This window comes from Leifsonia sp. SIMBA_070 (genome assembly GCF_046534635.1).
Lineage (GTDB): Bacteria > Actinomycetota > Actinomycetes > Actinomycetales > Microbacteriaceae > Leifsonia.
Window position 1 is genome coordinate 1 of the sequence record NZ_JAWRYK010000002.1, and the last position, 449,625, is coordinate 449,625.

At 69.3% G+C, this 449,625-nt stretch carries 456 protein-coding genes, 4 tRNA genes, 3 rRNA genes and 1 pseudogene (1 of these 464 only partly in view); 175 read left to right on the top strand and 289 right to left on the bottom strand.

Going from position 1 to position 449,625, the window contains the following annotated elements:
* The first annotated feature begins 179 nt into the window (after positions 1–179).
* Entirely contained in the window at positions 180–2,855 is a 2,676-nt protein-coding gene (locus SB754_RS15655; RefSeq protein ID WP_410783337.1) for an AAA family ATPase, read from the top strand.
* 10 nt (positions 2,856–2,865) lie between these two features.
* Here the strand turns inward: SB754_RS15655 and SB754_RS15660 are convergent, their stop codons facing one another.
* The 22 genes from SB754_RS15660 to SB754_RS15765 all read right to left on the bottom strand — a co-directional run bounded on the left by SB754_RS15660 (position 2,866) and on the right by SB754_RS15765 (position 23,457).
* On the bottom strand, positions 2,866–3,267 hold the full coding sequence (locus tag SB754_RS15660; protein WP_410783338.1) for a hypothetical protein: 402 nt from the start codon (positions 3,265–3,267) through the stop codon (positions 2,866–2,868).
* 186 nt (positions 3,268–3,453) lie between these two features.
* Positions 3,454–4,878, bottom strand: a complete 1,425-nt coding sequence (locus SB754_RS15665; RefSeq protein ID WP_410783339.1) for a ThiF family adenylyltransferase — start codon at positions 4,876–4,878, stop codon at positions 3,454–3,456.
* Positions 4,875–5,276 carry a hypothetical protein gene (locus tag SB754_RS15670; RefSeq protein ID WP_410783340.1) on the bottom strand — a complete coding sequence of 134 codons (402 nt, stop codon included), beginning with the start codon at positions 5,274–5,276 and terminating at the stop codon, positions 4,875–4,877. Before SB754_RS15670 ends, SB754_RS15665 begins: the two co-directional genes overlap by 4 nt.
* Entirely contained in the window at positions 5,273–5,917 is a 645-nt protein-coding gene (locus SB754_RS15675) for a multiubiquitin domain-containing protein (RefSeq protein ID WP_410783341.1), read from the bottom strand. Before SB754_RS15675 ends, SB754_RS15670 begins: the two co-directional genes overlap by 4 nt.
* 85 nt (positions 5,918–6,002) lie before the next feature.
* On the bottom strand, positions 6,003–7,037 hold the full coding sequence (locus SB754_RS15680) for an ImmA/IrrE family metallo-endopeptidase (RefSeq protein WP_410783342.1): 1,035 nt from the start codon (positions 7,035–7,037) through the stop codon (positions 6,003–6,005).
* Between the two features lie 2 nt (positions 7,038–7,039).
* Positions 7,040–7,948, bottom strand: coding sequence for a hypothetical protein (locus SB754_RS15685; protein WP_410783343.1), 909 nt, complete (start codon positions 7,946–7,948; stop codon positions 7,040–7,042).
* Positions 7,938–8,909 (bottom strand): hypothetical protein, encoded by a 972-nt coding sequence (locus SB754_RS15690; RefSeq protein WP_410783344.1) that lies wholly within the window; start codon positions 8,907–8,909, stop codon positions 7,938–7,940. The genes SB754_RS15685 and SB754_RS15690 overlap by 11 nt, the downstream gene beginning before the upstream one ends.
* Positions 8,910–8,923: 14 nt before the next feature.
* On the bottom strand, positions 8,924–11,080 hold the full coding sequence (locus SB754_RS15695) for a S8 family peptidase (RefSeq protein ID WP_410783345.1): 2,157 nt from the start codon (positions 11,078–11,080) through the stop codon (positions 8,924–8,926).
* Between the two features lie 215 nt (positions 11,081–11,295).
* Complete coding sequence (locus SB754_RS15700) at positions 11,296–12,423, bottom strand: AAA family ATPase (protein ID WP_410783346.1); 1,128 nt, start codon at positions 12,421–12,423, stop codon at positions 11,296–11,298.
* A 60-nt stretch (positions 12,424–12,483) separates the two neighbouring features.
* Complete coding sequence (locus tag SB754_RS15705) at positions 12,484–12,924, bottom strand: single-stranded DNA-binding protein (protein ID WP_410783347.1); 441 nt, start codon at positions 12,922–12,924, stop codon at positions 12,484–12,486.
* A gap of 114 nt (positions 12,925–13,038) precedes the next feature.
* Positions 13,039–13,509 (bottom strand): hypothetical protein, encoded by a 471-nt coding sequence (locus SB754_RS15710; protein WP_410783348.1) that lies wholly within the window; start codon positions 13,507–13,509, stop codon positions 13,039–13,041.
* Complete coding sequence (locus SB754_RS15715; RefSeq protein ID WP_410783349.1) at positions 13,506–13,910, bottom strand: hypothetical protein; 405 nt, start codon at positions 13,908–13,910, stop codon at positions 13,506–13,508. The genes SB754_RS15710 and SB754_RS15715 overlap by 4 nt, the downstream gene beginning before the upstream one ends.
* On the bottom strand, positions 13,910–15,715 hold the full coding sequence (locus tag SB754_RS15720; protein ID WP_410783350.1) for a type IV secretory system conjugative DNA transfer family protein: 1,806 nt from the start codon (positions 15,713–15,715) through the stop codon (positions 13,910–13,912). Before SB754_RS15720 ends, SB754_RS15715 begins: the two co-directional genes overlap by 1 nt.
* Positions 15,712–17,160, bottom strand: coding sequence for an ATP-binding protein (locus SB754_RS15725; protein ID WP_410783351.1), 1,449 nt, complete (start codon positions 17,158–17,160; stop codon positions 15,712–15,714). Before SB754_RS15725 ends, SB754_RS15720 begins: the two co-directional genes overlap by 4 nt.
* A gap of 1 nt (position 17,161) precedes the next feature.
* A complete protein-coding gene (locus tag SB754_RS15730) occupies positions 17,162–18,697 on the bottom strand; it encodes a PrgI family protein (protein ID WP_410783352.1) in 1,536 nt (511 codons plus the stop codon).
* A gap of 3 nt (positions 18,698–18,700) precedes the next feature.
* Positions 18,701–19,741, bottom strand: coding sequence for a hypothetical protein (locus tag SB754_RS15735; protein WP_410783353.1), 1,041 nt, complete (start codon positions 19,739–19,741; stop codon positions 18,701–18,703).
* Positions 19,742–19,746: 5 nt separating this feature from the next.
* Positions 19,747–20,070 carry a hypothetical protein gene (locus SB754_RS15740; RefSeq protein ID WP_410783354.1) on the bottom strand — a complete coding sequence of 108 codons (324 nt, stop codon included), beginning with the start codon at positions 20,068–20,070 and terminating at the stop codon, positions 19,747–19,749.
* The gene (locus tag SB754_RS15745) at positions 20,067–20,222 is read right to left on the bottom strand and encodes a hypothetical protein (RefSeq protein ID WP_410783355.1); all 156 of its coding nucleotides are present in this window, start codon (positions 20,220–20,222) and stop codon (positions 20,067–20,069) included. Before SB754_RS15745 ends, SB754_RS15740 begins: the two co-directional genes overlap by 4 nt.
* A 5-nt stretch (positions 20,223–20,227) precedes the next feature.
* On the bottom strand, positions 20,228–20,887 hold the full coding sequence (locus SB754_RS15750) for a hypothetical protein (RefSeq protein ID WP_410783356.1): 660 nt from the start codon (positions 20,885–20,887) through the stop codon (positions 20,228–20,230).
* Positions 20,888–20,974: 87 nt separating this feature from the next.
* Complete coding sequence (locus tag SB754_RS15755) at positions 20,975–22,075, bottom strand: hypothetical protein (RefSeq protein ID WP_410783357.1); 1,101 nt, start codon at positions 22,073–22,075, stop codon at positions 20,975–20,977.
* Positions 22,072–22,815 carry a hypothetical protein gene (locus SB754_RS15760; RefSeq protein ID WP_410783358.1) on the bottom strand — a complete coding sequence of 248 codons (744 nt, stop codon included), beginning with the start codon at positions 22,813–22,815 and terminating at the stop codon, positions 22,072–22,074. The genes SB754_RS15755 and SB754_RS15760 overlap by 4 nt, the downstream gene beginning before the upstream one ends.
* Before the next feature lie 474 nt (positions 22,816–23,289).
* Positions 23,290–23,457, bottom strand: a complete 168-nt coding sequence (locus tag SB754_RS15765; protein ID WP_410783359.1) for a helix-turn-helix transcriptional regulator — start codon at positions 23,455–23,457, stop codon at positions 23,290–23,292.
* Between the two features lie 132 nt (positions 23,458–23,589).
* Between SB754_RS15765 and SB754_RS15770 the strand changes: the two genes are divergently transcribed.
* Positions 23,590–24,171, top strand: a complete 582-nt coding sequence (locus tag SB754_RS15770; RefSeq protein ID WP_410783360.1) for a helix-turn-helix domain-containing protein — start codon at positions 23,590–23,592, stop codon at positions 24,169–24,171.
* 12 nt (positions 24,172–24,183) lie between these two features.
* A complete protein-coding gene (locus SB754_RS15775) occupies positions 24,184–25,287 on the top strand; it encodes a tyrosine-type recombinase/integrase (protein ID WP_410783361.1) in 1,104 nt (367 codons plus the stop codon).
* Between the two features lie 3 nt (positions 25,288–25,290).
* On the opposite strand, the gene SB754_RS15780 is transcribed toward SB754_RS15775, so the two are convergent.
* The 5 genes from SB754_RS15780 to serS all read right to left on the bottom strand — a co-directional run bounded on the left by SB754_RS15780 (position 25,291) and on the right by serS (position 29,335).
* Positions 25,291–25,497 (bottom strand): hypothetical protein, encoded by a 207-nt coding sequence (locus tag SB754_RS15780; protein ID WP_410783362.1) that lies wholly within the window; start codon positions 25,495–25,497, stop codon positions 25,291–25,293.
* Between the two features lie 223 nt (positions 25,498–25,720).
* Positions 25,721–25,805: transfer RNA gene (locus SB754_RS15785), tRNA-Ser, on the bottom strand.
* A 37-nt stretch (positions 25,806–25,842) separates the two neighbouring features.
* Entirely contained in the window at positions 25,843–27,144 is a 1,302-nt protein-coding gene (locus tag SB754_RS15790) for an LCP family protein (RefSeq protein ID WP_410783363.1), read from the bottom strand.
* A 125-nt stretch (positions 27,145–27,269) separates the two neighbouring features.
* Entirely contained in the window at positions 27,270–28,073 is an 804-nt protein-coding gene (locus SB754_RS15795; RefSeq protein WP_410783364.1) for an HAD family hydrolase, read from the bottom strand.
* Positions 28,070–29,335, bottom strand: a complete 1,266-nt coding sequence (gene serS / locus SB754_RS15800) for a serine--tRNA ligase (protein ID WP_410783365.1) — start codon at positions 29,333–29,335, stop codon at positions 28,070–28,072. The genes SB754_RS15795 and serS overlap by 4 nt, the downstream gene beginning before the upstream one ends.
* 70 nt (positions 29,336–29,405) lie before the next feature.
* On the opposite strand from serS, the gene SB754_RS15805 reads away from it, so the two are divergent.
* A complete protein-coding gene (locus SB754_RS15805) occupies positions 29,406–30,380 on the top strand; it encodes a diacylglycerol/lipid kinase family protein (RefSeq protein ID WP_410783366.1) in 975 nt (324 codons plus the stop codon).
* Here the strand turns inward: SB754_RS15805 and SB754_RS15810 are convergent.
* Positions 30,377–31,009, bottom strand: coding sequence for a hypothetical protein (locus SB754_RS15810; RefSeq protein WP_410783367.1), 633 nt, complete (start codon positions 31,007–31,009; stop codon positions 30,377–30,379). The two genes, SB754_RS15805 and SB754_RS15810, sit on opposite strands and share 4 nt — an antisense overlap.
* Before the next feature lie 29 nt (positions 31,010–31,038).
* Entirely contained in the window at positions 31,039–32,040 is a 1,002-nt protein-coding gene (pheA, locus tag SB754_RS15815; protein ID WP_410783368.1) for a prephenate dehydratase, read from the bottom strand.
* Between the two features lie 144 nt (positions 32,041–32,184).
* Between pheA and pgm the strand changes: the two genes are divergently transcribed.
* Entirely contained in the window at positions 32,185–33,804 is a 1,620-nt protein-coding gene (pgm, locus tag SB754_RS15820) for a phosphoglucomutase (alpha-D-glucose-1,6-bisphosphate-dependent) (protein ID WP_410783369.1), read from the top strand.
* Between the two features lie 203 nt (positions 33,805–34,007).
* Here the strand turns inward: pgm and SB754_RS15825 are convergent, their stop codons facing one another.
* Both SB754_RS15825 and SB754_RS15830 read right to left on the bottom strand, forming a co-directional pair.
* Positions 34,008–34,835: a M15 family metallopeptidase gene (locus tag SB754_RS15825; protein ID WP_410783370.1), complete on the bottom strand. Its 828-nt coding sequence runs from the start codon at positions 34,833–34,835 to the stop codon at positions 34,008–34,010.
* A 58-nt stretch (positions 34,836–34,893) separates the two neighbouring features.
* Entirely contained in the window at positions 34,894–35,793 is a 900-nt protein-coding gene (locus SB754_RS15830) for an amidase domain-containing protein (RefSeq protein ID WP_410783371.1), read from the bottom strand.
* Between the two features lie 320 nt (positions 35,794–36,113).
* Here SB754_RS15830 and SB754_RS15835 point away from each other — a divergent pair, with 320 nt between their 5' ends.
* The 7 genes from SB754_RS15835 to SB754_RS15865 all read left to right on the top strand — a co-directional run bounded on the left by SB754_RS15835 (position 36,114) and on the right by SB754_RS15865 (position 44,973).
* A complete protein-coding gene (locus tag SB754_RS15835; RefSeq protein WP_410783372.1) occupies positions 36,114–38,282 on the top strand; it encodes an MDR family MFS transporter in 2,169 nt (722 codons plus the stop codon).
* 225 nt (positions 38,283–38,507) lie between these two features.
* Complete coding sequence (locus tag SB754_RS15840; RefSeq protein ID WP_410783373.1) at positions 38,508–39,833, top strand: ABC transporter substrate-binding protein; 1,326 nt, start codon at positions 38,508–38,510, stop codon at positions 39,831–39,833.
* Positions 39,834–39,900: 67 nt separating this feature from the next.
* Positions 39,901–40,980: a carbohydrate ABC transporter permease gene (locus SB754_RS15845; RefSeq protein ID WP_410783374.1), complete on the top strand. Its 1,080-nt coding sequence runs from the start codon at positions 39,901–39,903 to the stop codon at positions 40,978–40,980.
* On the top strand, positions 40,977–41,876 hold the full coding sequence (locus SB754_RS15850) for a carbohydrate ABC transporter permease (protein WP_410783375.1): 900 nt from the start codon (positions 40,977–40,979) through the stop codon (positions 41,874–41,876). The genes SB754_RS15845 and SB754_RS15850 overlap by 4 nt, the downstream gene beginning before the upstream one ends.
* A 2-nt stretch (positions 41,877–41,878) precedes the next feature.
* Complete coding sequence (locus SB754_RS15855) at positions 41,879–43,330, top strand: GH1 family beta-glucosidase (RefSeq protein WP_410783376.1); 1,452 nt, start codon at positions 41,879–41,881, stop codon at positions 43,328–43,330.
* A 27-nt stretch (positions 43,331–43,357) separates the two neighbouring features.
* The gene (locus SB754_RS15860; protein WP_410783377.1) at positions 43,358–44,380 is read left to right on the top strand and encodes a LacI family DNA-binding transcriptional regulator; all 1,023 of its coding nucleotides are present in this window, start codon (positions 43,358–43,360) and stop codon (positions 44,378–44,380) included.
* Positions 44,381–44,580: 200 nt separating this feature from the next.
* The gene (locus SB754_RS15865; RefSeq protein ID WP_410783378.1) at positions 44,581–44,973 is read left to right on the top strand and encodes an SRPBCC family protein; all 393 of its coding nucleotides are present in this window, start codon (positions 44,581–44,583) and stop codon (positions 44,971–44,973) included.
* Positions 44,974–45,071: 98 nt separating this feature from the next.
* Here SB754_RS15865 and SB754_RS15870 read toward each other — a convergent pair whose 3' ends face one another.
* Positions 45,072–45,896 carry a phosphatase PAP2 family protein gene (locus tag SB754_RS15870; RefSeq protein WP_410783379.1) on the bottom strand — a complete coding sequence of 275 codons (825 nt, stop codon included), beginning with the start codon at positions 45,894–45,896 and terminating at the stop codon, positions 45,072–45,074.
* Positions 45,897–45,965: 69 nt separating this feature from the next.
* On the bottom strand, positions 45,966–46,853 hold the full coding sequence (locus tag SB754_RS15875) for a DNA-methyltransferase (RefSeq protein ID WP_410783380.1): 888 nt from the start codon (positions 46,851–46,853) through the stop codon (positions 45,966–45,968).
* Between the two features lie 31 nt (positions 46,854–46,884).
* Between SB754_RS15875 and SB754_RS15880 the strand changes: the two genes are divergently transcribed.
* Positions 46,885–47,766, top strand: a complete 882-nt coding sequence (locus tag SB754_RS15880; protein ID WP_410783381.1) for a hypothetical protein — start codon at positions 46,885–46,887, stop codon at positions 47,764–47,766.
* A gap of 146 nt (positions 47,767–47,912) precedes the next feature.
* Here the strand turns inward: SB754_RS15880 and SB754_RS15885 are convergent, their stop codons facing one another.
* A complete protein-coding gene (locus SB754_RS15885; protein ID WP_410783382.1) occupies positions 47,913–48,389 on the bottom strand; it encodes an ATP-dependent zinc protease in 477 nt (158 codons plus the stop codon).
* A 26-nt stretch (positions 48,390–48,415) separates the two neighbouring features.
* Here SB754_RS15885 and rimK point away from each other — a divergent pair, with 26 nt between their 5' ends.
* Complete coding sequence (rimK, locus tag SB754_RS15890) at positions 48,416–49,615, top strand: 30S ribosomal protein S6--L-glutamate ligase (RefSeq protein ID WP_410783383.1); 1,200 nt, start codon at positions 48,416–48,418, stop codon at positions 49,613–49,615.
* On the opposite strand, the gene tal is transcribed toward rimK, so the two are convergent.
* Entirely contained in the window at positions 49,602–50,708 is a 1,107-nt protein-coding gene (tal, locus tag SB754_RS15895; RefSeq protein WP_410783384.1) for a transaldolase, read from the bottom strand. The two genes, rimK and tal, sit on opposite strands and share 14 nt — an antisense overlap.
* 26 nt (positions 50,709–50,734) lie before the next feature.
* Entirely contained in the window at positions 50,735–51,355 is a 621-nt protein-coding gene (gene folE, locus SB754_RS15900; protein ID WP_410783385.1) for a GTP cyclohydrolase I, read from the bottom strand.
* A gap of 85 nt (positions 51,356–51,440) precedes the next feature.
* Here folE and SB754_RS15905 point away from each other — a divergent pair, with 85 nt between their 5' ends.
* Positions 51,441–52,109 (top strand): helix-turn-helix transcriptional regulator, encoded by a 669-nt coding sequence (locus SB754_RS15905; RefSeq protein WP_410783386.1) that lies wholly within the window; start codon positions 51,441–51,443, stop codon positions 52,107–52,109.
* Positions 52,110–52,224: 115 nt separating this feature from the next.
* On the opposite strand, the gene SB754_RS15910 is transcribed toward SB754_RS15905, so the two are convergent.
* Complete coding sequence (locus SB754_RS15910; RefSeq protein WP_410783387.1) at positions 52,225–53,181, bottom strand: PrsW family intramembrane metalloprotease; 957 nt, start codon at positions 53,179–53,181, stop codon at positions 52,225–52,227.
* A 132-nt stretch (positions 53,182–53,313) separates the two neighbouring features.
* Here SB754_RS15910 and SB754_RS15915 point away from each other — a divergent pair, with 132 nt between their 5' ends.
* Positions 53,314–54,420: a glycosyltransferase gene (locus SB754_RS15915; protein ID WP_410783388.1), complete on the top strand. Its 1,107-nt coding sequence runs from the start codon at positions 53,314–53,316 to the stop codon at positions 54,418–54,420.
* A gap of 78 nt (positions 54,421–54,498) precedes the next feature.
* On the opposite strand, the gene SB754_RS15920 is transcribed toward SB754_RS15915, so the two are convergent.
* On the bottom strand, positions 54,499–55,062 hold the full coding sequence (locus SB754_RS15920) for a TetR family transcriptional regulator (protein ID WP_410783389.1): 564 nt from the start codon (positions 55,060–55,062) through the stop codon (positions 54,499–54,501).
* A gap of 97 nt (positions 55,063–55,159) precedes the next feature.
* Between SB754_RS15920 and SB754_RS15925 the strand changes: the two genes are divergently transcribed.
* A complete protein-coding gene (locus SB754_RS15925) occupies positions 55,160–56,065 on the top strand; it encodes an SDR family oxidoreductase (RefSeq protein ID WP_410783390.1) in 906 nt (301 codons plus the stop codon).
* Between the two features lie 13 nt (positions 56,066–56,078).
* On the opposite strand, the gene SB754_RS15930 is transcribed toward SB754_RS15925, so the two are convergent.
* The 5 genes from SB754_RS15930 to SB754_RS15950 form a co-directional block, all read right to left on the bottom strand.
* Positions 56,079–57,512, bottom strand: coding sequence for a glutamate decarboxylase (locus tag SB754_RS15930; protein WP_410783391.1), 1,434 nt, complete (start codon positions 57,510–57,512; stop codon positions 56,079–56,081).
* A gap of 144 nt (positions 57,513–57,656) precedes the next feature.
* On the bottom strand, positions 57,657–58,100 hold the full coding sequence (locus tag SB754_RS15935; RefSeq protein WP_410783392.1) for an META domain-containing protein: 444 nt from the start codon (positions 58,098–58,100) through the stop codon (positions 57,657–57,659).
* Between the two features lie 69 nt (positions 58,101–58,169).
* Positions 58,170–58,856: an esterase/lipase family protein gene (locus SB754_RS15940; RefSeq protein ID WP_410783393.1), complete on the bottom strand. Its 687-nt coding sequence runs from the start codon at positions 58,854–58,856 to the stop codon at positions 58,170–58,172.
* Complete coding sequence (locus tag SB754_RS15945; RefSeq protein WP_410783394.1) at positions 58,853–59,671, bottom strand: alpha/beta fold hydrolase; 819 nt, start codon at positions 59,669–59,671, stop codon at positions 58,853–58,855. Before SB754_RS15945 ends, SB754_RS15940 begins: the two co-directional genes overlap by 4 nt.
* A gap of 35 nt (positions 59,672–59,706) precedes the next feature.
* The gene (locus tag SB754_RS15950) at positions 59,707–60,921 is read right to left on the bottom strand and encodes an alcohol dehydrogenase catalytic domain-containing protein (RefSeq protein WP_410783395.1); all 1,215 of its coding nucleotides are present in this window, start codon (positions 60,919–60,921) and stop codon (positions 59,707–59,709) included.
* 147 nt (positions 60,922–61,068) lie between these two features.
* Between SB754_RS15950 and SB754_RS15955 the strand changes: the two genes are divergently transcribed.
* From SB754_RS15955 to SB754_RS15970, 4 genes are all read left to right on the top strand, one after another.
* Entirely contained in the window at positions 61,069–61,470 is a 402-nt protein-coding gene (locus SB754_RS15955) for a ChaB family protein (protein WP_410783396.1), read from the top strand.
* A 3-nt stretch (positions 61,471–61,473) separates the two neighbouring features.
* A complete protein-coding gene (locus tag SB754_RS15960; protein ID WP_410783397.1) occupies positions 61,474–61,647 on the top strand; it encodes a hypothetical protein in 174 nt (57 codons plus the stop codon).
* 93 nt (positions 61,648–61,740) lie between these two features.
* The gene (locus tag SB754_RS15965; protein ID WP_410783398.1) at positions 61,741–62,682 is read left to right on the top strand and encodes a helix-turn-helix transcriptional regulator; all 942 of its coding nucleotides are present in this window, start codon (positions 61,741–61,743) and stop codon (positions 62,680–62,682) included.
* Positions 62,683–62,737: 55 nt separating this feature from the next.
* Entirely contained in the window at positions 62,738–64,210 is a 1,473-nt protein-coding gene (locus tag SB754_RS15970) for an aminotransferase class I/II-fold pyridoxal phosphate-dependent enzyme (protein ID WP_410783399.1), read from the top strand.
* 3 nt (positions 64,211–64,213) lie between these two features.
* Here the strand turns inward: SB754_RS15970 and SB754_RS15975 are convergent, their stop codons facing one another.
* The 8 genes from SB754_RS15975 to SB754_RS16010 all read right to left on the bottom strand — a co-directional run bounded on the left by SB754_RS15975 (position 64,214) and on the right by SB754_RS16010 (position 73,020).
* Positions 64,214–65,095, bottom strand: coding sequence for a manganese catalase family protein (locus SB754_RS15975; RefSeq protein ID WP_410783400.1), 882 nt, complete (start codon positions 65,093–65,095; stop codon positions 64,214–64,216).
* Positions 65,096–65,295: 200 nt separating this feature from the next.
* Positions 65,296–66,465 carry an MFS transporter gene (locus tag SB754_RS15980; RefSeq protein WP_410783401.1) on the bottom strand — a complete coding sequence of 390 codons (1,170 nt, stop codon included), beginning with the start codon at positions 66,463–66,465 and terminating at the stop codon, positions 65,296–65,298.
* A 4-nt stretch (positions 66,466–66,469) separates the two neighbouring features.
* On the bottom strand, positions 66,470–67,306 hold the full coding sequence (locus tag SB754_RS15985; protein WP_410783402.1) for a carbohydrate ABC transporter permease: 837 nt from the start codon (positions 67,304–67,306) through the stop codon (positions 66,470–66,472).
* A complete protein-coding gene (locus SB754_RS15990; RefSeq protein WP_410783403.1) occupies positions 67,300–68,298 on the bottom strand; it encodes a carbohydrate ABC transporter permease in 999 nt (332 codons plus the stop codon). Before SB754_RS15990 ends, SB754_RS15985 begins: the two co-directional genes overlap by 7 nt.
* Positions 68,295–69,617 (bottom strand): ABC transporter substrate-binding protein, encoded by a 1,323-nt coding sequence (locus SB754_RS15995; RefSeq protein ID WP_410783404.1) that lies wholly within the window; start codon positions 69,615–69,617, stop codon positions 68,295–68,297. The genes SB754_RS15990 and SB754_RS15995 overlap by 4 nt, the downstream gene beginning before the upstream one ends.
* A gap of 341 nt (positions 69,618–69,958) precedes the next feature.
* On the bottom strand, positions 69,959–71,050 hold the full coding sequence (locus SB754_RS16000) for a LacI family DNA-binding transcriptional regulator (RefSeq protein ID WP_410783405.1): 1,092 nt from the start codon (positions 71,048–71,050) through the stop codon (positions 69,959–69,961).
* 34 nt (positions 71,051–71,084) lie between these two features.
* Complete coding sequence (locus SB754_RS16005; RefSeq protein WP_410783406.1) at positions 71,085–72,008, bottom strand: PfkB family carbohydrate kinase; 924 nt, start codon at positions 72,006–72,008, stop codon at positions 71,085–71,087.
* A 10-nt stretch (positions 72,009–72,018) separates the two neighbouring features.
* Positions 72,019–73,020: an SIS domain-containing protein gene (locus SB754_RS16010; RefSeq protein WP_410783407.1), complete on the bottom strand. Its 1,002-nt coding sequence runs from the start codon at positions 73,018–73,020 to the stop codon at positions 72,019–72,021.
* A 530-nt stretch (positions 73,021–73,550) separates the two neighbouring features.
* Here SB754_RS16010 and SB754_RS16015 point away from each other — a divergent pair.
* A complete protein-coding gene (locus tag SB754_RS16015; RefSeq protein WP_410783408.1) occupies positions 73,551–74,447 on the top strand; it encodes an SDR family oxidoreductase in 897 nt (298 codons plus the stop codon).
* Positions 74,448–74,525: 78 nt separating this feature from the next.
* Here SB754_RS16015 and SB754_RS16020 read toward each other — a convergent pair whose 3' ends face one another.
* The 20 genes from SB754_RS16020 to SB754_RS16115 form a co-directional block, all read right to left on the bottom strand.
* Positions 74,526–75,698: a molybdopterin molybdotransferase MoeA gene (locus SB754_RS16020; protein WP_410783409.1), complete on the bottom strand. Its 1,173-nt coding sequence runs from the start codon at positions 75,696–75,698 to the stop codon at positions 74,526–74,528.
* Complete coding sequence (locus SB754_RS16025; protein WP_410783410.1) at positions 75,695–75,928, bottom strand: DUF6457 domain-containing protein; 234 nt, start codon at positions 75,926–75,928, stop codon at positions 75,695–75,697. Before SB754_RS16025 ends, SB754_RS16020 begins: the two co-directional genes overlap by 4 nt.
* Entirely contained in the window at positions 75,915–76,523 is a 609-nt protein-coding gene (locus SB754_RS16030) for a molybdenum cofactor guanylyltransferase (protein WP_410783411.1), read from the bottom strand. Before SB754_RS16030 ends, SB754_RS16025 begins: the two co-directional genes overlap by 14 nt.
* A complete protein-coding gene (locus SB754_RS16035) occupies positions 76,520–77,056 on the bottom strand; it encodes an HPP family protein (protein ID WP_410783412.1) in 537 nt (178 codons plus the stop codon). Before SB754_RS16035 ends, SB754_RS16030 begins: the two co-directional genes overlap by 4 nt.
* 10 nt (positions 77,057–77,066) lie before the next feature.
* The gene (locus SB754_RS16040) at positions 77,067–77,528 is read right to left on the bottom strand and encodes a hypothetical protein (RefSeq protein ID WP_410783413.1); all 462 of its coding nucleotides are present in this window, start codon (positions 77,526–77,528) and stop codon (positions 77,067–77,069) included.
* Positions 77,525–79,933 (bottom strand): molybdopterin oxidoreductase family protein, encoded by a 2,409-nt coding sequence (locus SB754_RS16045; RefSeq protein ID WP_410783414.1) that lies wholly within the window; start codon positions 79,931–79,933, stop codon positions 77,525–77,527. Before SB754_RS16045 ends, SB754_RS16040 begins: the two co-directional genes overlap by 4 nt.
* Before the next feature lie 417 nt (positions 79,934–80,350).
* Positions 80,351–80,860 carry a DUF6328 family protein gene (locus SB754_RS16050; RefSeq protein ID WP_410783415.1) on the bottom strand — a complete coding sequence of 170 codons (510 nt, stop codon included), beginning with the start codon at positions 80,858–80,860 and terminating at the stop codon, positions 80,351–80,353.
* Positions 80,857–81,351, bottom strand: a complete 495-nt coding sequence (locus SB754_RS16055; protein WP_410783416.1) for a CinA family protein — start codon at positions 81,349–81,351, stop codon at positions 80,857–80,859. The genes SB754_RS16050 and SB754_RS16055 overlap by 4 nt, the downstream gene beginning before the upstream one ends.
* 220 nt (positions 81,352–81,571) lie before the next feature.
* Entirely contained in the window at positions 81,572–81,778 is a 207-nt protein-coding gene (locus tag SB754_RS16060; RefSeq protein WP_410783417.1) for a CDGSH iron-sulfur domain-containing protein, read from the bottom strand.
* Positions 81,775–82,821 (bottom strand): iron-containing redox enzyme family protein, encoded by a 1,047-nt coding sequence (locus SB754_RS16065; protein WP_410783418.1) that lies wholly within the window; start codon positions 82,819–82,821, stop codon positions 81,775–81,777. The genes SB754_RS16060 and SB754_RS16065 overlap by 4 nt, the downstream gene beginning before the upstream one ends.
* 31 nt (positions 82,822–82,852) lie before the next feature.
* Positions 82,853–83,842 (bottom strand): glycosyltransferase, encoded by a 990-nt coding sequence (locus SB754_RS16070; protein ID WP_410783419.1) that lies wholly within the window; start codon positions 83,840–83,842, stop codon positions 82,853–82,855.
* Entirely contained in the window at positions 83,839–85,083 is a 1,245-nt protein-coding gene (locus tag SB754_RS16075) for a cytochrome P450 (RefSeq protein ID WP_410783420.1), read from the bottom strand. Before SB754_RS16075 ends, SB754_RS16070 begins: the two co-directional genes overlap by 4 nt.
* A 12-nt stretch (positions 85,084–85,095) precedes the next feature.
* A complete protein-coding gene (locus SB754_RS16080) occupies positions 85,096–85,590 on the bottom strand; it encodes a DUF4383 domain-containing protein (protein WP_410783421.1) in 495 nt (164 codons plus the stop codon).
* Between the two features lie 78 nt (positions 85,591–85,668).
* The gene (locus tag SB754_RS16085; RefSeq protein ID WP_410783422.1) at positions 85,669–86,013 is read right to left on the bottom strand and encodes a PRC-barrel domain-containing protein; all 345 of its coding nucleotides are present in this window, start codon (positions 86,011–86,013) and stop codon (positions 85,669–85,671) included.
* Positions 86,000–86,404: a hypothetical protein gene (locus tag SB754_RS16090; RefSeq protein ID WP_410783423.1), complete on the bottom strand. Its 405-nt coding sequence runs from the start codon at positions 86,402–86,404 to the stop codon at positions 86,000–86,002. Before SB754_RS16090 ends, SB754_RS16085 begins: the two co-directional genes overlap by 14 nt.
* On the bottom strand, positions 86,401–87,633 hold the full coding sequence (locus SB754_RS16095; protein WP_410783424.1) for an NRAMP family divalent metal transporter: 1,233 nt from the start codon (positions 87,631–87,633) through the stop codon (positions 86,401–86,403). Before SB754_RS16095 ends, SB754_RS16090 begins: the two co-directional genes overlap by 4 nt.
* Complete coding sequence (locus SB754_RS16100) at positions 87,630–88,127, bottom strand: hypothetical protein (protein ID WP_410783425.1); 498 nt, start codon at positions 88,125–88,127, stop codon at positions 87,630–87,632. The genes SB754_RS16095 and SB754_RS16100 overlap by 4 nt, the downstream gene beginning before the upstream one ends.
* 85 nt (positions 88,128–88,212) lie before the next feature.
* On the bottom strand, positions 88,213–88,527 hold the full coding sequence (locus SB754_RS16105) for a hypothetical protein (protein WP_410783426.1): 315 nt from the start codon (positions 88,525–88,527) through the stop codon (positions 88,213–88,215).
* 31 nt (positions 88,528–88,558) lie between these two features.
* A complete protein-coding gene (locus tag SB754_RS16110; RefSeq protein WP_410783427.1) occupies positions 88,559–89,035 on the bottom strand; it encodes a hypothetical protein in 477 nt (158 codons plus the stop codon).
* The gene (locus SB754_RS16115) at positions 89,032–91,644 is read right to left on the bottom strand and encodes a PAS domain S-box protein (protein ID WP_410783428.1); all 2,613 of its coding nucleotides are present in this window, start codon (positions 91,642–91,644) and stop codon (positions 89,032–89,034) included. The genes SB754_RS16110 and SB754_RS16115 overlap by 4 nt, the downstream gene beginning before the upstream one ends.
* 73 nt (positions 91,645–91,717) lie before the next feature.
* Here SB754_RS16115 and SB754_RS16120 point away from each other — a divergent pair, with 73 nt between their 5' ends.
* Together SB754_RS16120 and SB754_RS16125 are read left to right on the top strand one after the other, a co-directional pair.
* Positions 91,718–92,101: a response regulator transcription factor gene (locus SB754_RS16120; protein ID WP_410783429.1), complete on the top strand. Its 384-nt coding sequence runs from the start codon at positions 91,718–91,720 to the stop codon at positions 92,099–92,101.
* A gap of 17 nt (positions 92,102–92,118) precedes the next feature.
* On the top strand, positions 92,119–92,766 hold the full coding sequence (locus SB754_RS16125; RefSeq protein WP_410783430.1) for a response regulator: 648 nt from the start codon (positions 92,119–92,121) through the stop codon (positions 92,764–92,766).
* Positions 92,767–92,797: 31 nt separating this feature from the next.
* Here the strand turns inward: SB754_RS16125 and SB754_RS16130 are convergent, their stop codons facing one another.
* Positions 92,798–93,016, bottom strand: coding sequence for a hypothetical protein (locus SB754_RS16130; protein WP_410783431.1), 219 nt, complete (start codon positions 93,014–93,016; stop codon positions 92,798–92,800).
* Between the two features lie 247 nt (positions 93,017–93,263).
* Between SB754_RS16130 and SB754_RS16135 the strand changes: the two genes are divergently transcribed.
* The 3 genes from SB754_RS16135 to SB754_RS16145 all read left to right on the top strand — a co-directional run bounded on the left by SB754_RS16135 (position 93,264) and on the right by SB754_RS16145 (position 97,438).
* A complete protein-coding gene (locus SB754_RS16135; RefSeq protein WP_410783432.1) occupies positions 93,264–94,439 on the top strand; it encodes an imelysin family protein in 1,176 nt (391 codons plus the stop codon).
* Complete coding sequence (gene efeB / locus SB754_RS16140; protein ID WP_410783433.1) at positions 94,436–95,677, top strand: iron uptake transporter deferrochelatase/peroxidase subunit; 1,242 nt, start codon at positions 94,436–94,438, stop codon at positions 95,675–95,677. Before SB754_RS16135 ends, efeB begins: the two co-directional genes overlap by 4 nt.
* A 72-nt stretch (positions 95,678–95,749) precedes the next feature.
* Complete coding sequence (locus SB754_RS16145; protein ID WP_410783434.1) at positions 95,750–97,438, top strand: phospholipase C; 1,689 nt, start codon at positions 95,750–95,752, stop codon at positions 97,436–97,438.
* A gap of 117 nt (positions 97,439–97,555) precedes the next feature.
* Here the strand turns inward: SB754_RS16145 and SB754_RS16150 are convergent, their stop codons facing one another.
* Together SB754_RS16150 and SB754_RS16155 are read right to left on the bottom strand one after the other, a co-directional pair.
* Positions 97,556–98,806 (bottom strand): alpha/beta hydrolase family protein, encoded by a 1,251-nt coding sequence (locus tag SB754_RS16150; RefSeq protein WP_410783435.1) that lies wholly within the window; start codon positions 98,804–98,806, stop codon positions 97,556–97,558.
* A gap of 120 nt (positions 98,807–98,926) precedes the next feature.
* Positions 98,927–99,331, bottom strand: coding sequence for an NUDIX hydrolase (locus SB754_RS16155; protein WP_410783436.1), 405 nt, complete (start codon positions 99,329–99,331; stop codon positions 98,927–98,929).
* A gap of 89 nt (positions 99,332–99,420) precedes the next feature.
* Here SB754_RS16155 and SB754_RS16160 point away from each other — a divergent pair, with 89 nt between their 5' ends.
* Entirely contained in the window at positions 99,421–100,344 is a 924-nt protein-coding gene (locus SB754_RS16160; RefSeq protein WP_410783437.1) for a 5'-3' exonuclease H3TH domain-containing protein, read from the top strand.
* 21 nt (positions 100,345–100,365) lie between these two features.
* On the opposite strand, the gene SB754_RS16165 is transcribed toward SB754_RS16160, so the two are convergent.
* Together SB754_RS16165 and SB754_RS16170 are read right to left on the bottom strand one after the other, a co-directional pair.
* Entirely contained in the window at positions 100,366–101,568 is a 1,203-nt protein-coding gene (locus SB754_RS16165) for a GDSL-type esterase/lipase family protein (RefSeq protein ID WP_410783438.1), read from the bottom strand.
* Between the two features lie 80 nt (positions 101,569–101,648).
* On the bottom strand, positions 101,649–102,578 hold the full coding sequence (locus SB754_RS16170; protein WP_410783439.1) for an aldo/keto reductase family oxidoreductase: 930 nt from the start codon (positions 102,576–102,578) through the stop codon (positions 101,649–101,651).
* A gap of 85 nt (positions 102,579–102,663) precedes the next feature.
* Between SB754_RS16170 and SB754_RS16175 the strand changes: the two genes are divergently transcribed.
* Both SB754_RS16175 and SB754_RS16180 read left to right on the top strand, forming a co-directional pair.
* Positions 102,664–102,936 carry a TetR family transcriptional regulator gene (locus SB754_RS16175; RefSeq protein ID WP_410783440.1) on the top strand — a complete coding sequence of 91 codons (273 nt, stop codon included), beginning with the start codon at positions 102,664–102,666 and terminating at the stop codon, positions 102,934–102,936.
* A 9-nt stretch (positions 102,937–102,945) separates the two neighbouring features.
* Positions 102,946–103,479 (top strand): hypothetical protein, encoded by a 534-nt coding sequence (locus SB754_RS16180; protein WP_410783441.1) that lies wholly within the window; start codon positions 102,946–102,948, stop codon positions 103,477–103,479.
* Between the two features lie 15 nt (positions 103,480–103,494).
* On the opposite strand, the gene SB754_RS16185 is transcribed toward SB754_RS16180, so the two are convergent.
* Positions 103,495–103,797 carry a hypothetical protein gene (locus SB754_RS16185; RefSeq protein WP_410783442.1) on the bottom strand — a complete coding sequence of 101 codons (303 nt, stop codon included), beginning with the start codon at positions 103,795–103,797 and terminating at the stop codon, positions 103,495–103,497.
* Positions 103,798–103,891: 94 nt separating this feature from the next.
* Here SB754_RS16185 and SB754_RS16190 point away from each other — a divergent pair, with 94 nt between their 5' ends.
* Positions 103,892–104,428 carry a TOPRIM nucleotidyl transferase/hydrolase domain-containing protein gene (locus tag SB754_RS16190; RefSeq protein WP_410783443.1) on the top strand — a complete coding sequence of 179 codons (537 nt, stop codon included), beginning with the start codon at positions 103,892–103,894 and terminating at the stop codon, positions 104,426–104,428.
* A 9-nt stretch (positions 104,429–104,437) separates the two neighbouring features.
* Positions 104,438–104,941: a tetratricopeptide repeat protein gene (locus SB754_RS16195; RefSeq protein WP_410783444.1), complete on the top strand. Its 504-nt coding sequence runs from the start codon at positions 104,438–104,440 to the stop codon at positions 104,939–104,941.
* A 174-nt stretch (positions 104,942–105,115) separates the two neighbouring features.
* On the opposite strand, the gene SB754_RS16200 is transcribed toward SB754_RS16195, so the two are convergent.
* The 4 genes and pseudogenes from SB754_RS16200 to SB754_RS16215 all read right to left on the bottom strand — a co-directional run bounded on the left by SB754_RS16200 (position 105,116) and on the right by SB754_RS16215 (position 108,414).
* Positions 105,116–106,039, bottom strand: a complete 924-nt coding sequence (locus tag SB754_RS16200) for an AEC family transporter (protein ID WP_410783445.1) — start codon at positions 106,037–106,039, stop codon at positions 105,116–105,118.
* Positions 106,040–106,083: 44 nt separating this feature from the next.
* Positions 106,084–106,896 (bottom strand): TspO/MBR family protein, encoded by an 813-nt coding sequence (locus SB754_RS16205; RefSeq protein WP_410783446.1) that lies wholly within the window; start codon positions 106,894–106,896, stop codon positions 106,084–106,086.
* A 63-nt stretch (positions 106,897–106,959) separates the two neighbouring features.
* Complete coding sequence (locus SB754_RS16210; protein ID WP_410783447.1) at positions 106,960–107,748, bottom strand: putative protein N(5)-glutamine methyltransferase; 789 nt, start codon at positions 107,746–107,748, stop codon at positions 106,960–106,962.
* A 55-nt stretch (positions 107,749–107,803) separates the two neighbouring features.
* Positions 107,804–108,414, bottom strand: a pseudogene (locus SB754_RS16215) (flavodoxin family protein).
* Between the two features lie 87 nt (positions 108,415–108,501).
* Between SB754_RS16215 and SB754_RS16220 the strand changes: the two are divergent.
* The 5 genes from SB754_RS16220 to SB754_RS16240 all read left to right on the top strand — a co-directional run bounded on the left by SB754_RS16220 (position 108,502) and on the right by SB754_RS16240 (position 112,582).
* A complete protein-coding gene (locus tag SB754_RS16220; RefSeq protein ID WP_410783448.1) occupies positions 108,502–108,840 on the top strand; it encodes a hypothetical protein in 339 nt (112 codons plus the stop codon).
* 82 nt (positions 108,841–108,922) lie between these two features.
* Positions 108,923–109,204, top strand: a complete 282-nt coding sequence (locus SB754_RS16225; protein WP_410783449.1) for a hypothetical protein — start codon at positions 108,923–108,925, stop codon at positions 109,202–109,204.
* 77 nt (positions 109,205–109,281) lie between these two features.
* Entirely contained in the window at positions 109,282–110,871 is a 1,590-nt protein-coding gene (locus SB754_RS16230; protein ID WP_410783450.1) for an FAD-dependent oxidoreductase, read from the top strand.
* A gap of 66 nt (positions 110,872–110,937) precedes the next feature.
* Positions 110,938–111,594: a hypothetical protein gene (locus tag SB754_RS16235; RefSeq protein ID WP_410783451.1), complete on the top strand. Its 657-nt coding sequence runs from the start codon at positions 110,938–110,940 to the stop codon at positions 111,592–111,594.
* A 100-nt stretch (positions 111,595–111,694) separates the two neighbouring features.
* Complete coding sequence (locus tag SB754_RS16240) at positions 111,695–112,582, top strand: hypothetical protein (protein ID WP_410783452.1); 888 nt, start codon at positions 111,695–111,697, stop codon at positions 112,580–112,582.
* A 56-nt stretch (positions 112,583–112,638) separates the two neighbouring features.
* Here SB754_RS16240 and SB754_RS16245 read toward each other — a convergent pair whose 3' ends face one another.
* From SB754_RS16245 to SB754_RS16285, 9 genes are all read right to left on the bottom strand, one after another.
* On the bottom strand, positions 112,639–113,604 hold the full coding sequence (locus SB754_RS16245; RefSeq protein WP_410783453.1) for a glycosyltransferase: 966 nt from the start codon (positions 113,602–113,604) through the stop codon (positions 112,639–112,641).
* Positions 113,601–114,242: a hypothetical protein gene (locus SB754_RS16250; protein ID WP_410783454.1), complete on the bottom strand. Its 642-nt coding sequence runs from the start codon at positions 114,240–114,242 to the stop codon at positions 113,601–113,603. The genes SB754_RS16245 and SB754_RS16250 overlap by 4 nt, the downstream gene beginning before the upstream one ends.
* A 10-nt stretch (positions 114,243–114,252) precedes the next feature.
* Positions 114,253–114,702, bottom strand: a complete 450-nt coding sequence (locus tag SB754_RS16255) for a DUF6098 family protein (RefSeq protein WP_410783455.1) — start codon at positions 114,700–114,702, stop codon at positions 114,253–114,255.
* A complete protein-coding gene (locus SB754_RS16260) occupies positions 114,683–115,174 on the bottom strand; it encodes a hypothetical protein (RefSeq protein ID WP_410783456.1) in 492 nt (163 codons plus the stop codon). Before SB754_RS16260 ends, SB754_RS16255 begins: the two co-directional genes overlap by 20 nt.
* 84 nt (positions 115,175–115,258) lie before the next feature.
* Entirely contained in the window at positions 115,259–115,576 is a 318-nt protein-coding gene (locus SB754_RS16265; RefSeq protein WP_410783457.1) for a hypothetical protein, read from the bottom strand.
* Between the two features lie 84 nt (positions 115,577–115,660).
* Positions 115,661–117,214, bottom strand: a complete 1,554-nt coding sequence (locus SB754_RS16270) for an FAD-dependent oxidoreductase (RefSeq protein WP_410783458.1) — start codon at positions 117,212–117,214, stop codon at positions 115,661–115,663.
* A complete protein-coding gene (locus tag SB754_RS16275) occupies positions 117,211–118,500 on the bottom strand; it encodes a 6-phospho-beta-glucosidase (protein WP_410783459.1) in 1,290 nt (429 codons plus the stop codon). Before SB754_RS16275 ends, SB754_RS16270 begins: the two co-directional genes overlap by 4 nt.
* Complete coding sequence (locus tag SB754_RS16280; protein ID WP_410783460.1) at positions 118,497–119,504, bottom strand: BadF/BadG/BcrA/BcrD ATPase family protein; 1,008 nt, start codon at positions 119,502–119,504, stop codon at positions 118,497–118,499. Before SB754_RS16280 ends, SB754_RS16275 begins: the two co-directional genes overlap by 4 nt.
* 149 nt (positions 119,505–119,653) lie before the next feature.
* On the bottom strand, positions 119,654–120,688 hold the full coding sequence (locus SB754_RS16285; protein ID WP_410783461.1) for a LacI family DNA-binding transcriptional regulator: 1,035 nt from the start codon (positions 120,686–120,688) through the stop codon (positions 119,654–119,656).
* Positions 120,689–121,060: 372 nt separating this feature from the next.
* Between SB754_RS16285 and SB754_RS16290 the strand changes: the two genes are divergently transcribed.
* The 3 genes from SB754_RS16290 to SB754_RS16300 all read left to right on the top strand — a co-directional run bounded on the left by SB754_RS16290 (position 121,061) and on the right by SB754_RS16300 (position 124,497).
* Positions 121,061–122,029, top strand: coding sequence for a carbohydrate ABC transporter permease (locus SB754_RS16290; RefSeq protein WP_410783953.1), 969 nt, complete (start codon positions 121,061–121,063; stop codon positions 122,027–122,029).
* On the top strand, positions 122,029–123,015 hold the full coding sequence (locus SB754_RS16295) for a carbohydrate ABC transporter permease (RefSeq protein ID WP_410783462.1): 987 nt from the start codon (positions 122,029–122,031) through the stop codon (positions 123,013–123,015). The genes SB754_RS16290 and SB754_RS16295 overlap by 1 nt, the downstream gene beginning before the upstream one ends.
* Before the next feature lie 132 nt (positions 123,016–123,147).
* Positions 123,148–124,497: an MFS transporter gene (locus SB754_RS16300; protein ID WP_410783463.1), complete on the top strand. Its 1,350-nt coding sequence runs from the start codon at positions 123,148–123,150 to the stop codon at positions 124,495–124,497.
* Positions 124,498–124,788: 291 nt separating this feature from the next.
* Here SB754_RS16300 and SB754_RS16305 read toward each other — a convergent pair whose 3' ends face one another.
* A complete protein-coding gene (locus SB754_RS16305) occupies positions 124,789–126,159 on the bottom strand; it encodes an ABC transporter substrate-binding protein (protein WP_410783464.1) in 1,371 nt (456 codons plus the stop codon).
* Between the two features lie 265 nt (positions 126,160–126,424).
* Here SB754_RS16305 and SB754_RS16310 point away from each other — a divergent pair, with 265 nt between their 5' ends.
* Genes SB754_RS16310 through SB754_RS16320 form a run of 3 tightly spaced genes read left to right on the top strand, consistent with a single transcriptional unit; the run spans position 126,425 to position 131,159 of the window.
* On the top strand, positions 126,425–128,782 hold the full coding sequence (locus SB754_RS16310) for a hypothetical protein (RefSeq protein ID WP_410783465.1): 2,358 nt from the start codon (positions 126,425–126,427) through the stop codon (positions 128,780–128,782).
* Between the two features lie 50 nt (positions 128,783–128,832).
* The gene (locus SB754_RS16315; protein WP_410783466.1) at positions 128,833–129,606 is read left to right on the top strand and encodes an ABC transporter ATP-binding protein; all 774 of its coding nucleotides are present in this window, start codon (positions 128,833–128,835) and stop codon (positions 129,604–129,606) included.
* Entirely contained in the window at positions 129,588–131,159 is a 1,572-nt protein-coding gene (locus SB754_RS16320; protein WP_410783467.1) for a transporter, read from the top strand. Before SB754_RS16315 ends, SB754_RS16320 begins: the two co-directional genes overlap by 19 nt.
* Before the next feature lie 47 nt (positions 131,160–131,206).
* On the opposite strand, the gene SB754_RS16325 is transcribed toward SB754_RS16320, so the two are convergent.
* The 11 genes from SB754_RS16325 to SB754_RS16375 all read right to left on the bottom strand — a co-directional run bounded on the left by SB754_RS16325 (position 131,207) and on the right by SB754_RS16375 (position 146,849).
* On the bottom strand, positions 131,207–133,060 hold the full coding sequence (locus SB754_RS16325) for a hypothetical protein (RefSeq protein WP_410783468.1): 1,854 nt from the start codon (positions 133,058–133,060) through the stop codon (positions 131,207–131,209).
* Positions 133,057–135,711: an alpha-mannosidase gene (locus SB754_RS16330; protein WP_410783469.1), complete on the bottom strand. Its 2,655-nt coding sequence runs from the start codon at positions 135,709–135,711 to the stop codon at positions 133,057–133,059. Before SB754_RS16330 ends, SB754_RS16325 begins: the two co-directional genes overlap by 4 nt.
* Positions 135,708–136,292 (bottom strand): SIS domain-containing protein, encoded by a 585-nt coding sequence (locus SB754_RS16335; protein WP_410783470.1) that lies wholly within the window; start codon positions 136,290–136,292, stop codon positions 135,708–135,710. Before SB754_RS16335 ends, SB754_RS16330 begins: the two co-directional genes overlap by 4 nt.
* Complete coding sequence (locus SB754_RS16340) at positions 136,285–137,289, bottom strand: ROK family protein (RefSeq protein ID WP_410783471.1); 1,005 nt, start codon at positions 137,287–137,289, stop codon at positions 136,285–136,287. The genes SB754_RS16335 and SB754_RS16340 overlap by 8 nt, the downstream gene beginning before the upstream one ends.
* A gap of 243 nt (positions 137,290–137,532) precedes the next feature.
* Positions 137,533–138,294: an alpha/beta fold hydrolase gene (locus tag SB754_RS16345; RefSeq protein WP_410783472.1), complete on the bottom strand. Its 762-nt coding sequence runs from the start codon at positions 138,292–138,294 to the stop codon at positions 137,533–137,535.
* Between the two features lie 9 nt (positions 138,295–138,303).
* Complete coding sequence (locus SB754_RS16350; RefSeq protein ID WP_410783473.1) at positions 138,304–140,226, bottom strand: MBL fold metallo-hydrolase; 1,923 nt, start codon at positions 140,224–140,226, stop codon at positions 138,304–138,306.
* Positions 140,223–142,121 carry a hypothetical protein gene (locus SB754_RS16355; RefSeq protein WP_410783474.1) on the bottom strand — a complete coding sequence of 633 codons (1,899 nt, stop codon included), beginning with the start codon at positions 142,119–142,121 and terminating at the stop codon, positions 140,223–140,225. The genes SB754_RS16350 and SB754_RS16355 overlap by 4 nt, the downstream gene beginning before the upstream one ends.
* 12 nt (positions 142,122–142,133) lie before the next feature.
* Entirely contained in the window at positions 142,134–143,606 is a 1,473-nt protein-coding gene (gene gtfA, locus SB754_RS16360) for a sucrose phosphorylase (protein ID WP_410783475.1), read from the bottom strand.
* A complete protein-coding gene (locus SB754_RS16365; protein WP_410783476.1) occupies positions 143,603–144,463 on the bottom strand; it encodes an aspartate/glutamate racemase family protein in 861 nt (286 codons plus the stop codon). Before SB754_RS16365 ends, gtfA begins: the two co-directional genes overlap by 4 nt.
* Positions 144,445–145,347 (bottom strand): hypothetical protein, encoded by a 903-nt coding sequence (locus tag SB754_RS16370; protein ID WP_410783477.1) that lies wholly within the window; start codon positions 145,345–145,347, stop codon positions 144,445–144,447. The genes SB754_RS16365 and SB754_RS16370 overlap by 19 nt, the downstream gene beginning before the upstream one ends.
* On the bottom strand, positions 145,344–146,849 hold the full coding sequence (locus SB754_RS16375) for an FGGY-family carbohydrate kinase (RefSeq protein WP_410783478.1): 1,506 nt from the start codon (positions 146,847–146,849) through the stop codon (positions 145,344–145,346). Before SB754_RS16375 ends, SB754_RS16370 begins: the two co-directional genes overlap by 4 nt.
* Before the next feature lie 86 nt (positions 146,850–146,935).
* On the opposite strand from SB754_RS16375, the gene SB754_RS16380 reads away from it, so the two are divergent.
* The 6 genes from SB754_RS16380 (at position 146,936) to SB754_RS16405 (ending at position 155,371) form a co-directional block, all read left to right on the top strand.
* A complete protein-coding gene (locus tag SB754_RS16380; RefSeq protein WP_410783479.1) occupies positions 146,936–147,724 on the top strand; it encodes a DeoR/GlpR family DNA-binding transcription regulator in 789 nt (262 codons plus the stop codon).
* Positions 147,724–149,040 carry a 3-oxo-tetronate kinase gene (otnK, locus tag SB754_RS16385; protein WP_410783954.1) on the top strand — a complete coding sequence of 439 codons (1,317 nt, stop codon included), beginning with the start codon at positions 147,724–147,726 and terminating at the stop codon, positions 149,038–149,040. Before SB754_RS16380 ends, otnK begins: the two co-directional genes overlap by 1 nt.
* Positions 149,037–149,675: a class II aldolase/adducin family protein gene (locus SB754_RS16390; RefSeq protein ID WP_410783480.1), complete on the top strand. Its 639-nt coding sequence runs from the start codon at positions 149,037–149,039 to the stop codon at positions 149,673–149,675. The genes otnK and SB754_RS16390 overlap by 4 nt, the downstream gene beginning before the upstream one ends.
* A gap of 92 nt (positions 149,676–149,767) precedes the next feature.
* Positions 149,768–151,819 (top strand): ABC transporter ATP-binding protein, encoded by a 2,052-nt coding sequence (locus SB754_RS16395; RefSeq protein ID WP_410783481.1) that lies wholly within the window; start codon positions 149,768–149,770, stop codon positions 151,817–151,819.
* Positions 151,800–153,542: an ABC transporter ATP-binding protein gene (locus SB754_RS16400; RefSeq protein WP_410783482.1), complete on the top strand. Its 1,743-nt coding sequence runs from the start codon at positions 151,800–151,802 to the stop codon at positions 153,540–153,542. Before SB754_RS16395 ends, SB754_RS16400 begins: the two co-directional genes overlap by 20 nt.
* Positions 153,539–155,371, top strand: coding sequence for a protein O-GlcNAcase (locus SB754_RS16405; RefSeq protein WP_410783483.1), 1,833 nt, complete (start codon positions 153,539–153,541; stop codon positions 155,369–155,371). Before SB754_RS16400 ends, SB754_RS16405 begins: the two co-directional genes overlap by 4 nt.
* 21 nt (positions 155,372–155,392) lie before the next feature.
* Here SB754_RS16405 and SB754_RS16410 read toward each other — a convergent pair whose 3' ends face one another.
* A complete protein-coding gene (locus SB754_RS16410) occupies positions 155,393–156,625 on the bottom strand; it encodes an ATP-binding protein (protein ID WP_410783484.1) in 1,233 nt (410 codons plus the stop codon).
* An 82-nt stretch (positions 156,626–156,707) separates the two neighbouring features.
* Here SB754_RS16410 and SB754_RS16415 point away from each other — a divergent pair, with 82 nt between their 5' ends.
* A complete protein-coding gene (locus SB754_RS16415) occupies positions 156,708–158,309 on the top strand; it encodes a stealth family protein (RefSeq protein WP_410783485.1) in 1,602 nt (533 codons plus the stop codon).
* An 87-nt stretch (positions 158,310–158,396) separates the two neighbouring features.
* Here the strand turns inward: SB754_RS16415 and SB754_RS16420 are convergent, their stop codons facing one another.
* Entirely contained in the window at positions 158,397–159,299 is a 903-nt protein-coding gene (locus SB754_RS16420; protein WP_410783486.1) for a phosphodiesterase, read from the bottom strand.
* Between the two features lie 67 nt (positions 159,300–159,366).
* The gene (locus tag SB754_RS16425; RefSeq protein WP_410783487.1) at positions 159,367–162,000 is read right to left on the bottom strand and encodes a glycosyl hydrolase 2 galactose-binding domain-containing protein; all 2,634 of its coding nucleotides are present in this window, start codon (positions 161,998–162,000) and stop codon (positions 159,367–159,369) included.
* Between the two features lie 129 nt (positions 162,001–162,129).
* Between SB754_RS16425 and SB754_RS16430 the strand changes: the two genes are divergently transcribed.
* The 4 genes from SB754_RS16430 to SB754_RS16445 all read left to right on the top strand — a co-directional run bounded on the left by SB754_RS16430 (position 162,130) and on the right by SB754_RS16445 (position 165,305).
* Positions 162,130–163,134 (top strand): Gfo/Idh/MocA family protein, encoded by a 1,005-nt coding sequence (locus tag SB754_RS16430; RefSeq protein ID WP_410783488.1) that lies wholly within the window; start codon positions 162,130–162,132, stop codon positions 163,132–163,134.
* Between the two features lie 57 nt (positions 163,135–163,191).
* A complete protein-coding gene (locus SB754_RS16435) occupies positions 163,192–164,229 on the top strand; it encodes a Gfo/Idh/MocA family protein (RefSeq protein WP_410783489.1) in 1,038 nt (345 codons plus the stop codon).
* Between the two features lie 74 nt (positions 164,230–164,303).
* Complete coding sequence (locus tag SB754_RS16440; RefSeq protein WP_410783490.1) at positions 164,304–164,552, top strand: hypothetical protein; 249 nt, start codon at positions 164,304–164,306, stop codon at positions 164,550–164,552.
* Between the two features lie 57 nt (positions 164,553–164,609).
* Positions 164,610–165,305 carry a hypothetical protein gene (locus tag SB754_RS16445; protein WP_410783491.1) on the top strand — a complete coding sequence of 232 codons (696 nt, stop codon included), beginning with the start codon at positions 164,610–164,612 and terminating at the stop codon, positions 165,303–165,305.
* Positions 165,306–165,325: 20 nt separating this feature from the next.
* Here the strand turns inward: SB754_RS16445 and SB754_RS16450 are convergent, their stop codons facing one another.
* The 6 genes from SB754_RS16450 to SB754_RS16475 all read right to left on the bottom strand — a co-directional run bounded on the left by SB754_RS16450 (position 165,326) and on the right by SB754_RS16475 (position 173,078).
* The gene (locus tag SB754_RS16450) at positions 165,326–165,682 is read right to left on the bottom strand and encodes a DUF4190 domain-containing protein (RefSeq protein ID WP_410783492.1); all 357 of its coding nucleotides are present in this window, start codon (positions 165,680–165,682) and stop codon (positions 165,326–165,328) included.
* A complete protein-coding gene (gene lepB, locus SB754_RS16455) occupies positions 165,670–166,986 on the bottom strand; it encodes a signal peptidase I (protein WP_410783493.1) in 1,317 nt (438 codons plus the stop codon). Before lepB ends, SB754_RS16450 begins: the two co-directional genes overlap by 13 nt.
* 122 nt (positions 166,987–167,108) lie before the next feature.
* On the bottom strand, positions 167,109–167,546 hold the full coding sequence (locus SB754_RS16460; RefSeq protein WP_410783494.1) for a hypothetical protein: 438 nt from the start codon (positions 167,544–167,546) through the stop codon (positions 167,109–167,111).
* Between the two features lie 38 nt (positions 167,547–167,584).
* On the bottom strand, positions 167,585–168,499 hold the full coding sequence (locus SB754_RS16465; protein WP_410783495.1) for a L,D-transpeptidase: 915 nt from the start codon (positions 168,497–168,499) through the stop codon (positions 167,585–167,587).
* 92 nt (positions 168,500–168,591) lie between these two features.
* Complete coding sequence (locus SB754_RS16470) at positions 168,592–171,834, bottom strand: hypothetical protein (protein ID WP_410783496.1); 3,243 nt, start codon at positions 171,832–171,834, stop codon at positions 168,592–168,594.
* A gap of 425 nt (positions 171,835–172,259) precedes the next feature.
* Entirely contained in the window at positions 172,260–173,078 is an 819-nt protein-coding gene (locus tag SB754_RS16475) for an SDR family oxidoreductase (protein WP_410783497.1), read from the bottom strand.
* Between the two features lie 56 nt (positions 173,079–173,134).
* Here SB754_RS16475 and SB754_RS16480 point away from each other — a divergent pair, with 56 nt between their 5' ends.
* The 3 genes from SB754_RS16480 to SB754_RS16490 all read left to right on the top strand — a co-directional run bounded on the left by SB754_RS16480 (position 173,135) and on the right by SB754_RS16490 (position 174,471).
* The gene (locus SB754_RS16480) at positions 173,135–173,803 is read left to right on the top strand and encodes an HAD family hydrolase (RefSeq protein WP_410783498.1); all 669 of its coding nucleotides are present in this window, start codon (positions 173,135–173,137) and stop codon (positions 173,801–173,803) included.
* 64 nt (positions 173,804–173,867) lie between these two features.
* Positions 173,868–174,167 (top strand): hypothetical protein, encoded by a 300-nt coding sequence (locus SB754_RS16485; RefSeq protein ID WP_410783499.1) that lies wholly within the window; start codon positions 173,868–173,870, stop codon positions 174,165–174,167.
* Between the two features lie 109 nt (positions 174,168–174,276).
* The gene (locus SB754_RS16490; RefSeq protein ID WP_410783500.1) at positions 174,277–174,471 is read left to right on the top strand and encodes a hypothetical protein; all 195 of its coding nucleotides are present in this window, start codon (positions 174,277–174,279) and stop codon (positions 174,469–174,471) included.
* A gap of 112 nt (positions 174,472–174,583) precedes the next feature.
* Here the strand turns inward: SB754_RS16490 and SB754_RS16495 are convergent, their stop codons facing one another.
* The 4 genes from SB754_RS16495 to SB754_RS16510 all read right to left on the bottom strand — a co-directional run bounded on the left by SB754_RS16495 (position 174,584) and on the right by SB754_RS16510 (position 178,610).
* Positions 174,584–174,982: a hypothetical protein gene (locus SB754_RS16495; RefSeq protein ID WP_410783501.1), complete on the bottom strand. Its 399-nt coding sequence runs from the start codon at positions 174,980–174,982 to the stop codon at positions 174,584–174,586.
* A gap of 21 nt (positions 174,983–175,003) precedes the next feature.
* The gene (locus SB754_RS16500; protein WP_410783502.1) at positions 175,004–175,216 is read right to left on the bottom strand and encodes a hypothetical protein; all 213 of its coding nucleotides are present in this window, start codon (positions 175,214–175,216) and stop codon (positions 175,004–175,006) included.
* 114 nt (positions 175,217–175,330) lie between these two features.
* Complete coding sequence (locus SB754_RS16505) at positions 175,331–175,735, bottom strand: RidA family protein (RefSeq protein ID WP_410783503.1); 405 nt, start codon at positions 175,733–175,735, stop codon at positions 175,331–175,333.
* 4 nt (positions 175,736–175,739) lie between these two features.
* Positions 175,740–178,610 (bottom strand): hypothetical protein, encoded by a 2,871-nt coding sequence (locus SB754_RS16510; protein WP_410783504.1) that lies wholly within the window; start codon positions 178,608–178,610, stop codon positions 175,740–175,742.
* A gap of 125 nt (positions 178,611–178,735) precedes the next feature.
* Here SB754_RS16510 and SB754_RS16515 point away from each other — a divergent pair, with 125 nt between their 5' ends.
* Entirely contained in the window at positions 178,736–178,960 is a 225-nt protein-coding gene (locus SB754_RS16515; protein ID WP_410783505.1) for a hypothetical protein, read from the top strand.
* A gap of 33 nt (positions 178,961–178,993) precedes the next feature.
* Here the strand turns inward: SB754_RS16515 and SB754_RS16520 are convergent, their stop codons facing one another.
* Genes SB754_RS16520 through SB754_RS16540 form a run of 5 tightly spaced genes read right to left on the bottom strand, consistent with a single transcriptional unit; the run spans position 178,994 to position 183,237 of the window.
* The gene (locus tag SB754_RS16520) at positions 178,994–179,182 is read right to left on the bottom strand and encodes a hypothetical protein (protein WP_410783506.1); all 189 of its coding nucleotides are present in this window, start codon (positions 179,180–179,182) and stop codon (positions 178,994–178,996) included.
* 16 nt (positions 179,183–179,198) lie between these two features.
* Positions 179,199–179,828: a TMEM175 family protein gene (locus tag SB754_RS16525; RefSeq protein ID WP_410783507.1), complete on the bottom strand. Its 630-nt coding sequence runs from the start codon at positions 179,826–179,828 to the stop codon at positions 179,199–179,201.
* 21 nt (positions 179,829–179,849) lie between these two features.
* Positions 179,850–180,473, bottom strand: coding sequence for a response regulator (locus SB754_RS16530; RefSeq protein WP_410783508.1), 624 nt, complete (start codon positions 180,471–180,473; stop codon positions 179,850–179,852).
* A complete protein-coding gene (locus SB754_RS16535; RefSeq protein ID WP_410783509.1) occupies positions 180,470–181,663 on the bottom strand; it encodes a sensor histidine kinase in 1,194 nt (397 codons plus the stop codon). Before SB754_RS16535 ends, SB754_RS16530 begins: the two co-directional genes overlap by 4 nt.
* A 2-nt stretch (positions 181,664–181,665) precedes the next feature.
* Positions 181,666–183,237, bottom strand: a complete 1,572-nt coding sequence (locus SB754_RS16540; RefSeq protein ID WP_410783510.1) for an MFS transporter — start codon at positions 183,235–183,237, stop codon at positions 181,666–181,668.
* Positions 183,238–183,390: 153 nt separating this feature from the next.
* Here SB754_RS16540 and SB754_RS16545 point away from each other — a divergent pair, with 153 nt between their 5' ends.
* Both SB754_RS16545 and SB754_RS16550 read left to right on the top strand, forming a co-directional pair.
* Positions 183,391–183,666 carry a hypothetical protein gene (locus tag SB754_RS16545; protein ID WP_410783511.1) on the top strand — a complete coding sequence of 92 codons (276 nt, stop codon included), beginning with the start codon at positions 183,391–183,393 and terminating at the stop codon, positions 183,664–183,666.
* Positions 183,667–183,674: 8 nt separating this feature from the next.
* Positions 183,675–184,007 carry a ribbon-helix-helix domain-containing protein gene (locus tag SB754_RS16550; RefSeq protein WP_410783512.1) on the top strand — a complete coding sequence of 111 codons (333 nt, stop codon included), beginning with the start codon at positions 183,675–183,677 and terminating at the stop codon, positions 184,005–184,007.
* Positions 184,008–184,032: 25 nt separating this feature from the next.
* Here the strand turns inward: SB754_RS16550 and SB754_RS16555 are convergent, their stop codons facing one another.
* Positions 184,033–184,737, bottom strand: a complete 705-nt coding sequence (locus SB754_RS16555) for a TetR/AcrR family transcriptional regulator C-terminal domain-containing protein (RefSeq protein WP_410783513.1) — start codon at positions 184,735–184,737, stop codon at positions 184,033–184,035.
* 35 nt (positions 184,738–184,772) lie between these two features.
* Here SB754_RS16555 and SB754_RS16560 point away from each other — a divergent pair, with 35 nt between their 5' ends.
* Positions 184,773–185,546 carry a DUF4386 domain-containing protein gene (locus SB754_RS16560; protein WP_410783514.1) on the top strand — a complete coding sequence of 258 codons (774 nt, stop codon included), beginning with the start codon at positions 184,773–184,775 and terminating at the stop codon, positions 185,544–185,546.
* On the opposite strand, the gene SB754_RS16565 is transcribed toward SB754_RS16560, so the two are convergent.
* Genes SB754_RS16565 through fliO form a run of 9 tightly spaced genes read right to left on the bottom strand, consistent with a single transcriptional unit; the run spans position 185,530 to position 192,583 of the window.
* Entirely contained in the window at positions 185,530–186,105 is a 576-nt protein-coding gene (locus tag SB754_RS16565) for an isochorismatase family cysteine hydrolase (RefSeq protein ID WP_410783515.1), read from the bottom strand. The genes SB754_RS16560 and SB754_RS16565 overlap by 17 nt on opposite strands.
* A 35-nt stretch (positions 186,106–186,140) precedes the next feature.
* Entirely contained in the window at positions 186,141–186,377 is a 237-nt protein-coding gene (csrA, locus tag SB754_RS16570) for a carbon storage regulator CsrA (protein ID WP_410783516.1), read from the bottom strand.
* 9 nt (positions 186,378–186,386) lie between these two features.
* The gene (locus tag SB754_RS16575; protein WP_410783517.1) at positions 186,387–187,088 is read right to left on the bottom strand and encodes a hypothetical protein; all 702 of its coding nucleotides are present in this window, start codon (positions 187,086–187,088) and stop codon (positions 186,387–186,389) included.
* Positions 187,066–189,123 carry a flagellar biosynthesis protein FlhA gene (locus SB754_RS16580; RefSeq protein WP_410783518.1) on the bottom strand — a complete coding sequence of 686 codons (2,058 nt, stop codon included), beginning with the start codon at positions 189,121–189,123 and terminating at the stop codon, positions 187,066–187,068. Before SB754_RS16580 ends, SB754_RS16575 begins: the two co-directional genes overlap by 23 nt.
* On the bottom strand, positions 189,120–190,214 hold the full coding sequence (locus SB754_RS16585) for a flagellar biosynthesis protein FlhB (protein ID WP_410783519.1): 1,095 nt from the start codon (positions 190,212–190,214) through the stop codon (positions 189,120–189,122). The genes SB754_RS16580 and SB754_RS16585 overlap by 4 nt, the downstream gene beginning before the upstream one ends.
* Complete coding sequence (locus SB754_RS16590) at positions 190,211–190,972, bottom strand: flagellar biosynthetic protein FliR (protein ID WP_410783520.1); 762 nt, start codon at positions 190,970–190,972, stop codon at positions 190,211–190,213. The genes SB754_RS16585 and SB754_RS16590 overlap by 4 nt, the downstream gene beginning before the upstream one ends.
* Complete coding sequence (fliQ, locus tag SB754_RS16595; RefSeq protein WP_410783521.1) at positions 190,972–191,247, bottom strand: flagellar biosynthesis protein FliQ; 276 nt, start codon at positions 191,245–191,247, stop codon at positions 190,972–190,974. The genes SB754_RS16590 and fliQ overlap by 1 nt, the downstream gene beginning before the upstream one ends.
* Complete coding sequence (gene fliP / locus SB754_RS16600; RefSeq protein ID WP_410783522.1) at positions 191,244–192,116, bottom strand: flagellar type III secretion system pore protein FliP; 873 nt, start codon at positions 192,114–192,116, stop codon at positions 191,244–191,246. Before fliP ends, fliQ begins: the two co-directional genes overlap by 4 nt.
* On the bottom strand, positions 192,077–192,583 hold the full coding sequence (gene fliO / locus SB754_RS16605; protein WP_410783523.1) for a flagellar biosynthetic protein FliO: 507 nt from the start codon (positions 192,581–192,583) through the stop codon (positions 192,077–192,079). The genes fliP and fliO overlap by 40 nt, the downstream gene beginning before the upstream one ends.
* A gap of 162 nt (positions 192,584–192,745) precedes the next feature.
* Between fliO and SB754_RS16610 the strand changes: the two genes are divergently transcribed.
* Positions 192,746–193,966: a hypothetical protein gene (locus SB754_RS16610; RefSeq protein WP_410783524.1), complete on the top strand. Its 1,221-nt coding sequence runs from the start codon at positions 192,746–192,748 to the stop codon at positions 193,964–193,966.
* A 1-nt stretch (position 193,967) separates the two neighbouring features.
* Here SB754_RS16610 and fliN read toward each other — a convergent pair whose 3' ends face one another.
* Together fliN and SB754_RS16620 are read right to left on the bottom strand one after the other, a co-directional pair.
* Positions 193,968–194,681 (bottom strand): flagellar motor switch protein FliN, encoded by a 714-nt coding sequence (fliN, locus tag SB754_RS16615; protein ID WP_410783525.1) that lies wholly within the window; start codon positions 194,679–194,681, stop codon positions 193,968–193,970.
* A gap of 3 nt (positions 194,682–194,684) precedes the next feature.
* Positions 194,685–195,569, bottom strand: a complete 885-nt coding sequence (locus SB754_RS16620) for a flagellar motor switch protein FliM (protein ID WP_410783526.1) — start codon at positions 195,567–195,569, stop codon at positions 194,685–194,687.
* Between the two features lie 148 nt (positions 195,570–195,717).
* Between SB754_RS16620 and SB754_RS16625 the strand changes: the two genes are divergently transcribed.
* Genes SB754_RS16625 through SB754_RS16635 form a run of 3 tightly spaced genes read left to right on the top strand, consistent with a single transcriptional unit; the run spans position 195,718 to position 197,697 of the window.
* Positions 195,718–196,041, top strand: coding sequence for a flagellar FlbD family protein (locus tag SB754_RS16625; RefSeq protein WP_410783527.1), 324 nt, complete (start codon positions 195,718–195,720; stop codon positions 196,039–196,041).
* Entirely contained in the window at positions 196,041–196,856 is an 816-nt protein-coding gene (locus tag SB754_RS16630; protein ID WP_410783528.1) for a motility protein A, read from the top strand. Before SB754_RS16625 ends, SB754_RS16630 begins: the two co-directional genes overlap by 1 nt.
* A 1-nt stretch (position 196,857) precedes the next feature.
* Positions 196,858–197,697: a flagellar motor protein MotB gene (locus SB754_RS16635; RefSeq protein ID WP_410783529.1), complete on the top strand. Its 840-nt coding sequence runs from the start codon at positions 196,858–196,860 to the stop codon at positions 197,695–197,697.
* A gap of 96 nt (positions 197,698–197,793) precedes the next feature.
* Here the strand turns inward: SB754_RS16635 and SB754_RS16640 are convergent, their stop codons facing one another.
* From SB754_RS16640 to SB754_RS16740, 21 genes are all read right to left on the bottom strand, one after another.
* The gene (locus SB754_RS16640) at positions 197,794–199,299 is read right to left on the bottom strand and encodes an alpha-N-arabinofuranosidase (protein ID WP_410783530.1); all 1,506 of its coding nucleotides are present in this window, start codon (positions 199,297–199,299) and stop codon (positions 197,794–197,796) included.
* 112 nt (positions 199,300–199,411) lie between these two features.
* Positions 199,412–200,425: a LacI family DNA-binding transcriptional regulator gene (locus SB754_RS16645; RefSeq protein WP_410783531.1), complete on the bottom strand. Its 1,014-nt coding sequence runs from the start codon at positions 200,423–200,425 to the stop codon at positions 199,412–199,414.
* 243 nt (positions 200,426–200,668) lie between these two features.
* Positions 200,669–201,418: an ABC transporter permease gene (locus SB754_RS16650; RefSeq protein WP_410783532.1), complete on the bottom strand. Its 750-nt coding sequence runs from the start codon at positions 201,416–201,418 to the stop codon at positions 200,669–200,671.
* 59 nt (positions 201,419–201,477) lie between these two features.
* Complete coding sequence (locus SB754_RS16655; RefSeq protein WP_410783533.1) at positions 201,478–201,882, bottom strand: hypothetical protein; 405 nt, start codon at positions 201,880–201,882, stop codon at positions 201,478–201,480.
* Between the two features lie 185 nt (positions 201,883–202,067).
* Positions 202,068–203,240: a flagellar hook protein FlgE gene (locus SB754_RS16660; RefSeq protein ID WP_410783534.1), complete on the bottom strand. Its 1,173-nt coding sequence runs from the start codon at positions 203,238–203,240 to the stop codon at positions 202,068–202,070.
* Between the two features lie 36 nt (positions 203,241–203,276).
* Positions 203,277–203,753, bottom strand: a complete 477-nt coding sequence (locus SB754_RS16665) for a flagellar hook assembly protein FlgD (protein WP_410783535.1) — start codon at positions 203,751–203,753, stop codon at positions 203,277–203,279.
* Between the two features lie 12 nt (positions 203,754–203,765).
* Positions 203,766–205,325 carry a flagellar hook-length control protein FliK gene (locus tag SB754_RS16670; protein WP_410783536.1) on the bottom strand — a complete coding sequence of 520 codons (1,560 nt, stop codon included), beginning with the start codon at positions 205,323–205,325 and terminating at the stop codon, positions 203,766–203,768.
* Positions 205,322–206,035 carry a C40 family peptidase gene (locus tag SB754_RS16675; protein ID WP_410783537.1) on the bottom strand — a complete coding sequence of 238 codons (714 nt, stop codon included), beginning with the start codon at positions 206,033–206,035 and terminating at the stop codon, positions 205,322–205,324. Before SB754_RS16675 ends, SB754_RS16670 begins: the two co-directional genes overlap by 4 nt.
* Positions 206,032–206,466, bottom strand: coding sequence for a hypothetical protein (locus SB754_RS16680; RefSeq protein ID WP_410783538.1), 435 nt, complete (start codon positions 206,464–206,466; stop codon positions 206,032–206,034). The genes SB754_RS16675 and SB754_RS16680 overlap by 4 nt, the downstream gene beginning before the upstream one ends.
* Positions 206,466–207,779 (bottom strand): FliI/YscN family ATPase, encoded by a 1,314-nt coding sequence (locus tag SB754_RS16685; RefSeq protein WP_410783539.1) that lies wholly within the window; start codon positions 207,777–207,779, stop codon positions 206,466–206,468. The genes SB754_RS16680 and SB754_RS16685 overlap by 1 nt, the downstream gene beginning before the upstream one ends.
* A complete protein-coding gene (locus SB754_RS16690; RefSeq protein ID WP_410783540.1) occupies positions 207,776–208,390 on the bottom strand; it encodes a FliH/SctL family protein in 615 nt (204 codons plus the stop codon). Before SB754_RS16690 ends, SB754_RS16685 begins: the two co-directional genes overlap by 4 nt.
* Positions 208,380–209,390, bottom strand: a complete 1,011-nt coding sequence (gene fliG / locus SB754_RS16695) for a flagellar motor switch protein FliG (RefSeq protein WP_410783541.1) — start codon at positions 209,388–209,390, stop codon at positions 208,380–208,382. Before fliG ends, SB754_RS16690 begins: the two co-directional genes overlap by 11 nt.
* Complete coding sequence (gene fliF / locus SB754_RS16700) at positions 209,387–210,988, bottom strand: flagellar basal-body MS-ring/collar protein FliF (RefSeq protein ID WP_410783542.1); 1,602 nt, start codon at positions 210,986–210,988, stop codon at positions 209,387–209,389. The genes fliG and fliF overlap by 4 nt, the downstream gene beginning before the upstream one ends.
* Positions 210,988–211,293: a flagellar hook-basal body complex protein FliE gene (gene fliE, locus SB754_RS16705; protein ID WP_410783543.1), complete on the bottom strand. Its 306-nt coding sequence runs from the start codon at positions 211,291–211,293 to the stop codon at positions 210,988–210,990. Before fliE ends, fliF begins: the two co-directional genes overlap by 1 nt.
* A complete protein-coding gene (locus SB754_RS16710) occupies positions 211,293–211,685 on the bottom strand; it encodes a flagellar basal body rod protein FlgC (RefSeq protein ID WP_410783544.1) in 393 nt (130 codons plus the stop codon). The genes fliE and SB754_RS16710 overlap by 1 nt, the downstream gene beginning before the upstream one ends.
* A gap of 10 nt (positions 211,686–211,695) precedes the next feature.
* Positions 211,696–212,037: a flagellar basal body rod protein FlgB gene (flgB, locus tag SB754_RS16715; RefSeq protein WP_410783545.1), complete on the bottom strand. Its 342-nt coding sequence runs from the start codon at positions 212,035–212,037 to the stop codon at positions 211,696–211,698.
* A 358-nt stretch (positions 212,038–212,395) separates the two neighbouring features.
* Positions 212,396–212,743 carry a hypothetical protein gene (locus SB754_RS16720; protein WP_410783546.1) on the bottom strand — a complete coding sequence of 116 codons (348 nt, stop codon included), beginning with the start codon at positions 212,741–212,743 and terminating at the stop codon, positions 212,396–212,398.
* The gene (gene fliS / locus SB754_RS16725; protein WP_410783547.1) at positions 212,733–213,167 is read right to left on the bottom strand and encodes a flagellar export chaperone FliS; all 435 of its coding nucleotides are present in this window, start codon (positions 213,165–213,167) and stop codon (positions 212,733–212,735) included. The genes SB754_RS16720 and fliS overlap by 11 nt, the downstream gene beginning before the upstream one ends.
* Positions 213,164–214,546, bottom strand: coding sequence for a flagellar filament capping protein FliD (gene fliD, locus SB754_RS16730; RefSeq protein ID WP_410783548.1), 1,383 nt, complete (start codon positions 214,544–214,546; stop codon positions 213,164–213,166). Before fliD ends, fliS begins: the two co-directional genes overlap by 4 nt.
* Before the next feature lie 97 nt (positions 214,547–214,643).
* Positions 214,644–215,480: a flagellin gene (locus SB754_RS16735; RefSeq protein ID WP_410783549.1), complete on the bottom strand. Its 837-nt coding sequence runs from the start codon at positions 215,478–215,480 to the stop codon at positions 214,644–214,646.
* A 95-nt stretch (positions 215,481–215,575) separates the two neighbouring features.
* Positions 215,576–216,388: a sigma-70 family RNA polymerase sigma factor gene (locus SB754_RS16740; RefSeq protein WP_410783550.1), complete on the bottom strand. Its 813-nt coding sequence runs from the start codon at positions 216,386–216,388 to the stop codon at positions 215,576–215,578.
* 392 nt (positions 216,389–216,780) lie between these two features.
* Between SB754_RS16740 and flgN the strand changes: the two genes are divergently transcribed.
* From flgN to fliW, 4 genes are read left to right on the top strand one after another with little or no spacing between them, the layout of a single operon-like run.
* Positions 216,781–217,272 (top strand): flagellar export chaperone FlgN, encoded by a 492-nt coding sequence (gene flgN, locus SB754_RS16745; RefSeq protein ID WP_410783955.1) that lies wholly within the window; start codon positions 216,781–216,783, stop codon positions 217,270–217,272.
* A 4-nt stretch (positions 217,273–217,276) separates the two neighbouring features.
* Positions 217,277–218,701, top strand: a complete 1,425-nt coding sequence (gene flgK / locus SB754_RS16750) for a flagellar hook-associated protein FlgK (protein WP_410783551.1) — start codon at positions 217,277–217,279, stop codon at positions 218,699–218,701.
* Positions 218,702–218,703: 2 nt separating this feature from the next.
* Entirely contained in the window at positions 218,704–219,588 is an 885-nt protein-coding gene (gene flgL / locus SB754_RS16755) for a flagellar hook-associated protein FlgL (protein WP_410783552.1), read from the top strand.
* Positions 219,585–219,968 (top strand): flagellar assembly protein FliW, encoded by a 384-nt coding sequence (fliW, locus tag SB754_RS16760; RefSeq protein WP_410783553.1) that lies wholly within the window; start codon positions 219,585–219,587, stop codon positions 219,966–219,968. Before flgL ends, fliW begins: the two co-directional genes overlap by 4 nt.
* A 6-nt stretch (positions 219,969–219,974) precedes the next feature.
* On the opposite strand, the gene SB754_RS16765 is transcribed toward fliW, so the two are convergent.
* Entirely contained in the window at positions 219,975–221,246 is a 1,272-nt protein-coding gene (locus SB754_RS16765) for a serine hydrolase domain-containing protein (RefSeq protein ID WP_410783554.1), read from the bottom strand.
* A gap of 164 nt (positions 221,247–221,410) precedes the next feature.
* Here SB754_RS16765 and SB754_RS16770 point away from each other — a divergent pair, with 164 nt between their 5' ends.
* Both SB754_RS16770 and SB754_RS16775 read left to right on the top strand, forming a co-directional pair.
* A complete protein-coding gene (locus tag SB754_RS16770; protein WP_410783555.1) occupies positions 221,411–221,824 on the top strand; it encodes a DUF4383 domain-containing protein in 414 nt (137 codons plus the stop codon).
* 29 nt (positions 221,825–221,853) lie between these two features.
* Complete coding sequence (locus SB754_RS16775) at positions 221,854–222,399, top strand: hypothetical protein (RefSeq protein ID WP_410783556.1); 546 nt, start codon at positions 221,854–221,856, stop codon at positions 222,397–222,399.
* A gap of 37 nt (positions 222,400–222,436) precedes the next feature.
* On the opposite strand, the gene SB754_RS16780 is transcribed toward SB754_RS16775, so the two are convergent.
* Together SB754_RS16780 and SB754_RS16785 are read right to left on the bottom strand one after the other, a co-directional pair.
* Entirely contained in the window at positions 222,437–222,790 is a 354-nt protein-coding gene (locus SB754_RS16780; RefSeq protein ID WP_410783558.1) for an FHA domain-containing protein, read from the bottom strand.
* Between the two features lie 40 nt (positions 222,791–222,830).
* The gene (locus SB754_RS16785) at positions 222,831–224,144 is read right to left on the bottom strand and encodes an ATP-dependent RecD-like DNA helicase (protein WP_410783559.1); all 1,314 of its coding nucleotides are present in this window, start codon (positions 224,142–224,144) and stop codon (positions 222,831–222,833) included.
* A gap of 93 nt (positions 224,145–224,237) precedes the next feature.
* Between SB754_RS16785 and SB754_RS16790 the strand changes: the two genes are divergently transcribed.
* The gene (locus tag SB754_RS16790) at positions 224,238–225,284 is read left to right on the top strand and encodes a hypothetical protein (RefSeq protein WP_410783560.1); all 1,047 of its coding nucleotides are present in this window, start codon (positions 224,238–224,240) and stop codon (positions 225,282–225,284) included.
* 9 nt (positions 225,285–225,293) lie between these two features.
* On the opposite strand, the gene SB754_RS16795 is transcribed toward SB754_RS16790, so the two are convergent.
* The 16 genes from SB754_RS16795 to SB754_RS16870 all read right to left on the bottom strand — a co-directional run bounded on the left by SB754_RS16795 (position 225,294) and on the right by SB754_RS16870 (position 241,510).
* Positions 225,294–227,204, bottom strand: a complete 1,911-nt coding sequence (locus tag SB754_RS16795) for a cytochrome c oxidase assembly protein (protein WP_410783956.1) — start codon at positions 227,202–227,204, stop codon at positions 225,294–225,296.
* A gap of 214 nt (positions 227,205–227,418) precedes the next feature.
* On the bottom strand, positions 227,419–227,703 hold the full coding sequence (locus tag SB754_RS16800) for an HU family DNA-binding protein (RefSeq protein ID WP_410783561.1): 285 nt from the start codon (positions 227,701–227,703) through the stop codon (positions 227,419–227,421).
* 212 nt (positions 227,704–227,915) lie between these two features.
* Complete coding sequence (gene rpsN / locus SB754_RS16805) at positions 227,916–228,221, bottom strand: 30S ribosomal protein S14 (protein WP_310132587.1); 306 nt, start codon at positions 228,219–228,221, stop codon at positions 227,916–227,918.
* Between the two features lie 2 nt (positions 228,222–228,223).
* Positions 228,224–228,391 carry a 50S ribosomal protein L33 gene (gene rpmG, locus SB754_RS16810; protein WP_285114818.1) on the bottom strand — a complete coding sequence of 56 codons (168 nt, stop codon included), beginning with the start codon at positions 228,389–228,391 and terminating at the stop codon, positions 228,224–228,226.
* Positions 228,391–228,627 (bottom strand): 50S ribosomal protein L28, encoded by a 237-nt coding sequence (gene rpmB, locus SB754_RS16815; RefSeq protein ID WP_018188988.1) that lies wholly within the window; start codon positions 228,625–228,627, stop codon positions 228,391–228,393. The genes rpmG and rpmB overlap by 1 nt, the downstream gene beginning before the upstream one ends.
* 518 nt (positions 228,628–229,145) lie before the next feature.
* Complete coding sequence (locus tag SB754_RS16820) at positions 229,146–229,547, bottom strand: Fur family transcriptional regulator (protein ID WP_410783562.1); 402 nt, start codon at positions 229,545–229,547, stop codon at positions 229,146–229,148.
* A 6-nt stretch (positions 229,548–229,553) separates the two neighbouring features.
* A complete protein-coding gene (locus SB754_RS16825; RefSeq protein ID WP_410783563.1) occupies positions 229,554–230,441 on the bottom strand; it encodes a metal ABC transporter permease in 888 nt (295 codons plus the stop codon).
* Entirely contained in the window at positions 230,438–231,298 is an 861-nt protein-coding gene (locus SB754_RS16830) for a metal ABC transporter ATP-binding protein (protein ID WP_410783564.1), read from the bottom strand. The genes SB754_RS16825 and SB754_RS16830 overlap by 4 nt, the downstream gene beginning before the upstream one ends.
* Positions 231,295–232,197 carry a metal ABC transporter solute-binding protein, Zn/Mn family gene (locus tag SB754_RS16835; RefSeq protein ID WP_410783565.1) on the bottom strand — a complete coding sequence of 301 codons (903 nt, stop codon included), beginning with the start codon at positions 232,195–232,197 and terminating at the stop codon, positions 231,295–231,297. The genes SB754_RS16830 and SB754_RS16835 overlap by 4 nt, the downstream gene beginning before the upstream one ends.
* A gap of 96 nt (positions 232,198–232,293) precedes the next feature.
* Complete coding sequence (locus tag SB754_RS16840) at positions 232,294–233,484, bottom strand: MFS transporter (protein WP_410783566.1); 1,191 nt, start codon at positions 233,482–233,484, stop codon at positions 232,294–232,296.
* 8 nt (positions 233,485–233,492) lie between these two features.
* Entirely contained in the window at positions 233,493–235,130 is a 1,638-nt protein-coding gene (locus tag SB754_RS16845) for a YcaO-like family protein (RefSeq protein ID WP_410783567.1), read from the bottom strand.
* A gap of 254 nt (positions 235,131–235,384) precedes the next feature.
* On the bottom strand, positions 235,385–236,806 hold the full coding sequence (locus SB754_RS16850) for a dihydrolipoamide acetyltransferase family protein (protein ID WP_410783568.1): 1,422 nt from the start codon (positions 236,804–236,806) through the stop codon (positions 235,385–235,387).
* 46 nt (positions 236,807–236,852) lie between these two features.
* Positions 236,853–237,812: an alpha-ketoacid dehydrogenase subunit beta gene (locus SB754_RS16855; protein WP_410783957.1), complete on the bottom strand. Its 960-nt coding sequence runs from the start codon at positions 237,810–237,812 to the stop codon at positions 236,853–236,855.
* 368 nt (positions 237,813–238,180) lie between these two features.
* The gene (gene pdhA / locus SB754_RS16860; protein WP_410783569.1) at positions 238,181–239,320 is read right to left on the bottom strand and encodes a pyruvate dehydrogenase (acetyl-transferring) E1 component subunit alpha; all 1,140 of its coding nucleotides are present in this window, start codon (positions 239,318–239,320) and stop codon (positions 238,181–238,183) included.
* Positions 239,321–239,324: 4 nt separating this feature from the next.
* A complete protein-coding gene (locus SB754_RS16865) occupies positions 239,325–240,434 on the bottom strand; it encodes a pyridoxal phosphate-dependent aminotransferase (protein WP_410783570.1) in 1,110 nt (369 codons plus the stop codon).
* 38 nt (positions 240,435–240,472) lie between these two features.
* Positions 240,473–241,510, bottom strand: coding sequence for a Fic family protein (locus SB754_RS16870; protein WP_410783571.1), 1,038 nt, complete (start codon positions 241,508–241,510; stop codon positions 240,473–240,475).
* Positions 241,511–241,869: 359 nt separating this feature from the next.
* Here SB754_RS16870 and SB754_RS16875 point away from each other — a divergent pair, with 359 nt between their 5' ends.
* Both SB754_RS16875 and purB read left to right on the top strand, forming a co-directional pair.
* On the top strand, positions 241,870–242,256 hold the full coding sequence (locus SB754_RS16875) for a phage holin family protein (protein WP_410783572.1): 387 nt from the start codon (positions 241,870–241,872) through the stop codon (positions 242,254–242,256).
* 69 nt (positions 242,257–242,325) lie between these two features.
* Positions 242,326–243,705 (top strand): adenylosuccinate lyase, encoded by a 1,380-nt coding sequence (purB, locus tag SB754_RS16880; RefSeq protein ID WP_410783573.1) that lies wholly within the window; start codon positions 242,326–242,328, stop codon positions 243,703–243,705.
* A gap of 57 nt (positions 243,706–243,762) precedes the next feature.
* On the opposite strand, the gene SB754_RS16885 is transcribed toward purB, so the two are convergent.
* The 4 genes from SB754_RS16885 to SB754_RS16900 all read right to left on the bottom strand — a co-directional run bounded on the left by SB754_RS16885 (position 243,763) and on the right by SB754_RS16900 (position 246,279).
* Positions 243,763–244,065, bottom strand: a complete 303-nt coding sequence (locus SB754_RS16885; RefSeq protein ID WP_410783574.1) for a hypothetical protein — start codon at positions 244,063–244,065, stop codon at positions 243,763–243,765.
* Positions 244,066–244,091: 26 nt separating this feature from the next.
* On the bottom strand, positions 244,092–244,694 hold the full coding sequence (locus SB754_RS16890) for an HdeD family acid-resistance protein (RefSeq protein ID WP_410783575.1): 603 nt from the start codon (positions 244,692–244,694) through the stop codon (positions 244,092–244,094).
* A gap of 77 nt (positions 244,695–244,771) precedes the next feature.
* The gene (locus SB754_RS16895; RefSeq protein ID WP_410783576.1) at positions 244,772–245,281 is read right to left on the bottom strand and encodes a hypothetical protein; all 510 of its coding nucleotides are present in this window, start codon (positions 245,279–245,281) and stop codon (positions 244,772–244,774) included.
* Positions 245,282–245,385: 104 nt separating this feature from the next.
* Positions 245,386–246,279, bottom strand: a complete 894-nt coding sequence (locus tag SB754_RS16900) for an alpha/beta fold hydrolase (protein ID WP_410783577.1) — start codon at positions 246,277–246,279, stop codon at positions 245,386–245,388.
* Between the two features lie 150 nt (positions 246,280–246,429).
* On the opposite strand from SB754_RS16900, the gene SB754_RS16905 reads away from it, so the two are divergent.
* Both SB754_RS16905 and SB754_RS16910 read left to right on the top strand, forming a co-directional pair.
* Complete coding sequence (locus tag SB754_RS16905; RefSeq protein ID WP_410783958.1) at positions 246,430–247,065, top strand: AAA family ATPase; 636 nt, start codon at positions 246,430–246,432, stop codon at positions 247,063–247,065.
* 56 nt (positions 247,066–247,121) lie between these two features.
* Positions 247,122–247,691, top strand: coding sequence for a hypothetical protein (locus tag SB754_RS16910; RefSeq protein WP_410783578.1), 570 nt, complete (start codon positions 247,122–247,124; stop codon positions 247,689–247,691).
* A gap of 203 nt (positions 247,692–247,894) precedes the next feature.
* Here the strand turns inward: SB754_RS16910 and SB754_RS16915 are convergent, their stop codons facing one another.
* Positions 247,895–248,536: a class I SAM-dependent methyltransferase gene (locus SB754_RS16915; RefSeq protein ID WP_410783579.1), complete on the bottom strand. Its 642-nt coding sequence runs from the start codon at positions 248,534–248,536 to the stop codon at positions 247,895–247,897.
* 11 nt (positions 248,537–248,547) lie between these two features.
* On the opposite strand from SB754_RS16915, the gene SB754_RS16920 reads away from it, so the two are divergent.
* Positions 248,548–248,973, top strand: a complete 426-nt coding sequence (locus tag SB754_RS16920) for a hypothetical protein (protein WP_410783580.1) — start codon at positions 248,548–248,550, stop codon at positions 248,971–248,973.
* A 63-nt stretch (positions 248,974–249,036) separates the two neighbouring features.
* The gene (locus SB754_RS16925) at positions 249,037–249,345 is read left to right on the top strand and encodes a hypothetical protein (RefSeq protein ID WP_410783581.1); all 309 of its coding nucleotides are present in this window, start codon (positions 249,037–249,039) and stop codon (positions 249,343–249,345) included.
* A gap of 364 nt (positions 249,346–249,709) precedes the next feature.
* Here SB754_RS16925 and dnaB read toward each other — a convergent pair whose 3' ends face one another.
* The 9 genes from dnaB to SB754_RS16970 all read right to left on the bottom strand — a co-directional run bounded on the left by dnaB (position 249,710) and on the right by SB754_RS16970 (position 257,988).
* Positions 249,710–251,083 carry a replicative DNA helicase gene (dnaB, locus tag SB754_RS16930; RefSeq protein WP_410783582.1) on the bottom strand — a complete coding sequence of 458 codons (1,374 nt, stop codon included), beginning with the start codon at positions 251,081–251,083 and terminating at the stop codon, positions 249,710–249,712.
* Positions 251,084–251,554: 471 nt separating this feature from the next.
* A complete protein-coding gene (gene rplI / locus SB754_RS16935) occupies positions 251,555–252,007 on the bottom strand; it encodes a 50S ribosomal protein L9 (RefSeq protein WP_410783583.1) in 453 nt (150 codons plus the stop codon).
* An 11-nt stretch (positions 252,008–252,018) separates the two neighbouring features.
* Entirely contained in the window at positions 252,019–252,282 is a 264-nt protein-coding gene (rpsR, locus tag SB754_RS16940; protein ID WP_018189012.1) for a 30S ribosomal protein S18, read from the bottom strand.
* Between the two features lie 80 nt (positions 252,283–252,362).
* Positions 252,363–252,875, bottom strand: a complete 513-nt coding sequence (locus SB754_RS16945; RefSeq protein ID WP_410783584.1) for a single-stranded DNA-binding protein — start codon at positions 252,873–252,875, stop codon at positions 252,363–252,365.
* A gap of 4 nt (positions 252,876–252,879) precedes the next feature.
* Positions 252,880–253,251, bottom strand: coding sequence for a 30S ribosomal protein S6 (gene rpsF, locus SB754_RS16950; RefSeq protein ID WP_018189014.1), 372 nt, complete (start codon positions 253,249–253,251; stop codon positions 252,880–252,882).
* A gap of 244 nt (positions 253,252–253,495) precedes the next feature.
* Positions 253,496–254,833 carry an ABC transporter substrate-binding protein gene (locus tag SB754_RS16955; RefSeq protein WP_410783585.1) on the bottom strand — a complete coding sequence of 446 codons (1,338 nt, stop codon included), beginning with the start codon at positions 254,831–254,833 and terminating at the stop codon, positions 253,496–253,498.
* Between the two features lie 11 nt (positions 254,834–254,844).
* Positions 254,845–255,678: a carbohydrate ABC transporter permease gene (locus SB754_RS16960; RefSeq protein WP_410783586.1), complete on the bottom strand. Its 834-nt coding sequence runs from the start codon at positions 255,676–255,678 to the stop codon at positions 254,845–254,847.
* The gene (locus tag SB754_RS16965; RefSeq protein WP_410783959.1) at positions 255,665–256,579 is read right to left on the bottom strand and encodes a carbohydrate ABC transporter permease; all 915 of its coding nucleotides are present in this window, start codon (positions 256,577–256,579) and stop codon (positions 255,665–255,667) included. The genes SB754_RS16960 and SB754_RS16965 overlap by 14 nt, the downstream gene beginning before the upstream one ends.
* Positions 256,564–257,988, bottom strand: coding sequence for a CCA tRNA nucleotidyltransferase (locus SB754_RS16970; RefSeq protein WP_410783960.1), 1,425 nt, complete (start codon positions 257,986–257,988; stop codon positions 256,564–256,566). The genes SB754_RS16965 and SB754_RS16970 overlap by 16 nt, the downstream gene beginning before the upstream one ends.
* Positions 257,989–258,082: 94 nt before the next feature.
* Between SB754_RS16970 and SB754_RS16975 the strand changes: the two genes are divergently transcribed.
* The 6 genes from SB754_RS16975 (at position 258,083) to SB754_RS17000 (ending at position 265,851) form a co-directional block, all read left to right on the top strand.
* Positions 258,083–260,362 carry a DUF6049 family protein gene (locus SB754_RS16975; RefSeq protein ID WP_410783587.1) on the top strand — a complete coding sequence of 760 codons (2,280 nt, stop codon included), beginning with the start codon at positions 258,083–258,085 and terminating at the stop codon, positions 260,360–260,362.
* Positions 260,355–261,971 carry a murein biosynthesis integral membrane protein MurJ gene (gene murJ / locus SB754_RS16980; RefSeq protein WP_410783588.1) on the top strand — a complete coding sequence of 539 codons (1,617 nt, stop codon included), beginning with the start codon at positions 260,355–260,357 and terminating at the stop codon, positions 261,969–261,971. The genes SB754_RS16975 and murJ overlap by 8 nt, the downstream gene beginning before the upstream one ends.
* Positions 261,972–262,044: 73 nt before the next feature.
* Entirely contained in the window at positions 262,045–263,031 is a 987-nt protein-coding gene (gene trxB, locus SB754_RS16985; protein WP_410783589.1) for a thioredoxin-disulfide reductase, read from the top strand.
* A 14-nt stretch (positions 263,032–263,045) separates the two neighbouring features.
* Positions 263,046–263,372 (top strand): thioredoxin, encoded by a 327-nt coding sequence (trxA, locus tag SB754_RS16990; RefSeq protein ID WP_020076187.1) that lies wholly within the window; start codon positions 263,046–263,048, stop codon positions 263,370–263,372.
* Positions 263,373–263,509: 137 nt separating this feature from the next.
* Complete coding sequence (locus tag SB754_RS16995) at positions 263,510–264,835, top strand: PLP-dependent aminotransferase family protein (protein WP_410783590.1); 1,326 nt, start codon at positions 263,510–263,512, stop codon at positions 264,833–264,835.
* Positions 264,836–264,894: 59 nt separating this feature from the next.
* Entirely contained in the window at positions 264,895–265,851 is a 957-nt protein-coding gene (locus tag SB754_RS17000; RefSeq protein WP_410783591.1) for a D-alanine--D-alanine ligase, read from the top strand.
* A 38-nt stretch (positions 265,852–265,889) separates the two neighbouring features.
* Here the strand turns inward: SB754_RS17000 and SB754_RS17005 are convergent, their stop codons facing one another.
* From SB754_RS17005 to rpmH, 10 genes are all read right to left on the bottom strand, one after another.
* Positions 265,890–266,861, bottom strand: coding sequence for a ParB/RepB/Spo0J family partition protein (locus SB754_RS17005; protein ID WP_410783592.1), 972 nt, complete (start codon positions 266,859–266,861; stop codon positions 265,890–265,892).
* Complete coding sequence (locus tag SB754_RS17010; RefSeq protein ID WP_410783961.1) at positions 266,861–267,757, bottom strand: ParA family protein; 897 nt, start codon at positions 267,755–267,757, stop codon at positions 266,861–266,863. The genes SB754_RS17005 and SB754_RS17010 overlap by 1 nt, the downstream gene beginning before the upstream one ends.
* A gap of 835 nt (positions 267,758–268,592) precedes the next feature.
* A complete protein-coding gene (locus SB754_RS17015) occupies positions 268,593–268,880 on the bottom strand; it encodes a hypothetical protein (RefSeq protein ID WP_410783593.1) in 288 nt (95 codons plus the stop codon).
* Entirely contained in the window at positions 268,877–269,194 is a 318-nt protein-coding gene (locus SB754_RS17020) for a DUF4326 domain-containing protein (protein WP_410783594.1), read from the bottom strand. The genes SB754_RS17015 and SB754_RS17020 overlap by 4 nt, the downstream gene beginning before the upstream one ends.
* A gap of 776 nt (positions 269,195–269,970) precedes the next feature.
* Complete coding sequence (gene rsmG / locus SB754_RS17025; RefSeq protein WP_410783595.1) at positions 269,971–270,597, bottom strand: 16S rRNA (guanine(527)-N(7))-methyltransferase RsmG; 627 nt, start codon at positions 270,595–270,597, stop codon at positions 269,971–269,973.
* A 14-nt stretch (positions 270,598–270,611) separates the two neighbouring features.
* Positions 270,612–271,181, bottom strand: coding sequence for a protein jag (locus tag SB754_RS17030; RefSeq protein ID WP_410783596.1), 570 nt, complete (start codon positions 271,179–271,181; stop codon positions 270,612–270,614).
* 17 nt (positions 271,182–271,198) lie between these two features.
* Positions 271,199–272,164, bottom strand: a complete 966-nt coding sequence (gene yidC, locus SB754_RS17035; protein ID WP_410783597.1) for a membrane protein insertase YidC — start codon at positions 272,162–272,164, stop codon at positions 271,199–271,201.
* Between the two features lie 9 nt (positions 272,165–272,173).
* On the bottom strand, positions 272,174–272,500 hold the full coding sequence (gene yidD, locus SB754_RS17040; protein WP_410783598.1) for a membrane protein insertion efficiency factor YidD: 327 nt from the start codon (positions 272,498–272,500) through the stop codon (positions 272,174–272,176).
* A complete protein-coding gene (gene rnpA, locus SB754_RS17045) occupies positions 272,497–272,895 on the bottom strand; it encodes a ribonuclease P protein component (RefSeq protein ID WP_410783599.1) in 399 nt (132 codons plus the stop codon). The genes yidD and rnpA overlap by 4 nt, the downstream gene beginning before the upstream one ends.
* Positions 272,896–272,919: 24 nt before the next feature.
* Positions 272,920–273,057, bottom strand: a complete 138-nt coding sequence (rpmH, locus tag SB754_RS17050; RefSeq protein ID WP_018189031.1) for a 50S ribosomal protein L34 — start codon at positions 273,055–273,057, stop codon at positions 272,920–272,922.
* Between the two features lie 447 nt (positions 273,058–273,504).
* On the opposite strand from rpmH, the gene dnaA reads away from it, so the two are divergent.
* The 10 genes from dnaA to SB754_RS17100 all read left to right on the top strand — a co-directional run bounded on the left by dnaA (position 273,505) and on the right by SB754_RS17100 (position 284,431).
* Positions 273,505–274,938, top strand: a complete 1,434-nt coding sequence (gene dnaA, locus SB754_RS17055; RefSeq protein WP_410783600.1) for a chromosomal replication initiator protein DnaA — start codon at positions 273,505–273,507, stop codon at positions 274,936–274,938.
* A 411-nt stretch (positions 274,939–275,349) separates the two neighbouring features.
* The gene (dnaN, locus tag SB754_RS17060; RefSeq protein WP_410783601.1) at positions 275,350–276,495 is read left to right on the top strand and encodes a DNA polymerase III subunit beta; all 1,146 of its coding nucleotides are present in this window, start codon (positions 275,350–275,352) and stop codon (positions 276,493–276,495) included.
* 39 nt (positions 276,496–276,534) lie between these two features.
* Complete coding sequence (gene gnd / locus SB754_RS17065; RefSeq protein ID WP_410783602.1) at positions 276,535–277,422, top strand: phosphogluconate dehydrogenase (NAD(+)-dependent, decarboxylating); 888 nt, start codon at positions 276,535–276,537, stop codon at positions 277,420–277,422.
* A gap of 22 nt (positions 277,423–277,444) precedes the next feature.
* On the top strand, positions 277,445–278,614 hold the full coding sequence (recF, locus tag SB754_RS17070) for a DNA replication/repair protein RecF (protein WP_410783603.1): 1,170 nt from the start codon (positions 277,445–277,447) through the stop codon (positions 278,612–278,614).
* Positions 278,607–279,095, top strand: a complete 489-nt coding sequence (locus SB754_RS17075) for a DUF721 domain-containing protein (RefSeq protein ID WP_410783604.1) — start codon at positions 278,607–278,609, stop codon at positions 279,093–279,095. The genes recF and SB754_RS17075 overlap by 8 nt, the downstream gene beginning before the upstream one ends.
* Before the next feature lie 123 nt (positions 279,096–279,218).
* The gene (gyrB, locus tag SB754_RS17080; RefSeq protein WP_410783605.1) at positions 279,219–281,219 is read left to right on the top strand and encodes a DNA topoisomerase (ATP-hydrolyzing) subunit B; all 2,001 of its coding nucleotides are present in this window, start codon (positions 279,219–279,221) and stop codon (positions 281,217–281,219) included.
* 48 nt (positions 281,220–281,267) lie between these two features.
* Positions 281,268–283,817, top strand: coding sequence for a DNA gyrase subunit A (gyrA, locus tag SB754_RS17085; RefSeq protein ID WP_410783606.1), 2,550 nt, complete (start codon positions 281,268–281,270; stop codon positions 283,815–283,817).
* Positions 283,807–284,220: a DUF3566 domain-containing protein gene (locus SB754_RS17090; protein WP_374008873.1), complete on the top strand. Its 414-nt coding sequence runs from the start codon at positions 283,807–283,809 to the stop codon at positions 284,218–284,220. The genes gyrA and SB754_RS17090 overlap by 11 nt, the downstream gene beginning before the upstream one ends.
* 50 nt (positions 284,221–284,270) lie before the next feature.
* Positions 284,271–284,347: transfer RNA gene (locus SB754_RS17095), tRNA-Ile, on the top strand.
* A gap of 11 nt (positions 284,348–284,358) precedes the next feature.
* Positions 284,359–284,431: transfer RNA gene (locus SB754_RS17100), tRNA-Ala, on the top strand.
* Between the two features lie 2 nt (positions 284,432–284,433).
* Here the strand turns inward: SB754_RS17100 and SB754_RS17105 are convergent.
* Positions 284,434–284,898, bottom strand: a complete 465-nt coding sequence (locus SB754_RS17105; protein ID WP_410783607.1) for an Lrp/AsnC family transcriptional regulator — start codon at positions 284,896–284,898, stop codon at positions 284,434–284,436.
* 92 nt (positions 284,899–284,990) lie between these two features.
* Here SB754_RS17105 and SB754_RS17110 point away from each other — a divergent pair, with 92 nt between their 5' ends.
* Entirely contained in the window at positions 284,991–285,425 is a 435-nt protein-coding gene (locus SB754_RS17110; RefSeq protein WP_410783608.1) for a rhodanese-like domain-containing protein, read from the top strand.
* 89 nt (positions 285,426–285,514) lie between these two features.
* Here the strand turns inward: SB754_RS17110 and SB754_RS17115 are convergent, their stop codons facing one another.
* A complete protein-coding gene (locus SB754_RS17115) occupies positions 285,515–286,390 on the bottom strand; it encodes an Fpg/Nei family DNA glycosylase (RefSeq protein ID WP_410783609.1) in 876 nt (291 codons plus the stop codon).
* A 49-nt stretch (positions 286,391–286,439) separates the two neighbouring features.
* Here SB754_RS17115 and SB754_RS17120 point away from each other — a divergent pair, with 49 nt between their 5' ends.
* Positions 286,440–286,865 carry an NUDIX hydrolase gene (locus tag SB754_RS17120; protein ID WP_410783610.1) on the top strand — a complete coding sequence of 142 codons (426 nt, stop codon included), beginning with the start codon at positions 286,440–286,442 and terminating at the stop codon, positions 286,863–286,865.
* On the opposite strand, the gene SB754_RS17125 is transcribed toward SB754_RS17120, so the two are convergent.
* Positions 286,862–287,056, bottom strand: a complete 195-nt coding sequence (locus tag SB754_RS17125; RefSeq protein ID WP_410783611.1) for a PspC domain-containing protein — start codon at positions 287,054–287,056, stop codon at positions 286,862–286,864. The two genes, SB754_RS17120 and SB754_RS17125, sit on opposite strands and share 4 nt — an antisense overlap.
* Positions 287,057–287,123: 67 nt before the next feature.
* On the bottom strand, positions 287,124–287,687 hold the full coding sequence (locus SB754_RS17130) for a hypothetical protein (protein ID WP_410783612.1): 564 nt from the start codon (positions 287,685–287,687) through the stop codon (positions 287,124–287,126).
* Between the two features lie 122 nt (positions 287,688–287,809).
* Between SB754_RS17130 and SB754_RS17135 the strand changes: the two genes are divergently transcribed.
* Together SB754_RS17135 and SB754_RS17140 are read left to right on the top strand one after the other, a co-directional pair.
* Positions 287,810–288,349, top strand: a complete 540-nt coding sequence (locus SB754_RS17135; RefSeq protein WP_410783613.1) for a peptidylprolyl isomerase — start codon at positions 287,810–287,812, stop codon at positions 288,347–288,349.
* Between the two features lie 23 nt (positions 288,350–288,372).
* A complete protein-coding gene (locus SB754_RS17140) occupies positions 288,373–289,227 on the top strand; it encodes a rhomboid family intramembrane serine protease (protein ID WP_410783614.1) in 855 nt (284 codons plus the stop codon).
* A gap of 206 nt (positions 289,228–289,433) precedes the next feature.
* Here the strand turns inward: SB754_RS17140 and SB754_RS17145 are convergent, their stop codons facing one another.
* Positions 289,434–289,694: a cell division protein CrgA gene (locus tag SB754_RS17145; protein WP_410783615.1), complete on the bottom strand. Its 261-nt coding sequence runs from the start codon at positions 289,692–289,694 to the stop codon at positions 289,434–289,436.
* Positions 289,695–289,803: 109 nt separating this feature from the next.
* Between SB754_RS17145 and SB754_RS17150 the strand changes: the two genes are divergently transcribed.
* Genes SB754_RS17150 through SB754_RS17160 form a run of 3 tightly spaced genes read left to right on the top strand, consistent with a single transcriptional unit; the run spans position 289,804 to position 291,370 of the window.
* Positions 289,804–290,574, top strand: a complete 771-nt coding sequence (locus SB754_RS17150; protein ID WP_410783616.1) for a class E sortase — start codon at positions 289,804–289,806, stop codon at positions 290,572–290,574.
* Between the two features lie 2 nt (positions 290,575–290,576).
* Positions 290,577–290,735, top strand: coding sequence for a hypothetical protein (locus SB754_RS17155; protein WP_410783617.1), 159 nt, complete (start codon positions 290,577–290,579; stop codon positions 290,733–290,735).
* On the top strand, positions 290,732–291,370 hold the full coding sequence (locus SB754_RS17160) for an anthranilate synthase component II (protein ID WP_410783618.1): 639 nt from the start codon (positions 290,732–290,734) through the stop codon (positions 291,368–291,370). The genes SB754_RS17155 and SB754_RS17160 overlap by 4 nt, the downstream gene beginning before the upstream one ends.
* 44 nt (positions 291,371–291,414) lie before the next feature.
* Here SB754_RS17160 and pknB read toward each other — a convergent pair whose 3' ends face one another.
* The 7 genes from pknB to SB754_RS17195 form a co-directional block, all read right to left on the bottom strand.
* A complete protein-coding gene (gene pknB, locus SB754_RS17165) occupies positions 291,415–293,109 on the bottom strand; it encodes a Stk1 family PASTA domain-containing Ser/Thr kinase (RefSeq protein ID WP_410783619.1) in 1,695 nt (564 codons plus the stop codon).
* 78 nt (positions 293,110–293,187) lie between these two features.
* Complete coding sequence (locus SB754_RS17170; protein ID WP_410783620.1) at positions 293,188–294,927, bottom strand: serine/threonine protein kinase; 1,740 nt, start codon at positions 294,925–294,927, stop codon at positions 293,188–293,190.
* Entirely contained in the window at positions 294,924–296,378 is a 1,455-nt protein-coding gene (locus tag SB754_RS17175; protein WP_410783621.1) for a peptidoglycan D,D-transpeptidase FtsI family protein, read from the bottom strand. The genes SB754_RS17170 and SB754_RS17175 overlap by 4 nt, the downstream gene beginning before the upstream one ends.
* 1 nt (position 296,379) lies before the next feature.
* Positions 296,380–297,786: an FtsW/RodA/SpoVE family cell cycle protein gene (locus SB754_RS17180; RefSeq protein ID WP_410783622.1), complete on the bottom strand. Its 1,407-nt coding sequence runs from the start codon at positions 297,784–297,786 to the stop codon at positions 296,380–296,382.
* Complete coding sequence (locus tag SB754_RS17185; RefSeq protein WP_410783623.1) at positions 297,770–299,020, bottom strand: PP2C family protein-serine/threonine phosphatase; 1,251 nt, start codon at positions 299,018–299,020, stop codon at positions 297,770–297,772. The genes SB754_RS17180 and SB754_RS17185 overlap by 17 nt, the downstream gene beginning before the upstream one ends.
* A gap of 3 nt (positions 299,021–299,023) precedes the next feature.
* Entirely contained in the window at positions 299,024–299,626 is a 603-nt protein-coding gene (locus tag SB754_RS17190; RefSeq protein WP_410783624.1) for an FHA domain-containing protein, read from the bottom strand.
* Positions 299,623–300,360 carry an FhaA domain-containing protein gene (locus SB754_RS17195; RefSeq protein ID WP_410783625.1) on the bottom strand — a complete coding sequence of 246 codons (738 nt, stop codon included), beginning with the start codon at positions 300,358–300,360 and terminating at the stop codon, positions 299,623–299,625. Before SB754_RS17195 ends, SB754_RS17190 begins: the two co-directional genes overlap by 4 nt.
* Before the next feature lie 142 nt (positions 300,361–300,502).
* Here SB754_RS17195 and SB754_RS17200 point away from each other — a divergent pair.
* A tRNA-Leu gene (locus SB754_RS17200) sits at positions 300,503–300,586 on the top strand.
* A 176-nt stretch (positions 300,587–300,762) separates the two neighbouring features.
* On the opposite strand, the gene SB754_RS17205 is transcribed toward SB754_RS17200, so the two are convergent.
* The 3 genes from SB754_RS17205 to SB754_RS17215 all read right to left on the bottom strand — a co-directional run bounded on the left by SB754_RS17205 (position 300,763) and on the right by SB754_RS17215 (position 303,181).
* Positions 300,763–301,674 (bottom strand): nucleotidyl transferase AbiEii/AbiGii toxin family protein, encoded by a 912-nt coding sequence (locus SB754_RS17205; protein ID WP_410783626.1) that lies wholly within the window; start codon positions 301,672–301,674, stop codon positions 300,763–300,765.
* Positions 301,664–302,662 (bottom strand): type IV toxin-antitoxin system AbiEi family antitoxin domain-containing protein, encoded by a 999-nt coding sequence (locus SB754_RS17210; protein WP_410783627.1) that lies wholly within the window; start codon positions 302,660–302,662, stop codon positions 301,664–301,666. Before SB754_RS17210 ends, SB754_RS17205 begins: the two co-directional genes overlap by 11 nt.
* 312 nt (positions 302,663–302,974) lie before the next feature.
* Complete coding sequence (locus SB754_RS17215; protein WP_410783962.1) at positions 302,975–303,181, bottom strand: hypothetical protein; 207 nt, start codon at positions 303,179–303,181, stop codon at positions 302,975–302,977.
* Positions 303,182–303,279: 98 nt separating this feature from the next.
* On the opposite strand from SB754_RS17215, the gene SB754_RS17220 reads away from it, so the two are divergent.
* Positions 303,280–305,550, top strand: a complete 2,271-nt coding sequence (locus tag SB754_RS17220) for an FUSC family protein (protein ID WP_410783628.1) — start codon at positions 303,280–303,282, stop codon at positions 305,548–305,550.
* A gap of 20 nt (positions 305,551–305,570) precedes the next feature.
* Here the strand turns inward: SB754_RS17220 and SB754_RS17225 are convergent, their stop codons facing one another.
* Positions 305,571–306,149 carry a hypothetical protein gene (locus SB754_RS17225; RefSeq protein WP_410783629.1) on the bottom strand — a complete coding sequence of 193 codons (579 nt, stop codon included), beginning with the start codon at positions 306,147–306,149 and terminating at the stop codon, positions 305,571–305,573.
* 136 nt (positions 306,150–306,285) lie between these two features.
* On the opposite strand from SB754_RS17225, the gene SB754_RS17230 reads away from it, so the two are divergent.
* Positions 306,286–306,894, top strand: coding sequence for an RNA polymerase sigma factor (locus SB754_RS17230; RefSeq protein WP_410783630.1), 609 nt, complete (start codon positions 306,286–306,288; stop codon positions 306,892–306,894).
* Positions 306,891–307,397 carry a hypothetical protein gene (locus tag SB754_RS17235; RefSeq protein ID WP_410783631.1) on the top strand — a complete coding sequence of 169 codons (507 nt, stop codon included), beginning with the start codon at positions 306,891–306,893 and terminating at the stop codon, positions 307,395–307,397. The genes SB754_RS17230 and SB754_RS17235 overlap by 4 nt, the downstream gene beginning before the upstream one ends.
* Positions 307,398–307,643: 246 nt before the next feature.
* Here the strand turns inward: SB754_RS17235 and SB754_RS17240 are convergent, their stop codons facing one another.
* The 5 genes from SB754_RS17240 to SB754_RS17260 are packed head-to-tail and all read right to left on the bottom strand — an operon-like array spanning position 307,644 to position 312,214.
* Positions 307,644–308,858: a sensor histidine kinase gene (locus tag SB754_RS17240; RefSeq protein ID WP_410783632.1), complete on the bottom strand. Its 1,215-nt coding sequence runs from the start codon at positions 308,856–308,858 to the stop codon at positions 307,644–307,646.
* The gene (locus SB754_RS17245) at positions 308,855–309,520 is read right to left on the bottom strand and encodes a response regulator transcription factor (protein ID WP_410783633.1); all 666 of its coding nucleotides are present in this window, start codon (positions 309,518–309,520) and stop codon (positions 308,855–308,857) included. Before SB754_RS17245 ends, SB754_RS17240 begins: the two co-directional genes overlap by 4 nt.
* Positions 309,521–309,561: 41 nt before the next feature.
* Complete coding sequence (locus SB754_RS17250) at positions 309,562–310,314, bottom strand: FAD:protein FMN transferase (protein WP_410783634.1); 753 nt, start codon at positions 310,312–310,314, stop codon at positions 309,562–309,564.
* Positions 310,311–310,832, bottom strand: coding sequence for an FMN-binding protein (locus tag SB754_RS17255; RefSeq protein WP_410783635.1), 522 nt, complete (start codon positions 310,830–310,832; stop codon positions 310,311–310,313). The genes SB754_RS17250 and SB754_RS17255 overlap by 4 nt, the downstream gene beginning before the upstream one ends.
* Entirely contained in the window at positions 310,829–312,214 is a 1,386-nt protein-coding gene (locus SB754_RS17260) for a ferric reductase-like transmembrane domain-containing protein (RefSeq protein ID WP_410783636.1), read from the bottom strand. Before SB754_RS17260 ends, SB754_RS17255 begins: the two co-directional genes overlap by 4 nt.
* Positions 312,215–312,376: 162 nt before the next feature.
* Between SB754_RS17260 and SB754_RS17265 the strand changes: the two genes are divergently transcribed.
* From SB754_RS17265 to SB754_RS17275, 3 genes are read left to right on the top strand one after another with little or no spacing between them, the layout of a single operon-like run.
* Entirely contained in the window at positions 312,377–313,033 is a 657-nt protein-coding gene (locus tag SB754_RS17265; protein ID WP_410783637.1) for a hypothetical protein, read from the top strand.
* A gap of 35 nt (positions 313,034–313,068) precedes the next feature.
* The gene (locus SB754_RS17270; RefSeq protein ID WP_410783638.1) at positions 313,069–313,848 is read left to right on the top strand and encodes an EAL domain-containing protein; all 780 of its coding nucleotides are present in this window, start codon (positions 313,069–313,071) and stop codon (positions 313,846–313,848) included.
* Positions 313,849–313,901: 53 nt separating this feature from the next.
* The gene (locus SB754_RS17275; RefSeq protein ID WP_410783639.1) at positions 313,902–315,221 is read left to right on the top strand and encodes a diguanylate cyclase domain-containing protein; all 1,320 of its coding nucleotides are present in this window, start codon (positions 313,902–313,904) and stop codon (positions 315,219–315,221) included.
* A 129-nt stretch (positions 315,222–315,350) separates the two neighbouring features.
* Here SB754_RS17275 and SB754_RS17280 read toward each other — a convergent pair whose 3' ends face one another.
* The 3 genes from SB754_RS17280 to SB754_RS17290 are packed head-to-tail and all read right to left on the bottom strand — an operon-like array spanning position 315,351 to position 317,202.
* Positions 315,351–315,929 (bottom strand): DUF3618 domain-containing protein, encoded by a 579-nt coding sequence (locus SB754_RS17280; protein ID WP_410783640.1) that lies wholly within the window; start codon positions 315,927–315,929, stop codon positions 315,351–315,353.
* Complete coding sequence (locus tag SB754_RS17285; RefSeq protein WP_410783641.1) at positions 315,926–316,342, bottom strand: phage holin family protein; 417 nt, start codon at positions 316,340–316,342, stop codon at positions 315,926–315,928. The genes SB754_RS17280 and SB754_RS17285 overlap by 4 nt, the downstream gene beginning before the upstream one ends.
* On the bottom strand, positions 316,339–317,202 hold the full coding sequence (locus tag SB754_RS17290; RefSeq protein ID WP_410783642.1) for a hypothetical protein: 864 nt from the start codon (positions 317,200–317,202) through the stop codon (positions 316,339–316,341). The genes SB754_RS17285 and SB754_RS17290 overlap by 4 nt, the downstream gene beginning before the upstream one ends.
* A gap of 157 nt (positions 317,203–317,359) precedes the next feature.
* On the opposite strand from SB754_RS17290, the gene SB754_RS17295 reads away from it, so the two are divergent.
* Positions 317,360–318,292 carry a hypothetical protein gene (locus SB754_RS17295; protein WP_410783643.1) on the top strand — a complete coding sequence of 311 codons (933 nt, stop codon included), beginning with the start codon at positions 317,360–317,362 and terminating at the stop codon, positions 318,290–318,292.
* Positions 318,293–318,310: 18 nt separating this feature from the next.
* Here the strand turns inward: SB754_RS17295 and SB754_RS17300 are convergent, their stop codons facing one another.
* The 8 genes from SB754_RS17300 to SB754_RS17335 form a co-directional block, all read right to left on the bottom strand.
* Entirely contained in the window at positions 318,311–320,239 is a 1,929-nt protein-coding gene (locus SB754_RS17300) for a PKD domain-containing protein (protein WP_410783644.1), read from the bottom strand.
* Positions 320,240–320,329: 90 nt separating this feature from the next.
* Positions 320,330–320,887, bottom strand: a complete 558-nt coding sequence (locus tag SB754_RS17305) for a dihydrofolate reductase family protein (RefSeq protein ID WP_410783645.1) — start codon at positions 320,885–320,887, stop codon at positions 320,330–320,332.
* 50 nt (positions 320,888–320,937) lie between these two features.
* Positions 320,938–321,195, bottom strand: a complete 258-nt coding sequence (locus SB754_RS17310) for a hypothetical protein (RefSeq protein ID WP_410783646.1) — start codon at positions 321,193–321,195, stop codon at positions 320,938–320,940.
* A gap of 134 nt (positions 321,196–321,329) precedes the next feature.
* Positions 321,330–321,728, bottom strand: coding sequence for a MerR family transcriptional regulator (locus SB754_RS17315; protein ID WP_410783647.1), 399 nt, complete (start codon positions 321,726–321,728; stop codon positions 321,330–321,332).
* Between the two features lie 56 nt (positions 321,729–321,784).
* Entirely contained in the window at positions 321,785–322,222 is a 438-nt protein-coding gene (locus SB754_RS17320; protein WP_410783648.1) for a MarR family winged helix-turn-helix transcriptional regulator, read from the bottom strand.
* Positions 322,223–322,244: 22 nt separating this feature from the next.
* Positions 322,245–322,487, bottom strand: coding sequence for a DUF6458 family protein (locus tag SB754_RS17325; protein WP_410783649.1), 243 nt, complete (start codon positions 322,485–322,487; stop codon positions 322,245–322,247).
* Between the two features lie 103 nt (positions 322,488–322,590).
* Complete coding sequence (locus tag SB754_RS17330; RefSeq protein WP_410783650.1) at positions 322,591–323,406, bottom strand: shikimate 5-dehydrogenase; 816 nt, start codon at positions 323,404–323,406, stop codon at positions 322,591–322,593.
* Between the two features lie 76 nt (positions 323,407–323,482).
* Positions 323,483–323,878 (bottom strand): NYN domain-containing protein, encoded by a 396-nt coding sequence (locus tag SB754_RS17335; protein WP_410783651.1) that lies wholly within the window; start codon positions 323,876–323,878, stop codon positions 323,483–323,485.
* Positions 323,879–324,103: 225 nt separating this feature from the next.
* On the opposite strand from SB754_RS17335, the gene SB754_RS17340 reads away from it, so the two are divergent.
* From SB754_RS17340 to SB754_RS17355, 4 genes are all read left to right on the top strand, one after another.
* On the top strand, positions 324,104–325,294 hold the full coding sequence (locus SB754_RS17340; protein WP_410783652.1) for an ROK family transcriptional regulator: 1,191 nt from the start codon (positions 324,104–324,106) through the stop codon (positions 325,292–325,294).
* A 96-nt stretch (positions 325,295–325,390) separates the two neighbouring features.
* Positions 325,391–326,938, top strand: a complete 1,548-nt coding sequence (gene mmsA, locus SB754_RS17345; protein ID WP_410783653.1) for a multiple monosaccharide ABC transporter ATP-binding protein — start codon at positions 325,391–325,393, stop codon at positions 326,936–326,938.
* Positions 326,939–326,940: 2 nt separating this feature from the next.
* Complete coding sequence (gene mmsB, locus SB754_RS17350) at positions 326,941–328,284, top strand: multiple monosaccharide ABC transporter permease (RefSeq protein ID WP_410783654.1); 1,344 nt, start codon at positions 326,941–326,943, stop codon at positions 328,282–328,284.
* A gap of 56 nt (positions 328,285–328,340) precedes the next feature.
* The gene (locus SB754_RS17355) at positions 328,341–329,435 is read left to right on the top strand and encodes a substrate-binding domain-containing protein (RefSeq protein WP_410783655.1); all 1,095 of its coding nucleotides are present in this window, start codon (positions 328,341–328,343) and stop codon (positions 329,433–329,435) included.
* A 117-nt stretch (positions 329,436–329,552) separates the two neighbouring features.
* Here the strand turns inward: SB754_RS17355 and SB754_RS17360 are convergent, their stop codons facing one another.
* The 4 genes from SB754_RS17360 to SB754_RS17375 form a co-directional block, all read right to left on the bottom strand.
* Positions 329,553–329,972: a hypothetical protein gene (locus tag SB754_RS17360; RefSeq protein ID WP_410783656.1), complete on the bottom strand. Its 420-nt coding sequence runs from the start codon at positions 329,970–329,972 to the stop codon at positions 329,553–329,555.
* A gap of 330 nt (positions 329,973–330,302) precedes the next feature.
* A complete protein-coding gene (locus tag SB754_RS17365; RefSeq protein ID WP_410783657.1) occupies positions 330,303–330,608 on the bottom strand; it encodes an AzlD domain-containing protein in 306 nt (101 codons plus the stop codon).
* The gene (locus tag SB754_RS17370) at positions 330,605–331,345 is read right to left on the bottom strand and encodes an AzlC family ABC transporter permease (protein ID WP_410783658.1); all 741 of its coding nucleotides are present in this window, start codon (positions 331,343–331,345) and stop codon (positions 330,605–330,607) included. The genes SB754_RS17365 and SB754_RS17370 overlap by 4 nt, the downstream gene beginning before the upstream one ends.
* Before the next feature lie 31 nt (positions 331,346–331,376).
* Positions 331,377–331,922, bottom strand: coding sequence for a TetR/AcrR family transcriptional regulator (locus SB754_RS17375; protein ID WP_410783659.1), 546 nt, complete (start codon positions 331,920–331,922; stop codon positions 331,377–331,379).
* A gap of 89 nt (positions 331,923–332,011) precedes the next feature.
* On the opposite strand from SB754_RS17375, the gene SB754_RS17380 reads away from it, so the two are divergent.
* A complete protein-coding gene (locus SB754_RS17380) occupies positions 332,012–333,268 on the top strand; it encodes an MFS transporter (protein WP_410783660.1) in 1,257 nt (418 codons plus the stop codon).
* On the opposite strand, the gene SB754_RS17385 is transcribed toward SB754_RS17380, so the two are convergent.
* Together SB754_RS17385 and SB754_RS17390 are read right to left on the bottom strand one after the other, a co-directional pair.
* A complete protein-coding gene (locus SB754_RS17385; protein ID WP_410783661.1) occupies positions 333,252–334,271 on the bottom strand; it encodes an NADPH:quinone reductase in 1,020 nt (339 codons plus the stop codon). The two genes, SB754_RS17380 and SB754_RS17385, sit on opposite strands and share 17 nt — an antisense overlap.
* A 46-nt stretch (positions 334,272–334,317) precedes the next feature.
* On the bottom strand, positions 334,318–335,505 hold the full coding sequence (locus SB754_RS17390; protein ID WP_410783662.1) for a MarP family serine protease: 1,188 nt from the start codon (positions 335,503–335,505) through the stop codon (positions 334,318–334,320).
* Positions 335,506–335,641: 136 nt separating this feature from the next.
* On the opposite strand from SB754_RS17390, the gene SB754_RS17395 reads away from it, so the two are divergent.
* The gene (locus SB754_RS17395) at positions 335,642–335,788 is read left to right on the top strand and encodes a hypothetical protein (RefSeq protein ID WP_410783663.1); all 147 of its coding nucleotides are present in this window, start codon (positions 335,642–335,644) and stop codon (positions 335,786–335,788) included.
* 71 nt (positions 335,789–335,859) lie between these two features.
* Here SB754_RS17395 and SB754_RS17400 read toward each other — a convergent pair whose 3' ends face one another.
* From SB754_RS17400 to SB754_RS17415, 4 genes are all read right to left on the bottom strand, one after another.
* Positions 335,860–336,006: a hypothetical protein gene (locus tag SB754_RS17400; protein ID WP_410783664.1), complete on the bottom strand. Its 147-nt coding sequence runs from the start codon at positions 336,004–336,006 to the stop codon at positions 335,860–335,862.
* Positions 336,007–336,059: 53 nt separating this feature from the next.
* Positions 336,060–336,770, bottom strand: a complete 711-nt coding sequence (locus SB754_RS17405; protein WP_410783665.1) for a copper resistance CopC family protein — start codon at positions 336,768–336,770, stop codon at positions 336,060–336,062.
* Positions 336,767–337,504: a YcnI family protein gene (locus SB754_RS17410; protein WP_410783666.1), complete on the bottom strand. Its 738-nt coding sequence runs from the start codon at positions 337,502–337,504 to the stop codon at positions 336,767–336,769. Before SB754_RS17410 ends, SB754_RS17405 begins: the two co-directional genes overlap by 4 nt.
* 73 nt (positions 337,505–337,577) lie before the next feature.
* Positions 337,578–338,225 carry a hypothetical protein gene (locus SB754_RS17415; protein WP_410783667.1) on the bottom strand — a complete coding sequence of 216 codons (648 nt, stop codon included), beginning with the start codon at positions 338,223–338,225 and terminating at the stop codon, positions 337,578–337,580.
* A gap of 132 nt (positions 338,226–338,357) precedes the next feature.
* On the opposite strand from SB754_RS17415, the gene SB754_RS17420 reads away from it, so the two are divergent.
* The 3 genes from SB754_RS17420 to SB754_RS17430 all read left to right on the top strand — a co-directional run bounded on the left by SB754_RS17420 (position 338,358) and on the right by SB754_RS17430 (position 342,018).
* Complete coding sequence (locus SB754_RS17420) at positions 338,358–339,017, top strand: response regulator (RefSeq protein WP_410783668.1); 660 nt, start codon at positions 338,358–338,360, stop codon at positions 339,015–339,017.
* A 4-nt stretch (positions 339,018–339,021) separates the two neighbouring features.
* The gene (locus tag SB754_RS17425; RefSeq protein WP_410783669.1) at positions 339,022–340,701 is read left to right on the top strand and encodes a hypothetical protein; all 1,680 of its coding nucleotides are present in this window, start codon (positions 339,022–339,024) and stop codon (positions 340,699–340,701) included.
* Positions 340,702–340,992: 291 nt separating this feature from the next.
* On the top strand, positions 340,993–342,018 hold the full coding sequence (locus SB754_RS17430; protein WP_410783670.1) for a hypothetical protein: 1,026 nt from the start codon (positions 340,993–340,995) through the stop codon (positions 342,016–342,018).
* A gap of 30 nt (positions 342,019–342,048) precedes the next feature.
* On the opposite strand, the gene SB754_RS17435 is transcribed toward SB754_RS17430, so the two are convergent.
* Genes SB754_RS17435 through SB754_RS17450 form a run of 4 tightly spaced genes read right to left on the bottom strand, consistent with a single transcriptional unit; the run spans position 342,049 to position 344,486 of the window.
* Complete coding sequence (locus SB754_RS17435) at positions 342,049–342,705, bottom strand: NUDIX domain-containing protein (protein ID WP_410783671.1); 657 nt, start codon at positions 342,703–342,705, stop codon at positions 342,049–342,051.
* 29 nt (positions 342,706–342,734) lie between these two features.
* Positions 342,735–343,793 (bottom strand): YihY/virulence factor BrkB family protein, encoded by a 1,059-nt coding sequence (locus tag SB754_RS17440; RefSeq protein WP_410783672.1) that lies wholly within the window; start codon positions 343,791–343,793, stop codon positions 342,735–342,737.
* A complete protein-coding gene (locus tag SB754_RS17445) occupies positions 343,783–344,061 on the bottom strand; it encodes a hypothetical protein (RefSeq protein ID WP_410783673.1) in 279 nt (92 codons plus the stop codon). Before SB754_RS17445 ends, SB754_RS17440 begins: the two co-directional genes overlap by 11 nt.
* Entirely contained in the window at positions 344,058–344,486 is a 429-nt protein-coding gene (locus tag SB754_RS17450; RefSeq protein WP_410783674.1) for a phage holin family protein, read from the bottom strand. Before SB754_RS17450 ends, SB754_RS17445 begins: the two co-directional genes overlap by 4 nt.
* Positions 344,487–344,571: 85 nt before the next feature.
* Between SB754_RS17450 and SB754_RS17455 the strand changes: the two genes are divergently transcribed.
* The 3 genes from SB754_RS17455 to crcB are packed head-to-tail and all read left to right on the top strand — an operon-like array spanning position 344,572 to position 345,916.
* Positions 344,572–345,096 (top strand): universal stress protein, encoded by a 525-nt coding sequence (locus tag SB754_RS17455; protein WP_410783675.1) that lies wholly within the window; start codon positions 344,572–344,574, stop codon positions 345,094–345,096.
* The gene (locus tag SB754_RS17460) at positions 345,096–345,542 is read left to right on the top strand and encodes a fluoride efflux transporter FluC (protein WP_410783676.1); all 447 of its coding nucleotides are present in this window, start codon (positions 345,096–345,098) and stop codon (positions 345,540–345,542) included. The genes SB754_RS17455 and SB754_RS17460 overlap by 1 nt, the downstream gene beginning before the upstream one ends.
* On the top strand, positions 345,539–345,916 hold the full coding sequence (gene crcB, locus SB754_RS17465) for a fluoride efflux transporter CrcB (RefSeq protein WP_410783677.1): 378 nt from the start codon (positions 345,539–345,541) through the stop codon (positions 345,914–345,916). The genes SB754_RS17460 and crcB overlap by 4 nt, the downstream gene beginning before the upstream one ends.
* A 12-nt stretch (positions 345,917–345,928) precedes the next feature.
* Here crcB and SB754_RS17470 read toward each other — a convergent pair whose 3' ends face one another.
* Positions 345,929–346,291 (bottom strand): nuclear transport factor 2 family protein, encoded by a 363-nt coding sequence (locus SB754_RS17470; protein WP_410783678.1) that lies wholly within the window; start codon positions 346,289–346,291, stop codon positions 345,929–345,931.
* A gap of 46 nt (positions 346,292–346,337) precedes the next feature.
* Here SB754_RS17470 and SB754_RS17475 point away from each other — a divergent pair, with 46 nt between their 5' ends.
* Positions 346,338–346,841, top strand: coding sequence for a hypothetical protein (locus SB754_RS17475; RefSeq protein WP_410783679.1), 504 nt, complete (start codon positions 346,338–346,340; stop codon positions 346,839–346,841).
* Positions 346,842–346,862: 21 nt separating this feature from the next.
* Here the strand turns inward: SB754_RS17475 and SB754_RS17480 are convergent, their stop codons facing one another.
* On the bottom strand, positions 346,863–347,315 hold the full coding sequence (locus tag SB754_RS17480) for a MarR family winged helix-turn-helix transcriptional regulator (protein ID WP_410783680.1): 453 nt from the start codon (positions 347,313–347,315) through the stop codon (positions 346,863–346,865).
* Positions 347,316–347,450: 135 nt separating this feature from the next.
* Here SB754_RS17480 and SB754_RS17485 point away from each other — a divergent pair, with 135 nt between their 5' ends.
* The 3 genes from SB754_RS17485 (at position 347,451) to SB754_RS17495 (ending at position 350,989) form a co-directional block, all read left to right on the top strand.
* Positions 347,451–348,656 (top strand): MFS transporter, encoded by a 1,206-nt coding sequence (locus tag SB754_RS17485; protein ID WP_410783681.1) that lies wholly within the window; start codon positions 347,451–347,453, stop codon positions 348,654–348,656.
* A gap of 47 nt (positions 348,657–348,703) precedes the next feature.
* Entirely contained in the window at positions 348,704–349,675 is a 972-nt protein-coding gene (locus tag SB754_RS17490; protein ID WP_410783682.1) for a hypothetical protein, read from the top strand.
* Between the two features lie 93 nt (positions 349,676–349,768).
* Positions 349,769–350,989, top strand: a complete 1,221-nt coding sequence (locus SB754_RS17495; RefSeq protein WP_410783683.1) for a hypothetical protein — start codon at positions 349,769–349,771, stop codon at positions 350,987–350,989.
* 123 nt (positions 350,990–351,112) lie between these two features.
* Here SB754_RS17495 and SB754_RS17500 read toward each other — a convergent pair whose 3' ends face one another.
* From SB754_RS17500 to SB754_RS17545, 10 genes are all read right to left on the bottom strand, one after another.
* A complete protein-coding gene (locus SB754_RS17500; protein WP_410783684.1) occupies positions 351,113–351,442 on the bottom strand; it encodes a ParB family protein in 330 nt (109 codons plus the stop codon).
* A gap of 144 nt (positions 351,443–351,586) precedes the next feature.
* Complete coding sequence (locus tag SB754_RS17505; protein WP_410783685.1) at positions 351,587–352,627, bottom strand: NAD(P)/FAD-dependent oxidoreductase; 1,041 nt, start codon at positions 352,625–352,627, stop codon at positions 351,587–351,589.
* Complete coding sequence (locus SB754_RS17510) at positions 352,624–353,160, bottom strand: isoprenylcysteine carboxyl methyltransferase family protein (protein WP_410783686.1); 537 nt, start codon at positions 353,158–353,160, stop codon at positions 352,624–352,626. The genes SB754_RS17505 and SB754_RS17510 overlap by 4 nt, the downstream gene beginning before the upstream one ends.
* A 48-nt stretch (positions 353,161–353,208) precedes the next feature.
* Positions 353,209–354,327 (bottom strand): type III polyketide synthase, encoded by a 1,119-nt coding sequence (locus tag SB754_RS17515; protein WP_410783687.1) that lies wholly within the window; start codon positions 354,325–354,327, stop codon positions 353,209–353,211.
* 74 nt (positions 354,328–354,401) lie between these two features.
* A complete protein-coding gene (locus SB754_RS17520; protein WP_410783688.1) occupies positions 354,402–355,574 on the bottom strand; it encodes a mannitol-1-phosphate 5-dehydrogenase in 1,173 nt (390 codons plus the stop codon).
* Positions 355,575–355,584: 10 nt separating this feature from the next.
* Positions 355,585–356,022 carry a PTS sugar transporter subunit IIA gene (locus SB754_RS17525; RefSeq protein ID WP_410783689.1) on the bottom strand — a complete coding sequence of 146 codons (438 nt, stop codon included), beginning with the start codon at positions 356,020–356,022 and terminating at the stop codon, positions 355,585–355,587.
* Positions 356,019–357,647 (bottom strand): PTS mannitol transporter subunit IICB, encoded by a 1,629-nt coding sequence (locus SB754_RS17530; protein ID WP_410783690.1) that lies wholly within the window; start codon positions 357,645–357,647, stop codon positions 356,019–356,021. The genes SB754_RS17525 and SB754_RS17530 overlap by 4 nt, the downstream gene beginning before the upstream one ends.
* On the bottom strand, positions 357,644–359,368 hold the full coding sequence (gene ptsP / locus SB754_RS17535) for a phosphoenolpyruvate--protein phosphotransferase (protein ID WP_410783691.1): 1,725 nt from the start codon (positions 359,366–359,368) through the stop codon (positions 357,644–357,646). Before ptsP ends, SB754_RS17530 begins: the two co-directional genes overlap by 4 nt.
* 2 nt (positions 359,369–359,370) lie before the next feature.
* On the bottom strand, positions 359,371–359,637 hold the full coding sequence (locus tag SB754_RS17540) for an HPr family phosphocarrier protein (RefSeq protein ID WP_410783692.1): 267 nt from the start codon (positions 359,635–359,637) through the stop codon (positions 359,371–359,373).
* A gap of 48 nt (positions 359,638–359,685) precedes the next feature.
* The gene (locus SB754_RS17545; protein ID WP_410783693.1) at positions 359,686–359,994 is read right to left on the bottom strand and encodes a PTS sugar transporter subunit IIB; all 309 of its coding nucleotides are present in this window, start codon (positions 359,992–359,994) and stop codon (positions 359,686–359,688) included.
* A gap of 211 nt (positions 359,995–360,205) precedes the next feature.
* On the opposite strand from SB754_RS17545, the gene SB754_RS17550 reads away from it, so the two are divergent.
* Positions 360,206–362,110, top strand: a complete 1,905-nt coding sequence (locus SB754_RS17550) for a BglG family transcription antiterminator (protein WP_410783963.1) — start codon at positions 360,206–360,208, stop codon at positions 362,108–362,110.
* Between the two features lie 115 nt (positions 362,111–362,225).
* Here SB754_RS17550 and SB754_RS17555 read toward each other — a convergent pair whose 3' ends face one another.
* The 4 genes from SB754_RS17555 to nucS all read right to left on the bottom strand — a co-directional run bounded on the left by SB754_RS17555 (position 362,226) and on the right by nucS (position 364,584).
* On the bottom strand, positions 362,226–362,669 hold the full coding sequence (locus SB754_RS17555; RefSeq protein WP_410783694.1) for a hypothetical protein: 444 nt from the start codon (positions 362,667–362,669) through the stop codon (positions 362,226–362,228).
* Positions 362,670–362,748: 79 nt separating this feature from the next.
* Positions 362,749–363,426: an HAD hydrolase-like protein gene (locus SB754_RS17560; protein ID WP_410783695.1), complete on the bottom strand. Its 678-nt coding sequence runs from the start codon at positions 363,424–363,426 to the stop codon at positions 362,749–362,751.
* Positions 363,427–363,463: 37 nt separating this feature from the next.
* Positions 363,464–363,889, bottom strand: a complete 426-nt coding sequence (locus SB754_RS17565; RefSeq protein ID WP_410783696.1) for an SseB family protein — start codon at positions 363,887–363,889, stop codon at positions 363,464–363,466.
* Entirely contained in the window at positions 363,889–364,584 is a 696-nt protein-coding gene (nucS, locus tag SB754_RS17570; protein WP_410783697.1) for an endonuclease NucS, read from the bottom strand. Before nucS ends, SB754_RS17565 begins: the two co-directional genes overlap by 1 nt.
* Before the next feature lie 59 nt (positions 364,585–364,643).
* Here nucS and SB754_RS17575 point away from each other — a divergent pair, with 59 nt between their 5' ends.
* A complete protein-coding gene (locus SB754_RS17575; protein WP_410783698.1) occupies positions 364,644–365,690 on the top strand; it encodes a lactonase family protein in 1,047 nt (348 codons plus the stop codon).
* 7 nt (positions 365,691–365,697) lie between these two features.
* On the opposite strand, the gene SB754_RS17580 is transcribed toward SB754_RS17575, so the two are convergent.
* Positions 365,698–366,963 (bottom strand): MFS transporter, encoded by a 1,266-nt coding sequence (locus SB754_RS17580; protein WP_410783699.1) that lies wholly within the window; start codon positions 366,961–366,963, stop codon positions 365,698–365,700.
* Positions 366,964–367,032: 69 nt separating this feature from the next.
* Between SB754_RS17580 and SB754_RS17585 the strand changes: the two genes are divergently transcribed.
* Both SB754_RS17585 and SB754_RS17590 read left to right on the top strand, forming a co-directional pair.
* The gene (locus SB754_RS17585) at positions 367,033–368,100 is read left to right on the top strand and encodes a LacI family DNA-binding transcriptional regulator (protein WP_410783700.1); all 1,068 of its coding nucleotides are present in this window, start codon (positions 367,033–367,035) and stop codon (positions 368,098–368,100) included.
* A gap of 58 nt (positions 368,101–368,158) precedes the next feature.
* Complete coding sequence (locus SB754_RS17590; RefSeq protein WP_410783701.1) at positions 368,159–369,367, top strand: amidohydrolase; 1,209 nt, start codon at positions 368,159–368,161, stop codon at positions 369,365–369,367.
* Positions 369,368–369,410: 43 nt separating this feature from the next.
* On the opposite strand, the gene SB754_RS17595 is transcribed toward SB754_RS17590, so the two are convergent.
* The gene (locus SB754_RS17595) at positions 369,411–370,751 is read right to left on the bottom strand and encodes an MATE family efflux transporter (protein ID WP_410783702.1); all 1,341 of its coding nucleotides are present in this window, start codon (positions 370,749–370,751) and stop codon (positions 369,411–369,413) included.
* Positions 370,752–370,824: 73 nt separating this feature from the next.
* On the opposite strand from SB754_RS17595, the gene SB754_RS17600 reads away from it, so the two are divergent.
* From SB754_RS17600 to SB754_RS17620, 5 genes are all read left to right on the top strand, one after another.
* Positions 370,825–371,445, top strand: coding sequence for a hypothetical protein (locus SB754_RS17600; RefSeq protein WP_410783703.1), 621 nt, complete (start codon positions 370,825–370,827; stop codon positions 371,443–371,445).
* Between the two features lie 101 nt (positions 371,446–371,546).
* Entirely contained in the window at positions 371,547–372,224 is a 678-nt protein-coding gene (locus SB754_RS17605; RefSeq protein ID WP_410783704.1) for a hypothetical protein, read from the top strand.
* 56 nt (positions 372,225–372,280) lie between these two features.
* Positions 372,281–373,234, top strand: a complete 954-nt coding sequence (locus SB754_RS17610; RefSeq protein ID WP_410783705.1) for an ATP-binding cassette domain-containing protein — start codon at positions 372,281–372,283, stop codon at positions 373,232–373,234.
* Positions 373,231–374,925 carry an ABC transporter permease gene (locus tag SB754_RS17615; RefSeq protein ID WP_410783706.1) on the top strand — a complete coding sequence of 565 codons (1,695 nt, stop codon included), beginning with the start codon at positions 373,231–373,233 and terminating at the stop codon, positions 374,923–374,925. Before SB754_RS17610 ends, SB754_RS17615 begins: the two co-directional genes overlap by 4 nt.
* 29 nt (positions 374,926–374,954) lie before the next feature.
* Positions 374,955–375,428, top strand: coding sequence for a GbsR/MarR family transcriptional regulator (locus tag SB754_RS17620; protein WP_410783707.1), 474 nt, complete (start codon positions 374,955–374,957; stop codon positions 375,426–375,428).
* A gap of 30 nt (positions 375,429–375,458) precedes the next feature.
* On the opposite strand, the gene SB754_RS17625 is transcribed toward SB754_RS17620, so the two are convergent.
* The 3 genes from SB754_RS17625 to SB754_RS17635 all read right to left on the bottom strand — a co-directional run bounded on the left by SB754_RS17625 (position 375,459) and on the right by SB754_RS17635 (position 378,985).
* A complete protein-coding gene (locus tag SB754_RS17625; protein ID WP_410783708.1) occupies positions 375,459–376,367 on the bottom strand; it encodes a serine hydrolase in 909 nt (302 codons plus the stop codon).
* Between the two features lie 178 nt (positions 376,368–376,545).
* Positions 376,546–378,567, bottom strand: coding sequence for a M13 family metallopeptidase (locus tag SB754_RS17630; protein WP_410783709.1), 2,022 nt, complete (start codon positions 378,565–378,567; stop codon positions 376,546–376,548).
* Between the two features lie 16 nt (positions 378,568–378,583).
* Positions 378,584–378,985: a hypothetical protein gene (locus SB754_RS17635; protein ID WP_410783710.1), complete on the bottom strand. Its 402-nt coding sequence runs from the start codon at positions 378,983–378,985 to the stop codon at positions 378,584–378,586.
* A gap of 130 nt (positions 378,986–379,115) precedes the next feature.
* Here SB754_RS17635 and SB754_RS17640 point away from each other — a divergent pair, with 130 nt between their 5' ends.
* A complete protein-coding gene (locus SB754_RS17640) occupies positions 379,116–380,210 on the top strand; it encodes a PrsW family glutamic-type intramembrane protease (RefSeq protein ID WP_410783711.1) in 1,095 nt (364 codons plus the stop codon).
* 57 nt (positions 380,211–380,267) lie between these two features.
* Positions 380,268–380,651, top strand: a complete 384-nt coding sequence (locus SB754_RS17645; protein ID WP_410783712.1) for a DUF805 domain-containing protein — start codon at positions 380,268–380,270, stop codon at positions 380,649–380,651.
* Positions 380,652–380,751: 100 nt separating this feature from the next.
* On the opposite strand, the gene SB754_RS17650 is transcribed toward SB754_RS17645, so the two are convergent.
* The 3 genes from SB754_RS17650 to SB754_RS17660 all read right to left on the bottom strand — a co-directional run bounded on the left by SB754_RS17650 (position 380,752) and on the right by SB754_RS17660 (position 384,294).
* Positions 380,752–382,140: a glycine--tRNA ligase gene (locus SB754_RS17650; protein WP_410783713.1), complete on the bottom strand. Its 1,389-nt coding sequence runs from the start codon at positions 382,138–382,140 to the stop codon at positions 380,752–380,754.
* A gap of 188 nt (positions 382,141–382,328) precedes the next feature.
* On the bottom strand, positions 382,329–382,952 hold the full coding sequence (locus SB754_RS17655) for a GNAT family N-acetyltransferase (protein ID WP_410783714.1): 624 nt from the start codon (positions 382,950–382,952) through the stop codon (positions 382,329–382,331).
* Between the two features lie 31 nt (positions 382,953–382,983).
* Entirely contained in the window at positions 382,984–384,294 is a 1,311-nt protein-coding gene (locus SB754_RS17660; protein ID WP_410783715.1) for a glutamyl-tRNA reductase, read from the bottom strand.
* Positions 384,295–384,392: 98 nt separating this feature from the next.
* Here SB754_RS17660 and hemE point away from each other — a divergent pair, with 98 nt between their 5' ends.
* The 11 genes from hemE (at position 384,393) to hemL (ending at position 394,251) form a co-directional block, all read left to right on the top strand.
* Positions 384,393–385,544 (top strand): uroporphyrinogen decarboxylase, encoded by a 1,152-nt coding sequence (hemE, locus tag SB754_RS17665; RefSeq protein ID WP_410783716.1) that lies wholly within the window; start codon positions 384,393–384,395, stop codon positions 385,542–385,544.
* Entirely contained in the window at positions 385,541–387,100 is a 1,560-nt protein-coding gene (gene hemG, locus SB754_RS17670) for a protoporphyrinogen oxidase (RefSeq protein ID WP_410783717.1), read from the top strand. Before hemE ends, hemG begins: the two co-directional genes overlap by 4 nt.
* Before the next feature lie 16 nt (positions 387,101–387,116).
* Positions 387,117–387,437, top strand: coding sequence for a hypothetical protein (locus tag SB754_RS17675; RefSeq protein WP_410783718.1), 321 nt, complete (start codon positions 387,117–387,119; stop codon positions 387,435–387,437).
* 37 nt (positions 387,438–387,474) lie between these two features.
* Entirely contained in the window at positions 387,475–387,894 is a 420-nt protein-coding gene (locus tag SB754_RS17680; RefSeq protein WP_410783719.1) for a phage holin family protein, read from the top strand.
* The gene (locus SB754_RS17685; RefSeq protein WP_410783720.1) at positions 387,884–388,099 is read left to right on the top strand and encodes a DUF3618 domain-containing protein; all 216 of its coding nucleotides are present in this window, start codon (positions 387,884–387,886) and stop codon (positions 388,097–388,099) included. The genes SB754_RS17680 and SB754_RS17685 overlap by 11 nt, the downstream gene beginning before the upstream one ends.
* A gap of 49 nt (positions 388,100–388,148) precedes the next feature.
* On the top strand, positions 388,149–388,880 hold the full coding sequence (gene hemQ / locus SB754_RS17690; RefSeq protein WP_410783721.1) for a hydrogen peroxide-dependent heme synthase: 732 nt from the start codon (positions 388,149–388,151) through the stop codon (positions 388,878–388,880).
* Positions 388,881–388,933: 53 nt separating this feature from the next.
* The gene (locus SB754_RS17695; RefSeq protein ID WP_410783964.1) at positions 388,934–390,088 is read left to right on the top strand and encodes a ferrochelatase; all 1,155 of its coding nucleotides are present in this window, start codon (positions 388,934–388,936) and stop codon (positions 390,086–390,088) included.
* Entirely contained in the window at positions 390,085–391,086 is a 1,002-nt protein-coding gene (hemC, locus tag SB754_RS17700) for a hydroxymethylbilane synthase (protein WP_410783722.1), read from the top strand. Before SB754_RS17695 ends, hemC begins: the two co-directional genes overlap by 4 nt.
* Positions 391,083–391,889: a uroporphyrinogen-III synthase gene (locus SB754_RS17705; protein ID WP_410783723.1), complete on the top strand. Its 807-nt coding sequence runs from the start codon at positions 391,083–391,085 to the stop codon at positions 391,887–391,889. Before hemC ends, SB754_RS17705 begins: the two co-directional genes overlap by 4 nt.
* Before the next feature lie 110 nt (positions 391,890–391,999).
* Complete coding sequence (hemB, locus tag SB754_RS17710; protein ID WP_410783965.1) at positions 392,000–392,926, top strand: porphobilinogen synthase; 927 nt, start codon at positions 392,000–392,002, stop codon at positions 392,924–392,926.
* Positions 392,914–394,251 (top strand): glutamate-1-semialdehyde 2,1-aminomutase, encoded by a 1,338-nt coding sequence (gene hemL / locus SB754_RS17715; protein WP_410783724.1) that lies wholly within the window; start codon positions 392,914–392,916, stop codon positions 394,249–394,251. Before hemB ends, hemL begins: the two co-directional genes overlap by 13 nt.
* A 107-nt stretch (positions 394,252–394,358) precedes the next feature.
* Here hemL and SB754_RS17720 read toward each other — a convergent pair whose 3' ends face one another.
* The 5 genes from SB754_RS17720 to SB754_RS17740 form a co-directional block, all read right to left on the bottom strand.
* Positions 394,359–394,595, bottom strand: a complete 237-nt coding sequence (locus SB754_RS17720; protein ID WP_121263242.1) for a hypothetical protein — start codon at positions 394,593–394,595, stop codon at positions 394,359–394,361.
* A 44-nt stretch (positions 394,596–394,639) separates the two neighbouring features.
* Entirely contained in the window at positions 394,640–395,905 is a 1,266-nt protein-coding gene (locus SB754_RS17725; RefSeq protein WP_410783725.1) for a sugar ABC transporter permease, read from the bottom strand.
* Positions 395,902–396,732, bottom strand: coding sequence for an ATP-binding cassette domain-containing protein (locus tag SB754_RS17730; protein WP_410783966.1), 831 nt, complete (start codon positions 396,730–396,732; stop codon positions 395,902–395,904). The genes SB754_RS17725 and SB754_RS17730 overlap by 4 nt, the downstream gene beginning before the upstream one ends.
* Before the next feature lie 143 nt (positions 396,733–396,875).
* On the bottom strand, positions 396,876–397,991 hold the full coding sequence (locus SB754_RS17735) for a sugar ABC transporter substrate-binding protein (RefSeq protein WP_410783726.1): 1,116 nt from the start codon (positions 397,989–397,991) through the stop codon (positions 396,876–396,878).
* Between the two features lie 138 nt (positions 397,992–398,129).
* The gene (locus SB754_RS17740) at positions 398,130–399,311 is read right to left on the bottom strand and encodes an ROK family protein (protein WP_410783727.1); all 1,182 of its coding nucleotides are present in this window, start codon (positions 399,309–399,311) and stop codon (positions 398,130–398,132) included.
* 107 nt (positions 399,312–399,418) lie between these two features.
* Between SB754_RS17740 and SB754_RS17745 the strand changes: the two genes are divergently transcribed.
* Together SB754_RS17745 and SB754_RS17750 are read left to right on the top strand one after the other, a co-directional pair.
* The gene (locus SB754_RS17745; protein WP_410783728.1) at positions 399,419–399,805 is read left to right on the top strand and encodes a hypothetical protein; all 387 of its coding nucleotides are present in this window, start codon (positions 399,419–399,421) and stop codon (positions 399,803–399,805) included.
* A 32-nt stretch (positions 399,806–399,837) separates the two neighbouring features.
* Entirely contained in the window at positions 399,838–401,094 is a 1,257-nt protein-coding gene (locus SB754_RS17750; RefSeq protein ID WP_410783729.1) for an FAD-dependent oxidoreductase, read from the top strand.
* 4 nt (positions 401,095–401,098) lie between these two features.
* Here SB754_RS17750 and SB754_RS17755 read toward each other — a convergent pair whose 3' ends face one another.
* From SB754_RS17755 to SB754_RS17765, 3 genes are all read right to left on the bottom strand, one after another.
* The gene (locus SB754_RS17755) at positions 401,099–401,497 is read right to left on the bottom strand and encodes a DUF1304 domain-containing protein (protein WP_410783730.1); all 399 of its coding nucleotides are present in this window, start codon (positions 401,495–401,497) and stop codon (positions 401,099–401,101) included.
* A gap of 39 nt (positions 401,498–401,536) precedes the next feature.
* Entirely contained in the window at positions 401,537–402,559 is a 1,023-nt protein-coding gene (locus tag SB754_RS17760) for an MDR family oxidoreductase (protein WP_410783731.1), read from the bottom strand.
* 62 nt (positions 402,560–402,621) lie between these two features.
* Entirely contained in the window at positions 402,622–403,398 is a 777-nt protein-coding gene (locus SB754_RS17765; protein WP_410783732.1) for an isocitrate lyase/phosphoenolpyruvate mutase family protein, read from the bottom strand.
* Between the two features lie 46 nt (positions 403,399–403,444).
* Here SB754_RS17765 and SB754_RS17770 point away from each other — a divergent pair, with 46 nt between their 5' ends.
* Positions 403,445–404,869, top strand: coding sequence for an LssY C-terminal domain-containing protein (locus SB754_RS17770; protein ID WP_410783733.1), 1,425 nt, complete (start codon positions 403,445–403,447; stop codon positions 404,867–404,869).
* 50 nt (positions 404,870–404,919) lie between these two features.
* On the opposite strand, the gene SB754_RS17775 is transcribed toward SB754_RS17770, so the two are convergent.
* Positions 404,920–406,515, bottom strand: coding sequence for a cation:proton antiporter (locus SB754_RS17775; RefSeq protein WP_410783734.1), 1,596 nt, complete (start codon positions 406,513–406,515; stop codon positions 404,920–404,922).
* A 94-nt stretch (positions 406,516–406,609) separates the two neighbouring features.
* A complete protein-coding gene (locus SB754_RS17780; protein ID WP_410783735.1) occupies positions 406,610–407,497 on the bottom strand; it encodes a rhodanese-related sulfurtransferase in 888 nt (295 codons plus the stop codon).
* 149 nt (positions 407,498–407,646) lie between these two features.
* Between SB754_RS17780 and SB754_RS17785 the strand changes: the two genes are divergently transcribed.
* Positions 407,647–408,420, top strand: coding sequence for a polyprenol monophosphomannose synthase (locus tag SB754_RS17785; protein WP_410783736.1), 774 nt, complete (start codon positions 407,647–407,649; stop codon positions 408,418–408,420).
* A 9-nt stretch (positions 408,421–408,429) separates the two neighbouring features.
* Positions 408,430–408,960: a YbhB/YbcL family Raf kinase inhibitor-like protein gene (locus SB754_RS17790; protein WP_410783737.1), complete on the top strand. Its 531-nt coding sequence runs from the start codon at positions 408,430–408,432 to the stop codon at positions 408,958–408,960.
* A 12-nt stretch (positions 408,961–408,972) separates the two neighbouring features.
* On the opposite strand, the gene SB754_RS17795 is transcribed toward SB754_RS17790, so the two are convergent.
* Complete coding sequence (locus tag SB754_RS17795) at positions 408,973–409,611, bottom strand: LysE family translocator (protein WP_410783738.1); 639 nt, start codon at positions 409,609–409,611, stop codon at positions 408,973–408,975.
* Between the two features lie 31 nt (positions 409,612–409,642).
* Between SB754_RS17795 and SB754_RS17800 the strand changes: the two genes are divergently transcribed.
* Genes SB754_RS17800 through SB754_RS17810 form a run of 3 tightly spaced genes read left to right on the top strand, consistent with a single transcriptional unit; the run spans position 409,643 to position 413,302 of the window.
* Positions 409,643–411,214, top strand: a complete 1,572-nt coding sequence (locus tag SB754_RS17800) for an MmgE/PrpD family protein (protein WP_410783739.1) — start codon at positions 409,643–409,645, stop codon at positions 411,212–411,214.
* Positions 411,215–412,114, top strand: a complete 900-nt coding sequence (gene prpB, locus SB754_RS17805) for a methylisocitrate lyase (protein ID WP_410783740.1) — start codon at positions 411,215–411,217, stop codon at positions 412,112–412,114. It begins immediately after the preceding gene.
* Between the two features lie 60 nt (positions 412,115–412,174).
* Complete coding sequence (locus SB754_RS17810; RefSeq protein ID WP_410783741.1) at positions 412,175–413,302, top strand: bifunctional 2-methylcitrate synthase/citrate synthase; 1,128 nt, start codon at positions 412,175–412,177, stop codon at positions 413,300–413,302.
* A gap of 29 nt (positions 413,303–413,331) precedes the next feature.
* Here SB754_RS17810 and SB754_RS17815 read toward each other — a convergent pair whose 3' ends face one another.
* Positions 413,332–414,516, bottom strand: coding sequence for an acetyl-CoA C-acetyltransferase (locus tag SB754_RS17815; protein ID WP_410783742.1), 1,185 nt, complete (start codon positions 414,514–414,516; stop codon positions 413,332–413,334).
* Between the two features lie 64 nt (positions 414,517–414,580).
* On the opposite strand from SB754_RS17815, the gene aspS reads away from it, so the two are divergent.
* Positions 414,581–415,909: an aspartate--tRNA(Asn) ligase gene (aspS, locus tag SB754_RS17820; RefSeq protein ID WP_410783743.1), complete on the top strand. Its 1,329-nt coding sequence runs from the start codon at positions 414,581–414,583 to the stop codon at positions 415,907–415,909.
* On the opposite strand, the gene SB754_RS17825 is transcribed toward aspS, so the two are convergent.
* Entirely contained in the window at positions 415,839–416,600 is a 762-nt protein-coding gene (locus tag SB754_RS17825; protein WP_410783744.1) for a JAB domain-containing protein, read from the bottom strand. The genes aspS and SB754_RS17825 overlap by 71 nt on opposite strands.
* 154 nt (positions 416,601–416,754) lie before the next feature.
* On the opposite strand from SB754_RS17825, the gene SB754_RS17830 reads away from it, so the two are divergent.
* The 8 genes from SB754_RS17830 (at position 416,755) to rrf (ending at position 427,524) form a co-directional block, all read left to right on the top strand.
* A complete protein-coding gene (locus SB754_RS17830) occupies positions 416,755–417,474 on the top strand; it encodes a histidine phosphatase family protein (RefSeq protein ID WP_410783745.1) in 720 nt (239 codons plus the stop codon).
* 32 nt (positions 417,475–417,506) lie between these two features.
* A complete protein-coding gene (locus SB754_RS17835) occupies positions 417,507–418,088 on the top strand; it encodes a TlpA disulfide reductase family protein (protein WP_410783746.1) in 582 nt (193 codons plus the stop codon).
* Between the two features lies 1 nt (position 418,089).
* The gene (locus SB754_RS17840; RefSeq protein ID WP_410783747.1) at positions 418,090–418,830 is read left to right on the top strand and encodes a cytochrome c biogenesis CcdA family protein; all 741 of its coding nucleotides are present in this window, start codon (positions 418,090–418,092) and stop codon (positions 418,828–418,830) included.
* Positions 418,814–420,442, top strand: coding sequence for a cytochrome c biogenesis protein ResB (locus SB754_RS17845; protein ID WP_410783748.1), 1,629 nt, complete (start codon positions 418,814–418,816; stop codon positions 420,440–420,442). The genes SB754_RS17840 and SB754_RS17845 overlap by 17 nt, the downstream gene beginning before the upstream one ends.
* Positions 420,443–420,451: 9 nt before the next feature.
* Positions 420,452–421,519 (top strand): c-type cytochrome biogenesis protein CcsB, encoded by a 1,068-nt coding sequence (gene ccsB, locus SB754_RS17850; protein WP_410783749.1) that lies wholly within the window; start codon positions 420,452–420,454, stop codon positions 421,517–421,519.
* Between the two features lie 692 nt (positions 421,520–422,211).
* Positions 422,212–423,735 (top strand): 16S ribosomal RNA (locus SB754_RS17855).
* A 424-nt stretch (positions 423,736–424,159) separates the two neighbouring features.
* Positions 424,160–427,274: ribosomal RNA gene (locus SB754_RS17860) — 23S ribosomal RNA — on the top strand.
* A 133-nt stretch (positions 427,275–427,407) separates the two neighbouring features.
* Positions 427,408–427,524 (top strand): 5S ribosomal RNA (gene rrf, locus SB754_RS17865).
* Together the 16S, 23S and 5S rRNA genes form the textbook arrangement of a ribosomal RNA operon.
* 211 nt (positions 427,525–427,735) lie before the next feature.
* Here the strand turns inward: rrf and SB754_RS17870 are convergent.
* Complete coding sequence (locus SB754_RS17870; protein ID WP_410783750.1) at positions 427,736–428,431, bottom strand: hypothetical protein; 696 nt, start codon at positions 428,429–428,431, stop codon at positions 427,736–427,738.
* Here SB754_RS17870 and SB754_RS17875 point away from each other — a divergent pair.
* Positions 428,417–429,232, top strand: coding sequence for a hypothetical protein (locus SB754_RS17875; RefSeq protein WP_410783751.1), 816 nt, complete (start codon positions 428,417–428,419; stop codon positions 429,230–429,232). The genes SB754_RS17870 and SB754_RS17875 overlap by 15 nt on opposite strands.
* Positions 429,207–430,226 carry an HAD-IIA family hydrolase gene (locus SB754_RS17880; RefSeq protein ID WP_410783752.1) on the top strand — a complete coding sequence of 340 codons (1,020 nt, stop codon included), beginning with the start codon at positions 429,207–429,209 and terminating at the stop codon, positions 430,224–430,226. The genes SB754_RS17875 and SB754_RS17880 overlap by 26 nt, the downstream gene beginning before the upstream one ends.
* A 35-nt stretch (positions 430,227–430,261) precedes the next feature.
* Here SB754_RS17880 and SB754_RS17885 read toward each other — a convergent pair whose 3' ends face one another.
* Complete coding sequence (locus tag SB754_RS17885) at positions 430,262–431,254, bottom strand: o-succinylbenzoate synthase (protein ID WP_410783753.1); 993 nt, start codon at positions 431,252–431,254, stop codon at positions 430,262–430,264.
* A 56-nt stretch (positions 431,255–431,310) separates the two neighbouring features.
* Here SB754_RS17885 and SB754_RS17890 point away from each other — a divergent pair, with 56 nt between their 5' ends.
* The 3 genes from SB754_RS17890 to SB754_RS17900 are packed head-to-tail and all read left to right on the top strand — an operon-like array spanning position 431,311 to position 434,405.
* Positions 431,311–432,222, top strand: a complete 912-nt coding sequence (locus tag SB754_RS17890) for a 1,4-dihydroxy-2-naphthoyl-CoA synthase (RefSeq protein WP_410783754.1) — start codon at positions 431,311–431,313, stop codon at positions 432,220–432,222.
* Between the two features lie 12 nt (positions 432,223–432,234).
* Entirely contained in the window at positions 432,235–433,395 is a 1,161-nt protein-coding gene (locus SB754_RS17895; RefSeq protein WP_410783755.1) for an AMP-binding protein, read from the top strand.
* Between the two features lie 26 nt (positions 433,396–433,421).
* On the top strand, positions 433,422–434,405 hold the full coding sequence (locus SB754_RS17900; protein WP_410783756.1) for a 1,4-dihydroxy-2-naphthoate polyprenyltransferase: 984 nt from the start codon (positions 433,422–433,424) through the stop codon (positions 434,403–434,405).
* Here SB754_RS17900 and SB754_RS17905 read toward each other — a convergent pair.
* Positions 434,393–434,701, bottom strand: coding sequence for a DUF4229 domain-containing protein (locus tag SB754_RS17905; protein ID WP_410783757.1), 309 nt, complete (start codon positions 434,699–434,701; stop codon positions 434,393–434,395). The two genes, SB754_RS17900 and SB754_RS17905, sit on opposite strands and share 13 nt — an antisense overlap.
* Positions 434,702–434,743: 42 nt before the next feature.
* Between SB754_RS17905 and SB754_RS17910 the strand changes: the two genes are divergently transcribed.
* The 3 genes from SB754_RS17910 to SB754_RS17920 all read left to right on the top strand — a co-directional run bounded on the left by SB754_RS17910 (position 434,744) and on the right by SB754_RS17920 (position 437,564).
* Positions 434,744–435,100, top strand: a complete 357-nt coding sequence (locus SB754_RS17910; protein WP_410783758.1) for a PLD nuclease N-terminal domain-containing protein — start codon at positions 434,744–434,746, stop codon at positions 435,098–435,100.
* The gene (menD, locus tag SB754_RS17915; RefSeq protein ID WP_410783967.1) at positions 435,093–436,901 is read left to right on the top strand and encodes a 2-succinyl-5-enolpyruvyl-6-hydroxy-3-cyclohexene-1-carboxylic-acid synthase; all 1,809 of its coding nucleotides are present in this window, start codon (positions 435,093–435,095) and stop codon (positions 436,899–436,901) included. The genes SB754_RS17910 and menD overlap by 8 nt, the downstream gene beginning before the upstream one ends.
* Before the next feature lie 102 nt (positions 436,902–437,003).
* Complete coding sequence (locus SB754_RS17920; protein WP_410783968.1) at positions 437,004–437,564, top strand: acyl-CoA thioesterase; 561 nt, start codon at positions 437,004–437,006, stop codon at positions 437,562–437,564.
* 18 nt (positions 437,565–437,582) lie between these two features.
* Here SB754_RS17920 and SB754_RS17925 read toward each other — a convergent pair whose 3' ends face one another.
* Positions 437,583–438,953: an FAD-binding oxidoreductase gene (locus SB754_RS17925; protein ID WP_410783759.1), complete on the bottom strand. Its 1,371-nt coding sequence runs from the start codon at positions 438,951–438,953 to the stop codon at positions 437,583–437,585.
* Positions 438,954–439,044: 91 nt separating this feature from the next.
* Here SB754_RS17925 and SB754_RS17930 point away from each other — a divergent pair, with 91 nt between their 5' ends.
* Entirely contained in the window at positions 439,045–440,010 is a 966-nt protein-coding gene (locus SB754_RS17930) for a DNA-3-methyladenine glycosylase family protein (RefSeq protein WP_410783760.1), read from the top strand.
* Here SB754_RS17930 and SB754_RS17935 read toward each other — a convergent pair.
* A complete protein-coding gene (locus SB754_RS17935) occupies positions 440,007–440,558 on the bottom strand; it encodes an SRPBCC domain-containing protein (RefSeq protein WP_410783761.1) in 552 nt (183 codons plus the stop codon). The genes SB754_RS17930 and SB754_RS17935 overlap by 4 nt on opposite strands.
* A gap of 85 nt (positions 440,559–440,643) precedes the next feature.
* On the bottom strand, positions 440,644–442,233 hold the full coding sequence (locus SB754_RS17940) for a phytoene desaturase family protein (protein WP_410783762.1): 1,590 nt from the start codon (positions 442,231–442,233) through the stop codon (positions 440,644–440,646).
* An 80-nt stretch (positions 442,234–442,313) separates the two neighbouring features.
* On the opposite strand from SB754_RS17940, the gene SB754_RS17945 reads away from it, so the two are divergent.
* Positions 442,314–445,970, top strand: coding sequence for a proline dehydrogenase family protein (locus SB754_RS17945; RefSeq protein ID WP_410783763.1), 3,657 nt, complete (start codon positions 442,314–442,316; stop codon positions 445,968–445,970).
* Positions 445,971–445,980: 10 nt separating this feature from the next.
* Positions 445,981–446,814, top strand: a complete 834-nt coding sequence (locus SB754_RS17950; protein ID WP_410783764.1) for an aldo/keto reductase — start codon at positions 445,981–445,983, stop codon at positions 446,812–446,814.
* A 48-nt stretch (positions 446,815–446,862) separates the two neighbouring features.
* On the opposite strand, the gene SB754_RS17955 is transcribed toward SB754_RS17950, so the two are convergent.
* The 4 genes from SB754_RS17955 to SB754_RS17970 all read right to left on the bottom strand — a co-directional run.
* Positions 446,863–448,287 (bottom strand): sensor histidine kinase, encoded by a 1,425-nt coding sequence (locus SB754_RS17955; protein WP_410783765.1) that lies wholly within the window; start codon positions 448,285–448,287, stop codon positions 446,863–446,865.
* Positions 448,284–449,015, bottom strand: coding sequence for a response regulator transcription factor (locus SB754_RS17960; RefSeq protein WP_410783766.1), 732 nt, complete (start codon positions 449,013–449,015; stop codon positions 448,284–448,286). Before SB754_RS17960 ends, SB754_RS17955 begins: the two co-directional genes overlap by 4 nt.
* Positions 449,016–449,103: 88 nt before the next feature.
* Positions 449,104–449,529: an SRPBCC family protein gene (locus SB754_RS17965; RefSeq protein ID WP_410783767.1), complete on the bottom strand. Its 426-nt coding sequence runs from the start codon at positions 449,527–449,529 to the stop codon at positions 449,104–449,106.
* Positions 449,530–449,579: 50 nt separating this feature from the next.
* A protein-coding gene (locus tag SB754_RS17970) for an Lrp/AsnC family transcriptional regulator (protein ID WP_410783768.1) crosses the window boundary here: on the bottom strand, positions 449,580–449,625 show its final stretch. 392 nt of this gene lie beyond the right edge of the window; 46 of the gene's 438 nt are visible here — the last part of the coding sequence; the start codon falls outside the window, past its right edge — the gene reads right to left on this strand; the stop codon is at positions 449,580–449,582.

The window sequence follows — 449,625 nt, forward strand, 5'->3', positions numbered from 1 at the left end:
GACACCGACCGCTTCCGATGTCCTGAGACACTTTCGCTTCCGATGTCCTGAGACATCACACTTCGAGATGTGCGCGCACCGTGCGCGCCAAAATGAGCGCGCAACCGGAACGTGTAAATGTGAGAGGTGGAGTGGCGCGCTGGAAGCGCGGGCAAGCTGCCCAAGGAGTCAAGCAGGCGGTGCACTACGCCTTCGGCGGCGTCTGCGACGCGACCCTGACAGCTAAGACCGCCGACGGCGCACTCGCCGCTGTCGGCTACGCGGACGCGGTCATGACCCGGTACATCGTGGAGCACGGTGCGATCCGTGACGACCTGCTCACTCGCTCCCAGTTGAAGGATTGGGTCGACGGACTCGACCCACTGACCGGCGAGCGTCGAGGCCGAGACCTCGAATCTCCTGTCGCAGATCTGATCTTGGATGCGACGATCAACGCACCGAAGTCGTTCTCGATCGCCGCCATGCTCGACCCGGAGTTGGCCGACGCCTACGAAGACCTCCAGGACCGACTCCGGGACCGGATCATCAAGCTGTGGCAGACCGAGCTCAACGCCCGCCGCGGCAAGCAGGGCGCGATCCGTGAGGACCTTGCCCGGATCGAGGTCGTGGAGTTGCGTCACGAACGGTCGCGGTCGCTGGACCCGCACAAGCACCGCCACCTCTGGCTCAACGTCAGAGTAAAGGGCCTCGATGGCAAGTGGTCGAACGTCGACACCCGGGTTGTTCTGCGCTTCCAGAACATAGTCAACGCTGAAGGCGACCTCGCGTCCCGAACCGACCCGGCATGGATCGCGGCGTTGGCGGCAAAAGGGTTCACGCTGAACGCAGATGGGGAGATCGTACAGCTGCAGCATCTGGTGCGGCCGCTGTCTAAGCGGTCCGCGCAGATCGAAGCGAACAAGGCCGCACACCTCCGTCAGTGGAAGGAGCAGCATCCGGACGAGGAGCCCTCTCCTAACGTGTTGAACCAAGTCGATCAGTGGGCTTGGGCAGCCGGGCGGCCCAACAAGCCGAGCCAACTCAATGAGAACGAGTGGGCGTCCATTGTGATGGCCGAACTCCTGAACGCTGATCCGGAGCTTGGCCAGCCACGGAGCGAGGTGGTGGCACGGTCGGTGGCCATCGAGGATCTCGACCTCGAGCTCCTCGCAGCGAAGGCGATCGTGGATGCGGACGCCCGCTCGGCGGGAACGGGAGCGCGATTCAGCGATATGGACGTTCGCGCGGGAGCGATCCGAGCTCTCGCCGCATCTGGCGTAGTGACCGATCGGACACAGCTCGCCGCCGTGATCGACAAGGTGACTTCCTTCGCGATGCGGACGTACACAGTCACGCTCTTGTCGGAAACGAATATCCCTGAGCACATTAAGAGGCGAATGGCGACTTCGACCGCAACGCTGAAAGCCACCATCGCCCAACGAACGGAGTCCCTTGCGTCACCGGGCAAACTCGTTGCCGTTGCCGAAATCACGGCTGTTGCCGATGCGATCGAACCAGCGCAAACACTCGACCAAGGACAGCTGGAAGGAGCCTCCTCGATTGCGGGTACTGACCGAATCGTCGCAGTCGCTGGAGCCGCGGGCACAGGTAAAACGACAATGCTCAAGGTGGCCGGTGCTGCGCTACGTCGCCGAGGTCGAAACATGATCATCGTTGCTCCGACCAAAAAGGCCTCGGCCGTGGCGGGTCGTGAAACCGAGAGCGCTTCGTCATCATTGCACCAGCTACTCCACGACTACGGATGGCGGTGGACCAACAACCGCGCTGGCGCCACCGAGTGGTCGTGCCTCCAAATCGGAGACACTGACCCAACCACAGGAGCCCAGTATGTGGGTCCCCGTATCGGGATTCGATCTGGCGACCGCATTGTCGTCGACGAGGCCGGCATGCTCGACATGGAGGCCGCTAGTGCTCTGCTCGACATTGTTGGTCGGACGGGGGCGAGTGTTGCCCTTGTCGGCGATCAGTACCAGGCTCTCCCAGTTGGGCACTCGGGCGCTATGGCGTTGTTCTGGCGGAGAGCCACTCGCCAAGTCGAGCTTCTAACAGTCCATCGGTTCAAAGATCCGGCGTGGGCCGATCTGAGTCTGAAGTTGCGCAGGTCCGAGGGCCGCGATCAGGCGGAGGCGGCCGCAAACGAACTGGTTCGTGCGGGCCATGTCGTCCTTGCTAACTCGGAGTTGGAGGCTCGGGATGTAATGGTCGGAGCTTGGTTCGACGCCGCTCGCAACCGTAAGACCATCGCCTTAGTCACGGCCACTCATGCCGAAGCTCAGGCGATAAGTGAGGAGATCCAGAGTCGACGGGCCGCAAACGGGACCGTCGACACACGGGAGGCAGTGTCTGGACAGACTGGCCAGCAGATCTTCGTCGGCGACGTCGTCCAGACCCGTCGGAACGACACCGCGACCGACGTCCAGAACCGCCAAAACTGGGTGGTAAAGGGCGTCACGGCGCAGTATGTGATGCTCGCCTCGGCGAGCGACTCGACGGATCTCCGGAAGATCACTCATCAATACGCGGAGTCGCATCTTCACTTGGCGTACGCCACGACGGTCTATGGGGTGCAGGGCGAGACGACAGACTTGTCGTTCGTGGGACCCGGTGTGGACGCGGCAGGCTTTTACGTCGGCCTCACACGGGGCAAGGAGAACAATATGGCTGTTGTCGTTGCTCCGACCAAGGCGGCCGCCAAGTCTCAACTCGTAGAGACGATGCAACGGCAGGTCATTGAGGAAACCATCGACAAATCGCGCTTTGCTGCTCGCACGGAACTTAGCCGTGCTGCTCTACCTGAGACTGGCCCGATTCAGGCAAAATCCCCCAAGTATTCGCGAGGACCAGCTGTTCGTTGAGCGGGCGTGCCTAGCCGACGACAAGTCCGCTCGCTCGTAGCCGACGACCGACGAAATTCGCACCATCGAGGTCGCCATTGCGTGCATCAAAGCGCAGAAGTGCAACTCCGAGTTGGTCCGCCCGATCTTGTGCGGTCGGAAGCACTCCCCCAGGAACGAAAATCACGGGGCGCCGCCGGTCCTCAGCGGCCACGTTGGCGACCCTTTCCACCATCTCGACATCCAAATTTCGTTGTCGATTGTCTACCCACGCAAGAAAGTGGGCGCTGTAGAGATCACAGACACGACCTTCATCTCCGAGCGCCACGACGGTGTCTGTTGCGCCCAGGAAGGCCATCCACTGTCGACACAGTTCGATGGCCTCGGTGCGCGAGGCTCCCCACGGCATTGGTGCTGGCGGTATGGCGTCCACGGCACCAGTCTGCCCGAATCCCCAGACTCTGATCTATCCCCGTCGCTACTCAGCGGCGACGTGGTGCCTCCCTCTCGCCGACCCCCTCCGGTGCCGGCCGTAGCTAGGGAAACCCGACACCCGGACCTCGGCGGATGGCTAGGGAAGGTGATCGGCGCCTGCAATCCTTATGCGGCTGACTCATCGTCATGATGGCTTCGTAGGCAGCTGTGCTCGGTCCCCAAGGGCGAAGCGGTTCGGACCGCAATGGGGGCACCCAGTTGATTTTGCGGGCTCGTGCTCAATGACCTCATCGGTGAGCGGGTGGTAGGAGACCCAATGATCTGCACTCGCTCCCGATTGCGTGAGTCCTCCAATAGTCATGAGCCAGTCATCGACCGCGCGTGACGCAGCGACAGCGTTGAGGGTGATCACACTGGGCGCGTGAATGTCGTCATCCTCGATGTAGCGCTGGCGGCGTCGCTGGACATCACTGGTGGCTTCTTCCGTAAGTTTCCATGCAGGGATCAGACCGTTGCACTGCAAGCATCCGCTGCCAGGAATGCTCATCCGGGAGACGGAGAAGATGTCCGCAATCTGGCCGTCGATGACCGAGACCTTCGAGCCGACTTGGGTGTTCGGTATGAGGTACTGATGAGTGACCGAGTTGACCAATCGACGAGCGAGCGCCGAGTCGGCCGCAAGGAAGATGTGGTCACAGTCGGTCAGAAGTGCGGCAACGTCCGTTTCGACAACCGAGCGCGCCACGGTCGTAATTTGCACCTTCCGGGATGCTTGACGCGCAACTCGGGCGGCAACCTTCACCTTCTGCGTCGCGAAACGGGCACCAAGCGCTCGCACCCACCGTGGGCGCGATTCGTCTTGGAGAAGGGGCACTACGTCTGAGCGACGCGCGCCGACAACGCGGGGTAGGTTGGTCGGATCGAGCCGATCCGGGTCGATGTAAAGGAGTTCGCCCACACCGAGTCGGGCGAGGTATTCCCCGATGAGGGAGCCGATGCCGCCGAGCCCCACAACAGCAACCTTGGAGCTGGCGAGGATCGCCTGCCCGCGATCGCCAAAAATACGGGCTTGGCGGTCGTAGGTGGGGTCTGCCACCTTGGCCGGCACAGGCTCTCGAGTGAGGGAGAGCTGGGGTCGTCCCACGACGCGAAGACTGGCGGAGTGGCGCTTTCCGTCGCTGGTCCAGATATCGCCGGCCACAGCATTGGATGCGAACACAAGGGCTCCGACGGGTACGCCGGCGTTGATGTCCAAGAGCGCTGGATATCCGCGCTCGTGCGATCCCATGTCTGTTCCCGAGAAATCGACGCTATCGATTCCGCCGTGATTGTGAACCGCGATATAGGCGAGGCTCTCTCGCGCACACGTGTCGATGTTGTCGGCGACGAACTCGGCGGTCAGTTTCCGATATCCGCGGATTCCTGCGACGTAGTCGATGCCATCCAAGGCGAGCACGACGTCGCGGACTAGGAGCCGGGTGCCGCGAGGGCTGCTCGCGATCCCGCATCGCAGGATCGCGCCGTGCTCGTCCCCGTCACCGGGGAACAGGTGGCCGCGCAAGTGGCCCCACTGTTCCCCGGTGATTACGACCGACCAGTCGCTGTTCACTGTTCGCTCAGCCACTTGAGTACCTTCAGAACTTTGGTCGCTGCGGTATCGATCGCGGGGTTGAGTCGATTGCTGCGTCGCGACAGCTGCGTTCCTGGCCGATTATGAGGTCCCCAGGTAACCGCCTGGAAGCCCTCGCCATGAGAGCCGCCATCTTTGCGATGCAGGTCGGGTCGCACGAACAGCGGGTACACATCGGCTTCCGGGTACGGGAAGGTGATCTGGAAGGCGATCCATGACGTCTCCTGCGCATATGCCGGCCCGAGCGGAACGGGGTCGATTGTGACCCATGCTCCGCCCGTGCCGTCGTCTTCGGACGTCACGACGGCGTCGCCAAACGTTTGGCGGAGCTCTTCGATCGCTTCGCCGACAGTCGCGGTAGTTGTCGTCGTGCTCACGAGTTGTCGTCCCCGTCGTTCGCGCGGAACTCGTCCTCGTTGTGAACACGGATGCTTTCGTCGTCGCCGATCGGCTTGAACTTCGCGCCGGCCTTGCGAGACAGAAGGAAGTCGATCTTGATGGGCACGCCCTGGGCGATCGCGCTCTCCTTGATCGACAGCCCGGTCTGCGAGGCCCCGCGGACGGTTACCGGACGGCGGTTGACCGTAACGTGAATGTCCTTCTGGGGAAGGAGCTTGGTGAAGAAGCGGTCACCGTTCGCGATCTCGACCAGTTCACCGGTTGCGATGGGGTCGTCGAGGTCATCAGGGATGTCCTTCCAGATCCCGTGGTCCTCCGGTACCGGAGGTGTGGGCAGAGCGCGCAGCTCGGTCACGGTGAGCACGGCAGTGCGTACCTCATACGGTGTCTTGTCGATGTAGATGGTGCGCGACCGGTCGGTGAAGAACCGCATATCGTGCTTGATCGCTACCTGCTCAGTCGGCTCGATGGAATGGTCCTGCGCGTCGGCGACGTCGAGCCACAGGTTCCCCGCGGGCGGGGTGACGAGGGTGCGCAGCTCAGCGCCGGTTAGGTGCCGCTTGTGCACGTCGATCGGTTCGCCGTCGATGTAGATTCGGTTGTTGTCCTGGGGGCCCATGGGGGCTCCTCTCTGCTGTGTGGCGGGCCGGTTTGCCCGCTCAGTAGCTAGAGACGGGACAGTTCCCGAATCGTCCGCGAGACCATCAGCTCGCGCAGTCCAGACAAACGTCCGAGCCGGGGGCGAAGTGGTTGTTGTGCTTCTGGAGGAAGCACTCAGTGCATGTCTTCTCGGCCTTTGCGGTGCACCCACAGTGGCCGGCTGGACAGCGGGGCTGCCCACAGGCGCGACAGATGAACCCGATGACGAAGCTTTGCTGACAGTGTTCGCATTGGTCCCAACGGTCCTTCGTGTACTGGGCGGTACCGTCCCGAGGCGGAGACATTGATAGCCAGGGCGCGCGATAGGCGACCATAATCACGAAGAGCCTGTCTCCGGCCCACGCTGCCTGCCCATAGAGCCGCTCGGATGAGTGACCGTCGCGGTACCAGATCTGTCCGTCATCGCGGACGATAGTGCGGTCGGCATGTCCCATTTCAAGAGCTGCTCTAACAAGTGGGTTCTCGGTCTGATCGCTGTAGCGCGCAGGAGGATAGAGTCCCCCGCGGGCGGCGGCGAAGGTCACGTTGCCCGCGTCGTTCAGAACGATGACAGCGCCCGGTGATTGGAGGCTGTTCGCGAGCCGCACGCAAATAGCCGCTCGCGACGCATTTGACGCTTCGAACAGGTCCGTCGCCGCGCCCACTGTTGGCCCTCGACTAGAAATATGTCCATCTACAAGGTCGTCGGGCAACAGCACCTGGGCCGCGAACGCGTCACAGCAGGCGTCCTCAAACGCCTCTGGTTCGCGGTGCTCGACAACCCTGGTTCCCAGTTCGATGTCAGTCTTCTGGATGTGGTGGCCGAGTTCGTGCAGAAGCGTGAACTGTTGACGACGGCGAGACATCGACTCCGTCACGACCAGTGTCGGCGGCTCCCATCGGTACCCACCAGCGACCGAGCAGTTCAACTGCGAGTCCGGAGGAACAAATTCGGGCACCCGCAGAACGGCGAGATCGCCGCGCTGCTGCAATGCCATGAAAGCGTCGAGCGTGAGATCCTCCAGCGACCCACCTCGCGACTCCCATACCCTGATCATCGCCTCTACCTGGGCGGGTGTGTCATCGAAGGTGCTGCGCATGGTTATCGGCTGCCAGTCGCGAGAACTGTCTGAAGGCGCTGCCTCCAACGCTCCCTCCCCTGGCCTGTTTCCCGGGCCGCGAGCTGATATACCTCGTAGCCCAAGCGCGTTCGGGCGCGGTCTTCGTCGCCGTCGGTGGCTCGAGCACGGATCCGATCACGCCACCGAGGTTCCTGCAACTCACGCTGAAGGTCAGCCGGCAGCGGCACAACGGTATCGAGGATCTGCTCGACGGGGATTTCTGTGGTAGAGGAGAGGCGGTCGGCTTCGTCAAGGGTTAGTGGCTCTTTCCCTAGACGGATCGCCATGGCGCGCGGCTGCGGCACCTGCAGGCTGCTCATGATGGTTTCCAGTGGGATCTGCAGCTGGTGTGTCGGAACCGACGCGGCAGCTTCTTGCAATTTTGGTGCGGTCTGGAGCACATCGATCGCGTCGAAGAGATCCGCGAGGGCGTGGGCGTTGCCGGAACCAAGCGCAGATGTTACCCGCCCTCGGCGTACACCTCTTGCCCCGGTTTCTCCGGTCATGGCCTCGTCAACAACTCGGCGTAACGGCTTTGGTAGCGTTGCGATCGTCGTTCCGAGCGCCGCGAAAGGGATAGATGTTCGGCTGCTTGGCCAGATTGTGATGGGTCCATGAAGCGGACTGGCGACGTCTTCAATAACGATGGCCGCGTCGTTCTCAACGCCGGGTTCAAGGGTGGCCGGTATGGCGAGCACCTGAGCGGCGTCGTCGTCGACCTGGTCAATCACCACGGCGACGATGGCGTCTTGCCAGTACGCTTGACGCAGTTGCCCGGGCACGACATCCTCGGTTGATTCAGTGCTTCGGAGCAGGCCATTTCGCCGTTTGGGGCCAATCGGGAATCGTTCGGAGATTGCGAGCCACCGCTCGGAGGCGTCAGACGACATTGGAGTCCTCCATATTTATACTGTCTTGTGACGGGACAGCGGACGAACTGTCCAGCACGAGACGCAGCAGTGCCGCAAGCACCTCTCGGCTTCGGGTGCTATCGCCTGCCAGTTCCGTGAGTCGAGCTCGGAGCTTCTGGATGATGTTGTAGGCGCTGGTCCTGCCTATTCCGAGTTCCTTCGCGAGCGCCGCTGCGTCTATGCCGAGACGGATTGCAGCGCGCTCGTGGTCAGTCAATTGCAGCAGGAGGAGTTGGGCGAGGCGCTCGTCACGAAGCTTCGTGTCGGTGACAGCGGCACTGTCGCGCGCGGGTGTTGTGTCTTCAAAGATGTCCCAGTATGCGTCGACCGTCGCTTCGAGCGCCTCTCCTGTCTCCAGCAGCGAGGGAAACCGGTCCGCGCAGATGCGGGTGAGGTCGCTGATGTGCAACCTGCCCGCCGCGGTGAGCAGCATTCGAAGCATCTCTTCGAGCTGTCCCGCACGGCCCAACCTCACAGGACCATCACTGGCCGCTGGCAGGATCTCAACTGGAGCACTAGCCGCGATGGAGTGGAGTTCGCCATCGGTCACCGGGCAGTCGATGTCGTCGCCATCGGCAAGGTACCAGTAGTGAGCCACGGTCGACGGATTGAAGAGGGGGCTGCGCTCGAGCCGCTTCTCCAGCCGGTTTCGCAGTGCCCCCCAGGGCTGCTTACGCGCCCGATCGATAAGCCAACGTTCAACCCACTTGTGGGTCTCCCGCCGTGCGGCCCTATCATCCGGAAGAGTGGTGACGACATTGACGTATCCAGCACCTTTTTCTTCGAAGAAGCTGTTGACGAAGTCATCGATCGTATCGGTATCCCGCAGGGTTGGGAATCGGCGTAGCTGCTTCCTGAAGACGCCACGCATCATCTCGAGCGCGGCGAGACCGAGGGTTCCGCGGGCGAGCGCTTCGTCCCGAATAGCAGTTGTGCTCATGTTCGCCTGCTGCGCTAGTACCAAGAGTTCTGGCGACCGCCACGCAGTCGAACTCGGCCGGCAACGCGCTGGACGGGACGCAGGGCCGCAAACTGTGCTGCCACATCGTCATAGAGTGTGCCCGTAGCAGCGGGATCGGACACCGAAACGATGATCGCGAACGGTACCTCGGTGGGCGATCCGTCGAGGGCGCCAGCCCGGCGTGCGACGTATCGCACTTCTAGCCGGGCATCGTCGACCTCACCGGCAGCGAAGCTCACCCGGTGGTGTCGGAGCGTCTCCCATTTGCCTGAATCGCGGAGGTCTGACTCGTTCAGGCTTGCGGAGCCAGTGAGAGTCTTGGTCACCGGTTCCTGTCCGCTCGTCCACCCGGAAGTAAGCAACGCTCGTGCCTCGGCTGAAGTCAGATCGGCAATCCTCGCCTTTTCTGACGATCCTTGGGACGGCGAGAATCGGAACATGTTGCGGTTCGGCCGCAGTGTGAGTTCCAGAGACGCGGAGGTGTACTCGGTGGGCTGAGTAGGTTCCACGGGGGAGGCATAGGCGAGCGTAATCGACATCTTTGCCTCGCTCGAGAATGAGCGCGGCAGCGGGAGCTGATAGCCGAGAATGTCGCCTCGTGCGATCTGATCGACGAATAGAACATGGACTTGATCAGGTCCGCAGTCCAGCGCGTCCGCGAAGGAAAGCGGGAGACGCCCAAAACCCAGCTCATCCTGGCGGGCCTTATAGGCCCGGTGACGTTCGGCAAAGTGAGCAGCGAACGCACGAAGCACACTGCTATTGACTCGGGGAAGCCGCGTTGCGAGATCTGCGAGCGCGTGCGTGACGACCGGTGCCGAGAAACTAGTTCCGCTGGCTTCCAGGAAACTCCCGTCGGCGCGCAGCACGTCGAACATGCGGTCATCCACCCCGCCGAACTGAACGCCCAGGGGCTGGATACGGTTTCCTGGTCGCCCGGGTCCCATCGACGAGTAGGGCGCTCGCGCCCAGGGACGGTCGGGAGCAGGCGCATCGCATGCTCCAACGGACACGGCGTTGGCCATGTCCGCCGGGACTTGTACTCGATGCAAGCCGGTCTCCGGGTGCTGGTTTCCATCGTTGCCGGCTGCGACAACGAAGACGATGTCACGCTCCCACGCAAGCTGATCCAACTCGGCAGTCCAACGGTTCGGCTCCATGTCATCTTCAACCGCGAGCGTTGGCCCGAGGCTGAGATTCACGAGTTTATGTTTGCCCTCGGCCAGGGTCTCCTTTATCCGATCGAGGATCCAGTATCCGTCGAGGTCACCCGCATCGTACGGAGGGGGCATGACGCGGAAGCTCTCGACGGGCAACGGTGGTTGCTGTGCCTGCCCGCCGGCCGCCAGCAGCCCGTAGAGCACGGCCCCCGTAACGCCAGTCCCGTGATCGAGATCGTCTGCGTCGGCAACTTCCGGGGTCAAATCGAGAACTGGGATCGGAAACAGGCCCGAGTCGTCACTGTGATGCACCCCACCGTCGAACACGGCCACGGTGGTCACATCGGCCAGCGCGCCATGAGTCGCGGGCGGGATCACACGGCTCCCGCTTCGAAGCCCGAATCGTGGGCGTGGTCGTATTGCAGGCATCGGCCGTAGCACCCGCAACGGGTTGAACCGCGCAAGCTCTGGGGCTTCTGTGAGCGACGCACGGATCGGCATAAATGTAAGGCCGCCTACCTGGCGAAGGAACTCGGTATGCACGCTGCCTCCGCGCGATTCCACCAAGGTGATCCACCGCTCCAAAGCGTCATCGTCGACGGGGACGGGCTCGCCAGACCGCACCGCGCGTGGATGGAGCACGGCCTCCCATACCGATGACTCATCTCCAGTCGTGTCATCCCCGAGGTCTGATCGCAGAACGGTGCTGAGTGCGGGCGACGCGAACTCCTCGAGGCGTCGAATCTGCTCGAACGCCTGGCGGGCGCTGCGGCCAGAGCCGTGGGTGTCGACTAGCTCTTCCAAACGATCCAGCGCTGCGTCGTCCACTGCAAGTATCAGACGTCGCGTGCCGCTTTGCTTCACCTTCGACGAGGTTCGAAGGGTGCCCGTGTCGGCACGGGAACCCACGGGCACGGCGCCAATGAATCCGAGGAGCGCTTCAGGGTAATAGGAAGGGGCGATGTAGTTCGGTAGGAGCTTGGCCTCCACATAGACGCGGTCCGACGCGCGGAGGTAATCCGGGAGCTCCGCAATTTCCGCCCGTGCAGAACGTATCTGAGGAAGGAGCCATTCGCGGGCTTGCTCCGGGGTGAAAGGCTCATACTTCGGTCCTCCCCCGGATGGAGCTGGCTCCACCTCAAGTCGAAGTGCTTCCCCATTGAACAGCAACCGGCGGGCAACGCTGCCCACCCCCCCAATATCTGTCACTCCGTCTCCTTCGCTTGCCGGATGCCCGTGGCAACCGTCGGATGGCTGACGCCTGCAAGCGCCGCAATCCTTCGATTAGACATGCCCAAACGATCATGAGCGTGACGCCACACTGAGTTCCGCAACTCGCTAGTCGGAAACTGCTCAATCAGCTCACTCACCACCACATGCTCCAAGCCAGCATCGTGCAGAACCGACTTCCGGCGGCACAGCTCCCAGAAGCGCATGATCACCGAATGACTCCACCCTTCCCACATCGCTGCCGCCAAATCGATCACCTCGCCAGATACCTCGCCCTGACCTGCGTTACGTAGCAGAGCAAGCCTCTCCGCATGCCCGGGAAGCGGGAACCTCAAGACGCGATCAAAACGACGATCAATCGCTTCATCAAGCAACTGAGGGTGGTTTGTCGCTCCGATCAACAAGCTGGTCTCCGGCCACCGATCAAGTTCAACAAGGATTACGTTGACGATCCGCTTGAGCTCGCCAATGTCAGTGTCATCATCACGACGCTTCGCAACGGCATCGAATTCGTCCAAGAACAGCACGCATCGTCCCGACTTCGCGAACTCCAAAACTGACTTGATGTTCCGCCCCGAGCTCCCCAGATAACTAGACACAACCGATGCCAGATCTAGTGTCACGAGCGGCAATCCAAGCTGCTGCGCTACCCATCGGCTGGCAAGCGTTTTTCCTACCCCCGGCGCACCAGTGAACAGGACTGTCCGGCTCGCTGAGACCCCTGCCCGGGCCAACTCATCTGCACGCTCACGCTCAGCCACAACTTCTTGTAGTTGCATCGCGAGCCGCTCGTCAGCAACGAACTCGTCGGCAACCGGGATCGCATCAACGTTGACCAGCGGGTGGAGCCCCTCAGCATCGGTCGGGATCGCTCCGCTGTCGAATCGAAGGCCATTCGACGGGCTCGCCTGGGCGAGGGCTTCGTGCACCGCAATCCGAAACGCCCCCGCGTCGGAAACTGAAGGCGGAACTGCCCGAATTAGACGACCAGCGAGCTGACGAACCCCGGCAGCATGACCGCGCGCTCCGACACGAACCAAGTCGATCAGCGCGCGCTCGAGACCACCTGCCTCTTGGTAAATCGGTGCCTTGCTTTCAGCCATGTTTACCACCTTAGATGCCAAAGGGGTCGACCGTATCGGTCGACCCCTTTGGCATCGTTCCTAGACGACGGTCAGTGCCGCACTCGTGGGGGCCGCGACGCTTGGCCCGGTAGCGGTTGCATCCGGGCCGTGAGCTTTTGGGGTACGGCGAGCGACCTCCGCGGTGGTGTAGCGGAGAGAGGGGCCGACGCCGTCGGCGACGACTTCGGTGGCGGCTCGGGGTTCGCCAGTGGCCTGGTCGGTCCAGTGGCGGAACTCGAGGTTCCCGTTGACGATGACGGTGTCGCCTTTCGCGAGGCTGGCGCGGACGTTCTCGGCGGTGCGGCCGAAGACTGTGGTGCGGTGATACTGGGTGTCGCCGTCGACCCATTTGCCGTCTTCGAGCTTGCGGTCGGTGACGGCGACGGTGAACTTGGCGAACTTAGTGCCGTTCTGTGATTCGCCGTAGTCGGGGTCGCCGACTAGGTTGCCTTCGATGCTGACCGGGACTCGTGTGCTCATCGTTCTGTTCCTTTCGTTTCGGCGGCCGCTTGTCGGGTCGCATTTTCACTCTCACGTTCCGGATCGAGCCCAGAAGATGCGCGCAGACGGCGCGCAAAGCCGGTACGGCGCGGGCTACGGTCGAGCGTGACTTTCGTCGATCCAGTGAGCCCATTCGGTCGGGCTCGCGTCGTCGACGGCCTGTGGGAGTTCGGTGTGGCCGTTGTGGCATTCGCCGTTGTACCAAGTCGCCAGGCGTGGGATGGCGACGGCGAGGCGTTCGTGCCAGCCAATGGGTCCGTAGCCGGCGTCGAGGCTGTCGTAGGAGACGAGCCAGGCCGTGTGGAGCGCGGAGAGTTCTTCAACGAGAGCACCGTGTTTGTACCAGCAGGGTGGGATCTTCCGTGCGGGGAGGTTGTACCGGTGGGTGAACCAGGTCACCCAGTCCCGCAGCTCGGTCCAGACCTTGGGGGCGTCGATGTCTTCGAGGGTGCGCCAGTTGATCACGTGGATACCGAGCATCCCCGGCGACTGCCGCGGAGCTTGGTCTTCCCACCTCTCGGAGATGGAGGCAACCAGATCATCGAGGGGGATGTCATCGGTCACTGCTGATCCAGAGCTGTTTCGATGTATCGGCCGATCTTGGCCTGCAACCGCGCGATGGCTTGGATGGAGGCGGTGCGGCGGGAGACGAACCCGGAGAGGGCGCGGTCGCGTTCGATGAGCTGGTGGACGTATTCGTGGCAGCGTGGATGCAGCGCGGTCAGGTCTTCGTGGCGTTCGTGTGCCGTCCAGCCGTATGGAGTTTGGGTGACGCCGCGATAGTCGAGGTGGTGCAGTTCGAGGCTGTGTGCACTGCCAGCGCCAAGGCAAAGGGCGCAGCGCACCTTGCCATGAAGCCGTTCTTCGTCGATGAACCACCGGTCGCGGCGGGCGAACCAGGCGGGCGAGTGAAGATAGCGGGCTCGATAGGAATTTTCCCGGTTGGGTCGGCGACGGTTGGACATCAGTTCTCCTCCCCCGTTGATCCCCGGCGATTGAGCGCGGCTTGATACTGTTCGGCGAACACGACCTGCTGGTCGGCCTCGGTGAGCTTCTTGCCCGTGCTCACCTGGCGGGCGTCGCCGCGATCGGTCCATCCGCGAAGGTTGAGCAGGATCCCGCGTCGGTTTCGGTAGGCGAGGAGCCCGACGGTTTCGGGCATGCGGCGGATCTCGTCGATAGTCATGACCGGGACCTTCTCGTTCTGCACATTGATCGAGGATCCGTTGTCGTTGTACGAGTGGCCGGTGTTGCGGACCCGGCGCAGTCCCAGGAGAGACTCGATGTCACGCAGGTGGTCGACATCGGATGCGCCGCCCAGGAGGAGCTTGGCGGTCGCAGCCGACCAGATCGTGTCGGCCTCCGACCGCGACCAAGCGGTCTCCGCCTGGGATAGCGCCTGGAGGACGACGACTGTGGAGATGCCGATGCCGCCTCCGTCGGCCATGATCCTCGGTAGTGCTGGCCAGGAGAACATGTTGGCGATCTCATCCAGGATCAGGGCGAGCGGGAGGTCGAGGCGGGAGCCGGGCGAGGCGAGGGCTTTGCGACGTGCGGTTTCGACGATGTCGTCGAGGATGGCGCCGAGGAATCCGCCGACGGAGCCGGCGCCGGCGCCGGTGCCAACGAGGTAGAGGCTGTTGCTTCCGGCCAGGAAGGCGTCGAGGTCGAACTGCTCCCCCGGTCCCGGCGTCATCGCCTTCCGAATCGCAGGAATGGACAGCGGCCGGAGGGCGCCGAAGACACCGAACCACGAGTTGGCCAAGAGCTTCTCGTCACCGTTGATGATCGCGTCCAAGTCTTCCGACCAACCTGGCGTTCCCTGGTTGGCCAGCACGCTGACCGCTTCGTGCGCGAGTCGCGGGTTGGATCCCCATCGGGCAAGTGCGTCGGTGCCGCGGCCGGAGACGGCTGCGGCATGGAGGAGCCGGGACAAGACGGAGGAAGACACCTGGGCCCATTCCTGGTTGGACTTTGATGCGCCAAGAGCGGTGCCGGCGATGATCGCCTGCCCTCGCTGATCTGCCACGAGGGGGTCATCACAGCCGGTGACGGGCGAGATCCGTAGGGCGGAGCGGACGCCGGTGAGTTCCTGCGGGTCGTACACCGTCACGTCACCGACACGGGCCCGCTCCCGCATCGTTGCAGAGAGGTTGTCATTGCGGGTCGAGGTGGTGATCAGGGGGCCGTCCCAGTCGAGGATGGCGTTGATGATGAATCTGTAACCCTTGCCAGAGCGGGGTGCGCCTTCGACCACGATCGAGTCCTCGATCGATACGTAGACGTCCTGCCCGTGTGCATGACCGACTCTCCAGCCGACCGCCGACGGTGTCGGATTCGATACGGACGGGCGGAGGGTCTTGGCTCTCCGGAGGGCGGTGCGGGCGGAGGTGTGCTTGCGGACTTCGCCGGGCTTGGCGAGCCCGTCACGGCCGCGTAGCTCATGGATGAAATGCCGATCGGACTGGCGATAACGAAGCCACCAGATCACAATCAACGCTGCCACACCGAGAAGGAGGAAGACCGCGAGAAGGTCGAGGATCCGGACCAGCGTCACCGGCGCCGTGCACCCAGGTACCAGCGCGAACCCGGTAGGGTCGCCGCTCATCGCGAGCTGCAGGCCGGCAAACACGCTGGACGGTTGCCCTCCCCCGCCGCAGGTCGCGGAGGTTGCCGCGCTGGCGACAGCGGTCGTCAGCGCACCAGCGATGACAACCGCGAAGAGGCTGTAGAGCGCAATCTGCGTCCACGAGGAGCCGTGAGATCTCATGCTCGTTCGCCTCCGAGGGCGTCGGTGCGGAAGATGTCGAGTTCGTAGTCGGTGCAGATGTTGCGGACCTTCGCGACCCGGTCCTGCCCGATCTGCCAAAGCCCTTCGCCTTTGTGGAGCTTTCGCACGAGGTCAGCCTGAGTGTCGTTCCAGCCAAGAATCTCCCGCGACCGTGCGATCTCGCCTGAGTGCTGCGCGTACGAGATCCGCGTCTCGCAGTCCGCAAGAAGCCCGAGCGCGCGGGAGTGGAGCGCGCTGTTGCGGTCACCCAGCGCATCCAAATCAGCGACTCTATGGAGCAGATACCAGTTCGACGTCCCCAGGTGCCGGGCGACCTTCTCGTCTTCGACCCGGTCGGCGAGGCCGTCGCCGCCGGAGACGTCGTTGAGGAGCTCGACCGCGGCCTCTTCGTGGATGATTACCCGGGCCTGCCGGTTGGCACCCAAGCTCGAGCGGCGGATCCAGTTCGCCGTCGCGAGCCGCGCGAGGGCCTGCGCCTCCGGAGACGCGCCCTTCAGCGCCGAGGTGTCGACGACCATCATCGGGGCGTCCGCGTCGAATCGGACGGTGGAGGGACCGTCGAAGAATCCAGTCAGGTCACCGGACACCATCCGACGCAACGAGTGAGCGAGTCGGTGGCCGGCATCCGCGACCTCGACCGGCACAGTGTTGTCTGGGTCGACGAGCCGCTCGTAGACGTGGGTAATTGTGACGGTCGACTGGCCGCGCAGCGCGTCGAGGGCTATATCGAGGGCGGTGTGCTCGACCGGTTCTAGGTTCCCGCCTTCGCGGAGCCGGCGGATGATCGTCTTCACCGTGGCGCGTCGGTACTGGAGGACGTTCTGGTTCCAGTCCTCATCCGAGAACGCCACATCCCGCGGGCCTTCGTCGAGGAGGTTGATCCGTGCGGCCTTGCCGGGGCCGACGCTGATGGAGGTGCCGCCGACGTAGGCGGCGACGCGCACCCATTCCCCGTTAGGGTCGTGCGGTACAGCGATCTTCCGCCCCAACCGGGCCAGCCGTGAGGACCACGACTTGGCCAGCATCGACTTGCCGGTCCCTTTCACCCCAAGAATGGCAACGGAGTGAGATCGGACGGCTTCGGCGGAGTATGCGTCCCAGGGGTCGAAACAGAACGGGGCCCGGGAGAGCAGGTTCTCGCCGATGTACGCGCCGGTGAGGATGTCCCCGGTCTCGGCCAGGAATGGGTACGCACCGCCGAGGACCTTCGAGCTGCAGCGGTGTGCCGGTGGGTTGGCGCGGAGTGGGCCACGCAGGTTGCGCGGCGCCATCCACCCCCACGCCGGCATCTTCGACGACGGCAGCTCAGTCAACTGAAGCTTCCACGACGAGGCCTTGTCGGCGGTCCGTGTTTCGGGGTGACGGCCGTTTGCCCCCGGTTTCTGATCTGCGGGGATGCGGCCGATGACGGCGTTCCGCTTCATGTCATTCCCCTTCCAATGGCACGGGCAGCGCTCCAGTAACGAACCCGGCGGCCTGCTGTCCCGACAGTGAAGCCAGCACCAGTCGCGCTGGGTGCGAGGCTTGTTCGATGTCAGTGCGTGCCTTGGCGAGCGCGTCTTTGGACTCGGCGGAGACCGTGACAAACCCGCGGTACTGGACGTCGCCGAAGCCGTCGACGAGGTCGTGCTCGCGCACCGCAAGATCCTCTTCCTCCCTGAGGTGAGTGAGCGGGATCCGGGAGGACAGTTTCATCCGGATGGTCGCTGCGGTCTCCATGTCGGACTGGGCACGATTCAGCTGGGCCAGGGCCTTGTGCGTGGCCACCGGGCGAACCTGCAACGTGATCACCCGGGTCGCATCCCCCGCATAGAGGAGCGGTTCGAGGAACCCAGTGCGAACGTCTGTGCGGGGCCATTCTGCCACCCAGAACGTCTGGTGCCAGGACTCGTCCACGCGCATCACGTCCCAGCCTTCATCGATCCCCATCACCGGTGGTACGAGCTGCGACCCGTTGGCGGCGTCTTGCTCGCGTCTGGTCGCCGCCGAGATCGGGTCAGCGGAAAGGGCGAGGAGTTCGTCCAGGTCATCGGAGGTCAACCATCCGGCAGGGGTGAGCGGTGCGTGCTCCATCGATGCCTCCATTCCCGCGACGCGCTCCTTGAGCACGGCGCCCAGGCCGGTTAGGCCTTTGCCTGCATCGCGGATCGCGCCGTTGAGGACGCCGGTGTCGAAGGTGAGGGTGACGAAGTTCGTGAACCCCATGGACCGCTTCGACGCGGCCTGGGTCAGCGCCCAGTATTGCTGCCGCAGCTCGGCGCTGACATGAGGGTCGTGCTCGCTCTCGCGGGCGACGAGATAGTCGCGCAGTTCGTTGGAGGATGCGCGGTCGACTCGGATGCGGATGGTGGTCTCGCGAACACCCGGTAGCGTCTCCAAGGAACTGAGCCACTCCACGAATCCGTCGTATGCGGCCTCCTGTGCGCCTTTGTCTCGAAGCGCCCACGCCCGGGATCCAACCTTAACGGTGACCGAGGCGAGACGGCCTCGGGCGTTGTAGACGAACGCGCCCGCGCCGGGGATTTGCACGACTTGTACGTCGCCGAGCGCACCTGGGAGAAGGAACTTGGAAGTGACCACAGGTGTCACCGCAGCGACCTGGGCGTGGCCGACGTTGAGCGAGGCGACGCTGACGCGCAGCCACACATCGCGCCGGAACCTCGTCTGCCCGAGAACGCTGCGGTATACGTACCGGGCTGCCTGGGCAACGATCACCAGGACGGGTTCGCGTCGGTAGGTGGCGAGGGCAAAGAAGACCACGATCGCGATGATCGGTAGCATCACCCAGATCGCGCCGGTGTCGACGAAGAGGGTGCCGAGGAGGATCGCGACGGCGCCTCCGATCACGACCAACTGGAGGAAGGTCAGTCCGAGGAAGATTCCCCGCCGCTCACGCGCGGCAAAGCGGACACGGGGTGCTCCTTCCTCGGTGAGGAGTTGGTCTGCGGTGAACGTGGTCATGAGTTATCTCCCAACCTTGATGACCCGCGCGGCCGAGCGAACCGGGGCGGCAGCGGTGTTGACACGCGAGAACTGGTCGCGGACCGAGAACCGGTGATGGAGAGCGGTCCCAACTTCGGCACCGGCGAAAGACACGAGCTTGGTCGCCCACAACGGGGAGAACGACGCGGCGATCACCGCTCCGGCAGCGACGAGGATGACGCCGATGCTGAGGCTGGCCTTGGTTAGCTCGACGGCGAGCAGGACGACACCAGCGGCGAGCGGTTTGGCGATCAGAAGCCCGACGGACAGGTTCAGCCAGCGTTGGGCCCAGGCGGTGAGTTTCGGTTGGCCGATCATCATCAACCCGACTGGCGCCATCGCCGCCAGGGCGAGGAGTCCGAACTCGCGGATGGACATGGCGATGAACAGGAACAGGGAGGCGATCATCGTCAGCCCCACCACCAGCAGCGCCATCACGTACTCGCCAACCGCACCCGGACCCTGCGCGCCTTGGGTAGCCATGCCGAAGATGATGCCGTCTTGCGAGAACTGCATCGTCTTCATAACGGCCCCGTGCATCTGCTTTGGCGCATCGAACAGTCCCACCACCCGAAGCAGGCTTTGGCTCAGGTCACCGCCCTGCACGGCGGTCGTGAGCGCGCGTGTGATGTCGTCGGTTATCCCGGAGGCCTTCTGCATCCCCCACACACAGATTGCGGAGAACGGGATGGCGAGTGCGGCACCGGCGGCGGTGCGGCCGATCCTGCCCCAGTCCTGCAGGATAATCGCGATCCCAATCTGGACCAGCGCGACGATCAGGACAACCGGTGCCGTGACGGCGATCCAGAACAGGAACTGCGAGTGGGCGATGTTCCAGCTGCCCTGATCGATATTGGTGTTGAAGGATCCGGCGATCATGGTGGCGATGAAGTCGCCGAGGTTCCGGATCGTGGACCCCATGAACTGTGCGAGCGTTTGGGAGGCTTGGCAGCCGAAGTCGGCGACGAAGCATCCATAGTTCGGCGAGAACGGGTCCGGCGGAGCAGCAGCTATGGCGAACATTGCGATCACGCCACGTGCAGGGACTGGCCCCAGTTGATCAGTCCGGCGATGCTTCCGGCGATCGCGACGCCCGCGACGCAGCTGAGAATGCCGACGATGCCTGCCTTCTGGACGCGTCCATTGCTGGAGATGTGACCGACCACGATGAACGCTGCTGCGATCAGGCCGCCGATGATGCCGAGGATCAGCACGATGGCGAACACGACGTTCGCGATCGACTGGAGCGCGCCGACGCCGGGGCCGGAGAAGTCTGGGCTGGGGTTGGGGACCTCGGCCGCGGTGATCGTGCGGGAGTGGACGGTGACGATGGCTTCGTTGAGTGCGTTCATGATTCGGTGTTCCTTTCCGTGAGGTCGGTCGACGGTTCGGGTTCGTTCGTCTCGCGCATGCGCCGGGCCGCCAGATAGCCGGAGGCGGCGATGCCGAGCAGAGCGACGCAGATGATGCCGAGAAGGCCGAGAAGGTTGATGAGGAGGTTCATGGCGATCACTCCCCGCTCGCGTTGTTCGCTCGAGTGGCGGAGGCGGGGAGCGGGACGGTGAGGATGTTGGCCTTGCTCTCCGAGGGAATGTTGACGGTCAGCTCGAGCTGGTCGACGCCGGGCGGGAGGTAGTAGGCGGCCGCGAAGGAGCGGCCCTTCTCGTTCGGGATGGTCCAACCGCTTTGGCCGTGGAAGAGCCCACTCGGGAGCCACGACACCCCTGCCGCTTTGGCTGCTGCGGGTCCGTCGGCGGTGTCGAGGACGGCCGGTTCCGGTCGGCCGTCGAACTGAGTTCCCTTCAGGGTCGTCCCGGTCACGACCTGGAAGTCCTGGTTGCCCTGCGAGGGGATCCACTTGCCCGTCAGAGTGACCTTCAGCAGCAGGACCGGTGTACCGACTGGGAAGAGCTCCTGCGGGGAGTCCGGGAGGGTGCATTTGCAGCCGTGCTTGGCCTTGAACGTCGTGCCCGGGTAGACGTCCACCCAGACGCTGCTGACGATGCCCGACGCGGCGGGCATGACGTCTTTGGCCGCCGTCGGCGTGGGTGTCGGCTTGGCCGGCGCGACGGTCGTGAACGACGGATTCCTCGTGGGCGCGGTGGCGGCGCAGCCGACGAGGGCCAGGCAAGGCAGGAGCGCAGTGAGTGCGATCAGCTTCTTGTTCATCTTGATTCACCTCGGTTTCGTGTGCGCCGCTCACTTACACGTTCCGGCTCAGGATGGTTTTTGGCGCGCATCGGGGAGTTGCAGTGGTCAGGGCACCTGGATGTGCTGGTGGTTGCAGGTGTCGGGGAAGGCGGTCGTGAAGTTCAGGAGGACTCCGAGCGATACCTGGGCACGGGATCGGCAGTCGCTCTGACCGATCGATGACCCGTGTGGGGCGTAGGGATCCAGCGTGCGAATCAGCTGGGTGGAGAGGTCGTCGGCGCCGGTTAGCGACCGCCGATTGATGGCGTAGAAGTCGACGGCTTTGCCCTTCCAGTGCGCTGACTTGGTGCCGGCGCCGGGTGTCATGCCAGTGCATCTCCGGTTGAGGTCGCTAACGCCGACCTGCTGGAAGGACTGGACCGCGACGACGATCAGCTGGAGCACATGCGAATCGATAGCGCAGTCGGGGGTGGACGTCCCGTCGGCCATGTTCACGATCTGCTGCTGGTAGCGCGGCTCGAGGAAGTTGAGCTTCTTCGCCTGGATTGCGGCAACCAGCACGGCTGCTGCAGCGCGAGCGTCTGCTGGTATCTGGCAGGTACCCGCGCTTGCACCGGTCAGAGCGGCGAGGACCTGCTGGGCTGGAGTCCAGAACCGTGCGTAGCGGTTCGGATCGGAGTTGACCTGGACCGCATGCGCGACCAGGGTCGGTGCCAAGGTCTGCCAGTCCGGGACGCGCAGCATCCGCGCGTAGAACGCCGCGGCCGCGGTCGCGGGGTCCATCCGCTCCCCTGGGGTGCCATAATTTGCGCCCTGCTGGAACACACCGATCGTGGTGTTGTCGACCGCGTCCCCGTGGTCAAGGTTTCGCAGGCCGGACTCGCCGATCGCTACCATTAGGGCGAGCGTCTGCCCATGGACAGGGATGCTTATCTGCTGGCCGACCGTGATGATCGTCGCGGCGATCTCTAACTGGTCTGGGCCATAGCCGTCGACCGTGCGGGCGGCCTCGACAGACGGTGCTGACCCTCCGCACATTCCCCCACCGCCGAACCCGTTGGCACCCATTGCGAGCACCAATGTGACTGGGACGGCCACCAGGGTGACGGGCACGATGAGGACGATGATGGCGGCGATGATCAGCAGGTTCCGTGTCGTCTTCGGATGCGTCACCGCGTGCGCCGACACCGCGCCGGCACTGATCATGCCGCCACCTCCTGCTCCAGCACCGCTCGGGCGATCATCAGCAATCGTTTTGCGGTCGCGATCCGCGCTCGCGCGGAGCCGGGATGAATGTGGAGGGTGGCGGCGATCGTCTCGGCGTCATCCTCGATCATCTCGGCGACCTCTCGAGCACCACCGATCTCCGGCACACACGACACGATCACAGACCCGGTCAGCGGGAGGCCGGCGTCTGCCGCGGCTAGGGCGGCCAGAACGGTGTGCGCGGTTTGGCACACCCGATCACGGACTGTACGAAGACCCCGCTTGGACAGCTGGTGGGCAAACGCGACGCGGTCGGCATCACCATCCGACAGGCTCAGGTCGCTCATCACGTGCCAATCGGATGGGCCAACGAAGTCAGCCACCAGCACCATCCACCTGTGGGCGTCATAGCGCCGGATTAGAGCATCCAACGGGTCGACATCCCGCGGGGACTCAATGTCCTCCCGCACCTCTTCCGTCGCTACGTACTTGCGTTCGAGCTCCCGAAGCACGACGTGGCGGGTGATGCCGAATACGAACGCATTCGGGGTCCCCAACTTCGGGTCGTAGGCGGAGCATCGGTGCCAGACCGACTCGCGGATGATCTGCAGAACGGCGTCGACTTCGTTCGGGCGGCCCCGCAAACGGAATCGTACGAATGAACGCATGGTGTCGACTTCACGGATCAGCTCCGTGAGACGGGCATCTGCCCGGCTGGCGACTTGGGTTCCTTCAGCCACGAGATCACAACCTTCCTTGTATGGAGGTGGCTACTGCGAAGGACCGGGTTCGAGCCAAGGCGGCTCGTCAGAAATGCGCTCCTCAGCGCGCTTGGGCGCGCAGGAGCCCTCGTTGACAGAGAGGTTGGATAGGCCGAGGCGCGCCGAGGATGTGGGCTTGGGGCGGCGCGCCCGGATTTTGATGCTGGAGTGGCGACTTCGACTCTGAAGTGCGCAAGTCTCAGCCACGATGCGTCACCGCCGTCCTGGCTCGAATCGCGAGTCGGGAACTACGGCAATTGGGGTAAGAATCAGCCGCTCCATTTGGTGCCGCACGCTACCCCCGAATGGGGGACGCATTCGAACGGCACGCCGGGGTGAACGACTTGTTCTACTGACAGCCGTCACATTGCAGGTCATCCATCGGGTCCACGGGCACGAGGTACCCGTCAACGAAGTCCTGAATAGCCCCCGGGGTAGACGGGTTCGGCTCGTTTATGCGTACACCCCGGTTCTCGTCTGGGCGCTCTCCTCCAGCCATGCCAACACCTCCGCTCGTTTGTAGAGAACGGTGCGCGGTGTCGGCTTGTAGAAGCGCGGCCCCTTGCCGTGATACCGCAGCTGGGCGAGTGCTGCGATGGACAGCCCAGTGAGCTCAACCACGTCAGCTGGCTGAATGAATTCCCCTGTCATCTCATTTCCTCCGTTTCGACAACCTAGGAGTTCTTAAATTGTTGGATAGACAGTAGCGCGCAGCTTCTAGTTTGACAAGATTAAAGGCGCTATTCTGTCGAAATGGCAGATTTTCGGACAGAGATTGGCATTGGTGCTCGCATCAAGCTGGCTCGAAGGGAACGCGGATTTCGCTCGACCCGGGAGTTGGCCGATGCCATCCCTGGAGGCAATATCACTCAGGCGGTTCTGGAGAACATCGAGTCCGGGAGAAAGGCAGACATCAGCGTGACCCAGCTCCTGAACATCGCACGGGGACTGAACGTGCCGGTCAGCATGCTGCTCGCGCCCATCGGGGCGCCGGAGTCGAACCTCGACCTCCCCAACCTCAGTGACGACTTCGCGGAGATGACCGCAGCGGAATTCGATTGTTGGCTCTCGGCCACTCCGCTGAGTTCATATCAACCGAGACTCGCCTCCGAGCGATCTGACATCGCCACGTTGAACACTCTCCGTGAGCTCGGGACGCTGCGTCGCGAGATTGACCGCGTTCGCCTTGTTCGCGATGTCCGTAAGGGTTCGGGCGACGCGGACCTCGCGTCTGACACCGATATCGAGAGCCGCCTCGAATCGGTTGAACGCGAGGCCGCTCGACTCACTGCACTTCTCACGTCGTCCGGCATCGCAGCAGTGGGAGCACCTTAGAGGGAGAGCGAAATGGGCAGCGTTCTGTCGTATGAAGCTTCGGGCGGTAGACGCTATCGCGTCATGTACCGAACCCCGGATCACCGCCAGACAACGAAACGTGGATTCAAGACCAAGCGCGAAGCAGAGCTCTACCTCGCCACGGTCGAGACCAACAAGGCACGTGGCGAGTACATCGACGCGAGTGCTGCTCGGGTCACTATCGCCTCGCTCGGCACAGAATGGCTCGCAAACCAGACGCACCTCAAACCCTCGTCACTCCGGCCCCTCGAGATCGCATGGCGCCTTCAAGTCGAGCCCCGCTGGGGAAAGGTCCCAGTCGGTGACGTGAGGCACTCGGATGTCCAGACGTGGGTGACCTCGCTGAGCGCCGGCAAGTCGGCGACAACCGTCCTGCGAGCCTTCGGCGTCCTCGCCGGCATTCTCGACGTCGCGGTCAAAGACCGTCGCGTGACCGTCAACGTCGCGCGAGGCTCACGCCTGCCGCGCAAGGTCGCCCGCGCGCACAGGTACCTTAGCCACCAACAAGTTCATGATCTCGCGACCGCCAGCGGCAAGCACGAAGTTCTGGTGCTCCTGCTCGCCTATACCGGCCTTCGCTGGGGCGAAGTGATCGCCCTACGCGTGCGCGACGTCGACTTCACTCGCCGCCGGCTAGCAATCTCGGAGAACGCTGTCGAGGTGGGAGCGGAGACCATCGTCGGGACCCCGAAGAACCACAAGCGCAGGTCGGTGCCGTTTCCGTCCTTCCTCGGTGATGCCATTGAGGAGGCAGCAAAAGGGAAAGAGCCGAGCGAGCTGCTCTTCTCGGGCCGATTCGGCGAGCACGTGAAGCGCGCAACGCGAGGCCAGAGAACGTGGTTCAAGAGCGCGCTTGATCGCGCAGGACTCGAGCCGATGACCGTCCACGACCTTCGGCATACCGCCGCCAGCTTGGCAGTCAGCGCGGGCGCCAACGTGAAGGCCGTGCAGCGAATGCTCGGGCACGCTTCCGCAGCGATGACGCTCGATGTCTACGCAGACCTCTTTGACGACGACCTCGACGCGGTCGCTGAAGCGCTAGACAAGGCAGCACGACGGTCCGTGGATCGCGGGGCGCACCTCGCAGAGCGTTGACTATCAGTGATGACTAGACCAGTACGCACCGCCGACGTATCTCGCTAGTCTGCTCAACCCTTTCATGCCGGCACTGACAACGAGCACGGCAAGGACCACTGCGAACCACGGGTGGGTGATCACGTCCGCGACGATAGCGTTCCAAATCATGACGATCGCCTCCCAGCGGGCAGCGCGCCATGTCGCGAGGAGCCAGCCGACATCGATCATGGGCCGATTGAACCAGGAACCGGCGACAAACCGAGCCGGGCCTGCGCCCGCGCCCGCGCCCGCGCGACGGTGATTCAGCGGCGCAGAAATCACACAGATAGGTCTTGAGCGAGCGGCCACTCGCAGCGTTTGTTGTCATTCTGTTGTCAAACGAGCAAATATCAGCCGAACAGCAAAGCCCTGATCCCAGTGAATCACCGGGATCGGGGCCCGTTTCGCAAAGCGGAGGGCGTGGGATTCGAACCCACGAGACATTTCTGCCCACCAGTTTTCAAGACTGGCTCCATCGGCCTCTCGGACAGCCCTCCCGGCGCCGGCCACAACCGGCGTCGCCCGATTCTAACGTCAGTCCTGGAACGGCTTGGAGCAGGTGTACTGCGCCGCGGTCTGACCGTGCACGTCGGACGGTAGCTGCACAGCACCGTCACCGGCGGCCGGAGTCCCGGTACCCGGGGCCTGCGTCGCCGGGGCCTGCGTGGCCGGAGCCTGCGTCGCCGGGGCCTGCGTGGCCGGGGCCTGCGTGGCCGGAGCCTGCGTGGCCGGAGCGTTGGGGTCGGCCTCGGAGCCCACGCCGGTGTCACCGGTGAGGTTGACGGGCTGGTCGTTCTGCAGCGCGCTCATGAGCTGCTGCGCGGCATCCTTGGTCGGCGAGACGCCGTCGCCGTCGTAGTGGTTCGGGTACTGCACGAAGACGACCTTGCTGATGTCGATGTTCTTCAGTGCGAGGGCCATCGAGACGATCGTGGTCGGGTTGTTCAGGCTCTCGGAGAGAGTGATGTTGCTGGTCGCGGCCTTGGCGATGCCGTACAGCTTGACCGGGTTGTTCAGCACGTCGGCGCTCTTGATCGTGCGCACCAGCGACGAGAGGAACACCTGCTGGTTGCTGATCCGTCCGAGGTCCGAACCGTCGCCGACGCCGTGGCGGGTGCGTAGGAACGCGAGAGCCTGCGTGCCCTGAAGCACGTTCTGCCCTGCCTTCACGTCGAGGCCGGTGTACGGGTCGGTGATGTCGCCCGCGACGCAGACGGGGACCCCGCCGACGGCGTTCGACATCTCGATCACTCCGTCGAACTGGATCACACCGGCGTACGGGATGTCGAGCCCGGTCAGCTTCTCGACCGTCAGCACCGTGCAGGCCAGCCCGCCGTAGCTGAGGGAGTTGTTGATCTTCTGGCGGCTCATCGAGTCGAAGCTGCCGCCCTTGGGGTCGGGGCAGGAGGGGATGGCGACGTACATGTCGCGCGGGAAGCTGACGACGGTCGCGTTCTTGTGGTCGGCCGAGACGTGCAGCAGCATCGTGACGTCGTTGAGGTTCTCGCCGCGGTCGCCGTACGCGGCGTTGCCGCCACCGGAGTCGCTTCCGGCGAGGAGCACGTTGAATGCGCCGTCCATCGCGCCGATCCCGGGAGTCACCTCATTGCCCTTGGCGTCGACCAGCTTGACGGACTTCTTGACGCTCGCCACGACATCCACGGCCGCGTAGGCCGCCAGCGAGACACCGGTCACACCGACGACGGCGACGATCGCGACGACGATCTTGAGGAGAGCTTTGAGCGGATGGTGCTGCTTCAGCCGGCCATGACGGACCGCTGGTCCTGCAGCCTTCTCTTGCGCTCGCGCTTGCGCGCGGGTGGGCATCTCGCTCATTCACATCCTTTCGATGTGGCCGTCTTCCGATGTAGCCGTCTTCTGGGCCGTGTTCACGTTCACAGGCGTGCACCGGACGCCGGGCACACCATCCACGAGCATGACACGTCAGGCTGGAAATGCTCTCAGAGCGCGCCGAGCACCTCGGCGAGGCCGTCCTCCACGACGGGTGCGGTGGTGCGCGTCGCCACAGCCTTGACCTCGTCGGGCGCCTGGCCCATGGCGACGGCCAGGCCCTCCGCACCCGCCCAGTGGAGCAGCTCGATGTCGTTGCGGCCGTCGCCGACGGCGACGACGCGCGAGCGCGGGATGTCGAGCGCACGCCGCACCCTCTCCATTGCGGTCGCCTTGCTGACACCGTCGGGCGAGATGTCGAGCCACGCCGTCCAGCCGATCGAGTAGCTGACACGCTGGAGGCCCATCCGGTCGACGATGGACAGGAACTCCTCCGTATCGTGCTCCGGCGAGATGACGACGACGCGGGTCGCGGGATGCTGCAGGAGCTCGTCGAAGGAGACCTGCTCGGCGTTGACCAGTTCCCAGTCGGTCATCCCCTCGGTGTAGCGGCGGAATCCGCTCGGGTCCTCCACCATGAAGCTGCCGCTCGGGAGGTGCGGGCGGATGGTCTCGAGCACCTCGGTCGGGTCGAACACCTCCACGAACTCGCGCCGGTACCCGCCCTCGCTGCCGCCGTCGCGCTTCATGGTCAGGGCGCCGTTGGAGCAGACGACGAACTCGCTGGTCAGCCCGAACTCCTCGTGGATGGCGCGTGCGGTCTCCCAGCTGCGCCCGGTGGCGAGCATGACCTCGTGGCCGGCATCCCGGACGCGGGCGACGGCCTCGCGCACGGCGTCGCCGACGGTCTCGTCCTCGTGGATGAGGGTGCCGTCGACGTCGAGCGCGATCAGCAGGCGGGACGCGTCGCTCACCGAGCCGTCGGCTCCAGCAGTTCCAGCCCGCCGAGGAAGGGGCGGAGCGCCTCCGGCACTCGCACCGATCCGTCTGCCTGCTGGTGCGTTTCGAGGATCGCGACCAGCCACCGCGTGGTCGCGAGGGTGCCGTTCAGCGTCGCGACCGGCGCGGTCTTGCCGCTCTCGGTGCGGAAGCGCGTGTCGAGCCGCCGGGCCTGGAACGTCGTGCAGTTTGAGGTGGAGGTGAGCTCGCGGTAACGGCCCTGGGTCGGGATCCACGCCTCCACGTCGTACTTGCGGGCGGCGCTGGAGCCGAGGTCGCCGGCTGCGGTGTCGATCACGCGGTAGCTGAGGCCCAGCTCCTGCATCATCTCCTCCTGCCAGCCGAGCAGACGCTCGTGCTCGGCCTCCGCCTCCTCGGGTCGGGTGTAGACGAACATCTCGAGCTTGTCGAACTGGTGCACGCGGATGATCCCGCGTGTGTCCTTGCCGGCCGAGCCGGCCTCCCGGCGGTAGCAGGTCGACCAGCCCGCGTACCGCAGCGGCTCGTCGACGTCGATGATCTCGTCCGCGTGGTAGCCGGCGAGCGCGACCTCGCTCGTACCGGTCAGATAGAGGTCGTCGTTCTCGAGGTGGTAGACCTCGTCGGCGTGAGCGCCGAGGAAGCCGGTGCCCTGCATGATCTCCGGCTTCACCAGCGTCGGAGTGATCATGGGGATGAACCCGTTCTGGACGGCCTTGTCGAGGCCCATGTTCATCAGGGCGAGCTCGAGGCGGGCGCCGATGCCGCGCAGATACGAGAAGCGGGCGCCGGCGACCTTCGCGCCGCGCGCCATGTCGATCGCGCCGAGCAGCTCGCCGAGCTCGAGGTGGTCGCGCGGCTCGAAGTCGAACGAGGGGATGTCGCCGACGGTCTTGATGACGACGTAGTCGTCCTCGCCGCCCGCGGGCACGCCATCCACGATGGGGTTGCCGATGCTGCGGATGAGCCGGTCGAAGCGGGAATCCGCCTCGTTCGCCGCCTGCTGCGCCTCCTTGACGCGGCCGGCCAGCTGCTGCGCCTGCGCGACGAGCTCTTTCTTCTGCTCCTTCGGCGCCTGCGCCACGGTCTTGCCGAAGGCGTTCTGCTCCGCCCGCAGCTCCTCGAACGCCGTGATGGCCGCGCGCCGCTCGATGTCGGCCTGGATGGCCTCGTCGACGAGCTGCACGGAGTCGCCGCGCGCCTCCTGCGAGCGGCGGACGACATCGGGGTTCTCGCGGAGGAGCACGGGATCGATCACCTGACCAGCTTATCGACGGATGCCGAACAGGTAGCGTGAGCAGGGTGAACGGACGGGACGGGGGCAGAGGATGATCGCTGCCGTCGTCTACAACCCCGTCCGCGTCGACGTTCCCCGGGTGATGGCGGCCGTCGAGGCCGCGGCCACCTCGGCGCACCCGGACGGCGTCGAACTGCTCTGGCTGGAGACGACGCCGGAGGACGGCGGCCAGGCACAGGCCCTCGACGCCCTCGAGCGCGGCGCTTCCCTCGTCCTCGCCGCCGGTGGCGACGGCACGGTTCGCGCGGTCGCCGAGGCGCTCCGTGGGCGGGACGCCACCCTCGGCGTCGTCCCGGGAGGCACCGGCAACCTGCTGGCCCGCAACCTCGGCCTCCCCTTCGCCAACGTGGAGGCTGCAAGCGCCATCGCCTTCGCCGGGGACACCCGCAGGATCGACATCGGGGTCGCCACCGCGCGGCGGCCGGACGGCTCGGAGACCGAGCACGCCTTCCTGGTCATGGCCGGCGTCGGCATCGACGCGACGGTGATCGCGAGCGCACGCCCGGAGCTGAAGCGCCGGTTCGGCTGGCTGGCGTACGTGGACGCGGCCTTCCGCGCGCTGCCCGCATCGACGAAGGTGCGCATCCGGTTCCGGCTCGACCGCGGGCATGAGAGGTCGGCCCACGTCAGCACCATCCTGATCGCCAACTGCGGCGCGCTGCCCGGGAACATGGAGCTCATCCCCGACGGCGCCATCGACGACGGCCTGCTGGATGTCGCCATCCTGCAACCCGCGACCGTGTTCGGCTGGCTCGCGATCTGGCGGAAGGTCACCTGGGAGAACCGGGTGCTCCGCAAGACCAGCCTCGGGCGGCGGTTCATCCGGTTCACCGACCGCGCGGTGCGGACGCGGCTCAGCTACCTGCGTGGCGCGTCCGTGCAGTTGGAGGTCGACGCGCCTGAGCCGTTCGAGCTCGACGGCGACGCGTTCGGCGACATCCTGGGCCTCGACCTGTCGGTCGACGAGCTCGGGCTCCGGGTGAAGGCGCCGGCCGCAGCCGGTTAGAGCTCCTCGTCGAGCGGCACGGCCTCCCTGCTGCGCCTCCCCGCCAGGGCGGTCAGGAACAGCAGGCCGACGAGCGTGAGGAGGCCGACCGTGATCAGGGGGCCGGCGAGCATCCAGCCGAGCTGCGCGAACACCAGCGATCCCACATCGCTCGACGGGGTGGGCCCGTTGTACGAGGAGGTGATGGAGATCGTGTAGAGCGTGATGCCGAGCACGATCAGGCCGGGGCCGACGATCCACAGGGCCAGGATGAGGGGGTTGCGGCGCGGGCTCATGTCCAGTCCGGCGAGCCGCCCGGGGGAGGCGACGATCACCTGCGAGGTGAGGTTCTCGGCCTCCAGAGGCCGCGGCACCTCGACGGTCAGCGCCTCCGAGGCGTCCGGCAGCGCCAGCGCCGCCTCGTAGTCGTCGCGGCCCGCGTGCCGGGAGGCGGAGTCGGAGCCTGTGCCGGGCCGGTCGTCGGCCGGCAGTACGGACGAGGGGCGGCGGTAGCCGGAGTCCGGAGAGTCCGCCCGGACCCGCACCCGTGACCGTTCGCCCGGCTGGGGCTGGTAACCCCGCTGGAAGGACGGGTCGTAGCGCGGGTCGAACCCGCCTCCACGTGTGTCGTCACTCTCCTCGGCGACCATGGTGACCTCCCGACGTCCTGTCCCGCAGCCTACGCCGACGCGGCCGCGGCGGGACCTGCCTCCGCGTCGTCGTCGACGAGCGAGGCGAGCCACTCCCGCGCCTCGGTGAAGACGTCGTCGCGGTACCGCTGGTCGAACTCCACCGGTGCCTTGTCAGCCCGCGGGTACGACCCGAGGAACATGACGGACGGGCTGAACCGGCGGAGGCCCAGCAGCGCGTCGGCGACCCGCTCGTCGCGGATGTGGCCGTCGGCGTCGATGACGAAACGGTAGCGGCCCAGCGCATCCCCGACGGGCCGCGACTCGATGAGGCTCAGGTTGACGCCACGCGTCGAGAACTGCTCCAGGAGGTCGAGAAGGCTTCCGGGGCGATCGTCCGGGAGCTCGGCGATCAGGCTCGTCTTGTCGGCGCCGGTCGGTTCGGGAACGCCGCGGGTGGTGCTGACCAGCACGAACCGGGTGACCGCGTTGGCGTTGTCGCCGATGTTCTCGGCGAGCACGACGACGTCATGGTGGTCGACGATCCCGGGGGGCGCGACGGCGGCGTCGGCGGCGCTGCCCTCGAACAGCGACGCGGCGGCGGCCACGTTGCTCGAGGCGGGGATGTGGCCGTGCTCGGGCAGGTGGCGGTCCAGCCACTGGTGGCACTGCGCGTAGGCGACGGGGTGCGCGTTCACGGTGCGCACCTCGGCGAGGGTCGTGCCGGGCCGGGCGACGAGGACGAAGTTCACGGGGACCAGGTACTCGCCGACGATGCGGAGACCCGGGATGGTCGCCAGGGCATCCTGAGCGACCGAGACCCCACCCTCGATGGAGTTCTCGATCGCGATCATTGCGGCCACGCTGCGGCCCTCGACCACGTCGGCGAGCGCCTCCCCGAGGTTGTTGACCGCGCGCCACGTCTTGCCCCGCGCCTCCGGGACCTGCTTGAGTGCGGCCTCGGTGAACGTGCCCGACGGCCCCAGGAAGCTGTACACGTCGTCGAGGGAGGCGGGCAGCTCGGCAGGGGCGTCGTCGGGGGCGGAGGACATGCCGCCCAGCCTACCGACCCGCCCGCGCTCTGCTTTTGCCGTCGAGTGGTGAGTGGATGCTCCAATTCGGGGCGAGTAGCGACATCTGCTCACTACTCGGTGGATGGCCTCCCGGTGGCCGCTTCGCCGTGGAAGAGTAGGGCCATGGACGAACGAGCCGGTACCCCCGCCCAGCCTTCCGACCTGATCGACGTCGACGCCCTGCGGCGCGCGTATTACGAGCTGAAGCCGGATGTGAGCATCCCGGAGCAGCGCGTGGTCTTCGGGACGTCCGGTCACCGCGGCTCCTCGCTCAACACGGCGTTCAACGAGGACCACATCGCCGCCACGACGCAGGCGATCGTGGAGTACCGGAACAGCCAGGGCGTCACCGGGCCGCTGTTCATCGGGGCGGACACGCACCTGCTGAGCGAGTTCGCCACCACCACCGCGCTCGCGGTCCTCGTCGCCAACGAGGTGCGGGTCCTCGTCGACGAGTTCGACGATTGGGTTCCCACGCCCGCGGTGTCGCACGCCATCATCCGGTACAACCGGCAGGGCCATGACGACCAGGCGGACGGGATCGTCGTCACCCCGAGCCACAACCCGCCCTCGGACGGCGGCTTCAAGTACAACCCCCCGCACGGCGGCCCGGCCGACACCGACGCGACCAGCTGGATCGCGAAGCGGGCCAACGAGATCATCGCCAACGGGATGACCGAGGTGCGGATGGCGGAGCCGTCCGGTGTCGAGACGTACGACTTCCGCGGGCACTACGTCGACGACCTCGAGAACATCATCGACGTGAAGGCGATCAAGGACAGCGGCATCCGTATCGGCGCCGATCCGCTGGGCGGCGCGAGCGTGCACTACTGGGAGGCCATCGGCGAGCGCTACGGCCTCGACCTCACCGTGGTGAACCCGGACGTCGACCCGACCTGGAGCTTCATGACGCTCGACTGGGACGGCAAGATCCGGATGGACCCGTCCAGCCCCTCCGCGATGGCGTCGGTGGTGGCGCGCCGGGCCGACTTCGACATCCTCACCGGCAACGACGCGGACTCCGACCGGCACGGCATCGTCACGCCGGACGGCGGCCTGATGAACCCGAACCACTACCTCGCGGTCGCGATCGACTACCTGTTCCGCACCCGCACGCAGTGGCGTCAGGATGCGGCGGTCGGCAAGACCCTCGTGTCGTCGTCGATCATCGACCGGGTCGCGGAGTCACTGGGTCGGCGGCTGTGGGAGGTCCCGGTCGGGTTCAAGTGGTTCGTGCCTGGGCTCATCGACGGGACCGTCGGCTTCGGCGGCGAGGAGAGCGCGGGGGCGTCGTTCCTCCGCTTCGACGGGACGGCCTGGACGACCGACAAGGACGGCATCCTGCTCGCCCTGCTCGCCAGCGAGATCCGCGCGGTGACCGGCAAGTCGCCCTCGGAGCTGTACCGGGAGCTCACCGAGCGCTTCGGCGACCCGGTGTACCAGCGGGTGGATGCCCCGGCCTCCCCCGAGCAGAAGGCCGCGCTGGCGAAGCTCGACGGCGACGCCATCACCGCAACGGAGCTGGCCGGCGAGCCGATCACCGCCAAGCTGAGCCGCGCGCCCGGCAACGACGCGCCCCTCGGCGGGGTGAAGGTGCAGACCGAGCAGGCGTGGTTCGCCGCGCGCCCCTCCGGAACCGAGAACGTCTACAAGATCTACGCCGAGTCGTTCGTCGGAGAGGACGACCTCCGCGAGGTGCAGGAGGAGGCGAAGCGGATCGTCGGCGACGCCCTCGGCGGCTGACGGCGCCGACCACCTCGCGCCCTCCGCACGATCGTGCTCACGATTCGTGACGAATCGGGGGAACTGGGCGCTCTGAGGGCACATTCGTCACGAATCGGGGCAAGTGGCCCCACAGCCGCAGCACGATTCGTCACGAATCGGGGGAATTGGGCGCGCTGAGGGCACATTCGTCACGAATCGCTCAGAAGGGGACGTAAGCCGCCTCAGTAGGAGGGGCCGCCGGGGATGGCGAAGAACTCCTCGAGCGTGGTGACGCCGGTCGCGTGCAGTTGGGCGGCGAGAGGCGTGCCGATATAGCGGAAGTGCCACGGCTCGAAGGTGAACCCGGTCACGGCGACCTTGTCGGCCGGATAGCGCAGGATGAAGCCGAAGCGCCAGGCGTTCGCGGCCAGCCAGCGGCCCTGCGGGGTCTCGCCGAAGCAGGCGTCGAGCGAGCACTGGGCGGGAACGGCGCTGATGTCGACGGCGAGGCCGGTCTGGTGCTCGCTGTGGCCCGGGCGGGCGGTGTCCGTGTCGGCGTACGCCTGGCCGTTGCGTGCGACGTCGTCGTCGTAGACGCCGGTCTGCGACTCGAACGACCGGTAGGCGCTCTGCACCGAGAAGTCCAAGCCCGCCTCGGCCTTGCCCGCCTGGAACATCGCGACGAGCGCAGCAGCGGTCTCCTGCCGCATCGGCTGGTGGTTGACATAGCGCACGTCGGGATAGGTGAGATCGGCCGGTACGTAGGTGATCGGGTCCAGCGCGCGGGGCTTGTTGACAACGACCCACGTGCTGGCCGGGTCAACGGTCGACTGCGCCGCCTTGTCGAACCCGACGACGGCGGGCGTCGCCGGGATGGACGGGGTCGGCGTCGGCCGCGGGGGCCGGGAGGTGGGCGACGAGCGATGCGGCGTGTGCCGGTGCCCGCCCGCCGCGGCCGACACGGGACCGGTCGCGCATCCGCTCAGCACCAGCGCAGCGAGAAGTGTGCCGCCGACGAGGGCAGCCCTCGTCGCTCGAGACCGCTTCGCGCGGTCGCCCCCCTGACTCACGCGATGAGCCTAGCTCAGGCGCTCGCCTCCCGCGCTCTGCGGCCAGGAGGCGTGTCGATCACTTGGACAGGCTCCAGAAGTGGCCGATGCCACCCGGGTGGTCGACCGTGATCGCCTGGTCGAGGTCGCGATAGTCGCTGTCCTCGTTGTGGCCGACCATCTTGATCTTGATCTGCCCGTTCACGTTCTGCACGGCGGAGACGATCTGGACGTGGTCGAGCGAGTCGTTGTCGTTCCAGTCGAACATGACGATGTCGCCGACCTTGATCTTGTCGCGCTGGTCGAAGGAGTACTCGGTCAGGCCGAGCTGCGCCGCGTTCTCACGGAAGTAGTCGTCCATCGCCGGGACGTAGCCCCACGCCGGGCTCCAGCTGGCTGCCGCGTCGTGGTTGTACCAGTCGGCGTTCATCTGCCAGCCGCGAGCGATCAGCGTCTGGCTGACGAAGTTCGCGCAGTCGCCGCCGACGGGGTTGAGGTCGCCGTACTGGGCGGTGTTGTAGTTCTTCCAGTAGGTGAGCGCGTAGGCGAGCTGCTTGTCCACAGGGGTCTGCACCTGGTAGTCGTAGGAGCTCGCCGCCGTGCTCACCGGCTTTCCGCTCTTGTCCGTCACCGTGACCGGCACGCTCCCGGCCTGGAAGTTCGCGGCGGCGGGGACGCTCACGACGACCTTGTCGTCGGTCGTCTTCGTGACGGTGGCAGGCTGGCCGCCGATCTGAACCGCGGCCACCTTCTCGAGGTTCGTCCCGGTGAGCGTCACCGTTCCACCCGACACGCTTCCGGCGGCGGGCTGGATGGATGAGACGACCGAGGACGAGGGGGACGGAGAGGGAGCGGCCGCCTGCGCGACGGCCTTGGTGACCGGGGACGGCTCTCCGGCGCAGGCGGTGAAAGCGAGCGCAGCCGTCGCGGCGACGGCGGTGAGCGCGAGGATGCGGCGGGGGAGGCTGAGAGAACTCATACGTCCTTTGGAGCGGATTCGAAGGGGGTCGGGATGAAGCAGTTCAACGGTACGCTCGGAACTTTTGCGTCACCTGGAAGGGGGCCAGTGTCGTTCGTTTTCCGCGCTTTCCGGGCCCGATGATCCGCCGCTGTCGCGCGCGTGTCAGCCGACTGTTCGCCCTGGGCGAAAAGCGCGGCCGCGGAGGTCGCCCGACCGCGTTGTGGACATGGTGACGCGGGGTGTAACTTTGCAGTCTCCGCAAAATTCTCTTTGCCCCACACCGGTGTGACGCTCCGCGAGCCGGGCGTCCCCGCACCCGACTCTCGACACGGAGACAGATGTCCAGTCAGACCAGCGCGGCGACAGCCGCACCGAAACCGATCATGTCGCATCGCGAGATCCTTCTCGTGATCGTCGGCCTCATGGCCGGCATGTTCCTGTCCGCCCTCGACCAGACCATCGTCGGTACGGCCATCCGCACGATCGGCGACGACCTCCACGGCCTCAGCGAACAGGCCTGGGTCACCACCGGCTACCTGATCGTCTCGACGATCTCGACGCCGATCTACGGCAAGCTCTCCGACATCTTCGGCCGCCGGCCGCTGTTCGTCTTCGCGATCGTCATCTTCATCATCGGCTCGATCCTGGCCTCGTTCTCGACCTCGATGGTCGAGCTCGCGGCATTCCGCGCCATCCAGGGCCTCGGCGCCGGTGGCCTGATGTCGATGCCGCTGGCGATCATGGGCGACATGCTCGCTCCACGCGAGCGCGCCAAGTACCAGGGCTACTTCCTCGCCGTCTTCGGCATCTCCAGCCTGATCGGCCCGCTCATCGGCGGCCTGTTCGCCGGCGCCGACCAGATCCTCTGGATCACCGGCTGGCGCTGGGTGTTCCTGATCAACGTGCCGATCGGCCTCGCGGCGCTCGCGATGGTGCTGCGGTTCCTGCATCTGCCGAAACGCGCTCGCGGGTCGGCCCGGATCGACTGGTGGGGTGCGGCCGGCGTGATCGTCGCGCTGGTCCCGCTGCTCCTCGTCGCCGAGCAGGGCCGCACCTGGGGCTGGGACAGCCCGGCCTCCATCGCCTGCTACGTCATCGGCGGACTGGGCATCATCGCGTTCATCATCATCGAGATCCTGATGAAGGACGACGCGCTCATCCCGATCAAGCTGTTCCGCTCGAACACCTTCTCGATGGCGACCATCATCGGCGTCTTCGTCGGCTTCGGCATGTTCGGCGCCATGCTGACGCTGCCGCTGTACCTGCAGCTGGTGCTCGGCTCCACGCCGACGGAGTCCGGTCTGCAGCTCCTCCCGATGATCCTCGGGCTCATGGTCTCGTCGATCGTCTCCGGTCAGATCATCGCCCGCACCGGCCACTACCGGCAGTTCCCGATCATCGGTACGGCCATGCTGGCCGGCGGCTTCTTCTACCTGACCTTCATCAAGTACGACGACTCCTACTGGTTCATCGCGGGTGCCATGCTCCTCATCGGTCTCGGCCTCGGCCAGCTGATGCAGACGCTGACCATCGCGAGCCAGAACTCCGTCGGCCTGCGGGACATGGGTGTCGCGACCAGCGCCTCCACGTTCTTCCGTCAGATCGGTGGAACGCTCGGCACCGCCGTGCTGCTGTCGCTGCTGTTCACGGTCTTCCCGACGAACATCCAGAGCGCGCTGACGGACAAGCCGACGCTGACCAGCGCGATGGATGCCGCCCTCACCCCCTCGGTCGCCAGCGCGCCCGAGAACAAGCAGATCATGGACAAGATCTACACGCCGATCACCAGCAAGGCGACCGACGCGACGCAGAAGCAGATCCAGGGGCAGGTGACGGCCGGTCTCGACCAGGCCACACAGGCGGTCGACGCCCAGGTCGCCGCCGGCACGATCCCGCCGCAGGCCCAGCCGCAGGCGGAGGCCGCCGCCCAGCAGGCGGCGCTGACGAAGATCCAGGCCGGACTGGCGGAGCAGGCGCCGTACGCCAAGGTCGCCGGCGATGGCACCGTGACGCTCGACTTCTCCGACCCGACCGCGCGCTCGGCGTACGTCGACCAGCTCGTGCCGGTCCTGCAGACGCAGCTCGAGAAGTCGAACGCCTCTGGGGGCGGCACAGACGTCAACGACACGTCGTTCCTGAACTCGGCCGATCCGCGACTGTCGAAGCCGTTCCTGGTGGCCTTCAACGCCTCTGCGGTGACGGTGTACTGGGTGGCCATGATCGTGGTGCTGATCGCGTTCGTGCTGTCGCTGTTCTTCAAGACCCCGCCGCTGCGGGCGAAGTCGGCACTGCAGGAGGCCGCGGACGACAAGGCGGCAGCCGACGCGGCGGAGATCGCGGAGCGCGAGCCGGTCGGCGCGTACGCGTCGCTGTCCGAGGACGACGACGAGGAGTACGACGTCGGCGTGCTGGCGAACCGTGCTGCGACCGAGTTCGGTGCGCTGGTCGAGCCCGGCGCGGACACCGCATCCACGCGGGCCCAGCGCCCGCGGCCGGCGGTCGATTGACCCATCCCGCTGAAGCGGCCGTCACCTTCGGGTGGCGGCCGCTTTCGCGTTTTGGGTGCTCTCGCGGAAACTCAGGGATGAGAGCGCGACCACGCAGGACTTGACACAAGGCTGGAAGACGTTCTAGATTCTCCTGCAACGCGTGAGAGCGCTCTCACATCACCCGAATGAGAGCGCTCCCACGCGCACCAAGCGCACCACCAGACACGCACAAAGGAGTGACCCGTGAAGCTTTCACGACGCACGAGGATCGCCGCGGCCGTCGCCGGCGCAGCATCCATCGCCCTCATCGCAGCCGGCTGCTCGTCCAACGGCAGCGGCAGCGGATCCAGCTCGGACCCCGTCACGCTGACCGTCACGACGTTCGGCACGATGGGTTTCGACAAGCTCTACTCGCAGTACGAGAAAGAGCACCCCAACATCACCATCAAGGCCACCAACATCGACACCGGTGACAACGCGCTCACCGACTGGCAGACGAAGGAGGCGGCCGGCAGCGGCCTCCCTGATGTCCAGGCCGTCGAAGAGGGCTGGCTGAGCAAGGTCATGCAGGTCTCCGACCAGTTCAACGACCTGAAGGACTACGGCGCCAACGACATCAAGGATCGCTGGGTCGACTGGAAGCTGAAGCAGGCAACCGACAAGAGCGGGCGCATCATCGGCTACGGCACCGACATCGGCCCGGAGGGCCTCTGCTATAACGGCAAGCTCCTCGCCGCGGCCGGGCTGCCCAGCGATCGCGAGTCCGTCGCCAAGCTGTTCGGCGGCGACAACGCCAGCTGGGACGACTTCTTCACGGTCGGCGAGCAGTACCACGCCGCCACCGGCAAGCCGTTCTACGACCAGTCCGGCTTCATCTGGAACGCCATGGTGAACCAGCAGAAGGAGGGCTACTACACCACCGACGGCAAGCTCAACATCGAGAACAACAGCGACCTGAAGGCGCTGTGGTCGAAGCTCGCCTCGGGCGCGGCGGCCGGGCTCTCCTCCAACCAGACCCAGTGGGACTGGGGCAAGGGCAAGGCGTTCACCGACGGATCCTTCGCCACGTTCGTCTGCCCGGGCTGGATGCTCGGCGTCGTCCAGGGCCAGGTCAAGGCCGGAGGCGGCGACGCCACCACCGGCTGGGACTTCGCCAACGTGTTCCCCGGCGGCGCGGCCAACTGGGGCGGCTCGTTCCTGACCGTCCCGAAGCAGTCCAAGCACCCGAAGGAGGCGGCGGCCCTCGCCGCCTGGCTGACCACTGCCAAGTCGCAGACCCAGACCTTCCAGGCGGCCGGCACCTTCCCGTCGGTGACGGCGGCGCAGACCGACCCGGGGGTCACCGGCCAGAGCGACCTGACGAAGTTCTTCAACAACGCACCCATCGGCCAAATCCTCGGTGAGCGCGCGAAGGGTGTCGTCGCCCAGTACAAGGGACCGGACGATTCGGTCATCCAGTCGCAGGTGTTCGGACCCTCCGTGCAGCAGCTCGACTCCGGCAAGGCGAACGGCGACGAGGCGTGGAGCAACGCCATGAAGCTGCTCAACCAGCTGGTCGTCAACAAGTAACCCGAAACCGACTCCGGGCCCCCGCCGCTCACCAGGCGGCGGGGGCCCGCACCACGGGAGAACCGCAATGACCACCACCGCCACCCGGGACGACGCTCCCGCCGCCGCAGCGCCGACGCGCAGGCGAGCCGGCCGGGGCGACCTGACCGCCCGCCAGCGGCTCAGCCGCTTCGACGTGAAAGCGTCGCCCTACTTCTACGTTGCGCCGTTCTTCGTGCTCTTCGCGCTCGTCGGACTGTTCCCGCTCGTCTACACCTTCGTCGTCTCGCTCAACAACTGGAACCTGCTCACCGGGCCGGGCGAGTGGGTCGGCTTCAAGAACTACGCGGTGGAGCTCAGCGACCCGTTCTTCTGGAACTCGCTGTTCAACACGCTCAGCATCTTCCTGCTGTCCGCCATCCCGCAGCTGATCGCCGCCGTGTTCATCGCGGCGATGCTCGACCAGAACATCCGCGCCAAGACGTTCTGGCGGATGAGCGTGCTGCTCCCCTACATCGTCACCCCGGTCGCGGTGACCCTCATCTTCTCGAGCGCCTTCGACGAGAAGTACGGACTGATCAACAACATCCTGCAGTCCTTCGGGCTGCACCCGGTGATGTGGAAGACCGAGACCTTCCCGTCGCACGTCGCCATCGCGACCATGGTCAACTGGCGGTGGACGGGCTACAACGCTCTCATCCTGCTTGCCGCCATGCAGGCGGTCCCGCGCGACATCCACGAGTCGGCAGCCCTCGACGGCGCCGGGTCGTTCCGCCGCTTCTTCTCGATCACGCTGCCGAGCATCCGCCCGACCATGATCTTCGTGATCATCACGGCCACCATCGGCGGACTGCAGATCTTCACCGAGCCGAAGCTCTTCAACCCCTCGAGCGCCGTTCCCGGCGGACCGCAGCGGCAGTACCAGACGACCGTGCTCTACCTGTGGGACATGGCGTTCAACCGGCAGAACTTCGGCAAGGCGTCCGCGATCGCCTGGCTGCTGTTCCTGCTCATCGTGATCTTCGGCGTGCTCAACTTCTTGATCTCGCGCCGGATCGCCTCCACCGAGACCCGTCTGCACCGCAAACGGACAGCCCGACGACTGCAGGCCTCGCGCGCCGAAGGCTCGCGCATCCTGGCCGCAGCGAGCGAGGAGAAGAACCTGTGACCGCCACCGCCCGTGAGAGCCGGCCCGTCCGCGTCGCCGCCTCCTCGCCTGCTCCCGCACGCAAGCGCCGGCCGCTCGGCATCGACCGCCGGCCGGGGTTCCTGACCTACGGGATCCTGCTCGCCATCTTCGTCGGCGGCGCCTACCCGCTGTGGTGGTCGTTCGTCGCGGGCTCCAGCGACAGCACCGTATTGACGGCGACCTGGCCGCCCTTCCTGCCCGGAGGGCAGTTCTGGACGAACATCGAGCAGGTGCTGGGCACCGTGCCGTTCTGGCAGGCGCTCGGCAACTCGATCATCGTCTCGACGGTGATCACGGCCTCCGTCGTCGCGTTCTCGACGCTCGCCGGCTACGCGTTCGCGAAACTGCGGTTCCGCGGCCGGGAGGGCCTGATGGTCTTCGTCGTCGCGACGCTGGCCGTCCCGACGCAGCTCGGCATCATCCCGCTGTTCATGGTGATGAAGCAGTTCGGCTGGACGGGGACGCTCGGAGCAGTCATCGTGCCGACCCTCGTGACCGCCTTCGGTGTGTTCTTCATGCGCCAGTACCTGATCGACGTCATCCCCGATGAGCTCATCGAGGCCGCGCGAGTGGATGGGGCGACCATGATCCGCACGTTCTGGCACGTCGGCGTTCCTGCCGCGCGCCCGGCGATGGCCATCCTCGGCCTCTTCACCTTCATGACCGCATGGACGGACTACCTCTGGCCGCTGCTCGTCGCGCCGCAGAATCCCACCCTGCAGGTGGCGCTCAGCCAGCTGCAGTCCGCGAAGTACGTCGACTACTCGATCGTGCTCGCCGGAGCCGTGCTCGCCACCATCCCTCTATTGATCCTCTTCGTGCTGGCCGGCCGCCAGCTGGTCTCCGGCATCATGGCCGGCGCCGTGAAAGGCTGAGAATGAACCGCACCTGGCCCGACGGCTTCCTCTGGGGGTCGGCCACCGCCGCAGCGCAGATCGAGGGCGCCGCCCACGAGGACGGCAAGGAGGACTCGATCTGGGACGCCTTCGCACGGGTCCCCGGCGCGATCGCGCGGGGCGACACCCCGGAGGTGGCGGTGGACCACTACCACCGGATGCCGCAGGACGTGGCGCTGATGGCCTCCCTCGGGCTGCAGTCGTACCGCTTCTCGACGTCATGGGCGCGGGTGAAGCCGGGAGACCGATCGGTCAATGCGGCAGGGCTGGCGTTCTACGACCGGTTGGTCGACGAGCTGCTCGGCGCCGGCATCCTCCCCTGGCTGACGCTGTACCACTGGGACCTGCCGCAGGCGCTGGAGGAGAAGGGCGGATGGGCGTCCCGCGACACCGCCTACCGGTTCCGCGACTACGCGGTCGCCGTCTACGACGCGCTGGGCGACCGGGTCGACCACTGGACGACCTTCAACGAGCCGCTGTGCTCGTCGCTGATCGGGTACGCGGGCGGCGAGCACGCGCCCGGCCGGCAGGAGCCGCGGGCCGGGCTCGCCGCCCTCCACCACCAGCACCTGGCGCACGGGCTCGCCGCCACGGCGATCCGGTCGCGCGCCGCGGAGCACGGAACCGGATCGGAGCTTCGGCTGGGCATCACTCTCAACCTGACGACGGCCGTGCCGGCCGATCCGGCCGATCCGGCCGACCTCGAAGCCGCACGCCGCATCGACGGACTGTGGAACCGGATGTACCTGGAGCCTCTGCTTCTCGGCGCCTACCCGGCGGATGTGCTCCAGGATGTGCGCGAGCACCGGTTCGAGGAGCTGGTGCACGACGGCGACCTCGTCGCCATCTCACAGCCGCTCGACTTCCTCGGCGTGAACCACTACCACGACGACAACGTCAGCGGTCATCCCGTCGGCCCCGACCAGCCGGCCGCCGTCGTGCCGACCGCACGGCCGACGTCGTCGCCGTTCGTGGGCAGCGAGTACGTCACGTTCCCGACGCGCCACCTGCCGACCACGGCGATGGGGTGGGAGGTCAACCCGAACGGCCTCCACGACCTGCTGGTGCGGCTCACCGAGAAGTACCCGGCCCTCCCTCCGCTGTACATCACGGAGAACGGCGCCGCGTACGACGACGTGGTGACGGAGGACGGGCAGGTGCACGATGCCGACCGCGAGGCGTACATCCTCAGCCACATCGAGGCGGTCGGCCGGGCCATCGACGACGGCGCGGACGTCCGGGGGTACTTCGTGTGGTCGCTGCTCGACAACTTCGAGTGGGCGTGGGGGTACGGCAAGCGGTTCGGCATCGTGCGGGTCGACTACGAGACGCAGGAGCGGACGGTGAAGGACTCGGGGCGGGCCTTCTCGCGTATCATCGCCGAGGCCAGGAGCGGAGAGGTCATGGAGGAGGCCGCCGCGTCGCACGTCTAGCATGGACGAAAGCGACGAGGAGACCCGATGACGACGGAGCAGATCCCCGGCCGGGTGGTCCCCACCCTGGAGGCCGTCGCGGCGCGCGCCGGCGTGTCCCGGGCGACCGTGTCGCGCGTGGTCAACGGCTCCCCGAAGGTGACGGCCGAGGTGGTGGCGGCCGTCGAGCGCGCGATCGCCGACCTCAACTACGTCCCCAACCGGGCCGCACGGTCGCTGGCGTCCCGGCGCACCCAGGTCCTCGCGCTGGTGGTGCCCGAGTCGACGGCCAAAGTGTTCGCCGACCCGTTCTTCGCCTCCATCGTGCAGGGCGTCGCGCTGAGCCTCGCCGACACCGAATACACGCTCAACATGGTGATCTCGTCGGAGACCAACCCCGACAAGACCCGGCGCTACCTGATGGGCGGCAATGTGGACGGCGCGCTCGTCGTGTCGCACCACTCCGGCGACCACTCCTACGCGCAGCTCGGGACGACCCTCCCGCTCGTCTTCGGCGGGCGGCCGGTCAGCGAGAGCGAGCACGCGTCGTACTACGTGGACGTCGACAACGTGGCCGGGGCGCGGGTCGCCGCGGAGCACCTGATCGAGCGGGGGCGGCGCAACATCGCGCTCATCACCGGGCCGCAGGACATGCCCGCGGGCCTCGACCGCCACGACGGCTGGAAGCAGGCGATGGAGGCGGCAGGGCTCGACTCCTCGCACGTCGCGTACGGCGACTTCTCGCCGGCATCCGGGATGGAGGCCATGCGGCGGCTCCTCGCCGACGGCCGGCCGATCGACGGCCTGTTCGCCGCGAACGACCAGATGGCGGCCGGAGCGTACTCGGCCATCCACGAAGCAGGACTCAACATCCCGGGCGACATCGCCGTGGTCGGCTACGACGACGACAGCTTCGGCCTCATGTCGACGCCGCCGCTGACGACGGTGCACCAGCCGTCGATCGGGCTCGGCGAGACGATGGCGCGCGTCCTGGTGCGGCTGCTCGCGGGCGAGCCCGTCGAGCGGGTCACCCTGCTGCCGACGGAACTCGTGGTCCGCCAGAGCTCCTGACGCTGCGCCGCCCCTCCGCGTCTCCGCGTCTCCGCGTCTCCGCGTGCGTCTCCGCCCACCGTCGAGTCCGCACTTTCTGCACGCTGCGCCGGCGTGTCGCGTGCAATAAGTGCGGACTCGACGGTGGGCGGTGGGCGGAGGCGCGGGATCGGGACGAGGGCGGCGCTTGCGCCCGGGATGCGCGGGGGTACCGTCGCGGCATGCCCACCTACACCGCCACACGCCCCCTCGACGGCGACGCCGACCTGTACTTCGACTACATCTCCGACCCGGAGAACCTCCCGGCCTACTTCCCGCGCATGACGTCCGCCCACGAGCTGCCCGACGGCAAGGTGGAGACCACAGCGCACGTCGACGCGGACCAGGACGGGTCCGACGAGACGGTCACCTCGGAGGCCGAGTTCGACGTGGACCGCGCCGCCCGCGAAGTGACCTGGTCTGCGCCCGGCCCGCACGACTACCACGGCTCGCTGCGCATCACCGATGACGGCGTGGAGCTCACCATCCACACCACGCAGGACTTCGACGGCATGCAGCAGGCGCTCGACGGCTCCCTCGCGAAGATCGCGGAGAACCTGCGCGCCGACGCCTGACCGCCTCCCTCCCCTCTCCTCCGCTGAAGTGCACCTTCCTGCGGCCGACACGCCGCGCCGGTACGCAACGACGTGCACCTCGGCGAGCCGAGCGGACCTCAGGCCAGGCGGCGGTACAGGCGGTTGCCGAGGGCCGCCAGCACGAAGCCCGTGGCCACGATCGCGGCCACCCCGCCCGCGTAGGCGACGAGCAGGTGCTCCGTCCCCGCCTCGGTGGAGAAATAGGTCACCACAAGGGCCACGATCGAGCCCACCAGGCACACCGCGCCCACCCAGACCAGGGGCCACAGCCTGCTGCGGACCGGCGGCTCGGCGCCGGGCACGTGCAACCAGGACAGCACGATGCCGGCCAGGCATCCCCAGAACGCGACGACAAGCATGCCCGCGACGACGTCGCTCGGGCGGTGCCACTGCTCCACGAGAGTGGACGCGCCCGCCGCGATCGCGAAGACCGACCCCACCACCGCCGCGAGGGGACGGAACTTCGGGGCGGCGAGCAGGAAGACCACCAGCGCGGCCGACGCGGCGACCGCGGTATGACCGGAGGGGAGCGAGTTCGAGAGCCCCACATCCACGCCCTTCTCTGGCCGCGACAGGATGGTGTACTTCAGCACCTGCGTGCTGACGTTCGCGCCGACGGCGGCGCCGACGGCCACCCCGAACACCAGCCAGTTGCGCCTCACCAGCACGATGGCGACGGCGATCACCGCCCCGATCACCACCGAGGCGACGGGAAGCGCGTTGAGGAACGTGTGCGCGAACTCGATCACGGCGCCCTTCCAGGCGTCCGCCCCCGCGAAGGCGCGCTCGTCGATGATCTGCCCGATGTAGCTGCGGACGAAGATCAGGTACACGGCGGCGAACAAGGCCGCAGAGACGAGAGCACCCCAGAGGAAGGGGAGGGCGCGCAGGCTCGATCGCATAGTGCATCCACCCTTCCACACCCGACTAGGAGAATTCCGGACGAACGCCGAGCGTGGGGAGAACGGGTGTCAGTCGAGGAAGCGGACCTGCGGATCGCACCCGGCCAGACGCTCCCGCATCACCGCGATTGCGGCCGGATTGCTGTCGACCAGGAGGAACCGGCGCCCGAGCGACGCGGCCACCGCCCCGGTGGTTCCGCTGCCGGCGAAGAAATCGAGGACCCAGTCCCCTTCGCCGCTGGACGCCTGGACGATGCGCCGCAGCACGCCCTCCGGCTTCTGCGTCGGGTACCCGGTCTTCTCGCGCCCGGTCGGCGACACGATCGTGTGCCACCAGACGTCGGTCGGGAGCTTGCCGAGCTGCGCCTTCTCGGGCGTGACGAGCCCGGGCGCCATGTACGGCTCCCGCTCGACCGCGGCGGAGTCGAAGTGATACGCGGACGGATCCTTCACGTACACGAGGATCGTGTCGTGTTTCGCAGGCCACCGGTTCTTCGGCTTCGCGCCGTAGTCGTACGCCCAGATGATCTCGTTGAGGAACGACTCGCGGCCGAACAGCGCATCCAGCAGCACCTTGGCGTAGTGCGACTCCCGGTAGTCGAGGTGGAGGTACAGCGTCCCATCGTCGGCCAGCACGCGCCAGGCCTCGATGAGCCGCGGCTCCAGGAAGCCCCAGTAGTCTTCGAAACGGTCGTCGTAGCTGAGGAGGTCGCCCTTGATCCGCTCGTAGCTGCGGCCCTTGAACCCGATCACGCTGCCCGCTCCGCCCTCCGAGCGCACCGAGGTGAGCGTCTGCCGGGCCTGCGGGCGCCCGGTGTTGAAGGGAGGGTCCAGGTAGATCAGCCGGAACGACGCGTCCGGCAGGGCGGCCAGGACCTCGAGGTTGTCGCCGTGCGCCACCGTGCTCGGTGCGTCGGGATGCCACAGCGGCCTTGCTGACTGGGCGGGCTGCGACATGCGTCCATTCTCGCAGCGGAGAGAATGGACCGTGCACAATCTCGGCCTCCTCTTCGATGTCGACGGGCCCATCGCCAGCCCCGTCACCCGTACCATCGCCATCCGCAGCATCGTCACCGACCTGGTGTCGATGGCGGCGGCGGGCGTCCCGATCGCCTTCATCACCGGGCGCTCGGGCGACTTCATCCGTCATCAGGTGGTGACTCCGCTCCGCGACGCAGGTCTCGCCGACGCACTCGAGCAGCACGGCGCCCGGATGTTCGGCGTGTTCGAGAAGGGCGGCGCCTGGGCGCCGATCACCGGCGACGGGATGGGCGAGGTCACCGTCGACGAGACCGTGGCGTTCGGCCCGGAGGCGGTGGACGCCATCCGCCGCCTGGTGCGCGACCGGTTCGCCGACACGATGTTCTTCGACGAGACCAAGCGGGCGATGATCTCGGTCGAGCAGCGCACCGATGTGGATGCCGAGACGTACCAGGAGGCGCAGGCGCGGTTCCAGGACGAGGCGTTCGCGGTGCTGACCGGGCTCGGCGTCGGGCTGCGGTACGGATCGCGGGTGGCGCCGGACGCATCCGGGCACGTGCCGTTCCGCATCGACCCGACGATCATCTCCACCGACATCGAGTCCGTGCTGCTCGACAAGGACCGCGGGGCGCAGCGCGCCTTCGACTACTTCGCGGCTCGGGGACCGCTGCCCCGCCGCTGGCGGTCGATCGGCGACTCGCGCAGCGACTACAAGATGGCCGACTTCGTCCACGACGCCGGTTACGAGGTCGCCCACGTGGATGTCCGACCCGCCGACGGCGTGCTGCAGAAGCCGTACGAAGTGATCACGATCGGCGACGCCATCCACGACGACGCGGGCGCCGAGTTCCTCGCCCACTGGCGGAGGGAGCTGGGGCTCGGCGAGTGAGCGCCGGCTCGCGGCCGATCTCCTGAATAGAGGACCGGCTGCGCGGCGACTGCCCCTCCAGGTCACGTCTGCGGCGGGGCGAGCAGCAGCACAGGTGACAAGGAGCGGCACTCGCTCCACCGCCGGTCCGCGTCGCGGGGGCGGATTCAGCCGAGCTCGCGGCCGCGGTTGCGGCGGCGCACCTCGCGCGGCGCCCGCCCGCCGAGGAACGACCGCGCCGGGTCGACCACGAAGCCCTGGCGCAGCGCCTCCCGGCCGACCAGCATCCGGAACCCCATCTGGTCGCGGTTCGTGAGCGTCGTCTCGGCCCGGACCGGCCGGCCGCCGACGACCACGTCGAGCAGGACGACGATCCGCTCCTCCGTGTGGCCCGACGAGCTGCGCACCACGCGGCGGTCGTGCACCGGGCACTCGGCCGTGACCGCATCCCGGTCGGAGTCCTGCCACGGCTGCACCCGGAACCGCACCCGGTCGCCCGGCAGCTCCTCGATGTCGAACGCGTGCAGGGAGGAGCTGCGCGCGCCGGTGTCGACCTTCACCTTGATCCACGCCACGCCGATCCCCGGCAGGCTCGCCCACTCACGCCAGCCGACCGCGTCGGTGGTTGGATGGTGTTCGGCCATTCCCCCATCTTCGCAGGAGCACCCCCGTGAAACTCGCCATCCTCTCGCGCGCCCCGCACGCGTACTCGACGCAGCGGCTGCGGTCGGCGGCCGAGAACCGCGGCCACACGGTCAAGGTGCTGAACACCCTTCGCTTCGCGATCGACCTCTCCGGCGAGGAGCCCGACCTGCAGTACCGGGGGCGGCTGCTCTCCGACTACGACGCCATCCTGCCCCGCATCGGCAACTCGATCACCTACTACGGCACCGCCGTCGTGCGGCAGTTCGAGCAGATGGACGTCTACACGCCGAACACCGCGAACGGGATCACCAACTCCCGGGACAAGCTGCGCGCCACGCAGATCCTGTCCCGCCACAACATCGGCATGCCGCGGACCGCTTTCGTGAACAGCCGGGCGGACGTGCGGATGGCGATCGAGCGCGTCGGCGGGGCCCCGGTGGTCATCAAGCTGCTGGAGGGGACGCAGGGCATCGGCGTCATCCTCGCGCCGGAGGCGAAGATCGCCGAGTCCATCATCGAGACGCTGCACTCGACCAAGCAGAACGTGCTCATCCAGAGCTTCGTCGCCGAGAGCCGGGGCCGCGACATCCGCGCGCTCGTCGTCGGCGACCGGGTGGTCGCGGCGATGCGCCGGGTGGCGAGCGGCGACGAGTTCCGCTCCAACGTGCACCGCGGCGGGACGGTCGAGAAGGTCGCGCTCACTCCCGAGTTCGAGGAGGCCGCCGTGCGGTCGGCGCAGATCATGGGTCTGCGGGTGGCCGGTGTCGACATGCTGGAGGGCAAGGACGGCCCGCTGGTGATGGAGGTCAACTCCTCCCCCGGGCTGGAGGGCATCGAGCGTGCGACCGGGCTGGATGTGGCGGGCGCAATCATCGACTTCATCGACAATCAGGTGGGCTTCCCCGAGATCGACGTGCGGCAGCGCCTCACGGTCTCGACCGGCTACGGCGTGGCCGAGCTGCTCGTGCACTCCAACGCCGACCTGGTCGGCAAGTCGCTGCGCGACTCGGGCCTCGGCGAGCGCGACATCACCGTGCTGACGCTGCACCGCGGCGCGGCGGTCATCCCCAACCCGCGCAGCAACGTGGTGCTGGAAGCCGGCGACCGCCTGCTGTGCTTCGGCCGCCTGGAGGAGATGCGGTCGATGATCCCCGACCGCCGCAAGCGCCGCGCGAAGGTCCGGAAGCTGCCCAAGGAGGCCCAGGAGGCGCTCACCGAGGAGTGAGCACGCGGGCCAGCTCCCCGGCGAGGCCGGTCCACGCGTCGGTGAACTTCGCGATGCCCTCGTCTTCGAGCGTGTCGACGACGTCGTCGTAGTCGACGCCCAGCCGGGCCAGTGTGTCGAGGACCGCCTGCGACTCGCCGTACCGTCCGCGCACGGTGTCCTCCGGTGAGGTCTGCCCATGATCGGCGACCGCGGCCAGCGTGCCCTTGGTCATGGTGTTCACGACGCCGCGGGTCACCAGCCCGTCGACGTAGAGGGTGTCCGGATAGGCCGGGTTCTTCGTCGACGTCGAGGCCCAGAGCGGGCGCTGCGGAAGGACCCCGGCGGCGGCCAGCGCGTGCCACTCGTCGGTGGCGAGCATCCGCTCGTACGCCTGGAAGGCCAGCCGCGCGTTCGCCAGGGCCGATCGGCCGCGCAGCGCCAGCGCCTCCGGCGTGCCGATCCGCTCCAGCCGGCCGTCGACCTCCGCATCGACCCGTGACACGAAGAAGGACGCCACCGAGGCGATTCTCGCGACGTCGACGCCCGCGTCGAGCGCCTGCCGCATCCCGTCGAGGTGGGCCCGCATGACCTGCATGTACCGGGTGAGTGAGAAGATCAGGGTCACGTTGACGCTGATGCCCTCGGCGAGGCAGGCGGTGATCGCCGAGAGGCCCTCGATCGTAGCCGGGATCTTGATGAACAGGTTGGGCCGGTCGACCATCCACCAGAGGGAGCGCGCCTCCGCGGTCATCGCGACGGCGTCATGGGCGAGGCGCGCATCCACTTCGAGGGAGACGCGGCCGTCGGCGCCACCGCTCGTCTCGAAGCAGGGACGGAGCACGTCGCAGGCGGCCCGCACGTCGTGGGCGGTCAGCTCGCGCAGCGCCTCACCGACCTCGGCGCCGCGTGCGGACAGGTCGTCAAGCTGCGCCTGGTACTCCTCCCGCCGCCCGATCGCCGCCGCGAAGATGCTGGGGTTGGTGGTGACCCCGCTCACGTAGCGGGAGTCGACCAGGGCGGCGAGGCGCCCGGACCGGAGCAGCTCGCGGCTGAGGTCGTCCAGCCAGAGGGAGACGCCGGCATCGGCCAGCGCGGACAGCGGATCGGACATGATCGGACCCTTCTCGTGAATCCCGCTCAGGAGGCGACGCCGGTGATCGCCAGGAACTCGGCCCGGGACCGGGCGTCGTCACGGAGCCGGCCCAGCAGCGTCGACGTGACCGTGCTGGAGCCCACGGCGTTGGCGCCGCGCAGCGTCATGCACGAGTGCTCGGCCGCGATGACCACGCCGACGGCGAGCGGCTGGAGCTGCGCCTGCAGCCAGTCGGCCACCTGCTTGGTGAGCCGCTCCTGGGTCTGCGGGCGGCACGCGAACAGCTCGACCACCCTGGCGAGTTTGGAGAGCCCCAGGATCCGCTCACCGGGAAGATACGCGACCCACGCGCGACCGGTGAAGGGCAGGAGGTGGTGCTCGCACAGCGACCGGACCGGGATGTCGCGGGCGACCACCAGCTCGTCGTACCCCTCGTCGTTCGGAAAGGTCGTCAGGTCGAACGGCCGCGGCGTCATCATCTCGGCCCAGGCGCGCGCCATCCGCCCCGGGGTGTCGCGGAGGTGGTCGGAGGCGAGCGACATCCCGAGCGCTTCGAGGAAGGAGGCGGCGGCTTCTTCTGCGGCTTCCAGGTCGACGGGCCGTGCGGCCGAGACGACCCGCAGGTCGGGCCGATGCGCTGTGCGCGAGAGCGATGACGTGGTCACGATCCAGCCTCCTGCCGTCCGTCTCTTCTCAGAGTGCGTCGACTCCCCCTTTTTGTCAAGATCCATTGTTGTTAGAGTGGGGACCATGGAGGACGACAGCCGCGACGACGCGTTGGACAGCATCAGCGCTCTCTCCGATCCGGCGCGCCGGCGCCTCTACGACTACGTCTCCTCCCGCGACACGCCGGTGGGCCGCGAGGAGGCCGCGACGGCGACCGGGATGAGCCGCACCCTCGCCGCCTACCACCTCGACCGGCTGGCGGAGGCCGGGCTGCTCGAGACGGGCTACTCCCGCGAGCCAGGACGGCAGGGCCCCGGCGCCGGCCGGCCGGCGAAGCGATACGTCCGGAGCGAGCGCGAGACGACGGTGTCGGTCCCCGAGCGCGACTACCGCCTCCTCGCCGGCCTCCTGACCGATGCGGTCGCAGTGGATGACAGCGGACGGCTCCTCGCGTCTCTCACGGCTGCCGCGGAGGAGCGCGGTCGGGCGGGCTCGGCGCCCACGGTGCCGCTCGTGCAGGAGCTGCGCGACCGCGGGTACGAACCCGCAGACGGCACCCAGGGCGCCGACGCGGGCATCACCCTGCGCAACTGTCCCTTCCACCGGCTGGCACGGCAGCATCCGGACGTCGTCTGCGGCATCAACCACGCCCTGATCCGCGGCGTCCTCGAAGGACGTGACGACGATCCGGACCGCGCGGAGCTTGTGCCCCCGGACGGACGGTGCTGCGTGTTCATCCGCCCGGCGCCGTGATGTGCACGGAAGCGGGCCGCCGAGCGGTGAGGATTCGCCGAAGTGCACCTCGTTGCGTCGGCACACGGCGTGTCGCCCGCAACTACGTGCACTTCGAGGAAGAGGTGGGGAGCGGCTACGGGACGGGCGCGGGCGGGGGCGGCTGGTCCGCGAGGCGGCGGCGCTCGGCGTGGCGGTAGTGGCGGAGGATGAGCCAGAGAGTCGCGATGCCGGCGGCGGCCACCACGATCAGGACCACGATGTAGAGGATGCCCGCTAGCGCCGTGACCGCCGACGCGGTCTGCTGCGTCAGGCCGCCGGACGTGGTCAGCTCCTGCAGGGCGCGGCCGTTCGCGATCAGCGCGATCACGGCTGCGAGGTCACTCGCCGAGTCCCAGAGGCCGTGGAGCACGGCGACACCGAGGTACGTCACGACGATCCAGATCGAGAAGCGGAACCGGTCCCTCCCGCGCGCGGCCCCGAACAGGACGGCGCCGAGGACGGCCGTCCACAGCACGTGGCCGACCGGGGCGAGGATGGCGCGCAGCACCTCCGTCTGCAGCAGCGAAACGAGGTCGATGCCGCGGGAGGTGATGGCCGCGTTGAACGCGTAGCCGGCGGACTCGAACGCGGCGAACCCGGCGCCGACCGTCGCTCCGAGCAGGGCGCCCTGCGTCGCGGTCTTCGGCACCACCCGCCAGCCGATGATGACCAGGAGGACGGCCTTCACGAACTCCTCGATCAGGCCGACCAGGAGGTACATCAGCCACGACTGGTGGAGGTCGACCTCCAGCAGGGAGGCGCCGAGCACGCCGAAGATGCCACCGACGAAGAAGGCGAGCACCAGCTGCAGAGAGCTGATGCTGCCGGTCACCCGCTCGATGGCGAACAGCACGACGCAGAACGGCACCAGGAAGCTGCCGATCAGGATCAACGTCGGGATGAGGTTCGTGTTCTGCGTGGCGACCGTGACCACGATGGTCAGGATCCACACGACGAAGCCGGTCAGCAGCGTCTTCCACCACCAGCCGTGATGGTGGTGCGGATGCGGGGCCGCCCCAGCCTGCGCGTCGACCCAGGTCTCCGAAGCCATGGTCAGCCCTCCGTCCGATTGCATGTGCGGGCCATCATCCCACCGGGCAGCCGGAGGGCAACGGGTGGACGGGGCGGCGAGGACGAAGGGACGGTGTGCCGAGATAGGCGTCACGCCGCTAGGCTCGGCGAAATGCGCATTCTCTGTAGCTTCGTCGGCGGCGCAGGGCACTTCCTCCCCCAGCTACCCCTGCTCAGGGCGCTAGCGCAGAACGGGCACGAACTCGTCCTGCGCGGACGCGAGTCCGCGACGAGGTCGGCGCCCTCCGGGTTGTTCGCGCACATCGTCGCGGAGCCTGATCGCCGGGCACAGACCCGCGCCGGCATCGCGCCGCTCTCAGCTGTCGACCGGGAGGCGGAGATCGCCGTCGTGGAGCGCCACTTCGCCGGCGACGCCGCCTGGCGGTCAGCAGACGCGCTATCGGCGCTCCTCGCCGACTTCGACCTCGTGATCTGCGACGAGCTCGACTTCGGCGCAATCGCGGCCGGGCAACGGGCCGGCGTTCCGGTGATCGTGGTCGCGGTGATCGCGTCGGGCGCTCTGGTCCGGACCGAGCGCATCCGGTCGGCCCTCGATAGGCTCGCGGGCCATGTCGGGCTCGACGAGGCCGTGCGTCCGCGCGGCGATGCCTTCGTGGTTCCGTTCGCTCCCTGCCTGCGCGACCCCGCGCATCCTGCCCCAGCAGACGCGCTTTGGATGCGTCCGGACGGCGATGCCGCCGAGAAGCCGGACGGCTCCCTCGTGGCGACGCTCGGCACCGAGTTCAACACCGAATCAGGCGACCTGTTCGACAGGATGCTCGCGGCTCTGGCTGGACTGGAACGGCCCAGCACTGTCGCGGTCGGCCGAGACCTGGACCCCTCCCGCTTCGGGCCGCAGCCTCCACACCTCCAGGTCGTCCGCTACGCGGACTTCGCATCCTTGCTGCCGCGCGCCTCGGTCGTGATGCACCATGGAGGCAGCGGGATGCTGGTCGGATCGGCCCTGCACGGCACACCGCAGGTGCTGCTTCCGATGGGTGCGGATCAGCCGTTCAACGGCGACCGCGTCGAAGCGCTCGGCGTGGGCGCAGCGCTCGACGTCCTCTCGGCGACCACTGAGGACATCCGGGGCGCCGTGGAGGCTGTCGCTGCCGACCCCCACGCCCGGTCGTGCGCCGCGGCGCTGCGCGACGAGCTGCTGGCGCTCCCCGAGCCAGGGGAGGTCGCGGCCGAAGCGCTCACCCGGGTGCGCGGCTGACAGCAGCGCTGAGGACTGTGCGCGCGATTTCTCGCTGACGAGCCGGTGGAAGCTGTTGCGACTCTGCCGCCCTGGCCGTCAGGAGAGCGCGCGGAAGCGCTCGACGCCCTCCTGGACCAAGGCTTGCAGGTCGAGCGGCTCGTCGGCCAGCACCCAGCGCTCGAACGCGAGGTGGAACGCGGACGACGCCGCTTCCGCCGCCACGGCCGCCTCGGCCGGATCGGCACCGCGCGCCTGCAGCGCCTGGGCGGCGGCCGCTCTCCCCCTGGCGAGTTTCAGCAGTTCGCGCTCCAGGAGGCTGGGGTTGGCCGCGATGACGGCGGCGCGGCGGCGGGGGAAGGTCGGGTCCGGCTGGTTCTGCAGGTAGCCGGCCGCCGCCACGTACCCTGCGGCCGCAGCCGAGAGCGGTGAAGCGTCGGAGGGCGCGGCGGCGATGGCGGTGAGCACGGCCTCCTGGAACAGGTCCGAACCGGCGAAGAGCACCTCGCGCTTGTCGGCGAAGTAGCGGAAGAAGGTGCGCTCGGTGACCCCGGCCCGCTCGGCGATATCGGCGACGGTGGTCTGCTCGAACCCCGGGTCGGCGTACAGCTCGATCGCGGCGCCGACCAGTCGCTCGCGTGCTCCCGGCTCCCATCGTCCCATGAACCCAGTGTAGTGATGACAGACGCTGACATGGATGCTACGCTGACGTCAGTCACTGACGTCAGTCTCTGACATGACGAATCGGAAGGAGCGCATCATGCGCGTATTCATCACTGGAGGCTCGGGATGGATCGGCTCGGCCGTCGTCCCCGAGCTGATCTCCGCGGGGCACGAGGTCGTCGGCCTCGCCCGCTCGGAGCGCTCGGCCGCCGCCCTGCGCGAGGCCGGCGCGGAGGCCGTCGCGGGAGACATCGACAGCCTCGACGTACTGCGTGAGAACGCGGCCGCCTCCGACGCCGTCATCCATCTGGCCTTCAAGCACGACTTCGACAACTTCGCCGCCGCCGGGACCACCGAGCGCGCGGCGATGGAAACCTTCATCGACGCGCTGGACGGCAGCGGGAAGCCGCTCCTCTTCGCGTCGGGCGTCGCCCTCCTCGCGCCCGGCCGGGTGGCCACCGAGAACGACGCCTCGCCGTTCAGCGGGCCCACCGCGCCGCGCGGGGGTGTTGAGCCACTGGCGCTCGGGTCGGCGGAGCGGGGCATCAAGCCGATCGCTCTGCGGTTCTCGCCGACGGTGCACGGCGACGGCGACCACGGCTTCACCGCGGTGCTGGTCGATATCGCCCGACGCACGGGCGTGGCGGGCTACACGGGCGACGGCTCCAGCCGGTGGCCGGCCGTCCACCGCAGCGACGCCGCCCGGCTCGTGGCGCTCGCGCTCGCGAACCCGGACGCCGCGAGCGTCGTCCACGCGGTCGGCGAGGAGGGGATCCCTGCGCGGGAGATGGCGGAGGCGATCGGCCGGGGAGCCGGTGTTCCCGTGGCCGCGATCGACGCCGCCGACGTGGAGTCGCACTTCGGCTGGATCGGCGCCTTCTTCGGCCTCGACATCCCGGCCTCCAGCGCGCTCACCCGCGCACGGCTCGGCTGGGAGCCGACCGGCCCCACCCTGCTCGAGGATCTGGCCGCCGGCCACTACTTCGAGCGGGCGGCGGCCTGATCCTCTCGCCTGGTCAGTGCGTGAAGAAGGTGGCCTGACCCTCCACCGGCATCGGCGTCTCGAGGCGGTCGAGGTAATCGACCGCCTCGCGGATGTCGACGACGAGCGACTCGGCGAGACTGTGGCTGAGGCCGTTGCGCACGACGATCCGCTGGACGGTCAGATCCGAGAGGTCGTCCGGCATCGGGTAGGCGGGGATGAGCCACCCCTTCAGCCGGAGCCGCTCGGACAAGTGGTAGAGGTTCCACTTGTCGGTGTGGCCCTTCCTGAGCTGCCAGGCGAAGACGGGGATGTCGGATCCGTCGTTCCACAGCTCGAACGCCGGGATCTTCCCGATCTCGCCGGAGAGGTACAGCGCCACATCCTGGGTCACCTTCTGGACGCGGTAGTAGCCGTCCCATCCGAGCCGCAGGAACAGGTAGTACTGCAGCAGCACTTGCGCGCCTGGGCGCGAGAAGTTGAGCGCGAAGGTGGGCATGTGCCCGCCGAGGTAGGTGACGTCGAAGACGAGGTCGGCGGGGAGGTCCTCGACGCTCCGCCACACCACCCAGCCGAGACCGGGGTACACCAGCCCGTACTTGTGCGCGGAGGTGCTGATGGAGACGACCCTGTCGACCCGGAAGTCCCAGGCCAGGTCCTTCTGCAGGAACGGCGCGATCATGCCGCCCGACGCACCGTCGACGTGGATCTTGATGTCGAGCCCGGTGTCGGCCTGGATGCGGTCGAGCGCCTCGGCGATCTGCGCGACCGGCTCGTACATGCCGGTGTAGGTGACGCCCATGATGGCGACGACGCCGATCGTGTTCTCGTCGACGTACTTCCCCAGGTCGTGACCGTCGAGCACCTTGTGCTCGTCGCTGATGGGCACGTAGCGGGCTTCGACATCCCAGTAGTTGCAGAACTTCTCCCAGCACACCTGGACCGCGCTCGACATGATCAGGTTGGGCTTGTCGGTGGGCTTCCCCGCCGCCCGTCGCGCCTGCTGCCAGCGGCGCTTCAGGGCGAGACCCCCGAGCATGCAGGCCTCGGACGATCCGATGGTGGAGGTCCCGAGCGCCTTCTCCGGGTCCGGCGCACTCCACAGGCCGGCGATCATCTTCCAGCAGCGCGTCTCGATCGCGGCGGTCTGCGGGTACTCGTCCTTGTCGATCATGTTCTTGTCGGCGGACTCGGCGTAGAGCCGAGCCGCGTAGTCGTCCATCCAGGTACCCACGAAGGTGGCCAGGTTGAGGCGCGCGTTGCCGTCGAGCATCGACTCGTCGTGCACGATCTGGTACGCGGTCTCGGGCAGCGACTCGCTGTCCGGGATGCGGTCGATCGGCACGTCAGTGCTCTCACCCGGCCGGGCGAAGATCGGGTTGAGCTGCGTGCGGTCCGTGGTTCCGGTGAAGGCCGTCGACGGCGGCTTCGTGGCCGCAGCCTCCTTCGTGGGTTCTGTGACTGTCATGAACGTCGCTCCTCCGACGGCACGTGAACCGGCTCGCGCGCGACGGCTCGCGGGTTCGCCACCGCGCGGGCCGTGCCCGGACCCGGCGTGGCAGGGCACATCCTATGCACGCCGCGCGCGCCCGCAACAGACCCCGGAAACCGGTCAGGAACCGGAGCGTTTCAGAGTGCCGATGGTGCTCCCGCCCTGGTCGACGACGGTCATGGTGCTGCCCTTCACGGTGCCCGTCGCGGCCTTGCTGAGCCAGGTGTCCACGCCCTCGCACGCCATCATCGTGGAGGCGATGGTCCCGAACGTGATCTGGTCGCCGTCGATCTGCCCCTGCCCGTTGAGCTGGTTGCAGCCGTCCGAGCCGGCGAAGGTGCCGTCGTTCTGGATGTCGAGGTTCGGCTGCCCCGACGATGTCGAACCCCAGCGGCCGGTGATCGCGGCGCCGCTCGGCGTGCCCGCGCAGCCGGCCAGCAGCAGGGCGGTGGCGGCGAGGAGGGCGGCGGCGGCGCGGAGGCGGCGAGGGCCGTAGGTGCGGCGGGGGCGAGGGTCGCGGGCGTCGCGGGGGCGAGCGTCACGGGTGCGGGTGTCGAGCAGCATGGTTCCTCCCGGCCGATCGTCCGGCTCTTGGCGGAAAGGTAGCGCCCGGCGCCCGGTCGGCGACAGTCCTCATTCGTCGCCGGCGAGCACCTCGTCCACGATGGCCAGCACCTCGGGCCGGGCGAGGATGCGGAAGTGGCCGCCGACGTCGAGCTCGATGTTGCGCGCGCCCTCGAGCCGGCTCCCACCGGGGACGTGCGGGTCGAACCATCCCCAGACCGAGACGATCTGCGCGTTGACCGCCCGGCTGAGCGCGAGACGAAGGAGCCCGGGCGTGTTCGGCGCCAGCGCCCGGATGCTGGGCACCGGGATGAATCGGGCGAGCGACGAGCCGGCGTACGGGGTCGCCACTGTCACGGCCGTCCGGATGCGCGGACCGGAGTCGGGCATCCCCATCAGGTACTTGGCGACGAGGCCGCCCTTGCTGTGCGCGACGATCACGACGCCGGTGAGGTCGTGCTCCTCCAGGTGCCGGTTCACCAGCGCCGCAGCTTCGGGCACCGAGATGCGGTTGCGTCCGAGGGCGGCGACCACGTGCACGGGGTGACCGGCGGTGTGGATGTGCTCCGCCAGCGGTCGCAGGAAGCGCCAGGTCTCGAGGATGCCGGGCAGGATCACCACGGGTGCGCGATGTCCCGCCCCGGCGACGAGGGTGTCGGGGGTGCTTCGGTCGAGGGCCGCCCGCAGCTGGTGGCGGCCGGCGTACAGGTAGTCGAGGACCACCACTCCGGTGCGGCGCAGCAGACCGCGTCTCACGTGCGGACCCGGGCGAGATCCCTCAGCAGGGAGGCCGTGCGCCAGGGCGCGCCGTGCATCACCAGGTGGGCGACCGACGGGACGGTGACCGCACGACCGCCGGAACGCTCCGCCAGCTCTCGCACCCAGTCGTCCCGGGCGATGGGGTCGCGTGCGCCGCGGACGACGAGGACCGGGACGTCGGCCGCCGCCGCCTCCAGCTCGCGCTCCGTCCGGTACTCGAGCATCGCCGGGAGGGTCGCCACGTACCAGCGGAGGCCGCAGTGCAGGTAGTCGCCGAAGACGATCCGGTTTCCGCGCGGGTCCTCACGAAGTGTGTCGATGCCGAGCAGCACCCCTGCCCTGACGGCGTTGCGGTCGTCGGGCGCCATGACAGGACCGAGCAGCGCGAGGCCGCGGACGAGGTCGGGTCGGCGAGCGGCGAGGCACACGGCGATCTGGGTTCCCATGGAGTGGCCGACGATGACCGCGTCCGCGATGCCCAGCCCGTCCATCGCCTGTGCCACCGATTCCGCGAAGTCCTCGATGGAGAGCGGACGGCTCGGCCGGTGTGGCTTCGCCTTCCCGAACCCGGGCAGGTCGACCGCGACGACCCGGCCCTCCTCGGCGAGCGCGGGGACGAGCCGTTCGAAGTACCGCGAGCTGACCCCGATGCCGTGCACGAGGACGAACACCGGCGCCGATTCGCGCGACTCGCCGAGCAGCCCGCTGCGGATCGGCCCGCCGTGCATCGTCCCGGTGCGGATCGGCCCGGTGTCTACGGTCACCACGGAGCGGGGCGGGAGCCGGGGCGCGGTCGGATGATCGTCGGTCACGCTGCCACGCTACCCGCGCCCGCAGGCGCGGTGGATCACGCGGCCGGGTCGAGGATCGTCTTCAGCCACCCCTCCTCCCGCCGGTCGAAGCTGCTGTAGGCCTCCAGGGCATCGACCGCCCCGACCTCCTGCGTGATGAAGCCGGTTGGGTCGAACAGCCCGGTCGTCACGAGGTCGATCAGCGGCGGGGTGACCGCGCGGTGGTTGCAGTTGCCCATCCTCACGGTCAGGTTCTTGTTCATCGCCGCGCCGATCGGGTACTGGGTGAGCTGCGGCGAGTAGACGCCGATGATGCCGATCCGGCCGGCCTTCGCCACCGACTCGACCGCCCACTGCGAGACGAGGGTGGGCGCGTCGCCCGGCACCCACTGGTCTCCCTGCACGTTCGTCTCGGGCGCCACCTGCTGTCGCGCCTGGTCGAACGCGTCTGCCTGCTGCGCGGCCTCCTCGGCCGCTGGTCCGCTCTTCGGCCGCTGGGCGTCGACCCCGACCGCGTCGATCACCGCGTCGACACCGGCTCCGTGCGTCAGCTCCTGGATGACCTCGACCGGCGACTCGGCGTTGAAGTCGATCACCTCGGCGTTCTGCGCGAGGGACTGGGCGAGCCGGGTCTGGATGCCGTCGACGGAGATCACGCGCTCGGCGCCCTGACGGAATGCGGACGCGATCGCCAGCTGCCCGACGATCCCGGCCCCGAAGACCGCCACCGTGTCTCCCCGCTTGACGCCCGCGAGCTCGGCGCCGAACCAGGAGGTGGGGAAGATGTCGGACAGCAGGATCGCCTGCTCGTCGCTGAGAGCCTCCGTCAACGGGATCAGCGTGTGCTGCGCCCAGGGGATGCGGGCGTACTGCGCCTGCAACCCGTCGATGGCACCGGTCGTCTCGGGCCCGCCGAAGAACGAGGTTCCCGCCGCCGGCCCGTTCGGGTTGGCCAGATCGCATTGCGCACTGTTGCCGGCACGGCACTGGGCGCAGATCCCGCACGAGATGGTGGAGCACACGATCACCCGATCGCCGGGGGAGAAGCCCCGCACTTGGTCGCCCACCTCCTCCACCACGCCGATCGCCTCGTGCCCGAGCACCGTACCGGGCTTCATCCCGGACATCGTGCCGCGGATCAGGTGCAGGTCGGTGCCGCAGATGGCGCTGGTCGTGATGCGCACGATCGCATCCGTCGGCTCCTGGATGGTCGGGTCGGGCACGTCATCGAGCCGGATGTCGCCGACTCCGTGCCACACGATCGCCTTCATGAATGTCTCCTCCCGGTCATTGCCTCAGACTGCCGCGACGGTACGCGGCGGGGGTGGGGGAACCGGAACCGGTTGAAAACTGGAAGGAGAGGCGTACCTGTGGAGAGGTACTGGCACCGACCGCAGCGGAAGGAGTACCACAGAATCATGCCCGCCTCACAGGAGCTCCCCTCCACTCTGGAGCGCTCGGAGAAGCACGCGCAGGCCCTCTGGTCGAAAGCCCACGACTCGGCGGTGAAGGAGTACGGCGAGGGCGAGCGCGCCCACCGCACGGCCTTCGCCGCACTCAAGAACGAGTACGAGAAGATCGGCGACCACTGGGAGCGCAAGGACGAGAACGGCCCGTCCGACGCCAAGGCGAAGGGCGGCCGCGACACCAAGGCGAAGACCCAGGAGGGCGTCGACGCCAACGCCTCCAAATCGCACCTGCTCGACGTGGCGAAGCGCTTGGACATCTCCGGCCGCACCCGCATGAACAAGGACGAGCTGGTGGACGAGATCAAGAAGGCGAACCGTCGCGAGACGGCGGCGAAGCGGAAGAAGGACTGACCCATGGGCGACGTGCTGGCATTCATCGGCTGCTTCCTCCTCCTGCTGGTGGGGATGTTCCTGCTGGGGATCGCCAGCACGCTCACCGGATGGCAGGGGCTCACGTTCTTCGGGGGGATCGTCTGCATCGCCCTGTCGTTCGGGATCCCGGTCGGGGTGCTCGGCCACACCGACTGACACGTCTCCCGCTCCTGCCACGGGCCGCACGCACGTTCGCCGGCTCCCGTCAATACCTTCCGGCCGCCGTTTCCCGCCCGCTAGCGTGAGACCATGGCCGAGCTCACCCGGCTGCACAGCCGGACGACCGACCCGGCTGAGGCAGATGCTCTTCTTGCCGCCACCGGCGGCCGTTTCGCGTTCGCCTCAGAGCCGGACGCCGGCTTCGTGTTCGAGGTGGAGCAGGCCACGGAATCGGCCTTCTCGGTCGCCCACTACTCCATCGGCGGCGAATGGGAGACGTCCGGAGACTTCGACGATCTGGTGATCGTCAACGTGACCGAAGGGTCATACCGCTGGGAGATCGACGGGCAGCGTGGGAACGCCACGGGGGAGCCGTTCCTTATCCGGCCGGGGCACGACTTCACCTGCCAGTCCGAGGGCAGCGACATGGTGAGCATCTTCCTCGCGCCCGAGATTCTCCGCGATGTGGCTCGGACCACCTTCGGCGACGACGACCTCTCGGTGGTGTTCGAGCGCCCTCAGGCGGTCAGCCCCCGGCACTCGGAGTACATGCTGAACGCCGCCACAGTCGCCGCCGAGTATATGGAGTCTGGAACGTTCCGGCATCCTCTGGTGCGCGCCAGCCTCTTCCACACCCTCGCCGTCGCCGCCCTCGAGTGCTTCCCGCTGAACAGGGACACCCGCGAGCGCGACCTGTCCGCCGCCGATGAGCTCGCTCGCTACCGCCTGGCTGTGCGGTTCATCGAGGATCATGCGTCCCTGCCCATCACCCTCGGCGACGTGGCCGAGGCGTCCGGCGCGACGCTCGCCCAGCTCCACGCCGCCTTCCACCGGCACGCGGGCACCAGCGTCCGCGGCTACCTCACCCGGGTGCGACTGTCGGCGGCGCACACCGACCTCCTCGTCTCGGACCCGGCCTCCACCGACCTCGCCGACCTCGCCGCGCGCTGGGGCTTCGCCGACGCCGACCGCTTCACCCGCCGCTACCGCGACGCGTACGGCGACTCCCCCGACTCCGTGCTCGCAGGCTGAGCGGCGGGCTGACAAGGCCTCCCGTCCGCGCGCTCTGCGGTGTACGTACTGAGGCATGGACCACAACGAAGCCCCTGTCCTCGACGCGCTCGCCGACTACCACCGGCTCGACCGCTACGGGTTCACCCCGCCCGGTCACCGGCAGGGCAAGGGCGCGGACGAACGGGTGAACGCCGTACTCGGCGGGGCCCTCCGGGAGGATGTGCTCGCCACCGCCGGACTCGACGACCGGAAGTCCTCCAACGGCTACCTGTCGAAGGCCGAGGAGCTGATGGCGGACGCCGTGGGCGCCGACCGGGCCTTCTTCTCCACCTGCGGCAGTTCCCTCTCGGTCAAAGCCTGCATCCTCGCCGTCACCCGCGGCGAGGGCGAACTGATCATCGGCCGCGACGCGCACAAGTCCGTCGTCGCCGGGCTCGTCCTCTCCGGGTTGCAGCCCCGCTGGGTGCCCACGCGCTACGACGAGGAGCAGCACATCGCCCACCCGCCGGGGCCGGACGACTACGAGCGGATGTGGGACCGCTACCCCGACGCCTCCGCCGCACTCGTCACCAGCCCGACGCCGTACGGCACCTGCGCCGACATGCAGGCGATCGTGGAGATCTGCCACTCCCGCGGCAAGCCGGTGATCGTCGACGAGGCCTGGGGCGCGCACCTGCCGTTCCACAACGACCTCCCCACCTGGGCCATGGATGCGGGCGCGGACCTCTGCGTGGTCAGCGTCCACAAGATGGGCATCGGGTTCGAGCAGGGGTCGGTCTACCACCTGCAGGGATCGCTGGTCGATCCGGTCAGGCTGGCGCAGTGCGCGGACGTGCTGGCCACCACCAGCTCGAACGTGCTGCTGTACGCCGCGATCGACGGCTGGCGCCGGCAGATGGTGCAGCACGGCACCCAGCTGCTCGGCGATGCGCTCGCGCTCACCGCCCGCACGCGCGACGCCATCGAGCGCATCGACGGTCTGCACGTGCTGAAGGACGAGTTCCTGCACGAGGAGGCCTCGCACGACCTCGACCCGATGCACGTCATCATCGACGTGAGCGGGCTCGGCGTCTCCGGGTATCAGGTGGCCGACTGGCTGCGCGCAGAGCACCGCCTCGACATCGGCATCAACGACCATCGCCGGATCGAGGCGACGATCTCCATCGCGGACGACGAGCAGACCACCGGGCGCCTCCTGGATGCGCTCGGCCAGCTTCCGGAGGCCGCGCAGACGATGCCAGAGCCCTCACCGGTCTCGCTGCCCTCCGGCGAGGAGTTGCAGCCGGTCGTCAAGGCGCTGCCGCGCGACGCCTTCTTCGGCCCGGTCGAGACGGTGCCGGCCGTGGAGGCCGTCGGGCGGATCGCCGCCGAGCAGGTGACGCCCTACCCGCCGGGAATCCCGGCGCTCCTCCCCGGTGAGCTGATCAACCAGGCGGTCGTCGACTACCTGGTGTCCGGGGTGAAGGCGGGGATGGTCATCCCCGATGCGGCAGACCCGAGCCTCGAGACGTTCCGAGTGACTCAGAGCCTGCCGCCCCAGGCGTGACGCTCACTCCTTGTTGAGCTTGTCCTGCACCGTCCCTGCGACCTTCTCGACGGTGTTGGGCAACTCCGTGGTGCCGTAGAACCGCGAGTCCGGGTGCGTGGGCGGCGGCATGGGGACCGTCGTCTGCGGCCCGTCGAGGTAGGCGAACTCGCCCTTGCCGTCCGGGGTCGGGCCGCTCGCCCAGCTCCCCTCTGCGGCGGTCGCGCCGTCGGAGAAGTTGATGTACTGGTAGGCCACGTCGCGGTCCTCCTTGCTGAGCGGGAAGTTGCTGGGCACCGGGAGGTCCTCTGCAGCTTCGGCGCGCAGCTCGGCGGCCGCGGCGATCCACTGGTTCTGGTGCATCGTGTCGCGGGCGAGCAGGAACGAGAGCAGATCCCGCACGCCCGCGTCGTCGGTCATGTGGTATAGCCGCGCGACCTGGAGCCGGCCCTGCATCTCGGCGTTCGCGTTGGCAGTGAAGTCGGCGAGGAGGTTGCCGCTGGCGGTGATGAAACTGCCCTGCCACGGGTTGCCGTTGCTGTCGACCGGGCGGGCGCCCGCGCCGGCGACGATGGCATGCTGCACGTCCGTGCCGCCCACGACCGCAGCGACGACCGGGTCGTCCTGCACGGCATCCTCGGTGATCCCGAGCGGCGACTTCTCCAGCAGCTGCGCGATCATCACGGCGAGCATCTCGACGTGGCCGAACTCCTCCGCTCCGATACCGAACAGCAGGTCGCGGTACTTGCCCGGGATGTGTGCGTTCCAGGCCTGGAAGCCGTACTGCATAGCGACGGTGATCTCGCCGTACTGGCCGCCGAGCACCTCCTGCAGCTTGCGGGCGTAGACGGCGTCCGGCTTGTCCGGCTTGGCGGTGTGCTGCATCTCCTGACGGTGGAAGAACATACGTGCGTCCCCTTTCTGGTGGTTTCCTCCAGGGGTACGCGCGGAACCGACGGGTCCCAGCCGTTGACAGGTCGGCGGCCGCGGCGATTAATGGGCGTCGTGCTGTGGCCGGGCGTGGTGGCTCGCGGGGCGAGTGCGGCCTCCCGTAGCGACTGCTGCTGCGCGCGCAGCCGCACTCGTGACGGGAGGGCGCAGTCGCGTCACGCGGGCTTGCCCTGGTCGCCGGCGCGGGGACGGAGGCCGGGCAGGATCGGGAGCAGCGCGGCGACGACGGAGGCCGCGGTCGCTGCCACGAACGGACCGGCGGGACCGAGGGCGTCGCCGAGCACACCGGCCACCGCCGTGCCGGTCGCGCCTCCGACCAGGCCCGCTGTGTTCAGCCAGCCGAACGCCTCCGGGGTGGACGACTCCGGCAGCGCGCCCGAGACCATCGCGTAGAGCGCGGCGAGGGAGGGCGCGAAGCCGAGACCCGACAGGAAGAGCACCCCGTACAGCAGAGGGATGCCCGGGACGAGCCCTGCCGCGGCGGTCGCCAGCGCGACTCCGCCGAGCACGGCGGAGAGGCCGCGCGGTCCGATGCGGCGGTGGCCGAAGGCGATGCCGCCGATGAGCGAACCGAGGCTCGAGACGGAGATGGCCAGCCCGGCGAGCACTCCCTGGCCGTCGAAGCGGGCGACCAGGGCGATCTCCAGGGCCGCGAAGGAGGCGATCAGCGCGAAGCTCGCCGCCGCCGCCAGCCGCACCGACCGCGTCAGCAGCACGGTGCCCGGCCGGGATTCGCTGCGCGGCAGCCGCACGCCGGCGATGTGCGGTGTGAGCAGGAACCAGACGGTGCCGCCGACGGTCACGGCCGCCGCCAGCACGAGCGGCGCCTGCGTCGACACGGCGCCGCTCAGGAGGGTCGCGACCACGGGGCCGGTGATCCAGATCAGCTCCTGAGCGGAGGTGTCGAGGGCGAACAGCGCGGGCACGGCCCGTCGCGGCACCAGGCGCGGATAGAGCGCCCGCACCACCGGCATCAGCGGAGGGACGGAGGCGCCGATCACCAGCCCGAGCGCGAGCAGGAGCAGCGGCTGCGGCGGACCGAACGCGAGCAGCAGCATCCCGGTCGCATTCAGCAGGGCGGCGGTCAGCACCGGCGGCCGGATGCCGAGCACGCCGACCGACCGGCTCACCAGCGGCATGGCGACGGCCTCGCCGACGCTCACACAGGCGACGACGAGACCCGACAGCGCATACGACCCGGTCGCCTGCCGCACGTGCAGCAGGACGGCCAGCGACAGCATCCCGAGCGGGAAGCGCGCCACCAACTGCGAGACCGTGACCCGCAGGACGCCGGGGACGCGGACGAGCTCCAGGTACGTCCGCACCCCGCTACTTGCCCACGCCGCCGGCGAGACCGCGCACGAAGTAGCGCTGGCACACGAAGAACAGGATCACCATCGGCAGCGCCGCCATCACCATCCCGGCGAAGACGACCGGGTACTGGGTGCCGTTCTTCGACATCATGTCGGCGAGGCCCACCGGGAGCGTCTGGACGCCCGTCCCGCTGGTGAAGATCATCGCGAACAGGTACTCGTTCCAGTTCTGCAGCACGTTCAGCACCATGGTCGTCGCCACGATCGGCATGCTCATCGGCAGGATGATGCGCCAGAACGTCGCGGCGCGGGAGGCGCCGTCGATGGACGCGGCCTCATCCACCTCGCGCGGCAGGTCGAGCATGTACGCGCGCATCAGGAACACGGTGAACGGGATCCGGAACGCCGTGTACAGAATGAGGAGGCCGAAGAAGGTGTCGTACAGGCCCCACGCCTGGAACAGCTTCACCAGAGGGATGAGCGCGACGGTCGGCGCGAGCATCAGCCCGGCGAGCACGACGACGGTGAAGGTGCGGTTCAGCGGGATGTTCACGCGGGTCAGCCCGTAGGCCGCCCAGGCGCTGATCAGCTCGGTGATCAGCGTGGCGATCACGGTCAGCGAGACGCTGGTGAGGACGAAGTCGCCGACACCCTGGTTCCACGCCTTGCCGAAGTTCTGCCACAGCCACTGCGTCGGCAGCGCGAACGGGTTGCCGAACAGCTCGGCGTTCGTCTTCAGGGCGTTGGTCACCATCCACAGCAACGGATAGAGGACGAGGACGGCCAGGGCGACGAGCAGCGCCCAGACGAGGGCGGCGCGGACTCCGCGTCCGAGACGGGCGAGGGCTACCATTCCACTCTCCTCTTGCGCGAGTAGGCGAGCTGCGCCGCGGCGAGCAGCAGCGTGATGACGAAGATGGCGACGCCGATGGCCGCCGCGGACCCGAAGTCGTTGGTCACGAAACCGGCGTGGTACAGCCAGGTGCCCAGCACCTGGCTCGAATTGTTGGGGCCGCCGCTCGTCATCACCATGACCTCGTTGAACACCTGGAAGGCGCCCGAGATCGTGACGATCATCATCAGACCGGTCATCTCGCGGACCAGCGGGAGCGACACCTGGAAGAACCTCCGGATCGGGCCGACCCCATCCAGGTTCGCCGCCTCGTACAGCTCCTGCGGGATGCGCTGCAGCGCCACCGAGAACAGCAGCACGCTGTAGCCGAAGCCCTGCCACTGGCTCATCGCGATGATCGCGAAGATCGCGGTGCCCTCGTGGCCCAGCCAGGCCTGCGAGAACTGGCCCAGCCCGACATTGTCGAGGAACACGTTCAGCATGCCGGTCTGCGGCTGGTAGATGAAGTAGAACAGGAGGCCGGCGACGGTCAGCGAGATCGCCGACGGAATGAAGTAGATCGCGCGGAACGCCTTGCGCCAGCGGTCGCTGCGCACGCTCTCCACGATCGCGGCGAGAACGAGGGCTCCGAAGACCTGGAACACGATCGAGAGTGCGGCGTACCAGGTGTTGTTGCCGAGGGCGCGCCAGAAGATCGGGTCCTGCGCGAGCTGGGTGTAGTTGTCCACGCCGACGAACGTCTGCTCGCCCGAGTAGATGTTCCACTTCAGGAAGCTGAAGACGATGTTCTGGATCAGCGGCCAGTAGACGAAGACCGCCAGGACGGCCAGCGCGGGGATGAGCCAGACCACTCCGCGCCACCGTGCGGAGCCGCGGCTCGCGGACCGCGGGGATGCGCCCCCGGGCGTGGGGGCCGTGCGGCCACGGCCCGGCCTCGTGCTGGGGACGGACCGCGGCCACGCGGTGGCCTGAGGGGCCTGGGTGGTGGTCATTTCGCCTTCTCGGACGCCTGTCGTACGGCCTTCAGAGCGGCCTCGGGGGTGAGGCTGCCGGAGACGAGGCCCTCCGAGACGGAGACCCACGCGTCGCCGACGGCCGGCACGTTGGCCATGTCGAGCCAGACGACGGTGGACTTCGCGTCGTTCACGAGCTTCGTGCCCTCGGCGACAGCTGGGGTGGCGATCTGGTCGGTCACCACATCCTTCACGGCGCTCGGCTGCCCGTACGGCGGCGAGGAGAGCGTGGTCGCGTTCTTCTTGTTCATCACGAACTTCATGAAGTCGAGCGCGAGGGCCGCGTTCTTGCTCTTCTTGTTGATCATGTAGCCCTCCGGGGCGGCCTCCAGCGTCGACGTGTCGCCCTTCGCGCCGTCGGCGGCGGGCAGCGGGAAGATGCCGAAGCCGTCCTTGGCCAGCTGGCTGTCCTTGGTGTTCACCGAGTCGAACTCGATGAGTTCCTGGTAGTACATCGCTGCCTTGCCGGTCGCCTGCTGCTGCTGGGCAGTGGTGTACGTGACGCCGTTGGAGTTGGAGGCGTCGCCGGTGCACTGCGTCACCAGCTGCTGGAACTGCTTCATGCCCTTCAGGTAGCCGTCGTCGGTGTACGTCGCGGTCTTCGGGAGCAGATCGGCCTGGAGGGTCTTCTGCGGCACGTCGTACGCGAACAGCTGCCCGAGGTAGTGGAGGCCCGGCCAGCCGTCCTTGTTGCCGAAGGCGATGGGGACGTAGCCGGCGGTCTTGATCGTGGAGCAGTCCGAGATCAGCTCGTCCAGCGTCTTCGGGACGTCGAGGCCGAGGTCCGCGAAGATCTTCTTGTTGTAGCCCATGAACTTGCCGTCGACGTACTGCGGGATTCCGTAGTACTTGCCGTCGTACTTGAAGGCGTTCAGGGAGCCCTCGCCGAAGGTGTCGCCCCAGGTGGTGCCCGGCTTGATCACCGAGCTGAGGTCGACGGCCAGGCCGTTGGCTGCGAAGTTCTCGCCCCAGTTGCCGGCGTAGCTGAAGTAGATGTCGGGGAGGGACTGCGACCCGATCAGGACCTTCTCCTTGTCCTTGATCGCGTTGTCGTCGGTCTCCTGCGCGAGCGTGATCTTCACGCCAGGGTGGAGCTTCTGGTAGTCCTTCACCAGGCCCTCGAAGTACGAGCCGAGCGGATCGCCCGCGGCGGCGGTGAGGATGCTGATGCTGCCGTTGTAGTCCGGCTTCGCGGTGATGTCGGCGGAGGCTCCCCCGCCGGACGAGCATGCGGTCAGAGCAAGCGCCATGACGCCCGCTGCCGCTGCCGTGATGGCCTTGGTCTTCTTCACGCTCATCTCCCGTCGTGCGGGTCGTGCGGTCGGGGTGTCCGCTGACCCGTCTTTGGATCGGTCCTGGTCGCTCCTGCGGCCGGTTGCGATGACTATACGTGATTTTGGTACCGGTATCAACACTGTCCAATTGCTCCCGTTCGCGGCGTACCCCTCCCACCTGCCCTCCCCCTTCCTCGTCGAGGTGCACCTTGATGCGCACTTGCACGGCGTGTCGGCCGCAACAAGGTGCACCTCGAGAAGGCCTGCGTTCGCCGAGTGGTGAGTCGATGCTCCTATTTCCGGCGAGTGGTGACTGGATGTCGCTACTCGCGGGAACGGAGGTGAGGGGGCGGAGCGGGGGCGGGTCAGCGGGCGCGGGGCGGGGCGACGGAGTCGCGCTCGATGAAGTCGGCCTCCAGGACGTGGGTGGCGACGGGGGCGTCGCTGCCGGCGACGCGGGCGAGCAGGCATTCGGCCGTCAGCTCGCCGAGCTGGTGCATCGGCTGCGCGACGACGGACATAGGCGGCGTCATCACGCTCGCCCACGAGCTGTCGTCGAACCCGATGAGGGAGACGTCGTCCGGGCAGCGGAGGCCGCGCTGCCGCATCGCGCGCAGCGAGCCGGTGAGCGCGTCGGTCTCGGTGGCGAAGATCGCGGTGGGCGGGTCGCTGAGAGACAGCATCCCGAGCACCGCCCGCGTCGCCTGCGACTCGTTCTTGAGCACGTGTGTGACCAGCGACGTGTCGAAGGGGATCCCGGCGAGCTCCAGCGCGTCCAGGTAGCCGAGCAGGCGCTCGCCGTCCGACCAGAGGGCGTGGTCGAGGATGCGGCGCAGGTCGTCCGCGTCGGCCGCCGGCTCGTTGGTCACCGGCCCCCAGACGAACCCGATCCGCCGGTGGCCCTTGTCGATCAGCGACAGGACGGCCTGCCGCGACGACTCCCGGTTGTTGATCACGACCGCGTCCGCATCCACCGTGTCGACCAGGCGGTCGAGCAGCACCAGCGGGATCTCCCGCTTGGCGACGATGTCGAGGTGCGGGAGGTGCGCGGTGCGCCCCGCGGCCGGCGCGAGGGCGATGCCGTCGACCTGCTTGTCGACGAGCACCTCGATCGCCGCCTCCTCCAGACGCAGGTCCTCGTCCGTGCTCAGCACCAGCACGTCGTAGTCGGCCTTCCGGGCGGCGTCGGTGATGCCGCGGAGCACGCCCGCGAAGAACGGGTTGCCGACGTCGGCGAGCACGACGCCGAGCGTCCGCGTCTCGCCCGTCGTCATGCTGCGCGCGATCGTGTTCGGCCGGTAGCCGAGCTCCTTGGCGACGGCGAGGATGCGATCCCGCGTCTTGGGGCTGACCGAACCGTAGCCGCCGAGGGTGCGGGCGACCGTCGCGCGACCGACACCGGCCGCCGCCGCGACCTCGGAGATCGAGGGAGCGCGGTGATCCCGTTCCGTGGACATCGCCACCCCTTCCTGATCCGGGGCGGCCTGCGCCCTATCCCGCGTCGCCTGCCCTGACCGGCGGGAGCGAGCCGACCGTCCGCGCCGTCTCGTCGACCGAGCGGCCGTGACCGAACGCACCGTCGACCGTGCACTGCTTCGCGGCGAACTGCGCCGCGCGCCGCATCGACCGGTGCAACGCTGCGCCGCCCGCCCGCGCATTCCTGCGCCAGCCGGACCGGAGCAATTCAACCACGAACGCGCTCACGTACGCGTCGCCGCAGCCCATCGTGTCGACGAACGGACCGGGCACCGGCGCCGCGTCCGAGTAGTAGTAGGCGTCGCCGTCGAACAGCACCGCGCCTCCCTCACCCAGCGTGCCGAGCACCAGGGAGGGGCCATGCGAGGCGATCCGCCGCAGCTCCGCCCAGGTGTCCGTGCGCGACGACTCCCCCAGGGAGACGAGGGCCAGATCGATCCAGGGGCCGACCCGGTCGAGGTACTCGGACGTGCGGAACTCCGGCTCGGACGAGAAGTCGTACGACCGCAGGCTCCGCGTCGCGGCCAGTTTCGGCAGCTCCGGGATGACGCCCGAGTACGCGCTCGAGTGGATGAGCGAGAAGCCGGACGCGTAGCGCACGTCCTCCTCGCCCAGCTTCACCGGGTCACTGAGCGTGACGCCTCCCTCGTTCCAGCCGAGGAAGCGGCGCTCGCCGTCGACCGTCTCGATCTCGGTCACCCCGTTGGGGCCCTGGCGCACCGAGGACCGCGAGGTGTCGACCCCGCAGTCCTCGATGGCCTGTCGCACGAAGCGCCCCCGCTCATCGTCGCCGAAGACCCCCAGGTAGGCGGCCTCCGCGCCGAGCTGCCGGGCGAACACCGCCACGTTGACGGCGTTCCCTCCCGGGTACTCGACGCCGCGGTCGACGAACCGGTCGACGATGTTGTCCCCGAGACCGAGGACGCGCACCGTGCTCATCGGTGGCCGCTCAGTACGCCACGACGCGGTAGTAGCGGCGCAGGTCGAGGGAGTGGTCGCGCACCTGGGCGAGGTGCTTGCTGAAACGGTCGACGACGGCATCCACGACGATCGGGGCCAGGAGGCCGCGGAACTCGTCGCTCACGCCCGGGAGGACGTAGTCCTTGGTGTCGATGACGGTCACGTCGTCGCTGTACTCCTTCGAGAAGGAGATGACGCGGTCGGTGAGAGGCCGGGTCTCGTCCTCGCCGGCGAACACGATGATGCTGGTGTCCTTCTCGATGAGTTCGAGCGAGCCGTGGAAGAACTCCGCCGCGTGGACGCGCGTCGTCTTCAGCCACTGCATCTCCTCGAGGATGCACATCGAGTACAGGTAGGTGAAGCCCCACAGCTGACCGGATCCGGTCAGGAAGTGGTAGTCGTTGTCGGCGTGCTTCTTCGCGAAGGCTTCGCCGATCGGGTCCGCCTGCTCGGTGACCGCGATCAGGGCCTCCGGAATCGCCTCCAGGTCTTTGACCAGGCGGTCGTAGCCGTCGAACTCGCCGCGCAGAGACAGGAACTTGGCCGCGAAGGTGAGGAACTGCACGTCGAACGGCCACGCCTTGGGGGCGGACAACAGCACCTCGTCGACCGCGTTCGCGATCGGGCTATCGGCCTGGCCGGTGAAGCCGACCGTGAGGGCGCCCTTCTCGCGGGCGAACTCGACGCAGTCGACGATGTCCTCGGTGGTGCCGGAGACGGAGGCGAAGATCGCGACCGAGTCGGGGCCGAACTGCGGGTCAGGAGCGAGGATGAACTCCTTGCCGATGACGGCGCGCACCGGGAACGCGGAGTGCGTCTGGAAGAAGCGCTCGTACGGAAGCGCGGCGGCGTAGGTGCCGCCTGCACCGATGAAGTAGATGTTCTTCCAGCGGCCGGCGCTGACGCGCTCTGCCAGCTCTTCGATCTGCGGCCGAAGCGCGACGGTGCTCCGAACCTGCTCCAGGAATTCCTCTTCATTGAAGCCCAGCATGTGTCTCCCTCCACCGATCCACTTTTTGGTACCGGTATCAACTCGTCTCAATGCTGGCACACCCCCGCCCGCCACGCAACCTCCGCCCCCCTCCGGCCCTCCTCCCCTCCGGTCCCGTCCCGTCCCGTCCCGTCCCGTCCCGTCCCATCCCGTCCCATCCCATCCCGTCCCATCCCGTCCCGTTCCCCTCTTGGCATCGAGTGGTGAGTCGATGTCCCTATTGCGAGCGAGTGGTGACTAGATGTCACTACTCGGCGATCGGAGGGACGGAGCCCCCTCCCATCCCGTCCCATCCCATCCCGCTCCCCTCTTGGCATCGAGAGGTGAGTCGATGTCCCTATTGCGAGCGAGTGGTGACTAGATGTCACTACTCGGCGACCGGAGGGACGGGAGGGACGGGAGGGACGGGACGGAGCGCGGAGGGACGGAGCGCGGAGGGACGGAGCGCGGGAGGGACGGGAGCCATTACGCCTGGATGCGGGACGGTGCAGCCCCCTGGACGCGCGCGCGAGGGGTGGTTGCGTGGCGGTATGCCAGAGAACCAGTTCACTTTCGACAACCCCGCCGACCGGTACCCGGTCATCCACCCCGACGAGACGCAGGTTCCCGAGCCCGGACTGGAGAGCGACCTGCAGCCCGACGCGGACCTCGGCGAGGACAGCTACGTCGGCACCGGCCGCCTCACCGGCCGGAAAGCGATCGTGACCGGCGGCGACTCGGGGATCGGCGCAGCCACCGCGATCGCGTTCGCCCGCGAGGGCGCCGACGTGGCGATCGTCTACCTGCCAGAGGAGGAGGAGGACGCCCAGCGCATCGCCGGCCTGATCCGGGATGCCGGACGCACCGCCGTCACCATCCCCGGCGACCTGAAGGAGCGCGCGTTCAGCGACGAGGTCGTGCAGCGCGCCCTGGACGAGCTGGGCGGGATCGACATCCTCGTCAACAACGCCGGCAAGCAGATCGCCATGGAGAGCCTCACCGACATCCCGGACGATCAGTTCGACCACACGATGAAGACGAACGTCTACGCGATGTTCTGGCTGACCCGGGCGGCCCTCCCTCACCTTCCGGTGGGCGCGACGATCATCAACACCACGTCCATCCAGGCGTACCAGCCGAGCGAGACGCTGGTCGACTACGCGACGACGAAGGCCGCGATCAACGCGTTCACGAAGGCGCTGGCGCAGCAGCTCGCCCCGAAGGGGATCCGCGTGAACGCGGTCGCGCCCGGCCCGATCTGGACACCGTTGCAGGTGAGCAAGGGCCAGCCGCCGGAGGCGATCCCGGAGTTCGGCCAGCAGACCCCGCTCGGCCGCCCCGGCCAGCCTGCGGAGCTCGCCCCGGCGTACGTCTTCCTGGCGTCCCCCGAGTCGAGCTACGTCATCGGCGAGACGCTCTCCGTCACGGGCGGCATGCCGACCCCGTGACCGTGGCTCCGGGCCGATCGCTCCTGGTCCCGGCACCCCGCGGCGTCCGACCGCCCGCGGCGCGCCGGGATCAGGCGCTCACGCCCAGGGCAGCCGCAGGAGGTCGCATCCGCTTCCGCTGACGATCGCCAGGTGCGTGGCGGTGGCGATCCCACGGAGCATGCCGGACCGCTGGTGAGGGACGGCCGCCGGCACACCCTCCACGAGGGTGCAGGCGAGTGCCCGGGGACGCGCGTCGTCCTCGATGACCGGCGTGGCGGCTCTCGGCGCTGCGCTCGGCGCTGCGCTCGGCGAAAAGTCCGGGGCAGGCCGCCCCAACCGTCCGCTCAGCAGCGGCCAGCCGAGAACCAGGAGCGCGACGACCGCCGCGAGTGGATTTCCCGGCAGCGAGAGCACGTGCCGCCCGTCGGGCAGCCGTGCGAGCAGCACGGATCCGCCCGGGCGTAGGTCCATCCCGTCGACCAGGACGTCGGCTCCGATCCGCTGCAGCGCCTCCCGCAGCGGATCCGCCGAGCCGTGCGCGGTTCCGCCGGACGTGATCACCGTCTCGGTGCGGGCGCGCCCGATGGCTGCCGCCACCTCCCCGGGCCGGTCGAGGGCCCATGCCGTGGTGGCGCAGCGGGCCCCGAGGGAGGCCAGCAGCGACGGCATCATCGGGGACAGGCTGTCGGTGATCCGGCCGGGGAGTGGGTCGGGCCCGGCGAGCTCGTCGCCGATCGCCACGAACGTGACCAGCGGAGGCGACGAGACATCGACCTCCCGCACTCCGGCCGCGCTGAGCAGCCCGAGCGCGGGTGGCGACAGTACGGCGCCCGCGCGCAGCAGCACGTCGCCGGGTTCCGCCTCCTCGCCCGCACGGCGGATGTCGCGCCCGGCCCGCGGCGGAACCGCCGCCTCGATCACGCTGCCGTCACCGGGTGCGCGCACTGCGTCCTCCGCACGAACCACCGTCAGCGTTCCGGGCGGGACAGGCGCCCCGGTGGCGACCGGCCGGGCCTCGCCCGGGGAGAGCGGCAGCGACGGCGGCATGCTCCCCGCGAGCACGGGCTCGCCCGGCCGCCACGGTCCGTCGCCGGCGACCGCCCAGCCGTCCATCGCGGAGTTGTCGAACGGCGGCAGGGGTTGCGCGCAGCGGACGTCCGCCGCCAGGACCAGGCCGGACGCCCGCCCGACGGGGACCGTGAGCACCCGGGTCGGGACCTCACCGCCGAGCCGGTGGGCCTGGGCGCGAGCGTCGCGCCAGGCGGTCACGACCGCTTCTCGATCGCGGCGTTCAGGGCGGCCAGGGCCTCCGCCAGCGGCTGACCCCGGCCGACGGCCATCCCGGCGATGAAGGTGGTCAGCGGAGCGGCTGGACGCGCGATCCCGTGAGCGGCGTCGCGGGCGAGGTCGAGGACGGCCGCGATGTCCCCGGGCTGGAGGCCGACACCGACGGCCTCCGCTGCTTCGGCCGCCCAGTCGTCGAGTTCAGACGGTTCCATGGATGAGCTCCTCCTCGGGAAGGGATGCGGGGTCGGGTGAGAACACCGTGGCGAGATCGGCCGGGGTGTCGATGTCGGCGGACGCGCGACCGGGCGCCTCATGACGCGCGCTGATCACTCCCAGCAGTGCCGACACCGGCAGGCCATCCACACCGCCGGGCGCGGACCGCAACTCCTCCGACCGGGCTCTCAGCACTGCGAGCGGCGCACGCGCGAGCAGCCACTGCGTGCGCCCGCTCTCGTCCACCAGCACCCCGTCGTCGATCCCCTCGAGCGCCGCGACGGCGGCGACGGGGTCCGCCAGGTCCGCGGGCAGGATGAGCACCGGCGCGTCCGGAGACGACACGGACACCGCATCCAGCCCCGCCACCACGGCGGCGCACGGACCGCCCCAGCGCGGATACTCGGAGACGGTCACGAGACCATCGTCCACGATCTCCGCCGCCGTCACCAGCACGACCTGTCCGAGATCGCGAACGGCGTCCAGCGTCCGCTCCAGCAGCGTCCGCTCGCCGACCCTGTGCTTCAGCTTGTCCGAGCCGAATCGCGAGGACCGGCCGCCGGCCACCACCACGATCGCCGCGGCCCGCGTCACTGCACCGCCCCTGGCGGCCGTTCGCCGAACGCCCAGTTGATGCCCCAGGCCACGACGATCGTGAAGGCGATCGCAGCCGCCATGGACAGGATCCCGAGCGGCGTTGCGATGACGCCGAGGCTGACGATCAACGTCGTGGCGCCGGCGGGTGGATGCTGCAGCTTCAGCGCGTGGAGCACGAACGCGGTGATCGCCACGGACAGCGCTCCGGCGAGGACGTATCCGAGCGAGAGCCCCGCGGACGGAGCGGACGGCTTGCCGTTCATTCCGAACAGGAACAGACAGGCGACGCCGGCGACGATCGCGACGGCGTGCCCGACGGCCGCGTTCATCGGCCTCGACGACGGATGCTCCGGCGCTCCGAAGATGAGCATGACGGTCGGACCCAGGCTCGGGAACAGCCATGGCGAGCTGAGCACCAGCCCGATGGCGCCGGAGGCCGCGAGCACCACGAGGGAGAGGACCGCGGTGTAGGCGGCGGCCCCTGCCGCGCCGGCCCGCTCGGAGACCCGGGAGAGGAGGGAGGGCTTCATCCGTCGCACCTCAGCTCGCGGCGATCAGCGCCTGCGGCGCCGACTGCTTCATCCGGGTCATCAGCCACCTCAACTGCACCGATGTCTCGTGCTCGCACCCGGCGATGATGGTCAGGAGGTCGGCGTCGCGCAACGCCTGCGCGGCCTGCTTCACCATCGTCCAGGTCACATCCGTGAGGCTGGCGAGCAGGTAGAGGTCCTGGAGGTCGCGGAGCAGCCCAAGAGGACCGGAGCGGGCCTCCTCGATCGCGTCCGCCTGCAGCCGCTCCGGCTCGTCGTCGGTCGTGCTCCCACCGTAGCGGTCGATGACCGGGTCGAGCTTCTTCCGGTGGTCGTCGCACTGCTTCGCGAGCGTCAAGCAGAGGAAGTGCACGTCCGGCTCGTCGCCATGCGCGTCGGCGACCTTGCGGAACGAGTCCGCCAGCGTGGACTCCGACTCGGCCAGAAGGGTGAGGTAGACCGGCAGCTTCATGACGTGACTCCTCCCCTGCCGGCGCCGCTTTCTGCGCCGCTGTCGTCCGCACCGGCCAGTCGCTGCACCTGAACGGCGGCCGATTTGAACACCGGCTGCTTGGACACCGGGTCCCACTCCGTCGCCGTCAGCTCGTTCGCTGCGGTCGGATGGCGCTCTTCCGCTCCGGGGGGCGCATCCCAGTACCCGTAGTGGAACGGCGCGAACACGCTCCCGGCCCGCGCCTGTCCCAGCCGCGCGGGGGCGACCAGCCGCCCGCGGCGGGAGACGACCTCCACCAGGTCGCCCTCGGCGATGCCGCGCGCACGGGCATCCTCCTCCGCCAGCTCCACCCACACATGCGGGGCGGCGCCGACGAGCTCCGGGCTCCGTCCGGTCTTCGTGCGCGTGTGGAAGTGGTAGACGCTGCGCCCGGTGGTCAGCTGCAGCGGGTAGTCGCCGTCCGGCGGCTCGTGCGGGCCAGAGTAGGGCGCCGACTTGAGCAGGGCGCGACCGTCCGGTCGGAGTGCCGTGAAGGCCTCCGCGCCCACGGTGGCCCCGGTGAGCAGGTCGTGCCCGTAGCTCTCGCAGTAGGCCGGGTGCGACGGGAAGTCACCGTCGGCGTACAGCCGGTCGGTGCTCGCCGTCTCGCCCTCGCGACGCGGCCAGCGGATGCCGGACTGCCCGCGCAGGTCGTCGTACGAGATGCCGGTGTAGTCGCACGGCCGCCCGCGCGAGCAGTCCTGCCAGGCACGGTAGACGTCCTCCGGGCCCTCCCACTCGACGAGCGGGGAACCGTCCGAGCGCCGGAAGTCCATCCGCTTCGCGTACTCGAGGAAGATGTCGAGGTCGGCGCGCGCCTCCCCGGGCGGCTCGACCGCCTTCTCGGACAGGTGGACGGTGCGGTCGGCATTCGTGAACGTCCCGGTCTTCTCGCCCCAGCCGGCCGCGGGCAGCACCACGTCAGCGAGCTCGGCCGTCTCTGTCAGGTAGAGGTCCTGCACGACCAGGAACAGGTCCGGCTTGGCGAGGATCTCGCGGATGCGCGGCAGTTGCGGCAGCGACACCGCCGGGTTGGTGGCGGAGATCCAGAGGAACGGGATGGACCCCTGCTCGACGTAGCGGAACAACTGCATCGCGTGGGTCGGCGGCGCCCAGTGCGGGATCACCAGCGGGTCGACGCCCCACAGCTCTGCGAGCTGCTTCACGTGCTCCTCGTTCTCCCAGTTGCGGAACCCTGGCAGGTCACCGTCCGCGCCGCACTCGCGGTTGTTCTGCGCGGTGGGCTGCCCGTTCATCTGCAGGATGCCCGCGCCCGGTCGGCCGATCATCCCGCGCAGCAGGTGGAGGTTGTTGACCTGGCACGCCGACGCGGTCGCCTGCGGCGCTTGGTAGAAGCCCTGCAGCACGGTCGAGAGCACGCGCGGCGACTCGGCGAAGATGCGGGCGGCGCGGCGGATGTCGTCGGCGGAGACCCCGCAGACCTCCGCAGCGCGTTCGGGCGCCCACTGCTCGACCTGACCTTTCAGCTCGTCGAGGCCGAGGGTGTGGGCAGCGACGTAGTCGTCGTCGACCCAGCCGTTCTCGAGCAGCTCGCGCTCCAGGCTCATCAGGAGGGCGAGATTGGTCCCGGGGTGGATGGCCAGGTGCAGCTCCGCCTTCTCTGCCGTCGCGGTGCGGCGCGGGTCGACGACCACCAGGCGCGGCGGATTCGGACCGGCGAGGCGATCCAGGACGCGCGACCACGTCACCGTCTGCGTCGCGGCCAGGTTGTGGCCCCAGAGGAACATCGCGTCGCACTCGTCGATGTCCTCGAAGCATCCGGGCTGACCGTCTGCGCCGAAGCTCTCCTTCATGGAGGCCGCGGCGGTGGCGGTGCAGAGGCGGGTGTTGCCGTCCATGTGCGGGGTGCCGATGCCGGCCTTGCCGATCACGGCGAGCGTGTAGTACTCCTCGAGGAAGAGCTGCCCAGACGTGTAGAAGCCGTGGCTGAGCGGGCCGACCTCCTCGAGCAACTGCCGGCTGCGGTCCACGATAGCGGCCATCGCCTCGTCCCAGGACGCCGGCACCAGCTCGCCATCGCGGCGGATGAGCGGATGCGTCAGGCGGTCGCGCCCGCGCATCCCCTCCCAGCTGGCGTAGAGGCCCTTCGGCCCGAGCCTGCCGTGGTTGACGGGGTCGTCGGTGCGGCCGCGGATGCCGACCATCCGCCCGTCCTTGACCGCGATGTCGCACCCGCAGCCGTTGCTGCACAGCACGCAGGCGCTCTGCACCCAGCGGTCCACGTCCGCCTCGGTGAGGCCCTCCTGGAGCATCAGATCGGCGCGGTCGGGCCACTGGCCGCCGCGCTCGAACGGGGTGCGGGGACCCCACACGTCCTCGATCCGGGAGCGATCCCCGGCGGACACCGTCGTTGGCTGATCCATGGGGAACACTGTCGGCTCGTGCGGGCGTTGACTCAAGCCCTTGCGCGGTCGCAGGTGTTGGCGTGGGGGGTCTCAGGGGGGCGTGCTCCTGTTTTCAGGAGGTCGGGGGGCTCCCGTTTCAGGAGGTCGGGAGCTCCTGTTTTCAGGAGATTCGGGTTCCTGTTTTCAGGAGATTCGGGTTCCTGTTTTCAGGAGATTCGGGTTCCTGTTTTCAGGAAAATGACCGCCTCCACCCTCCGTGGGTCCTGAATAAAGGGCCCACGAGCACGTGAACGCCGCTTCTTCCTGAGAAAAGGAACCCGAATCTCCTGAAAACAGGAACACGAATCTCCTGAAAACAGGAACGCGAATCTCCTGAGAACAGGACCCACACGACGGCCGGATCTCCTGAGAAAAGGAGCCCGCACCGAGGCGTGCTCAGCCCCGCTCGCCGACCCGCGACCGGTGCTGCGCCCGGATCACCAGTGGCAGCACCACCCAGATCACGAGCAGCAGCACGAACACGCAGCCTGCCGCGATCGCCCCCGCCGGCGGCGCGAGCAGGAAGTCCACGATGAACAGCACGATCCCGGTGAACAGCAGGGAGGCCGCGGCCAGGCAGACGATGAGGATCTTGCTGCCGAGGCCGACGAGTTCCGGTTTCGCCCTCTGGCGGAACAGCAGCCGGTGGAGGGCGACGGGCGCCAGAGCGAGCAGCGTCACGATCACCGCGAGGAACACGAGCACCAGGTACACCGCCACGTCGAACGGCGGGAGTTTCTGGAACCGCTGCTGGAACGGCAGCGTCAGCAGGAATGCGGCGAGGATCTGCGTCCCGGTCTGGAAGACGCGGAACTCCTGCAGCAGCTCGTTCCAGTTGCGGTCCGCGCGCTGCGTCGGTGACTCGTTGCGACCGTCGGTGGGGTCGACGTCCTGTCCTTCGCTCACCAGCTCGTCGCCTCCCGGTCCAACGTCTCCAGGTCGCGCACCAGCGCGTCCAGCGCCGCCTCGACGGTCCGGTTGACGACCTCCTCCGGCTCGCCGTCGAGGTGAAGCTCGGCGACCTCCACCTCCCCGGGACGCCCGTGTGCCAGGTAGACCGTACCGGCCGGCTTGCCCTCCTGCTCTCCCGGGCCGCCGGCGCCGGTGACGGCGGCGACGACGTCGGCGCTCAGCAGGCGCCCCACCCCGTCGGCCATCTGCCGGGCGCACGGCTCGGTGATCACGGGCCCCGGCGTGACGCCGAGCACCTCGAACTTGACGTGCTCGGAGTACGCGACGACGCCCCCGGCGAACCAGGAACCGGCCTGCGGGGAGGCGCCGAGCGCCGAGGCGATGGCGCCGCTGGTGAGCGATTCGGCCACCGCGACGGTGACACCGGCGGACGATGCGAGGTCGGCGACCCGTTCGCCCAGCTCGCTGATGCTCTCCGTCGTCATGCAGGAACCCTACCCGGCGTCGCTGTCGCCCTCGTCGCCTTCGGCCTGCGACGGCTTGTCGACGATCTGCTGCTCCGCCGCGGTGTTCTCGTCGTGGCGGTCGCCCTCTGTCTTGTCAGGGTCGGACATGGTGTCTCCTTCTTCTCGTGGTCGGTACTGCTCGTGGTCGGTACTGCTCGTGGTCGATTCGGCTCGTCGGCTCGGCTCGCCGCCGGTACCTCTACGGGTCGGTGCGGAAGTGCACCGCTTTGTGGCTGCCGTCGCAGAACGGCTTGATCGTCGAGACCCCGCAGCGGCACAGCGCGACCGTGCGGCGGTGCTGCTCGATCGGCGTCCCGTCCGGGGTGGTCAGTTCGACGTGGCCGCGGACCAGCAGCGGCCCGTCGGGGCAGGCGACGATCACCGGCTCCTCGTCGTGGGCACTCATACGGCCACCGCCACCGGCCGGCGCAGCGAACTGCGGCCGGCCTCGAAGCTCTCCAGCATGTGCTGCCCGGCGAGACCATCCACGTAGAGGCAGGCTGCGGCGCCGAAGACGATGTCCGGCAGGAGGTCGGGATGCTGCTCCGCGAGCCCACCCGCGAGGTCGCGGCCGGCGATCTGCTCGTGCACGGCGTCCGCTTCCACGTGCTCGTCGTAGTACCAGGTGACGTCCTCGCCGTGCCCCAGCCTCCTGAACCCGTTGCCGTAGAACCGGTTCGGAATGGACGACGTCATCTCGAACGCCGCCAGATGGCCGGTGATCGCGCCGCGCAGGCTCCGGTTCAGGCCGAACATCGACATCATCGTGAACGAGGCCAGTGTGATCGCAGGCACCTTGTCGACGTAGGCGCCGTACCTGTCGTCCAGGCCGAGCTCCCGCATGGTCTGCGCGAAGATCTCGGCGTGGATGCGCTCCGGCCGCCCTCCTCCGTACTCGTCCGCCTGCACCTCGACCAGCGCCGCCTTCGGCCGGCCGGTCAGGCGCGGGATGGCCCAGGAGTGCGGGTCCGCCTCCTTGCGCGTGTAGATGGAGCGGTGGATGACGAACTCGACGGCCTGCTCCTCGGTCGCCTTCTTCGCCAGGAAACGGGACAGGCTGGGTCCGCCGTCCTCGGACGTGAGGTCGAAGAGGTAGGCGGCGACCGCGTCAGCGTTCGGCTCCGGCAGGTCGCCGACGGGGACGCGCTGGCGCAGCTGCCGCTCGTAGACGCGCTCGATGGTGCGCCGGGCGCGCAGGAGCTCGGGGTTCCACTCCCACTCGTCGTCGGCGTCGACGGTGTCGCCGTAGTGGAGGCCGTACAGCACGAAGAGCGTCAGCTGGAGGTCCTCGTCGGTGAGGAGGTCCGGGCCGGCTTCCAGCGCCTCGGCGGTGAGGCGGGAGAAGCGGTCGAGCTGGGCCGAGGGGCCGGAGGGGTCGGACGGGTCCGTCTGCAGCGCCTCGAGCAGCGCCTCGCTCACCGGCCCCCGCGGGGTGATGCGTGGTGTCATACCCCGAGAGAACCTGCGGAGCGCCCAGTGGTCAAGTGGTTGCCCCTGCGTCGCTTCGGTGCCTCGGATGCTCTCCGGTGCGCCGCCGCAGCTCGCGGAGGGGGGTCGCCGCGCGCAGTAGGCGGCCGTCCGAGTACCGGACCCCGCCGCGTAGACGGGCGCCCAGGGCCAGCCAGACGCACACCGCACGCTCCGCCAGCCACAGCGGCGCCCAGAGGGAGGCCGTCGCCGGGAACAGCCGTCGCCCTCCCGCCCGGCGGCGCCCGGCCTCGGCGAGCGCCACGACTCCCGCCACTCCGAGCAGGAGGCGCCGGGGACGCCGCAGCGACGCGAGTGCCAGCGGGAGGACGGACAGCTCGGCCAGCAGCCGCGCCGGCTGGGCGAAGTCGTCGTAGGCCTGCCGCACCCGTTGCCCGAGGAAGTGCCGGAGGGCGGGCGGACGCCGGGCGACGCCGATGCGATCCGCCGCGATCACCCCTCCCCCGACCGCCTGGACAGTGCGGATGAGCTCCAGGTTCTCGAACAGCACGTCGCCGTCGTACCCTCCGGCGTCGAGCAGCACGCGACGCCGGAGGGCGAGCGTTCCGGGGTAGTCGTGTCCGAGGGCACGGTTCAGGAGGCTGCGCCCGGTGTCCCAGCGGGCGTGCCACGGAGCCGGGGAGAAGACGTTCTGGGGCCGGACCAGGTCGGCCGCGTCCAGCATGCCCACCACGGCCCGGAGCGCGCCCTCGTCGTAGCGCACATCGTCGTCGGCGATCACGACGACCTCGTGCCGCGCGGCGTGGAGCCCGGTCATGACGCCGGCCACCTTGCCGTTCCGGCCGGGGCGCGGGGCTACCGGCAGATGGCGGACCCCCGCCGGGAGGGCGCGGGCGTGCCGCGCGAAGAGCTCGGGCGAGGACCCGTCGACGACGGTGACGTCGATCAGGTCGCGCAGGCCGGTGAGATAGCCGACCAGCTCGTCGAGCCCCGCGTCGTCCGGCCAGCGCAGCGGCAGGACGTACTCCGCGTCCAGCGTCATGCGGCTTCCCGCTCGGCCACACGGAGCCGGTTCACGACCAGTCCGCTCTTCGGCCGGGCGGGGAAGGTGCGCAGGCTGATCCGGAGGTCCTGCTCGGGCACGTCGTAGGAGAGCTCACGGGACAGCAGCCGGGTGCCGACCTCGATCAGGTCGACGGTGACCGGCTCGCCCGGGCAGCGGTGGTCCTCGTGGTAGCGGCCGCCTCCCTGCGGGATCAGCGTGTTGGGCTCGACCACCAGGCCCTCGAAACGCTGGGGGAGGAACCGGTCCGGCTGGTCCCAGATCGCAGGATGGTGGGTTGTCGCGTAGAGGTCGAGCAGCACCCAGTCGTCGCGGCGGACGCGCTCACCCTGCCACATCGCCTCACGGGTCGCCCGTCCGCCGATGACGGGGAAGAAGGGGTAGAACCGGCGCACCTCCTGGGCGAACCAGTGCGCGGCGACGTCGTTCCCGGCAGCCAGGTCGTCGCGCCAGCCGGGATGCCGGTGCAGCGCGAGGGCGGCGAACGTCAGGTAGCGGCCGACGGCGACGGTCGGACGCAGGAGGTTGAGCAGTTCGACCGCGGCGACCTGCGGCGGGAGGGTGGCCATGGCGCCCCGGCTGTCCGGCTCGGTATAGGCCGAGACGACATCGAGCGCCGAGCCGCGCGGTGCTCCCGGGCGTTCGCGCTCCTGGATCACGGTCTCCGCGAGAAGCCGCTCGGCGCGGGCCCGACGTGCGCGGACCGCCCAGTTCTCCGGCCCGACCGTGCCGGCCGCATCCACCATCTGGGCGAGCACCCCGCTACCGCGCAGCTCCGCGGCGACCGGGGAGGGCAGACCTGCCCAGGCGGTCACCGCCCGGGTGAGGACCTCGTGGAAGAAGTCCAGGAGCACGACCTCACGGTCTCCGACGGCGGCGGCGCACCGCCGCAGCTCCTCGCGGAAGGTGAGGACGAGCGCCTCCCCCGACTCCCCGCGCAGCAGCTCGAGGAAGAGGTCCTTGCGACGCCGGTGTGCCTCCCCTTCGAGCGATTGCACGCTGCCGACATCCTGCAGCAGGGTCAGCACCGACCGCGGCATGGCGCCGTCGCGGCGGAACCGGCCTCCCTCGTAGAAGAACCGGGCGGCCTCGGCGCCGCGCATCACCAGCACGGGGCGGCCGAGCAGCCGGGTGCGGAAGTGATCGCGCCCGGCCGCCCGGAAGCCGCGCGTGCCGAACAGGTAGCCGTCGCGCGCGAACCGGAGGGTGCTGTCCCCCATCGTCCCCGGGCCTCAGACCCGGGTGGCAGGCCGGTCGACGCCCGCGCCGCGGGGGCTCAGGAAGACGCCGAGGAGGATCATCACGACGGCGAGGATCAGGTGCAGCCAGTTGTCGGCCGAGTTCAGCGGCACGAAGTTGGCCGGGTGGTCGCCGCTGAAGAACAGGCCGTAGATCCAGATCACCGCGTACACGATGCCGCCGATGATGAGGTAGTTCCGCGACCCGATCCGTGAGCGCGCGAAGGCGAGTCCGGCGACGCCGTAGAGCAGGTGCACGATGTTGTGCAGCACGGAGACCTGGAACACTCCCAGCAGCAGCGCCATCGAGCCGTGCCCGGCGAACGCCATCTGGTCGTAGTTCGTCGTCAGCCCGGGGATGAAGCCCGCGAGGCCCACGACGAGGAACACGATGCCGAAGATGAGGGACGCCTTCTGCACGGCGGTTCCGGCGTAGCGACGGTCGTCCCGGTCGGCGAAGCTCCGGTCGGAGGGGTTTGCGGTGGTCATGGTGTGACTCCCTTCACGTGGATGCGAAGCACGCAACCATCGCCTCCCGCGGACCACGAGCCCTTGACATTTCTCGGATCACACCTCTGATGCACTCAGCCGGGGCGAGTACAGGGTCGCGCCGGCTCGCAGGTGGATCACGGCGTCCGTCATGGAGGCGAGATCGCTCCAGAGAACGAGGACGGAGCCCCTGGCCCGCCAGCGCAGGAACCGTGCGATGGGGGCGGGAGCGTCCACACCCGTGCGCTCGTAGCCGGCGAACGAGGTGCGCGAGTGCGGGCTGACCACCAGCCCGTACAGCCGTGCGGCCGCGAGGAGGCCGTCGGGTGGTCCGTCGAGGACGAAGCGGAGGTCGACGACCTTGCCGAGTCGCTCCCCGTCGGAGGAGATCACTGTGAGGCCGACCACGTCACTCAGGATCATGGCGGCCCCCAGGGATGCGGCCGATCACGTGGTCACGGAACCACCGCTCCGTCCAGCTGGCGTCGAGAGAGCCGGCGTCGACGCCGAGGGTGACGACCGTGCCCGGATCGGCTACCACCTTCCACGGGATCCGGATGAACCGCGACTGCGGTAGCCGACCCCCGAAGATGCTCGTCAGGAGGATCGGCCCCGTCAGCAGGTTCGCGACGATCGGCGGGCGATCCGGGTCCAGGTGGGCCGGGTCGTCCGGCGTGGTCAGCTCGATGTCGTCGATGGTGCTGACCGGGACTCCCTTCGGGTCGAGGATCTGGCGGTTCATCAGGTCGAGGCCGGCATCCAGGACCCGGCCGGCCACCTTCGGTGGCGCGGGCAGCTCGCGTCGCTGCTTCATGCTCCCGCTCCCGTCACGATCATCAGGGGGATGGCGGCGATCGACGCCACCAGGATGATGCCTAAGAAGATGAGCCCGAAGAAGTTGGTCGCCTTTCCGTTCACGCGTTTCCCCATGTATTTGGGGTCGTTGGCGATGATGAGGATGGGAAGGTAGGTGAGCGGCAGCGCTATCGCCGAGAACACCACCGAGAACTCCGTCACCTGCACCGGGTCGACCCCCGTGAACAGGATGCCGATCGCCACCACCAGAGACAGGATCATCACGAGGTGGAAGCGGGAGGCGGAGGCGGGACGCCGGAACTTGCCCCACGGCCAGCCGAAGAACTGCGCGAGCGTGTAACCGCTCGACAGGGTGACCTCCAAGGCGGCGCCGAACGTCGCCGCGACGAAGCCGAGGATGGCGACGATCAGCCCGATCTTTCCCAGCGCCTGCGCGACGGGGAGCGCGGTCTCGAACAGCGACTGCACCGCGATGCCCTTCGGCAGCAGGACGACCGCGGCGCAGGCCGCGATCGACAGGGACAGGGTGGCGCCGAGCGGGAAGCCGACGAGGACGTTGACCCGCGACTGGGCGAGGTCCTTGGGCTTCCACTTCTCCTCGATGGCACCGGAGGAGAAGAAGAACACCTCGTACGGCGTCATCGCAGCCCCGAACAGGGCGACCGCGTAGTACCAGTACGTCGCCGGCGACTCGTCGGTGTGCGGGGAGGGCTGAAGCAGCAGCTGCGAACCCAGCGACGACCAGTCGGGGTGCAGGAAGAACAGAGCGACCGCGAAGACCACCAGTGCCAGACCGAGCAGTCCCGTGACGTTCTCGAGGATGGAGAACTTGACCCGCCAGATCACGATCCACACGGCGAACGCGGCCACCACGAACCACAGGGCGGGCGAGATGCTGGAGGCCAGCTGCAGCGACAACGCGATGCCGCCGACCTCCGCCGTCAGGGTGAGCAGGTTGATGAGGAACGACGCGGAGAGGTTCGCCATCGCCATCCGCGCCCCGAGCCGCTCCCGGATGATCTCGAAGGTCGCGCGGCCGCTCACGGCGGCGACCCGGCCGGACATCTGGGCGAACAGGCAGATGCCGACCGTGCCGAGGATGAGCACCCAGGCCAGGGTGAGACCGAACCGGGATCCGACCACACTGCTGGTGACCAGGTCGCCGATATCGACGAACCCACCGATGGCGGTGAGGACGCCGAGGGCGACGGCCGCGATCGCCTTCACTCGCCCTCCAACCGCTTGGAGGCGGCGTCGAGCCGCTGCGCAAGGGCGTCGAGCCGGCGTCGCTGCGGCTCCAGGGCGGCTCTGCCGTCGTGACCGGCGGCGACCGCGCGCTGGGCGGAGGACACAGCGTCCTCGGCGGCGCGGATGTCGCCCAGCACGCGGTCACGGCTGCGGCCGATGCCTCCGAGTGCCGTCATGCTGCTGACGCTCTGCGCCTCCTGCGCGAGGTTGTCGGAGGAGGCGCTCAGGCCGGTGTCGAGCACGGTTCCGAGCATGCGCCCGTTCTGCTGGAGGCCGAGGACCAGCCCCGCCGAGCGTGCGCTCGCCGCCGCAGTGCCCGCCGACTGCGACAGGCTGCCGCGTGCGGCGTCATCCGCCGAGCACCCGGTCAGGGCGGCACCGGCCACGACGCCGACGAGGAGCAGCGCCGCGCAGCGCGAGGCCGGGTTTCCGTGGATCACGCCCGCGACTGTACGCGCGCTGCGTTCCGTCATCCATCGAGTGGTGAGCAGATGTCGCTACTCGGCGTGAATTCCCGCATCTACTCACCACTCGGCGAGGAGTAGTCGCGGGAGGCGGCTACTCGTGGGGAGTGGGGGCAGGGGCTGAGGCTGGAGCGTCGGGGCGGAAGCCGGCGGTCGCCTCCTCGTACGTGGTGTGGCGGCGGGCCGGATGCGAGTCGGCCGGCGGCGGGACGTCGGTCTTGGCGAGAGCGTGCAGCACGAGCTGCTCGACCAAGGTGGCCGCGGTCGTCTCCCGCGACCGCGCGATCCGGACGAGGGCGGCGTATTCGCGTTCCCCCAGGCGGATGGTGAGGGGCATCCCGGCCGGGGCGCGGCCCGGCCCGTGAACGGACGCCGGCTCCAGCGAATCGCCTCCATGAGATTCCGTCATGTCTGAAGCCTTGCACATGGGAGCGCTCTCGTCAGGTACTTTCTTTGTTCGCGGAGCGCACAGACCGTGTTCCGCGCCGTTGCACCGCCTCAGGCGGCCCGGGATGATCGAACCGTCGCGCGCCTGGCGCTGCCCCGTCCCCCCGGTCCACGGCGGTGCCGCCGCGACACTCATCGGCGGGATCCTGGTCTTCGGGTGGCCAGGATCCCGCCGCCAAAAGCTCCAGGCCCTCCTCCAGCCGACTCACCACCTCCGGCTGCGGCACGACGCCTGCGCCGAGCGTGAGCGCCATCGCCGACGAGGCGGCCGCCCCGATGATGCGATGGACGCGGTCCTCGCGCGCCCGTTCCCCGAGGGACGCTTGAGCCGCCTCCGCGCAGGCCGACAGGCGGGCCGCCAGCCGCTCCTTCTCATCGCCGGGAGGCTCCGCGGGCGCAGAGAGGACGACGACCGCCTCGCGAAGGATCGGTTCCAGCACCTCCCGCAGTACCGCGTCGGGATCGCTCATCGAGCCTCCACCCCCGGCTCGGCGCCGTCGCCCGTCCGCCGCCCGGCCAGCGCGGCGTCGAGCGTCGCGAGCAGCGCAGCCGGGGTGAACGGTTTGGCGAGGAAGTGTGCGCCGTTCCGCTCCACCGCCGCGCGGGGACCGGGGCCCGGGAGCATGCCGCTCATCAGCACGACGGCCGCCTGCGGCTGCTCGGCGGCGAGACGGCGGGCGATGGCATCCCCCTGCACGCCGGGCATCATGACGTCGGTGAGGACCGCGTCGAACCGCCGGCCCTGGCTGAGCAGCGCGAGCGCCTCCTGCCCCTGCGCGACCTCGGTGACGAAGCCCCGCTGGTCCAGCGTCTGCCGGACCAGCTCGCAGATCGCGACCTCGTCGTCGACGACGAGCACGCGCCTCCCCCGGCCGGTACCGGGCACCGGAGGATTCTCCCGCCGCGGCCAGTCCGCAGCCGGGACGGACGGCAGGCCGAAGCCGATCGTCGTACCGCCTCCTGGCGTGCTGCGGACCTCCAGCTCGCCGCCGTGCGCCTTGACGATCGCGGCGGAGGTGGGCAGGCCGAGGCCGGTCCCGGTCTCCTTCGTGGTGAAGAACGGCTCCAGGATGCGGCCGACGGTGACCTCGTCCATCCCGCAACCGGAGTCGGCCACCTCGAGCCGGACCTGCGGCCCGCTCTCCAGCGCCCGGATGGTGAGGACGCCGCCGTCGGGCATCGCGTCGCGAGCGTTCGTCACCAGGTTGACCAGCACCTGGAACAGCTCGGTGTCGTCCCCCGACACCGCCGGCAGCCGCTCAGGCGACTCCACCCGCAGGTCGATGGCCGCCGGGAGGGTCTCCCGGCAGAACCGCGACAGCTCGCGCAGCAGCGCCACCACGTCCACGGGCGCGCGGTGGCCCTGCGAGCCGCGCGCGAACGACAGCACCTGCCGGATCATCGCGGCGCCGCGCTGGGCCGCCGCATCCAGAGCGTCCAGCATGTCGCGCCGGCGCGGGTCCGTCTCGTCCTGGCGCAGCAGCTGCACGGACATGAGGATCGGCGTCAGCACGTTGTTGAGGTCGTGGGCGATCCCCCCAGCGAGGGTCCCCAGGCTCTCCAGGCGCTGCGTCCGGATCCGCTGCTCCTGCTCACGGCGGTGCTGGGTGATGTCCGAGTTCACCGCGAAGACGGTCACCTGCCCGTCCGCGCCGCGCGACAGCTGCCAGCGGCAGTCCGCCACCAGCACAGATCCGTCGGCACGGCGCTGCCTCAGCTCGCCCACCCAGTAGCCGTCGCGCAGCAGTGCGGCCGCCGCGGCGTCGAACTCCCGGGGGTCGTCGTAGACGAGGTCGCGCACCGATCGCCCGACCGCCTCCGCTGCCGGGATGCCGTAGATCGTCTCCGCTCCGCCGTTCCAGTAGCGGACCACACCCTCCAGGTCGCGCACGACGATCGCATCCCGGGCAGCGTCGAGCAGCGCCGCCTGCGACTCCACCTGCCGGGTGTACTCGTCGAGCTTCTCGCGCGCCCTCTGGTCCTCCGTGACATCGCGCACGATGATCGCGATGCCCTCCTCGGTGGGATGCGCATCCACCTCGAACCAGCAGCCCCAGTCCGCTGCGAACGCACGGGCGCTGCCCGCGGTCCCACGGTCCATCGCGTCCCGGTAGATCGGCTCGAAGGGGCTGCCCAGCGTGCTGGGGAACATCTCCCACAGCGTGTGATCGCGCAGCCGGCCCTCGTCGGTGCCCGCCAGCTGGAGGGCCCACGAGTTGGCGAACGTGAACCGCCAGTCGCGATCGACGAACCCGATGGCGTCGTGCACCTGGTCGAGGGAGTCGCGCAGCAGGCGCGCCATGGCGCGCTGCTCCTCGCGGTGCCGGACCAGCGCCGTCTCGTCATGGAAGGCGCCGTGGACCCGGACGATGCGGCCGCGATCGTCGCGCTCGGCCTCGCCGACCAGGTGGACGTGCATCCGCCGGCCCTCGACCGCCATGGTCGCGTGGAGGTCGAGCGGGTCGCCGTGCACGATGGTCCGCTCGAACGCCTTCCAGACCGCGCGCCGGTCCTGCGCCTCGAACAGGTCGAGGGCCTCCGCATCGACCGGGACACGGCCGGGCTGCATGCCGAGCAGACGGAACAGCTCCTCGCTCCACTCGATGCGGCCCGTCTCCACATCGACGAACCAGCCGGCGAAGCCGGCGATCCGCGCGGCCATCCGCACCAGGGCCTCGTTGCCCGCCGCGGCGGCTGCGGCCCGCTCGACGTCGCCGATGTCACGGGCGATGGCCAGGACCGCTGCGACCTCGCCGTCGTCGCCGCGCAGCGGGATGATCGTGACGTCGAGCGGGCGGATCGTGCCGGAGGGAGTGACGATGCGGGTGACGTAGCGGCGGTTCCTGCCTGCCAGCGCCTCCCGGAACCGCGCCATGGTGGATTCGACCGCATCCGGATGCAGCAGCCGCTCGAAGGGCATCCCCTCCAACCGCTCGACCGGGTAGCCGGTCAGCTCGGCGAGCGCGCTGTTGCTCTCCACGAACGTCCCGGAGACGTCGACGACGCACACGCCATCGGGATGACCGTGGAAGAGCGCGTCGAGGCCGTTCAGGCGCAGCGCTTCGGACGGCGTGGTCATCGCCGGGGCCGCGGGCGCATCTGGTGGGGCATGCAGGGATTGTAGGCAGAGTCGACGGCCTACACTGACCGCCATGGACACAGACGTGCCGGGCTTCAGCATCCTCGTCGTCGACGACGACCCGCTGATCCGGCTGACCGTGCACGCCGCCCTGGAGAGTCGCGGCTACCGGGTGTCCGCGGCGGCGGACCCCCGGGACGCCGCGAGCCAAGGCGATCCGGACGCCGTGCTGCTGGACGCGATCATCCCCGGATGTTCGCTCAGCGAATCCCTGCAGCTCGTCGGTGGCCGGAGGGACGGGAGCCCGCGACCGATACTGGTGATGAGCGGCTCCCTGACCCGACCGGCTGAGCTCGCCGGAACCGGGATCGGCTACCTGACCAAGCCCTTCCCTCTCACTGCGCTCCTCGATGCCGTCGAGGGGCTCGTGGCGTCCACCTCTGGGACGGTGACATAAGGGGCAGGAGCCGAACGATGACCGACACTTCCGCACGAACGCGCACCCTCAGAGCCGTGGTGGCCGACGACGACGTCTTCACGGCGTCGATGGTCGCGTCCGCCCTGCGCTCGACGGGCATCGAGGCCACGCAGGCGACCACCGCCGACGAGGCCTGGACCACCATCCTGGAGGTCGAGCCGAACGCCATCGTCACCGACCTCGACTTCGGCGGAGGAGGCACCGGCGCCGAACTCCTGTGGCGGGTGCACCGCGAACTCCCCTGGGTGGGCCTCGTGGTGCTGACGTCGCACCTGTCGCCGGAGCTCGCTGTCGGGGACGACGCGCTCCCTCCCTCGGCGGTGTACCTGGTGAAATCGCAGGTGAAGGACGTCGACGTCCTCGTCCGCGCCGTCGACGCGGCGATCGTCGGGGGCGAGCACCGGTCGGAGGAGCCGGCGGGCGACGTGCGCACCGTCACCCGATCGCAGGCCGAGGTGCTGCGGCTGGTTGCGTCCGGCGCCTCCACCCGGCGGATCGCGGCCGAGCGCGGCACCAGCGTGCGGGCGGTCGAGACGATACTCGGCAGGCTCTACACGGCTCTCGGCGTGGATGCGGACGAGCAGGCGAACCCGCGGGTGACCGCAGCCCGCATGTGGCAGCAGGGCCGCGTGCGCATCCGCTGACGGGGACGCCGGATCGCCGTGGCTCAGGCGGTCAGCCGCCGGAGAGGAAGCGGAGGATGCGGCGCACGACGCTCTCGCTCTGCAGCACCTGCTGCTCGACCGGCTCCGCCTCCGGGTTGTCGGCGAATCCGGAGTACCCGCACGCCTCGCAGACGAGCAGGTCGCTGTGCACGGCGAGGCCCGCGCCGTAGTACGGGTTCCGCACCAGGCGCGCGACACCCCGGCACTGCGGGCAGCACGCCTCGCGCATGAGCGGCCCCCTTCCAACCTGTCCATTTTGCGCCCCGGCAGGCAGAAGGCGTGCGCCCCCTGTTCGCGGCGCGAATAGTCGATTGCGAGCGCGCAAAGGACGGCCGTTGTCCCCCGCCCGGGGGCAGGACGGTGACCGTCCGGTGAACTCCGCGTGAAGCCCGGACTGCGGCGTCCGGCGCGCTCCTAGGATCGCTCACGCCGGGCGGTCGCCCGGGACCATTCCCCCCTCCTGGAGGCATCCGCCAGTGTCGACCCGCGCCCGGCTGACCGCGTTCTTCGCGGCACTCGCCGCGCTGGTCGTCGTCGCGTCGGTGCTCGCCATCGTGCTGCGGCCGGTCGCCGCGTCGCCTGCAGGCCCGAGCGCCTTCGAGATCACGGCGGGCCTGGACGACTGCGGCCGGGGATGGGGCGATGGCGCGCAGGCCGACGGCGGCGAGCAGACCTTCACCGTGACGAACACCACCGTCGCCGGCGTCGAGGTCTACCTGCAGTCCGTGGACAGCAAGCGCGTGTACCTCGACCTGGAGAGCCTGGGATCGGGCGCCCATGCGACGGTCCGGGTCACGCTCGGCGCGGGCCGCTACCGGTTCGTCTGCCTCCCCGCCGACGCGGACCCGGCACGCGGCCCCACCGTGGCGGTCGGCACGGCGCCGCCCGGGTCGCACCTGTCCCCGGGCATCGTCCCTGTGACGCGCAACGACCTCATACCGGCGGCCAAGACGTACGCCGCGTGGGTGTCGGCGCGGATACCGGTTCTGCGCACGCAGGTCTCCGCGGTCGCGGCCGACGCCGAGGAGGGCGACTTATCGGCGGCGCGACGCGACTGGCTGACCGCCCACACCACCTATGAGACGCTCGGCGCCGCCTACGGTGCGTTCGGCGACCTCGGCGACCAGCTGGACGGACTCCCGCGCCACGGCCTGACCGGGTTCCACCTCGTCGAATCGCAGCTGTGGAGCGGAGCGGCGGCCTCCACCGTCGCCACCTCAGCGCAGAGCCTCGGGGCGCTCGTCGACAGGCTGCAGACGCAGTTCGCCGGCGCCCAGCTCGACCCGGGCGAGATCGCCCTGCGCGCCCACGAGATCGTCGAGGACGCGATTCAGGATGTGCTCACCGGCGCCGCGGACGCCGGATCGGGCACGGAACTGGCGAGCGTCGACGCGGACCTGACCGGAGCGGCCGCCGCGCTGGCGCCCCTGCACGACGTGCTCGCCGGACGCTACGACGCGCTGGCCGACACCGAGCAGGCGATCAGCGATGCGCAGCGCCTGGTCGAGACGCACCGCGCGGCGGACGGGACGTGGGCGGCGCCGGGCGCGCTCGACCGGACCGCGCGGGAGCGGGTGGACGCCGCCCTCGACCGGGCGGTCGAACTGCTGGCGCCGGTCGCGGCGATCTGCGACCCGAGGAGGGACTCATGAGCGGGATGGGACGACGCGGCTTCCTGGCGGGGGCCGCGGGAACGGCAGCCACGGCGGTCGCCGCCGGCGGGGTCGCTGCCGGCGGGGTCGCTGCCGGCAGCACTGGTGCCGCAACCGCCACCCCCGCCAGGCGTCCCGCGGCCGTCCCGTTCCACGGCATCCACCAGCAGGGCATCCTCACGCCGCCGCAGCGCGCATCCGCGTTCGTCGCCCTCGACGTCACCGCCGCCTCCCGGGTCGAGCTCGCGGACCTCCTCAAGACCGTCACAGAGCGCGCCCGCTTCCTCACCACGGGCGGGACGCCGCCCGACCCCGGGCTCACCGCCCCGCCACGCGACTCCGGCGTTCTCGGGCCGACCGTGGTCCCCGACACGCTCACCGTCACCGTGTCGGCCGGCGCGTCGCTCTTCGACGACCGGTTCGGGCTCGCGAGTGCGAAGCCGGCCCGCCTGCGCCTCATGGACGAGTTCCCCGACGACGCCCTGCGCCGCGAAGTCTGCGACGGCGACCTCCTGCTGCAGGTCTGCGCGGCCGACCGGGATGCGGTCACCCACGCCGTCCGCGAGATCGCCCGCGCCACCCGCGGCGGAATGCAGGTCCGCTGGCGGCAGGACGGCTTCGTCTCGCCTCCCCGGCCCAGCGGGACCCCGCGCAACCTCATGGGCTTCAAGGACGGCACCAGCAACCCGGACGCGGGGAACGCCGCCGAGATGTCGCGCCTGGTGTGGGCGAAGGCGGGCGGAGACGAACCCGCCTGGGTCGCCGGCGGCAGCTACCACGTCGTCCGCGTCATCCGCATGCTGGTCGAGTTCTGGGACCGGGTCAACCTCCACGAGCAGGAGAACATGATCGGCCGGAGGCGCGACACCGGCGCGCCCCTGACGGCCTCCGCGGAGTTCGACGACCCGCACTTCGAGAACGACCCGACCGGCGACGTCATCCAGCTGGATGCGCACATCCGCCTCGCCAACCCGCGGACGACGGACACGGCCGACCAGCGCCTCCTGCGCCGCGCCTACAACTACGACGGCGGACTCGACGTGAACGGGAACCTCGACATGGGGCTGATCTTCGTCGCCTTCAACCAGGACCTGGACCGGCAGTTCGTCGCCGTACAGAAACGGCTCACCGGCGAGCCGCTCACCGACTACATCCAGCCGTACGGCGGCGGGTACTACTTCGCGCTCCCCGGAGCCCGCGACTCCTCCGACTGGCTCGGGCGCACCATGCTCGCGTGATCCCCCCCCCGCCATCCGGAGGCCACCCGTCACGACCGTGCCGGGACACTGAAAGAGAAGGAAGAAGGAATCGTGTTCAGACCTTCACGTCTGCGCCGCTCCCCGATGGCCCTCGCCGGCGTCGCGCTCGCCGGCGCGGCCGCCCTCGCCGGCGCCGGCATCCTCGCCGGAGCCCCGGCCGTCGCCAACCCGGGCGGTCAGCATGCCGACCACTCGGACCAGACCATCACCCCGATCAAGCACCTCGTCGTGATCTTCGACGAGAACATCTCGTTCGACCACTACTTCGGCACCTACCCGAACGCGGCGAACACCGACGGGACGACCTTCCAGGCCGCCAAGAACACCCCGAAGGCCGACACTCTGGCGAGCTCCGGCACGCTCACCCAGAACCCCAACCTGTACGCGCCGCAGCGACTCAGCCCGTCGCAGGCGGTCACCTGCGACCAGAACCACAGCTACGCGGCCGAGCAGGCGGCGGTCGACGGCGGGAAGATGGACCAGTTCGTCCAGAAGACCGAGTCCGACACCTGCACCGGCGCCTACGGCGCCCCCGGACTGGTGATGGACTACTACGACGGCAATACCGTCACCGGCCTCTGGAACTACGCGCAGAACTACGCCATGAGCGACAACGACTGGGACACGGTCTTCGGGCCGTCCACCCCGGGCGCGCTCAACCTGATCTCCGGCCAGACCCACGGAGGAACGGCGTACGACCCGAAGACGGGCGCGGCGCTCACCACGTCGACCGCCGTCCAGTCGGCGAACGCGCAGGGTGTCGGCACCGTGATCGGCGACCCCGACCCGGCGTACGACGACTGCTCCGACAACGACCACACCGCCTCCTCGGCGGTCGTCGGGATGTCGGGCCGCAACATCGGCGACCTGCTCAACAACCGTGGCGTCACCTGGGGCTGGTTCCAGGGAGGCTTCACGCCGACCACCGCATGGAACGGCCAGGCCGGCTCCTACGCGAAGTGCGACGCGACCACCGCGAACATCGCCGGCGCGACCCCGAAGGACTACTCGCCGCACCACTCGCCGTTCCAGTACTACAAGTCCACGTCGAACCCGCACCACCTCGCGCCGACCTCGGTGAAGGCGATCGGTCACACCGACCAGGCGAACCACCAGTACGACCTCACCTCGTTCGACGCGGCGCTCAAGGCGAACAACCTCCCCGCCGTCTCCTTCCTGAAGGCACCGGAGGCGCAGGACGGCCACGCCGGCTACTCCGACCCGATCGACGAGCAGAAGTTCCTCGTCAACGAGATCAACGCCCTCCAGAAGTCGGACAGCTGGTCGAGCACCGCGGTCGTGGTGACCTACGACGACTCGGACGGCTGGTACGACCACGTCGCCCCGAAGATCGCCAACGGGTCGAACGACACCGCGGTCGACACGACGGAGTGCAGCAGCGTGAAGCGCGAAGCGGGCGGCTACGCCGACCGCTGCGGGCCCAGCCAGCGGCTCCCGCTCCTGGTCATCTCGCCCTGGGCCGCCCAGAACAAGGTCGACCACACGCCGATCGAACAGACCAGCGTGCTCCGCTTCATCGAGAACAACTGGCTGACCGGCCGCATCGGGGACGCGTCGTTCGACGCGCGCGCCGGATCGCTCGGCGGGCTGTTCGACTGGTGGCACCCGCAGCAGCGGGAGGTGCTGCTCGACCCGACCTCCGGCGCTGTGAGCTCGGTCGTCTCCACCAGGCCGCACTGGCCGGCCCCGCCGCGCGGCGGCTGGACCGCCCAGCCGTAACCCCCGCACGAAAGGGGCGGTCCGCTGCGCGGGCCGCCCCTTCCTGCATCTACTGGTCCCGACATGCCGTTACGGCGTCGGTCGTAACGGCATGTCGGGACGAGTGGATGCTCGAGGTCAGCGCACCGAGTCGCGGAGCCGCTCGTCGAGCCAGTCGAACATGCGCTGTTCGGTCAGCGAGCGGGCGAGCGGCTGCACGTGGAAGTCTGCACCCTCCGCTTCGGTGAACGGCAGCAGCGTGGACACGTCCGGGGTCAGCGCAGCCAGCCGCTCCGACTGGCCCGGCCAGAACTGCTCGTGCTCGGGGCTCGTGATGAGCAGCGGCGTCGAGATCCGCCCTGCGACATCCTCCGCGGTGTACTGCAGCACGGCGCGCATGGTCTCGGCGTACCCCGTGGTGCCGTACGGCCGCGCGCGGAACGCCCACGTGTACGACAGCTCGTGCGAGAACTTCATCCCCATCGCCATATCGCGGTCGAACTTCTCGTCCTGTGCCTCATCGAGGAGCTTGCGCATGTTCGCGGGGAGGTGCTCGGTCCAGGAGGTCGACACGTCGACGACCCCGGGGTCCACCACGGCCGCGGCGAACCGGTGCTCGAAGGCGAGCGCGCGCGGCACCCAGTAGCCCGCCTGGCTGATGCCGTAGACGGCGACGCGATCGGCATCCACCCCGGGCTGCGCGAGGACGAAGTCGAGGACCGGCGTGAGCACGGCCTCCCAGTCGGGACGGAACGGCACACCCCGCTCGAACAGCATCGACTGCTGGCCCGGGCCGTCGAAGACGAGGGCGTCGTAGCCCCGGCGCAGCGCCCCGGACACTGCGGCGGACCACAGGCTGGTCAGGGCGCCGTCGCTGCCGTTCGCGACGACCAGCATCGGGCGGGAGGCGCTGCTCGCGCCGGTTGCGCCGGTCTCGCCGGCCGCGCTCGCCGCGTGGAACAGGTAACCGGGCATCGTGGTGTCGCCGTACGGGATGTCGACCCGGTCGATCCGCACATCCACGAGATCCACCCAGCGGTCCCAGGCCGCTCGGTGGGCGCGGAAGGTGGGAAGGAGGTCGTCGTCCGACGGCAGCGACGCGACGGCGTTCACCGCGGTCGCGTAATACGAGGCCGCCCGGAGGAAGGCGGCAGCCGCGCTGACCGCGTGGCCGGCCGCGGCCGAGGCCTCACCCTGCGCGGCGACGCGGCTTCCCAGCTCCCGCCAGGCGTGGAACCAGCCCTCGTGATCCTTGTCGCCGACACCGTGCACGGCGGCAAGGACCTCGCCGATGTCGGCGGCCCCGCTGTACGCCTGGCCGATCGTGGTGCGGATCTCGAAGTCGAAGTCGGGGTTGCCGGAGAAGGTGAACTCGTGCGTGCGCGCCATAGCCGACAGCCTGGCCTGCGGATGCGGCTCTCGCCAGGCCCTCGATCGGGTGGGAGCGCGCCGGGCCGGCAGCAGAGCCGGCAGCAGAGCCGGCAGCTGAGCCGGCAGCAGGGCCGGCGGTCAGTCGATCAGGCCGAGCTCGACCAGACGGTGGAGAACGTCCACGCCCGCCGGCGGGCAGCGGCCGGCGTCTGCGCTGGTCGTCCAGTGCACGGCCCCGACTTCTCCGGACGGGACGGGCTCGTCGCCGGTCCGCGCCAGGAACACCCGCATGTGCACCTGGCGCCCCTCGGGCTCGCCGTGCGCCTGCGTGCGGACCTCGAACAGTTCCTCGAGGTGGTCCGGATCGAGCCGCAGTGCGACCTCCTCGAAGGCTTCCCGTGCGGCCGCCTCCGCCGACGTCTCGCCGGGGTCCACCTTGCCTCCGGGCATGTAGTAGACGTCGCGCCCGCGGGCGGTCACCATCAGGACGGTCCGGTTCCGCACCACGGCGACAGCGGAGACGATGAGCGGTGTGGAGGTCACCCGTCCACGCTACCCGGGCGCGCCTGAACACGCGGGTCGGCGCCCGCCGGCCATTCCCGCCGACGGCGCGGCATGACAGGATCGGGTGCGTGACCGGCCGAACGATGCTGCTCGACAGCGCCTCCCTCTACTTCCGCGGCTTCTACGGAGTGCCCGACACGGTGAAGGCCCCCGACGGCTCCCCCGTCAACGCGGTGCGCGGGTTCCTCGACGTCGTCGCGAAGCTCCTCACCGACTACGGGCCCGACGAGCTGGTGGCGTGCTGGGACGACGACTGGCGGCCCCGCTGGCGGGTCGACCTCATCCCGAGCTACAAGGCGCACCGGGTCGCCCGGCTCGTTCCCGGCGGTGTGGATGTGGAGGAGACCCCAGAAGCGCTCGTCGCCCAGGTGCCGCTGATCCGCGAGGTGCTGGACATCCTCGGCATCGCCATCGTCGGAGCCACCGAGCACGAAGCGGACGACGTCATCGGCACCCTCGCTACCCGGACGACCAGGCCCGTGGACGTGGTCACCGGCGACAGGGACCTGTTCCAGCTGGTCGACGACGAGCGGGACGTGCGCGTGATCTATACCGCGCGCGGCATGAGCAATCTCGAGGTCGTCACGGGCGCCGTGATCGAGAGCAAGTACGGCGTGCGCGGGGACCGGTACGCCGACTTCGCAGCGATGCGGGGCGACACATCGGACGGGCTCCCCGGCGTCGCCGGGATCGGCGAGAAGACCGCCGCAGTCCTGCTCGCCGAGTACGGCGACCTCGCCGGCATCGTCGCCGCAGCGGAAGATGCCGGAAGCGGCATGAAGCCGGCGGCCCGGGCCCGGTTCGCCGCCGCACGCGACTATCTGGCCGTGGCCCCGCGCGTCGTGGAAGTCGTCCGCGACCTCCCGTTGCCCCCGGTGGAGGCTCGCATCGCCGCGCCCGATGACGAGCAACGGGAGGCGCTCACCGCGCTGTCGGAGCGGTGGGGTCTCGGCGGCTCGCTGGACCGCCTCCTGGCGGCGCTGACGCGCTGACGCTTGTGCGGACGCGGACCGTCAGTCCTTCGGCGCCCACCGCCACAGCTCGCGTTGGGCGAGCATGGCGAGTTCGCGGAGGACGTCCAGGTCGGCTTCGCCGTCCTCCTTCCCGCGCGGCGAGCGACTGAAGACGCATAGCGCGCCGATCCGGGTCCCGTCCGGAGCTTCCACCGGATAGCCGGCGTAGTAGCGCAGCCCGGCTGGGCCGTTCACCAGCGCGTTCCCGGCGAAGCGTTCATCGGCCGCGGCATTCGGCACGACCAGGCCGTCCGTGGTCTGGATGGTGTGGATGCACGCCGACTGCTCGATCGGGATCGGTCCGATGTCGGTGCCCGCAGAGGCGAGCGGCCACTGGTTCTCATCGTCCAGGACGGTGAACATGGCGATCTCGGTGCCGAGCGTCCGCCTGGCCGTGCCGACGATCCCATCCAGGCGCGCATCGCCACCGCGCCTGCTCAGCTTGAGCCGCTCGATCGCCTGAACCCGGTCGGCGCCGTCGGTGGGCGGGGTGGCACGCTGGGCGGCGCGCTCCTGAAGTGCGGGGGCCAGAGCGTCGACGATCTGCCGCGACCAGTGCAGGTAGCGCGCCGCCGCCCGGTGCTCGCCCGATTCGCCCCGGGGAGTCGCCTCGAGCCCGACGTAGAGGGAGCCCGTCTCCCGGCATACCGTGCGGGCGATCGCGTTGAGCCGGTCGGCGTACATCTGAGCCACGTCGCCCTGCGGCGAGTCGTAAGAACGGATGGACCGGATCGACTGGGCCCCGAGCCAGACGACGGTACGCGGACCGCACGCCTGCGCGTGCTGCACAACGCGGCCCAGGCGCTCCCCCCACGCCCGTGAACTCTTCATCCGGAGCGCATCGGCGACCGCACCGCTCAGCACGACCGCGTCGTACCGCTCGAACTCCGCGCCGTCGAGCAACCGGCGCAGACGGTCGACGCCCGCGGACGGATGCGGCACGACGTCGACGACGGCCCCGCGGCCGGTGGCCGCTGCGAGCGCACGCGCGATCGCCCCGGGCAGGGCGAGGTCGTGGCTGCCGACGCCCCAGCCGACGACGGGGCCGGAACCCACCAGGAGGACGCGGAGGGTGCGGCGCCCTGCGGCGAACGCCTGGGCGCTCCCGGTCGGGTGGACGAACCGGGAGCGGACGGCTGCGACATGCGCGTGCCAGGCGAGCATCCCCAGGCGCTGAGGGAGCGACAGCCGTTCGTCGTCCACCTTCCGACCGTATCCCCGCCGCCGCGGCCCCCCAAACCGCGGCGCCGCCCGGCGTTCGCTGAGGGATACCCCCGACCTGGTTACGGCAGCGTGTGCCCCGCAGACGTGAACAGGCGGTACCACTCCTGGCGGGTGAGAGGGATCTCGGAGCCGGCCGCCGAGTCGCGCACGCGATGCTCGTTCGTCGTGCCCAGGACGACCTGCATACCGGCCGGGTGGCGGGTGATCCAGGCCACCGCGATCGCGGTCGGCGTGACGTCGTACTTCTCGGCCAGCTCGTCGATGGCGTCGTTGAGCTCGGCGTAGTTCTCCCGGTCGCCCAGGAACACTCCATCGAAGAAGCCCTTCTGGAACGGCGACCAGGCCTGAAGCACGATGTCGTGCAGGCGGGCGTAGTCGAGGATGCCGTTGTCGCGCGAGATCGACTGGTCGAGCCCCGCCATGTTGGCCGCGACGCCCTGCGCGATCAGCGGTGCGTGCGTGATGCTGAGCTGCACCTGGTTCGCGATGAGCGGCTGCGACACGCTGCGCTGGAGCAGCTCGATCTGGCCGGGCGTCTGGTTGGAGACGGCGAACGCGCGCACCTTGCCTGCGCTCTGCAGTTCGTCGAAGGCGAGGGCGACCTCCTCCGGCTCCACCAGCGTGTCCGGGCGGTGCAGCAGCAGGATGTCGAGGTAGTCGGTCCGCAGCGCCTCCAGCGACTCGTCGACCGAGCGGAGGATGTGCTCTCGCGAGAAGTCGAAGTAGCCGTCGCGGATGCCCACCTTCGACTGGATCACGACCTGGTCCCGCTCGGCAGCCGGGATCGCGCCGGCGTCGCCGAACCGGCGCTCGCAGCCGTGACGCTCGGTGCCGTAGATGTCTGCGTGGTCGAACATTGTGATGCCCTCATCGCGGGCGGTGCGGACGAGCGTGCGGATCTGCTCGGCGTCGAGGGAGGAGATGCGCATGAGGCCGAGCACGATGTTGGACGCGGCGATGTCTGTTCGGGGGAAGGTGAAAGTCTTCATGCCTTCCATCTAACCCCCCGTCAACCCCCTGTGCCGCGCGGATTTCCGCGCCTACTGTTCGGGAGGCTAGAGAAGGAGCACTTCGATGACCATGACGCCCGACTTCCGTGTCGCTGTTGACGATTTCGCGCAGGAGACGGGCCTCCGCCGTCGTCCCCCCGTGATCTCGGGGTACATCGTGCACGCGCTGGGCCGCGACTTCCGCGTCACCGACGAGATGGCCCGCATCTTCCTCAACCAGGTGGAGCGCGTGGCTGCAACCGACGCCTCCGCGCTCGTCGTGCTCCGCCACGAGGAGGGCGTGGAGCTGCTGCTGGTCACCGACGACAACTCGTTCTCCATCCGCACCGCCTCGTAGGCTCGTCCCGTGGAGGACGGGACGGACGAACGCGCAATCGCAGGGATCCGCGCGGCCCTGCTCGATGCAGTGTCCGTCTTGCGCTCCTCCGAGGCTCGTCAGGAGGCCCTCGCCGAGTACGTACCGGCCCGCCGCACGCTCCTCATCCACCGGGAACCGGTGCTGCGCCGCATCGGCAGCGTCTGGCGGCTGGGGGTGTTCCTGCTCGACGCGACGGGCGGCCTCCGTGCGACGGGCACTCTGGTGCGCGCGACGCCGCCGGGCCGGCCGCAGTACCAGTCGCGCTCCGCAGAGGACCGGCGATCGCTGCGCGCCGCCGCACAGCGCGGGCGCTTCCGCGACGGGGAGACGGTCGACTTCGATGCTCCTCTGATCGACCTCGGCGCGTCGTCGCTGCGGACGAGCACCGGGCCGCTGTTCCTCCAGGACGGCCGGGCGCTGGTCCGCTGGAGCGCGGCGGCCGCCGACGCGGACGCGCGCGACTTCGCCGGCTACCTGTCGGAGCGGGTGGACCTGCTGGCCCACCCGCCCGAAGGGACCTGACGCGGACGGCAGGACTCAGACGGCCGGGGAGGCGGATGCCGAGCCGGAGCCCGACCCCGAGTCGCCCTTGCCGGTGACCTGGTCGATCTTGCTCGACGCCTTGTCGGTCACCTTGCTGACGGTCTCGCTGACCTTGTCCCCCACGTCCGACGCTGCGCGCCCGGCGAAATCCTTCACGTCGCCTTTCACGTTCTGCACGGTGTCCGACTGCGCGAATCCACGCCACTTGCGGCGCATGTCCTCGTACGCGCCACGACCGGCGCGGGACCCGATGATGAAACCGACGGCGACTCCTGCGGCAAAGGTGATGATCTTCATGCGCTGCACGGTACGCGCCGGTGCGCCGACGTGACAGTGTCTGCATCGCACTCTTCCCGCGCCTCCGCCCCGCGTCTGCGTGCACAATGTCAGCGTGAGCAGGCAGAGGAGCGAGGTCGCCACCGCCATCCTGGTCGAAGGCGCCAGCGACCGCGCCGCCGTGCTCGCCGCCGCTCGCCTGCTCGGAGTCGACCTTGCGGCGCGGGGCGTTCAGGTCGTGCCGATGGGCGGGGCGATGAGCGTGCGCCGTTTCGTCGCCGAGCTCGGCGCCGAGGGCGCGGGGCTCCGGCTCAGGGGGCTCTGCGATGCCGGAGAGGTCCGGTTCTTCGAGCAGGCCGGGCTCCCGACGGATGCCGTCTTCGTGTGCCGACCCGACCTGGAGGCCGAGCTTCTCCGCGCGCTCGGCCCGCGGCGCACCGAGGCGGTGCTGCAGCAGGAGGGCGACCTCCGGCTGTTCCGCATGTTCCAGCGGCAGCCGGCGCAGCGGGAGCGGACCCTCGACCAGCAGCTGCACCGCTTCCTCGGCACGACGTCCGGCCGCAAGGAGCAGTACGGTGCAGCACTGACCTCCGCTCTCCGCGCCGACGAGCTGCCCGCGCCCCTGCGGGACGTCGTGCAGCCTCCCACCTAGGCTGGGTGGATGCCCCAGCAGACCGACCCCGTCCTCCTCGACCACCTGGCCGCCCTGTTCGCAGCCAGGGACCGTGACGACATGGCGCCGACCATCGGCGCCCTGCTGGAGGTGCTCGCCGAGCATCCCGACGACCCGCACGTGCTCTACGAGGTGGGCGGTGCGTACGACACCGCCGGCGAGGAGGAGACCGCGGCCGGCTACTACGAGCGCGCGCTGGATGCGGGGCTCGCGGGCGACACGCTCCGGCGCTGCCTGCTCCAGTACGGGAGCACCCTCCGCAACCTCGGCCGGTTCGACGAGTCGCTTGCCGCGCTCGACCGCGCGCTGACACTCTTCCCCTCTTCGGAGTCGGTCCGCGTCTGGCACGCGCTCTCGCTGCACGCCGCCGGCCGCAGCGACGCCGCCGTCGCCGAGCTCATGGAGGTCGCCGCGGACCACATCCGCAGCCCTGACCTGCTCCGCTACGAGGCCGCCCTCCGCGGCAACGCCGCCTACCTCCGCTCCCTCTGACGCGCCCCGCCCTCCGCCCTCCACCCTCCGCCCTCCGCCCTCCGCCCTCCGCCCTCCGCCGAGTACACGAAAACTGCACGCGACACGCCGCCCCAGCGTGCAAAAAGTGCGGACTCGACGGTGGGGCGGGAGGCGGGGGCGGGGGCGGGGGCGGGAGGCGACTGGACGGGGGGGTCAGGGAGCGAGGAGGGCGGCGATGAGGAGGAGGGACGGGACGGCGAAGATCGTCGTCAGGAGGACGACGTCGCGGGCCACAGCCATGCCGCGCTCGTACCGGGCGGCGAAGTTGTAGACGTTCTGCGCGGTCGGCAGCGCGGCGAGCGCCACAGCGGCGAACAGCGACTGCCCCCCGAGACCGAAGACGAACCGCGCGACGACGAACGCGACGAGCGGCATCACCGCCGACTTGAGCACGACAGCCGCCACGATCGGCCCGCGTCCCGTCCCGGCCTGCAGCGGCCGCGCGCCGACCAGCGACATCCCGAACGCCATCAGCACGAGCGGGACCGCCGCTCCGCCGAGCAGCTCGAACGGCCGGTAGACCGCGTCCGGGAGCGTCACCCCGCTCACGTCGACGAGGATGCCGAGCACCGACGCGATGATCATCGGGTTGCGTATCGGCTGCGTGAGGATCGACCGCACCGAGACCGCGCCGCGGCTCGTGGTGTCGAGCACTGTCAGGGCGATCGGCGCGAAGACGATGAGCTGCAGCAGGAGGACCGGGGCGACGAAGGAGGCGCTCCCGAGCACGTACACGGCGACGGGCAGTCCGATGTTGTTGGCGTTGACGTATCCCGAGCCGAGCGCACCGATCGTGGTCTCCGGCGCCGGTGTCCGGAAGAACGCGCGCGACAGCACGACGAAGACGCCGGCGCAGACGACGGCCGCGATGGCCGCCACCACCAGCTGGGTCGAGAACACCACGTGGAGATCGGCCCGGGCGAGCGTGACGAACAGGAGGGCGGGGTTCGTCACGAAGAACGCGATCCGGTTGAGCACGAACGGCGCCGTCGAACCCCCGATCCTGAGCCGGCCGGCGACGTAGCCGACCAGGATCACGAAGGCGATGATCCCGAACCCGGTCAGCACACCGCCCATCCCGTAAGCGTACGGGAGGGACGGGAGGCCGGCGTGCGGCGCGGCTACCGGCGGCGGGCCGGCGCGCGCACCACGCGCACGGCGAGCGCGACGAGCAGGATGAGGGCTGCCGCCGCGAAGGCGGTGATCGCGACCGGAGCGGACAGCAGCGCGCCGGTCAGCCGGGAGACGCCGATCCAGGCGAGCCCCCAGGCGGAGGCGACCGCCGGGGCGAAACGCCCACGGTCCCCGAACGCGAGGGCGCATCCGATGACGGCGAAGAGCGCGAGGATCGCGATGGCCCAGCCGTGCGGATTGCCGCCGAAACCGTCGAAGCCGATCGCCTGCAGCCAGGATGCGACATTCGCCGCGGTCGCCACCATGACCCAGCCGAGGTAGAGACCCATCACCCCGTCGAGGAGCACCGCGTCGGCGGTCGACTCCGCGGGGTGTCGCCGGAGCACGACGAACGCGGCGATCAGCACGGCCAGCAGCGCCACGATCGCCACGACCGAGAACCCGAGCCTGCCGGCCTGCACCGACAGGATCCACGCCGCGTTCAGCAGCAGGGAGGCGAGAACCCAGAACCCGGCGCGCCGCTGGCGTTCGCGCGCCGCCTGCGACGGCAGCGCCTGCCAGATCGCGTACGCGACCAGGCCCGCATAGATCACCGACCAGATGGCGAAGGCGGGGCCGGCCGGTGCCAGGAGGGTGGCGTCCGCGCTCAGTGCGCCTCCGGCCACCTTGGGGATGGGCGTCCCGCCCGCGGCGCCGGATCCGACGAACGCTCCCACCAGGGCCACGACGGCGCCGGCGATGACGAGGGACTGCCGGACGCGGTCGACCGGCATGGGCCGCGCGGCGGCGAGCGTGCTCATGACACGCACGGTAGTCCCGACCCGCGCCGGGGTGAAGGGTGGGAGCCGAAGGCGGGAGGCGGTTCAGCGGGAGGCGGTCGCCAGCACCACGGTGGCGCCCTGGTCCTCGTCGGCTTCGATGCTCGCGACGAGCCCCGCCGCGGCGAAGAGCCCGGCCGACACCTCCGCCTGCTCCTCCCCCGCCTCGATGAGCAGCGTCCCCCCGGGTGCGAGCCATTCTGCGGCCTCAGCGGCGATGCGGCGGTGGACGTCCAGGCCGTCCGAGCCTCCATCGAGTGCCGTGCCGGGCTCGTGGTCCCGCGCCTCGGGCGGCATGAGGGCGATCGCGTCCGTCGGGACGTAGGGCGCGTTGACGGCCAGCACATCCACCCGGCCCCGTAGTCCGACCGGCAGAGCGGAAAAGAGGTCGCCCTCGAACACCCGCTCAGGCGGGAGGTTGCGCCGGGCGCAGCGGACCGCCGCCGGATCGACGTCCGACGCGTACAGGTCCGCACTCGGCACAGCGTCCTGCACGACTGCACCGATCGCTCCCGCCCCGCAGCACAGATCGACGACCACCGCGGAGCCGCCCGCGGACGCCGCGCTACCGGCCAGCTCCGCAGCCCGCCGCGCCAGCATCTCGGTGCGGCGGCGCGGGACGAAGACGCCCGGCTCGATCGCGATCCTGAGCCCGCAGAACTCGACCCAGCCCAGCAGCGGTTCGAGCGGTTCGCCGGCGATTCGCCGCGCTAGGAGTTCTTCGAGTTCGGCGGGCGAGCCGGCTGCGTCGATCAGGAGGCGCGCCTCGTCTTCGGCGAAAACGCATCCCGCCGCGCGCAGGCGCGCGACCACCGCGGCATCGGGTTCAGGCATCCGGCCATGCTAGCGGCAGCGGACTCCGCCCCGCCGCACTGCCCCGCCGCGCCGTTCAGTACGGGCGGGCCGCCAGCAGCCGAGCCAGGTGGGCGGCGTTGTTGGCGACGGTCGCGTTGGTGCCGGCGACGGTCTCCGGCGTCTCCTCCAGCTCTTTGTAGTCGGTGCCGCCCATCGCTTCGCCGTTCCAGTAGGTCGAGCCCTGCGAGGGGATGCTGAAGCCGACGTCGTTGAGACTCTGGAAGAGATCGGCGATGATCGCGTGGGCTCCGTCCTCGTTGCCGACGACGCCGACGATCGCGACCTTGCCCTCCACCAGCGGACGGCCGTCGTCGTCGGTCTCCGACAGTTCGGCGTCCAGCCGTTCCACCGCCCGCTGGGCGATGGACGACATGTGCCCGACCCAGGTCGGGGTGACGACCACGAGGATGTCCGACGCGAGGATCTGCTCCCGGATCTTCGGCCACTCGTCCCCTCGCCCTCGTCGGCTTGGACGCCGGGTTTGATGTCGTAGTCGACGAGGCGGACGGCGGTGCCCGTCACATCGTGGGTCGCCAGTTCGTCCAACAACTGGCGGGCGAGGAGCTGGCTGCTCGACTCGCTCGGTGACGGCTTCAGCGTGCAGACGAGTGCGAGCGCGGTCAGGGGACGTGTGTCATCGGTCATGCCGGGGAGTGAACGCGCCGTCCGAAGCAAGCACAAGTCGTTCCCTGCCGACCTTGACCTGACGCCCAGGTGATGTACTGATGGGTCATGAAGCGCATCCACTATGCCAACGGCTCGCTCCTCACCGGGGATGACATCGCCGACGTCCTGGTGCGCTTCGCCGCGGCACTGGCGCATCGCCAGGACGCGGCCGAAGTGCATGCCCCCGCCATCGTCGACGACGGTCACGCGGGCGAAGTCCTGCTGCTGCTCGGGCCGGCCAGCCAGATGCTCGCCGAGGACGAGGAGTTCGCCGGCGCCGAGCTGCACGACGAGCCGTTCGTGGCGGAGTTCGAGAGCAGGATCGCCGCGCTCGGACCGCAGCGGGCGGCGTATGTGGAGCACGGGACCGACGACATGCCGGATCTCGACTACGACCTGCTCTGATCGGCTCGAATACCTCACCGGGCTGGTGCAACCGAATTCGCCGCGTACTATCGGGCGAGTAACCGACGACCGGGAGAGGGTAATGCAGGTGTTCCACGTCTACATTGACGACCTGAGGTTCACCTTCGTCGACCGCGCGCCGGTGGAGGAGCTCAAGAGCAAGGTCGTCGAGGCGAGCAGGAACGACGGCGACTTCGTCTCCATCTCGCAGTCCAGCCGACCACCGAGCGAGATCTTCGTCACCAGCCAGACCAAGGTGCGGATCGAGACCGCCACGATCCCCCGCGACCCCGTCGCGACCGGTTCGGCCGTCGGGGAGGACGACGACGACGCGTTCTGGTTCGACTTCGACTCGCTCGCCTGACGATCCCTGAGGAACCTGACGATCCCGGAGGAAGTCAACCGCTTCCCCGCGGGGCGCGGGCGGAGGATGCTCGTGTCATGCCGACGACGTCCCTCTGGCTCGAAACCTCACCGCCGATCGCGACCGACACCTTCGAGTGGGACGGTCACTACGACACCATCGTCGTCGGCGCCGGCCTCACCGGCCTCGCCACGGCCCTGATGCTGGCCCGCGTCGGGATGCGCGTGCTCGTCCTCGAGGCGCGCACCGTCGGCGCCGTCACCACCGGCAACACGACCGGGAAGGTGAGCCTGTTGCAGGGCACGACATTGTCCTCGATCCGCCGCCACTCCTCCGACACGGTGCTGTGCGCCTACGTCGACGGAAACACCGCCGGACAGGGATGGCTGCTCGACTTCCTCGAGGAGCAGCGCGTCCCCTTCGAGGTCCGCGACGCCGTCACCTACGCGACCACCCTCGACGGGCTGGACAAGCTGGATGCGGAGCTCGCCGCCGCGCGCGTGGCCGGGCTCGACGCCACCGAGGAGCGCAGCACCGAACTGCCCTTCCCCGTCGAGGGAGCGCTGACCCTGGGCGGCCAGGCGCAGATCCACCCGCTGAAGGCGCTGGCGGCGCTGGCGGCCGAACTCCGCCGGCTGGGCGGGCGCATCGTGGAGGGTGAGCGGGTCACCGACGTCTCCGCCTCCAAACCGGTGGTCGTCACGAGCACCTCTGGTACCTCGCGTGCCGATCACGTCGTGCTCGCGACGGGGACGCCCATCCTCGACCGCGGCCTCTACTTCGCGAAGGTGGAGCCCAGCCGCTCCTACGTCACCGCGTATCGGGTGCCGGGAGAAATCCCCCAGGGGATGTACCTGTCGGCCGACTCGCCGACGCGCTCGCTGCGGACCGCCGTGTCGGCGGACGGCGACCAACTGCTCCTCGTCGGCGGGAACGGCCATCCCGCCGGCCGCGCCGACTCTCCCGCCGAGAAGCTCGCCGACCTCTCCGCCTGGGCCGAACGCACCTTCCCGGGGGCGGTGCGCACGCACTGGTGGGCGGCCCAGGACTACCGTTCGGCCAACCGCGTGCCCTTCGTCGGCTGGCTGCCCCGCGGGCGCGGGCGCGTCTACCTGGCGACGGGCTACGACAAGTGGGGGATGACGAACGCGGTCGCGTCCGCGCTCAGCCTCACCGCCGACCTGACCGGCGAGACCCTGGAGTGGGCGCGGGTGCTGCATCACCGTGTCACCCGCCCGGTGGACATCGCATCCGGCGTCGCCATGAACGCGGGGGTCGGGAAGGCCGCGGTGTCGGAGTGGACGTCGGCGGAGACCGCACCGGAGCTCGGCGACACGCCGGTCGGGGAGGGCACCGGCACAGTCGGCCGGCGTGGGCGCACACCCGTCGCGGTCTCGACGGTCGACGGGACGACCTGCGCCCTGACCGCCGTGTGCAGCCACCTCGGCGGCGTCGTGCGCTGGAACGACGCGGAGCTCTCGTGGGACTGCCCGCTGCACGGCTCGCGCTTCGCGCCGGACGGCACGGTGCTGGAGGGACCGGCCACGCAGCCGCTGTCGCCGGCGCCTCCCGCGAAGGCGGACGAGGGCGCGGCAGGGCACCGCGGCGGGGCCACGGACGACGCTGCGGGGGCCGGGTCCGCCGGCTCCGACACCCCCTCCGCGTAGCGCTCAGGTGCGTGGCCCGGCGGAACACACTAGTCAGTTCCTCCGGCGCGGGAGTAGGGTCGCGCCATGACGAATCCTGACGACGAGAGCACGCCCCGTCCTGCCGGTCCCGCCGGAGCGGGCGAGCCGACGACCCCGCCGCCGCCCGCCGAGACCCCCTCCTCCACCGGACAGGCCTCCACCGGGCAGGGCTTCCCGGCCGCCCCGCCGCCGCCTCCCGCATTCCCCGCTGCGAGCGGAGCGCCCTACGGCGCGCCGGTCGCCGCACCCACGGAGCCTCCGCGCAATGTCAACATCGCCTTCTGGCTGTTCGTGGCCGGCGCCGTGCTCAGCGTCATCAGCGGCATCATCACGATCGTCAGCATCCAGGGGCAGCGCGCCCAGTTCCTCGACGCGGTGCGCAACTCCAAGCAGAGCGGATCCGTCGATGCGCAGAGCGTGGCGGACGCGGTGATCGCGGGCGCGACGGTCTGGGCCATCGTCACGCTGATCTTCTGGGCGGTCACCCTGGTGCTGTTCGCCTTCTTCATGCGGCGAGGCGCCAACTGGGCCCGCATCGTGCTGACCGTGCTCGCCGTGCTGTCGCTGCTGAACATCATCAACGGGTTCGGCACCGGCTTCCTGGAGTTCGCCCTCGCCGTCGTCGGCGTCGTGCTGATCTGGCTGCGGTCGTCGACCGAGTACTTCGCCGCCGTGAAGGCCTCCAAGGCGCCGCGCGCCTGACGCCCCGCTCGATCCTGCGGCCCGTGGACTCCGGTCCACGGGCCGCAGTCATGTGCCGACCGTGCACCCGGCGACCATGCACCGCGCGTACACTCGCGGCATGGACCTGCGGGATGTCGCCGGCGAGCTGTACGCCGCCGCGCCGGGCGACTTCATCGCGAAACGCAACGCCGCCGCCGCGCAGGCCGACCGTCCGACCGCCAAGGAGATCAAGGCGCTGCGGAAGCCCTCGGCGGCCGCGGCCGCGGTGAACGCCCTGGTCCACGACCACGCGGATCTGGTCGCCGATGTCCTCGACATCGGGTCCAGGATGCGCGACGCCTTCGCCGCCCGCGACCGCGCCGAGATCCGCTCCCTCACGCAGGAGCGCCAGCGCCTGCTGCAACGGGCGACCGAAGGACTCGACCTCAGCCCCGCCGTGCAGCGCGAAGTGGAGGAGACGCTGCAGGCCGCCGTCATCGACCCGGCGGCCGCGGCGGCGGTGCGGAGCGGGATGCTGATCCGCGGCCTCGAGGCGACCGGCTTGGAACAGGTCGACGTCTCCGATGCGGTCGCCCTCCCGGTCGAGATCGAGGACTTTCCCGCACCGTCCTCGCGGCGCATGCGCGCGGGCGGCCGGCAGGACCGCGACTCCGCCGCCGACGGCGGCGGCGACCCAGCCGAGCAGGGCGAACAGGCAGAACCGGCTGAGCCGCAAGAGTCGCCCAGCGGGCGGCGCGAACGCCAGCGCCGCATCCGTGCCGCGGAGAAGGTGGTCGAGCGTGCCCGCGCCGACGCCGACGACATCGACGACGAGCTGGACGAGACGGTCGACCGTCGGAGCGATCTGGAGGGTGAGCGCGAGCAGCTGCAGCGACGCCTGCAGCGCATCATGGACGACCTCACCGAGACGCGGGGCGCCGAGCGCGAGCTGCGGACCCGGCTCTCCGACGCCCAGCGCGCGGTCCGGGAGGCCGAGAAGGCCCTGCGCGACGCGCGCGACGACTGACCCGTCCGGTGACCAGCCCATCCGACCCCCCGGCGAGCGGCCGCATGTCGGAGCGGTCAGCCGACCCAGCGCGCGAGCAGCTCGTCCCAGTCGGCCTGGAAGCGTCCCAGTCCGAACCGCTCCAGGGCCCACTCGCGTGCGCGGCCGCCGACCTCCGCTCCCCGGCTCGGGTCGTCGACGAACGCTCGCACGGCATCGTGCAGCTCGGTCAGGTCGGTCGAGATGACCCCCACTCCCGGCACCACCGCGCGCCGCGCATCCGTCGCATCCAGCGCCACCACCGGCACGCCGGCCGTCATCGACTCGAGCAGCGACAGTCCGAGGGAGGTCCACCGGTTCGGGTGCACGTACACGCGGCGGCGCCCCACCTCCGTGAACAGCTGGGGCGCGGGGAGGTCGCCGGCCGCAGCGACCCGGTCCGGCCCGACGCCGAGCGCCATCGCGAGGCCGTCGACCTGCATCCCGAACACGTCGACCGGCGCCACGCGGGCGAACCCGCCGAGCAGGTCGGAGCCTGTCACGCGCCAGCGCCGCACCGGCTCGTTGATCACCGCCGCGGCGCGCGGCAGCTCGCCCGTGAAGAAGCTGCCGTAGTCGACGACGCCGTGCTCGATGACCGCCGTGCGGGTGGATCCGGTGTCCCAGTAGAGCGCATTGAAGTGCGTCACATGGGCGATCAGCACGTCGTCGCGGTCGGCCAGCGGATGGCGCGAGTTCGGCACGCCCTCCTTGGGAGTGTTGTGCTCGACGAAGACCACCGGCACGTCGGCGCCCGGCTTCCGGCCGGTCAACTGCTCCACCAGGTCGAACTCCTCCAAGCGCTGCAGGACGACCGCATCGAACGGCGTCGATGCCATGTCATCCCGCGGCACATCGACGACGTTCGACGGCCAGTCGCGCGCGCCGACGCCGCCCTCGCCCGCCTCGTCCAGCGGCAGGAGGTACGTGTGCCGCCCGCGCAAGAAGGCGTCGCTCCACCCGCCGTGGACCTGCCAGACGAGCAGCCGCAGAGCGCGGCTCACAGCTGGGCTCCGGGACCGTGGTGGCCCCGCAGCTCCAACGGCCCGGTCTCGGGGGCCGGCCCGTCCTGGTCCTGCCCGACGGCCACGCCCGCGTGGGTGTGACCGGCCACACCGTGCGCGGCGGTGTGCGGCTCCTTCTGCGGGCAGAGCTTGCCGCAATACGGGCAGATGTAGCCGTCGCCGACACTGGCCTCGCCGTCGAGACGATAGTCGAGCACGTCCCCGTCGGACTCCAGCACGAACTCGACGTACGCCGGACGCTGCAAGGACGGGATGGGCACCCGCATCCGCTCGAACGGAGTGGCGTCGTCGTCGAGCGGCACCCAGAGCTTGTCCGGCTCCGGACCGAAGATCGAGCCCGCCTTGTCCACCCGGGCGGGGCGGTGGTCATTCCGAACGTGCAGGATGTGACCGGCACGGATCATGTCCCGCGGGAGGGCCTGGTACGACTCCGGGACGCCGTAGGCGATCGTTCCGCGCCGCAGCCGGGCGAAGCCCTCCGCGGTGTCGTCGCCCATCACCACGAACGGCGGCGCCTCCGGCCGCCGCAGCACGATCGCTGTGCCGCCGGACGGCGTGTCCGAGATGAGCTGCAGGATGGCCGAGGCGTCGACGCGCGAACCGGTCGCGGCTTCCATGCCGGGGGCCTCAGGCATGCGCCACCGAAACCAGCTCGGCTTCGCGGCGGCCGAGTTCCGCGTCGAAGCGGGCGCCCCAGACCCCGTCCGCCTGCTCGATCAGGCACTCGGCCAGGCGCCCCACCACCTCGACATCGGTGACCAGGACCTCGCCGTCGGGGCCGCGCCCTGCCTCGGTTCCGCGCAGCAGCCAGGCGAACCGCTCCGGCCGGAGTGCGTCCTTCGGGCTGTGGCGCGGGGCGGGGAGGCGACTGATCTGCCGCGCCACCCACTCCCCGCGGGGCAGCGTCCACCAGGCCTCGGCGTCGAGCGGATGCGCCGCGAGGCCGGGGAGCGGCAGTCCGGACTCGGCGTCGACCGAACCGCGCTCGAGGTCGGTCGCATAGCCGGCCGAGTAGCGGACGTACAGGCCGGCACCCTCGTCGAGCAGTCGCTCGACCTCAGAGAGCTGATAGAGCATGGGTTCCTCCGGTCGGGACGGTGTCGCGGGCGCCGGCGACGCGGTAGCGGCACTCCATCCGGGTGCGTGAGACGAGCTCGTACTCGTGCCAGGACGGCTGATCGAGCGACGGGATCGGGATGCGGACATGATCCGGTGCCTCACCGTCGTCGTCGAGCGGGACGAAGACGATCACGTCGGACGCACCGAAGACCGACGCCGAGCAGGCGAATCGCGCCTGGGCGTAACGGTCGTTCGTCACGACGACGGCCGGGTCGGACTCGACGGGGAAGTCCTCGCGCGGCTGCTCCCGGTACGGCTCGCTGAGACCGTGGACGCCAGGCCCGCGGCGCATGCGCACGAAGAGGTCGCGTCCGCCGAAGACGTCCAGGCGGAGGGAGGACGGAACCGGGCCGTCCGCGAGAACGGCCACCGGGGTCCGTGCGCGACGCGGGAGCATCATCAGCACCGCCGTCGCAGTCATATCGCCCATGCAAGCAAAAGTAGGTCGCAGCGCCGCCAAAAGCAGGGGATTGACGAACGGTCCGAACAGTGCGTGGGCAGGTGGGTGCGCGGTTTACGAAGGGATGTGGTGGCCGATCTCATCCTCGGACATGATGACCATTCCGCCGGTGCGCTGGGAGGTGTGCATGAGGGCCTCGAGCCACTGCGGGTTGATCGCCGGGGGCCGGCTGCCGCTGAACTGGAAGGCGAGCGGAACCTCGCGACTGATCCACAGCGAGACGCGCCCCGAACCCTGCTCGACCGGGACGTCCCAGTTCAGCAGGAAGCTCTCGTGGCGGCGGAGTTTGGCGACGATGGCGAGCTTGACGTGACTGAGCACGCGGTCGTCGAGGTCATACTCCTGTCCGGCGCCGTAGACGAGTTTTCCCATAACCACATAGTGCCTTATCGCTGCACCGAAATCCTGTCGTGTCAGGGGGATTGACACCGATCCCAACCCGTGGTCATGCCAAGGTCACTCCGGGCGAAGGCGCTGTCCGCCCGCCACCAGCCGTTCGGCCAGGAGGTCGAGGGAGACGTCGTGCACCGCCCTGCCGCGACCGGCGGCGAGCGCTGCGGCGACGCCGGCCGCCTGGCCGATCATCATGTACTGGGGCTCCATCCGCACCGAGGCGAACGCGACCGCCGACGCCGACAGGCAGACCGGTACGAGCAGGTTGGCCGCATCCTGCCTCCGGGGAAGCAGGGAGGCGTACGGGATGCCGTACAGCGGCACGGGCACGGACAGATAGCCCTCGGTGAAGACCGTGCCGATCGGGTCGGGATGCTCGTACACCCACCTCCACACGCGCTGCACCTCGCGGACGTCGATATGGTACGAACCGAGGGCGATCGTATCCGCCGGGATGGACCCGGCCATCAGGTCGTGCTCGGTCAGCACCTGCTGGCCGACCATCCGTCGCGCCTCGCGGACGTAGAGCTGGTGGGGCAGGTGACCGGTGTCGGCGAACTCGCCGCGCGGGAGGCCCCTGCGGGACAGCTCTCGGCGGATCGCGGACGGCACGTCGGGGTCGTGCGACAGGAAGTACAGGAATCCGCGGGTGTGCGACAGGTGGTGCTGCCGGAGCTCCTCCCTCCGCTCCGGCGACGCATCGGGGTACTCCCACGCCGACCCGTCCAGGACGCTGAGCGACACCGGGCCGAGGGAGTTGCCGTCCGACATCCCACCGGGGAGGTTCGGCTCCAGCCCGAGCATGCGGCCGGCGGTGCGCTCCACCCCTTCACGCCGGTCGCGGGCGAACAGCCGACGCCCCAGCTCCCAGTACTCGTCGTCGTAGTCGTCCGGCCGTTCGAACGGGATGCGGTCGGAGGCCGTGGTCAGGCACACCCGGTAGCCGTACGACATGACGCCGCCGTCACCCTCGCCCAGTGCGGCGAGCGGGCGGTCGTGCAGCTGCGCGAGGATCGCCCCCTCCGTTCGCCCGGTCGGATCGGCGACGAACGGGGACACCCACGGCGGCATGTTGTGCATCCCCGGGAGGAACTCCTGCCGCCCGGCGAATCGCTCCCCGTGCAGCGAGCGGTCCTCGCGGCCGACCCGGTATGGAACGCCGGCGGCGGCCAGCAGGTCGCCCTCGTAACTCGCGTCGATGAAGACCGCGGCCTCCACCCGGCCGGCGCCGGCAACGTCGAGCGTGCGGAGCTCGCGGCCGTCGGGCCCCTCCGCGGTCTCGACGCCGGTCAGCCGGGCGTCGAACTCGACCTCGACGCCGGCGACCTCCAGCCAGCGGCGGAAAATGGCCTCGGCGACGTGCGGCTCCGGACCGGCGTAGTGCCCGGGTGCCCTGCCGTAGTGCTCGGCGATGTCCGCGCGCAGCCGCGCCGCTGCGCCACCCAGCGCCCGGACGTCGCCGACGTCGGTGTAGCCGAGACCGCCCGACGTCATCCCGCCCAGATGCCGGCCCGGCTCGAGCAGGAGGACGTGCGCTCCTGCCTCGCCCGCCGCGACGGCCGCCGCGACGCCCGCAGACGTCGCACCGTACACGACGACGTCCGCCGAGCGGGTCATGCGCCCGCGCCCTCGGCGGCCCCCGCTGCCGCGAACTGCGGCAGCAGGGCGCCGCCGCTCTCGAACAGGCCGCGCTCCAGCGCCGTGACCAGGTCCCACTGCCCCACGAGTGGATGCGCGAGCAGCGCCATGCGCACCAGGCGGCGATCGCCCGTCACTGCAGCGCGGGCGGCCAGGCGCTCGTAGGCGCTGACGTGCTGGATGACCCCGAGCAGCTCCGGCGCCACCGGAGCCTGCGGCAGCGGGGTCGCGCCCGACGAATCCACCCGGCAGAGCGTCTCCACCACGTCGTCGTCGGCGAGGCCGGTGATCAGCCCGTTGTTGCGCACGTTGACGACGTGGTTGTCCCCGGTGCCGGCGACCAGCGACGCGAGGAGGGCGGTGGCCGCCTCGCTGTAGAACGCGCCGCCGCGCGCCTCCAGCTGCGGGGGCTTCGTGTCGACGGCAGGGTCCGCGTAGAGCGCGAGGAGTTCGCGTTCGACATCGGCCACGACGGTGGCGCGCGGCGTGCTGCCATTCAGCTCGGCGACGGTCTTGTCGTGGGCGTAGTAGTACTTCAGGTAGTAGGAGGGAAGGACGCCGAGATCGCGGATGAGCTCGCCCGGTACGCCCCCGCGCCTCCCCAGCTCGTCCGAGCGCTCCTCGATCATCCGCGGAAGCACGTCCTCGCCGTCCACGCGGATGTGCCGCACCCACGACAGGTGGTTGAGCCCCACCGGGTCCACCTCGACGCGGTGCGGCTCGACGCCGTGCTCGCGAGCGATCCAGCGCTGGACGCCGATCGCGAAGTTGCAGAGGCCGATCGCCTTATGCCCGTCGTCGAGGAGGGCGCGCGTGTTGATGCCGACCGGGTTGGTGAAATCGACGATCCAGGCGTCCGGGTTCGCCCGCTCCCGGGCCTCCCGGGCGATGTCGAGCACGACCGGCACGGTGCGGAGCGCCTTGGCGAGCCCGCCCGCCCCCGTCGTCTCCTGCCCGACGCAACCGCACGCCAGCGGGAACAGCTCGTCCTGCAGGCGCGCCTGCTGGCCGCCGACCCGCAGCTGGATCAGCACAGCGTCCGCGCCGTCGATCGCCGCCGTGCGGTCGGTCGTCAGCGTGACCGGGACGTCGGCGCCCTGACGCGCCAGCATCCTCCGCACCATCCCGCCCACGATCTCGAGACGGGGTCCGTCGACGTCCATGAGCCACAGCTCGTCGACCGTGAGACGTTCGCGCTCGTTCCACAGCCCCGAGACGAGCTCGGGCGTGTAAGTGGAGCCTGCGCCGATGACCGTGACCTTCATCGCGGATCCTTTCGTCGGGTGTCGGGTGAGGGGTCGGCGGGGCGCTCATCACGCTCTCGGAGAGCACGGACGAGGCCGTCGACGGGGCGGAAGGCGAGAGGCTGCGGGTCGAAGCCGCGATCGCGGAGACCGGCGGAGACCGCACCGCGGAAGCCGGAGTCGGCGAACAGCCCGCCGGCCAGCACAGCGGGCGCTCCCGACGGGACGGCCCCGTCACTCCCCCACGCGGCGCGGGTCACGACATCGGCGAGAAGCAGCGCCTCCTCTGCCGCACGGGCGACCAGCCGGCCCGCCACGGCGTCTCCGTCGAGAGCAGCGCGCGCGACGACAGCGGCGAGGGCGCCGACCTGTCTCATCGTCACGGCCCCGTCGCGAATGGCCCGGGCGAGCGTCACGGTGTCGGGCATCCCGGTCTCGGCCAGCACACGGCCCAGGAGGGACGTCGCCGGACCTCGGCCGTCCTCGGCCCGTGCCGCCGCACGCACCGCCTCCCGGCCGAGGTCGTCGCCGCCGCCCCCGTCGCCGCTCACCCAGCCGAGCGCCGGGACCGTCGCGAGGCCGCGCGGTCCTCGCGCGACGGCGTTCAATCCCGCACCGCAGACGATCGCGAGCGCGTCCCCGAGGCCGCCGCCGGCCTCCAGGACAGCGACGGCGTCGCCGACCACCTCGATCTCCGCGCGGGGGAACAGCCCGGCGAGCGCCGCGCGGTGACCCGTCTCGTCTCCGGGGAAGTCGACGCCGGCGATCGCTGCCGACACCTGCTGCGCCTCGGCAGGGTCGGCTCCCGCCTCGGCCAGTGCACTGCTGACGGCGGTGACCACGGCCTCCGGTCCGGCTCCGCTGCCTGCCGCGATGACGCGCGCCCGCTCCGTCAGCCCCTCTGGGGTGCGCGCGAGGACCACGACCTCGGTCTTCGAGTTGCCGCCGTCGATCGCCACGGCCAACGCCGGGCGGGCAGGGGGTTCGGTGAGTGCGGTCAGCGTCTTTCCTTTCGCCGCGCCCATCCTGCCGCAATTATGGGATCGTTTCCACCCTCCGTGCGCTCCCTGTCGTCGAGCGGTGAGTAGATGTCCGAATCCGCGACGAGTAGCGGCATCGTGTCACCACTCGGCGGAGAGGAGGCGAGACGGCGGAACAGCCGAACGAGACGCGGCTAGAGCGCGCGCGGGGCGGCGGTCGAGCCGCGCGGGAGGACCTGCGCCTCGAGGACGACCGTCTCGGGGTCGGACCCCGGATCCTTCAGGCGTCCCAGCAGGCGGTCGAGGGCCGTCTCGCCGAGCGAGACCGCATCCTGCGCCACCGCCGTGATGCCGGGGCTCACCATGCTCATCCACTCCGAGTCGTCGAACGAGACCACACTCAGATCCTCCGGGATGCGCAACCCCAGGTCGTTCGTCGCCCGCCAGACTCCTTCGGCGAGCAGGTTGTTCGCGGCGAAGATGGCGGTCGGATGGTCGCGCCGGGCCAGGATGTCGATGGCCGACTTGCGGGCCCCGTCCGCATCCCAGCCGGTCGAGATGACCAGTGAGGGATCCGCGGCGATCCCCGAGCCCTTCAGCGAGGTCCGGTAGCCGGCCGCGCGCTCGCCACCCGTGGTCCAGGTCGTCTCGTCGATGAACAGCGCGATGCGGCGGTGCCCGAGATCGATGAGATGATCCGTCATCCGCTTGGCGACACCCGCGTTGTCGATGATCACCGCATCGCAGCGGCCCGCCGAGAACTGACGGTCCGCCTCGATGACCGGTATGTGCTGGCGCATCAGGTACTCCGACACGTCGCCGGACAGCGGCGTGACGATCACGCCGGCGACGCGGGTGGCGACGAACGCGCGCGCCGCATCCATCTCGGCCTCAGTGGAACCCTGGTCGTCGACCAGCATCATCGTGTAGCCCTCGCGGCGCGCCCGCGCGGCGATGCCCGCCGCGAGGTCGGCATAGAAGGCATTGCGCAGGTCGGAGACCAGCACGCCGATCGTGCGACTGTCCTGCTTGCGCAGGCTGCGCGCCATGGCGTGCGGCACGTACCCCAGGGACTCGGCGGCGGCCACGACCCGCTCCCGGACGCCCGCGGCGACGTATCCCTCGCCGCTCAGGGCGCGCGAGGTCGTCGACTGAGACACGCCGGCCGCCAGCGCGACATCCTTCAACGTCGCGCGGCGCGGAGCCCCCTCCGCGTCGTTCTCGATCATGGACACCCTTCTCGCGGGCGCCGGAGCGCCGGACGCCCGGCGAAGTCCACCCTAACGGTCGAGGCGGCGGCGCGCGCCACCCACTGCTGGGGCCTGCACGACCGGTGACTGCGCGGCCGCTCGGGTGTACCGTGCGTGCAAAACAGGCAGTTCCCCCGCCGGCACCGCCCACATAGCCGCGACGCACCGGGCATCCACGAGGCGCTCCCCGCCCGGGAAAGGCCCGAGTTCGGTTGCAGGCCCGCGCCCGAGGACCTATAGTCGCTGCTATGTGGTAACGATGCCACACCGCGCCGAAGGAGGCGGGGGACGGATCGAAAGGGTGGCGATGAGGATCACCGAGCTCGATGACGCGACAGAGGGAGGCCGATGATGGCCGTCCTCACCGACGCGTCACGCAGCAACACCCCGACGGGTGACCGCAAGCCGGAGAAGAAGCGGGCGAAGAAGTACAACAAGCGCGAGGCGATCGCGGGATACCTCTTCATCAGCCCCTGGATCATCGGCTTCCTGGTGTTCACCCTCGGCGCGATGCTGTACAGCCTGTTCATCTCGTTCAGCAACTACAACCTGGCCACGAACAGCGCCAGCCCGGCAGGGTTCGACAACTACTCCGAACTGTTCGACGACCCCAAGGTCGCGCTGTCGCTCGGCAACACGCTGTTCTACGCGGTCATGGCCGTGCCGCTCGAGATCATCTTCGCGCTGCTGCTGGCCCTCCTGCTGAACTGGGTGGGACGGGGCGCAGGCGCCTTCCGCACCATCTACTACCTGCCCAAGATGACGCCGGCGGTGGCCACGGCCTCCATCTTCCTGCTGCTGCTCAACGGCAACACGGGTGCGATCAACCGCTTCCTCGCCGTGTTCGGAATCGAAGGCCCGCAGTGGCTCATCGACCCGAACTGGGTGAAGCCCTCCATCGTCCTGATGACGCTGTGGGGTGTCAGCGGCACGATGGTGATCTTCCTCGCGGCGCTCAAGAACGTCCCGCAAGACCTCTACGAGGTCGCGTCGCTCGACGGAGCCGGCCCGATCCGCAAGTTCTTCACCATCACGATCCCGATGATCTCGCCGGCCATCTTCTTCAACGTGGTCGTCCTCACCATCGCGGCCCTTCAAGTGTTCGACCAGGCGTATCTGCTGTTCTGGCGCGACCAGACCAACGCTTCGCCCGACTCGTCGCTGTTCTACGGCGTCTACCTCTTCCAGCAGGCCTTCCGCCAATTCAACTTCGGATTCGCGGCGGCCATGGCCTGGCTGCTCTTCGTGATCATCCTGCTCATCACGCTGGTGCAGGTGAAGGTCAGCAACCGGCTCGTCTACTACGAAGGAGACAAGTGATGTCCTCCGCGACCCAGTCCGCTGACCGGGCGACCGCAGCCGCTGCCGCCGTCGCCTCCGAGATCGGCAAGACGAGTCCCGACGGCGGCCGCACCCCGACGAAGGGCAACCGCGACAACCCCGTCAAGGGCCGGTGGTACAAGCCGAAGTCGATCATCGGCAAGACCCTGCTGTGGATCGTCGCCCTCGGATTCACGCTGCTGTTCCTCTACCCCTTCGCCTGGCTCCTCGCGGCGAGCCTCAAGCCCCGCGAGGAGGTCTTCGACAACTCCCTCTGGCCGAAGACGTTCACGCCGCAGAACTACGTCGAGGTCTGGAACCAGCTCCCGCTGCTCTCCTGGATCGGCAACAGCGTGGTCATCGCGGTTCTGGCGGCCGGCCTCGTCGCGATCTCGAGCTCGATCGTCGCCTTCGGGTTCGCGTACTTCAAGTTCCCGGGCCGCACCCTCCTGTTCGGCCTGGTGCTGGCGACGATGATGCTGCCGGGCGCGGTGACGATGGTGCCGCAGTACCTGATCTGGAAGAACCTCGGCCTGGTCGGGACCTGGATACCGATGTTCGGGATGAACCTGTTCGGCTCAGCGTTCTACATCTTCCTGCAGAGGCAGTTCTTCATGGGGCTCCCGCGGGAGCTGTTCGAGGCGGCCCGTCTCGACGGCGCCAGCTACTGGAAGCTGTTCACCCGCATCGCGATGCCGCTCAGCGTCCCGTCGTTCATCATCATCTTCCTGTTCGAGTTCCAGGCCAGCTGGAACAACCTCCAGGCAGCGCTGATCTACCTGAACGCGGGAGGTGTGGACGGCTTCACCGTCCCCCTCGGCATCTCGTACGCCATGACCACGTTCAGTCCGACCAACGGCGGGCACGGCGACTACCAGTACGTGATGGTCGCCGCGCTGATCGTCACGCTGCCGATGCTGCTGCTCTTCGGATTCGGCCAGCGCTACTTCATCGAGGGCGTCGCAACGCAGGGCCGCAAAGGCTGACCCTCACCCCGGATGCCGGGCGCGGTTGGACATCGTCCGCCGCGCCCGGTAACGTTTAACCCCCCTAGCGACGATTTTCGGATCGAGCCGGCGGGTGGGAGGACCACCTGTTCCGGATTCGAAAGGCCCGTCGTGACATCCACATCTCCCTCTCCTTCGCTGTACGCGTCCCGCGACTTCCGTCTGCTGCTCGCAGGTCAGACGACAAGCCAGTTGGGCGCGCAGGTCTCCGCTGTCGCCCTGCCTCTGCTCGCGGTGGTCGCGCTGCATGCCACCCCGTTCGAGGTCGGTCTGCTGGGCGCCGCCTCCACCATCGCATTCGCCGTGCTCGGCCTCCCTGCAGGCGCCTGGGTGGACCGGGTACGCCGTCGGCCGCTGCTCGTGGCCGCGGACGTAGCTCGGGCCCTGCTGCTGGCGACCATCCCGCTCGCGGCGCTCCTCGGCCTGCTGTCGATGGGGCAACTGCTGCTCGTCTCGCTGCTGGCGGGCGTGGCGCGGGTGTTCTTCGATGTCGGCTACCGGAGCTACCTGCCCGCCGTCATCGGCCGGGATCGTGTGCTCGCCGGCAACTCGTCGCTGGAATTCGTGCGAGCGTCCGGACAGGTGGCCGGTCCGGCACTCGGCGGGGTGCTCGTGTCGCTCATGGGGGCGGCGTCCGTCCTGCTCGTTCAGGCGGGAACGTTCGCGGTGTCCGCGCTGTGCCTACTCGGGATCCGCGCACACGAGGACGCCCCCGGCCGCTCCGGCGCGGGCGGCACGCGTGCCCCGGGTGCCGCTCCGGGTGGCGTGTCGGGCGCGGCAGCTGCGTCCGCCAGGGGCGCCGCTGCGACTGCCGGCGGCCGTCGGATGCGCGCGGACATCGCGGAGGGCCTGACGTTCGTGTTCCGCTCGCGGGTGCTGCGTGCGACCGCGCTGGCGAGCGCCCTGAGCAATTTCTCGTTCGCCATCGCGTCGGCGGTGAACATGGTGTTCCTGTCACGCACGCTCGGCCTCTCGCCGGCCATGATCGGCATCGTGATCGCGGTCGGGTCGGTGACGGTCATGATCGGGGCCGGCTTCACGACCCGGCTGGCGCGTGCCGTCGGCCCGGTCCGCATCGTCTGGCTGTCCCTGGCCGTGACGGCCCCGCTGTCGCTCCTTGGCGCCTTCGCTCAGCCGGGATGGTGGACGCTGCTCATCGTCCTCGGCATCGCCGCCGGCGAGTTCGGGCAGATCGTCTACGCCATCACCCAGGTCAGCGTGCGGCAGCAGGTGTGCCCGGACCGCATCCTCGGGCGCGTGAACGCCACCATGCAGGTCGTCGTGATGGGGCTCTTCCCGCTCGGCGCCATCCTCGGCGGGTTGCTCGGGGACGCGATCGGTCCGCGCTGGACCCTCATCGTAGCCGGCGCCCTGCTGCTGGCCTGTCCCGTGGTCCTCTGGACCGCCCTCCGCGGCGCCCGAGACGTCGCCGACCTCCCCGAGGCCCCCCTCTCCGCCTAGTCCCGCTCCCTCCCGCTTCGCCCCCCGTTCCCTCCGCCCTTTTCGTCGAGGTGCACGTTGTTGCGGTCGACACGCCGCGTGAGTGCGCAACAAGGTGCACATCGACGAGCGCGGGCATCGAGTGGTGAGTGGATGCTGGAATCCGGGACGAGTGGCGACATGTGCTCACCACTCGACGGGACGAGGGAAGTGGGCGGCCCCGGAGAGAGCCGAGCGCGAAGGCGGGCGGCGGAACGGCGGGGACGCAGAAGGGGCGGCCTCCGGGAGGAGGCCGCCCCTGGGTGCGAGCGGTTACTTGCTGCTCTTGGTGGCCTGCTGGTAGGCCTTCATGGCGGACGCCTGGGCGTCCTTCAGGGCCTGGCTGGCCGACTTGTTGCCGAGCAGGTACGACTGGATCGCGTTCTGCAGCTCCGTCTGGATCTGCTGACCGGCCGGCGACGCACCGAACGACTTGCCGCTGCCGACCACGTCGTAGAACGTCGAGATCGCCTTGTCGAAGCCCGCGTTGCCGGACGGCTTCACGTACTTCTGGCGCAGCGTCTTGTCGGCCTCCGGCGAACCGGTGAAGAGGCCGGTGTTGATCGCGCCCGGCGTCTTGTCGATGGTCTTCTGACGGGCGGCGCCTGCAGCCTCCCAGGCCTGCTCGCTGGTCAGGGCGAGCGCCCAGGCGCACGCGGCGTCCTTGTTCTTGGCGCCGGTCGGGATGACGAACGACGTGCCGGAGGCGACGGCGAACGGCTTGCCATCGCTGTCCTTGAACGGCACCGCTCCGATATCGACCTTGTCGACGAACGGGGTCAGCACGTTGACGTACCACTGGGCGTTGACCTCAGCGCCGACCTGGTCCTTCACGTACTGGTTGTTCTCGCCGAAGAAGTCGAAGGAGTCGGTGAAGCTCTTCATCTTCGCGTAGCCGCCCTGGGCGTCTGCGATCTGCTTGAGCACCGTCAGCGCCTTCTCGTTCTTCGAGTCGTCGAGGGTGGGCTTGCCATCGGAGCCGATGATCTGGCCGCCGAAGCCGAGGATCCACAGTCCGGCCTGGCCGCTGGCCTGCGGGTCGAAGCCGAGCGTCGTCGGGTTGCCGCCCGATGCCTTGTACATCTTCTTGACGGCTGCGACCAGGGCGTCCGGCTTGGAGGTGTCGATGTCGGCGTCGGTCACGCCGGCCGCCTTCATGACGCGCTCGTTGGTGATGATCGCCGGCGGCTGGTAGAACTGCGGCACTGCGTAGACCTTGCCGCCGTAGGTGATGTCGTCGAGGACCGAGCCGTAGAAGCTCTTCTTCGGGTCGACGTTGTTCACCGAGTAGCACTGGTCGAGCGGCTGGATCAGGCCCTGCGCCGCGTAGGTCGCAACGAACTGGCGGTCCATCTGCACGACGTCGGGCACGTTGCCGCCCGCGACGCGGGTGGTGAATTTCTGCGCATCGAACGGCGTCTGGTCGATCTTGATGGTGACGTTCTTGAGCTGGTCTTTGGCGTAGGCGATGCGGGAGGTGCCGACCTCGTCGGCGTTGTCGAAGCCCCAGGCGTTCAGGCTGCCTTTGGCGTCTTTCGAGAAGTTCCCGCCGGACGAGCTGCCGCCGCTGGAGCTGCACCCGGCGAGGAGCGCCACCGACGCGGTGAGTGCCACAGCGGCGAGGGCGGTGTGCCTCTTGTTCATCTGATTTCCCTTCAGTGGTGTCGCGGCGGGCGTCCTCGCCCGTGCGAAGAGGTACGGGATTCGATACTGCCGGGGTTCGAAGGCGACAGTATGGAAACCTTCCCACATCGAACGCTAATGCAGCCGCCCGGCTCTTCACAAGGGGAGCAGGGACAACGAACGGGTTTTCGTTACTTGATTGTTTCTTACGCTTGAACGAGCCGCTTCTCAAGTCCTAGGGTCGTATGGCAACGATTCCAGAGATCGACCCCGGAGGAAGGCACCGATGCCCCGCATCCGCCGCGTACTGCTGCTCGGACACACCCACCACGACGTCGGCTACACGAACAGCCCCCGGATCATCGACGGGATGCACGCGAGGATCGTGCGCGAAGTGCTCCGCCTGGCCGCGGAGGACACCGCGGCGCCAGGCGCGCCCGACCGCTTCCGGTGGACGTTCGAGGTCGCCCGCCCCGTGCTGAACTTCCTCCGCTCCGCCTTGCCGGAGGAGATCGCGCAGTTCCGTGCCCTCACGGCCGACGGCACGATCGCGGTCACCGGCGGGTACCTGAACATGACGCAGCTCCCCGACCTCGCCGAGTTCGAGGCGGCGTACCGGTCGCTCCACGCCATCCGCGAGGCCGGCCTCCCGATCCGCACCGAGCAGCACGGCGACGTGAACGGCATCGCCTGGGGCGCCGCCGACGCGATGCTGGACGCCGGGATCGAGCGGCTGGTCATGGCGCTGAACCCCGACCACGGCCGCGCGCCGCTGGAGCAGCCGAGCGCGTTCTGGTGGGAGGCGCCCTCCGGCCGCCGGGTGTTCACCCTGCTGTCGACGCACTACGGTTTCGGGGAGGAGTGGGGGATCGTCGACGGGGATGTGGAGCTCGCCGAGCAGCGCATCCTCGAGTTCGTCGAGCGCTTGGATGCCCGGACGGACTACCCGTTCGACACCGCCATCGTGCACGCGGGCAACGACAACCGCTGGCCGACCGCACTCTTCACCCGGATCGTCCGGCACTGGAACGAGCGCCATCCCGACCGCCCGACGGAGACCGCGACGATCGACACCGCGATGGATGCGCTGGCCGCGCAGGCAGAGGCGCTGGCCGCAGACGCGCCGGACGGACTGCCCGTCCTCCGCGGCGAGTGGGCGGACTGGTGGTCGCACGGCCACGGTTCGACCGCCCGCGAAGTCGCGGTCTACCGGGAGGCGCGGCGCTTCGCCCGGTCGGCACGTGCGGCGTTCGGGCTGGCTGCCCGACGCGGCGAGGGCGACCCGGCGCTCGCGACGGTCCTCGGCTACCGCCGCGGACCCGTCCGCTTGCGCGGCGAGGCCGAGCTGGCCGAGGCGTTCGAGCGCGTGGATGAGGAGCTGCTGCTCTTCGGCGAGCACACGTGGGGCTCGTGGGAGACCTATTCGAAGCCGCACTCGCACTTCAGCCACTCGCACGGGAACGCCAAGGCCGGCTTCGCCTACGGCGCCTGGGACCTCGCGCGCGACCTCAACGTCGAGGAGCTCCACCGGCTGGCGGCCTCCGGCTGGGACCCCGCTGCCGACCTCGTTCCCGTCGAGGGTGTGCTGGTCGCCAACCTCGACGACCGCCCACGGCGCGAACCCGTCGAGGCGGAAGTGGATGGTTCACGCCGAGTGACCATCGTCGCTGAGGTGCCTGCACGCTCCGTCGTCGTACTGCCCGCACCCGCGCCGCTCCCGTCGCCGCGGGAGGGCACGACCGTGGAGGCCGGGCGCTTCCGCGCGGCGGTCGATCCGAACCGCGGAGGGGTGGTCTCGTTGGTCGACCTGACCACCGGCCGAGAGCTGATCGACACGACCGCCGCCCACGGGCTGGGCGCCATCGTGTCCGAGTACGTGACCGAGGCGGGACGGTCGCACGCGATGTTCGGCAACCCGAAGAACTTCAACCCGTCGTTCCCCGGCCCGGAGTTCGAGCAGCGCCACGGACGAGCGGACGCTCTGCCGGGGGTGACAGAGACGGAGACATTCGCTCGCATCCACTGGGTGTCGGAACTGCCGGGTGAGCTGTCCGCGACGCACACGCTCACCCTCTATCGCGACCTCGCCGACATCGACCTCGACGTCCGAATCGCCAAGCCGGAGAAGTTCGGCCCGGAGAGCATCTTCGTCACGTTCCCGTTCGCTGTAGCAGCGCCGCAGTTCCTGCTCGAGACGGCGGGCGCGGTGTTCGCCGCCGACACGGAGCAGCTTCCCGACACATCGAAGGACTGGTACTCGATCCAGCACGCGGTCGGCGTGAGAAACGATGCCGCCGATGCCGCCATCCTGTGGGGCACGGTGGATGCGCCGCTCGTGCAGCTCGGCGGCTTCCACACCGGCGAGTGGGCGAGGACTCTGGATGCTCCCTCCGGTCACATCAACAGCTGGGTGATGAACAACCTCCATTTCACGAACTTCCAGGCCAGGCAGGAGTTCACCGGCACCCTCCACTACCGATTCCGGCCGGCAGTCGCGGCGGAACTGAGGGAGGCGGTCGCCCGCTACGGCGCCGACCTCGCGCTGCCCTTGCAGGCCCGCGCCTACGCCGGACCGCTCGGCCGCGAGCGCAGTCGAACGGTAGGACCAGGGGCGCACGGCGTGCCGCATCCCCGTCGCCGTTAGGGTGGACCACGGGCGGCTCGACGGACGAGCGACCCAGATGACGTGAGGGGGTGCGCGTGGCGGCGGATGACGGGCTCGCGATCAGGATCCGGGGACTGCACAGGCGGTTCGGCGACAAGATCGCAGTGGACGGGATCGATCTGGACGTGCCGTCCGGCAGCTTCTACGGCCTCGTCGGCCCGAATGGCGCGGGCAAGACGACGACGCTCGGCATGGCGACCGGCCTGCTGCGCCCGGACGCCGGGGAGGTGCTCATCCACGGCGTCGACATGTGGAGGCAGCCCCTGGTCGCGAAGGCGATGATCGGCGTGCTCTCCGACGGCGTCCGGCTGTTCGACCGCCTCACCGGCCAGCAGCTCGTCGAGTACGCGGGCCTCCTCAGCGGCATGGATCGGCCGACTGCGCAGCAGCGCACGGCCGACCTCCTGCAGCTGCTCGATCTGCAGACCGCCGGGGGGACCCTGGTGGTCGACTACTCGGCCGGCATGACCAAGAAGATCGCACTGGCGGCCGCGATGGTGCACGCCCCGCGGGTGCTCGTGCTGGACGAGCCGTTCGAGTCGGTCGACCCGGTCTCCGCAGCGAACATCCGCGAAATCCTGCGGACCTACGTGCAGGGCGGAGGGACCGTCGTCGTATCGTCCCACGTGATGGACCTGGTGGAGCGGATGTGCGACCACGTCGCCGTCATCACGGCCGGACGCGTCGTCGCCGCCGGTTCGGTGGACGACGTGCGCGCCGGATCCACGCTGGAGGACCGTTTCGTCGAGCTCGTGGGCGGCCGCCGGGTCGGGGAGGGGCCGGAGTGGTTGCGACACTCGTAAGGCTGCGGCTGCTCGTCCTGCGCAACTCCTTCAAGCGCAGCACCAGCCAGCTCGTCGCCGTGATCATCGGCGCGCTGTACGGCGCGTTCGGCCTGATCGTCGTGCTCGGCGCCCTGGTGGCGCTGTCGTTCGCACCGGTCGAGGTGGCGACGACCGCGGTCGTCCTCGCCGGCTCGGCCGCAGTCCTCGGATGGGCGGTCTTCCCCCTGCTGCTGTCGGGGGTCGAGCAGACCCTCGATCCCGGTCACCTCGCCGTCTACCCCATCGCGCTCCGGCCGCTGATGATCGGGATGCTGCTGAGCGGCGCGGTCGGCGTCGCCGGTGCTGCCACCACCATCGCGTCGCTCGGAACCGCCCTGCCGTGGCTGCGTTCGCCCGGTGTCGCGCTGATCGGCCTCGTCACCGGGGTGCTCGGCGCCGCGACGTGCATCGTGGTGTCGCGAGCGGTGACCTCCGTCGCGAGCGGGCTCGCCTCCGGGCGCCGGTTCCGGGAGGCGAGCGGCCTGCTCATCCTGGTGCCGCTCATCCTCGCCGGGCCGATCGTCATCGGCATCACGAGCGGCCTGCGCCGCTCGGCGGATGCACTACCCGCCGTCGCCGCCGGCCTCGGCTGGTCCCCGCTCGGCGCCGTGTGGGCTGTCCCGGGCGCCGTCGCTGCGGGCGACCCGCTCGGCGCGCTGCTGCGGCTGCTCATCGCCGTGGCGACGTTCGTGGTGCTGTGGGCGGTGTGGCGCTGGGGTCTCGCACGATCGCTCGTGACTCCGGCCCGCGCCTCCTCCCGCACTCGGGCTCCCGGCAAGACCGGGCTGTTCGGGGTGCTGCCGGGCACCGCCGCGGGTGCGATCGCCGCGCGGTGCCTGACCTACTGGTTCCGGGACCCGCGCTACCTCCGGCAGCTGCTGGTGATCCCGCTCCTCCCGGCGGTGATGTGGTTCTACTCCGGGATCAACCACTCCCTCGGCTACCTGTTCGCCGCGGGGCCGGTCGTCGCGTTCGCGCTGGGCATCGGGATGATCGCGGACGTCTCCTACGACTCGACCGCGTTCGCCCTCCACGTCTCCAAGGCGGTGCCCGGACGCGCGGACCGCTGGGGCCGCGCCTCCGCTCTGCTGAGCTTCGCCGTGCCCGCCGTCGTGATCATCGTGCTCGGATCCGCCGCGGTCGAGGCGGATTGGCTCCCCGCGCCGGGCCTGCTCGGCCTCTCGCTCGGGATGCTGCTGAGCGGCGTCGCCGTCTGCTCGGTGACCTCGGCGCGGTTCGTCTTCCCCGTGCCGGAGCCGGGCGACAACCCGTTCCGCTCGCGGCCGGGCGCGAACATCTCGCTGATGGGCCCGACCTTCGCGGCGTGGGGTGTGATCGCCGTGCTGTCCCTCCCCGAGATCGTGCTCTTCGTCGTTTCCCTGGTGACGCGGGAGGCCGCGTGGGGCTGGATCGGGCTCGTCGTCTCGCTCGTGCTGGGCGTGGTGCTGCTTGTCGTCGGCGTCCGGCTCGGCGGGCGCGTCCTCGACGCCCGCGCCCCCGAGCTGCTGCTCCAGCTCCGCAAGGACGCCTGATCCCTTCTCCCCCCCTACGAACTTGCCGCCGGGCGACGGCAGGCGGGTCAGCGGGCGAGCGTCTGCTCGCAGGCGAGCAGGGTCACGCCGACGCTCCAGGCGTGCGAGAGCGTCAGCAGCATCCCCTTGGGCTGGAAGCAGGCGGTCTGGTAGTAGCGCTCGCTGACCATGCCACGGTAGGCGTTGAAGTCGCCGTCCTCGCGCGCGATGAACTGGCGGAAGCAGGCGAGCGTCTCGTCCGCGCGCTCTGCGTAGTGCGGGTCGTCGAGGGCGGCGGACAGCTCGCGCAGTTCGGCCGTGCAGACCAGGCCGTACGCGTGGAGGTGCTGATTCGACGGGGAGGCGTTGTCGGCCCCGCGGGTGCGGAAGTCGTACGCGCCGAGCAGCGTGTGCTGCGGGAACTCGACGTCGTAGCTGTAGCGGAAGGTCAGCATCCAATCGGCCGCGCGGCGCGCGACGTCGAGCCAGTGCGCATCGCCGGTCGCGCGGTGCAGAGCGACGTAGGCCATGACGGCGGCGTAGCCGTCTTCGGAGGTCGGCGCCAGGTCGACGTCCTCCGGAGCGCCGTGGATGAACTCCCGGTCGACGAACTGCTCGTAGTACCGACCCGCTGCGAGCGCAGCCGGGAGGTACCGGCCGTCGCGGTCGGCGGCCGCCACGAGGGCCGCGATCCAGGTGAGGCCGGAGGCGCCCGACCACGACAGGACCTCTCCGGTCTCCGCGTGGTGCACCGACCCGAGGTTGCCGTCGCCGCGCTGCCGGCCCACGACGACGTCCAGGTTGGAGCGGATGGCGTGCTCCCACTGCGGATGCGCGTCGAGCCCCTGCGCCCGGATCAGGAACAGCGTCGCCTCGGCGAGGGTGCGCGAGTGGAGGCCGCGCTTCAGCTCGGTCCAGCTCTGCGTCCAGCCGTGGTCGCGGTACCAGACGCCCCAGAAGGTTCCGGAGGGCGACAGGGACGCGGTGATGAAGTCGATGACGCGGCGTGCCGCCTCCGCTTCGTCAGGACGGCCGGTGCGCAGGCCGTGGGCGAGGAGCGCGTACGCCCACGGGATGCCGCTGACCCAGCCGACGTGCATCGCCTGCCGGTCGACCGTGAGCCCATCGCGCCCGCTCACCTCGCGGTCGAAGCCGACGGTCTCCAGCAGCACGCCGGGATCGGGGTCGTAGTGCCAGGTGAGGAGGCCCTCAGCGGTAAGGTCGGCGGCGGTCGCCACGTCCATCCACGGGTTCTCGGGCGCCCGGGCGACGGACTCGGCGTGCAGCGAGCGCAGGATGGGTGCGTACGCGTGACGGGAGGCGTCCAGCGCGAAGACCCGCACCGCCAGCTCCACCGTCTCTCCGGGGAGGAAGCGGTGCGTGGTGACGTCTGCCGGTCGCGGACGGGCGTCCCCGTAGTAGGTGACCGGGTACTCGCGATACGGGAAGCGGAGGCTGACGGTCGCGTCGCCCCACTCCGGGTCGTGCGCGAGGCCGAGACCGGTGAGTCCGAGCGGGGATGTCTCGTCGGCCGCCAGCGCGACCCCTCCGCGCTCCGGTCCCGCCCAGGCGAAGACGGCCGGGGTCGCCGCGCGGTCGGCGCGGAACTCCCACGTGTCGCTCACCAGGGCGGCGTGCTGCTCCGGCGAGCGCGCACCCACCTCGAACCGGGGGAACGCGCGGGTGTTCTCGGCGGGCCGGTTCTCGCCGTAGAAGGCGCCGGGGATCAGCCACCACGGGTCGTCGGCGCCGTGCACCGGGGCCTCGACGAGCACCGATCCGTCGGCCGGCTCCGCGCCGGTGTAGGTGACCCGAACGCTCAGCCGCCATCCGGGCTCGGCTTCGGTCCAGTCGAATCGCACCTCTGCCGCCTCCGCGGCAGGCCCGACGACGGTCGCCCGAACCTCCGGCCGTGCGCTCACGACAGGGGGCGCTCGATCAGGTCGACCTCGCGGATGGGCGCCGCTGGGTCGGCCGGGACCACGAACGTCCGCAGTTGGGACGGCCCGAAGTCCTCCTCGATGGTCCGCCCGACGACCGGGAGCTCGATGCGCGAGCGTCCGCCCTCGCCGCGGGTCTCGACCGCCCGCACGACCAGGTCCGCCCCTCCGGGCGCGTCCGTCGCATCCTCCGTGCCCTTGAACGCGGTGACCATGACGCTGCCGCCCCCGTCTCCCGCGAACGAGTTGACCGGAGGAAGCGCGCCGTCGTGGAACGACTCCTGCATCGCCCGCACCGGGTTGCCCAGCACGAGCGCGCGGCGCACCGGGTCGGCCTCCCGCCAGTCGCCGGCGTGCGGGACCAGCTCGTAGCTGAATCGCTGAACGCCCTGATCCTGGAAGGAGTAGATGCCCTCGGGGTCGAGGAGGCGCGGGTCGTGCCACGAGTAGACGGGGCTACGCACGGCGGTCACGCCGATGCTCGGCTGGTCGCCGGGCGAGACGTCGTAGGCGTGCTTGTTCGTGGTGATCACAGTCAGTCCCGCCGCCGTGCCGTCGACCGTCCCGGTGAGGTCGACCCACGACTGCGCGGGCTCCTCTGCTCCGTCCACGGGACGCTCCAGGTGGCCGAACGGGATCTCGTAGGTGGCCGCCGGCTCCTCCAGCACCGTGGGGAAACGCAGCTTCAGCAGGTGCGCCTGCTCGCGCCAGTCCAACGTCACGTTGACACGCAGCACCGGCGAGTCGTGGTCGAGGATGAACTCCTCCACGAGGGTGGATGCGCCCCACTCCCGCTCCACCCGCACACGCGACCGCAGCGGGCCGGCCTCGCGCACCACGATCCGCTTCAGCGCCATGGAGGCGCCGGGCCACGCGTACGAGACGACGCGGTGACCCCAGGTGTCGGTCGGGTCGTCGTTGATCTGGGTGTGCTGCGTGCCGTCGACCCCGGCCATCACATCCACGCCCGTCGCCTTGACCAGGTAGGACGAGATCCAGCCGGTCTCCTGGTCGATGCGGATGCGGACGTGGTCGTTCTCGAGGGTGTCCGCGGTGACGGTCAGGCCGCCGGAGACCGGACCCGAACCGGCAGCGGAGACGACGCCAGGGCCGGGACCGGGACGGAGGCGGTAGAGCCGGTACCCGAGTGCCGGCACCTCGGCGCGGAACACGACGGCGCCGCGCGAGACGTCATCCGTCGTCGCGGTCGGCTGCGAGCCCTGCGAGACGACCTGCTCTCCGGTCTCGTCGACCACGTGCACGCCGGTGCGCTGGCCGCCGTACTGGAAGTCGACGTCCACCGCGACCGCCCAGGGGTGCGGGTTGAAGACGAGGACCGGCTGCGTGCCGTCCTCGCGGTCCACCTGCACCTGGCGGGCGAGGATGTTGTGGGCGCGGGTGACGATGCGCTTCGAGATCGCCACGGCCTCCCCCAGCTGGTCGCGTGCGTCGTCGTACGACGGCTCGATGGCTGAGCCGGGGAGGATGTCGTGGAACTGGTTGAACAGCACCTGCTTCCACGCGGTCTCCAGCTGCTCACGCGGGTACGCCACCCCGTCGGTCGCGGCGACCACGGCGGCCCAGCGCTCGGCGTTCAGCACCGCGAACTGCGCGCGCCGCTGCCACGCCTTGATGCCGGAGTGGGACGAGTAGCAGCCCGGAGCGTGGTGCTGCAGGTCGTCGCGGCGCACCGGGAGCGCGTCGAGGAACGCCTCGCCCCGGCCCAGCACCTCGTCGAAGTAGGTGCGCGGTGAGGACATCGTCATCCTTCCGAAGGAGCCCATCCGGTCGTACCGGTGGATGGACTCGATGTTGGCGATCGTGGGGCCGCCACCGTGGTTGCCCACGCCGTAGAACACCATCGCGACGGCGTTCTCGCCGAAGCCGACGCTGCGGTCGAGCGAGGCGAGCGACTTCTCGGTCTGGCCGTCGACGGAACCGCCCGGGCTGCCGTACTCGAATGGGATGCGGTAGGCGAGCACGCGCGAGCCGTCCGGCGCCTCCCACCAGAACAGCGAGGCCCCGAAGTCGGACTCGTGCGGGCCCGGACGAAGGAACGTGTACGAGTCCATTCCCTGCCCGCGCAGGATCTGCGGCAGCATCGCGTTGTGGCCGAACGGGTCCACGTTCATCCCGACGGTCGCCGGCGTGCCGAAACGGGACTCCAGGTAGCGCTGGCCGTACAGGCCCTGGCGCACGAAGCTCTCGCCCATCGGCATGTTGTTGTCCGGCTCGACCCACCAGCCGCCGACGTTCACCCAGCGGCCCTCGGCGACACGCTCCCTGATGCGCTCGAACAGCTCGGGGTCGGACTCCTCCACCCAGCTGAGCAGCACGATCTGGTCGCAGGTGAACACGAAGTCGGGGTACTCCTCCATGCGCTGGATGGCCGACCAGAAGGTGGCGCGCGCCTCCTGGTAGCCCTCCTGCCACGGCCACAGCCACACCGGGTCGAGGTGGGCGTTGCCGATCATGTGGAGGGTGCGCTGCGGCGTCGCGGACGGGCGCGGGGACGTGGGGAGGTCACGCGGCTGGGTTCCGGCCGGCGCGTTCGCGACGGGAGCGTTCGGGGCGGCCTCGGCGGCGGTGGCGGCGATCTCGGTGTCGCCCTTCCCGGTGCGCGGGGTGGTCACAGTGCGTACTCCTCGTCGCCGTCGGCCCAGGCGTCCACGATCTCCGAGAGCACGTGGAGCATGAAGGTGTGGAACTCCTGGATCCTCGGGGTGGTCGTGGACGGGCTGAGCAGCGCGTAGTCGGCGAACTGCCTGGCCGGGCCGCCGTCTCCTCCGCCGAAGAGCACGGTGGTGGCGCCGGCTGCCTTCGCCGCTTCGAGCGCTGAGACGATGTTCGCACTCCGGCCGCTGGTGGTGAAGGCCGCCACAACGTCGCCGGGCCGGGCGAGGCCCTCCACCTGGCGCGAGAACACGTCGTCGTACGAGTAGTCGTTGGCGATGCAGGTCATCGTGGTCGGGTCGGTGCTCAGCGTCACCGCACCGAGCGGACGGCGGTCGCGCTTGTAGTGCCCGATGATCTCGCCGGTGAAGTGCTGAGCGTCCGCAGCGCTTCCGCCGTTGCCGAACGTGTAGAGGATGCCGCGCTCGGCGAACGCGTCGCACAGCACCTTCCCCACCTCGCGCAGGGCGGGCAGCAGCTTCTCGCCCTGCTCGGCGACCTGGATGTGCGCTTCCAGCTGTTCCCGCATCCACTCAGCCACGGGGGCCTCCCTTGCTAGCACCGACGCCCGCACCGGCGAGCTGATCGAGACGATCGAAGGCGACGGCGCCCGCGCCGACGACGCAGACCTCGTCGCCGAGTCCGGCGAGCACCACGGTGGAGGCCGCGGCGGCCGGCGGCATGGCGTCCGCCGCCACGCGCTCCCGCACGGGGAGGAGCAGGGCGTCGCCGGAGCGGGTCACCCCGCCGCCGAGGACGACGAGGTCGGGCTCGAAGACATTGACCAGGTCGGTGAGGGCGGTGGCGAGGACGTCGACGGTCTCCTCCCACAGCTCGGAGGCGAGGGCATCGCCGGCGGCAGCGGCCGCGACCACGTCCTCCGCGCGGACGGCCGGCAGCTGCGCGAGCGCCGACCCCTGGCCGCGTTCTGCGACGGCCTCCCGGGCGCGCAGGGCGATCGAGGTTCCGGAGGCGTAGCCCTCCAGGCAGCCGCGGCGCCCGCACAGGCAGGGGCGGCCTCCCGTGCGGACCATGACGTGACCGAATTCGCCGCCGTTGCCCGCTGCGCCGCGGTGCAGGCGGCCGTCGATGACGGCGCCGCCGCCGATCCCTGTCGAGATCGTCAGGTAGACCATGGTGTCGGCGTCGCGGGCCGCGCCGTAGCGGAACTCGCCGAGAGCACCGGCGGTCGCGTCGTTCTCGAGCACCGCGGGGACACCGAACTCGCGCTCGGCCAGCTCGACGATGGGGAGGTCGATCCAGCCCGGGAGGTGCAGCGGCCCGGTGAGCACGCCCGCCGTGGCGTCGAGCGGACCGCCGCAGGAGATGCCGACCGCCTCCACGTCGAGGCCCGACGTGGAGATGGCGCGCCGGCCCATGGCGAACAGCCTGGGAACGATTACATCCGGACCCTCCTCGCGGCGGGTGGGTTCGACGGTGAGTCCGTGGGTTCGACCGTCCTCTGTGACCACACCGACGGCGAGCTTGGTGCCGCCGATGTCGAGCGAGAGGACGGCTCGGAGGCCGTTTGCCATCATGTCCTTCCGGGGTGGAGCACGACCCCGCCTGCGCTGGTGGATCGTATGGGATCGTTCCCACAGATCCTAGAACGCCGCACCCGACCCGGTCAACACGACCCGCCCGCTCCGTACCTCCCCCGCGCCCCGCCGCCCACCGTCGAGTACACACTTTTTGCACGCTGGAGGCTCGAAAACGTGCAAAAAGTGTGAACTCGACGGTGGGCGGCGGAACGGTCGAGGGACGGAAGGGCGGAGGGCGCGTCAGGGGGCGTCGAGGAAGGCGAGGAGGTACGGGAGGGTGCGTCGGAGGGCGGCGGAGTCGCCGGCGGCGGCGAGGCGCTCGCCCAGGTAGTCGCCGTGGATGCCGGGGACGATCAGGAGGCGGGCGTCGGGGAGGAGGGCGACCAGCTCCACGAAGTGGGAGGCGCGGACGACGTCGTGGTCGGCGCCCACCACGAGGGTGGGCGCGGCGATGGAGGCGAGCAGCTCGTCGGGGAAGTCCTCGAACCCGAGCATGAGCTCCTTGTCCAGCTCGAACATCCGGCGGGCGTGCTCCGGGTCGCGGCTGACCGCGAGGTCGGCCTCCCGGTACGGCGTGGGCAGGTCGTCGAACGTGCCGGCTGCGAGCCCCTCCCAGAAGCCGTCGATCATCGCCGAGCGGCGCACCGGCGCGGAGGCCGCGATCAGCCGCCGGACGGCCTGAGGGTGACGCGCGGCGAGTTGCAGTGCGACCTGACCGCCGTTGCTGAAGCCGAGCACGTCCACCGGACCGAGACCGAGACGGGCCAACAGGTCGGCGACGTCGTCCGCCGACTCCTCGAAGCCTGCCGGCCGGTCGCCGGACGGCGTCCGGCCGTGCCCCTGGAGCTCGACGGCCAGCACCGACCGCGTCGGGGCGACGAGCGGGAGCAGCAGCCCCCAGTTCGTCTCGATCGTCGAACCGCCGCCGTGGACGAGCAGCAGCGGCGGATTCGGCGAGTCCGGGTCGCCGTGCCAGGCGTGATAAAGCGGGATGCGGTCCACGCCCGCAGGCTAGCCGAGCGGCGCGACCGTGTCGACCGTCGCGCCGGCGCCGAGCGGCGCGACCGTGTCGACCACCGCATCCCCCGCCTGCCCGAGCCGGGCGCCGCCCACGCGCACGTCCGCCGCGAGCCGCTGCCGCTTGCGCACGCCCTCGCCCGCGCGCACGGCGAAGCGCAGTCGCACCGTCTCGCCGGCGCCGGCGACGACGGAGGACGGCTCCGGACGGCTCCACCCGGGGGGCGTCACCAGCTCGGCCACGACCTCCCGCGGCTCGTCGAAGACGTTCACCACGACGACCTCGTACGTCAGCTCCGCACCGGCAGGCACACGCTGGTAGAACGGCTCGACCAGGACCACGTTGCCATCGGCCGGCGGCAGCATCCCGCCGTCCGGCAGCAGGCCGTCGTGGATCGCGGCGAGCTCGTCGCCCTGTTCGGTGAGCAGCTGCAGGTAGTCCTCGTCGACCTCGCGGCCCTGCCAGTGGCCGGTGATCATGAGACCGGGGGCGACCTTCCGGTACAGCGCAGCGCTCTGGATGAAGTCGTCCCGCCGGAAGCGGTTGCGGTACTGGTAGTTGAGGATCTCCCGCTGCACGCCGAGCCGGCCCTCGGCGGTCTGCTGGTCGCCGGTCGCGAGGACGCGGACGCCGTCCACCTCGAACTCGAACGCCGCCGCGTACAGCGTGTGGCCGGGCAGCTCATGGGTGACGAACTCGTACTCGCGCCAGCGCACCGTCTCGCCGAGCGGCAGCACGCGGTCGGCCGGGATGGGCTCGAACCACTGGCAGGGCAGGTCGGTCCTCATCGGGTCGGCCATGATCGGCGCGACGTTCTCGGGCAGCCACACCTGGGTGCCCTCCACGTCGCGCAGCAGGTTGAGCCCCGCGATGTGGTCGTCGTGGTAGTGCGTGCCGAGCACGACCTCCACCGAGGTCACGCCGAAGTCGCGCTTGAGCGCGGGCAGCGAGGCGAGCCAGGGCCGCCGCGCGGCGCGGTCGGTGCCTGCCGGCCAGCCGGTCGACATGTCGTAGCCGTAGTCGATGAACAGCGCGGCGCCGGAGTCGCTGAGCAGCACGTACACGCACGAGTTGGCGGTGCGGTTGAGCAGCAGGTGGTCGGTGAGGCGGACGAACGGCCGTTCCAGCCAGTCGCGCAGGTCCCACGGGTTGGTGCGGCGGGAGTCGACGTACTCGCCCATCCGCGTCGCCAGCCGATCGAGCGCCGCCATGCCGTCGGGCATCGGCTCGCCGTGCGATGGGAGGAGGATGCCGGGCTCCTCCTCCTGCAGCAGCAGGGAGGAGAGCACGGTCATGGCCGGCCCCTCGTTCTCGGTGTACGACCACTGCGTTGCCGCCAGCGACCACACCTTCCCTGGCGCGTAGATCAGGTCGCCGGTGAAGGCGACGCGTGTGTCACCGCGGTCGACGAGGTAGCTGACCGACCCCATGGTGTGACCGGGCGTCGGGAGGGTGCGGACGTCGATCCCGCCGAACCGGGCCGTCCGGTACTCCGGGACGGTGCCTGCGATCGGCACGGGGTCGAGCAGCGAGAAGCGGTCCTGCCGCAGGTTGTAGTCGTTGTACAGGGCCCGGGCGGACCACATCTCGTCGACGCGGGCGAACAGGTCCTGCTCCACCGGCGGCACGAAGATCGGGATGCCCGCCGCGACCGCCCGCGGGAGGCCCTGCCCCTGGTCGCGGTGGTGGTGGGTCATCAGCACGGCGTCGAGCGTGTCGAGACCGAGTTCGTGGAGGTGGTCGAGGACGTCACCCGAGCCGAAGTCGATCGCGATGGCGCCGCCAGGCGCGGTGTCGGCATCATCGTCGGACCCGGACGCCTCCGTCGATCCCGACGCCTCCGTCATGATGACGTAGACGTTGCAGGTGTCCGCGAACCGGTGGACGCCGGGAGCGACCTCGGTGAACGCGCTCATACCGTGGTCGGCTCCTTCTCGGCGCGCTCGCCCCGTTCCTCGCGGGCCGTGCGGTAGCCGCGCCACAGCTCCGCGATCTCGTCGAGGTCGGCGTCGGTCACCGCCTCGCGGCTGCTGTCGATGGATTCGACGTAGTACAACGCCGGAACGCCCAGTTCGGGCTGGATGCGCGAGTAGGCCAGCCACTCGTCGCGGTTCGGCATCGGCCACTGGTCCGTGTCGATCGGGTGCCCAGGGAGCGACGCCGCCGCGATGTCGTGACGGAAGCGCAGCTGGTCGGCGACGGGCACCGGGTCGCCGTGGACGGAATCCTCGAGCACGTCGTTGAGGCGCACCATGTCGGTGACGCCCGAGAACGAGGGATGCACGGTGTGCGTGACCACCAGCGCATCCGGCTTCGCGGCCTTGGCCGCCTCGTGGATGGTGCGGACGATCGCGTGCAGCGCGCTGACGCCCCACACGTCATCGGCGTGGGTGCGGAGGGTGACGCCGGACGGAGCGCGCTGGGTGAAGTCGACCTTGAAGCCGTCGGCGTCCAGCCCGTCCGGGGACACCATCCGCGTCACCTGCTCGGCCAGGGCCTCCAGGTACGCCGGGTTGGACGGGTCGACGGCGACCGGGCGGCCGGCCGTGTCGCGGACGGTCAGCTCCGGGGGGAGCCCGGAGGGGTCCCACGCCTTGAACCAGAGCAGGACGCGCTGGCCGTCGGCGTGCCGATCGTCGATCCAGCCGCGCAGGTCGGGCCACTTCTCGGTGTCGACCGTGTTGGTGCCGTAGTCGGCCTGCCAGCGGTCGTCGATGACGACGGTGCCCGGGTGGAGGTCGCGCTCGGCGAGCCGCCGCAGCCACCGGTCGTAGAGGTACTGGCGGGCGAGGTCGGGAGCGAAGGCGGCGCCGGCGGGGAGCACGAAGCCGTCCGCGTTGTCGGTGGCGAGCGCCTCGCCCTCGTGGCTCATCCGCACGGCGAGCGCGCACTGCGCGCCCCACCCGCAGAAGATCGGCTGGTGCCACCACTCGGCGCTTTCGCCGGCCGGCTCCGCCCAGCCCCGGGCCAGCAGGTCGTCGCGGTAGTCGCGGATGATCGTCAGCGGTGCACCGGCCGGCCGGAGCACGAACTCCGGCGACACCCAGCCGCCGGCCCGCACGCGGGTGTGGCCCTCGTAGGTGAGCCGGAACAGGAAGCCGCCGTCGATCGCGTCGTAGCGGAACGTCGTGAAGCCCAGCTGCGCGATCGGAGCGACGACCGAGACCCCGAGCCAGTCGCCGACGGGCATGTCGGTCGGGCCGTGCGGCGCATCGGGCGCGATGGAGGGGCGTCCCAGGCCGTAGACGAGCGGCGGCGGCGAGAAGATTCCGTGCAGCCGGCCCGGCTCTGCGTCGCCCACCACGCCGAGCTGCGCCTGCGTGTTCGATGGCCGCACCACCTGGATGGGCTCGGTCGGGGTCGGCACGAACACCGACGGGAAGCGGATACCCGAGCGGAAGGTCCCGGCCGCGCCGGTGGGGAGGGCGGCCTGTCCGCCGAACATCGTGAGGTCGCCGATGCGGGCGTCGTCGTCCTCGGTCGTCACCTCCACGCGAGCGCGGACCTCGCCGGGCGTGCAGTGCAGCACGACGGCCTTGGTCGCCCAGGCGCTCGAGTCGGTCAGCATGGTGATGCGGACGGAGCCGTCGGGCTCCTCTTCCACGGTGACGGACGTCGGCCCCGCGGACTCGTCGGGGATGCCGATCCGGTCGACGCTCGCCAGCAGCGAGAGGTCGCTCCAGATCTCGCCGTCGGGGCCGGCGATGGTGGCGCGCGGCCGCGTCAGCGCCACGCCGAGCGTGTACGCGGGGGCGACCAGCACGACCTCGGTCGCGCTGCGGGTGACGGTGATGTCCTGGGTGGTCTGCATGGTCCTTGGGGGTCAGAGGGCGGCGAGAGCCGTCACGGAATCGACGAGGGAGGAGCCGCCTGCTCCGGTGGTGCTGATGCGGAATCGGGGTTCGGGTGCGAACGACACGTCGAGGGTGGCGCGCTCGTCGCCGAGCGTCCACTCCAGGGCGAGTGAGCCGTCCGCCTCCACACGGTAGCGGAACTCGCCCGAGAAGGCCGGGTGCTCCGTCCGCAGCCGCACGAGGGCGAGCTGCGCGCGGGTCACCTCGCTCTCGAGCGCGGCCTGCACCTCCTGCTCGGTGTAGACGTGGCGGTTCACGTCGCGGCCCTGGCCCGTGCGCTCGAACAGGGCGATGTCGTCCAGGCCGCCCAGCAGGCCCACGTAGTACAGCTGCGGGCGTCCGGGCAGCCAGAGCTGGACCGCACGGGCGAGCAGGTAGCTGCGGGCGTCCGCCCCGAGCGCGGAGAAGAAAGTGGCGTTGATCTGGTGCGGGAGGCTCATCCAGGCGGGGATGACGGAAGCGAGCGTCGAGTGCCCGTTCGTCGCCACCGCGGCCCGCGCGAAGATGGCGGCCATCTCGTCCTGGTCGATCAGTCCGGGGCGGTCGCCGGAGGGACCCGCGTCGATGACGCCGATACCGTCGTGCGTGTCGAGCACGGTGATGGCGTTCTGCGGGCGGATGCGCAGCCACTCGGCGAGGCGGTCCGAGGTGCCGGTTCCCAGGCTGTGGAGCAGCAGCGGGGCGAGGGCGAAGTCGTACACGAGGTCGACCAGCGGTGCGATCGCGAGCTGCTGCGAGTAGTGGGCGTGCACCTCCACCAGGACGCGCAGGCCCTCCTCGCGGGCGAGCGCGACGATCTCGCGGACGAAGTCCAGCGTCTGGAGCGTCATGAAGCTGTCGGAGCCGGGCGTCTTGACGGCGTAGCCGACCGCGTCGAGCCGGACCGTCGTCACGCCGCCCTCGCGAAGCGCGGCGAGGATCCGCCGCAGGTACGCTCTGGCGCGATCGTTCGCCACGTCGAGGTCGACCTGGCTGGGCATGAACGTCGTCCAGACCAGCCGCCTGCGGCCGTCCGCCATCCGGTACGCCGTGAACGGGAGGCCGGGGCGCGGACGGTAGAACGCGGTGATGTCGTGCTCGGAGGCGCCGTCGGGGAACACCGTGTCGAAGGTGAGGAACATCCCGTCGTGCGCGGACTCCTCCCCGAGTGCCAGCCAGTCGACGAACTCGGCCGACTCGCTGGAGACGTGGTTGACGATCAGGTCGGCGGTCACCTCGCGGCCGGCGGCGATCGCTCGGACGTCGTCCCAGGTGCCGAGTCGGGGGTCGACGGTGCCGTGGTCGATCGGGTCGAAGCCGGCGTCCGCGCCATCGAACGGCACGAAGAACGGCAGCAGGTGCACGCCCGCGAAGTCGCGCAGCGGCCCGTCGAGCAGGGCGCGGAGGCGCGGGAGGTCGCCGCCGAGGCGGTCGGCGTACGCCAGGAGGTCGACGCCGGTCACGACGTGGCCCCGCTGTGCGCGGTCCCGCGGCCGGTCGCGAGCTCGGCCGCAGAGGTTCCGCCGGACCCGGGACGCGCCGCACGGTCCGCGCTGGCGTCCGGCGTTCCCGGGTCCGACGGGGTCAGGGCCTCCACCAGGCGGGCGACGCCGCCGGCCGGGGAGGTGAGCATGGGGAGGTCGACGCCGGCCGCCTCCGCGGCAGCGGCCATCGAGGCCTGGGCGAGCACGAGGACCGCTGCAGGCTCGGAGCCGTCGGCCGGTGCCGCAGCGGAGCGGACGGCCTCGGCGATCAGCCGGTCGTGCCGCGCCTGGTCGCCGCCGGCACGCGCGGCGGCCGCGCCTTCGACGACGGTCGCCGTCACGGTCGCGTGGATGCCCTGCGCGGCGGCCTCCCGCTCGATCAGGCGGGTGGTCGGACCGAGTGTCGCAGTGTTCGTCGCCAGCACGACGATCCGGGGCGAACCCGAACCCGACGCCCCAGCACGGCGCGCGGCCTCGGCGGCCATGGCCGCATCGACCCGCACCACCGGGATGGGCAGCTGTGCGGCGGCCTCCTCGGCCGCCTCCCCGATGGACGAGCAGGTGACCAGGATGGCGTCGGCGCCCGACTCGGCGAGGTGACGGAGGTGCGACGCGACGCGCTCGCGCACGGCGGGCGTGACGCCCTCGGCGATGGCCGTCTCGAGCATCCACGCGTCGACCACGTGCTCGCGGCTGACGCCGGCCGCGGTGGCGCCGGGCAGAGCGGCGCCGGGCAGTGCGGCGCCCGGCAGCGCATCCGCGACGAGCGCGTCGAAGGTCGGAGCGAGCGCGGGAACGGTGTGGAGCAGTCCGGCGATCATCGGGCCTCCCGCCACGGCCGCGCCTCGCGGTCGACGACCTCGATCAGCGCCTCGAGGCGTGGAACGGAGAGCTCGCGGAGGGCCGACGGCACGTCGTCCTGACCGACCACGTCGCTCCACAGCGCGCGCCCGGCCAGGAAGCCACTGGCTCCGGCCCGGCAGGCCGCTTCGACAGCCGGCAGGAACGCCGGACGGTCGACGCCCTGCGAGAGCACCACCCACGGTCCGGTGATCGCTGCGTTCAGCCGTTGGCTGGCCTCCCGCTGCCCGGCCGCGTCGCCGGTGCCGGACATCGGGACCTGCACCTTGTAGAGGCTCTGGCCGGACGGGGACAGCTCGGCGGCGGCCTCCCGGATCGCGGCGTCGAGATCCCACGTGCCCGCGTCCAGCTCCTCGGGCGTCGCCCGGACCACCGGCTCCAGCACGGACAGGACGCCGCGGGAGCGGCACTCCGCGACGAAGCGCTCGACCAGGCGGACGCGCTGCTCGCGCTTCGCGTCGCGGCGCCAGATCACCAGCAGCTTCAGGGCGGACACGCCGGCCAGGTCGGTCTGCGTCAGGACGACCTCGTCGAGCGCGGTCTCCTCGACCGGCCCGCCGTCCTCCTGCGTCAGGTCGTCGGCGGCCAGGATCAGTCCGGTGGCGGCGGGCAGCACATCGCGCACGGCCTCGAAGCCGAAGTGCCGGTCGATGAGGAAGCCGGAGGCCAGCGGGCCGAGCGTCTCCGCCACATCCAGCTTGAAGCGGATGAGCACATCGTCGGCCGGACGACCGGCGCCCGCCAGGTCGAACATATGGCGGAGGCTCTCGCGCTGGTCCATCGCCACCATGGCGAGGCCGCCGGTCGGGCGGGCGATGGCGTCGAGGTCGAGGGTGGGGCGGGAGGCGGTGTCGGTCATGCGGGTACTTTCCGGTCGGGCGTCGCCGCCCCCACGAAGGCGTCCAGCAGGGCTGGATCGCCCGCGGAGGCGACGCTGTCGGCGCTGCGCAGCGGCAGCGAGGTGGTGAGGCCGGCCACGCGGTGCGCGGCGAGCAGGGCGGCTCCCGTGGCGACGGGCTCGGCGACGTCGGCGCGACGGAGGATGCCGGGGACGAGGCGCTGCTTCAGCCGCCACCAGGCGTCGTTCGCGGCGCCCGGCCCACCGAGCACGGCGAGCTCGGGGCGACGCGGGCCGGCGAGCTGCGTCTGGACGGCGTCCATCCAGGCGAGCTGCAGCGCGAGCCCGGTGAGGACGGCTGTGAGGGTCGCCGCCGGGTCGGCGGTCGGCCGCTCGCCGAGCTGGACAAGACGCAGCGACGCCGACGCATCGGGCGCGGGCGACTGGCGGCCGCGGAGGTAGGGGAGCAGGAAGGCGTCGAGCGGGCCGTCGGCGAGCGTCCTGGCCTGCTGCAGCACGTCGCGCCGGTCGGCGCCGGGGATCAGCTCGGCGAACGCCCACTCCACCAGGGCGCCCGCAGTGGGGTTGCCGGCGAGCAGCGTCAGGTGCCGTCCTTCCACGCCGCGGGCGAGGCTCATGCCCGCGCGGCGGGCCTCGTCGAGGGAGATGTCGCGGCCGGTGTCGCGGCCGACGTCGTCGCAGTCGCGGCGGCCGGCGTCCCCGGCGATCCGGAGCAGCGCCTCGGCCGTCCCGACGGAGTCGGCCGCGTCGCCGGGCTCGCGCGCGCCCGCGGCCCACGCCCCGACGGCGTGGTCGTGGCCGGCCACGACGACCGGCAGCCGGGCGGGCAGCCCGAGGGCCGCGGAGGCGTGCTCGGTCAGCGTCCCTGCGGCCTCGCCCGGCAGAGCGACGCGCGGAAAGCGATCGGGAGTCAGGCCGGCCAGCCCGAGCAGGTCGGCGTCGAAGCCGGCGGCGAGCGGATGGCCGGCGGCGGGGAGGCGGTAGGCCATGGTCCGCGCGGCGAGGGTGTGGTCGGTGACGGCCTCCCCGGTCAGGGCGGAGACGATGAGTGCATCCACTCCGAGCCAGCGGGCGTCGGCGAGCCGCGGGTCGTCGTCGGCCGCGAGCCGCAGCCAGTGGGTCAGCGGCGACTTGTCGGGGGCCGGAACGCCGGTCGCCCCGTAGAGCGCCTGCGCTCCGGCGGCGGCCACCAGCCTGTCGGCGGTGGCGCCGTCGCCGTCCGCCCAGCGGAGCAGGTCGCCCCGCGGCTCGCCATCGGGCCCGATGAGCGACCCGGTCTCGCCCATCGACGCCACTCCGAGGGCGGCGACGGGGTACGGGCTGTCGACGGCGACCTCCCGGATCGCACCGAGGACGACCGCCTGCAGCGCCTCGCCGGAGCGGGGTGTCGGCACGGTGAGGGTCCGCTCCTCGCGCACGGCGTCGCCGAGCACGGCCAGCGCCACCTTGGTGTTGGTGGTGCCGACGTCTACGCCGAGAGCGGCGAAAGGAGCGAGGGTCACGTATCCATTCTGTTCACTTCCGAACATTCGAGTCAAGATTTGTCCGATTGTTGACAAGCGGCGCGAGAAGCCGGTTGGATGGATGCGTGCGCTACACCGACGCCCCCGCCCGACGCGAGGAGCTGCTCCGACGGCTCTCCGCCGAGGGCTACGTGTCGTCGTCGCGCGTCGCGGACGAGCTCGGCGTCTCCGAGATGACCATCCGCCGCGACCTCCGTCAGCTCGAAGCCGACGGCCTCGCCCGGCGCGTGGTGGGCGGCGCCAGCCTCCCGAACCTGGGTCACGGCCGTCCCTTCGATGAGCGCGCGGTCACCGGCAGCGGCGAGAAGCGGTCCATCGCCGAGGCGTGCCTCGACCTGCTCGACGGCGCCGTCACGGTCGCCCTCGACGCCGGAACGTCGGTCGCGCCGCTCGCCGGGATGCTGCCGCCGGGAGCCACGATCATCAGCCACTCCGTCCCCGTCATCCAGGCCGCCATCGAGCGCGACGACGTCGAGCTGGTCGCCGTCGGCGGCGTCTACCAGAGCGAGACGCGCAGCTTCGCGGGAGCGGCCGCCCGCCGGACGATCGCCGACTACTCGGTCGACGTGACCGTGCTGTCCGCCACCGCGGTCGACACCAGCGGCATCCTCTGCGCCAACGCGCTCGACGCCGAGCTCAAGCAGGAGCTCGCCCGCGCTGCCCGCACCACCATCCTCCTCGTCGACCACTCCAAGCTCGGCGCCCGCGCTCCGATCCGCGTGGGCGGCCTCGACCTGGTGGATGTGATCCTCACCGACGCCGGCGCCGACCCCGACGACCTGCGCGCACTGCGCGACGCCGGCGCGACGGTCGTCGTCGCCGGAGAGCACGCGACGGGGGTCGGCGTCTCGTGATGCGGCTCGGCGCCGTCGCCGACGACGTCACCGGCGCCTGCGATCTCGCAGGGCGTGTCGTCGAGGCCGGACTCCCCGCGAGCGTGCTTCTCGGCGTACCCGTCGGCGCGGTCGACGTCTTCCCGAGCGACGGGCCGGGATGCGCTGTCGTCGCCCTCAAGGTGCGCACCGCGCCCGTCGCGGAGGCCGTCGTCGCGTCCGTGGGCGCTGCCCGGTCGCTCATGTCGGCGGGTGCGACGCAGCTCTACCAGAAGTACTGCTCCACCTTCGACTCCACAGCGAGCGGGAACATCGGGCCGATCGCGGACGCCCTCGCCGACGTCATCGGGGCGACCGCGTCGGTCGGGACCCCCGCGACTCCCGGCGCCCGGCGCACCCAGTACCAGGGCACCCTCTTCGTCGACGGCGTCCCGCTCGCCGAATCGCCGATGCGCGACCATCCGCTCACCCCGATGCGCGACTCCGACCTGGTCCGCCTGCTCGCGCCGCAGACCGCCGCGCGCGTCGGGCTGATCCGCTGGGAGGAGGTCCGCCGCGGTGCGAGCGCCGTCGCCGACCGGGTGGACCAGGCGCACATGCTGGTAGACGCGCTCGCCGAGGACGACCTCGATGTGATCGCGGAGGCCGTGCTTCGCCGGTCCGCCGACCGGCCCGTCCTGGCCGGCGGCGGAGCGGGCGTCGCGACCGCTCTCGCCCGGGCGGAGGTGCGCGCGGGCGACAGCGCCGGTGCCAGCGCGGATGCCGGTGCCGCAGCCCTCCCCGCCGTGCCCGTCACCGGTCGCCTCATCCTCGCCGGCAGCGCGTCGGCCGCCACCCGGGAGCAGATCGCGGCGTTCCGCGGCGAACGCCACCTCCTCGACCCGCTCGAGCTCGCGGACGGCCCTCGTGCGCTGGGCCGGCTGCGGGATGCGCTCGCGGCTCGCGAGGACAACCTCGCGCCGGTCCTGGTGCACGCCTCCCCCGACGTCACTACTGCCCAGCGCGCACTCGGCGCCGGGCGTGCCGCCGCCGTGCTCGAGCACGCGCTCTCCGAACTCGCCGCCTTCGCCGTCCACGAACTCGGCTGCAGCCACCTCCTGGTGGCCGGAGGCGAGACGTCCGGTGCCGTGACGACCCGCCTCGGGATCACCCGGTTGCAGATCGGCCGCCAGGCTGCGCCCGGTGTGCCGTGGGCCGTCGCGACGACGACGGACGCGGGGGCTAGCGACGCCGGCGGCGATCGCAGCGGCGACCCTCGTACCATCGCGGTCCTCCTCAAGTCGGGCAACTTCGGCGAACGGTCGCTCTTCACCGACGCGTGGGAGGTGGCACCGTGACCGGCATCGAGATCGACGCCGATGCCCGTGCCGCAGTGGTGCGCGCATGCCGCCACCTGTCGGCGGCCGGCCTGTCGCCGGGAAGCTCCGGCAACGTCAGCGTGCGCGTCGGCTCCCGCATCATCGCCACCACGACCGGGTCCTCACTGCGCGCGGTGACCGAGGAGCAGCTGGCCGTCACGCCCGCCGACCAGGAGGGCGCCCCGCGTCCCACGAAGGAGCTCCCGCTGCACGCGGCCATGTACGCAGCGCACCCGGAGGCCGCGGCCGTTGTGCACCTCCACTCGCCCTTCGCGACCGCGATCGCCTGCCTGCCGCCCACCGGCGACGGGTTCGCGCAGCTTCCGCCGCTGACGCCCTACCGGGTGATGCGGCTGGGCGACGTGCCGCTCGTGCCGTACGCGGCGCCCGGCAGCGCCGAGCTGGCCTCCGGGGTCGCCGCTGCGGCTCCCGGGCACGCAGTCCTGCTGCTCGCGAACCACGGCCCCGTGGTCGCCGCGGCGACGCTCGACGCGGCGATCGATCTCGCCGAAGAGCTCGAGACCGCGGCGCAGCTCACCCTGCTGCTGAGGCAGGCGCCCGCGGTCGCACTCGATGCCGCGGCGATCGCTGCGCTCACTCCGCCGGGGCACTGAGCGACCGGCGCGGCGCCCACCGGCGCGCGCCCACCGCCCTGCCCGGCACCATCCCTCCCCCTCGTACCGCTCGATCCCCTCAGGAGCACTCCGTGTCCAGCGTCCGCGCTGCCCGTCCTTCCCCGTCCCGTCCGTCCGGGTCGCGTCCGTCCGCGTCCGGCCCGCCGTCGCGGTCGCCGCGCGGCGGACGCATCCCGGCCGCCCGGCCCTCCGACCGGCATCTGTCGTCGGTCCCGCGCTTCCTGCTCTGGCAGGCGGGCCGGCAGCCGGCCACCCTCGGCGCCGGAGTTCTGTTCGGCGTCGTGTGGATGCTGTGCCAGGCCGTCTGGCCGTACCTGCTGGGCCGCGCCGTCGACGAGGGCGTCTCCGGCGATCCGGCACGGCTGTGGTCGTGGTGCGGCGCGCTGCTCCTCGTCGCCGTCGTCCAGGCCGTCACCGGGATGCTGCGCCACCGCATGGCCGTGTCGAACTGGCTGCGCTCCTCCCTCGGCGTCGCGCGGCTGATCGGCTACCACTCCGCCGAGACCGGCTCCGCGATCACCGCGACCACCTCGTCCGGCGAGATCGTCGCCACCGTGAGCACGGACTCCTTGCGCCTCGGTGCGATGTTCGACGTGACGGCACGGCTCGGCGGCGGCGTCGTGGCGTTCGTCGCCGTGTCGATCATCATGCTGAACGCCTCCCTACCGCTCGGGCTCGCCGTCGTCATCGGCGTTCCCGCCGTCGCGCTCGTCCTGGCCCTGCTGCTGCGTCCGCTGCGCGCCCGGCAGGCGGTCTGGCGGGAGGAGTCAGGCGGTCTCACCACGCTGGGCGCCGACACGGTGGTCGGGCTTCGCGTGCTGCGCGGCATCGGCGGCGAGCAGGAGTTCGTCGACCGGTACGCGCGCCAGTCGCAGCGCGTGCGCGCCGCCGGTGTCGGGGTCGCGAAGACGCAGAGCTGGCTGGACGGTCTCCAGGTGCTACTGCCCGGCGCCTTCCTCGTCTTCATCGTCTGGTTCGGCGCGCATCTCGCCGCAGACGGCAGCATCACGCCCGGTCAGCTGACCGCCTTCTACGGGTACGCGACCTTCCTGGTGCTGCCGCTGCGGACGGCCGTCGAGGCCGCGCAGACCTTCACCGCGGGCGTCGTGTCTGCGCGGCGCGTGCTGTCCGTGCTGCGCACGCGGCCTGCCGCCCGCGACAGCGCCGAGACGGCGGAGGCTCCCGCCTGGGGCTCGGCCATCGAGGACCTGGCGTCCGGCGTGGTCGTGCAGCCCAGCCGGTTCACCGCGATCGTGGACGCCGACCCCGACGAGGCCGCCGCAATCGCGACCCGGCTCGGGCGCTTCGACGACACCGTGCACCAGGAGGCTCCGGTGCTCTGGGGAGGCGTGGACCACACCCAGGTCCCTGTGCGGGAGGTCCGGGAGCGGATCGTCGTCAACGACGCCAACCCCCACCTGTTCGGCGGACGCCTGCTCGACGGGCTCGACACGCTGCCGATCCGCGACCGCGAGTACACCGACACGGCGACCGGCCGTCTGCGCCGGGTCTCCGCCGCGTTGGACGCAGCCGCCGCGACCGAGACGGTCGACGCGCTCCCCGAGGGCGTCCACGAGCGGGTCGCCGAGCGTGGCCGCACGTTCTCCGGCGGCCAGCGGCAGCGCCTCAGCCTCGCCAGGGCTCTGCTCACCGACGCGGAGGTGCTCGTGCTGATCGAGCCGACCAGCGCTGTGGACGCCCACACCGAGTCGCAGATCGCCGAGCGGCTGCGGGAGGCGCGCGCAGGCCGCACGACGGTCGTCGTCACCGCCAGCCCGCTGCTCCTCGACCGGATGGACACGATCGCCGTCGTCCGGAAAGGCCGCGTCGTCGGCACCGGTGACCACCAGACGCTGCTGCGCCAGGAGGACGACCTCGGCGATCTGTACCGGGCGATCGTCTCGCGCACCATCAGCGCGGCGGAGCCTGCGGACGGCGAAGAGCTGGACGCAGCGTGGACCGGCTCCATCGACGCGCTCTGGACGGCGACGCATCCCGTGACCGCCCAGCGGCCGGGCACCGCGGGCACCGCGAAGGCGAAGAAGAAGAAGGACAAGAAGGCGGCGAAGGCCGCGAAGGCCGACCGCACGAAGGGAACGGACGATGCTCCTTCCGATCGCTAGCACCGCGACGGTCCGGGCGACCGGCGCCCGTCTCATCCGCCAGCACCGCGGAGGCCTCTCCGTCGTCCTGGCGCTGCACACCCTGGCCGCGGTCGCCGGCCTCGCGGGCCCGGCCCTCATCGGCATCATCATCGACGGGATCACCGGCCACACGCTCACCAGCAGCGGGATCGACGCCGTCGCGCTCATCCTGCTCGGCGCCATCGTCTGCCAGGCCGTTCTCATCCGGTTCGCCCAGCGCCAGTCGATGGTGCTCGGCGAGGGCGTGTTCGCCCAGTTGAGGGAGGAGTTCCTCGCCACTGTCGCGCGCCTCCCGCTCTCCACCGTCGAGGCCGCCGGGACGGGCGACCTGCTCGCCCGGACCACCAACGACATCCAGTCGGTCGCCCAGACCGTGCGGTTCGGCGTGCCGCGCATCCTCGTCGCCGGCGTGACCGCGGTGCTCACCGTCGTGGCCGCGTTCCTGGTGAACCCGGCGGTCGCGGTCGCTATGTTCGCCGGCGTCCCCATCCTCGTCGTCGCCGCCCGCTGGTACCTGAAGCGCTCCGGCCCCGGCTACCAGCGACAGCTCGCCTCCTATGCGACGCTCGGCGGCACGATCAGCGAGACCGTCGACGGCGTGCGGACGATCGAGGCGCTCAGCCTCGCCCCGGCCCAGCGGAGCAAGATCGACGCCGCCCTCCGCGAGCGCCGCGACTCGGAGTGGTACACGCTCTGGCTGCGGTCGTGGTTCTTCCCGAGCACCGACATCGCCTTCCTCCTGCCTGTCATCGTCGTGCTCGCCTGGGGCGCGTTCCTCGTCGGGTCCGGTGTCGCGGGCATCGGCGCCGTGACCGCGGTGGCCCTGTACGCGATGCAGCTCGTCTCGCCGATCGACGAGCTGATCAGCTGGCTCGACGAGATCCAGGTCGGCACCACCGCGCTCTCCCGCATCATCGGCGTCGCCGACGTGCCGGAGGACCGCCACGCGACCGGCGAGCAGCCGACGGACGAGCACGTGGTCGCCGAGGACGTCCGCTTCTCGTACCGCGAGGGCGCAGAGGTCCTGCACGGCGTGAGCCTCGACCTGTCCCTCGGCGAGCGCCTCGCCGTCGTCGGCCCGTCCGGATCCGGCAAGTCGACGCTGGGCCGGTTGATGGCCGGCATCAGCGAACCCACCGGCGGGCGGATCACGGTGGGAGGCGTCCGCCTCGTCGACCTGCCGCTCGACGACCTCCGCAGCCACGTCGCGCTGGTCACCCAGGAGCACCACGTCTTCGTGGGCACGATCGCCGAGAACCTCTCCCTCGCCAAGCCCGGCGCCGAGCGCGCCGAGCTCGCCCGCGCCCTGCGCGTCGTGGATGCGCTGCGCTGGGTGGCCGCCATGCCGCTGGGTCTCGACACGGTCGTCGGTTCGGGCGGCGTCGTCCTCACCCCCGCCCAGGCCCAGCAGCTCGCCCTCGCCCGGCTCGTGCTGCTCGACCCGCACACGCTCATCCTCGACGAGGCGACCTCCCTGCTCGACCCGACGGCAGCCCGCGACCTGGAGCGCGCGATGAACCGCGTCCTCGAAGGCCGCACCGTCGTCGCGATCGCGCACCGCCTCCACACCGCACACGACGCGGACCGGATCGCCGTCGTGCGGGACGGGTCCATCGAGGAGCTCGGCAGCCACGACGACCTGGTCGCGGCGGGCGGCGCCTACGCGGAACTCTGGTCGTCCTGGCACGGGGGCACCCGATGAGCGGCCTCGCCTACCGTGGCGTCATCGAGGGTTTCTACGGCGAACCGTGGTCGCACGCCGACCGGCTGGCCTGGTTCGACCGCGGCGGCGCACTCGGACTCGACCGGTACCTGTATGCACCGAAGGACGACCCCTGGCACCGCGAGACCTGGCGTGAACCGTATCCTGCGGACCGTCTCGCCGAGCTCGCCCAGCTCAACCGGGACGCCGCCGAACGCGGCGTGCTGTTCGTGTACGGGATCTCGCCGGGCCTCTCGATGCGGTTCCACGACGACACCGAGCACGAAGCACTCGCGGCGAAGTGCCGCCAGCTGCTGGAGGCCGGGATCCGGTCGTTCGCCCTGCTGTTCGACGACGTTCCGATGGAGGATCCGGAGGCCCTGGGCCGGGCGCACGGCGACGCGGCCGCCCGCCTCCAGCGCTCGTTCCTGCTCCCCGCCGGGATCACGGAGCCGATCCTCCTGTGCCCCACGGACTACGCGGGACTCGAACGGACGCCGTACCGGGTGGGACTCGACGAGTCACTTCCGGAGGACGCGCTCGTGCTGTGGACCGGCTCCGACATCGTGGTCGGCGAGGTGACCGCGGACGACGTCGCCCAGGCCGCACGCAGCTTCGGCCGCCATCTCGTGCTGTGGGACAACTTCCCGGTCAACGACTTCGACCGCTCGCGGCTGTTCCTGGGCCCCCTCCCGGGACGCTCGGCCGGACCCGGGCTCGTCGGCATCGTCTCCAACCCGATGGTGGAGGCTGCGCCCTCCCGCTTCGCGCTGACGACCGTGGCCGAATGGGCCGCCGACCCCGCCGGCTACGACCCTGCGGCTGCCGCCGAGCGCGCCTACGTCACGGTGGCCGGCGATGACGGCGGGCTCCGCGCCCTGGTCGAGGCGTGCAGCGCCTGGCCGCCCGGAGCGCCCCGCTGGCCGCGGCTCGACGCGGCCGTCGAAGCCGGGCGATGGGAGGGGGCCGAGGGGATGCTCGCGCGACTCGGGCAGACCTCCGCGGCGCCGTCGACCCCTGCCGACCTGGCCGCCCAGCTCAGGCCGTGGATCGTCGCCGCCCGAGCGGCGGGAGCCGCGGGGGTGCTGGCGTGCCGGATCCTCGCCGGTGATCGGCCGGCGGTCGGCGCTGCGGCGGTGGACGCCCTCCATTCCGCCCGGCGCGAGCTCGAGGCCGAATTCGCGGATGTGGCGCGCGGGGCTGTCTTCGTCCTCATCGACGCCGCCCTCGAGCGGCTGGGCGTCGCGCACCCGCGTACCCACGGCGACGGCGCCGTCGTCGCCGTCCTCACCGGCGCGAACCCGGCACCGGGCGACCGCGAGCTGGTCGAGTTCCTCGGGGCCGCCGGGATGCGGGCCCACCTGGGCGACGACCTGAACGCCGACCTCGTGATCGTGACCCGCACGGCGACGGAGGACGTGGCGCGCTCCGCCGCCGGCCGGGCGGTGCCGCTGCTGGCCTGGGGACACCTCGTCCCGCTGGGGCTGGCGTCGGCCTCGTCCGTCCCGCTGTCGGTGGACCGCATCCGCATCGCCAGCGCCGACCATCCGGCTGCGGCTGGTCTCGACGGGGAGGTGGTCGTGTTCCGCGGCCGGTCGAAGCTCACCGTGGCCGACCCGCCGGAGGACGCCGCGGTCATCGCCCGCGAGCCGGAGTCCGGTAGAGCCGTCATCGGGTTCACACCCGCCGGCTCCCGGCTGGCCGACGGCGGCGTGGCCCCTGCGGCGCGCGCCACGTTCTTCCTCGCAGCGGACGGCTTCGCCCCCTGGCTGGTGACACAGGAGACACGCCTCCTTCTGCTGGCGACCGTGCGGGAGCTGCTCGGCTGACGGAGAGGACGGCCGAGGAGGCTAGACGTTCGGCCACTCGCTGCTCACGTAGGCCTCGACTGCGCGGTGACGGAACGTATAGGGCTTGCCACGGCCGATGATCCCACGGACGGTGTCGAGACGTTGAGCCGTGGGTCCGGCGTCCGTCGCCTTGGCAAGACGTAGCTCCTGAGCGATGCGAGTGAGTGTTCGGTCCGCGGGTGCCAGCTCCGCCATGACGTTCAGGAACTGCCGTTCCCGAGAGGGAAGCCGCTCGAGGATGCGCTCGACGTGCGCGGCGGCCTCCCGTTGCGCGGTGCGCCAACCGCGGCGGACCTCGTCCACCGTCACGGTGTCGCCCGTACCGGCGTACCACGCCTGCTCACCGGCCAGTTGGAACAGGAAGGGCTCACCGCGACAGACATCGACCACGAGAGAGGCAGCATCCGGCTCCATGCGGATGCGCGAGACCCCTCCGGAATCGTCCGCGACCTCCCAGCCGTCCAGGACGAATTCCTGCAGTGCTTCTGCAAGGTCCTCCTCATCGATAGCGGTCAGAGTGGTCGTCTTGAAGCGGCGGGCGAAGGTCGCCCCTTTCCGCGCGCCCGTCATGTCCTCGAAGTCGGGCAGCCCGGTCAGGTAGACGGCAATCGGAAGCGAGCGGCTCACGAACTCCCCGCCGGGGACGGGGACCTCGACCTCATGGCTGAGTGCGTCTCCGAGAGAGATGAGGAGCTGGGAGAGTGCCTTATCGTCGGTGATGTTCTGAACCTCATCGATATGGATGAGCGCCATGACGTGGCGCTTGGCGATCGCTGCACGCCCCACTTCGATAAGCAGATCGGTCAGAGCCATGTACGGGTCGGGGCCATCATTCCCACGCAGGGTGAGCGAGACACCCGAGACCGCGACCCCTCGCACCCGCTTGATGGCTTCGCCGATCCGGTGCTCACGCGACGAAGCGAGGCCGGCGCTGTCTGCGAGCTTCAGCACGGCGTCGGCGACGAGTTTCAGAGGGTCCGCGCCGGACGGGATGCGGAGCTGAGGTGTGACCCAGTCGCCGGCCCGCTTCGCTTCGTCGGCGATGCGCCGCACAAGGGCAGACTTCCCAAGACCCGGTTCGCCCAGGATCGTTCGTCCGCGCTCCGGGAGGCCCGCCAACCTCCGGGGACGAACGACATCGCGCCAGTCGCCCAATTGCTCGGTACGGCCTGCCCAGACTTGGGGGATCGTATCTGCTCCTGGGCTGAAGGGATTGTTGAGAGCGCTGCGCACGTTGATAACTTTATCAGCACGCCTGCCTTTGATAAAGTTATCAAAGCCCGCCCACATCCGCGCGGCTTAGAGTTATGGCTGTATGGCTGAGCTTCCCCCCGCATCCCTGTCCGACCAGCCCGAGCCCGTCGTCGTCACGAGCGACCCCGGCATCGGCGCGCGCCGGTTCTCCCGCGACGACGTCGTTCACCGCAAGGGCCTCTACACGCTGGTGTCGGGGCCCTTCACGCCCCGGGAGTCGATGATCGAGGACCTGCTCGCCGTCCGCGACGCCCTCGACGAGGCCGGCATCGAGTACCTGCTGGTCCGCAACGACGACAACCGCCTCATCGTCGCGCTCGACCGGCGCAGACGGAAGGAGGCGGCCGCCGCCCTGGCGGAGGCCTTCGCCGACGAGCCCTTCTACGCGCGCAGCGTCGACCCGGAGCGCGGCACCGAGGGCGAGGACCTCCTGATCGCCGACGCCCGGCTCTCCCGCCGCAAGGCCGACGTGCTGCGCGTCTACCGCCCGCGCCTGGAGCCGATCGGCCGCCTCCGCTACGGCGCCGAGACGGCGTTCCAGCTGGAGTTCTGGAAGTTCGGCGACGACGAGATCACGGCGCCCAGCCCCAACGCGCTGATGCGCCCGCGGCTGCCGCGCAGCGAAGCCGTCGAAGCGGAGGTCGAACTGTACGGCCGCCGGTGGCGCACCCTCCAGCACATGTTCGACCCGCTGGCGAGCGACGTCGCCTTCGACATCGACATCGTCTTCTCGTGGGTCGACGGCTCCAGCGCCGAATACCAGCGCCAGCGCGCCGCGCGGATGGCTGCCTACGTCGTGGGCGAGGGCGACGACAATGAAGCCCGCTACCGGCAGATCGACGAACTCAAGTACGCGCTGCGCAGCATCCACATGTTCGCGCCGTGGATCCGCAACATCTACATCGCGACCGACTCGCCCGTGCCGCCGTGGCTCGACGACGAGCACCCGCGCATCCACATCATGCGCAGTGAGGACTTCTTCGCCGACGCCTCCACGCTGCCGACGCACAATTCGCACGCCGTCGAGAGCCAGCTGCACCACATCCCCGGGCTCTCGGAGCACTTCCTCTACTCGAACGACGACATGTTCATCGGGCGGCCGCTCTCGCCCGACATCTTCTTCTCGCCCGGCGGTGTGACGAAGTTCGTCGAGGCGGGTACCCGCATCGGACTGGGCGAGACGGACCCCGCGCGCAGCGGCTTCGAGAACGCCGCCCGCGTGAACCGGCGACTGCTCTGGGAGCGGTTCGGCGCCGTCACCACCCGCCACCTGGAGCACTGCGCGGCCCCGCTCACGATCAGTGTCCTGCGGGAGATGGAGCGGGAGTTCGCCGAGGACTTCCGGCGCACGGCGGGGAGCCCGTTCCGGTCGGCGACGGACATCTCGGTGACCAACTCCCTGTACCACTACTACGCGCTGATGACCGGCCGGGCGGTCACGCAGACGCAGGCGAAGGTGCTCTACATCGAGACCACACTGCGGCAGGCGCCGGACATGATGCGCCGGCTGCTGAAGCGCCGCGACCAGGACATGTTCTGCCTCAACGACGGCTCGAAGCCCGAGATCGGTGCGGAGGAACGCACGCGCATCGTCACCGACTTCCTCGAGCGCTACTACCCGTTCCCCGCCCCCTGGGAGCGCCCAGCGCCTCCCCTCTCCTGAGCCTCCGCCCACCGTCGAGTACACACTTTTTGCACGCCCGCACGGCGTGTCGCGTGCAAAAAGTGCGGACTCGACGGTGGGCGGGGGCTAGGAGAGGATGCGGACGGGGGCCGCGGGCGGGATGCGGATGCCGTCGGCGGTGAGGCGGCGGGCCGACTCGGCGGCGTCCACGTAGTCGAGCGTCGGATAGTGGCCGAGCGGCACCACGGAGTGCAGCACGGTGTTCGGGTAGACGTGCACCAGGTTGAACGAGAGCGCGCCGTCGCGGCCGCGGGTGCCGCCGACGGGAACGTTGAGGTCCTGGGTGTAGCAGCTCGCCGAGGCCACCGAGACCGGGATGCCCGCGAACGTCGCCGTCGAGGAGTAGTGGAGGTGCCCGGCGATGATGCTGCGCACGTCGCTGCCCTCGAGCACTTCGCGCAGCTGCGACTGGTCGCGCAGCTCCACCGAGACCGCCAGGTCGAGCACGCTCGGGATGGGCGGGTGGTGCATCGCGAGGATGGTGCCCTCCGGGGCCGCGGTCGCCAGCTCTGCGGCCAGCCAGTCCAGCTGCGACTCGCTCACGTCGCCGTAGTGGTGCCCAGGGACCGTCGAGTCGAGCACGATGATGCGCAGGCCGCCGATCCAGAACACGTCGTCGATGGGCGACGTCTCGCCGAGCTCGTCCCGCAGACCCTGCCGGAACGACGCCCGGTCGTCGTGGTTGCCCATCACCCAGATGACGCGGGCGCCCATCCGCTCCGCCGCCGGGTCGACCAGGGCGCGGAGCCGCGCGTACGCGTCCGGCTGCCCGCGGTCGGCCAGGTCGCCGGTGAAGACGATCGCCTCCGGACGACCTCCGGAGGCCTCCACCTCCTGCAGCAGCGCCCGGAGGTGCTGCTCGCTGTCGACGGTGCCGTAGAGCTGCTCGCCCCCCGCCAGCAGATGGGTGTCGCTGATGTGGAGGAGGAAGTGGTCCGGCCGCGGGTACTCCGCGATTCGCGTCTTCACGGGCTTATCACACCACCTCGTTCTGAACGGACCGTGAACGCTCGCGGTGTGGCGGCTGCGCGGTTCGTCACGGTAGGTCTCGCGGCTCACCATTCCACGACTCGACGCGGACGGGAATCCCCGGCGTCGCCGCGAACGTGCGCTCCTCACCCGGCAGCAGCGGCCGGGGATCGCCGGAGGTGGTGAGGAAGCCCGGTTCGGACGCCCGCCGCGGGTCGACGAGGCGCACGGTGAGGGCCGCGACCGCACCCTCGTTGCGGACCAGGACCGCGCCGCCCGTCCCGCGCGACACCGACAGCGTCGGCTTCGGCACGTCGAAGAGCACGGCGAAGTCGCGGGTCGTCGTAGCGATCATCCGCTCGCGGTCAACGAGGCCGCCCCCGGCATCCCGCCACTCCGCCTCCCACAGGAACACCTGCGGCAGCGCATCCACCCCGACCTCCAGGACCCCGACTGCGACCGGATCGTGGATGTCGGCCGCGGCGAACTCCCGCGACGCCAGCACGGCGCCATCGAGCGCCACCGCGCGCAGCACGACGGAGGAGCCGGCCGCCACCGGATCCTCCGCCCACAGCCACGCCTCGGCGGATGCGGTCGCCTCCCCGCCCCACACCGCGCGGTCGACGCGCAGCGTGACCCGGCGGCGGTCGAAGGCCCGCGCCACCGCGAAGTACGCCGGCTTCGGGTCGCCGCGGAAGTCCACCGCCGTCGTGCACCAGGCGTTCGGGAAGCTCTCGTTCAGCTGCCACGGCAGCACCATGCTGTTGCGCGGGAAGCGACGGCGGTCGGCCTCCACCGCATACTGCAGTCCGGTGGCCTGCAGCAGCTGGGAGGCGCGGTTCAGCGTCTCCAGCGTGTCCGGCCGGCCGCCGAAGAGCTCGACGACCTGGTCGGCGTTGTTCCACCACTCGCCGAGGTGCCGGTACACCGCATTCGTGCGGTCGGCGGGCCAGCGGTCGGCCTCCGGGATGAGCGCCTCCAGCGAACGGAGGTTGGTCATCCCTTCGACGCCGAATTCGGTGTGGGCCAGGTTCGTGCCGGCGTTGGCGAGGGCGTACTGGCCGACGAGCCCCTGGTGCTCCCACGGGCCGTGCACGTCGTGCTGGCCGTCCGGGTTCGCCTGGATGCGGTCCAGCCGGTTGTGGAACTCGGGTCCCGTCGGCGACGTCGGCAGCCAGCCGCGCTCGGGGTCGAGCCGCGCCACCGTCTCGGCGAGCGCGCCCAGCACCGGCGAGCGGTCGTCGGACAGCGGGACGCCGTCCTCGTCGAGCTCGTTGCCGCCTCCCCAGAGCAGCAGCGACGGATGGTGCGCGCGCGTCGGAACCAGCGCCTCCGCCTCGGAGCGCAAGAGCGACACGAAGGCCGGGTCGTTGCTCGGTGCGCTCTGCATCCCCGAGCTCGACTGCGAGAACTCCTGCCAGACCAGCAGTCCGAGCCGGTCGCAGGTCGCGAAGAAGTGCTCCGACTCGATCAGCCCGCCGCCCCAGACCCGGATGAGCCGCGCACCGGAGGCGGCGGCCAGGCCGAGCACGTGCTCCACCTTCGCCTCGTCGATCGAACCGAAGAGCGTGTCGGCCGGCGTCCAATTCCAGCCGAGCAGCGGAACGGTCACGCCGTTCACCACCGCCGTGTACGCCAGCGAGCCCGCCGGCGCGCCGGCGTTGGTCGCGAGCTGTGCCGTCCGGAAGCCGACCCGTCGCTCGGCGCGGTCGGCCTCCCCGTCGTCGTCCGACAGCACGACCGCTACGTCGTAGAGCGGCTGCGGGCCGACGGTGTTGGGCCACCACAGCTCGGGCTGCGGGATGCGCAGCTCGGCCGTGCCCGCCGCCACCGGGACGGTCCGCTCGGCCGCGACCCGCCCCTCCCGCCGGACCGTCACCGTGACGCGCAGTCTCGCCTCGCCGCCGCCGTCACCCCCCACGGGCGCCCCCCACTCCACCCGGATGCTCCCGTCCCTCTGAACTCCGAGTAGCGACATCGAGTCACCACTCGTCCCGGATTGGAGCAACGACTCACCACTCGACGCCGACGAACCCGCCGCCGGGCGCGCGGAGGCGCGGATTGTCACGTCCGCGAGGAGGGCGCGGCCGACGCGCAGGTGCACGCTCTTCCACACGCCCTGGTGGCGGAGTCGTGGCGAGAAGTCCCAGCCGTAGCCGAGCCGGGGCGTGTGCACGCGCACGCGCTCGGTGCGTCCCACCTGCGGTTCGGAGGCCAGGGCTGGGTGGACGCGCAGCGCCAGCTTGTGCCGTCCCGGCGACCGCTGCTCCGCCGTCAGCGGGAAGGCGGCCCGGTGGTAGAGCCCGCGCACCGACCCGAGCGACTCGCCGTCCCAGTACACGTCGGCCCCCGGGTCGATGCCGTCGAACTCCAGCAGGCCGACCCCCTCGGCCGCCGAGCCGTCCAGGTCCACGGCGCGCCGGTACACCCAGGACCGTTCGGCGGTCCACTCCGCGGCGCGGCTGTTGCGGCCGACCCGCGGGTCGGGCAGCTCCCCCGCCCGGTGGAGGTCGTCGATCACCGCGCCCGGCACCCGAGCCGGAATCCAGCCGGGAGCCGCCGCAATAGCCGCCGACGCCTCCGCGACGTTGTTGCCCGCTACGGGCAGCGGCGCGCCCAGGTACCACTCGGCGGTGTCGCCGAGCGCCTCCCGGATCGCCCAGTCGTCGCCATCGAGGAGGAACGTCGTTGCAGTGCTCACACCACGATCATGCCCAATCTGGGAACGATTGCAGAAATTTGCCCGAAAGCCTTCCGACTGCTCCCGAGCAGAAGGTACGCTTTCGAGGTTCGCGCGCACCGCATCCATGGCAAGGAGGCCTTGACAGGCATGTCCCACCCACTCGCTGTCGCAGCGATCGGCTTCTGGCACGTTCATGCCGGCGACTACGTCCGCAACGTCCAGCAGCATCCCGACACCACCCTCGTCGCCGTCTGGGACGACGACGAGCAGCGCGGCCGCCGGGCCGCAGAGGAGTTCGGCGTGGAGTTCGTCGCCGACCTCGACGAGCTGCTCGCGCGCCCCGCACTCGACGCGGTGACCATCACCACCTCGACCGACCAGCACCGCGACGTCATCGGCCGCGCCATCGCGGCGGGCAAGCACGTCTTCACCGAGAAGATCCTCGCGCCGACCGTGGCCGAAGCCGAGGAGCTCGTCGACCTCGCCCGCGAGGCCGGCGTCGCGCTCGTCGTCTCGCTGCCGCGGCTGTCCGACGACTACACCGTCGCCATCGAGCGCATCCTCGACGAGGGCACCCTCGGCGAGCTCACCTACTCGCGGGTGCGCCTGGCCCACGACGGCTGGGTCGCCGGCTGGCTGCCCGAGCAGTTCGCCGACCCGGCGACCGCGATCGGAGGCGCGCTCACCGACCTGGGATGCCACCCTGCGTACCTGACGCGGCTCTACCACCGCGCCGAGCCGCTGACGATCTCGGCGACCTACGGCAGCGTGACCGGCCGGGCTGTGGAGGACAACGCGGTCGTGACCGCCGAGTTCCCCGGCGGCCGCCTCGGAGTGTTCGAGGCCAGCGTGGTCACGACGCCGGGAGCGTTCACGGTCGAGCTGCGCGGAACGCAGGCGAGCCTGATGTTCGGTTTCGGCGGCGAGCGCCTGCTCGCCAAGGGCGGAGCCTTCGGCGACGAGTGGCGGGAGCTTCCGCTGCCCGAGCGGCGGCCCGGGGCGTTCGCGCAGTGGGTGCAGCACATCCACGACGGCACGACCGCCGACGACAACCTGCGCCACGCGGTCGAGCTGACCCGGATGGTCGTCGCTGCCAACGAATCGGCCTCCACCGGCCGCGCGGTGGCTCTCTCGCCCGTCCCCGTGGCCTGAGCCCGGCCTCCCTTTTTTCCTTCTTTCTTCTCCCTTCGTCTCAAGGAGCGCATCATCATGCCCAGCACCACTGTCCGCATCGGTCTCATCGGAGCCGGCGGCATCGCCGGCGCACACGTCGCCGGCTACCTCCGCAACCCGGAGACCGTCACCTTCGCCGCGGTCGCCGACCCGGTCCGCGAGTCGGCCGAGCGCCGCGCCGGGGACACCGGCGCGGCCGTGTACGCCGACTACGCCACCATGCTCGCGGAGGCCGACATCGACGCCGTCGACATCTGCCTCCCGCACCACCTGCACAAGGACGCGATCGTCGCGGCCGCCCGCGCCGGCAAGCACATCCTGTGCGAGAAGCCGCTCTGCCTGACGCCCGAGGAGGCGGCGGAGGTGGATGCCGCGGTCGCGGAGGCGGGCGTGACCCTAATGTGCGCGCACAACCAGTTGTTCCTGCCCGCCGTCGCCCAGGCGAAGAAGCTCATCGAGGAGGGCGCGCTGGGCCGCCTGTACGAGGTCCGCACCACCGACAGCTTCTTCAACGACTTCGACCCGTCGAACATGGGATGGCGCGCCCACGCCTCGACCAGCGGCGGCGGCGAGCTCATCGACACCGGGTACCACCCGACCTACCTGCTGCTGCACCTCGCCGGCGGTTCCCCGCTGGAGGTCACGGCGATGCTCACCACGCACCGCCTGTCGTTCATGGAGGGCGAGGACTCGGCCCAGGTGCTCGTCCGCTTCGACAACGGCGTGATCGGCACGCTCGCCACCAGCTGGGCCTACCAGCCGGCGGACGGGACCGAGAAGTTCTCCGCGGTCGGCGAGCTCGGCAGTCTGACGAGCGACGGCACGTCCCTCACGGTCCGCCGCCGCGGCGAGGCCGAGCCGACCGTGTACGAACTGGAGCCGGTGCACGAGTTCGGGGAGGAGATCGCGCACTTCGCGCGCAGCATCCTCGACGGCACCCGCCCGATCCACACGCAGAAGGAGGGCATCGAGGTGCTGGGGATCATCCTCGCCGCATACGAATCGGCGGAGAACCGGACGATCGCGCCGGTCCGCTCTGTGCGCGACCTCGCGACCACCGCTGTCGCGGACTGAGTCGTTCACAAGCCCTTCTCTTCGGTGTGAAGGGGGGTATATCCGGCGGGCCTGCGGCGGAGTTACAGTGCAGCATGAGCACGCAGCGGACGGGGGCCCGCCAGAGCTTTCCGGACCCCCATCGTCAGGATGATTTCGTCGCAGTCCCCTACCTGCGTCAGGGTCAGTTGATCTCCTTGATCCGCTGGTCGCTGGTGTCGGGGGAGTGGAAGTACACGACGATCCTCGCGGAGTACCTCCACCGCGACGAGACGACGTGGTACCTAGTGATCAACGGCAACCGAGCGAGACTCGACCGCGCCGAGTGGGCGATCTTCAACTGACGGCGCGGCCCGCGGCGTAACCGCGTCGCGGGCTGCGTCGGCGGTACTGTTCCCCGTGTGACCCAGAGCGAGAAGGATGCGCGGCGCGCCCAACCGGAGCACCGCTGGCCCGCGGTGATCGCCACCGTCGTCGCGCTCGCGGCGTACGCGTTCCTCCCCAGCGTCGTCCCGGCGATCGAGCGCTACGCGGTCGTGGGCGTGTGCCTGCTGATGGTCGTGGCCCTGGTGCTGTACAACCCGCATCGGCTCACCCGGGAGTCGGTCTGGTCGCGCCGGGCTGAGATCGCGCTCGCGGTTCTCATCCTGGCGGCGAACCAGATCGCGTTCGCGGAGACGATCTTCCGGCTGCTGAACAAGCACGGCAACGGGTACGAGCTCCTCCTCGCGTCGCTGCAGGTGTGGCTCACCAACGTGATCGCTTTCGCCCTGGTGTTCTGGGTGCTCGATCGCGGAGGCCCGGTCGCTCGTTCGACGGTGCCGCGTCCCAGCCTCGAACTCGCGGATTTCCGGTTCCCGCAGGACGAGGACCACGACGCGATCGACGAGGTCGCGCGCGGGTCCAGCGCTAAGGCGGACTGGGTCCCCAGCTACGTCGACTACTTCTACTTCTCGCTGTCGAACTCGATGGCGTTCAGCCCGACCGACACCATGCCGTTGCGCCACCGGGCGAAGCTGCTCATGGCGCTGGAGTCGTTCGCGGGGTTCGCCCTGCTGGCGCTGGTGATCGCGCGCGCCGTCTCGCTGATCGGCTGAACGGCCGAACGGCCGATCGGTTAGAGGCCGGTGTGCAGGAGCCCGGCGACCGCGACGTTGAGGACGACGAGTGCGATGACGAGGATGTTCAGGTAGCCGATGATGATGGCGGCGTGGGCCAGCGCGCGGCCGCGGCCTCCCTCGTGCTGCAGTTTGCGGGTGATGCGGTGTGCGAGCGGTATGGCGACGATCGGGACGATGAAGGCGAGCACGAGGGCCAGGATCGCGAGGGGGTGGGCCCTCCGGGGGACGACGGTCGGGAGGCTGAAGTCGGCGGCGAAACCGGACGCGGTGTTCGGCACGGGTACCCCGTCGGCCGACTCGTCGAGTCCGTCGATCTCATCGTTGCTGCGGCCGCCCGTTCTCAGATCGGGCATGTCTGGTTCGGTACGGACGCGAAGGTGTCGTTCGCCGATTCGATCGGCGAGAGCCGGTTGAGCGGCCAGAGCTTGAGGACCGCGTGTCCGACGACGTTCGCGATGGGGACGAGCCCCTTCGTCGCCAGCTCCTGCGTCTTGCTCGAGTCGCGGGAGTTGTAGCGGTTGTCGCCCAGCACCCATACAGCTCCGGCGGGAACGGTGACGTCGAACGCCGAGGCGGCCGGCTGGCCGGCCGGCACGACCGCGTACGGTTCCTGGATCTCCGTGCCGTTGACGCTCACGCGTCCGGAGGTCCCGCAGCAGGCGACGTGGTCGCCGGGGAGGCCGACGACCCGCTTGACGAGGTAGTCGTCGTCGCCTCCTCCGCCGCGGTGGTCCGAGCTCTTCAGCCAGCCGCCGGGGTCGGAGAAGACGACGACGTCTCCGCGATGCAGTGAGGAGACCCCCGTCGCCAGGCGATCGACCAGGATGCGGTCCTCCGGGTGCAACGTGTTCTCCATCGAGACGGACGGCACGGTGAACGGCGTGAAGACCGCGGTCTGTACGAGGAGCGTCGTGGTGAACGCCACGACGACCAGGACGACGCCGAGGATGACGCGCCGCCGCGTCCTGCGCCGACGGAGCCGGGAGCGGCGCGGGTGCTGCGTGTCGGGAGAGCTCCGGCGCTTGGTGCGCGCAGGCGAGACGTGGGCCACGTGCCGCGAGCGCCTCGCGTGCCGTTGACGCTCGGTCTCATCCTCGGCCTCGGCGGGCCGGCTGGCGGGCACCGGAGGCGCCACCACCTCGGGCTCGACGGCGATCACCGAGTCGAACGTCCTGGCGGTGAGAGACGGCACGCCCTCGGGGAGGGGCCCACCGCTCTCGGCGAGGCGCGGTGGAGCTGCTGCCGCCCCGGTGTGGTTCCGTTCGGCGCGCCGGGGTGAGCGAGCGAGCGAGACGTGGTCGCTGATCGACGCCGGGGCGAAGCTCGTCTGGACGGTGCCGATGTCGTCGTCTTCGTCGACGAGTGACCGCTTGTCCCACCACACCACGCCGAGTTCCTGATTGCGACGGCTCGGGTCGAGGACGGGCTCGACGACGGCGAGGTCGATGACACCGTACGGGCCCGCATCGATGACGGTGCGCCCGGACCGGGTCGAGCTGGCCGCCGTCCACGCGGCCGGCCCTTTCGGAGCGAGCGCGCCGTCGAGTTCTGCGCGCCAGGAGGTCGCTTCGGGCACCACGCTCGAGCGCCCCGTCGGCGGCACGTACGACGAGCGCCGCGATTTGGACCTTTTCGGGATGCGAGGCATCACGGTCATCTCGCTCCCTTCCTCAGCCGGTCACATGGGGGTTGCACCTATATAGACGCAGCAGGTGGCCGTCCCTTACGCGACTCCGGAAGATTCCAGGTTGGACGGGCGACGTTCTTTGCCGCTCGGGATCACTTCGGGATCACGGCGCCGAGGACGCAGGAGACGGATTCGACCTTCGCCGGAAGCGTCCCGGTGGTGGTCCAGTCTTTGGCGTCGCCGCCCGCGAGGCCCGTGAGAGTGGTCACCCCTCGCGTGTAGACCGACGAGTTCTTGGAGTTGACCCAGCTGACAGAGATGACCACATCCCCCTTCTTGTCCTTGGGCATCGTCACGGTTCCCTTGGCCGTGACGGTGCTCCCCGTCGTGTCGCAGCTGGTCAGCTTGGTTCCGGCGATGATGCCCGTCCCGGGCGGGATGGTGGGCAGCGCGGTGGACGCTGCGGCGGCCTTGCCGGTGGCCGCGCCGCTGGGCGAAGGCGACGAGCTCGGCGTGCCGGTGCAACCGGCGAGGCCGGCCACCGCGAGCATGCCTGCTGCGATCGGGAGGAGGAGGTTTCGCTTGACCATGATGCGATCCGTTTCTTCGAGGATGGGTGAAGGCACGTTCAGGGGAGGATGGTGACGCTGGTGCCCAGCGGCAGGGCGCCGACCGCCACGACGGCTTCCGCCGAGAGGCGGATGCAGCCGTGGGAGATGGTGCCGACATGCGAGGGGTAGAAGTGCATGCCGATCAGTCCGCCGTCTTCGCCCTGGAAGGGCTCATCCTGCGCAGAGGAGTGCAACGACGTCAATTGGATGGGGTAGGTGCTCTGCCCCTGCTGGGGGTCCAGGTAACGCTCCTCCACGTACCCCGTGACCCCGGCCGGAGTCGGAGTGCCCGGCGCACCGACGGCGACCGCGAAGGACTGCTGCACTGCGCCCGAGAGGTCCTCGATGGTGAGAGTCTGCCGGGCCACCGAGATCACCACCCGATGCGTGGCCTTACCAGCAGGATGCAGCGAGTCGGCGCGCACCCACCCGACGGTCTGCGCAGGAGCCGCCCCTCCGGCACGTGACGGAAGCGCGCGACGCGCCGGGGTCAGGACCAGCGCCCAATCGCCGTCGATGATCACGGGAACGATCACAGTGGGCCGGCCCGCGAAGTTCGTGAAAGCGAACCGTGCCACCGGCTGCCGCGCCTCGTCGTAGATCGGAATGTCCGCGGAGATCGTGAAGATCTGCGCCGAGACAGCAGGCACCTGAGCGCTGGAGTAGGCGATGAGCCCGGGAATGACCGCGTCGTACCGGGCCTCGGGAAGTAGTGCGATCTGCTGGGCGCTCAAGGGCACGTACCCGGCCGCCTGCGCGGAGACCGCTCCCGCTTTCGCCACCTGAGCTCCGGACGGCGGGGCATCGTGCGCTCCCGCCGGCCACAGCGCCACCACGAGGACTGCGGCGAGGACGATCGCGGCCGCGACGCTCACGGGGATCAGCCGGGATGCGCGGCCCGATGCGCCATGCGCCCCGCCGTTCTCAGCCATGCCGCGCCTCCTTCCGATGGATCAGATCAGCGATTCCTCCCCAGCGCGGCCATCATCGCGCAGACGCCGGTCTGCCCGGAAGACAGCGGTCATCAACCGGACACCGTGGGCATCTCCGACTGAAGCAACGGAGTGTCGACGGAGGCGTACGGCGTGGTCAGTGCGTGTCCGGACGGATCCGAACCGCTGGCGTTCGCCGAGTTGGCCACGTGGCCGGCCGCGACGTCATCCGCAGTGAGCCGATACGTCGCCGTCGCGGTGACCGCCTCTCCCGGAGCCAACGTGCCGGCAGCACCCGGCCAGGTGTAGATCAGCGCCGAGAGCCCGGGCAGCGCATCCACGATCTCCACGCCGGTCAGGGTCACGTTCCCCGTATTCGTGGCCGTGAACGTGTACGCGATGACATCGCCCACTCGAGCCGGGGACGAGACACCGGAGGCGTTCGCCGTCTTGGTCAGCGCGAGGGCCGGCCCTTGCACCACCGGCACCGTTGCGCCGGAAGGCGGACTCGTCGCCGGCGGTCCGGTCGGCGGATTGCCGGATGCGATCGCACTGTTCACGACCGTGGCGTTGTTGAGGTCCGTCTGTGTCAGCAGGTAGGTGGCCGTCGCGGTCACGGTCTGGCCGGCGAGCAGGACGCCCGCCGTCCCCGGCCAGCTGTAGGTCAGGGCGGACAGCCCCGGGTGCGGATCCGTGATCGCCACACCGGTCAGTGTCGTCTGGCCCGTGTTCGTCGCCGAGAAGTGGTAGGTGACCACATCACCGACCCGCGCCGGAACGTGGACGGCGCTGCTGTCCGCCGTCTTGGTGATGCTCAGGTCGGAGATGGTCACGGTGGCGGTGCAGCGGGTGTCGGCGGAGCCCGAGCGGCAGTTGTTGTTCCCTTGGGCTGGGGAGACCACGGTGTTCTTCAGTGCGTGGTCTCCCGTGTCGGGGGAGTTCACGGTGACCGAGTAGGTGATCGTCACGGTCGCACCAGCTGCCAGTCCCCCGGCCCAGGACAGAGTGGGAGCCGTGTACGAAACAGTGCCGGCCGAGGCGGCCGCGTCATTGTTGTACACGGCGTCGTTCAACACGTCGGTCAGGTCATCCGAGAAACCCGCCAACGAGGTGTAATCCTGGGTGCCGGCGTTGGTCACCGTGATCGTGTAGGTGACCTTATCTCCCGGTCTCGCGGACTGTGTGGACGCCGTCTTCTGGTAGACCAGCACGCACTGGGTGGAGGTCGGCGACAGATCGGCATTGTTGGTGAAGGTGGTCGTCCCGGTGGTGTTCCCGTTCGGCGCGTCGCTCCCGGCCGCCGATGTGGTCACCGCGGTGGCCTGGTTCGTGACAGCCGTTGACAAACTGGAGCACCGCGACGGCGGGGCGATCGTCTGGAAACACATCTGCGGCGGATCCCCCACCCACGTGATCGAGATCTGACCGGTGATGACACCCGACGGGTCGTTCACCCCATTCACGGTCACTGTCGCGGTGATCGAGGTCACGGTGGTCGGAATGGTGGACAAGGTCAAGGACCCTCCCGCCGCCAGCGTCACATTGTTGAACCCGGTGATGATCGCGTTGTTCTGGTCTCGTAGTGTCACCGTCGAATTCGTATACGTCCCCGCCAGCAACCCCGGAATCGTCAACGCACCCCAACCGCGGAAACCCGTCACACCCGACCCGCAGTACGAGTTCAGCGGGGTGACTGTCATCGAAGCGGGAGAAGTCGCCCCGACGCATCCCCTCCCAGTAATGGCGTTGAAGAACGTGATCTGACGCCCGTCACCGTCCGCGACCAGGCAGTTCGGCGCAACTTTCGAGGCGTCCCGCACCGTGTAGTTGTAGGCGTTGGACGGGTTGGTGAAACCGGCGCACAACGCATTCGTCGCGAAATCAAAGCACCCCACCTGGTTCTGCTGCCACGTGTTGTAGACCTTCGTGCCCCGGATGAACGCATCGTTCGCGTAGTTCGCCTGGGGTGGGCCGAAGCTGACGGGGTACGGGTTTGGAGTCGTGGACCCCGACAGCGTCCAACACGTCGTCGCGGATCCGTTGGCGGCCCATCCGGGCATCGAGCACACCCCGGTCAGGGTCCCGGACGCGTTGAGAATCGGCATGATCGCACCCGAGTTCGCCGTGCCCACTGCCGGGATCGCTTTCGGGAAGCCCGGACACAACGTGATCGGAGCGGCGGTGGTGGTGCAGTACAGGTTGTAGGTGGATGACCCGGCCGGCTTGTACTCTCCGAACGCATAACCGCCGAACGTCGCCGACATCACCGGGCTGTAGCCATCGGACACGGCCGCGCCCGCCTTGACCGTCGTATAGATCGCCCCGCTGGCGTTCACGGCCACGAAGTCGCCGGTGCCTTGCATATACCAGTAGGTCCCGTTCGTGGCTGGAATACCCGTCCCACCGATCTGGGTACCGTTGGTCTGCGCAACCGGGGCGACACCGGACTGAAGGAAACCGCAACTCTTCAGCGTCACAATGTCCAAACAACCGAAGCCGATCGCCCCGCCGGCAGCCGTGTAACCCTCCGCCCACCGCAACTGGGTGCCGTTGATGTACGTGCCGTTCTGCCAACCCGTCTGGAAACCGGAACCACCCGGCAGACCCGCACCGATCGCCGACCCGGGCACCGGCGACACCGACGTATTGTTCCCCGGCCACCCCGGGCACACCCCACCCGTGGCGATCACCGCGCAATACACCGGCAGGGTACCCACATCGTTATACGAATGGTGGAACACGGCATACACCCGGAGGCCGTCCGCAGACACCACACCGTTGTACCCGTCACCACCTGAGTTCGTCAGCGTCTGCGACACCGGGCTCGGCAGGTTCACCGATTTTTGTTGCGTGCCTTGCGGGACCATCGTCCCCGTGAACCCGACGCCGTTCGCGTTCGACGGCGGGGTGCCGTTCGCCCAACTCGTCCCACCGTTGGTCGAGTACTGCGGGGTGAGTGTTCCGACGGCGTTGCCGTTCGGTGGCAGCTGCAGCGAACCCGGCACGTACGCCCCCGTCGCCGTCAGCGGGTCCTTCAGGTTCACCGAGGCATCGGCGCCGGTGCTGTTCTGATAGTTCACCACCCACTTGATAGTGTCGCCCGGCTTCGACGTCCCCGTCTTCACCCCACCCGGCGCATCGGACGAGGCCGCAGTCGTTCCATTGGTCGTGTTGGTCGCCGTCTGGTAGATCGTCGACACACCCGTCGTCGTCGCCTGGGAGAAGTACTGCGGGACCACCAGCGTCCCCACCAGCACGCCGACCGCCACAAACGCCGCCACGATTGCGGCGAGGCGCCACCGCCGGGCCAGGAGCGTTCGGTACGACGCCATCATCGGACCCACCCACCCCTATTCGGAACGCGCGCAGCGGCGCGCGCTACGACGGTGTTCGCCGAACGGGAAGGGGAGAACGGAGTGGTGAGTGGGTGCATCATTTCGGTTTCTTCGACAGTGGTGGGCGCTTCGCTGGGCGAAGCCTTCTCACTTGGAAAGACCGAACCGCGGCCGGATCGTTACGACCCGGGCGACGATTCAGATGAGACCGCAAGGTCTACCGAGCGTCTTCCCAGAAGAGCAGAGAGCGAATACGGGCAATGCGACGCACAATGCGTCCATTTGCATAGACGTGGCCGCCCGACGTTTCCTTACGGAAGACGTCCTTCTCACTGCCGATGCGGCCCGCTGATGACGGAAACCGGGCATGCTGCTGCCCCGCCGGAGCACGTGATCCGGCGGGGCGGGAGGTCAGTCGCCCGGCGCTAGAGGCGGCGCCAGTCGTCGGAGGTCAGGTGCGAGCCGGCCTGCGGGCCCATCTGCAGCATCCCGCCGTCGACCGCCCACGATGCTCCCGTCACGTACGAGGCCGCCGGGGAGGCGAGGAACGCGATGACGGCAGCGATCTCACGGGCGTCGCCCGGGCGACCGAGCGGGATGCCGGGGCGGTGCACCTCGCGCGGGTCCTCATCCTCGGCGTCGTTCATCGGGGTGGAGATCTCGCCCGGCGCGACCGCGTTGGCCGTGATTCCGTACTCGCCGAGCTCCAGCGCGAGGGTCTTGAGCAGGCCGCCGAGGCCGTGCTTGGCGGCGTCGTAGGCGGCGGAGCCGACGCGCGGCTGGTGCTCGTGCACGCTGGTCACGCCGATGATGCGGCCGCCGCGGCCCGCATCCACCATGCGCTTCGCCATGCGCTGGATGCAGACGAAGGCGCCGTCGAGGTCGCCGCAGACGGTCTTCCGCCAGGTGTCCCAGTCCGTCTCGAAGAAGGGCGTTCCGCCGTTGAGGCCGGCGTTGTTGACGAAGACGTCGCAGCCTCCCAGCTCGTCGGCGAGCCGGTCGACGACGTCGCCGCAGGCCGGCGCGTCGTTGGTGTCGAGCTGGGTGACGACGGCACGGCGTCCCGTCTCGCGGACGAGGCGCGCGGTCTCCTCCGCGCCCTCCTCGTCGGAGTGCCAGGTGATGCCGAGGTCCATCCCGGCCTGAGCCAGGGCGACGGCGGTGGCACGGCCGATACCGGAGTCGGAGCCGGTGACGATTGCCGTGCGGGGTTCGGTGAGTTCCGGATACGAGTGATCAGCCATGCCGGGAACGGTGCACCCCATGCCGGGCGGGCGCAAGGGGTGGTAGTCGTGGAGCCATGACGATCACCGCAGTCCTGTTCGACGTCGACGGCACGCTCGTCGACTCCAACTTCTTGCACGTGGATGCGTGGAGCCGCGCCTTCGCCGAGATGGGGTCGCCGGTCGATGCGTGGCGCATCCACCGTGCGATCGGCCAGGACTCGGCGCGCCTGCTGGAGGGGCTGGCGAGCGGCAAGGACGAGCAGTGGACATCGCGCGCGAAAGAGTTGCACTCCCAGTACTACCGGGAGCAGTCCGGACGCCTCCGGGCCTTCGAGCGGGCCGCCGACCTGCTGCGCGAGCTGTCGTCGCGCGGTATCCGGGTGGTGCTGGCGACGTCGGCTCCCGAAGATGAGCTGGAAATGCTGATGGAGACCCTGGATGCGGCGGACGCCATCCACGCCACCACCAATGCGGACGACGTGGCGACGGCGAAGCCCGAACCGGGCATCATCGAGGTCGCGTTGCAGCGTGCGGGGGCGAACCCGTCCGACGCGCTGTTCATCGGCGACTCGGTGTGGGACATGATGGCGGCGGCACGCGCGCACGTCCGGGCGGCTGGCGTGCTCTCGGGAGGCGTCGGTCCGTCCGAGCTGCTGGAAGCCGGGGCGGTGTCGGTGTTCGACGACCCCGCCGACCTCCTGGCACGGATCGACGGGGTGCTCAGCGGGCGCCGGTCCGCCTGAAGGCTCTTGCCAACGGGACGCGTGGGGCGTTCCATAGGTGCGACGGCCCAGGAGAGGAGTCGCCATGTCGGCGAGCGAGCTCGAGATGTCCAGCGTGCGGTACCCGTACCGCGATCGGATCTTCCACGTGGAGAAGAAGTCGCCGGGGGTGTGGGTGGTGCTGGACGAGTCGCACGCCGAGCTCGGCACCCTGGTCCGGATCGCGCGGGAGGGCGAGGAGCACGAGCCGGTGTTCGGCGCGGTCCCCCCTGGCTACACCGAGACGCTGCACGAGGGTTCGGACTGGCGGACGCTGGTCGCCTCCCTCATCAACGAGTCGCTCGACGCGGAGCGGGCCGGTACGGGCAACCAGGGCGAGGCCTGACGGCGCGTCCTCTGTGGCGAACGCCGACGCCGGCCGGATGCACGCGGGCCGAACAAGCGCGTGGTCGGCCTGGCCGCCAGCGGGCGAACGCCGGGTTACGATACCCGCAATGAACGCGACGCTGCGCACGGCGCTCGGCTGGGTCGCCGCCGTGCTGCTGAACGTCGGCGCGTTCCTGGTCGTGGTGGGCCTGCTGCTCCCCCGGGCCGACGGAGATGCCCCGGTGCTCGGGGTCGGTGCGGGGATGTGCGTGGTGGGGCTGCTGGTCGGGGCCGGGTGGCTCGCGGGGCGGCCGTCGCGGTGACGCAGGCGGGGTAGGCGCCAGAGTAGGTGCAGACACGCAGCGGCCCCGCTCCGGGATGAGGAGAACGGGGCCGCCACGCACCGGCGCGGACGCCGGTGGATCGGGGGACGGATCAGTCCGGGGGTTCGCTGTGCCCGACGAGGTCGGGGTTCGACGGCTGGTCCGCAGGGTCGAAGTCGGCGGGCGGGGCCTCGGGCTGGTCGCTGCCGGTGTCCGCAGCGGTGCCGGCGTTCGCAGCCGTGACATCCTCCGCGCCCTCCGGTGCGATGCCGGTCTCTCCCGGCTCGGAAACACTGCTCGTGTTCGCCTGACCGGCGTCGGTCTCGGCCGGCTCGGCGGCCTGGGCGTCCCGGTCGCCGCCGGGGGTGTTGTTCGAGCCGTCGTCCTCGGCAGCGGCGACGTCCTCCTCGGAGGTGTCGACCGCGGCCTGGCCCTCCTCGAAGCGCTCCGGCTTGTCCTCGGCGGGTACGCCCTCGGCGTCCGTGTTCGGCAGTCCGCTCGTGTCGCTCATGCTTCGCTCCTTCCGGCAGCCCTACGGCTTGCCCTCTTCGCTGTACGAGGTGGCGGAGTCCGCATCCTCGTCCGGGCGGCGGGCGTCGTCGAGGTCCGGGATGACATCCTGGATCACGTCCCTGTCCGCCGTGGGCTGGACGGCTCCGCCGTCGTCGCCCTCGAGGTCGCCGGCGAGACCGTTGGTGGGGTCGTTGCCGGTGACCGGCTCCTGTTCATCGCGCGAATCGGTCATGGGGCACACACAACGCCGGGGCGGGCGGGGCCGCAAGGGGGGGTCGAGCAGGAGGCGGGGGTTGCGTACCGTCGTGGGCGGCGTGGGCGGCCGGCTTTCGGCAGCCTCCACCGCTCACTCGGTCGGAGGATGAGAAGCTCCGCCGCCGGTGTACGCCGTCATGCGGATGGAGATCAGCACACCGGGGATGACCGCCCCGAGTTTCGCCGCATAGCGAGCGGGCGGGTCGGTGGGGAACCAGGTCCGGTACTCCTCGTTCATCCCCGGAAAGTCGGCAGGGTCGCTGAGGAGGATCCCGACCTCGACGACGTCGTCCAGCGTGGCGCCGGCCGCCGCGAGGACGGCACGGCAGTTCACGAGCGCCTGCCGCGTCTGCTCCTGAATTGAGGAGCCCGCCGGCTCGCCGGTCCGCACATCGACGCCCACCAGACCCGAGATGTGGATGTGGTCGCCGGACTTCACGCCCTGGCTGTAGAACGGCGAGCTCGGCGCCTCCGGGGTGCTGATCACTTCTCGCATAGGCTCAGGTCTCCTTCGCTCCCGACCGGAGGCGGGCGATCACGTCCAGCAGCGCCACCCGGTACTGCGGCGCGGACTGGTAGTCGGGGTGGGTCGCGACCTTCACCAGGTAGCGCGGCGGCCCGAACTCGTCGGCGCCGCGGTCGAGGTCGTCGGGGCGGCGGTCGTCGAGGCGGTAGCTGTTGATCGGGAATCCGAGATAGTCGGTGCGACGCCACAGGTTGATCCAGGCGACGGAGCCGTCCGGCTGGGTCAGCATCTGCACCAGCGACGGGTCGTCGGCGCCGGACTCCCCGACGACGACGTGGTCGCCCTCCTGGTCCAGCTCGACCTGGGTGAACCACGGGTCCGCCTTGCCGAGCAGCGGGCGGCGCGATCCGAGGGTTCCGAGCGCGTCCGGGCCGAACAGTTCGGGGAAGAAGCGCCCGAAGTAGACGCGCAGCTGGGAGCCGTACGTCAGCAGTCCGACGTTGCGCAGCTGCGCCGCCTCGTCCGGGCGGAGGGTGAACAGCGTCGACACCGCCAGCACAGCCCCGAGGCTGTGCGCGGAGAGCACCACGCTGAACGGCCGGTCCTCGGCGAGCGCCTGCTCCTCCTGACGGTCGCGCCAGGCCAGCCGTTCGGCGAGGCTCAGCCCCTCCGGCGGCTGCAGGTCGTGGGTCAGCCAGTCCGCCACCCGGTCGCGCAGCTCCGGCACCACGCGCTCCGCGTAGCAGGGGGGACCGAACGGGTGGCCGGCGCGCGGGAGGAAGCACATGAGGTCCCACAGCACGCTGATGGGCCGCTCGGTGGCGGTGAGCGCGTTCTCGACGATCACGGCCAGGATGGCCGCGGCGATCACGGCGAGCGCCGGACCGACGAGCCCGTCGATCCAGCGGAAGGCGACCGAGTAGGTCACCGCGAGCGCCACCACGAAGCCGACGGCGAGCAGCGCGGCGAGGAGGCCGAAGATCGGCTCCCCGCGGTGCGCCAGCGCCGCGAGACGCCGTGCGCGGAGGACCTTCAGGGCCAGCCGGTCGGCTGTCGTGCTCGCCTGGATGCGCCCGCCCCGATACGAATCGACCTCCTCGAGCAGCGGACGGCGGCCGTCCCGCGTGCGCGGGGTCGTGAGGAGCGGCATCCACCGCAGCAGCGGCAGCGCCATCCCGGCGACCAGCAGCCCGAAGAGCAGGGCGACGAACGGGAGCACGTCGCCGAAGTTGTGGTAGACGATCGGCGGCCGCAGCGTCCCGTGCACGGGGGCCGCGCAGCCGCAGGGGGACGATCCGCTGACCAGCCAGCCCTGCACCCCGAGCACGAGCAGCGTCGAGAGGATCATGGCGGCGCCGAGGGCGAGCAGCATCATGACGCCGGGGCCCATCCCGCCCCAGCCTTCCGCACGGAAACGCTCGGGAGGACCGGCCCTCCTTCCGCTGCGGGAGCGGGGCCACCGCCAGACGAAGAACAGTTGGACGAGGGTGAGTGCGGCGGCGATCGCGAACAGCGGCAGGCGCAGCGGGCCTGGTTGGGCATCCACCGTCGGCGGGTTCTGCGCGACAGCGGCGAGGAAGGTCAGACCGGCGCCGGTCATCAGGACGATGGACAGCGCATGCGGCACCCCGCGTCGCCAGCCGAGCGCCGAGACGCAGATGGCGAGCAGCACTCCCAGGATGATGGAGGGCGCGGTCGCGAGCCCCAGGAACGCGCCGGTCCCCGGCACCTCGTACTCCCCACCGAACCAGAGGGAGGCTCCGACGGAGACGTAGACGACGACCGCGGCCACCAGGATCCACGCGGTGACCGTGCCGGTCCGCCGGAGCCGGTCGCGCAGGAACTCGTCGGCGCGCGCCTGACCCGGGTTCGTCGTCTCGGCGAGCGCCCCGACGAGCGCGATCGTGACCACGAGTCCGGCCGCCGCCACGATTCCGCCGATCAGCGCCAGGCCGTCGCCCGTGCGCACCGCGCCGCCCAGGCACTCGCCGGAGACGAAGGTCTGCAGCTTCGCGCAGGCTTCGACCCCGGCGAACATGCGGTCCCAGGCGAGCAGCAGGGCGACCAGGAGGAACGCGGCCGCCAGGTGCAGCCGCTCGGTCGGAGACCCGACCCGTGCAGTGCGCCAGAAGCCCTCAGAGGCGAGCGGACGCAGCCGCCCGCTGCGCTGAACGCCGCGGCCGCCCATCCGGTCGGCGGCATCGAAGATCGCGGCCTCGTACCGGACCCGGGCCCGGCGCGACACCAGGAACAGCAGCATCACGCCGGCGATCGGCACCAGCGACAGCAGCGACAGCTGCGGACCGCGCCAGCTCAGCGGCGCCGTACCGAAGAACCCGGTGATCCAGCTCGGGAGGGCGGTGCATACGGTGCCATTGACGCACTGAACGCCGAGGTCGAGGCTGATCGATCCGAGGGCGCAGACGTAGAGCAGCGTCAGGCCGAGCGCGAAGATGCGCAGCGATGCCCCGCCGATCCCCGACTCCCACTCGCCGCCCGGACGCTGGGTCGGGATGCGCCGGGTCCAGTAGGCCGCATTGGCGAGGCCGAACGGCGCGAGCAGCAGCCAAGCGAGCTGCACGAAGAGCTGACCGATGAAGAGGAGCGGACCGGAGCCGTACCGCGCCAGCCGGCCCCACGAGTACGCCTCGGTGCGCACTCCGGTCGGGGGGACGGCCGGATCGACCGTGCCCGGAGGGTCGTCGGGGTCCGACTCCGGCTCGTCCTGCTTCGGCGCCCACCAGAAGCCGCCGTTCTCGTCGCCCTGGGTCTGGCGCAGCTCGCTCTGGTCGCGGCCCAGGATCTCGGTCGGCGGCGTGTTCTTGATGCCGTGGATGCGCAACTCCAGGACGCGGTGGGGCCATGCGTCGTCCTGGGCGTCTTCGCCCGTCCGCTCGTCGCTCATCCGCCGCCGTCCCTCCGCCCGCCGTCCCTCAGTGCGACGGGCGCAGACTACTCCGGGCGGCGGATGCGCGGCTACAGCGGATCCGGCTGTGGCAGACGCGGTCGGTACGGCGTAGTGTCCGTGCTATGAGCAACCCAGAGCAGCCGACCGGCGACGCACGCGAGAACCTCGAGGGCAGCTACACCGAGGTCGACGGCGAAGCGCCGCACGAGCGCACAGTCCACGGCCAGTACACCGAGACCGAGGGCGTCGGACCGGAGACGGAGACCGAAGGCTCCTACACGGAGTCCGACGAACCCGTCGACGCGCCCGAGGGCGAGTACACCGAGGGCGACTACAAAGAGCCGTGATCAGCGCCGCGCCTGGAGCGGGCGGGGCCCGGGTCAGGCGTATTGCTTGCGCGCCTTCTCGGCCTGAGCCTTGGCCTTCTTGCGCGCCTTCTTCACGTCGGGCGAGTTCCAGAACGACGTGAGGGAGCTGGTGAGCTGCTCGTAGCGCTCCCGGCCCGCACGGGCGCCGAGGAGGTACGCGGCGGCTAGAAGGACCAGGATGAGGAGAGTCTTTGGGCGCATGCCTCGACGCTAAACCTCAGGCAGCCTTCTGGGAAGGTCCGTAGACGAGCCTGTGGAGAACCGCGTGCACGGGCCCGGACAGGAACAGCAGGAACAGCCACCACAGGTTGATGGCGGGGAACAGGACGGCGAGCACCAGCGCGACGGCCATGATGATCAGCTCCGCCAGCCCGCGGGTCCGGTCGATGTCGGCGCGCGCCTGCTCGGTCATGAGCTCGGGATTCCGGTACAGCACCTCGGCGATGAGCCGCGTCGCGAGCATGGCCAGCACCATGTTGCCGATGTAGAGAGCGTAGACCTCCGGCCGCTGCCCGGCAGTAACGGAGATGACGTTGGCGGTGAACGGGATGATCGCGATCGCGAACAGCCAGAGGAAGTTGAGCCACACCATCCACGCGTTGTACTCGCGGACCCCTTCGAAGATGCGATGGTGCACGACCCAGAACCGCGCGATCACCGCGAAGGAGACCACGAAGGCGAAGATCTCCCAGAAGTTCTTGTCGATGAACTCACCGAAGGACGAATGGCCGATCTGCCCCGCCGCATCGACGAGCGGGAGGATGAGCAGCGTGATCGCGATGGCGACGGCAGCGTCCGAGAAGTTGACGAGCCGATCCAGCCCGCGCTCCGTCCTGATCAGCGCCATGCGGTCATTCTGCCGCACCGGTCAGTCGAGCAGCCCCAGCTCGAGGGCGCGGCGGACCGCGGACGTGCGATCGGAGACGCCCAGCTTCTCGTACGCGCGGCTGAGGTAGGTCTTCACGGTGGCCTCCCCGATGAACAGCTGCGCCCCGATGGCCGCATTGGTCAGGCCGTCGGCGGCGAGGCGGAGCGCCTTGACCTCCTGGGCGGACAGCGCCGGCGCCGACTGGCGGCCCTGCACCCGCCCGAGCAGCGCCGTGGCGGCCGAGGTCGCGAGCACCGTCTGGCCGGCAGCTGCGGCACGCACCGAACGCGCCAGCTCGGCCGGCGCGATGTCCTTCAGCAGGTAGCCGCTGGCCCCCGCCTCGATGGCCCGCAGGATGTCCTGGTCCGTCTCATACGTGGTCAGGACGACGACCCGGGTCGCGGGATGCCGGGCCGCGATGGCCCGCGTCGCCTCCACTCCGTCGCCGCCCGGCATCCGCAGGTCCATCAGGACGAGGTCGGGCTGCAGCTCGGCCACCTGTGCGACGGCCTCGGGACCGCTGCCGGCCTGGCCGACCACCTCGATGTCGTCGTAGCTCTGCAGCATCCCGCGGATGCCTTCGCGCACGACCGGGTGGTCGTCGGCGAGCAGGATGCGGATCACGGGGTCACCTCCACCGGTGCCGACGGGAGTTCGACGGTGAGCCGGGTGCCTGCGCCCGGCGCAGTGGTCAGCCTGAACACGCCGCCCACCTCGCGGATGCGGGCCTGCATCCCGTCGATCCCGTACCCGTCCCGGGGTGCGGCTGCGTCGAAACCGTGCCCGTCATCGCGCACCGTGAGCCCGACCGTGTCGGGCGCATAGGCGAGCTCGGCCTCCACCGTCACCGCTTGAGCGTGCTTGCGGACGTTCGCGAGCGCCTCCTGGAAGACCCGCAGCGCGACCACCTCGACGGCGGGAGGGGCCGGGCGCGGCTCCCCCTCGACGCGGAAGGCGACCGGGATGCCCGTCTCGTCCTCGAACCGCGCCGCCACCCGGCCGAGCGCCTGCTCCAGGGTCGACTCCGCCAGGCGGCCGGGCGTGAGCGCGGCGATGATGCGGCGCGACTCCTGGAGGTTCTCCTGCGCGGTCTCGGTCATCAGCTCGACGTGGCGGCGCGCGGTCGCCGGATCGGCCTCCAGCTCGCCCTGCACTGCGTGCCCGAGCGTGACGATGCTCGTGAAGCCCTGCGCGAGCGTGTCGTGCATCTCGCGGGCGATCCTCTCCCGCTCCGCGGCGGCGCCCTGCTGCTCGGACAGCTCGGCGATCTCGCGCTGCTGCTCGCGGAGCCGCTGGATGAGCAGCCCGCGCTCCCGGCTCTCCTTCGTCACCGCCGTGATGCGGTTGCTGAAGTAGATCGACACGGCGATGATCAGCACGGTGAGACCCAGCGTCCCGGCCACATCCTCCGGATCGAGGTCGCCGACCAGCCACCGCACCAGCAGGCCGCCGACATTGATGAACACGATCGCCGCAGCGGCGGAGATCGGCGACAGCACGAGGAAGAACTGCGGCGACACGATGAACAGGGCGATGTTCGCCCAGTTGTTCAGCCCGTACGCGACGAAGTAGACGGCCGTCGCGATCCCGACATACAGCCAGGCGCGCCAGCTGTTCTTCTGGAGGCCGGCCCGGCTGGGCCGGGCGAGGAACCAGTAGACCGGGAAGAGCGCGAGGACGAGGCCGGCGGACGCGACGGTCCGCGGGTAGCCGCTGATCGGGTTGGCCAGGATGAGCAGCACCGACGCCAGGGTGGCGGCGGCGGAGTACCCGATCCAGTCCCCGAACCAGCGGTCGTCCACGCGCTCTGCCACGATCAGACTGTAGCCGCTCGCTCGGCCGGCGCCGCGTCGGCGCCCTCCGGGAGGGAGGTACGGCCAGCGGGGTAGAAGACGCCCACCACTGCGACGACGACCATCGCGGCCGCCATCCCCCAGAAGGCCCACTGGACGGCGGAGGCATAGTCGGCGCGGACCGCGTGCAGGATCTGCTCCTGGATCGCCGCGGGCAGCTTCGAGAGCGACCCGCCGTCTCCGGACGCGCCGCTGATCCGGTCGACCGCGGTCTGCGCGTCCGACGCCGAGCCGCCGAGCTTCACGAACGAGTCGGTGAGCAGGTCGGTCAGCCGCGAGGTGACGATCGTGGTGAACACCGCCAGGCCGAGCGCCCCTCCGAAGTTCTTCATCGTCTGGCTGATCGCGCTGACCTCGCCGTAGCTGGCGCCGATGGCGCGGTTCACGGCGTCCGTCGAGACCGGGCTGAACATCAGGCCGATGCCCGCTCCGGCGACCACGATCGGCCACGTCTGCTGGTTGAAGAAGGCGTGGGCGTTCAGCGAGAGGTCCGTCATGCTCGAGGCCAGCCAGCCGAAGCCGGCCGCGCCGATGATGCCGCCCAGCAGGACGACGCTGCGCGCGCCGCTCTTGTCGAACCGGACCGATCCGAGCCGGCTGGCGACCACGAAGCCGATGAAGAACTTCAGGAAGAGGAGGCCGGTCTCCCCCGCCGACAGCTGCAACGACACCTGGCCGTAGACGCTGAGGAAGAAGAACGTGCTGATGAAGGCGATCGACGCGAACAGCGTGGCGATGGTGGAGAGGGTGAAGCCGCGGTCGCGGAACGCGGCGATGCGGATCAGCGGGTGGCCGCTCCTGCGCTGCACCAGAACGAAGAGCACGAGCAGTGCAGCCCCCACGACCAGGGAGCCGATGACGGCAGGGTCGGCCCAACCCCACGGGCTGGCCTGCTGGAGGCCGAAGACGACGAGGCCCATCCCTGACGCGACGATGGCCGCCCCGAGCCAGTCGATCCGCTCGTCCCGGCGGGCTGAGGGCCGCGCGGCGACGAGCACGATCACGAAGGCGGCGACGGCGATCGGCACGTTCACCCAGAAGATCGCCCGCCAGGTCCACTGCGTCAGGTAGCCGCCCGCGATTGGGCCGATGGCCGTCATGGCTCCGGTGATGGCGAAGAAGATCGCCATCGCGCGACCGCGGCTCTCCCGGGCGAAGCCGTCGACGACGATGCCGATCGCAGCGGGGAACATGATCGCCCCGCTGACTCCCTGCAGTGCGCGGGCGGTGACCAGCCACGGCTCCGCGAGGTCCCCGGTCGGTGCGAGGCCGCAGAGCAGGGACGTGATGCCGAAGCCGGCGATGCCGACGAGCGCCATGCGCTTGTGGCCGACGACGTCGGCGACGCGTCCGCCGAGGAGGAAGAACGCGGCGGTCGTGAGCAGGTAGACGTTGACGGCCCACTGCATCCCGTCGTGGGTGAGTCCGAGGTTCTGCTGGATGCTCGGAGCGGACAGGGCGACGATCGTCTGGTCGATCGTCGTCATCGAGACGGCGAGGATGAGACCGGTCAGGGCCAGGTTGGACGATTTCATACGTTCAGACTGGCGTCGCGGGCGGAGCCGCGGCACCGGCGGGCGGGTGTCACCCGTGTCCGCCGATCGGTGGACGCGTCAGCGGATCGGGCGGTGATTGCATGCTTGACTTGTGTAATACACTGGTGCTATCTTTTGTACTACACTTATCCGATGGCACCGATCACCTGGGCGCACAGTGCAGACAGACACCATGTCCCTCATGAGGACGCCGTCCATGCGATCGTGAACGCCGTGTACTTCGTCCCGCGGCTTGACGAGGGTCGCACAGGCGGGATGGCGCCCGATCTCTACATCGGCCCAGGACGGGATGGCCGATTGCTCGAAGTGATGCTCGAGCGTGTGTCACGGACGGAGGCGACCGTGTTCCATGTGATGTTGGCGCGGACCAAGATTGTGAATGAGGCGAGACGGAGGCTGGGAAGGTGAACGGGAAGATGAGCAACGCTGACGAAGACCGCTACGCCGAAGCTGCCGCATGGGCAGAGAGCATCGAGGAGATTCCCGAGAACGCGACCGTCGTGGACGCCGCGGAAAGCCACGACGGTCGGGCGCTGATGGAGGAACTGCTCGGCTCTCCCGAAGCGGTTGAGCGCGCGATGGGGAGGCCTCGCGTCGACGGAAGCATGTCGCCGGGGCATTCCCCTGTACGGCAGGTGCGGCTGACTCGCGAACTGGACGAGCTTCTCACGGCGCGCGCAGAGGCCGAACACCGCAAGCGGAGCGAAGTGATCCGGGAAGCTCTCGACACCTATCTGAGGAGCGCGTAGTCCTCATGGCCGACCGGTGGACGCGTCAGCGGATCGGGCGGTCCGCGGTCGTGTCGGCCGTCGCCCAGTCGGGCCGCAGCCGCTCGACTCCGTCGAGGAGCAGGTCGAGGCCGGTGACGAACTCCTCGTCGTAGTCGTAGCCGGCCCGGCCGAGCTCGGCCACCACTTCGAGCAGGTGCGGGAACAGGAGGGCCAGCTCGGGCGGGATGGCCTCCTGCTTCTGCGCCGCCACCTCCCCCGATTCCTCGGCGGTCTCGAACGGCAACGTCTTCTCCTGCAGCGCGAAGCCGTAGACGTAGGCGTCGAGCGCGGACGTGACGTGCACCGTCGTCCGGAAGGAGAAGCCCGAGAGCCGGAGGCAGCCCATCATCGCGTCGTGCTGCCGGAGGTTGTGGAGGCCGGGACGCAGCCGCGCCTCCATCATCCCCACCGCCCAGCGGTGACGCAGCAACGCCTGACGGAGCGAGATCGAGCGACGCCGCATCGCCTCCCGCCAGCCGAGCTCCCGGTCGGGCGCGTCCACTTCGCTCCAGACCCTGTCGACCATCGCGTCGAGCAGCTCGTCCTTGTTGGCGACGTGCTTGTAGAGGGCCATCGGGACGACGCCCAGGCGACTCGCGAGCGCACGCATGCTGAGGCCGTCGAGCCCCTCCCGGTCGGCCAGGCCGAGCCCGGCGTCGACGACGCGGTCGACGGTCAGGGTGACGCGTTCCGTCGGCTCGCTTGACATGGTGTACAGCGTACACCTATCCTCATGCTGAGCGGGTGTACGCCGTACACCTCACCCTCGAAGGGAACACCATGGACTCCGACCGTCGCCGCTCACTCGCCGCGGGCGTGCTCTTCCTGATCACGTTCGTGACCTCCATCCCGGGCGCGCTGCTGTACGGGCCGGTGCTGAACGACCCGCACTTCGTACTCGGCGCGGGGGCGTCCGGGCCCGTGCTCGCCGGGGCGCTGCTCGAGATCGCACTCGTCATCGCCAACCTGGGCACCGCGCTGGTGCTGTACCCGGTGCTCCGGCGGACGAGCCCGGCGCTCGCCCTCGCCTACGTCGTGGCGCGGGTGATGGAGTCGACCCTGATCGCCGTCGGGATCCTCAGCCTGCTCACGGTGGTGACGCTGCGGCAGGACGGGACCCCGGCGGGCGGGACGGCAGCCGCCGCGGTCGTCGTCTCGCAGGCGCTGGTCGCGCTGCACGGCTGGACCTTCCTGCTCGGGCCGGGGTTCGTCGTCGGTCTCGGCAACGGGCTGATCCTGGGCTGGATGCTGCACCGCGCGCGCCTGCTCCCTCGCGGCTGGGCCTGGGTCGGCATCATCGGAGGCCCCCTGGTCTCGCTGTCCGGGATCGCGGTGCTGCTCGGCCTCTACGACCAGGTGTCGGCGTGGTCGGTGGTGCTGACGCTGCCCGAGGTGGTCTGGGAGCTGTTCCTCGGCGTCTACCTGACGCTGCACGGGTTCCACGCCCGCGCGCGCCAGGCGACAACGCCCGGCACAACGCCCGCCGCGCCGCCCGCCGCGGTCACGCCAGCGACGTGACGAACTCCTGAATCGAGGTCACCGTTGCGCCGCTGCGCGGGAACACCTTCTCGGTGAGGACGCGGTGCACCTCGGGGTCCGCATCCCAGCAGCCGTCGTCGAGGACCACCAGGCGGTAGTCCCGGTCCGCCGCATCCCGCACGGTGGAGAGCACGACGCCGGCTGTGGCGATGCCCGTCAGGACGAGGGTGTCGATGCCGCGCTCGGCCAGCTGGTCGGCGAGGTCGGTCGTGCCGAAGGCGCCGACCCGCCGCTTGCGCACCACGATCTCGTCCTCCGCCGGGGCGAGGCGGGCGTCGATCTGCGTGCCGGGGGCGTCCGGGTCCATGCCCGCTCCCGCGGTGGCGAACCGCGAGCTCGCGGGGACCTGCGCCACTTCGTCGGCGGTCAGAGCGACGCGGACATAGCCGACGGTGGCGCCCGCGTCCCGCGCGGCCTGGCGGGCGCGGACGAGTCCGGCCACGAAGGGGTCGGGGTCGGGGTGCCGCGACAGGATGCCCTGCTGCAGATCCATGATGAGCAGTGCGGTGCGGGCGGGGTCCAGCTGGAGATCGTTCACGTATGTAAACTATCGCGGCCGGGCTGTGCGGGAGGTCAGAGGCCGAGCGACTTCTTGATGAGCGCCTCAGCGTCCTCTGTCCCGGCGGCGCGCTCGGTCGCCTCCTGGTTGGCCTCGGTGACGGCCTTGACGACCTCGTCGCGCTGGATCCGGATGCCCCGCGGCGCGTCGATTCCGATGCGCACACCGTCGCCTCGCGCGTCGAGGATCGTCACGACGATGTCGTCGCCGATGAGCACCCGCTCCCCCGCCTTGCGCGTCAGTACCAGCATCCGCCCAGCCTATCCGCCGGGTGGGGCGTCCAGCCACAGCACCGGGAGGCCGAGCCGGTGCACGGAGTCCGGCGAGCGGGTGAGGAGGGCGCCGGTCGCGGCGACCGCATCGACGGCGAGCACCGCATCCACCGCGCGGACCCACTCGGCGGTGTCGTCGTGCTTGCGGGACACGTCGACCGCGACCCAGACCTGGTCGGGGGCGATCGAGGCGAGGTCGGCGGCGGCCTCCGCCACGTCAGCCGGGTGGGCCAAGGGGAACGCGGCGACGACCGGGATCTCGCGACGGACGCCGTCCGCCCGGGCAGCCAGCGCATCCCGGCGGTCGGCGACGCGCTGCACTTCGGCGCCGGCGTCGGCGGAGGCCGCGAGCACGACGGCCGCCTCGTGCGCCTCGCCGCCGAGCCCCACCACGAGCGTCAGGTCGCCGCGACCGCGGAGGCGCGCCGGGGGCGGCCCGGCCTCCGCGACCCTGTCCCCGGGAGCCGCGTCCCGCTCCTCCGACCCGCCGAGTTGCGACATGAACTCACCACTCGGCGGGAATTCGAGCAACGACTCACCACTCGACGGCGCACGTGGAGTCGCGGGCGGGTCCACCGCGCGGACGAGGTCGTCGAGCACCGCCTGGAACGCCAGCGACGACGTGGAGACCGCGGGCAGGATCTCGTCGTCGCCTTCGCCGACCCACTCAGGCCGCGATCGACTCCGCACCGCGCACCACCCCCACCGTCTCGATCGCGGCCTGGACGGCCGTCACCTCCTGGTACGACAGCACCGCGAGCCCCGCGATCTGGCCTGCCACCAGCCGCCGGATCGCCGGGCGCAGCGCCGGCGCGCACACCAGCGCCGCCGACACCCCGGCGTCGTCGAGTCGCCCGGCGGTGTCGCGGAGGGACGCGAGCACACCCTCCAGCCGCACCGGGTCCAGCACGATCTGGGTCCCGGCCTCGGACGGCCGGAGGCCCTCCAGCATCGCCTGCTCCAGGCCCGGGTCGATCATGATGACCCGCAGCGTCCCGTTGTCGATGTGCGGAGCGACCACCGCGGGACCGAGGGCCGCGCGCGCCGCCTCCACGAGTCCTTCTGGATCGTTCGACACCTTCGCCCGCAGGGTCAGCGCCTCGAGGATGCGCGGCAGGTCGTTGATCGGCACCTGCTCCGCCAGCATGCCCTGCAGCACCCGCTGCACCTCGGCGAGCGACAGCAGCGCCGGGATGAGCTCCTCCACCGCGGGCGGGTTCACCTGCTTGACGCCCTCGGTCAGCAGGCGCACATCCTCCCGCGTCAGCAGCCGGGCGGCGTTCGCCGTGATGATCGACGACAGGTGCGTGATGAGCACCGAGACCCGGTCGATCACCGTGGCGCCGCCCAGCTCGGCGCTGTGCCGCATCTCGGACGGGATCCACTTCGCCGGGAGGCCGAACACCGGCTCCACGGTCGGCGTTCCGGGCAGGTTGTCGAGGGCGTCCCCGAGCGCGAGCACCCGGCCCGACGGCGCCTGGCCGCGCCCCGCCTCCACACCGGCGATCTTGATGACGTAGGTGGAGGGCGGCAGCTCGGCGCTGTCGCGCGTCCGCACCGGCGGCACGATCACGCCCAGCTCGAGCGCGATCTTCCGCCGCAGCGCGCGCACCCGGGCGAGCAGGTCGTCGGAGGCTCCGCTGACGATGTCGACGAGGTCGGGCGCGAGCGTGATCTCGAGGGCGTGGACGCGCATCTGCTCGATGAGGTCCTCGGTCGTCTCGGTCTTCGTCGCGGTGGCGACCGCGTTCTGCGCCGCCTGCGCCTTCTTCGCCGCGTTCTGCGCGGTCTTGATCCGCTGCGAAGCGAAGATCAGGAACGCGCCGACGAGCACGAACGGGATGGGCGGCATGCCCGGGATGAGCGCCATCACGATCGCAGCGCATCCCGCGATCATCAGCGCGTTGCGCGACTGGCTCAGCTGGTTGTGAGCCGTCGTCCCCATCTCGGATTCGGCGTTCGAGCGGGTGACGATCATGCCGGTCGAGACGGCCATGAGAAGGGCCGGGATCTGCGACACCAGGCCGTCGCCGATCGTCAGGAGGGTGTACGAGTTGACCGCGTCGCCGAGTTCCATGCCGCGCTGAATCATCCCGATCGCGATGCCACCCACCACGTTGATGATGATGATCAGGATGCCGGCGATCGCGTCGCCCTTGACGAACTTCGAAGCGCCGTCCATCGCGCCGTAGAAGTCGGCCTCGGCCGAGACTTCCGCGCGCCGGGCACGGGCCTGCTCCTCGGTGATGAGTCCGGCGTTCAGGTCCGCGTCGATCGCCATCTGCTTGCCCGGCATCGCGTCGAGGGTGAACCGCGCGCCCACCTCGGCGACGCGCTCCGCGCCCTTGGTGACCACGATGAACTGGATGACGACCAGGATGAGGAACACCACAGCGCCGATGATGATCGACCCGCCCACGGCGACGTGCCCGAACGCCTGGATGACCTGGCCGGCGAACCCGTCGCCCAGCACCAGCCGGGTGGAGGCCACGTTGAGCCCCAGCCGGAACAGCGTCGCGACCAGCAGCAGCGACGGGAACACCGAGAAGTCGAGGGGCTTCTTGACGAACATCGTGGTGAGCAGGATGACCAGCGCCAGCATGATGTTGACGATGATGAGCAGGTCGAGCATCCACGACGGCACCGGCACGACCAGCAGCATGATGATGCCGACCACACCGATCGGAACCGCGAGCTTCGCGGCCAGTCCCTTGTTCTGCTTCATGACAGCCCTCCCTGCAGCTGAGGTCGCATCGTGTGCACGCCGGCCGAGGACCCGCGCTGCTTCAGCGACATGACGAAGGCCAGCACGCGCGCGACCGCGTTGTAGAGGTCGACCGGGATCTCGTCGCCGATCTGGCACCCGGCGTGCAGCGCCCGCGCCAGCGGGATGTCCTTCACGATGGGCACGCGTTCCTCCTCGGCCTTCTCACGGATGCGCAGCGCGATCGCGCCTGCGCCCTTCGCCACGACCCGGGGAGCGGACTTCCCCGGCTCGTACTTCACGGCGACCGCGATGTGCGTCGGGTTCACGAGCACCACATCCGCCCCTCCGATCGCGGCGATCATGCGATTGCGGCTCATCGCCAGCTGGCGGGAGCGCCGGTGCGACCGGACCAGCGGGTCGCCCTCGCTGTTCTTGTTCTCGTCGCGGAGCTCCTGCTTGCTCATGCGCGTGTGCTTGCGGTTGCGGCGCATGACGACCAGCACATCCAGACCCGCAAGCACCAGGCCGGCACCGACGGCGGCCTGCAGCAGACCCGCGGTCCCGCCCGAAGCGGCCGACAGCAGCGACGTCAGCGGCATCGCCCCGGAAGTCAGCAGCACCGGCATGAGCCCCTGCACGACGAGGAACAGCCCGATCGCCACGACCGCCGACTTCAGGAGGGTCTTGGCCCCCTCCCACAGGGCGCGCATCCCGAACACCCGGCCGATGCCCTGCACGATGTTGAACTGCTCGTACTTGCCCTCGAGCTTCTTGAAGTGGATGCCGCCCTGCACCGCCGCCGCGCCCACCACGGCGAGCGCACCCACCGCGAGAAGCGGCCCGATCGTCGCCATGATGCTGCCGAGGCCCTGTCCGAGGGCGGCGACGGCTTTCGCCGGGTCGGGGCTCTCGATGACGGAGCGGACGGAGAACAGCTGGTCGATCGCCGCGGTGGTCCCGCTCTGCAGCGTGAACGGCAGCATCACCGCCGCAGCACCGACGCCGACCCAGGCGGTCAGGTCCGAGGACTTGGAGAGCTTGCCCTTCGACCGGGCCTCCTTCATCCGCTTGTCGGTCGCCTTCTCGGTGCGTTCCTGCGCGTCGCTCATCCGCCCACCCCCAGCATGATCTTCACCGCGGTGTCGGTCAGGCCGGAGACGACCCCGGGGAGCGCGACGAAGACGATCGCCGAGAGGACGACCGTCAGCATGATCTTCAGCGGGAACCCGAGCGAGAAAGCGTTCAGCGCGGGCGCGACGCGGGTCAGGAGGCCGAGGCCGACATCCGCGAGGAACAGCACGACGATCAGCGGACCGGCGATCTGCAGCGCAGCCAGGAACATCTGGGTGACCCCGGAGACCATCTCCTTGACCGGGTCGGCGAGATCGAGACCGGCCGCGAGGGGGATGGCGTCGAACGTCCGCACCAGCCCGCCGATGATGAGCTGGTAGCCGCCCGACGCGAAGAGAAGCGCGAGGGCGGTCAGCTGGAACATCCGGGTGAACTGCGCGCCGTTGATCATCGACTGCGGGTCGAACGCCTGCGCCAGCTGGAAGCCGCCGAACAGGTCGATGAGGCTGCCGGCCGACTGGATGGCCGCGAAGACCAGGAAGACGAGGAACCCGAGCGTGGCGCCGACTGCGAGCTCCCGCACCATGGCGAGCAGGAACGCGCCCGTGTCGCCTGAGTGGTAGCCGGCGCCGACCCGCGGCGCGACGGCGATCGCGAGCCCGATCGCGAGCATCCCCTTCACCTGCGCCGGGAAGCCGTTGTACGAGAACGGGGGCGCGATGACCAGGAAGGCCACCATCCGGAGGGAGGCCAGCGCGACCGCCTCGATCGCCGCGAGGTCGATGGGGATGTTCATCAGCCGCCGCCCAGCAGTTGCGGGAGCTTGTCGAACAGGACGTGCGTGAAGGTGACCAGCTCGGAGATCATCCACTGGCCGCAGATGATGAGCGCGACGGCGACGGCCGCGGCCTTCGGCACGAACGACAGCGTCACCTCCTGGATCTGGGTGATCGACTGCACGAGCGAGATCGCGAACCCCACGACCAGCGCGGTGATCACGATCGGCGCCGCCAGCTTGGCGGTCACCAGGAGTCCCTGCATGGCGATGTCGAGAACAGCGTTCGGGTTCATCCGCCACCTCGATAGCTCGTGATGAGGCTCGTGATGATGAGCCCCCACCCGTCGACCAGCACGAACAGGAGGATCTTGAACGGCAGCGAGATCATCACCGGCGGGAGCATCATCATGCCCATCGACATCAGCGCCGCCGAGACGACCATGTCGATCACCAGGAACGGCACGAAGATGACGAAGCCGATGATGAACGCGGCGCGCAGTTCGGAGATCATGAACGCCGGGATGAGCGTCAGCAGCGGGACGGAGCTCATGTTCGCGGGATTCGGGCGACCCGCCGCGCGGGTCATCAGCGCGATGTCCTCCTCGCGCGTGTGCGCCGCCATGAAGTGACGGAGCGGAGCCTCCGCGGCGTGCGTCGCGGCGGTGAAGTCGATGTGACCCGCGAGGTAGGGCTGAACGGCAGTCGTGTTGATGTCGACGAGCACCGGGCTCATGATGAACAGGCTCAGGAACAGCGCGAGCCCGGCGAGCACCTGGTTCGGTGGGATGGACGGCAGCGCGAGCGCGTTCCGCGTGATGGCCAGCACGACGAAGATCTTCGTGAACGACGACATCATCAGCAGCAGCGCCGGCGCGACCGAGAGCACGGTGATGCCGATCAGGGTGAGGATGGCGGCGCTCGGGGTCCCGTTCGGGCCATTGATGTCGAGGGTGATGCCGGAGCCGCCGGCGCCGCCGTCCGGCCCGGACGGACCGCTCGGGGTCGGGACCGGTGTCGGCACGGCGTGCGCGGCGTTCGCGCCCAGCAGCACGATCGCGGCGGCCACCAGCGCGACCAGCAGGCCGGCCAGCGCGAGGCGGGGCAGCCGCCCGGCGCGCGCCGTCACTTCCTGGGCCGCACCGCCGAACTCGCCTGACGCCACGTTGCCGGGGACAGGATCGAGCCTTTGAGTGCCTCGTCGAAGAGCGAGGCGCGTCCCTGCGCCGTGAGGAAGTCGGCATCCTGCCTGGAGGTGGTGCTGGTGCTGCTTGTGGTGCTGTCGCTGCTCGTGCTCATCGCCGGTGTGGCGTCGGCGGTGCCGGTCGCGGCCTCCGCCTGGCGGACGGGCTTGAGCGGGGTGACGTCCGCATCCTGCGGGCGGTCGGCGGTGTGGAGCACGGAGACCTGGCGCTCGGTGACGCCGAGCACGAACCGGTTGCCGTCCACATCCACGACGACGACCGACGCCTTGGCCCCGATCCCCTGCCGCCCGACGACGGTCACCGCGTTGCCGCGACGGCCCCGGGCCGAGTTGCGCCCCTTCGTCACGCGGCGCTGCACGAACCACAGCAGCGCCACGATCACGCCGAGCACGACGAGCACGCGCAGGGCGATGAACAGGGTCTCCACGTCCCGCACTATCGGCCGCCGTGCCGCCCCCGTTAGCCCGTCCGCCAGGCGAAGGCACGCACGGCGCGCCGTCATGTTCGCCGGGGGCTCGCGTCGTATACAGGTGACGGTGCTCGCCGACGGCAGGACCGCTCCATCGACGAACATCCCCGGGGGACAGCTGTGACCGATGCCGACGATTCCGCGCCGCCGACCGCTCCTGGAACGGAGCCCCCGGCGCCCGAAGCCGACGCGCCGACCCGGCCGGGACGCGGCCGCCTCTGGGTGACGGTCACCGCCTTCGTCGTCCTCGCAACGGGTGCAGGCATCGGCGCCGGTCTCGCCTGGGAGGCGCTCGCCGTGGAGAGCACGTCGTCCGCCGCGAAGGAGCTGGCGACCGCCTCCCAGAAGCTGTCCGACGCCACCGATGCTCGCGGTGTCGCGCTCGACAAGGCGCACGCGTCGGTGTCCTCGCTGGACGAGTTCCTGAAGCATCCGCGGCCCGACTACCTCGACGAGGCCACCGCGAAGGCGCTCACCGACGCCGAGACGCAGCTTGCGAAGGACAGCGACAAGCTCGCGCAGGCGCGGTTCGTCGCCCCGCACCTTCCGGCGGCGAGCGCCGACCTCCTGCCCTGGACGGTCCTCGCCGACGTGCAGCACAAACTGGCGCTCGCCCGGGAGGAGAACACCCTCCGGCGGACGCGCGCCGCCGACCAGAAGCGACTCGACACCGCGCAGAAGGCCCTCGATAGGAGCTTCGCGGCCGTGTCCAACCAGCTCACGGCGCACGGCGAGCAGGTCCTGTCGGCGGCCGACTCCGCCACCTACGCGAGCAGGATCGTCCTCCGGCACGCCATCGACGACAGCACCTCCGATGCGAAGGACCTCGAGTCGAACGGCACCGGCCTCCTCCAGATCGAGACGGCGGTCGACGGCGTCAACGCCGCCCAGGCCGCGGGCGAGGCCGCGAAGCAGGACCCGGCCTACCCGGTCCGCGCGCAGATCGAGCAGTACGCGCGGTCGATCGCCCACGGCGTCAACCTGGACTTCGAGTGGCACAAGGAGGTCAGCGGGCTGGGCGACGGCTGGTACTCGGGCACGACCCAGTACCACGAGGACGACGGCGGATGGGCGACCATCGACCTCAACTTCAGCATCCAGGGCGGCTGGAGCGACGGCGACGTGGATGCGAAAGCCCTCGTCACGCACGAAGTCGGGCACTCGCAGGTGGTGCGCCCGGCGTGCAGGGCACTCTTCGACGGGCCCGCGTTCCGCGACGACGACGAGATGTGGGCGACCGCCTGGGCCATCTCGATGGGGTTCGACACCGGGGGCTCCGGCATCGAGGCGTACGGACGCCCGACCGACCAGCAGATCGCGGTCGCCGGGCAGTGCCGCTGACTCAGTCCAGGTCTTCGGCGGCGTCGAGGATCTTGGTGATCCGCACCGCGTAGTCCTGGTCGACAACGACGATCTCGCCGTGGGCGATGAGGCGGCCGTTGAGCAGCACGTCGGCGGGCGAACCCGCCGAGCGGTCCAACTCGATCACTGCGCCCGGCTCCATCGCGAGCACGTCGCGCACGGCCATCCGGGTGCGGCCGATCTCGACCGTGAGCGCCATCTCCACGTTGCTGATGCGCGCCAGCTTGCCGCCGAGAGCACCGCCTCCCGAACGTTCTGCGACGGAGGCGCGGCCGCGGACCGCGAACCAGCCCGCCACACCGGCCGGGCCGGTCAGGGCGAAGACCGTGGTCGACGGGTCGGTGAACAGCTCCGCGGCATCCTGCACCCGCGCGTCATCCAGCACGCCGGCGCCGAGCGTGTCGCTCGCCGCCTCCAGGGCCGGCTGCAGCACGTCCTGCAGGGAGACGACCGGCGAACCGTCGGCCCCCTCGTCCACCAGTTGCGGAGCCTCCAGCAGCACGACGGCCAGGTCGGCCGAGACGGCGCCGACGAACGTCGCGACGACCGCCTGCGCGCCGGCCGCCACCTCCGACCCCTGGCCGAGCAGCGGGGTGAGCGGGGCGCCGGTCGGCAGCACGCGGGCGAGCGCCTCCGCGGCGGCCTGGGCCTGGCCGAGGGAGAGTCCGGCGTTGGCGATGCTGGTCATGCTCATGGTTCAGTCCTCTGTGTCGATGATCACGCAGGCGAGACGCGAGCCGCTCGAACCGACGCCGGCCGTGGCGATGGTCTGTCCGCCGACGGTCAGGTCGAAGGGTCGGTGCTGCGGATGGGGGATCGGAAGCAGGTCGCCCACCGAGAGGCCGAGCACGACGCTCGGGCGGACGGTGGCGGGGGTGAGCCGCAGGGAGACCTCCACAGGGACGCGCGAGAGCTGCGCATCCACCAGCTCCCTGGCGTTCTCGGTGCTGTGCGTCGGATTGGTCTCGCCGAGCTGCGGGAGTAGGGCGACCGCCGGCAGCGCGACGGTCGCGCGGGCGGTGTTCTCGCCGACGCGGAGCTCGAACCCGGCGACGATCATCAGCTCGGAGGTCGCCGCCGCCTGCGCGAACTGCGAGTTGTACTGGATGGCGTCGACGCCGATCGGCGTGACCAGGAGGCCCCCGAGCGAATAGCGGAGGTCCTCAAGCGCGTCATCCATCAGCCGCCGGACGAGGGCGTGCTCGATCTGCGTGAAAGTGCGCTCGTGGTCGACCGGCGTCCCCTGGCCGCCCAGCATGGCGTTCACCCACGACAGCGCGGCGACGGTCGGGAACTGGATGACGGCCTTCGGGGCGACGTGCTCCAGCTCGCACAGCACCATGGCGGTGGTCGCCGGAAGCGACGCGGCGTACTCGTCGTAGGTCTGCATCTGCACGGAGTCGCACTCCACCTGGCTGAGCACGCGGACCTTGGCGGTCAGCTGCGTCCCCCACTGGCGGGCGAACGTCTCGAACGCCAGCTCGAGCACGCGCGAGTGCTCGCGCGCGAGCGTCGTCGGCCGCCGGAAGTCGTAGACCGGCGCCTCGGGGGCGTCCGGTGCCGGGGCCTGCAGAGTCGTCACGGAGGCGACTATCGGCCGGGGCGCGGCGTTCGTTAGCAATGCGGAGTCCGGCCCGGAGCCTCCCGCCGTCCCCCTAACGACGGACCCGTCCGCGCCGATAGTGGGCTCGTGACGGCTCACCCGGAGCCGAGACCAGGATTCGCGCCCCATGATCGTCGTCACCCGATTGAACGACAGCCAGTTCGCGGTCAACCCCGACCTCATCGAGCGCATCCACGCCAGTCCGGACACCACACTCGTCATGGTCGACGGGGCGAAGTTCATCGTCACCGAGACCCTGTCCGAAGTGATCGAGAAGATCGCCGCGTACCGGGCGCGAGTGATCGCCCTCGCCCACGACCTCCCCGCCGCCGGCCCGCGCCCCGTGCCCGCGCCGCCGCTGGGACTCGTGACGCTGCCCGGACTGGACGACGAAGAGGTGGAGGCTCACCCCGAGGCCCGCGCCGTCCCCCTGCGAGCAAGGAAGAAGTAATGGACCCGGCAACGATCATCGGCATCGTCCTCGCGTTCGGCGCCGTCGTCGCGATGGTGACGATGGAGGGCGCTCACCTCAGCTCCCTGCTGCTCCCGGCCCCCATGGTGCTGGTGTTCGGCGCCACCATCGCGGTCGGCATCGCCAGCGGCACGATCAAGGACTTCCTGGTCGCCGTGAAGGCGCTCCCGCGTGCACTCCGCGGCAAGGTGGAGCAGCCGCAGCAGGTGATCGACCAGGTGGTCGGGCTGGCCGAGAAGGCCCGATCCAGCGGCCTCCTCGCCATGGAGCAGGAGGCGGAGGGCGTCGACGACCCGTTCCTGAAGCGGGCACTGCAGAACATCGCGGACGGCACCGACGGCGACGAGCTGCGGGTGCTGCTGGAGGACGAGATCGCGACCCGTTCGAAGAAGGACCGCGTCGCCGCCAAGTTCTTCAGCGCGATGGGCGGCTACGCGCCCACGATCGGCATCATCGGAACGGTGGTCTCGCTCACCCACGTGCTCGAGAACCTGGCCGACCCCGGCGAGCTCGGCCCGATGATCGCGAGCGCTTTCGTCGCCACCCTGTGGGGCCTCCTCTCGGCCAACTTCCTGTGGCTGCCGCTCGGCGCCCGCCTACGCCGCCTGTCCGAGTTGGACGTCGAGCGGATGACGCTCCTGATGGAGGGTGTCCTCGCCGTGCAGTCCGGGAGCCAGCCGCGCCTCCTCGGCGAGCGCCTGCGCGCCATGGTGCCGGACGGCGCCGACAAGTCCGCGACCAAGTCGGCGAAGGCCCCCCGGGCCGCCAAGGACCCCGTCGAAGAAGCGGCCTGAGATGTCCGCGCGCCGACGGAAGAGGCACGAGGAGCCCGAGGAGCACGAGAACGAGGAACGCTGGATGGCCTCCTACATGGACATGGTCACCGTGCTCATGTGCATGTTCATCGTGCTGTTCGCGATGTCGACGGTGGACGCGAAGAAGTTCGAGCAGCTCAAGGACTCCCTGGCGACCGGCTTCGGCCAGGTGAAGACGCAGAAAGTGGACACGGCCTCCGGGGTCGTGGTGCCGCCGAAGCACGTGGACGAGTCGGGCAAATCGACCGACTTCGCCCTGGCTCAACAGGAGGTGCAGAACCTCCAGCACCTGAAGGACGTCATCCAGGCGGCCCTCACCCGCGACGGCCTCCAGGATGCGGTGGAGATGAAGATCGACGAGCGTGGGCTGACGATCGGGCTGGTGGGCAACTCCACCTTCTTCGACTCCAACCGCGCCGAGCTGAGCGCGCGCGCCGTGTCGGTGCTGAACGACATCGGCCCGGTTCTGGCGCCGGCGTCGTACGCGGTGTCCGTCGAGGGTCACGCCGACCTCCGCCAGCCGGGCGCCCCGTACCCGACCAACTGGGAACTCTCGGCCGGGCGCGCCACCAGCGTGCTGCGCCACCTGGTCGAGGTGAACGGGTTCCCGCAGGGTCGCATCGCGGCGGTCAGCTACGGCTCGGCTCGACCGGTCGACGGCTTCACCGGCACGACCGACAACGACCTGGCGCAGAACCGTCGCGTGGATGTGGTGGTCCTGTCCGCGCAGGCCGAGGCCGTCCGCAAGCTCATCCCCCAGGCGCTGCAGTCCCCCGCCCCCGCGCCCTCCCCCGCGCCCTCTCCCGTCGGCGCCGGCTAACCCACCTCCTCCGGAACCGCCCGCCGTCGAGTACACAAAAAGTGCACGCGGAAGGCGGCTCCAGCGTGCACTTTTTGTGTACTCGACGGTGGGGGGTCAGGCGAGGGAGACGGCGCTCCACGAGACGGGAGGCAGCTCGAGGGTGAGGATGCCGTCGGCGAGGGAGGCTGCCGGGATCGGGCGGAGGCCGACGCGGTCCTGGTGCTCCAGCGTGTTCCTCGCGTAGACGTCCTCATCCCAGAGGGAGACGGCCTCGCGCACCCGCTCGACGCCCAGGTCGCGGACATCCACCCGGACGGTCTGCGTCTCGGTCGTGCTGCGGTTGACGACGAAGAGCGCCGCAGAGCCGTCCGCCTCGTCGACGGTCGCGACGGCATCGACGAGGTCGGCCTCGCCGTAGACCGCGGTCTGATAGGTCGCGGTCTCGATGGTCGGACGCAGCACCTCGCCGCGCGCCAGCCGGCTCGTCACCGAGAACGGGAAGAACGTCGTCTGCCGCCAGGCGTCCCCACCCGGCTCGGTCATGATCGGCGCGATCACGTTGACCAGCTGGGCGAGGGAGGCGCTGGTCACCCGGTCGTGGTTCTTCAGCAGCGTGATCAGGAGATTGCCGAGCACGACAGCATCCGCGACCGAGTAGACGTCCTCCAGCTGCCGCGGGGCGTATCGCCACTCGTCGTTGATCTCCTCCGACTCCTTGTGCTCGTCCAAGTACCAGATGTTCCACTCGTCGAACGAGATCTGGATCTTCTTCTTGCTCTTCAGCTTGTTGCCCACGTGGTCGGCCGTGGAGACGACCGTGTCGATGAAGTACTGCATGTCGACGGAGGACGCCAGGAACGAGCCGAGGTCGCCGCCGCGCTCCTGGTAGTAGGCGTGGGCCGAGACGAAGTCGACGTGGTCGTAGGAGTGCTCGAGGACGATGCGCTCCCACTCGCCGAAGGTCGGCATCCCGGATCCGGACGAGCCGCAAACGACCAGCTCGAGGTCCTTGTCGGCCATCTTCATCGCCGCAGCGGTGCGCGCGGCGAGCTTGCCGTAGTCGTCGGCCGTCAGGTAACCGGTCTGCCAGGGGCCGTCCATCTCGTTGCCGAGGCACCACATCCGGATGTCGTGCGGCTCCGGGGTCCCGTTGGCGATCCGTTGGTCGCTGAGCGCGGTGCCGGACGGGTGGTTGGCGTACTCGAGCAGGTCGAGGGCCGCTTGGATGCCGCGGGTGCCGAGGTTGACGGCGAGCATCAGCTCCGAGCCGGTCAGCTTCAGCCAGCGCGAGAACTCGTCGAGGCCGACCTGGTTGGACTCCAGCGAGTGCCAGGCCAGGTCGCGGCGGACGGGGCGCTGCTCGCGCGGGCCGACCGAGTCCTCCCAGCGGAAGCCTGAGACGAAGTTGCCGCCCGGGTAGCGGATCGTGGTCGAGCCGAGCTCGCGGACGAGCTCCACCACGTCGAGACGGAAGCCGTCCTCGTTCGCGGTCGGGTGACCCGGCTCGTAGATGCCGTCGTAGACACAGCGCCCGAGGTGCTCGACGAACGAGCCGAAGATTCGGCGGTTGACGGTCGCGACGCGGGCGGAGCGGTCGAGGGCGATACGGGTTTCGGACATGGGTCTCCTGTGATCCTGAGTTCGTGTGGTGCGGTACGCCTGTGCATCGTTGTTTACATCGTTGTAGGAGCCATCCTGCGGGACGGGTGCGACCGTGTCAACGGATGCCTCCTCAGACCGCGGTCGACTCGCGCTCGACCAGCCGGAAGGGCACGGCGACCTCCTCGGGGAGGAACACTTCCGACGATCCCTCGATCCGGCGGAGCAGCAGATCGATCGCGGTCCGGGCGATCTCCTCGCGGCCGGGGTCGATCGTGGACAGCGTCGGCATCGAGTACTGCGTCTCGTCGATGTCGTCGAACCCGATGACGGCGACGTCCTCGGCGATACGGAGCCCCGACTCCTGCAGCACGCGGAGCGCGCCAAGCGCGATGGCGTCATTGAAGGCGACGACTCCGTCGAACCGCTTGCCGGTCGCGAGGAAGTCGCGCATCGCCTCTGCGCCGTTGCGCCGGTGCCAGGAGCCGACCGGGATCACGAGCGACTCGTCGAACGGGATGCCTGCGGCCTCCAGCGCCTGCCGGTAGCCCTCGAGGCGGAGCGCTGCGGAGCCGATGACCTCTCCCGGATGCGCGCCCAGCGCGACGACCCTCCCTCGTCCTGAATTCAGGAGGTGCTCTGTCGCCGCGCGGGCTGCATCGGTATTGCGCATGGTCACGTGATCGCGCGCACCATGGAGGCTGCGGTCGCCCAGCAGCACCACAGGCGTCGTCAGCTCGGAGATGAGGTCGACGTCGCCCTGGTCGAGGGTCAGGACGCTGTAGAGCACGCCGTCGACCATCCGGGCGCGTGGCTGGCGGAGCACGTCGATCTCGTGTTGCCGGTCGTCGCCGAACTGCTCGATCAGCACGGCGAGTCCGCGCTCGGCGGCGGCGCGCATGACCGAGTCGGCGAGCTCGGCGAAGTAGGCGTTGCGGAGGTCCGGGATCATCAAAGAGATGACGTTGGTGCGCCCGGACCGCAGACTGCGCGCCGAAAGGTTCGGGGTGTAGCCGAGGGTGTCGATCGCGTCGAGCACCCTGCGGCGGGTCTCCTCGCGCACGTACGGGTAGTCGTTGATGACGTTCGAGACCGTCTTGATGGACACGCCGGCGAGCCGGCTGACGTCATGCATCGTCGCAGCCATGCTGCCCCCTCCGTGTCTCGCGTGCGCCTCCCTCAGACTTTACAACGTTGAAGGCCCCGCCTCGCCCGCCCCATCCCGCCGAGCCGTCCCGCCGCCCCATCCCGCCGAGTGGTGAGCACATGTCGCCACTCGCCCCGGATTCGAGCATCTACTCACCACTCGCGCGGTTGCTGAGAAGTGGGAGGCACGGAGGGGAGGGGGGCGGAGGCCGGTCAGCGGAGGGCGGCGGGGCGCGGAGGCCGGTCAGCGGAGGGCGGCGGGGCGAGTGCGGACGGGCGCGAGCCAGGTGGAGACGATGACGGCGGTGATCGCGCCGGCGGCCATGATCGCGGCGAGCACGACCACCTGGAAGCGGCCGGCCTCCAAGGGCGACACGCCTCCGAAGATCGCGCCGACGAACGCGCCGGGCAGGGTGACCAGTCCGGTGGTCTTCGTCTGGTCGACGGACGGGATCAGCGCCGAGTACACCGCGGTACGGGCCTGCTCGATGGTCGACTGCCGCGGGGTGGCGCCGAGGGCGAGCCACCCCTCCACTTCGTCCCAGTGGTCGTTGACGGCCTCGGTGAAGCGTCGACCGGCGAGCGTCGCAATGCTCATCGAGTTGCCGATCACGATGCCGCCGATCGCCAGGGCGTACCGGGCGCTGAACTCGATGGCGCCGGTGAGGAACACGACCGAGAACGACACGATCACCCCCGCCGCCATGGCCGACGCCATCATGAGGACGTGCTGGCGCGTCCATCCAATCCGATGGGAGGCCGTGCCGGCGGCGACCGAGAACATGACGAGCAGCGCGAGCGCGACCCAGAGCGGGTTCGTGATGACGCCGGCCAGGATGACGCTGATGATCGCCAGCTGGGCGGCACCTCGCAGGATCGCCAGCGCCGGCGCCCAGCGGTGGGGCACCCGGTACGCCGCCAGCACGGCGACGGCGACCAGGGCGAGGATCGCGACGCCGAGCAGGGTCGGCGCCAGCTCGGTGAGGATGGGCACGGGACGAGCCTACGAGGCCGAGGCGCTGCGCGGAGCAATCCGACCTTGCGAGCGTCGGATCAGGAAGCCAGCTGCTGAACGCGCTGCTTCGACAAGCCGAGGACCGCTCCCGCCTCCGCCTGACTCATGTGCTCATCAGCGAGAAGCGTCCGCACCGCCGCCCGGCGCAGTGCTGCCGCCCGTTCTGCAGCCTCATCGGCTTGTGCACGCAGGGCTTCGGCTTGCGCCCAGGTCGTGGCCACTGTCTCCGGTAACTCGTACGTCACGTGAACAGTGACCTCCTCGACCTCGACATCGAGGAGGGCTGCGACGAGATCCCGGGCCATGATCGCGATCTCACGGATGGAGCGGGCCTGGGTGACAGCATGCAGCTCGGGAACCCGCACCAGCCACCAACGGCCCTCTCGACTCGCAACGGCATCGAACGTGCGGTGGCCTGTACCGGTGTCTTCTGCGCTCTTCATGTCCGAGCCCTGACGATAGGCTATGGGGCCTTGTCGCGCAAGACAAGGGCCTATGGTCATCACCTGTATTGCCAGTAGACGTGCCTGCCCGGATGGGCCGCTCCTGGTTGGCGGACCCTGTCGCCGGCGACAGCGCGGATCTCCGACGGGAGGGCGCGGATCGACGACGGAAGCCCCCGGGAGGATTACCGCTTCAGGTTGGTCAGCTCCTGCAGGACCTCGTCGGAGGTGGTGATGATGCGGGCGTTCGCCTGGAAGCCGCGCTGGGCGACGATCAGGTTGGTGAACTCCTGCGACAGGTCGACGTTGGACATCTCGAGGGAGCCGCCCTGGAGCTGGCCGAGGCCGTCCTCGCCGGGGCCGCCGAGCTGGGCGGCGCCCGAGTTGACGGTCGCGCGGTAGGTGGAGCCGCCGGCCTTCTCCAGGCCGCCCGGGTTGACGAAGGTGGCCAGCGCGATCCGGCCGACGGCCTGCTTGTCGCCGTTCGAGAACAGGCCGGTGATCGTGCCGTCCTTGTCGAGGGTGAACGACTCGAGCGTGCCCGCGGCGCGGCCGTTCTGGTCCTTGAAGGCGACGGTGGTGATGCCCGCATAGCCGGTGACCGCACCCAGGTCGACGCCGACGCCGCCGACGGTGAGCGCCCCACCGCCGGTGAGGACGCCGTTGGTGAAGGTGAGCGAGGAGGTGCCGGTGGCGCCCGCAGCGTCGGCGCCCGCGACATCCCAGCCCGTCCCCGTCTTGGTGAAGGTCAGCGTCAGCTTGCGGGCGGTGCCGTTGGCGTCGTAGACGGAGATATCGCGCACCAGCTGGTCGCCGTTGACCGCGTCCGACGGGAGGTTGCCGGTCACCGTGGAGGTCGTGGTCGCAGCCGCCGGGGTGACGGCCTTCAGCGGGATGGTGATGTCGCTGAGCGCTCCACCCTGCTGGACGACGCCGTTCACGGCGTTCCAGCCCTGCAGCACCGCGCCGCCGGGGCCGACCAGGCGGCCGAGCGCGTCCGGGTCCAGGGAACCGGCGCGCGTGTACACCGTCTCGCCGCCGACCTTCATCACGAAGAAGCCGTCGCCGTTGATCATCATGTCGGTGGAGCGGCCGGTCGCCTGCGCCGCACCCTGGGTGAAGTTGGTGGAGATGCCGGCGACGAGCACGCCGAGGCCGATCTGGGCGGGGTTGGTGCCGCCGGTCTCCGCCTGTGCGCCGCCGGCTCCGCGGACCAGCTGCGAGAGCGTGTCCTGGAACTGCACGGCGGACGCCTTGAAGGCGGTCGTGTTGACGTTCGCGATGTTGTTGCCCGTGACGTCGAGCATGGTCTGGTGCGAGCGGAGACCGGAGATTCCGGAGTAGAGCGAGCGGAGCATGGGTGATTCCTTTCGTGAGGAAGTTCGTGCGAGAGGTCAGGCAGTCGGCGTGGCGGATGTGGCGGGCGCGGTCGGCGTGGTGGGCGAGCTGGGCGTCACCACGCCGAGGATGGAGTCGAGCGCGATCTTCTGGTCGCCGATGGAGACGATGGGCACCGAGCCCGCGTACGAGACGGACGACGCGATCCCGGTCTGGGTGTCACCGTTCTTGTCGAGGTAGCTCACGGTGTGGCCGATCAACGCCGCCGCGGCCTGCCGCATCTGGAGGGCGAAGCCTTCCTGGGCGGTGGTGTCCATGTTGGTGAGCTTCTCCATCATGGCCAGCTGCGTCGTCTGCGAGATCATCTGGTTGGTGTCCATGGGCGAGCTCGGGTCCTGGTTGCGCAGCTGGGTGACCAGCAGCTGCATGAACGCCTCGCTGTCGAGCGACTGCTTGGGCGTGCGGGTCGGCGTGGTGGAGTAGATGCCGCCCGTGGAGGCGGTATCCACTCCGGTGATGGGGTCGACGGCCACGGTGGCTCCCTTCTAGACGATCAGGTCGATGGTGTGCGTGGACCCGTCCGCGGGTGCGTGCGGGGTGGGGCGCGGGGACGCCGCGGGCGCGGCGGGCGGGCGGGGTTCCTCGCGCGGCCGGCCGGGGTACGGGCGTCCGTCGGCGGGGGCGTCCTGCTGCGGCGACGGCTGGCTCTGCGACGAGAGGTCCAGCGTGCCGCTGAGTCCTGCGCTGCCGAGGTCGCGGCGGAGGTCCGGGAGGATCGACCGCAGCGCGTCGCGCCCGACATCCGTCGGGGCGAACAGCTCGACGCGGACGCCCTCGCCTCCGACGTGCGCCCGCACGGTCACCGGTCCGAGGGTGTCGGGGGCGACGTGCACGGTCATCACGTGCTCGCCCGCGCCAGCGGCGGCCAGGGTGAACACCGGCCGGGCGAGCTGGGCGGGGAGGGACGGAGCGGTCGTGGGCACCGGCGCAGGAGCGGCCTGCGGGGCGGCCGGCCGCTCTGCGGCGACGACGGCCGGCGAGGGAGCCGCCACCGTGGGTGCGCTGGTGGAGGATGCTGCGGGCGCGTCGACCGGCGCTTTCGGACGAATGGAGGCTGCGGCGGCGGCGCTGTCGAAGGTGCCGCTCGTCGCATCCACAGAAGTGGAGGCCGCCGTTGCGGGTGGCAGGGCGGACGCCGTGTTCGAGGGTGTGGGCCGTGCGTCCGCCCCCACCCGTGTTTCGGGGACGAGCGGCACTGTGGCCTGGGCATCGGCGTGCGGGAAGGGCCCCTCGGCTCCCTGCGGCGTGGCTGCGGAGGCGGCGGTTCCGGCGGGCGTGGCGGTTCCCACGGGAGCACCCGGCGTTCCGCCGGCTCGAGCATCGCTCGTGGGAACGGCAGCAGATGCGGGCGCCGGCGTGGTCGCCTTCGTCCCCGGGGTCCGATTCGGACCGGAGGGAGCTGCGCCTGCCTCTCCGACACCGATGATTTGAGCGGTCGTGGACGACGGCGCAGCCGCCGGCGCCGCTGCGTCCGAAATCGGCGCTGCGGCATTCACCGCTGTCTGCACAGCGTCTGCCGCGGAGGTCCAGGGGGCGGAGGCGGTCGCTGCGCCCGTCGCGGCAGGCGTGACGTTCGGCACCGGCAGGACCGGGGTCGCAACGGCACTCGCCGCTCCCGTAGCATCCCTCGTCGCAGCGACGTCAGGCGCCGGCGCCGTCGGACTCGTCGGACTCGTCGGGGCAGCGCCGCTCGCATCGGGTGAGGCGGTTGCGTCGGGCGAGCCGTGCCCGGACGCCGCGTCGTTCGTCGGCTGGGCGTCCTGCCCGGTCACGGCCGAAGCGTCCGCCCGCGGTCCGGCCGCCTTCGTGGTGTGCCGACCGTGCGCGGGGTGCGCAGCCTCTCCCCCACGACCCGCAGGTCGGCTCGCCTCGTGCCGGGCTCCGCCCGGTCGCGCGCCGGGGTGCTGGTCGCGGGGCGCATCGTCGACCGCCCCCTGGAGGAACGCGTCGAATGCCTCGCCGGACCGGGACTCGGCGCCCCGCGAAGGCGGGCGGACCCCGGTCGGCGCCGCAGTCGGCGCCGCGGTCACGGCCGCCGGGGTCACAGCGAGCCCCCCTGAGCCAGCGACGCGAAGAGGGACCGCAGCATGTCCGCCTGAGCCGACGAGCCGGAGGCGCTGGACAGCCCGGACAACCCCGACAACCCCGCCAACCCCGACAACCCCGTCGCAGAAGACGCCGCGGGCGCCGCCTGCGGCACCACCCGCCGGATGGTCACGATGTCGGAGTCCTTCATCCAGTTGTCAACCAGGCTCACGTTGCGTCCTTCGCTCGGCGCGTGGATGACCTTGCCGTCGCCCGCGTAGATGACGATGTGCTCTCCGCCGTTCGTGACGATGAGGTCCCCCGGTTGGGCCTCGGCGAGCGACGGCACCTCCGTGCCCACCGTCGACTGACCGGAGACCAGTCGCGGCACATCGATCCCGAGGTCCTTGTAGACGCGCTGCACCAGCCCGGAGCAGTCGAGACCGGAGGCGCTGGTCCCGCCGAAGACGTAGGGCACGCCCAGGTACTTCTTGGCGTCCGCGACGACGTCCGCTCCCGTGACGGCGCCCGCGCCCGTCGACGAGCCGTCGGTCGCGCCGAGCGCCCCCGAGAGTGCACTGGCGAAGTCCGTCGCCGAGGTCGCCGACGTCGCCGACCCCGCCGCGGTACTCGATGACCCGGAGGAGGCCGTGGCACGCATCCCGGTCTCCAGCTGTACCAGCGTGGCCTGGATCTGCGAGATCCGGCCGATCGCATCCGTGATCGTCATGCCTCTCCCCCTTCGCGGGCGCGCTGCCACGCGCCGGTCGCGATCTCGTCGATGGCGGCCTGCTCGGCACTCAGGTCCCCCGCGATGACGTCCGCTCGGTGGCGGCTCTCCAGCTTCTCCAGCCCGACGGCGCGCTTCTTCGCCTCGGTGAACGCGAGCTGCGCCTCGTCGGCCTCCGCCTCCGCCTCCGCCGCGAGCGCCGTGAGGTCGGCGAGCATGCTGCGGCTGGACGCGCGGGCGGCGGCCAGGGCGAACAGCGTGCTCGCGTCGGTCGCTTCGACCGGGACCGCGTGCAGAGCGGCGATGGCCCGTGCCTGCCGCTCCCCCGCATCCCGGCGCAGCGCGTTGGCGGCGGCCAGGTCGCTCGCCGCGTGCTCCTTCTCGATCTGCCGCAGCCGCAGCAGCCCGGACAGTGCGAACGCTCGTGCCATCACGCGCCTCCCAGCATTCCGACGAGCGCCTGCAGGCGCGCCCACGACTCCGCGGCGGGCGCAGGCTCGCCGATGCCCTGACGCAGGAACGCGTCGATCGTGTCGGCGTGCGCGACCGCGGCATCCACCTTCGGGTTGGTGCCCGGCTTGTACGCGCCGACGTCGAGCAGGTCCTGCGCGCCGACCTTGGCGGCGAGGATGCTGCGCAGCGCCACCGCCGCGGCGCGCTGTTCGGGTGTGGTCACCCGCGAGGCCAGCCGGGAGACGGAGCCCAGCACATCCACCGACGGGAAGTGGCCGATGACGGACAGCTTGCGGTCGAGGACCACATGGCCGTCGAGGATGGAGCGGGCGGCGTCCGCGATCGGCTCGTTGTGGTCGTCCCCGTCGACGAGCACCGTGTACAGCCCGGTGATCGAGCCGGTCTCGCCGGTGCCCGCGCGCTCGAGCAGCTGGGCGAGCAGCGAGAACGTCGACGGCGGGTAGCCGCGGGTGGCCGGCGGCTCCCCTGCCGACAGCCCGATCTCGCGCTGCGCCATGGCGACGCGCGTCAGGGAGTCCATCATCAGCACCACGTCGGCGCCCTCGTCGCGGAACGCCTCCGCGATCCGGGTGGCCGCGAAAGCGGCACGGAGGCGCATCACGGCCGGCTCATCGGAGGTCGCGACCACGACGACAGACCGGGCGAGGCCGGCGGGCCCGAGGTCGTCCTCGAGGAACTCGCGCACCTCGCGCCCGCGCTCCCCCACCAGGGCGATGACGGAAACCTGCGCCTCGGTGCCCCGCGCGATCATCGAGAGCAGGGACGACTTGCCGACCCCCGAGCCGGCGAACAGTCCGAGTCGCTGCCCGCGGCCCGCCGTGACCATCGTGTCGAGCACACGGACGCCGAGACCGAGCGGCTGCAGGATGCGCGCCCGGCGCATCGCATCCGGCGCACGGTTGCCGAGCGGGACGAAGCCGTCCGGTGCGATCGGGCCCTTGCCGTCCACCGGTCGGCCGAGGGCGTCGACGACGCGGCCGAGCATCCCGCGGCCGGTCGGGACGAGCAGTGGCGCGCGCACCGCTCGCGCCGGTGCGCCGGCGGCCACACCGGTCAGCGAGCCGTAAGGCATGACACGGACCCGCTCCGCGGTGGTGGCCACGACCTCGGCGTGCACGCCGGGGTCCTCGCCGATGACGACGACGTCTCCGAGTGCCGCGGGAACACCCTCCAGCTCGGCGCCCAGACCGACCACACCGGTCACGCGACCGACGCGCTCGACGCCCGCAACGGCGATCGCGGTCTCCCAGCGTTCGAGAAGGGCGGTCACGACAGGGCCTCCTTCGCCCGCTGCAGGGCCGAGTGGATGCGGCCGTCCAGCCACCCGGTCGGCAGCTCGCCGATCGCATCGCCGCGCGCCAACGACGCATCCGCGACCAGCCGCGGCTCCTGGCCGGCCAGCTCGGCGCGCTCGAGCTCGGCGATGTCGTCCGGGTGCAGCCGCACGACAGGAACGGCGCCGGGCGGCCCGGCCGACAGGATGCGCTCCACCGCCGCACGCGCAGCGGACAGGCGATCCTCCAGCGCGACGCCGACGACCGCGGACGCCAGCTCGAACGCGGCCTCCAGGACCGCGCTCTCGGCGTCGGCGAGCACCGGGACCGTCGCCTCACGCAGCTCCACCGCAGCGCTCCGCAGGGCGGAGGCGAGCACTGCGAGCCGGTCGGCGGCCTCCTCGGACTCCGCCGCGCGCGCGTCCTCGGCCGCGGCCAGCCAGCGCGCCTGCTCCTCGCCGGCCGCGCGCCGCCCCTCCGCGAATCCGGCCGCGTACCCGCGCGAGCGTGCGGACGCCGTCCTGGCGCGCTCGTGCTCCGTCTCGGCGAGCACCGGAACGGCGAGCGGCTCGAAGGCCGCGGCGGCGAGGGCGGCGTCACTCGACATACGCGTCCTCGTCCCCGCGCTGAACGGTGATCGCGCCGGCGGCCTCCAGATCGCGGATGGCACGCACGATCTCGGCGCGCGCGTCCTCGACCTGCGACACGCGGACCGGCCCGAGGACCCGGATCTCGTCCTCCAGGATCTCCCGGTTGCGCTCCGACAGGTTGGCCGTGATGATCTCGACCACCGCCTCGGTCGCGCCCTTCATGGCGACGGCGAGCACCGCCGCATCGACCCCCCGCAGCACCTGCTGCACGTCGCGAGCTTCGAGGCGGACGATGTCGTCGAAGGTGAGCATGCGCGAGCGCACTTCTTCGGCGAGCTGGGGGTCGCGCTGCTCCAACGCCTCCAGCAGGGCTTTCTCGGTCGCTGCGTCTGCGCGGTTGATGATGTCGACGAGCGGCTGCACTCCCCCGACCGCGTCGGAGGATGCCCGTGATCCGACGACCGCGGTCGCCCGCTGCTTCAGCGTCTCCGCGACGACCCGCACCGCGTCGGGGCTCGGCGAACCCATCGTCGCGATGGCGTGGGCCACCTCGGTGCGGGCGTGCTCGTCGAGCCCGGTGAGGATGCGCGACGCGTGATCCGCACGCAGGTGCGCCAGCACGAGGGCGCTGGTCTGCGGCAGTTCGCCCGCCAGGAGCATCTGCACCTGCGCCGGCTCGACGGTGTCGAGGAACTCGAACTGCTTGCCTGCGAGGTTCGACGCCACCCGGTTGAGGACGCCCGTCGCCCGTTCGGCCCCGAACGATGCCTCCAGCAGCCCGACCGCGATGTCGCGGCCTCCGCGCGTGGTCATCGTGCCGCGCGTCGCCAGGTCGTGGAACTCGTTCAGCGCCTTCTCGGCCACGCCCGGGTCCACCCGGCGCAGCCGGAGGATCTCCGCGGTGATCTCGTCGGCCTCCTCGTCGGAGAACTGCTTCATCACCTGGGCCGCCCGCTGCTGGTCCATGTTCATCAGGACGACGGCGACCTTCTGGGCGCCGGTCAGGGTCGCGTTCATACGCCGGCCCTGTCATCCATCAGGCTGCGGAGGAACTCGGCCGTGCGGTGCGGGTCGCGCTCGGCGAGCGCCTCGATCTCCGCCTTGCGCCTGTCGGCTTCGACCTCAGCGGGGTCGGACGGCTCCGGCAGCGGGTCGAGCTGCATCGGTACGGTCGGCGCCGCCTGCTCCAGGGCGATCGGGAACGTCGCCGCATCGAGCGCGAGCGAGTCCGCATCCTCGGCGAGTGCCGCGTTCTCGGCGGCGCGACGCCGGCCGCGGCGGAACAACGCGAAGGCGATGATGGCCGCGGCGACGATCGCACCGGCGATGACGGAGGTGCGGATGATGCTCGTGAGCTGGTCGGCGGCGGCCGCGTCCTTGGCCTGCTGCAGCGCCTTGGCCGCCTCCGTTGCACCCGCCTTGCTGAACGGGACCATCTCGACGCTGACCGAGTCGCCGCGCTTCACGTCGATGCCCGCCGCGGCGTTCACCAGGTTGCGGATCTCGTTGGCGCTGACACCGCCGACCGCGTCCGAGTTCAGCGCGACCGAGACGGTCTGCCGGTTGATGGCTCCGGCCGGAATGGTGCGTTGCTCGGTGACCTTGTCGACCGCGTTGTCCTTCGTGCTCGACTCCGAGTTGAAGCTGCCGTTGCCGTTCGTGCCGTTCGGGACGGCGATGTTGTCCGGTCCGAGGACTCCGGCGCTCCCGGCCGCGCCCGACCCGGAGTAGGTCTCCTTCTGCGTCGTCTCGCTGAGCGACGGCGCGTTGGTCGGGGCGGTGTACGACTCCTCTGTCCGCTGCGCGCTCTCGGAGCTGACGTCGGCCGCGACCGCTACGGTGGCGTTGCCGACGCCGACGACCTTGTCGAGCATCTCCTGCACGGCCGACTTCACCCGCGTCTCGTAGTCGCCGGCCTGCTTGTCCGCTCCCCCGGTCGCTCCCCCGCCGACCGTGCTGAGCACCGTGCCGTCGGCGTCGACCACAGCCACGTCGGTCGGCTTCATGTCCGGCACGGCTGCGCTGGTCAGGTGGACGATGGCCTGCACCTGGTCGGCGGTGAGGCTCACGCCGTTCTGCGTCTCGACGAAGACGGACGCCGTCGGGTCCTTCTTCTCGGAGGCGAAGACGGTCTCCGCCGGGATCGCCAGCCGCACGGACGCCGTCTTGACGCCCTTCATCGCCCCGATGGTGTTGCCGAGCTCGCCCTCCATCGCCCGCTTGTACGTGACGTTCTGCTGGAACTCGGACGACGTGACGCCCATCTTGTCGAGCAGCGAGTACCCGCCGGTGTTGGAGGACGGAAGGCCGGCGGAGGCCGCTTTCAGACGCTCGTCGTACACCTTCTCCTGCGGGACGAGGATGGTCGCCCCGCCGTCGGTCAGCTGGTACGGCACGCCGTCGGTACGGAGCTGGTCGACGATCGCCGACGCATCGGAGGCGGCGACTCCGGAGAACAGCGGCGTGTACGACGGCTGCGTCGCCCACATCGAGATGCCGGTGATCCCGAGCGCGACCACGGCGACGCCGATGACGGCGATGACCCGCTGGGCCACGCTGAAGCCGCGGATCGTGTCGCCGATCCGCCGGAAGAAGCTGCTCACCTGCTGAGGCATCAGGCCTGCATCCGCATGATCTCGTTGAAGGCGTCGACCGCCTTGTTCCGGACGCCGGCCACGAGCTCCAGGGTGACCTGGGCCCGGGTGGAGGCGATGGTGGCGTTGTGGATGTCGTCCAGGTTGCCGGTCACGGCCTCGATGGCGAGCTTGTCACTCGTGCCCTGCAGCTGCTGCAGGTCGTCCACGGCGCCCGTGAGGGCGTTCCCGAAGGCCGCTCCCCCGGTGCCGCTCGTGGCCGTCGTCGCGGAGACGGCCGGGTTCGCGGTGACGCCGGAGATCGCTCCGATGGCGGGGATGGGCATCAGTTCCTCCCGATCTGCAGTGCGGCCTGGTAGGTCTCCTTTGCGCGGTCGACCACGGCGGCGTTGGCCTGGTATCCGCGCTGGGCCATGATCAGGGAGCCCATCTGCTCGGAGAGGTCGATGTCCGGATAGCGGACGTAGCCGTTGGCGTCGGCGACCGGGTTGTCCGGCTCGTAGACCATGCGGCCCTCCGCGCTGCCGTAGGCGGCTCCCGCGACGTAGGCGCCGGAGACGCCTGCGCCCTCCTGCGCGACGACATAGCGCGCCTGGAAGGCGGCGCCGTCCGTCGGCTTGGCGGTGTTGATGTTGGCGAGGTTGTCCGAGATGGCGTCCAGCCACTTGCGGTGCAGGGTCAGCCCCGTCCCGGCGATCCCGATGGCGTCGAAGGTCACGTCCTGCTCCTCAGCTGGTCTTCAGGGCTGCGCGGATGGCGGAGAACTGGTTGCCCGCCGCCTGGGAGGCGAACTGGAAGCGCAGCACCGTGTCGACGTTGGACAGGGTCTCCGTGTCGAGGTTCACGTTGTTGCCGTCGAGCCGGGTCGGCTCCAGCGAGCGCGCCGTCGTCGCGTCGACATGGCCGTCGTGGTCGGCGACGGAGGCGGCGAGCGCGTCCTCGAAGGACACCCGCTCGGCGGTGTAACCCGGCGTGTTGACGTTGGCGATGTTGTTCGCGATCGCGCGCTGGCGCGCGGCCAGGCCGTCGAGGGCGCTGCTCAGGGCGGCGCTGGTCACGGATTCGAGCACTGCTGCACTCCAGGGTCGTTGGGGCGGCCCATCCGTGGCCAGTCATCGAGCGATCCGTGCTCAGACTGAGCTATCGGCCGCTTCCCCGGAACCGTTAGACACCGCGTTCGGGGGGTGTTCGCCGTGCGATTCCCACAGAGTCATCCACAGCTTGTACCCCGGTGTGAATTACAAGCATGTGGTTTCGAATATGCATTCGAAGGTAACGAATACGAAGTAAACGGCCCGGTCAGAAGCGATTATTGGATCCTGAGAATCTGAGAGTGCACACATCCCGCGCGTGTCCTCCACACGATCGACGCATTCATCCACGGATTCTCAACAGGGTTATCCACAGGTGGACAACCGTGGAGGGATGTCAGCCGATCAGGTCGAAGTAGACCGGATGCGGTCCGGCCTCGGATCGGGGTACAGCCCGGACCGCCGCCAGGTGACGCGCGGTGGTCTGACGGACGTCCTCCAGGTACCGGATCGTGTGCAGCTGGGCCTCGAGCAGGCGTGCGGCGCGCACCTGCAGCTCCGGCGGGATGGGCCCGAGACCGATCGGCGGACGCCACGGCACCGGGTCGACTGCGGCCAGGGCGCCGTGCAGCTCCTGTTCCATTCGGTCGAGGGCGTCGCTCCAGGGGAGGGATTCCTCGCGCAGCACGTCGTCGCGCACTACGTCGTCGCGGTCCGAATCCGCGATCGCAGCCTCAGGCGACACCGAGGTCCCGCTCCGCGTCGGTGCCTGCAGTGGCGGCCGGCAGCAGCCGGGCGGCCTCGTGCCACGTCTGCCGCAGCGGCTCGGTCAGTTCGATCGCCTCGCGCACCTTTGCGGGGTCGCGTTCGATCATCCCGCCGACGATCAGGTCCGCCAGGTAGCCGTAGAGCTGAAGCAGGCCCTCGGCGCCGTCCCAGAGGTCGACCCGGAGGGTGCCCGCCAGTTCGGCGACGATCTGGTCGGCGTGACGCAGGTTCTCCCACGCGGTCGGCCACTGCGATGCCTTCAGCGCGGTCTCGCCGCGGGTGAGGTCGAGCAGCAGGCGGTCGTACAGCATGGTGAGCAGGCGCGCCGGGCTGGCCGAGAGCACGCTGTCGCGGTTGTACGCCGAGAGTTTGGCGGCGGCGGAGGTGAGGAGGTTCATCATGAGCTCGCAGTGGGGAGGGACGACAGCTGGCCGGTCAGCCACGACGACTGGGACTGCAGCTGCTGCAGCTGCACCTCGAGGTTCGCGTACGTCTTCTCCAGCGTGGAGCGGCGGTCTGCGAGCCGGGTGTCCCAGTCGGTGATCTGGTCGTTGAGGTCTGTGACGGTCGACTGCTCGCCCTTGATCCGGAGCGAGAGCGAGCCCGTGTACGTGTCGCTCGCGGCTGTGGAGGCGTCGGCGACGCGCTGGGCGATCGTGCTCAGCGCGCCCTTGACCTTGTCCGGATCGGCGGCCATGGCCGTCGCGAAGACGGTCTGGTCGAAGGCGACCGTGCCGTCGCGCTGGATGCTGATGCCGTACGTCGAGGGGGAGACCCCGCCGATCGGCGCGCTGATCGCGTCGACCAGTTTCTGGTTGACGTCGCGCGAGGTCGAGTCGCCGGTGAACGGGCCACCGGTGACGACCGTCCCGCCGGCAGAGTCGGTCGAGGTGCTGACCGCCTGCTTCGAGGCGATCAGAGTGAAGATGTCGTTCACGCTCGAGACGAGGGAGCCGGCGGCGGCCGAGAGGCTCTTGTCGTCGCGGGCGACCGTGAGGGTGACGGGCGTCGTGGAGGCCGCGCTCACTGTCACCGAGACCCCGGGGAGCACGCCCGAGAAGGTATTGCTCGAACTGGTGACCGTCTGTGCGGCGCCCGTGCCCGCCCACAGGGTGAGCTGCGCATCCTGTGCTGCCCGGACCTGGGCGGCTCCCGGGTCGGAGAGCAGGTTCGTCGCCGTCCCGGCCGTCACATCGGCGGGCGTCCCGCGGTACGCGGTGAAGGCTCCGGCCGCGCCGGTCTTGGTCGAGCTGAGCTGCAGGCGGTAGAGCGGCTGGCCGGTCGCCGGGTCGAGCCCTGCGGCGACCTGGGTGGCACTGACGCCGACGCCCGCCTGGTTGATCGCGGCGGCGACGTCGGCGAGGGAGGAGCCCGCGGTGACCTGCTTGACCGTGCCGTCGGCGGCCACGAAGGTGAGGGTCGGAGGCTGGTCCGGCCACTGCGTCAGCGGCCCGGTGACCGTCACCTGCGACTGGGCCAGCGTGTCGACCGTGAAGTCGATGGTGCCGTCCACAGCGCCGGTTCCGGCCGTCGCCGTGACCGACGTGGAGGTGGTGGAGGCGGTGTGCAGGTCGGTGCCCGCCGGCTTGGCCAGCTTCGCGGCCGAGTCGGCCAGCGCGGCGACCTTGGTGTTGAGGGCCTGCATCGCCGTGATGTACGTGGTGGAGTCGGTGACCTTGTTCTTCAGCAGGGTCTGAGGGATCGCCTCCGCCTGCATCAGGCTGTCGATCAGCTGCGTGGTGTTGAGGCCGCTGATGAGCCCGTCGACGGCCATGCCCATGCGGTGCTCTCCCTCCTACGACGGTGGTGCGGGTGGTGCGGGGTGGAACGGCGGCCGGGACGTGCTTCGGGGTCTACGCCCCGGCCGCCGCGCCTGATCAGCGGAGCAGCTGCAGGACGCCCTGGTTGGACTGGTTCGCCTGGGCGAGCATCGCCGTGCCGGCCTGCGACAGGATGTTGGAGCGGGTGTACTTCACCATCTCCTCCGCCATGTCGGTGTCGGTGATCCGGCTGGACGCGGCCGAGAGGTTCTCCTTGGAGACGTTCAAGCTGCGAACGGCCGACTCGAAACGGTTCTGCGACGCACCGAGCTCCGAGCGGGCGGTCGAGATCGCGGTGATCGCGGTGTCGATCGCCGTGATCGTCGTGTTCGCCGTCGCGTTGGTGGTGACGTCGAAGCCCGTGGCGCCGCCCGCACCGGCCAGCGTGCCGACCGAGGTGGCCACGTCGGCCAGGCCGACCGCGATGGTGTCGTTCGGCGTCGAACCGGCGCCCACCTGGAAGTTCAGCGAGCCGCCCTTGAGGAGGTCGATCCCGTTGAAGTTGGTGCCGTTGGTGATGCGGTTGAGCTCCTTGCCCAGTTCGTCGGCCTCCGTCTTGATCGCCGCGCGCGAGGTCGCGTTGTTCGAGTCGTTGCCGCCCTGCACAGCGAGGTCGCGCATGCGCTGCAGGATGGAGTGGACCTCGGTGAGCGAACCTTCAGCGGTCTGCACGACGCTGATGCCGTCCTGAGCGTTGCGGGCGGCGACGGTGAGACCGCCGACCTGCGACTTCAGGCCCTCCGAGATGGCGAGACCCGCCGCGTCGTCCGCCGCACGGTTGATGCGGAGACCGCTGGACAGCTTCTCGAGCGACTTCGAGAGGTCGCCCTGCGTGTTGTTCAGGTTGCGGTAGGCGTTGTTCGCCGCAATGTTGGTGTTGATCTGCATACCCATGATGTTTCCTCCATGACTGGGTGGTGGTCCGCGGCCCTTCCGTGGTCCGCATCAGCCTCTATCGGCTGTCGGTCCCGTCGCGTTAGCGGTCGTCGTCAGGACGCGCGCGCCGAGCTCGGCGAGGTGGGGGAGAGGCGGGAGACGCCCGCGACCGCGTGCTGGGCGAGCCGCGCGAGATACGCGCTGCGCCGAGCCTGCGAGGTCTTGGCCTCGATGACGACGGGGTCGCCTTCGTCGGCGTAGTGGGTGGCCATCCCTTCGCGCATCAGCCGGATGGCCTCCGACCGCTGCTGGGACACTGCGGAGTGGGTGATCCCCAGCTCCTCGGCGATCTCGGTGACCGTGCGGTCGTCGAAGTAGATCGCCTCGACGATGGACCGCATGCGGTCGGGCAGAGCGGCGACCGCGGCGCGGACGTACGCGGTCTGCTCGTCGGCGAGCAGCGCATCCTCGGGGCCGGCGGTGTCGGAGACCAGCAGCGGCTCGATGGTCTCATCCAGAGCGGAGACGGTGCGGGAGGCGTCGGCGAGGCCCGCGGCGGCGGTCTCGCGATCGACGCCCAGGGCGTTGGCGATCTCCTCGACGCTGGGCGCCCGCCCGAGGGTCGAGGTGAGGCTCTCCTGGACCGCGAGCGTCTCCTTGATGCGCTTGCGGGCGCCACGAGTGGCCCAGTCGGAGGCACGCAGCTCGTCGGCGAGCGCGCCGACGATGCGGGTGCGGGCGTAGGCGCCGAACGGCACGCCGGTGGACGCGTCGTACGCGTCTGCGGCCTGCACCAGGGCGACGGCTCCGGCCGAGGCCAGGTCGTCGCGCGACAGGTGGGTGGCGCGCGAGCACAGGTCGGAGACCAGATAGCCCACGAGCGGCAGGTTCTCGACGACGAGCGTGTTGCGTTCGTTCCGGTTCACGCTGGGCGACCCCTCTTCATCGGACGGGTACCGCGCGTCGACCTCGTTCGGGGAGGTTCTCGCGGGTACTCGGGCGGTGCGGTGGACGCTCGGACTTAGTCGGGTGCCGAGCGCGGTGCTAGGCGTCTTCCGCTGTTCACGGTAACAATTCGAGAGTGTTCAGAATGCGTACCTTCTGCCCCCATTACGGGGCAGCGCGTACCCCCAGTACGGGGAATACTGACAGGCCGCCTCGAAGGGGTAGGTCGCAGCGCATGCACACACCGGCTCGCGCCTAACATCAGGCGCAAGCGTGCCGATTGTCTGTATCGGCGGCGGACACCATCCCGCCGCCCGTCCAGACCCGAGGAGACCAGGTGCGCACATCGACTCACGAGGAAGTTGGTAGCGACATGGCCGCGAGCGAGCTCTCAGCGCAGCTGTGGAAGGAACGCGAGCTCCTGGAGCTCCTGCTCTTCAAGCTCGAGGAGGAGCAGCTGCTCCTGATCGCGGGCAAGTCGCGCTGGATCTCCCACGCCACCCGTGAGGTCGAGCAGGTCATCGAGCGGATGCGGGCCGTCGGCCTTGCGCGCACCGTTGAGGTCGCCTCCCTCGCGGCCGAGTGGGGTCTCAGTCAGGAGTCGACCCTGCGCGAGCTGGCCACCGCCGCGCCCGACGGCATCTGGTCCGACATCTTCGGATCGCATCTCGCAGCCATGACCGAGCTGACCGCGCAGATCGCGGAGGTGCGCGACACCAACGAGCGCCTGCTCCGGGAGGCCGCACGGTCCACCCAGGAGACGCTGAGCTCCCTCGCAGGTGCCGGCGACGATGCCGGCGTCTACGGCGCCGGCGGAACCGGCAGCCTCGGCGACACCGCGCGCTTCTTCGACACGGAGGCCTGACCGGATGAGCACCTTCAGCGGTCTGAACACCGCGTACACGGGTCTCGTCGCGGCCAAGGCCGGCCTCGACGTCGTCGGCCAGAACCTGGTCAACGCGAACACCGCCGGCTACACCCGTCAGCGGGTGTCGACCTCCGGGGTCGCACCGCTCGCCAACGCCGGCCTGTTCAGCGGAGGAGTCCGGCCGGGACAGGGCGTCTCGGTGGACGGCATCCAGCGCCTGGACGACGCGGCCATCGACGCGCGGGTCCGCAGCACGACCGCCCTCTCCGGCTACACGAACACCCGGGCCGACGCGCTGTCCACGCTGGAGGCCTCGCTCAACGAACCGGGCACCAACGGGCTCTCGACGCAGCTGCAGAAGTTCTGGTCCGCCTGGAGCGACGTCGCCAACCAGGCGGGGGAGCAGGCGCCCGCGGGTGTACTGCTCGGCCAGGCTGCGAGCGTCGTCACCCAGCTGCAGACCGGCTACCGCGCGGTCGACGACCAGTGGACCGCGCTGCGCACCTCGGTGGACGGCATGGTCTCCGACCTGAACACCGCCGCAACACAGGTGGCGGACCTGAACGGCCGCATCCGCTCGGCGCTCGCGTCCGGCCAGTCGGCGAACGAGCTGATGGACCGCCGGGACCTGCTCACCACCTCCATCGCCAAGCTGGCCGGGGGAGTGACCCGGGCGAACGACGACGGCACAGTGGATGTGCTGGTCGGCGGCAACGCGCTGGTCTCCGGGACGACGGCCAACACGGTGAAGGCGGCGGGCGCGACGCGCATGGCGGAAGCCGCCGGCGATCCGCCCCGCCTGGAGTGGGACTACCGCCCGGGCGCCGCGATCGCGATGGAGGGCGGGTCGATCGCGGGCGCGCTCTCGACTCTCGCCCCGGCCGATGCCACCGGCACCGGCGGCGTGCTCGCCGAAGCGGCCGCCAGCTACAACGCCTTCGCCGTGACGCTCGCCCAGCGGGTGAACGCGGTGCACCAGACGGGCACGACGCCGAGCGGCGCGACCGGCCTGGACTTCTTCGCCATCGACCCCACCAAACCCGCCGCCCTCGGTCTCTCCGTCGTCCCGACCGGCATCGGCCAGATCGCGACCGGAACGCCCGGAGCCGGGGGAGCGGACGGGAGCGTCGCCGACGCCATCAGCCAGCTGGGCACCGGGGCCAACGCGGTCGACAAGCAGTGGTCGTCCTTCGTCGTGCGGGTCGGCGTCGCCAGCCGCACTGAGCAGCAGCAGTCGGATCTCGCGGACCTCGCCACCAGCGCGGCGACCAATGCCCAGCTGTCGGGGGCATCCGTCGACCTCGACGAGGAGAACATGAACATGCTGTCCTTCCAGCACGCCTACCAGGGTGCCGCGCGCGTGATGACCGCCGTGGACGAAGCCCTCGATGTGCTCATCAACCACACCGGACTCGTCGGGAGGTAGCCGTGATCAGCCGTGTGACGAACGCGACCCAGACCCTCAACGCCCAGCGCAACCTGCAGCTGAGCCTGCAGCGGCAGGCGAAACTGTACGACCAGGCGACCAGCCAGCGCCTCCTGAACAAGCCGTCGGACGACCCGACGGCCACGGCGAGCGCACTCGGCGTACGCTCCGACCAGGCGGCGACGTCCCAGTACCAGCGGAACGTCAGCAACGGCGACGCCTGGCTGACGACCGCCGACTCGGCATTGACCTCGGTCGAGACCTTGATGCACCGCGTTCGCGACCTCACCGTGCAGGGCGCGAACGACGGCGCCATGTCGCCCGAGGCCAAGCAGTCCATCGCGACCGAGCTCGACGGCCTGAAGAGCAGCCTCCTCTCGCTCGCCAACACGACGTACCTCGGGCGCACGGTGTTCGCCGGCAACTCGGACGCCGGCGTCGCGTTCCAGCCCGACTACTCGTTCACCGGTGCGGCGGGAAGTACAGTGGAGCGCAGGATCGGCCCCGACACCACGGTGCGGGTGGATGCCGACGGAGCCTCGGTCTTCGGAACCGGCGCCACGTCGGTGTTCGCGCTGATCGACAACGTTGCGAACGACCTCCGCACCGGCGTGAACGTCACCCCGCGGCTGGCGGAGATCGACGACAGGATGAAGGCGATCGTGGGAGAGCACGCGGAGGTCGGCGGACGCCAGACCCGCATCGACAAGGCGAAGGATGCGCTCGCCGTCGGGGCCAACGCTCTCGAGGGCCAGCGCTCGTCGCTGGAGGATGTGGACCTCAGCAAGGTGATCCTCGACCTGAAGACTCAGGACGTGAACTACCAGACCGCCATCGCCGTCACGGCGCGGGTGCTGCAGCCGACGCTGATGGACTTCCTCCGTTGAGCGCCGTCCGCTTCCTCACCCCGCCTCCCGGCCTGGAGCCGCTGGACGCCTTCTCGCTGGAGCCGGTGCCCGGCGCCGTCGGCCTGTACACGCTCTCCGCCGCGGAGCGCCCGGAGATCCGCCTCTTCACGATCGATGCGGAGCGGCACCTCCCGGGCTACTCGCCCGAGCTGCCGAACGACCGCGCGGCCGAGCTCGGGATCGCGGAGCCCTCCGACGCGTTGCTGCTCGTCGTCGTGACCCCGTCGCGCGAGGGCAGCACAGTTAATCTGCTGGCCCCGGTCATCGTCAACCGCACGACGGGCGCTGCCCTGCAACTCGTGCTGGACGACGACGCCTTCCCGGTCCGCGCAGAGCTCGCCGCGCTCGCGGGCGCGTAGGAACGCTCAGCCGGCCTTCTTCGCGGGGCAAGGCGCCGCCTTCGCCAGGGCGTCGATGGTCTGCTGCTCCGACCAGGGGAGCGTCGCGATCGTCTTGGCGCCCTTCTGCGCCGGCGGGACCTTGGAGACGATCGACGCCAGGCGCTGCGCGAGCAGGCGGGCGAAGGTTGCTCCGGGCGTGGAGTTGTTCAGCGCCACCACGATCGTCAGACCGGACGCGGGGTCCGCGAAGACGGCCGACACGTACCCGGGCACCGCACCGCTGCTCCCGCGCAGCGGGCCGAGCAGCTGCACGCCCAGGCCGTAGCGCTGCCACGATTCGCCGTTGACCACCGCATCCACTTGGGACTTGCGCGACTTCTCGCTCAGGAGACCGCCGTTCGCGAGCGACTGGCCGAACGCCTTGAGGTCGGAGACGGTCGAGACGACGCCTCCCGAGGTCCAGCCCTGCGAAGGGGACAGCCGGTCGATCTGGCGCATCGGCGCGCAGACGGTGGCGCCAGCGCCATCCAGTCCCGCCGCGTAGCCGGTGGCGTGCTTCCCGGGCACCGTGAACTGGTCGCTCGTCGGAAGCGAGCTCGCGTTCATCCCGAGCTTGTCGAAGACGTACTGCTTGTACAGTTGCTGCCAGCTCCGGCTGGTCGCGTTCTGAAGCGCCATGCCTACGAGGACTGCGTTCGTGGCGGACGCGCCGTACTTCTCGCCCGGGTTGCCGTAGCGCTGCATGGCGATGCCGTCGCTGGCAAGCTCGAGCGGAGGCCACTGGCGGGTGGGGTTCATGACGAAGTTGGTGCGCAGGGCGGCGGCGTAGTCGCCGATCCCTGATGTGTTCTGGCACAGCTCCCGCAGCGTGACGCCCTCGGCGCCCACCAGCCCAGGAACCCACTTGGTCAGCGGGTCGTCCAGGTCGACCCGGCCCTCATCGACCAGCTCGAGGAGAACCGTGCACGTCATCGGGGTGGTGTTCTCGCCGATCCGGAAGGTCATGTCCACCGACGCCGGAGTGGAGCCGCCTCGGGTCGTCGTGCCCTCGGCGGTCGTCCAGCTGCCCGCCCACGGCGCCCAGACGCCGGCGAAACCGGCGGAGGCGTCGGCGAGCGTCATCGCGTCCGTGAGGGCGGTGGTGAGCCGCTTCGAGATGTCCGCGGAGAATCCGCCTGACTGCTGCGGAGGGAGATCCGAACTGCCGGAGGCGGAGGTGCAGGCGGCGAGGAGCAGCGCGACCAGACCGGCGGTCGCGGCGAGCGCGACCCGCCTGAACGTCGTTTCTCGTCGCATCAGTTGTACCCCCGACGGTCGCCCTGCGTGTCCAGCGATTGTAACGTGCGGCAGAAACCCTGCCGTCGCGCAAGGGGCTGTGTGGGCAATCCGATTCGGACGACGCTTCGAACTGCAGAGTGAGGCGCGCATCCGTGCGCCGATCCTACGGAAGGAACGAGACTATGCGCACATCACCGAACCGCCTGGTGGCGACCATCTTCGGGGCGGTGTACCTGCTGGTCGGACTGCTCGGATTCGCCGTCACCGGCGGCGTCGCCTTCGTCGCGACACAGGGCGGCCTGCTTCTGGGCATCTTCGAGGTGAACCCTCTGCACAACATCGCGCACCTCCTCATCGGAGCGGCGCTGCTGATCGCGGGGCTGACCAGGGTGGCCGCAGCGAAGGCCGTGAACATCCTCGTCGGCGCGGTCTACCTGCTGCTCGGCATCGTCGGCTTCTTCCTGGTGAACACCGACGCGAACATCCTGGCGCTGAACACGCCCGACCACTTCCTGCACCTCGTGAGTGCCATCGTCCTCCTCGGCACCGGCCTCGCGGCCGACCGTGGGACGCGCGCCGCGACAGCCGCCGCCTGATCGGCGGGGCCACGGCTCCCATGAGCAGGATGACGGATGCGCTGCGGGTCGACCCCGCCGCCTCGGCCCGTTCGGCCGTCGCGGTGGGCCCGGCTACCCGCGCCTTCCTCGCCGTGGCCGCGCTGGGAGCCGGGCTGCTTCATGCGGCTCTGGCTCCCAGCGCACCCCCTGCGCTGCTGGCCGCCTTCCTGGTGATCGCGCTCTGCGAGCTGGTCTGGTCGGCAGCCGGACTGGCCCGCGACCAGCCCCCTGTGCTGCACCTGATCCCGGCCCTCGCCCTGCTGCCGGTCGGGATGTGGGCCGCGCTCGCGGTCGTCGGGGCGACGGCCTCCGGCGGGACGGTCCTCGCTCTGCCGTTCGCGCCGATGGGCGTCGCGTCGCTGCTCGATGTCGCCGTCGCCGCGACGTCCGCCGTGGTGATCCGCCGCAATCACCCGGTGTCCGACCGTCACAGCTTTCTGCGCTTCTTCGCCGGCCTCGTCCTGAGCGCGTGCGCGGTCAGCGCCCTCGTCATCCCGGCGCTCGGCCTCACCCAGGCGGGCGTCGCCTCGGTGACGGTCCACCACCACCACTGACGGGCACCCGCGCCGCGCGGATCAGCGCCGCGTCGGGTCAGCGCCGCGTCAGCGCGAACGAGACGCTGCCGAAGCGCACCACCGACCCCGGATCGACCTCGTGCCGGGTCTTCGGGTCGCAGGCGAAAGTGCCGTCTCCGGGATACGTGATCGTGGTCCCGTTCGCCGAGCCGAGGTCCATCACCCAGAACACCCCGTCGTACTGCCCGAACGCCAGGTGCGCGCGCGAGACCGACTTCGCATCGTCCTGGATCGTGACCAGCTCGACGTGCGCCGGGTCCTCCATCTCGGTTCCCGGGGTGTGGACGGCGGGATTGCGCCCGATCACGCCGTTGCCGCTGGTCTCCAGCCGCTGGCCGTCGCTGAAGTCCAGTACGAAGGTCACCGCCACGCCCGTCCCCTTTCGTCAGTGCGGTGCACCGCGCCGCCGCTCATCGTGCCGCGGCCCCGGCCACCGGCATGGTGACCGGTCGCGCGTCACGCATGAACCGTTCGACGTCCGGGTCGACGGTGATGTCGCTCGGGCGCAGCGGCCGCGTCAGGTAGAGACCGTCGAGAGTCGTGATGCGGCTGAGCGCGACGTACGTCTGTCCGGAGGTGAACGCCCGCGTTCCGAGGTCGACGATCGCCGCGTCGTACGTCTTGCCCTGCGACTTGTGGATGGTGACCGCCCACGCCAGCCGCAGCGGGAACTGCGTGAACTCGGCCACCACGTCCTTGGTCAGCTTCTTCGTCTCGGGCGACCAGGTGTAGCGGAACTTCTCCCAGATCGCCGGTTCGACCTCGTGCACCTCCCCGTCGACATCGACGTAGACGTTCGCGTCGATCTTCGTCACGGTTCCGATCGTGCCGTTCACCCAGCGCGGGCCATCCCCTTGGCCGACGTCGTTGCGGAGGAACATCACCTGGGCGCCGACCTTCAGCTCGAGCGTCTCGTCGGCGGGGAAGTTGCGGCCGCCGAAGTCGCCGCTCACCTCGGCCTTCGCGGTGAGGGCGCGGCCGGGGAGGCGCTCCAGCGCCTGCGCGTTGATGCGGTTCACCGTGTCGTTGCGCGTCGCCAGGGTGATGGTGCCGTCATCCGGCGCCGGACGGGCGCCCACCTCATTGAGACGGTCGGCGATCTCCTTCGTCACCTGCCCATGGCGGACCGCGTTGAGCATGAACCGGAAGTCGGACTCGTGCTGCCGGTGCACCTGCAGCAGCTCGACGATGCGCAGCTCCGATTCTTGCCACACCTTCGCGTCGAAGAACCACATGGATCGGTACGTGTCGGCGAAGTACGCCCGCTCCTCCCTGTCGCCGGGAACGGGCGCCAGCTGGTACGGGTCGCCGAACAGGACGACCTGCACGCCCCCGAACGGCTCTCCCGCCCGCTGCCTGGCCTGACGGAGGCTGCGGTCGACCGCATCCATCAGGTCGGCATTGACCATCGACACCTCGTCGATCACCAGCGTGTCGATGCTGTTGAGCAGCTTGCGGAGTTCTGCGCTCTGGTCGATGGCGTGGTCGGCGATCACCCCGATCGGGAGCCGGAAGAGCGAGTGGATGGTCTGGCCGCCGACGTTCAACGCCGCCACCCCGGTGGGAGCCGAGATCACCAGCGACTTGTCCGTGTTCCAGGACAGGTGGTTCAGCAGCGTCGACTTGCCCGTCCCGGCGCGGCCGGTCACGAACACGTGCTCACGGGTGTTCTCGATGAGGTCGAACACCGCTTGCTGCTCAGGCGACAGCGAAGGACGGACCATGACCTCCCCTTCCCTCTCGCCCGGCGTGCCGGACTACTCTAACCCCGCCGGAGCGCGGGCTGCCGCTCATCCACAGGACCCTAGGATGGCCTCATGGCTGTGGGGGACTCGCACGCGCTCCGTCGTGCCGTCCTGCTCTGGTCCGGACTGGGAGCGCTGCTCCTCCTGACGGTCGTCGCCGCGTTCGGCGCCGTGCAACGGGCCTACTACAGCCCCACCGGCTTCGTGGAGGGGTTCGTCGCCTCGCTCTCGTCGCACGACGTGTCTGAGGCGCTGGCCATGCCCGGCGCTGCCCCCACTGCCGCCGCGCTGCAGGCGGCGCACCTGCCGACCGGCGCATCCCGTGAGCTTCTGCGGTCCGACATCCTCCCCAACATCAGGGAGGCTGCTGTCGTCTCCGACACGGCGGCGCGCGACGGCGTCCACACGGTGGTCGTGCACGCGACCGCCGACGGCCGCCCGGTCGCGGCCTCCTTCCGTGTGCGACAGACGGGAGCGGTGCTGGGCATGCTGCCGACGTGGGAGTTCGCCTCCACTCCGCTCGGCGTCGCGCGGATCACCGTGGCGCACGCCGTCGACTTCACCGTCGGGCGCCATACCGTGAGCCCCCGTGCCGCCTCGCCCGACCAGCCCGCTGGAGCATTCAGCGTGTCCGCCGACTACCTCGCCCTCCCGCTGTCGCCGCTGGAGCTGTCGCACAGCTCGAAGTACGTGCGCGCCGCCCCCGTCGACGCCGCCGTGTCGCCCGGGACAGTGACCGAGACCACGGTCGACGGGCAGCCCACACCCGCCTTCACCACCGAAGTGCAGAAGCAGGTGAACGGCTTCCTCGACGACTGCGCGAAGCAGAAGGTGCTGCAGCCGGCCGGGTGCCCCTTCGGCGCGGAGATCGACGACCGCGTCCAGGGCGACCCCGCCTGGTCGATGGTCACCTACCCGGTCGTGCGCCTGCAGCCCGGCGACAACAGCTGGACCACGGGACGGATGGTCGGCGTCGCCCACCTGAAGGTCACGGTGCAGTCGCTGTTCGACGGCACGATCGCCATGCGCAGCGACGACGTCCCGTTCACCATGAGCCTGAGCAGCGTCGTGATCCGCCCGGACGGATCGCTGGCGATCGTCGTCGCGCAGGACCCGTAGCCGGAGGGGTCAGCGGACGGCGCGGTCGCGATCCGCCATGCGGGCGAGCCGCTCGTTGTACGCCTTCAGCTCGGCCTCGTCGGTGCGGTCGGCGTTGCGGTCGCGCCGCTTCGTCTCCCGTTCGTCGCTGCGGCTCCACTGGATGGCCACCACGATGGCGAGGGCGACGGTCGGGATCTCGCCGATGCTCCACGCGATGCCGCCGGCGGTCTGCTGGTCGATGAGCGGCGGGTCGCCCCAGGTCCGGCCCATCGCGCCGAACCAGTCGGCGAGCATCAGGCCGTGCATCTGCATGATCGACAGGCCGAAGAAGGCGTGGAAGGCCATGGTGAGCAGCAGGAGCAGCAGCCGGAACGGGTAGGGGAAACGGTACTTGACCGGATCGATGCCGATCAGCGACTGCACGAAGAGGTAACCGGTGATCAGGAAGTGGGTGATCATCCACTCGTGCCCGATGTGATCGGTGGTCGCCCACCGGAAGATCGGCGTGTAGTAGAACGCCCAGAGCGATCCAGCGAACAGGATCGCCGCGACGATCGGGTTGGAGATGACCCCGGCCACGCGGGAGTGCACGGCGAGCAGCATCCACTCGCGTCCGCCCCGCGAACCGTCGCGGCGTTTGCGGATCGCGCGTGCGGCCAGCGTCACCGGCGCCCCCGGCACCAGCAGCAGCGGGACGGCCATGGTCAGCACCATATGCGCCGACATGTGCGCCGAGAACAGGTACTTCTCGTACACGTTCACGCCGCCGTTGGTGATGTAGAAGAGGAGGGCGATCCCCAGCGTCCAGAGGACTGTCCGGTAGATCGGCCAGGAGTCGCCCCGGCGCCGCAGTCGCCACACCGCGGCGAAGTAGAAGAACAGCGCGAAGGCGCACGCCAGAACCCAGAGCAGGTCGAAGTTCCAGCTCGTGAAGAGGCGATCCAGGGTCAGCGGCGCCGGCAGCTTCTCGCCGGTGAGGATCTCGGCGGGTGTCGGTGTCGCCGCTCGCGTCTGTGGAACGGGCGTCACGGTGCGCGCCAGAGCGGCCGCCACACCGGAGGCGATGCCCATGAACGCCAGCTCGGCGACGACGATCCACCAGAAGTTGCGCGGCTCACCGGACGACTTGAGCCGGCCGATCAGGAAACGGCGCTGCGTGAGGCCGAACAGGCCGAGGACCACCAGAGCCGCGACCTTGACCAGCACCAGGATGCCGTACGGCGTCGCCAGCTCGGCCAGCGTGCCGACGCGCAGCTCGGCGTTCACGTAGCCGGAGGCCGCGACCACGACGAAGCAGATGAGCGCGACGGTGGAGTAGCGCTCGAGCACGGTCACGAGGCGGCCGTTTCCGAGCGTCTGCCTGATGACGATCAGCGTGACCAGACCGCCCAGCCAGATCGCGGCGAACAGGACGTGGAGGCCGAACGACGTCACGGCCGCGTCGTGCCCGGCCGCCTCGGCGCTGTGACCCTGCTGCGCCATCGGGACCACGGTCGCCATGGCCAGCAGCGTGACGAAGACGATCGCCGTCTGATTGCGCACCGCGAAGCACAGCACGGTGACCGCCGCGGCGATCAGCGTGATCCCGAGCCAGGCCTGCCCGAGCGAGACACTGCTGACGAACGAGCTGAGGCCGTTGCTGAACGTGGCGTCGAACGACCACGGGACGTTCGAGACGCTCACGAACGTGAAGAGGCCGGTGGCTGCGGAGGCCACCGTCATCACGCCGGCACTGCCCGCGGCGAAGTCCAGCGCCTTGCCGTATTCGTCGCGATCGGGAGCGAAGGCGAAGCACGCGAGGATCAGCGCGCCGACCGTTCCCGCGAGGCTCAGATTCACCACGAGCGTGGCCGCCGGGAGGCCCCAGCGCACCAGGGCACCCGGGTCGGCGAGCAGCGGAGCCGCCGCACCGCCGCCGAACGCCAGCGCGAGGATCATCGCCGCCGCGGCTGCCAGAAGCAGCACGGCGGGGCCGATCACGCGGAGGATTCGTGGCACCCGTCCAGCCTACGTCCACAGCCCTGGACGGCCGCCCACAGCCTCCCGCTGCAGTGGCGCCCCCAGCCCCTCGGCGCAGGGCGACCCCTCCCCGCACAGACGACGAGGGCGGCACCGCTGTTCGCGGCACCGCCCTCGGGCAAGCTGGGTAGGACTACTTGACGGCAGCCTTGAGCTTCGAGCCCGCGGTCAGCTTGACGCGGTGTCCGGCCGGGATGGAGATCTCGGCGCCGGTCTGCGGGTTGCGGCCGGTGCGGGCAGCGGTCTCGCTGCGCTCGGCGGCGAGCCAGCCCGGGATGGTCACCTTGCCGCCCTTGGCGACGGTCTCGCTGATGGTGTTGAAGAACGCGTCGACGACGCTCGAGACGGTGGCCTGGCTCTGACCCGACGCCGCAGCGACGGCGGCAACGAGCTCGGTCTTGTTCAGGTTGTCAGCCATTGAGTGTCCTCCTCGGACCTTGTGCTGGGTTTACAGCTATCTTGTGGAACGGTTGAGGCCACGCTGGGCCATAACGTTTGGTCGGTCGACCGCCTTGAATGTATCAGAATCCCGCGGAAACTCGCGGATTTCCGGGCCTTTTCGGTGCGGATACGCCGAAGGGGCGCCCGACCGAAGCCGGACGCCCCTCCAATGAGCGTCGTCGAACCGGATTACCAGCTCGACTTGGTGATTCCGGGCAGCTCGCCGCGGTGCGCCATGTCGCGGAAACGCACACGCGAGATGCCGAACTTGCTGAGGTTTCCGCGGGGACGGCCGTCGACCGCGTCGCGGTTGCGCACGCGGATCGGGGAGGCGTCACGGGGAAGCTTCTGCAGGCCGAGGCGCGCGGCCTCGCGGGACTCGTCGGAACCGTTCGGGTCGACGAGGGCCTTCTTGAGCTCGGCGCGCTTGGCGGCGTAGCGCTCGACGACGACCTTGCGCTGCTCGTTCTTGGCGATCTTGGACTTCTTGGCCATGATTAGCGCTCCTCTCGGAAGTCGACGTGCTTGCGCACGACAGGGTCGTACTTCTTGAGCACGAGGCGGTCGGGGTTGTTGCGACGGTTCTTCTTGGTCACGTAGGTGTAACCGGTGCCCGCCGTCGAACGGAGCTTGATGATCGGACGGATGTCCTGCTGCTTCGCCATTAGATCTTCTCCCCACGGGCCAGGAGGTCCTTGACCACGGACTCGATGCCACGGGCGTCGATGACCTTGATGCCCTTGGCGCTCAGGGTCAGGGTGACGTTACGGCGAAGAGACGGAACGTAGTACGTCTTCTTCTGGATGTTCGGGTCGAACCGGCGCTTCGTGCGACGGTGCGAGTGCGAGATGTTGTGACCGAAGCCGGGAACGGCTCCAGTCACCTGGCACACTGCTGCCATTGCTTTCTTCTCCAATACCGTGGTGCCGGACGGCACCACCCAAGGTCACTTGTCGGCGCACGACTTCCCTACGCATGAAAGTGTGGGGGTTTCGTACACGATCTGAGCAGGAGGAGCCCACTCAGCCAAAGGACCACTCTACGCCATGGACCGAGGCCCGGCCAAATCCCCACAGTTCCGCTTAAAGAGTTACAGAGTCCGGTATAGTGGTTCTTACCAACCCGCTCCTCCACGTGAGGGCGGGTCTTTTTTTGCCCGTTACCAGCCAGCCGGCTTCCGGAAGCGTCCTACAGGATCGGGCAGCTGACTGGACCGAAAGTCCGCGGCACGCAGTAGACCACTCGCGAGATCTCCGAGCCCAGCCATCCCGCTAACGGCTCGACCAGCCCTCGCACATCGAGCCATCTCCAACCCGGCGTGGACCTTCCGCACTGCTTCCGGGCGCCGTAGTACAAGTTGTAGCCGTCTACGTAAACTCCGATGCGCATCTCGTCACTCTATGGCGACCAGCCGACGCCTCATTGCTGGCGAACATTTGCGGCCGTGCAGGACGCGCAGAGGCCGAAGACGTCGACCACGTGCTGCGCCTGCGTGAAGCCGTGTGCCGCCGCCGCCTGACGCGCCCACTGCTCGACGGCGTCCGCCTCGATCTCCACCGTCAGCCCGCAGCTGCGGCAGATCAGGTGGTGGTGGTGGCCCGTCGTGCACGCCCGGTACAGGCTCTCGCCCTCCGGGGACTGCAGCGAGTCCGCATCCCCCTCGGACGCCAGGTCGGCCAGTGCGCGGTAGACCGTCGCCAACCCGATCGGCGACCCCGACTCGTGCAGGCTGAGGTGGAGGCCCTGCGCGCTGATGAAGCCCTCCGTCGAGGTCAGGGCCTCTCGGACGGCCTCCCGCTGCCAGGTGTTGCGCTTCACCATCTCAGGCTAGCCCGCCTGGCTCACGAGACGCCGTGAGCCCGCACCCGTCCGCCGCCGCTCGCGGCGCCCCCCGACGATCCGGCAGACCACGTAGATGAGGAACGAGATCGTGGTGACGTACGGGCTGATCGGCAGCGCGCTCCCGAGTGCCAGGAGGATGCCGCCGACGACCGAGACCAGAGCGAACACCACGCTGATGACGGGCACCAACCGCGGGGACGACGACACCCGCATCGCCGCGGCGGCGGGCGTCACCAGCAGCGACAGAACCAGCAGCGCTCCCACGATCTGGACGGAGACCGCGACGGCCAGACCGAGCAGCACCATGAAGGCCAGCGCGACGAACCGGGTCGGGACACCCCGCGCGGCTGCGACGTCCGCATCCAGGCTGTCGAAGGTGAGCGGCCGCCACATCAGCAGCAGCGCGACCAGCACGATGGCGCCGATCACCAGCAGCGAACCGAGCTGCGGGTCGTCGACCGAGACGATCTGGCCGGTCAGGAGGCCGAACTTGTTGGCGCTCCTGCCCGGATACAGCGCGAGCGCCAGGATCCCGAGCCCCAGGCCGAACGGCATCAGGACGGCGATGATCGAGTTCCGGTCGCGCGCCTTCGCCCCCAGCAGCCCGATAAGCACCGCTGCGACGAGGGAACCGACGAGCGATCCGGCGACCACATTGACCCCGAGCAGGAGGGCGATCGCCGCCCCCGCGAACGAGAGTTCGCTGATCCCGTGAACCGCGAACGCCATATCGCGCTGCATCACGAAGACGCCGATCAGGCCGCCGACGATGCCGAGCACCGCGCCGGCGAAGATCGAGTTCTTCACCAGGAGCAGCAGCTCGCCGTAGTCGGCGAAGTCGAACAGTTGCGACCAGAGGTCCAGGTGCATCATGCGGCAGGCTCCGGGTGCGCTTCTCGAGTATGGGCGTGGTGGTCGTGGGTCTCGGCGTCGGGGATGCCGACGACGACGATCCGGCCACGGCTGCGAATGACATCCACCGGGGTGCCGTACAGGTCGGTGAGCACGTCGCTGCGGAGCACCTCGTCGGGCGTGCCGGTGCGGAAGCGGCCGCCGGCCAAGTAGAGGACCCGGTCGACCATCCCGAGCACGGGGTTCACATCGTGCGTCACGAAAACGACGGCGCTGTCGTGGTCGCGGCGGCGGCGGTCGATCAGCTCGCTGACCCCGCGCTGGTGCTGCAGGTCGAGCGACAGAAGCGGCTCGTCGCAGAGCAGGAGCGCCGGATCCCCGGCGAGCGCCTGGGCGACCCGCAGCCGCTGCTGTTCGCCGCCGGAGAGCAAGCCGACGGCCGCATCCGCGTAACGGCGGGCGCCGACGGCGTCGATGAGGCCGTCCACCTGCTCGCGGTCCGCACTGCGGGGGAGTGGCAGTCCCCACCGGTGGCCGTTGACCCCCAGCGCGACGAGGTCGCGCGCCCGCATCGGCGTGCCCGCCGGGATGAGCTTCTGCTGCGGGATGTAGCCGATCCGCCGATCCCCTCGTCGCACGGCGTGCCCTTCGAAGGCGATCTCGCCGGAGTCCAGCTGCTGCTGGCCGAGGATGGTGCGCAGGAGGCTCGTCTTGCCGGAGCCGTTGGGGCCGAGCACGGCGACGAACTCTCCGGCGTGCACGTCGAGGTCCAGGCTGCTCCACAGCGTCCTGTCCCCGAATCCGAGGGAGGCGTCGCGGAGCCGGAGGACCACGTCGCGGTCAGCCGGCGGCGCGACGCGGGCAAGCGGTTCGCTCATCCAGCCAGCGCCTTCCCGATCGCGTCGATGGTGCCCTGCATCCAGCTCACGTAGTCCTTGCCGTCCGGCAGCGTCTCCGTCACAGGGACGACCGGAATGCCCGCGCTCTTGGCGGCGGCGAGCACCCGCTCCGTCTCCGTGCCGGTGGTCTGCTCGTTGTAGGCGAGGAGCTTCACCTGGTGCCCGCTGAACAGGGCGAGCGTCTCCTTCAGCACCACGGGGGAGACGTCGTTCTCCTCCTCGATGGCGGCGCTGAACTTCTCGGGCGTCTTGTTGACGAGTCCCATCGCGTCGAGCAGGTACAGCGGAACAGGCTCGGTGATCGCGACGCCCTGGCCGACGTAGGTGGTCTTCAGGGCAGCCGCCGCCTGCTCGAGTCGGGACAACTTCTGCGTGAAAGCGGCGCCGTTCTTCTGGAACTCCGCACGGTGGGAGGGTTCGGCGTCGCCGAACGCGGACACCATCGCGCCGGTGAGCTTCTTCATGGTGGGGAAGTCGTACCAGACGTGCTCGTTCAGCTCGCCGTCGACCGGCTTCTTGCCTGACAGGTCGACCACGTTCAGCACCGTCTTACCGCTGGTGCCCGCACCCTTCACGAGGGTCTGCATGAAGTCGTCGTACCCTCCGCCGTTCTCGATGACCACGTCGGCCTTCTTGACGGCGAGCTGGTTCTGGGCGCTCGCCTCGAAGGAGTGCGGGTCCTGGGCGGGGTCCGACATGAGCGACGTCACCTGGATGTTGTCGCCGCCGATGGTCCGGGCGATGTCGCCGTACACGTTGGTGCTGGCGACCACCCGCAGGGTGCCGTCGCCGGCGGCGGAGGGGGTGGAGCAGCCGGCGAGCGCCAGCGCGGTTGCGGCGGCGAGCGCCAGAGCGGGGACGAGTGAGCGCGTCTTCATGGAGAGCCTGTCTAAGTCGCGAACGACACGAAGGGAGGTCGTCCGCGGGCGCGGACGCAGGCTCACATTACGGCTTGTTGAGAATGATTGTCAAACTCAGTCGAGCAGCAGCGCCGGCTCCTCGGCGCCGAGCCCGTTCGCCGCCTGTGCCCGCTGTCCGCGCGCACGCAGCGAGCTTCCAGCAGCGAGCGCCAGGACCAAACCGTAGAGGACGATACTGGGAACCATGGCTGCGATAGCTGACGTCGCGGCCAGGAATCCGACCGCGATGGCCGCTAGCGCGGTGAGCCCGGATCCGAGCAAGGACACGAGGGACGATGCTCCCGCCCGTCGACTGTCCGGTACCACCTGCTGGAACTGGGCGGAACAGTAGACACTGATGGCGACGTGGGCGACCACGTGGGCGCCGAACGAGGCGATGACGACGGCGCTCGTATCGCTCAGGGCGAAGACGGTCATGGCGAGAGCATTGCCGAGCACCAAGACGGCCAGGAGTCCTCGGGGTATGCGCCGGCCGCCGATCAGCCGCCCACCGAGCACTCCTGCGGCCTTCATAACCGCAAAACCGACCAGAATCGGCCCCAACGACCCCCCTCCCAGGCGCAATTGCCACAGGATGAGCGGACCCACCAGCGCTGCATTGGCGAAGACCGACATCCACGCCCTCGGATGGACGGCGAGCACGGCCAACCCTCGTGTGTAGCGGCCGAGGGTTTCGCCCGCCACTGTGCTCGGTTCTGCTCCTACACGGCGTCCTAGCAGGAGCGCCGCGCCGGCTGCCGCCATGCATACGGCCCCACCCAGCCAGATGTACCGAGGGGACACCGTGAAGAGTGCTGCTCCTACCAGCCCACCGAGGAGCGACGCCCCCGAGCCCAGCCATGCAACTCGCGCCAACGCCCGGCGCTGCTGTTCCGGGTCACGGCCGAGTCGATTGAGCACGTACGCATTCGAGGTTCCGCTCATGGCGGCCGCGCCGATGCCGGCCAGCGCCTCCGCTGTCATGTCACCGACGACACCGAGCGACAGGAAGAAGATCACCAGGGCGACCGTCCGGATCGCGTTGCCCAGCTGGATGGCGGCCCAGTGGGATCTGCGATCGAACACGATCGCCGCCGGTATCTCGGCGACAGCGACCGCGATATTGAATACGGCGACGAGAGCGCCGATGACGGCTGTGGAGTATCCCTTGTCGTGGAAGTAGAGGGTGTCGGCAACAGTGAAGCAGCCCACGCCGATCCCGGACACCGCCAGGAAGACCCAGATCGCGAGTCCCGTGCTCTTCATCGTTCACCTCACATGAACAGGGGCCCGCGATAGGACCACTGCTCTCGATTCGTGTCGATACCCCAGTCGCCGAAGCGGTTGAGGGCTGGAAAGTACTCGTCGTCGAGCGGAAGGATCCGGTCCGCGATGCACCGCACGGCCGCGAAACTCGACGTCTTGGCGAAGACGTGACGATAGAACCGAACGCCCGCACGTGTGCCCCTCTGGACGAGCAGATCAAGAACCGCACTCGCGGTTTCGGCGTTGTCGAGTCGAACCGAAGGCGCACGGGATGCGGGCGCTCCGGGGAAGAACTGCGGGAATACGTCGACCGCCGTCCCGTCGAACCAGAGGGAGCGCATATCCGTGATGGATGGGTCGATGTCAACACCCGTATCCAATGAGCGAAGCATCTGGGTGGCCTCGACCAGGGCCTTTTGGGTGGCAGATCGGAGTGTCATGGAGGCTCCCATGCCGCGTGCTGTGCGCGTCCCGCCTTCCTTGGAACGTCGAGCGAGCGCGACGTGCACGACGGGAACATCGAATGGGTTCTCAAGGAGCCGCGCCGAGACGTGGACATCTTCTCCGGCGATCAGGAGGGCTACCAATGGATCCTCGTTCAGGTCCACGGTGGGGAGCACCCCGCCATGACGGCTGTAGTACCAGAAGCTGTCCCGTTCGATCAGCTCCAGGACCGCCTGCACCGTTGCCTCGGCCACGGTCTTGCCGACGGCCGCCCCCGTCGTGCTGCTCGGCGTTAACGCTGAGCACCCCTGGGGCGGTGTATAGGGCGCGTAGACCAAACTCGCGGGAAAGCTTTGGCGTGCCGTTCCGCACAGAGGCTGCAATTCCGCCATTTCAACGGACTGACCTGGCCCCGGCTCGAGTAGCCGTCCGTCGAAGTCTCTGGCGCCTCGCCAAGGCGAATCCGCAAAGAGAGAGCCATCGATACGAGTGAACTCATCGGCAGCAGAGTCCAGGCCTCCTGCGATGGCGAAGCGTTCGATCCCTTCGCCGAGACAACTTGCCAGCGCCTGATCTGCACTGATGCCCTTGCCACCGACCGGCGCGAGCGGCTCCCTCGCGTCAAGGAACATGCCTGTGTCGGCGGTGAAAACGCCGTGTTCTCCGTTCATCGACGGGTTCAGCAGGACGGAAGCGAAGCCGAACCAATCCCGATGCTCCTGCACGAAATCGGCCGGTGTGCTGGATCGAGGAACACCGCTGACCGACGACACTCCTGCTTCGGATGTCGTGCCGCCGGCTCTTTGCTGCTCGTGGGCATGCGAAACACCTGGTGTGTCGACTCGAGCCTCACGGCACGTCCGGCAATCCGGCCACGGCGTGATGATTGACCAGTTCTGCCCGATCCCGGCATTCGTCATAGCAAGCGGAATGCCGCCTTCGGCCGCCGCCCTGACAGCATCCCGCGCTTCCTCCGCGTCGAGAGAGGGGCGATCGGCTCCCGTTCGACGCCAGAGAAGCTCCAGCTTGCGTTCGAAGCACCGAGAGCAGGGGCCACCGATTTCATTGACGCAGCCAATGACGAAGAGTTGCTGGTTGCGCGGATGCGTAAATGTCAGCACGCGGGAGTCAAGCCGTGAGAGTGCTGGAAGGGATGATGTCAGCGGGAGACTCGCCCGAACCTGATCGAAGACTGCAGTCATGGGAGCACGAGAGTCATGCGGGCCGACGCCTGTGGCCCCGGCCCGCATTCACCTCATCGGGTGACGTAGCCGCCGGCCTGACGCGTGGTGTACCCGCCGGCCTGGCGGGTGGCGGTCTCCGACGTGGTGACGTCGTCCAGGATGTCCGAGTTGATCATTGCTTTCCTTTCGTTGGTGGCGCTGTTGAGCACCGTGAACGAAGGTAGCAAAACGAATACTAGCCGTAAACGTTTGTATTTTAGGTTTGTATGCTGTCAGTCGAGCAGCAGCGCCGGCTCCTCGATGATGGAGGCCACGTCCGCCAGGAACCGCGAAGCCACGTCGCCGTCGACCACGCGGTGATCGAACGACGCGCCGAGCGTCGTCACGAACCGCGGGCGCACCTCGCCGTCGACCACCCACGGCTTCTGCTTGATCGTGCCCAGCGCCACGATGCCGACCTCGCCCGGGTTCAGGATGGGCGTGCCCGTGTCCATCCCGAAGACGCCGATGTTGGTGATCGTGATCGTGCCGCCGTTCATGTCGGCGGGTGGCGTCTTGCCGTCGCGCGCGGTCAGCGTCAGCTGCTCGAGCGCCTTCGCCAGCTCGAGCAGGGTCATCCCCTGCGCCTCCTTGACGTTCGGCACGATGAGGCCGCGCGGGGTCGCTGCGGCGATCCCGAGATTGACGTAGTGGCGGACGATGATCTCCTCATCCGTCCAGGTCGAGTTCACGGTGGGGTTGCGGCGGACCGCCCAGATGATCGCCTTCGCCATGATCAGCAGCGGAGACACCTTCACGCCGCCGAAGTCGGCGGAGTTCTTGAGCCGCTTGACGAACTCCATGGTGCGGGTGGCATCCACGTCGACGAACAGACTGACGTGCGGTGCGCTGAAGGCGCTCGACGTCATCGCGTTGGCGATCGCCTTGCGCACGCCCTTGACCGGGATGCGCTCCTCGCGGTCGTCCGGCCACTCCGGCGTCTGGATGTTGCGGAAGACCGTCGCCTGCGTCGCCTCGCGCAGCACGTCGTCCCGCGTCACGTCGCCGATCGGGCCGGTCGGGGTCACCAGGGTCAGGTCGACGCCGAGGTCCTTGGCGAGCTTGCGGATCGGCGGCTTGGCGACGACGGGGCCGGAGGTCCGGGGGGCCGTGGTCGGACCGGCGTGGGAGGCGGCGGCCGCGTGGCCCGCCGGAGCCGCCGACGGGGCGGAAGAAGCGACGGACGCCGGCGCGGTTGCCGGCTGCGCGATGCTGCCGCTGAACGACACCGGAAGCGACGCGGTTCCGGGGTGCGACACGCGACGGCGACGGCTGCTGCCGTGACCGGCCGAGCCGTAGCCCACGAGCACGGCACCCGGCTTCGGCTCCTCCTCGTGCGAGACGGTCGCTGCAGCATCCGCCGCGACCTCCTCGGCCGGCTCGGGCTCGGGCGCCGGTGCCGCCTCTGCTCCGCCACCTGCCGTCACCGTGAAGATCGGCGTTCCGACCTCGACGGTCTGCCCTTCCGTGACGAGGAGCTCGCCCACCGTTCCCTCGAAGGGCGACGGCAGCTCCACCAGCGACTTGGCGGTCTCGATCTCGACGATCACCTGGTTCACCGCGACCTGCTCGCCGGGCGCGACCTTCCAGGAGACGATCTCCGCCTCGGTCAGACCCTCGCCCACATCGGGCAGCAGGAACTGGGACTCGCTCATGTGCGACTTCTCTCTGTCAGGGGGAGCGCCGGTGGGGCGTCGGCGATCAGAACGCCATCGCCCGGTCGACGGCCTCGAGGATGCGGTCGGCGTCCGGAAGGTAGATCTCTTCGAGCTTGGCCGGAGGGAAGGGGACGTCGAAGCCGGCGACGCGCATCACGGGCGCCTCCAGCGAGTAGAACGCCTTCTCGGCGACCGTCGCCGCGACCTCGGAGCCCACCGACACGTTGGCTGGGGCCTCCTGCGCGACGATCAGGCGGCCGGTCTTCTGCACCGACGCCACCACGGGTGCGTAGTCGACGGGGGAGAGCGACCGAAGGTCGATGACCTCCAGGCTGCGCCCCTCCTCCGCGGCGAGCTCCGCGGCCCGCAGCGCGACGCTGACCATGCCGGCCCAGGCGACGATGGTCGCGTCGGTGCCGGTGCGCACGACCCGGCTGGCGTGCAGCGGCGTCGAGTTCTCGACCAGGTCGACCTCGCCCTTGGGCCAGTACCGGCTCATCGGCTCGAAGAAGATGACGGGGTCGTCCGAGCGGATCGCCTCCTGGATCATCCAGTAGGCATCGTGCGGGGTCGACGGCGCCACCACTCGGAGCCCGGCCGTGTGGGCGAAGTACGCCTCCGGGGACTCCTGGTGGTGCTCGACGGCGCCGATGTGGCCGCCGTGCGGGATGCGGATGACGACGGGGAACCGCATCCGGCCGCTGTGACGGTTGGTCATCTTGGCCAGCTGGGTGGTGATCTGGTCGAAGCCGGGGAAGACGAACCCGTTGAACTGGATCTCGAGCACCGGGCGGTAGCCGCGCATGGCGAGGCCGATCGCGGTGCCGACGATGCCGGCCTCCGCGAGCGGAGTGTCGACGACGCGCTGCGCACCGAACTCCTGCTGCAGCCCTTCCGTCACGCGGAACACGCCGCCGAGCGGGCCGATGTCCTCGCCGAGGAGGATGACCTTCGGATCGTCGGCGAGCGCGCGGCGGAGGCCGGCGTTGAGCGCCTTCACCATGGGGAGCGACTGGATGCGCGGCTCGGGCGCCGCGCTCGGTGCGGCCTCCTCCGCCACCGGCTCGTGATCGGCGGCCGCCGCCTCCTCGCCCACGTCGGCGGATGCCTGCGCGTCGGCCTGCGCCAGCTGCTCGGTCGCGGCGCCCTGCTCGTCCTCGATGGCGAACTCGCGCGTCCACTCCTGCTCCGCCACGTGCTCTTCGAGGACGTGGGAGTCCGGATCGCTCTCGATGATCTCGACGACGTCGATCGCCTGCGTGTCGAGCGACGTGCTGTCCACGGCCGCCTCGTCGTTCGTGGAACCGTCCTCGGTGGGACCGCTCTCGATGAGTTCGGCCTCCACGTACTCGGCCTCGCTTCTCACGTCGCTCATGCGTCACCTCCGAACGATGCCTCGTACTCCTCGAGCCAGCGTCGCTGCTCGTCGGTCACGGGGTGGGGCTCACTGTAGACGTGCTCGAACATGGAGGCGACAGGCGGAGGAACGAGCTCGAGCGTGCGACGGCGGATGTCCGCGGCCAGGTCGGCCGCCTCCTCGTCCGCGCTGTCGAAGAACGCCTGCCCGACGCCCTGCTGCTCCAGGAAGACCCGGAAGCGGAGGATCGGGTCCCGCTCGGCCCAATAGGCCGTCTCCTCGTCGCTGCGGTACTTGCTCGGATCGTCGCTCGAGGTATGCGCGCCCATCCGGTAGGTGAGGGCTTCGATCATGCTCGGGCCCTCGCCGTTGCGCGCGTCGTCCAGATGCTTCGCGGTCACCGCGTAAGCCGCGAGCACGTCGTTGCCGTCGATCTGGACGCCGGGGATGCCGAAACCGCTCGACCGCAGGTAGAGCGGGGTGCGCGACTGCGTGCTCACCGGGACCGAGATCGCCCACTGATTGTTCTGCAGGAAGAAGACCTGCGGTGTCTGGTAGCTGGCGGCGAAGACGTAGGCCTCGCTGACGTCGCCCTGGCTGGTGGCGCCGTCGCCGAAGTAGACGATGGAGGCCGCATCCTTCTCCGGATCGCCGGTCCCGACGGCCCCGTCGAACTTCATGCCCATCGCGTAGCCCGTGGCGTGCAGCGTCTGCGAGCCGATGACCAGCGTGTAGAGGTGGAAGTTGCCGACCGCTGGGTCGGTCGGGTCCCAGCCGCCGTGCGTGGTGCCGCGGAGGAGGCCGATGATGCCGATCGGGTCGATGCCGCGGATCATGCCGATCACGTGCTCGCGGTACGACGGGAAGAGGTGGTCCTGGGGCTTCGTCGCGTGTGCGGAACCGACCTGGGCGCCCTCCTGACCGACGCTCGGCACCCAGAGGCCGAGCTGTCCCTGCCGCTGCAGGTTGGCCGCTTCGTGGTCGAACGCGCGGACGCGCACCATGTCGCGATAGAAGCGGCGGTAGTCGTTCTCGTCGAGCCGCTCCAAGTAGGGGAGGTACTCGGCCGACGTCTCGCTCGGCTGGAACCGGCCATCCGCAGTGAGCAGCTGGACCGTGTTCGCCGGGCGCGGGATCTCGTTCGTCGCAACCACCGTACTAACCTAACCGCTTGGCCGGGTGGCTATTTGGTAGGTTCCGCACAATATCCCCGGCCACCTGCAGGAGTTTCTCCACAGACTCCTCCTCGCCGACGCTGATGCGGATGCCCTCCGGCGGGAACGCGCGAACCGTCAGCCCGGCGTCGAAGAACGCGTCGTTGGCCGCGGCGGTCTGCTCGCCGGTGGCCAGCCAGATGAAGTTGCCCTGCGCCTCCGGCACGAACCATCCCTGCTCGATGAGCGCCTGACGCAACCGGTCGCGCACCATCGCAACGCGCGCCACCCGCTCCATCAGCTCGTCCTCGGCGTCGATGGAGGCCAGCGCGGCGACGCGGGAGGCGTCGGTGACGGAGAGCGGGATGGCCGCCGAGCGAGCGGCGTTGAGCACGGGGGCCGGCCCGACGGCGTACCCGATCCGCAGCGCCGCAAGTCCGTACGCCTTCGAGAACGTGCGGAGGACGACGAGGTTCGGGTAGCGGGAGAGCAACGGGATGCCGTCCACCGCGGCGTCGTCGGTGACGAACTCGTAGTAGGCCTCGTCGAGCAGCACCAACAGGTCGGACGGGACCCGGGACATGAACGTCTCGAAGTCGGCCGCCGTGACGATCGTCCCCGTGGGGTTGTTCGGCGTGCAGACGATCACGACGCGCGTGCGGTCGGTGATCGCGTCGGCGAGCGCCTCAAGGTCGTGGCTGCCGTCCGCCCGGTTGGGCACCTGCACGCTGGTCGCGCCCGCGACGGTGACCAGCCCCGGGTAGGCCTCGAACGAGCGCCAGGAGTAGACGACCTCGTCGCCCACGCCGGCGGCCGCCTGGATCAGCTGCGACAGCAGCGCGACCGAACCGCTGCCCAGGTGCACCTCGTCGACGCCGACGCCGTGCCGCTCCGCCAGGCGCGCGCGGAGGTCGGCGCCGCCGGCGTTCGGGTAACGGTTCAGCTCGCGCAGCGTCGCGGCCACAGCCTCCACCACCGAGGGGAGTGGCGGGTACGGGTTCTCGTTGCTCGACAGCTTGTAACCGTCGGCCGGCGCCGGCCGCCCCTGCTTGTAGGCAGGAACCGCCACGATCTCCGGGCGCAGTCTCACACCGAGCGTGTCATCAGAACTCACAGACCCAACTTAGCCGCGCCCGCATACCGGAGGGGGAATCAGAACAAACGGGTAGGTGCGGATGTGATGCCGATGACGTCCAGCGCGCGGAAAAGCTTGGGTGACGTCCCGGCGCGCTCCTCCAGGATTCCCAGCTGTTCAAGCTTGACCACGGCTGACTTCACCGCCGGATAGGTCTTACCCGTTGCCGAAACCAAGAACGGGATAGTGACGTAGGGCGACCCGATGAGGATGTCGACGATGTCGCGAATCACACCTCGCGCTCCCGCCGAGCGTAGCTTCTCGTGGAATCGATTCTGGATGGCAAGCAAGTCCATCATTCGACTCGCCGTATCCCGTGCAGACTCCTCGATCCCTCTCGCGAAGAAGGTGATCCAGTCATTCCAATCCCCTGTCGCGCTCACTGCAGCCAGAAGCTCTTGATATTCGTCCCGCTTTCGCTCGAACCACGGAGAGACGCTCAAGAGACCATGACTGAGAAGGTCCTCCGACACGAGCTGCAGCACGATCAGCAGCCGCCCGAGTCGACCGTTCCCGTCATTGAACGGATGCAGGGTCTCGAACTGATAGTGAGCCATCGCAGCTTTGACGATCGGGTCCAGGTCGTCTGCTTGCTTCGGCTTTATCCACTGAATGAGGTCCGAGAACGCGCTCTCGAGCGCTACCCCAGGCGGAGCGGGAATGAATCGCGACTCGAAAACGGTACCGCCGCGGGAACCGATCACCACTTGAATTCGGCGTACCCGCCCTGCCTCCTCATTGTCGGCTGCAGTGCCGTTCACGAGCACTCTATGAAGTTCGGTCATCAATCCGCCGGTGATCGGGCGCCCGGACTCGATCCAGTCGAACGCGCGCTCGGCGGCAACGATGTAGTTGATCACTTCGTTCAAGGCGGACGAACGCGTTCGAGAGTCCATCACCTCCGCGGCCAGGACTTCGTCGAGGGGAGCGTACGTGCCTTCGAGCGCTGACGTGCTTTGGGCCTCTCGCTGCAGAGTCGGCCGGCGAAGAAGTTCCGGATTGGGCACGAGCGACGCGCCTTGTTCGAGGCGTCCAAGAGAGTGGCTCGCCGCCATGAGGTGTCGCCACGTCGCAGCGCTCAAGACAGGAGCATCGACAAGCGGGGAAGCACTGAATGCAAAGTGTTCGTACCGTTGTCCAGTCCGTCCGTCGACGCCCGCTATGGGGACCAGACTGCCAACCGGGCTCTTCCCGAACCTCTCGATATCCACCCTTTTCCCTCCGCCGAATCATGAGGTTCGCTTTACTTCACAAGCTCGCCTATATAGTTTCTCGGCGTTCACTTTACTGTCTTCACCGGATGCGATTAAAGAAAAATGGGAAAGACTATAAATTACATCCTTGTGATTAAAGCGCAAGGCATAGGACGTCCCGGCCCTGTACCCTAACCGCACCTCCTGGAAGGATGTGGGGCATGCGATTCCTGCTCAGACTGATCATCAACGCCTTCGCCCTGTGGCTCACGACGCTGATCGTCAGCGGCGTGAGCGTCCAGCCGTATGCGCCGGGCACCACGGCCACCGTTCTCACGTTTCTGCTCATCGCGCTGATCTTCGGTGTGGTGAACGCGATCGTCGGCACGGTCATCCGGATCGTCGCGCTGCCGCTGTACATCCTCACGCTGGGGCTGATCTCGCTGCTGGTCAACGCGTTCCTCCTCTTCATCGTGTCGTGGATCAGCGACGCCCTGGGCTTCGGCCTCCACATCGACGGCTTCTGGTCGGGTGTGCTCGGTGCGCTCGTACTCGGCATCATCGGTTGGCTGCTCGGGCTGGTGTTCCGTCCCGCACGGCGCGACTGACGTCCTCCCGCGGGGCGCACGTGCGGGAGAATGGTGGGGTACCCGCCGCCTGATCCCGCGAGGAGCACCATGACCGCCCTGCCTCCCCAGCCGCTCAGCCCGCTCGACGGCCGCTACCGGTCCGCCGTGCTCGGGCTCGGCGACCACCTCTCCGAGGCCGGTCTGAACCGCGCCCGCGTGCAGGTGGAGGTCGAGTGGCTGCTCTACCTGACCGAGCACCGGATGTTCGGGTCCAGTCCGCTCACCGCGGAGCAGAAGGCGGCGCTGCGGGCCCTCGCCGACGACTTCGGCCAGGCCGAGATCGACCGTCTCGCAGAGCTCGAGGCGACCACCAAGCACGATGTGAAGGCGGTCGAGTACCTCGTGCGGGAGCGACTCCACGCGCTCGGGCTCGACCACATCGCCGAGCTCACCCACTTCGCAGCCACCAGCGAGGACATCAACAACCTCGCCTACGCCCTGACGGTGAGCGCGGCTGTCCGCGAGACCTGGCTGCCGAAGTTCCGCGGCGTGATCGCCGAGCTCCGCGCACAGGCGAAGCAGTACCGCGACGACGCCATGCTCGCCCGCACCCACGGTCAGCCGGCCACCCCGACCACGATGGGCAAGGAGCTGGCGGTCTTCGTCCACCGCCTGGAGCGGGTGCGCGAGCAGATCGAGGGCGGCGTCCATCTCGGCAAGTTCAGCGGTGCGACCGGCACCTTCGCCGCGCACCTGATCGCCGACCCTGAGGCCGACTGGCCGCGCATCTCCCGCGAGTTCGTCGAGAGCCTGGGCCTCGATTGGAACCCGCTGACGACGCAGATCGAGTCCCACGACTGGCAGGCCGAGCTGTATTCGCGCATCTCGCACGCCAACCGCATCCTCCACAACCTGTGCACGGACATCTGGACGTACATCTCGCTCGGCTACTTCCGCCAGGTTCCGGAGCCGGGTGCGACCGGGTCCTCGACGATGCCGCACAAGGTGAACCCCATCCGGTTCGAGAACGCGGAGGCCAACCTGGAGCTCTCCAGCGCGGTGCTCGACTCGCTCGCCGCGACCCTGGTGACCAGCCGCCTGCAGCGCGACCTGACCGACTCCACCACTCAGCGCAACATCGGCGTCGGGCTCGGGCACTCCCTCCTCGCCCTGGACAACATCGACCGCGGCCTCGGCCAGATCACCATCGACCGTCAGCTTCTCGCCGACGACCTCGACACGAACTGGGAGGTGCTGGCGGAGGCGATCCAGACGGTCATCCGGGCGGAGGTGACGGCAGGGCGTTCGACGATCTCGGACCCGTACGCTCTGCTCAAGGAGCTGACGCGGGGCAAGCGGGTCGACCATGCCGCTCTGACGGAATTCGTACAGGGACTGGAGATCGGTCAGGCGGCCAAGAACCGCCTCCTGGCACTGACGCCCGCAGGCTACATCGGGCTGGCGTCGGAGCTGGTCGACTACCTGTAGGAAGGCGCGGGCGCCGGTCGGCGCACGGATCGTGGCCGCGCAGTCAGCGGCGTGCGGTCAGTGGCCCTGCGGGCGGTCGCCGCTCTCCGGGCGCTCCCGCGCCGCCTTGGCTCGTGCCTCGGCGTCCTGCTCGTGGATGTCTTCGACTTCCGCCTCGGTCGGCTTGAAGGCCAGGGCGAACAGGGCGAGCAGCACGAGCGCGAGGATGAACGTCACGCCGAGCGCGATGCCGGCGAGTGGGAACTCCCGGGTCGCCATCAGCACGATCAGTCCGACGAAGACGGCGAGTCCCGCCGAGATGCCGAGGAGTTCGACGGGCAGGAAACGGTCGCGCCGCGTGGGCTGCAGGTTCGAGGTCACTCGGGGGTCTTTCTTGTTGCGCGGGCTCACGGTCGGCTCTCCGCTCCGGGGGCGTCCGCCGTCGCACGGGAGGCCGAGCGCAGCGTGGCGGCACCGATGCCCTGGAAGACGCCGACGATGACGGCCCACGCGCCGAACAGGCCGATCGCGAGCACCGCGTCGGCGGGGACGAAGAGGAGGACGAGCGCGAGGACGGCGGTGATGGCGCCGGTGATCAGCCAGTCGCGGGCTGCTGCGTCGCGGCCCCGCTCACGGATGCCGCTGTACAGCTCGAGGAAACCGGTGAGCGCCGCCCACACGGTGACGAGGTAGAGGAAGAGCCCGAGGCCGGCGCCCGTCAGCGACAGCGACAGCACGCCGGCAATCACGCCGATGGCGCCCTGCACGGCGAAGAGTGTGCGCGTCAGTCGCCGACCCGCGAACAGCCAGCTCAGGATGCCCGTGGCGAGGCCATCGACGATGGCGAAGAGACCGAAGACGACGAGTCCGAACAGCGGGGTGTGCGCATCCCGCGTGAAGGTGATGACCGCGCCCGCGGCGAGCGCCACGATGGCACGGATCGTAGGGACGACCCAGTATCGGCTGTGCGCGTGCACGCTGGGATTCTGGGCGGGGACGGCGGTAGCCATTCGGCGACCTCTTTCGTACGGATTCGCCTCCCAGTCTAGTCAGCGGGATCCTGCGGGTTCGCCGCATCCCGGGACTCTCAGGCGGTCGTCGGCCGCGGCTCGGGCTCCTCCGCACGAGCCCAGAAGATGACGGAGGCGAGAGCGCCGACCGCAAGCAGGAAGGCTCCCGTAGGGGTGACGGTGTCGGCCATCCCCTGCTGCGTGAGAACTCCGGAGACGATGCCCGCGGCGACGCCGGCGCCGGCCACAACGGCGAGCGCGTAGGAGATCCCGCGCGCCGCCCCACCGAGCACCATGCCGCGCACGACGAGTGCGACGGCACCCGTCAGCCACAGGACGGCGACGGGGACGAGCAGCAGCATCCCGAGCGGATCCCGAAGCAGCACGCCCGGCGTGATGTAGAGGAGAGCGGCCGCGAGGATCAGCACGAAGCCCAGCCCGGTAGCGGCCAGGACGCGCGCGCCGTCTGTGCGAAGCCGCAGGATGGGCCGCAGCAGCGACGGCCATGTGAAGGCCAGTGCGAACGCGACCAGCGAGAGCGCCACACTGCCGGCGCCCTGCAGCACGGGGAGGAGGATGCCCATCATGAGTCCCATTGAACCGCCCGTCGGCCGGGCCCCGCGTCCTCCCGGAGGATGATCCCGCGTGCCCTCCACGCCACGCGTTTCAGCGATCACGCGGTCTCGCGGAATCAGTGCACGAGGGTCAGTAGCGCGTCGCTGAACGCCGCAGGGTCCTCCTGCGGCGGGTTGTGCCCGACCCCGGGCAGCACGACACGCCGGAAGGGGCCGGAGAAGTGGGAGGCATGCTCAGACGAATCGAACCAGCCGAAACCGTCCGCTCCGCTGTCGACGGAGACAGTGGGCACGGAGATGGTCGGGCGCTCGGCGAGACGACGCTCGAGGTCGTCGTAGCGCGGATCTCCGTCGGCCAACCCGAACCGGTGCCGGTAGGAGTGGACGGCGACGTCGACGAAATCCGGGTTGTGCAGGCTTGAGGCCGACGCCGCGAACGCGGTCTCCGCCTCGGCCCACTCCGGAGACCAGTCGCGCCACAGAGAACGACACAGCTCCTCGCGATACCGCTCGAGACCGCGCCGACCCCGCTCGGAGTGGAAGTAGTACTGATACCAGTCCAGCTTCTCGTCGAGAGGATCGGCCGGTTCGACGGATCCGGCGATGTCCTGGATGGGATAGCCGGAGACTGTGACCAGCCCGTCGATCCGCTCGGGGAAGAGCGCTGCGGCAACACACGCGGCGCGCCCGCCCCAGTCGTACCCGGCGACGATCGCGTGCTCGATGTCGAGCGCGTCCATCAGGTCGATCAGGTCCTGACCGAGCGCCGCTTGCTGTCCGGAGCGCAGCGTCCGGTCGGAGCGGAACCGCGTCGGGCCGTAGCCGCGCAGATAGGGCGCGACCACCCGCCGACCGGCCTTCGCCAGTCGAGGAGCGACATCGTCATAGGAACGCACATCGTAGGGGAACCCGTGCAGGAGCACGACAGTCTGACCGCCCGGCTCACCGAGCACCTCATACCCGATGCGCAGCAGAGGCGTGTCGACCAACTGGACTTCACTGATTGGCATTCCGGCGCCCTGTCTCGATCGGATCGGCGTCGCGTGAACGGCCGCGCACGTTGTCGCTCGATGTGGCGCAACGTCCTGGGTTGCCAGATTACCTGGCGTCGCCGTCCAGCCATCCAGTCGCTCAGCCGGTTCCGATCTCCGACATGAGGGCTGCTTCCCGAACCGTCGCCGCCTCGATGGCGGGAGCGGGCTTCGAGCGAGAATGTCGGAATGCCCCTCCTCGTACTCCTCAACGGTGGTCCCGCTTCAGGGAAGAGCACTCTCGCGCATCTCTGGGCCCAGGAACGCCCACTGGCCCTCTCCCTGCTGGATGTCCTCAGGGCCATGATCGCGGATTGGGAACGCCATCCCGTTGAGGCGGGCCTGCGCACCCGGGACCTTGCGCTCACGATGATCGGCGACCACCTCGCACATGAGAGGGACGTCATCGTCCCCCAGTTCCTTGCGAACACTACGTTCATCGATCAGCTCCAGAAAGCGGCGATGACATCGGGTGCACAGTTCGTCGAGGTGGTGTTGCTCGAGACTCCGGAGATCGCGGAGCGGCGCGTCCGTGACCGCGCTGCACGCGCTGAACGATCCGGAAGCCCCAACGTCGTCCACGGCTCACTCGGAACAGAGTCGATGCAGGAAGTGGTTCAGCGTCACCGAGAGTTCATCGACAGTCGCGAGCAGATCGTTCGCGTCACGCCGGTCGATGGCGACGTGGACGCGTCTCTCGATCGCCTCAGAAGGGCGATCGACGCTCGCGTGAGAAGTGCTGACCGCTGTCGGCCAGCCGACTAGATTGTCCTCGCCCGAATCCGGATAGGCTCACGCTCGACAGACCAGGAGGACACGCGATGACTGACATGATGGGCGCGACGGCGGTCACCGAAGGCCCCTCGTCGCTGGGTCCGCGACCTGTGCAGGTCACCGTCGCCTTCTGGGTGTTCCTCGGGCTGGTCGCGATCAGGCTGGTCCTGCTCCCATCCACCACCATCCGGCAGTGGTCGATAGCTGATCGCGTCATCGCGCATACGAGCGCGAAAGACGGCGCACGCGTGAGCGATGCGGCAGCGGGGACGCTGCACGCGATCAACATCTTCAGCGACCTCATCGTCCTCGCCCTGTTCGGCCTGTGCCTCCTGGCAGCGTTCCGCATCCGACGCGGCGCGGGATGGGCGCGCATCGTACTGACCGTCCTGGGTGCCGTCTCGATTGCCATCGCGGCCTTCGGATGGAGCAGCCTCCTCGCTGTCTCTCTTGGGGCAGCAGGAACCGTGGGCGTCGTCCTCCTCTGGTTGGCACCCACCAACAGGTGGTTCCGCGTCGCCCGGGCGATCCGTCTCACGGGTGCACGGCGCCGCGCCCAGAGCCGCGTCGCGACGGGAACCGCCCCGCTCGACGCGCCCCTGCCTCCCGACGCCTAGACCATCCGCGGGAAGACAATCTATGGTGCGGTCGACAACGACCTGTCGACGCCTCGTGCAGATTGTCCCGAGCGACCGCTTCTCAGGCGCTTCCGCCGGAAGATTGTCTTCGATCTCCGCCAAGTACATTGTCCGTCCGGCATAGAAGAGACGTGAAGACCGTCCCACTAGAGGATCCTTCAGCGTGCGCCGACCTAGCGCCTCTACATCGGTTTGTGTGCCAGGACCACGAGCGATGGGGCTGTCGACCGAGGATCTAGTGTCGCTTGGAGGTCGATCACGAAGCCGTGCTCCTCGAGTGTTTCAGCGACGGCTTCCAGCGGTCGTTTGGCCATGTGCACGTTCATCGGGTGCCCTCCGTAGCCTTCGGTCTTGGTGTGCGTCGACGAACCGAGGTGGCCGCCGAGAAGCAGAACCCCACCCGGCTGAAGCTTCTCGAAGAACTGCCCAATAACGGCGCCGATGGAGTCGTCCGGAACGTGGTGCAGCACCCACCAGCAGATGATGCCGGCAAGGTGCGCTGCATCGACCGGAAGTTGAGTGATCGACCCGACGGTGAAGTCAATGTCTGGGCGATGTGTTCGGGCGATCTCGATGAGACGTGGGGACAGATCGATGCCGCTGATTTCAAGACCCTTGTCCTTCAAGTGGGCCGTAACGCGTCCGGGGCCACACCCAGCGTCGAGAACCGGGCCCTTCGCCTTGCTCAAGGCCGCAAAGGCGTCCAGAAACGCCCACACGAATGGGTCCCAGCGGCCGATTGCGGCATCGACAAAGTCTGTGTAGCTATCAGCCACTGTGTCATACGAGGTCCGCGTGCTCTCGATCCAATCGATGTCTGTCACCTGATCACACTATGGACACTGCCAGGTTCCGCGCCGACCGGCGCCGCTGTCATGCTGTCGGTGTGTACGTGCGCTTCGAGGGAAGGACCGTGAATTCTCGGGGTGTCAAGCCCGGCGTGTTTGCACTGGCAAATGGTCTCGCTCATTCCGGGCAACTCAGCGTCGACGACTACGCGTTGTGGCGCGAGAACAACGACTGGATGAATGCGGCCTACGCCGATCCCAGCGAGGTCGACGGGACGCTCTTCGATCGCTCAATCAATCCACGCACCGAATGTTGGTTCAAGATCAGTGCGGAGCACCTTGTGACACGGGTGCACGAGTACCTCAGGCTGCTCGATCGCTATGGCGTGGGGTGGATCGAACGCCGGGAAGACGACCCGGGCCGAATCTTGTACGAGGACGACGTCCAGATCGTCGTAGCCCCCTTCTCATAAGCGGATCCTCTATTGGAGGCCGGGCGCATCTACACTCGCGGTAACGACTGATCGGGGAGAAGCGTGGATACGCATGCGCCGCCGCGGCCGAGGTACGGATACTGGCTGCTGGTCTCGGTTCCGCTTGCTGTGCTCCTCGACGTAATTTTCGGGGGGCTCGCCCGGTTCACTTGGTGTGGGTTCAACACCTGCCTGTATCAGCCAGGCGACCCGACCCTTAGCATTTCGTTTCTCTGCGGGATCGCCGTCATCACATTCCTCGCCGTCGTGCTGCCACCCTGGACTCCCGGCTGGCATCGTCCGGTCGTCGCCGGCGTCATTGGGCTGGTGATTGCCGGTGTTGCCGCCCTGTTCGTGTTCCAACCCCGGTGATCGCTGGCATCAGCGTGATCGACGATCCGCACGCGGTTGACCGCATCGCCAGCCGCTCCAGTTGACAATGACGCCTACCGTTGCCCCCACAAGCCGTATCGCTAAGCCGTGAGCCCGTAAGCCGGTCCATCAGCGGACCGCCCCCGAACCGCAAAGCGAGGGCGCGATGTCAGCCGCTAATTGAGCGTGGGTGTCCCGTATACCTGTCCCGCAAAAAAGCCCGGCGAAGGGGCGCCAAACGCTACACGCTCGCTGCGGCTCGGCCGCACGACGGACTGAAGACGCCAATTAGATTGTCCAGACCTCTCAGAAGGACAATCTTTCGTGGCGGAAAGACAATCTAAGGCGACGGTCGACACGCCCCCTAGATCGGCGCCATGTCCGCGAAGCGCGAGTACATGCCCTGGAACGCGACGGTGACCGTGCGGGTGGGGCCGTTACGGTGCTTGGCGACGATGAGGTCGGCCTCGCCGGCGCGCGGGTTGTCCTTCTCGTAGGCGGACTCGCGGTGGAGGAGGACGACGACGTCGGCGTCCTGCTCGATCGAGCCGGACTCGCGGAGGTCGCTCAGGGCGGGGAGCTTGTCGGCGCGCTGCTCAGGGCCACGGTTCAGCTGGGAGAGGGCGATGACCGGCACCTGGAGTTCCTTCGCGAGCAGCTTCAGGGCGCGGGAGAACTCGCTGACCTCCTGCTGGCGGCTCTCGACGCGCTTGCCGCTGGTCATCAGCTGCAGGTAGTCGATGATCACCATCTTGAGGCCGACGCGCTGCTTGAGACGACGGCACTTGGCCCGGATCTCGACCAGCGTCATGTTGGGGCTGTCGTCGATGTAGAGCGGCGCGTCGTTGATGCGGCCGCGGGTGGCGGCGATGGTCGTCCAGTCGCGGTTGTCGACCGTTCCCTTGCGCATGTTCTGCAGCGGCACGGTCGCCTCGGCCGAGAGCAGACGCATGGCGATCTCGCTCCGGCCCATCTCGAGCGAGAAGAAGATGGTCGGCATGTCGTGCTTGATGGCCGCGGCCCGGGCGAAGTCGAGCGCCAGGGTCGACTTTCCGAGCGCCGGTCGGGCCGCCACGATGACCATCTGGCCGGGGTGGAGGCCGTTGGTGAGCTCGTCGAGCTCGGCGAAGCCCGTGGGCACGCCGGTCATGGAGCCGTCCTTGTGCTTGGCGGCCTCGATCTCGTCGATCGCGACGGTCACGGCCTCCGTGAGCGGGACGTAGTCCTCGGTCTCCTGCGTGCCGGTGACGGAGTAGATCTCGGCCTGTGCGTTGTTGACCAGGTCGAGCACCTCGCCCTCGGCCTTGTAGCCCATCTGCGTGATGCGTGTCCCGGCCTCGACCAGGCGACGGAGGAGCGCCTTCTCACCGACGATGTTGGCGTAATAGCCCGCGTTCGCCGCAGTCGGCACCAGGCTGGTGAGTGTGTGCAGGTACTCGGCGCCGCCTGCGCGGGAGAGTTCGCCGATCTTCGTCAGCTCGTCCGTGACGGTGATGACGTCCGTCGGCTCGCCGTGCGAGTAGAGCGACAGGATGGCGTCGTAGATGATCTCGTGCTTGGGGATGTAGAAGTCTGTTCCGCGGATGACCTCGACCACGTCCGCCACAGCGTCCTTGCTGAGCAGCATGCCGCCGAGGGCGCTCTGTTCGGCGAGGAGGTCGTGCGGCGGCGTGCGCTCCGGGGAGCGGGTGTCACCCTGGTCACGACCATCTGCGAGACCGATATGGGCGATCGACACGTTCACTCCTCCACTGTTCGCATGCGTTCGAGTCCGGCGGGCACGACGAGGCCGTCGTCGGGAGGCCGGCCGCGCTCGTCGCGCGGACGGTTCCCTCGACTCGATTGTCGGGACGACCTCCGACATCGCCACTGATTCGCGGCTGTCGTCCGTCGACGTCGCTCAACACTATGAACCTCGTCCCCTCATCACAACTCAGCCTGTGGATAAAACTGGGGAGAATCTGCGCGAAACGCCGTGGAGTGTGTGTAGAAGGTGTGTGGAAGTCTGTGGACAACAAATGAGCTTATGCGGATTAAACCCGGCTGACCAGGGAATTATCTTTCCCCAGCCTGTGTGTAGAAAGTTCCTTGAACCCTGTGTTCAACGTTGGGGGCGCCGCGGGAGCGCCTGTGTACAAGGCGGGGGAAAACACCCTTAACGAGAGGTAGCGGCGGGCATACGCCCGCCGCTACACTTTCGCGTATTTGCCTACTTGGCAGCGACCACCTGAAGGGAGATCACGGCCGAGAGGTCGTCGTGCAGACGCACGGTCGCCTCGTGGTCGCCGACCACCTTGATGGGGTTGGGGAGCTCGATCTTGCGCTTGTCGAGCTCGCCGATGCCGGCCGCCTTGACGGCGTCCGCGACATCGCCGGTCTTGACCGAACCGAACAGACGGCCCTCGCGGCCCGCCTTCACGGTCAGCTTGACCTTGGTCGCCTCGAGCTTGGCCTTGAGATCCTGGGCCTGCTCGACGGTGTGCAGCTCGCGAGCGGCACGGGCCGCCTTGATCTGCTCGACCTGCTTCTCGCCGCCACGGCTCCACGCGATCGCGAAGCCCTGCGGGACGAGGTAGTTACGGGCGTAGCCGTTCTTGACCTCGATGACGTCACCGGCCGAACCGAGGCCGGTGACCTCGTGGGTGAGAATAACCTTCGACATGTCGTTGCTCCTTAACGGCCGGAGCCGGCGTAGGGGAGGAGCGCCATCTCGCGCGCGTTCTTGACCGCGCGGGCGATGAGGCGCTGCTCCTGGACGGAGACACCGGTGATCCGGCGAGCGCGGATCTTTCCACGCTCCGAGATGAACTTGCGCAGGGTTGCGACGTCCTTGTAATCGATGACGCCGACGCGAACGGACTTCGCGGGGGCGGCGTTCTTGCCGTCCTTGCCCTTGCGGATCGGCTTGCGGCGGTCGCCGCTCGACTTTCCAGCCATGGTTTCCTTTGCTTTCCGCCCGTCCGGCCTCCGGCCGGCGGGCTGATGATGTGTGCCCCTCTGTCGAGAGGCGAGTCTCGTTAGAAGGGGGTCTCGTCGTTGTAGGAGCCCGGAGTGTTCCAGACATCCGCACCGGCGGACGGGTCCGCCGGAGCCGATGCGGCCCACGGCTCCTCGACGGCGGGTGCTCCGCCACCGAAGCCGCCCGCTGCTCCACGCGGCGACGACGACTGTGCGCGAGTCACCTGTGCGGTGGCGTAGCGCAGCGACGGCCCGATCTCGTCGATCTCGAGCTCGATGCTGGTGCGCTTCTCGCCTTCCTTGGTCTCGTAGGAGCGCTGCTTCAGGCGGCCCTGCGCGATGACGCGCGACCCCTTGGTCAGCGAACCCGCGACGTGCTCCGCGAACTCGCGCCAGACGCTGGCGCGGAGGAACAGAGCCTCGCCGTCCTTCCACTCGTTCGCCTGACGGTCGAACGTGCGGGGGGTGGACGCGATGGTGAAGTTGGCGACAGCCAGCCCGTTCTGCGTGTACCGCAGCTCGGGGTCGGCGGTGAGGTTTCCCACCACGGTGATGACGGTCTCGCCGGCCATGGGACTAGGCGCCGGCCTTCTCGGAGGTGGCGGCCTTGCGGGCAGCCTTCTCGTCGGCACGCTTCTGAGCGGCGGCGACCTGAGCGATCGCCTCCTCGGCGCGGAGGACCTTGGTGCGCATGACGGCCTCGCTGAGCTTCAGCTGGCGGTCGAGCTCCTTGGTCGTGTCGCCCTCGGCGGTGAGCTGGACGACGGCGTAGATGCCCTCGGACTTCTTGTTGATCTCGTAAGCCAGACGACGACGACCCCAGATGTCGACGTTGTCGATCGTTCCACCGTCGTTCCGGACGACGTTGAGGAACTTGTCAAGGCTCGGAGCCACGGTGCGCTCATCGATCTCTGGATCGAGGATGACCATCAACTCGTACTGATGCATGACTAACCCACCTCCTCTGGTCTCAGCGGCTGCAGACGTTCTGCAGCAGGAGGGTGTCATAGACGTGCCCAGGGCAGGAATCCGCCCGGACAACTTATCTAGCGTAACGGAAGCGGGTGCAGGACGCCAGCCGGCGGTGATCTCGGTCATGTCCCCCAGCCTGGCGAGCGGGGCCGCCGCGAACCGGGCCTCCCAAGAATCTGTGGAAAGTTCGCGGTCTCCCGCCTCCTGTGGAGAGAACGCGTCACCCGGCGCCCATCGCGGCATTCGCCGCCGACTGCGCCCGCTTCAGCGCTTCCGGCACGGGCGTCCGGCCCAGGAACATCTCCTCGAAGACCGGGCCGAACGCATCCTGCGCCTTCGCCCAGTTCGCGCCCTGCGGAGCCTGCACGCCGCCGTTCTTCAGCACGTCGTACAGCGGCGAGACGTCGATGCCCTTCTTCTTCCAGTAGTCGACGAAGCCCTGCTGAGCGCCGAGGACGGCGGGGGAGGCGGACCCGCCCTGGCCGATCGCCGCGGACCCCTTCGCACTTCCGAGCCACTGCAGCACCTTCTTCACAGCCTCCGGATGCTTCGAGTGCGCATTGCCGGCGGCGATCACGCCGTTGGTGACGCTGATCGCTCCGGCCGGCCCTGCGGGGAGCGGTGCGACACCCCACGGGAACCCAGCGCCCTGCTCCACGTTGGCGAGGTTGTACGACCCGGTCTGGAAGAGCGCGAGCCTGCCCTGCGTGAACTGGTCGCGGCTGAAGTCGCCGTTGGTGTTCGTGTCGGCCGCGGAGGGGGCGACGTGGTACTTCTCGATGAGGTCGACGACGTACTGGAACGCCTGCACGCCCTGGGACGAGTCGAAGACGAAGCGGTTCCCCTTCTGCAGGGCAGCTCCGTTGGAACCGAGGTAGTTGATGTAGATCGCGTTCAGGTCGTTGGCGGCGTTGTAGCCGTACTGCACGATGTGCTGCGGGTCGAAGGCCGGGTCGGCCGCGTTCCGTCCGGAGGCATCCACGGTGAGCTTCTGCAGCACCGGGAGGAGAGTGTCCTTCGACCGGTCCGGCGACCAGTGGAGGCCGGCGAGCGACGCGGGGGAGAGACCCGCTTTCTTCAGGAGGTCGGCGTTGTAGAAGAGCCCGATGCCGGGGTCCGCCAGCTGCGGCACTCCCCACAGCGAGCCCTTCAGCGTGTACTGCTTCACGATGTTCGGCTGCCACTGCTTCAGGGACGAGGAGCCCAAGGTCTTTCCAATATCGACCAGGTCGCCGCCGGTCGCGTAGTCCTCGAAGTTGCCGGCGTTGACCCAGAACACGTCGTCCGCGTTCCCTGCGGCCAGGTCGGTGCGGAGCTTGGTGAAGTAGTCGGCCCACGGCACCAGCGTGGTCTTCACGTCGATGGAGGGGTTCTGCTTCTCGAACTCGGCGAACGACGTCCGGTACGCCTTCTGCACCTGGTCGTCCCACAGCCGGACCGTCACGGTCTCCTTCTGCGGCTGCGCCGATCCCGCGACGCCGACGCCGATGCCGACCGCTGCGACCAGGACGACGAGTCCCGCCACCGATGCCGTGATGAGGGTCGAGCGCTTGGCCATCTCTGTTCCTCCTACCGGAAGCCGGTGATCCTGATGGACCGCACGAAGCGCTTCTGGAAGAGCAGGAAGAGCACGACGAGCGGCACGATCGCCAGCGTCGTCGCTGCCATGACAACTGTCCAGTTGCCGTTGTACTGGGATTGGAGGCTAGCAGTGGCCACGGTCGCCACCCGCCACGTGTTACCGCTCGTGATGACGAGGGGCCAGAGGAAGTTGTTCCACTGGCTCACGACGGTGATCAGCACGAGCGTCGCGATGATCGGCCGGGAGAGCGGCACCACGATCTCGATGAGGATGTCGAGCGTGGAGGCGCCATCCAGTCGGGCGGCATCCACCAGCTCCTGCGGGATGCCGCGGAAGTACTCGCGCAGCAGGAAGATCGCGTACGGGCTCCCGAACGAGAACGGCAGCACCAGGCCCCAAAAGGTGTCGCGCAGCCCCAGCTGCGCCATCATCAGGTACAGCGGGACGACCAGCACGACCGCCGGAACCATGAGCGTCGCGAGGTAGACCCAGAACAGCACGTCGCGGCCGGGGAAGTCCACACGCGCGAAGGCGTACGCGGCCATGATCGAGAACACGAGCTGGAACACGAGGATGAACACCGTCACGAGCGCCGTGACCAGCAGCGCCCTCCCGAAGCCGGCCGGCCCGGTGAACAGCGAGACGATGTTGTCCAGGCTCCACGGGTCCGGCGGCGTCAGCGCCGGCGTCCTCGCGAACTGGGCCGGCGTCTTGAAGGCCGTCATCGCGCTGAGGAGGAAGGGCGCCAGCGTGACGACGGCGCCGACTACGAGGAGCACGTAGATCCCCGCGACCTTCAGCACACGGCTAGCCGAGGTCATACGTCGTCCTCCTGCGGAAGTAGAGCTGCTGCGCGACCGTGATCACCACGAGGATCGCCAGGAGCACGACGGCCATGACCGAGGCGCGTCCGAGGTCGAAGCTCTGGAACGCCTCCGTGTAGATGCGGTTCGCGACCACGTCGGTCCGGTGCTCCGGCCCTCCGCCGGTCAGCGCGTAGATCTGGTCGAAGAGCTGGAACGTGGAGATGACGCTCGTCACCAGCACGAAGAACATCGTCGGCCGAAGGAGCGGCAGCGTGATCCGCCAGAACAGCGCGACAGGGCCGGCGCCGTCGATCCGAGCCGCCTCGACGACCTGCTGCGGGATGTTCAGCAGCCCGGCCATGAAGAACAGCGTCACGTAGCCGACGTTCGTCCAGACGACGACCGCGGCGGCCGCGGGGAGGGCGAGCACCGGATCGGTCAGCCACTCGACCCGCACGCCGAGGATCGCGGTGAGCACCCCTCCGGTCGGGGCGAAGATCCACTTCCAGACGACACCGAGCGCGAGCGGAACGCAGATCCACGGCAGTGCGTACAGGGTCCTCAGCAGCGCCGACCCGGGGAGGCCGCGGGTCAGCAGGGAGGCTGCGAACAGTCCGAGCGCGGTCTGCACCGGGATGACGATCACCACGAAGACCAGGGTGACCAGCAGCGCGTTGCCGAAGACGGGGTCGGAGAGCACCGACGCGTAGTTGGCGAGCCCGGCGAAGCGGAGCGGATGGATGAGGTCCCAGCTCTGGAAGCTCAGCCAGACGACGATGAGCACCGGCAGCACCAGGAAGCAGGCGACACCGAACAGGCTCGGCGCCAGCAGCGCGTACCCGGTCATGGCCTCCCGGCGCCGGACCGCACCCGAGCGTCGAGTGCCGGGGGATCGCCGGGTCAGCGCTCCTCCCACCATGCGAGCAGACGCCGTGTCGCCTCCTCCTCGCCGAGCGGACCCTCGTCGAGCCGCAGTTCGAGCAGGAACTTCATCGCCTGCCCCACCTCGCGCCCCGGGCGGATACCCAGGATGGCCATCACCTGCTCGCCGTCGAGGTCGGGCCGGACGGCCTCCAGCTCCTCCCGCTCCTGCAGCTCGCGGATGCGGGCCTCGAGGTCGTCGTACGCGAACCCCAGGCGGTCGGCCTTCCGCCTGTTGCGCGTGGTGACGTCGGCACGGGTGAGCATGTGGAGGCGCTCCAGCTCCGGCCCGGCGTCGCGGATGTAGCGCCGCACGGCCGAGTCGGTCCACTGCGCGTCCGCGTAGCCGAAGAAGCGCAGGTGGAGCTCGATGAGCCGGGCGACGGCGTCGATGGTGGCCTTGTCGAATCGGAGGGCGGTGAGCCGCTTCTTCGCCAGCTTCGCTCCGACGACGTCGTGGTGGTAGAAGCTGACCGCGCCTCCCGGCTCGAACCGCCGCGTCGACGGCTTGCCGATGTCGTGGAGGATGGCGGCCAGCCTCAGCACGAGGTCCGGGGCGTCGCCGGGATGCCGCTCCTTCTCGTACCCGATGGCCTGGTCCAGCACGGTGAGGCTGTGCTGGTAGACGTCCTTGTGGTGGTGGTGCTCATCGGCCTCCAGCCGGAGCGCCGGGATCTCGGGGACCACCAGGTCGGCAAGACCCGTGTCGACCAGCAGCTCCAGGCCCGGCCGCGGCTCGTCGGCCAGCAGCAGCTTGCTGAGCTCGTCGCGCACGCGTTCTGCACTGACGATCTCGATGCGGTCCGCCATGGTGCTCATCGCGTCCCGGGTCTCCTCGTCGACCATGAAGCCGAGCTGGGCGGTGAACCGGGCCGCGCGCATCATCCGCAGCGGGTCGTCGCCGAACGAGATCTGCGGTGTGCTCGGCGTCCGCAGCACGCCGGCCAGCAGATCCTCCACACCGCCCGAGGGATCGACCAGCTTGACCTCGGGCAGCCGGAGGGCGAGCGCATTCACCGTGAAGTCCCGGCGGAGCAGGTCGCCCTCGAGCGTGTCGCCGAACTCGACCTCGGGCTTGCGCGTCGTGCCGTCGTAGCTGTCGCTGCGGTACGTGGTGATCTCCACCGTGTCGTCCCCGAAGCGAGCACCGATGGTGCCGAACTTGCGGCCGATGTCCCACACCGCATCCGCGATGGGGCCCACGATGCGGAGGATGTCGTCCGGCCGCGCGTCTGTGGTGAAGTCGAGATCGTGCACGGAACGGCCCAGCAGGGCGTCGCGCACAGGACCGCCGACGAGGGCGAGCTCATGGCCCGCGGCCTGGAACGCGTCGGCGAGGCGGGCGACCGAGGGGGTGCGGGCCAGGTCGCCGAGGCGTTCGAGGGATTCGGCGACGCTCTGCATGGTCACCCAGTTTATTGGTCCGCGCGCCGGGCTCTCAGGGCCTGACCTCTACAATCGAGGTCATGGAGGCCGAGTCGGGATCGCGCGTCGACGCATGAGCGCAGCCTCCCCCACCCTCCGCCGGGGTGCGTCGTTCCGCGTCCGCGTCCGGATGCTGGCGGCAGCGGTGACTGTCGGAGCGCTTGCAGCGGTCGCAGGGGGAGCAGCGCCGGCACCGGCCGCGACGCCGACGCCCACGCCCACCGCGTCCGCGACCGGTTCCGGGTTGACCGCCACGATGACGGCCGACGATGCGGGAGTCGTCGTCCCGGCCAAAGACCTGACGGTGTCGGTGACGGTGTCCAACCCGACGGACACGGCATACTCGTCCGGAACCGTGACGCTGTGGGTGGACCCGTCAGCGCAGAACGGCCGGAAGGCCCTCGCCTCCTGGCTGGCCGGCACGGACGAACCCGCGGACGCCGTCACGATCGGGCAGGCACAGCTGAACACTCTCGAGCCGGGGTCGAGCTCGGTCGTGCGAGTCGCGGCGCCTGCGGCGTCGCTGCCGTTCGCCGCTCGCACGTCGTCCGCGGTCTTCGGTCTCGGCGCCTCGGTGCACGCCGGATCGGCCGATGCGGAGAGCCGCGGATCGGTCGTCTGGTATCCGGGCGGCACGACGAAGCAGGCCGCCCTCAACGTCGTGCTGCCGATGGTGACGCCATCGGGCTCGGGCGGTCTGATCTCGTCCGACGCACTGGCGACGTACACCTCGCCGAACGGCATCCTGACGCGGGAGCTCGACGGTCTCACCGGCCACACCACTGTGACAGTGGGCATCGATCCGATGATCATCGCATCGATCCGTGTGCTCGGGAACGCCGCTCCGGCGAGCGCCGTGGACTGGTTGACGCGACTGTCCGAGCTGCCGAACGACACCTTCTCTCTCGGTTACGGCGACGCCGACCCCGTCGGCCAGCTGCAGTCGGGCCTTCCCGCCCCTCTGACGCCGACGTCGCTGGCCTACGCGATCGACGCGAAGAACTTCACGCCGGAGCCGACCCCGGTGGGGGAGCCGTCGAGCGCCACCCCGACGCCGACACCGAAGGTGCCGACACCGAAGCCGACCACCCCGAGCCCGACGCCGACGGCGACCCCCGGCCCGGTCATCCCGGATCTGAACGCGCTCCTGGCCTGGGACTACACATTGACCGGGATCAGCTGGCCCGGCGACAAGACGGTGCGACGAGCGGATCTGGCCCCGCTCGCTGCAGCCGGGCTGAAGACGGTGATCGTCTCCGGCAGCAACACGAACGCCGACACCCTCGACGCGACGCCCGACGCCCCGATCGCCTCGGGCGGCATGGTGTCCTCCGACCAGCGTCTGAGCGAAGCACTCCGGCAGGCCGTGTCGGCCCCGAGCGACATCGCCTGGAACGCGGCCATGTCGAAGGTCAACGCGCAGCTGGAGCTGATCAACCAGGAGTCGGGCGACGCGCGGCATCTTCTCGTGGCGCTCGATCGCTCCTGGCCGTCGAGCGGGACGCAGTTGGAACGCACGCTCAACGCGCTCTTCTCGTCTCCATGGTCCGCGCCGGCGTCCTTCGCAAGCGTCAAGAACGCTGCGCCGAGTGCGGGCCTCGACCTGGTCGACGCGCCCGAATCCGCCGAACGGGTCGCCGCCATCCAGTCGCTCGTGCAGGACGAAGGCGCCCTCGGCCAGTTCGCCACAGTCCTGGACGACCCCACCCGGCTGACGGGCCGTACCCGTGCGGACCTGCTCACGCTGCTCGCCGTCTCGTGGCTGAATCCCCGCACCGATTGGGGCGCCGCAGTCGCGACGGAGCGCAAGGCGACCGTCGACACGCTGCACTCCATCCACATCCTCCCGACCGAGAACGTGAACCTGGTGAGCGCGCAGGGGTCGATCCCCTTCACGGTGAGCAACGAGCTACCGGGTGACGCGGTTACGGTCGTGCTGGCCGCGTCGCCGTCGAACAGCCGGCTCGAAGTCGACCAGTCCACGACGAAGCGCATCCCCCAGGACTCGCGCGCGACAGTCCTCATCCCGGTGAAGGCGAAGGTCGGAAACGGCCAGGTCGCCCTCTCGCTGCACCTCTACAGCCCCACGGGTGTGCCGATCGGCGACCCCACGTCGGTGACCGTCGATGTCCACGCCGACTGGGAGGGCATCGGAGCGCTGATCTTCGGCATCCTGCTGGTGCTGCTGTTCGGGTTCGGGATCGTGCGCAACATCCTGCGACGCCGGTCGAAGGCGGCGGAGGACGGGACCGAAGAATCCGCGGAGGCCGATCCCGAAGCCGCCCCAACGGTAACCGCGTCAGAAGGTTCCACTGACGGCTCCGCCCCTCCCGAGGAACATCCCCGTGGCTAGCGTCGGGCGCGCCAGCGCGATGCTCGCCTCCGGCACGCTGGTGTCGCGCCTCCTCGGCTTCGCGAAGGCGTGGCTGCTTGTGCAGGCCATCGGGGTCGTGACCTTCGCGGCGAACGCGTACGGCACGGCGACGATCATCCCGAACAGCCTGTACGCGATCATCGCGCAGGGCATCCTGAACGCGATCCTCGTCCCGCAGATCGTGCGCGCCTCCATCAACGCCGACGGTGGCCGGGCATACATCAACAAGCTGGTCACGCTCGGGATGGTGGTCTTCGCCGCCCTCGCGGTGGTCGCCACCGTCCTGGCGCCGGTGCTGGTGTCGTTCTTCGGCCTCTCCGAACAGCAGCGCGCGCTGGCCACGGCGTTCGCCTACTGGTCGCTGCCGCAGATCTTCTTCCTCGGCCTGTACACGCTGCTCGGTGAGGTGCTGAACGCACGCAAGTCGTTCGGTCCGTTCACCTGGGCCCCGGTCGTCAACAACATCGTCGCGATCGTGCTGCTGGGCGCATTCATCCTCGCCTTCGGCACGGCGGCTTCCGGCAATCACGGCAGCGACTGGTCGTTCTGGATGATCGCGCTGCTCGCCGGCGGGGCGACGCTAGGCATCGCGGTCCAGGCGCTCATCCTCTTCGTGTTCTGGCGACGGGTGGGGCTGCGGTTCCGCTTCGACTTCGGTTGGCGCGGGGTCGACCTCGGCTCGGCGGGCAAGGCGGCCGGGTGGACCTTCGCCATGCTGATCGCCACGCAGGTCGCCGGACTCATCGAGACCAACGTCTCGAACTCGGCCGGCCAGGGGTTCGCCGGATCGTTCGCCATGCAGAACGCCTGGCTGATCTTCATGCTGCCGCACGGCATCATCGCCGTTTCGATCGTCACCGCGTACTACACCCGGATGGCGGAGCACGCCCACCGCGGATCGGTCGCCGATTTCCGCCTCGACTTCTCCTCGGCGGCGCGATCGATCATGCTGCTCATCGTGTTCTCGTCGGCGGCGCTGATCGTCACCGCGTACCCGATCGCGCGCGTGTTCACCACGGACTACTCCGCGATGGGCCTGGTCCTCGTCGCGTACCTGGTCGGCCTGGTGCCGTTCTCCCTGGTGTTCATGGCCCAGCGCGCCTTCTACTCGCTCGGCGACACCCGCACGCCGTTCTTCTTCACGCTCGCACAGGTCGCCGTCATCATCGTCGGCGTGCTCGTCTGCTTCCTGGTTCCGCCGGGGACGCGTGCGGCCTCCGTCGCGCTCGTGGTGTCGCTGGCCAGCTTCGTGCAGGCGGTGCTCGCCTTCGCCCTGCTGCGCCGCCGCACCGGAGGAGTGGACGGCGGTCGCATCCTCGGCTCGCTGTGGCGGTTCGTCGTCGCCGGGCTGGCCTCGATGGCCGCCGGCGGAGGGTTCCTGGTGATCCTCGGCGGCGTGAGCGCCGGAGCCTTCCCGGTGAGCGGTCCGATCGCCGCCATCATCGCCACGGCGCTGGTCGGGATCGTCATGCTGATCGTCTACGTCGGCTTCCTGGTGATCCTCGGATCCGCCGACCTGGAGGAGGGGCTGGCGCCCATCCTGAACCGCGCCGGACGGCGTTCCACGGCACCCAGGCGACAGGAATAGCATCCGCCTAGGATGTGTTCTACAGGTCGACGCCTCCAGACGAAGGTGTCGTGACAGGTCAAGGAGTTCCGCCGTGCGGCAGATCATCATCATCGGTTCCGGCCCTGCCGGTTACACCGCGGCCATCTACGCTGCCCGCGCCAACCTGAAGCCGCTGCTGATCGCCTCCTCCGTGGAGGCCGGCGGCGAGTTGATGAACACGACGGAGGTCGAGAACTTCCCCGGTTTCCCGGAGGCCGTCATGGGCCCCGACCTCATGTTCAAGATGCAGGCGCAGGCCGAGAAGTTCGGCACGGAGATCGTCCTCGACGACGTCGTCTCCGTGGAGCTGACCGGCGACGTCAAGCGGGTCACCCTCGGCTCTGGCGCCGTGCACGAGGCCCTCGCGGTGATCTTCGCGACCGGTTCCGCCTACCGCAAGCTCGGCCTCGCCGACGAGGAGCGCCTCTCCGGCCACGGCGTCTCCTGGTGCGCCACCTGTGACGGGTTCTTCTTCCGCCAGCGCACGATCGCCGTCGTCGGCGGCGGCGACTCGGCGATGGAGGAGGCCACCTTCCTCACCCGCTTCGCCGACAAGGTGTACGTCATCCACCGTCGCGACAGCCTCCGCGCCTCCAAGATCATGCAGGAGCGCGCCCACGCCAACGACAAGATCGAGTTCATCTGGAACTCCGAGGTCGTCGGCATCGGCGGCGACGAGCAGGTCCAGAACGTCACGCTCCGCAACCTCGTCAGCGGCGAAGAGAGCGAACTGCAGCTGCAGGGGCTCTTCATCGCGATCGGCAACGACCCGCGCGTCCACCTGGTGCACGGCCAGCTCGACCTGACCGCGGAGGGGACGATCGCGGTCGACGGCCGCAGCTCGAAGACCAACCTGCCCGGCGTCTTCGCCGCGGGCGACGTCGTCGACCCGACCTACCGTCAGGCTGTCACCGCTGCCGCGTCCGGAACGGTCGCCGCCCTCGACGCGGAGCACTACCTGACCACCCTCCCGCAGAACTTACTCGACAGCGCAGCGGATGGCGCGTCGGGTGACCTCGAACTCACGACCACCGCATAAGGAGATACAACACAATGTCAGCAGCACGTTCGGTCACGGACTCCAGCTTCGAGCAGGACGTCCTCAACAGCGAGAAGACCATCCTGGTGGACTTCTGGGCTGAGTGGTGCGGCCCGTGTCGCGCCGTCGGTCCGATCCTCGACCAGATCGCCTCCGAGCACGCCGACAAGATCGAGATCGTCAAGCTCAACGTCGACGAGAACCCGCAGACCGCTGCGAAGTACCAGATCACCTCCATCCCGGCGATGAAGGTGTACCAGGGTGGAGAGGTCGTCAAGACCGTCATCGGCGCCAAGCCGAAGCCCGCCCTCGAAGCCGACCTGGCCGCCTACCTGGCGTAGCGCGACCCGTCCTCTTCAGACCCGTCCGGCGCTCACCCGCCGGGCGGGTCTTTTTCGTACCCGGCCGCCGTGTGGATTTTCTCCACGGTGCGCCGCCCCCATAGCATTGCTGAACGGCAGACGAACGGAATCCTCACGTGATCGAACAGGGCTCCCCGCAGCAGCGGGGCAACAATCTGGACCCGTGGTATCACCACTACGCGCAGCGCACGAGCGGCCTCGCCGCCAGTGAGGTCCGAGCCCTGTTCGCCGTCGCCAGCAGGCCCGAGGTGGTCTCCCTGGCCGGCGGCATGCCGTACGTCTCAGCCCTCCCGCAAGACCTGGTCGTCGGCGCGATGGACCGGGTGATGCGCGAGCAGGGCGCGGTCGCGCTCCAATACGGTTCCGGTCAGGGCGTCCCCGCCCTGCGGGAGCAGATCCTCGACGTGATGGCGCTCGAGGGGATCAGCGGCAGTGCCGACGACATCGTGGTCACCACCGGATCCCAGCATGCGCTGGAGCTGTTCAGCAAGCTCTTCATCGACCCGGGCGACGTCGTCCTCGCCGAGGGACCCAGCTACGTCACGGCGATGGTGATCTTCAAGTCGTACCAGGCGGAGGTCGACCACGTCCCGATGGACGAGCACGGGCTGATCCCCGAAGCTCTGCGCGAGCACATCGCGCGGCTCAAGGCAGCGGGGCGGCGGGTCAAGTTCCTCTACACGGTTCCGACCTTCCACAACCCCGCCGGCGTCACCCTGAGCTGGGATCGGCGGCTCGAGATCCTCGAGATCGCGCGCCAGAACGACATCCTCGTGCTGGAAGACAACCCGTACGGGCTGCTCTACTTCGATCAGAAGCCCCCGGCGGCCATGCGCTCGGTCGAGAAGGACGGGGTCGTCTACCTCGGAACCTTCTCCAAGACGCTCGCGCCCGGCTTCCGGGTGGGATGGGCGCTGGCTCCGCACGCGATCCGCGAGAAGCTCATCCTCGCCAATGAGGCCGCCGTGCTCAGCCCGAGCTCGTTCAGCCAGCTCGTCATCTCCGAGTACCTGCGCGACGCCGACTGGAAGGGACAGATCGACACCTTCCGAGGCGTGTACCGCGAGCGCAAGGAGGCGATGATCTCCGCTCTGAAGGAGCACCTGCCCGAGCTGAGCTGGACGGACCCGAACGGCGGGTTCTACGTGTGGGTGACGCTTCCGCCTCACCTCGACTCGAAAGCCATGCTGCCGCGCGCCGTCACGGAGCTGGTCGCGTACACACCGGGGACGGCCTTCTACGCGGACGGCTCCGGAGCGCAGAACATCCGGCTCTCGTTCTGTTACCCGACACCGGAGAACATCCGCGTCGGCGTGCGCCGGCTGGCCACGGTCATCGGCGGGGAGCAGGATCTGCTCGACACCTTCGCGGGGACCGGGCTGCTCGACCCGTCCGCGCGGCGCGGGCGCACGAGCGCCAACCCTCCGACCGATCTCCGCTAGCCGAGCCGCCCGCCAACCTGTCCGTCCTTCCTTGCGTCTGAGATGAGAAAGGCCTGATCATGGCCCAGAATGAAGCACTCGACATCGTCGTCCTCGCCGGTGGGATCTCCCACGAGCGCGATGTCTCGTTGCGGAGCGGACGCCGCGTCGCCGACGGCCTCAACCGGCTCGGCCACCGGGTCGCGCTGCGCGATCCCGATGCGTCGCTCCTGGCGTTCCTCAACGAGTCCCTGCCGGCGGTCGTGTGGCCGGCACTGCACGGTGCGAGCGGCGAGGACGGCGCCCTCCGTGGTCTGCTCGAGCTGACCGGAGTGCCGTTCGTCGGGTCGAAGGCAGATGCCTCCCGGCTCGCCTGGTCGAAGCCGACCGCCAAGACGATCGTCGAGCGTGCGGGCGTGGCGACCCCGCGGTCGGTCACCCTCCCGCAGGAGACGTTCCGTGAGCTGGGGGCGGGGAGTGTGCTCGAGACAGTCCTCGCGGGGTTCTCCCTACCGCTCGTGGTCAAGCCGGCACAGGGCGGGTCGGCCCAGGGTGTGACCATCGTCGCCACCGCCGAGGAGCTGCCGCGGGCGATGGTCGACGCCTACACCTACGCCGATGTCGCCCTGATCGAAGAGAAGGTGAACGGTGTGGAGGTCTCCGTCGCGGTCATCGACACCGGTGACGGCCCCGAGGCGCTGCCCGCGGTCGAGATCGAGCCGATCGATGGCGCCTACACCTTCGACGCTCGGTACAACGCGGGGGAGACCCGGTTCTACGTGCCCGCCCGGTTGGACGAGGCGGTCACCACCGGGGTCGCCGAAGCGGCTGCAACGGCTCACAAGGCGCTGGGCCTACGGCATCTGTCCCGGATCGACCTGATCGTGGATGCGGCGGGTGCGCCGTGGTTCCTGGAGGCGAACGTGCTTCCCGGGCTCACCGAGACCTCGATCATGCCGCAGGCGATCGCAGCCGCCGGACGTGAACCCGGCGACGTCTACGCAGCGCTGGCCGTGGCCGCCATCGCTGACGCCTGAGTGGCTCTCGAGGCGGTTCTCGCGCGCTTAGCGATCGATCAGCTGTAGCTGGGCTGCCCGATCTCGTCGAGGATCCTGTTGAGATCCTGGATCGTTGCGAAATCCACCACGATCTGGCCTTTTCTTGCTCCGAGGGTGATCTTGACCCGCGTGTTGAGGCGGTCGCCGAGAGTCCCGGCGATCTCGTCGAGGTGGCCGCGGTGCCGTCCGGCTGTCGCCTTCGTCCTGGCCGGCTTCGGCGTCTTGCTGGCTGCAGCCTCCGCCTGACGCACCGACAGATCCTCGTTGACGATCTTGTCCGCGAGGCGGATCATCGCCTCCTGGTCATCACCGAGCGAGAGGATGGCACGCGCGTGGCCCGCGCTGAGGACCCCGGCCGCCACTCGCGCTTGGACCGCGGCGGGCAGCTTGAGGAGCCGGATGGTGTTCGTGATCTGGGGACGCGACCGACCGATGCGGGTCGCGAGCTCCTCCTGCGTGATGCCGAAGTCGGCGAGAAGCTGCTGGTAGGCGGACGCCTCCTCCAAAGGGTTCAGTTGGCTGCGATGCAGGTTCTCGAGGAGCGCATCCCGCAGCATGTTCTCGTCGGCGGTGTCCTTGACCACCGCGGGGATGGTTTCGAGCCCGAGCTCCTTCGTCGCACGCAGCCGGCGCTCGCCCATGATGAGCTCGTAGCGGCCCGGCTCGTCCGGGAGCGGCCGGACGACGACCGGCTGCAGCACTCCGACCTCGCGGATGCTCGCGACGAGCTCATCGAGTGCCTCGCGGTCGAAGTCGCTGCGCGGCTGGACACGGTTGGGGACGATGTCGTCGGGGGAGAGGCTGGCGAGCCGAGCTCCCGGCACCTCGATGAGGTCCTCCTGACCGCCGCGTTCGGCGACAGCGACCGCGGAACCGAGTCGGCCGGCGGAGCTGTCCGGGAAGAAGACGTCGACCGGTCGGCTGGTCTGGTCGCTGGTGGGGATCAGGGCGCCGATGCCTCGGCCCAGTCCGGTGCGCTTCGCTGCCATTAGCGGGGTACTCCTCTGCGTGCGATTTCCGCGGCCGCCTCCATGTAGGAGAGGGATCCGCTGGAGTTGGTGTCGTAGCTGATGACGCTCTGTCCGTAGCTGGGCGCCTCGGAGATCCTGACGGAGCGGGGAATGATCGTGTCCAGCACTTCGTTCGGGAAGTGTTCGCGCACATCCGCTGCGACCTGATGCGCCAGGTTGGTGCGCGAGTCGTACATCGTCAGCAGGATGGTGGAGACGCGCAGCTTCGGATTGAGGTGACGCTCGATGAGCTGGATGTTCTTGAGCAGCTGGCTCAGTCCCTCGAGCGCGTAGTACTCGCACTGGATCGGGATGAGGACCTCTGTCGCCGCCACGAAGGCATTGATGGTGAGGAGTCCCAGGGACGGCGGGCAGTCGATGAGGACGTAGTCGATGTCGTACTCGTCGAGGAAGCGGTCGAGTGCCCGGGACAGTCGCTGCTCCCGGGCCACCATGGAGACGAGCTCGATCTCTGCGCCGGCGAGGTCGATCGTAGCAGGGATGACGAACAGCCCGTCGAACTCCGGACTCTTCTGAATGACGTCTTCGAGCTCGCGGTCGTTGACGACGACATCGTAGACGCTCGGAGTGCCTTCACGGTGCTCCACGCTCAGGGCGGTGGAGGCATTTCCCTGGGGATCAAGGTCGATCACCAGGACCCGAGCTCCCGATTTGGCCAGAGCGGCGCTGAGATTGACCACCGTAGTGGTCTTGCCGACTCCACCCTTCTGGTTCGAGATGGTGAAGATCCGCGTCTTCGAGGGGAGGGGGAGGGTTGTCGCCGCAATCACCTGTCGACGACGCGCAAGATCGGCGATTTCCTGGGCGAGCGGGGTCGTGACGTCGAACGTCGCGTCTTCTGTCATCGGCTCCATATCGCCGTCGATCTCACCTACTCTGCCTCGCTCGTCGTCGTGGGGTTGTTTCACGTGAAACCTCGTCGCTCCTTGGTGCTTCGCACCGGCTCTTGGTCGGTCGTTCGGCACACCCGCAGCGCACCCGTCGCTCAACTCTAACTCGGATGTCCGACGCTTTTCGTCGCGCCGCGCGCGGTGTGGGTGGGCGAGCGGCTGTTCTGGGAGCGACGACAGCGCAGTGGTGAACTCGTGGCCTGAATCCAGGGTCGCGTCCCACTGCTGGTCATCCCCGAGCAGATTGTCCGCCGGTTCAGATCGTCCGCCGGTTCAGATCGGCCGCCGGTTCAGATCGGCAGTCGGTTCAGATCGGCAGCCGCTTCAGATCGGCAGCCGGTGCGCGGAATCCATCAGTCTCAGGACATCGAGGTGGGTGGCGGCCACGACGTCTGTCGACTTCGACGGGGCGGATCACGGGTCAGGTCGTGGCTCGCGGCGAGGATTCCGCGATCACGCCGGCTGGTGCGCGGTCGCGACGTTTCACGTGAAACGCACGGACACAGCGGGACTCCACCTCTACCCAGGTGCGTCTCTTCGCGCAACCGACTAGACCTGCAGCATGACGCCTGAGCGTTGGGTCGTGGTCGAGAGTGGGAACGTTTGAAGGCTCGAGCAGGCGCCCTCAGGGAGCTGCCTAGTCTTCATCACACGTCGCCGGTGCGATATCGCCGAACCTGGACGGCGACACAGAGACCGCCGTTTCACGTGAAACAGGGGAGCGCGTCCGCCGACATTGCAGTTCTGCGCGCTCGACTGATTCGACGCAGCGACTGAGCCATCGAGAGGAATGCGCCTCTCAATCCCTCAGTGTCGGCCATCGACCGTCGTCGTCGAATGGCTCCAGGTCCAGAAGCAGCGACCCGTCGTGGGCGAAGCAGGATGCCGCGTGTGTGACATCATCACCCTTCTCGTAGGTGGAGGCTCCGGTTCGGCGATCGAACCGGCCATGCTCGTGAGCCCACGTGGCGAACAGAATGACATGGTGGTCGCGTTCGTTGTCGACCCAGGCACGAGTGATCGTCGGTTCGCCGAGGAGACGCGCGAGACGGCGGGTCGACGTCGCCGAGAGCACTTGTACCGTCACCGCTTCTCCTCGTCGTTCACCGAATCGTTCGCGAGGTCGAGCAACACATCAGCGTGACACTGCTGGTCCAGCGGGCACCAGCACGCCAGATCCTTGCCCGTCAGCTCCGCGCGTACGGCGTTCGGAGCGGGGTAGTTCCGTGCCTCGCGTGCCTGCGGGTCAGCAATCATCTCGCGGAACATGGCAACGGCGCGTTCACGACCATGTTCGGCGACCGGGAATGGATTGCCCCACTTGGTAGGCCGCGCAACGACCACCGTATTCGACGGCTTCCGCCAGCCCGCGCGCCGACTCAGCTGAATGCGCTCTGGCATCGACTCCTCCACAGCTCGGCACCGCGCCTGCCAGCCATCGGTCGAAACAGCGACAGCTGCCCAACGGATCGCCACACAGCGACCGGTGCCCTCCCATTCTCACGCGTATTCCGCCCGGGCGAGCCCCTCGAACTCCTTCACGCCGTGCGTGTGGACCCGCATCGCCCGCGCGACATCGCGACGAGAAGAGGGAATCAGCGATCTACACGGGCATCACTGCCCGCTCGCCGCTCGCTACCCACCGCGAAGACGATGTCCTGTTCGGCAGGGGAGTTGCCAGGCGACAGCGCAGCCGACCGGCGAATCCCGAAGGCATGGAGTGATGCAAAGCAGAGGTGCCGGGCGGCCGGTGATGCTGCTCGCCTTCGATGCGGTGGAGAGCCACGTTTCACGTGAAACGGTAAGCGGGCGCAGGTACGACGGCCGTCCTCTTCGGCGGCCAAGCAACGAGCGCCGAGGGCTGAGCCCCGCAGCGCACCTGCGCTATTCGATGTGTGGAGATGCGATGCCTGCTCCCGATCCGACCTACATTCGATGTCCTGTTCGTTTCGATCACCGTGACCCCGACCAGTGTCGCTCTTTCAGGTGCACGGATCCCGGCGTTCCGCGTTCACCCCGCAACCAAACATCGCAGATTCGGAGCCGAGCCGTGCACGATCCCGTCAAACTGCGGCCGACGATCAAGTCTTACCTGAGCTCACAATGGCGCTGAGACAACTGGAGCACGTACTTCGATTGGCTCAGAGCGATTCTGAGCGCGTGATCGCGGCGCCCGATCAGCGGACAGTCGCTCGAATTACGCGAGTGACCTCCGTCAGAACGCCCTCTCCGAGGGTCAGCACCTCGACATCGTGCACCTTGAACGTGCGGACTTCTTTGGTGGCCGCCTCGACCTCGGCAGGGGCGCCGGCGCCCTTCATGAGGACGAGCTCGCCACCATCGCGAAGCAGGGGAGCGGTCAGCGGGAGCAGCTTCCGGAATGCGCTGACGGCGCGCGCTGTCACCTGGTCCAACGGCCGGGGGAGTTTGACGTCCTCGGCTCGCGCACGCACAACGGTCACGTTGTCCAGGCCGAGTTCCTCGACCTGTTCGTTGAGCCAGGCGACCCGCCGCTCCATCGGTTCGATCAGGACGAACTCGGCATCCGCTCGTGCGATCGCCAGCACCAGTCCCGGTAGGCCGGCTCCGCTGCCAACATCACCGACGGTTCCGGGACGAAGCAGGGGAGCGACGATGGCACAGTTGAGAACATGGCGAGACCACAGACGAGGCAACTCAAGCGGACCGATCAGGCCGCGCTCCTCACCCTGATCGACAAGATTCTGGGTGAAGCGACGGGCCAGGTCCACCCGATCGCCGAAAAGCTCGGCGGCTGCGGAAGGCTCTACTTCGACGTCGGTCACAGTTTCACGTGAAACTACGCGGCGGTGATGACCGTGTGGCGGTCGCGTCCCTCGCCGTGGGAGGTCGAGACGTAGCCACGTTCCGACACGATGTCGTGAACCAGCTTGCGCTCATACGACGACATCGGAGGCAGTGCGGCTTCAGCCGCCCCCTCGTCCAAGCGGGCGATGGCACGTTCGACCAGTCGGCCGAGCTCGGCCTGGCGCGCATCGCGCGAGCCGGCGATGTCGAGGATCAGCCGCGAGTAACCGCCTGTCTGATTCTGAACGGCCAGCCGGGTCAGCTCCTGGAGAGCGGCGACGGTGTCGGACTTGGCCAGCAGGGTGAGGTTCGATTCCTCATCCGCGTTGACGGAGATATATGCACGACCGTTACGCGTGTCGATGTCGATGTCGCCGTCGATGTCGGCGATATCGAGCAACTCCTCGATGTAGTCGGCGGCGATGTCACCCTCACGGTCCAGGTCTGCCGGCGTCGCAACGGCGGCTTCCGCACCGTCAGCGGGGGAGTCGGAGCTGTGCTCGAGCGCCTCGTCTTCAGGCACGTCGGTCGGTTCGGGGGAGGAGGTCTGCACGTCGGTCATCGGTTCGAGGTCCTCTACTACTTTCCTGCTTGCTTCTTGGCACGGGTCTTGCTCACCGGCTGGACGCGCTGGGTCACTTGCTTGACCGGCTGCTCCTCAACGGTGAGAACCGTGGCGCCGTCCGCCTGCACCAGCTTGCCCTTCTTCGCCAGACGCGCCTCGCGGGCCTTAGCCGCATCCGACCCCGGCGTGGGCATGTTGCGGATGACGAGGAACTGCTGACCCATGGTCCACAGGTTCGAGGTCAGCCAGTAGAACATCACGCCGAGCGGGAACGCGAACCCGGAGAACAGGAAGACGAAGGGGAGCAGGTAGAGCAGGATGCGCTGCTGCTTGAACTGCGGGCTCGCCTTGGTCTCCGGCGACATGTTCTTCGAGACGATCTGCAGCTGAGTGAGGAACTGCGAACCCGTCATCAAAATAACCATAACGGCCGCGATCACCATGACGGCAACCTGCGGCGGGTGCGCATTCATCGCACCCTGGAAGCTCTGGTGCAGCGGAGCGACCCCGAAGAGCGTGGCGTTGCCGAACTGCTGAGCGAGCACCTCGTTCAGCGGACCCACGCCGGCCTTGCCGCTCTGGGCGCCGTTCAGCACCTGGAACAGGGAGAAGAACACCGGCATCTGCAGCAGCAACGGCAGGCACGAGCTCAACGGGTTGGTGCCCGTCTTCTTGTAGAGCTCCATCGTCTCGCGGGACATCGCCTCACGCGAGAACTGATCCTTCTTGCCCTTGTACTTGTCCTGGATCTTTTTGAGCTGCGGCGCGATCTCCAGCATTCGTCGCTGGTTCTTGATCTGACGCACGAAGATCGGGATCAGAGCCGCACGTACGACGACAGTGAGGCCGACAATGGCGAGAACCCACGTGATGCCTGCCTCCGGCGGGAGGCCCATGGCGGAGAACAGCCAGTGGAAGGCGACCAGAATCAGCTCAACGACCCATTTGATGGGCCAGAGGATGATGGAGATGATGTCCATGTGTTGTGGCTAAGCCCTTCGCTGGCTGATGACACTGTCGTGGGTGGCCACGACGAATCCGAACGGGGTGACCCGATACCGCGGCGTCCGCGCCGGTGGGACGTCGTCGACCCCTCCGGCCGCCCACGGGTGGCAGCGGGCGATGCGTCGGACGCCGAGAACGGATCCGATGATCACGCCGTGCTGCTGGATCGCCTGCAATGCATAGGCCGAGCACGACGGGTAGTAGCGGCACACATCGCCGTAGAGCGGAGAGATCACCGCGCGGTAGGCACGCAGCACCAGAACCGCCGCATTCCGCGGTGCGAGGAGCACTGCTGCGATCGCGGTGTTCATGGACGGACGCTGCCCTTACTGGTGTGACTGCCTGAGTGACTACGGCTGGTGAATCGGGTGGAAGCCTGAAGTAGTTCCCCGTGCAGGCTAGCCCACGGCGCTTGGACGGACGCTGGCAATGCGCGCACCACCACATCCAGTCCGCTCCCGGTCTGCGGCACGGATGAGAACAGGGGGAGGAGGTCGTAGGCGACGGCCTTCAGCCGACGACGGACGAGATTGCGGTGAACCGCGTTACCGACCGCTTTGCTCACGATGAAGCCGAATCGCACCACGTCGGAGTCGGGATTCGGACGGAGATACGTCACGGTCGTCGCGCCGGTGAAGCGGACTCCGCGTCGTACTGTCGCCCGATAGTCCGCCCCTCGCGTGATGCGATTGGCTTTGGCGAGCACCGGCCGGCCCTCTGCCGAGGAGGATCAGGCCGAGAGCTTCTCGCGACCCTTGCGGCGCCGAGCCGACAGGATGGCGCGACCGGCACGGGTGCGCATGCGGAGGCGGAAGCCGTGGGTCTTGGCGCGCTTGCGGTTGTTCGGCTGGAACGTTCTCTTGCTCATATCAATCTCCGTGGGTGGTCTCTTCACAGGCCGGTGCTGAGCGGAACGGCCAGCACGAGGAGGCCAGGAAAGTTTCAGGGCAGCCCGAAGGGCCGCAAGTCAACTGATTAAAACTACGGCCTCGGTGTGGACCAGGTCAAACCGATCGACTCAAATCCACTGATTATGCACGGTATTGGCAGGCAGCAGAGGTGCGACGCGCCGCCATATGCCGCGGATCGGATTTGATCGAGCTTCTGTGGACAAGTTACCGTGAGGTCGAAAGTTATCCCCAGGCCATGCCAATTCTGGCCGGAGATCGCTACGGTATTTCTCACACAGCGGTGGATAACCCTGTGAATACCCACCGGCGGCATCCGAGCCGCCAACCCGATGAGAGTCACCGGGGGTCGACTCGTCCCCTCGTCGGGCTGACGGCATCCGCAACATAGACGAAGACGGGGAACGATGGCAGGCGGCGAAGAGTCCATAGCTGCGGCGTGGCAGAACGTGCTCGGCAAGCTCGAGACCGACGACCGGATCACCCCTCAGCTGTACGGATTCCTCAGCCTGGTGGAGCCGAAGGGCATCATGGCCGGGACCTTCTACCTGGAGGTGCCGAACGAGTTCACCCGGGGGATGATCGAGCAGCGCAGCCGGCTCCCCCTCCTGAACGCGATCGGCGGCCTGGACGAGGACCTCGCGGTCAACACGTTCGCGATCGTCGTCAATCCCGAGATCCAGCAGGAGTCGATGGCCGGTCCTGGGTCCGAGCCGGAGGTGGCGCCCGCCTACGTCGAGCAGCTCGCGCCGCCGATGGTCAGCCAGCCGACGGAGATCACCGCACCGCCGCGCGGTGGCGACACCCGCCTCAACGCCAAATACAGCTTCGATAATTTCGTCATCGGGCAGTCCAACCGCTTCGCCCACGCGGCCGCGGTCGCCGTGGCGGAAGCGCCGGCGAAGGCGTACAACCCCCTCTTCATCTACGGGGATTCCGGGCTCGGAAAGACGCACCTCCTCCACGCCATCGGCCACTACGCGATGAGCCTCTATCCCGGCATCCGTGTCCGGTACGTGTCGTCGGAGGAGTTCACCAACGACTTCATCAACTCGATCGCGAACAACCGAGGGTCCTCCTTCCAGGCGCGCTATCGCAACATCGACATCCTGCTGATCGACGACATCCAGTTCCTGCAGCGTGCGGTCGAGACTCAGGAGGCGTTCTTCCACACGTTCAACACCCTCCACGACCACAACAAGCAGGTGGTCATCACCTCCGATCTGCCGCCGAAGCACCTGACCGGGTTCGAGGACAGGATGCGGTCACGGTTCGAGTGGGGCCTGATCACCGACGTGCAGGTCCCCGACCTGGAGACGCGGATCGCGATCCTGCGCAAGAAGGCGCAGAGCGAGAAGATCCAGGTGCCCGACGACATCCTCGAGTTCATGGCGACAAAGGTCTCGAGCAACATCCGCGAGCTCGAGGGAACGCTCATCCGCGTCACGGCCTTCGCCAGCCTGAACCGCACCCCGGTGGACATGCCGCTGGTTCAGACGGTCCTCAAGGACCTGATCACCCTCGACGACGACAATGTCATCGCGCCGACCGACATCATCACCAACACGGCGGAGTACTTCAAGCTCACCGTCGACGATCTCTACGGTTCCAGCCGTTCGCAGGCGGTCGCTACCGCCCGCCAGATCGCCATGTACCTGTGCCGCGAGCTGACGAATCTGTCCCTGCCCAAGATCGGACAGCTCTTCGGGGGCCGGGACCACACGACGGTGATGTACGCGAACAAGAAGATCAGCGAGCTCATGAAGGAGCGGCGCTCGATCTACAACCAGGTCACCGAGCTGACGAGCCGGATCAAGCAGAACCACCGCTACGGCAAGTAATGCCGACCCTGTAGCGCACCAGTTATCCACATATCCATCCCCAGAGTGGGGACAGTGCGTTATTAACACTTGTGGATAACTTGTGGAAAGGTTCCGGAGAACTACACGTTTAACGTGGACTGTCGTCGCCGCCCTGTGAAAAGCGGTCGACGACGCCGAGCACCCGCGCTCCTTGTGAACAGGCGGATTCCGCAGCCCATCAACAAGTCACCACCGTGTAGTTCCCAGTCGTCATCTGGCGTCAACAGAGTTATCCACAGTTTCCACAGCGGTTAACACGATTACTTCTTAACTCTTCTCTTCAGAGGACGGACGACAACCTCCACCGCAGAACGCCGCCCGCTTCCGCGTCAGAGGCCAGGCGCTAGGATTTGTCACGTCCGTTATCCGTGAGCCGACAGAGGTGACTTCGTGAAGTTCCAAGCCAATCGGGATGTGTTCAGCGAGGCCGTCTCCTTCGCGGTGAAGCTCCTTCCGCAGCGGACGACCCTGCCCATCCTGAGCGGTGTGCTCATCGAGACGACGGAGAACGGACTCCAGCTCTCGTCCTTCGACTACGAAGTCTCCGCCCAGACCGAGATCGCGGCCGAGGTGGAGGAGCCGGGTCGTGTGCTCGTCTCCGGCCGGCTCCTGGCGGAGATCGCCTCGAAGCTTCCCAACGCCCCTGTGCGCTTCTCGACAGAAGAGTCGAAGATCGTGGTCCGAGCCGGGTCCGCCAACTTCACCCTGCTGTCCATGCCTGTGGAGGAATACCCGAGCATCCCCGAGGTCAACGGCGAAGCCGGCCTCGTTCCCGCCGAGGAGTTCGCGCAGGCCGTCGCCCAGGTCGGCGTCGCCGCCTCGCGTGACGACGTCACCCCGGTGATCACCGGCGTCCAGCTGGAGGTCGGGGACAACACCCTGGGCCTCGTCGCGACCGACCGCTATCGCGTGGCGGTCCGGGAGATCGACTGGGACAACGGCACGACGTCGGGCGAGCCCGTCACGGCGCTGGTCCCGGCTCGCACCCTGACCGAGATCGGCAAGACGTTCGGCCACAGCGGGAACGTCTCCATCTCGATCACCAACCGCGACGACCGCGAGCTGATCGCCTTCACGGCCGACCGGAAGACTGTCACCTCCCTGCTGATCAAGGGCAATTTCCCGCCTGTGCGCCGGCTGTTCCCGGAGCAGGTGGACAACTACGCGGTGATCAACACCGCCGAGCTCATCGAGGCGACCCGCCGTGTCGCCCTCGTCCTCGAGCGCGAGGCCGCGCTCCGCTACACCTTCTCCGCCGACGGGCTGACGCTGGAAGCGATCGGATCCGAGCAGGCGCAGGCATCCGAGAGCATCGACGCTCTTCTCACTGGCCAGGAGACGGTGGTTTCATTGAAGCCGCAGTTCCTGCTCGATGGTCTCGGTGCGGTGCACTCGGAATTCGTGCGCATCTCGTTCACCAAGACCGAGAACCCCAACAAGCCGGGCCCTGTGCTCATCACGAGCCAGACGTCCAAGGATCAGGCGGGCGCGGATTCCTACAAGTATCTGCTCCAGCCCAACCTGCTCCTCCGCTAGGCCCGGCGCCTGACGAAGCAAGAGAAGAGAAGGACAATCATGCACATCGGCCTCATCGGTCTCGGACGCATGGGCAACAACATGCGCGCCCGGCTGGAGAAGAACGGCATCGACGTCACCGGCTACGACACGAACCCCGAGGTCTCGGACGTCGCTACGGTCGCCGATCTCGTCGCTGCACTGCCGGCGCCGCGAACGGTGTGGGTGATGGTCCCTGCCGGCCAGATCACCGATTCGGTCATCCGCGAGCTCGAACCGCTGCTCGAGAAGGGCGATCTCGTCATCGACGGTGGCAACTCCAAGTTCACCGAGGACTTCGCGCACGCCGAGCTGCTCGCTCCGCGCGGGGTCGACTTCATGGATGTCGGCGTCTCGGGCGGCATTTGGGGTCTCGAGAACGGGTACGGCCTGATGGTCGGAGGCTCGGCCGCGCAGGTCGAGCGCGTGCTGCCGGTCTTCGACGCACTGCGTCCGGAGGGTCCGCGCGATGAGGGCTTCGTCCACGTGGGCGAGGTCGGCGCCGGCCACTACGCGAAGATGGTGCACAACGGCATCGAATACGCACTGATGCAGGCCTATGCCGAGGGCTACGAGCTCCTCGACACCCGCAAAGACATCATCAAGGACGTCACGGGCACCTTCAAGGCATGGCAGCGCGGAACCGTGGTGCGGTCCTGGCTGCTCGACCTGCTGGTGCGCGCCCTGGAGCAGGACCCGGATTTCGAGCACATCGAAGGCTACGTGCAGGACTCCGGAGAGGGTCGATGGACCGTCGAGGAGGCGCTGAACAACGCCGTGCCGGTCCCGACGATCAGCGCCTCGATCTTCGCCCGGTTCGTCTCGCGCCAGGAGGACTCCCCGGCCATGAAGGCCGTCGCGGCTCTGCGGAACCAGTTCGGCGGCCACGCCGTCAAGGCCGTGGACTGAGACGGGTCGACCGAAGAACTCAGTGCGTGTCACTCATCTCTCCCTGACCGACTTCCGCAACTACCGCACGGCGGAGGTGCCGTTCGCGGCCGGCGCGAATCTGTTCGTCGGCCGCAACGGCCAGGGGAAGACCAACCTCGTCGAGTCGCTCGGCTACCTGAGCACGCTCGGTTCCCACCGGGTGTCGAGTGACCAGGCGATGATCCGGAAGGATGCGGACGCGGCCATCGTGAGGGCCCGCATCCAGCATGACGGCCGTGAGCTGCTGGTCGAGGTGCAACTCAATCGCGGTGCGGCGAATCGCGCGCAGGTGAACCGGGCGGCCATCAAGCCGCGGGAACTGCCGCGCTACTTCGCCAGCGTGCTGTTCGCTCCGGAGGATCTGGCACTGGTCCGGGGAGAGCCCGGCATCCGCCGGCGGTTCCTCGACCAGCTCCTGATCCAGCGGAACCCGCGGTATTCAGGCGTGATCGCCGACTACGAGCGGGTGCTGAAGCAGCGCAACACGCTCCTCAAGTCGGCTCGTGCCTCCCGGGTCAGGGAGGATCAGCTGGGCACCCTCGACATCTGGGACGACCGGCTCGTCCAACTCGGCTCCGAGCTGATGGATGCGCGCCTCGACCTGGTGGCCCGGCTCAGCGACCCGCTCGTCGCCGCGTACCGCTCGGTGGCGGGGGACGACCATCACCCCCGACTTGATTCGCAGCTCACCATCCATGGGGCGCACGTCGAGGACGACGACGAGGGTGCGGGCGACGACGACGTAACCGGGTCAACGGGTATCAGCACCCCCGAGTCGTTCCGCCGGGCGCTCACCGGCGTCCGCCGTAAGGAGCTCGAACGCGGACTGACGCTGGTGGGCCCGCACCGCGACGACGTCCTGTTCGAGTTGAACGGGCTGCCCGCCAAGGGATATGCCAGCCATGGGGAGTCCTGGTCGTTCGCGCTCGCCCTCAAGCTGGCGTCCGCCGAGTTGCTCCGGCAGGAGTCGACGACCGGCGATCCCGTTCTCATCCTCGACGATGTCTTCGCCGAGCTCGATCAGAATCGGCGGCGGATGCTCGCAACCGCCGTGGCAGGTTACGAGCAGGTGCTCATCACCGCTGCCGTGTACGACGACGTGCCGGACGAGCTGACGGCGCACACAGTGCGCATCGAAGCGGGATCGATCGTGGAGCCGACCGATGCCTGAGCCGCTGAGCGAGGCGTCGGCGGTGTACCTCCGGCTGAAAGCTCTGTTCACGGGGACGTCGGTGCGGCGCAAGCGCGCCGACAGAAGTGAGCAGAACGACTCGCTCAGCAGGCCCTTCGGCACGGGCCGCGACCCGCACGGTGTCGGGGACGTCGTCGATGCCCTCGCCGCACAGCTCGGCTGGACTTCGGCGCTGGCGCAGTCCGACCTCCTCGAGCGGTGGCGTGAACTGGCCGGTGAGGAGACCGCCAAGCACGCTGTCCCCGACCAGATCACCGACGGCGTGCTGGTCGTCCGCTGCGAGTCGACGGCCTGGGCGACGCAGCTTCGGATGATGCGCTCGGAGCTCCTCGCAGCTATCGCCGAGAGGTTCCCTGAGGCCGGGATCGAGTCGATCCGTTTTCAAGGGCCGGACGCCCCCTCCTGGAAAAGGGGCCCCAGGTCGATTCCAGGGCGCGGTCCGCGCGATACTTACGGCTGAGTGCACAAAAGAGGTCGCCTGCGCGAAGAAAATGCGTCAGACGGCCGTTTTCCGGCATTTGCACTCCCCATTCTTGGTAGAATGGGGAGTCACTGTTGAGTGCGGTCAGGAGCCTAATTTCATATGACGATGGAACCGAACACGGCCGGTACGGAACACGAGTACGGCGCTAATGAGATCCAGGTCCTCGAGGGTCTCGAAGCCGTCCGCAAGCGACCCGGAATGTACATCGGTTCGACCGGTCCTCGCGGCCTCCATCACCTGGTGTACGAGATCGTGGACAACTCCGTCGACGAGGCGCTCGCCGGTCACGCCGACAACATCGAAGTGACGATCCTCCCCGACGGTGCCGTCCGGGTCGACGACAACGGTCGCGGCATTCCCGTCGACGTGCACCCGGTGGAGAAGAAGTCGACGGTCGAGGTCGTGCTGACCATCCTGCACGCGGGCGGAAAGTTCGGCGGCGGCGGATATGCGGTCTCGGGCGGACTCCACGGAGTCGGCAGCTCGGTCGTGAACGCCCTGTCCAGCCGGCTCGACGTCGAGGTGCACCGCCAGGGTCACGTCTGGCGCCAGAGCTACCGCAACGGCGTTCCCCAGGCGCCGCTCGAGCAGGGCGAGGTATCGGACCGCACAGGAACGATCATCACGTTCTGGCCGAGCTCGGACACCTTCGAGACGATCGTCTTCGACTACGAGACGCTCCGCACCCGCTTCCAGCAGATGGCGTTCCTCAATAAGGGCCTCCGCATCGCGATCACCGACGAGCGTCCGCCGGAGGTCGAGCCGGTCGAAGGCGAGGTCGACGAAGAGCACACTCCGCGTCACGAGGTCTTCCTCTACGAGCGCGGTCTGATGGACTACGTCCAGTACCTCAACTCGGCGAAGAAGGCCGAGGTCGTGCACGACGAGATCATCTCGTTCGAGTCGGAGGACACCGATCGCAAGATCGCGCTCGAGGTCGCCATGCAGTGGACGACCAGCTACAACGAGAGCGTGTTCACCTACGCCAATACGATCAACACGCACGAGGGCGGAACGCACGAGGAAGGCTTCCGTGCAGCGCTCACGACACTGGTCAACCGGTACGCCCGCGAGAAGGGCATCCTGAAGGAGAAGGACGACAACCTCTCGGGCGAGGATGTGCGGGAAGGCCTCACCGCTGTCATCTCGGTGAAGCTCTCCGAGCCGCAGTTCGAGGGCCAGACGAAGACCAAGCTGGGCAACACCGAGGCCAAGGCCTTCGTGCAGAAAGTCGTCGGCGACCAGCTCGGCGACTGGTTCGACCGCAACCCGAACCAGGCGAAGGACATCATCCGCAAGTCGCTCCAGGCGGCGACGGCTCGGCTCGCCGCGCGCAAGGCGCGCGAGACCGCACGGCGCAAGGGACTGCTCGAGAGCGGGGGGATGCCCGGCAAGCTCAAGGACTGCCAGTCGAAGGACCCGACGGTCTCCGAGATCTTCATCGTCGAGGGCGACTCGGCCGGTGGCTCCGCAGTTCAGGGCCGCAACCCCGAGACCCAGGCGATCCTGCCGTTGCGCGGCAAGATCCTGAACGTCGAGAAGGCCCGGCTCGACCGCGCCCTCGGCAACAACGAGGTCCAGGCGATGATCACGGCGTTCGGCGCCGGCATCGGGGAGGATTTCAACCCGGATAAGGCGCGTTACCACAAGATCGTGCTCATGGCCGATGCCGACGTCGACGGCCAGCACATCACGACGCTGCTCCTGACCCTGCTATTCCGCTACATGCGTCCGATGATCGAGCTCGGCTACGTATACCTCGCTCAGCCGCCGCTGTATCGCCTCAAGTGGTCGAACGCCGAGCACGAGTACGTGTACTCCGATCGCGAGCGCGACGCGTTGATGGCCGAGGGACTCGCCGCCGGCAAGCGCATCCCGAAGGACAACGGGGTGCAGCGCTACAAGGGTCTCGGTGAGATGGACTACTCGGAGCTGTGGGAGACCACCATGAACCCGGAGACGAGGACGCTCCTCCAGGTGACGCTCGACGACGCGGCCGCCGCCGACGAGATCTTCGCCACCCTGATGGGCGAGGACGTCGAGTCGCGCCGCTCCTTCATCCAGAAGAACGCCAAGGACGTGCGGTTCCTCGACATCTGACGCTTCGGCGCCGATGAACTGCAGGGGAACTACGAGGAAGAGAAGACTGTGACGGACGAAGAGAACGTGTCGGGCGACGGAGCCGGCTTCGGCATCCACGGGAGGATCGACCAGGTCGACCTCCAGTCGGAGATGCAGCGGTCGTACCTCGACTACGCGATGTCGGTCATCATCGGGCGCGCACTGCCCGAGGTGCGCGACGGACTGAAGCCGGTGCACCGCCGCGTCATCTACGCGATGTTCGACGGCGGCTACCGGCCGGACAAGGCGTTCTCGAAGTGCGCCCGCGTCGTCGGCGATGTGATGGGCCAGTTCCACCCGCACGGCGACTCCGCCATCTACGACGCGCTGGTGCGCCTCGTCCAGCCGTGGAGCCTCCGCTACCCGCTGGCTCTCGGCCAGGGCAACTTCGGGTCGCCGGGCAACGACGGCGCCGCCGCGCCGCGATACACCGAGACCAAGATGGCTCCGCTGGCGCTGGAGATGGTCCGGGACATCGACGAGGAGACCGTCGACTTCCAGGACAACTACGACGGCCGCACTCAGGAGCCGGCCGTGCTGCCCAGCCGCTTCCCGAACCTGCTGGTCAACGGCTCCGTCGGTATCGCGGTCGGCATGGCGACCAACATCCCGCCGCACAACCTCCGCGAGGTCGCGGCCGGCGCGCTCTGGCATCTCGAGAACCCGGACGCGTCCCGCGAAGAGCTCCTCGAGGAGCTCATCAAGCGCATCAAGGGACCGGACTTCCCGACCGGCGCGCAGATCCTGGGCGTCAAGGGAATCCACGATGCGTACCGCACGGGTCGCGGCTCGATCACCATGCGCGCCGTCGTCACCATCGAGGAGATCCAGGGCCGGGTCTGCCTCGTCGTGACCGAGCTGCCGTACCAGGTCAACCCCGACAACCTCGCGATCAAGATCGCCGACCTGGTCAAGGAGGGGCGGATCGGCGGCATCGCGGACATCCGCGACGAGACCTCCGGCCGCACCGGGCAGCGCCTGGTCATCGTGCTCAAGCGCGATGCCGTCGCCAAGGTCGTGCTGAACAACCTGTACAAGCACACGCAGCTGCAGGAGAACTTCGGGGCCAACATGCTCGCCATCGTCGACAACGTGCCGCGCACGCTGTCGCTCGACGGTTTCATCACGGCGTGGGTGGACCACCAGATCGAGGTCATCGTCCGCCGCACCCGCTACCGGCTGCGCAAGGCCGAGGAGCGGGCGCACATCCTCCGCGGCTATCTCAAGGCGCTGGATGCGCTCGACGAGGTCATCGCCCTCATCCGGCGGTCGCCCACGGTGGACGACGCGCGCGAGGGCCTGAAGGGCCTCCTCGATGTCGACGAGGTGCAGGCCGACGCGATCCTCGCCATGCAGCTCCGCCGGCTCGCCGCGCTCGAGCGCCAGAAGATCATCGAAGAGGCGGAGGCGATCGAGAAGCAGATCGCGGAGTACCACGCCATCCTCGACGACCCGGCGCGTCAGCGGTCCATCGTCAGCGAGGAGCTCACCGAGATCGTCGACCGGTTCGGCGACGACCGCCGCACCGAGATCATGTTCGGCTACGACGGCGACATGAGCGTCGAAGACCTGATCCCCGAAGAGGAGATGGTCGTCACCGTCACCCGCGGCGGCTACATCAAGCGCACCCGCAGCGACAACTACCGCAGCCAGCACCGCGGCGGCAAGGGCGTGAAGGGCGCGCAGCTGCGCGGCGAGGACGTGGTCGACCACTTCTTCGTCACCACGACGCACCACTGGCTGCTCTTCTTCACCAACCAGGGCCGGGTCTACCGAGCCAAGGCGTACGAGGTGCAGGAGGCCGGCCGCGACGCGAAGGGTCAGCACGTCGCCAACCTGCTCGCGATGCAGCCGGACGAGAAGATCGCCGAGATCCTCGACATCCGTGACTACGAGGCCGCGAAGTACCTCGTGCTCGCCACCCGTGAGGGTCTCATCAAGAAGACGGCGCTCTCGGAGTACGACACGAACCGCACCGGCGGGATCATCGCGATCAAGCTGCGCGAGGGCGACGAACTGGTCTCCGCGCTGCTCGTCGAAGAGGACAGCGACCTGCTGCTCGTCTCCCGCAAGGGCATGTCCATCCGGTTCACCGCCTCCGACGAGGCGCTGCGGCCGATGGGCAGGTCGACGTCCGGTGTCATCGGAATGCACTTCCGCGGAGAGGACACCCTCCTCGATGCCTCGGTCGTGTCCGATGAGGGCTACGTCTTCGTCGTCACCGAGGGCGGGTACGCGAAGCGCACGGCCGCAGACCAGTACCGCCTTCAGAACCGCGGCGGCCTGGGTATCAAGGTGGCCAAGCTGAACGACGACCGAGGCGACCTCGTGGGCGCTCTCATCGTCGGTGAAGACGACGAGGTCCTTGTGGTTCTTGCCAGCGGCAAGGTGGTACGCTCTGCCGTGGCCGAGGTACCCGCCAAGGGCCGCGACACCATGGGTGTCGTCTTTGCACGTTTCGCCGAGTCCGACAAGATCATCGCTCTGGCGAAGAACACCGAACGCGACCTCGTCTCCTCTCCTCTCGCGGAGGACGGCGAGGCGGTCGGGAAGGATGAAACCGTAGATGAGCAGTAGCGTCGCCGACAAGCTCGCCAAGAAGTCGACCCGTCGACCCGCCTCCGCCAAGCAGGTGCGTCTCAAGCTGGTCTACATCGACTTCTGGTCCACCGTGAAGCTGTCGTTCCTCGCCGGCATCTGCCTGGCGATCATCGCGGTCGTCGGCACCTTCCTGGTGTGGACGGTCCTCGACCGGACGGGCATCTTCGACCAGATCAACAGCCTGTTCAAGGACATCTCCGGTGCCGGTGGCAGCGACCTCCGTTCGATCCTCGGTCTCGGCCAGGTGATGGGCTTCTCGCTCATCGTCGCCATCCTCGACATCGTTGTTGTCACCGCTCTTGGGGCGGTTTTCGCCCTCCTGTACAACCTCTCGGTGAAGATCACGGGCGGCCTGCTGGTGGGCTTCACCAACAACTGACCGATTTCGCAATGGTCGGGCGGATCGGGTAGTCTCGTATCTGCCCATTCGGGGATATAGCTCAGGCGGTTAGAGCGCTTCGCTGATAACGAAGAGGTCCGAGGTTCAAGTCCTCGTATCCCCACCATCACCTCGCACGGGGCCTTAGCTCAGTTGGTAGAGCGCCTGCTTTGCAAGCAGGATGTCAGGAGTTCGAATCTCCTAGGCTCCACATCACTCCGTCGGCGGGACGATCCCGCGGGCAGGGACCGGACTCGAGTACGAGACGCTGGTCGTCACGCTGCCGAGGGTTCCCACCCGGCCGCTCACCTGCTCCAGGTGCCGCATCGACGTCGCCACGACCTTCAGGATGAAGCAGTCGTCGCCCGTGACGTGGTGGGCCTCGATCACCTCCGGGATGTCGGCGAGCAGGTCGTGCAGCGGCTTGTACTGGCTGCTCGGGTAGCGGAGCCGGAGGAATGCCAGGATGCCGTAGCCGAGCCGCTCCGGATCGACGACGGCGCGGTACCCCGAGACGACGCCCGCCTGTTCGAGGCGTCGGATCCTCTCCGCGACCGCGCTGTTCGACATGTGGACGGTGCGGGCGAGCTCCGCGATCGACTGCCGGCCGTCCCGCTGCAGCTCGGCGAGGAGCGCGCGATCGACCGCATCGGCGACGAATGGGGAAGTGACGGCCATTCGGTGATTCTTCCACGAGATCGACGGCGAAGCGCGGCGAACGCCGGGGATCGTCTCTTCACGCGTCTGCCCCTTCTTCGTACGCTCGACGCATGACGAAAACGACCGAGGAAGCCGCACGCCATTTCGCAGCGAAGCTGCGGTTCGAGACCGACCCGTCCGATGTGAAGGCGGCACTGGATGCGGGCGACCGCTTCACGCTGGTGGACACCCGCGGCGAGGCGGCATGGCGCCAGGGGAGGCTGGACGGCGCAATCCACCTTCCGACTGCCGACATCGCAGAGCGGGCCGTCGGCGTCGTGCCGGTCGATGCGCCGGTCGTCGTCTACTGCTGGGGCCCCGGCTGCAACGGCTCGACGCGCGCGGCCCTGGCCTTCAGCCTGCTGGGCTACGAGGTCCGCGAGATGATCGGCGGCTTCGAGTACTGGGCGCGGGAGGGACTCCCGGTGGTGGACGACGCGGGTCCGGTGCTGCGAGCAGTGGATGCGCTGACGGCGCCTCTCGGTGCGATCGACTGCGCCTGCTGACGTTGGCAGATTCGTGACGAATCGGTGCTCTGGCCGCGCCAGACGCCACATTCGTCACGAATCGTGGGCGGAAGGAGGCCTCGAAGCGCCTACTTGAGGAGGCGGCTCAGCACGCGGTCGGCGAGGGGCTTGCCGCCGGTCTGGCAGGTGGGGCAGTACTGGAACGTCGAGTCGTGGAAGATCACCTGGCGGATGGTGTCGCCACACACCGGGCAGGGCTGGCCGGTCCGGCCGTGCACCCTCAGGTTCGACTTCTTCTCGCTCTTGAGTTCGGATGCTGCGAGGCCTTCCGAGCGTGCGAGAGCTTCACGCAGAGTGGACTGCATCGCGTCGTACAGGCGCGTGACGTCTTCCGCGGCCATCGATGCCGGCTTGTAGGGCGACATCTTGGCGACGTGGAGGATCTCGTCGGAGTAGGCGTTCCCGATTCCTGCGATCACTGCCTGGTTGCGCAGGACGCCCTTGATCTGGGCCCGTCCCTGCGCCTTCAGGATGTCGGCGAACACAGCCTCCGTGAACGACGCATCGAGCGGATCCGGTCCCAGACGGGCGATGCCGGGGACCTCTGAGGGTGCGCGCACGACGTAGATCGCCAGACTCTTCTTCGTCCCCGCCTCGGTGATGTCCAGCCCGCTGCCATCGTCGAGCACCAGTCGCGCGGCGAGTGGTCCCTTGCCGAGTCGCCCGTTGGGCGGCGGTGGAGGAGCATCCCGCCAGCGGATCCAGCCCGCCCGGGCGAGGTGGATGACGACATGGAGCTCACCATCGGCAGCATCCAGAGCGATATCGAGGAACTTGCCGTGGCGACCGACGCCCCGTATGGTCGAGCCGCGCACCGCGTCGACCGGGGGGTCGAACGTCTTGAGCGCCGAGAACGCGACCACCGACAGGCGGTCGATGGCGCGACCCGACAACCGACCGTTGAGATCGGCGGCGAGAGCGGTGACTTCCGGTAGTTCGGGCATCACCTCTAGTCTGCCCCCGACCACCGACTTCGCCGGATAGGGTGTCGAGATGGATATCAGAGTCGCCGCCTACGGGGTGATCACCGACGGCGACCGCATCCTCCTGGCCCACTGGAACGAGAGCGGCCGGTCCGGCTGGACGCTGCCGGGCGGCGGCATCGACCCGGGCGAGGACCCGGTGGACGCCGTCGTTCGCGAGATCGCGGAGGAGACGGGGTACCTCGCCGAGGCGGGGGACCTGCTGGGCATCGATTCGAAGGTCATCCCCGCCGAACACCGCTTCATCCCCGAAGCGGGCCCGCTGCATGCACTGCGGATCGTCTACCGTGCGAGCGTGGTGGGAGGCGCCCTCCGCAACGAGCGGGACGGCAGCACCGACGAGGCGGCGTGGTTCCAGCTGAACAGCATCCCGAAGCGCCACGTCGAGCTGGTCGACATCGCGCTGGGAATGGCCGGCTTGACCGCAGCCGGTTAGATGGTGGTCCGACGCTCGCCAGGGATGATGATCCACAGCAGCAGGTAGAGGAAGGCCTGCGGCCCCGGAATCAGGCACGACAGAAGGAAGAGCAGTCGAACGGTCCTGGGCTCCACACCGAAGCGATGGCCAAGACCCGAGCAGACACCGGCCAGGATGCGGTCGTCCCGTGGGCGGAAGAGAGTGTTCATGCCCTCAGCCTCGCAGTTCGGCCGCATCCCCACCATGGGGCAATTCCCCCACGGAGACCGGAGTTCTCTACTGCTGCGTATCGGTCGCCGTCGGCGTCGGCTCCTCGTCGGCGACCCAGAGCTCGTCGTCGGCACGGAATGTCTGCCACACCGCATACAGGACACCGACGGCCGCGATGATGCCTAGGCCGATGGCAATGACGCTGCCGGCCCCAGGACCTGACTTCTTGCTGACCGCTTTCGTCTTCTTCGTGATCTCTTTGCCGGCCTTCGCGAACTCGCCCGCAAAGGCGGCGGAGCGGGCGGCACGAGCGTGGTCGACGACGGAGAGCGCCGTGCCGACGGCGGTGCCTACGGCGGGGATCACATCGGTCACCACGCGCTGGCGTGCCTGGCCGGCGTAGCGGCCGGCGGTGGCCTTCGCGGTCTCGGTCGCGGGGCGCACGTACTGGTCGTACCCCTCACGGACGCGCGGCGCGATCTCTTCGCGCGTGTAGTAGGCCGCCTGCTTGCGCGCCTCGGCGGCGAGGGCGTTGGCGTTGGCCAAGACCTCCTGCTGCTGGGTCCACAGGTCCTCGGCTCCGCTGCGCAGTCGCTTGAGCTCCTTCGTGCGCTTCCGTGTCAGGCTCATCTGTTCCTCCGTCGATTCGGGGTGGCGACTCACTCCATCTTGCCACCGAAAGGGCTGGGGATGGCCCGAGAGGTCTCGAGACCGCCCAAGTGGTCTGTACGCCCTGTGCAAGAATTGGTGCCATGTCTAAGCACACCGCTGTCGCCACGCTCCACACTAACTACGGAGACATCAAGGTCAACCTCTTCGGCAACCACTCGCCGAAGACGGTCCGCAACTTCGTCGGGCTGGCGACGGGCGAGATCGAGTGGACGCACCCCGGTACGGGCGAGAAGACGAGCGCTCCTCTCTACAACGGTGTCATCTTCCACCGCATCATCCCGGGCTTCATGATCCAGGGCGGAGACCCGCTCGGGCAGGGCGTCGGCGGCCCCGGCTACCAGTTCGACGACGAGATCAACCCGGAGCTCGACTTCACCCAGCCGTACATGCTCGCGATGGCGAACGCGGGCATCCAGGGCGGTCGCGGCACCAACGGCTCGCAGTTCTTCATCACGGTGGGCCCGACCACCTGGCTGCAGGGCAAGCACACCATCTTCGGCGAGGTCGCCGACGATGCGTCGCGCAAGATCGTCGACAAGCTCGCCGAGGTCCCGACCGATGCACGCGACCGGCCACTCGACGACGTGGTCATCGAGTCCATCGACATCGCACAGGTCTGAGAGAGGGCGGGCGAGCACGACAGATGACTCAGCCCGTCGACGCGCGCGCGAACTACTGCTACCGCCACCCCGATCGACAGAGCTTCGTCCTGTGTCAGCGGTGCGGGCGGACCATCTGCGGTGAGTGCCAGACCCCTGCAGCCGTGGGGGTGATCTGCCCCGAATGCATGGGCCAGCAGCGCGCTGCCCATCCCCGGACCAAGCCCGCCTGGCAGACGAGGCTCACGGGTTCGGGCGCTCCGGTCGTGACGTACGCGATCATCGCCATCTGCGCGGTGGTCTTCGTCGTCCAGAACCTCGGCCCGCTGCTCGGCATCCAGGTCACTCCGTCCTTGGTGTACGCGGGGGCGTACTCGTATCCGGCCTCCGTCTCCGGAGCGTTCGAGCCCTGGCGGATGCTGACGAGCGTCTTCGCGCACGCCAACATCATCCACATCGCGCTGAACATGTACACGCTGTGGGTGTTCGGGATGGCGCTCGAGCCTCTTCTGGGTCGCGCCCGCTACCTCGCGCTCTTCCTGATCAGCGGCTTCGCCGGGTCGCTCGGTGTCCTCTTGCTGGCCTCACCCGTCCAGCCCGTGCTGGGGGCGTCCGGCGCCATCTTCGGGATGTTCGGCGCCTTCTTCATCATCCAGCGCCGACTCGGCGGCAACGCCACGCAGATCCTCGTGCTGGTGGCGCTGAACCTCGCGATCGGCTTCCTGCCCGGGTTCAACATCGCCTGGCAGGCCCACGTCGGTGGGCTGATCGGCGGATTCCTCGTCGGGTTGATCTACGTGGAGACGCGCCAGCCTCAGCGCCGCCGGTGGCAGCTGCCGCTCCTCGTGCTCCTGTGCGTCATCTTCGTGGCGCTGAGCCTCATCCACTTCTTCGTGTAACTCTGCACAATGCGTGGATAAGTTATCCACAGGCTTATTAACACTGTGGGTAATTACATGCATGTAACTCTCCACAGGCTTATTAACACTGGGGAAAGGCGCGGCGAACCGGCGGCGACTACTCACAGGGCCCCTGTGGAGAACTGTGGAAAGACGAAGCCCGGACCGGCTGGTCGCCGATCCGGGCTTGTCGTAATAGGGAAGCGCTACCGCCAGCGCGTGGTCATGAGGAAGCCGATGAAGGCGATGCCGAAACCGACCAGGATGTTCCAGGCGCCGAGCGCCGGGATCGGGTACTGGTTCTGGCTCACGTAGAAGACGATGATCCAGATCAGCCCGAGGAGCATGAAGCCGAACATCAGCGGCTTGAACCACACCGGGTTCGGCGCATCTTCTCCGGACGCCGCTGCAGCGCGCTCGGCGCGGACGGGTCGCTCGGGTTTCGTCTTCGACTTGCTGCGGGCCATAGCACCACAGTGTAGCGGTGAAGACAGGGAGCTTTCTTGAGCCCCCGAACGGGGGTCGCCCGAACCAGCGCCGTGCCGATTCACAGAGACCCTCTCTAGAATTCGAGGCATGACCACGAGCACGACCCGAGAGCGCCGGCCACGCCGGCCGCACCGGCGTCCGACCGTGGTGGGCGTGATCGGCGAGCTCCTGATCACCGCGGGTGTCCTGGTCCTGCTCTTCCTGGGCTGGCAGGTGTGGTGGAACAACCTTGTGCTCGCCGGACAGCAGACGACCGCCGCCGCGCAGCAGAGCCAGAAGTGGGTGGACGACGCCCTCAAGGCGCCGAAGCCGGCTCCGGACACCCAGACGGCGCAGGTCGATCCGCCCGTGATGGCGAAGCCCGCTCCCTATCAGCCGTTCGCTGTGCTGTACGTTCCGCGGCTCGGCCCGGATTGGAAGCGCGTCATTCGCGAGACCGTCGACACCGAGCGCGTGCTGAACAGCTACACGGCCGGTGTGGGGCACTACGTCGACACGCAGATGCCCGGGCAGGTCGGCAACTTCGCGGTCGCGGGTCACGACTCCGGCTGGGGGAACACGTTCATCGACCTCTCGAAGCTGCGGATCGGTGACCGGATCTATGTGCAGACGCAGGACGGCTGGTACACCTACACGTTCCGCAACTTCGAGTACGTGCAGCCGTCCGCGGTCGGCGTCCTGCTTCCCGTGCCACGGCAGCCGTCCGCCACACCGACAGACCGCCTGATGACGATCACGACCTGCAACCCTCCGTTCCATGCGGGAGAGCGACTCATCGCCTACAGCATGTTCCAGTCGTTCGCGCCGCCCGCGGAGGTTCCGAGTGAGATCGCCGCGGCGGTCGGGCAGGGAGGCTGACGATGTACGGAGCCCTATGGAGGGTGCTGCCCGGGCCGTGGTGGGTGCGGCTGCTGATCGTGCTGGTGCTGGTCGCCGTCGTGCTCTTCGTGCTCGTGACCTGGGCGTTCCCCTGGGTGGATTCGCTCCTCGGCCCCCAGGAAGGTACCGTGGGCCCGTGACTCGCGTACTCGTCATCGACAACTACGACAGCTTCGTCTATACGCTGAACGGCTACCTGCGTGAGCTCGGCGCCGAGACCGACGTAGTCCGCAACGACGACATCGCGACCGACGCGCTCCCGGCGACGCTCGCCGAGTACGACGCAGTTCTGCTCTCCCCGGGGCCCGGGAAGCCCTCCGACGCGGGCGTCTCCATCCCCGTCGTGGAGCAGGCGCTCGCCAGTGGACAGCCGCTGCTCGGTGTCTGCCTCGGTCACCAGGCCATCGCCGAAGCTTTCGGCGGCGTGGTGACCAACGCGGAGGAGTTGATGCACGGCAAGACGTCGCAGGTCGGTCACGACGACAGTCCTCTGTTCGACGGGGTTCCTCAGCCGTTCACAGCAACGCGGTACCACTCGCTCGCCGTGGTCGACGGGACGCTGCCCGACGACCTCCACGTCACAGCACGTACCCCGGGCGGTGTCATCATGGCGCTGCAGCACCGTCAGGCGCCGATCTACGGCGTGCAGTTCCACCCGGAGTCGGTGCTCACCGAGGGCGGCTACCGGATGCTCGGCAACTGGCTCGAGGTCGCGGGTCTCGCGGGTGCCGCCGAAGCCTCCCGGTCGCTCAACCCGCTGGTGAAGCTGGGCTGACGTCGCTCGCCCTGCAGTGGGCGAGTCGCCATGGGGGAGCCGGTTCAGCCCGAGCAGTAGGTCAGGTCGACGGTCGTTCCCTGTGGCACGTCACCCGGCACGACCGATTGCGTGTGCACCATCGTGGCGCCCTTGTCCTGTGGACAGGTCGGATCCGGTTTGGGGTTCGCCGTGAGGCCGAGCTGCGACAGGATGCCCGTGGCCGCCTGGATGGTCTGACCGGTCAGGTCGGTCAGGGTCACTTTGCCGCTGGACACGTGCAACCCGATGGCATCGCCTTCGTGCGCCGACGCGTTCGCGGCAGGGTCGGTGGTGATGACGACGTTGGCCGGGATGCTCGGGGAGTTCTCCGACGTCGTCGGTCCCACCGTCAGCCCCGCTTGCTGGAGCGCCTGGGTGGCGGCATCCACCGTCATGTTGTGCACGTCGGGGACGGACACGGTCTTCTTGCCTGTGGACACGTAGACAGTGATGGTGTCTCCGGTGGCGACGACGATGCCGGCGCCCGGGTCGGTGCGGATGACCTGGTCCGAGGCGTACGTGGGGCTCGACTCGGTGGTCTTGACCCACTTGAGCTTCATGTCGTCCAGCTGAGCGGTGGCCTTCTCGTACGTCTGACCGGAGAGGTTCGGCACCTTGCGGGACGAGTCGGGCATCGTCGTGGTGGGGGCGAGCCGCAGGACCCAGGCGAGGACGGCAACGATGACCACGGCCATGATCGCGATTCCGGCCCAGATCCAGATGACGGGTGGGCGGCGCTGCGTGCGCGTCATCGTCTGATCTTCTGCGAGCTGACGGAACGCGGCCTCAGGACCGGACACGGTGCTGGGAGGAGCGCCGAACAGGGTCTCTGCGAGCTCGTCCTCGTGCTTGCGCTTCGGCACCCGTCCCGCCGCAGCCTCCTCCAGGTCGGCGCGGAACTCCGCGACGGTCTGGTAGCGCTCGAAACGGTCCTTGGTGAGGGCGCGGGCGACGACGACATCCATCGCCGGCGAGATCTTGGGGTTGATCGTGCTCGGAGCGACGGCCGTCTCGCTGACGTGCTGGTAGGCGATCGCGACCGGGGTGTCGCCGCGGAACGGCGGCCGGCCGGTCAGCATCTCGAAGAGGACGACACCGGTCGAATAGAGGTCGGTCCGCGCGTCGACGGACTCGCCCTTCGCCTGCTCTGGCGAGAAGTAGCTCGCCGTTCCGAGCACGGCGGTCGTCTGCGCCACCGTCGCAGAGGAGTCGCTGATCGCGCGGGCGATGCCGAAGTCCATCACCTTGACCTGACCGGCCTTGGTGATCATGACGTTGCCCGGCTTGATGTCGCGGTGGACGACGCCCGCGCGGTGCGAGTACTCGAGCGCGGTGAGAATGCCCTCGGCGATGCGGACGGCCTCCGCGAGCTCGAGCGGCCCCTTCTTGATGAGGTCTTTCAGGAGGACGCCGTCGACGTGCTCCATGACGATGAAGGGCAGCTGCGCCTCATGCCCGTTCGGCTCACGGACGGTCTCTTCTCCGGCGTCGAACACGCGGACGATCGTGGGATGCGTCATCCGGGCGGCCGCCTGGGCCTCCTGCCGGAAGCGGGTGCGGAACGCGGGGTCGGTCGCCAGGGAGGGCTTCAGCAGCTTGATCGCGACCGTGCGCCCCAGCCGGGTGTCGGTGCCACGGTGCACGTCGGACATGCCGCCCCGGCCGATGAGTTCGCCCACCTGATATCGGCCTGCGAGCAGGCGGCTATCTGGGCTCAATGCGGACTCCTTCTGGTGCTGACTCCGGTTAGTGTAGCGGGGCTCGGCTGGAAGTCTCCCCGAGGGCTTCGGCCCGGGTCACTTGCCCGAGTTGCCGCCAGTACCTCCGGTACCGCCCCCGGCACCGCCCGCCCCCGGAGTCGGAATCGACGTCACGACCGTGTAGGGAAGGGCAGGGGACTGGGCGGACTCCACGGACTCGCCGCAGAAGATCGTGTACGTGAGCTGGTAGTCGCCGATCGAGCTCGGCGACCAGACCATCTTGGTGTCGTTCACCGGGGTCTGCGGCTGACCATTGACGTACAGGCGACGCCCGATCAGGTTCTGCCCGGCCGGGCACGTGGCCGAGCCGAAGCTCACCGAGATCTGGGTGTTCGGGAGGCCCTGACCCGACGGAGGGGTGGCGGAGACGGTGTCGGTCGGGGTCGGAACGGGAGCGACGGCGCCGTAGACCTTGACCGCGATGGTCGAGCCCTTCGGAACGGGGCCGGTGGGGTTGACCGAGTAGACCTTGTTCGCCTGGTCCTGCGTCGTCGCGGCGTTGCCCTGCGAGACGTCGGCGACCATCCCGAGCTGCTGCAGCTTGTCGCGGGCCTGGTCCGCGGTGAGGCCGAGGAAGTCGCTCTCGGTGATCTGCACGGTGTTGCTGGTCGGCGTCGGCTTTGGCGACGGGGACGACGGCTGAGCCGTCGGCGTGGTGGCCGGCGGTGACGCCGTGGGCGCCGCCTTCGGCTGAGCGACCAGAGTGATGATCGTCCCGATCAGCACCAGCGCGAGGAGGGCGATGAGCGCGATCAGCGGCCACGTCCAGCGGCTGCGCTTGCGCTCCTCCACAGGAGCTGCAGCCTCCTCGTCGACGACGGGGGCGACGGCGGTCGCGGGAAGCACCGTGGTGGCCTGCGTCGGCACAGGGGCCGGCGACTGCATGAGGACGGTCGCCGCATCGGTTGCGGCGGCCGCACCGAGGATGGCGGGCACAGCCGCAGCCGCAGCTCGGACATCGCCGCGTCGCAGGGCCTGCGCGGCCCGGGCCAGGTGGGCGGCGGACGACGGCCGGTCGGCCGGGTTCTTGGCGATGCACGCGAACACGAGGTTGCGCACCGGCTCGGCGACGGTCGCCGGCAGCTCCGGCGGCGCCTCGTTGATCTGCGCCATGGCGATGGCGACCTGCGACTCGCCGGTGAACGGGCGGCGGCCGGCGAGGCACTCGTACGCGACGATGCCGAGCGAGTAGATGTCCGTGGTGGGAGAGGCCGGGTGGCCGGAGGCCTGCTCGGGGGAGAGGTACTGGACCGTGCCCATCACCTGACCGGTGGCCGTGAGAGGCACCTGGTCGGCGATGCGGGCGATGCCGAAGTCGGTGATCTTGACGCGGCCGTCCGGCGTGATCAGCAGGTTGCCCGGCTTGATGTCGCGGTGGACGAGACCGGCGGCGTGCGCGGCGTGCAGCGCTGCAGCGGTCTGGGCGACGATGTCGAGCGTCCGGTCGGTGCTGAGGACGTGCTCCCGCTCGAGGATGCTGGACAGGGCCTCTCCGGGGACCAGCTCCATCACGAGGTAGGCGCTGCCGTCCTCCTCGCCGTAGTCGTAGACGTTGGCGATGCCCTCGTGGTTGACCAGGGCGGCGTGGCGGGCCTCGGCGCGGAAGCGCTCGAGGAAGCCGGGGTCGCCGAGGTACTCGTCCTTCAGGATCTTGATGGCGACGGTGCGGCCGATGACGAGGTCGGTGGCCTGCCACACCTCGCCCATGCCGCCGATTGCGATCCGCGACTGCAGCTCGTAACGTCCCCCGAAGGTGAGCCCTGCTGTGGGTCTCATTTATTCAGCACCGCCTCTAGTACTTTCCTCGCGATCGGAGCGGCGAGCGAGTTGCCCGTGCCGTTCTGACCCTGTCCACCGCCATTTTCGACAACTACCGCCACAGCGAACTCGGGGTCGTTCGCCGGCGCGAAACCGGTGAACCACAGCGTGTAGGGGTCGTTCTCCCCGTTCTGCGCCGTGCCCGTCTTACCGCCGACCTGGACCCCGTCTATTCTTGCATTGCTCGCAACACCGTGATCGACGCCGTCGACCATCATCTGCTTGATGGTGTCCGCGTTCTGCTGGGTCAGCGGGTGCGAGAACTCCTTCGCCTGGAAGCTCTCCTCGGTCTGCAGATCGGCGGACCGGATCGAGTCGACCAGGTTGGGTGTCATCAGCGTGCCGCCGTTCGCGATCGCCGCCGAGACCATCGCCATCTGCAGCGGCGTCGCACGGTCGTCCATCTGGCCGAACGAGCCGAGTGCGCGCTCCGCAGCATCGTTGTAGCCCGGGTACACGCTCTTCTCGACGGGGATCGGGATGCTGAGCGACTGGTTGAACCCGAACTTGTCCGCCTGGTCGGTGATGACCTGCGGCTTGAGCTCCATGCCGAGCTCGGCGAACGGGATGTTGCACGACAGGATCTGCGCGGTCGCGATGGAGACGGTCGCGCCCGGGCCGCAGGTGGTGAGGGAGTCGTTCTTCACGACGGTTCCCGATCCCGGAAGGGGCAGCGACGCCGGGTTCGGGAGCTGGCTGTCCTTCGTGTACTGGCCTGTGCCGAAGGCGGCGGCGCTCATCACCGGCTTGAAGGTGGATCCGGGCGGGTTGAGGTTGCCGCCGATGGAGCGGTTGATCAGCGGGTCGCCGGGGGCGGCGAGGAGCTGCTGGTACGCGGCGTCGACCGCCTTGCCGTCGTGCGACGCGAGGACGTTCGGGTCGTAGGTCGGCTTGGAGACCATCGCCAGGATCTTGCCCGTCTTGGGCTGCAGCAGCACCACCGCGCCCTGCTTGTCGCCGAGCGCATCCCACGCCGCCTGCTGCGCGACCGGGTCGATCGTCGTCTCCACCGTTGCGCCCTGCGGGTTCTTTCCGGTCAGGATGGCGTTGACCCGGTCGAAGAACTGCGAGTTGGCCGAGCCGCTGAGCTTGCCGTTGAGGGCGCCCTCCAGCCCGGTCGGCTCGCCGTTGATCGGGAAGAAGCCGGTGACGGCCGAGTACAGCGGTCCGTTGCTGTAGACGCGCTGCCATTTGTAGACGTCGTTGGACGGGACCGACTGCGCGATCGGCTGTCCGCTCACCAGGATGGCGCCGCGCTGCGCCGAATAGCTGTCGTTCAGAGCGCGCGTGTTCCGGGCGTCGGTGTTCAGGGAGTCGGCCTGGAAGACCTGGAGGATGGAGGTGGACACGAGGAGTGCGAGGAACATCCCCAGCACGATCGTGCTCACGCGCTTGATCTCACGGTTCATGTCAGCTCACCACCAGCCGGGGTTGATTGCGGACGGTGTCGGACAGTCGCAGCAGGAGCGCCACGATGATCCAGTTGGCCACCAGGGACGACCCGCCGGCGGCCAGGAAGGGCGTGGTCAGTCCGGTCAGCGGGATGACGCGGGTGACGCCTCCGATGACGATGAAGCACTGCAGGGCCACCGTGAACGACAGGCCGACCGCCAGCAGCTTGCCGAAGTCGTCCTGGCCGGCGAAGCCGATGCGCAGCCCGCGCGCGACGAACACGAGGTAGAGCGCGAACAGCGCGAACAGGCCGGCCAGTCCGAGCTCCTCGCCGAGGCTGGCGATGATGTAGTCGCTCTGGGAGACGGGGGTCACCCACGGCTGACCCTGACCGAGGCCGGTGCCGATCAAACCGCCGTGCGCCAGCCCGAAGAGGCCCTGGACGAGCTGGAAGCTGCCGCCCTGCGCGTCGTAGACGTGCTGCGAGAAAGGGGAGAGCCAGTTGGCGAACCGATCGTGCACGTACGGCAGCAGCTGACTGGCCGCGACGGCGCCGCCGACGATGAGCAGCAGTCCGAGGATGACCCAGCTGATCCGGGAGGTCGCCACGTACAGCATCACGAGGAACAGGCCGAAGATCAGCAGACCGGTGCCGAGGTCGCGCTGGAAAACGATGACGGCCATGGCCATGAGCCAGACGACGAGCAACGGTCCCAAGTCGCGGGCGCGGGGGAAGCGGATGCCGAGGAACTTCTTACCGACAGCGGAGAGCGAGTCGCGAGCCTGCACCAGGTATCCCGCGAAGAAGACGGCGAGGCAGAGCTTCGCGATCTCGCCCGGCTGGAAGCTGAACGGCCCGATCCCGATCCACACCCGCGCTCCGTAGATCTCCTTGCCGATGCCCGGGAGCATCGGCAGCAGCAGCAGGACGAGGGCGGCGAATCCGAACAGGTACGTGTAGCGCTGCAGGATGCGGTGGTTGCGGATGAGCACCACGACGAGGATCGCGCAGATGATCGCGATGGCGCTCCAGACGATCTGCTTGACCCCTGCGCTGTCCCACCCGGCGTCCTTGTAGTGGATGTCGATGCGATAGATCTCCGCGATCCCGATCCCGGTGAGGAGGGTCGCGATCGGCAGCAGGAACGGATCTGCCTGCGGTGCCACGAAGCGGAGCGCGATGTGCATGCCGATGACGAGCGCCGAGAGGCCCGCTCCCAGGTAGACGAGCGTCAGGTCGACGTGGCCGAGCGCCCCGAGCTGGACGAGGACGACAGCCGCAGCGTTGATCGCGCACGCGATGACCAGGAGGAACAGCTCGCGGTTGCGCAGCTTCGCGGGCAGGCGCAGGCGCTTCACCGGCCCGGTGGCGTTCCGGGGCGGCTTCGCCTGCGCGGGCGCGGCGGTCCTACTGTCTGCCGGCATCGCTCAGCTGCTCCACGATCGTCTGGGCCGCGCGCAGGTCGTCGGCGTTGATGGTCTGCTCGACCTGCTGCTTGTCGTAGGCGGGGAGGTCGTCGACGGTGACGTTCGACTCCTCGTAGAGGTGCGACAGGCTGATCGGCCCGATCCCCTGCTGCACGCCCTGGTAGATCGCCACCTTGCCGTCTGGCGCCTTTCCGACGTAATAGCGGGACTGCGTCCACTGGTAGCCGAAGAAGATGGCGAGCACGATGACCACCACCAGCACGATCAGGCCGACCATCCACGTGATGCGGCGGCGGCGCACGCGGCGCGCATCCTCTTCGATGAGCTCGTCGAGGTAGTCCTCCGACTGCGGCTCGAAGTGAGTGGGGCCGGTCGCCGGGCGGATGGGGTGCAGGCGCAGGCCGGGGAGCCGCGCCGCACGCGTGGTCGGCTTGGGCTCTGCGCCGAACTCGAGCGGGGACGCCGCAGACCCGACGGTGATGGGCTCCTTCACGATGTCGCCGCGAGCCGTGTCCGCGATGTCGAGCACGACGGCGGTGACGTTGTCCGGGGCGCCCGCATCCAGGCTCTGCTTCAGGAGCCGCTCCGCGACCTGCTTGGGGCCGTCCTTGGAGGCGAGCGCCGCCAGCATGTCGTCGTGCTTCACGACGCCGCTGAGGCCGTCGGAGCAGATCAGCCAGCGGTCGCCGGGGCGCGTGTCGAGCGTCCAGGTATCGATCTCGGGGGAGGCGTCGACGTCGCCCAGCACCCGCATCAGCACCGAGCGGCGTGGGTGGACCATCGCCTCCTCCTCGGTGATGCGGCCGCTGTCGACGAGGCGCTGGACGAAGGTGTGGTCGGTGGAGACCTGCTTCAGCTCTCCGTCGCGGAACAGGTAGATGCGCGAGTCGCCGATGTGGGCGAAGGCGACCTGGTCGCCGACCCGCACCATCGCGCTGACGGTCGTGCCCATGCCGGTGAGCTCGGGATGCTCGAATACGGTCTCGGCGAGCAGGGAGTTGGCGGCGATGAGCGCAGACTGCAGGGCGAACTCCGCCTCGGCCGGCGTCTCGTACTCGCGGTCGGCCTCCCGGATCCGGGTGACGGCGATCGCAGAGGCGACGTCGCCTCCTGCATGGCCGCCCATGCCGTCGGCGACGACGAAGAGCTCACGACCGGCGTAGCCGGAGTCCTGGTTGTTCGAGCGGATCTTCCCGACGTGGGAGATCGCCGCCGCCTTGTTCGCCGCCACGGGTTACCGCCGCAACTCGAACGTGGTCGTACCGATCTTGATCGGCGTGTCGAGCGGGACCTGGGTCGGGACCGTGACGCGGCGGCCGTCGAGGAACGTGCCGTTGGTGGAGTCGAGATCCTGGATCATCCACTCGTCGTTCCAGAGGAGCAGGCGGGCGTGGTGGGTGGAGGTGTAGTCGTCGCGGATGACGAGGTTGGAGTCGCTGGAGCGACCGATCGTGATCGGGTCGCGGCCGAGCGGAAGCTCCGTCCCGGCCCGCGGTCCAGAGGTGATGACCAGTCGGCGCGTGGTCTGCAGGCTGGCGTTGGTTGGCCCCCCTGCCCGGTTCGCGCCGGAAGGGAGGGTGGAGACGGGGGGCGCCTTCATGACCGGTTCGGTGGGTCCGGCCGCAGCGGCTGCTGCTCCTGCTGCCGGCGCGCTCGCCGCGGGGGCGGAGGCGAACGGCGACGCGGGCGCCGCCGAACGGGCCTGCTCGGGGAGCTTGCGGACGCGCTGACCGAACAGGTCGGTGCGCAGCGCGTAGACGATACCGAACACGAACAGCCAGAGCAGCAGGAGGAAGCCGAAGCGCAGAACCAGCAGCGTCAGCTCGCTCGGGTTCACGAGGGACCCCAGAAGTTGCCGACATCGTGGCGCCGGGTCGCGTCGTCCGCGCGCTGCGGACGACCGGGCGCCGCCTGCGGGAGGACACGGAAGACGATCCGGGTCCGGCCGAGGGTGATCACCGACTCCGGCTCGAGGATCGCCTTACGCAGCGGCTGGCCGTCGAGCTTGGTCCCGTTGGTGGAGCCGAGGTCTTCGACCTGCGCGCGGTGGCCGTCCCAGGTGATCATGACGTGCTTGCGGGAGATTCCGGTGTCGTCCACCGTGATGTCCGCGTCCGCGCCACGGCCGACGACCGTGCGGGAGTGGGTGAGCGGGTGGTGGACGCCGTCGATGTCGAGGACAGGGGTCCAGGCGACGTCGCCCTTCACGTTCTCGGAGTCGACCTGCAGCATGCCCTCGGTCAGGTCCGGGTCCTGCTCCAGGTCGATGGAGATGCCGCCGGCGAACTGGTAGTGCTGAGCGCCGGCGTGCTTCTGGACGAAGTCGATCAGCTCATCAGTGAGGGCTGCGCCCATCGAGCGCATGCGCTTGTAGTCGGGCTCCGCCATGCGCAGGACGAAGCTGTTGGGCGCGAGAACGCGGTCGCGCGAGACGACGGCGGCCTTGGTGTCGAGCTCCTTGCGGAGCGCGCTGGTGAGCTCGACCGGCTGCAGCCCGGAGCGGAAGGTCTTCGCGAACGCGCCGTTGACGGCGCGCTCGAGCCCCCGCTCGAAGTTGTCCAGAATGCCCACACTCTCCCGCTTCCGGCTGGATGACTACATGCATGTTAGTCGGAACCCTGGGAAACCGACTGGCTATCCGGTGAAGATCAGCCGACGGGAGGACCCCCCGATTCGTGATGGATCGGAGCATCGTGTTAGAGTTCCTGGGTTCGCGCGAGTGGCGGAATTGGCAGACGCGCTGGCTTCAGGTGCCAGTGCCCGCAAGGGCGTGGGGGTTCAAGTCCCCCCTCGCGCACGGATGTCGGGACATCGTTGATAGATGTGTCGAGTCATCGTTGATAGTTAGGAAGAGCCCGGCCTTTGGCCGGGCTCTTCTGTTTGCTTGGGCCAGTAGTTGTGGTCGGGGTTGATTTGGTAGGTGCCGATGACCGTCCCGGGGCATTGGTGGCAGCGGGTGCTGACCGATGGGGGTTATGCGGGCTCGGTCACCCAGCCCGTGGTATGAGGGTCCCAGGCGCCGGCGGCGCTCCCGTCGAGGGCGGGGTCGACGAAGGCGGTGATGAGGCGCTGGGCGTCGTGGAGGGTGAGGTGGTCGGCGCAGGCGGGGATGTCGCGTGCGAGTCGCGCGAATGGGCCTTCCCATGTCGCCGGCAGTTCCAGCGTTTCGAACTCGTCGAGTCGTCGGAGTCGTCTCTCGTGGTGAATGGCGCGGGTGAGTTCGGTGGCAGTGATGCCGTGCTGGGTGCGGGCGATGATGACGAGGTCGACGCCGTCTTTCGCGCGGGAGGATGCGCCGTCCCAGTAGGTGTCGGCGGTGGCACAGACCTTGTCGGCGATCTGGTCGGTGAGCGAGTACAGCCGGTAGTCCGTGGTGGGGAGGCCGGGTACGTCGAGGCGGTAGGCGGGTGCGGCGGTGACGGGTGGGGTGGTGATTCCGACGCCGGCGACGAGGTCGATCTTGATCACTCCGGCGCTGTTCGCTCCGATGTAGACGTCGAAGACGACGCGGACGCCGTCGACGTATGGCTGGTTCTCTCCGGCGCCGATGCTCTCGTGGTTGCGGTACTCGAACTGGAAGAAGTCGCCGAGGTCGAGGCTGGCGAGCTCCCTGAGCCGGGCGATCGACTGGTCGATCGTGTAGCCGTTGCGGGCCAGGTCTATGTCGACGGTTGCTCTGGCTGTTGGGACGCGGGCGAGCATCCCGGTTCCGCCTTTGAGCACCCATTCGGTGTCGGTGAAAACACGGGAGAGGAACCGGTCACGGTAAGCGAGCGCGACGAGCTCCTGGGTGCTGACGCCGACTTGGCGGCTCGTGGCCCGGGCGCGGGCGCTGATGAGCGCGCGCACTCTCTCCGCGGTGAGTGGGCGCTGGTCAGGACTCATCGGCGTCGTCCGCCTTGCGAGCGGCGGTGGGTGATCCGCCGATCCGGCCGGCACCGATCGCTCGTGCGATGTTTCGACTGACGGCGGTGTTGTCCGCGTGCGCCGAGGCGGCGAGCTTGGCGCGCACGATCTCCAGCGCCGGGAGGGCGGGTAGTCGTGGGCTCGCCGCCTCGGCGAGGACGCTTTGAATCGCGGTCTTCGCGGAGTCGGGGAGGATGTTCTCGGTGAGCTTTCGGACCTCTTCGGCTGGGTACTTCGCGATCGTCTGTTGGAGCTGGCGGAGGTAGATTTCGGCGACGAGCGACCCGATGGGTCCTGCTGCGACTTCGTCGGCGAGGGACCGGTCGTCGAGGTGCGCGTTCTGCAGGATGTTCTCCCACAGGTCGGCTGCACTCTTGATGCCATAGCGTCGCGCGTCCGTGGCGGTGAGCCTGCTTGCGATGGCGTCCTGGTCCAGGCGGTCGTTGGTGGCGTCGCGGACGGCCTGGGCAATGAGAGTGAGGTCTTCACCATCGTTGATCAGGTCGAGGATGGTCTGCTCGGGGGTGACAACCGGGAGCCCGTCGCGGACGACGACGGCGTCGTGGGGGAGTATCCGTTTGCGGTAACGGATGTCGGGGCGCCGGGTTTGGCGGCGGTCGGGTGACGTGAACTCGTGCGCTCCTTCGCGGAGGTCGCCGATGCGGTGGACGGTCGCGGCGGATCGGCCGGAGATGACGACCCCGTTTTCGCGGTCGCGGAGCCGGTCCCCGGCGAGATGGTCCGGTTCGGTGCTTAGCCACGCTGCGCGGAGGTATTCGAGGTGGTCGGCGGGTGCCCCGCTGTCACGGTAGATGCCGTGTTCGAGCCGCTCGAGGTGTCCGCCGCGGGCCAGACGTGACAGTTCCAGGTGGCCGACGCCGACGGCTTCTGCCTGGCGGGCGGTCACCATGCCCCACTGGGAGGCAGTGATGTCAGCGAGCCGGCGCTGCGCCTCTAGCGCTTTCATGCTGCAATCCTATCACCAATAGTGCTAGGAACGCAGTACCCCTGAGTCGGTGGCTGCTCAGGCGCCGCGTCCGCCGACCAGAATAGGACCCCTCAAACGCAACGTGCGCTCGGGTCCCAGAACCCGCCGACTGTATGCTCGACGGTTTTCATGGAATCAATCGACTGTAAGGTTGGGATAATACGCGGTATGTCTCTGTCCGTCCCTTGACTGGCCTGGGTTGCTGGAATCCGAAAACCACCCACGGATGTGAAAGGGCCGGTCCGACTGAAAAGTCGGGCCGGCCCTTTTGGCTTATCCCTGCCCATGTCTTCATTGCTGCCGGGCACCTGAGTTCCTGCGCCGCCGGACCACGGCGACGATGATGAGCACGACGCCGACGATCAGCACGATGGGCCCGATGGTGCCCCAGACCGGGGAGCCGCTCATCGCGGAACCGGCCAGGACGTTGAGGCCCTGCAGCGTCCAGATCAGTCCGATGGCGACCAGGATGACGCCGAGCACGAGGAGCAGCCACATCGTTTTCACGGTGTGAGGCTACGCCTTCGGTCGGCATTCGTGTGTGCGGGCGCCGTCCGGGGTGATGCCCGCGACCGGCCGCCGCTAGTCTGCGTGTCATGAGGTGGCTCAGCCGGCACGATCCCGGGTTCGGCGCCCTGCGGCGGGCCGGGCGCGCCGCCATCGTGATGCCGCTGCTGTTCGCGCTCGGCGGCCGGGTGATCGGGAGCGCCGACGTCGCGATCTTCTCCGCGTTCGGGTCGTTCGCGCTTCTGCTGTTCGTCGACTTCGGCGGGCCGCTGCGGGACCGTGCGCAGGCGCTGGCCTCCCTCGCTGTGGCGGGCGCGGTGCTCGTGGTGCTGGGGACGCTGGCCTCCGACCCGGTGTGGCTGTCGGCGGTCGCGATGGCGGTCGTCGCGTTCGCTGTCCTGTTCTCAGGATCGGTCAGCTCGGTGACGGCGTCGGCCAGCACGGCACTGCTGCTCGCCTTCATCCTTCCCGTGACGCTGACCGGGGGGCCGGAGACGATCGGGCCACGGCTGCTCGGCTGGGGGATCGCCTCGGTGGTGTGCATCGCCGCGGTGACCGTCCTGTGGCCCGCGCCGACGCGGGAGCCGTTGCGGGGGCCGGTGATGGAGGCGTGCCGCGCACTCGCGGTCCGACTGCGGCTCGCCGCGGCAGCCTTCGGGGGCGCCGACGCTGTCCCGGAGGCCGAACGCGAGCGACTCATCGAGGAGGGGGATGCGGCGGTCGCCGCCGTGCACTCCGCATTCCTCGCGACGCCGTACCGGCCGACGGGACTGAGCACGCCTGCCAGGACGGTCGTCCGGCTGGTCGACGAACTGGTCTGGCTGGATACGGTCATCGGGCAGTTCGATCGCAGCGGGCGGGTGGCCTCCCTCCTCAGCGAGACGGCGCATACGGCCGCGGTCGCCGTGAAGAGCGCGGCGGCCGAGGTGCTCGAGAACGGGGCCGTCGTGCTGGCACAGCACGGGGGAGATCCGTCGGCGCTGGAGGCGTCCCTCGGGCGGCTCGCGGAGGCGCGCGCCAACATCGAGACCGTGATGCTGACCGAGCAGCCGGCGACGGAGCGTGCGATGGCGGGCGTCGGCGGCGGATCGGCGGACCAGACGGTCACCATGCTGGACCCCGGCTTTCGCGCACAAGAATTGGCCTACGCGGTGACGACGGTCGGCACGAACATCGTCTTGACTGCGCGCGCGGAGCGCCGCAGCTGGTGGCAGCGGCTGCTCGGTCGTCAGCCGACCGGCGTGAGCGGCCCGGTCGCGGCGGCAGCCGAACGGGCGAGCGGTTACGCCGGCTGGAACTCGGTGTGGCTGCGGAACAGCATCCGCGGGGCGATCGGCTTGGCGCTCGCCGTCCTGCTGGCCAAGCTGACCGGCGTGGAGCACTCCTTCTGGGTGGTGCTCGGGACGCTTTCCGTCCTCCGATCCAACGCGCTGAGCACGGGCCAGACGGTGCTCCGCGGCGTGTTGGGGACGGTCGTGGGCGTCCTCCTCGGAGCGGCCGCGCTGTTCGTGATCGGCGAGAACCCGGTTGTCCTGTGGATCGTGCTGCCGTTGGCGATCCTGGTGGCCGGCATCGCGCCCGCCGCGATCTCGTTCGCGGCGGGACAGGCCGCATTCACCGTCGTCCTGGTGCTGCTGTTCAACATCATCGCGCCGACCGGGTGGAGCGTCGGCCTCATCCGTATCGAAGACATCGCGCTCGGCTGCGCTGTGAGCCTCGTCGTCGGGGCGCTGTTCTGGCCGCGCGGCGCTGCGGCCTCCCTCCGGAGGGCCCTGTCGGAGGCCTACGTGGAAGCGGTCGGCTACCTGGGCGCCTCCGTGGGCTTCGGCGTGGGCGACCGGGACGCGGCGACCGGAGGAGAGCCGCGGGCGCAGGGGGTGCGCGCGGCGGCAGCGTCTCGGAGGCTCGACGACGCGTTCCGGACGTACCTGGCCGAGCGCGGGAGCAAGCGACGGCCGCTCGCCGAGGTGTCGGCGTCCGTGACCGGCGTCGCCGGACTTCGGCTGGCGGGCGACGCGATCGTCGAGCTCTGGCACGGACAGCCCCCGCCGGATCAGCACACCGTCGCCGCCCGGAGGGCGCTGGCCGAGGCAGCCGAGGAGCTGGCGGACTGGTATCGCGGACTCGCCACGCGACTGCTCGACCGCGGCACTCTCCCGGAGCCGATCCCGGCGGACCCGTCACGGGTGAGGCGTCTGGCGGGTGCACTTCTCGGCGGGGATGCGAACGACACCACCACCGGTGTCCGGATCATGTGGACGGCCGACTACCTGGACGTGGTGAACCGGTTGGAAGGCACGATCGTGGCGCCGGTGCGGGTGCTCAGCGACGAGGTCGAGGGAACGCGGAGGGGCTCCTGAACTCAGGCGGGGGCGGCGGGCTACCGGAGGGTGACTGAGCCGGCGCGGTCGTTCATTCCCCCGAGAGAGGAGGCGTCGACCGCGTAGCCGTACGAGGCTCCGGTGTAGGCGTCGCCCTCCCACAGCTTGGTGCTGCACCCGGAGAAGCTCTTGAAGGAGCTGACGCGCCCGGACCAGCCGACGTTCCTCAGCGGCCCGAAGTACCAGGTCGTGCTTCCTGTGCAGGAGCTCGAATTGGTGATCTGGAAGAAGGCGCCGCCGTAGCCGGCGTCGTCGTAGAGCTGCGCCTGGACGAAGGTCGTCTGAACGCCGGCGGCCAGCGCACGGGTGACGGCAGCGCGGTCGGGGTTCGCCACCACCACGACACCGGTCTGTTCGAGCACTGCCCTGTCGAGATCGTCGCCGGCGTCGACGCAGACCAGCGCCCGGGTGCCGAGGTCGTAGGAGCACGACTGAGCAGGGGGCGCCTCGGCGGCGGACGCGGCGTCAGGGTCGGCGACGGACAGGGCGACCACGGACAGCGCGACCACCGATAGCGCGACCACGGCGGCAGCGGACATGGATGAACGGCGCGCGCGAGCGCGGGTGATGACGGTCATGATTTCTCCCCCGAAAGCGTGAATGCGCCCGGTCCCCTGCCGGGCACGCTCATTCTGTCGGGCGCCGGTGAGCGTCGCAAGGAGACGATCCGGGAATCCGTTGAGAGGATTCGACGGGGGGACACATTTCCTGGATATGAGCGAGTTGGCTGAGCCGCGGCCCGCGGCCGACGCGGGGGAGGAGTCCGTCCCGACGGACTCCGAACTGCTGCACCGGCTCGCCTCCGGCAGCAAGGCCGCGCTCGCGACGCTCTACGACCGGTACAGCCGTGTCGTCTACGCGTACACGGCTGCCCGGCTGGAGCCGCGCGAGGACGTCGAGGAGATCAGTCAGGACGTCTTCGTCACCCTGTGGCGGCGACGTTCGACCATTGCGCTGGCGGGCGAGTCCGCCCTCCCGTGGCTGCTCGTCACCAGCCGCAACCTCATCGCCAACCGCCGCCGCGCCCTCCAGGTCGTGCAGAAGCGCCGCAGCGACAGCCCGGTCGACGGCTCACTGGCCGACGCGCGCCCGGGGCCGGAGGAGCTCGCGGAAAGCGGCCAGCTCCTCGCCTATGTGGAGGCCGCCGTCCGCGCTCTCCCGGAGCCCGACCGCACGGTGTTCGAGCTGTGCATCCGCGGTGACCACAGCTACGAGGAGGCTGCCCTGCAGGTGGGCCTCAGCCCGGGCGCGGTGCGCAACCGGCTCTCGCGCCTGCGCGGGCGGCTCCGGAACGAACTCCGCACCCTCAGGGGGACGCCATGACCCACCACGACCTGCTCCCCACCGACGCCCGCTTCGAACAGATCAAGGGGCAGCTTCTCGACGCCATCGCCTCCGACGACCGCCGCAGGACCCGTCGGCACCGCCTCATCGCCGTGGGAGTGGCGGGGGCGATCGTCGCCGGCACGACGGCCGGCGCGATCGCGATCGCCCGAGCCGCCCAGGGACAGATCAACTACACGGCCGACTGCTACGCGGCCGCCGACCTGGGATCGCGCCACGGCACATCCGTGCTGGGAACCGCCGACCTTGGCGAGAAAACGCCGACGCCGTTGAGCGAGCGGGTCGCGCTCGCCGAAGAGATGTGCGCGGCGACCTGGCGAATCGGCACCTTCTCGCCCGAGGGCTCATCGAGCACCGCGGACGAGCCGGTGCCCCACCTGGAGACCTGTCAGCTGCCGGATGGGCGGCTCGCGGTCTTCCCCTCCGACCAGGCCCTGAGCGAGCTGTGCTCGCGTCTCGGCCTCACGATCCCGCGCGAGTGATGAGAAGGGGTGCTCCACCACGTGCGGGATGACGGACGGTGCCCGCCGCGACAACGCCTGGGGGAAGGCGGCGGCGGGCACCGGACGACCCTGGCCCAGAGAACGACCGATGAACAGATCGACAGACGAACAGAAGGAGAGACGATGAACGCCATCGATCCCGCAGCCGTGGAGCTGCCGCCCACCCGCCCGATCGACATGACCGCACTCGTGCAGCAGGCTCTCGACCGGGACCTCGGCTGACGGTCAACTCCGTCGGGGGAGCCGCACCGTGACGATCGCGCCGCCCGCCGCGCGGTTGGAGGCCTCCACCGTTCCGCGGTGACGGCTCACCACCTCGGCGACCAGGGCCAGGCCGAGCCCGTAGTGACGGGCGCGGGCGTCGCCGGGCTGCGCGTCCCGGGCGCTCGCGAACCGCTCGAACGCGCGATCCTCGACGCCCGCCGAGAAGCCGGGGCCGTCGTCTTCCACCGTGAGGACGACCCGGTCCCGGCCCGCGGACACCGTCAGTACGACGCTGGCGGCGGCGTGGTCGAGAGCATTGTCCACCAGCGCCACGATCATCCGCCGCAGGGAGACGGGGGCGCCGGTGACGACGGCGTCCGGTTCGGCGTTGACCGTGATCGAGAGGTCGCGGTCGGCCGCGCGCCCCTCCGCCGAGCGGGCGACCGCCGCGGCGAGCGGCCCCAGGTCGACACCCTCCTTCTCCGTCTCCTGCCGGGGGTCGGCGGCGGTCAAGAGATCCTGGACGATCTCCGTGAGGGCGCGGCTGTCGTCCACGATCTCGTCCAGCCCGGAGCGGACTTCGTCGTCGTCGGCGTCCGCCGACCCAGCCGCCACGTGGCGCCGCAGCAGCTGCGCTCGCGTGCTCAGCAGCGTCAACGGCGTGCGGAGTTCGTGCCCGGCGTCCGCGACGAACCGGCGCTGCAGCGCCAATGCGTCCGACAGCGGCCGGATCGAACGGCGCGCGAGAACCCAGCCGATCAACCCGGCGGCGACGGTCGCGATCAGACCGGAGATGACGAGCGCGACGACGAGCCGGCTGAGCTCCTCCTCCTGCTCGGCCAGCCCGTACGAGACCTGGACCACCTTGCCGTGACGCACATCCGTCTCGGTCAGGTAGCGCTGGCCGTCCGCCGCAACGACCGACGACACGGAGCCGCCGTGGGCGATCACCCGGTCGAGAGCCGACTCGTCTGGCAGTCCCTCCGGCAGGTCGGGGGAGCTGTCGCGCCCGTCGGGCATGACCACCGTGACGAGCAGGTTGCGCGGCGCGTCGTGGACGGAATCGACCATGGAGGCGTCCGACAGCACTTTGCGCGCGGATTCCGCCTGACCCGCCGAGACGACCGTGTAGACGACGACACCGAGCGCGATGAAGAGACCCAGGATGATCAGCGCGAACTGCAGCGCGAGACGGAGGGAGGCGGCCCGCAGCTCCTGCTCGTCGACGGACCTCACAGCGAACCCATCCGGTAGCCGACGCCGCGCACCGTCTCGACGAGGGTGCGTCCGAACTTGCGGCGGAGGTGGTGGACGTAGGTGTCGACGACGCCGGGGTCGTCCGCGTCGGCGAACACCTCGTCCAGGAGCACCGCGCGCGAGAACACCTGGTCGGGGCGGCGCGCGAGGCGTTCCAGGAGGGCGGACTCGCGCTCCGAGAGCACCGTGCGGTCGCCGTCGTCGATGGTCACGGTCCTGCTGTCGGTGTCCAGCCGCCCACCCGGGAACCGCACGGTCGGCACGACGGACGAGGCACGCCGGGTCAGGGCGCGCACCCGGGCGACGAGCTCATCGATGTCGAACGGCTTCGCCAGGTAGTCCTCTGCGCCCGCGTTGAGGCCGTCGACGCGATCGGGTGCCGTGCCGAGGGCGGAGAGCACCAGGATCGGGGTCGTGACGCCGTTGTCGCGGAGCCGCCGCAGAACATCCAGCCCCTCGACGGCAGGAAGTCCGCGGTCGAGCACGATGACGGCGAAGGCGGCGGTGAGGCCGAGGTGGAGGGCGCGCTGGCCGTCCCCCGCCAATTCGACGACGAAGCCCTCCGAGCGGAGGAGCGTGTCGAGCATCCCCGCGAGGCGGCTGTCGTCCTCGGCGATCAGCACGCGCGGCTTCTCGCTCATCTCCGCAGTATAAGAGGAGGCCCCCAGGGGCGTCGTGCCGCTCATCCGGCGGATGCGGGCTGCGCGAACGAGAGGTCGCCGACGCCGAGCAGGCGGTCGTCCACGTCGACGGCCAGCACACCGCGCGCGCCGTGGCCGAGGGCCCACCGGACACCGTCCCTCCCCAGTGCGAACACGGCGGTCGCCAGCACGTCCGCGGTGGTCAGGTCGTCGGCGATCACGGTCGCGCTCAGCAGCTCGCTCGGCGTGGATCGGTCGCGCCCGTCCTCGATGTGCGGGCCGCGTTCGTAGGCGCCGGACGTCGCGACCGCGCAATCGGTCACAGCGAGCACGGCAAGCATGGCGGCGGGGTCGTGCGGCGATCGGATGCCCACGCTCCACGGCCGTCCCTCGCCGGGGCTGCCGGAGACGACGACGTCGCCGCCGGCGTTGAGGCAGTAGTCGCGGAACCCGTCGATGTCGAGCTCGCGGGCGGCGCGTGCCGCCGCCCACCCCTTCACCACCCCGTCCAGGTCCCAGCTGCCGTCGGCGCGGCGGATGCGGAAGGCGCCGCCCGAGGCGCGCGAGGCCGCGTCGCCGATCGCGACGGCCTCCCGGAAGTCGTCACTGTGCGGCAGGTCCGCACCCCCCGCGGCGTTCGCCCGGCTCACCTCACTGTCCGGCCGGTAGGCGCTGAACCGCCGGTCGGCCTCGCGCAGGACGGCGAAGGCGCGTTCGGCGGCCGGCCGCGCGTCCCGGTCATCCCGCACATCGAGCGACATGGGGATGCCCATCACGGTCTCCAGAAACCTCATCGCTGGTCGATCGCCGACTGGACCGACTGGATGTAGCCCTCCGACGTGTACGTCGCCCCCGAGACGGTGTCGATGTTCGCCGACTGGGCGGACAGCACCTCCTGCTGGAGGATGGGCAGCGCCTGGTCATTGATCTCGATATCGCGCCCGCTCCCGTTCGGCGACTGAACGGTGTCGACAGCGGTGATGGTGGTGCCGGAGAAGGTGACCTTGACCTGCACAGCGCCGTAGCGGGTGTCGACGGCGGAGCCGGTGATCACTCTGGTGGCGGACGACTGGGTCGGGCTGGGCGTGGCAGACGGCGACGCCGAGGCTGAAGCCGAGGGCGACGGTGTGGCCGACGGCGAGCTGCCGTTGGTGGCGCCGGTCCCGGTCGTGGTGGTCGCGGAGGAGGAGGTCGCGGCGGCGGGAGCAGCGACGTCCTCGCCCACTCCGTACAGTTTGAGGCCGACGGTCGCCCCCATGACGACGAGGATGACGGTGAAGAGGACGGTGCCCCGCCAGGACGAGTTGCTCATGACATGCTCAGTTCTTCTCGGTGGATGAAGCGCTTCGGCATCCGGAGCGCACGGAGGGAGGTCTCGGCGCGTTCGCCCATCCCCTCCGGCCCGCAGATGAAGGCCTCCCAGTCGTGGACGTCGGGGATGAGACGGCGCAGCGGCTCGACATCGAGCGGGTCGTAGCCCAGTTCGGAGCGGCGGCCCACCAGTGGGACGACCGTGACGCCGGGCATGGCCTGGAGCTCGCCGAGCAGCGCGAGGTGACGGGGCGAGCGGGCTCGATACAGAACAACGGGTCGCGCTCCCCGGCGGACGAGGTCTTCGGCGAGGGCTCGGATGGGCCCGATGCCGGCGCCGCCCGCGATGAGGAGGATGCGGGGGCGGCTGGCCCGATCGGCGGTGAACCGGCCGAACGGCCCCTCGGCGAAGACCAGCGAGCCCGGCTTCAGGGCGGGGAGGCGGCTGGAGTGGTCGCCGATCTCGCCGACGGTGATGCGCAGGTACCCGTCCGCCGGAACGGCCGAGACGGAGTACGGGTGCGCCGTGCCCAGATGGCCCCAGCTGAGGAAGCGGAACAGGAGGAAGTTGCCGGCGCGTACACCCAGCGACTCCACGCGGGGGCCGGTCAGCCAGACGCTGTTCACGCCTTCGCCCTCGGGGACGACGGCCGCGACCCGCATCCTCCCGCGCCACGCATCCAGCGTGGGCAGGATGAATCGCCAGGTCAGCACGGCCGACGCGGTCCCGAGGTAGAGCGCGATCCAGAGGACGCGATTCCACGGCTGCGACACGAAGTGCGCCCCGCCGCTCAGCTGGTGGAAGAAGGTCAGGAAGATCGAGACGTACGTGGTCAGGTGCAGCCAGTACCAGACCTCGTAGGAGAGCTTGGCCCGGATCAGCCGGGCGCTGCTCAGGCCGACGACGAGGAAGGCGATGGTGCCGACGAGGGCGGTGATCATGTCGGGGTACGACTGCAGGATGGAGACGAACTCGGTCCACGGCGGGTTCTTGTCCAGCAGTTCTCCGCCGAAGACGAGGAACAGCACGTGGACGACGATGAGGAACAGGACGGACGCGCCCAGCGAGCGGTGCCAGGAGACGAGTTTGTCGAGTCCGACCGCCCTCTCGAACCACGGCACCCGCGCGATCAGCAGCACCTGCGCGCAGACGAGGAAGCCGCCGACCATCCCGCTCAGTTCGCCGATCGAGGTCAGCGCGTCGGCAGGCGTCGCGGCGAAGCCGTTCGGGACGGTGAACCACCACATCCCGAGGACGACGATGACGCCGAGGACCAGAGCCGCGCGGACGGTTCTCGCCCCGGCTCGGGAGGCGCCGCCGCGGACGCGGGGCCGCAGGTGCGTCTGCGGCAGTGGCGCGGTAGCGCTCAACGTCTCATTCATGCTTCCAGAATGCCGCCGCATTCTTTCGGGATTCTTACGTCAGCTGTGCGGACGCTGGGGGAGCGTTATGGGCTTGCCCTGACGGCTTCGTTCCAGCCCGGCGGGTGCCCTTCACCACGGCCGCCGCTGCTGCGATGCTGGGGAGGTCGGAAGGAGACGCCAGTGGACGACAACGCGTTCTTCGAGCGGGCGATCCTCGCGCACGCCGCTGGGCCGGAGGACGAGGACGCGGTGCGCAGCCTGCGGGAGCTCTTCACCGCGGACGAGTTCGCCGCCTGGGAGGCCGCCCGCAGGTCCGCGTTCCCGGTCGTCGTCAGCGTCGAGCACGACGACGAGAACGACCGGTACGTCGCCGAGTGGGGCGAGTTCGGCATCCAGGGATCGTCTCCGTCGTCGTACGAAGCCGCCGTCGACGACCTCGTCGGACACGTCCGCGCCTGGTCGGATGAACTCCGCGACGCCGGGCCGCGGCTGGGCACGACACCCGGTTTGGCGGGGCTCGTGGCAGAGCTGGACGGTGTGAGCGACGACGAACTCCGCACCTACCTGCTCGTGCGCGTCTCATTCGACCGCGGCGGCCTCACGTTCCGCCTGGCGGAGTTCGTGGAGGAGGACGGGACGACGACGCAGCGCGCTGTCCCGTTCGCCGACGGCCGGCCGCCGGCCGAGATGGATCTCCCGGTCCCCGGAGGCATGAAGACGTACCAGTCGAGCACCCGCAGCGGGCGGGTCGCGTTCTCGCCCGTCGGCGCAGGACCGAGCATCGCGGACACCCTCCGGCAGGAAGACCCGACCGGCGACCGGCCTTCAACCCGTTGACACGCGCGCTCCGGGCGGGCACTATCGCGGGAGCAGTGGAAAGAGAGGTGCGGGTGGCGATCGGCGAGTTGGATGCGCAGGAACTCTCCCATGCGATCGACACTCACGAGCTCCAGATCCACGTCCAACCGCAGATCGACCTCCAGAGCGGCGAGGTCGTCGCCGTCGAGGGACTGAGCCGCTGGACGCATCCCACTCGCGGTCCGATCCCCCCGACCGACTTCGTGGCCCTCGCCGAAGCGACCGGGCTCATCCACGACCTTGGCCTGTTCGCCCTCCGCGAGTGCTGCCGGATCGGCCGCACCTGGCGGGAGCGCGGACTGGATCTCGCCGTCGCGGTCAACGTGTCGCCCCTTCAACTGCAGACCGACCGCTTCTTCGACGAACTGGAGCGGCAGCTGTCCGACTCCGGGCTCGCTCCCGCGGACCTCATCGTCGAGGTCACCGAGGCCGAGCGGATCGCCGACTACGGGGTCGTCGCCGGTCGCCTCGACGTCATCCAGGAGTGGGGGGTGACTGTCTCCATCGACGACTTCGGCTCGGGCCACTCGTCGATCGAGCGCGCCCTGGCCGTCCACGCGCAGGAGCTGAAGCTGGACCGGAGCCTGATCGCGGGCGCCGACTGGGAGGCCGTCGGAGACGCTGTAGCGCTCGCCCAGGAGGGCGGCATGCGCGTCGTCGCTGAGGGCATCGAGACCCGCGAGCAGCTGGAGCAGGTGCGCGCCGCCGGCTGCGACCGCGGGCAGGGCTACTTCATCGCGCGACCCAGTGATCCGGACGCCTTCACAGACTGGCTGCAATCATTCCTGCGCTAAATTTGTCCAGTGAGCCGCCGCAGGGCGGTCCGGCCAATCGAAGGAGACGAGCGGTGCGCCCCATTGCTGCGGACGACCTGCCCTGTGCCCTCGTCGAGCTGGATGCGGAGGGCCGGATCGCTGACGTGAACGCTGTCTTCGCCGACTGGACCGGGCTCAGCCGCGAGGAGCTCCTCGGGCAGCGCTTCACCTCGTTCCGGCAGCGCTTCTCGGGAATCGGAGGACGCTCGAACGGCCTCATACGACTCACGAATGCGGACGGTACCTCGCGGCCCGTCATCGTCGACCGCCGCGAGAGGGACGACGGCGAGTCGCTCGTCCTCGTGGATGCCACGGACCGTGCGGAGCGCGAGCAGGAGCTGATGCGGTCACAGGCGCTCCAGGAGCGCACCCGGAACCGGCTCGAGCTCATCATCGAGTCGTCGATCGCCTTCTCCGCGGCCACCACCGAGCAGGAGCTGGTCGACATCCTCGCAAGCACCGTGGCGAAGGCGTACCAGGCGGAGCAGGCTGCGGTGTTCCTGTTGGACGACCTCGGCGCGTTCCTGCATGCGGCCGGCAGCAACCCGCTGCATGCGCTTCCGGACACGGCTGCGCTCGTCGACCGCGCGTCCGGCCTCCGGAGGGTGATGACCGTCAGCGGTTTCGCCCAGGCGGACGAGGTGTCGCCGGTGCTCGGCCGAGCGATGCGCGCGGCGAACGTCGACGCCGTGCTGGTCGCGCCCATCCAGCACGACGACGTGCTCTTCGGCGTGTTCGTGGCCTTCTTCCTGCACCCGCGGCAGTTCGACTCCGAGGCGGCGCCTCTGGCCGACGCGCTCGCCGGCCAGGCGGCGCAGACGATCACCACCCTCCGCCTGCAACGTCAGCTCGAGCATGCGGCCATGCACGACGAGACCACCGGGCTGCCGAACCGGCGCAGACTCGAGACGCAGCTTCTCGAGTACGCGCGCTCGATTCCCGCGCTTGTGGCGACGCTCTTCATCGACCTCGACGGCTTCAAGCGCGTCAACGACAACCTCGGCCACCACGTCGGGGACATTCTCCTGCGTGAGGTCGGTCGCCGGCTGCAGGAGGTCGTCCGCGGTGAGGACCTGGTGGCGCGCTACGGCGGAGATGAGTTCGTCGTCGTCTGCGAGGTGCCGGACCTCGCCGCGGCAGAGGACGTCGCCGACCGCATCCGGCTCGCCATCGGCCTTCCGTTCCCCGGCCTCCCACAGGGCTTCCCGATCAGCGCGAGCATCGGCATGTCGGTCGCCCGCACAGAGGACCCGGACTGGAACCCGGACCGCCTCATCCGCGAGGCGGACCACGCGATGTACTCGGCGAAGAACGCGGGCGGCAACCGTGTGGTCGGCACGACCGTCGGCTGACCTCCGTCTGCATTTTTGTAGCGCGGGCGGCGAGCGCTCGTAGGGCCCTGACGTCCGGCGCGCTGGTCGGAAGAAGCGCGGCGGACGCCCCGGGGGAAGGCCGTCCGCCGCGCCGTACTGCGAATGGGGCTACTGGTCCGACTGCAGTCGCTGCTGCGACTGCTTCGCGTCGTCGGCGACGTCGCCCGCACGGTCGGTGGCCTCCTCCTTGACGGTGGACACCCCTTCCTGTGCGGTCTCCTTCACAGACTGGACCGCCTGCTGCGCAGGCTCTTTCAGGTCGCCGGCCATCTGCTTGCCGACGTCCGCGGCCTCCTGAAGGAGCGGCTGCGCGGCCTCCTTGGCGGACGACGCGAGCTGCTGCTCCTTGCTGCTGGCCGGGATCAGGGAGGCCACCAGGGCACCGACGCCGAAGGCGATGAGCCCCACCGCGAGCGGATTGCCCTGGGCCTTGTCGACGACGGTCCGTCCGGCGTCGGCGACCGCGTCTCCGGCGTCGGAAACGGTCCCGCGGGCACTGCCTGCGATGTCGTCGGCGGATCCCATGACCCTGTCGCTCACGGAGCGCCAGGCGCCCTTCACTTTTCGCGTCTGGCGCTGCGCGATCTTGCTGGGTGTGACCTTGTCGGCCAGTGCGTCCACGTCGCCGCTCAGGTTGCGGCGCGTGGCCTCGATGTCGGCGCGGATCGCGTCGGGGTCGTCGCTCATCGGTTCTCTCCGTTCGGTTTCATGGTCTGCGGGATCTCCTTGACCGTCTCGACGGTCTGCGGGGCGCCCTTCACGGTCTCCAGTTGCTTGCGCCCGACCAGGTAGAGGACGAGCGCGACGATGGCCCAGATGACGGCGACGATCACGCCGGACCAGGCGTTGCCCACCAGGTAGCCGAGGGCCCACCACAGGGCGATCGACAGGAAGAAGACCGCCATCAGTCCGGCGTAGCCGGCGCCGCCGAGCAGACCCGCGCCCTTGCCGGCGCGTGTGGCGGTCTGCCGGATCTCGGCTTTGGCGAGCTCCATCTCCTGGCGGATCAGCGTGGAGAGGTCGCGGCTGACCTCCCCGAGGAGTTCGCCCAGCGAGTTGTTCGCTGCGCGCTCCTCTGCGGGACTGGGCTGGTCGGTCATGCCCGGCCCCCGGTGTAACTGCCGCCCGGAAGTTCGGGCAGGTCGTTGGTGTCGTCGTAGACGTCGGCGTCGGCGAGCCCGCCGGAGCCGTTCACGCCCGTCGCACTGAGCCCGGTGGTGCCCGCGGCGGCCGTGTACGTCGGGGTGTCGTCGATGCCGCTGTAGCCGGTGACGGAGGCGCCGGTGCCGGTGGAGGTGCCGGATGCGCCCGCGGCCCTGCCGCCGCTCGAACCCGAGTCGTCACCGCCGCTGGCCAGCGCGCGGGTCAGCCGGCCGGCCAGTGCTCCGGCGATGGCCGCGGCCGCGATGAAGGTACCCGGGTTGCGCCGTGCGTACGACTTCACCTCGTTGAGGAGCGAGCCAGGATCGCGCTGGTCCAGCCAGCCGGCGATGGCGTGGGTCCGCTGCGCGGCCTGGCGCACCAGGTCACTGGCGACGCCACCCTGCTCCGACGACGACGCCATCTGGTCGAGTTCGTCACCGACCGAGTGGAGGCCGCTGGCGACCCGCTCCTGCTGCTGCGCGGCCTGCTCCCGGAGCTCGTTCTGGGTCTGGCGGAAGAGGTCCTTCGCCTGGGACTTCGCTTCGCCTGCCACGTTCCTGGCCTGCTCGGCTGCGGTCCCGGCGACGTCCTTGCCGGCCTGTGCGGCGGAACCGGCGACGCGTCCCGCTTCGTCGCGGACGCCTCCCTCGCTTCCTCCGGTGGATTCGCTGCCGGTCGTCGTGCCGCCGGCGGTCCCGCCGACACCGCCGGCGCCGCCCGGTAGCACCGACTCGGGGAGGCCCGCCTCCGGCTCCAGCGAGTCGCGCCTGCTGTCGAAGATCGGTGTGTCCGCGGACTGGTCGTCTGACATGGTCATGACTGACGTTTCCTTTCGGTGGATGTGTCCGGTTGGGTTGTGGCCCCCATTGGAGACACTCGGTGGAGGCGGGTCCAGCGATTGACAGCGGCCCGATACGGGGCGTACGTGTGCGCAGAGGTGCGCGCCCCGGGGAGGGTGGGCTACCGTGGCGCGCATGGACGTCGTCGACTGGCTTCTCGATTCCGATCCGGCCATCCGCTGGCAGGTGCTCGACGCACTGACCGACACTCCGCCTGCGGAGGTCGCCGCCGAGCGCGCCCGCGTCGCGACCGAGGGCTGGGGGGCCACGTTCCTCGCGGAACAGGCGGAGGACGGGCTCTGGGACGGCGGGACCTACCGGCCCGGCTGGATCCCGCCGGAGCGGGACGGGTTCGACGCGTGGAGCGGCACCCACTTCAGCCTCCAGCAGCTGGTCGATTTCGGACTCGACCCGCAGAGCCCGGAGGCCCGGCGGGCGATCGACCGCGTCCGCGAGAATGTTCGTTGGGAGCACGCCGGCGAGCCGTATTTCGAGGGCGAGACGGAACCGTGCATCAACGGGGTGACGCTCACCATCGCCGCCTACTTCGGGGAGGGCGGTGAGAAGATCGCCCGGTCGCTCGTCGATTCACGCCTGGAGGACGGCGGCTGGAACTGCTGGAGCGACTACGGCGCGAGGGTGTCCTCCTTCCACTCCACCATCTGCGCTGTGGAGGGTCTGCGGGCGTGGCAGCGCGCCGGCGGCTCCGACCCGCAGGTCGAGGAGGTCGCGTCGGCGGGGGACGAGTACCTTCTGCAACGCGGTCTGTTCCGCCGCCGCTCCGACGGGTCCGTCGCCGATCCCCGGATGACGATGCTCTCGTACCCGGTGCGCTGGTACCACGACATGCTGCGCGGTCTCGAGCACTTCCGGCTGCAGGACCGGCGCGATCCCCGGTTGGCGGAGGCAGTGGAACTCGTGCGCTCGAAAGCCGACGCGGAGAGCCGCTGGGTCCTGGAGAACATGCACGAGGGCTCGGTGCTCGTGGAGTTCGAGATGGAGGGCTTCCCCAGCCGCTGGATCACCCTGCGAGCACTCCGCGTGCTGCGCTGGTGGGACGCCGCCTGACCGATCGGCCGTCGAGGATCACGGCTTGACGGCAGAAAGGTCGTCGACGGACATGATCAGAGGGGAATTCGCAACGCCGCCGGACAGGTAGTGTGTGAGCGCGATCCCTCCCGCCCCCTGCAGGGCCGCGGTCCCGTCGCTCGCCGACCTCTGCCACGCTGATGGTTCCGCCGTGCCGTCGAGCCAGGTCTTGGTCTCGACGAGCGTCGGGGAGGCGCCGGTCGTGCGCACTCGGATGTCGAGCCGGGCACCTGCCGCATATGTGAAGGGAGCCGCCACCGAAGACTGCACGACGACTTCATTGTTGCCGTTCTGGTCGACCCGGACGATCTGAATCGTCACCTTCCCCGTCGACGAGACGATCACCTTGGAAGCATACGCACCGGACGTGGCGATTCTGCGGCCCTGAACGGTGATGTAGACGTTGCCGCTCGACGGCACTTTGTCGAGGGCGACAGCCATGCGCAGGTCGATTCCGGTGGAATTGACTCCAAGAAGCCGGGCTGTTGCGCCGCTTCCCGTGAGCAATTGGATGCGTCCCATCCCGCCCGAAACCGAATATGGCGGCGGCGATCCGGTGACCGACCACGGCCCGCCCGTGGGCGCGGTGCCCCAGCCGCTGGTCACCGAGCGTTCGAAGTTGTCCGCGGCGAGCGTGTCCGGCGGGGGAGGAGCCGTCACGGTGACCGTCCGGGTCGTCGTGGCGGTGGCGCCACCGTCGTCGGTCACGGTGAGGCGGGCGGAGTACGTCCCGGCGGCCGCGTAGGCGTGGGTCGTGGTCGCTCCCGTGCCGGTCGCGCTGTCACCGAAGTCCCAGGCGTAGCCCGCGATGGTTCCATCGGGGTCGCTGGACGCAGTCCCATCGAACGAGCAGGACAGGTCGGTGCACGTGGGCGTGAAGGCCGCGTTGGGCGGCTGGTTGCCGGCGATGGGCGGGCCGATGACGAAGCCGTCGGAGAAGTTCGCCCCGGAGGTGCGCGTGAAGGTGGCGTTGAGCTGGGTCGCCGAGGCCGTCACGTCGAGCAAGCCGTAGAGCGGCGCCGCGGAGTTACCGTACGACGCGGCGAAGTAGCCTGCCTCGCTGTCGCCGGGCTGGATGTCGTAGTTGTTGTTGCCGCCGGTCCCCACGGTGGCGAAGACCGTCCCAGCTCCTTTGACGAGGGTGTTGTCGCCGTCGGCCACGCAGCCGGGCGAGTAGACGCCGGGTGTGATGGATGAGCAGTTCGCTCCGGTGGCCAGCTGCTTGGTGCGCTGGTAGAGGTGCTCGTGCCCGGTAAGCACGAGGTCGACGCGCTCCGAGACGAGCAGGTTGAGCAGGTCCGCTCCCGGGTCGCAGGCGTACTGCCCGAGCGACAGGCACGGCTTGTGCATGCCGACGACCACCCAGGGGATGCCCGCGGCATGGGCGCCGTCGATCGCGGCCTTCGCCCAGGTGTAGTGCGACGTGCCGGCCGCGTAGGTCCAGGTCCCGTCGGCGAAGGGGAGTCCCGGCGAGATCATGATGAACCGCACGAGCGGGGTCCCTTGCGGCACGTCGGCGTAGTACTGCCGACCGTAGGTTCCCACGATGCCGGGCAGCTGGTTCGGCAGGCAGGCGGAGAAGTCGTTGATGTTGCCGTTCTGGCCGTTGCTCTCGTGGTTTCCCGAAACGAGTTCGAACGGGAAGCCGGCACCGACGATCTGGGTGACGTAGTCGCACCAGGTCTGCTCCTGCCCGGTCGCCGCGTACGACATGTCGCCGAGGGCGAGGTTGAGGTCCGGAGCGATGGTCTTCACCCCTTGCAGCACGCTGGTGGCAGCGGCGGAGGAGGTGTAGTCGCCTGCGGCGGTGAAGTGGACACTGGCCGCCCCCGGCGCGACCCCTTGCACGGCCTGCGGGGTGCCGAGCGTCAGCAGGGCGATTGCGGCGGCCAGTCCGGCAGTCGCGAGGATTCTGTGCTTGGCCATCGCGGGCGCTCCCCGGCCCGTTCTGGCGCGGGCCTTCGGGCACAGGGTAGCTCCGGATGCGTCCGCGGGAAAGTAGAAGCTGAGTTCTCCTCAGTCGGACACGGAGTAGTGGACGGCGACCGTCCCGTTGCCGAAGCGGCGTGCGTCGCGCAGCCGGAGGCCGACGCGCTGCCCGGCGGGAAGGGCCGGTGTCCCTCCGCCGACTGCTACCGGCACCAGGATCAGCCGCACCTCGTCGATCAGACCGGCGGCGAACGCCTCCGCCGCCAAGGTGGGACCGCCGATGGAGACATCGCCGTCGGCACCACTCAGGAGGGCGCGCACCTCCGGCACATCGAACCGCCGTTCGAGGCGCGTGCGCGGGGTGTCGACGGATGCCAGCGTCGACGAGTACACGATCTTCTCGGCTGCCGACCACACGGCCGCGTAGTCGGCGACCACCGGGCCGTCGCCCGGGCCGGGCAGGTCCTCCCAGACCCGCATCGTCTCGTACATCCGGCGGCCGTAGAGGTAGGTGCCGATGTCACGCTCCAGGTCGTTGACGAATGCGTGGACCTCCGCATCCGGCGCGGCCCATTCGAACGATCCCGTGGTGTCGGTCGTGTATCCGTCGACCGAGGCGATGGCGGAGTAGATCAGTCGTCCCATGGACCGGACTCTACGACCCTCCGGCCCCGCTGGGCCAGTGAGCGCCGGGCTCAGCCGAGCTGGGGGAGCAGCGCCTTCAATGCATGCAGTTCATCGGAGAAGACCCACGGTACGGCGACGTCGAGCACGAGGCCGATCCCGATGGTGAGGAGGCCCAGTCCGACGGCGACGAGGACGAGCGCGACAGCCAGCTGCAGGTACGCGTTCCCGGTCACGGCGGCGAGCAGCCCCCGCGCTCGCCGCCGTACCGGTTCCGACGGCGTCACGAGCGTCGGTGCGGTTCGCAATCCGTGGCCCAGCGTCGTCATCGGTGTCCCCCTCCGTGTCGAGGCTCCGAGCTCTCTGCTCGGGCCGACACGTCGAGTCAACCGTTCCCGGCACCCTCCGGGCATCGACCGGAGGTCGGGGAAGGGTCATCCCACGGGATGACCCGGGACCGTCGTCACGGCTGGGCGACGGTGCAGCCGCAGCCGTACGCGGCCTCCGGGATGCGGTGCTCCGCTCCCTCGAGCCGGCTCGCCAGCAGTTCGCGGCGGCGCTCCAGCTGACCGATCGCAGCGTCGAGCTCGGCGAGGCCCGCGCGGTAGGCGGCGCGCGACGCCGGGCACTCGTCGCTGCGCGCGTGGCCGGAGCCGAGGCAGTCGATGAACGGGCGCGCCTTGCCCGGGGGGATGCCCGTCGAGGCCAGCTCCCGGATCTCGCGCACCACCCGCAGGTGCTCGTCGCCGTACTCGCGGTATCCATTGCCGAGCCGAGCCGGCGCCACCAGGCCCAGCCGTTCGTAATAGCGGACAGCCTTGACTGTCACCCCGGCCCGTTCGGCCAGTTCGCTGATGCGCATATCGCCCTCCGGGGTCAGCGTAGACCCTGACCCGTGGGTCAGGGTCCACCGTCGCGCTACGGTGTCCGCGCGGCCGCGCCGATGATCGTATGAAGGGTCTCGCGCAGGTTGACGAGCTCCGAGACGGGCAGGCCGAGCCGCTCGACGATGCGGTGCGGGATCGTCTCCGCCTCTGCGCGGAGCGCCCTCCCGGTCTCGGTGAGCCGCACCTCCAGGGCACGCTCGTCCGACGGGCTCCGCCGGCGCTCGATGTAGCCGGTGGCCTCGAGGCGTTTCAGGAGGGGGGACAGGGTGGCCGGCTCCAGCGCGAGCGTGTCGCTCAGGTTCTTCACCGAGCGCGGCTCCTGCTCCCACAGCGCCAGCATCACCAGGTACTGCGGATGGGTCAGCGACATGGGCTCCAGGATGGGCCGGTAGAGCGCGATGACGCTGCGCGCGGCGACGGCCAGGCCGAAGCACACCTGGTTCTCGAGCGCGAGGACGTCGTCTGACACCCGACCAGTGTAGGGCGGGGCCTCAGTACTCATCGGTCCTGCGCTCGACGGGCTGCCCGGTGGCCGGATCGATCGTCTCGCGCTGCACCGTCGTGCGCGGCCGGCGACGCAGGGCGAACGCCAGGGAGATCACGAAGACGACGAGACCGGCTCCCATCAGGATGTAGCCGGTGACTTTGAGGTCGATCCAGCTCACCTGGACCTGCAGCGCGAAGGCCAGGATGAGCCCGACGACGAAGATGAAGATGCCGCTCCCGATGCCCATGCGCCCACGCTCCTTCACGGTTGGGGCTCAAGCTACTCCCCGGAGGTGGTGGTGCGCACCACAGTAGGCGGGCCCGGTCGCAGCGGCAGCCGAGTCGATCGGCCTACTCGGCGCGCGAGAATTCGGACGCGCGCGCCACCTGCTCGGGAGTCAGGGCGACCCCGGTGTAGCGCTCGAACTGCCGGGCGGCCTGCAGGGCGATCACCTCGGCGCCCGTGATGACGGCGGTGCCGGAGGCGCGGGCCGCTCTGATCAGCGGCGTCTCGGACGGGAAGGCGACCACGTCGAAGACAGTCGACGCGCGCTCGACGAATGGTTCGCCGAAGGCCAGCTCGGACTCCGATTCGCCGCGCATGCCCAGAGGCGTCACGTTGACGATCACGTCGAACTCGGCCGCCGGGTCCTCGGCGACCCACTCGTAGCCGTAGCGCTCGGCGAGGGCGGGCCCCGCGTCGGTGTTGCGGGCGAGGACGGTGAGCTCGTCGAAGCCGGCGCCGCGGAAGGCCGCGACGACGGCCTTCGCCATTCCTCCCGATCCGCGGACGAGCACCCGCTGCGCCGGGTCGACCTCGTGCTCGGCGAGGAGCTGCGCCACCGCTTCGTAGTCGGTGTTGGAGGCGGTGAGGAGGCCATCCTCGTTCACGACGGTGTTGACCGACTCGATCGCCACCGCCGACGACTCGAGATTGTCGACCAGCGGGATGATGGCCTCCTTGAACGGCATGGAGACCGAGCAGCCGCGGATGCCGAGCGCCCGGATGCCGCGCACCGCCCCCTCCAGGTCGTCGGTGGTGAACGCCTTGTAGACGAAGTTCAGCCCGAGCTCGTCGTAGAGGAAGTTGTGGAACCGCGTCCCGATGTTGCTCGGTCGGCCGGCGAGGGAGATGCAGACCTGCATGTCCTTGTTCAGGATGGGCATGCCTCCATCATCGCAGCCGTCGATCCACTATGCTGGAGTCACACCCCCGGATGCTTCGGCTACCGGGTACGGGGCCCTACGGGGCCCCTGTTTCGTTGAGCGACCAGGTATCCGGCCGTCGGAGAATTCCGTGTTCCGGCGACCTGATCTCCTCCGGAAGCTGGCTCGCAAGCATTGCCCCGCGGCGAATTGGTTTGATGAAGACCGGGTTCAACCCGAGGAGCCGGTTGTTCGGGCGCTCGACGGGGCTGAGCAGCGCCCACTTCTTGTCCAGCTCCTCGGACAGAATCGTCAGCGTTGCAACGAAGTCAGAATCGTTCGACACCAGCACGTAGAGGTCGGCATCGTCGCGACAGGCATCGAACACCATGTAGGAGGCGAGGTTGACATCCGAGCCCTTCTCCTCGGTCTTGCGCACTTTGACGGTGATGATCTTGCCGGACTCGTCGAACGAGATTGGGATGGCCGGCATAGCCCGGGCATCGTTCCGGAACTGCCCCTCGTGGACTGTTATCCGCGGGTCGGTCCGTAGGGCGCGGATGTAGGTCTGTTGCCGAATGGGCGAACGCGGGTCGGTCCCCAAAGCCGGCCGTACGAGTGCCGTGAAGTACCGCACCCCTGCGTGTCACCCGTGAGCGGGGTGGACGGTTGCGTTCACAGCTTGACTCCAACCGCGGGATCATTCACTCTTATCGTCATGACCGCCACTCCGGGGCTGATTCCTCGCGGCGCTCGCAATCCCGGGTCGCAGGGCGCTCTGAGGCATCTCAACCAGGAACGACTCGTCGAGTTCCTCCTGGGCCACGGACCGTCCACCCAGGCTGAGCTTGCGCGCGGGACCGGCCTGTCCACCGCCACCGTGTCGAACATCGTTCGCGACATGGCGGTGAAGGGCGTCGTCGCGACCAGTCCGGTGACCTCCAGCGGCCGGCGTGCCCTGCTGGTGCAGCTCACCGACACCGGCGATGTCGCGGTCGGGGTCGACTTCGGCAGGCGGCACGTGCGCATCGTGCTCTCCACGCTCGGCTACGACGTCATCGCAGAGCAGCAGTCCGCGCTGGAGCCCGGGTACGACGTGCTCGGGGCTGTGAAGGAGGCCTCCGGGCTGCTCGACAGGATGCTGGTGGAGGGCGGACACGACCGCGAGTCGGTGCTGGCCGTCGGCGTCGGCGTCCCCGGACCCATCGACCGCCGCACGGGGACCGTGCTGCAGGGCGCGATCCTGCCGGAGTGGGTGGGCATCACCCGGCGAGAGCTGGAGGACGTGTTCGGCTTCCCCGTCGTCGTCGACAACGACGCCAACCTCGGCGCGCTCGCAGAGGTCACCTGGGGCGCCAACCGCGGTGAGCGCAACATCATCTTCGTCAAGATCGGCACCGGGATCGGGGCCGGCCTCATCCTGAACGGTCAGCCCTACTACGGGTTCCTCGGCATCACGGGCGAACTGGGTCACACGCCGGTCGCCGAGCACGGCGTCATCTGCCGCTGCGGCAATCGTGGCTGCCTGGAGACGATCGCATCGACGAGCGTGATGCTGGAGTCACTCGGACGCGGCACCGGCGGGGGAGTGACGACGGCGGACATCCTGCGTCGCGGGCTTGCGAAGGACCCGGCGGTGCTCCGTGTGGTGAGCGACGCCGGCACGGCCATCGGTCAGGCGATCGGCAACATCGCGAACGTCATCAACCCCGAGCTCGTGCTCATCGGCGGCCCGCTGGTGGGGCTGGGGGATGCGCTGCTCGCCCCGATCCGCCACGGCATCCAGCACAATGCGCTGCCCATCATCGCCGGGACCACGACGGTCCGCGTGTCCTCCCTCGGGGATCGGGCCGAATCGCTGGGCGCGGCGGCCATCGTCATCCAGGGAGCACTCGCCGGTAACGATTGACCGTTATCGCATCGTTGTCTTCACTATTTGACGACAACCCCGAACGTAGCGTTTACTACTTAGGCACATCCATTCCCGAGCCCGCAAGGAGCGACGATGCCGTCGAACGCAGTCATCCTCGAGATGCGCGCGATCACCAAGGAGTTCCCTGGGGTCAAAGCGCTGGAGGATGTCTCCCTCACCGTGCACGCTGACGAGATCCACGCGATCTGCGGCGAGAACGGTGCGGGGAAGTCCACCCTGATGAAGGTCCTGTCCGGCGTCTACCCGTACGGCACCTACTCCGGCGACATCGTCTACCAGGGTGAGGTGATGCGCTTCAAGGACATCAAGTCCAGCGAGCAGCAGGGCATCGTGATCATCCACCAGGAGCTCGCGCTCATCCCCGAGCTGTCGATCACCGAGAACATCTTCCTCGGCAACGAGCCCGGCCGGGGCGGCGTCATCAACTGGGGCGAGGCCAAGAGCCGCGCCTACGAGCTGCTCGCCCGCGTCGGCCTCGACGACGACCCGGACACCCAGATCAAGAACATCGGCGTCGGCAAGCAGCAGCTCGTCGAGATCGCCAAGGCGCTCAACAAAGAGGTGAAGCTCCTCATCCTCGACGAGCCGACCGCGGCGCTCAACGAAGCCGAGTCCGCGCATCTGCTCGACCTCATCGTCGGCCTGAAGAGCAAGGGCGTCAGCTCGATCATCATCAGCCACAAGCTCAACGAGATCGAGCAGGTGGCCGACCAGATCACCATCATCCGCGACGGCCGCGCCATCGAGACGCTCGACGTCAAGGCGGACGGCGTCGACGAGGACCGCATCATCCGCGGGATGGTCGGCCGCACGCTCGAGAGCCGCTTCCCGGAGCGCACGCCGAACATCGGCGAGAAGTTCTTCGAGGTGCGCGACTGGGTCGTCCAGCACCCCCAGGTCGCCGACCGCCTGGTCGTCAAGAACTCCAGCTTCTACGTCCGCCGCGGCGAGATCGTGGGCTTCGCCGGCCTCATGGGAGCCGGCCGCACCGAGCTCGCGATGAGCGTCTTCGGCCACTCCTACGGCAACTGGGTCTCCGGTGAGATCTACAAGGACGGCAAAGAGATCCAGGTCCGCAACGTCTCCGAGGCCATCGACAACGGAATGGCCTACGTGAGCGAGGACCGCAAGGTGCTCGGCCTCAACCTCCTCGACGACATCAAGCAGTCGGTCGTCGCCGCCAAGCTTAAGAAGATCGCGAAGCGCGGCGTCGTCGACGACCTGCAGGAGTACGCGGTCGCGGACGAGTACCGCAAGCTGCTCCGCATCCGGACGCCCGACGTCGACCGCGGCGTCTCGACCCTCTCCGGCGGAAACCAGCAGAAGGTCGTGCTGGCGAAGTGGATGTTCACCGACCCGGACATCCTCATCCTCGACGAGCCCACGCGTGGCATCGACGTCGGCGCCAAGTTCGAGATCTACGGGATCATCCAGCAGCTCGCCGCGCAGGGCAAGGGCGTCATCGTCATCTCCTCGGAGCTGCCCGAGCTGCTCGGCATCTCCGACCGCATCTACACGATCTTCGAGGGCCAGATCACCGACGAGCTGCCCATCGCCGAAGCGACGCCCGAAACCCTCCTGAAAAGCATGACATCCGCCAAGAAGAGGATTGCCCGATAGCCATGACCACACAGATTCCCGAGAAGAAGAAGTCCGGCGGTCTCCGCGACCTCGGCAAGATGTTCGGAGGCGGCCAGTCCACCGGCCGCCAGTTCGGCATCCTCGGCGCCCTCGTCGTCATCATCCTGCTGTTCGAGATCCTGACCGGCGGCAAGACGCTCGATCCGGTGAACCTGATCAACCTGGTCAACCAGAACGTCTACGTCCTGATCCTGGCCATCGGCATGGTCATGGTCATCATCGCCGGCCACATCGACCTGTCGGTCGGCTCGGTGGCGGCCCTCGTCGGCATCGTCGTCGCCGAGGCGATGACCAACTGGAACGTGCCGTGGCCGCTGGCGATCGTCCTCGGCCTGCTCGTCGGTGTCGTCATCGGAGCCTGGCAGGGCTGGTGGGTCGCCTACGTCGGCGTCCCCGCGTTCATCGTCACCCTGGCCGGCATGCTCATCTTCCGCGGCCTGAACCAGCTGATCGGAAACGCGAACACCATCCCGGTCCCGGACGGCTACACCTTCATCGGCGGCGGCTTCCTCCCGGAGTGGGGCCCGAACACCGGCTTCAACAACTCCACCCTGCTGCTCGGCCTCATCATCGCCGTCGTGATCGCGCTCATGGAGGTCCGCACGCGCCGCAAGCAGACCAAGATGGGCTCCGAGAAGGCGCCCCTGTGGGTCAGCGTCTTCAAGGTCGTCATCCTCGACGCGGTCGTCATCTACGCCGCGGTCCTGTTCGGCAGCGGCCGTGTCGGCACCTCGTTCCCGGTCGCCGGCGTCATCCTCGGCGTGCTCATCATCCTGTACGCATTCATCACCCGGAGCACCATCTTCGGCCGCCACATCTACGCGGTCGGCGGCAACTGGCACGCCGCGGAGCTGTCGGGCGTCAAGATCAAGCGCATCAACTTCTTCGTGATGATGAACATGTCCGTGCTCGCGGCGCTGGCCGGCATGATCGCCGTGGCACGCTCCGTCTCCTCCGGTCCGCAGGACGGCCTCGGTTGGGAGCTCGACGCGATCGCCGCCGTCTTCATCGGTGGCGCAGCGGTCTCCGGCGGTATCGGAACCGTGGCCGGCTCCATCATCGGTGGTCTGGTCATCGCCGTCCTCAACAACGGCCTGCAGCTCCTCGGCGTCACCAGCGACAAGGTGCAGATCATCAAGGGGCTCGTCCTGCTGATCGCAGTCGGCATCGACGTGTACTCGAAGCGCCGCGGCGGCCCCTCGTTGATCGGCAGGATGTTCAACCGCGACAAGGCCCAGCAGGCGGACGCCGCCGGCGCCGACCAGCCCGCGGTCATCCCCTCCGGCGACTCGGCCGAGGACAGCTCCCGCTCGCTGACCTCCTGAGTCCCTTCAGCTTTCCTTCCCCCTGCACCATCCACACACAGAGAAAGAGAAACGCAATGCGCAAAATCGCACTCGCGACAGTGGCTGTCGCAGCTGCCGCCGCGCTCGCCCTGACCGGCTGCTCGTCGAGCCGCTCGGGTTCGGACAGCAGCTCCGCGTCCGGGTTCGCCAAGGACTCCACCATCGGCGTCGCCCTCCCGACCAAGACGTCGGAGAACTGGGTTCTCGCCGGTGGCCTGTTCACCGACGGTCTCAAGTCGGCCGGCTTCAAGAGCGACGTCCAGTACGCCGGTGCCTCGGGCGCCGTCGCGGACCAGCAGTCGCAGATCCAGTCGATGATCACCAACGGCGCCAAGGTCGTCATCATCGGCGCCGTCGACGGTGGCCAGCTGGCTGCGCAGGCCAAGGCCGCGCACGATGCCGGCGCGACCGTCATCGCGTACGACCGCCTCATCCTCAACACCAAGGATGTCGACTACTACGTCGCGTACGACAACGAGAAGGTCGGCGAGCTGCAGGGTCAGGCCCTGCTCGACGGCATGAAGGCGAAGTTCCCGGACAAGAAGAACTTCAACATCGAGCTGTTCTCCGGTTCGCCGGACGACGCCAACTCCGCGGTCTTCTTCAACGGCGCCATGAAGGTGCTCGAGCCGAAGATCAAGGACGGCACCCTGAAGGTCGTCTCCGGCCAGACCGACATCAAGCAGACGGCCACCCAGGGCTGGCTGCCGGCCAACGCGCAGACCCGCATGGACAACCTGCTCGCCGGAAACTACGCCTCCACCGAGCTCGACGGCGTCCTGTCGCCGAACGACACCCTGGCCCGCGCCATCATCACCTCGGTGAAGGGTGCAGGCAAGCCGGTCCCGACCGTCACCGGTCAGGACTCGGAGGCCGAGTCGGTCAAGTCCATCATGGCGGGCGAGCAGTACTCGACCATCAACAAGGACACCCGCAACCTGGTCAAGCAGGCCATCGACATGGTCAAGGACCTGCAGGCGGGCAAGAAGCCGGCCACGAACGACGACAAGTCGTACAACAACGGCACGAAGGTCGTCCCGGCCTACCTGCTGAAGCCGGTCATCGTCACCAAGGAGAACGCGGCGGAGGCGTACGCCAACGACCCGACCCTGGAGCCGCTGACCAAGTAAGTCGGCACCGCACACACCCTGTGCACATGAAAGGGGCCGGAGCGTTCAACGCTCCGGCCCCTTTCCCGATCCGTCCCCCGACGGGATCGGTTCCCCCTGGCCGAGACAACCATCAGGCTAGGGGCGGTGCGCCGGTTGCGGCATCCGGGCCAGCACTGATTCAGCCTCCGTGCGCGCTCCCGCCCGTCGGCGCATCGCGGCCCGGTAGAAGCGCACCAGCTCGGCGGCGGGCGGCCGCTGGGCCGCCATCGCCCCTGCATCGGTCCTGCGCGCGGCCAGGTGGTGGCGCCACGACTCGGCGGCGCAGCGGTGGTCCCACGCGGCCGCGGCGGCAGCCTCCAACGTCCGGCACCAACCGATCAGCTCGCGTCCTTCCGACGTCGGCGCCCAGGTGACGGCCCGGAACCACACCTCCGGCCGGTTCGGGTCCCCGAACGCGAACCGGCGGATGACGCCGTAGGGCGTTCCGGCGGCCCCCTGGCGGAGCAGCCACTCGGTGGGCTGCGCATTCACCGCCGGGTGCCAGGATGCGCTCACGGCGTCACGGTATGCGGAGCCGCCGACACCGTCCCGGCCGCACGCGCGTCGTTGTACACGTCGTCGGCGGAGCCGCCATCGGTGGACGCGCTGTACATGCCGCACGGCCTTCAGCCTCGCATAGCATCCCAGCATGGCACCCAGCGCTGCAGTCGACGTCGACGAGTGGATTGCGCCTGGCCTCATCGCGGGCACCCGCATCGACGACGGCGTCGTCATCCTCGGTTACGACTGAGCTCTGAGGCCATCCATCGAATGGAGAGAAGATGTCGCCACTCGGCATGAATTGGCGCATCTTCTCACCAGTCGATCGATGCTCGGTCCCCACGCTCAGGTCAGCAGGCGGATGAGTGCAGCCACGACCGCGGCGGCGGGGACGACGACGATGAACGGCACGCGGAGGGCGTAGAGGCCGGCTGCGATGGCGACGGCCGGCAGGCGGGCGTCGAGCTGGAGGGACTGGCCTGCGCCGAGCGTCTGGACGCAGATCAGCGCAGCGAGCAGGGCGGCCGTCAGCAGGTCGCTCACCCGCGCGACGGTGGGATGGTCCAGTGTCTTGGGCGGCACCAGCCAGCCGACCGCTTTCAGCGCCAGGACGGCGATCGATGCGAGCAGGATGACGTGCCAGGTGGTCACGGCTCCACCTCCCGCTCCATCGGGATGGCCTCGGGATGCGGCGGATCGTCCCGACGGCCGAACACGTTGAACACGCCGAGCACGATGGCGACCACCGCTGCCGCGAGTACAGGCAGGCCGGGCATGAGGAACGGAGTCAGCAGCGTCGCGACGAAACCGCCCGCGACGGCCACCGCCTGCGTCTGGCGGGCTTTCAACCGGGGCCACAGAAGGCCGAGGAAGGCGGCGGCTGCCGCCGCGTCCAGTCCGTACGCTTTGACGTCGCCGATCAGGTTCCCGAGCAGGGCCCCGGCGAGGGTCATGATGTTCCAGCCGATGTAGACCACCAGCCCGGTCACCCAGAAGCCGATGCGCTGGGCCCGCGGCTCCGTCTGGGCCGTGGCGACGGCGGTCGACTCGTCGATCGTCAGCTGGGTGGCGGCGGAGCGGCGCCAGAAGCCGGGGCCGATGATCCGCGACAGCCGGAGCGCGTAGAAGGAGTTGCGCACGCCGAGGAGCGCGGCGCCGGCGATCGCCGTGCCCCCGGCCGCCACGCCTCCCGAGGCGAGCACGCCGATGAGGGCGAACTGCGAGCCGCCGCTGAACATGACGAGGCTGAGCACGCAGGCCTGCCAGACGTCGAGACCGGAGGCCGTGGCCAGGGCGCCGAACGAGATCCCGTACAGTGCCGTCGCGATGCCGACGGCCCAGCCGGAGCGGGCCGCGGCGCGTTCCTCGCTGGTCCGTTCCTGGCGCATCGCCTCCCGAGACTACCGCCTGCCGGGAGGCTTACCGGAACAGGCGGTCGACCAAGCGTTCGGCGGTACCGCTCTCCAGCGTCCAGGGGACGAAGATGACCCGGTAGACGATCGGCGCGACGACGATGTCGAGGATGTCGTCAGCGGTGATGCCCGTGTCGGGGTCACGCTCGAGCAACACGTTCGCCTCGATCCGCCGGTTGCGGAGGCAGTTCGACTGCCGCTCGCCGGCCGCCGATGCGCCCCCGCGGAGCAGCGCCGCATTCACGGGGTTGCTGTAGTGCTCGACGAGTTCGGCCGCCCAGGCGGTGAGATCGCTGCGCAGGTCGCCGCGGTCCGGGAGCGGGCGTTCGGGGCTGAGCTGGTACGTGGCGATGTCGTTGATGAGGGTCGGGAGGTCGCCCCAGCGGCGGTAGATGCTGGTGGGATTGACGCCCGCCCGCTCCGCGATCATCGGCACCGTGACCCGGTCCTGGCCCTTCTCTTCGACAAGCTCCTCCACCGCGGTCCGCACGTTGTGGATGACCGCTGCGCTGCGTCCGCCCGTCCGCTTCGACGGTGTCGTGGTGGTGTCCATGGGAATAGCTTAAAGCAAATCTTGTTGCTTTTGGTGCGGCTGGGTCGTATAGTCGCCAAAAGCAAACGCTTTTGCTTTAAGGAGCAGACATGACCACAGCCCAGGAGCCCAGTCCCACCGGAGCAGTGCTCGCTCTGCGGCCCGCTGTCCGGGTCCGCCGAGCCTCCCGCTTGCGCCTTCGTCCGGCGGCGGCGTTCACCGGCGCCGCCCTCGCCTTCGTGGCCGTCGCCCTCGCGGTCGGCGCCCCGAGCCCCTTATTCGTGCTGTATCAGCAGGAGTGGGGCTTCCAGCCCTGGCTGCTCACGGTCGCGTTCGCGATCTACGCGGTGACGCTGCTGATCACCCTCCTGATCGCGGGTTCGCTCTCCGACCACATCGGCCGCCGGCCGGTGCTGATCGGCGCGCTCGCCCTGCAGGTGGTGGCGATGCTCGTCTTCCTGTTCGCGCCTGACATCGGGTGGATCATCGGCGCGCGCTCCGTGCAGGGCGTGGCGACGGGCGCAGCGATGAGCACCTTCACGGCTGCGCTCGTGGAGCTGGCACCCGAATCGCGCAAAAAGCTCGGCGCGACCATCGGCAGCACCGCACCCGTCGGCGGGATCGCGATCGGCGCCTTCCTGACCGGTCTCGCGGTGCAGTTCGTCCCGCAGCCGACCACGCTGGTGTTCGTCGTGCTCGCGCTGCTGTTCGCCGCGGGCATCCTGGTCATCATCGCCTCACCCGAGACCGTCGAGCGCCGGCCGGGCGCCGTGCGGTCCCTCATCCCGCGCCTGCTCATCCCGGCGGCGGCCCGGAAGGAGTTCCTGGGCGCGATCCCGCTCTTCCTCGCCACCTGGATGCTCGCCGGCTTGTTCATCGGCCTGTCGCCGTCCATCCTCCACGGAGTCTTCCACCTCGACAGCGGGCTGCTCAACGGCGCGATCGTCGCCCTCCCGCCCGCGGTGGGCGCAACGGCCGGTCTGCTGCTCACCCGTGCTCCTGCGCGCCGGACGGTGGTCTGGTCGATGGCGGCCATCCTGGTGGGCGTCGTCGTCGCCGGAGTCGGAATCGGCGGTGCCATCCTCCCGCTGCTGTTCGTGGGCGCCACGGTGGCGGGCGGCGGCTTCGGTGCCGGGTTCTCCGGGATGCTCCGCATCCTGGCGCCGCTGGCGCCCAACGACCAGCGTGCCGAGCTGTTCGCTGGAATCTTCCTGGTGAGCTACCTCGCCTACGGCCTGCCCGCACTGGTCGCCGGAGAGCTGATCAGCCTCGTCGGGCTGCTGCCCACGGCGCTCGGCTACTCGGTCGCCATCGCCGCGGCCGCGATCGTCGCCCTCGTCGTGCAGGCGCTCAAGCCACGTCGATGAGGACCTTGCCCACGACGCCGTTCTCGACGGCGTCGTGGGCGGCGGCCGTCTGCTCGAGCGGGAAGCGGGTGATCGGGAGGCCGTGCTCGGCGCCCACGCGCAGCGCTCCGCCGGCCGCAGCCGCGGCGACCGCCCGCACCGCAGCGTCCTTCGTCTCGGGAGCCACCGTGTAGGTGAGGATGAATTGCCAGCGCAGGTTCTTGGACATGCTGGGGCGCACCGGGATGGTCACGGAGTCGGAGCCCGGCGCGTCGGCGTAGCTGGCGATCGTCGCGTTCGCGCCGGCCACCTTCACGTCGAGCTCGGCATTGGCGCTCACGTTCACCTCGACGACGATGTCCACTCCGCGCGGGGCCAGAGCGCCGATCGCCTGGGCCGTGTCCGGGTCGGTGTAGTCAACGACGTGGTGGGCGCCCGCGGCCCGCGCGAGCTCGGCCTTCTCATGGCTGCTGACGGTCGCGATGACCGTCGCGCCCGCCCACACCGCCAGCTGGATGGCCGCGTGGCCGACAGCGCCCGCCCCGCCGGCGACGAGCACGGTGCGGCCTTCGAGCGAGCCGGGGGCCAGCTGCGCCGGGGCGTGCTCGTACGCCGTCAGCGCGCGGCAGGCGGTCAGCGCCGGGATGCCGAACGAAGCGCCCTCGTCGAAGCTCACGTCGTCGGGGAGTGGCACGGCCTGGCGTGCAGGCACGACCGTGAGCTCCTGGGCCGTGCCATCGGGCCGCTGGTAGGCCGCATCCCACACCCATACACGGTCTCCCACCGAGAAACCGGTAACGCCGTCGCCGACCTCGTCCACGACCCCGGCGCCGTCCTGGTTCGGCACTTGCGGGCGGGGCAGCCGGGTCGCTCCGCTGCCCTTACGTGCCTTCCAGTCGGTCGGGTTCACGCCCGACACCTGGATGCGCACGCGCACCTCTCCGGGGCCGGCGTGCGGCTCGTCGCGCTCGCCGAGGGTCAGGACGTCCGAGTCGCCGGTGGCGGTATAGGTCACAGCCTTCATGGCACCAGCAAACCATGACCACGTCCGCGGTGCGAGGCCGCACGGGTCACCCCGCTGAGCAGGCTCCCGAGCTGATCGGAGCGGAGCCGACCGACGACAGGACCGGCCGCAGTTCGGTCAGGGTGAGGGCGTATCCGGTGTCAGGGTCCGTGGCGCTGCGGGCGAAGACGACCCCGGCCACGTCGCCGTTCGCGTCGAGCAGCGGCCCTCCCGAGTTGCCCGGGCGCACCGAGCCGCGGAGGGAGTAGATGTCGCGGTCGACGCTGCCGCTCTGATAGATGTCCGTGCCGCGCGCGGTGACGCGGTCGCGCACCCGCTGCGGTGAGATCGTGAACGGTCCGTCGCCCGGGTACCCTGCGGCGTAGGCGGGCGCGCCCGCTGTGAGGTCGGGGCCGATGTCGAGCGCGGGGGCGCCCAGGTCGGTCACATCGAGCACCGCGAGGTCGCGGGAGGGGTCGAAGGCGACGAGGGTCGCACGCTCCACACCGGTGCTCCCGGACTCCCGGACCACCACAGAGGAGGCGCCGGCGACGACGTGCGCGTTCGTCACGACGCGGCCGCGCTGCACCACCCAGCCGCTGCCCTCGGAGTCGACGCCGCAGGCCGGCTTGGACGCCAGGACGGTGACCACGGACTGCTGCGCGTCGGAAACGGCCGACGGCACGGAAGCGTCGGGTTCCGGCACGGGGCGGATCGCCTCGCCGTCTTCGAAGACCTTGGGGAGACCGGCGCCGGCGAGCGCGTCGTCGACCGCGCCGAGCACGGTCGAGGAGGGCAGCGGCGCCATCCGGTTGAGCGTGGCGACCACGGTGGAGGAGTTCGCGGCCTGCACGACGGTGGCCAGGCTGGTGGCCAGAGCGAACCCGGCGAGCAGCCAGACCACCAGGGCCCAGGTCAGCAGACCGAGCACGGCGCCGACGAGGGAGTCGAGCCAGCGGATCGGTCCGTGACGCAGGACCTTGCCGATGATGCTCGCCAGGGCTCCGGCGATGGCGTAGATCACTCCCGCCGAGACCAGGATGACGACGGCGGCCACGACCGATCGCTGGGTGACGCCCCCGAAACCGGCGGACGCGAACCAGGAGACGACGACGGGCGCGAGAGTGAGCCCCAGCCAGAGGCCGAGGCCGAGCCCGACGAGAGTGCCGGCGGCACGGATGGCGCCCTTGCTCCAGCCGGCCGCGATCGCGAGGACGCCGAGCACGATGAGCACGACGTCCACCACGATCTCCACGGGGCTTACCCTGCCCCACCAGACTGGACGACTGCTCAACCCGGGGTGGGTGTCGCCTGGCCGTCCGCCCCTATCGCTCTGCGGAGGTCGGGGCTATCGTCCGAGGCTGCACAGCATCCACGACGAAGGAGCAACCATGTCGGACCCGCGGGCCAATGGCGATGACGAGCGCGAGGACCTCGAACCGGGCGAGCGGCAGTACACGAGCGCCGATCTGACCGCGCACGACCCCGAGGACGGGCAGATCTCCGAGCCGGGGGACCAGTCGTCGAGTGGTGAGTAGATGCCGCAATTCGTTGAGAATAGGCGCACCTAGTCACCGGTCGAAGAAGAACCGGTCGAAGAAGAACGCGCCTAGAGGCGGCCGTCCTCCTCGTCGCCGTCGTCGACGGAATCGGGGACCGGTTGCGGGGAGGGGACGATGTCCGGATCCATCTGATCCTCGGGCATCACGTCCGGGAACTCGTCGGCGGTCGCTTGTTCGCTGGTCTCTCTGGCCATGCGCGAACGCTACGCCTGCGACCCGGGCGCCGAAAGCCCCTCCCCGCCTCCGATCAGTCCCGGCGGGACGGGTCGTCGGCCGGGTCGTCGGCTGCTGCCGGCTTCCTCCGCGCCGTCACGAGCACGATCACCACGCCGATGACCGCGAGCACCACGATCGCGATCCCGATGCCGATCACCAGCCCCAGGTCGGTGCCGCTGGACGCGGCGGTGGGCTGCGGCGTGGAGGCGGCGGCCGTCGCCGCCGGGGTCGCGCCGGCCCCCGAGCCGGTCGGGCCCGGCGATGCGTCGCTCCCGGAACCGCCCGAACCGCCCGAGCCACCCGTCCCGCAGGGCGTGGCGTCGGCCCCTGCGGCGGCTGTCGCGCCCGCAGGCGGTTGATAACTGAAGCCGTACGACGACGACACCGTGTGACCGTCCGCGGAGACGATCTGATACGTGACCGTATACTTCCCCGCTCCGCCGAGCGCGACGGGCGCGCTCAGCTTGGTGTCGGCCACGGTCGCGCATCCCGTCTCGAAGTGGCGGGTCCCCGAACCGGGCCCCGTCACGGTGAGGAGGTTGGTCGACCCTTTCCCGGAAAGATCGAGCACGCGATCGTTGAAGGTGAGTGTCACGGTGTCGAGGGCGGAGGTCACCGTGGAGTCGGCCGTGGGGTCGCTCCCGACGAGGTAGTCGTGCGCCTCCGCCGCAGCGACCGGAGCGAGGGCGAGCGCGACGGCGGCCGCGAGCCCAGCGGTCGCAGCGAGCAGCCTGTTCCTCATCCCTGCACCTTACGCTCGGCCCGACGAGCCACCCGGGTCAGCGCGAAGACCGCGATGACCAGCGCTATGGCTCCCAGGGCGAGGCCCCCGATGCCCAGCGCGATCGAGACGACCGTCGCCGTCGTGCCCGCCGACGCTGCGCTCGGCGCGGGCGTCGCGGTGGCGACGAGGTTCGTCGCACCGCCCTCGGAGGGCGCACTGTCCTTCACGTAGAGGGTGGGAGCCGGATGCTCCGGCTCGGCGCCGGAGGCCGGGGTCGGCTGGTTCCAGTCCACGACCGTGCCGTCCGAGTAGTACTGGTGCGCCGGGAGCGCGACCGACCCCGTGTCGGGGACGGCGCCGGCCGACACGGTGAACTCCTGGAACTGTCCGGGGGCGATCTGGACGCCGCTGTCCGCGGTCCAGGTGACGCGGATCGGCGCCTCGGTGATGGTCCCGTCGTCGGTCTTCACCGGCTTGACGAGCTTCTCTGTGTCCACCGTGGTCGTCCAGCCCGCCAGCGGGAGGTAGCTGACCGAGGTGAACGGCGTCGTCGTCGGCAGGTCCACGACCAGCTTGACCGTCCCTGCCGTCGCGGATTCGGTGGGCACCTTGAAGGTGAGGGTGGCGTAGCTGCCGGGTGCCGCCTCGTCGGGGTCGACGCGGACGTGGGCGTCGGCGGCGAGTGGTGCGCCCAGCAGGAGCAGGGCGGTGGATGCGGCCGCGATGGACGCGGCGAACGTGGTCTTCTTCATGGGGTCCTCTTGATCGGATCGTCGGTGAGCGCGTGCGCGCGTCTCAGCGCCGACCCCGGACTCCCGGTCGGCGTCAGAACGCGCAGGCGGCAGCCGGCGGCCCGCGATGACGCAGACGTGCGAGAGGGAGGCCGAGGTCGCGCAGTCGCGCCGGCTCGGCGGTCGCGGTGGGCACAGCCGAGGGCCGGACCGGCACCGGAACGACGACGAGCCGCTCCGCCGTGCGCGCGATGCGCACCCGCGCCGTCTCGAACAGGTCCCAGAACGCGCGCTCGCCGAAGCGAAGCGCGACGACGGTGACGAGGACGGCAGTGGCGTGCGTCAGCCACATGGAGGGGCTGAGGTCGGAAGCGTGCGCCGCGTGCATGGCGCCGGTCGTCATGGCCGACGTCGACATCGCCTCGGTCGTCATAGTCAGATGCGACCCGGCGTGCAGGTGTGCCATCCCATCCGGCGAGCTGAAGTGCGCGCTCCCGACGCCGAGCGAGAACAGAGCGTGGAAGAGGAACTGGCTCAGCCCGACGGCGGCGGCGAGCCTCCAGAGCGACAGCCGCCGGCCCGTCAGTGCGATGGAGGCCAGAGTGGCGAAGGCCAGGCTGAGCGCGACGGAAACGAGCCCTGGCGCTTCACCCCCGCCCGCCACGTGGAACAGCGCGGCGACGAAGATGGCGACGCCGGAGGCGAGCATGCCGCGTGCGACGCGTGCCCACCTCGATGCCATCTGCAGTCCCTCCGGTCGTCGGGTGTTCGCAGCCAGTCTACGGAACGGATGGCTGCAGGCACCGGAAAGCGGCCCACAACGGGGGTGGGCGACCCGCCCTGAGCAGCGGCCGCACCGGGTTATCCTTCGGGGGTGGCGGTGGACACGTGGCGGCGGAGGGTGCTGGTCGTGGAGGACCACGCCCTCATGCGATCGCTCGTGGTCGACGCGTTCGGTCAGCGCGGCTTCGACGCGGCGGCGGCGGCATCGGCGGTGGACGCGTTGGAGCTCGCCGAGACCGCAGACCCCGACCTCCTCGTCACCGACATCGACCTCGGCAGCCGGCCGAACGGGGTCGAGCTCGCCACCATCCTGCGTCGGCGGGCGCCGTATCTCGCCGTGCTGTTCCTCAGCAACCTGTCCCGCGACGCCGCAGCCACTCAGGCGCGCAGCACGGTGGAGGGCGCCTCCTTCGTGAACAAGGCGGCGGTCGAGTCGGTCGAGGACCTGGTGGATGCCGCCGAGGCAGTGCTCGCCGACCGGCCTGTCGTGCAGGAGCGGACCGGAACCGACGCCCGGTCGCGGCTGCTGCGTCTCACCGCCGGGCAGCTCGAGACCACGCGGCTGCTGGCGGCCGGGCTCTCAAACGCCGAGATCGCCCGGCGGAGGGACGTGACGGTGCGGGCGGTGGAGAAGAGCGTCGAGCGGGTGTTCCAGGCACTGGGCCTCGCGGGCGGCGAGCGCACGACCCCGCGCGTCGCCGCTGCGACCCTCTACACGTCGACCTTCGGCGACCCCGAGTCCGGGATCTGAACCGGTGACGCCGCTCCGCCAGTCGGTCGCGCGGGCGTGCGGCCCGTTCGCGATCACCTGGTGGACCTGGCTCGCCACCCTGCCGTTCGCTCTGACCGTGATGTCGGGACTCCAGTACGTGACAGGAGGGCCTGGCGCGGTCGCAGCTGTCGCCGGTCTGCAGCACCTCATCCTCGGCGGCCTCCTGATGCTCGGAGCCGCCATGCTGCGGGTGGTGCGCCGGAGTGCGCGTCCATTCGCCGTGTTCGCGATCTTCGCCGCGATCGGGGCGGCGCGCCCGCTGCTCTTCCTCGAGGCGGGCGGCCTCCTCGGCATCCCGGTGGCGGCGGGCGACCTCGTGGGGCGCATCGCCATCAACGTGGTGGTCGTGGTTTCCGTGTTCTCGCTGATCGCGGTGGCGGTCGACCTGATCCACGAGCATCGGGGCGTGTTCCGGCGTCTGCGCACCGCGCAGCGGGCGTCGGAGCGGGACATCGAGTGCGCGACCGAGCGGCTCGCCCGCTTGCGCGGCCGGGCGGTCGACGAGGTGATGGCGGCCCTGGAGGAGGCGGCGTCGGCCGCCGCCGTGGAACCGCCGGAACCGGCCGAAGCCGCACGGCTCCTGCGAGCACTCGCGGAGGATGTGGTCCGCCCGGCCAGTCACCGCGTCTACGACGACGATGCGGGGGCCGGCGCCCCGGAGCCGGAGGCGCTCTCCTCCGGCGAGTGGGGAGCCTCCGTCATCGGGGCGATGCGGGCGGCGCCGGTCGTCTCCACGGCGGTGCTGTTCACGGTGCTGGTCGTGCCTTTCGCCCTCCTGCTGTCCGGGCCGCCTGCGCTGCTCCCTGTGCTCACCGGGCTGGTCGTGCTGCTCATCGCCGGCGTCGCAGTGTCCGCCGTACCGCTCCCGGACCGCGCCGCCCGCCGACTGACGGCCCTGCTGGCGCTGTACATCCTCGTCGGGGTGCTCCTCGCGTCGGTGGGCGCCATCCAGCTGACCCTCGCGGGCGCCGACCCGTCACCCGCCTGGTTCGAGGCGGTCACCTTCCCTGTGATCGCGATGGCGGTCGCCTTCGTCGCGTCGCTGACGACGCGGGTGCAGCAGGACCAGGAGCGCTTGGAGTCTGCGCTGCAGGCGAACGTCGCCGCTGCCGCACGCGTCCGCGCGCACGTCGAGAGGGAGCGCGCCTCGCTCGCCCGGGTCCTGCACGCCGGGGTGCAGTCGGAGCTCATCGCGGGGGCGCTGATGCTGGCCTCCGCGCCGAAAGCCGATCGGGAGGCGGCTGCCCGCCGTGTCGCCGAGATCGTCGGCCGGGCGCGCGAGGCGCTCGGCCGAGGGCAGGACGAGCAGGAGGCCGGCCCGGAGGAGGTTCGCGCGCTGCTCGAGAGCTGGTCGTCGGCGATCGACCTGCGCGCTCACGTGGACGACTCGGTATGGGAGCGCCTCGCCGACCCCGCCCGGGCCTCCGCCGTGGTGGATGCCGCCTCCGAGGGTCTGGCGAACGCCGTGCGCCACGGCGACGGTTCCGTGGTCGGCGTCGCCCTCCGGCCAGCCGGAGCGGACGGCATCGAGGTCGTGATCGAGTCGGGAGGGACGCTCGGCGCGGCCAGCGCCGGCATCGGGCTCCGGCAGCTCGCCGAGCGCGGAACGGTCGGTCTGCGCGAGGTCGCCGGGCGTGTCGAACTCGCCGTCGCCATCCCCTGACCGCCCGCTGGGAGAACCGTCGTATCAGCCGTACCGCCGTGCTGCCAATGGCCTGCTGAGGCCTAGATTCCGGGGGACGGCAGTGCGAGCCGCCCGCGGTCCCGGACGGGGGCGCCTGCGTGACCCGAACGCGCGGGATGCGCCCCTGCCGGGATCTATTCGTCTGCATTGATGGAACATCCAGCCGAAATCCGATAGAAAAGACGGGTACCCGATTCGCGCCAGCCGGTGCGTCGCCCGACCGACTCGTCCCAGGAAGTACTCAGCAGCGTGCCCCAGTCCACTCCCTCCGTGCGGCCTCGCCGCACCCTCCGGGCACCCGTCGTGGTGGATGTGGACCAGCAGCCCGAGCTCTCCGATGACCCGGTGACGGCGTTCACGACGCCCGATGAGCTGACGGCCGCGCAGCCGTTCACCAGTCGCCGTGAGCGGCTGGAGGCCGAGCGCAGCCGCCCCCGCAAACGCGAGCGCGTCGTCGTCAAGCCGGCCCGCGCCGAGCGACCGCCGAAGGCGGAGCGCCCGGTCCGTACCGCTACGGCGCCGCGGACGACGCAGGCCCGGTCGGTACGCCCGGAGCGCCGGCGCTGGGGCGTCCACGCCGTCGTCATGCTGGCGCTCGCCGCCTTCTTCGGCACCGCAGCGCTGCCCGCCTACGCGACGACCGGAGAAGGGTCGACCGTCGGCGCCGCCCGCACCGCGCTCGCGGTGCAGACCCTGACCGGGGGCGGCGGTGTTACGCAGGTCGTCGCCCGCGACGGCCTCGACATCCAGGAGAGCCCGCAGGCGCTCGACTCGACCACGAACTCGACGGTCTCCCCGACCGTGCAGGCGCTCGCCGTGCAGATCATGGGCGCCGTCGCCTCGGGCCGGCTCGTCGGCTCGACGCCGAACCACATCCCCGAGATCGCCGATCTCGCCGAGGGCCACGCGGTCGCCGGCTGCGGTGTCGACTACCGGGTGCTGCAGGCCATCTCGGTCGCGCTCGACAACTTCAACCAGGTCGGCGTCAGCGACATCAACCGGCGCTGCACCGGGCAGATCGAGGGCGCGGGCACCGACTCCGCCCATTACGCCGACGGCGGCGGCCACGCGGTCGACTTCTACCTGCTCAACGGCTCGCCCCTCACCGGTGGCGACGCCAAGTCGATGCAGCTCATCCGCATCCTCGACCCGCTGGTCCCTGACGGTACCGGGCTGGGGCAGATCGAGTGCCGTTCGTCGATGGACCTGACGAACTTCAAGCCGTTCGACGACACGTGCAACCACCTGCACATCGACTTCCTGAAGTCGGACGGCGCCACCCTCCGCTACGGCTGATCCGCCGGAGATGCCACCGAGCCGACCCTCTCAGCCGTAGAGGTTGAGCGCGGCCCACTGCAGAAGGATGACCGTCTTGCCGTCGGCGATGCGGCCGTCGGACACCATCCCGAGGGCTTCTTCGTAGGGGACGACCACAGCTTCGATCTCCTCGCCCTCCTCCTCGACCCCGCCGCCGCCCGCGATCTCAGCCGGCGTGTACCGCGCCGCATAGAAGTGGACCCGTTCGGTCACCGAACCGGGGCTCATGTACAGGTCGAACAGGTGCGTCAGCTCGCCGATGCGCACGCCGAGCTCCTCAGCGGCCTCGCGGCGGATCGCCTCCTCCGGGCTGTCGCCGTCGAGGAGGCCCGCGGCCGACTCGATGAGCATTCCGTCCGGGTGGCCGTTCACGTATGCCGGAAAACGGAATTGGCGGGAGAGCAGCAGGGTCCGGCCGACCGGGTCGTACAGCAGCACCGTCGCGCCGTTTCCGCGGTCGTACGTCTCGCGCGCCTGCGTCGTCCACTCGCCGTGCCGGCCGCGGTAGTCGTAGGTGGTGCGGCGCAGCACGTGCCAGCCGTCTGAGGTGACTTCGACCTCCCGGATGCGGACGTCCGGATTGCCGCTGAGGTCGCGCCCGGTCTCATGGAGGCCGGTGCGGCCACGGCTGTCGGGGCGGTCGTGGCCGGGTCGCTCGTCGCTCATAGGGCGAGCCTAGCCAGCCTCGACGGTGCTCAGCGGGGCGATTGCGGCTCGCGGTAGCGCCGGCGGATCTCCCGGGCGGCCAGGACGTCTCCCGCGTGCGCCTCGCGCGCCTTGGCCAGCGCCTTGTCCGACTTGAGCGGCAGGCGGAGCACGTCGTCCGCCTCGATCCCGGCGACCAGCTCCCGCGCCCGCTCGACCTCGGAGTCCAGCTCGGCGCCGAACAGCAGCGCGTTGTTGGCGATCCAGATCCACAGCAGGAACACGATGATGCCGGCGAGGGTGCCGTAGGTCTTGTCGTAGTTGCCGAAGTTGCCGACGTAGAACGCGAACAGTGCCGACGCGATGCCGAGCACGATGATCGCCGCGATGGACCCGGGGGTCAGCCAGCGCACCCGGGGATGCTTGATGTTCGGTGTAGCCGCGTAGAGCACCGCGACGAGCAGGATGATGACGACGACCACGATGGGCCAGCGGATGATGGACCAGGCCACCTGGAAGGCGTCGCTGAGCCCGATCAGTCCGCCCAGGAATTCGGCCACCGGCCCGGAGATCACCAGCAGCAGCGCGAGCAGCGACAGCAGCACGAGCGCCAGCAGGGTCACGCCGAGCTGCACCGGCCGGAGGGCGATGAACGTCCGGCCCTCCTGCACCCCGTACACGCGATTCAGCGACCGGCCGAACGCGCCGACGTACCCGGAGGCCGACCAGACCGCGCCGACGATGCCGATCGCCAGTGCCCATCCGGTCGCGGGGGAGGACGCGAGGTTCTCGATCGGGCCTTTCAGGACGTCGGTCATCCCCGGCGCCAGTTCGTCGACCATCCCGAACAGCGCGTCGATCCCCGCCGTGCTCTGGCCGACGATGCCGAGGAGGCTGACCAGCGCCAGCAGGGCCGGGAACAGCGACAGCACGGCGAAGTAGGTCAGCCCAGCGGCCAGGTCGGTGCACTGGTCGGTCGAGAAGCTGCGCATGGTGCGCTTGAGGATGAAGCCCCACGGCAGGCGGTACCACGGCTCGCTGCGGCGGTCCTCGATCCGCCTGACCGCCTTGGCGCGGTCGCTGCCGACGCCGCCCTGGTCAGCCGGCACGCCCGCGTCTCCGCAGGAGCAGGGTCGCGATGCCCGCCGCGGCGCCGGCGAGACCGAGGAACACCCCGGCGAAGAGCGCGGGATGCGACCGGATCTGGACGCGGAGGTTGAACGTGGCGAACAGGTCGTCGAGGGTGCTCGCGAGTTCGTCGCGCGTCACCTCGAGGTCGAGCTTCATCTGGTTGATCCCGGCCCCGGGGGGCAGCGGCGGCCGGCCCGCCGGGCGCTGTCCCTGGCGGCTGATCGAGGGGGTCGTCTCGGAGGTCACGGCTGCTGTCCCTTCAGCGCCTGCACGTCGGCGCTCAGTTCGCTGCCCAGATCCTCGGGCACGGGCGGTACGCCCTTGTTGAGGCTGCGCAGCCCGATGAGGCCCACCACGACGGCGATGATGAGGAGGATGACGCCGACGATGATCGCGGACAGCCACGCCGGCAGGATCAGTGCGAAGCCCAGCACGGCGGCCGTGATGAGCACCGCGAGGGCGAAGAAGAGGAAGAGCATCGCGCCGACGAGGAGGCCGGCGCCGATCCCGGCCGCCTTCGCCTTCGCTGTCATCTCGGCCTTGAACAGGGCGAGCTCGGTCGCGACCAGGCGGCGCAGCTGGGCGACGAGGTCTTTGGTGAGTTCCGGCAGTGGGCGGAGTCCGCGGGTGGTGCGCCGGCGCTCCCGCGGCAGCGGCGGCTTGTCTGCCATCGGTCGGGCTCCTCTCGGGTGCTGGTAGGGCGAACGTACCCCACCGCTCGGCGCGCGTGAACCCGTGATGGTGCACACTAGGGGCATGAGCGGCATCGACAGGGCCGGGAGGGGCGGCATCCTCGCGGCCGTGGTCCCCGGCCAGCCCATCGCTGTGCTGGAGGCGGCGGCCCGTCTCGCCGACGACCTGGACGTGCCCCTGGTGTGCGCCAACGTGGATCCCGACCGCTACGTCGTCTCCAGTTATGTGGACGGCACGGTGGTCGCGCTCCCGTACGATCCGGACCTGCCGGAGACGGAGGAGAAGCGCTTCGACCCGGACCTGGAGGCGCGGATCCGCGCGGTGCTCGACGGCCGCGGCATCCCGTATTCGCTGCAGCAGCTGGCCGGTGACCCCGCCTGGTGCCTCGCCCGCCTGGCGGACGACATGGATGCCCGCTACATCGTCGTGGGCACGCGGGAGGCCGGGCTGCGCGGCAGCGTGCGCGAGTTCTTCAACGGCTCGATCGCCGTCCACCTCGCGCACCGGCAGCACCGTCCGGTGATCGTCGTGCCGCTCAACCCGATGCCGGGGGCGCAGACGTTCCCGTGGGAAGACCCGCCGGTCTAGTGGCCGCAGTTCGTCCCCGAGCGCCTCTGCACCTGCGGCCGCGCTCGTTGCTGCTCGTGTTCCTGGGCGGCGCGGCGGGAACGGCCGTGCGCTACCTCCTGACCCTCTCCGTCCTGCCGGTGGCGGGGGTGCCACTGATCACCTTCGTCATCAACGTGACGGGTGCGTTCGTGCTCGGCTGGCTCCTCCATGCGCTCGCCCTTCGGGGCGCGGACGAGGGCGGCCGTCGCGACTGGCGCCTGTTCGCGGGGACCGGCATCCTGGGCGGGTACACGACCTACAGTTCGCTCGCGGTGGACACCGACGGACTGATCGCCGCGCACAGCGTCGGTCCGAGCGTGCTGTACGCGCTCGGCACGGTCGTGCTCGGGGCCGCTGCCTCCGTCGCAGGGATCGTGGTCGCCTCGGGGATCGCGCGCCGCCGGGCCGGCGGGGGGCGCGGATGACGACGCTGCTGGTCCTCGCCGTCGCCGTCGCCGGGGGAGTGGGCGCTGTGCTGCGGTTCGTCGTCGACGGAGCGCTCCGGTCGGTGTTGCGGGTCGGATACCCGATCGGCACCACCATCATCAACGTGTCCGGGTCGTTCCTCCTGGGGCTCGTGACCGGCCTCGCGCTCGCGCACGGTCTGCCGGCGGAGTGGCGTGCCGTGCTCGGCACGGGCCTCCTCGGCGGCTACACGACGTTCAGCACCGCCAGCTACGAGACGGTCCGGCTGGCACAGCAGCGCCGCTACCGTGCCGCCCTGGTCAACGGCCTCGGGATGCTCGTCCTCGCCGTCGCCGCGGCCGGCCTGGGCCTGTGGCTGGGCGAGCTGGCATGACCCCTGCGCTGGTCAGGCCTGCCCGGGCTCCCGCTCCATCCACCACTCGGTGAACTCGGCAGCGCGGCCGTCCTCGGCGAGGCGGACGATCCACAGGTTGCTGTAGACAGGACCGTCGCGGTAGTCGGTCACGCCCTCGACGAAATGCACGGGGCCGTCCTGGCCCAGCAGCCGCCACTCGAAGCTCGCCGCTCCCGGGTCGTCCTGGGCGTCCAGCCACCCCTCGACGATCTCGAGGTGGCCGTCCCACGGCTCCGCGAACGGCTCGGTGCGGTAGCTCGCGTCCTCGGTGAAGAGCGCACGGATGTCGTCGGGATCGTTGGTCTCCCATGCGCGTCGGTAGAGCTCGATCCAGTGGGTGATCGCGTCCGCCATGCCCCCGTTATACGCCTTGCCGGTGACGCGCCGCTACGCTGGCCGCATGCAGGAGCCGTTCGCCTCGTGGTCGGAGTTCAACGTTGCCGTCGCGGGCGCCGGTGCCGCGCTCGGCGGCCTCCTGATCGTCGCTCTGTCCGTCAACATCGCGACGATCGCCCGGTCGCGCGGGCTTGCAGCGCGTGCGGGCGCGTCCATCGCCGCCCTGATCCTCGGCGTCGCGCTGTCGTGCGCGGCGCTGATCCCCGGGCAGAGTCCCGTCGGCTTCGGCGTGCAGGTCCTGATCGGGACCGCGCTGTGCGCAGCGATCGACGTGCGGTCGGGGCTGACGGTGGCCAGGGATGCGGCGAGCGCGGGATTCGGCCGCTACACGGTCGAGCGGGTCTCGCTCTTCGCGGTTCCGACACTCGTCTACGCCGTCGCAGGGATCCTGCTCGTGGCTCTTCCCGGGTCGGTGATCGGCCTGGTGCTCGTTGCGGCGGCGACCATCCTCGCGATCATCGGGACGGTGGCGTTCTCGTGGGTCGCGCTGGTGGAGGTGCTTCGCTAGGGCGACGCTCCGTGAGACGGCTCAGGCGGGCTGCGCGCTGAGCTCGGGGAGCGCGTCGACCAGCGGCGCGAGCTCTGGCACCTCGCGAGCGCCGTCCAGCGCGCGCGCCAATGCTGCGTCGTGGAGCGGCCGGGCGGTGTCGAGGAGCTCGTGGCCCGGAGCGGTCAGCTCCGTGTAGATGCCGCGGCGATCGTCGTCGCACAGGATCCTCGTGAGGAGGCCGCGCTCCTCCAAGCGGTTGACCAGCCGGGTGGTGGCACTGGGGCTGAGCGCGCTGGCCCGGGCGAGCTGCTGCATCCGCATGTGCCACCCGTCCTGCCGGGCGAGGGCGTCGAGCACGGTGTATTCGACGACGGAGAGCTGGACGCCGCGGCTGAGGTCGCGCTCCAGCTCGGTCTCGATGTACCCGTGCAGCGCGGCCAGGGTGCGCCAGCCGTGGGCGCGCACCTCCACGGCGTCATCGGCGATGCCCATGCTCGCTCCCTTCGGACGTGCGACGCGTCGGAGTCAGGTCATGACGGACTTGCGCGAACTGGTTGCACGTGCAACTATTTATGACGCGTCTGCAACTAACAGAGTAGCGCATCCCGCCATCCAGAAGGAGACCCCATGCCCGCTGGCCTGATAGCCCTCGCCCTCGGAGGATTCGGCATCGGCTTGACCGAGTTCGTCATCGCCGGACTCCTGCCGGAGGTGGCGGCCGACTTCCATGTCGACGAGGCCGCAGCCGGCTGGCTGATCTCCGGGTACGCTCTGGCGGTCGTCGTCGGGGCGCTCGTGCTCACCGCGGCGGCGACCCGGGTGCCGCGCAAGGCGGCGCTGCTCGGGCTGATGGTGCTGTTCATCGCAGGCAACCTGCTCTCGGCACTGGCGCCCGACTACGGGATCATGCTCGCAGGCCGCGTTGTGGCGGCCCTCTGCCACGGCGCCTTCTTCGGCATCGGATCCGTCGTCGCCGCCGGCCTCGTCGCCCCAGAGAAGCAGGCCCGCGCGATCGCGCTCATGTTCACCGGGCTGACGGCCGCCAACGTGCTGGGTGTGCCCTTCGGCACGCTGCTCGGCCAGGCGCTGGGCTGGCGTTCGACCTTCTGGGCCATCACAGCCATCGGCGTCGTCGCCCTGATCGGCGTCGCGGTCCTGGTGCCGTCGGGCGTCGGGGAGCGGTCGCAGGGCGGTCTGCGCGGGGAGCTCTCCGCGTTCCGGTCGGGGCAGGTGTGGCTCTCGCTCGCCGCGACCGTGCTCGGCTTCGGCGGGATGTTCGGCGCATTCACGTACATCGCCTACACCCTGACCGGCGTCTCCGGCTTCGCCTCTGGGGCGGTCCCGTGGCTCCTCATCCTGTTCGGCCTCGGGCTGTTCGCGGGCAACTGGGTGGGCGGCCGACTCGCCGACCGGTCGATCGACCGCACACTCCTCTGGCTGCTGGCAGCGCTCGCCGTGGTGCTCGCGGCCTTCGCTCTCGTCGCGGGTCTTCCGGTGGGTGCGGTCATCGGGCTCGTCCTCATGGGGGCCTTCGGCTTCGCGACCGTGCCGGCCCTGCAGTTGCGCGTGCTGTCCTCGGCGTCCCACGCCCCGACGCTCGCCTCCGGAGCGAACATCGCCGCCTTCAACCTCGGCAACGCCCTCGGCGCCTGGATCGGCGGCCTGACCATCGCGGCCGGTCTGGGGTACACCTCCCCGCTCTGGGTGGGCGCGGCGATGACGGTCGGGGCGGTCATCGTCGTGGCGGTCGCGGCCGTTACCGACGGCCGCCGGCGATCACGAGCCGGACGTCCTGCCGAGGCGGCAGAAGAAGCTGCTCTTCCTGTCCCGTAGACCGGGGTGTACGCTCAGCCACGTCTCGAACGGTCGGGGGTGATCGCATGCCGGAAGTGGCTTTGGAGCCGCGCCGCAGCATCCTCACGCCTGCCCGCGTGCTGGTCGGATCGCTGATCGCAGGTGCAGGACTGACCGTTCTGGGCTTCCTCGCAGGCGGGCCCGCCGCATCGGCCGCAGAGCCGGCGCCACCGCCCAGTCCCGTCACCGCTCTCGTCTCGAACGTGACCGGCGGCGTGGGAGACGTGGTCGGGTCGGTCACTCAGACCGTGGCCCCGGCCCTTCCGCACCACGTCCAGTCTGCGGTCTCGGCGGTCGTGACGCCGGTCACCAGCGCGGTCGACCACGTGGTGGAGCAGGCGCCGGTCGGCGCCGTCGTCCAGCCCGTTGCCGCTGCAGTCGACCAGGTGGTGGCGGCGGTTCCGGTGCTGCGGGGCGTCCTGCCTGCTGCGCCGGTCACGTCGGTGACGCAGCCGGTGACAAGCACGGTCGACCAGACCGTGTCGGAGGCAGTGGGTGCGGTCGACACGGCCGTCGCCCCGATCACGACTCCGGGCGGCGTGCAGGCCGTGCCGCAGCCGGGGGAGACCGGAGCGGATGGCGGTTCCACGGTGCTCGGCGCCGCGATCGCGGGTCTGCTCCCTGTCGCCTCGGTGGTCGGTCGTGCGACCCTCCCGGTCTGTGACTACAGCGCCTCCTCCGGCGGCGTCGACGTGGTCCCGGGTGCATTCACGTCCGGCGCGGGCAGTGTTCCGCTCGGCGATCCGGCTGCTCCCGGCGCGCCCGGCGGGCCCAGCGGCGGTGCGCCCGGCGGGACTGTGCCCGGCGGGACTGTGCCCGGCGGAAACGGGGGCATGACAGGCGGCGGGAGCGGTCCTGGCGCAGCTGCGCCCACCCTCATCGCTACCTCCGACGACTTCTTCCTGCCCGGGTCCGCACGGACCGGGCTCACCGGCGGCGCGGCGGACGACCACGTCCCCGCCGGACCCGTCGCCGACCACGACATCAGCCCCGACTGAGTGGGTCGCGGCTGCCCTTCCGAGGCAGCACACGACCAACGCCCCGGCACGTGTGTGCCCGGGCACCACATACTCAGTCGAAAGGCATGACCCATGAACAAGTACGTATCCAGAGGGCTGTGGTTCACCCTCTGCGTCGGCGGCCTGTGGCTCGCCGGAACGGCCGCGGCCAACGCGGTCGAGACCTCCGGCAGCGACGGCGTCGCCACCGGCGACCAGGCGGTCGTCGGCATCACCGTCCCCGTCTCGATCTCGGGGAACGCCATCTCCGTCCTCGGCGACTCGTCCTCCACCGGCTCCACCGCCGCGGCCCCCTCGACGCCTGCTGCGCCGTCCGTCTCGATCTCCCCCGACGCGGTCGGCGGCGTGCTGAGCGGCGACCAGGCCGCGGTGAGCGTCAGCGTCCCCGTGGGCCTCTCCGGAAACGCCGTCAGTGCGGTGGGCGACGCGACATCGTCCGGTTCGACGGCCTCCACTCCGGCGACAGGCTCCGGAACGGGGGGCGCCAGCGCGACGTCCACCGGCTCGGAGGGGGTCGCCTCGGGCATCCAGGCGCCTGTCGCCGTGGCCGTCCCGGTGACAGCCGGCGGCAACGCGGTCTCGGTCCTCGGTGACTCGACCACCTCCGGTGCCAGGACGGCCGCTCCGGTGGCCGGAAGCGGTAGCACTGCCACCGGCGGCACGGGTTCGGACGGCAGGATCCTCTCCGGCATCCAGACGCCGATCGCCGCTGCAGTTCCTGTCACGGTCGGTGGGACGGCGATCTCGGTGATCGGCGACTCCACCTCCACCGGTGCCACCACGACCGCGCCGACGACCGGCGGGGCGACGGCGGGTGGCGGCACGCCCGGCGGCAGCACGGGTGGCACCACCGGGGGTAGTACCGGCGGCGGCCTGCTCGGCGGCATCGACCTACCGATCGGCGTCGATGTGCCCGTGACGCTCGGCGGTGGCGCGGTCAGCGTCATCGGAGACAGCACGACCACCGGCTCGACCACCACTCCGACGACCCCGACGACCCCCACCACGCCGACGACCCCGACCACCCCGACGACTCCGGTCGTCACGGGAACGCCGGATGCCGGTGCCCCGGGCGCTGCGACGGTGACTGCGTCGGCGCCCGTGTCGGTGACCGCGTCGGCCGGAGGCGGCATGGCTCTCGCGTCGAGTGGGATGTCCGGCACCACGGCCCTCGCCTCCACCGGCTCCGACGACCTCGGTCTCGGTGCATTGGGTGCGCTGCTGGCGCTCCTCGGAGTGATGCTCGCCTTCACGGCGAGCAACCACGGCCGTCGTCGCCACCACGTGCGCTGAGCCCACTCACCCGCGGAGGCGGGTCATGTCTTCCCGGCACGCCGGTTCCCCAGCCGCCGGCGTGCCGGGAACTCGCCGTGTCCGGAGATCGCACGGGCGGCCGGCGGCCCGAGATGCCGCCTGCTAGAAGCCGATCGGCCTGCCGGGCGTGAGCGGCTTGTCGTTGCCGACGAACACCCGGCCGCCGTTGTAGGCCCGCTCCCGGCGCTGGACCTCGGCCAGCAGTGCCTTGTTCAGCATCTCGGACCAGCTGGTGTCCCGTTCATCCCAGGAGGTCTGGCGATAGGCGGCTCTGGCGCGATTGCGCATGGCGTCGGTCAGGTAGAACGTGACCGTCGTCCGCTTCTTCACCGGTTTGGCCGGCTCGGCCGGCGCAGCGCGCGCCACCTCCGGCTCGGCGTCGCCCACAGGGGCCGCCGCGTCGTCTTCGTGGCTGTCTGCTGCGTGGTCCATGCCTCACCCTCCTGCATATCGGATTTTCATGTCCGGTCTCACATGCTATCCGTCCATGACTGGTGCGGGCCAGTTATCCACAGCCCTACGCATGCGTTTTAGACCTGAAAATGCATGCATTGCAGATCGGGCGAGTCGGATGGCTCAGTGCGAGAGGCGCTCCACGATGCTGCCGAACAGCTCCGGACGGCGGGCCGCCGTCGACACGATCCGGGGGCGGAAGCGCGACCGCGCAGCCACGACGAGTGCGGCCGTGAGCATCCGGAAGTCGCGGGTCGTCGCCCGCCAGGCGCGCTCGTACTGCTCGGTGTTCCCCGCCCGGACAGCCGCGACCGCTGCACGGGCCTGCGCGAAGCCGACGCGCATCCCCTCGCCGGTCAACGCGTCGACGTAGCCGGAGGCATCCCCGGCCAGCAGCACGCGTCCCATCGAGCGCGAGCGTGCGCGCTGCAACAGGGGTCCGGCGCCTCGCGGATCGCTCGCCGCGGGGACACCGTGCAGCCGCTCAGCCAGCTCGGGGATGCCCGCGATGATCGCAGGGAGGTCGAGCGGCCGTGCGCCCAGCACGGCCACGCCCACGGTGCGCTCGTCGACCGGGGTGACGTACGCTTCGGCGCCCTCCGACCAGTGCACCTCCACCAGAGACGTCCACGGCTCCAGGGCGAAATGCCTCCGCACGCCGAAACGGTGACGTCCGCCCGGCTGTCCCCGGCCGTCGAGGCCCACCATCCGACGCACGGGGGAGTGGAGGCCGTCGGCCGCGATCACCCACGGAGCATCGAGAATCGCACCGTCGCTCAGGGTCAGCGCGACGCCGTCCGCCCGTTGCGTCACCGCGGTGACCTTGGCCTGGACGCGCTGTGCTCCGAGCTCCACGGCGCGCTCGGCCAGCGCCTGGTGGAGGGCGGTCCGCCGCACTCCGCGGCCCGGGCGCTCGGCGAAGCGGTGCTCGACGCGCGAGGCGGCATCCACGTACGCGATTCCGTCGAGACGCCAACCGGGCGGATCGACCCCGATCCGGTGCAGCGCCGCCAGGGCGCCGGGCATCAGCCCCTCGCCGCACGCCTTGTCGATCGGGCCGACGCGCGGCTCCACCAGCACAACATCCATCCCGTCGATGCGGGCCTCGATGGCGCACGCCAAACCGATCGGGCCCCCGCCGACGACGACGAGCTGCGATTTCATGCGCGTGCGGCGGGCGCGGCGGACGGGACTACGGAGGCGAGCGCCCGGTTCTCGCAGCGGATCCGGACCACCAGCAGCCAGGCGTTCAGCACGGTGAACGCGACCGCGGTGATCCACGCTGTGTGCACCAGCGGGAGTGCGAAGCCCTCGACGACGACGGCCACGTAGTTGGGATGGGTGAACCAGCGATAGGGGCCGCCGGTCACGAGTGGCAGATCGCGCACCACGATGACCCGGGTGTTCCAGCGCGGGCCCAGCGTCGCGATGCACCACCAGCGGAGTGCCTGACTCGCCAGCACGAGGACCAGCATCGGCCAGCCGAGCCACGGGATGAACGGGCGTCCGCCGATCCACACCTCGGCGAGGCAGGCGAGCAGCAGCCCGGTGTGCAGCGCGACCATGGCCGGGTAGTGGCCGCGCCCGAACTCCACGCCACCGCGCGCGAAGGACCACTTCGCGTTCCTGGTGGAGACGATCAGCTCCGCGATCCGCTCGGCGCCCGTGGCGAGCACGAGGACGCCATACCAGATCATGTCACCGCCCAGATCATGTCACCGCCCAGATCACGTCACCGCAGCCGATCACGGCTCGACCATCACCGGGGCAGCCGCGACGGCCGGTGCGGCGCGCTTCGCACCGTCCGCCCAGCGGAGCAGCACGAGCTCGCTCGTCACGCCCGGACCGAGCGCGAACAGCAGCCCGATGGTGCCGACGGGGTGGACATCCAACTGCTCGGCGAGCACGTGGAGCACCGCGGCCGACGACAGGTTGCCCACATTCGCCAGGGAACGCCAACTGGCGTCCAGGGCGCCCTCCGGCAGGTCGAGGGCCTGGGAGAACGCCTCCAGCACTTTGGGACCGCCGGGATGCGCCGCCCAGGCGCCCACATCCTCCACCTCGAGGCCGTGGGCAGCGAGGATTCCGCGCGCGTCGTCGGCGAAGTTCCGCTCGATGACCTCGGGCACTCCGGCGCTCAGCACGATCCGGAAGCCGGTCCCGCCGATGTCCCAGCCGATCACGTCCGCGGTGTCCGGGTAGATGTGACTGCGGGTGTCGACGACCTCCGGTCCGGCGAGGCCCAGCACTTCTGCGCGGGCGTCGCCCACCATCACCACGGCCGCCGCGCCGTCGCCGAACAGGCCGCTCGCCACGATGTTCGCCATCGAGTCGTCGCTCGCCTGGACGGTGAGCGAGCACAGCTCGACCGACAGCAGCACCGCCACCTCGTCCGGATGCCCGGCGAGGTAGTCGTTGACCCGGGCGATCCCGGCGGCGCCGGCGACGCAGCCCAGTCCGAAGCTCGGCAGCCTTTTGACATCAGATCGCAACCCGAGGCGGGAAACGAGCTGCGCGTCGATGGAGGGCGCAGCGATGCCGGTCACGGAGGTGAACAGGAGGAAGTCGACGTCGGCGGGCGCGAGTCCCGCCGAGCTGAGGGCGGCGGTGAGGGCGCGCTCGGCGAGCGAGGTCCCCTCCGCGATGAAGTAGTCGTTCGATTCCTGGAACGACGCCAGCGAGCTGTAGCGCTCCAACGGCATCACGAGGCTGCGCGTCTGCACGCCGGAGGAGGCGTGGATGCGGCGCATCACCTGCTGCCGGGCGGGGTCGGACGTGATCATCGCGAGCAGCGCCGCGGTGATCTCCCCTTGGCTGTAGCTCCGGGCGGGAAGCACGGGAGCCACCGACACGATTCGGCTCACAAGCGAAACGTACCACCGGGCCCCACTGGCGACACCAGCGGTGGGCGGATACCCAGCCGAGCGGTGAGGATCGGCTAGAGAGCGTCGTCCAGCCGGTCCTGCTGCGCCAGCGCGACGACGTCCGTCAGCGGCTCGTGGAGGGGGTGGCCGGGCTCGATGCCCATCACCTCTTCCACGATGGCTGCGGCGTCGGCCTCGTCCAGCAGGCGCTGCAGCTCGACGCTCTGGCTGTCCTCCGGAACGTCGAACCGCAGTGCCGAGCCGATCGCGGCGACCAGGGCCTCCGGGACACCGCCGACGTACTCGGCGTAATCGGCGGCCGGGCCGACGAACCGGTCGTTCCGGCCCAGCTTGCGGATCGGCTCCCGGCCCACCCGGCTGACCTCATCGACCAGGTACCGGTTGGCGAAGCGGCCGAGGATCTTCTCGCGGTACGCCGCCAGCTCCTCCTCCGGCAGTCCGTGCTTCGCGGACAGGGCGGCAGACGTCTCGCGGAGCGCAGCCTCGGCGGCCGCACGCACCTCCGGGATGCCGATCGCCTCACTGATGGTCGTCGCCCCCCGGAGGAAGCCGGTGTACGCGACCGTCGCGTGGCCGGTGTTGACCGTGAAGAGCTTGCGCTCGATGTACGGGCCGAGCGAGTCGACGAAGTGAGCGCCGGGGATGGCCGGCTCGTGGCCGCCGAACGGCGTGCGGTCGACCACCCACTCGTAGAACGTCTCCACGGTCACGTCGATGCCGGCGTCGGCCGCCTGGGCGGGCACGATCCGGTCGACCGCGGTATTGGCGAAGACGGCGCGCGCCGCGAACTCCTCCCGCGTGTCGTCGTCCGGGAGGCCGTCCATCAGCTCGGCCGCGAGCAGGTCCGTCGCGCCGATCGCGTTCTCGCACGCCATGACCGCGAGCCGCGGTGCGTCATCGGCGCGTGCGGCCAGCCCGCGGGCGATCACCGGGGCGACGAACCGGAGGATGCGCGGGCCGACCGCAGTCGTGACGACGTCGGCGGTCGCGATCTCGGCGACCAGCGCCTCCTCGTCGGTGCCGCTGTTGATCGCGCGGAAGCCGGTCACCGTCTTCGTGACGGAGTCTTCGCCCACCAGGTGGACGTCGTAGGAGTCCGCGGCGGCGAGAGCGTCGATCAGCTCCGCATTGACATCCGCGAACACCACCTCGTACCCGGCTTCGCGGAGCAGGAGCCCCACGAAGCCGCGTCCGATGTTGCCCGCTCCGAAATGGACGGCCTTCACGCTGCGCTCCCTACTCGTTGACGTCGCCGAGGAGGGTGAACAGGGCATCCGCGTCCGGGGCGTCGATCAGCTTCTGCACATCGTCCTCCTCCGAGAAGAGGATGGCGATCTTCGAGAGGATCTCGAGGTGCTCGTTGTTCTGCCCGGCGATGCCGACCACGAACCGCACCTCCTCGCCGCCCCAGTCGAGCGGCGAGGAGTAGCGGATGAACGAGAGGGCGGACCGCTTGATCTCGTCCTTGGACTCGTTGGTGCCGTGCGGGATGGCGAGGCCGTTCCCCATGAAGGTGGAGACGGTGTTCTCGCGGTCGCGCATCGAGTAGACGTAGCCCGGTTCGACGGCGCCGGCCGCGACGAGCAGCTCACCCGCCTCCCGGATCGCGTCCTCCCGGGTCGTCGCGGAACCCGCGGCCACCACGTTCGCCCGGTCGAGAATGGTGTCGGTCATTTGGTGGCGTCCTCCGTGGTCTTCTGCTGGCTGGCGACGAGGTCGACGACCTCGTCGTAGCGGGGGCTGTTCATGAAGTTGTCGACCGAGACGTGCACCGAGTCCGGAGACTGGCCCTTCGCGCGGTCGGTCAGCTCGCGCTGGGTGATCACGAGGTCGGCCGTGCCGTCGAGGTTGCTGATCGCCTGGTTGGTGACCGTCACGCCCTCGACGCCCGCCTTCTTGAACTTGTTGCGCAGGACGGATGCGCCCATCGCGCTCGAGCCCATTCCGGCGTCGCACGCGAACACGATGTTCTGCACGAGCCGCTTGGTCGCGTCGCCCTGGGCGTCGCCGGTGTCGTGCTCGCCCTCCTGGACGAGGCCGCCGAGAACCGACGACTGCTTGCCCTTGTTGGCCTCCGTCTGAGCGACGGCGGCGGACAGGTCGCCCGCGTTGCCCGCGGCGAGGTCGCGCCTGCGGCTGGCTCGCAGGATGATCGACGCGACGATGAAGGAGACGGCCGCCGCGAGGACGACGGAGAGCGTCACACCGACGAAACTGTCAGCGGGGGTCTGCAGCAGCACGGCGATGATGGACCCCGGCGAGGCCGGAGCGCGCAGGCCGGAACCGAAGGTGACGTTGACGGCGATGCCGGTCATGCCGCCGAGGATCGCGGCGATGATGATCATCGGCTTCATCAGCACGTACGGGAAGTAGATCTCGTGGATGCCGCCGACGAACTGGATCAGGGCCGCGCCGGGGGCGCTGGCGCGGGCGATGCCGAGACCGAAGATCGAGTAGGCGATCAGGATGCCGAAGCCGGGGCCGGGGTTCGCCTCCAGCAGGAACAGGATCGACTTGCCGGTCTGCTGCGCCTGCTCGACACCGAGCGGGGTGAGCACGCCGTGGTTGATCGCGTTGTTGAGGAAGAGGACCTTGCCCGGCTCGATCAGGATGCTCGCGAACGGCAGCAGGTGGGCGGAGACCAGCCAGTTGACCGCGCCACCGAGCACCGAGCTCAGCCACTCCACGAGGGGTGCGATGCCGAAGAACGCGCCGATGGAGAGCAGCATGCCGACGATGCCCGCCGAGAAGTTGTTCACCAGCATCTCGAAGCCGGCCTTGATCTTGCCGTCCCAGAGCTGGTCGATCTTCTTCATGATCCAGGCGCTCAGCGGGCCGAGGATCATGGCGCCGATGAACATCGGGATGGTGGACCCCACGATGACGCCCATGGTCGCGATGCTGCCGACCACGCCGCCGCGGACGCCGTAGACCATCCGGCCGCCGGTGTTCGCGATGAGGAGGGGCAGCAGGTACGTGATCATCGGGCTGACGAGGCCCACGTACTGCGAGAAGGTGTGGCCGCCCGGGTCCTGCGCGAGCACGGTGGCCGCGCCCGACCAGCCGACCTTCGCCTGGTCGCCGAAGCCACCGAGGATCGGGCTGATGGCCCATCCGGTGTTCTGCAGCCATCCGGTCGCGATGAAGAGCGCGGTGATGAATCCCCAGGCGATGAACGCCGGGATGTTGGGCATCACCATGTTGGAGAGGAACGTGCCGAACCGCTGCACGTGGACGCGTGTGCTGTTGGGCTTCTTGGGGGCCGACGCCGTCGCCGACGTCTGTGTCGCCGATGTCATTGTGCTGTCTCGTTTCTATCGGGGGCTGGTGAGGTGGTGAACCGGTCGGCGGCCGCGCGGACCGCCTCCCGGGCTTCGGCCGCGCCATCGGCGGCCAGTGCGGTTTCGGCCAGAGAACGGGCCTCGCCGAGGGTGTAGCGCTTCAGGGAGAGCCGCACGTCGGCCAGAGCCGCGGGCGACATCGAGAGGGTGGTCGCGCCGAGGCCGACCAGGACGACGGCGAGCAGGGGGTCCGCCGCCGCCTCACCGCAGATCCCGACCGGCTTCCCGCTCGCCGCACCGGCCGCGCCGACCTCGCCGATCAGGCGGAGGACGGCGGGATGCCACGGGTCCTGGAAGCCGGCGACCGAGCCGAGGAGGCGGTCGGCCGCGAGGGTGTACTGGGTGAGGTCGTTGGTCCCGATGGAGGCGAAGTCGGCCACCTGCAGGATGCGATCGGCGAGCAGGGCGGCCGAGGGGACCTCGACCATCACGCCGACGGTCTTCAGGCCGTACTCGCGCCCCAGCTCGGTGAAGTAGCGGGTCTCTTCGATGGTGGAGACCATCGGCGCCATGACCCACAGGTCCGCGTCGGTGCGGGCGTCCGCCTCGGCGAGGGCGGTGAGCTGCTCGCGGAGGATGTCCTCGTTGGCGCGCAGCGACCGCAGGCCGCGGAGGCCGAGTGCCGGGTTGTCCTCGTGGGCGTCGTTGAGGAACTCGAGCGGCTTGTCCGCGCCCGCGTCGAGCACCCGCACGACGACCTTCCTGCCGCCGCCGAACGCGCTCAGGAGCTTCACGTACTGCTCGCGCTGCTGTTCGACGGTGGGGGCCATCCGCTGGTCCAGGAAGAGGAACTCGGTGCGGAACAGCCCGACGCCCTCTGCTCCGGCCGCCAGCGCTGCCTCTGCGCCCTCTGCCGAGCCCAGGTTGGCGAGCAGCGGGATCGCGGTGCCGTCGGCCAATGCGCCGGGCTCGACGCCGCCCGAAAGCGCAGCCGCGCGCTCCTCGATGCGGCGGAGCGCGGCGGAGCGCTGGTCCTCGGTGGGAGAGATGGTGACCGTGCCCGCCGCCGCGTCGACGATGACCTCGTCGCCGTCGGAGAGGCGCTCGGCGCCCGCGGCGCCGACGATCGCGACGATCGACTTCTCGCGCGCCAGGATGGCGGTGTGCGAGGTCGGGCCGCCCTCCGTCGTGACGAGGCCCAGCACCTTGGTGAGGTCGAGCAGGGCGGTGTCGGCCGGTGCCAGGTCGTGCGCTACCAGGACGAACGGCTGGTCGGACTGCGGCACACCGGGGGCCGGCTGGCCCTGGAGCGCGGCGACGACCCTCTGCGACACGTCGTCGAGGTCACCGGCGCGCTCGCCCATGTAGCCGCCCAGATCCTTCAGCATGTCGCGGAAGACCGCGAAGCCCTCGAAGACGGCGCGCTCGGCCGTCCGGCCGGAGTCGATGCGCGAGGCGACGTCGTCGGCGAGGGTGGAGTCCTCCGCCATCATCGACTGGGCCTCCAGCACGTCCGCTGCCGTCCCCTCGACCGTGGAGGCGCGCTCGCGCAGGTCGGCGGCGACCGCGGCCACCGCCTCCCGAACGCGGGCCTTCTCCTCGTGGGGGGTACGCGAGCTGGGCTGGTCGGACGGCTCCGGAAGCGGGGCCGACATGCGCAGCACGGTTCCGACCGCGACGCCCTGGCCGATGCCGGCTCCGCGAAGGACGGTGTTCTCGTCGTTCGTCTGGATGCTCATGATCAGGCGTCGTGGTCCGTGGCGAGGATCTCGGCCAGGTCGTCGAGGATGCCCTCGCCGCCCGCCGCGTCGGTGGTGAGCACGATCTTGTCGCCGTGGTCGATACCCAGCGAGATCACGCCGAGGATGCTGCCGGCGTCGACGGTCTTGCCGCCCTCCTTCGTCAGCGACACCTTCGCACCCGAGCCGTTGACCGCCTCGACGAAGAGCTTTGCCGGGCGGGCGTGCAGCCCGTGCGCCGATCCGACGGTGATGATCCGTTCAGCCATGGTTTCGATCTCCTTCACTCCGTGCGGGCCGGGGTCGGCCGCCGCCTCTCATAGTGTCGTCGCCCGGGCGCTCAGGGCCAGGTCCAGCGCGCTGTCGCCGTCGAGGGCGGCAGGCGAGACGGGGGGCAGCACCGCGACGGCGGTGCCGGTGGCGGCCGCGCGTTCGCGCAGACCCGGGACGGCGTACTCCAGGTGGGCGCCGACCAGGACGACATCGATACCGGCGAGGGACTCCAGCTGGCTGGCGCTGCCCGGCTCGACCTCGACGGCGGTCCCGCGGCTGCGTGCCGCGCTCCGCAGCTTCACCGCCACGAAGGTGCTGGACGCACCGGCGCCGCAGACGACCACGATCTTCATCGATCTTGCCTTTCCGGGTGACGCAGGAGCCGCACACGGGGTGCGGGGGCTTGCTGGGGCTTGCTGGGTGGTGCTCATGGGACGACAGTCATGGTCACTCCGCGGGGTGGGACGGTTCCAGCAGCGTTTCTTCCGGGGGTGCGGAAACCTCGCCGGAACTCCCGGCCCGCGGGCGTCCGGGGTGGTTGACTCGTGGCGGAAGGTGGTCCCGGTGGCGCTCTCGGCGAAGCAGACGAGGATGCTCGACATCCTGGCGCGTCGTGCTGCCTGGGTGACGGCCGGAGAACTCGCCCACGACATCGGGGTGACCACCCGCAGCATCCGCTCGTACGCGGCGGCGCTCGGGGAGGTCGTCGAGTCCGGCCCCAGCGGATACCGGGTGAAGCCCGACGCCTACGCGGCCTACCTCGCCGGCGACGGCAGTTCGGATGCGGGGACCGCGGGTTCGCCGCAGGAGCGGCTGGTGTTCCTGGCGCGGCGCCTGCTCGACGAGCCGGACGGCATCGACGTGTACGAGACCGCCGAGAGCCTGTTCGTCTCCGACTCCACCATCGAGTCCGACCTCACCAGGATGCGCGGCCTCCTGTCGGGCACGGAGCTGACGCTGGAGCGGCGCGGCGGCACGGTGCAGCTGCTCGGGCCGGAGATCGCCCGGCGGAAGCTGCTCAGTCGGCTGTTCCGCGACGAGATGCGTCAGAGCGTCGTCGACGTCGCGCGCATCCAGGAGGCCTTCGGCTCGCAGGGGCTCGCCGAATTCAAGTCCGATCTGGTCGCGATGCTCGACGCCCGCGGCTTCTTCGTGAACGAGTACGGGATCAACGACGTGCTGCTGCACATGGCGGTCGCCCTCGACCGGGTCGCCAAGGACAGGGTGCTCCCGACGGTCGAGGAGCCCGAGGCGAGCGAGACCATCCGCGCGCTCGCCCGCGACCTGGGCGAGCTGATCCAGCGGCACTTCGGCACGGTGCTCGACCCGACGGAACTGCGCTATCTGGCCATCCTGATGCGCACCAGGGTGATCGCGCCGGGCGCCGGCCGCGACACGGTCGAGGAGTTCGTGAGCGCCGCCGACCTCGACGTCGTGCGGGGCATCATCGACCGCGCCTCCACCGAATACCTGGTCGACCTGCACGACGAGGACTTCATCGTCCGGCTGACGCTGCACGTGCAGAACCTGGTCGCGCGCGCACACGAGAACACGTACTCGCGCAACCCGCTCACCCGCTCCATCAAGAGCTCGTACCCGATGATCTACGAGCTCGCGGTCTACATCGCGAGCCGGTTGCAGGCGGCGGAGGGGATCGCGGTCAACGACGACGAGATCGCCTACATCGCCATGCACGTCGGCGCCTACCTGGAGCAGCAGTCGCGACGCCGGGACGCGGTCACCTGCGCGGTGGTCTGCCCCAACTACTACGACATGCACATCCTGCTGCGGGACCGGCTGGAGAGCGTGCTCGGCGACGAACTCGACATCACCAGCGTCATCACCTCGACGGACGCGGACTGGGGCGCGATCGACGCCGATCTGGTGCTCACCACGATCGACCCGCGGGGGAGGCGCGAGAACACGGTCATCGTGCAGCCGTTCCTGACCGAGACGGATGTGGAGCACGTCCGGCAGGCCGCCTCCCGGATCCGCCGCCAGCGCCACCGGACGCGCATCAAGAGCGAGCTGCTCGAGTACTTCGACGAGAGCCTGTTCCTGCGCAACTTCTACGCGCGCGACCCGATCACTCTCATCCGCGCGCTGGGCGACCGGATGATCGCCACCGGCGCGATCGACCAGGACTACGTCGACCAGACGGTGGAGCGGGAGCAGATGTCGTCCACCGCATTCACCGACTCGCTGGCCGTCCCGCACGCCATGACGATGAGCGCGAAGCGGACGGCGATCGCGATCGTCATCAACGACACCGCGATCGACTGGGGGGATGCGCGGGTCAACGTGATCGCGTTCATCGCGTTCTCGGCCGCCGGTCGCTCGTCCTTCCAGACCGTCTTCGACCAGTTCGTGGAGGTCTTCAGCGACCGGGAGACCGTGCTCGCGTTGATCCGGCGCTCCGACACCTTCACCGCCTTCATCGACGAGCTCGTCCGCATCATCGACGCCTGACCCCCTCCCTCACGCAACCGCCCACCGTCGAGTACACGATTTCTGCACGCGACACGCCGGGCGGGCGTGCAAGAAGTGTGTACTCGACGGTGGGCGGGAGGGTGCGCGAGAGGCGCTACTGGTTGGCGGTCACGGCGTAGGTGACCGAGACGCCGGGAGTCTTGACGGCGACGGTGTACATGTCGTTCGTGTAGACGGCGGCGCTGTCGGTGGCGCCGGGCTGCTCGGTGTAGCCCTTCGCCTTCAGCGCGGACTGGGCGTCGGCGAAGCCGTTCTTGCCAGAAGGCTGGACGGTGATCGACCAGCCGTTGTCCTTGTCGCCGCGGGCGACGACGATGGTGCCGTCCACCAGCGGAACGGCGTCCTTCGGGAAGTCGGATGGCAGCTGCTCCGACTTCGGAGCGTCGGACGAGCCGGACTCCGACCCCGCGCTCGACGACGAAGCCGGCGTGTGCGAGGAGACGTAGTTCGTGTTCCCGGTGCTGCTGCAGGCGGCGAGGGAACCGATGGTCAGGGCCGCGACGATGGCGGCCGGAATGAACGGATTACGTGTGCGCATAATGATTCCTAGTGCTGTATTAATTGCGGTTTCGCAACACATCAGCCTAGTCGTCACCCCGCGCCGGGGCCTAGTCCCGTCAGCCGAGCAGCAGCGAGCGGAGCTGGTCCGCCGAGTGCACGACGGCGATCGCTCCGGCCGCCTCGGCGGGGGAGCCATAGCCCCACTCGACCATGATGGTCGGCAGGCCGTGCGCCGCTGCGCCTTCGACGTCGTACTGGCGGTCGCCCACCATCACGGTGTGGGCGAGGTCGATGCCGCGCTCCTGGAGGCGGCGGAGCGCCTCGGCCACGACATCCGCCTTGGCGCTGCGGCTCTCGTCCTCCGTCGCGCCGGTGATGACCTCGAAGTACTGGGCGAGGCCGAAGTGCTCCAGGATGCGCGTGGCCTGCAGCTCCGGCTTGCTCGTCGCGAGCGCCAGCGGGATGCCGGCGGCGTGGATCCGCTCGAGCAGGCCGCGGATGCCGGGGAACACGGCCGAGTCGAGCGCGCCGTGCTCGGCGTAGTCGGCGCGGTACACGGCGAGCGCGTCGCGCGCGGCCGGCTCCGTCATCCCGCCGAACTCCTGGAGGGAGTCGAGCAGCGGAGGGCCGACGTACTCGAGCAGCTGAGCGGGGGAGGGCACCGGCTGTCCCAGGGTCGCGAACATGCGGGCCAGGGAGGAGGTGATGCCGGGTGCGGAGTCGGTGAGCGTGCCGTCGAGGTCGAACAGGATGCAGGTCCACGTCCGGGTGACGGTGGTGGTCGGGTTGGTCATAGCCGTCCTAGCGTATGTCAGGTATCTGGGCGACGGATCAGTGCTCGCCGAGAGCGGATTCGATGTGGGAGCGTGCCACGACCATCGTGTGCTCGGCGCCGGGGTCGAACTGCACGGCCACGAAGTCGGCGGTGCCGATGAAACCGAGCGCCTCCCGTGCCGGAACGATGACCGCCTGCACCCGAGCGCCCTCGCCGTCGGCGGTCTGCGCCACCGCGGCACGGAGGGCCTTCATCGATGTGAAGAGCGGGAGGACGGCCTCCCCGGTGGTGGAGCTGATCGTGCGCAGCCGGGTGTCCTGCGGCGTCGAGCCGGTCACATCGACGACGAGGCCGCCCTTCGTCGCCGCGGCGAGGAGGGCATCCAGGTTCTCGAGCGTCGGCTCGGCGGCGATCGTGGTGAGCGCCGTGCGGACGGCCGCGTTCTCGTAGGTCTGAGGGAACCTCGGCTTCAGGGCGGCCATCAGAACAGCCTGCTCTCGCTGTCGTCGAGACCCCGCATCGCGTCGTAGTCGAGCACCAGGCAGCGGATGCCGCGGTCCTCGGCGAGCGTGCGCGCCTGCGGCTTGATCTCCTGCGCGGCGAATACGCCGGTGACGGGGGCCAGGTGCGGGTCGCGGTTCATCAGCTCGAGGTAGCGGGTGAGCTGCTCGACGCCGTCGATGTCGCCGCGGCGCTTCAGCTCGACCGCCACCGCCGCGCCCGCCGAGTCGCGGGCCAGGATGTCCACCGGTCCGATTGCGGTCATGTACTCGCGGCGCACCAGCACGTGGCCGTCGCCGAGGAGGTGGATCTGCTCGGCGAGGAGCTTCTGCAGGTGCGCCTCCACACCGTCCTTCTGCAGCCCGGGGTCGATACCGAGCTCGTGCGACGTGTCACTGAGGATCTCGTGAATGGACACCACGAGCATGTCCGCGGTCTTGGCCTGGGTGACCCGCCACACCTCACGGATCCCGGCCGCGACCTGCAGCTCGTCGGGCTCATCGACGGTGAGCGTGCAGGGCGGGCTCATCCAGTTGAGGGGCTTGTACGATCCGCCGTCGGAGTGGACAAGGAGGCTGCCGTCGGCCTTCAGCATCAGCAGCCGCGTGGCCAGCGGCAGGTGCGCGCTCAGGCGCCCCGCATAGTCGACGGAGCAGTTGGCAATGACGAGACGCACCGGAACATCCTACGTGCAGGCCGCCCGGCCGGGACCTCCGGCAGTGGTTGGATGGGCGCATGGCCCGCGAACTGCTCATCGGCACGTACACACAGACCCTCCCGCATGTCGACGGTCACGCGGAGGGGGTGCTGTCTGCCCGGTTCGACGGCTCGGCGGTGACCGACGTGACCGTGGCCGCGCGCGTGACCAACCCGTCCTGGGTGTCGGTCGTCCGTGATGGCCGCGCGGTCTACGCGGTGAGCGAGACAGAACCGGACGGAGGGGTCGTGGCCTTCGCGCGCGCCTCCGACGGGACACTCACCGAGCTCGGCTCCGCCTCCAGCGGCGGGGCATCGCCCGCGCACCTGGTCGTGCATCCCAGCCGCCCCCTGCTGGTAACGGGGACCTACGGCAGCGGGACGGTGTCCGTCTACGCCCTCGGCGCGGACGGAGCCCTCGGGGAGCGGACCGCCTTCGTGCAGCACGAAGGCCGCGGGCCGGAGCCGCGGCGACAGGATGCGCCGCACGTCCACCAGCTGAGCATCGACCCGGTCACCGGTGACGTCGTCGTGGTCGACCTCGGGCTCGGCGAGGTGCAGTGGTACGCGCTGTCCGAGGAGGGTGGGCTGACACTGCGGCCGGAGGCGACGGTCGTCCTCGGCTCGGCCGGCCCGCGCCACCTGGCGTTCCACCCCGACGGCGCGCACGCGGTCCTCGTCAACGAGCTCGACTCCAGCATCGACGTGCTCCGGCGGGAGGGCGAGCGGTTCGTCCGGGTGCAGAGCACGAGGACGCGCGCCGACGACGCGACCGGCGACAACGGCCCCGCCGCAGTCTGCATCACCGAGTCCGGAACCACGGTACTCGCGAGCAACCGCGGGGACGACACGATCGCGGTGTTCGCCTTCGACCCGTCGGCGTCGCGGCTTTCGCTGGTCTCGGTCGTGCCCGTGGGCGGACGCTCTCCCCGCGACCTGGTGATCGCGCCGGAGGGCGACCGCGTGCTGGCAGCCTGTCAGGACAGCGACGAAGTCACCGTCTTCGCCTTCGACGAGGCGGCGCGCAGCCTCCGCCTGCTCGGGGCATCCCCCGTGCCAACGCCGGTCCGCCTCGCGTTCGTCTGACCTGCGGTCAGGCGGCCTCGGGGGCGTTCTCGCGCGGCGCGTCGGCCGGAGTCGCGATCGGACGGACCGAGCCGGCGGCGAGGAACGACGCCACCAGCAGCGCAAGCACGAGGAACAGCGCGTTCAGGAGGCCGAAGTGCTGACCGAGGAAGCCGATCAGCGGCGGCCCTGCGAGGAAGGCGCAGTAGCCGATGATCGCCACCGCGGACACCCGCGCGGCGGGATTCTCCGCTCCGTCGGCCGCCGCCGACATCCCGAGCGGGAAGCCCAGCGAGACGCCGAAGCCCCACAGCACCGTGCCGATCACGACCAGCCACATCGGGCCGCCCACGATGAACAGCACGAGTCCCACCGCACCCATCCCGGCCGTGATCCGGATCGCCGCGACACGGCCGATCCTGTCGACGATCGGACCGCCGGCCACGCGCCCGATCGTCATGGCCGCCACGAAGAACCCGAAGACGACCGCGCCGATGGAGTTGGTCTGACCATGACCATCGACGACGGCGAGCGAGATCCAATCGTTGGCGGACCCCTCGCCGAACGCCATGCCGAGCATGACGATGCCGATCAGGATGAGTCGCCAGTCCGCCCAGACCGCCAGTGACGTGCGCAGGCGCTCGCCGAACGGGATGCGCGGCTTCTCCGCCACCTCGTCGCCGAGGTCCGCCTCCCGCGGGATGAAACGGATCGCCACGACCGCGATGACCACGATCGCCACCGCGATCCCGAGCAGGTGCCAGGCGACCGGAACGGCGAGCCAGGCGGCGAGGGCGCCGATCCCCGCGCCGAGCACCGTTCCGAGGCTGAAGCAGGCGTGCATGAGGGGGAGCAGCGTCTTGCCGATCTCCCGTTCGACGGCCGTCGCCTCCACGTTCATCATCACGTCGACCATGCCGTTGCCGAATCCGAGCAGCACGAGGCCCACCGCGACCAGCGGGACGCTCTGGAAGACGGTCGAGCCGAGGCCGATGAAGACGGTTCCGACGGCGACGATCGTGAGGCCGCCGACCATCCCGCGGTGCGGCCCGAAGCGCACCAGCAGGGGCGACGACACGGTGAGGCCGAGGATCGCGCCGACCGACATCCCGAGGATGAGGAGGCCGACCGCCGACGGGTCCTTGCCGAGCCCCAGGTCGTCGCGGACGCCGGGGATCCGTGCCACCCAGCTGGCGACCGCGAGCCCGCTCAGGATGAAGATGACGAAGACCGCATTGCGCCACGCCTTCAGTTCTCGGCGGTTGCGCGTCGGGAGGGAGGTCGGCTGTGACATCGTGCGAGTTCCTGTGGGTTCGGCTCATCGAATCGTTTCGATCGAAACGATTCGACTAAGCTATCACACGTGAACGAACCGCGCACTGCTCAGGCTACCGTCCGGCCCACATTGGCGGCGGTGGCGCGACTGGCGGGTGTCTCCAACTCCACCGCCTCTCTCGCCTTCTCGGGAACCGGTCCCGTGTCGGAGGCGACCAGGGAGCGGGTGCTCTCCGCCGCGAAGCAGCTCAACTACGCCGGACCCGACCCTCGTGCCCGCTCGCTGCGCCGCGGACGGTCCGGGATCGTCGGCGTCGTCATGGAGGAGCGGGTGCGGGATGCGTTCCGGGACCCGATCAAGATCGCCCTCCTCGACGGCATCACCGAGGAGATCGGTGCGATCGACGCGGGCCTGCTCATCCTCACCGACGCCGGGGAGGCCGCCCAGCGCATCGAGGACGCCCCGATGGATGCGGTGGTCCTGATCGGCTGCAGCCCCCGCCTGGACGAGTCGGTCGCCACCCTCCGCCAGCGCGGCATCCCGCTCGTGGCCATCGAGGGCGACCCGGCCGACGGCGTGCCGACCATCGGTCAGGACAACCGCGAGGCCACCCGCACCGCAGCGCAGCACCTGCACGACCTCGGTCACCGCGACGTCGCGGTCGTGACCCTCTCGCTGACGCGCGACCGCGCCCGCGGCGCACTGACACGCGACCGCCTCGCGGCGGCGAGCTCGACCACCGCGATGCAGCGGCTGGCCGGCGCCCACGACGTGTTCCCGGAGGCGGGCGGCTGGGTGACCCGGGGATCCTTCGTCGAGGAGGGCCGCCTCGCCGGCCGGGCGCTGCTCGCCGACGCGGCGACGCGCCCGACCGCGATCATCGCGCAGAGCGATCTGCTGGCCGCCGGTGTGATCAGGGCGGCTGAGGAACTCGGGCTGGAGGTGCCGGCCGACGTCAGCGTCGTCGGCTTCGACGGCGTCCGCGTCGACGGCCTCTGGCCGTACGACCTGACCACGCTGGTGCAGCCGGCGGTCGACAAGGGACGCGCTGCCGGCCGTGCCGTAGTCGAAATGCTCGAGGGCGGCGAGCCGCGCCCCTCCACGTTCACCAGCGTCTTCCACCGGGGCAACACCACGGCGGAGCCCCGCGCCTGACGCGGCCTGGCCGCGCCGCACGCCCTGGCACCCACCGGCACGGTCGTAGGGTGGCGGTATGGATCTCGAAGCCCTCTACCGTGACCTCCACGCCCACCCCGAGCTCGCCTTCACCGAGCACCGCACCGCCGGCATCGTCGCCGACCGGCTGACGGAACTGGGTCTGGAGGTGCACACCGGCATCGCGACCACGGGCGTGGTCGGTGTGCTGCGCAACGGCGACGGTCCGACCGTCCTGCTCCGGGCCGACATGGATGCGCTGCCGGTGCGCGAGCAGACCGGGCTGCCGTGGGCGTCCACCGAGACCACCACCGACGAGGCCGGGAACACCATCCCGCTGATGCATGCCTGCGGCCACGACATCCACATCACCTGCCTGCTCGGCGCGGTCGAGGCGATGAGCGGTTCCCGCGAGGAGTGGTCGGGCACGCTGATCGCCCTGTTCCAGCCCGCCGAGGAGCACGGCGGCGGAGCCCAGGTGATGGTCGACGACGGCCTGTACGAGAAGATCCCGGTGCCGGATGTGGTGCTCGGCCAGCACGTGCTGCCCTCCCCGGCCGGCATGGTCGGTGCGCACCCCGGCGCAGCGATGGCCGCCGTCGACACCATGGAGGTGACCCTCCACGGGCGCGGTGGTCACGGCTCCCGTCCTGAGACCACGGTCGATCCCGTCGTCATGGCGGCGGCCGCCGTGATGCGCCTGCAGACCGTCGTCTCTCGCGAGATCTCGCCGAAGGACACGGCCGTGGTGACAGTCGGCAGCCTCCACGCGGGCACCAAGAACAACATCATCGCGGCCGAAGCGACCCTCGGCATCAGCGTTCGCAGCTTCAACGAGGAGGTCCGCGAGCACGTGCTCGAGGGCGTCCACCGTGTGATCGAGGCGGAGTCGCAGGCGTCGGGCGCGCCCCGGCGACCCGACTTCGAGTGGGGCGAGCGCTACCCGGTCACGGTGAACGACCCCGATTCGACCGAGCGGGTGAACGCAGCCTTCGCAGCGGAGTTCGGCGAGGGGAGCGTGCTGGCGCCTGGGGCGCTCTCGGGCAGCGAGGACGTCGGCAACCTGGCGACCGCGGCCGGAGCTCCGCTGGTCTACTGGATGCTCGGCGGCGGCGACCCGGAGACCGTGCTCAGGGCCGTGGCGGCGGGAACCGTCGACACGGACATCCCGAGCAACCACTCGCCGTTCTTCGCGCCCATCCCGCAGCCGACGATCGACACCGGCGTGCGGGCGCTGGTCGTCGCCGCGCGGGAGTGGCTGGCCTGACGCCGGGCGGGTCCCGGCCGGGCCGCGTCGGACGCCGCAAGCGTCAGACGGTGGCGCCCGCGCGCATCCACGTCCGCCCTCGGGCCCGGATCCCGAGGGTGACGGCCCGAGCCCCCAGGTAGCCGAGCGCGAACGCTGCGGTCAGGGCGGCCAACCCGCCCGCGTCGGGGGCTCCCCAGGCCGCCGCCGCGACGGCGAGCGGGACGAACACGGCGACGTTCAGGAGGCCGGTGAGCGCCAGATAGCGGGCGTCACCCGCCCCGATCAGGACCCCGTCGAGCACGAAGACGTACCCGCCGAGTGGAGCGCCGACGCCGACGATCGCCAACGACGGCGGGAGCAGTGCGGCGACCGAGGGATCGCTGGTGAACACTGCTCCGGCGAGCGGGCTGAGAGCGATCGTCACCAGTCCGAGCACGACGCCTGCGCCGACTCCCCATTGCAGGCAGCGGCGCAGGACGGCCCGCACGTTCTCCAGGTCGCCGCCGCCCAGCCCCTTGCCGATGAGGGCCTGCGCGGCGATCGCGAGCGCGTCGAGGGCGAAGGCCAACGTCGCGAACACGGTCATGGTCACCTGGAACGCGGCAAGCTCATCCGGTCCGAGGCGCGTCGCCGCGAACACCGCGAGCAGCATGGCCGCCCGCAGGCTCGCCGTGCGTACGAACAGCCACCCGCCGGCGCGCGCCGAGCGTCCCAGCCCGGCGTGATGCGGGAGGAGGGAGGCGCCGGCACGCCGGGCATGCCGTGCCACGATGACGGCGTACACCAGCACCATCCCCCACTGGGCCGTCACGGTGCCGAGGGCCGACCCGGCGATGCCCAGCCCCGCCCCGTAGATGAAGAGGTAGTTGAGCAGGATGTTCACGCCGAAGCCGGCGACGGCGACGGCGAGGGGCGTCCGCGTGTCCTGCAGCCCGCGCAGCAGCCCGGTCGCCGCGTACACGACGAGCATCGCGGGGAGCCCGAGCATCGAGAGGGACAGGTACTGCTCGGCCTGGGCGGTCACCGCCGGCGACGCGCCGAACAGCCCGACCAGGAACGGAGACGCCGCCCAGCCGGCCGCCGCCAGCACCACCCCCAGCACCAGAGCCAGCCAGCAGCCGTCGACTCCCGCTGCGACCGCGCCCCGCAGGTCGCCCGCCCCGATCCTCCTGGCCACCGCCGGAGTGGTGCTGTAGGCCAGGAACACCATCAGCCCCACGACGGTCTGGAGCACCGCGCTCGCGATTCCGAGTCCGGCCAGCGGATCGACGCCGAGGTGCCCGACCATCGCCGAGTCGGCGAGCAGGAAGATCGGCTCGGCCACCAGCGCGCCCAGCGCGGGCACGGCAAGGCGCAGGATCTCCCGATCGACGGGACGGCGCAGGAGGGTGCTCACGACCATCAACGCTAGCCCGGCCCACCGACGCGCGGACCGCCCTCCCTCCGATGTCGGTGGCCGACCGTACGGTGGACGCATGAGTCACCTGATGCCCGAACCGCTCGCCACCTGGACCTGGCGGCTCGAGCGGGTGCGCAACGGGCGGACGGTGCTGACCAAGGCGCAGGCGGCCACCGCCCGAACCGACCTCGCCAACGATCGGGCGGCGAATCCCGAGCAGTACTCCGGGTACGAAGACGAGTACGCCGCAGCACTCGACGAGCTGGAGGTGTTGTCGCGCCAGGCGAACCGCCACGACGACCTCCTCTCGGTCATGGCCGCGGAGCGTCGTCGAGCGGAGCGCGAAGCCGTCGCGAGCGGGTCCGTCGCCGACGCCCGCCCCATCGGGCGGTCGCGTGTCTCGCTCGCGAGCGAGCACGACCGCGTCCCCGCGGGCCTGCCGGAGCCGCTGGACCAGTGGGTGCACCGGCTCATCCGGTACCGCGCAGGAGTCAAGGCGATCGCCCCGATCGAGGCCGCGCGCGCCGAGATCCGCCTCCGCAACGAGGCCGACCTCCAGCCGGCCGCCTACCGCTCCGGCGTGGCGGCGGGGTACTACGCCCGCACCATCCGCGAGCTGGGGGAGATCGCCACGGCGCAGCGGCCCGGCCGTCGCGAGGGCGGTCTGGTCCACGGTCTCAGCGGCATCTCGGCCTGAGCAGACACGGTCAGACGGGGAACGGCCCAATACGATCGACCCAGACCAGTTGACGCAGACGAGTTGACGCAGACGCGTCGAGGTGACGATGGGAGGCGCGGGTGACTCCGTATGAGGCGGCCGGATTGCTGGGGGTGGCGCCGACGGCGACCCCGGACGACGTGCAGCGCGCCTACCAGGCGCGACTCGTCGAGGCGGGATCCGACCCGCGGCGTCGTGACGAGCTCACGGCCGCCCGGGACGCGCTGCTCGCCGCCTCCGGGTGGGCGCCCGCTCCCTGGTACCCGCCCGCTCCGCCGCGCCGTGGTCTGTCGACAGGTGCGATCGTCGGCATCACGCTCGGGAGCATGGCGGCCGGGTTGGTCGTCCTCCTGTTCGCACTGTTCGGCATCGCGGCCATCGCGCACGACGCTGGTCGCCTGGCCGATTCCCGCAGCTCCTCCAGCGCGGCTCCGTACGCCGACCCGACCGCTCCGGACCCGTCCGCCCCGGATTCCGCGGCGCCCGACGACTCGGGTTCGAGCGTGGAGGACTACGACGTCGACGGCGTCCACGTCCACTACGTGGACGGGTGGACCTTCGAGCTGACTCCCGCCCGAACGTGCGCCGGCGCCACCGTAACGGCCGGATTCTCGGACACTCCGGATGGTGACGAAGTCGACCAGTGGACCACGACGCTCGACTTGGAGGCCGGGGTCCCCGCCACCGTGACCATCCCCGATTCGGCCTCCCCCCACGATTACGCCGGCATCGACGCGGTCGATTGCGGCCAAGCCTGATGCGCCAGCAATCCACAACTTTCACAAATTACTGAAACTGGCGTAGCATCCCGCCTATGGATGCAGTCATCGATGTCTCCGGGCTGGTCAAGCGGTTCGGACGGGTGCACGCCCTCGACGGGCTCGACCTCACGGTGTCGGAGGGCACCGTTCACGGCTTCCTCGGGCCCAACGGTGCGGGCAAGTCCACGACGATCCGGGTCCTCCTCGGTCTCGCCCGGGCCGATGGAGGCCGGGCCGCACTGTTCGGCCGTGACCCGTGGCGGGATGCGGTCACGCTCCACCGGCGGATCGCGTACGTCCCCGGCGACGTGAGCCTGTGGCCGAACCTCTCTGGCGGTGAGGCGATCGACCTGCTCGGGCGGCTTCGGGGCGGCACAACGGATAAGGCGGCCTATGCCGCCCGCAAGAAGCGGCTGCTGGAGGTCTTCGAGCTCGACCCGACGAAGAAGGGCCGGGCGTATTCGAAGGGCAACCGCCAGAAGGTGGCGCTGGTCGCCGCCTTCGCGACACCGGCCGACCTCTACATCCTCGACGAGCCGACCAGCGGCCTCGATCCGCTGATGGAGGCCGTGTTCGACGCGGAGATCCATCGGGTGGCCGGCGAAGGCGCGACCGTGCTGCTGTCCAGCCACATCCTCTCGGAGGTGGAGCAGCTCTGCGACCGCGTCAGCATCATCCGCGCGGGCCGGACCGTCGAGACCGGGACGCTCGACGAGCTCCGCCATCTCACGCGCACCGAAATCTCGTTCCGCGCCGACGGCATGCGAGAGGGGGCGCTGGCTCAGCTGCCGGGCGCGCATGAAGCGCAGGTCCGAGAGGGCCGGGTGCGGTTCACCGCGGACAGTGATGCGCTCGGCCCGGTGCTCGAAGCGCTGTCCCGAATGGACGTGCGCGGCCTGACTGTCGCCCCGCCGTCGCTGGAGGAGCTGTTCCTCCGCCACTACGGCGACGACCCGAGCACCACGATGGCCGACGCCGGGTCGACTACGGCCGGAGCGTCCCGATGAGCACGGCCACAGCGGGCTTCACCCCGGCGGGCGCCCGGAGCACGGCGACCCGGGTCCGTGTCACCTCCACCCTCGGCGCGCTGCTCCGGCAACGGCTCCGGCGGGACCGCTGGCAGCTTCTCATCTGGGTTCTCGCAATCGGAGCGCTTGCCGCATTCTCGGCCGAGAGCATCGAGCAGACCTACGGAAGCGCGGCGGCACGGACGCAACTGATCCAGCTCGCGATCGCGAACCCCACGATCCTCGTGCTGCGCGGCATTCCGCAGGGGGCAGGTGTCGCCGCCCTCACCTTCTTCGAGATCTACACCTTCATCGCCCTGATGGCTGGGCTGATGAACACGTTCCTGGCCGTTCGCCACTCCCGGGCGGAGGAGGAGCAGGGACGGGCCGAGCTGGTCGCCGCGACGCCCGCCGGGCGGCTCCTGCCGACGACAGCCACGGTGGTCCATGCCACGGTGGCGAACATCCTGCTCGCGGTCGTCACGGGTCTCGGCTTCGTCGCTGCCGGTCTCCCCGTCGGCGGCTCCTTCGTCGCCGGAGCGGCGACCGGCGGTGCAGGACTGGCGTTCTTCGGCGTCGGGCTGCTGTTCGCCCAGGTCTTCAGCACGTCACGCGGTTCGAACGGATTCGCCGCGGCGGTCGTGGTGCTCGCCTACGTGGTGCGCGGCATCGGCGACGCCACGGCGACGACCGTGGGGGACGGCCTGCGGATGCGGCCGGCCTGGCCCAGCTGGCTCAGTCCGATCGGCTGGGGTGAGCAGACCGGGGCATACACCGCCGACGACCTGCGCCCCGTCCTCCTGCAGGTGGCGTTCGCGGCCGTGCTCGTCGCCGGGGTGTTCGCGCTGCAGGCGGTCCGTGACTCGGGCGCAGGTCTCATCGCGTCCCGAGCCGGACGAGCCGACGCCTCCCGGCGTCTGGGCGGGGCTTTCGGCCTCGCCTGGCGGTTGCAGGCGCCGACGGTGCTGGGCTGGACGATCGGAGGAGCGCTCGGTGGTCTGCTCGCAGGCGCGCTCGGGAGCGTGGTGAACAGTTCCCTCGCGCAGAACCCCGACCTGGCCGGGATCCGAGAGGCGATGCGCCGCATCGGCGCTGGTGGGTCCGGGCCGCTCACCTCTCTCTTCATCTCGGCGATCCTGTCCATCGTGGGCGTCCTGGCTGCTGCGGCGGCCGTGCAGGCCGTCATCCGGCTGCGTCAGGAGGAGGCGTCCGGCACGGCGGAGCTGATGCTCGCCACCCCGCTGTCCCGGGTGCGGTGGCTGTTGTCGTTCCTGGCCGTCGGGGCGATCGCTGTGGTCCTGGTCCTGCTGGCCGCGGCAGTCGCGGCCGGCCTGTCCGCGGTCTCGGCCGGCGAATCGGTCACGACCATCGGGGACTCGTTCTCCGCAGCGCTCGCGCAGTCGCCTGTCGCGCTGGTCTACCTGGGCGTCCTGGCCCTGGTGTTCGTGGTGCTGCCGAGCTGGACCGCGCCGGTCGGCTGGGCCGCTCTGGGCGTCGGCGCCTTCGTCGGGATCTTCGGCGGTCTCGTGCAGCTTCCGGAATGGCTGCGCCACCTGTCCCCGTTCGCCGATGCCCCTGTCGTGGTGGGCGACGTCGACTGGACCGGGGGATACTGGATGCTCGGCATCACGGTCGCCGCCCTCGCGGGTGCTGCGGTCCTGATCCGCCGCCGCGACCTGGCGCTCGGGTAGCCGGCACGAACGGGAGACGGGACGGTTCCATGGCCACAGACGAGACGGCGCTCGCCGAGGTGATGGAGCACTCCGCCGCGGTGCTGACGGCGGCCGGCTTCCCGAAGATGCCGGCGCGCGTGCTGATGGCGCTGACCGTGACGGAGGCGCCAGGGCTAACGGCCGCGGAGCTCGCCCAGCGCCTGGAGGTGAGCCCGGCCGCGATCTCCGGAGCCGTCCGCTACCTGCAGACGCTGGGGATCATCCGCCGGCTCGCGCAGACCGGGAGCCGACGGGACCGCTACGAGATCCCGAGCGACTGGTACGCGCTGATGGTCCGGAACAGCCCGATCTACGGCGTCCTGGCCGACCAGGCGGAGGCCGGACTCGCCGCTGTCGGCGATCCCGCCTCACCGGCGACCGAGCGGCTGCGCGACATGGCCGGCTTCTACCGGTTCATCCAGGGCCGGCTGCCGGAGATCATCGCGGAGTGGGAGCAGGTGCGCACCACCCGCAACGGCTGAGAACAGACGGACGGGTCCGGCCGACAGCTCTCAGAAGACGTACTCGAGCAGGTCGAGCCCGACCGAGCGCATCCCGTCGATGACGGCCAGGCGCTCCGGAAGGCTCGTGTCGTCGAAGTAGGTGGAGACGGCATAGGTCACGCCGGCGCGCGGACCGCGCAGTACGCCGACCTCGCTGCGCACGCCGTCGTCCGTCCCGGTCTTGTTGACGAGCAGGATGCCGTGCTCCGGGTGACGGTGCGAGTGCGGGTCCAAACCGAAAGCGCTGGAGACGAGCGAGAAGTCGCTGTTGAGCGACAGCCACGAGATGACCCGCTGGCTGGTGGCCGGGTTCACGATCTCGCCGCGGGCGAGCGCGGAGAACAGCCAGGTCAGCTCGTTCGCGCTGCCGACCGACAGCTGCGGGGCGTCGTCGGGGCCGCGGTGGTCGCGGACGAGGTCGAGCAGGGCGGTGCGGGTCAGCCCGAGCGACTCCGTGCGGGCGCTCACGGCCTCCAATCCGACTCGCCGAAGCAGGACGTTGGTCGCCAGGTTGTCGCTGCTGGCGCCGACCAGCGCGGCGAGGTCGGAGACCGGCAGCGACGGCACATGCAGGTGCTGCCAGATGCCGGAGTCGCCCGCGATGTCGCGCGGGTCGCGGTCGAGGTGCGCCAGGGGGCTCAGCTCGCCGGACTGCAGCCGCGCGGCCACCTCCACCAGGAGGAGGACCTTCCCGATGCTCGCGGTCGGCATGACGATGTGGTCGTCGACGGAGAACAGGACTGCTCCGGTGGCCAGGTCGGTCGCGCGTGCCGAGACCTGCACTCCCGCGACGGCGAGCCGTCCCAGCGCGTCGAAGCCGCGGCTGAACGTCTCGACGGATCCCGGGGCGCGGTGCCTGGCTCGTCCGGTCGTGGCCTGCCGTGCTCGGCGGGCGGACTCTTGAGCCTGGATCGTCACGGTGTCGCTGGGCCTTTCTTCCGAACAGGTTGCGTCTTCCGAGTCGGTTGTTCCGGAATCGCGGAGCACCACCCCGGCCCCGTCGGCGTCCGGCGAGGGTGCCCGCGGAGACGACAGGGACGATGTTACCCCGTGATCGGGGGTCATGGCCCGACCGATCCTCCTGAGAAGGTACTCATCACCAGATGGTCACGCGCTCCTCCGGCGCCAGCCAGAGACGGTCCCCTTCGGTCACGCCGAAGGTGTCGTAGAACGCCTCGATGTTGCGCACGATCTGGTTGCAGCGGAACTCGTTCGGAGCGTGCGGGTCGATCGCCAGCAGGCGGATGACCTCCTCGTCGCGGCCCTTCTGCTGCCAGGCCTGCGCCCAGGAGAGGAAGAACCGCTCCGCACCGGTCAGGCCGTCGATCACAGGCGGCTCCTGGCCGTCGAGCGACAGCAGGTAGGCCTTCCAGGCGATGCCGAGTCCGCCCAGGTCGCCGATGTTCTCGCCGATGGTGAGGGCTCCGTTGACGTGGTGCTCCGGCACCTGCGCCGGCGCGAGGGCGTTGTACTGCTCGATCAGGCTGGCCGTCCTCTCCTCGAACGCGGCCCGGTCGGCTTCCGTCCACCAGTCCTGGAGGCGCCCGTCGCCGTCGAACTTGGAGCCCTGGTCGTCGAACCCGTGGCCGATCTCGTGTCCGATGACCGCGCCGATCGCACCGTAGTCGGCCGCGGAGTCGCGGTCGGCGTCGAAGAACGGGAACTGCAGGATGGCCGCCGGGAACACGATCTCGTTGAAGCCGGGGTTGTAGTACGCGTTGATGGTCTGCGGGGTCATGAACCATTCGTCGCGGTCGATCGGCTTGCCGATCTTGCCCAGCTCGCGATTGAACTCGAACAGTGCTGCCGCGCGCACGTTGGCGACCAGGTTCGTCGGGTCGATCTCGAGGCTCGAGTAGTCGCGCCACTTCGCCGGGTAGCCGATCTTGGGCGTGAACTTCTCGAGCTTGTCGAGGGCGCGCTCGCGGGTCTGCTCGCCCATCCAGTCGAGGGTGCGGATGCTCTGCCGGTACGCCTCGATCAGGTTGGCGACCAGGGCATCCATCTGCTCCTTGGCCGCGGGCGGGAAGTGCGTCTCGACGTACGCGCGGCCGACCGCTTCGCCCATCGCGCCCTCGACGAGGGAGACGCCGCGCTTCCAGCGCGCCCTCATCTGCGGAGTTCCGGTCAGAGTGCGGCCATAGAAGTCGAAGTTCGCGTCGACGAAGTCGCCGGAGAGGTACGGCGCCGCACCGTGGATGACCTGCCAGGCCAGCCAGTCGCGCCAGGCCGCGAGGCGGTCCTCGGTGAGGAGGCCGGCGAGTCCGGACGTGAACGACGGCTGCCGGAGCACCACCTCGGCGAGCGCGTCCTGCGGCGCCCCGAGCGCCTTCGCCCAGAGGTCGAGATCGGGCGCCTCACCAGCCGCCGCGCCGCCGTCGAAGACCGCAGTGGCGTCGGCCCAACTGTAGAGGTTGTACGTCTTCTCGGAGTCGCGGGAGGCGACGTTGTCCCAGTGCTGGGCGGCGATCGCCGTCTCCAGGTCGAAGACGCGCTGGGCGCGGGCGGCGGCGTCATCCAGACCGGCCAGCTCGAACATGCGCTGGATGTGGGCGACGAACGCCTCGCGCACCGGTGCGAACCGCTCCTCACGGAAGTAGGACTCGTCGGGCAGCGAGATGCCGGACTGCTCCAGGAACACCAGGTAGCGCTCCGGGTCGCCCGGGTCGTTGTCGACGAACAGCTGGTAGAAGCCGCCGAGGCCACGGCGTTCCAGCTTTCCGACGGTCTCGAGCAGGCTCGGGATGCTGTCCACACCCTCGGCGAAGGTCAGCTCGTCCCGGATCGCCTCGACGCCGAGCGCGTCCACCCGCTCCTCGTCCATGAAGCTCGTGTAGAGGTCGCCGAATTTCCGCTCCTCTGTGCCCTCGTCGGCGCTCTGTGCGCGTTCGATGATCTCGTGGACCGCCTTCTCCGACTCTTCGGCCAGGATCATGAAGGAGCCCCAGCGCGCCTTGTCGGCCGGGATCTCCGTGCGGTCGAGCCACTTGCCGTTCACATGCCGGAACAGGTCGTCCTGCGGACGGGTCGCCTGGTCGAGTTCGTCGGTGTTGATGCCGGAGCTGGTGGTCCCGGAGCTGCTGGTGCCGGAGGTGCGGTTGCCGGAGTCGAGCGTCATGCGCCCAGCCTACGGGTCAGGCCGTTGCGCGGGCCAGCGACGCGAGGCGGCGGTAGGAGACCGCGAAGAGGGCGGCGAGCACGAGCTCCGCCAGGATCGACACCGTGCCGGAGAGACTCCAGAAGCCGGCGAACGAGAACCCGATGTTCACCACGGCGAGGACCCCGTACACCGCCGCGAACGCCCCGCTGAGCAGGGGACGGCTCGTCATCCGCCACCAGGGCCGTGCCTGCTGCACCGGTTCGCCCGGCCCGCGGAACAGCCTGCTCGCGAGGTACCAGGCGATCACCTGCAACACCGTCAGCACGATGGAGCCGGCCTCCGAGTGCAGCGCGTCGAACAGCAGGGTCAGGAGGGCGCTGATCGCGACGAGCACCGCGACGACAGCGGCCTTCCGGCCCGGAGTGGTGAAACGCATGGTGATCCTTCTGGTGCTGACCCCCAGGATGTCAGGCCCGCCCCGCGCGGCGCCGCAGGCTCGCCGCCCTCCCGGCGCAGCCCCGGCCCGGCCTGGGGCGGCGCAAAGGGGGAGTTCGTATGCTGGCCCGGTGACCGTCGCCCCCTCGCAGAACCCCTCCGCCGGACAGAACCCCTCCGGACAGGTGCCGCAGAAGGGGATGCTGCCGCCCGCCGGCTGGTACGGCGACCCGTACGACGGGCGCTTCCTGCGCTGGTGGAGCGGCGCCGGCTGGACGGCGTACACGTACCCGTTGCAGCAGCCGGCGCGGCCCGCGCGGCGGCCCCGCCCGCCGCGCAAGTGGATCGGGCGCTTCGGCGGCTGGATCATCGTCGGCGCGAGTGCGTTCATCTGGCTCTGGCTGTTCGGGTTCAGCCTGCTCCTCGGGGCCATCGCCCCTCACGCCCGCGACGACGGACCCGCGGTGCTCTCCCCGTACCTGCTGGTGACCGGCGCGGCGACCGTGGCCGCCGCCATCCTGTACACGATGGCCTACCGGCTGCGGCCGGAGGACGGTTTGACCGCCTCCCGGCTGGTCGTCATCGCGGGCGTCGGGGGCCTGGCAGCCACGCTGATCGCGGGGCCCGCCAACACACTGATCGACGTACTGGGTGGGGGGACGGCCGCGCACCCGAGCGGACTGGCGCTGGTCCTCGCGGGAGTCGTGGAGGAGCTGCTCAAGGTGAGCGCCGCTGTGATTCTCGCACTGAAGCTCCCGGTGAAGGACGCCCGCATCGGGCTCTTCGTCGGAGGCGCCGTCGGCCTCGGTTTCAGCGTCATCGAGAACCTGGGCTACCTCCAGGAGGCGTTCGCCCGCGGGCAGGAGAACGGTGCGGGCTTCGGGGTCTTCCTGGCGACCGTGATCGGACGCGAGCTGACGGGACCGTTCCTGCACCCGGTGTTCTCGGCGCTCCTCGGCGCGGCCGTCTTCGCCGCTGCGCGCGGCGGCCGCTTCCGGCTGTCGGTGAGCGTGGTGCTCGCCTACCTCGCCGTCGCCGCGGCCCACGGCATGTTCAACGGCGCCACCTGGCTCGCGCAGACCCTGCCGTGGCCGGACGGCGCACGCGGGGGAGCGCTGCTGCTGTTCGAGCTGCTGTTCGCCCTCTGCAGCGGACTCGCCTGGCTGCTCATCTCGCGGCGCATCCGGCGCAGGCGCGAAGAGGCCATCGCCCCTCACGCGTCATAACCCGGCGGTCGGCTCGTCGGTATCGGTGGATACAACCGATAAGAAATGAGCAGGACCATGACAACCATCGACAACACCCTGACCGCGCCACTACGTGGGGCGACCATCGGACAGGCGTTCTTCCGCTTCTGGGCGAAGTACGGCACCTTCACCGGTCGCGCAAGCGCCTCAGAGTTCTGGTGGGCGTACCTCTTCGTCGCTCTGCCCTCTGTGGCGTTCTCGGGGGCAACGCTCGCGGTGCAGCCGTTCACCTGGCTGGCCGGGCTGTGGAGCGTGGCGACCATCATCCCCATGCTCGCGGTGACGTGGCGGCGGCTCCACGACACGAACCGGTCGGGGGCGAACTGGTTCTGGGGCTTCATCCCGGTGGTCGGCTGGATCATCCTGATCGTCCAGCTCACGGGGAAGCCGAATCCCGCCGGTGAGCGCTTCGACGTGTAGCGGTTCCGCGTGAAGCGCTTCGACGTGTAGTAGTGCCGTCGGCCGCGCCTGTCCGCCGAGCGGGCAGGCGCGGCGGCGTCCTCCCCGGGGTCGGAGCCCCTCAGATCTCCTTGAGGCGCTCCGCCAGGTACCGGTCGAGGCCCTCCAGCGGAATGCGCTCCTGCTGCATCGAGTCGCGGTCGCGCACCGTCACGGCGTCGTCCTCGAGCGAGTCGAAGTCGACCGTGACCGCGAGCGGCGTGCCGATCTCGTCCTGGCGGCGGTAGCGACGGCCGATCGCGCCCGAGTCGTCGAAGTCGACATTGCGGCGCTTGCGGAGCCGGTCCGCGAGGCCGCGGGCCAGCGGCGAGAGCGCCTCGTTGCGGGACAGGGGCAGCACGGCGACCTTGACCGGCGCGAGGCGCGGGTCGAGCCGCAGGACGGTGCGCTTGTCGGTTCCGCCCTTGGCGTTGGGGACCTGCTCCTCGTCGTAGGCGTCGACCAGGAACGCCATCAGGGCGCGGGTCAGACCGAACGACGGCTCGATCACGAACGGCACGTAGCGCTCGTTCTTGTTCTGGTCGAAGTAGCTCAGGTCTTTGCCCGAGTGCTCGATGTGGGTCTTCAGATCGAAGTCGGTGCGGTTCGCGACACCCATCAGCTCGCCCCACTCGCTGCCGACGAAGTCGAACCGGTACTCGATGTCGATCGTGCGCTTGGAGTAGTGGGCCAGCGCGTCCTTCGGGTGCTCGAACCGGCGGATGTTCTCCGGCTTGATGCCGAGCTCGGTGAACCAGTCCCAGGCGAGGTCGATCCAGGTGTCGAACCACTGCTCGTCTGTGCCGGGCTCGACGAAGTACTCGATCTCCATCTGCTCGAACTCGCGCGTGCGGAAGATGAAGTTGCCCGGCGTGATCTCGTTGCGGAACGCCTTGCCGATCTGGCCGATGCCGAACGGCGGCTTCTTGCGGGAGGTCTGCAGCACCGACGCGAAGTCGGTGAAGATGCCCTGCGCCGTCTCCGGCCGCATGTAGTGCAGGCCGGACTCGTCGTCGACGACGCCGAGGAAGGTCTTCATCAGGCCCGAGAACTGGCGGATCGGCGTCCACTGGCCGACCTTGTCCGGGTGGTCCGGGTCCGGGATATCGTCGAGCCCGTTCTCCGGCGGGTGGCCGTGCTCGGCCTCGTACGCCTCGAAGAGGTGGTCGGCGCGGTACCGCTTGTGCGTGATCAGCGACTCGGTGAGCGGGTCGCTGAACACCTGGACGTGTCCGGAGGCCTCCCACACCGGGGTGGGCAGGATGATCGCCGAGTCGAGGCCCACCATGTCGCCGCGGCCGCGCACGAAGGCGTTCCACCATTCGCGCTTGATGTTCTCTTTGAGCTCGACGCCGAGGGGCCCGTAGTCCCACGCGGACCGGGTACCGCCGTAGATCTCACCGGAGGGGAAGACGAACCCGCGGTGCTGAGCCAGCGTGATGACGGAATCCAGTCTCGACGGTGCAGCCATGGTGCTCCCTGTGCGGTGGGTGTGTGGGGACCCCACCATCCTACTGAGGATGCGACCGCCGCCGCCCCGGGGCGGTTCTGGCCGCTCGAGTACCGGCGCCCACCGTCGGAGATGCGGGCTGCAGCGTCGGAGATTCGAGCCGGGTCTCGATCTCCCGAATTCAGGAGCAGGGATACGCCGCCGGCCGCTCAGCTGCCCGCGCGGTAGTCCTGCTCGAGGATCGCGTACACAGCGGTGTCGGTCCACTCGCCCTTGAAGATCTCGGTCTCGCGCAGCAGCGCCTCCTGGCGCATCCCGAGCCGTTCGCAGAGGCGGGCCGAGGCGTCGTTGCGCGCGTCCAGCTGGGCGAAGACGCGGTGCGCACCGAGGGTGTCGAAGCACAGCTCGAGAACGCGTTGCGCCGCTTCGCTGGCGTACCCCCGGCCGTGGACGGCCGGGTGGAACACCCAGCCCATCTCGAACTTGCCCCAGGTGGCGTTCTTGAGGAACAGGCTGATGTCGCCGATCACCCGGCCCCGTCCGCCCTCCTCCTCGGCGAGCTCGACCGCGAAGACGATCCCGTCGCCGTTCTCGGCCAGCCGGTTCATCGCGATGCGCTTGCGCAGGTGCTCCGCGGACTCGTCGTGGTCGTGAACCTCCCAGTAGAGGTAGCGGACGACGTCCTTCAGCTTCTGGTACGCGTGAACATCCTCCAGATCGCCCGTGTTGAGCGGGCGCAGGAGCAGGCGCTCGGTGCGCAGCGCCTCGGCGGAGTACGGAAGGTTGGTCGCGCCGTGCGGCGGGACGGTGGTGCTGGTGGCTTCATCGCTCACGGTCGCTCCTCGGGGTTCTGCGCGGTCGGGGTCAGGACGCCGCGGACTCGTCGTCCACGGCGGCGAGACGGGGGCGGATCGGCTCGGCCTCCACCTCGGCCTCCACTCCGAAGACTGCGGCGGCGCCGTCGATGAACGCCTGCGCATCGCCTTGACGGGCTAGTTCGCGGGCGCGCACGGACGGCGTGTGGAGCAGCACTCCGGCCAGGTGGCGGAGGGCGGCCTCGGTCTGCTCGCTGTCGTCGCCGCGGCTGCGCGCGCGTTCGATCTCGGCGTCCAGCACGCCGAACACGTGCTTGCGGAGTGCGACGAGGGCCGGGGTGACCTGCTGCTCGGTCGTCCGGGCGCGGTACTCGGCGGCGGCCGCGTCGACGATGCTGCGGGCGTCGTCGGCGGCCTGCAACTCCTTCAGCGGGGCGTGGAGGCTGATGGTCTCGAGGTCGAGCAGTTCGACGCCGAGCAGTTCGGCGGCGGCCGGGTCGACGTTGCGGGGGAGGCCGAGGTCGATGACGAGGCGGCGCTCCAGTGCGCCGCGCAGGGCGAGAGCCTGGGTGACGAGGGGCCGGGTGAGCACGTAGTCCGTGACCGCGGAGCACGTCACGACCAGGTCGCTCGCGGCGAGGGCCTCCACGAGGCCGTCGGCCGGCACCGCCTCGATGTCATGCGACCGCGCGAACTTCGGTGCACGTCCGGACGGCGAGTAGACGCGGACGTTCTTGACGCCGCGGTCGCGGAGGGCCGCCAGACTGGCGCCGGCGTACTTGCCCGTGCCCACCAGCAGCACGCGGGTCTGTGACCAGTCGCTGACGCGGCTCTCGGCGAGGTCCAGCGCGAGCCGGACCATCGAACGGCCGGCGCTCATGATGCCGGTGCGGTTCTTGACGCCGCGCGACGTCCGCGACGCCAGCTGGAAGAGGCGCTCCAGCTCGCTGGTCACCGAACCGGCGCTCCGGGCGGATTCGAGCGCCCGGCGCACCTGCCCGGCGATCTCGCCCTCGCCGACCACCACGGACTCCAGGCCGCTGGTGACGGCGAACAAGTGCTCGGCGACCGCGTGGTCGCTGTAGACGGCGCTGGCGCTGCGCAGCGTCTCGGGGTCGATCCCCGCGGCGCTGCTCACCGCATCCAGCACAGCTTCGGCCGACACCGCGCGGGCGGCGGGAAGCGGCTCGTCGATGTCCAGGTAGGCCTCGAAGCGGTTGCAGGTGGCCAGTACGACCGCGCCCGAGACGATGTCGCTGTGCTCCGCGAGTGCGGCCGTGACGGCCGGAGCGTGACGCTCGAGCCGTTCCAGGAGGTCGAAGTCCGCCGTCCGGTGACTCGACGAGAAGCACAGAAGCACGAAGAAAGCCTACGCTCGCGTCCGGCCAACCTCGAATCGGCCCTCAGCGGGCGATCAGCCCAGCATCCGCCCAGTCTGCGCACTGGCAGAATCGTGGGGTGACCTCCCTCTCTTCCGAGCATCCCCTCGCCTCCGGGCGCACCGCGTCCAGCCCGCTCGTCCGGGCCTACCAGGGCGACCGGCCGGAGGTGACGCCGGTCTGGTTCATGCGCCAGGCTGGACGCTCCCTGCCGGAGTACCGCGAACTGCGGGTGGGGACGCGGATGCTGGACGCGTGCCTGGACCCGGCGACGGCCAGCGAGATCACCCTGCAGCCCGTCCGCCGGCACGGTGTGGACGCGGGCATCTTCTTCAGCGACATCGTCGTGCCGCTCAAACTGGCGGGCGTGGATGTGGAGATCGTCGCAGGCAAGGGCCCCGTGTTCGCACAGGCGGTGCGGACCGCGGAGGACGTGGACCGGCTCACCGCGCTCGACCCCGCCTCTCTCGGCGACGACGTGTTCGCACCTATCCAGGAGGCGGTCCGGCTGACCATCGCCGAGCTCGGGGAGACCCCGCTCATCGGCTTCGCCGGCGCTCCGTTCACCCTCGCCGCGTACCTCGTGGAGGGTGGCCCCTCCAAGGACCACATCCGCGCTCGCACCCTGATGCACGCCGACCCGGACGCCTGGTCGCGGCTCATGGCCTGGACCGCGGACCTCTCCGGCGCGTTCCTGCGCGCCCAGGTGCAGGCGGGCGCCAGTGCCGCTCAGCTCTTCGACTCCTGGGCCGGCTCGCTCTCGTTGCACGACTACGTCACGCATGTGGCGCCGGCATCGGCGCGGGCGCTGTCCCACGTGCGCGATCTGGCGTACGTGCTGCCGGGCGCGGAGGCGGTGGACGGCGAGGAGGCCACGGCCGCGGTCGCCGAGCTGCGCAACGTGCCGCTCGTGCACTTCGGTGTCGGCACGGGCGAGCTGCTCAAGGCGATGCACGAGGTGGGAGCGGACACCGTCGGCGTCGACTACCGGATCCCGCTCGACGAGGCCAGCCGCCGTCTGGGGCACGTCGTCCCCGTGCAGGGCAACGTCGATCCCGCCATGCTGGACGCCCCGTGGCCGGTGCTCGAGGCGCATGTCCTCGACGTCCTCGACCGCGGCAGGGAGGCTCCCTCCCACGTCCTCAACCTCGGCCACGGCGTTCCGCCGGAGACCGACCCGACCGTTCTCACACGCCTCGTCGAGCTCGTCCACGGGTGGCGCCCGGAATGAGCGACGAGCTGGGCGAGGAGATCCGGCACGTCGTGGAGGCGCCGGCCACCCGCGTCGTCGTGGTCGGCGGTGGTATGGCCGGTCTGGTCGTCGCGCGGGAGTGCGCCCGTCCCGGCTTCGAGGTGACGCTGCTTGAGGCCTCCCAGCGCGTCGGCGGAAGCGTCGCGCCGCTGCCGCTCGGTGGGATGACGCTGGATGCGGGGGCGGAGAGCTTCGCCACCCGCGGCGGCCACGTCGCCGGGCTCCTGCACGACCTCGGTCTCGATGACGACGTCGTCCAGCCGAACCCGTCCGGGGCATGGGTGCGGCACGGTTCGCGCTCTGTGCCCCTCCCGAAGGCGGGACTGCTCGGCATCCCGAGCTCACCCCTGGCGAAGGATGTGGCGGCAGCGATCGGCTGGCCCGGAGCGTTCCGCGCCTACCTCGACCGGATCATCCCCGTCCTGAAGGTCGGTCAGGAGCGTCAGCTGGGCGCCCTCGTCCGCAAGCGGATGGGCCGAAAGGTCCTCGACCTGCTGGTCGCTCCCGTCGCGACCGGTGTGTACTCGGCCGCGCCGGACGATCTGGATGTGGATGTCGTCGCGCCGGGCCTGAACGCAGCGCTGACGCGGCTGGGGTCGCTCTCCGGCGCGGTCGGCGAACTGCGGTCTGCAGCGAAGGCCGGAAGTGCGGTGGGCGGGATCCGCGGCGGCATGTGGCGGCTGCCGGAGGCGCTCGCCGCCGAGATCGCGGGCCGGGGTGGGAAGGTCCTGACCGGCGTCCGGGTCGTCGCCGTCGAGTCTTGGCGCGCGAACAGTGCGGAGAATGCGCCGGACGTGGCCGAGCTCGAACGACCGGGCCACTGGCTCGTGCGCACGGAAGAAGGGGAGGAGCTCACCGCCGACGCCGTCGTGCTCGCCTCCCCGGCCGACGCCTCCCTCGACCTGCTGGCTTCGCTCGATCCGGCGCTCGCCGCACTGCGCGACCTGGACTGGCCGCCCGCGTCCAGCGTCGAGCTGGTCACCCTCGTGATCGACGACGACCGGCTGGCGACGACCCCGGTCGGGACCGGCGTGCTCGTCGCCGACGTGCCGGGGACCGACGTGCGCGCCAAGGCGATGACGCACTCGAGCGCCAAGTGGGCCTGGGTCGCGGAGGCAGCGGGCGGCCGTCACGTGGTCCGCCTCTCCTACGGCCGCGCCGGACGGACGGACGCCACCAGCGGTCTCGCCGACGCGCAGCTCCGCGCGCAGGCGGTGGCCGACGCGTCCCTCCTGCTCAATATTCCGATCGCGGAATCCTCTGTGACGGCATTCGCCCGGACCCCCTGGACGAACGCCCTCCCGTATGCGACAGTGGGGCAGCGGGAACGCATCGAGCGGGTCCGCACCGAGGTCGACGGTGTCGAGGGTCTCGAAGTCACCGGGTCCTGGCTGACCGGCACGGGCCTCGCCTCCGTCATCCCGGATGCGCGCCGGGCGGCCGAGCGCGTACGAGGTCTACGGTGGAGAGCCCTGACCGACGCCCTCCAGGCCGACACGCAAAACGACACCAGGACTGACAGACAGACGGACTGACCGACAGGGAGACGGAATGCGCGGCAAGATCCTCTTCGTCACCGGAGCAGCGGTGGGCTTCGTGCTCGGCGCTCGGGCCGGACGCGAGCGCTACGACCAGATCAAGGCCGCGGCGACCAAGGTCTGGGAATCCCCCGGAGTGCAGAAGCAGGTCCACTCCGTCGAGGACTTCGTGGCCGAGAAGGTGGGCGAGTTCCCCGAGACCGTCTACATCACCGTCAAGAAGCTCGTGGTCCAGGCGAACCGCCGGCGTCGCGAGTCGCGGGCCCCGTATCCGTCGCCCGCCGCGGAGGCCGCCCTGCTCGCCGGAGACGGTGCCCGCCCCGGCGGCTCCTGACCGGAGTACTGTACGGGAAGCGACGAGGGGAGACGCGATGACCGACCGTGAACGGGCCGACAGTGCGCGGACGAAGTCCCTTGCGCAGCTGATCTCCGACCTGCCCACGCTGTTCGTCGGGCTGCTGAAGGCCGAGCTGAACCACCTGAAGGCCGAGTTCGCCGGGAAGGCGAAGTATGCCGGTGTCGGCATAGGGCTGCTCGCGGTCGCCGCGCTGCTGCTCTTCTACGGGCTCGGTGCGCTGATCGCCGCCGCCATCCTCGGGATCGCGGTCGCGCTTCCCGCCTGGGCCGCTGCCCTGATCGTGTTCGGCGCGCTCGTCGTGATCGCCGTCGTACTCGCCCTGATCGGCATCCGCTCGTTCAAGAAGATGGACGGCGTGGCACCGTCGCAGACCATCGACAGCATCAAAGAGGACGCCGACGCGCTGAAAGGACTGGGCAAGTATGACAACTGACCGCAGCGACGTCGAACGAGCCCGCGCCGATCTGGCCGCGACCATGGCGGCGATCGAGTACAAGCTCAACGTGCCCAAGCGCACCGGGGAGCGCATCCAGCGCCTCCGGAAGGAGAACCCGGCAGCACTCGCCGCGCTCGTTGCGGGAGCCGCGGCCGTGGCGGCCGGTGCGGTCTGGGGCATCGTGCGTCTCATCCGCCGGTGAGCGGCCGTCCTTTTTTGGCCTTCCCAGGTTTCAGAGGGAGACTGTGGGTATGAGTACCCCGGCTGCCGTTCCGGCAGAGTCGTCCGCCCCCGACACCCCCGAAGAGAACCCGACCGGCTTCACCCTGTGGGCCGTCCTGCGCCGCGATCCCGCGCGGCCCGACGACCTCGACGGCACCGATGTGCCGGCCGCGGTGGAGGAGCTGGAGGGCGTGATCGCCGACATCGAGCTGCAGGGGGTCACCACCCGCGGCCTGTACGACGTGTCGGGTCTGCGCGCCGACGCCGACATCATGATCTGGCTGCACGGCCCGGAGGCCGAGAGCCTGCAGTGGGGTCTCCGTCAGCTGCGCCGGACCCGTCTGCTCAAGGCGCTCCTGCCCACGTGGAACGCGATGGGCGTCCACCGTGACGCCGAGTTCAACAAGTCGCACGTGCCCGGCTTCCTGCGCGGCAAGGAGGCGCGGAACTGGCTCTGCGTCTACCCGTTCGTGCGCAGCTACGAGTGGTACCTGCTCCCCGACGAGGAGCGCTCCGCGATGCTGGCCCAGCACGGCCGCAAGGGCGCCGCCTTCCGTTCGGTCCTCGCCAACACGGTGGCTTCGTTCGCCCTCGGCGACTACGAGTGGATCCTGCCGCTGGAGGCCGACGAGCTGACCGACCTCGTCGACTTGATGCGCGAGCTGCGCTACACCGATGCGCGCCGCCACGTGCGCGAAGAGGTCCCGTTCTTCACCGGCCGTCGGGTCCAGCCGGCCGAGGTCGTGGAGGTCCTGCAGTGACGGATGCCCAGACCAGCGGTGCGCAGACCACGGGTGCGCAGACGAGCCGGCGTGTGCTGGGTGCGACCCCGGCCGCGGCCGCCGGTCCCGAGCACGTCACCGAGCCGACCGCGTACGACGCCATCCTGCTCGCGGGCTTCGGCGGCCCCGAGGGGCAGGACGACGTCATCCCGTTCCTGCGCAATGTCACGCGCGGCCGCGGCATCCCGGAGGAGCGCCTCGAGGAGGTCGCCCACCACTACCGCCACTTCGGCGGCGTCAGCCCGATCAACGACCAGAACCGCGAGCTGAAGGCGGCGCTGGAGGCCGAGCTCGCCGAGCGCGGAATCGATCTGCCGGTGCTCTGGGGCAACCGCAACTGGGACCCGTACCTGGCCGACGCGCTGCGCGAGGCCGACGAGCGCGGCTTCACGAAGCTGATCGCGATCACGACCAGCGCGTACTCCTCCTACTCGAGCTGCCGTCAGTACCGCGAGGACTTCGCGGGCGCACTGGAGGCCACGGGTCTCGAAGGACGCATCCAGATCGACAAGGTGCGCCAGTTCTTCGACCACCCCGGCTTCGTCGAGCCGTTCATCGAGGGCGTCCGCACCGCCATCGACGAGCTGCAGGTGAAGCTGCCGGGCCTCGACCCGGCGACCGAGGTGCGCATCCTGTACTCGACGCACTCCATCCCGTCGTCCGATGCGGCGAAGTCCGGGCCGGCCGAGCGCGCCTTCGGCGAGGGCGGCGCGTACGCCGCGCAGCACTTGGCGGTCGCTGAAGTGGTCACGCACGCCGCGACGGGCGGCACCGTCGGGTGGGATCTGGTCTACCAGTCCCGGTCCGGCCCGCCGTCGATGCCGTGGCTGGAGCCCGACATCAACGACCGGATCGCGGAGCTCCCCGCGCTCGGCGTCAAGGCCGTCGTCATCGTGCCGCTGGGTTTCGTGAGCGACCACATGGAGGTGCTCTGGGACCTCGACAACGAGGCGATGGAGACCAGCGACGAGCACGGTCTGGTGGCCGTCCGCGTGCCGACACCGGGAACCCATGCGGCCTACGTGAAGGGGCTGGTCGACCTGGTGCTGGAGCGCCGCGACGGCGTACCCGTCGAGCAGCGCCCCGCGGTCACCGCGCTCGGGCCCTGGTACGACGTCTGCCGCCCGGGATGCTGCGAGAACGTCAGGCTGGGCTTCAAGCCGGCCGCGGCGGGACTGGCGCCGTGACCGGGTCCGTGACGAGGGTCGACGGCGCCGCCGAGCGCCGCGAGGGCGTGCTGCGCATCGGGACGCGCGGCAGCGCCCTGGCGGTCGCGCAGACGACGGCGGTCGCCCACTCGATCGCCCGCGCGACCGGCGCCGATGTCGAGATCGTCACGGTGACCACCCACGGCGACACCTCGCGCGAGTCGCTCGCCCAGCTGGGCGGCACCGGTGTCTTCGCCACGGCCCTGCGCGACGCGCTCCGTTCCGGCGAGGTCGACCTGGTGGTGCACTCGCTCAAAGACCTGCCGACCGCACCGGCGCCCGGGCTCGTGATCGGCGCCATCCCGAAGCGTGCCGACGCCCGCGACACCCTCTGCGCCCGCGACGGTCTCACCCTCGAGACGCTGCCAGAGGGCGCCCGGGTCGGCACCGGCTCCCCGCGACGCGTCGCGCAGCTGAAGGCCCAGCGTCCGGACCTCGACATCCTCGACCTCCGCGGTAACATCGACACCCGGCTCGGGACCGTCGCCTCCGGAGACCTGGACGCGGTCGTGCTCGCCGCCGCCGGCCTCGGCCGCATCGACCGGCTCGACGCGGTGACCGACTTCTTCCCGCTGTCCCTCATGCCGACGGCACCCGGTCAGGGCGCGCTCGCCCTCGAGGTGCGCGCCGGCGACGAAACGGGCCGCGGCCCGATCGCCCGCGCGCTCTCCGCGGTCGACCACGTGACCAGCCATGCGTCGGTGACGGCCGAGCGGGTCGTCCTCGCCGGCCTCGAAGCGGGATGCGCGGCTCCCATCGGCGCCACCGCTCTCGTCGACGACGGACTCCTGTTCCTCACCGCGACGGTCTACCGGCCCGACGGCTCGGAGCAGCTCACCGCCTCCCACGCCGCGACCCCCGACTCGCTCGGCGCCGCCCACCTCGACGAGGCCGCACGCGATGTCGGCGCCCGCGTGGTGGCGGAGCTGCTGCAGGCGGGCGCCGCCGGCCTGGCCCCGCTGGGGAGCTCACGATGACGAACACGGCCCCCACCCCGAAACCGCTGGCCGGCTGGCGCGTGCTCGTGCCGCGCGGCGGCCCCTGGGGCGACTCCGTGGCGGCCGACCTGCGCTCCAAGGGCGCTTCGCCCGTCGTCGCGGCGATGATCAACTTCGCTCCGACGGCCGACGCCCCGGCCCTCGAGGCGGCGCTCGCTCGCCTCGCCGCCGGCGAGTTCGACTGGATGACCGTCACCAGCGCGACGACCGTCGACGTGCTCAGCGCGCAGCGCGTCGTCGTGCCGCCGACCACCCGCGTCGCGGCCGTCGGCGAGACCACCGCCGCCGCTCTCGCCGCCGCAGGCTACCGGGTCGACCTGGTGCCGGCCGAGGACAACTCCGCGCGCGGCCTCCTCGCCGAGTGGGAGGCGGCCACCCAGGGCGCGTTCCCGCTGCGCATCCTCACCCTCCGCTCGGAGATCGCGAAGCCCCTCCTCACCGAGGGGCTGCGCCGCATCGGGCACGACGTGGAGTCCGTGGTCGCCTACCGCACCGTCGGCGTGTCCGTCCCGGAGAGCGTCGTGGCCGAGGTCCGCGAGGGGCTGTTCCAGGCCATCCTGGTCACCAGCGGTTCCGTCGCCGAGCAGGTGCAGCAGCAGCTCGGGCCGGTTCCCGAGTCGACGCTCATCGCGGCGATCGGCCCGCAGACGGCCCGCGACGCGCGCTCGTTCGGTCTCCGGGTCGACGTCATCGCCGCCGAGCGCACCGCCGCCTCCCTCATCGACGCCGTCGTGAAGGTGGCGCAGTCTCGCGCCGTCGACACGGACGAATACGACTACTGACCCCCTCCGTCCGCCATGCGGCGGGCCTTCAGCCACGCGGGCGTAGGCTGATGTGAGTGAGTGAACTGCATCCCGTCATCCGCCCCCGACGGCTGCGGCAGTCTCAGGCCATGCGCCGGCTGACCGCGGAGACCCGCCTCCACCCTTCTGAGCTGATCCTCCCGCTGTTCGTGCGAGAGGGCGCCGCCGAGCCGGTACCGATCGGCTCGATGCCGGGCGTCTCGCAGCACAGCCTCGACTCGCTCAAACGCGTCGCGAACCAGGCGGCCGAGGCCGGCGTCGGCGGTCTGATGCTGTTCGGCGTGCCGGAGACCCGTGACGCCGTCGGCTCGGCGGCGACCGACCCGGAGGGCATCCTCAATGTGGCGACGCGCGTGCTCGCCGACGAGGTGGGCGACGCGCTCGTGGTGCAGACCGACCTCTGCCTGGACGAGTTCACCGACCACGGACACTGCGGCGTCCTGGATGCCCGCGGCCGCGTCGACAACGACGCCACCCTCCTGCGCTACCGCGACATGGCCGTCGCCCAAGCCGAAGCGGGCTCGCAGCTGCTCGGTCTGAGCGGGATGATGGACGGCCAGGTCGCCGCCGTGCGTGAGGCGCTCGACGACGCCGGCCACACCGATGTCGTGATCCTGGCCTACGCGGCCAAGTATGCTTCCGGTTTCTACGGTCCCTTCCGCGAAGCGGTCGACTCGCAGCTCTCCGGCGACCGCCGCGCCTACCAGCAGGACCCGGCGAACCGCCGCGAGGGGCTGCGCGAGGCGCGCCTCGACCTGGAGGAGGGCGCGGACATCCTCATGGTGAAGCCCGCGCTCAGCTACCTCGACGTGCTGAGCGATGTCGCCGAGCTGAGCGACGTGCCGGTCTGGGCGTACCAGGTCTCCGGCGAGTACGCGATGGTGGAGGCCGCCGCCGCCAACGGCTGGATCGACCGCAACCGCATCATCGAGGAGACCCTCGTCGGTGCGAAGCGCGCAGGAGCCGACGCGATCATGACCTACTGGGCGACCGAAGTGGCGGGATGGCTGCGATGACCGACGTGAATACGAAACAGTTCGACAACACTGAGCAGTTCGAGCGCGCGCAGCGCGTGATCCCGGGCGGCGTCAACTCGCCGGTGCGGGCCTACGGATCGGTCGGCGGCACGCCGCGCTTCCTCGTGTCGGCCCGCGGTCCGTACGTGACGGATGCGGAGGGTCGCGAGTACGTCGACCTCGTCGCGTCGTGGGGTCCGGCCATCCTGGGCCACGCCCATCCCGCCGTCGTTCAGGCGGTGCAGGAGGCCGCCGCGCGCGGCCTGTCGTTCGGCGCGTCGACCCCGGCCGAGACGCAGCTCGCCGAGGCCGTGATCGCGCGCGTCCCGTTCGTCGAGAAACTGCGCCTGGTGTCCACGGGCACCGAGGCGACGATGAGCGCCATCCGCCTGGCTCGCGGTTTCACCGGTCGGCCGCTTCTGATCAAGTTCGCCGGCCATTACCACGGCCACTCCGACAGCCTCCTCGCCGAGGCCGGTTCGGGCCTCGCGACGCTCGCACTGCCCGGCTCCGCCGGCGTCACCGAGGCGACGGCGGCGCAGACGATCGTGCTGCCCTACAACGACCTGGATGCGGTCCGCGCGGTCTTCGAGGCCCAGGGCCCCGATATCGCGGCCGTCATCACCGAGGCCGCTGCCGCCAACATGGGCGTCGTCCCGCCGGACGAGGGCTTCAACGCCGCCCTCACCGACCTTGCGCATGAGTTCGGTGCGCTGCTCATCCTGGACGAGGTGCTGACCGGCTTCCGCGTCGGCGAGGCGGGATTCTGGGGGCTCGACCGCGGCTATACGCCCGACCTGGTCACCTTCGGCAAGGTCATCGGCGGCGGGATGCCGCTGGCGGCCCTCGGCGGACGGGCGGAGCTCATGGACTTCCTGGCGCCGGCCGGTCCGGTCTACCAGGCGGGCACGCTCTCCGGGAACCCGGTCGCCGTCGCGGCGGGTCTCACGACACTGCAGTACGCGGATGCCGCGGTGTACGCCCGGCTCGACGAGGTCGCGGCCACGCTGTCGGCCGGAGTGTCGGAGGCCCTGAGCGGTGCAGGCGTCGCGCACCGCGTGCAGCGTGCGGGCAACCTGTTCAGCTTCGTCTTCGGCGACTTCGACCGCGCCCCGCGCACCTATGCCGAGGTCCAGCGTCAGGAGGCGTTCCGCTACCGCGCGTTCTTCCACGCCATGCTCGACCAGGGCGTCTCGCTCCCGCCGAGCGTCTTCGAGGCGTGGTTCGTCACCGCCGCCCACGACGACGCCGCCGTCTCCCGCATCCTCGACGCCCTCCCCGCCGCGGCGCGCGCCGCCGCCTCCGCCACACCTCCCGCTCCCTGACCCGTCCCGTCCCTTTTTCGTCGAAGTGCACCTTGTTGCGCACCTCCACGGCGTGTTGCCCGCAACGACGTGCACTTCGACGAAAGGACGGGACGGGACGGGACGGGTTACGCGTCGGGGGCGGCCGGCTCGCGCGACAGCGACTCGACGTAGGTGTACGTCGCCGAGGCGGGCCAGCCGTCGGCGTCGAGCAGCGCGTACACGTCGAAGTTCAGAGTGCCTCCACCGCCCGCTGCGCGGCGGAGCGTGCGCGGCGGGGCGTCCGACGACGACCGCACCGTGACCGTCTGCGGCTCAGCCCCCGAACGCAGAAGGCGGGCGCGGAAGGTGGTGGTCCGGGTCATCCCACCACTCTCCCACGCCCGCCCGGAGGACGGGACCGGAGTCCCTAGGCTTGGCCGTGCGACTCCCGCGAGCGGCGCGACAGCGAGTCGATGATGACCGCGAGCAGCAGCACCGCGCCGGTGATCATGAAGCGGTACGACGAGTCCAGGTTCATCAGCGTCAGGCCGTTCGAGATCGACTGGATGACCAGGATGCCGAGCAGCGCCGACCACGCCGAACCACGTCCGCCGAAGAGGCTCGTGCCGCCGATGACCGCAGCCGCGATGGCGTTCAGGTTGGTGTCCGTGCCTCCAGACGACGCGCTCACCGAGGCGAGGCGGGCGGCGGCGAGGATCCCGCCGACAGCGGCGAAGGTCGACGTCAGGATGAACACGCTGATGAACACGCGATTCACCTTGATGCCGGCGCGGCGGGCCGCCTCGACCGAGCCGCCGACGGCGAACACCGAACGTCCCCAGCGGGTGCGCGTGAGGAAGAAGTTCATCACGATCACCAGCACCACGAAGAAGAGGAACATCGCGCCGGTGCCGCGGTCGGTGGACAGATACCACACGCTGATGCAGAGGCCCACGAGCAGGAGGGCCGCCTTGATCAGGACGATGGACATCGACCCCTCGGAGAGCCCTGCGCTGCGTCGCCGGACGTTGCGGCGCCAGTCCGAGAAGAACATCGCGCCGGCCGCGATCACCGCGAGCGCGTACGCCGCCCAGGGCGGGAGGAACCACTGCTGCGCGAACTGCACGATCCACGAGTCGTATGGCAGGTTGATCGAGCTGTTCGGCCCGAGGATCCACAGCTGGAGGCCGAGGAAGCCGAGCAGACCGGCCAGCGTGATCACGAAGCTCGGCACGCCGAACCGGGTGAACAGGAAGCCGTAGAGCAGGCCGATCGCCGATCCGGCCAGGATGGCGACGATCAGCGTGAGCCAGAGCGGCCAGTGCAGCTGCGTAAAGCCGACGCCGAGGATGGCCGCCGCCACACCGCTGACCGAGCCGACGGACAGGTCGATCTGGCCGAGCAGCAGCACCAGGACGATTCCGATCGAGATCGTTCCGATGGCCGCGCACTGCAGGGTCAGGTTGACCAGGTTATTGGCGCTGAGGAAGTTGGGATTGAGGATCTGGAAGACGACCCAGATCACCACCAGGCCGATGACGACCGGGAGCGATCCGAGGTCTCCGCCGCGTACCCGGCGGCCGAACGCGCGGACCGCGCCGCCCAGTCCTTCGTCGCGGATGAGCCGCTCGTCCTGGAGGTCGGCCGCGAGTTCGGCCGGGGTCTCGGGCGCCTGGGGCGCTGTCTTGCTCATGCTTCCGGGCTCCGTTCGGTGGATTCTTCGGCCTCCATCAACCGCTCGGCGCGGCGCACCACGACGTTGTCGGTCGCGCCGGTGATGGCGGAGATGATGTCCTCGTAGCTGACGTCCGGCACGCGGAAGTCGCCGTTGTTGCGTCCGAGCCGCAGCACGGCCACCCGGTCGGCGACCGCCTGCACGTCCGCCATGTTGTGGCTGATCAGGATGACGCCCAGCCCGCGCTCGCGGAGGCGCTCGATGAGGTTCAGCACCTCGGCGGTCTGCGCGACACCGAGTGCGGCGGTCGGCTCGTCGAGGATGACGACCCGGGGGTCGCCGATCAGGGAGCGGGCGATCGCGACGGTCTGCCGCTGGCCGCCGGAGAGCGACGCGACGGCGATGCGGACGGAGGGGATGCGCGCGGAGAGCTGCCGCAGCAGGCTCCAGGAGCGCTTCTCCATCTCCTCCTCGTCGAGCGTCCCCTTGCTGATCTCGCGCCCGAGGAACAGGTTCGAGACGACGTCGAGGTTGTCGCAGAGGGCGAGGTCCTGGAAGACGGTCGCGATGCCGAGTTCGCGGGAGGCCGCCGGCGAGGGGATGTTCACCACCTGACCGTCGAACTCGATGGTGCCCGCGTCCTGCGGGTGCACTCCGGCGAGGATCTTGACGAGCGTCGACTTGCCGGCGCCGTTGTCGCCGACGAGGGCGACGACTTCGCCGGGGTAGACGTCGAGGTGGATGTCGGTGAGCGCTTGGACGGCGCCGAAGCCTTTCGAGACCCCGCGGAGCGAGAGGACGGGGCGGCGGTCCGACCGCTGCTCGTCCACGATGGCGGATTCCATGGTCACGGCGTTCTCCTTCGAGCTGTGCGCAGCATGCTTCCTGTTCTCAGGGTAGAGCGGAATGGGGTGTTCTGAACTGCCCGGCCCGGGAGGCACCCTCTCGGGTGAGGGGCGCATCCCGGGCCGGGCGGTGTGAATCGGTGTTACTTGATGCCGTACTTGTCGCAGTCGGCCTTGTAGTCCGCGGTGCAGATCTGAGAGGCGGAGTTCGGACCGTAGAACTCGTCCTTCACCACCGTGCTCTCGATGTTGTCCGTCGTGACCGCGACCGGCGTGAGCAGGAACGACTGGATCGCCGCGCCCCCCGCGGTGTTGACCGTGGTGTCGCCCTTCGGCTTGTCGCCCTTGGTCAGGTCGACCGCCAGCTCAGCAGCCTTCTCGGCCTCCGGCTTCAGCGCCTTGTAGACGGTCATGTACTGGTCGCCGGCGAGGATCCGCTGGATGCCCGCGAGCTCGGCGTCCTGTCCGGTGACCGGGGGGAGCGGGCTCAGGTTGGCCGCCTTCATGGCCGCGATGGCGCCGCCGCCGGTACCGTCATTTGCCGCGTACACGCCCTTGATCTGGTCCTTGAACTGCGAGACCTGGCCGGACACCCAGTCCTGGGCCTTGGCGGGGTCCCATCCGGGGGTGTCGAACTCGGCCAGCACCTTGTAGCCGCTGGAGTCGATGACGCTGTGCGCGCCCTTCTTGAACAGGGTGGCGTTGTTGTCGGTCGGCGAGCCGTTGACCATCAGGATGCCGGCGCCGGAAGCGACACCGTCCTTCTTCAGCTTGTCGACGAGTGCCTGGCCCTGCAGCTTTCCGACCTTCTCGTTGTCGAACGAGATGTAGTAGTTGCTGTCGGGGCTGTTGATCAGGCGGTCGTAGGAGATGACGGGAACGTTCTTGGCCTTGGCCTCTCCGACGATGGAGGCGGCGGCCTCACCGTCGAACGGGTCGAGGACGAGGACCTTGACACCCTGGGTCAGCATGGATTCCGCCTGCTGCTGCTGCTTGCTGGCGTCACCGTCCGCATTCGCGTAGAGGACCTTGCAGCCGGAGCAGAGGTCCTTGACCTTCGCCTCGAAGTACGGCTTGTCCGCCGCCTCATAGCGGGCGGTGACGGAGTCGGGCAGCAGGAGGCCGATCGATGCGCTCGAGGCATCCTTGGTGCTCGAGCCGGAGCTGTTGCCGGAACCGTTGGAACACGCTGTGAGGGATAGGGCTGTGAGCAGGATCGCGGCCGACGCGATGACCCCTCTCTTGGTGGCGATCTTCATTGAAAAACCTCCGATTCGGAACCGCCTTCGTTGGCGGCTGGGTTGAGTGTGCCAGGTGGGGCTTTTGGCGTCAAGACTTGAAGCCAACCGATTGAGTAACGGTTCGCGCCCGATTCGGGGGACACCGTGCAAGCGCGATCAGTAGGAGACGCCGCCGGAGGTGATCGACACGCAGTCCACGGCGTATGCGACGGCCCCCAGGGCGGCCGCGCGCGTGCCGAGCTGGCCCTGGACGATGTCGGGCATGAGGTCCGGATTGACGATGATCGATCGCTCCACAGCGTGCCGCATCGGGCCGAGCAGCAACTCCCCGGCACGTGCGAGTTCGCCGCCGACGACGACCCGTTCCGGATCGAGCAGGTTGCACAGGTTGGCGGTGGCCACGCCGATGTGGCGGCCCGCGTCCGCGATCGCCCGGATGCAGCGCGCGTCGCCCGCCATCGCCTGCAGCACCACGTCGCCGAGCTTGAGACTTCCGAGGTGGTCGCGCAGCTCGTCCAGGATGGCGGGGCCGCCGGCGAGCGCCTCCAGGCATCCCCGGTTTCCGCAGCGGCAGAGCGGCCCGTTCTCACGGATCGTGGTGTGGCCGAACTCGCCGGCGACGCCGTGATTGCCCCGGTAGATCTGGCCGTTCAGCAGCAGACCGGCTCCGATCCCGTCGCCGATGTCCAGCGTGATCGTGTTCCGCTTGCCGCGGCCCGCGCCGAACCGGGACTCCCCGAGGGCGCCGAGATTGGCGGAGTTGTCGATGAAGACCGGTCGTTTGACGCGCCGCTCCATGGACTCCGCGACCACCACGCCGTCCCAGCCGCGCATGATGCCGCTGCGCGCGATGGTGCCCGTCGCCCGGTCGATCGGGGCGGGGAGGGCGATGCCGACGGCGAGCAGGTCGTCGCGGGAGGCATCCACCGACTCCAGCATGTCGTTCAGCAGCAGGGACACTTTGTCGAGTTCGTTGTCCGCCCGGTGGTCGCGCGCCAGGGGCATGTGGTTCTCGGCGACGACGGTGTGCGCGACATCCGCCAGGGCGACCCGGAGGTGCCGGGTCGAGAAGTGGACGCCGACCACCAGTCCGAGCGCGTGCGCCAGGGTCACATGCTGGGCGCGGCGGCCGGAGCGGATGCTCTGCGCGGTGTGCAGGACGCCGGAGGTGGAGAGCTCCTTGACGATGTTGGAAACCGTTGCGGGGGAGAGCCCAGTGGCACCGGCGAGCTCGACCTGCGTCAGCCCCCCGTGCTTCTTGATGGCGTCGACGATGCGGGCTCGGTTGGCTTCACGAAGTGAAGTCTGCGAACCCGGAGTTCGTCGCTGCGTTGCCACGACGAGAAGGATACATGCCGGAGCAGGGACCCCATCTCTTTCTGAATGTGATGGCTTTGTGAGCTTCCTATGACCCGTTGGGGCGGTCGGCTTGGCAGGATAGACCTATGGCCGACCTGCACGTTCACCCCGACCGCTTGGAGATCCGCCTCACGCGGGCCGAGAGGGTGCTGGCCATGAAGCGCGACGACCTGGTGGTCCCCCGCGACAGCATCCGCTCCGTCGCCATCACCGAGGACCCGTGGATCTGGATCCGCGGCATCCGGGCGCCCGGTGCCGCAGTGCCGCTCACCCTGTCGCTCGGCACCTGGAAGTTCCACGGAGGAAAGGACTTCCTGCTCATCAAGGGCAAGCAGCGTGCCGCCGTCGTCATCGACCTCGACGGCGAGGAGTATTCGCGCATCATCGTCTCCACGCCCCACGCCGCTCGGCTGGTGGAGGCGCTGCGCGTCGACGGAAGCGAGCTGGCCGCCGAGGGCGGCGTCATCGACTGACAGGTCGCGGCGATCACGAACAGGACGACACCATGGAGACGCTGAACAGCACGTGCGTCATCTCCGGGGGCGGACCTGCCGGGATGATGCTCGGACTGATCCTCGCGCGCAACGGTGTGGAGGTGGTGGTCGTCGAGAAGCACGCCGACTTCTTCCGCGACTTCCGCGGCGACACCATCCACCCGTCCACCGTGGGCGTCCTCGGCGAACTCGGGCTGCGCGAGCGGTTCCTCGGCCTGCCGCACACGGGGATCCGGGCGCTCGACGTGGTCGTGAACGGCAACCGCCTCCACCCGATCGACTTCCGCCGTCTCGGAGCGCCGAACGACTTCCTCGTTCTGGCGCCGCAGTGGGACTTCCTCACCTTCCTTGCGGAGGAGGCCCGGCAGCACACGAACTTCCGGCTGCTGATGCAGACGGAGGCCACCGCCCTCCTCCACGAGGCCGGTGCCGTGCGCGGGATCGTCGCACGCGGGCCGGACGGCGACCTCGAGATCCGGGGGCGGCTGGTGGTCGCGGCGGACGGCCGCGCTTCGGCGCTCCGCCAGCAGGCGGGACTGCGCCCGCGGAGCTTCGGTGTGCCGATCGACGTGCTCTGGTTCCGCCTGCCGAAACCGGGCGACCTCCCTCCGCACACGCTCGCCTACGTGGGCGGAGGCGGGATGGTGGTCACCATCGAACGCCAGGACTACGTGCAGGTGGGGCTGATCATCCGCAAAGGCGGGTTCGGCGAGCTGCACGATGCGGGCCTTGAGGCCTTCCGGAAGGCGGTGACGGGCGCCGCGCCCCACCTGAAGACGGCCCTGGAGAGCATCACCGACTGGGAGGAGATCAAGCTGCTGAGCGTGCAGATCGACCGGCTGCCGAGATGGTTCCGGCACGGCTTCCTGGCGATCGGGGATGCGGCGCACGCGATGTCGCCGGCCTTCGGCGTCGGCGTGAACTACGCGGTGCAGGATGCGGTGGCGACGGCCAACGCTCTGACGGAGACGCTCCGCGAGTTGGGCCCGGTCGATGCACGTGGGACGGGGCCGGTCGGTGACGTCGACCTCCGGCTCCTCGAGGGGATCCAGCGCAGACGGATGCCTGCGGTGGCCGGCATGCAGCGCATCCAGCTCGCGGCGCACCGGTTCATCTCCCGGCCGGAGGGTGTCCGGCTGCTGCCGGAGCCGATGCCCGCTCCCCAGCGGGCGGCGCTCGCCGCGGTCACGCCGGGGATGCAGTGGATGAGTTCGCGGCTGATCGGGCGGGGGCTGCGGCCGGAGTCGGTGGCGCCGGAGCTGCGCTGACCGTTCAGCGTTCGCCGTTCGCGAAGCCGATGAGCAGCAGCACCAGCCCGATGAGCGGCAGGATGCCCTGGATGATCGCCGGGCGGATGTACCCGCGGCCCGTGGTCGTCAGCACGACGGCCGCCGCGATCATGCTGGCCGCCGCGAAGATGATGAGGGCCAGCCCTGCGGCGTGCTGGCCCACCCCATAGAGAATGAGGCCGACGACCGCGCCGATCGCCAGGAACAGGTTGTAGAAGCCCTGGTTGTAGGCCATCGGACGCACGGTGTCCGCCGCCTGCTGGCTCTCGACGTTGAAACGACGCCAGACCGCGGGGCGCGTCCAGGCCACGCTCTCCATGAAGAAGATGGCGACGTGGAGGGCGGCGGCGAGGGTGACCACGACGGTGGCGAGCACGATCATGGCGTCAGCATACCGAGGGGTCTGCCCGCGGCCGGCGATTCAGGCGCGGACGTCGACCACCGTGCGGCCGCGCAGCCGGCCGGCCAGGATGTCGTCGGCTGCCGGGATCGCCTCCGCCAGCGGGATGAACCGCGTCATGGCGGCGAGCGACTCCTCGTCGAGGTCGGTGGCGAGGCGGCGCCAGGCGGTCTCGCGCAACGCCGCAGGGGCCTCCACCGAGTTGATGCCGACCAGGGTGACGGCGCGCAGGATGAACGGGAGAACGGTCGCCGGGAGGTCTGGACCCTGCGCGAGCCCGCAGGCGGCGACCACACCGCCGTACCGGGTCTGCGCGAGCACATTCGCGAGCGTCTGGCTGCCGACCGAGTCGATCGCGCCGGCCCAGCGCTGGGACTGCATCGGCTTTCCGGGGGAGTCGAGCTCCGACCGGTCGATGATCGTGGAGGCGCCGAGGTCGGTGAGGTAGTCGCGCACATCGTCTGCGCGACCGGTGGAGGCTGTAACCGGGTATCCAAGTTTCGCCAGCAGGGCCACGGCGACGGAACCGACGCCACCGGCCGCTCCCGTGACGAGGATGCTGCTCCCGCTCTCGGCGACCGCAACAGGGTCCACGCCGTTCCGCTCGAGAGCCAGCACCGCCAGCATCGCGGTGAACCCGGCCGTGCCGACCGCCGCCGCCTGCTCCGAGGTGAGCTGATCCGGGATGCGGACCAGGGCGTCCCCGTCGACCCGGGCCTTCTCTGCGAGCCCGCCATGGTGCGACTCGCCGAGACCGGCGCCGTTGAGCACGACGCGGTCGCCCGGCTGCCAGCGCGGGTCGAGAGAATGCTGAACGGTGCCGACGACGTCGATGCCGGGAATGAGCGGCGAGGTGCGCGCCACCCCCGGCCGGCCGGCGATCGCCAGGCCGTCCTTGTAGTTGAGGTCCGAGAACTCCACCGCGATCGTCACGTCGCCGGGCATCAGGAACGCGTCCGTCACCCTCCGCAGCTCGGCGTCGTGGGCGGTGATCCGCCCGCCGTCGGTTCGCTGCTCGATCACGATGGCGCGGAAGTCGCTCATGGCCTCACCCTACGCCGGGCGCCAGTCGGGTCCGCTTCGTCGAGTCGCCTCCGTCGGCCGGCTCAGTTGAGCTGTTGGGTCCCCAGCGGCAGCTCGCCGCCCGCGTAGAGCTCGAGCGCGCTGTTCCGGAGGGCGGTCAGCGCGACCCGCTGCGACCACGGTCCGTACGAGACGCGGGCGACGCCCAGCTCCTGCAGCCGTCCGGGGGCCACGGATCCCGGGACGGCGATGACGCTGAGTTTGCGCTCGCCGAGGCCGCCGACGAGTCGGCGCACCGTGCGCTCGTCGAACCTGCCGGGGACGAAGACGCAGGTCGCGCCGGCGTCGAGGAAAGCCCGGCCGCGCCTGATGGCCTCCTCGATCTTCTCGTTGTCGGTCGGGTAGGCATTCCGGACGAAGACGTCGGTGCGCGCGTTCAGCGCGAAGGGAACGCCTTCGGCCTCGGCGGCTGCGACGGCGGCCCGGACCTGGTCCACCGCCTCGTCGAACGGGCGCATCCTGTCCTCGAGGTTCGCGCCGACGACGCCGACGCCGATGGCGCGCCGGATCGTCTCGCCGGCGTCGCCGTACCCGCTCTCCAGGTCGGCGCTGACCGGGAGGTCGGTCACCCGCACGATGCGCCCCACCATGTCGAGCATGAGGTCGAGCGGGATGTTCTCGCCGTCTTCGTAGCCCAGCGTCGCCGCGATGGAGTGACTGGCCGTCGCGAGTGCGCGGGTGTCGGGAAGGTCGGCGATGACGCGTGCGCTGACGGCATCCCAGACGTTGACCACCTGGAGGAGCTCTGGCGATTCGTGCAGCCGGCGGAGTTCGGCGCCGCGGGCCTGGATGCTGTTCATGAGCCCACCCTACGGTGCGGGAGTCGATGGGCTCTAGGATGGCGCCATGGCCCGCACGGGGGAGCCGCAGGACGTGCCGAAGAGCCGGTCGGCGACGCGCCGCCATGCCTCCCGCAGCACGGTCGTCGACTACGTCTTCTTCGTGTTCGGTGGCCTCTCGGCCGTCTGGCTGGCCTGGCTCGTCCTGACGGAGAGCTTCGAGTGGGGATGGTTCCTCATCCTGTTCTTCGTGGTCTTCTGGATCGTGCTCGCGTACCTGGTACTGCCGCGGCTGCACCGCATCCTGACCGAGATCTACGTCCCCGACTACTTCATCGGCCGTGCGCGCACGAGCGATGGACTGCTGGGCGACCCCATCAACCTGGCGCTGCTCGGCTCGGAGGCGCAGCTCGACGACGCCATGCGGGAGGCCGGCTGGACGCGCGCGGACGACGTCACGCTGCGCTCCAGCGGGCGCATCATCACGTCGACCCTGGTGCGGCGCAGCTACGACGAGGCGCCGGTGAGTCCGCTGTTCTTGTTCGGACGCCAGCAGGATGTGGCGTACCAGCAGGAGGTGAAGGGCAACCCCGCGAAGCGGCACCACGTGCGGTTCTGGCGCTGCCCGGACGGCTGGCTGCTGCCGGGAGGGCACCGCGTGGACTGGCTGGCCGCCGGGACGTTCGACCGCTCGGTGGGCTTCTCCCTGTTCACCCTGCAGATCACGCACAAGATCGACGCGAACACGGACATCGAGCGGGACCACATCGTCTCGACCCTCCTGGCGGCGGACGTCGGCGTCGGGGTGAGCGTGATCAGGGACTTCTCGACGGGCTACCACTCGCGGAACGGGGGAGGCGACAGCATCGAGACGGACGGCGACCTCCCGATCGTCGATCTCAGCGCGGTGGTGGTGGATGCCCGGGGCGCGACGGTGGCGGCTGACGCGGACGCACGCCGGCTCGCGCTGCAGGAGCGCCGCCCGGTGCCGACCACGCTCGGCGTGCTGCTGATGGTGCTCAGAATCCTGGCCGGCGTCGGCTACATCGTGCTGAACGTGTTGGACTGGCATAGGTTCGTCGACTCGGAGCTCGCCTCCGAGGCGGTGCCACCGGATCAGCAGGCCGTCGTGAGTGTGGCGCTCGGCGTCTTCATGGGTGTCTTCGCCGCGGGGCTGGTGCTGTACTTCCTGCTCGCCCTGCTGATCTTCTTCGGCAGCAACTGGGCGCGGATCGCGGCGATGTCGTACAGCAGCCTGATCATCGTGTTCTCGGCCATCGACTTCTTCAACGGCGGCCCGCAGGTGTCGCTGAAGAACAACCTCCTGGGGCTGGCTCTCGACATCCTCGTGGTGCTCGCCCTCTCGTCGAAGCGGTCGCGGTTGTGGGCGCGCCGCCCCCGGGAGCAGCGCGGTCGCCGTGGGGGGTTCGCGCCGTCGGCGGCGCTTCTGGCCGCGGTGGACGCGCCGAGCGACGACACGACGGTTCGCTGACACGGCGTGCCGCTGACACGGCGTGCGCTGACAGGGCGTGCCGCTGACGGTCACATCAGCGACTTCTTCCCGTCGGCGCCGCCCGCTTTGAGGGCGGACTCCTCCGCGTCCAGGAACGCGAGCACAGATCGCACCGCGGGCTCCTGGTACCGGCCTTCGGCGCGCGCCTCCAGGACCGCCTGCCGCTCCGCGACGATCATCGTCCGCCGGAGCCGCCGGTATTCGAGGGGCAGGTCGGCCGATTCGTCCGGCGACGGGTTCTCTAGTGCGTCCGACAGGAAGAGCGCGTTGATCCGCAGCCGCTCGATCACCCGATCGTCTTCGTCGCCGGTGACCTGGGACTCGAGATGCTCCAACCCGGCCGACTGGGCTTCGGCCAGCAGGCGCTGCATCTCGCTCGCCTCCTGAGCGAAGTCGGGAGGCGGCAGTTTGAGCCGGCGGATGACCCACGGCAGTGCCAGTCCTTCGAGCAGCGTCGCAACGACCACCACGAATGCCAGGAACTGCAGGAACTCGCGATGCGGCGTCTGGCCCGGAAGCAGGAAGACGGCCGCCAACGTCACCACGCCACGGATACCGGCGAAGGACACGGCGATGCCCGTCGGCCACGACCAGCCGCGCTCCCGGAGCCGCCGCGGACCGTACCGGTAGAGGGTGGTCGTCCCGATCATCCAGAGGAAACGTGCGCCGAAGATCGCGACGAGCACCACGATGCTGATGATGATCGTCTGCGGCACGGTGATCCCCGAGGTGAAAGCTCCCGTCAGGATCGAGCGGAGCTCCAGACCGATGAAGAGGAAGACGGCGTTCTCGAGAAGGAAGCTGATCGTGCGCCAGTTGATCGTCTCGGCGATGCGGGCCTCGGCCGTCTGGATGGTCGGCGATCGGTAGCCGAGGTACAGGCCGGCCACCACCACGGAGAGGATGCCCGACCCGTGGAGGAACTGCGAGGGGATGAACGCCAGGTAGGGAGTGACGAGCGCCAGGGAGGTGTCGAGCACCGGCGACCGCAACTGCTTGCGGATCAGTGCGAGCAGCAGACCGACCGCGATGCCCACGCCGATTCCCACCACGACGGCGAGGACGAAGTCGCCGCCGACGGCCACCGGGTTCACGACGCTGACGATCGCCGCGATGCTCGCGTTCAGGGCGACCAGCGCGGTGGCGTCGTTGAGCAGGCTTTCGCCTTCGAGCACTGTGACGAGTCGCCGGGGGAGCCGCACGCGACCGGCGATGGCCTGGACGGCGACGGTGTCCGTGGGCGCGACGACGGCGCCGAAGGCGAATGCCGCGGCCAGGGTGATGGCCGGGACGACGAGATAGGTGGCCATCCCGACGACGAACACGGTGAACGCGACCAGGCCGACCGAGAGCAGGAGGATGCCGTCGCGCCTGGCCCGCACGTCGACGATGGACGTCTGGATGGCCGCTGCGAAGAGCAGCGGCGGGAGCAGACCGAAGAGGACGACCTCCGGCTCCAGAGCGACCTGCGGCACACCGGGGACGAACGACGCGGCCGCACCCACCACGACCAGCACGACGGGCGCGGACCAGCCGACCCGCCGGGACAAGCCCGTGACGGTGACCGTGACGAGGACGAACGACACGATCCAGACGATGGTGGAGACCGGATCCATGCTGTTCATGATGGCGGCAACGCGAGGACCGCGCCAAGATTTCCCGCGAACGGTGGAGAAGCCGTTCGCCCTCAGCGATGTGGAGGAGTCGATTCCCGCTCGGTCAGCGGGCGTGGATGGCGCAGGCCGCCACGTCGCACGTCTCGCAGACGACCAGCTGCTCGCGGCAGCTCGGGTCGGCGCAGTTCCGCATCCTGCTGGTGGCGGCACCGCAGATCGCGCAGCGCCCGATGACCGCGGAGTGGTCGCTGAAGGCGAGCGACCCCCGGCCGTCGAAGACGTAGAGGGAGCCCTCCCAGAGCCCGTCGTCCCCGTACGCCTCGCCGTAGCGGGCGACGCCGCCCTCCAGCTGGTAGACCTCCTGGAAGCCGCGCGACACCATCAGCGACGAGAGCACCTCGCACCGGATGCCTCCCGTGCAGTAGGTCACCACCGGCCGGTCCTTGAGATGGTCGTACGCGCCGCTGTCCAGTGCCTCCACGAACTCCCGCGTGTGGGCGACGTCCGGCACGACGGCATCCCGGAACCGGCCGATCCCCGCTTCGAAGCGGTTGCGTCCGTCGAAGAACACCAGGTCGTCGCGCGTCTCAGCGAGCCGATGCAGTCCCTCCGGCGTCACCCGCCTCCCGCCGCCGACGACCCCGTCCGCGTCGACCTGCAGCTCGCCGGGAGCACCGAAGGAGACGATCTCGTCCCGCACCTTCACCGACAGCCGGGGGAAGTCGAGGCTCGCGTTGTCCGCATCCAGGCCGGATCCTTCGCTCCACTTCGCGTCGAGCTGCCGGAACGGGAGGTGCTCCTTCGTCACGCGGAGGTAGCGCTTCAGCGCGTCGAGCTCTCCGCCGAGTGTCGCGTTGATTCCCTGGTCGGAGATGAGAATGCGGCCCCGCAGGTTCAGCGCCTCGCACAGGGTCCGCTGCCACAGCCGGATGGCATCGGGATCGGGCAGTGGAGCGAACACGTAGTAGAGGATCACTTTCGGGACAGGCACCGCCTCATCGTAGGCGAGGCTATCCGCGACGCCCCGATCGTAGGATCGTGGAGCCTGTGAGCGCCGGAAGGGTCGTTCGCCTGCCGTTCAGACTGGTAGGACAGGGTGGGCGAGGGCCGTGAGGTGCGCCCCTGACAGAAAGGCGGGTTGTGCGAACCCTCGTCATCATCCCGACCTACAACGAGCGCGAGAACATCGGCTCGATCGTCGGACGCGTGCGCGCATCGGCTCCGGAGGTCGACGTCCTCGTCGTCGATGATGGCTCGCCGGATGGAACAGGCGAACTCGCCGACGCGCTGGCGGCGACGGACGCGAGCGTCCATGTGCTGCACCGCTCGGGCAAGGACGGGCTGGGGGCGGCCTACCGCGCCGGAATGGCCTGGGGCCTGGACGCCGGCTACGACGCCATCGTCGAGATGGATGCGGACGGCTCGCACCAGCCGGAGCAGCTCCCGCGCCTTCTCGGCGCACTGCGCGACGGTGGCGACTCCGGAGCGGATGTCGTGCTCGGATCCCGCTGGGTGGAGGGTGGAGGCGTGGTCAACTGGCCGTCGCACCGCCGGCTGATCTCGCGGGGCGGCAGCGCGTACTCGCGCATCGCTTTGGGGCTGCCCGTCCGGGATGTCACCGGTGGTTACCGCGCGTTCACCGCTGAGGCCCTGCGCACCTTGCGTTTTGACCGCACCGAGAGCCAGGGCTACTGCTTCCAGATCGACATGACCCGGCGTGCGTATGACGCGGGGCTCGTGATCGTCGAGGTGCCGATCACGTTCGTCGAGCGTGAGCGGGGCGCGTCCAAGATGGGCGGCGGGATCGTCGCGGAGGCCATGCTGCGTGTGACGCTGTGGGGGATCACCGGCCTTCCCCGGCGTTTCCGGAAGCGGACGCCCGCACGAACGGCGGAGCCGGTCGGCCGGGCGTAGCCTGGCGGCATGGCTGACGATCCTCTGGAGCGCTTCGGCGCCGTTCCCTCCTTCTCCGTGTCGAGCACGGACGTCACCGACGGCGAACCGCTCGCCCGTGCGCACTGGGCGGCCGACGCCGGCGGCGACGATGTCTCACCGCAGTTGTCGTGGTCCGGCTTCCCGGCCGAGACGAAGAGCTTCGCGGTGACGATCCACGATCCGGATGCGCCGACGGGCTCGGGGTTCTGGCACTGGGCGGTGTACAACATCCCGGTGTCGGTGACCGAGCTCCCGGCGAAGGCGGGCGCCGAGGGTGGCGGCAACCTCCCTCAGGGCGCCGCCATGCTCTCCAACGAGTTGCGGTCGAAGAGCTTCACGGGCGCTGCCCCGCCCCCAGGCACGGGCACCCACCGCTACGACATCGTCGTGCACGCCTTGGACGTGGAACGCCTCGACCTCGACCCGGAGTCGACACCGGCCGTCCTCGGCTTCACTGCTCACTTCCACACGCTGGCGCGCGCGGTGCTCGCTCCCGTGGCGACTGCCGGAGAGAGCTGAGGCCTCCCGCCGTCAGTGCTTGTTGCCGGTGAGCGCCAGCACGCCGCCGAGCCCGATCATCAGGACCCCGCCAGTCGCGCCCAGTCGCTCCACCCGCTTGGGCGAGCGCGCGAACCACTGCCGCGCGGTCCCTGCTGCCAGCGCCCAGGCGCTGTCGGAGACGAGTGCCAGCACGAGGAACACCACTCCCAGCTCGAACAGCTGGAGGGGGGCCGCGCCCGCGCGGGCGTCGACGAACTGGGGCAGGACCGCGACGAAGAAGACGAGCGACTTGGGGTTGGTCAGCCCGACCAGGAACCCTTCGCCGAGGATCCGCCACGGCGATCGCCGGGTCGGGGCCGCCTCGTGCGTCACGGCCGTGTGCCGCCGGTGCCGGATCGCCTGGACGCCGAGGTAGACGAGGTAGCCGGCGCCGAGGAACTTGATCATCGTGAAGAGCACGAGGGATTGCGCGATGATCGCGCCGATGCCCAGAGACACCGCGAGGATCAGCGGGAGCATCCCCATCGCGTTCCCGAGGACGCTCAGAAGTCCACCGGCGCGGCCGAGCGCCAGGGATCGGCCGATGACGAACAGCACGCTCGGACCGGGGATGATGATCAGCGCGATCGACGCGAGCGTGAACGCCAGCAGGGCGGGGCCAGGAACCATGAGCCGAGCGTAGGGGAGGTAGGTTCGTTACGTGAAGCTCCACAACGTTCGTGTGCACAGCAGCGAGGAGAACCTCGCCCGCCGGGATCAGCTGGCGTGGAAGATCGCAGAGGTCGCAACCGATCCCGTGGAGGTCGATGCGGAGGTCGCCGACATGGTGATCAATCGCGTGATCGACAACGCCGCCGTCGCTGCGGCATCCCTCACGCGCCGCCCTGTCGTCTCGGCCCGCGCGCAGGCGCTGGCGCACCCGATCCCGTCTCGGCAGCTGCAGGAGCTGACCGATTCGGCCGACCACCCGCAGGACGGCTCGACCGTCTTCGGAGAATGGCCGTCGACGCGCGTCTCGCCGGAGTGGGCGGCCTGGGCGAACGGCGTCGCCGTGCGCGAGCTGGACTACCACGACACCTTCCTGGCGGCGGAGTACTCGCATCCTGGTGACAACATCCCGCCCGTCACGGCGGTCGCCCAGCATGCGGCGCGCGCCTACGGCCTCACCGGTCGCGACCTCATCCGCGGCATCGCCACCGGCTACGAGATCCAGATCGACCTGGCCCGCGCGATCAGCCTCCACCGTCACAAGATCGATCACGTCGCGCACCTCGGCCCATCGGCCGCAGCCGGCATCGGCACACTGCTCGGCCTCTCCACTGAGACGATATTCCAGGCCGTCGGACAGGCGCTGCACACCACGACGGCCACGCGGCAGTCGCGGAAGGGCGAGATCTCGAGCTGGAAGGCGCACGCTCCCGCGTTCGCGGGCAAGATGGCCGTTGAGGCGATCGATCGGGCGCTGCGCGGGGAGACGAGCCCCACTCCGATCTACGAAGGCGAGGACGGCGTCATCGCCTGGATGCTCGATGGCCCGGACGCCTCGTATGACGTCCCTCTTCCGGAGCCCGGGGAGGCAAAACGGGCGATCCTCGACTCGTACACGAAGGAGCATTCCGCCGAGTACCAGGCGCAGGCGTGGATCGACCTCGCTCGCAAGCTGCACCGCGAGCACCCGGAGGCGGCCCATCCGGGCCGCGTGGAGAGCATCGTCATCCACACGTCGCATCACACGCACTACGTCATCGGCTCCGGCGCGAACGACCCGCAGAAGTACGACCCCACCGCGTCGCGCGAGACGCTCGACCACAGCATCCCGTACATCTTCACGGTCGCGCTTCAGGACGGCGGCTGGCATCACGTCGACTCGTATCTGCCGTCGCGTGCCGCGCGCCCGGAGACGGTGGAGCTGTGGGGCAAGGTGACCACCACCGAAGACCCCGAGTGGACGCGCCGGTACCACTCCACCCACCCGGGCGAGAAGGCGTTCGGCGGCCGTGTCGTCATCACGCTGGCGGACGGCAGCGTGATCGCGGATGAAATCGCGGTCGCCGACGCCCACCCGCTGGGTGCGCGGCCGTTCGTCCGGGCTGACTACGTGGCCAAGTTCCGCACCCTGGCGGCCGACGCACTGGAGGCCGACGAGATCGAGCGCTTCCTGACGCTCGCCGAACGCCTCCCCGAGTTGAGCGCTGCTGAGCTCGGCGCCCTCACCATCACCGCGCGTCCCGGCCTTCTTGCTGCCGTCCCCGCGCCGAAGGGATTGTTCTGAATGCTGTACTCCTCCATCCCGGCGCATCAGAAGCGCGCCGCGTTCCGCGCCCGTCTCGCTTCGGGTGAACTCGTCCGCATGCCCGGAGCGTTCAATCCTCTGAGCGCGCGGCTCATCGAGCGGAAGGGGTTCGAGGGCGTCTACATCTCGGGCGCCGTGCTCTCCGCCGACCTCGGCCTCCCGGACATCGGTCTGACCACGCAGACGGAGGTCGCCGGTCGTTCCGCGCAGATCGCACGGATGACGGACCTGCCTGCACTCGTCGACGCGGACACCGGCTTCGGGGAGCCGATGAACGTCGCTCGGACCGTTCAGGCCCTCGAAGACGCCGGTGTGGCCGGTCTTCATATCGAGGACCAGGTGAATCCGAAGCGCTGCGGCCACCTGGACGGCAAGCAGGTGGTCGACGAGGACACTGCTCTGAAGCGCATCCGCGCCGCCGTCGATGCGCGCCGGGACGAGAACCTGCTGATCATGGCCCGCACCGACATCCGAGCAGTGGAGGGCCTCGGCGCCGCGATCGACCGGGCGAAGGCGCTGGTCGACGCGGGCGCCGACGCCGTGTTCCCGGAGGCCATGGCCGACCTGTCCGAGTTCGAGGCCGTGCGTTCGGCGGTGGACGTCCCCGTCCTGGCGAACATGACGGAATTCGGGAAGAGCGAGCTCTTCACCGTCGATCAGCTCCGCGACGTCGGAGTCAACATCGTCATCTGGCCGGTCTCTCTCCTCCGCCTCGCGATGGGTGCCGCAGAGCGCGGTCTCGACCAGCTTCTGGGGTCGGGAACGCTGCAGCCGATGCTGGGCGAGATGCAGCATCGCGCCGATCTGTACGACCTGATTGACTACGAGGGATACAACGCGTTCGACACCTCGGTATACAACTTCGAGGTTCGTCGTTAGCGCCGGCCAGGCACGGTTCGACCGGAGCCCGTCCCTCCCACCAGCAGCGAAGGAGCTCACATGAACGACATCGAGATCCACAAGGGACTCGCCGGGGTCGTCGTGGACACGACGACCATCTCGTCCGTGAACCCCCAGACCAACTCCCTGCTCTACCGGGGTTACCCGGTCCAGGAGCTCGCGCGGCACTGCTCCTTCGAGGAGGTCGCGTACCTGTTGTGGCACGGCGAGCTGCCGAGCGACGACCAGCTCGTCGCCTTCGAGTCGCTCGAGCGCTCGTTGCGTCGCCTGGACGATCGCACCCGACGCGCTCTGGAGGACATCCCGGCGTCTGCGCACCCGATGGATGCGCTCCGCACGGCGGTCAGTCAGCTCGGCGGTCTCGACCCGACGCTGCAGCAGTCCGATGGCATCTTGGACCCCGAGCTGAACGAGAGCCGGGCTCTGTACCTGCTCGCCCAGCTGCCGACGATCGTCGCCTTCATTCAGCGCCGGCGGAGGGGGCTGGAGCCGATCGAACCCCGGGACGACCTGGACTACTCGCGCAACTTCCTCTGGCTCACCTTCGGAGAGGTTCCGGACGACGTGGTGGTCGACGCCTTCCGGGTGTCCCTCATCCTCTACGCGGAGCACTCGTTCAATGCCTCCACGTTCACCGCCCGCGTGATCGCCTCGACGCTGTCGGACGTGTACTCGGCGGTCACCGGTGCGATCGGCGCCCTGAAGGGGCCGCTGCACGGTGGTGCCAATGAAGCCGTCATGCACGCCTTCGACGAGATCGGCAGTGCCGACCGCGCCGCCGAATGGCTGGACTCCGCGCTCGCCGAGAAGCGGAAGATCATGGGCTTCGGCCACCGCGTCTACAAGAACGGCGACTCGCGCGTTCCGACCATGCGAGAGGCGTTGGTCACGCTCGTCGAGCACTACGACCGCCAGGACCTGCTCGACCTCTACGACGCTCTCGAGACCGCGATGGCGGAGCGGAAGAACATCAAGCCGAACCTCGACTATCCGTCGGGGCCGGCCTACAACCTGATGGGCTTCGACACGGAGACGTTCACGCCTTTGTTCGCAGCGGCTCGCGTTGCGGGCTGGACGGCGCACGTGTTCGAGCAGTACGCGGCGAACTCGCTGATCCGCCCTCTCTCGCAGTACACCGGCCCGGACGAGCGCCACCTGGACCGCTAGAGCGGCCGTAGGGCGAGCGCTGCCCGGACTCAGCGGTAGAGCAGCAGCGCGTCCCCCTGTCCGCCACCGCCGCAGAGCGCCACGGCCGCGCGCCCCGACCCGCGGCGCGCCAGTTCGTGTGCTGCATGGCCAGCCAGGCGCGCGCCCGAGGCCCCGATGGGGTGCCCCAGGGCGATCGCACCGCCGTGGATGTTCACCTTCGCCGGATCGAGTCCGAGGTCGGACATGGACTGAAGCGCGACGGCCGCGAACGCCTCGTTGATCTCGATCAGGTCGAGCTCGGACACGCTCCACCCGCCACGCCGCAGCGCCGCCTCGATGGCCCGCGACGGCTGCGAGTGCAGCGAGTTGTCCGGTCCGGCGACCTGCCCGCTTGCTCCGACGAGGGCGAGCCATGGCAGTCCCAGCCTCTCGGCGTTCTCCCGGCTGGTGAGCACGAGCGCCGCAGCGCCGTCGCTCAGCGGTGACGAGTTGCCCGCGGTGAGCGTGCCGTTCTGGGCGAAACTCGGGCGGAGTCGGGCGAGGGTCTCCGGGGTGGAATCCGGCCGCACGCCCTCGTCCACGCTGACGACGATGGGGTCGCCCTTGCGCTGCGGGATGCTGACGGGCGCGATCTCCGCGTCGAAGGTGCCGTCCGCCGCCGCGGCCCCGGCCCGCTGGTGCGACCGGGCCGCGAACTCGTCCTGCGCTTCGCGCCGCAGTCCCAGCTTCTCCGTGTACTTCTCGGTCGACGCCCCCATGGATTCTCCGTCGAAGGCGTCCGTCAGTCCATCGTGGGCGGCCGAGTCGAGCGCCTGGATCGAGCCGTAGTTCCAGCCGAGGCGCGACCCGGGAAGCACGTGCGGTGCGTTGGTCATCGACTCCTGACCTCCCGCAACCACGACCGTCGCTTCGCCCGTTCGGATGAGACGGGCCGCATCGATGACGGCCGCCAGACCGGAGAGGCAGACCTTGTTGATCGTCGTGGCCGGAACATCCCAGCCGATTCCCGCCCCGATCGCCGTCTGTCTGGCCGGATTCTGGCCGGCGCCCGCCTGCAGCACCTGGCCGAACAGCACCGTGTCGACCGCCTCTGCGTCGAGCCCGGAGCGTTCCAGCGCCTGCCGGACGGCCACCGTCCCGAGCTGGACGGCGCTCAACGAGGCGAGCGTCCCCTTGATCTTCCCCAGCGGCGTGCGGGCGGCGGACAGGATGACGACGTCGTCGGAACTCATGGGCTACTCCTTCGTGCCTGGTCCCTCCATTCTCACACCGACCGCACGGGTAGGCTTGGGGCTCGTGACTGCACGCGTTCTGATCAAAGACCTCGCCGCTCTGCCCGACGGCCCCGTGAGCGTCGCCGGATGGGTCGAGACCGTCCGCGACCAGAAGAAGGTGCAGTTCGTCGTTCTGCGCGACGAGTCCGGTGCCGTGCAACTGGTGAATCCGCGTACCGTCGGTGAGGACGGTGTGGTCGTCGCCGACGAGCCCGCCGTCACGATCTCCGCTCTGTCGCAGGGCACGTTCGTCCGGGCGACCGGCGAGCTGAAGCACGACGAGCGCGTGAAGCTCGGCGGCATCGAGATCCGTCTCTCGACGCTCGAGGTCGAGACCGTGGCGATCCCCGAGACCCCGATCGCTCCGGACAGCGGCATCGACAAGCGCATGGACTGGCGCTTCCTCGACCTCCGCGAGCCGAGCCACAATCTGATCTTCCGCGTGCAGACGACCTTCGAGCACGCTCTCCGCCAGTACTGGGTGGACAACGGGTTCGTCGAGATCCACACGCCGAAGCTGATGGCTTCGGCGTCCGAGTCGCGCGCTGAGCTCTTCGAGCTGCCGTACTTCGAGACCACGGCGTACCTGGCTCAGAGCCCGCAGATCTTCAAGCAGATGGCGCAGGCCGCCGGCTTCGGGCGCGTGTTCGAGATCGGCCCGGCCTTCCGCGCCGACCCGAGCTTCACCAGCCGTCACGCCACGGAGTTCACCAGCGTCGACACGGAGATCAGCTGGATCGACAGCCACGAAGACGTCATGAAGGTGCACGAAGAGCTTCTCGTCGCCGGCTTCACCGCGGTGAAGGAGAAGCACGGCGAGGAGATCGAGCGGCTCTTCGGCGTCGAGATCACGGTGCCGTCCACGCCCTTCCCGCGCATCCCCCTCGCCGAGGCGAAGCGCATCGTCGCCGAGCGGGGCTATGAGATCCCGCGTGCCGACGACGACATGGACCCGGAGGGCGAGCGTCAGATCTCCGCCTACGTGAAGGAGACTTACGGTCACGAGTTCGTCTTCTTGACGGACTACGCCTCCACGATCCGGCCGTACTACCACATGCGTCACGAGGACGACCCGTCGATCACGCGCAGCTACGACCTCATCTTCAATGGCGTCGAGATCTCCACGGGAGCACAGCGCGAGCACCGCGTCGATGTACTCGAGAAGCAGGCGGCCGAGAAGGGGCTCTCGGTGGAGGAGCTCGAAGACGTGCTGGCGTTCTTCCGCTACGGCATCCCGCCGCACGGCGGTTTCGGCATGGGACTGGCCCGTGTGCTGATGCTCATGCTGCACCTCTCGAACCTGCGCGAGACGACCTATCTCTTCCGCGGCCCGACGCGCCTGACGCCGTAGGCCCGGAGCCGGGAGCGGACAAGGCCGTCCAGCTGTCCCCGGCCACCAGGATGTGGCCGAGGAACCGCACGCCGAGTGTCGCCGCCGACTGGTCGAGGCGCCTCGTGAGCATGAGATCGGCCACAGAGGCGTCGAGAACACCCGACGGATGATTGTGCGCCACCGCGAAGCCCCGCCCTCCACGGGTGAGCACCGCCTGGAGCACGTCCGCGGGCTGAACGGTCGTCTCGTCCACGCCGCCGTCGCGCATGAGGACGAGCTCGATCGGGCGGGCAGCCCGGTCGGCGACCACGACCACGAACCTCTCGCTGTCGCGATGCAACAGCTCAGGGCGGACCACATCGGCGACCGCCTGGTGGTCGACCAGCCGGGTCCACGTCGAGGACGCCCCGGCCCGTCGCCAGATCTCCGTGATCGCCACCAATCGGCCCGCGGTCGCCGGCCCCACCCCGGGAAGCCGCTCGAGGCGGGCGAAATCCATCGTCGCAAGGCCGGGAAAGCCGCCGGTCCTCCGGAGGACCGACCGCGCCAGGGCGAGAACGCTCCGACCGGTCTGTCCCGACCCGAGAACCAGTGCAAGCACTTCGTCGTCGGTGAGCGCTCCGATGCCCAAGCGGCGCATCCGTTCTCGCGGGCGGTCATGGTTGGGGATGTTCGCAAGTGCCTCACCCTCTTCTTCCTCCTCGGCCATGGCTCGACGCTAAAGAACATGGACCATGTGAAATCCCGAAGGCGAGAATCTGGGGATAAGTCCGTCGGGTGTTAGAGGTGTGGAGAACCCGGCCGCACACGACGCCGATGGGCGCTCAGTCAATTCAAGGGGAACCCCTCCGTAGACTGGAGCTGTGGTAGCGAGCCAGGTTCACCTCGTCCGTCATGGCGAGGTGTTCAATCCCGACGGCATCCTGTACGGCAGGCTGCCGGGATTCGGCCTCTCCAAACTCGGCCACCGCATGGCCCAGGCGGCGGCCGACGACCTGCTTTCGCGGGGCCGGCCGGTGACCGCCCTGCGGGTGTCTCCCCTTCAGCGCACGCGCGAATCCGCCGCTCCTATCGCGGCCGCCTTCGACCTGGAGCCGGTGATCGACGACCGAATCATCGAGCCGACGAATCGCTTCGAAGGCACCAGGATGAAGCTGGCCGTCCGCAAGCCCGTCTCCTGGCCCTACCTGGTGAATCCGCTGCGACCGAGCTGGGGCGAGCCGTACACCAGCATCGAGCGGCGCATGCTGGCTGCCGTGCACGACGCGTTCCTGTCGGTCGACGAGGGCGATGTCATCCTCGTCAGCCACCAGCTGCCGATCTGGGTCACGCATCTGTCGGTCGCCGGGGAGCGCTATCCGCACGACCCGCGCAAGCGTCGGTGCGCGCTGTCGAGCATCACCACCTTCGAACTCCGTCCGGAGAGCGAACCCGAGCCCGACCCGTCGCCGGAGACCGCTTCCGGGAACACCTCCGCCTCCCGCCTCGGCCGTACCCCGGAGGCGCAGCGCCTCACCGAGGTCGCCTACATCGAACCGGCCGCGAGCCTCCTGGTCGCCGCCACGGATGTGGGGGCCGTGTGACCGGCGCATCCCGAGTGCGCTCGCGCACCCTCATGCCCGTCCTGGCTTTCGCCGCAGCGACGGCTCTCGCCCTCACCGGCTGCACTGCGAACGACTCCCTCGCGAACCAGTACCGCTCGGGAAGCGGCCAGAACTACATCGCCGGCGACGGGACGGTGAGCGAGTACGCCGACGCCAACCGCGGAGCGCCTGTCTCGTTCACCGGCACCCTCCAGGACGGCAGCACCGTCAGCTCCTCGAAGTATGCAGGCAAGGTCCTTGTCGTGAACTTCTGGTACGCCGGCTGCCCACCCTGCCGGGTGGAGGCCCCGGCGCTCGAGACGCTGAGTCAGAAGTATGCCGACCAAGGCGTCGCGTTCCTCGGCGTGAACCTCTACGACTCCGCTCAAACAGCGGCGAGCTTCGAGAAGGACAAGGGCGTCACATACCCGTCGGTGCTCGACCGTGACACCGGCTCGGTCCTCCTCGCCTTTAGCAAGACGGTGCCGCCGAAGGCGACGCCGACCACGCTCGTCGTGGATAAGAAGGGCCGCGTAGCCGCCCGCATCCTGGGAGCCATCCCCGACAAGAGCATCCTCGATTCCCTGATCTCCGACGCCGTGGCCGAGCACTGAGGTGGGCGACGTCGGTCAGATCGTCTTCAGCGGCCAGCTCCTGGTGGCCCTGCCGATCGCACTCCTCGCGGGCCTGGTGTCCTTCGCCTCGCCCTGCGTGCTGCCGTTGGTCCCCGGATACCTCGCGTACGTCGGCGGAATCAGCGACCCGGGTGCCAAGCGCGACCGGTCGCGACTGCTCACCGGCGTCGCCTTGTTCGTCCTCGGATTCGCCATCGTCTTCGTGGCCTACGGCGCCGCGTTCGGCGCCCTCGGCTACTGGCTGGTGCGCTGGCAGGATGTGGTGGTCCGGATCCTCGGGGCGCTCGTGATCGTGATGGGCCTGGTGTTCATCGGGCAGTTCTCGTTCCTCCAGCGGACGATCAAGCCGTCCTGGCGCCCGGCCACCGGACTGATCGGGGCGCCCCTGCTCGGCATCGTGTTCGGGCTGGGATGGACGCCGTGCATCGGCCCGACTCTCGCGGCCATCAGCGCGCTCAGCGTCGGAAGCGGTTCGCCCTGGCGGGGAGCCCTTCTTGGCCTGTTCTACTGCATCGGCCTCGGCATCCCGTTCCTCCTCGTCGCCCTCGGCTTCGACTGGGTGGCGGGTTCGGTCGCGTTCCTCAAGAAGCACATCCGGGCGATCAACATCATCGGCGGCGTCCTCCTCGTGGTCATCGGCATCCTCATGGTGACCGGCCTCTGGAGCGAGCTCATGTCACAGTTTCTGGCGGTGATCCAAGGTTTTGAGCCGGCCCTCTGACCACATCGATTCCGCGCCTCCGCACGAGGACCCCGACGTCGCGCAGCCCAAGCTGGGCCCGACCGGGTGGATCCGCTGGTTCTGGCGGCAGCTGACGAGCATGCGCACCGCGTTGTTCCTGCTCCTCCTCCTCGCCATCGCCGCCGTGCCCGGGTCGCTGGTCCCGCAGCGGAGCTCCGACCCGAACGGCGTCACCAAGTACTTCACCGACAACCCGTCGCTGGCTCCGGTGCTCGACAAGCTGCAGGCCTTCGACGTCTACACGTCGGTCTGGTTCTCGGCCATCTACCTGCTGCTGTTCGCCTCGCTGATCGGTTGCATCATCCCGCGCACCGCGCACCACTTCCGCGCGATGCGTGCGAAGCCGCCGCGGACTCCGGTGCGGCTGGCGCGCATGTCCGGATTCCAGTCCCGGGTCCTGCCGGCCGAGCTGCGCACTGGTGCCGTCGACCCGGTCGTCGCTGCTCGGGAGGTGCTGAAGGCCAACCACTATCGGGTAGCCCTGTATCAGGACGCGCGCTCCACGTCGGTGTCGGCCGAGCGCGGGTATCTCCGCGAGTCGGGCAACCTGGTGTTCCACATCGCGTTGCTGGGGGTCCTCCTCGCCATCGGGGTCGGGGGAGGCTTCGGCTACACCGGCCAGAAGATCGTGGTCGAAGGGCAGAGCTTCGTGAACAGCCTCCCGTCGTACAACTCGTTCAACCCGGGGCGCTTCTTCAGTGATGCGTCCCTCTCGCCGTTCTCCATCGCGGTGAACAAGCTCGACGTGCGGTACGAGACCAAGAACCAGGATGCGATCGGCACGCCGCTCGACTACACCGCGCACGTGACCACGACCGGCCCAGGGGACTCCACCGCCGACACGACCATCAAAGTCAACGAGCCGCTGGCCATCGGCGGCACGAACGTCTACCTCCTCGGAAACGGGTACGCCCCCACGATCACGGTCAAGGATCCGCAGGGCAAGGTCGTCTTCAGTGACAGCGTGCCCTTCATCCCGCAGGCGGACCCGAACCTGACGTCGCTCGGGTTCGTGAAGATCCCGGATGGTCTGAAGGAGCAGGTCGGGATGATCGGCTTCTTCTATCCGACCGTCACAGCGAGCCAGACGGCGCAGGGCGCACTGGCGTCCAAGTTCCCAGGGCTTGAGGATCCGGTGCTGAGCCTGAACGTCTACGCCGGCGACCTCGGCGTCGACAACGGCGTCCCGCAGTCCGTCTACAGCCTCAACACCGACACGCTCGAGCAGCTGGCCGGTCCTCCGACCAAGACCAAGGCGCTGGAGCTGAAGCCCGGCACGACCGTGCAGTTGCCGAACGGGCTCGGGACCATCTCGCTGGATGGCGTCAAGCGGTTCGCGACGCTCGAAGTGCACCACGATCCCGCACAGATCTGGGTGCTGCTGTTCGCCGTGCTCATCCTGCTCGGACTCCTGACCTCGCTCTTCGTCCCGCGGCGTCGCCTGTGGGTGAAGGCCATCGAGAACCCGGACGGTTCCCTCACGCTGGAGTACGCCGGCCTCGCCCGCGGCGAAGACCCCAACCTCCTGTCGGCGGTGGCCGGTGTCGCCGATCAGCATTCCGAGGCCCTCACCCGGCCCCCGACGACTTAGGCTTGCATCGTGACCGAATCTCTGGCTCAGCTGTCGACCGTGTTCCTGTACGCGGCGATGGGGCTCTATGCGGCGGCGTTCATCGCTTTCGCGCTCGATCTCGCCCGGCGCGGCGCTCGAGCGACCGCGGTGGAGGCTGCCGTCGTGCCGAGTGCGGTGGCACGACGTGCGGAGGTCGCCGCTCCGGTGGGAGCACCGGCGACGACGGTGATCGGCGGCAGCAGCACTGCGCCGCCACCCCCGCCCTCCTCTGCGCTCGGCAGGCTCTCCTCGCGCATCAGTACGCGCGTCGAAGATGACGTGATGAACGCTGCAGGAGGCGGAGCGTCCCTGAAGTGGGCGTTCGCTCTGACGATCATCGGCTTCGCGTTCCACCTGGTCGCCGACGTGTTGCGCGGCATCGCGGCGGCCCGGGTGCCGTGGGCCAACATGTGGGAGTTCTCGATGACGGGGACTCTCGTCATCATCGGGGTCTTCCTGATCGCCAACCTGAAATGGCCGATCACCTACGTTGGCACCTTCGTCCTCGGACTGGTTCTGGTGCTGCAAGGCATCGCGCTGCTGCGCTACTACGTTCCCGTCGTCCCGTTGCAGCCGGCGCTCCAGTCGTACTGGCTGGTCATCCACATCATCGTGGCCGTGCTAGGCACGGCGTTCTTCGCCCTCGGGTTCGCACTGTCGGGGCTGCAACTGCTGCAGTACCGGCGGGAGCGGCAGGTGGCGGAGTCGCGACCCCAGCAGTTCCGGTTCCTGGCGACCCTGCCGAGCTCGGTCGCGCTGGAGAACCTGGCGTACCGGATCAACATCGTCGGCTTCATCGCGTGGACCTTCACGCTGATCGCGGGAGCCATCTGGGCCGAGAAGGCGTGGGGCCGGTACTGGGGGTGGGACACCAAGGAGGTCTGGACCTTCATCATCTGGGTCATCTACGCCGGCTACATCCACGCCCGCGCGACCCGCGGTTGGCGCGGATCCCGATCGGCCTGGCTGGCGATCATCGGCTTCGCCGCGGTGCTGTTCAACTTCGGCATCGTCAACGTCTTCTTCCACGGACTGCACGCGTACTCGGGACTGTGACCGAACCCGTGTCGCAGAGAACCCCTCGGAGCCCCAGGCTCTCGAGGGGTTTTCGCGTTCGTGGAGGCTGTGGCCGACTCCCAGAGCGGGAACTTCCGCGTGTTTCCGCGGAAGTCAAGCGCGACACGCCCGGGCTGCGGGCCGAATTTGCACCGACTCGGAGGCCTGCGTAAAGTACTTACTTGTCACCCCAAAGGTGCGGGAGAGCGGAAGAGCTCCCCGGCCTCAAGCGGGACCGAATCCAAAGCCTAGCGGCAAACCTGAACTTGAATAAGTTCGCTTGCTGCGCTTAGGATTAACACCCACTCACTGAGCAGGTCTAACCGGTTCGGATCGTGTGAAACGGTTGTGCCCACCACATATCGGGCCAACGGGAAACACGAAACGCCGACTTGACAAACTGACTGAGAGTGGTAAGGTAGAGAAGTTGCCTCGCAGAGACAGCCGGAAGGTTGAAAGGCGAGAGCGTCCGATCCTTGAGAACTCAACAGCGTGCACAATGTCAAATGCCAAATAACCTCGGCATTGACTTGCTAGACCTAGTCTAGCGGTCGATGCGAGATTCCTTTGGATTAGAAACAGAATGTCAGTAGATATTCGAAACTAGTCAAGACAAACTCGCAGTGCGTGGGCACATTTCCTGCCCCGCCTGCACAATGTTTCCCGATCGCTTGCGATTGTGGAGCAAAACATTTACGGAGAGTTTGATCCTGGCTCAGGACGAACGCTGGCGGCGTGCTTAACACATGCAAGTCGAACGATGAACCTGGAGCTTGCTCCGGGGGATTAGTGGCGAACGGGTGAGTAACACGTGAGTAACCTGCCCTTGACTCTGGGATAACCTCCGGAAACGGAAGCTAATACCGGATACGACGTACGGAGGCATCTCCTGTACGTGGAAAGAACTTCGGTCAAGGATGGACTCGCGGCCTATCAGGTAGTTGGTGAGGTAACGGCTCACCAAGCCTACGACGGGTAGCCGGCCTGAGAGGGTGACCGGCCACACTGGGACTGAGACACGGCCCAGACTCCTACGGGAGGCAGCAGTGGGGAATATTGCACAATGGGCGCAAGCCTGATGCAGCAACGCCGCGTGAGGGATGACGGCCTTCGGGTTGTAAACCTCTTTTAGTAGGGAAGAAGCGAAAGTGACGGTACCTGCAGAAAAAGCACCGGCTAACTACGTGCCAGCAGCCGCGGTAATACGTAGGGTGCGAGCGTTGTCCGGAATTATTGGGCGTAAAGAGCTCGTAGGCGGTCTGTCGCGTCTGCTGTGAAAACCCGAGGCTCAACCTCGGGCCTGCAGTGGGTACGGGCAGACTAGAGTGCGGTAGGGGAGATTGGAATTCCTGGTGTAGCGGTGGAATGCGCAGATATCAGGAGGAACACCGATGGCGAAGGCAGATCTCTGGGCCGTAACTGACGCTGAGGAGCGAAAGCGTGGGGAGCGAACAGGATTAGATACCCTGGTAGTCCACGCCGTAAACGTTGGGAACTAGATGTGGGGACCATTCCACGGTCTCCGTGTCGCAGCTAACGCATTAAGTTCCCCGCCTGGGGAGTACGGCCGCAAGGCTAAAACTCAAAGGAATTGACGGGGGCCCGCACAAGCGGCGGAGCATGCGGATTAATTCGATGCAACGCGAAGAACCTTACCAAGGCTTGACATATACGAGAACGGGCTAGAAATAGTCAACTCTTTGGACACTCGTAAACAGGTGGTGCATGGTTGTCGTCAGCTCGTGTCGTGAGATGTTGGGTTAAGTCCCGCAACGAGCGCAACCCTCGTTCTATGTTGCCAGCGCGTAATGGCGGGAACTCATAGGAGACTGCCGGGGTCAACTCGGAGGAAGGTGGGGATGACGTCAAATCATCATGCCCCTTATGTCTTGGGCTTCACGCATGCTACAATGGCCGGTACAAAGGGCTGCAATACCGTAAGGTGGAGCGAATCCCAAAAAGCCGGTCTCAGTTCGGATTGAGGTCTGCAACTCGACCTCATGAAGTCGGAGTCGCTAGTAATCGTGGATCAGCAACGCCACGGTGAATACGTTCCCGGGCCTTGTACACACCGCCCGTCAAGTCATGAAAGTCGGTAACACCCGAAGCCGGTGGCCCAACCCTTGTGGAGGGAGCTGTCGAAGGTGGGATCGGTGATTAGGACTAAGTCGTAACAAGGTAGCCGTACCGGAAGGTGCGGCTGGATCACCTCCTTTCTAAGGAGCAACTGGCACCCTCGGGTGTCCAGGCGCCAGATCTGAGCGAACGTCTCAGCTGGTTAGCTCATGGGTGGAACATTGACATTGGTGCGGAGCCGAACGGCTCGAACTCAGTACATCCCTCGGGATAGGAACGGTTCGGACTCGGAAGCCTCGCACATGCACGCTGTTGGGTCCTGAGGGACCGGACCTCATCCGATCGGATGAGAACCGAATCCTCTGGACCTTTTCTCGTCGGCATCAATGGCCGGCAGGAAAGGTACCGCCCGTACTTTGAGAACTACACAGTGGACGCGAGCATCTTAGATTCGAACCTTCGGGTTCGGATCACAAAGATGATCTCAGTACTTTCGAGTACTGATAGATCATTGGTCAATCTGCTCATCTTCGGATGAGTCGATCGATTCTAAAACTCATGTGATTTCAAGTTTCTAAGAGCAAACGGTGGATGCCTTGGCATCTGGAGCCGAAGAAGGACGTAGTAATCTGCGATAAGCCTCGGGGAGTTGATAAACGAACTTTGATCCGAGGATTTCCGAATGGGGAAACCCCGCTGGGCCCTTTATGGTGACCCAGTGACTCCCGCCTGAATATATAGGGCGGGTAGAGGGAACGTGGGGAAGTGAAACATCTCAGTACCCACAGGAAGAGAAAGCAAAAGCGATTCCGTTAGTAGTGGCGAGCGAAACCGGAAGAGGCTAAACCGATCATGTGTGATAGCCGGCAGGCGTTGCATGGTCGGGGTTGCGGGACTTTTCTGCTGCTTCTGCCGAACAGCGAGCGTTACAAAGGATCATAGGTGAATGGCATTGAAAGGCCAGCCACAGCGGGTGCCAGCCCCGTAACCGAAATGGTCCAATGGCGCGAAGAGTATCCCAAGTAGCACGGGGCCCGAGAAATCCCGTGTGAATCTGTCAGGACCACCTGATAAGCCTAAATACTCCCAGATGACCGATAGCGGACAAGTACCGTGAGGGAAAGGTGAAAAGTACCCCGGGAGGGGAGTGAAATAGTACCTGAAACCGTTTGCTTACAAACCGTTGGAGCCTCCTTGTAGGGGTGACAGCGTGCCTTTTGAAGAATGAGCCTGCGAGTTAGCGATATGTGGCGAGGTTAACCCGTGAGGGGTAGCCGTAGCGAAAGCGAGTCTGAATAGGGCGATTCAGTCGCATGTCCTAGACCCGAAGCGAAGTGATCTATCCATGGCCAGGTTGAAGCGACGGTAAGACGTCGTGGAGGACCGAACCCACTTAGGTTGAAAACTGAGGGGATGAGCTGTGGATAGGGGTGAAAGGCCAATCAAACTTCGTGATAGCTGGTTCTCTCCGAAATGCATTTAGGTGCAGCGTTGCGTGTTTCTTGCCGGAGGTAGAGCTACTGGATGGCCGATGGGCCCTAAAAGGTTACTGACGTCAGCCAAACTCCGAATGCCGGTAAGTGAGAGCGCAGCAGTGAGACGGTGGGGGATAAGCTTCATCGTCGAGAGGGAAACAACCCAGACCACCAACTAAGGTCCCTAAGCGCGTGCTAAGTGGGAAAGGATGTGGAGTTGCACAGACAACCAGGAGGTTGGCTTAGAAGCAGCCACCCTTGAAAGAGTGCGTAATAGCTCACTGGTCAAGTGATTCCGCGCCGACAATGTAACGGGGCTCAAGCACGCCACCGAAGTTGTGGCATTGACATTATTGGTAGGCCTTCGTGGTCCAGCCGTGTTGATGGGTAGGAGAGCGTCGTGTGGCGAGTGAAGCGGCGGTGTAAACCAGCCGTGGACGCCACACGAGTGAGAATGCAGGCATGAGTAGCGAAAGACGGGTGAGAAACCCGTCCTCCGAAAGACCAAGGGTTCCAGGGCCAGGCTAATCCGCCCTGGGTAAGTCGGGACCTAAGGCGAGGCCGACAGGCGTAGTCGATGGACAACGGGTTGATATTCCCGTACCGGCGAAGAACCGCCCAAGCTAATCCAGTGGTGCTAAGAGTCCTAATCCTGGACACGGATCCCTTCGGGGTGAAGGTCCGGGCCTAACGCTCGACCCCATGCTGGTGCGGCTAGCGTATTAACAGGTGTGACGCAGGAAGGTAGCCCAGCCGGGCGATGGTAGTCCCGGTGTAAGTGTGTAAGCCGAGAGATAGGCAAATCCGTCTCTCACATAGGCCCAGGCACGATGCGTAGTCTTCATTGACGAAATGGGTGATCCTATGCTGCCGAGAAAAGCATCGACGCGAGGTTCCAGCCGCCCGTACCCCAAACCGACTCAGGTGGTCAGGTAGAGAATACCAAGGAGATCGAGAGAATCGTGGTTAAGGAACTCGGCAAAATGCCCCCGTAACTTCGGGAGAAGGGGGGCCTGAGGCGTGAACGGACTTGCTCCGGGAGCGTTTGAAGGCCGCAGAGACCAGTGGGAAGCGACTGTTTACTAAAAACACAGGTCCGTGCCAAGTCGCAAGACGATGTATACGGACTGACGCCTGCCCGGTGCTGGAAGGTTAAGAGGAAGGGTTAGCTTCGGCGAAGCTCAGAATTTAAGCCCCAGTAAACGGCGGTGGTAACTATAACCATCCTAAGGTAGCGAAATTCCTTGTCGGGTAAGTTCCGACCTGCACGAATGGCGTAACGACTTCCCAGCTGTCTCAACCGCGAACTCGGCGAAATTGCACTACGAGTAAAGATGCTCGTTACGCGCAGCAGGACGGAAAGACCCCGTGACCTTTACTACAGCTTGGTATTGGTGTTCGGTGTGGCTTGTGTAGGATAGGTGGGAGACTTTGAAGCCGGCACGCCAGTGTCGGTGGAGTCAATGTTGAAATACCACTCTGGTCACTCTGGATATCTAACTTAGAACCGTAATCCGGTTCAGGGACAGTGCCTGGTGGGTAGTTTAACTGGGGCGGTTGCCTCCCAAAAAGTAACGGAGGCGCCCAAAGGTTCCCTCAACCTGGTTGGCAATCAGGTGTCGAGTGTAAGTGCACAAGGGAGCTTGACTGTGAGACTGACAAGTCGAGCAGGGACGAAAGTCGGGACTAGTGATCCGGCAGTGGCTTGTGGAAGCGCTGTCGCTCAACGGATAAAAGGTACCTCGGGGATAACAGGCTGATCTTGCCCAAGAGTCCATATCGACGGCATGGTTTGGCACCTCGATGTCGGCTCGTCGCATCCTGGGGCTGGAGTAGGTCCCAAGGGTTGGGCTGTTCGCCCATTAAAGCGGTACGCGAGCTGGGTTTAGAACGTCGTGAGACAGTTCGGTCCCTATCCGCTGCGCGCGTAGGAAATTTGAGAGGATCTGACCCTAGTACGAGAGGACCGGGTTGGACGAACCTCTGGTGTGTCAGTTGTTCCGCCAGGAGCACCGCTGATTAGCTACGTTCGGGATGGATAACCGCTGAAAGCATCTAAGCGGGAAGCCGGCCTCAAGATGAGATTTCCATGCCTTCGGGCGAGAGGCTCCCAGCTAGACTACTGGGTTGATAGGCCGGATGTGGAAGTGGGGACTAAAGACCCATGGAGCTGACCGGTACTAATAAGCCGATAACTTGATAATCACCACTCTCATACTGTTGTAAGGCTGGTATGAGGGGCATGAGATTGCACGCGTCCACTATGTGGTTCTCGATGTACGGTCGAGAACTGATTCGAGCTTTTGCTCGACGTTCACTTTGATACATCAATAGTGTTTCGGCGGCCATAGCGAGAGGGAAACGCCCGGTTACATTCCGAACCCGGAAGCTAAGACTCTCTGCGCCGATGGTACTGCAGGGGGGACCCTGTGGGAGAGTAGGACACCGCCGGACTTCTTTGTGAGATGGCCACCCAGTGATGGGTGGCCATTTCGCGTTAACGGGGTCGCTTGCAGCACGCAGCATAGGCTGGCCTCGACCCGCCGAATCGACAGGAGAAGCCGTGAGCGACACACCGGCAGACGACAACGCGCGCAACGAGCGGCCTGATCGCCGGCAGCAGCCCGGTCGTCCCGCACGTTCAGGCGGCGAAGGACGACCCCGGTCAGACGGTGGCCCGCACGGGCACCCGCGTGCCGGTGGGGCATCCCGTGACCGCTCCGCGTCCAGCGGCGGGAGCTCCTGGAAGGGGCGCTCGGGAGCATCCCGCGACGACACCGGGCGGCCGGCACGTTCCTCCGATGGTCATCGGTCCGACGGCTATCGGTCCGGCGGGGAGCGTGGTCGAGACGCGGGTCAGCGGTCGGGCGGCTACCGAGGTCGGAGCGACTCCGACGGCGGCCAGCGCGCCGGCGGCTACCGCGGACGAGACGATGCTGCCGGCGGTCAGCGCTCGGGCGGCTTCCGAGGACGCGACAGCAGCAGCGGTGGTCAGCGTTCCGGTGGGTACCGCGGTCGGAGCGACGCAGACGGTGGTCAGCGGACCGGTGGGTACCGCGGGCGAAGCGACGCCGACGGTGGTCAGCGGACGGGTGGGTATCGCGGGCGGGACGATTCTCGGGGTGGTGCACGCTCCGGAGCACCGCGAAGCGGAGAGCGGGACAACTTCCGTGGAGGCGGCGCACGAGGGCAGAGCTGGGACGGGCGGCGCTCCGGCTACGAGAGGCCGGGACGTGACGAGAAGTTGTGGACGCGCGACGGTCGCCCTGCGCGCGGGGACCGCGACGCCCGCGCCGATAGCCGCGAGCTCGATGCGGAGGCGCAGCGCGCCCGCGAACTGCAGTCGGTGCGCCCGCGTCACGACGACCCTGAGATCCCGGACGATGTCCAGGCTCGCGACCTCCCCAACGAGGCCCGGGTGGAGCTGAAGACCCTCATCAAGGACAACTCCGATTGGGTCGCCAAGCACCTCGTCATGGCCGGCCGTCTGATCGAGTCCGATCCCGAAGCTGCTCACCGGCACGCGGTCTCCGCGTCCCGGCGCGCCGGCCGCGTGGCCGTCGTGCGAGAGACACTGGCTATCACCGCGTACGCGACCGGCGACTTCGCCCTCGCGTTGCGGGAACTGCGGACGTATCGGCGGATCTCCGGGTCCAACGACCAGCTTCCGATGATGGTGGACAGTGAGCGGGGTGTGGGGCGGCCGGACCGCGCGCTCGAGCTCGGTCGATCCGTCGAGCGGAGCGCGCTGCCGGCGGACGTCCAAGTGTCCCTCGCCATCGCCATGTCGGGCGCCCGGCTCGACCTCGGTCAGCCGGAGGCGGCCCTCGCCGAGCTGGAGATTCCGCAGCTCGACCCCAACCGCGCATTCAGCTACAGCGCCGACCTGTTCCACGCGTACGCCGAGGTGCTCGAGGACCTGGGGCGAGACGACGAGAGTGCCCGGTGGCGCGAACGAGCCGCCCGCGCCGAGGCGGCCTTCGAGCAGGCGGAATCGCTCGACGAACACGAAACGATCGACATCATCGAGGAGGAGCTCGTCCTGGAGGATCAGGACGACGAGCAGCGTGCGCCCGAAGGCGACGAGACCTCCGAAGGCGACGAGACGCCCGACGACGAGAAGGGCCAGACCGGCAATGGCGCTGTTTCGACGGAGCAGTGACGAATCGACACCGCTCGACGGTGTCGGTCTGGTGCTCGCCGACCTCGACGGCGTCGTCTACAAAGGGCCGGACGCCATCCCGCATGCCGTCGAGAGCCTCAACGCGACGGCTGAAGACATCCGGGTCGGTTACATCACAAACAACGCGTCGCGAACCGACGCCGCCGTCGCCGAGCACCTCAGCGATCTCGGCCTGCAGGTGAAACCGTCTGACGTGGTCACCTCCCCGCAGGCCGCCGTCCGCCTGCTCGCGGACCACGTTGTGGCAGGGGCGAACATCCTGGTCGTCGGCGGTGACGGGCTGGTCGACGAGGTGCAGAAGGCCGGCTTCTCCGTCACGCGATCCGCCGAAGACGATCCCGCTGCGGTCGTGCAGGGCTTCTCGCCGGAGGTGGGCTGGGCACAGCTCGCCGAAGCATCCTTCGCCCTTCAAGGACGAACGGACGTCGAGCGCCCCTGGATCGCCACCAACACGGATTGGACCATCCCGGTCGCCCGGGGGATCGCGCCGGGGAACGGCACTCTCGTGTCCGCTGTGCACACCGCGGTCGGCCGCCTGCCGCTGGTGGCCGGGAAGCCGGAGCGGGCCATCTTCGATGAGGCGGTCGCACGCTTCGGCGCGCAGAAGCCGCTCTTCATCGGCGACAGACTGGACACGGACATCCTCGGCGCGAACCGGGCGGGCATCGCTTCCGTCCTCGTGCTCACCGGTATCGACGGCGGCAAGCAGCTGCTCTCGGCGGACGCGGATTCCCGCCCCACGTACATCCTGAGCGACCTGCGCGGACTCAGCGAGCCGTACCCGGAGGCCCGAACGGCGAGGAACGGTGCGGTCACCGTCCGCGACGCCACGGTGACGATCGAAGGGAACGAGGTACGGATCGTCTCTGAGGGCACGGACCCGGTCGACCTGCTGCGCGCAGCGTGCGCAGCGATCTGGAACTCCGGCCGCGCCATCTACGGGCTCGATGTCCCAGAGCGCCTCTACGGCTGAACTCGTCTGAGGCCCAACCGCTCTACGGCTGAACCCTAGAGGGAGATGTTCCGCTCGACGATCCGGTGACAGCGCCGGACACGGTCCAGCCACCACGCCGTGCGCTCGTCGTCGGCACCGAGCGCATCCAGGCGCCGTGGCGACACAGCGGGACGGATGACCGGGATGCTGCCGTCGCGCGGGAGCAGCGGTTCTTCGGTGACGTCGTTCACGAACATGGCCGCTGTGCCGAGGCCGCAATCGAACTCCAGTTCAGGGAGTGCCGCGGCCAGATGAGCGCCCATGGCGATGCCGACCGAGGTGTCGATGGCGCTCGAGACGACGGCAGGAAGCCCGGCCTCCGCGACGATCCGGAGGGCGGAGTGCAAACCGCCGAGGGGCTGCGCCTTGACGACGAGCAGGTCGGCCGCGCCGGCCCGGGCCACGGCAAGCGGATCGGCGGCCTTCCGAACGCTCTCGTCCGCCGCGACGGGGATGCCCATGTACCCGATGCGGCGGCGCAGCTCGGCGAGCTCGTCCACCGTCGCGCAGGGTTGCTCGACGTACTCGAGGTCGAACGGCGCCAGGGCGTGGATCGCGTGCTCGGCCTCGTCGAGATTCCACAGGGTGTTCGCGTCGATGCGGATTCGCCCCTCCGGACCGAGAGCCTCGCGGACCGCGCGGACCCGCGCGATGTCATCGCTCAGCGTCTGGCCGGGCTCGGCCACCTTGACCTTCGCCGTCCGGGCGCCGGGGTAGCGTGCCAGCACCGCGGGCACCTCCGCCGCGTCGAGAGCCGGGATGGTCGCATTGACGGGGATGCGGTCTCTCAGCCCAGCGGGAGCGGCGCGCCAGCCGAAGTCGATGGCCGCGTGGAGCCACGCTGACGCCTCTGCGTCGTCGTACTCGACGAACGGGGAGAACTCCGTCCACCCCTCCGGGCCTTCGAAGAGCACTGCCTCGCGCGTACTGATTCCGCGGAACCTGGACGTCATCGGAAGCGTCACGACGCGTGCAGTTGCTAACAGGTCGGCGAGCTCCGGAAGCATCCACCAAGTGTTGCACGTCCCGACCGCCGGGGAACGGCGAACCGTAGGCTGGACCCATGCAAGCGGACGTGTCAGAGCTCTTCGATCCGGAGGTGTGGCGTGAGGTCGACGGTTTCAGCCGGCTCACCGATATCACCTACCATCACGACGTCACTGGGCGTATCGCGCGGGTGGCCTTCCATCGGCCGGAGGTACGCAACGCCTTCCGCCCGCACACCGTCGACGAGTTGTACTCCGCACTGGAGGACGCGCGGACGAATCCTCGGATCGGCGTGGTGCTGCTGACCGGCAACGGGCCGAGCCCGAAGGACGGCGGCTGGGCGTTCTGCTCCGGTGGGGATCAGCGCATCCGGGGCAGAGACGGCTACAAGTACGCAGAGGGAGAGACGGCGTCGACAATCGACGCCGCCCGGGGTGGCCGCCTGCACATCCTCGAAGTTCAGCGCCTCATCCGGTTCATGCCGAAGGTGGTGATCGCGGTGGTTCCGGGATGGGCGGCCGGAGGCGGGCATTCGCTGCACGTCGTCTGCGATCTCACCATCGCCAGTGCGGAGCATGGGCGGTTCAAGCAGACGGACGCGGACGTCGGGTCGTTCGACGCCGGCTACGGCTCCGCGTACTTCGCACGCCAGATCGGGCAGAAGTTCAGCCGCGAGGTGTTCTTCCTCGCACGCGAGTACTCGGCGCAGCGCGCCTACGAGATGGGTGCCGTCAATGCGGTCGTGCCGCATGCAGAGCTGGAGACGGTGGCCTTGGAGTGGGCGAACGAGATCCTCACCAAGTCGCCGACGGCGATCCGCATGCTGAAGTTCGCGTTCAACGCTGTCGACGACGGCATGGTGGGGCAGCAGGTGTTCGCCGGTGAGGCGACCAGACTCGCCTACGGGACGGACGAGGCGGTAGAGGGCCGGGACGCCTTCCTGCAGAAGCGGGAACCGGACTGGTCCCCGTTCCCCTGGCAGTACTGAGGGGCCGAGACGATGACACGCGCGTTGCGGGTGGTGGATGCGTCGCGGCCGGGCGAGGTCCTCGTCGCACTGCGCGAAGCACTGACCGGGACGCGGGAGGCGGTCGTCCCGCGGGCACCGTCGATGGCACTGCCGGCCGTAAGGTCGGTCGGCCCGGAGCGCGTCGCTCAGAATGTGGCAGTCGTCATCGAGACGTCGGGATCGACGGGGTCTCCGAAGCGCGTGGCGCTGTCAGCCGACGCGTTGCTCGCCAGTGCGGCGGCATCCGCAGGTGTCGTCGGTGGTCAGGGGCAGTGGCTGTTGGCGCTTCCGGCGCACTATGTCGCCGGCGCCCAGGTGCTCGTGCGGTCGATCGCCGCCGGGACAGACCCCGTGTTCTATGGCGAGGGACATTTCGACCCAGAGCGTTTCGCGGAACTGGCGCGCGAGCTCGACCACGATCTCCGCTACACGTCGCTGGTCCCGGTGCAGCTGGCACGACTGCTCGACAGTGCTGAGGCAGGATCACGGGACGTCGCCTCCGCGCTGCGGCGCTTCGATGCCATCCTTCTGGGAGGTCAGGCGGTGGCGCCGTCGCTGCGCGAGCGGGCCGATCGGCTCGGCGCCCGGATCATGGCGACGTACGGATCGAGTGAGACCGCAGGCGGTTGCGTCTACGACGGCATGCCGATCGGAACGACGGTCGTGCGCGAGAGCGCCGGACTGCTGGAGGTGTCCGGGCCCACACTTGCGGAGGGCTACCTGGGTGATCCGGATCGCACGTCCGCTGCCTTCCACGAGGCGGACGGGGCGCGCTGGTATCGCACGGGCGACCTGGGCGAGGTAGCGGCCGATGGCCGCGTCACGGTGTTCGGCCGGTCGGACAACGTGATCATCTCGGGCGGCGAGAAAGTGCTCCTCGACGCGGTCGAACGCGTGGTGCAGGAGGCGCCTGGCCTCGGCCATGCGGTGGTCGTCGCCGCGCAGCATCCCGAATGGGGACAGGTTCCGGTCGTCGTCACGGAAGGTGCACCTCCCGTGACGTTGCCAGAACTTCGAGCGGTCGTCGCGGAGCGGCTGGGGAGGGCCGCCGCACCGGCGCGCATCCTCGTGGTGGATCGGCTGCCGCGCCTGGCGAGCGGCAAACCGGACCGTGTCGCGCTCGCCGCTGTCGCGAACGACCGACCGGCATAGCCGTTGTTGTTACGATTCGCTCTGTGATGAGTCAGAACAAGCCACGCATGCAGCGCATGGTCCCGCCGACCGCCCGCGGGCCGCGCGGCGGCCGCAGCGGACGACCAGGCGCAGCCACCGCAGCGGCGAAGCCCGCCACCACCGCCGACTGGATCGCGGGAGCGCGTCTTCGCACCCTCCCGCTCGCGATCGCGCCTGTGCTCATCGGTGTGGGTGCCGCGAAGGTGGCGGAGGGCCCCGGGGTCTGGCATCCGGTACGGTCGCTGCTGTGCCTCGCCGTCGCGGTGCTGCTGCAGATCGGCGTCAACTACGCCAACGACTACTCCGACGGGGTGCGCGGCACGGACGAGTTCCGCGTGGGTCCGGGGCGGCTCACCGGTTCGGGCAAGGCCGCACCGCGGCGGGTGCTGACGGTGGCCCTCGTGTTCTTCGGGCTGGCGGCGGTTGCGGGCCTGATCCTCGTCATCCTCACCCAGCACTGGTGGGTTCTGCTCATCGGCGCCGCCGCCATCGCGGCCGCGTGGTTCTACACCGGCGGCAAGCGTCCGTACGGGTACTACGGCCTCGGCGAGGTCTTCGTCTTCGTCTTCTTCGGGCTCGTTGCGACGGTCGGCACGACCTTCATGCTCGCCGGGATCGCCAACCAGGAGGCCTGGTACGGCGGGGTCATCGCCGGCCTCATCGCCTGCGCGGTCCTCATGGTGAACAACATCCGCGACATCGAGCCCGACCGGCAGGCGCGGAAGCGGACCCTCGCCGTCCTCCTCGGCCGCATCGCATCACGGATCGTGTTCTGCGTGCTGCTGCTCGTGCCGTTCGCGATCCTCGCCGTGCTGGCGGTGTTCTATCCGTTCGCGTGGTTCGGGATGTTCGCGCTGCTGGCGGCTGTCCCGGCCTGCGTGATCACGCTGTTCGGACGCACGCCGCGGGAACTCATCACAGCGCTGCAGCTGACCAGCATCACCGGCCTGCTCGTCGGGATAGCCCTGGGTGTCGCCTACGCGTTCTGACCGCCGCCCTTACGGCTCTCGGCATCCTTCGCCGCAGCGCTGTCGACTGCACCGTCCTCCACGTCGTCATCCTCTGACCGCGCCGGGGTGTCGCGGTGCCGGACCGCGTACAGATCCGACGACACCGCATTCCGCGGACGGCTCAAGAAGATATACGAGAGGCACAGCCCGATGAGGGCGGCGGCGATGACCGACAGCCACCAGACGACGCCCAGGACGAGCAGGATCGCGAGCGGCACCGCGAACACCAGAAGGCGCAGCACGGAGTAGGTGATCCAAGAGGGAATCCGCTTCACCCTCCCAGCTTAGAGACCGTCTCTGAGAGTTACGATTGACCCATGGTTCGCCTCTGGATAGCCCTCGGCGTCGCAGCCGTGGTGTTCTACATCTATTCGGTGGCAGACTGCGCCCTGTTTGACCGTTCTCGAGTGCGCGGCCTTCCCAAGCCCGTGTGGCTGCTCATCATCATCCTGTTCCCTGTCATCGGTGGGATCCTCTGGTTCCTGATCGGTCGGGGACGCCGGAGATCCGACGTCGGACGACGGATCACCGCGCCGGATGACGACCCCGAATTCCTCGGCAAGCTCCGCATGGACCACGACCAGGAGGAACGCATCCGTCAGCTCGAGAAGGAGCTGGCCGACCTGGATGACAACCCTCCGGACAACGACCAGACCGGCCGCCGGGATGGGTGACCGCCCGCACGCGGGCGACGCCGCCGGGAGCGGCACAGGCACCAGCACCACCGCGCCGGCCGGCGCGCCCACCGGCAACCCGGCGACCGACTTCTCCCTGGCGCTGCTGACGGGACTCGTGCGTAACGGCATTCGGGACATCGTCGTCAGCCCGGGATCGCGCTCGCAGGCCCTCTCCCTCGTCGCGGCGGAGCTCGACCGCTCCGGCTCGGCACGCCTGCACGTCCGGATCGACGAACGGTCCGGCGGCTTCCTCGCCCTGGGCCTCGCCCGCGAGACCGGCGCACCCGCCGCCGTCATCACCACGAGCGGCACCGCGACCGCCAACCTCCACCCGGCGGTGCTCGAAGCGCACGAAGCGGGGATCCCGCTCATCGTGCTCACCGCCGATCGACCGGAGGAACTGCGCGGCATCCGCTCCAACCAGACGACGCAGCAGGACGGCCTCTACGCCGCCGCCGTCCGGTGGTCCGAGGACGTCGAAGCGCCGACGGGCGAGCCGGAGGAGGCCGACCGTGCCGAGGCCCTGGCGGCGGCCGCCGTGCGCGCCGCAGTCGGTGCGGACACAGCCGACCCCGGCCCTGTGCATCTGAACGTGGCGTTCCGGGAGCCGCTCTCGGTCGCGGTTCCCGCCCTCGCCGAACCGCTCACCGGGGAGTTGCCGTCGACCGCGGGTCCCGAGGCGCTGGGCCGCTCGACGGTCAGAGTGGAGGCCGGCCCGCGCACCGTCGTGGTCGCCGGAGCCGACGCAGGGCCGCGCTCCGAGGAGTTCGCCCGCGCGGGTGGCTTCCCGCTGCTCGCGGAGGTCTCCAGCGGCGCCCACTTCGGACCGAACCTCGTGGTCTCCTACCGTGAGCTACTGCGCGACGACGACTTCGGCGGCGCCGTCGAGCGGGCGATCGTGTTCGGCCATCCGACCCTCAGCAGAGAGGTTCCGGTCTTGCTCGCGCGGGAGGACGTCGAGGTCCTCGTCGTCGCACCGACCGGCGCGCAGGCCTACAATCCCGCCCACCGGGCCCGCATCGTCGGCGGCGTGCAGCCGGGTCCGGATGTCGACCTGCGCTCGCCGGAGGTCCGCGCCTGGGTCGGCCGGTGGGTGTTCGCGAGCCGACGGATCGCCGAGCAGGCGGAACGGGAGGCCGACCCCGCTGCGGCCGCACCGGACGTGGAGCTGGCCCGGTCGTTCCAGCCGTCGGATGCGCTCGCCTTCGCCCAGGCCGAGCTCGCCGCGGTCCGCGCGCCGATCACCCGCGCGCTTCTCGCCGAGGCAGTGTGGCGCTACACCTGGCCCCACGACCGGCTGGTGCTCGGCGCCTCCCGCCTCATCAGGGATGTGGACCGCATCGTCCCGGGCAAGAAGATCGCCGTCCACGCCAACCGGGGACTCGCGGGCATCGACGGCACCATCGCCACTGCAACCGGCATCGCCCTGGCCAGCCAGGCAGCTGCGCGGAACGAAGGGACGCCGAGCGGAGTCACCCGGGTGCTCCTCGGCGACCTGGCCCTGCTGCACGACGTCGGATCGCTGCTGTTCGGCACAGGGGAGACCCGCCCGCACCTCCAGGTCATCGTGGGGAACGACGGAGGCGGCACGATCTTCGACGGACTGGAGGTGGCCGGGACAGCTCCCACAGAGGCTTTCGACCGGGTGCTCTACACACCGCAGACGGTCGATCTGTCGTCACTGGCGACGGCGTACGGCTGGAGCCATGCAGTGGTCCGGACGAAAGGCGAGCTCGATCAGGCCCTGTCCGCGCCCCCCGCCGGCGTGAGCATCGTCGAGGTTCCGCTCGTCCGCTGAGTGGGCCGCTGCTACCCACCACACAACGGCTCGTCCGCCACACGGCCGACCTTTTGGCGGGACGGCACAACGAACCAGCGCTTTGGCCAGCGGATCACTACCATTGCCCGCGTGCACATGATCTTCCGGACGATGCTTCACGCGATCATCTCGCGCTTCGGGTCACGGCTCGGCCACTGGGATGTGGCGCGGACGCGTTTCCGCGTCCTGCCGACCGACCTCGACATCCTCAAGCACATGAACAACGGCGTCTATCTGTCCATCGCCGACATCGGGCGGTTCGACCTGCTGAAGCGCAACGGGGTCTGGGCGGTGTTCACGAGCCGCGGCTGGTACCCGGTGGTCGCGTCCGAGACGATCTCCTTCCGCAAGTCGCTGGAGCTCTGGCAGCCGTTCGTGGTGGAGTCGCGCATCCTCGGTTTCGACGAGAAGGCCGTGTACGTCGAACAGCGGTTCACGGTTGACGGAGAGATCTACACGCAGGCGTTCATCCGCGGGCGGTTCCTCAAGCGGTCGGGCGGCGTCGTGTCGATCGCCGAACTGCTGGAGGCCGTCGGACCGTCACCGAGCGATGCCGCCGTCCCCGAATGGCTCCTCGAGTGGGGCGGCGACGCCGCTCTCCCCTCCACTCGCGTGGAGGCACCCAGCGTCTGGAACGAGTGAAGCCGCTCCTGCTACCGCTCAGGCGGGGCCGAAGGCGAACATCCGGTCCGGGTCCCACTGCGTGCGGGTGGCCGTCAGGCGTTCCTGCACCGCGGACGGCCACACCTTCTCGAACGCCGCTCTGTCGGCCAGGTCTCCGGCGAAGTTGACGTTCGTGATCGCCGAGATGCGGTCCCGCAGCGCGTCGGCGATCGCCTGCGCCCGCGCCGGCGCCGCCTCGGCGAAGGTCGACGGATCTGCGGCGAGCAGCGACAGCGTGTACCCGCTGTCGCGACCGCCGACCGCCGAGCCGTCGTCGGTGTCGCGCGCGGTTGCTCCGCCGATCTGGCGCACTTCGACCGCCAGGAACGGCGCCCCCGAGCCGGGGCCGGCGAGCTCGAGGAGGACGTCTCCCGCGTCCTGATCGAACGTGTCGAGCATGAATCCGCGAATCCATGTCGGCCCGCCCTCTTCTGGGTCGTTATGGATGCTGGCGACCGCGGTCGCGGGCATCTCGGCCACGAAGTCGAGGTAGACGGGCGCCGCATCGCGGATCGGCGCGAACAGCTTCTCGCCCTCGGCCGTCTCGCCCGGGAAGGCGAAGCGCACGCTGAGGACCGTCCGGCCGCGGAGGGGCGGCGGCGGACCGTCGAGGTCCGGCACGCTGAGAAGTGCGATGGAGGTCGTCGCTTCGTCGGGCAGGTCGGCCGACCAGTCGATCCAGGCCCGCAGAGCCGGCTCGATCGCCCCTCCCTCGAAGAAGACGCTGCCGCCGTAGAGCGAGCGGAGAGCGACGAGCTCGAGCGTCATCTCGGTGACGATCGCCAGCCCGCCCTTTCCGCCGCGCAGGGCCCAGAAGAGGTCGGAATTGGTCTGGCGGTCGGCCGTGACGATGCGGCCGTCGGCGGTGACGACCCGGAAGCCGCGGACCCAGTCGGAGGTGAACCCGTAGTGGCGGGCGAGCGGGCCGATCCCGCCCCCGAGGCTGTAGCCGACGGCGCCGACGCTCGTGGAGGACCCTGTGACGGGGGCGAGCCCGTGCTCGGCCGCCGCCACGATCACCGGAGCCCATCGGAGGCCGGCGCCGATGTGCGCGCGGCGGGCTTCCGCGTCGATGGAGAGGCGGTCCAGCCCCCGCGTAGACACGATCATGCCCCCGACGATCGGAGCCTCGGCCCCATGACCCGTCGCCTGGACGCGGACGGGGAGGCCGGCCTCGCGGGCGAAACCCACCGCCTCCACCACATCTTCTTCTGAGGCGACGGCGACCACGATGTCCGGGTCGTGACGGATGGCGGGGTTGAAGCAGCTGATCTCCGCGGCGAGCCCCTCCTCGCCGCGGACGTAGACGGTACCGGTCACGGCGGCGCGCAAGCGCGCGACAGCGGACGTGTCGAGTTCGATTCCCATGGGCCAGAATCTAGGGGAGACCACCGACATGCGGGTAGCCCCCGGCGGTTCCGCCGCCGCGGCAGTCAGGGGCGTGACGTACCATTCCTGCATGTCCGTCGTCCTGCCCGCGCTGCCCGACTCGGGGTCGTCGAGCGCTCCGGACGCCGAGACGGTGTACCGGCCGAGCGGGCCGCTGGATCTGGCCGGGACGCTCGCGATGCTCGGCCGCGGACCGTACGATCCGACGACCGCGTGGGATCTGCGCGGGCTGTGGCGCACGTGGCGCACGCCCGCAGGAGTGGCGACTCTGCGCATCCATCGCCCGGAGCCGGACGGCGCGGTGGCCGCCGCCGCGTGGGGACCCGGCGCCGAGTGGGCGATCGCCGCCGTCCCCGGTCTGCTCGGCCGGGACGACGACTGGTCGGGGCTCGACGTCAGCGGCCATGCCCTGCTGCGCGACAGTCTGCGCCGCAACCCCGGGCTCCGACTTGCGCGTACCGGGCGGATGCTGGAGGCGCTGCTGCCCGCGATCATCGAGCAGCGGGTGACGAGTCTCGAGGCGTACCGCTCCTGGGCGCGGCTGCTCCGCTGGTATGGCGAACCCGCCCCCGGGCCCGCCCCCGAGGGGATGCGGGTGGTGCCGACCCTGGAGCAGTGGCGCGGCATCCCCTCGTGGGAATGGCACCGAGCGGGAGTCGACCCACGACGCGCGCGAGCGGTCCAGTCCGTCCTCGCGGTGGCGACGTCGCTCGAACGAGCGGTGGAGGGTGCCGAGACCCCGGCAGCGGCCGAGACCGCGCTCCAGACCATCTCCGGGGTCGGGGCGTGGACCGCGGCCGAGACGCTCCAGCGATCGCACGGCCATCCGGATCTGGTCAGCGTCGGCGACTACCATCTGGCGCACCAGGTGGGCGAGGCGCTGATCGGCCGCCGCGTCGACGACGACGGCATGCTCGAACTGCTCGAACCGTGGAGAGGCCACCGTCAGCGGGTGGTGCGGCTGATCTTCGCGAGCGGCTTCCGCTTCCAGCGCCGCGGGCCCCGCATGTCACTGCAGGACCATCGCTGGCACTAGCCGCGCGTTCCCAGCCGGGCGGCGGCGGCGTCCGAGCGCAAATCCCGGTCGAGCTCGCGGCACAGGGTCCGGTAGTGCTCCGTCATCACGGGACCGTAGCTGCTCCACTCCGGCTCGGGCTTGTGGTCGTGCGCGGCGACGAGACGGTCCAGGTAGTAGTCCCAGCGCGGTCCGGCGTCGGCCTCGTCGACCACGGACCGCAGCCTCCGCCCGACGGTCACGGCCGTGCGTCCGCTCGCTTCGGTGAGGTGGACGAACATCCGGTGGGAGTCTCCGGCCGCTCCGATGTCGGCGTGGAGGCGGCGCGGCGCGGTGCACTCCAGCACCGCGACGTCCTGCCAGTCGCTGCCGTCGCCGTCCGCGGTCATCCGCAGTTTGACCGCGCCGGTGGCGCCGGAACCGGAGTACTCGCCGAGCCAGGACGCGAGTCGCGGCGATCGGCTGAAGTAGGTCCACACCTCCTCTATGGGGGCGCGGAACATCCGGTCGAGAACGAGGTAGACCCCGTCGTCCTTGCGGACCAATCGTCCTGTCGGCTGCGGCATCATAGTGACCTCCGTCGGCTCAGCCTCTGGTGATCCTCACCTTAGTCACGCCGTCCCCGAATCGGCAGAGGGGTGCGTTCGAGTGCTCTCAGCCTTCGAGGACGGCCATCGCAGCGTTGTGCCCGCCCAGGCCGCTGACAGCTCCTCCTCGGCGGGCCCCCGAACCGCACAGCAGGATCCGCGGGTGCCGGGTGGCCACGCCCCAGCGCTCCGCGGGAGTGGCGAGCGCATCGTCGTCTTCGGCGAACGGCCACGACAGCGGACCGTGGAAGATGTTGCCGCCCGGCATGTTGAGGGCCCGCTCCAGGTCGCGCGTCGTCTTGGTCTCGATGCACGGCCGGCCGTCGGCATCCTTCAGCAGCAGGTCCTCCACAGGCTCGGCGAGCACCGAGTTCAGGGAGGCGAGGACCGCATCCTGCAATCGCTGGCGGGTCGCGTCGTTGTTCTCGTCGGTGAGCCAGCGGTCCGGAGTGTGGAGGCCGAAGACGGTGATGGTCTGGGCTCCGGTCGCGGCGAGGTCCGGGTCGAGGATGCTCGGGTCGGCGAGGGTGTGGCAGTAGATCTCGCAGGGGAGGAGTTCCGGCATCACGCCGCGCGTCATGCCCGCGTACGCTTCCTCCAGCTGCGTGTAGGTCTCGTTGATGTGGAACGTCCCGCCGAAGGCGGCCGCGGGATCGATGGCCTCGTCGCGGAGGCGCGGGAGGCGTTCGAGGAGCAGGTTGACCTTCACCTGCGCGCCCTCGGCCCGCTCGCGCTGCGGCTCGGGGTCCTCGCCCAGCAGGCGGTCGAGCACGTCGGGCGCGACGTTCGCGAGCACGGTCGCGCCCTCCACCCGCCGCTCATGGCCGTTGCGGACGTACTCCACCGTCCCGTCCTGGTCGATGCGCGTGACCTCGGCGCCGGTCACAATGCGCGCACCGGCCTCGCGGGCGACGCGGGCAAGCTCGCCGGTGACCGCGCCCATGCCGCCGACCGGGACGTCCCATTCGCCCGTGCCCTGGCCGATCACGTGATAGAGGAAGCAGCGGTTCTGGGCCAGCCCGGGGTCGGAGAGGCCGGCGAAGGTCCCGATGAGGGCGTCGGTGGCGACGACACCACGCACGAGGTCGCTCTGCAGGCGGGACTCGATGAACTCGCCGATGGGCCGTTCGATCAGCGACTCCCACAGGTCGTCGTCGCCGACCAGCGCCTTCGCCTCGGAGCGGGTGAGCAGCGGCTCGGTCACCGTCGGCCAGAGCGCTCGCGCCAGCTCTCCCGTGCTGCGGTACACCGAGTCGAAGCCTGCGGCGTCGTCGGCCGCGCCGATCCGGGAGAAGGAGGCAGCGGTCGCCGCCGCGTCGGTGTTGTCGATCAGGAGGCCGGCGCCGGCCGGATCGCCGGGCACGGGCGTGTAGGAGGAGTAGCGACGGCGGACCAGCCGGATGTCGAGACCGAGTTCGTCGATGATGCGGTGGGGGAGCAGGCTGACGAGGTACGAGTAGCGGGAGAGCCGCGCCTCCACACCCGGGAACGCCTGAGCGCTGACGGCAGCGCCGCCCACGTCCTCCAGCCGCTCCAGCAGGATGACGGACTTGCCCGCGCGAGCGAGGTAGGCCGCCGCCGTGAGGCCGTTGTGGCCTCCGCCGACGATGACGATGTCGTGGGTCGCGCCTGGGGAGGTGGTGGAGCGGTCGTTCATGGATCGACTCTAGCGGCGAGTTATCCACATCTTCCGCTCGCTTCCGGGGCCGCTCGGCAACGGGTAATAGTGTCGTCAGCATGGTCGATGCAACGGATGGCGCCGAGACGCGCCCGGCGGCGATCGCTCACGAGGCGGTCCAGCTGGCGCAGCGTTGGCTCGCCGAGAGCGCAGAGAGAGCCGACGGCTCCCCGGAACGGCGGGATCCCGCCGCTGAGCGCCTGGCGGGCGTGCTCACCGACGCCGACGGGCTGGAGTTCGCGGTCGGGTTCGTCGACGGTGTTGCGCGCCCGCAGGACCTCTTCGTAGCCGGGTACAACCTCCAGCGAGTCGCCAAGCGCATCCCCGGATTCCTGCCGTGGTACCAGCGGCTCGCGATCCGGCTCGGCGGCGTCTTCGGTCCGGTGCTGCCGTGGGTCGTCATCCCGCTCGCGCGCCGGGTGCTGCGCCGCATGGTCGGCCACCTGGTGGTCGATGCGACGCCCGAGAAGCTCGGACCGGCGATCGCGAAGCTGCGCGAGCCGGGCGACTCGTGGGGCCATGGTGCGCGCCTCAACCTCAATCTGCTGGGGGAGGCGGTTCTGGGCGAGAAGGAGGCCCTCCGCCGGTTCGAGGGCACGCGGACACTGCTGGCCCGAGACGACGTCGACTACGTGTCGATCAAGGTGTCGTCGATCGCGTCTCAGCTGTCGATGTGGGCCTTCGACGAGACGGTCGATCGTGTCGTCGAGCGGCTGACCCCGTTGTACGAGCTGGCGACGGCCTCCCCGACGCCCAAGTTCATCAACCTCGACATGGAGGAGTACCGCGACCTCGACCTGACGATGGCCGTCTTCATGCGCATCCTGAGCCGCGACGAGTTCCTCGGGCTCGAGGCCGGGATCGTGCTGCAGGCGTACCTCCCGGACGCACTCGACGCTCTGCAGACGCTGACGGAGTGGGCGACGCAGCGACGCATCCAGGGCGGAGCGCCGATCAAGGTACGCGTCGTGAAGGGCGCCAACCTGGCGATGGAGCGGGTGGACGCCGAGATCCACGACTGGCCGCTCGCCACCTACGGCAGCAAGCAGTCGACCGACGCCAACTACAAGCGGGTGCTCGACTGGGCGCTGACGCCCGAGCACGCCGACGCGGTCAAGATCGGTGTCGCCGGTCACAACCTCTTCGACATCGCCTACGCCTGGCTGCTCGCGTCGCGCCGAGGCGTCACCGACCGCATCGACTTCGAGATGCTGCTCGGGATGGCGACCGCCCAGGCGGAGGCCGTGACCCGGACGGTCGGCCGGCTCGTCCTGTACACACCCGTCGTCGATCCGCGCGAGTTCGACGTCGCGATCTCGTACCTGATCCGTCGGCTGGAGGAGAACGCGAGCCAGGAGAACTTCATGTCGGCGGTCTTCCGGCTCGGTACCGACTCCGCCCTCTTCGAGCGGGAGAAGCAGCGGTTCCTCTCCTCCGTGGCCGAGCTCGAGGGCGACTCCGGTCCGCGCGGCGCGGCTCCGCTGCCGAACCGCGTGCAGGACCGCACCCGCGAATGGGAGGAGGCGACGGTCCCCTCGTTCACCAGGCCGCCGGTGACCGAGACCGCCGCCCCCGACGACCAAGGTCTGACCAGCGTGGTGCTCGGGCTGACGCGAGGATCGGGCGGGATGGAGCTCCAGCCGCCGCCACCTTCTCCGGCGGCCCCTTCTCCCGAGGGTTTCCACAACGCGCCGGACACCGACCCGTCGCTGGCGGCGAACAGGGCGTGGGGGAGCCGGATCCTGGCCCGGGCAACATCGACCGACACGGGCGCCGACACCATCGCGGCAGCGGTCGTCACCGAACCGGAGCGCCTGGACCGCATCATGGCGATGGTCGCCGACGCCGGCGCCGGCTGGGGTCGGCGGACCGGGCAGGAGCGGGCGGCGCTGCTCGACCGGGCCGGACACGCCCTGGAAGCCAACCGCGACCGGCTCATCGAGGTGATGGCGTCCGAGACCGGCAAGACGATCGCGGAGGCCGACCCGGAAGTGAGCGAGGCCGTCGACTTCGCGCACTACTACGCCACGCAGGCGCGCGAACTGGACCGGGTGCAAGGCGCTCGCTTCATCCCTTCCCGGCTCACCGTGGTGGCGCCGCCCTGGAACTTCCCGGTCGCCATTCCGGCCGGGTCGGTCCTCGCGGCGCTCGCCGCGGGAAGCGGGGTCATCATCAAGCCGGCACCCCAGGCCCGCCGGGCTGCAGCCGTCATGGTGGAGGCGCTCTGGGAGGCCGGGGTCCCACGGGAGCTGCTGGCACTGGTCGACGTCGCTGAGAACGACCTGGGGCGGCAGCTGATCTCGGATCCGCGCGTGGACCGTGTCATCCTCACCGGGGCCTACGAGACAGCGCGGCTGTTCCGCTCGTGGCGTCCCGACCTCCCGATGCTGGCAGAGACCAGTGGAAAGAACGCCATCATCGTCACGCCGAGTGCCGACTACGACCTCGCCGTCGCCGACATCGTCAAGAGCGCGTTCGGCCACGCCGGACAGAAGTGCTCGGCGGCCAGTCTCGTGATCCTGGTCGGGTCGGTGGCGACGTCCGAGAGGTTCCGCAGTCAGCTGGTCGATGCGACCACCAGCATGCGCGTCGGCTATCCGCAGGATCCGGTCAGCCAGATGGGTCCGCTCATCGAGCCGGCCTCGGGCAAGCTGCTCCACGCGCTGACGACTCTGGGCGCTGGGGAGGAGTGGCTCGTCGAGCCCCGACCGCTCGATGGGACGGGGCGGCTCTGGTCGCCCGGAATCCGGACGGGCGTGCAGCCCGGCTCCTACTTCCACCTCACCGAGTTCTTCGGACCGGTGCTCGGGGTGATGACGGCACGCAACCTCGACGAGGCGATCCTGTACCAGAACGCGGTGGAGTACGGACTGACGGCCGGGCTCCACTCCCTCGACGCGGACGAGCTCGCCCACTGGCTCGACGACGTGGAGGCCGGCAACCTGTACGTCAACCGGGGCATCACCGGAGCGATCGTCCGGCGGCAGCCGTTCGGCGGCTGGAAGCGGTCCTCGGTCGGCGCCGGTGCCAAGGCGGGAGGTCCGAACTACCTTCTGGGGCTCGGGACCTGGGTCCCAGAAGCGGGGCATTCGAGTTCGAGCCTCCACCTCCGCGGCCTCGAGCCGCGCGTGTCCGACCTGATCGAGTCCGGGCAGGCGTCGATGGACTATCCGTCGTTCGACCTGGTCCGCCGCTCCGCTCTGAGCGACGCGATCGCCGTGGCGACCGAGTACCACCGCGTGAAGGACGTGTCCGGACTGGGCGTCGAGCGCAATCTGTTCCGCTACCGGCCCGTTCCCGTCGCCATCCGGCTGTCCGAGGGAAGCTCGCTCCCCGAGCTGCTGCGCGTCCTGGCGGCCGGCACGGTCGCACGCTCGGAGTTCACGGTCAGCACACCCGCAGCACTGCCGAAGCGGATGCTCGCTCTGCTGCGCGAACGCGAGGTCGAGGTGGTCGTCGAGTCCGACGCGCACTGGCTGTCGCGCGTGCGCGGCCGGAGGATCGCCGCGCACCGGATCCGGCTGATCGGGGGAGACCCGGCGGGGCTCGCCGCGGCCCTCGGCGGCAGTCCGGACGTCGCCGTCTACAACGGCCCGGTCACCCCGTCCGGCCGGATCGAGGTGCTGACGTTCCTCCACGAGCAGGCGATCTCGATCACCAACCACCGGTTCGGCAACCCGACCACGCTGTCCGACGGTGTCCTCCCGCACACGTAATGTGGACGACATGACGACCACGGTTCCCTCCCTCTCCCTCGCGGGCGGCGGCAGCATCCCGCAGCTCGGCCTCGGCACCTGGCCCCTCGACGACGACGAGGTGGAACAGGCCGTCGTGGCCGCGGCCGGCATCGGCTACCGCCACGTCGACACGGCGGTCAAGTACGGCAACGAAGTGGGCGTCGGGCGGGGCCTCGCCGCGAGCGGCGTTCCGCGGGAGGAGTGGTTCGTCACCACCAAGCTCGACGGCGTCTACCAGGGCGACGACAAGGCGGTCGCGGGCCTCGACGCGAGCCTGCAGCGGCTCGGACTCGACTACGTGGACCTCCTCCTCATCCACTGGCCGCTTCCGCAGCGCGGCCAGTACGTCTCCACCTGGAAGACCTTCATCCGCCTGCGCGACGCGGGGAAGGCCCGCGCGATCGGCGTCTCCAACTTCAAACCCGCCCACATCGACACGCTGATCGCAGAGACGGGCGTCGTTCCGGCCGTCAATCAGATCCAGCTCAGCCCGGCCATCCCCCGCCGCGAGCAGCGCGCTTACGGCGCCGAGCACGACATCGTCACCGAGTCGTGGAGCCCGATCGGTGGGACCGGCGACCTCCTGGCCGATCCGGTGCTCGCCCGACTCGCCGGCAAGCATAGCCGCACCGCCAGCCAGATCGTGCTGCGCTGGCACGTGCAGAACGGCCTGGTCGCCATCCCGAAATCGCGCAACCCGGAGCGCATGGCCGAGAACCTCGCGGTGTTCGACTTCGAACTCGACGCGGACGACCTGGCCGCACTCGACACTCTCGACGGGGGCCCCGACGCGGGAGTGGACTCCGACAGCACGGGACACTGAGCAGCGGCGCACCGGCCGCAGGCGGCCCCCCAGGGAGAGCAGGCCCGCTCAGTCCCTCCGGATCGGCAGCGTCACGGTCACCGTCAGTCCTGACGGCTGAGCGTTCCGCAGCAGCACCCGCCCGCCGGCGGCGTCCGCCAACGCGCCGACGATGGCCAGCCCCAGGCCGCCGCCCGACTGGCCGGTGCGCGACCCGTCCGCGCGGGTGAAGCGGTCGAGGGCCACCGGGATGAACTCCTCCGGCATTCCCGGCCCGGAGTCGCGCACCGTGAGGGCGACCACTTCAGCGCCCTGCCCGTCCTCCACCAGAGCGAGGGAGGCCGTGACGGTCGCCTCCGGATGTTCGCTTCCGGCCGAGCGGATCGCGGTGATCGCATTCCCCAGCAGGTTGTCGAGGATGCGGCCGAAGTCCGTCGGCGAGAGCGCCACCCGCGCGCCTGCGTCAGGGCGGCGGCGGGGGTCGTACTCGAAGTCGACGGAGATCCCGGACGCATCGTCGTCGCTGCTCACCAGCAGACGTGCGCGGTCGATCGCGTCGGTGAGCTCGTCCACGAGGGTCCGCCAGTCGATCCGCCCGCTCGACGGACCCGCCTCGATGCGCGAGAGCTCCAGCAGGTTGTTGGCGAGCTGCGCCAGCCGGATGGCGGTGGTGTGGGAGGAGCGGACGTCGTGCAGGAGGGCCTCAGGGTCGCCCGCATCCAGCTCCGCCAGCTCCAGCTGCCCGCGCAGCACCGCGAGGGGCGTCCGGAGCTCGTGGCTGGCATCCGAGACCATCTGCCGCTCCCGGTCCGCGGACGCGCGCAGGCGCAGGATCAGGTCGTTGAGTGTCGTCGCCAATTCCGACAGTTCGTCCTGCGCCGGTCCCACCGGCAGCAGTCCCGCTTCGTCGGGTGTCGACCCGGCGATCCTGTCGGCCTGTTCCCGCATCCGGCTCACCGGCCGCAGGGCGGTGCGCGTCAGCAGCCACGACGCCCCGCCGAACGCGAAGATCAGCACACCCGCCCCGGCGAGCAGTGCCGCGGTCAGGCGATCCAGAAGCAGGTCGGTGGTCTCGGTGTTGCGGGCAGCCACCACATGCATCACGCCCTCGGACGTGGTGACGCTGCGGCTCAGCACCAGATAGTGCGCTCCGCGGGCTTCGACGTCGCGCGGTTGGTCGCTGTCGTCGACCAAGGACCGGATCCGGTCCTCCAGCGAGTCCGGCATCGTGGAGGCGAGGATGCTGCGGTCGGCGGCGACGATGGCCAGCTCTTGGCCGCCTCCCGGCAGGTCGAACGGACCATGCGGATGGGGTGGCAGCGCCTCGGCGGGCGCGGAGATGTCGTTGTTGAGCAGGGTGAGGGTGGCGTTGTGCAGGATCGACGAGACGCCGATCCGGATGACCACGACGGCGAGCAGTGCGAACAGGGCGGCGACGGCGAGACTGCCGATCGTGATCCGCGCCGTGATCGACAGGCGCCGCAGCCGGTTCACGGGGCCGATGCGGAGTCGTGGGCGTCGGCGCCCGCGGTTCGTTTGACGTCGGCGGCGTTGCGGGCGTCGAGGCGGTAGCCGCGTCCGCGTTCGGTCACGATCGAGAGGCCGGCCTCTGCACCGTCCAGCTTCTTGCGCAGATACGACACGTACTGGTCGATCACGTTCGTGCCGATGTTCTCGGTGGTGCCCCAGACCGATTCGAGGATGTCGGCCCGCGACAGCGTCTTGTCCGGGTTGGTGGCGAACAGGCGCAGGAGGGTGAACTCCCGTCGGCTCAGCGGCATCTCGTGACCGGCGACCAGCGCCTGGTGCTCGTGGGAGTCGATGGTCAGGCGCCCGACGCTGACCTGCGGCCGCATTCCGGTCGGCTCGCGGCGCAGGAGGGCGCGCACGCGGGCGGCGAGCTCCGCGAAGGCGAACGGCTTCGTCAGGTAGTCGTCGGCGCCCGAGTCCAAGCCGTGGACGCGGTCCTCGATGGCGTCGCGCGCGGTCAGCAGAAGAATCGGCATCGGGTTCGCCGCTTCCCGGATGTGCCGGCAGAGCTCGAAGCCGCTCATCCCGGGCAGCATGACGTCGATCGCGGCGGCGGAGAACGCATCGCTGCGGAGGGCGATCAGCGCGTCGACTCCGTTGGTCACCAGGGTGACCTCGTACCCCTCGGCCGCGAGGCCGCGCTGAACGAGGCCCCCCATGTCCGGATCGTCTTCGACAACGAGCAGCTTCATGCGCCCATCGTGCCACTGTTCGCCGTGTCGGCGCTCGGATCGCCGCCCGGCTGACCCTACGGGCGCTGAACGTTCTCGCAGGAGGCGCTCAGCCTCCCTCGACCACGCCCTTCAGGCTCTGCAGCACCATGCCCCAGTTGTCGCGCATCCGCTGAGCCTCCTGCTCGTCGGCGCAGCCGTCCTGGGTGATGGTGACGACGGTGCCCTCGCCGTCGTCGGCGAGGAGGTACGACACCGTCTGGTAGCTGGCGGGCTCGTCCGGTTTGCCGCTGAGAGGGCTGTAGTAGCTGGTGACCAGGCGGTCCCCTGGCTCGATCTCGAGGATGACGCCCTTGTCCTCGTAGGGCTTCCCCTCCCATTCGCCGCGGTAGAGGATCGTTCCGCCCTGCTGCCAGTCCGACTCGACGCGAGTCCCGAACAGGTAGCGCGCGATGGTGTCGGGGTCGGTCAGCGCCTGCCAGAGGCGGTCACGGGAGGCGTCGACGTGGATGTCGGCTCGTGCTGTGATGCTCATGCCGTCAGTCTCATCCCTGTCGGCCCCGGCGTCTTGAAGATTCGCGACGCTCAGCCGTTTCCGCGATTGATGAGCCGGGAGAGCACGATCGCGCTC

Coding starts and splice junctions, on each gene's coding strand:
- SB754_RS15675 (WP_410783341.1), bottom strand. CDS start 5,917: ATGGGCCCCCAGGACAACAACCGAATCTACATCGACGGCGAACCGATC.
- SB754_RS15680 (WP_410783342.1), bottom strand. CDS start 7,037: ATGCGCAGCACCTTCGATGACACACCCGCCCAGGTAGAGGCGATGATC.
- SB754_RS15685 (WP_410783343.1), bottom strand. CDS start 7,948: ATGTCGTCTGACGCCTCCGAGCGGTGGCTCGCAATCTCCGAACGATTC.
- SB754_RS15690 (WP_410783344.1), bottom strand. CDS start 8,909: ATGAGCACAACTGCTATTCGGGACGAAGCGCTCGCCCGCGGAACCCTC.
- SB754_RS15700 (WP_410783346.1), bottom strand. CDS start 12,423: ATGGCTGAAAGCAAGGCACCGATTTACCAAGAGGCAGGTGGTCTCGAG.
- SB754_RS15705 (WP_410783347.1), bottom strand. CDS start 12,924: ATGAGCACACGAGTCCCGGTCAGCATCGAAGGCAACCTAGTCGGCGAC.
- SB754_RS15715 (WP_410783349.1), bottom strand. CDS start 13,910: ATGTCCAACCGTCGCCGACCCAACCGGGAAAATTCCTATCGAGCCCGC.
- SB754_RS15720 (WP_410783350.1), bottom strand. CDS start 15,715: ATGAGATCTCACGGCTCCTCGTGGACGCAGATTGCGCTCTACAGCCTC.
- SB754_RS15725 (WP_410783351.1), bottom strand. CDS start 17,160: ATGAAGCGGAACGCCGTCATCGGCCGCATCCCCGCAGATCAGAAACCG.
- SB754_RS15730 (WP_410783352.1), bottom strand. CDS start 18,697: ATGACCACGTTCACCGCAGACCAACTCCTCACCGAGGAAGGAGCACCC.
- SB754_RS15735 (WP_410783353.1), bottom strand. CDS start 19,741: ATGTTCGCCATAGCTGCTGCTCCGCCGGACCCGTTCTCGCCGAACTAT.
- SB754_RS15740 (WP_410783354.1), bottom strand. CDS start 20,070: ATGAACGCACTCAACGAAGCCATCGTCACCGTCCACTCCCGCACGATC.
- SB754_RS15745 (WP_410783355.1), bottom strand. CDS start 20,222: ATGAACCTCCTCATCAACCTTCTCGGCCTTCTCGGCATCATCTGCGTC.
- SB754_RS15750 (WP_410783356.1), bottom strand. CDS start 20,887: ATGAACAAGAAGCTGATCGCACTCACTGCGCTCCTGCCTTGCCTGGCC.
- SB754_RS15755 (WP_410783357.1), bottom strand. CDS start 22,075: ATGATCAGTGCCGGCGCGGTGTCGGCGCACGCGGTGACGCATCCGAAG.
- SB754_RS15770 (WP_410783360.1), top strand. CDS start 23,590: ATGGCAGATTTTCGGACAGAGATTGGCATTGGTGCTCGCATCAAGCTG.
- SB754_RS15775 (WP_410783361.1), top strand. CDS start 24,184: ATGGGCAGCGTTCTGTCGTATGAAGCTTCGGGCGGTAGACGCTATCGC.
- SB754_RS15780 (WP_410783362.1), bottom strand. CDS start 25,497: ATGATCGATGTCGGCTGGCTCCTCGCGACATGGCGCGCTGCCCGCTGG.
- SB754_RS15790 (WP_410783363.1), bottom strand. CDS start 27,144: ATGAGCGAGATGCCCACCCGCGCGCAAGCGCGAGCGCAAGAGAAGGCT.
- SB754_RS15805 (WP_410783366.1), top strand. CDS start 29,406: ATGATCGCTGCCGTCGTCTACAACCCCGTCCGCGTCGACGTTCCCCGG.
- SB754_RS15810 (WP_410783367.1), bottom strand. CDS start 31,009: ATGGTCGCCGAGGAGAGTGACGACACACGTGGAGGCGGGTTCGACCCG.
- pheA (WP_410783368.1), bottom strand. CDS start 32,040: ATGTCCTCCGCCCCCGACGACGCCCCTGCCGAGCTGCCCGCCTCCCTC.
- pgm (WP_410783369.1), top strand. CDS start 32,185: ATGGACGAACGAGCCGGTACCCCCGCCCAGCCTTCCGACCTGATCGAC.
- SB754_RS15830 (WP_410783371.1), bottom strand. CDS start 35,793: ATGAGTTCTCTCAGCCTCCCCCGCCGCATCCTCGCGCTCACCGCCGTC.
- SB754_RS15835 (WP_410783372.1), top strand. CDS start 36,114: ATGTCCAGTCAGACCAGCGCGGCGACAGCCGCACCGAAACCGATCATG.
- SB754_RS15845 (WP_410783374.1), top strand. CDS start 39,901: ATGACCACCACCGCCACCCGGGACGACGCTCCCGCCGCCGCAGCGCCG.
- SB754_RS15855 (WP_410783376.1), top strand. CDS start 41,879: ATGAACCGCACCTGGCCCGACGGCTTCCTCTGGGGGTCGGCCACCGCC.
- SB754_RS15860 (WP_410783377.1), top strand. CDS start 43,358: ATGACGACGGAGCAGATCCCCGGCCGGGTGGTCCCCACCCTGGAGGCC.
- SB754_RS15865 (WP_410783378.1), top strand. CDS start 44,581: ATGCCCACCTACACCGCCACACGCCCCCTCGACGGCGACGCCGACCTG.
- SB754_RS15870 (WP_410783379.1), bottom strand. CDS start 45,896: ATGCGATCGAGCCTGCGCGCCCTCCCCTTCCTCTGGGGTGCTCTCGTC.
- SB754_RS15875 (WP_410783380.1), bottom strand. CDS start 46,853: ATGTCGCAGCCCGCCCAGTCAGCAAGGCCGCTGTGGCATCCCGACGCA.
- SB754_RS15885 (WP_410783382.1), bottom strand. CDS start 48,389: ATGGCCGAACACCATCCAACCACCGACGCGGTCGGCTGGCGTGAGTGG.
- tal (WP_410783384.1), bottom strand. CDS start 50,708: ATGTCCGATCCGCTGTCCGCGCTGGCCGATGCCGGCGTCTCCCTCTGG.
- SB754_RS15905 (WP_410783386.1), top strand. CDS start 51,441: ATGGAGGACGACAGCCGCGACGACGCGTTGGACAGCATCAGCGCTCTC.
- SB754_RS15910 (WP_410783387.1), bottom strand. CDS start 53,181: ATGGCTTCGGAGACCTGGGTCGACGCGCAGGCTGGGGCGGCCCCGCAT.
- SB754_RS15915 (WP_410783388.1), top strand. CDS start 53,314: ATGCGCATTCTCTGTAGCTTCGTCGGCGGCGCAGGGCACTTCCTCCCC.
- SB754_RS15920 (WP_410783389.1), bottom strand. CDS start 55,062: ATGGGACGATGGGAGCCGGGAGCACGCGAGCGACTGGTCGGCGCCGCG.
- SB754_RS15925 (WP_410783390.1), top strand. CDS start 55,160: ATGCGCGTATTCATCACTGGAGGCTCGGGATGGATCGGCTCGGCCGTC.
- SB754_RS15930 (WP_410783391.1), bottom strand. CDS start 57,512: ATGACAGTCACAGAACCCACGAAGGAGGCTGCGGCCACGAAGCCGCCG.
- SB754_RS15935 (WP_410783392.1), bottom strand. CDS start 58,100: ATGCTGCTCGACACCCGCACCCGTGACGCTCGCCCCCGCGACGCCCGC.
- SB754_RS15950 (WP_410783395.1), bottom strand. CDS start 60,921: ATGAAGGCGATCGTGTGGCACGGAGTCGGCGACATCCGGCTCGATGAC.
- SB754_RS15955 (WP_410783396.1), top strand. CDS start 61,069: ATGCCCGCCTCACAGGAGCTCCCCTCCACTCTGGAGCGCTCGGAGAAG.
- SB754_RS15960 (WP_410783397.1), top strand. CDS start 61,474: ATGGGCGACGTGCTGGCATTCATCGGCTGCTTCCTCCTCCTGCTGGTG.
- SB754_RS15965 (WP_410783398.1), top strand. CDS start 61,741: ATGGCCGAGCTCACCCGGCTGCACAGCCGGACGACCGACCCGGCTGAG.
- SB754_RS15970 (WP_410783399.1), top strand. CDS start 62,738: ATGGACCACAACGAAGCCCCTGTCCTCGACGCGCTCGCCGACTACCAC.
- SB754_RS15975 (WP_410783400.1), bottom strand. CDS start 65,095: ATGTTCTTCCACCGTCAGGAGATGCAGCACACCGCCAAGCCGGACAAG.
- SB754_RS15985 (WP_410783402.1), bottom strand. CDS start 67,306: ATGGTAGCCCTCGCCCGTCTCGGACGCGGAGTCCGCGCCGCCCTCGTC.
- SB754_RS15990 (WP_410783403.1), bottom strand. CDS start 68,298: ATGACCACCACCCAGGCCCCTCAGGCCACCGCGTGGCCGCGGTCCGTC.
- SB754_RS15995 (WP_410783404.1), bottom strand. CDS start 69,617: ATGAGCGTGAAGAAGACCAAGGCCATCACGGCAGCGGCAGCGGGCGTC.
- SB754_RS16000 (WP_410783405.1), bottom strand. CDS start 71,050: ATGTCCACGGAACGGGATCACCGCGCTCCCTCGATCTCCGAGGTCGCG.
- SB754_RS16005 (WP_410783406.1), bottom strand. CDS start 72,008: ATGAGCACGGTGCGCGTCCTCGGTCTCGGGGACAACATCGTCGACCGG.
- SB754_RS16010 (WP_410783407.1), bottom strand. CDS start 73,020: ATGCTGGGCTTCAATGAAGAGGAATTCCTGGAGCAGGTTCGGAGCACC.
- SB754_RS16015 (WP_410783408.1), top strand. CDS start 73,551: ATGCCAGAGAACCAGTTCACTTTCGACAACCCCGCCGACCGGTACCCG.
- SB754_RS16025 (WP_410783410.1), bottom strand. CDS start 75,928: ATGGAACCGTCTGAACTCGACGACTGGGCGGCCGAAGCAGCGGAGGCC.
- SB754_RS16035 (WP_410783412.1), bottom strand. CDS start 77,056: ATGAAGCCCTCCCTCCTCTCCCGGGTCTCCGAGCGGGCCGGCGCGGCA.
- SB754_RS16040 (WP_410783413.1), bottom strand. CDS start 77,528: ATGAAGCTGCCGGTCTACCTCACCCTTCTGGCCGAGTCGGAGTCCACG.
- SB754_RS16045 (WP_410783414.1), bottom strand. CDS start 79,933: ATGGATCAGCCAACGACGGTGTCCGCCGGGGATCGCTCCCGGATCGAG.
- SB754_RS16055 (WP_410783416.1), bottom strand. CDS start 81,351: ATGACGACGGAGAGCATCAGCGAGCTGGGCGAACGGGTCGCCGACCTC.
- SB754_RS16060 (WP_410783417.1), bottom strand. CDS start 81,778: ATGAGTGCCCACGACGAGGAGCCGGTGATCGTCGCCTGCCCCGACGGG.
- SB754_RS16065 (WP_410783418.1), bottom strand. CDS start 82,821: ATGACACCACGCATCACCCCGCGGGGGCCGGTGAGCGAGGCGCTGCTC.
- SB754_RS16070 (WP_410783419.1), bottom strand. CDS start 83,842: ATGACGCTGGACGCGGAGTACGTCCTGCCGCTGCGCTGGCCGGACGAC.
- SB754_RS16075 (WP_410783420.1), bottom strand. CDS start 85,083: ATGGGGGACAGCACCCTCCGGTTCGCGCGCGACGGCTACCTGTTCGGC.
- SB754_RS16080 (WP_410783421.1), bottom strand. CDS start 85,590: ATGACCACCGCAAACCCCTCCGACCGGAGCTTCGCCGACCGGGACGAC.
- SB754_RS16085 (WP_410783422.1), bottom strand. CDS start 86,013: ATGATCCTGAGTGACGTGGTCGGCCTCACAGTGATCTCCTCCGACGGG.
- SB754_RS16090 (WP_410783423.1), bottom strand. CDS start 86,404: ATGAAGCAGCGACGCGAGCTGCCCGCGCCACCGAAGGTGGCCGGCCGG.
- SB754_RS16100 (WP_410783425.1), bottom strand. CDS start 88,127: ATGACGGAACGCAGCGCGCGTACAGTCGCGGGCGTGATCCACGGAAAC.
- SB754_RS16105 (WP_410783426.1), bottom strand. CDS start 88,527: ATGACGGAATCTCATGGAGGCGATTCGCTGGAGCCGGCGTCCGTTCAC.
- SB754_RS16110 (WP_410783427.1), bottom strand. CDS start 89,035: ATGAGCGATCCCGACGCGGTACTGCGGGAGGTGCTGGAACCGATCCTT.
- SB754_RS16115 (WP_410783428.1), bottom strand. CDS start 91,644: ATGACCACGCCGTCCGAAGCGCTGCGCCTGAACGGCCTCGACGCGCTC.
- SB754_RS16120 (WP_410783429.1), top strand. CDS start 91,718: ATGGACACAGACGTGCCGGGCTTCAGCATCCTCGTCGTCGACGACGAC.
- SB754_RS16125 (WP_410783430.1), top strand. CDS start 92,119: ATGACCGACACTTCCGCACGAACGCGCACCCTCAGAGCCGTGGTGGCC.
- SB754_RS16130 (WP_410783431.1), bottom strand. CDS start 93,016: ATGCGCGAGGCGTGCTGCCCGCAGTGCCGGGGTGTCGCGCGCCTGGTG.
- efeB (WP_410783433.1), top strand. CDS start 94,436: ATGAGCGGGATGGGACGACGCGGCTTCCTGGCGGGGGCCGCGGGAACG.
- SB754_RS16150 (WP_410783435.1), bottom strand. CDS start 98,806: ATGGCGCGCACGCACGAGTTCACCTTCTCCGGCAACCCCGACTTCGAC.
- SB754_RS16170 (WP_410783439.1), bottom strand. CDS start 102,578: ATGAAGACTTTCACCTTCCCCCGAACAGACATCGCCGCGTCCAACATC.
- SB754_RS16175 (WP_410783440.1), top strand. CDS start 102,664: ATGACCATGACGCCCGACTTCCGTGTCGCTGTTGACGATTTCGCGCAG.
- SB754_RS16185 (WP_410783442.1), bottom strand. CDS start 103,797: ATGAAGATCATCACCTTTGCCGCAGGAGTCGCCGTCGGTTTCATCATC.
- SB754_RS16195 (WP_410783444.1), top strand. CDS start 104,438: ATGCCCCAGCAGACCGACCCCGTCCTCCTCGACCACCTGGCCGCCCTG.
- SB754_RS16200 (WP_410783445.1), bottom strand. CDS start 106,039: ATGGGCGGTGTGCTGACCGGGTTCGGGATCATCGCCTTCGTGATCCTG.
- SB754_RS16205 (WP_410783446.1), bottom strand. CDS start 106,896: ATGAGCACGCTCGCCGCCGCGCGGCCCATGCCGGTCGACCGCGTCCGG.
- SB754_RS16210 (WP_410783447.1), bottom strand. CDS start 107,748: ATGCCTGAACCCGATGCCGCGGTGGTCGCGCGCCTGCGCGCGGCGGGA.
- SB754_RS16220 (WP_410783448.1), top strand. CDS start 108,502: ATGAAGCGCATCCACTATGCCAACGGCTCGCTCCTCACCGGGGATGAC.
- SB754_RS16225 (WP_410783449.1), top strand. CDS start 108,923: ATGCAGGTGTTCCACGTCTACATTGACGACCTGAGGTTCACCTTCGTC.
- SB754_RS16230 (WP_410783450.1), top strand. CDS start 109,282: ATGCCGACGACGTCCCTCTGGCTCGAAACCTCACCGCCGATCGCGACC.
- SB754_RS16235 (WP_410783451.1), top strand. CDS start 110,938: ATGACGAATCCTGACGACGAGAGCACGCCCCGTCCTGCCGGTCCCGCC.
- SB754_RS16240 (WP_410783452.1), top strand. CDS start 111,695: ATGGACCTGCGGGATGTCGCCGGCGAGCTGTACGCCGCCGCGCCGGGC.
- SB754_RS16250 (WP_410783454.1), bottom strand. CDS start 114,242: ATGGAAGCCGCGACCGGTTCGCGCGTCGACGCCTCGGCCATCCTGCAG.
- SB754_RS16255 (WP_410783455.1), bottom strand. CDS start 114,702: ATGCTCTATCAGCTCTCTGAGGTCGAGCGACTGCTCGACGAGGGTGCC.
- SB754_RS16260 (WP_410783456.1), bottom strand. CDS start 115,174: ATGGGCGATATGACTGCGACGGCGGTGCTGATGATGCTCCCGCGTCGC.
- SB754_RS16265 (WP_410783457.1), bottom strand. CDS start 115,576: ATGGGAAAACTCGTCTACGGCGCCGGACAGGAGTATGACCTCGACGAC.
- SB754_RS16270 (WP_410783458.1), bottom strand. CDS start 117,214: ATGACCCGCTCGGCGGACGTCGTCGTGTACGGTGCGACGTCTGCGGGC.
- SB754_RS16275 (WP_410783459.1), bottom strand. CDS start 118,500: ATGAAGGTCACGGTCATCGGCGCAGGCTCCACTTACACGCCCGAGCTC.
- SB754_RS16280 (WP_410783460.1), bottom strand. CDS start 119,504: ATGGGCGCGGCGAAAGGAAAGACGCTGACCGCACTCACCGAACCCCCT.
- SB754_RS16285 (WP_410783461.1), bottom strand. CDS start 120,688: ATGATCGAGAACGACGCGGAGGGGGCTCCGCGCCGCGCGACGTTGAAG.
- SB754_RS16290 (WP_410783953.1), top strand. CDS start 121,061: ATGGCCGTCCTCACCGACGCGTCACGCAGCAACACCCCGACGGGTGAC.
- SB754_RS16295 (WP_410783462.1), top strand. CDS start 122,029: ATGTCCTCCGCGACCCAGTCCGCTGACCGGGCGACCGCAGCCGCTGCC.
- SB754_RS16305 (WP_410783464.1), bottom strand. CDS start 126,159: ATGAACAAGAGGCACACCGCCCTCGCCGCTGTGGCACTCACCGCGTCG.
- SB754_RS16310 (WP_410783465.1), top strand. CDS start 126,425: ATGCCCCGCATCCGCCGCGTACTGCTGCTCGGACACACCCACCACGAC.
- SB754_RS16340 (WP_410783471.1), bottom strand. CDS start 137,289: ATGATGGCAAACGGCCTCCGAGCCGTCCTCTCGCTCGACATCGGCGGC.
- SB754_RS16350 (WP_410783473.1), bottom strand. CDS start 140,226: ATGAGCGCGTTCACCGAGGTCGCTCCCGGCGTCCACCGGTTCGCGGAC.
- SB754_RS16355 (WP_410783474.1), bottom strand. CDS start 142,121: ATGCAGACCACCCAGGACATCACCGTCACCCGCAGCGCGACCGAGGTC.
- SB754_RS16370 (WP_410783477.1), bottom strand. CDS start 145,347: ATGACCGACACCGCCTCCCGCCCCACCCTCGACCTCGACGCCATCGCC.
- otnK (WP_410783954.1), top strand. CDS start 147,724: ATGCGGCTCGGCGCCGTCGCCGACGACGTCACCGGCGCCTGCGATCTC.
- SB754_RS16400 (WP_410783482.1), top strand. CDS start 151,800: ATGCTCCTTCCGATCGCTAGCACCGCGACGGTCCGGGCGACCGGCGCC.
- SB754_RS16405 (WP_410783483.1), top strand. CDS start 153,539: ATGAGCGGCCTCGCCTACCGTGGCGTCATCGAGGGTTTCTACGGCGAA.
- SB754_RS16415 (WP_410783485.1), top strand. CDS start 156,708: ATGGCTGAGCTTCCCCCCGCATCCCTGTCCGACCAGCCCGAGCCCGTC.
- SB754_RS16430 (WP_410783488.1), top strand. CDS start 162,130: ATGTCCCACCCACTCGCTGTCGCAGCGATCGGCTTCTGGCACGTTCAT.
- SB754_RS16435 (WP_410783489.1), top strand. CDS start 163,192: ATGCCCAGCACCACTGTCCGCATCGGTCTCATCGGAGCCGGCGGCATC.
- SB754_RS16440 (WP_410783490.1), top strand. CDS start 164,304: ATGAGCACGCAGCGGACGGGGGCCCGCCAGAGCTTTCCGGACCCCCAT.
- SB754_RS16450 (WP_410783492.1), bottom strand. CDS start 165,682: ATGCCCGATCTGAGAACGGGCGGCCGCAGCAACGATGAGATCGACGGA.
- lepB (WP_410783493.1), bottom strand. CDS start 166,986: ATGACCGTGATGCCTCGCATCCCGAAAAGGTCCAAATCGCGGCGCTCG.
- SB754_RS16460 (WP_410783494.1), bottom strand. CDS start 167,546: ATGGTCAAGCGAAACCTCCTCCTCCCGATCGCAGCAGGCATGCTCGCG.
- SB754_RS16465 (WP_410783495.1), bottom strand. CDS start 168,499: ATGGCTGAGAACGGCGGGGCGCATGGCGCATCGGGCCGCGCATCCCGG.
- SB754_RS16470 (WP_410783496.1), bottom strand. CDS start 171,834: ATGATGGCGTCGTACCGAACGCTCCTGGCCCGGCGGTGGCGCCTCGCC.
- SB754_RS16475 (WP_410783497.1), bottom strand. CDS start 173,078: ATGGCTGATCACTCGTATCCGGAACTCACCGAACCCCGCACGGCAATC.
- SB754_RS16480 (WP_410783498.1), top strand. CDS start 173,135: ATGACGATCACCGCAGTCCTGTTCGACGTCGACGGCACGCTCGTCGAC.
- SB754_RS16485 (WP_410783499.1), top strand. CDS start 173,868: ATGTCGGCGAGCGAGCTCGAGATGTCCAGCGTGCGGTACCCGTACCGC.
- SB754_RS16490 (WP_410783500.1), top strand. CDS start 174,277: ATGAACGCGACGCTGCGCACGGCGCTCGGCTGGGTCGCCGCCGTGCTG.
- SB754_RS16495 (WP_410783501.1), bottom strand. CDS start 174,982: ATGAGCGACACGAGCGGACTGCCGAACACGGACGCCGAGGGCGTACCC.
- SB754_RS16500 (WP_410783502.1), bottom strand. CDS start 175,216: ATGACCGATTCGCGCGATGAACAGGAGCCGGTCACCGGCAACGACCCC.
- SB754_RS16505 (WP_410783503.1), bottom strand. CDS start 175,735: ATGCGAGAAGTGATCAGCACCCCGGAGGCGCCGAGCTCGCCGTTCTAC.
- SB754_RS16510 (WP_410783504.1), bottom strand. CDS start 178,610: ATGAGCGACGAGCGGACGGGCGAAGACGCCCAGGACGACGCATGGCCC.
- SB754_RS16515 (WP_410783505.1), top strand. CDS start 178,736: ATGAGCAACCCAGAGCAGCCGACCGGCGACGCACGCGAGAACCTCGAG.
- SB754_RS16520 (WP_410783506.1), bottom strand. CDS start 179,182: ATGCGCCCAAAGACTCTCCTCATCCTGGTCCTTCTAGCCGCCGCGTAC.
- SB754_RS16525 (WP_410783507.1), bottom strand. CDS start 179,828: ATGGCGCTGATCAGGACGGAGCGCGGGCTGGATCGGCTCGTCAACTTC.
- SB754_RS16540 (WP_410783510.1), bottom strand. CDS start 183,237: ATGAAATCGTCCAACCTGGCCCTGACCGGTCTCATCCTCGCCGTCTCG.
- SB754_RS16545 (WP_410783511.1), top strand. CDS start 183,391: ATGGCACCGATCACCTGGGCGCACAGTGCAGACAGACACCATGTCCCT.
- SB754_RS16550 (WP_410783512.1), top strand. CDS start 183,675: ATGAGCAACGCTGACGAAGACCGCTACGCCGAAGCTGCCGCATGGGCA.
- SB754_RS16555 (WP_410783513.1), bottom strand. CDS start 184,737: ATGTCAAGCGAGCCGACGGAACGCGTCACCCTGACCGTCGACCGCGTC.
- csrA (WP_410783516.1), bottom strand. CDS start 186,377: ATGCTGGTACTGACGCGCAAGGCGGGGGAGCGGGTGCTCATCGGCGAC.
- SB754_RS16580 (WP_410783518.1), bottom strand. CDS start 189,123: ATGAAGCAGAACAAGGGACTGGCCGCGAAGCTCGCGGTTCCGATCGGT.
- SB754_RS16585 (WP_410783519.1), bottom strand. CDS start 190,214: ATGAGCGACGCGCAGGAACGCACCGAGAAGGCGACCGACAAGCGGATG.
- SB754_RS16590 (WP_410783520.1), bottom strand. CDS start 190,972: ATGAACATCCCCATCGACCTCGCGGCGATCGAGGCGGTCGCGCTGGCC.
- fliQ (WP_410783521.1), bottom strand. CDS start 191,247: ATGAACCCGAACGCTGTTCTCGACATCGCCATGCAGGGACTCCTGGTG.
- fliN (WP_410783525.1), bottom strand. CDS start 194,681: ATGAGCATGACCAGCATCGCCAACGCCGGACTCTCCCTCGGCCAGGCC.
- SB754_RS16625 (WP_410783527.1), top strand. CDS start 195,718: ATGATCGTCGTCACCCGATTGAACGACAGCCAGTTCGCGGTCAACCCC.
- SB754_RS16630 (WP_410783528.1), top strand. CDS start 196,041: ATGGACCCGGCAACGATCATCGGCATCGTCCTCGCGTTCGGCGCCGTC.
- SB754_RS16635 (WP_410783529.1), top strand. CDS start 196,858: ATGTCCGCGCGCCGACGGAAGAGGCACGAGGAGCCCGAGGAGCACGAG.
- SB754_RS16640 (WP_410783530.1), bottom strand. CDS start 199,299: ATGTCCGAAACCCGTATCGCCCTCGACCGCTCCGCCCGCGTCGCGACC.
- SB754_RS16645 (WP_410783531.1), bottom strand. CDS start 200,425: ATGGCTGCGACGATGCATGACGTCAGCCGGCTCGCCGGCGTGTCCATC.
- SB754_RS16655 (WP_410783533.1), bottom strand. CDS start 201,882: ATGAAGAGCGCAGAAGACACCGGTACAGGCCACCGCACGTTCGATGCC.
- SB754_RS16660 (WP_410783534.1), bottom strand. CDS start 203,240: ATGCTCCGCTCGCTCTACTCCGGAATCTCCGGTCTCCGCTCGCACCAG.
- SB754_RS16675 (WP_410783537.1), bottom strand. CDS start 206,035: ATGACGATCACGGATGCGATCGGCCGGATCTCGCAGATCCAGGCCACG.
- SB754_RS16680 (WP_410783538.1), bottom strand. CDS start 206,466: ATGGCACGAGCGTTCGCACTGTCCGGGCTGCTGCGGCTGCGGCAGATC.
- SB754_RS16690 (WP_410783540.1), bottom strand. CDS start 208,390: ATGTCGAGTGACGCCGCCCTCGCCGCCGCGGCCTTCGAGCCGCTCGCC.
- fliG (WP_410783541.1), bottom strand. CDS start 209,390: ATGAACGCGACCCTGACCGGCGCCCAGAAGGTCGCCGTCGTCCTGATG.
- fliF (WP_410783542.1), bottom strand. CDS start 210,988: ATGCCTCAGCAGGTGAGCAGCTTCTTCCGGCGGATCGGCGACACGATC.
- fliE (WP_410783543.1), bottom strand. CDS start 211,293: ATGCCCATCCCCGCCATCGGAGCGATCTCCGGCGTCACCGCGAACCCG.
- fliS (WP_410783547.1), bottom strand. CDS start 213,167: ATGATGAACCTCCTCACCTCCGCCGCCGCCAAACTCTCGGCGTACAAC.
- fliD (WP_410783548.1), bottom strand. CDS start 214,546: ATGGGCATGGCCGTCGACGGGCTCATCAGCGGCCTCAACACCACGCAG.
- SB754_RS16735 (WP_410783549.1), bottom strand. CDS start 215,480: ATGGGTATGCAGATCAACACCAACATTGCGGCGAACAACGCCTACCGC.
- flgN (WP_410783955.1), top strand. CDS start 216,781: ATGGCCGCGAGCGAGCTCTCAGCGCAGCTGTGGAAGGAACGCGAGCTC.
- flgK (WP_410783551.1), top strand. CDS start 217,277: ATGAGCACCTTCAGCGGTCTGAACACCGCGTACACGGGTCTCGTCGCG.
- SB754_RS16765 (WP_410783554.1), bottom strand. CDS start 221,246: ATGCGACGAGAAACGACGTTCAGGCGGGTCGCGCTCGCCGCGACCGCC.
- SB754_RS16770 (WP_410783555.1), top strand. CDS start 221,411: ATGCGCACATCACCGAACCGCCTGGTGGCGACCATCTTCGGGGCGGTG.
- SB754_RS16775 (WP_410783556.1), top strand. CDS start 221,854: ATGACGGATGCGCTGCGGGTCGACCCCGCCGCCTCGGCCCGTTCGGCC.
- SB754_RS16785 (WP_410783559.1), bottom strand. CDS start 224,144: ATGGTCCGTCCTTCGCTGTCGCCTGAGCAGCAAGCGGTGTTCGACCTC.
- SB754_RS16790 (WP_410783560.1), top strand. CDS start 224,238: ATGGCTGTGGGGGACTCGCACGCGCTCCGTCGTGCCGTCCTGCTCTGG.
- SB754_RS16795 (WP_410783956.1), bottom strand. CDS start 227,204: ATGATCCTCGCGCTGGCGTTCGGCGGCGGTGCGGCGGCTCCGCTGCTC.
- SB754_RS16800 (WP_410783561.1), bottom strand. CDS start 227,703: ATGGCTGACAACCTGAACAAGACCGAGCTCGTTGCCGCCGTCGCTGCG.
- rpsN (WP_310132587.1), bottom strand. CDS start 228,221: ATGGCCAAGAAGTCCAAGATCGCCAAGAACGAGCAGCGCAAGGTCGTC.
- rpmG (WP_285114818.1), bottom strand. CDS start 228,391: ATGGCGAAGCAGCAGGACATCCGTCCGATCATCAAGCTCCGTTCGACG.
- rpmB (WP_018188988.1), bottom strand. CDS start 228,627: ATGGCAGCAGTGTGCCAGGTGACTGGAGCCGTTCCCGGCTTCGGTCAC.
- SB754_RS16820 (WP_410783562.1), bottom strand. CDS start 229,547: ATGGTGAAGCGCAACACCTGGCAGCGGGAGGCCGTCCGAGAGGCCCTG.
- SB754_RS16825 (WP_410783563.1), bottom strand. CDS start 230,441: ATGATGCACCTGGACCTCTGGTCGCAACTGTTCGACTTCGCCGACTAC.
- SB754_RS16830 (WP_410783564.1), bottom strand. CDS start 231,298: ATGAGCGAACCGCTTGCCCGCGTCGCGCCGCCGGCTGACCGCGACGTG.
- SB754_RS16835 (WP_410783565.1), bottom strand. CDS start 232,197: ATGAAGACGCGCTCACTCGTCCCCGCTCTGGCGCTCGCCGCCGCAACC.
- SB754_RS16840 (WP_410783566.1), bottom strand. CDS start 233,484: ATGAAGAGCACGGGACTCGCGATCTGGGTCTTCCTGGCGGTGTCCGGG.
- SB754_RS16845 (WP_410783567.1), bottom strand. CDS start 235,130: ATGACTGCAGTCTTCGATCAGGTTCGGGCGAGTCTCCCGCTGACATCA.
- SB754_RS16850 (WP_410783568.1), bottom strand. CDS start 236,806: ATGAGCGAGTCCCAGTTCCTGCTGCCCGATGTGGGCGAGGGTCTGACC.
- SB754_RS16855 (WP_410783957.1), bottom strand. CDS start 237,812: ATGGTGAAGGCGCTCAACGCCGGCCTCCGCCGCGCGCTCGCCGACGAT.
- SB754_RS16870 (WP_410783571.1), bottom strand. CDS start 241,510: ATGGCGGCGAGCCACTCTCTTGGACGCCTCGAACAAGGCGCGTCGCTC.
- SB754_RS16875 (WP_410783572.1), top strand. CDS start 241,870: ATGCGATTCCTGCTCAGACTGATCATCAACGCCTTCGCCCTGTGGCTC.
- purB (WP_410783573.1), top strand. CDS start 242,326: ATGACCGCCCTGCCTCCCCAGCCGCTCAGCCCGCTCGACGGCCGCTAC.
- SB754_RS16890 (WP_410783575.1), bottom strand. CDS start 244,694: ATGGCTACCGCCGTCCCCGCCCAGAATCCCAGCGTGCACGCGCACAGC.
- SB754_RS16895 (WP_410783576.1), bottom strand. CDS start 245,281: ATGATGGGCATCCTCCTCCCCGTGCTGCAGGGCGCCGGCAGTGTGGCG.
- SB754_RS16900 (WP_410783577.1), bottom strand. CDS start 246,279: ATGCCAATCAGTGAAGTCCAGTTGGTCGACACGCCTCTGCTGCGCATC.
- SB754_RS16910 (WP_410783578.1), top strand. CDS start 247,122: ATGACTGACATGATGGGCGCGACGGCGGTCACCGAAGGCCCCTCGTCG.
- SB754_RS16920 (WP_410783580.1), top strand. CDS start 248,548: ATGGACACTGCCAGGTTCCGCGCCGACCGGCGCCGCTGTCATGCTGTC.
- rplI (WP_410783583.1), bottom strand. CDS start 252,007: ATGTCGAAGGTTATTCTCACCCACGAGGTCACCGGCCTCGGTTCGGCC.
- rpsR (WP_018189012.1), bottom strand. CDS start 252,282: ATGGCTGGAAAGTCGAGCGGCGACCGCCGCAAGCCGATCCGCAAGGGC.
- SB754_RS16945 (WP_410783584.1), bottom strand. CDS start 252,875: ATGGCCGGCGAGACCGTCATCACCGTGGTGGGAAACCTCACCGCCGAC.
- rpsF (WP_018189014.1), bottom strand. CDS start 253,251: ATGCATCAGTACGAGTTGATGGTCATCCTCGATCCAGAGATCGATGAG.
- SB754_RS16955 (WP_410783585.1), bottom strand. CDS start 254,833: ATGGCCAAGCGCTCGACCCTCATCACGGCATCGGTGGCGGGACTCGTC.
- SB754_RS16960 (WP_410783586.1), bottom strand. CDS start 255,678: ATGACCTCGGCTAGCCGTGTGCTGAAGGTCGCGGGGATCTACGTGCTC.
- SB754_RS16970 (WP_410783960.1), bottom strand. CDS start 257,988: ATGCAGAGCGTCGCCGAATCCCTCGAACGCCTCGGCGACCTGGCCCGC.
- SB754_RS16975 (WP_410783587.1), top strand. CDS start 258,083: ATGAGCGCAGCCTCCCCCACCCTCCGCCGGGGTGCGTCGTTCCGCGTC.
- trxA (WP_020076187.1), top strand. CDS start 263,046: ATGTCAGCAGCACGTTCGGTCACGGACTCCAGCTTCGAGCAGGACGTC.
- SB754_RS17000 (WP_410783591.1), top strand. CDS start 264,895: ATGGCCCAGAATGAAGCACTCGACATCGTCGTCCTCGCCGGTGGGATC.
- SB754_RS17005 (WP_410783592.1), bottom strand. CDS start 266,861: ATGGCAGCGAAGCGCACCGGACTGGGCCGAGGCATCGGCGCCCTGATC.
- SB754_RS17010 (WP_410783961.1), bottom strand. CDS start 267,757: ATGGAGCCGATGACAGAAGACGCGACGTTCGACGTCACGACCCCGCTC.
- SB754_RS17020 (WP_410783594.1), bottom strand. CDS start 269,194: ATGCCAGAGCGCATTCAGCTGAGTCGGCGCGCGGGCTGGCGGAAGCCG.
- SB754_RS17030 (WP_410783596.1), bottom strand. CDS start 271,181: ATGACCGACGTGCAGACCTCCTCCCCCGAACCGACCGACGTGCCTGAA.
- yidC (WP_410783597.1), bottom strand. CDS start 272,164: ATGGACATCATCTCCATCATCCTCTGGCCCATCAAATGGGTCGTTGAG.
- yidD (WP_410783598.1), bottom strand. CDS start 272,500: ATGAACACCGCGATCGCAGCAGTGCTCCTCGCACCGCGGAATGCGGCG.
- rpmH (WP_018189031.1), bottom strand. CDS start 273,057: ATGAGCAAGAGAACGTTCCAGCCGAACAACCGCAAGCGCGCCAAGACC.
- dnaA (WP_410783600.1), top strand. CDS start 273,505: ATGGCAGGCGGCGAAGAGTCCATAGCTGCGGCGTGGCAGAACGTGCTC.
- gnd (WP_410783602.1), top strand. CDS start 276,535: ATGCACATCGGCCTCATCGGTCTCGGACGCATGGGCAACAACATGCGC.
- SB754_RS17075 (WP_410783604.1), top strand. CDS start 278,607: ATGCCTGAGCCGCTGAGCGAGGCGTCGGCGGTGTACCTCCGGCTGAAA.
- gyrB (WP_410783605.1), top strand. CDS start 279,219: ATGACGATGGAACCGAACACGGCCGGTACGGAACACGAGTACGGCGCT.
- SB754_RS17090 (WP_374008873.1), top strand. CDS start 283,807: ATGAGCAGTAGCGTCGCCGACAAGCTCGCCAAGAAGTCGACCCGTCGA.
- SB754_RS17105 (WP_410783607.1), bottom strand. CDS start 284,898: ATGGCCGTCACTTCCCCATTCGTCGCCGATGCGGTCGATCGCGCGCTC.
- SB754_RS17110 (WP_410783608.1), top strand. CDS start 284,991: ATGACGAAAACGACCGAGGAAGCCGCACGCCATTTCGCAGCGAAGCTG.
- SB754_RS17115 (WP_410783609.1), bottom strand. CDS start 286,390: ATGCCCGAACTACCGGAAGTCACCGCTCTCGCCGCCGATCTCAACGGT.
- SB754_RS17120 (WP_410783610.1), top strand. CDS start 286,440: ATGGATATCAGAGTCGCCGCCTACGGGGTGATCACCGACGGCGACCGC.
- SB754_RS17125 (WP_410783611.1), bottom strand. CDS start 287,056: ATGAACACTCTCTTCCGCCCACGGGACGACCGCATCCTGGCCGGTGTC.
- SB754_RS17130 (WP_410783612.1), bottom strand. CDS start 287,687: ATGAGCCTGACACGGAAGCGCACGAAGGAGCTCAAGCGACTGCGCAGC.
- SB754_RS17135 (WP_410783613.1), top strand. CDS start 287,810: ATGTCTAAGCACACCGCTGTCGCCACGCTCCACACTAACTACGGAGAC.
- SB754_RS17140 (WP_410783614.1), top strand. CDS start 288,373: ATGACTCAGCCCGTCGACGCGCGCGCGAACTACTGCTACCGCCACCCC.
- SB754_RS17145 (WP_410783615.1), bottom strand. CDS start 289,694: ATGGCCCGCAGCAAGTCGAAGACGAAACCCGAGCGACCCGTCCGCGCC.
- SB754_RS17150 (WP_410783616.1), top strand. CDS start 289,804: ATGACCACGAGCACGACCCGAGAGCGCCGGCCACGCCGGCCGCACCGG.
- SB754_RS17155 (WP_410783617.1), top strand. CDS start 290,577: ATGTACGGAGCCCTATGGAGGGTGCTGCCCGGGCCGTGGTGGGTGCGG.
- SB754_RS17170 (WP_410783620.1), bottom strand. CDS start 294,927: ATGAGACCCACAGCAGGGCTCACCTTCGGGGGACGTTACGAGCTGCAG.
- SB754_RS17175 (WP_410783621.1), bottom strand. CDS start 296,378: ATGAACCGTGAGATCAAGCGCGTGAGCACGATCGTGCTGGGGATGTTC.
- SB754_RS17180 (WP_410783622.1), bottom strand. CDS start 297,786: ATGCCGGCAGACAGTAGGACCGCCGCGCCCGCGCAGGCGAAGCCGCCC.
- SB754_RS17205 (WP_410783626.1), bottom strand. CDS start 301,674: ATGAGTCCTGACCAGCGCCCACTCACCGCGGAGAGAGTGCGCGCGCTC.
- SB754_RS17210 (WP_410783627.1), bottom strand. CDS start 302,662: ATGAAAGCGCTAGAGGCGCAGCGCCGGCTCGCTGACATCACTGCCTCC.
- SB754_RS17215 (WP_410783962.1), bottom strand. CDS start 303,181: ATGTGGCTGCTCCTCGTGCTCGGCGTCATCCTGGTCGCCATCGGACTG.
- SB754_RS17220 (WP_410783628.1), top strand. CDS start 303,280: ATGAGGTGGCTCAGCCGGCACGATCCCGGGTTCGGCGCCCTGCGGCGG.
- SB754_RS17225 (WP_410783629.1), bottom strand. CDS start 306,149: ATGACCGTCATCACCCGCGCTCGCGCGCGCCGTTCATCCATGTCCGCT.
- SB754_RS17230 (WP_410783630.1), top strand. CDS start 306,286: ATGAGCGAGTTGGCTGAGCCGCGGCCCGCGGCCGACGCGGGGGAGGAG.
- SB754_RS17235 (WP_410783631.1), top strand. CDS start 306,891: ATGACCCACCACGACCTGCTCCCCACCGACGCCCGCTTCGAACAGATC.
- SB754_RS17245 (WP_410783633.1), bottom strand. CDS start 309,520: ATGAGCGAGAAGCCGCGCGTGCTGATCGCCGAGGACGACAGCCGCCTC.
- SB754_RS17250 (WP_410783634.1), bottom strand. CDS start 310,314: ATGAGGTTTCTGGAGACCGTGATGGGCATCCCCATGTCGCTCGATGTG.
- SB754_RS17255 (WP_410783635.1), bottom strand. CDS start 310,832: ATGAGCAACTCGTCCTGGCGGGGCACCGTCCTCTTCACCGTCATCCTC.
- SB754_RS17260 (WP_410783636.1), bottom strand. CDS start 312,214: ATGAATGAGACGTTGAGCGCTACCGCGCCACTGCCGCAGACGCACCTG.
- SB754_RS17280 (WP_410783640.1), bottom strand. CDS start 315,929: ATGAGCGACGACCCCGACGCGATCCGCGCCGACATCGAGGCCACGCGC.
- SB754_RS17285 (WP_410783641.1), bottom strand. CDS start 316,342: ATGACCGACCAGCCCAGTCCCGCAGAGGAGCGCGCAGCGAACAACTCG.
- SB754_RS17290 (WP_410783642.1), bottom strand. CDS start 317,202: ATGACCATGTCAGACGACCAGTCCGCGGACACACCGATCTTCGACAGC.
- SB754_RS17295 (WP_410783643.1), top strand. CDS start 317,360: ATGGACGTCGTCGACTGGCTTCTCGATTCCGATCCGGCCATCCGCTGG.
- SB754_RS17300 (WP_410783644.1), bottom strand. CDS start 320,239: ATGGCCAAGCACAGAATCCTCGCGACTGCCGGACTGGCCGCCGCAATC.
- SB754_RS17305 (WP_410783645.1), bottom strand. CDS start 320,887: ATGGGACGACTGATCTACTCCGCCATCGCCTCGGTCGACGGATACACG.
- SB754_RS17310 (WP_410783646.1), bottom strand. CDS start 321,195: ATGACGACGCTGGGCCACGGATTGCGAACCGCACCGACGCTCGTGACG.
- SB754_RS17315 (WP_410783647.1), bottom strand. CDS start 321,728: ATGCGCATCAGCGAACTGGCCGAACGGGCCGGGGTGACAGTCAAGGCT.
- SB754_RS17325 (WP_410783649.1), bottom strand. CDS start 322,487: ATGGGCATCGGGAGCGGCATCTTCATCTTCGTCGTCGGGCTCATCCTG.
- SB754_RS17330 (WP_410783650.1), bottom strand. CDS start 323,406: ATGCCCATCCTGAACAAGGACATGCAGGTCTGCATCTCCCTCGCCGGC.
- SB754_RS17335 (WP_410783651.1), bottom strand. CDS start 323,878: ATGCCGGCCATCCCAATCTCGTTCGACGAGTCCGGCAAGATCATCACC.
- SB754_RS17340 (WP_410783652.1), top strand. CDS start 324,104: ATGACCGCCACTCCGGGGCTGATTCCTCGCGGCGCTCGCAATCCCGGG.
- mmsA (WP_410783653.1), top strand. CDS start 325,391: ATGCCGTCGAACGCAGTCATCCTCGAGATGCGCGCGATCACCAAGGAG.
- mmsB (WP_410783654.1), top strand. CDS start 326,941: ATGACCACACAGATTCCCGAGAAGAAGAAGTCCGGCGGTCTCCGCGAC.
- SB754_RS17355 (WP_410783655.1), top strand. CDS start 328,341: ATGCGCAAAATCGCACTCGCGACAGTGGCTGTCGCAGCTGCCGCCGCG.
- SB754_RS17370 (WP_410783658.1), bottom strand. CDS start 331,345: ATGCGCCAGGAACGGACCAGCGAGGAACGCGCCGCGGCCCGCTCCGGC.
- SB754_RS17375 (WP_410783659.1), bottom strand. CDS start 331,922: ATGGACACCACCACGACACCGTCGAAGCGGACGGGCGGACGCAGCGCA.
- SB754_RS17380 (WP_410783660.1), top strand. CDS start 332,012: ATGACCACAGCCCAGGAGCCCAGTCCCACCGGAGCAGTGCTCGCTCTG.
- SB754_RS17385 (WP_410783661.1), bottom strand. CDS start 334,271: ATGAAGGCTGTGACCTATACCGCCACCGGCGACTCGGACGTCCTGACC.
- SB754_RS17395 (WP_410783663.1), top strand. CDS start 335,642: ATGTCGGACCCGCGGGCCAATGGCGATGACGAGCGCGAGGACCTCGAA.
- SB754_RS17400 (WP_410783664.1), bottom strand. CDS start 336,006: ATGGCCAGAGAGACCAGCGAACAAGCGACCGCCGACGAGTTCCCGGAC.
- SB754_RS17405 (WP_410783665.1), bottom strand. CDS start 336,770: ATGAGGAACAGGCTGCTCGCTGCGACCGCTGGGCTCGCGGCCGCCGTC.
- SB754_RS17410 (WP_410783666.1), bottom strand. CDS start 337,504: ATGAAGAAGACCACGTTCGCCGCGTCCATCGCGGCCGCATCCACCGCC.
- SB754_RS17415 (WP_410783667.1), bottom strand. CDS start 338,225: ATGGCATCGAGGTGGGCACGCGTCGCACGCGGCATGCTCGCCTCCGGC.
- SB754_RS17435 (WP_410783671.1), bottom strand. CDS start 342,705: ATGAGCGACGAGCGACCCGGCCACGACCGCCCCGACAGCCGTGGCCGC.
- SB754_RS17450 (WP_410783674.1), bottom strand. CDS start 344,486: ATGGCAGACAAGCCGCCGCTGCCGCGGGAGCGCCGGCGCACCACCCGC.
- SB754_RS17455 (WP_410783675.1), top strand. CDS start 344,572: ATGAGCGGCATCGACAGGGCCGGGAGGGGCGGCATCCTCGCGGCCGTG.
- crcB (WP_410783677.1), top strand. CDS start 345,539: ATGACGACGCTGCTGGTCCTCGCCGTCGCCGTCGCCGGGGGAGTGGGC.
- SB754_RS17470 (WP_410783678.1), bottom strand. CDS start 346,291: ATGGCGGACGCGATCACCCACTGGATCGAGCTCTACCGACGCGCATGG.
- SB754_RS17475 (WP_410783679.1), top strand. CDS start 346,338: ATGCAGGAGCCGTTCGCCTCGTGGTCGGAGTTCAACGTTGCCGTCGCG.
- SB754_RS17480 (WP_410783680.1), bottom strand. CDS start 347,315: ATGGGCATCGCCGATGACGCCGTGGAGGTGCGCGCCCACGGCTGGCGC.
- SB754_RS17485 (WP_410783681.1), top strand. CDS start 347,451: ATGCCCGCTGGCCTGATAGCCCTCGCCCTCGGAGGATTCGGCATCGGC.
- SB754_RS17490 (WP_410783682.1), top strand. CDS start 348,704: ATGCCGGAAGTGGCTTTGGAGCCGCGCCGCAGCATCCTCACGCCTGCC.
- SB754_RS17495 (WP_410783683.1), top strand. CDS start 349,769: ATGAACAAGTACGTATCCAGAGGGCTGTGGTTCACCCTCTGCGTCGGC.
- SB754_RS17500 (WP_410783684.1), bottom strand. CDS start 351,442: ATGGACCACGCAGCAGACAGCCACGAAGACGACGCGGCGGCCCCTGTG.
- SB754_RS17505 (WP_410783685.1), bottom strand. CDS start 352,627: ATGAAATCGCAGCTCGTCGTCGTCGGCGGGGGCCCGATCGGTTTGGCG.
- SB754_RS17510 (WP_410783686.1), bottom strand. CDS start 353,160: ATGATCTGGTATGGCGTCCTCGTGCTCGCCACGGGCGCCGAGCGGATC.
- SB754_RS17525 (WP_410783689.1), bottom strand. CDS start 356,022: ATGACCGACACCATTCTCGACCGGGCGAACGTGGTGGCCGCGGGTTCC.
- SB754_RS17530 (WP_410783690.1), bottom strand. CDS start 357,647: ATGACATCGGCGACACAGACGTCGGCGACGGCGTCGGCCCCCAAGAAG.
- ptsP (WP_410783691.1), bottom strand. CDS start 359,368: ATGAGCATCCAGACGAACGACGAGAACACCGTCCTTCGCGGAGCCGGC.
- SB754_RS17540 (WP_410783692.1), bottom strand. CDS start 359,637: ATGGCTGAACGGATCATCACCGTCGGATCGGCGCACGGGCTGCACGCC.
- SB754_RS17545 (WP_410783693.1), bottom strand. CDS start 359,994: ATGAAGATCGTGGTCGTCTGCGGCGCCGGTGCGTCCAGCACCTTCGTG.
- SB754_RS17555 (WP_410783694.1), bottom strand. CDS start 362,669: ATGCGCACACGTAATCCGTTCATTCCGGCCGCCATCGTCGCGGCCCTG.
- SB754_RS17560 (WP_410783695.1), bottom strand. CDS start 363,426: ATGACCAACCCGACCACCACCGTCACCCGGACGTGGACCTGCATCCTG.
- SB754_RS17565 (WP_410783696.1), bottom strand. CDS start 363,889: ATGGCCGCCCTGAAGCCGAGGTTCCCTCAGACCTACGAGAACGCGGCC.
- SB754_RS17575 (WP_410783698.1), top strand. CDS start 364,644: ATGGCCCGCGAACTGCTCATCGGCACGTACACACAGACCCTCCCGCAT.
- SB754_RS17580 (WP_410783699.1), bottom strand. CDS start 366,963: ATGTCACAGCCGACCTCCCTCCCGACGCGCAACCGCCGAGAACTGAAG.
- SB754_RS17590 (WP_410783701.1), top strand. CDS start 368,159: ATGGATCTCGAAGCCCTCTACCGTGACCTCCACGCCCACCCCGAGCTC.
- SB754_RS17595 (WP_410783702.1), bottom strand. CDS start 370,751: ATGGTCGTGAGCACCCTCCTGCGCCGTCCCGTCGATCGGGAGATCCTG.
- SB754_RS17600 (WP_410783703.1), top strand. CDS start 370,825: ATGAGTCACCTGATGCCCGAACCGCTCGCCACCTGGACCTGGCGGCTC.
- SB754_RS17610 (WP_410783705.1), top strand. CDS start 372,281: ATGGATGCAGTCATCGATGTCTCCGGGCTGGTCAAGCGGTTCGGACGG.
- SB754_RS17615 (WP_410783706.1), top strand. CDS start 373,231: ATGAGCACGGCCACAGCGGGCTTCACCCCGGCGGGCGCCCGGAGCACG.
- SB754_RS17620 (WP_410783707.1), top strand. CDS start 374,955: ATGGCCACAGACGAGACGGCGCTCGCCGAGGTGATGGAGCACTCCGCC.
- SB754_RS17630 (WP_410783709.1), bottom strand. CDS start 378,567: ATGACGCTCGACTCCGGCAACCGCACCTCCGGCACCAGCAGCTCCGGG.
- SB754_RS17635 (WP_410783710.1), bottom strand. CDS start 378,985: ATGCGTTTCACCACTCCGGGCCGGAAGGCCGCTGTCGTCGCGGTGCTC.
- SB754_RS17645 (WP_410783712.1), top strand. CDS start 380,268: ATGACAACCATCGACAACACCCTGACCGCGCCACTACGTGGGGCGACC.
- SB754_RS17650 (WP_410783713.1), bottom strand. CDS start 382,140: ATGGCTGCACCGTCGAGACTGGATTCCGTCATCACGCTGGCTCAGCAC.
- hemG (WP_410783717.1), top strand. CDS start 385,541: ATGAGCGACGAGCTGGGCGAGGAGATCCGGCACGTCGTGGAGGCGCCG.
- SB754_RS17675 (WP_410783718.1), top strand. CDS start 387,117: ATGCGCGGCAAGATCCTCTTCGTCACCGGAGCAGCGGTGGGCTTCGTG.
- SB754_RS17680 (WP_410783719.1), top strand. CDS start 387,475: ATGACCGACCGTGAACGGGCCGACAGTGCGCGGACGAAGTCCCTTGCG.
- SB754_RS17685 (WP_410783720.1), top strand. CDS start 387,884: ATGACAACTGACCGCAGCGACGTCGAACGAGCCCGCGCCGATCTGGCC.
- hemQ (WP_410783721.1), top strand. CDS start 388,149: ATGAGTACCCCGGCTGCCGTTCCGGCAGAGTCGTCCGCCCCCGACACC.
- SB754_RS17705 (WP_410783723.1), top strand. CDS start 391,083: ATGACGAACACGGCCCCCACCCCGAAACCGCTGGCCGGCTGGCGCGTG.
- hemB (WP_410783965.1), top strand. CDS start 392,000: ATGCGCCGGCTGACCGCGGAGACCCGCCTCCACCCTTCTGAGCTGATC.
- hemL (WP_410783724.1), top strand. CDS start 392,914: ATGGCTGCGATGACCGACGTGAATACGAAACAGTTCGACAACACTGAG.
- SB754_RS17720 (WP_121263242.1), bottom strand. CDS start 394,595: ATGACCCGGACCACCACCTTCCGCGCCCGCCTTCTGCGTTCGGGGGCT.
- SB754_RS17725 (WP_410783725.1), bottom strand. CDS start 395,905: ATGAGCAAGACAGCGCCCCAGGCGCCCGAGACCCCGGCCGAACTCGCG.
- SB754_RS17730 (WP_410783966.1), bottom strand. CDS start 396,732: ATGGAATCCGCCATCGTGGACGAGCAGCGGTCGGACCGCCGCCCCGTC.
- SB754_RS17735 (WP_410783726.1), bottom strand. CDS start 397,991: ATGAAGATCGCCACCAAGAGAGGGGTCATCGCGTCGGCCGCGATCCTG.
- SB754_RS17745 (WP_410783728.1), top strand. CDS start 399,419: ATGGCCGACCTGCACGTTCACCCCGACCGCTTGGAGATCCGCCTCACG.
- SB754_RS17750 (WP_410783729.1), top strand. CDS start 399,838: ATGGAGACGCTGAACAGCACGTGCGTCATCTCCGGGGGCGGACCTGCC.
- SB754_RS17755 (WP_410783730.1), bottom strand. CDS start 401,497: ATGATCGTGCTCGCCACCGTCGTGGTCACCCTCGCCGCCGCCCTCCAC.
- SB754_RS17760 (WP_410783731.1), bottom strand. CDS start 402,559: ATGAGCGACTTCCGCGCCATCGTGATCGAGCAGCGAACCGACGGCGGG.
- SB754_RS17765 (WP_410783732.1), bottom strand. CDS start 403,398: ATGAACAGCATCCAGGCCCGCGGCGCCGAACTCCGCCGGCTGCACGAA.
- SB754_RS17770 (WP_410783733.1), top strand. CDS start 403,445: ATGGCCCGCACGGGGGAGCCGCAGGACGTGCCGAAGAGCCGGTCGGCG.
- SB754_RS17775 (WP_410783734.1), bottom strand. CDS start 406,515: ATGAACAGCATGGATCCGGTCTCCACCATCGTCTGGATCGTGTCGTTC.
- SB754_RS17790 (WP_410783737.1), top strand. CDS start 408,430: ATGGCTGACGATCCTCTGGAGCGCTTCGGCGCCGTTCCCTCCTTCTCC.
- SB754_RS17795 (WP_410783738.1), bottom strand. CDS start 409,611: ATGGTTCCTGGCCCCGCCCTGCTGGCGTTCACGCTCGCGTCGATCGCG.
- prpB (WP_410783740.1), top strand. CDS start 411,215: ATGCTGTACTCCTCCATCCCGGCGCATCAGAAGCGCGCCGCGTTCCGC.
- SB754_RS17810 (WP_410783741.1), top strand. CDS start 412,175: ATGAACGACATCGAGATCCACAAGGGACTCGCCGGGGTCGTCGTGGAC.
- SB754_RS17815 (WP_410783742.1), bottom strand. CDS start 414,516: ATGAGTTCCGACGACGTCGTCATCCTGTCCGCCGCCCGCACGCCGCTG.
- SB754_RS17825 (WP_410783744.1), bottom strand. CDS start 416,600: ATGGCCGAGGAGGAAGAAGAGGGTGAGGCACTTGCGAACATCCCCAAC.
- SB754_RS17835 (WP_410783746.1), top strand. CDS start 417,507: ATGCCCGTCCTGGCTTTCGCCGCAGCGACGGCTCTCGCCCTCACCGGC.
- SB754_RS17880 (WP_410783752.1), top strand. CDS start 429,207: ATGGCGCTGTTTCGACGGAGCAGTGACGAATCGACACCGCTCGACGGT.
- SB754_RS17885 (WP_410783753.1), bottom strand. CDS start 431,254: ATGCTTCCGGAGCTCGCCGACCTGTTAGCAACTGCACGCGTCGTGACG.
- SB754_RS17890 (WP_410783754.1), top strand. CDS start 431,311: ATGCAAGCGGACGTGTCAGAGCTCTTCGATCCGGAGGTGTGGCGTGAG.
- SB754_RS17895 (WP_410783755.1), top strand. CDS start 432,235: ATGACACGCGCGTTGCGGGTGGTGGATGCGTCGCGGCCGGGCGAGGTC.
- SB754_RS17900 (WP_410783756.1), top strand. CDS start 433,422: ATGAGTCAGAACAAGCCACGCATGCAGCGCATGGTCCCGCCGACCGCC.
- SB754_RS17910 (WP_410783758.1), top strand. CDS start 434,744: ATGGTTCGCCTCTGGATAGCCCTCGGCGTCGCAGCCGTGGTGTTCTAC.
- menD (WP_410783967.1), top strand. CDS start 435,093: ATGGGTGACCGCCCGCACGCGGGCGACGCCGCCGGGAGCGGCACAGGC.
- SB754_RS17925 (WP_410783759.1), bottom strand. CDS start 438,953: ATGGGAATCGAACTCGACACGTCCGCTGTCGCGCGCTTGCGCGCCGCC.
- SB754_RS17930 (WP_410783760.1), top strand. CDS start 439,045: ATGTCCGTCGTCCTGCCCGCGCTGCCCGACTCGGGGTCGTCGAGCGCT.
- SB754_RS17935 (WP_410783761.1), bottom strand. CDS start 440,558: ATGATGCCGCAGCCGACAGGACGATTGGTCCGCAAGGACGACGGGGTC.
- SB754_RS17940 (WP_410783762.1), bottom strand. CDS start 442,233: ATGAACGACCGCTCCACCACCTCCCCAGGCGCGACCCACGACATCGTC.
- SB754_RS17945 (WP_410783763.1), top strand. CDS start 442,314: ATGGTCGATGCAACGGATGGCGCCGAGACGCGCCCGGCGGCGATCGCT.
- SB754_RS17950 (WP_410783764.1), top strand. CDS start 445,981: ATGACGACCACGGTTCCCTCCCTCTCCCTCGCGGGCGGCGGCAGCATC.
- SB754_RS17960 (WP_410783766.1), bottom strand. CDS start 449,015: ATGAAGCTGCTCGTTGTCGAAGACGATCCGGACATGGGGGGCCTCGTT.
- SB754_RS17965 (WP_410783767.1), bottom strand. CDS start 449,529: ATGAGCATCACAGCACGAGCCGACATCCACGTCGACGCCTCCCGTGAC.